This is a genomic window from Dokdonia sp. R86516, assembly GCF_044596715.1.
GTDB lineage: Bacteria > Bacteroidota > Bacteroidia > Flavobacteriales > Flavobacteriaceae > Dokdonia.
In genome coordinates this window covers 3,029,177-3,370,075 of sequence record NZ_CP138998.1, presented here as the reverse complement: position 1 = coordinate 3,370,075, position 340,899 = coordinate 3,029,177, and the positions used below count along the sequence as shown (strand labels likewise).

At 37.1% G+C, this 340,899-nt stretch carries 291 protein-coding genes, 3 tRNA genes, 1 other RNA gene and 1 riboswitch (1 of these 296 running past the window's edge); of the genes, 120 read left to right on the top strand and 175 right to left on the bottom strand.

What is annotated here, in order from left to right:
- Positions 1-296 precede the first annotated feature (296 nt).
- Positions 297-806: a DinB family protein gene (locus SJY23_RS15105; protein ID WP_396596991.1), complete on the top strand. Its 510-nt coding sequence runs from the start codon at positions 297-299 to the stop codon at positions 804-806.
- A gap of 7 nt (positions 807-813) precedes the next feature.
- Here the strand turns inward: SJY23_RS15105 and SJY23_RS15100 are convergent, their stop codons facing one another.
- Positions 814-1,035, bottom strand: coding sequence for a DUF6095 family protein (locus SJY23_RS15100; RefSeq protein WP_343215416.1), 222 nt, complete (start codon positions 1,033-1,035; stop codon positions 814-816).
- Positions 1,022-1,840 carry an N-acetylmuramic acid 6-phosphate etherase gene (murQ, locus tag SJY23_RS15095; protein ID WP_396598131.1) on the bottom strand — a complete coding sequence of 273 codons (819 nt, stop codon included), beginning with the start codon at positions 1,838-1,840 and terminating at the stop codon, positions 1,022-1,024. Before murQ ends, SJY23_RS15100 begins: the two co-directional genes overlap by 14 nt.
- Before the next feature lie 219 nt (positions 1,841-2,059).
- On the opposite strand from murQ, the gene SJY23_RS15090 reads away from it, so the two are divergent.
- The 14 genes from SJY23_RS15090 (at position 2,060) to SJY23_RS15025 (ending at position 14,143) form a co-directional block, all read left to right on the top strand.
- Positions 2,060-2,350, top strand: coding sequence for a hypothetical protein (locus tag SJY23_RS15090; protein ID WP_396596990.1), 291 nt, complete (start codon positions 2,060-2,062; stop codon positions 2,348-2,350).
- 2 nt (positions 2,351-2,352) lie between these two features.
- Entirely contained in the window at positions 2,353-2,643 is a 291-nt protein-coding gene (locus SJY23_RS15085; protein WP_035336338.1) for a cell division protein ZapA, read from the top strand.
- 55 nt (positions 2,644-2,698) lie between these two features.
- A non-coding RNA gene (gene ssrS / locus SJY23_RS15080) (6S RNA) lies at positions 2,699-2,821 on the top strand.
- A 122-nt stretch (positions 2,822-2,943) separates the two neighbouring features.
- Complete coding sequence (gene rny, locus SJY23_RS15075; protein WP_396596989.1) at positions 2,944-4,509, top strand: ribonuclease Y; 1,566 nt, start codon at positions 2,944-2,946, stop codon at positions 4,507-4,509.
- 439 nt (positions 4,510-4,948) lie between these two features.
- On the top strand, positions 4,949-5,566 hold the full coding sequence (locus SJY23_RS15070) for a GNAT family N-acetyltransferase (protein ID WP_396596988.1): 618 nt from the start codon (positions 4,949-4,951) through the stop codon (positions 5,564-5,566).
- The gene (gene argG / locus SJY23_RS15065) at positions 5,566-6,747 is read left to right on the top strand and encodes an argininosuccinate synthase (protein ID WP_396596987.1); all 1,182 of its coding nucleotides are present in this window, start codon (positions 5,566-5,568) and stop codon (positions 6,745-6,747) included. Before SJY23_RS15070 ends, argG begins: the two co-directional genes overlap by 1 nt.
- The gene (argC, locus tag SJY23_RS15060) at positions 6,744-7,718 is read left to right on the top strand and encodes an N-acetyl-gamma-glutamyl-phosphate reductase (RefSeq protein ID WP_396596986.1); all 975 of its coding nucleotides are present in this window, start codon (positions 6,744-6,746) and stop codon (positions 7,716-7,718) included. The genes argG and argC overlap by 4 nt, the downstream gene beginning before the upstream one ends.
- Positions 7,719-7,736: 18 nt before the next feature.
- Positions 7,737-8,525, top strand: a complete 789-nt coding sequence (proC, locus tag SJY23_RS15055; RefSeq protein ID WP_396596985.1) for a pyrroline-5-carboxylate reductase — start codon at positions 7,737-7,739, stop codon at positions 8,523-8,525.
- Between the two features lie 18 nt (positions 8,526-8,543).
- Positions 8,544-9,668, top strand: coding sequence for an aspartate aminotransferase family protein (locus tag SJY23_RS15050; protein WP_396596984.1), 1,125 nt, complete (start codon positions 8,544-8,546; stop codon positions 9,666-9,668).
- Entirely contained in the window at positions 9,665-10,630 is a 966-nt protein-coding gene (locus SJY23_RS15045; protein ID WP_396596983.1) for an N-acetylornithine carbamoyltransferase, read from the top strand. Before SJY23_RS15050 ends, SJY23_RS15045 begins: the two co-directional genes overlap by 4 nt.
- On the top strand, positions 10,620-11,405 hold the full coding sequence (gene argB / locus SJY23_RS15040; RefSeq protein ID WP_396596982.1) for an acetylglutamate kinase: 786 nt from the start codon (positions 10,620-10,622) through the stop codon (positions 11,403-11,405). Before SJY23_RS15045 ends, argB begins: the two co-directional genes overlap by 11 nt.
- On the top strand, positions 11,396-12,466 hold the full coding sequence (locus tag SJY23_RS15035; RefSeq protein ID WP_396596981.1) for a M20 family metallo-hydrolase: 1,071 nt from the start codon (positions 11,396-11,398) through the stop codon (positions 12,464-12,466). Before argB ends, SJY23_RS15035 begins: the two co-directional genes overlap by 10 nt.
- Before the next feature lie 54 nt (positions 12,467-12,520).
- Positions 12,521-13,804: an argininosuccinate lyase gene (gene argH / locus SJY23_RS15030; RefSeq protein WP_396596980.1), complete on the top strand. Its 1,284-nt coding sequence runs from the start codon at positions 12,521-12,523 to the stop codon at positions 13,802-13,804.
- A gap of 57 nt (positions 13,805-13,861) precedes the next feature.
- Positions 13,862-14,143: a DUF2188 domain-containing protein gene (locus SJY23_RS15025; RefSeq protein ID WP_035336350.1), complete on the top strand. Its 282-nt coding sequence runs from the start codon at positions 13,862-13,864 to the stop codon at positions 14,141-14,143.
- Here the strand turns inward: SJY23_RS15025 and leuB are convergent.
- From leuB to SJY23_RS15005, 4 genes are all read right to left on the bottom strand, one after another.
- Positions 14,140-15,255: a 3-isopropylmalate dehydrogenase gene (gene leuB / locus SJY23_RS15020; RefSeq protein WP_035327391.1), complete on the bottom strand. Its 1,116-nt coding sequence runs from the start codon at positions 15,253-15,255 to the stop codon at positions 14,140-14,142. The two genes, SJY23_RS15025 and leuB, sit on opposite strands and share 4 nt — an antisense overlap.
- 77 nt (positions 15,256-15,332) lie before the next feature.
- On the bottom strand, positions 15,333-15,947 hold the full coding sequence (gene leuD / locus SJY23_RS15015; RefSeq protein WP_396596979.1) for a 3-isopropylmalate dehydratase small subunit: 615 nt from the start codon (positions 15,945-15,947) through the stop codon (positions 15,333-15,335).
- Positions 15,947-17,332, bottom strand: coding sequence for a 3-isopropylmalate dehydratase large subunit (gene leuC / locus SJY23_RS15010; protein ID WP_396596978.1), 1,386 nt, complete (start codon positions 17,330-17,332; stop codon positions 15,947-15,949). Before leuC ends, leuD begins: the two co-directional genes overlap by 1 nt.
- Positions 17,333-17,382: 50 nt before the next feature.
- On the bottom strand, positions 17,383-18,555 hold the full coding sequence (locus tag SJY23_RS15005; protein ID WP_081804715.1) for a 2-isopropylmalate synthase: 1,173 nt from the start codon (positions 18,553-18,555) through the stop codon (positions 17,383-17,385).
- Between the two features lie 118 nt (positions 18,556-18,673).
- Between SJY23_RS15005 and SJY23_RS15000 the strand changes: the two genes are divergently transcribed.
- Together SJY23_RS15000 and SJY23_RS14995 are read left to right on the top strand one after the other, a co-directional pair.
- Positions 18,674-20,236, top strand: a complete 1,563-nt coding sequence (locus SJY23_RS15000) for a hypothetical protein (protein WP_396596977.1) — start codon at positions 18,674-18,676, stop codon at positions 20,234-20,236.
- Between the two features lie 42 nt (positions 20,237-20,278).
- The gene (locus tag SJY23_RS14995; RefSeq protein ID WP_396596976.1) at positions 20,279-21,139 is read left to right on the top strand and encodes a DMT family transporter; all 861 of its coding nucleotides are present in this window, start codon (positions 20,279-20,281) and stop codon (positions 21,137-21,139) included.
- A gap of 7 nt (positions 21,140-21,146) precedes the next feature.
- Here SJY23_RS14995 and SJY23_RS14990 read toward each other — a convergent pair whose 3' ends face one another.
- Complete coding sequence (locus SJY23_RS14990) at positions 21,147-21,836, bottom strand: RluA family pseudouridine synthase (RefSeq protein ID WP_396596975.1); 690 nt, start codon at positions 21,834-21,836, stop codon at positions 21,147-21,149.
- 34 nt (positions 21,837-21,870) lie between these two features.
- Positions 21,871-22,689: a 3-methyl-2-oxobutanoate hydroxymethyltransferase gene (panB, locus tag SJY23_RS14985; protein WP_035336358.1), complete on the bottom strand. Its 819-nt coding sequence runs from the start codon at positions 22,687-22,689 to the stop codon at positions 21,871-21,873.
- A 60-nt stretch (positions 22,690-22,749) separates the two neighbouring features.
- On the opposite strand from panB, the gene SJY23_RS14980 reads away from it, so the two are divergent.
- Complete coding sequence (locus SJY23_RS14980; protein WP_396596974.1) at positions 22,750-23,259, top strand: nuclear transport factor 2 family protein; 510 nt, start codon at positions 22,750-22,752, stop codon at positions 23,257-23,259.
- A 13-nt stretch (positions 23,260-23,272) separates the two neighbouring features.
- Here the strand turns inward: SJY23_RS14980 and SJY23_RS14975 are convergent, their stop codons facing one another.
- From SJY23_RS14975 to SJY23_RS14940, 8 genes are all read right to left on the bottom strand, one after another.
- On the bottom strand, positions 23,273-24,022 hold the full coding sequence (locus tag SJY23_RS14975; RefSeq protein ID WP_396596973.1) for a hypothetical protein: 750 nt from the start codon (positions 24,020-24,022) through the stop codon (positions 23,273-23,275).
- Between the two features lie 79 nt (positions 24,023-24,101).
- Positions 24,102-25,538, bottom strand: a complete 1,437-nt coding sequence (locus tag SJY23_RS14970; protein WP_396596972.1) for an L-serine ammonia-lyase — start codon at positions 25,536-25,538, stop codon at positions 24,102-24,104.
- Positions 25,535-26,044: a GNAT family N-acetyltransferase gene (locus tag SJY23_RS14965; RefSeq protein ID WP_396596971.1), complete on the bottom strand. Its 510-nt coding sequence runs from the start codon at positions 26,042-26,044 to the stop codon at positions 25,535-25,537. Before SJY23_RS14965 ends, SJY23_RS14970 begins: the two co-directional genes overlap by 4 nt.
- A 6-nt stretch (positions 26,045-26,050) precedes the next feature.
- Positions 26,051-26,575 (bottom strand): type II CAAX prenyl endopeptidase Rce1 family protein, encoded by a 525-nt coding sequence (locus SJY23_RS14960; protein ID WP_396596970.1) that lies wholly within the window; start codon positions 26,573-26,575, stop codon positions 26,051-26,053.
- A gap of 226 nt (positions 26,576-26,801) precedes the next feature.
- Positions 26,802-28,298 (bottom strand): S10 family peptidase, encoded by a 1,497-nt coding sequence (locus tag SJY23_RS14955; RefSeq protein WP_396596969.1) that lies wholly within the window; start codon positions 28,296-28,298, stop codon positions 26,802-26,804.
- An 82-nt stretch (positions 28,299-28,380) separates the two neighbouring features.
- Complete coding sequence (locus SJY23_RS14950) at positions 28,381-29,097, bottom strand: DUF3307 domain-containing protein (RefSeq protein ID WP_396596968.1); 717 nt, start codon at positions 29,095-29,097, stop codon at positions 28,381-28,383.
- The gene (locus SJY23_RS14945) at positions 29,097-29,789 is read right to left on the bottom strand and encodes a fumarate hydratase (protein ID WP_051583955.1); all 693 of its coding nucleotides are present in this window, start codon (positions 29,787-29,789) and stop codon (positions 29,097-29,099) included. The genes SJY23_RS14950 and SJY23_RS14945 overlap by 1 nt, the downstream gene beginning before the upstream one ends.
- Before the next feature lie 134 nt (positions 29,790-29,923).
- Positions 29,924-31,297 carry an amidohydrolase family protein gene (locus SJY23_RS14940; RefSeq protein WP_396596967.1) on the bottom strand — a complete coding sequence of 458 codons (1,374 nt, stop codon included), beginning with the start codon at positions 31,295-31,297 and terminating at the stop codon, positions 29,924-29,926.
- A gap of 150 nt (positions 31,298-31,447) precedes the next feature.
- Here SJY23_RS14940 and SJY23_RS14935 point away from each other — a divergent pair, with 150 nt between their 5' ends.
- Both SJY23_RS14935 and SJY23_RS14930 read left to right on the top strand, forming a co-directional pair.
- Complete coding sequence (locus tag SJY23_RS14935; RefSeq protein ID WP_396596966.1) at positions 31,448-31,852, top strand: TerB family tellurite resistance protein; 405 nt, start codon at positions 31,448-31,450, stop codon at positions 31,850-31,852.
- A gap of 120 nt (positions 31,853-31,972) precedes the next feature.
- Positions 31,973-32,422, top strand: coding sequence for an Hsp20/alpha crystallin family protein (locus SJY23_RS14930; protein WP_035336374.1), 450 nt, complete (start codon positions 31,973-31,975; stop codon positions 32,420-32,422).
- 54 nt (positions 32,423-32,476) lie between these two features.
- On the opposite strand, the gene uvrB is transcribed toward SJY23_RS14930, so the two are convergent.
- The 3 genes from uvrB to SJY23_RS14915 all read right to left on the bottom strand — a co-directional run bounded on the left by uvrB (position 32,477) and on the right by SJY23_RS14915 (position 36,434).
- Complete coding sequence (gene uvrB / locus SJY23_RS14925; RefSeq protein ID WP_396596965.1) at positions 32,477-34,477, bottom strand: excinuclease ABC subunit UvrB; 2,001 nt, start codon at positions 34,475-34,477, stop codon at positions 32,477-32,479.
- Between the two features lie 95 nt (positions 34,478-34,572).
- Positions 34,573-35,766 (bottom strand): aspartate aminotransferase family protein, encoded by a 1,194-nt coding sequence (locus SJY23_RS14920; RefSeq protein WP_396596964.1) that lies wholly within the window; start codon positions 35,764-35,766, stop codon positions 34,573-34,575.
- A gap of 86 nt (positions 35,767-35,852) precedes the next feature.
- A complete protein-coding gene (locus SJY23_RS14915; protein ID WP_035336378.1) occupies positions 35,853-36,434 on the bottom strand; it encodes a hypothetical protein in 582 nt (193 codons plus the stop codon).
- A 199-nt stretch (positions 36,435-36,633) separates the two neighbouring features.
- On the opposite strand from SJY23_RS14915, the gene rpmH reads away from it, so the two are divergent.
- The 3 genes from rpmH (at position 36,634) to SJY23_RS14900 (ending at position 40,344) form a co-directional block, all read left to right on the top strand.
- Positions 36,634-36,795: a 50S ribosomal protein L34 gene (rpmH, locus tag SJY23_RS14910; RefSeq protein WP_013751688.1), complete on the top strand. Its 162-nt coding sequence runs from the start codon at positions 36,634-36,636 to the stop codon at positions 36,793-36,795.
- A 106-nt stretch (positions 36,796-36,901) separates the two neighbouring features.
- Entirely contained in the window at positions 36,902-39,754 is a 2,853-nt protein-coding gene (carB, locus tag SJY23_RS14905) for a carbamoyl-phosphate synthase large subunit (RefSeq protein ID WP_396596963.1), read from the top strand.
- Between the two features lie 251 nt (positions 39,755-40,005).
- Positions 40,006-40,344 carry a T9SS type A sorting domain-containing protein gene (locus SJY23_RS14900; protein ID WP_396596962.1) on the top strand — a complete coding sequence of 113 codons (339 nt, stop codon included), beginning with the start codon at positions 40,006-40,008 and terminating at the stop codon, positions 40,342-40,344.
- A gap of 44 nt (positions 40,345-40,388) precedes the next feature.
- Here the strand turns inward: SJY23_RS14900 and SJY23_RS14895 are convergent, their stop codons facing one another.
- The 6 genes from SJY23_RS14895 to SJY23_RS14870 all read right to left on the bottom strand — a co-directional run bounded on the left by SJY23_RS14895 (position 40,389) and on the right by SJY23_RS14870 (position 46,590).
- On the bottom strand, positions 40,389-40,757 hold the full coding sequence (locus SJY23_RS14895) for a hypothetical protein (protein ID WP_035336382.1): 369 nt from the start codon (positions 40,755-40,757) through the stop codon (positions 40,389-40,391).
- Positions 40,758-40,764: 7 nt separating this feature from the next.
- On the bottom strand, positions 40,765-42,174 hold the full coding sequence (rmuC, locus tag SJY23_RS14890; protein WP_396596961.1) for a DNA recombination protein RmuC: 1,410 nt from the start codon (positions 42,172-42,174) through the stop codon (positions 40,765-40,767).
- A 45-nt stretch (positions 42,175-42,219) separates the two neighbouring features.
- Positions 42,220-43,455, bottom strand: a complete 1,236-nt coding sequence (locus SJY23_RS14885; RefSeq protein ID WP_035336386.1) for a DUF2130 domain-containing protein — start codon at positions 43,453-43,455, stop codon at positions 42,220-42,222.
- Positions 43,456-43,601: 146 nt separating this feature from the next.
- Positions 43,602-44,396, bottom strand: coding sequence for an ABC transporter ATP-binding protein (locus tag SJY23_RS14880; protein WP_396596960.1), 795 nt, complete (start codon positions 44,394-44,396; stop codon positions 43,602-43,604).
- On the bottom strand, positions 44,397-45,416 hold the full coding sequence (locus SJY23_RS14875) for an iron chelate uptake ABC transporter family permease subunit (RefSeq protein ID WP_396596959.1): 1,020 nt from the start codon (positions 45,414-45,416) through the stop codon (positions 44,397-44,399). It abuts the gene before it with no gap.
- A complete protein-coding gene (locus SJY23_RS14870) occupies positions 45,409-46,590 on the bottom strand; it encodes an ABC transporter substrate-binding protein (RefSeq protein ID WP_396596958.1) in 1,182 nt (393 codons plus the stop codon). Before SJY23_RS14870 ends, SJY23_RS14875 begins: the two co-directional genes overlap by 8 nt.
- A 120-nt stretch (positions 46,591-46,710) precedes the next feature.
- Positions 46,711-46,917, top strand: a riboswitch (cobalamin riboswitch).
- Positions 46,918-46,949: 32 nt separating this feature from the next.
- Here SJY23_RS14870 and SJY23_RS14865 point away from each other — a divergent pair.
- Positions 46,950-48,806 carry a TonB-dependent receptor gene (locus SJY23_RS14865; RefSeq protein ID WP_396596957.1) on the top strand — a complete coding sequence of 619 codons (1,857 nt, stop codon included), beginning with the start codon at positions 46,950-46,952 and terminating at the stop codon, positions 48,804-48,806.
- Positions 48,807-48,814: 8 nt separating this feature from the next.
- Positions 48,815-49,888, top strand: a complete 1,074-nt coding sequence (locus SJY23_RS14860; protein ID WP_396596956.1) for a YncE family protein — start codon at positions 48,815-48,817, stop codon at positions 49,886-49,888.
- 83 nt (positions 49,889-49,971) lie between these two features.
- Here SJY23_RS14860 and SJY23_RS14855 read toward each other — a convergent pair whose 3' ends face one another.
- From SJY23_RS14855 to SJY23_RS14840, 4 genes are all read right to left on the bottom strand, one after another.
- Positions 49,972-51,411, bottom strand: a complete 1,440-nt coding sequence (locus tag SJY23_RS14855) for a S41 family peptidase (RefSeq protein WP_035336394.1) — start codon at positions 51,409-51,411, stop codon at positions 49,972-49,974.
- Positions 51,412-51,553: 142 nt separating this feature from the next.
- A complete protein-coding gene (locus SJY23_RS14850) occupies positions 51,554-54,379 on the bottom strand; it encodes a TonB-dependent receptor domain-containing protein (RefSeq protein WP_396596955.1) in 2,826 nt (941 codons plus the stop codon).
- A gap of 195 nt (positions 54,380-54,574) precedes the next feature.
- Complete coding sequence (locus SJY23_RS14845) at positions 54,575-55,237, bottom strand: hypothetical protein (protein WP_396596954.1); 663 nt, start codon at positions 55,235-55,237, stop codon at positions 54,575-54,577.
- A complete protein-coding gene (locus SJY23_RS14840; RefSeq protein ID WP_396596953.1) occupies positions 55,230-56,492 on the bottom strand; it encodes an exo-beta-N-acetylmuramidase NamZ domain-containing protein in 1,263 nt (420 codons plus the stop codon). The genes SJY23_RS14845 and SJY23_RS14840 overlap by 8 nt, the downstream gene beginning before the upstream one ends.
- Between SJY23_RS14840 and SJY23_RS14835 the strand changes: the two genes are divergently transcribed.
- Positions 56,493-57,725, top strand: a complete 1,233-nt coding sequence (locus SJY23_RS14835) for an ABC transporter permease (RefSeq protein WP_396596952.1) — start codon at positions 56,493-56,495, stop codon at positions 57,723-57,725. It begins immediately after the preceding gene.
- A 13-nt stretch (positions 57,726-57,738) separates the two neighbouring features.
- Here SJY23_RS14835 and SJY23_RS14830 read toward each other — a convergent pair whose 3' ends face one another.
- The 4 genes from SJY23_RS14830 to SJY23_RS14815 are packed head-to-tail and all read right to left on the bottom strand — an operon-like array spanning position 57,739 to position 61,399.
- A complete protein-coding gene (locus SJY23_RS14830; protein ID WP_396596951.1) occupies positions 57,739-58,236 on the bottom strand; it encodes a hypothetical protein in 498 nt (165 codons plus the stop codon).
- Positions 58,237-58,285: 49 nt separating this feature from the next.
- Entirely contained in the window at positions 58,286-59,905 is a 1,620-nt protein-coding gene (locus SJY23_RS14825) for a M1 family metallopeptidase (RefSeq protein WP_396596950.1), read from the bottom strand.
- 47 nt (positions 59,906-59,952) lie between these two features.
- Complete coding sequence (locus SJY23_RS14820; protein ID WP_396596949.1) at positions 59,953-60,492, bottom strand: DsrE family protein; 540 nt, start codon at positions 60,490-60,492, stop codon at positions 59,953-59,955.
- Position 60,493: 1 nt separating this feature from the next.
- The gene (locus SJY23_RS14815; protein WP_396596948.1) at positions 60,494-61,399 is read right to left on the bottom strand and encodes a Brp/Blh family beta-carotene 15,15'-dioxygenase; all 906 of its coding nucleotides are present in this window, start codon (positions 61,397-61,399) and stop codon (positions 60,494-60,496) included.
- Between the two features lie 114 nt (positions 61,400-61,513).
- Between SJY23_RS14815 and SJY23_RS14810 the strand changes: the two genes are divergently transcribed.
- Positions 61,514-62,254 carry a bacteriorhodopsin-like gene (locus SJY23_RS14810; RefSeq protein WP_035336410.1) on the top strand — a complete coding sequence of 247 codons (741 nt, stop codon included), beginning with the start codon at positions 61,514-61,516 and terminating at the stop codon, positions 62,252-62,254.
- A 220-nt stretch (positions 62,255-62,474) separates the two neighbouring features.
- On the opposite strand, the gene SJY23_RS14805 is transcribed toward SJY23_RS14810, so the two are convergent.
- The 3 genes from SJY23_RS14805 to SJY23_RS14795 form a co-directional block, all read right to left on the bottom strand.
- Entirely contained in the window at positions 62,475-62,825 is a 351-nt protein-coding gene (locus tag SJY23_RS14805; RefSeq protein ID WP_035336413.1) for a hypothetical protein, read from the bottom strand.
- A 121-nt stretch (positions 62,826-62,946) separates the two neighbouring features.
- On the bottom strand, positions 62,947-64,521 hold the full coding sequence (locus tag SJY23_RS14800; RefSeq protein WP_396596947.1) for a GMC oxidoreductase: 1,575 nt from the start codon (positions 64,519-64,521) through the stop codon (positions 62,947-62,949).
- A 254-nt stretch (positions 64,522-64,775) separates the two neighbouring features.
- Positions 64,776-65,186 carry a DUF4293 domain-containing protein gene (locus SJY23_RS14795; RefSeq protein ID WP_035336415.1) on the bottom strand — a complete coding sequence of 137 codons (411 nt, stop codon included), beginning with the start codon at positions 65,184-65,186 and terminating at the stop codon, positions 64,776-64,778.
- A gap of 203 nt (positions 65,187-65,389) precedes the next feature.
- Here SJY23_RS14795 and rho point away from each other — a divergent pair, with 203 nt between their 5' ends.
- Positions 65,390-67,135 (top strand): transcription termination factor Rho, encoded by a 1,746-nt coding sequence (gene rho / locus SJY23_RS14790; protein ID WP_396596946.1) that lies wholly within the window; start codon positions 65,390-65,392, stop codon positions 67,133-67,135.
- Positions 67,136-67,993: 858 nt separating this feature from the next.
- Here rho and SJY23_RS14785 read toward each other — a convergent pair.
- The 3 genes from SJY23_RS14785 to SJY23_RS14775 all read right to left on the bottom strand — a co-directional run bounded on the left by SJY23_RS14785 (position 67,994) and on the right by SJY23_RS14775 (position 70,910).
- Positions 67,994-69,865: a SulP family inorganic anion transporter gene (locus tag SJY23_RS14785; protein ID WP_396596945.1), complete on the bottom strand. Its 1,872-nt coding sequence runs from the start codon at positions 69,863-69,865 to the stop codon at positions 67,994-67,996.
- A 148-nt stretch (positions 69,866-70,013) separates the two neighbouring features.
- Positions 70,014-70,220 carry a DUF2892 domain-containing protein gene (locus tag SJY23_RS14780; protein WP_396596944.1) on the bottom strand — a complete coding sequence of 69 codons (207 nt, stop codon included), beginning with the start codon at positions 70,218-70,220 and terminating at the stop codon, positions 70,014-70,016.
- A 75-nt stretch (positions 70,221-70,295) separates the two neighbouring features.
- Complete coding sequence (locus tag SJY23_RS14775; RefSeq protein ID WP_396596943.1) at positions 70,296-70,910, bottom strand: Crp/Fnr family transcriptional regulator; 615 nt, start codon at positions 70,908-70,910, stop codon at positions 70,296-70,298.
- A 146-nt stretch (positions 70,911-71,056) separates the two neighbouring features.
- On the opposite strand from SJY23_RS14775, the gene SJY23_RS14770 reads away from it, so the two are divergent.
- The 3 genes from SJY23_RS14770 (at position 71,057) to SJY23_RS14760 (ending at position 73,777) form a co-directional block, all read left to right on the top strand.
- Entirely contained in the window at positions 71,057-71,728 is a 672-nt protein-coding gene (locus SJY23_RS14770) for a DUF2306 domain-containing protein (RefSeq protein WP_396596942.1), read from the top strand.
- Between the two features lie 78 nt (positions 71,729-71,806).
- Positions 71,807-72,436, top strand: a complete 630-nt coding sequence (locus tag SJY23_RS14765; protein ID WP_396596941.1) for a hypothetical protein — start codon at positions 71,807-71,809, stop codon at positions 72,434-72,436.
- A gap of 6 nt (positions 72,437-72,442) precedes the next feature.
- A complete protein-coding gene (locus SJY23_RS14760; protein ID WP_396596940.1) occupies positions 72,443-73,777 on the top strand; it encodes a histidine kinase in 1,335 nt (444 codons plus the stop codon).
- Positions 73,778-73,881: 104 nt separating this feature from the next.
- Here the strand turns inward: SJY23_RS14760 and SJY23_RS14755 are convergent, their stop codons facing one another.
- From SJY23_RS14755 to SJY23_RS14745, 3 genes are all read right to left on the bottom strand, one after another.
- Positions 73,882-74,727, bottom strand: coding sequence for a TerC family protein (locus SJY23_RS14755; RefSeq protein WP_035328452.1), 846 nt, complete (start codon positions 74,725-74,727; stop codon positions 73,882-73,884).
- Positions 74,727-75,110 carry a hypothetical protein gene (locus SJY23_RS14750; RefSeq protein ID WP_035336426.1) on the bottom strand — a complete coding sequence of 128 codons (384 nt, stop codon included), beginning with the start codon at positions 75,108-75,110 and terminating at the stop codon, positions 74,727-74,729. The genes SJY23_RS14755 and SJY23_RS14750 overlap by 1 nt, the downstream gene beginning before the upstream one ends.
- 139 nt (positions 75,111-75,249) lie before the next feature.
- Positions 75,250-75,699: a helix-turn-helix domain-containing protein gene (locus SJY23_RS14745; protein WP_396596939.1), complete on the bottom strand. Its 450-nt coding sequence runs from the start codon at positions 75,697-75,699 to the stop codon at positions 75,250-75,252.
- Between the two features lie 263 nt (positions 75,700-75,962).
- Here SJY23_RS14745 and SJY23_RS14740 point away from each other — a divergent pair, with 263 nt between their 5' ends.
- From SJY23_RS14740 to SJY23_RS14730, 3 genes are all read left to right on the top strand, one after another.
- Positions 75,963-77,030, top strand: a complete 1,068-nt coding sequence (locus SJY23_RS14740; RefSeq protein WP_396596938.1) for a M14 family zinc carboxypeptidase — start codon at positions 75,963-75,965, stop codon at positions 77,028-77,030.
- Positions 77,031-77,162: 132 nt separating this feature from the next.
- Complete coding sequence (locus SJY23_RS14735) at positions 77,163-77,645, top strand: Lrp/AsnC family transcriptional regulator (RefSeq protein WP_013751723.1); 483 nt, start codon at positions 77,163-77,165, stop codon at positions 77,643-77,645.
- An 82-nt stretch (positions 77,646-77,727) separates the two neighbouring features.
- Complete coding sequence (locus tag SJY23_RS14730; RefSeq protein WP_396596937.1) at positions 77,728-78,249, top strand: DinB family protein; 522 nt, start codon at positions 77,728-77,730, stop codon at positions 78,247-78,249.
- On the opposite strand, the gene aroB is transcribed toward SJY23_RS14730, so the two are convergent.
- Positions 78,246-79,325 carry a 3-dehydroquinate synthase gene (gene aroB, locus SJY23_RS14725; protein WP_396596936.1) on the bottom strand — a complete coding sequence of 360 codons (1,080 nt, stop codon included), beginning with the start codon at positions 79,323-79,325 and terminating at the stop codon, positions 78,246-78,248. The genes SJY23_RS14730 and aroB overlap by 4 nt on opposite strands.
- A gap of 90 nt (positions 79,326-79,415) precedes the next feature.
- Here aroB and SJY23_RS14720 point away from each other — a divergent pair, with 90 nt between their 5' ends.
- Positions 79,416-80,585, top strand: coding sequence for a proline dehydrogenase family protein (locus tag SJY23_RS14720; protein WP_396596935.1), 1,170 nt, complete (start codon positions 79,416-79,418; stop codon positions 80,583-80,585).
- Between the two features lie 98 nt (positions 80,586-80,683).
- Here SJY23_RS14720 and SJY23_RS14715 read toward each other — a convergent pair whose 3' ends face one another.
- From SJY23_RS14715 to SJY23_RS14705, 3 genes are all read right to left on the bottom strand, one after another.
- The gene (locus tag SJY23_RS14715) at positions 80,684-81,172 is read right to left on the bottom strand and encodes a hypothetical protein (RefSeq protein WP_396596934.1); all 489 of its coding nucleotides are present in this window, start codon (positions 81,170-81,172) and stop codon (positions 80,684-80,686) included.
- 102 nt (positions 81,173-81,274) lie between these two features.
- Positions 81,275-81,646 (bottom strand): hypothetical protein, encoded by a 372-nt coding sequence (locus tag SJY23_RS14710; RefSeq protein WP_396596933.1) that lies wholly within the window; start codon positions 81,644-81,646, stop codon positions 81,275-81,277.
- A gap of 243 nt (positions 81,647-81,889) precedes the next feature.
- Entirely contained in the window at positions 81,890-82,441 is a 552-nt protein-coding gene (locus tag SJY23_RS14705; protein ID WP_396596932.1) for an SGNH/GDSL hydrolase family protein, read from the bottom strand.
- Positions 82,442-82,761: 320 nt separating this feature from the next.
- Here SJY23_RS14705 and SJY23_RS14700 point away from each other — a divergent pair, with 320 nt between their 5' ends.
- Positions 82,762-84,012, top strand: coding sequence for a cation:proton antiporter (locus SJY23_RS14700; RefSeq protein WP_396596931.1), 1,251 nt, complete (start codon positions 82,762-82,764; stop codon positions 84,010-84,012).
- Between the two features lie 733 nt (positions 84,013-84,745).
- Here the strand turns inward: SJY23_RS14700 and SJY23_RS14695 are convergent.
- The 30 genes from SJY23_RS14695 to SJY23_RS14550 all read right to left on the bottom strand — a co-directional run bounded on the left by SJY23_RS14695 (position 84,746) and on the right by SJY23_RS14550 (position 118,962).
- Positions 84,746-85,189 (bottom strand): hypothetical protein, encoded by a 444-nt coding sequence (locus SJY23_RS14695; RefSeq protein WP_396596930.1) that lies wholly within the window; start codon positions 85,187-85,189, stop codon positions 84,746-84,748.
- 686 nt (positions 85,190-85,875) lie between these two features.
- Complete coding sequence (locus tag SJY23_RS14690) at positions 85,876-87,039, bottom strand: hypothetical protein (RefSeq protein ID WP_396596929.1); 1,164 nt, start codon at positions 87,037-87,039, stop codon at positions 85,876-85,878.
- Positions 87,040-87,259: 220 nt separating this feature from the next.
- On the bottom strand, positions 87,260-87,778 hold the full coding sequence (locus tag SJY23_RS14685; protein WP_396596928.1) for a hypothetical protein: 519 nt from the start codon (positions 87,776-87,778) through the stop codon (positions 87,260-87,262).
- A 316-nt stretch (positions 87,779-88,094) separates the two neighbouring features.
- Positions 88,095-89,261, bottom strand: a complete 1,167-nt coding sequence (locus SJY23_RS14680; RefSeq protein ID WP_396596927.1) for a serine hydrolase domain-containing protein — start codon at positions 89,259-89,261, stop codon at positions 88,095-88,097.
- 646 nt (positions 89,262-89,907) lie between these two features.
- The gene (locus SJY23_RS14675; protein ID WP_396596926.1) at positions 89,908-90,228 is read right to left on the bottom strand and encodes a hypothetical protein; all 321 of its coding nucleotides are present in this window, start codon (positions 90,226-90,228) and stop codon (positions 89,908-89,910) included.
- A 57-nt stretch (positions 90,229-90,285) separates the two neighbouring features.
- Positions 90,286-90,855: a hypothetical protein gene (locus SJY23_RS14670; protein ID WP_396596925.1), complete on the bottom strand. Its 570-nt coding sequence runs from the start codon at positions 90,853-90,855 to the stop codon at positions 90,286-90,288.
- A gap of 571 nt (positions 90,856-91,426) precedes the next feature.
- Positions 91,427-91,915, bottom strand: a complete 489-nt coding sequence (locus SJY23_RS14665; RefSeq protein WP_396596924.1) for a hypothetical protein — start codon at positions 91,913-91,915, stop codon at positions 91,427-91,429.
- Between the two features lie 762 nt (positions 91,916-92,677).
- A complete protein-coding gene (locus SJY23_RS14660) occupies positions 92,678-93,484 on the bottom strand; it encodes a hypothetical protein (protein ID WP_396596923.1) in 807 nt (268 codons plus the stop codon).
- Positions 93,485-94,037: 553 nt separating this feature from the next.
- Complete coding sequence (locus SJY23_RS14655) at positions 94,038-94,337, bottom strand: type II toxin-antitoxin system RelE/ParE family toxin (RefSeq protein WP_396596922.1); 300 nt, start codon at positions 94,335-94,337, stop codon at positions 94,038-94,040.
- The gene (locus tag SJY23_RS14650; protein WP_208155460.1) at positions 94,324-94,581 is read right to left on the bottom strand and encodes a type II toxin-antitoxin system ParD family antitoxin; all 258 of its coding nucleotides are present in this window, start codon (positions 94,579-94,581) and stop codon (positions 94,324-94,326) included. The genes SJY23_RS14655 and SJY23_RS14650 overlap by 14 nt, the downstream gene beginning before the upstream one ends.
- An 805-nt stretch (positions 94,582-95,386) precedes the next feature.
- Positions 95,387-95,992, bottom strand: coding sequence for a hypothetical protein (locus SJY23_RS14645; RefSeq protein ID WP_396596921.1), 606 nt, complete (start codon positions 95,990-95,992; stop codon positions 95,387-95,389).
- 696 nt (positions 95,993-96,688) lie between these two features.
- On the bottom strand, positions 96,689-97,747 hold the full coding sequence (locus SJY23_RS14640) for a DNA polymerase beta superfamily protein (protein ID WP_396596920.1): 1,059 nt from the start codon (positions 97,745-97,747) through the stop codon (positions 96,689-96,691).
- Entirely contained in the window at positions 97,737-98,507 is a 771-nt protein-coding gene (locus tag SJY23_RS14635) for a DNA polymerase beta superfamily protein (protein WP_396596919.1), read from the bottom strand. Before SJY23_RS14635 ends, SJY23_RS14640 begins: the two co-directional genes overlap by 11 nt.
- Positions 98,508-99,203: 696 nt before the next feature.
- Entirely contained in the window at positions 99,204-99,560 is a 357-nt protein-coding gene (locus tag SJY23_RS14630; RefSeq protein WP_396596918.1) for a hypothetical protein, read from the bottom strand.
- Between the two features lie 598 nt (positions 99,561-100,158).
- On the bottom strand, positions 100,159-100,770 hold the full coding sequence (locus SJY23_RS14625) for a hypothetical protein (RefSeq protein ID WP_396596917.1): 612 nt from the start codon (positions 100,768-100,770) through the stop codon (positions 100,159-100,161).
- A gap of 590 nt (positions 100,771-101,360) precedes the next feature.
- Positions 101,361-101,732, bottom strand: a complete 372-nt coding sequence (locus SJY23_RS14620; RefSeq protein ID WP_396596916.1) for a hypothetical protein — start codon at positions 101,730-101,732, stop codon at positions 101,361-101,363.
- Between the two features lie 178 nt (positions 101,733-101,910).
- Positions 101,911-102,354 (bottom strand): hypothetical protein, encoded by a 444-nt coding sequence (locus SJY23_RS14615; protein ID WP_396596915.1) that lies wholly within the window; start codon positions 102,352-102,354, stop codon positions 101,911-101,913.
- A gap of 584 nt (positions 102,355-102,938) precedes the next feature.
- Positions 102,939-103,922: a DUF4238 domain-containing protein gene (locus tag SJY23_RS14610; protein ID WP_396596914.1), complete on the bottom strand. Its 984-nt coding sequence runs from the start codon at positions 103,920-103,922 to the stop codon at positions 102,939-102,941.
- 187 nt (positions 103,923-104,109) lie between these two features.
- Complete coding sequence (locus SJY23_RS14605; RefSeq protein WP_396596913.1) at positions 104,110-104,859, bottom strand: abortive infection system antitoxin AbiGi family protein; 750 nt, start codon at positions 104,857-104,859, stop codon at positions 104,110-104,112.
- Between the two features lie 637 nt (positions 104,860-105,496).
- Positions 105,497-105,973: a hypothetical protein gene (locus SJY23_RS14600; RefSeq protein WP_396596912.1), complete on the bottom strand. Its 477-nt coding sequence runs from the start codon at positions 105,971-105,973 to the stop codon at positions 105,497-105,499.
- 585 nt (positions 105,974-106,558) lie between these two features.
- Positions 106,559-107,635 (bottom strand): DUF418 domain-containing protein, encoded by a 1,077-nt coding sequence (locus SJY23_RS14595; protein WP_396596911.1) that lies wholly within the window; start codon positions 107,633-107,635, stop codon positions 106,559-106,561.
- Positions 107,636-108,228: 593 nt separating this feature from the next.
- Positions 108,229-109,353, bottom strand: coding sequence for a Fic family protein (locus tag SJY23_RS14590; protein ID WP_396596910.1), 1,125 nt, complete (start codon positions 109,351-109,353; stop codon positions 108,229-108,231).
- Positions 109,354-110,116: 763 nt separating this feature from the next.
- Positions 110,117-110,788, bottom strand: coding sequence for a hypothetical protein (locus SJY23_RS14585; RefSeq protein WP_396596909.1), 672 nt, complete (start codon positions 110,786-110,788; stop codon positions 110,117-110,119).
- A gap of 370 nt (positions 110,789-111,158) precedes the next feature.
- Positions 111,159-111,232, bottom strand: a tRNA-Thr gene (locus SJY23_RS14580).
- A gap of 58 nt (positions 111,233-111,290) precedes the next feature.
- Complete coding sequence (locus tag SJY23_RS14575) at positions 111,291-111,557, bottom strand: hypothetical protein (RefSeq protein ID WP_035336443.1); 267 nt, start codon at positions 111,555-111,557, stop codon at positions 111,291-111,293.
- A 105-nt stretch (positions 111,558-111,662) separates the two neighbouring features.
- Positions 111,663-112,361: a DUF4369 domain-containing protein gene (locus tag SJY23_RS14570; RefSeq protein ID WP_396596908.1), complete on the bottom strand. Its 699-nt coding sequence runs from the start codon at positions 112,359-112,361 to the stop codon at positions 111,663-111,665.
- 50 nt (positions 112,362-112,411) lie between these two features.
- Positions 112,412-113,662 carry a DUF819 domain-containing protein gene (locus tag SJY23_RS14565; RefSeq protein WP_013751749.1) on the bottom strand — a complete coding sequence of 417 codons (1,251 nt, stop codon included), beginning with the start codon at positions 113,660-113,662 and terminating at the stop codon, positions 112,412-112,414.
- A 109-nt stretch (positions 113,663-113,771) separates the two neighbouring features.
- The gene (locus SJY23_RS14560; protein ID WP_396596907.1) at positions 113,772-115,964 is read right to left on the bottom strand and encodes a DUF5916 domain-containing protein; all 2,193 of its coding nucleotides are present in this window, start codon (positions 115,962-115,964) and stop codon (positions 113,772-113,774) included.
- 56 nt (positions 115,965-116,020) lie between these two features.
- On the bottom strand, positions 116,021-117,925 hold the full coding sequence (locus SJY23_RS14555; RefSeq protein WP_396596906.1) for a peptidase M61: 1,905 nt from the start codon (positions 117,923-117,925) through the stop codon (positions 116,021-116,023).
- A gap of 77 nt (positions 117,926-118,002) precedes the next feature.
- A complete protein-coding gene (locus SJY23_RS14550; protein WP_396596905.1) occupies positions 118,003-118,962 on the bottom strand; it encodes an alpha/beta hydrolase in 960 nt (319 codons plus the stop codon).
- 128 nt (positions 118,963-119,090) lie between these two features.
- Between SJY23_RS14550 and SJY23_RS14545 the strand changes: the two genes are divergently transcribed.
- The gene (locus SJY23_RS14545; RefSeq protein WP_035336450.1) at positions 119,091-119,864 is read left to right on the top strand and encodes a S1/P1 nuclease; all 774 of its coding nucleotides are present in this window, start codon (positions 119,091-119,093) and stop codon (positions 119,862-119,864) included.
- Here SJY23_RS14545 and SJY23_RS14540 read toward each other — a convergent pair.
- The 5 genes from SJY23_RS14540 to gcvT all read right to left on the bottom strand — a co-directional run bounded on the left by SJY23_RS14540 (position 119,861) and on the right by gcvT (position 124,291).
- Complete coding sequence (locus SJY23_RS14540; RefSeq protein ID WP_035336451.1) at positions 119,861-120,742, bottom strand: AraC family transcriptional regulator; 882 nt, start codon at positions 120,740-120,742, stop codon at positions 119,861-119,863. The genes SJY23_RS14545 and SJY23_RS14540 overlap by 4 nt on opposite strands.
- Positions 120,743-121,260: 518 nt before the next feature.
- Positions 121,261-121,860, bottom strand: coding sequence for an alpha-ketoglutarate-dependent dioxygenase AlkB family protein (locus SJY23_RS14535; protein ID WP_396596904.1), 600 nt, complete (start codon positions 121,858-121,860; stop codon positions 121,261-121,263).
- A complete protein-coding gene (locus tag SJY23_RS14530) occupies positions 121,861-122,208 on the bottom strand; it encodes a hypothetical protein (protein ID WP_396596903.1) in 348 nt (115 codons plus the stop codon).
- 64 nt (positions 122,209-122,272) lie between these two features.
- Entirely contained in the window at positions 122,273-123,088 is an 816-nt protein-coding gene (locus SJY23_RS14525) for a sugar nucleotide-binding protein (protein ID WP_396598130.1), read from the bottom strand.
- Positions 123,089-123,199: 111 nt separating this feature from the next.
- Complete coding sequence (gene gcvT, locus SJY23_RS14520; protein ID WP_396596902.1) at positions 123,200-124,291, bottom strand: glycine cleavage system aminomethyltransferase GcvT; 1,092 nt, start codon at positions 124,289-124,291, stop codon at positions 123,200-123,202.
- A gap of 188 nt (positions 124,292-124,479) precedes the next feature.
- Here gcvT and SJY23_RS14515 point away from each other — a divergent pair, with 188 nt between their 5' ends.
- On the top strand, positions 124,480-126,000 hold the full coding sequence (locus tag SJY23_RS14515) for a hypothetical protein (RefSeq protein ID WP_396596901.1): 1,521 nt from the start codon (positions 124,480-124,482) through the stop codon (positions 125,998-126,000).
- A gap of 167 nt (positions 126,001-126,167) precedes the next feature.
- Here the strand turns inward: SJY23_RS14515 and thrC are convergent, their stop codons facing one another.
- The 4 genes from thrC to SJY23_RS14495 all read right to left on the bottom strand — a co-directional run bounded on the left by thrC (position 126,168) and on the right by SJY23_RS14495 (position 129,185).
- Positions 126,168-127,469 (bottom strand): threonine synthase, encoded by a 1,302-nt coding sequence (thrC, locus tag SJY23_RS14510; RefSeq protein WP_396596900.1) that lies wholly within the window; start codon positions 127,467-127,469, stop codon positions 126,168-126,170.
- Positions 127,470-127,681: 212 nt separating this feature from the next.
- Complete coding sequence (locus tag SJY23_RS14505; RefSeq protein WP_396596899.1) at positions 127,682-128,470, bottom strand: DUF6503 family protein; 789 nt, start codon at positions 128,468-128,470, stop codon at positions 127,682-127,684.
- Between the two features lie 63 nt (positions 128,471-128,533).
- On the bottom strand, positions 128,534-128,734 hold the full coding sequence (locus tag SJY23_RS14500; RefSeq protein WP_035336463.1) for a helix-turn-helix transcriptional regulator: 201 nt from the start codon (positions 128,732-128,734) through the stop codon (positions 128,534-128,536).
- Positions 128,727-129,185: a hypothetical protein gene (locus SJY23_RS14495; RefSeq protein WP_035336464.1), complete on the bottom strand. Its 459-nt coding sequence runs from the start codon at positions 129,183-129,185 to the stop codon at positions 128,727-128,729. Before SJY23_RS14495 ends, SJY23_RS14500 begins: the two co-directional genes overlap by 8 nt.
- A gap of 145 nt (positions 129,186-129,330) precedes the next feature.
- Here SJY23_RS14495 and SJY23_RS14490 point away from each other — a divergent pair, with 145 nt between their 5' ends.
- Positions 129,331-130,116, top strand: a complete 786-nt coding sequence (locus SJY23_RS14490; protein WP_396596898.1) for a TrmH family RNA methyltransferase — start codon at positions 129,331-129,333, stop codon at positions 130,114-130,116.
- A 26-nt stretch (positions 130,117-130,142) separates the two neighbouring features.
- On the opposite strand, the gene SJY23_RS14485 is transcribed toward SJY23_RS14490, so the two are convergent.
- Positions 130,143-130,868 carry a peptidylprolyl isomerase gene (locus tag SJY23_RS14485; protein WP_396596897.1) on the bottom strand — a complete coding sequence of 242 codons (726 nt, stop codon included), beginning with the start codon at positions 130,866-130,868 and terminating at the stop codon, positions 130,143-130,145.
- Between the two features lie 2 nt (positions 130,869-130,870).
- Between SJY23_RS14485 and SJY23_RS14480 the strand changes: the two genes are divergently transcribed.
- A complete protein-coding gene (locus tag SJY23_RS14480; RefSeq protein ID WP_396596896.1) occupies positions 130,871-131,518 on the top strand; it encodes an NUDIX hydrolase in 648 nt (215 codons plus the stop codon).
- Positions 131,519-131,604: 86 nt separating this feature from the next.
- Positions 131,605-132,408 carry a 1-acyl-sn-glycerol-3-phosphate acyltransferase gene (locus SJY23_RS14475; RefSeq protein ID WP_035336471.1) on the top strand — a complete coding sequence of 268 codons (804 nt, stop codon included), beginning with the start codon at positions 131,605-131,607 and terminating at the stop codon, positions 132,406-132,408.
- A gap of 118 nt (positions 132,409-132,526) precedes the next feature.
- Here SJY23_RS14475 and SJY23_RS14470 read toward each other — a convergent pair whose 3' ends face one another.
- Positions 132,527-133,141 carry a hypothetical protein gene (locus SJY23_RS14470; protein ID WP_035336474.1) on the bottom strand — a complete coding sequence of 205 codons (615 nt, stop codon included), beginning with the start codon at positions 133,139-133,141 and terminating at the stop codon, positions 132,527-132,529.
- Positions 133,142-133,144: 3 nt separating this feature from the next.
- Positions 133,145-133,639: an RNA polymerase sigma factor gene (locus SJY23_RS14465; protein WP_035336476.1), complete on the bottom strand. Its 495-nt coding sequence runs from the start codon at positions 133,637-133,639 to the stop codon at positions 133,145-133,147.
- 588 nt (positions 133,640-134,227) lie between these two features.
- Between SJY23_RS14465 and SJY23_RS14460 the strand changes: the two genes are divergently transcribed.
- From SJY23_RS14460 to SJY23_RS14445, 4 genes are all read left to right on the top strand, one after another.
- The gene (locus tag SJY23_RS14460) at positions 134,228-136,393 is read left to right on the top strand and encodes a carboxypeptidase-like regulatory domain-containing protein (RefSeq protein WP_396596895.1); all 2,166 of its coding nucleotides are present in this window, start codon (positions 134,228-134,230) and stop codon (positions 136,391-136,393) included.
- A 64-nt stretch (positions 136,394-136,457) separates the two neighbouring features.
- Positions 136,458-136,826 (top strand): hypothetical protein, encoded by a 369-nt coding sequence (locus SJY23_RS14455; protein WP_396596894.1) that lies wholly within the window; start codon positions 136,458-136,460, stop codon positions 136,824-136,826.
- A 123-nt stretch (positions 136,827-136,949) separates the two neighbouring features.
- Complete coding sequence (locus SJY23_RS14450; RefSeq protein ID WP_035336479.1) at positions 136,950-137,750, top strand: TIGR00266 family protein; 801 nt, start codon at positions 136,950-136,952, stop codon at positions 137,748-137,750.
- Positions 137,751-137,927: 177 nt separating this feature from the next.
- Entirely contained in the window at positions 137,928-138,125 is a 198-nt protein-coding gene (locus SJY23_RS14445) for a hypothetical protein (protein WP_035336481.1), read from the top strand.
- Between the two features lie 40 nt (positions 138,126-138,165).
- On the opposite strand, the gene SJY23_RS14440 is transcribed toward SJY23_RS14445, so the two are convergent.
- From SJY23_RS14440 to SJY23_RS14385, 12 genes are all read right to left on the bottom strand, one after another.
- Positions 138,166-139,104, bottom strand: coding sequence for a hydrogen peroxide-inducible genes activator (locus tag SJY23_RS14440; protein WP_035336482.1), 939 nt, complete (start codon positions 139,102-139,104; stop codon positions 138,166-138,168).
- A 132-nt stretch (positions 139,105-139,236) separates the two neighbouring features.
- Positions 139,237-139,653, bottom strand: coding sequence for a DUF2141 domain-containing protein (locus SJY23_RS14435; protein ID WP_396596893.1), 417 nt, complete (start codon positions 139,651-139,653; stop codon positions 139,237-139,239).
- Between the two features lie 148 nt (positions 139,654-139,801).
- Positions 139,802-140,779, bottom strand: coding sequence for a Gfo/Idh/MocA family protein (locus SJY23_RS14430; protein WP_396596892.1), 978 nt, complete (start codon positions 140,777-140,779; stop codon positions 139,802-139,804).
- Positions 140,780-140,850: 71 nt separating this feature from the next.
- Positions 140,851-142,560, bottom strand: a complete 1,710-nt coding sequence (locus SJY23_RS14425; RefSeq protein WP_396596891.1) for a sodium:solute symporter — start codon at positions 142,558-142,560, stop codon at positions 140,851-140,853.
- Positions 142,561-142,665: 105 nt separating this feature from the next.
- Positions 142,666-145,200, bottom strand: coding sequence for a PIG-L family deacetylase (locus SJY23_RS14420; protein ID WP_396596890.1), 2,535 nt, complete (start codon positions 145,198-145,200; stop codon positions 142,666-142,668).
- Between the two features lie 78 nt (positions 145,201-145,278).
- On the bottom strand, positions 145,279-145,842 hold the full coding sequence (locus tag SJY23_RS14415; protein ID WP_035336490.1) for a mechanosensitive ion channel domain-containing protein: 564 nt from the start codon (positions 145,840-145,842) through the stop codon (positions 145,279-145,281).
- Positions 145,843-145,845: 3 nt separating this feature from the next.
- Positions 145,846-146,952: a magnesium/cobalt transporter CorA gene (corA, locus tag SJY23_RS14410; protein WP_396596889.1), complete on the bottom strand. Its 1,107-nt coding sequence runs from the start codon at positions 146,950-146,952 to the stop codon at positions 145,846-145,848.
- Positions 146,952-147,908: a septum formation inhibitor Maf gene (locus SJY23_RS14405; RefSeq protein WP_396596888.1), complete on the bottom strand. Its 957-nt coding sequence runs from the start codon at positions 147,906-147,908 to the stop codon at positions 146,952-146,954. Before SJY23_RS14405 ends, corA begins: the two co-directional genes overlap by 1 nt.
- A gap of 33 nt (positions 147,909-147,941) precedes the next feature.
- On the bottom strand, positions 147,942-148,529 hold the full coding sequence (locus SJY23_RS14400; protein WP_396596887.1) for a Maf-like protein: 588 nt from the start codon (positions 148,527-148,529) through the stop codon (positions 147,942-147,944).
- Positions 148,522-149,442, bottom strand: a complete 921-nt coding sequence (locus SJY23_RS14395; protein WP_396596886.1) for a geranylgeranylglycerol-phosphate geranylgeranyltransferase — start codon at positions 149,440-149,442, stop codon at positions 148,522-148,524. The genes SJY23_RS14400 and SJY23_RS14395 overlap by 8 nt, the downstream gene beginning before the upstream one ends.
- Positions 149,443-149,452: 10 nt before the next feature.
- Entirely contained in the window at positions 149,453-149,980 is a 528-nt protein-coding gene (locus SJY23_RS14390) for a KdsC family phosphatase (protein WP_396596885.1), read from the bottom strand.
- Positions 149,964-150,731, bottom strand: coding sequence for a Rossmann-like and DUF2520 domain-containing protein (locus SJY23_RS14385; protein WP_396596884.1), 768 nt, complete (start codon positions 150,729-150,731; stop codon positions 149,964-149,966). The genes SJY23_RS14390 and SJY23_RS14385 overlap by 17 nt, the downstream gene beginning before the upstream one ends.
- Positions 150,732-150,847: 116 nt before the next feature.
- On the opposite strand from SJY23_RS14385, the gene ccsA reads away from it, so the two are divergent.
- A complete protein-coding gene (gene ccsA / locus SJY23_RS14380) occupies positions 150,848-154,150 on the top strand; it encodes a cytochrome c biogenesis protein CcsA (RefSeq protein WP_396596883.1) in 3,303 nt (1,100 codons plus the stop codon).
- A gap of 229 nt (positions 154,151-154,379) precedes the next feature.
- Here ccsA and SJY23_RS14375 read toward each other — a convergent pair whose 3' ends face one another.
- Positions 154,380-155,717: a 7TM-DISM domain-containing protein gene (locus SJY23_RS14375; RefSeq protein ID WP_396596882.1), complete on the bottom strand. Its 1,338-nt coding sequence runs from the start codon at positions 155,715-155,717 to the stop codon at positions 154,380-154,382.
- Positions 155,718-155,815: 98 nt separating this feature from the next.
- The gene (gene fumC / locus SJY23_RS14370) at positions 155,816-157,201 is read right to left on the bottom strand and encodes a class II fumarate hydratase (RefSeq protein WP_035336502.1); all 1,386 of its coding nucleotides are present in this window, start codon (positions 157,199-157,201) and stop codon (positions 155,816-155,818) included.
- A 147-nt stretch (positions 157,202-157,348) separates the two neighbouring features.
- On the opposite strand from fumC, the gene SJY23_RS14365 reads away from it, so the two are divergent.
- Positions 157,349-157,531 carry a hypothetical protein gene (locus SJY23_RS14365; RefSeq protein ID WP_013751789.1) on the top strand — a complete coding sequence of 61 codons (183 nt, stop codon included), beginning with the start codon at positions 157,349-157,351 and terminating at the stop codon, positions 157,529-157,531.
- A 94-nt stretch (positions 157,532-157,625) separates the two neighbouring features.
- Here the strand turns inward: SJY23_RS14365 and SJY23_RS14360 are convergent, their stop codons facing one another.
- Together SJY23_RS14360 and SJY23_RS14355 are read right to left on the bottom strand one after the other, a co-directional pair.
- Entirely contained in the window at positions 157,626-158,123 is a 498-nt protein-coding gene (locus tag SJY23_RS14360) for a hypothetical protein (protein WP_396596881.1), read from the bottom strand.
- Between the two features lie 218 nt (positions 158,124-158,341).
- A complete protein-coding gene (locus tag SJY23_RS14355) occupies positions 158,342-161,209 on the bottom strand; it encodes a M16 family metallopeptidase (RefSeq protein ID WP_396596880.1) in 2,868 nt (955 codons plus the stop codon).
- 263 nt (positions 161,210-161,472) lie between these two features.
- On the opposite strand from SJY23_RS14355, the gene SJY23_RS14350 reads away from it, so the two are divergent.
- Positions 161,473-162,279: an alpha/beta hydrolase gene (locus SJY23_RS14350; RefSeq protein ID WP_396596879.1), complete on the top strand. Its 807-nt coding sequence runs from the start codon at positions 161,473-161,475 to the stop codon at positions 162,277-162,279.
- On the opposite strand, the gene SJY23_RS14345 is transcribed toward SJY23_RS14350, so the two are convergent.
- Positions 162,280-163,647, bottom strand: a complete 1,368-nt coding sequence (locus SJY23_RS14345) for an alpha/beta hydrolase family protein (RefSeq protein ID WP_396596878.1) — start codon at positions 163,645-163,647, stop codon at positions 162,280-162,282.
- A 169-nt stretch (positions 163,648-163,816) separates the two neighbouring features.
- The gene (locus SJY23_RS14340) at positions 163,817-164,329 is read right to left on the bottom strand and encodes a hypothetical protein (RefSeq protein ID WP_396596877.1); all 513 of its coding nucleotides are present in this window, start codon (positions 164,327-164,329) and stop codon (positions 163,817-163,819) included.
- A 265-nt stretch (positions 164,330-164,594) separates the two neighbouring features.
- Here SJY23_RS14340 and ychF point away from each other — a divergent pair, with 265 nt between their 5' ends.
- Positions 164,595-165,689, top strand: coding sequence for a redox-regulated ATPase YchF (gene ychF / locus SJY23_RS14335; RefSeq protein WP_035336508.1), 1,095 nt, complete (start codon positions 164,595-164,597; stop codon positions 165,687-165,689).
- 73 nt (positions 165,690-165,762) lie between these two features.
- Here ychF and SJY23_RS14330 read toward each other — a convergent pair whose 3' ends face one another.
- Entirely contained in the window at positions 165,763-166,176 is a 414-nt protein-coding gene (locus SJY23_RS14330; RefSeq protein ID WP_396596876.1) for a BLUF domain-containing protein, read from the bottom strand.
- 165 nt (positions 166,177-166,341) lie between these two features.
- Complete coding sequence (locus tag SJY23_RS14325; protein ID WP_396596875.1) at positions 166,342-166,710, bottom strand: hypothetical protein; 369 nt, start codon at positions 166,708-166,710, stop codon at positions 166,342-166,344.
- 382 nt (positions 166,711-167,092) lie between these two features.
- Between SJY23_RS14325 and SJY23_RS14320 the strand changes: the two genes are divergently transcribed.
- Positions 167,093-167,177: transfer RNA gene (locus SJY23_RS14320), tRNA-Ser, on the top strand.
- A 708-nt stretch (positions 167,178-167,885) separates the two neighbouring features.
- On the opposite strand, the gene SJY23_RS14315 is transcribed toward SJY23_RS14320, so the two are convergent.
- From SJY23_RS14315 to SJY23_RS14270, 10 genes are all read right to left on the bottom strand, one after another.
- Complete coding sequence (locus tag SJY23_RS14315) at positions 167,886-168,245, bottom strand: hypothetical protein (RefSeq protein WP_396596874.1); 360 nt, start codon at positions 168,243-168,245, stop codon at positions 167,886-167,888.
- Between the two features lie 157 nt (positions 168,246-168,402).
- Complete coding sequence (locus SJY23_RS14310; protein WP_396596873.1) at positions 168,403-169,014, bottom strand: hypothetical protein; 612 nt, start codon at positions 169,012-169,014, stop codon at positions 168,403-168,405.
- A gap of 1 nt (position 169,015) precedes the next feature.
- A complete protein-coding gene (locus SJY23_RS14305) occupies positions 169,016-170,668 on the bottom strand; it encodes a type I restriction-modification system subunit M (RefSeq protein ID WP_396596872.1) in 1,653 nt (550 codons plus the stop codon).
- 5 nt (positions 170,669-170,673) lie between these two features.
- Positions 170,674-171,735, bottom strand: a complete 1,062-nt coding sequence (locus tag SJY23_RS14300) for an AAA family ATPase (protein WP_396596871.1) — start codon at positions 171,733-171,735, stop codon at positions 170,674-170,676.
- 2 nt (positions 171,736-171,737) lie between these two features.
- A complete protein-coding gene (locus SJY23_RS14295; protein ID WP_396596870.1) occupies positions 171,738-172,976 on the bottom strand; it encodes a restriction endonuclease subunit S in 1,239 nt (412 codons plus the stop codon).
- On the bottom strand, positions 172,969-176,007 hold the full coding sequence (locus tag SJY23_RS14290) for a type I restriction endonuclease subunit R (RefSeq protein WP_396596869.1): 3,039 nt from the start codon (positions 176,005-176,007) through the stop codon (positions 172,969-172,971). Before SJY23_RS14290 ends, SJY23_RS14295 begins: the two co-directional genes overlap by 8 nt.
- A 113-nt stretch (positions 176,008-176,120) precedes the next feature.
- The gene (locus SJY23_RS14285; protein ID WP_396596868.1) at positions 176,121-176,684 is read right to left on the bottom strand and encodes a hypothetical protein; all 564 of its coding nucleotides are present in this window, start codon (positions 176,682-176,684) and stop codon (positions 176,121-176,123) included.
- Positions 176,685-177,114: 430 nt separating this feature from the next.
- Entirely contained in the window at positions 177,115-177,921 is an 807-nt protein-coding gene (locus tag SJY23_RS14280; protein ID WP_396596867.1) for an SDR family NAD(P)-dependent oxidoreductase, read from the bottom strand.
- Between the two features lie 96 nt (positions 177,922-178,017).
- Positions 178,018-178,983: a 2OG-Fe(II) oxygenase gene (locus SJY23_RS14275; protein ID WP_396596866.1), complete on the bottom strand. Its 966-nt coding sequence runs from the start codon at positions 178,981-178,983 to the stop codon at positions 178,018-178,020.
- A 197-nt stretch (positions 178,984-179,180) separates the two neighbouring features.
- Positions 179,181-180,164, bottom strand: a complete 984-nt coding sequence (locus SJY23_RS14270; protein WP_396596865.1) for a zinc-dependent alcohol dehydrogenase family protein — start codon at positions 180,162-180,164, stop codon at positions 179,181-179,183.
- Between the two features lie 172 nt (positions 180,165-180,336).
- On the opposite strand from SJY23_RS14270, the gene SJY23_RS14265 reads away from it, so the two are divergent.
- Positions 180,337-181,227 carry an AraC family transcriptional regulator gene (locus SJY23_RS14265; protein WP_396596864.1) on the top strand — a complete coding sequence of 297 codons (891 nt, stop codon included), beginning with the start codon at positions 180,337-180,339 and terminating at the stop codon, positions 181,225-181,227.
- Positions 181,228-181,407: 180 nt separating this feature from the next.
- Here SJY23_RS14265 and SJY23_RS14260 read toward each other — a convergent pair whose 3' ends face one another.
- From SJY23_RS14260 to SJY23_RS14250, 3 genes are read right to left on the bottom strand one after another with little or no spacing between them, the layout of a single operon-like run.
- Positions 181,408-183,330, bottom strand: coding sequence for an OmpA family protein (locus tag SJY23_RS14260; RefSeq protein WP_396596863.1), 1,923 nt, complete (start codon positions 183,328-183,330; stop codon positions 181,408-181,410).
- 12 nt (positions 183,331-183,342) lie between these two features.
- Positions 183,343-184,263 carry a type IX secretion system membrane protein PorP/SprF gene (locus SJY23_RS14255; protein WP_396596862.1) on the bottom strand — a complete coding sequence of 307 codons (921 nt, stop codon included), beginning with the start codon at positions 184,261-184,263 and terminating at the stop codon, positions 183,343-183,345.
- A gap of 24 nt (positions 184,264-184,287) precedes the next feature.
- Positions 184,288-193,068 (bottom strand): Ig-like domain-containing protein, encoded by an 8,781-nt coding sequence (locus SJY23_RS14250; protein ID WP_396596861.1) that lies wholly within the window; start codon positions 193,066-193,068, stop codon positions 184,288-184,290.
- A 575-nt stretch (positions 193,069-193,643) separates the two neighbouring features.
- Between SJY23_RS14250 and SJY23_RS14245 the strand changes: the two genes are divergently transcribed.
- From SJY23_RS14245 to SJY23_RS14230, 4 genes are read left to right on the top strand one after another with little or no spacing between them, the layout of a single operon-like run.
- On the top strand, positions 193,644-194,423 hold the full coding sequence (locus SJY23_RS14245; protein ID WP_396596860.1) for a HipA family kinase: 780 nt from the start codon (positions 193,644-193,646) through the stop codon (positions 194,421-194,423).
- On the top strand, positions 194,413-194,796 hold the full coding sequence (locus SJY23_RS14240) for a DUF3037 domain-containing protein (protein WP_396596859.1): 384 nt from the start codon (positions 194,413-194,415) through the stop codon (positions 194,794-194,796). The genes SJY23_RS14245 and SJY23_RS14240 overlap by 11 nt, the downstream gene beginning before the upstream one ends.
- 50 nt (positions 194,797-194,846) lie before the next feature.
- On the top strand, positions 194,847-195,443 hold the full coding sequence (locus tag SJY23_RS14235; protein ID WP_396596858.1) for an NAD(P)H-dependent oxidoreductase: 597 nt from the start codon (positions 194,847-194,849) through the stop codon (positions 195,441-195,443).
- A 3-nt stretch (positions 195,444-195,446) separates the two neighbouring features.
- Positions 195,447-197,360, top strand: a complete 1,914-nt coding sequence (locus tag SJY23_RS14230) for a monovalent cation:proton antiporter-2 (CPA2) family protein (RefSeq protein ID WP_396596857.1) — start codon at positions 195,447-195,449, stop codon at positions 197,358-197,360.
- 248 nt (positions 197,361-197,608) lie between these two features.
- Here SJY23_RS14230 and SJY23_RS14225 read toward each other — a convergent pair whose 3' ends face one another.
- From SJY23_RS14225 to SJY23_RS14205, 5 genes are all read right to left on the bottom strand, one after another.
- Positions 197,609-199,030 carry an efflux transporter outer membrane subunit gene (locus tag SJY23_RS14225; protein WP_396596856.1) on the bottom strand — a complete coding sequence of 474 codons (1,422 nt, stop codon included), beginning with the start codon at positions 199,028-199,030 and terminating at the stop codon, positions 197,609-197,611.
- On the bottom strand, positions 199,030-202,173 hold the full coding sequence (locus tag SJY23_RS14220) for an efflux RND transporter permease subunit (RefSeq protein ID WP_396596855.1): 3,144 nt from the start codon (positions 202,171-202,173) through the stop codon (positions 199,030-199,032). The genes SJY23_RS14225 and SJY23_RS14220 overlap by 1 nt, the downstream gene beginning before the upstream one ends.
- Positions 202,174-202,196: 23 nt before the next feature.
- A complete protein-coding gene (locus SJY23_RS14215; RefSeq protein ID WP_396596854.1) occupies positions 202,197-203,333 on the bottom strand; it encodes an efflux RND transporter periplasmic adaptor subunit in 1,137 nt (378 codons plus the stop codon).
- A gap of 6 nt (positions 203,334-203,339) precedes the next feature.
- Positions 203,340-203,843 carry a GbsR/MarR family transcriptional regulator gene (locus SJY23_RS14210; protein WP_396596853.1) on the bottom strand — a complete coding sequence of 168 codons (504 nt, stop codon included), beginning with the start codon at positions 203,841-203,843 and terminating at the stop codon, positions 203,340-203,342.
- Positions 203,844-204,136: 293 nt separating this feature from the next.
- Positions 204,137-206,179, bottom strand: a complete 2,043-nt coding sequence (locus SJY23_RS14205; protein WP_396598129.1) for an ATP-dependent helicase — start codon at positions 206,177-206,179, stop codon at positions 204,137-204,139.
- A gap of 72 nt (positions 206,180-206,251) precedes the next feature.
- Between SJY23_RS14205 and SJY23_RS14200 the strand changes: the two genes are divergently transcribed.
- The 6 genes from SJY23_RS14200 to SJY23_RS14175 all read left to right on the top strand — a co-directional run bounded on the left by SJY23_RS14200 (position 206,252) and on the right by SJY23_RS14175 (position 210,198).
- Positions 206,252-207,586 (top strand): GIY-YIG nuclease family protein, encoded by a 1,335-nt coding sequence (locus SJY23_RS14200; protein WP_396596852.1) that lies wholly within the window; start codon positions 206,252-206,254, stop codon positions 207,584-207,586.
- A gap of 267 nt (positions 207,587-207,853) precedes the next feature.
- Complete coding sequence (locus tag SJY23_RS14195) at positions 207,854-207,976, top strand: hypothetical protein (RefSeq protein ID WP_396596851.1); 123 nt, start codon at positions 207,854-207,856, stop codon at positions 207,974-207,976.
- 89 nt (positions 207,977-208,065) lie between these two features.
- Complete coding sequence (locus SJY23_RS14190) at positions 208,066-208,542, top strand: PA2169 family four-helix-bundle protein (protein ID WP_035336537.1); 477 nt, start codon at positions 208,066-208,068, stop codon at positions 208,540-208,542.
- 63 nt (positions 208,543-208,605) lie between these two features.
- A complete protein-coding gene (locus SJY23_RS14185) occupies positions 208,606-208,818 on the top strand; it encodes a BLUF domain-containing protein (RefSeq protein ID WP_396596850.1) in 213 nt (70 codons plus the stop codon).
- A 391-nt stretch (positions 208,819-209,209) separates the two neighbouring features.
- Positions 209,210-209,608 (top strand): VOC family protein, encoded by a 399-nt coding sequence (locus SJY23_RS14180; RefSeq protein ID WP_035336539.1) that lies wholly within the window; start codon positions 209,210-209,212, stop codon positions 209,606-209,608.
- Between the two features lie 65 nt (positions 209,609-209,673).
- Positions 209,674-210,198 carry a DUF421 domain-containing protein gene (locus SJY23_RS14175; protein WP_035336541.1) on the top strand — a complete coding sequence of 175 codons (525 nt, stop codon included), beginning with the start codon at positions 209,674-209,676 and terminating at the stop codon, positions 210,196-210,198.
- A 66-nt stretch (positions 210,199-210,264) separates the two neighbouring features.
- On the opposite strand, the gene SJY23_RS14170 is transcribed toward SJY23_RS14175, so the two are convergent.
- From SJY23_RS14170 to SJY23_RS14160, 3 genes are read right to left on the bottom strand one after another with little or no spacing between them, the layout of a single operon-like run.
- A complete protein-coding gene (locus tag SJY23_RS14170; protein WP_035336543.1) occupies positions 210,265-211,026 on the bottom strand; it encodes a patatin-like phospholipase family protein in 762 nt (253 codons plus the stop codon).
- 58 nt (positions 211,027-211,084) lie between these two features.
- Positions 211,085-211,738 carry a uracil phosphoribosyltransferase gene (upp, locus tag SJY23_RS14165; protein ID WP_396596849.1) on the bottom strand — a complete coding sequence of 218 codons (654 nt, stop codon included), beginning with the start codon at positions 211,736-211,738 and terminating at the stop codon, positions 211,085-211,087.
- 43 nt (positions 211,739-211,781) lie between these two features.
- Complete coding sequence (locus SJY23_RS14160; protein WP_396596848.1) at positions 211,782-212,282, bottom strand: GTP-binding protein; 501 nt, start codon at positions 212,280-212,282, stop codon at positions 211,782-211,784.
- Positions 212,283-212,420: 138 nt separating this feature from the next.
- Between SJY23_RS14160 and SJY23_RS14155 the strand changes: the two genes are divergently transcribed.
- From SJY23_RS14155 to SJY23_RS14145, 3 genes are all read left to right on the top strand, one after another.
- Positions 212,421-212,990, top strand: coding sequence for a hypothetical protein (locus SJY23_RS14155; RefSeq protein ID WP_396596847.1), 570 nt, complete (start codon positions 212,421-212,423; stop codon positions 212,988-212,990).
- A 98-nt stretch (positions 212,991-213,088) separates the two neighbouring features.
- Complete coding sequence (locus SJY23_RS14150; RefSeq protein WP_396596846.1) at positions 213,089-213,388, top strand: HPF/RaiA family ribosome-associated protein; 300 nt, start codon at positions 213,089-213,091, stop codon at positions 213,386-213,388.
- A gap of 10 nt (positions 213,389-213,398) precedes the next feature.
- Positions 213,399-214,235: a universal stress protein gene (locus SJY23_RS14145; protein WP_396596845.1), complete on the top strand. Its 837-nt coding sequence runs from the start codon at positions 213,399-213,401 to the stop codon at positions 214,233-214,235.
- 75 nt (positions 214,236-214,310) lie between these two features.
- On the opposite strand, the gene SJY23_RS14140 is transcribed toward SJY23_RS14145, so the two are convergent.
- Entirely contained in the window at positions 214,311-215,210 is a 900-nt protein-coding gene (locus SJY23_RS14140; RefSeq protein WP_396596844.1) for a DUF3298 domain-containing protein, read from the bottom strand.
- 160 nt (positions 215,211-215,370) lie between these two features.
- Entirely contained in the window at positions 215,371-215,775 is a 405-nt protein-coding gene (locus SJY23_RS14135) for a hypothetical protein (protein ID WP_396596843.1), read from the bottom strand.
- A 272-nt stretch (positions 215,776-216,047) separates the two neighbouring features.
- On the opposite strand from SJY23_RS14135, the gene SJY23_RS14130 reads away from it, so the two are divergent.
- The 12 genes from SJY23_RS14130 to SJY23_RS14075 all read left to right on the top strand — a co-directional run bounded on the left by SJY23_RS14130 (position 216,048) and on the right by SJY23_RS14075 (position 226,608).
- Complete coding sequence (locus tag SJY23_RS14130; protein ID WP_396596842.1) at positions 216,048-217,553, top strand: PAS domain S-box protein; 1,506 nt, start codon at positions 216,048-216,050, stop codon at positions 217,551-217,553.
- 3 nt (positions 217,554-217,556) lie between these two features.
- Positions 217,557-218,603, top strand: a complete 1,047-nt coding sequence (locus tag SJY23_RS14125; protein ID WP_396596840.1) for a response regulator — start codon at positions 217,557-217,559, stop codon at positions 218,601-218,603.
- A 75-nt stretch (positions 218,604-218,678) separates the two neighbouring features.
- Positions 218,679-219,485 carry a universal stress protein gene (locus SJY23_RS14120; RefSeq protein WP_396596839.1) on the top strand — a complete coding sequence of 269 codons (807 nt, stop codon included), beginning with the start codon at positions 218,679-218,681 and terminating at the stop codon, positions 219,483-219,485.
- A 71-nt stretch (positions 219,486-219,556) separates the two neighbouring features.
- Entirely contained in the window at positions 219,557-220,402 is an 846-nt protein-coding gene (locus tag SJY23_RS14115; protein ID WP_396596838.1) for a universal stress protein, read from the top strand.
- Between the two features lie 12 nt (positions 220,403-220,414).
- Positions 220,415-221,272, top strand: coding sequence for a universal stress protein (locus SJY23_RS14110; protein WP_396596837.1), 858 nt, complete (start codon positions 220,415-220,417; stop codon positions 221,270-221,272).
- Positions 221,272-222,117 carry a universal stress protein gene (locus tag SJY23_RS14105; protein ID WP_396596836.1) on the top strand — a complete coding sequence of 282 codons (846 nt, stop codon included), beginning with the start codon at positions 221,272-221,274 and terminating at the stop codon, positions 222,115-222,117. The genes SJY23_RS14110 and SJY23_RS14105 overlap by 1 nt, the downstream gene beginning before the upstream one ends.
- A gap of 58 nt (positions 222,118-222,175) precedes the next feature.
- The gene (locus SJY23_RS14100) at positions 222,176-223,024 is read left to right on the top strand and encodes a universal stress protein (protein ID WP_396596835.1); all 849 of its coding nucleotides are present in this window, start codon (positions 222,176-222,178) and stop codon (positions 223,022-223,024) included.
- Between the two features lie 63 nt (positions 223,025-223,087).
- On the top strand, positions 223,088-223,939 hold the full coding sequence (locus SJY23_RS14095) for a universal stress protein (protein ID WP_396596834.1): 852 nt from the start codon (positions 223,088-223,090) through the stop codon (positions 223,937-223,939).
- 88 nt (positions 223,940-224,027) lie between these two features.
- Complete coding sequence (locus SJY23_RS14090) at positions 224,028-224,867, top strand: restriction endonuclease (RefSeq protein WP_396596833.1); 840 nt, start codon at positions 224,028-224,030, stop codon at positions 224,865-224,867.
- 90 nt (positions 224,868-224,957) lie between these two features.
- Positions 224,958-225,362, top strand: a complete 405-nt coding sequence (locus tag SJY23_RS14085) for a hypothetical protein (RefSeq protein ID WP_396596832.1) — start codon at positions 224,958-224,960, stop codon at positions 225,360-225,362.
- A 135-nt stretch (positions 225,363-225,497) separates the two neighbouring features.
- Positions 225,498-225,947: a hypothetical protein gene (locus SJY23_RS14080; protein WP_396596831.1), complete on the top strand. Its 450-nt coding sequence runs from the start codon at positions 225,498-225,500 to the stop codon at positions 225,945-225,947.
- Between the two features lie 46 nt (positions 225,948-225,993).
- Positions 225,994-226,608, top strand: a complete 615-nt coding sequence (locus tag SJY23_RS14075) for a hypothetical protein (protein WP_396596830.1) — start codon at positions 225,994-225,996, stop codon at positions 226,606-226,608.
- 78 nt (positions 226,609-226,686) lie between these two features.
- Here the strand turns inward: SJY23_RS14075 and SJY23_RS14070 are convergent, their stop codons facing one another.
- A complete protein-coding gene (locus SJY23_RS14070) occupies positions 226,687-226,911 on the bottom strand; it encodes a hypothetical protein (RefSeq protein WP_035336566.1) in 225 nt (74 codons plus the stop codon).
- A 114-nt stretch (positions 226,912-227,025) separates the two neighbouring features.
- The gene (locus tag SJY23_RS14065) at positions 227,026-227,445 is read right to left on the bottom strand and encodes a CBS domain-containing protein (RefSeq protein WP_396596829.1); all 420 of its coding nucleotides are present in this window, start codon (positions 227,443-227,445) and stop codon (positions 227,026-227,028) included.
- Positions 227,446-227,672: 227 nt separating this feature from the next.
- Here SJY23_RS14065 and SJY23_RS14060 point away from each other — a divergent pair, with 227 nt between their 5' ends.
- The 12 genes from SJY23_RS14060 (at position 227,673) to SJY23_RS14005 (ending at position 237,449) form a co-directional block, all read left to right on the top strand.
- Positions 227,673-230,093, top strand: a complete 2,421-nt coding sequence (locus tag SJY23_RS14060; protein WP_396596828.1) for a heavy metal translocating P-type ATPase — start codon at positions 227,673-227,675, stop codon at positions 230,091-230,093.
- A gap of 1 nt (position 230,094) precedes the next feature.
- Positions 230,095-230,484: a hypothetical protein gene (locus tag SJY23_RS14055; RefSeq protein WP_396596827.1), complete on the top strand. Its 390-nt coding sequence runs from the start codon at positions 230,095-230,097 to the stop codon at positions 230,482-230,484.
- A gap of 177 nt (positions 230,485-230,661) precedes the next feature.
- Positions 230,662-230,868 carry a cbb3-type cytochrome oxidase assembly protein CcoS gene (gene ccoS, locus SJY23_RS14050; protein WP_035336572.1) on the top strand — a complete coding sequence of 69 codons (207 nt, stop codon included), beginning with the start codon at positions 230,662-230,664 and terminating at the stop codon, positions 230,866-230,868.
- 11 nt (positions 230,869-230,879) lie between these two features.
- Positions 230,880-233,084, top strand: a complete 2,205-nt coding sequence (ccoN, locus tag SJY23_RS14045) for a cytochrome-c oxidase, cbb3-type subunit I (RefSeq protein ID WP_396596826.1) — start codon at positions 230,880-230,882, stop codon at positions 233,082-233,084.
- A gap of 4 nt (positions 233,085-233,088) precedes the next feature.
- Positions 233,089-233,286, top strand: coding sequence for a CcoQ/FixQ family Cbb3-type cytochrome c oxidase assembly chaperone (locus tag SJY23_RS14040; RefSeq protein ID WP_013751852.1), 198 nt, complete (start codon positions 233,089-233,091; stop codon positions 233,284-233,286).
- Positions 233,283-234,227 carry a cbb3-type cytochrome c oxidase N-terminal domain-containing protein gene (locus tag SJY23_RS14035; protein ID WP_396596825.1) on the top strand — a complete coding sequence of 315 codons (945 nt, stop codon included), beginning with the start codon at positions 233,283-233,285 and terminating at the stop codon, positions 234,225-234,227. The genes SJY23_RS14040 and SJY23_RS14035 overlap by 4 nt, the downstream gene beginning before the upstream one ends.
- 11 nt (positions 234,228-234,238) lie before the next feature.
- Complete coding sequence (locus SJY23_RS14030) at positions 234,239-234,535, top strand: hypothetical protein (protein WP_396596824.1); 297 nt, start codon at positions 234,239-234,241, stop codon at positions 234,533-234,535.
- A gap of 4 nt (positions 234,536-234,539) precedes the next feature.
- Complete coding sequence (gene ccoG, locus SJY23_RS14025) at positions 234,540-235,961, top strand: cytochrome c oxidase accessory protein CcoG (RefSeq protein WP_396596823.1); 1,422 nt, start codon at positions 234,540-234,542, stop codon at positions 235,959-235,961.
- A gap of 34 nt (positions 235,962-235,995) precedes the next feature.
- Positions 235,996-236,130, top strand: coding sequence for a hypothetical protein (locus tag SJY23_RS14020; protein ID WP_261375735.1), 135 nt, complete (start codon positions 235,996-235,998; stop codon positions 236,128-236,130).
- Positions 236,127-236,573, top strand: a complete 447-nt coding sequence (locus SJY23_RS14015; protein ID WP_396596822.1) for a FixH family protein — start codon at positions 236,127-236,129, stop codon at positions 236,571-236,573. Before SJY23_RS14020 ends, SJY23_RS14015 begins: the two co-directional genes overlap by 4 nt.
- Positions 236,573-237,280 carry a sulfite exporter TauE/SafE family protein gene (locus SJY23_RS14010; RefSeq protein WP_396596821.1) on the top strand — a complete coding sequence of 236 codons (708 nt, stop codon included), beginning with the start codon at positions 236,573-236,575 and terminating at the stop codon, positions 237,278-237,280. Before SJY23_RS14015 ends, SJY23_RS14010 begins: the two co-directional genes overlap by 1 nt.
- 22 nt (positions 237,281-237,302) lie before the next feature.
- Complete coding sequence (locus tag SJY23_RS14005) at positions 237,303-237,449, top strand: hypothetical protein (protein ID WP_192816515.1); 147 nt, start codon at positions 237,303-237,305, stop codon at positions 237,447-237,449.
- Between the two features lie 222 nt (positions 237,450-237,671).
- Here SJY23_RS14005 and hemN read toward each other — a convergent pair whose 3' ends face one another.
- Positions 237,672-239,033, bottom strand: a complete 1,362-nt coding sequence (gene hemN, locus SJY23_RS14000) for an oxygen-independent coproporphyrinogen III oxidase (RefSeq protein WP_396596820.1) — start codon at positions 239,031-239,033, stop codon at positions 237,672-237,674.
- A gap of 244 nt (positions 239,034-239,277) precedes the next feature.
- Between hemN and SJY23_RS13995 the strand changes: the two genes are divergently transcribed.
- The 8 genes from SJY23_RS13995 to SJY23_RS13960 all read left to right on the top strand — a co-directional run bounded on the left by SJY23_RS13995 (position 239,278) and on the right by SJY23_RS13960 (position 248,192).
- The gene (locus SJY23_RS13995; RefSeq protein ID WP_035336581.1) at positions 239,278-239,694 is read left to right on the top strand and encodes a response regulator; all 417 of its coding nucleotides are present in this window, start codon (positions 239,278-239,280) and stop codon (positions 239,692-239,694) included.
- A complete protein-coding gene (locus SJY23_RS13990; RefSeq protein ID WP_035336583.1) occupies positions 239,694-240,236 on the top strand; it encodes a heme NO-binding domain-containing protein in 543 nt (180 codons plus the stop codon). Before SJY23_RS13995 ends, SJY23_RS13990 begins: the two co-directional genes overlap by 1 nt.
- A complete protein-coding gene (locus SJY23_RS13985; RefSeq protein WP_396596819.1) occupies positions 240,229-242,205 on the top strand; it encodes a PAS domain S-box protein in 1,977 nt (658 codons plus the stop codon). Before SJY23_RS13990 ends, SJY23_RS13985 begins: the two co-directional genes overlap by 8 nt.
- A 4-nt stretch (positions 242,206-242,209) precedes the next feature.
- Entirely contained in the window at positions 242,210-243,340 is a 1,131-nt protein-coding gene (locus SJY23_RS13980) for an FIST signal transduction protein (RefSeq protein ID WP_035336585.1), read from the top strand.
- Positions 243,341-244,384, top strand: coding sequence for an ATP-binding protein (locus SJY23_RS13975; protein ID WP_396596818.1), 1,044 nt, complete (start codon positions 243,341-243,343; stop codon positions 244,382-244,384).
- Positions 244,385-244,386: 2 nt separating this feature from the next.
- Positions 244,387-244,704 carry an Hpt domain-containing protein gene (locus SJY23_RS13970; protein WP_396596817.1) on the top strand — a complete coding sequence of 106 codons (318 nt, stop codon included), beginning with the start codon at positions 244,387-244,389 and terminating at the stop codon, positions 244,702-244,704.
- 38 nt (positions 244,705-244,742) lie between these two features.
- Positions 244,743-245,462: a LytTR family DNA-binding domain-containing protein gene (locus tag SJY23_RS13965; protein ID WP_035338207.1), complete on the top strand. Its 720-nt coding sequence runs from the start codon at positions 244,743-244,745 to the stop codon at positions 245,460-245,462.
- 129 nt (positions 245,463-245,591) lie between these two features.
- Positions 245,592-248,192, top strand: a complete 2,601-nt coding sequence (locus tag SJY23_RS13960) for a DUF6923 family protein (protein ID WP_396596816.1) — start codon at positions 245,592-245,594, stop codon at positions 248,190-248,192.
- Between the two features lie 418 nt (positions 248,193-248,610).
- Here SJY23_RS13960 and SJY23_RS13955 read toward each other — a convergent pair whose 3' ends face one another.
- The 4 genes from SJY23_RS13955 to SJY23_RS13940 all read right to left on the bottom strand — a co-directional run bounded on the left by SJY23_RS13955 (position 248,611) and on the right by SJY23_RS13940 (position 254,374).
- A complete protein-coding gene (locus SJY23_RS13955) occupies positions 248,611-249,027 on the bottom strand; it encodes a lipocalin family protein (RefSeq protein WP_339849512.1) in 417 nt (138 codons plus the stop codon).
- A gap of 385 nt (positions 249,028-249,412) precedes the next feature.
- The gene (locus SJY23_RS13950; protein WP_396596815.1) at positions 249,413-251,038 is read right to left on the bottom strand and encodes a S41 family peptidase; all 1,626 of its coding nucleotides are present in this window, start codon (positions 251,036-251,038) and stop codon (positions 249,413-249,415) included.
- Between the two features lie 248 nt (positions 251,039-251,286).
- Complete coding sequence (locus SJY23_RS13945) at positions 251,287-253,308, bottom strand: tetratricopeptide repeat protein (RefSeq protein WP_396596814.1); 2,022 nt, start codon at positions 253,306-253,308, stop codon at positions 251,287-251,289.
- A gap of 706 nt (positions 253,309-254,014) precedes the next feature.
- Complete coding sequence (locus SJY23_RS13940; protein WP_396596813.1) at positions 254,015-254,374, bottom strand: endonuclease domain-containing protein; 360 nt, start codon at positions 254,372-254,374, stop codon at positions 254,015-254,017.
- Positions 254,375-254,912: 538 nt separating this feature from the next.
- Between SJY23_RS13940 and SJY23_RS13935 the strand changes: the two genes are divergently transcribed.
- The 4 genes from SJY23_RS13935 to SJY23_RS13920 all read left to right on the top strand — a co-directional run bounded on the left by SJY23_RS13935 (position 254,913) and on the right by SJY23_RS13920 (position 258,180).
- Complete coding sequence (locus tag SJY23_RS13935; RefSeq protein ID WP_262485442.1) at positions 254,913-255,047, top strand: hypothetical protein; 135 nt, start codon at positions 254,913-254,915, stop codon at positions 255,045-255,047.
- Between the two features lie 9 nt (positions 255,048-255,056).
- Positions 255,057-256,295 carry an oligosaccharide flippase family protein gene (locus SJY23_RS13930; RefSeq protein ID WP_298351105.1) on the top strand — a complete coding sequence of 413 codons (1,239 nt, stop codon included), beginning with the start codon at positions 255,057-255,059 and terminating at the stop codon, positions 256,293-256,295.
- A 342-nt stretch (positions 256,296-256,637) separates the two neighbouring features.
- Complete coding sequence (locus SJY23_RS13925; protein ID WP_396596812.1) at positions 256,638-256,937, top strand: hypothetical protein; 300 nt, start codon at positions 256,638-256,640, stop codon at positions 256,935-256,937.
- A gap of 40 nt (positions 256,938-256,977) precedes the next feature.
- The gene (locus SJY23_RS13920; protein WP_396596811.1) at positions 256,978-258,180 is read left to right on the top strand and encodes a glycosyltransferase; all 1,203 of its coding nucleotides are present in this window, start codon (positions 256,978-256,980) and stop codon (positions 258,178-258,180) included.
- Here SJY23_RS13920 and SJY23_RS13915 read toward each other — a convergent pair whose 3' ends face one another.
- From SJY23_RS13915 to SJY23_RS13905, 3 genes are read right to left on the bottom strand one after another with little or no spacing between them, the layout of a single operon-like run.
- Positions 258,181-259,695: a glycoside hydrolase family 2 TIM barrel-domain containing protein gene (locus SJY23_RS13915; RefSeq protein WP_396596810.1), complete on the bottom strand. Its 1,515-nt coding sequence runs from the start codon at positions 259,693-259,695 to the stop codon at positions 258,181-258,183. It abuts the gene before it with no gap.
- Positions 259,692-260,891: a hypothetical protein gene (locus SJY23_RS13910; RefSeq protein ID WP_396596809.1), complete on the bottom strand. Its 1,200-nt coding sequence runs from the start codon at positions 260,889-260,891 to the stop codon at positions 259,692-259,694. Before SJY23_RS13910 ends, SJY23_RS13915 begins: the two co-directional genes overlap by 4 nt.
- 38 nt (positions 260,892-260,929) lie before the next feature.
- The gene (locus SJY23_RS13905) at positions 260,930-264,019 is read right to left on the bottom strand and encodes a hypothetical protein (protein ID WP_396596808.1); all 3,090 of its coding nucleotides are present in this window, start codon (positions 264,017-264,019) and stop codon (positions 260,930-260,932) included.
- Between the two features lie 187 nt (positions 264,020-264,206).
- On the opposite strand from SJY23_RS13905, the gene SJY23_RS13900 reads away from it, so the two are divergent.
- Both SJY23_RS13900 and SJY23_RS13895 read left to right on the top strand, forming a co-directional pair.
- A complete protein-coding gene (locus SJY23_RS13900) occupies positions 264,207-265,016 on the top strand; it encodes a dolichyl-phosphate beta-glucosyltransferase (protein WP_035336596.1) in 810 nt (269 codons plus the stop codon).
- Between the two features lie 57 nt (positions 265,017-265,073).
- Entirely contained in the window at positions 265,074-266,042 is a 969-nt protein-coding gene (locus SJY23_RS13895; RefSeq protein WP_396596807.1) for a type I phosphomannose isomerase catalytic subunit, read from the top strand.
- Between the two features lie 338 nt (positions 266,043-266,380).
- Here the strand turns inward: SJY23_RS13895 and SJY23_RS13890 are convergent, their stop codons facing one another.
- The 6 genes from SJY23_RS13890 to SJY23_RS13865 all read right to left on the bottom strand — a co-directional run bounded on the left by SJY23_RS13890 (position 266,381) and on the right by SJY23_RS13865 (position 270,787).
- Positions 266,381-267,016 carry a hypothetical protein gene (locus SJY23_RS13890; protein WP_396596806.1) on the bottom strand — a complete coding sequence of 212 codons (636 nt, stop codon included), beginning with the start codon at positions 267,014-267,016 and terminating at the stop codon, positions 266,381-266,383.
- Entirely contained in the window at positions 267,006-268,004 is a 999-nt protein-coding gene (locus tag SJY23_RS13885; protein ID WP_396596805.1) for a YHYH protein, read from the bottom strand. Before SJY23_RS13885 ends, SJY23_RS13890 begins: the two co-directional genes overlap by 11 nt.
- Positions 268,005-268,126: 122 nt before the next feature.
- On the bottom strand, positions 268,127-268,414 hold the full coding sequence (locus SJY23_RS13880; RefSeq protein WP_298327654.1) for an EF-hand domain-containing protein: 288 nt from the start codon (positions 268,412-268,414) through the stop codon (positions 268,127-268,129).
- A gap of 317 nt (positions 268,415-268,731) precedes the next feature.
- Positions 268,732-269,424, bottom strand: coding sequence for an SCO family protein (locus tag SJY23_RS13875; protein WP_396596804.1), 693 nt, complete (start codon positions 269,422-269,424; stop codon positions 268,732-268,734).
- Positions 269,402-270,013 carry a toxin-antitoxin system YwqK family antitoxin gene (locus SJY23_RS13870; protein ID WP_396596803.1) on the bottom strand — a complete coding sequence of 204 codons (612 nt, stop codon included), beginning with the start codon at positions 270,011-270,013 and terminating at the stop codon, positions 269,402-269,404. The genes SJY23_RS13875 and SJY23_RS13870 overlap by 23 nt, the downstream gene beginning before the upstream one ends.
- 3 nt (positions 270,014-270,016) lie before the next feature.
- Entirely contained in the window at positions 270,017-270,787 is a 771-nt protein-coding gene (locus tag SJY23_RS13865; RefSeq protein ID WP_396596802.1) for a YHYH protein, read from the bottom strand.
- Between the two features lie 306 nt (positions 270,788-271,093).
- On the opposite strand from SJY23_RS13865, the gene SJY23_RS13860 reads away from it, so the two are divergent.
- Both SJY23_RS13860 and SJY23_RS13855 read left to right on the top strand, forming a co-directional pair.
- Positions 271,094-272,032, top strand: coding sequence for a sensor histidine kinase (locus tag SJY23_RS13860; RefSeq protein ID WP_396596801.1), 939 nt, complete (start codon positions 271,094-271,096; stop codon positions 272,030-272,032).
- Positions 272,029-272,709, top strand: coding sequence for a LytR/AlgR family response regulator transcription factor (locus tag SJY23_RS13855; protein WP_396596800.1), 681 nt, complete (start codon positions 272,029-272,031; stop codon positions 272,707-272,709). Before SJY23_RS13860 ends, SJY23_RS13855 begins: the two co-directional genes overlap by 4 nt.
- 102 nt (positions 272,710-272,811) lie before the next feature.
- Here SJY23_RS13855 and SJY23_RS13850 read toward each other — a convergent pair whose 3' ends face one another.
- From SJY23_RS13850 to SJY23_RS13820, 7 genes are all read right to left on the bottom strand, one after another.
- Positions 272,812-274,044, bottom strand: coding sequence for a PepSY-associated TM helix domain-containing protein (locus tag SJY23_RS13850; RefSeq protein ID WP_396596799.1), 1,233 nt, complete (start codon positions 274,042-274,044; stop codon positions 272,812-272,814).
- 54 nt (positions 274,045-274,098) lie between these two features.
- Positions 274,099-276,429, bottom strand: a complete 2,331-nt coding sequence (locus SJY23_RS13845) for a TonB-dependent receptor (RefSeq protein WP_396596798.1) — start codon at positions 276,427-276,429, stop codon at positions 274,099-274,101.
- A 625-nt stretch (positions 276,430-277,054) separates the two neighbouring features.
- Positions 277,055-278,638: a PfaD family polyunsaturated fatty acid/polyketide biosynthesis protein gene (locus tag SJY23_RS13840; RefSeq protein ID WP_396596797.1), complete on the bottom strand. Its 1,584-nt coding sequence runs from the start codon at positions 278,636-278,638 to the stop codon at positions 277,055-277,057.
- Positions 278,639-279,069: 431 nt separating this feature from the next.
- The gene (locus SJY23_RS13835) at positions 279,070-285,777 is read right to left on the bottom strand and encodes a PfaB family protein (protein ID WP_396596796.1); all 6,708 of its coding nucleotides are present in this window, start codon (positions 285,775-285,777) and stop codon (positions 279,070-279,072) included.
- A 61-nt stretch (positions 285,778-285,838) separates the two neighbouring features.
- Positions 285,839-288,328, bottom strand: coding sequence for an SDR family NAD(P)-dependent oxidoreductase (locus SJY23_RS13830; RefSeq protein WP_396596795.1), 2,490 nt, complete (start codon positions 288,326-288,328; stop codon positions 285,839-285,841).
- Between the two features lie 5 nt (positions 288,329-288,333).
- Positions 288,334-292,881 (bottom strand): beta-ketoacyl synthase N-terminal-like domain-containing protein, encoded by a 4,548-nt coding sequence (locus SJY23_RS13825; RefSeq protein WP_396596794.1) that lies wholly within the window; start codon positions 292,879-292,881, stop codon positions 288,334-288,336.
- A gap of 4 nt (positions 292,882-292,885) precedes the next feature.
- On the bottom strand, positions 292,886-293,503 hold the full coding sequence (locus SJY23_RS13820) for a TetR/AcrR family transcriptional regulator (RefSeq protein WP_396596793.1): 618 nt from the start codon (positions 293,501-293,503) through the stop codon (positions 292,886-292,888).
- A 119-nt stretch (positions 293,504-293,622) separates the two neighbouring features.
- Between SJY23_RS13820 and SJY23_RS13815 the strand changes: the two genes are divergently transcribed.
- The gene (locus SJY23_RS13815) at positions 293,623-294,264 is read left to right on the top strand and encodes a 4'-phosphopantetheinyl transferase family protein (protein WP_396596792.1); all 642 of its coding nucleotides are present in this window, start codon (positions 293,623-293,625) and stop codon (positions 294,262-294,264) included.
- An 892-nt stretch (positions 294,265-295,156) separates the two neighbouring features.
- Here SJY23_RS13815 and SJY23_RS13810 read toward each other — a convergent pair.
- A tRNA-Arg gene (locus SJY23_RS13810) sits at positions 295,157-295,230 on the bottom strand.
- 203 nt (positions 295,231-295,433) lie between these two features.
- Between SJY23_RS13810 and SJY23_RS13805 the strand changes: the two genes are divergently transcribed.
- Complete coding sequence (locus tag SJY23_RS13805; RefSeq protein WP_035336620.1) at positions 295,434-295,946, top strand: adenine phosphoribosyltransferase; 513 nt, start codon at positions 295,434-295,436, stop codon at positions 295,944-295,946.
- Here SJY23_RS13805 and SJY23_RS13800 read toward each other — a convergent pair.
- From SJY23_RS13800 to SJY23_RS13790, 3 genes are read right to left on the bottom strand one after another with little or no spacing between them, the layout of a single operon-like run.
- Positions 295,943-298,237: a TonB-dependent receptor domain-containing protein gene (locus SJY23_RS13800; RefSeq protein ID WP_396596791.1), complete on the bottom strand. Its 2,295-nt coding sequence runs from the start codon at positions 298,235-298,237 to the stop codon at positions 295,943-295,945. The genes SJY23_RS13805 and SJY23_RS13800 overlap by 4 nt on opposite strands.
- Positions 298,230-299,129 carry a FecR family protein gene (locus tag SJY23_RS13795; RefSeq protein ID WP_396596790.1) on the bottom strand — a complete coding sequence of 300 codons (900 nt, stop codon included), beginning with the start codon at positions 299,127-299,129 and terminating at the stop codon, positions 298,230-298,232. Before SJY23_RS13795 ends, SJY23_RS13800 begins: the two co-directional genes overlap by 8 nt.
- 39 nt (positions 299,130-299,168) lie before the next feature.
- The gene (locus SJY23_RS13790; protein ID WP_396596789.1) at positions 299,169-299,687 is read right to left on the bottom strand and encodes an RNA polymerase sigma factor; all 519 of its coding nucleotides are present in this window, start codon (positions 299,685-299,687) and stop codon (positions 299,169-299,171) included.
- A 95-nt stretch (positions 299,688-299,782) separates the two neighbouring features.
- Between SJY23_RS13790 and SJY23_RS13785 the strand changes: the two genes are divergently transcribed.
- A complete protein-coding gene (locus tag SJY23_RS13785) occupies positions 299,783-301,786 on the top strand; it encodes a LamG domain-containing protein (RefSeq protein WP_396596788.1) in 2,004 nt (667 codons plus the stop codon).
- A gap of 184 nt (positions 301,787-301,970) precedes the next feature.
- Here SJY23_RS13785 and SJY23_RS13780 read toward each other — a convergent pair whose 3' ends face one another.
- Positions 301,971-302,483, bottom strand: coding sequence for a DUF3575 domain-containing protein (locus tag SJY23_RS13780; RefSeq protein ID WP_396596787.1), 513 nt, complete (start codon positions 302,481-302,483; stop codon positions 301,971-301,973).
- Positions 302,484-302,969: 486 nt separating this feature from the next.
- Complete coding sequence (gene fahA / locus SJY23_RS13775) at positions 302,970-304,262, bottom strand: fumarylacetoacetase (protein WP_396596786.1); 1,293 nt, start codon at positions 304,260-304,262, stop codon at positions 302,970-302,972.
- A gap of 110 nt (positions 304,263-304,372) precedes the next feature.
- On the opposite strand from fahA, the gene glyA reads away from it, so the two are divergent.
- Both glyA and SJY23_RS13765 read left to right on the top strand, forming a co-directional pair.
- Positions 304,373-305,647 (top strand): serine hydroxymethyltransferase, encoded by a 1,275-nt coding sequence (gene glyA, locus SJY23_RS13770; RefSeq protein ID WP_396596785.1) that lies wholly within the window; start codon positions 304,373-304,375, stop codon positions 305,645-305,647.
- A gap of 355 nt (positions 305,648-306,002) precedes the next feature.
- The gene (locus tag SJY23_RS13765) at positions 306,003-306,389 is read left to right on the top strand and encodes a nucleoside triphosphate pyrophosphohydrolase family protein (protein WP_035336632.1); all 387 of its coding nucleotides are present in this window, start codon (positions 306,003-306,005) and stop codon (positions 306,387-306,389) included.
- A gap of 62 nt (positions 306,390-306,451) precedes the next feature.
- Here the strand turns inward: SJY23_RS13765 and SJY23_RS13760 are convergent, their stop codons facing one another.
- Entirely contained in the window at positions 306,452-306,964 is a 513-nt protein-coding gene (locus SJY23_RS13760; protein WP_035336633.1) for an OmpH family outer membrane protein, read from the bottom strand.
- Between the two features lie 80 nt (positions 306,965-307,044).
- Positions 307,045-307,287: a hypothetical protein gene (locus SJY23_RS13755; protein WP_035336634.1), complete on the bottom strand. Its 243-nt coding sequence runs from the start codon at positions 307,285-307,287 to the stop codon at positions 307,045-307,047.
- 132 nt (positions 307,288-307,419) lie between these two features.
- On the opposite strand from SJY23_RS13755, the gene SJY23_RS13750 reads away from it, so the two are divergent.
- From SJY23_RS13750 to SJY23_RS13730, 5 genes are all read left to right on the top strand, one after another.
- Positions 307,420-309,363, top strand: coding sequence for a peptidylprolyl isomerase (locus tag SJY23_RS13750; protein WP_396596784.1), 1,944 nt, complete (start codon positions 307,420-307,422; stop codon positions 309,361-309,363).
- Positions 309,353-310,222 (top strand): peptidyl-prolyl cis-trans isomerase, encoded by an 870-nt coding sequence (locus SJY23_RS13745; protein WP_396596783.1) that lies wholly within the window; start codon positions 309,353-309,355, stop codon positions 310,220-310,222. The genes SJY23_RS13750 and SJY23_RS13745 overlap by 11 nt, the downstream gene beginning before the upstream one ends.
- Positions 310,206-311,633, top strand: coding sequence for a peptidylprolyl isomerase (locus SJY23_RS13740; protein ID WP_396596782.1), 1,428 nt, complete (start codon positions 310,206-310,208; stop codon positions 311,631-311,633). Before SJY23_RS13745 ends, SJY23_RS13740 begins: the two co-directional genes overlap by 17 nt.
- A 9-nt stretch (positions 311,634-311,642) precedes the next feature.
- A complete protein-coding gene (locus SJY23_RS13735) occupies positions 311,643-312,596 on the top strand; it encodes an AAA family ATPase (protein WP_396596781.1) in 954 nt (317 codons plus the stop codon).
- Between the two features lie 502 nt (positions 312,597-313,098).
- Positions 313,099-315,372 (top strand): aconitate hydratase, encoded by a 2,274-nt coding sequence (locus tag SJY23_RS13730; protein ID WP_396596780.1) that lies wholly within the window; start codon positions 313,099-313,101, stop codon positions 315,370-315,372.
- A 77-nt stretch (positions 315,373-315,449) separates the two neighbouring features.
- Here SJY23_RS13730 and SJY23_RS13725 read toward each other — a convergent pair whose 3' ends face one another.
- On the bottom strand, positions 315,450-315,962 hold the full coding sequence (locus SJY23_RS13725; protein ID WP_396596779.1) for a lactoylglutathione lyase family protein: 513 nt from the start codon (positions 315,960-315,962) through the stop codon (positions 315,450-315,452).
- A gap of 119 nt (positions 315,963-316,081) precedes the next feature.
- On the opposite strand from SJY23_RS13725, the gene SJY23_RS13720 reads away from it, so the two are divergent.
- Positions 316,082-316,396 (top strand): winged helix-turn-helix transcriptional regulator, encoded by a 315-nt coding sequence (locus tag SJY23_RS13720; RefSeq protein ID WP_396596778.1) that lies wholly within the window; start codon positions 316,082-316,084, stop codon positions 316,394-316,396.
- A 260-nt stretch (positions 316,397-316,656) separates the two neighbouring features.
- Here SJY23_RS13720 and SJY23_RS13715 read toward each other — a convergent pair whose 3' ends face one another.
- A complete protein-coding gene (locus SJY23_RS13715) occupies positions 316,657-320,289 on the bottom strand; it encodes a PAS domain-containing protein (RefSeq protein WP_396596777.1) in 3,633 nt (1,210 codons plus the stop codon).
- Between the two features lie 398 nt (positions 320,290-320,687).
- Between SJY23_RS13715 and SJY23_RS13710 the strand changes: the two genes are divergently transcribed.
- The gene (locus tag SJY23_RS13710; RefSeq protein ID WP_396598128.1) at positions 320,688-321,251 is read left to right on the top strand and encodes a DUF6642 family protein; all 564 of its coding nucleotides are present in this window, start codon (positions 320,688-320,690) and stop codon (positions 321,249-321,251) included.
- 150 nt (positions 321,252-321,401) lie between these two features.
- On the opposite strand, the gene SJY23_RS13705 is transcribed toward SJY23_RS13710, so the two are convergent.
- From SJY23_RS13705 to SJY23_RS13680, 6 genes are all read right to left on the bottom strand, one after another.
- A complete protein-coding gene (locus SJY23_RS13705) occupies positions 321,402-321,869 on the bottom strand; it encodes a hypothetical protein (RefSeq protein WP_396596776.1) in 468 nt (155 codons plus the stop codon).
- Between the two features lie 219 nt (positions 321,870-322,088).
- Positions 322,089-322,637 carry a hypothetical protein gene (locus SJY23_RS13700; RefSeq protein ID WP_396596775.1) on the bottom strand — a complete coding sequence of 183 codons (549 nt, stop codon included), beginning with the start codon at positions 322,635-322,637 and terminating at the stop codon, positions 322,089-322,091.
- 16 nt (positions 322,638-322,653) lie between these two features.
- On the bottom strand, positions 322,654-323,187 hold the full coding sequence (locus tag SJY23_RS13695) for a hypothetical protein (RefSeq protein WP_396596774.1): 534 nt from the start codon (positions 323,185-323,187) through the stop codon (positions 322,654-322,656).
- Between the two features lie 341 nt (positions 323,188-323,528).
- A complete protein-coding gene (locus SJY23_RS13690; RefSeq protein WP_396596773.1) occupies positions 323,529-324,593 on the bottom strand; it encodes a tetratricopeptide repeat protein in 1,065 nt (354 codons plus the stop codon).
- Between the two features lie 112 nt (positions 324,594-324,705).
- Entirely contained in the window at positions 324,706-325,422 is a 717-nt protein-coding gene (locus tag SJY23_RS13685; protein WP_396596772.1) for a hypothetical protein, read from the bottom strand.
- 201 nt (positions 325,423-325,623) lie between these two features.
- Positions 325,624-327,225 (bottom strand): FMN-binding glutamate synthase family protein, encoded by a 1,602-nt coding sequence (locus SJY23_RS13680; protein WP_396596771.1) that lies wholly within the window; start codon positions 327,223-327,225, stop codon positions 325,624-325,626.
- Positions 327,226-328,019: 794 nt separating this feature from the next.
- Between SJY23_RS13680 and SJY23_RS13675 the strand changes: the two genes are divergently transcribed.
- From SJY23_RS13675 to SJY23_RS13665, 3 genes are all read left to right on the top strand, one after another.
- Positions 328,020-329,117, top strand: a complete 1,098-nt coding sequence (locus SJY23_RS13675) for a DUF3810 domain-containing protein (RefSeq protein ID WP_396596770.1) — start codon at positions 328,020-328,022, stop codon at positions 329,115-329,117.
- Positions 329,118-329,199: 82 nt separating this feature from the next.
- Positions 329,200-332,160, top strand: coding sequence for an amidohydrolase family protein (locus tag SJY23_RS13670; RefSeq protein WP_396596769.1), 2,961 nt, complete (start codon positions 329,200-329,202; stop codon positions 332,158-332,160).
- A 1-nt stretch (position 332,161) separates the two neighbouring features.
- Positions 332,162-333,451 carry an amidohydrolase family protein gene (locus SJY23_RS13665; RefSeq protein WP_396596768.1) on the top strand — a complete coding sequence of 430 codons (1,290 nt, stop codon included), beginning with the start codon at positions 332,162-332,164 and terminating at the stop codon, positions 333,449-333,451.
- A 73-nt stretch (positions 333,452-333,524) separates the two neighbouring features.
- Here SJY23_RS13665 and SJY23_RS13660 read toward each other — a convergent pair whose 3' ends face one another.
- From SJY23_RS13660 to thrA, 3 genes are all read right to left on the bottom strand, one after another.
- Complete coding sequence (locus SJY23_RS13660) at positions 333,525-334,133, bottom strand: hypothetical protein (RefSeq protein WP_396596767.1); 609 nt, start codon at positions 334,131-334,133, stop codon at positions 333,525-333,527.
- A 125-nt stretch (positions 334,134-334,258) separates the two neighbouring features.
- Positions 334,259-335,233: a homoserine kinase gene (locus tag SJY23_RS13655; RefSeq protein ID WP_396596766.1), complete on the bottom strand. Its 975-nt coding sequence runs from the start codon at positions 335,231-335,233 to the stop codon at positions 334,259-334,261.
- A 7-nt stretch (positions 335,234-335,240) separates the two neighbouring features.
- Positions 335,241-337,676 carry a bifunctional aspartate kinase/homoserine dehydrogenase I gene (gene thrA, locus SJY23_RS13650; protein WP_396596765.1) on the bottom strand — a complete coding sequence of 812 codons (2,436 nt, stop codon included), beginning with the start codon at positions 337,674-337,676 and terminating at the stop codon, positions 335,241-335,243.
- 390 nt (positions 337,677-338,066) lie between these two features.
- On the opposite strand from thrA, the gene SJY23_RS13645 reads away from it, so the two are divergent.
- Positions 338,067-339,617, top strand: a complete 1,551-nt coding sequence (locus tag SJY23_RS13645; RefSeq protein ID WP_396596764.1) for an NAD(P)H-hydrate dehydratase — start codon at positions 338,067-338,069, stop codon at positions 339,615-339,617.
- 78 nt (positions 339,618-339,695) lie between these two features.
- Here SJY23_RS13645 and SJY23_RS13640 read toward each other — a convergent pair whose 3' ends face one another.
- Both SJY23_RS13640 and SJY23_RS13635 read right to left on the bottom strand, forming a co-directional pair.
- Positions 339,696-340,256, bottom strand: a complete 561-nt coding sequence (locus SJY23_RS13640) for a type 1 periplasmic binding fold superfamily protein (RefSeq protein WP_396596763.1) — start codon at positions 340,254-340,256, stop codon at positions 339,696-339,698.
- A gap of 37 nt (positions 340,257-340,293) precedes the next feature.
- On the bottom strand, positions 340,294-340,899 hold the 3' end of the coding sequence (locus SJY23_RS13635) for a TonB-dependent receptor (RefSeq protein ID WP_396596762.1). It continues 1,791 nt past the right edge of the window; the window shows 606 of its 2,397 coding nt (coding positions 1,792-2,397); the start codon falls outside the window, past its right edge; its stop codon occupies positions 340,294-340,296.

The following is a 340,899-nucleotide window of genomic DNA, read 5'->3' as shown; positions in this document are numbered from 1 at the left end:
AATAGATCTGTCTAGCCGACTTTCCTTAATGAGCCAAATTGGTAGATGGCTAAAATTAAAATTACTTAACTGAAAGTTCTTGTGCCTTCTAGCGACTCTTACTTTACAATTTTATACTATAAATAAAGTATAGAGTTTCTTTCTTTCATGTTTATCTGATTGTTAGTTACAGAGTCTTTATATGATATTTTATGACCTCTTGTAATTCTCTTTTCTTATATTCAGATTAATTTTATACATTATAATGTTGTTGTGTAAATAGACTTATACCAGTAAAAAACTATAATTAAGAATGTATGCGAAGAGAAATCGTTAGTGTTATCAATCAAAATCTAGGAAATGCAATTACTTTAATAGATACTATATCAGAAGATATCTACATTGATAATACTGTTGGTCCTTATTATAGTAGTATAGGTTCCCATATAAGGCATGCATTAGACTTTTTTGACTGTATCATCAATGGTATACAATCTAATAATATTGATCTTACAGCACGTAAGAGGGATGAAGTTATTTCAACAAATCCAGATGCTGCAAAGAATAAGATATATGAGATCCAAGAGCAATTAGTATCATTTATAGGAGTCAATACAGACTACTTATTGCATGTTACAGACAACCTAGGGGCCGGTAAAGAAACAATCATGTACACACTTGAAAGTGTACTTGCTCAAGCTAATACGCATGCCACACATCACTATGCAATTATAAGTTATATGTTGCAAACCCTTGGAGTAGAAACTGTGATCGAAGGTTTCGGATATAATCCATCTACGCCAGTTCCCAAAAGAGAGGGTATTTAAAATCTATTTAATCATTAAATAATGCCTTCATAAGCATCTTTATTCCCTTGAATCCAAAATAAATAGCAGCTACAAATAGTATTATCCCTATGCCTAGAATAGGAATAAACATCGGGTGATCCTGATTTTTAAAGGAAGAGTTAAGAATTATAGGTGCTGTAACTAATAATAGAAGGGTTCCTCCCATAAGCTTAACACCTTTGGCAAGCTTTTCTTTATTTGTGTGCATGATATTCATTTATTGCTTTACGTACGCTGCCGTGGGTTAATAATAAAGTATTCGCTTCTTTTTCAGGTATATTTAGTGAGGCCATTATCATATTAGTTCCTCGTTGTACTAACTTCTCATTACTGAGTTGCATATCTACCATTTTATTTCCTTTAATATGTCCTAGCTTAATCATTGTAGCTGTAGATATCATATTGAGTACTAACTTTTGAGCTGTTCCTGCCTTCATGCGTGAGCTTCCCGTAACAAATTCTGGACCCACAACTGGAACTATTGGATATATAGCAGTTAATGCTAGAGGACTTCCTTCGTTACATGTTATACAACCTGTACTTATTCCTCTATTATTACATTCTTTAAGAGCGCTAATAACGTATGGAGTAGTTCCTGAGGCCGCAATGCCAATTACAACATCCTTTGCAGAAATATTATGTGAATTTAGATCTTCCCAGCCCTGATTACTACTATCCTCTGCAAATTCTACAGCATTTCTTATTGCATCATCTCCACCCGCAATTAACCCAATTACCATTTCTGGTGATACACCAAAGGTAGGCGGGCACTCACTTGCATCTACAACACCTAGGCGACCGCTGGTTCCCGCTCCCATATAGAAAAGTCTTCCACCTTTTTCTAATTTTGATACAACAATATCAACTAATTTTTCAATCTCTGGGATCACCCTCTCAACTGCGTTTGGAACAGTTTTATCCTCGTTGTTAATATTTGAGAGCAGCTCTGTGGTAGTCATCTTTTCAAGATTATCGTAGTGCGAGTCTTGTTCTGTTGTTCGTGTAAATGTCACTGTGTGTGGTTTTGTCTTATGTAAAGGTACAGTGTTTCTTTTTATTTGCTCTTCAAGTATAGTTAATTGTGCTACTACGCTATCAGATAGTAGATTGACAGTGGTTAAATCATGTTTTCGCGTAAGCATAATTTATATCCAATAAAATTTAACTCGTATCCATTGTATGAGTATCTTTCAAATGTTAACTTTGTGTAACGTAGTAAATGCAGACATGTTATGAGTAGTCTTTCTAAAGTTGTGGATTCTCTTGAGTATAGAGTCGCTACTTTGTTGAAAAAATACGAAGATGTGAAGCAAAAGCGGATAGATCTAGAAATAGAACTTACCGCAGTGCAACAAGAAAACAAACAACTGAGAGACGCCATTACGGCGAGTGAACAGAAGGTGAAGACTCTTAAAACGGCAAATGCATTGCTAGGCAGTAACGATTATAAAAGGGAAACCAAACTGAAGATAAACGCTCTTGTACGTGAGATTGATACGTGTATTGCGTCACTGGCTGAATAATTATGGCAGACAAACTTAAAATCAAATTGTCTATTGCAGATCGGGTATACCCGCTTACAATTGATCCAGCTCAAGAGGAGGGATTGCGTAAAGCGACTAAAGAGATTGAGGCAATGGTGAAGCAATTTGAAGAGAGTTATGCCGTTAGAGATAAACAAGATGTACTTGCCATGTGTGCATTGCAATTTGCCTCAAAGGTTACCCAAAAAACTATAAATGAGGACTCTCTGAGTGATGAGACTGCGGCTAGATTACAAAAGCTGGCTGTACTTCTTGATGAGAGCTTAACATAGACGTTCTTTACATACAACAGCATATTACTGCCTGCATTGGATATTTTTTTGATAAACTCAACAGTTATTTTTTATAAAGAGTGACTCTAAGTTGTAAAAGCATGCCGTTACTAGACTCGTTCTAGGTAGACGGAACCTTGATCAGCTTTCTAGCTCTAATCCTTACTATTAGGAGTTTATACAAAATGCACTTCTAATGCAGGCTTTTTTATATCTCATCGTGAGATGTTAAGGTTGTAAAACCTTATAAATCAACCATTAGTATTGCTCTTTAGAGCATTAAAAATATTTACTAGAATTATGGAACATAACGCACTCTTGTTTATCGTAGGTGTGATTGCACTAGCTTTAGGTTTTCTAATAGCAAAAATGCTAGAACGCAATAATGCATCGCAGATTATCAAACGCGCAAAGAAAAGTGCTCAGGGCATCTTAAAAGAAGCTAAGTCTGAGGGCGAGTCTATCAAAAAAGACAAAATACTTCAAGCCAAAGAAAAATTTATCGAGCTTAAAGCAGAGCACGAAAAAGTAATCCTAGGAAGAGATAAAAAAATGAACGATGCAGAGAAGCGCACTCGTGACAAAGAATCTCAAGTAAGTGGTGAGCTTTCGCGAAATAAAAAATTAAATCAATCTCTTGAAGATAGAATTAAAGATTACGATAAGCGTTTAGAATACGTTGACAAGAAAAAGGCCGAAGCTGAAAAAATGCACCAGAGTACGGTGCAACAACTTGAGGTAATCTCAGGACTTTCTGCCGAAGAAGCAAAAAGTCAACTTATAACTACTCTGAAAGATCAAGCCAAGGCAGATGCTATGAAGCACGTGCAAACTTCTATCGAAGAGGCAAAAATGACCGCAGAGCAAGAAGCCAAAAAGATTATCATTAACACCATACAACGCATAGGAACAGAGGAAGCAGTAGAAAACTGTGTATCTGTTTTCAACCTTGAAAGTGACGATGTAAAAGGTAGAATTATAGGTAGAGAAGGTCGTAATATACGTGCTATTGAAGCAGCAACGGGTGTTGAGATTATTGTAGATGATACTCCAGAGGCAATTATACTTTCTTGTTTTGACAGTGTGCGTCGTGAGGTGGCTCGTTTATCACTACACAAATTGGTGACAGATGGTCGTATACACCCAGCAAGAATTGAAGAAGTTGTACAGAAAACAACGAGACAAATTGAGCAAGAGATTGTAGAAGTAGGAAAGCGCACAGTAATCGACTTAGGAATACACGGTTTACACCCAGAGCTTATTAAAGCGGTAGGGCGTATGAAGTACCGTTCTTCTTATGGTCAAAACCTACTACAACACAGTAGAGAAGTTGCAAAACTTTGTAGTGTGATGGCAGCAGAGTTAGGCGTAAATGCAAAACTTGCTCGTAGAGCTGGACTTTTACACGATATAGGTAAAGTGCCAGATACAGAGACAGAAACACCACACGCAATCTTAGGAATGCAATGGGCAGAGAAGTATGGAGAGAAGCCAGACGTATGTAATGCCATAGGTGCTCACCACGATGAGATTGAGATGACAAGTTTACTTTCTCCTATTGTACAGGTTTGTGATGCTATAAGTGGAGCGAGACCAGGTGCACGCCGTCAGGTATTAGATTCATACATACAACGTCTCAAAGATCTTGAGGAAATAGCTTTTGGATTCCAAGGTGTGAAGAAAGCTTATGCTATTCAAGCAGGACGTGAACTACGTGTTATTGTAGAGAGTGAGAAGGTTAATGATGATAAAGCTTCATCACTATCTTTTGAAATTTCTCAAAAAATTCAAACAGATATGACTTACCCAGGTCAAGTAAAAGTTACCGTAATACGAGAGACCAGAGCGGTCAATATTGCAAAGTAACAGTTAGATTTAGTTATTATTTTTATAAAGAGGCTAGCGCATTATGCGCTAGCCTCTTTTGTTTTAAACCCCTTATGTTGAGTATTTCATAATCTAAAAGGCATTAAATAAGATTCTTGTAGTAAAGTCTAAAAATCTTATTTAATTATATAAAAAAGATAGTTTTTATATAATTAATACTAAAAGTGCATTGCTAGCTCAAATAAGTTGCTACCTTTGAGCCATTAGTATGAATAGAATAATTGCACATATCTCAAATAGCCTTACAGCACTTCTTGCTGCAAGACCTGCTATGCAATTACTTCCTGTTCCTGTACGACGCTTCCGCCGCCGCCCGTAAGGGTAGCTCATTAATGAGGGATGGTAGGTGAGTCCTATCCCGTTTTCCACAAAAGGAACCGTCACATTTTCAATATACATTTTAACTTAAATCATCGCTATGCAAATTGTTGTAGCCACGATTTCGCACACACCATATGCTCAGATTATCTGTGATACCATCGCAGAGTCATCTAAGGTACGTGGTACAGGAATCGCTCGTAGAACTCCAGAATATGTTATCTCAAAGATGGAAGCAGGTAATGCTGTCATCGCTTTAGAGGGAGACATTTTTGCGGGCTTCTGTTATATAGAAGCCTGGGGACACGAAAAATTTATTGCCAACTCTGGACTTATTGTTTACCCAGACTTCCGGGGGCAAGGACTTGCCAAAAAAATTAAAGGAGAGATATTTACGCTTTCGCGAAAGCGTTATCCAGATGCAAAAATCTTCGGTATCACCACAGGTCTTGCCGTGATGAAGATTAATAGTGATCTAGGGTATAAACCCGTCACGTTTTCTGAACTCACAACAGACGAAAGCTTCTGGAAAGGTTGCCAGACCTGCAAGAATTTTGATGTACTCACACGTACAGAGCAAAAGATGTGCTTATGCACAGGGATGCTCTATGATCCATCAAAAGAATCAAAATCCACAGAAAAAAATACTGTAAAAGCACCTGTTTTTAACAGGCTGAAACAAATAAAGGAAAAGCTATTCCTCAAAAAAAATAAGTAATGAAAAAATTAATCTTAGCATACTCAGGAGGACTCGATACGAGTTATTGTGTAAAATATTTTACTGCAGAAATGGGGTATGAAGTGCACGCTGTAAGTGTAAATACAGGTGGATTTACAGATCAAGAAATTGCAAATAATAAAGAGAAAGCGCTTGCGCTAGGAGCTACATCATATACAAACATAGATGCCATAACTACCTTTTATGATACGGTGGTAAAGTATCTCATTTTTGGTAATGTACTTAAGAACAACAGTTACCCACTTTCTGTAAGTGCAGAGCGTATCGTGCAAGCCATAGAGATTGCAAAATTTGCCAAAGCTCAAAATGCCGATGCTATTGCTCACGGTAGTACGGGTGCAGGTAACGATCAAGTGCGTTTTGATATGACGTTCCAGACTATTGTGCCAGAGTTAGAAATAATAACGCCGATAAGAGATCAAACGCTTTCGCGAAAGCAGGAAATCGATTACTTACAGAGTCACGGTATTTCTTGGTCTTGGGAGAAAGCTCAATACTCAATAAATCAAGGTTTATGGGGTACAAGTGTAGGAGGTGCTCAAACCCTAACCTCACATCAAACACTGCCTGAGGATGCATATCCTAGTCAGCTAGAGGCTAGTGATTCTCAAACCTTAAAAATTGGATTTACACAAGGGGAACCTACTTCGCTTAATGGAAAGCAAGGTTTACCAGTGGAGATTATAGAGCAACTAGAAGACATCGCAAGCAAGTATGCCATAGGTCGCGGGATGCACGTGGGAGACACCATCATTGGAATAAAGGGAAGAGTAGGTTTTGAAGCTGCAGCTCCTATAATTATACTCGAAGCACATCGTACTCTTGAGAAACACACGCTTTCAAAATGGCAATTACAACACAAAGAAAACATAGCGTTGTGGTATGGAACTCACTTACACGAGGGATTATACCTAGAGCCAGTAATGAGAGACTTTGAAGCATTTTTACAAAGCAGCCAGAATACGGTGACTGGAGAAGTAGAAGTAGTATTACATCCATATAGATTTGATGTAGTAGGCATCACATCAGATTATGACCTTATGCAATCTAAGGTAGCGAGTTACGGAGAAGAAAACCAAGGATGGACTGCCGCCGAAGCAAAAGGGTTTATAAAAATATTAGGGAACCAGTCTAGAATCATAGCAAACCAAGACAAATGAAAAAAATAGGAATCATAGGTGGTGCAGGTTATACTGCTGGGGAGCTCATTAGACTGCTTATTCATCACCCAGAAGTAGAGATAGATTTTATATACAGTACTAGTAACGCTGGTAATGCAGTAGGCGTGGTGCATCAAGATCTTGCTTATGTAGATCTTGCTTTTACAAGTGAGGTAAACACAAGTGTAGATGTAGTTTTTTTATGTCTAGGTCATGGTAACTCTGGTAAATTTCTGGAGCAATATAGCTTTTCTTCAAGTACGAAGATCATTGATTTGAGTAATGAGTTTAGACTTAAAAGTGATATCACTTTTAAGGATAGAACATTTGTTTACGGCTTGCCAGAAATCAATAAAGAGAAAATTAAAAACGCGCAAAATATTGCAAATCCTGGATGTTTTGCAACTGCTATTCAGCTTGCATTATTACCGCTGGCGAGTGCTTCTTTACTCAGTCAAGATGTACATATTAATGCCGTAACAGGCGCTACGGGAGCGGGAGTAAAACCTAGTGCTACCACGCATTTTGGGTGGAGAGATAATAACTTCTCACACTACAGGGCTTTTAACCATCAGCATCTTGGAGAGATAGGAGAGTCTGTTGTGCAGCTGCAAGAAGGTTTTAATAGCGAACTTCATTTTATTCCACAGCGTGGTAATTTTTCTAGAGGAATTTTTGCAATTGCCTACACATATTTTGAGGGTACGATTGAAGAGGCATATGCGCTTTATGAGGATTTTTATAAGGATTCCGCTTTCGCGAAAGCGGTAAAAGCACCTTTACATCTCAAACAAGTGGTAAATACAAACTACTGCTTTATACACTTAGAAAAACACGGCAATAAATTGTTGATTACGAGTGTGATTGATAATCTCTTAAAAGGAGCAAGTGGGCAGGCTGTAGAAAATATGAATCTAATGTTTGGGTGGGCTCAAGATACTGGGCTCCAACTCAAGGCAAGTTATTTCTAATAGTTAAGATATAGACATATGAAAATAGCAATCATAGGAACGGGGAATTTAGGTCTTGCCATCGCAAAAGGACTCATCACAAATAATGCGGTGACTAGCTTGTATCTTACGAAAAGAGATATTTCTAGTATCGAAAAATGGGATGCGTACAAGGAAGTAACAACTACGAGTGATAACCGTGAGGCTGTTGCAAAAAGTGACATTCTCATTTTTGCAGTACAACCAGGTCATTTTGCAGGTATACTTGAAGAGATTAAAGAATTACTTACAGAGAAACATATTATTATCTCTACGATAACTGGTTTTAAAGTGCCACAAATCGCTGAAATTGTAGGAGACGATCAATTTCTTATACGAGCGATGCCTAACACCGCTATTGCTGTAGGACAAAGTATGACCTGTTTATGTAGTAATACAGTAGGCGAAAAGCGCATTGCCATAGCCGAAGCCATTTTTAACAAACTAGGCACAACTCTTATTATTCCAGAAGGACAAATGCAAGCTGCTACGGTAATCTGTGCGAGCGGTATTGCTTTTTGGATGAGATTGATAAGGGCAACTACGCAGGGAGCCATACAGTTAGGTTTTGACGCAAAAGAAGCGCAAGAACTTGCTATGCAAACCTGTCTAGGAGCTGCCAAGCTCGTTATTAAATCTGGAAACCATCCAGAAGCAGAAATTGATAAAGTAACTACGCCAAAAGGCTGTACCATAGAAGGTCTCAATGAGATGGAACATTCAGGTTTAAGCTCTTCTCTCATAAAGGGAATCGTGGCTAGTTATCAAAAAATTAATAGCATCTCATAGTGCTTAAAAATAAAGAGTATGAAATTATTTGATGTATATCCACTTTATGATGTTACTCCTGTCAAGGCAGAGGGATGCTATGTGTATGATCAAAGTGGTCAAGAATATCTTGATTTATACGGTGGTCACGCGGTAATCTCCATAGGTCACGGACACCCACATTATATAGAGAAATTAAAAACACAGATGGATGCCATAGGGTTTTACTCTAACGCAGTTCAAAATCCGCTGCAGGTGGAGGTTGCTCAGAAGTTGGGAGCGCTTTCTGGTTGTGAAGATTATGATTTGTTTTTCTGTAACTCAGGAGCAGAGGCAAATGAGAACGGATTAAAACTAGCGTCATTTGACACAGGTAAAAGTCGCGTGGTAGCGTTTAAAAATAGCTTTCACGGGAGAACATCTGCCGCCGTAGCAGCTACTGATAATTCTAGTATTGTTGCACCTATAAATGCACAACACAAAGTATCCATACTTGATCTGGGCAATACAGAGCAACTAGAGGAAACTTTGCAACAAGGAGATTGCTGTGTAGTGATTTTAGAATTTATCCAAGGTGTAGGAGGTTTAGATCAATCTACAGAGGTGTTTTATCAAGATGTTGCCGCGCTTTGTAAAAAGTATGATGTAAAACTCATTGCAGACGAGGTGCAATCTGGTTTTGGTAGATCTGGAGAGTTTTTTGCTTTTCAGAAATATAATATCACACCAGATATCATCACCATCGCAAAAGGAATGGGTAACGGCTTTCCCGTAGGCGGTGTGCTGGTGCATCACTCTATTGAGGCGCGATATGGGATGCTGGGAACGACTTTTGGCGGTAATCATCTTGCTTGCGCTGCTACACTTGCAGTTATCGAAGTAATTGAAAAGGAACATTTGATGGCGCACGCAAAGGAAATGGAAACCTACTTTAGGGAGAAAGCACTTGCCTTTGGTAATCGGGTGACTGTAAAAGGTCGCGGACTAATGCTAGGGCTAGACTTAGGCTACGATGTAGGAGCATTACGCAAAAAACTAATCTACGAGTACCACATTTTTACGGGAGGGGCAAAAAACAAACACGTGCTCAGAATACTTCCACCACTTACAATTCAAAAACCACAGATAGATTTACTATTTGAAGCATTACACAAGGAGTTATGAAGAACTACATATCTATAAATGATATTCCTAATCTAGAAATGGCGATTAAAGAAGCGCTGTATATGAAGGAGTATCCGTACGCTTTCGCGAAAGCGGGAAAACAAAAAACCTTAGGTCTTCTATTTTTTAACTCAAGCTTACGTACAAGATTAAGCACAGAAAAGGCTGCCAAAAACCTTGGAATGGAGACAATGACACTCAATGTAAACAGTGATAGCTGGCAACTAGAGTTTGAAGATGGTACTGTGATGGATGGCACAAAAGCAGAGCATATTAAGGAGGCTGCGCAGGTGTTATCGCAATATTGTGATGTACTTGCCGTGAGAGCTTTTCCAGGGCTGGTAGATAAAAGTCAAGATGAGCTAGAGGTCGTACTTTCTGCATTTATGCAATATGGGAGTGTGCCGGTTGTAAATCTGGAGAGCAGTACGGCGCACCCACTACAAGGGTTTACAGATGCAATCACGATTTACGAACTCACCGAAAGTCTACGTGCAGCAAATAAAAAGCCTAATGTTGTATTAACCTGGGCACCACATCCTAAAGCCTTGCCGCACGCAGTTGCAAACTCATTTGTCCAGACGATGCAAAAGGCAAATGTAAATTTCGCAATTACTAATCCAGAGGGTTATGATCTTAACCCAGAGATACGTGGAGAAGTACCTGTGATTCATAACCAGAAAGAAGCCTTTGCAAATGCCGACATCATTTATGTAAAAAATTGGAGCAGCTATGAAGATTATGGTAAGGTGCAATCGCAAGACAGTAACTGGATGATTAATGCCGAAAAACTTAAGGGAACCAATCAAGCCAAAGTAATGCATTGCCTACCTGTGCGTCGTAACGTTGTCATTGCAGATGATGTGCTAGACACCGAGTCAAGCGCAGTAATCCAGCAAGCTGGTAATAGAACGTGGGCTGCACAATGGGTGCTTAAAAACATACTCGACAATGATGAATAAACAGCAACTTACCGTAGTAAAAATAGGTGGAGACATTGTAGATTATGATGAGCTACTCACTTCATTTTACACACATTTTAAGGCAATTTCTGGTCCAGCTATTATCATACACGGTGGAGGAAATAAAGCTTCCATTTTACAAGAGCAGCTGGGTTATATCCCAGTAAAAGTAGACGGGAGAAGGGTGACAGATGAGGCTACGCTAGAGGTTGTGACAATGGTGTATGCCGGACTTCTCAACAAGAAACTTGTCGCTGGCCTGCAGGCAAAAGGTAAAAACACCATAGGACTTTCTGGAGCAGATGGTGATGTCGTGAGAGCGCATAAACGCGAAGTGATTACGGTAGATTATGGTTTTGTGGGAGATATAGATAGAATAAATGTGAGTTTTATAAATGACCTCCTTTCTGACGGTAAAGTGCCCGTATTTTCTGCAATTACGCACGATGGTAATGGGCAATTACTCAACACCAATGCAGATACACTCGCTGCCAAAATTGGGGTAGCAATGAGCTCTCTCTATAACGTTCAGTTGTTTTATTGTTTTACAAAACCAGGTGTCCTTGAAGATGTAAATAATGATGAATCGATAGTAACGCGCATAGATAAAGGGCTTTATAAAGAGATGAAAACAGCCGGCCAAATATTTGAAGGTATGATTCCAAAACTAGATACTGCTTTTGAGGCGCTAGATCAAGGCGTTATGAGAGTGCATCTGGGCGAGGTTGATATACTGAGTAATAACACTATAAAACACACGACACTATGTCTTTAAAAACTCAAATAGATAGCGCCGTAGGACTACTGCAATCACTCATTGAGACCCAAAGTTTTTCTAGTGAAGAAGATGGCACAGCTCTACTTATAACAAATTGGTTAAAGGAGAAGGGGATTACGCTTTCGCGAAAGCGTAACAACATCTACGCATTTAATAAACATTATGACGCATCAAAACCGTTATTGCTTCTCAACTCGCACCACGATACGGTTAAGCCAAATAAAGGATACACAAGAGATCCTTATAATGCCGAAATCAAGGACGGAAAATTGTACGGTCTAGGAAGTAACGATGCAGGTGCAAGTCTTGTGGGCTTATTAACAGCGTTTGTACATTTTTATGAGCGTGAAAGTATGTCTCATAATATTGTAATTGTAGCTTCTGCTGAAGAAGAGTCAAGTGGTCCTAATGGTCTCAATAGTATGCTTGCGCATCTGCCAGAGATAGATGTTGCCATTGTAGGCGAACCTACACTTATGAATCTCGCCATTGCCGAAAAAGGTCTGGTGGTTTTTGATGCAGTAGTGAAAGGAACGGCAGGTCACGCAGCTCACATAAAGGAGAATATGGCTATTTATAATGTGATAGAAACCTTGCAGTGGTTTGAGAATATAACTTTTGATAAAGTGTCTGATACGCTGGGAGCAACTAAGGTTACCGTAACTCAAATTAATGCGGGTAGTCAGCATAATGTAGTGCCTAGTCAGGTAGAACTCGTCATAGATGTGAGAGTAAATGAACATTACAGCAACCAAGAAATCGCCGATTATATGGTGGCAAATGTTCCGTGTGACACAATACAGCCACGGTCATTACGATTAAATAGTTCGCGTATCCCAAAAGAGCACAAATTAGTACAAGCAGGAATAGTCCTAGGCAGAGAAACCTACGGTTTACCTACCTTATCTGATCAAGCCTGCTTGTCTTGCCCATCTTTGAAGTTAGGTATAGGGGACAGCACTCGCTCTCATATGGCAGATGAGTTTGTCTATGTACACGAGATAGAGCAGGGGATAGCATTATACATCGAGCTCTTAGAAAAATTTTTAACCGCATAAATAATAAAGGTTGTTGCAATAATGTGAATAGCATAACCTACTAATAATATACCTATGAAACTTTGGGAAAAAGGAATACCAACAGATCAAAAAATAGAAGCATTTACGGTGGGTAATGATCGTGAGATTGATATCCATATTGCTAGGTATGACTTGCTAGCCAGCAAGGCACACGCGACGATGCTTGCATCTGTAGGCTTGCTTACACAAGAGGAGAGCGAGCAGCTTAATAAGCAATTAGACCTTATGCTCAAGCAAGAGCAGGAAGGATTATTTGTTATAGAAGCAGATTTTGAAGATGTACATTCTAAGATAGAAAGTGACCTCGTAAAAGCACTGGGAGATACCGGTAAAAAAATACACACAGCGAGATCTCGTAATGATCAAGTTCTTGTGGCGTTAAACCTTTATTTTAAAGCAGAATTATCTCAAATAACTGAAGGCGTAGAGAAGTTGTTTACCACACTTCTAAAACTTGCAGAGGCGCATAAAAACACCTTGCTGCCTGGATATACGCACCTTCAAGTGGCAATGCCGTCATCATTTGGGCTTTGGTTTTCTGCCTATGCGGAGTTACTTATAGATGATCTTTACTTACTCAAAGCAGCGCAGAAGGTAGTAGATCAAAATCCGCTGGGGAGTGCAGCTGGATATGGATCTAGTTTTCCTATCGATAGAGAGATGACTACCGCGCAACTTCAATTTGCCGATTTGAAATATAATGTAATTGCAGCCCAACTCTCAAGAGGGAAGTCTGAGCGTACGGTAACGCAAGCAGTTGCAAATATTGCAAATACCTTGAGTCGTTTTGCAATGGATATATGTTTGTACTGCTCTCAAAATTTTGGATTCATTAAGTTTCCAGATGCACTTACTACGGGCAGTAGTATTATGCCGCACAAAAAAAATCCAGATGTTTTTGAATTGCTTCGTGGTAAGTGCAATCAGTTGCAAGCGATCCCACAAGAAATGATTATGATTACAAATAATCTGCCAAGCGGTTATCATAGAGACTACCAGTTACTTAAAGAAAATGCTATCAAGTCTGTTGAGGATCTTAAAGTAGTGCTAGATATTTTTGAGTTCTCTATTGCTCAGGTGCAAGTGCAGGATGTTAATCTAGATGATGAGAAGTATCAACACCTCTTTACAGTAGATGCTATTAATGATCTTGTAACCGCAGGTGTTCCTTTTAGAGAAGCATATAAGCAAATAGGGGAGCAGGTAGAAAATGGTTGTTTTAAAGCAGGAAATACAAAGGAGCACTCACACTTAGGAAGTATACATAACCTAGGTCTAGATAAGATACAAGCCAAATTTGACAAGGCGGTATCTTAATGAGTATCGAAGACTTTAGACACATAATGAGCTTATGTAAAATAGTATCTTCGCACTATGAGTAGCATTAAAACCTTTTTGCGTTCATTACTAGAAATAGTAGAAAACGTATATGAAAACTCTCGCAAGGCAAGTAGAAAACGTACTTGGCATCAGCACGTGGTCCCCTATGAAGGGGACTGGGCTGTAAGGCGCGAGGGTAACAAGCGTATCACTTCAAAGCATCAAAAGCAGAGTACTGCCATACGTAAAGCAAAGAGTATTGCACGTAAACGCAAGGCAGATGTGATTATACACCGTGCAGGTGGTGGCATACGCGAGCGTATAAACTACGATTAAATAATTGTGCTTTGCCCTGCGTGAATGTTTTTAAAATTACGGTTTGTGTCTTCTGGGTTTAAGATATAGTCGGCAATAAAATCACCCACTTTTGAAGTACTTAACGGGTTTTCTGGTTTGAGATCTTCTGTTGTAAAACCTAATTCTAATGATTTTTCTACAGCGGTTTCTATACTTGCTGCTTCATCTTGAAGCCCGAGATGTCTCAATAACATCGCTGCAGATAAGATAGAAGCCAGCGGATTTGCAATTCCCTTGCCAGTAGCTTGTGGGTAAGAGCCGTGTATAGGCTCAAAAAGCGCATTTTCTGTACCTACAGAGGCAGAAGCTAGAAGTCCTATAGAACCTCCTATCACACTTGCCTCATCAGAAATAATATCACCAAACAAGTTTTCTGTCAAAATCACGTCAAACTGCTTTGGGTTTAAAATCATTTGCATCGCTGCATTGTCTACAAAGAGAAAATCTACCGCTACATCTGGATATCCTTTTGCTATCTCAGTTACTGTTTTTCTCCACAGCCTTGACGTTTCTAGCACGTTTGCTTTATCTACGAGCGTCAATTTTTTTCGTCTGTTTTGAGCCTCTTTAAAGGCTAGATGTGCCATTCTTGTAATTTCTTTTACAGAATATGAGCAACCGTCTGAGGCTACTTGACCATCATCACTAAGGTGTTTCTCACCAAAATAGATACCACCTGTGAGTTCGCGATAGATAGACATATCTGCGCCAGAAATGATCTCTCTTTTAAGAGGTGAATTATCTATAAGTTGCTCGTAAGCCTTTACAGGGCGTACATTACAAAAGAGTCCTAGTGACTTACGAAGTCTTAAAAGGCCTTGTTCTGGGCGAACTTTTGCTGTAGGGTCGTTATCATATTTGGGATCGCCAATGGCCCCAAACAGTATAGCGTCAGATGCCTCACAAATATCTAGTGTTTCCTCAGGAAGTGGGTTGCCCGTCGCGTCTATGGCGCAAGCACCCATCATGGCTTCTGTATATGTAAAGTGATGTCCGTATTCGTCTGCTACTGCCTCTAGGGCTTTTTTTGCTTGAGCAGTAACTTCTGGTCCTATCCCGTCTCCAGGTATGATTGCAATATTAAAGTCCATAGTGTGTGTTTGAATTATGTACTAAATCCCCGCCTTAGTAGGCGAGGATCTGGTAACCATTTATATATTGTGTTTTCTTAAAACACCATTCGTTCTTTTTCAAAGGCTTCTATTTCGGCCTTTTTACTTAGTAGAAAGTCGATATCATCATATCCATTAATCATACAAACCTTCTTGTAAGGATCTATTTCAAATTCCGCTTTCGTACTTCGACCTTGCTCAGCATAAACTTCAGCCATCTCAACTACCTGATTTTCTAGGTCTATTGTAATAGGTAACTCAGGGTTTGCTTCTATACCTGCTAGTAATTCCTTAAGATACTCCGGCGTCACCTGAATAGGAAGCAAGCCGTTGTTAAGTGCATTACCTTTAAAAATATCTGCAAAAAAACTTGAGATCACGACCTTAAACCCATATCCTACAATTGCCCAAGCAGCGTGCTCACGGCTAGACCCACAACCAAAGTTATCTCCAGCTACCAGAATTTTTGCTCCAGCATATTGTGGTTTATTAATAGGGAACTCTGCATCCAGCGTTCCATCTTTTTTAAAGCGCCAGTCTCTAAAAACGTTATCACCAAACCCTTTTTTATCTGTCGCCTTCAGGAAGCGCGCAGGGATAATCTGGTCTGTATCTATATTTTCTATAGGTAGCGGTACCGCTGTGCTTATGAGTTTTGTAAATTTTTCCATTAGGCTACAGCTTCTTTTGTGACGTCTACTATTTTACCAGCTATTGCGGTTGCAGCAGCAACAAGGGGGGATGCAAGAATCGTCCTTGCGCCTTGTCCCTGGCGACCTTCAAAATTTCTATTTGAGGTAGAAACACAGTACTCTCCAGCGGGAATTTTATCATCATTCATCGCTAGACAGGCTGAACAGCCAGGCTGCCGTAAGGCAAACCCAGCCTCTTCAAACACCTCTTTAAGCCCCTCTTCTTCGAGTTGCTTTGCTACTTGTTGTGAGCCAGGTACTAGCCAAGCGTTCACATTTGCAGCTTTTTGTTTTCCGCGCACGTATGATGCGGCTATTCTAAAATCTTCTATTCTTGAGTTTGTACAACTTCCTAAAAACACATAATTAATAGGCGTGTCTAGTAATTGTGCTCCACCCTTGAAGTCCATATACTCCAGCGCTTTCTCAAAGGTCATATCGCCTTTCTCGGGTATGGCGCCGTTTATTTTTATTCCCATTCCTGGGTTTGTGCCGTAGGTGAGCATAGGTGCTATATCTTCGGCATCAAAGTGATATTCTTTGTCAAAAGTGGCATCTTGATCTGTAGGGAGTGTTTTCCAGTAGGATACCGCTTTCGCGAAAGCGTCACCCTGCGGAGCAAATTTGCGTCCTTCTACATAATCAAAAGTGGTTTGATCTGGGGCAATCATACCACCACGAGCACCCATCTCGATACTCATATTACAAACCGTCATACGGCCTTCCATACTCATCTCTTCAAAAACGTTACCCGCATACTCACAGAAGTAACCTGTACCAGCGTTTGTGCCAATTTTTGAGATGATATATAAAATCACATCCTTAGGAGAAACGTGTGGTGCAAGGGTTCCATTTACAGAAACGCGTAAGCTTTTAGGCTTGTTAAGTAACAAGCTCTGACTCGCAAATACTTGTCCCACCTGACTCGTCCCGATACCAAAGGCAATAGTGCCAAAGGCTCCGTGTGTTGAGGTGTGACTATCGCCACAAACCATTGTCATACCCGGTTGTGTGATGCCCAGTTCTGGTGCCATCACGTGTACAATACCATTGTACTTGTGACCTAGACCATAGAGGGTGATGTTGTGTTTCTCACAGTTTTCTGTGAGTTGTTGTAATTGCTTGCGAGACATCTCATCTCTAATAGGTAAATGCTGATCTTGAGTTGGGGTATTATGATCTGCCGTGGCAACTATTTGATCTGGACGCGCTACAGCAATGCCACGTTCCTCAAGCTCATTAAATGCCTGCGGACTCGTCACTTCGTGTATCAAGTGCTTGTCTATATATAAGATTTGGGGTCCGTTATCTACCGTGTCTACCACGTGTGCATCCCAGACTTTATCAAATAGTGTTTTTCCCATTGTTATGTATGCTCTCGTAAATTACGTGTGTAATTATGATTTTTTATAAGTTATGCTACGGCTCCAGCTTTGCACTGTATGTGTTGCATAATCATATGTATGTCGTTGTCTTTTACTTCCTTTTGTCTATCTGCCACATTAAGGAACTGCTCATAAGCAGCATCTAGTTGAAGTTTTGTTAGTTCGTATCCTACTTTTTTTGATCTGTAGGCAAGTGCTGCTCTACCGCTTCTTGCTGTAAGCACGATAGATGTCTCGTTTACTCCTACATCTTTAGGATTCATAATCTCGTAGGTCTCTCTATTTTTAATCATACCATCCTGATGGATTCCTGAGCTGTGTGCAAAGGCATTTGCTCCTACAATGGCCTTGTTAGGTTGTACGACCATTCCCATCTTATCGCTCACCATACGGCTCGTGTCAAAAAGGAGTTGGGTATTTATATCTGTATGAAGATTAAGTGTGGGGTGTTGTTTAAGGATCATTACTACCTCCTCTAGAGAGGTGTTACCCGCACGCTCACCTATACCGTTTATGGTACATTCTATCTGTCTTGCTCCGTTTATCACACCTGCAATACTGTTTGCAGTGGCTAGACCAAGGTCATTGTGACAGTGGCAAGAGAGGGTTACGTTTTCTATACCCTTCACATTTTCACGTAAGTATTTAATTTTTGCTCCATACTCTTCAGGTAAACAATAACCCGTAGTATCTGGAATATTAAGAACGGTTGCTCCGGCTGCGATGACTTGCTCAAGCACCTTTGCAAGAAATGCATTATCTGTACGACCCGCATCTTCTGCATAGAACTCTACATCATCAACAAAATTTTTAGCGTAAGCGGTTGCTTTTACAGCACGTTCTATAATCTGCTCAGGAGTGGCGTTAAATTTATACTTCATATGCGACTCGCTAGTACCTATACCCGTGTGGATTCTAGGTCTAACGGCATATTTTAAAGCTTGTGCGGCAACCTCAATATCCTTCTCTACTGCACGAGTGAGACCACATACGGTTGCGTTTTTTACAAGTTTTGAAATCTCCTCCACAGAACTAAAATCTCCAGGAGAGGAAATAGGAAAACCAGCTTCAATAACATCTACGCCTAAAACATCGAGACGCTCTGCTATAGAGAGCTTTTCTTTTTTGTCTAGTTTACAACCAGGTACCTGCTCTCCATCACGAAGAGTCGTATCAAAAATCTGAACTTTGTCGTTTTGCATAGCTTTCATTTCTACACGAATTTATACCTTGCTTATTCTTTGAGAATCTTTCAAATGGGAGGTCTTACGATATCAAGGTTAATTTTAGTCTAATCAAATAACTGTATTTCAATTAGTTATGAGAAAAATCATTACAACGCTTAATGATCATAATGACTCTTTATTTATTTTAATAAAGTCATTATCTAAGAGTGAAAAGCGACAGTTCAAGCTATACGTAGGCCGACTAGTGGGAAATAGCGAGGCAAAATTTTTACAACTATTTGAATTTTTAGACAAAGAGAAAACATACAATGAGGCTGCTATTTTAAAGTCTGGAATTGTTACCAAAACACAACTATCTAACCTCAAAGCGCATCTTTATAGACAACTTTTGATAAGCCTTCGGCTTACTCCTGCACATCAAAATATACGTGTGCAAATACGAGAGCAGCTAGACTTTGCAACCATACTATATCAAAAGGGGTTGTATAAGCAAAGCCTTAAAATTCTAGATAAAGCTAAAAGTATGGCACTAGAAAATGAGGAGAAAAATGTTGCCTACGAGATTGTAGAGCTAGAAAAAATCATAGAAACCCAGTATATCACTAGAAGTATAGCTACCCGTGCAGATGAGCTTGCTGTGCAGGCCAAAAGCCTGAGTGAACAAAACGTTATGGCGAGCAAGCTATCTAACTTGTCGCTGCAACTTTATAGCATTATGCTCAAAACGGGCTATGTAAAAAGTGATAAGGAAAAGCAAGAGCTCACAGATTACTTTGATGGGCACTTGCCTAATTATGATTACGACTTGCTCAATTTTAGAGAGAAGATGTGGCTATATAAAGCGCATCTCTGGTACAGTTTTCTTATTCAAGATTTTCTTTCTTGTTATAAATATGCAGATCGCTATGTGCGCTTATTTGATGAGAACCCTTTAATGATAAAACAGAACCCTGTTTTTTATCTCAAAGGCATACATTATTTATTAGAGTCATTATTTTACCTCAAACACGAGTCAAAATTTAGAGAAGCGCTAGAGAAGCTCACCACTGTAAAGGAGAATCCTAATTTCCCTAAAGGTGATAACCTGGATACACTCCTGTTTTTATATACGAGTAGTAACCGCTTTAATCATCGCTTTATGATAGGCGAGTTTAAAGATGGTGAAGATCTCGTTAAGGAGGTGCTCACTGGATTAAAATCACCTAAATACCGTATAGATGAGCATCACGTGATGATCTTTTATTACAAGATGGCGAGTCTATATTTTGGGGCGGGTGATAACATAAAATGTATCGAGTACTGCCAGAAAATCATAAATAATCATAGCCTTAAGAGCCGTGAGGACTTGATGTGCTTCTCACGTATTCTTAATCTCATCGCTCATTATGAGGCTGGTAAAGATTACCATCTTGAGTCATTGTTAAGAAGCACCTATAAGTTTCTTATTAAGATGGATGATATGCACGAGGTGCAAAAGGAGATGATTAAATTTGTGCGCAACCTGGGAGATATCTATCCTCACGAACTTAAAACTGAGTTTAAAAAACTTCACAGTACGCTCAAGCAATACGAAGACGATCCGTATGAGCGTAGAGCCTTCTTATATCTAGATGTGTTGTCTTGGCTAGAGAGTAAGATAGAAAACAGACCCGTTGCGGATGTGATTAAAGAAAAAGCACAAAAATTAATAAGGTAATCTTCTACTTTATTTTTTTACAACATACCCTAACACCATTTAATGTCAAATAACACCACCCGCCATATATTAGAAATTAACCTAGCAATGCTTTTTGTAAGCACCTCGGGAGTACTAGGTAGATACATTGATTTGCCACCAGCCGTAACCATCGGTATACGCTCATTTCTTGCAATGTTACTACTGGGACTATTCGTAAAGTGGAAAGGTTTTTCTTTTACGCTTGCGCGAAAAGATATACTCGGAATTGCGCTATCTGGAGTTTTTATGGGGCTACACTGGATTACCTATTTCTACTCATTACAATTGTCTAACGTGGCAATAGGGATGCTGTCATTATTTACATATCCAGTAATGACAAGCTTACTCGAGCCTGTATTTTTAAAAACACAGTTTTCAAAAATGCACTTGCTACTAGGGGTACTTGTCTTGATAGGTATTTACTTTCTTGCGCCTTCTTTTGATACAGAAAACGACTACTTCCTTGCGATATTAATAGGTTTGCTGTCGGCATTATGTTTTGCAATACGTAACCTCTTGGTAAAAACAAAGATAGGCTCCTACAACGGGTCTGTAGTGATGTGGTATCAAACGCTGGTGATAGCAATAATGCTTATACCGGCATATTTCATTTTTGATGCCGAAGGATTTGTAAAAGAGCTTCCTTATATAGGGATGCTTGCCCTTATAACTACTGCTTTGGGACACACGATGTTTCTCTTTAGTATTAAAAGGTTTTCTGTGACGGCTGCTAGTTTAATGGGAAGCGTACAACCTATTTATGGAATCATCCTCGGTATTATTTTTCTTAACGAAATACCTGGGTGGCGTACCGTTTTGGGAGGGTCTCTTATTTTATTTAGTGTAGTGGTAGAGAGTTTAAGAGCGTCTCGAAATAAGTAGGAAATCCCTAATTACAGGCCTTCCACACAGCATCTCCTTCGGGAACTTGAGCTATAAAAGTCATTTCTTCCTTTTTTACAGGGTGGTTGAGGGTAAGCTTTCGCGAAAGCAAACTTATACTACCATCAGGATTACTGCGGTCAAAACCATATTTAAGATCTCCCTTTATAGGGCAACCTATGGCCGTAAGCTGGGCGCGTATCTGGTGATGTCTCCCAGTGTGTAGGTCTATCTCAAGAAGATAAAATGTTTTAAGCTTTTTAATCACTCTGTAATCTAGAACAGCTTTTTTACTGTCTGGCACCTCGTGCTTGTGAGCGTAGCTTTTGTTTTGTTTTGGGTTGCGTTTTAAAAAGTGTGTAAGCGTGCCACTCTCTGCCGGAGGCGGGTTTTTTACAAGTGCCCAGTATGTTTTTTTAGTCTGTCGCTCAGAAAACATCTTGTTAAGACGCGGTAACGCCTTACTGGTACGGGCAAAAATAACAATGCCAGAAGTAGGTCTGTCTAGTCTGTGTACCACACCTAGATATACCGCTCCTGGCTTATTATATTTTACTGCAATATATTTTTTTACAACTTCACTCAGTGGCAAGTCTCCCGTTTTATCTCCCTGCACAATATCACCACTACGTTTATTAACCACGATAATGTGGTTATCTTCATATATAACGTTGAGGTTTTCTGGCGTGGAGTGCATTGTGGGTGGTTACCGCTTTCGCGAAAGCGTACTATTAATACTGCTCATCTTCATTAGGAAAGTCCTGTGATTTTACGTCTGCGCTGTACTTCTCAAAAGCAGAGGTCATCTCAGTATGCATATCTAGATAACGACGTAAAAATCGTGGGTTGAACTCGTGAGTCATACCCAGCATATCGTGTGTTACTAGTACTTGACCATCTACACCACCACCAGCGCCTATACCTATAACAGGGATTGTTAAGCTATCTGCAACCTCCTTTGCGAGTTGTGCCGGTACTTTTTCAAGCACAAGGGCAAAACAACCTGCTTTTTGAAGCATAAGGGCATCTTCTTTAAGTTTTTGAGCTTCTTCTTCTTCCTTAGCTCGTACTGTATATGTACCAAATTTATAGATACTTTGTGGCGTAAGTCCTAGGTGACCCATTACCGGGATACCTGCGTTAAGGATACGCTTTATGCTTTCTTTTACTTCTTTACCACCTTCAAGTTTTATAGAGTGACCTCCAGATTCTTTCATAATACGTATGGCAGATCTTAGTGCTTCTTTAGGGTCACTTTGATAACTACCAAAAGGTAGATCTACAACTACTAGCGCGCGGTTTGCCGCTCTTACAACAGAAGAGGCGTGGTAAATCATCTGGTCTAGAGTGATAGGTAATGTAGTCTCGTGACCAGCCATCACATTTGATGCACTATCACCTACAAGAATCACATCTATGCCTGCACCATCTACAATTTGAGCCATTGTATAATCATAGGCTGTGAGCATTGATATTTTCTCTCCTCGAGATTTCATCTCAGTAAGAGACTTCACGGTTACTCTTTTGTATTCTTTTTTGGCTGTAGACATTTGTTTATTTTTTCTGTTACAAAAGTAGTAAATTAGATACCTATGTGTTAAACATTATAGATGCGACTCAAATATCTTTTTATTCCTATGATTGCGGTGTTCTTATTATTTGCCTTTGTAAAGGCAGATAAAGATTACTACAGGACTGCAAATCAAGATGTTTATAGTGAGAAAGTTGTAAAGGAGGTGGTGCAAACTTTTTTTGAAGGCTTTCATATGCAAGACTCAATTTTAATAAAAAAAGTAGTGCATCCAGATGTAATGATGCAATCTATAGGAAAGGGAGAGCTAGGTGAGGTACAACTGAGCAAGCAAGATTTCAGCGGATTTTTAAAGTCTATTTGTAGTATACCTGCGAGTACCACGTTTGAAGAGCGTATAGATAGCTATGAGATAAAAATGGATGGCAAGATGGCAAATGTCTGGACGCCATATTCATTTTACATAAATGGTAGTCTAAGTCATTGCGGGACTAATAGTTTCCAGCTTTTTAAGCGCAACGGTGTCTGGAAGATATTTTATATAGTAGACACTCGTGATCGTGAGGGTTGTGGTGAGAAGCGAGGGTAGCGATAGTAGCTCTCTAGTCTAGCTTGTAAATTAATCTAAAATCCATATTAAACTCAACACCGGTAGAAAATCCCTCATCACGTCGCGGATTTGTATCATTAAATAAAAAGTTGTCTTCAAAATCAAATCCTCTAAAGCTAGGATTTTCGATATTACTATATCTGTTATCCTTAAAACGAACACCTAGCCCAAAGTTTACACGGAGCATAAGTTTATTTGATAATCTTGTATACTCTCCAAAGTTTACTAAAACCCCATTTTTTACACGTTGATAGTCTGCACGGTCAAAAGCTATGAGCTCTACAGTGCCGTTTGCATCATTTACAGGATTAAACGTGTCAAAAAGTAGTGTTTCTTTACTGTTTATGTAAAACAACTCTAGCCCAATATAATTTGTGTATTTTTCTCCTTTGCCTATAAAGTAAAGTACTTCTGGACGTATTTCATAAAGGCTATAATTGTTTGAGTCTTCATTTGTGTAAGGTAAGCCTTGAAAACCTACTCCCACGCTACCTCCCACAGACCAGTGATTGTTAAGTGATCTCGTGTACCCTACATTTATTCTAGGAAAAGGCGTGATAGGACTTACTAAACTAAGGCTCACATATGATTTTACAGGTACTCTTGAGATACTATCCCTACGCTCAATTTTCTTTATTCGTTTTTCTACGCGTATTGCTTTCTTTTCTTCACGGGTGGTCTGTGCTTGTAGGTTTTGAAAACAACATAAAATGATAACGAGGGCAGTTGTAGTAATTCTCATTTAAGGTAGGATTTAGTGAGGATTCTATATCAAGATACATTCTCTATCAGAAGGTTGCGTGATAAGTGGCTTTATATTTTTAACAATCTGACATTGCAACATTTATCGCAAGGCCACCTTCTGAGGTTTCTTTGTATTTTGTATTCATATCTTGTGCTGTTTGCCACATCGTCTCTATGACTTTATCTAGTGGGACTTTTGCATTTGCAGCATCTGCATCTAGCGCCATCTCACAGGCATTAATCGCTTTTATAGCCCCCATTGCATTACGCTCTATACAAGGTATCTGTACAAGACCGCCTATAGGGTCACAGGTAAGACCTAAGTGATGCTCCATAGCAATCTCTGCTGCCATAAGAACTTGCTCTGGAGTACCGCCCATAAGCTCTGTAAGTCCTGCTGCTGCCATAGCACTAGAGACTCCTATTTCTGCTTGACATCCACCCATTGCGGCAGAGATGGTTGCTCCTTTTTTAAAGAGACTTCCTACCTCTCCAGCTACAAGTAAGAACCTTTTAATATCTTCAAAATTTGCATCGTGATTTTCTATAACGATGTAGTACATAAGCACAGAAGGGATTACGCCTGCGCTTCCGTTAGTAGGAGCGGTCACGACACGTCCTAGAGATGCATTTACCTCATTTACTGCTAGGGCAAAGCAGGATACCCATTTTAATATTTCGCGAAAGCGTACTTCTTGCCCACGTATAGCTTCTATCCACTCGTACTTATCTGTGTATGTTGTGTTTTTTTGTAAGCGTAAGTGCGTGTCAAAAGCGCGTCTTCTCACATTGAGACCACCTGGGAGCGTTCCCTCGGTGTGACAGCCTGTGTACATAGAGTCAAGCATTACATCCCAAATCTGTCTAAAACGCTCATCAATCTCCTCTTGAGTATTGAGGTACAATTCATTTTCTAAAATAATTTCAGAAATGGACTTGCCTTCTTGCTTACAGAATTTAAGTAATTCGGTTGCTTTTTCTATAGGTCTGGGGAAACATTCAAAGGCTATCTTCTTGCGCTGTGCTCTCTTTCTTTCTTTTTGAATTACAAAACCACCGCCTATGGAGTAGTACACCTCTCTTACTTTCTTGCCGTTAGTAAGTGTTGCTGTAAAGCGTATTCCGTTAGGGTGAAAAGGGAGAAATTTTCTATTAAAAATAATATCCTCTTCTGGGTCAAAACTAAAGGTGAGTGACCCATCCAGCTCTAACCTTCTAAAGAGTTTTATGTGTTCTACCGTAGTCGGGATGTCTTCTATACTGCAGGTTGTAGGGTCTGCACCCGTAAGTCCCATAATAACGGCGACATCTGTGGCGTGTCCCTTACCGGTGAGAGATAATGAGCCGTAGAGGTCTACTTTTAAACTCTCTATAAGTTCAAAGTTACCTTTAGTCTTAAGTTTTTCAATAAATCTAATGGCCGCTCTCCACGGTCCTAGCGTATGAGAACTAGAAGGTCCCACACCTATTTTAAGCATATCAAAAACAGAAATAGCCTCTATTTGCTTGTTCATAGATCAAGTCGCATTATATAATCGGTTTGAATCTCTGCAATCATATCATAATCGTGAGTGCCTACTATCTTAAAACCGTGTCTTTTATAAAATTTTATGGCCTCTGGATTTTCTTCCCAAACGCCCAGCCAAATGTAGTTTTTTTCTAACTCCTTTGCTTTAGAAATCGAAAATTCTATAAGCTCGCTTCCGTAGCCCTTTCCTAAGTGTGGGATATCTATGTATATACGTTCTACTTCTAATCCATTTTCTTCTTGAAATTCTGTTTGGGCGTTGCTTGTATTGAGTTTTAAATAGCCTAGAATTTCATCCTTCTCTTTATAAAAATACCAGTATGAATCTGGGTTGGATAGTTGTTTGTTGAGGTTCGCTTTCGCGAAAGCGTCTTCATAATACCTCTCAATCACACCAGGTGCATTTTTTGAAGCAAAAGCTGCCGAGTATGTGCGCATAGCAAGATCACGTAGGGTAGAAAGATCGTTTAATGTGATAGGAGTGAGACGCATACTGATCTAGCTTGTTGTGGTGCGAGAAATAATTAAAATAATGATTACAAAACCGTTATTCATCGCGTGGAGTGCCATAGGCCAAACGATGTTTTCATTTTTGATTTTAAGTAATCCCATCATAAATCCTGAAATTATTCTAGGTATAATAAGCGCAATGAGCGCTGCATTAAGCACAAAGGTGTCTACATAATTATTAATATGTACCATACCAAAAAGTAGCGAACTCACAATAAGAACAACCGTAGAATGTCGTGATAAGAAGTTGCGTATTTTGAGGGTGCTTTGCTCGGGTATAAGCTGTTTGAAAATCGTAAACACGGTAAATAAGAATACCGCTATAAACCCAAGTTTTACAGCCCAATGCACATCTGTAGGGATAAATTTATTTGAGTAAAAAAGTGGCCAGGAGCATAAAAGCAATATCACATCTGCGTGAGAAGGTTTTATAAGCGTGCGGAACATCATCTCCTCGATAATGGGAGCAAATATTACCGCGAGTACAAATAACTTAAGCGGGTTGTCTTGCAAGAGTTTCTTTAAGAAACTTTGCTCATATTGCTCTTCAAATAGATCTGGAAACTGAGTTTTTACAATGCCAAATGCTATAAAAATTAAAATGTATAACGCCCAGAGATAGAGGTAATACCTTACGAGATTTGAGGTCTTATTGATAATTGTGTGTTTTAAACAGCCCTTGAGTGGTGTTTCAAGGGCTGCTGTTTTTTATATTATGAGAGTGACTTATCGGATTTCTTTAATGTTTTGCTCCATTTTCAATACCCACAGAAGATTTTTTGATAAAATCACGTAAATCATCATTTGCATTGATAAGATCTTCATTGCGTAAGTACATCATGTGTCCAGACCTATATCCTTTAAAGCTTAATCTGTCAGCCAACTTGCCACTTGCGTTAAGTTGCCACATCACATATTTTGCATTAAAGTAGGTGGTTGCGCCATCGTAATAACCGCTTTGTATCATTACGTTGAGGTTAGGGTTAACACCCATTGCTTTACGAAGACTTGCTCCAGCATTGTTGTTAGAGCGATCCCATGGACGCACAGGGCCAAACATATTATAACTAAGGTCTGTTTTCAATCCTAACTCTTGACTGTAATAATAGTTAATGGCTGGAGTAAAGGAATGTAGCCATGATGTGAGTTCGCTATTGTAATCTGGTCTATCACCAGCTTCTTTTACGTCTAATCCTTTATAACGAGAATCAAGACGTCCTATGGTAAGTCCGTCGCGGTTTCTCAATAAATCTTTCCAGAAGTAATTAAAAGGTACTTCAAGGTTGTTTTGTCTTATGGTAGTTTCTGAGAGTCCAGAGTAGTAGGCCATTTTTTTGATAGCGGCCTCTTTTTTATCTGCTTCCAGATATCCAGATTTTACCAGTAGAGGTAATAGCTCGTTTACCGCATAGTGTTCACTTTCGGCAAGTACTTCAGTTAGGTCTTTCTGTTGAAGGGCTGGAGGCAGCATATTGTGATACCATGCGGCAGCTGTAAAGTAAGGAAGGCGGTTTGCCACTTCTACCGGTCCATCAAAATCAAAACCTATTTCTGTAGGAGATACGAGCACAACCCCGTTAATAAACATCCATTTACTATCTTGAAGTTCGGCGGCAAGTCCAGATACGCGGGTGGTGCCATAACTTTCGCCAATTAAAAACTTAGGAGAGCGCCAGCGATTATTTCTTGTTACAAAAGTATTTACCCAGTCGGCTAGATATTTAATATCTGCATTTACTCCAAAAAACTGTTTAGAGTCCGGCATTTCTCCTTTTTCATTAGGCAGCATTCGGCTATATCCAGTATTTACAGGGTTTACAAAGACGATATCTGCTACGTCTAAGATTGAATTGGGGTTACTTTTTATGCCGTAAGGTTGTACTGGATAACCTTCGTCGTCTATTTTAAGGATGCGTGGTCCTGTATATGCAATGTGCATCCATACAGATGCAGATCCTGGACCACCGTTAAAAGAAATAACTAAAGGTCTAGTCTCATCATTTTTAATATCAGAACGTTTGTAATAGGTGTATAATAAACTCGCAACAGGCATTCCTTCATCATCCCAGACTGGTTGAAAACCAGCTGTAGCTGTATACGGAATCGTTTTTCCCTTAATAGTGATAGAGTGATTTGTTACGATGGTCGTGTCTATTGGTACAGAGACTTTTTGAGAATACGCTTTCGCGAAAGCGGAAACAATAATAATACCCGTGAGAATGTGTTTGAAATACATGGATTGTGAATTTTGGTTGTATTTATAAAAATAGTGTGTAGTAGCTAAACATAAGGGAATAAAGACCTTTTTAATGAATATGCTATGGCGCGATAAAGAGTGTGTATAATAATGCACAACCTATGGCAATGGCAAAACTCAGCATGGTGCCTATGAGTACATACTCCGTTTTAAGATAGTCTCCATCTTTGAATCTCAAAATTGATTTTGCAGTAATCAAAAACCCTACTGCGCTGAACTGCCCTACGATGATAAGCACGAGTACTAGCCACCTCTCTGTAATACCTATTAGTCTGCCAGCATTAGGCAGGTCTTGTGATTTTTCTGTAAATGAAACAGAGAATAGGTTGAAAATTTCTTTAATAATAATATTTGCTGGCTTTGTACAAAGTAAAAACATTGCAATAAGGCATATTAGAGGAAAGTGGGAGGCATCTAGTACAAGTGGTTGCCACCCCAAGATATTTACATAAAGAATACTTGCTACCACATAGGTGATGATGTGAAGTAACTGGTCAATAAAGAAAGCACCTTTATGTAGCCATTTGTTGTTAAGTAATTGAGGTTTTAAGCCGTCAATGATCCAGTGTATGCCTGCGATTACTATTGCCCAAGGAAGAAACCTATAATCAAGAGATGTAATAAAAGATGCAATAAACACTGTGAGAATATGCCACTTGAGATGCTTGCTTTTGAAGCCTTTTTTTGCCTTTGACTTTGCAGTTTTCTTAGATTGAAAAGTGTAATCTGCAAGCAGATGACCTATGGTTTGTAAGGCGATGAGAGTTGCTATGTCCATTATGAAATCTTGCTTAAGGTGTGATTAAAATACTTGATGGCTTTGTCCATTCCATTCCATCCAGAGGCTGTGGAGTGCTGATTAATAGAAGACTGACTTACTCCTAGTTTTTTTGCAATAACCTTCTCGCTATTACCCATAATTTTTAAAAACAAGACCTCACTCTGTCTGCTAGTTGCTCGTGCTAGTAAGTGATCTAGTAATGAGATAATAGCATCTATGTTGAGGTTTAGCTCTTCGTTTATTGAGCTAAAGAATAGCGTGTTTTTTATAACCATACGCTCCTTGTTGTGGGTGCTCTCACTACTTATAGCACGACCACTTCTGTAAATGGCGTCCCCATCTATAATATTTTCTTCTCTATTGAATCTATCTAGCCTACCTAAGCCCATAGCAAGGCGAATGCTATAGGTCTGAAAAACTCTTGTTCTATTATTCTCTACCTTTTCCTCAATTTCTAAAGACTTTATGAATGTTTTGATAGCTAGTGCCACAGCAAGTCCATTTTCAGGATCAGGAACCACACACTCAAGATAATCTCCTTTGATGAGTCTAGAGAACGTATTATATTTAGCTTCTAGTTGTTTAAATAACTGCAATAGTTGTACTTCGAGCGTTTTCTTTTCGTCCGTGCTTAAACTTGTGTAGGCAATAAAATCGCCAGAAATTACTATATGATTGGTATAATCCACTTTTTGAATACTTTGAAAATCAAATATAAGCAAATATGCTTATAGAATATATTTATAAGCAAATAAGCTTATAGAGTATATTTATAAGTATATATGCTTATAAAGTATATTTATAAGTGAATATGCTTATAAATCTATTTTTCAGTATGTACGATAGTACCATCCTTAATTACCGTATTTATATCTTGCGTAGCACTTATGTCTAGTAGCGGATTACTACTAAGAAGTACTAAGTCTGCTTTGTTACCTGCGGCTAGATGATAGCCTTTCTTGTGTAAAAAATTTGCGCCTTGATACATTGTTGCAATTGCATTTGCTGGAGTAATCCCAGCTTTTACCATTTCTTCTAACTCTCCATGTAGCGATGGTCCTGGGTAAGTATATGAATTGTAAGCGCCACTATCTGATCCCGAAAGGAGATTAACCCCAGCTTTATCTAATGAAACAACCAGCTTTAGAAAAAATTGCTGTAGTTCTTTTCTATCTTGTTTGGCTTTTGGACTTGCATTCAGAGCGCCTTTATTCCTTCCTTCATAAGTGGCTATAAAATCTGCATCTAGCGTTTTTAAATAAGCATCATCACTATGATTTACTTCGTCCATATAGCTCAGCACATCGCCTATGTATAAAGTAGGGGTGACGTATACATTCTTACTTTTTAATTTTTCAAAAGTTTGTTGTGCTGTTTGCTCATCATAACTTGCTATAAGCTGTTCCATACTTCCCCAGAACCCTAGCTTTCCATCTTTTACGTCTTGAGTAATCTCTTTTTCACGAGAAGAGCATCCTTTTAAAATATAATAGAGGTGTTCAATATTATCAATTCCAGCAGCGATGGTTTCATCTAGTGTCACGGTAAAAGGCATGTGCCCGGAGGTAATCATTCCGCGCTCTTCTGCTTGTGTTATAATGGATAGGTAAGTCTCTCTAGAGATTGTACTATCATAAAGTTTTACATAATCGACTTCTAGTTGCTGCAAAGAATCTAGAGCTCTACTTATTTCTTCGTCTGTAGTAACACCTATAGAGCCTGCCCAGCGAGCATTCTTTCCATCTAGTTTAGGTCCAGATGTATAAATAGTAGGACCTATGCGCTTTTTATTTTTTATTTCTTCATTCCATTGCTGTACTTGGGTAGTGAGGTCGCCTCCAGCATCGCGCACTGTTGTAATTCCATATTTTATAAATTGTTCAAGAAATTTCTCATTCTGCGGAATAAGAGCTTCGCCTCCGCGAAAATGAGTATGATTATCCCAAAAACCAAGAAGTAAAAACTTACCAGTGCCGTCTATTTCATGACCCTCCTTAGTGTCTGAAGGTGTTCTGACTTCTTCAATTTTGTAAATCGAATCATTCTTTAGGTACACGTTTTTATTAGTGCTTAGTACTCCATTTTCGTCTATAATGGAGACATTGCTTATCTTGAGATCATATGCTGGCTTTGTGTCCTTAGGCTTACAGCCTGCAAGTAGTAAAAGTATCGCTATGATTGAGTATGTGTGCTTCATATAATTGATATTGTCTGTTTAGGGGAGTTTTACTGCTACGCTTTCGCGAAAGCGTAGTTCCTCAAAGCTCAGTCTTAAAATTACAAAATAGCTAACTATTTATAGGAGGGATGTCGCTCAGTCTAAAATAACAATTACATTGCGTTTCAAATGAAGAAAATGAACACTGAAAATCTCCAAATTATATCTGATATGTTACTCATGGCAAAAGCAGATAATAAATTACATGAACGTGAGTATAATTTTATACTTCAGGTGGCAAAGCGTATGAATGTCTCAAAAAAAGAGGTCGATGCGCTTGTAGAAAACCCTCAAAGTAAGATGGTTTTTAAAACAGAAATGCAGCGTCTCACACAGTTTCATAGGGTGCTCTTAGTAATGAATGTAGATGAAGAAACTCAATTTGTAGAAATTGACACCTTACGTAATTATGGTTTAAAGCTAGGAATACGTGCAGAGGCGGTGCAGCAAATACTAAGCGAAATGGCAGATTATGAGCATAAAATGATACCTTCAGAACGTCTTGTAGAGATTTTCAAACGCTTCTATAATTAATGCAAAGCGTCAAAATGACAGTGTAAATTATATTAAAACTGTCAAAAAGTCATAAAATTTATATTGGAACTGAATTTGCCTAATCCATAGCAGAATCAGTTAAACTTTAAATTTATAATTATGACTTTAGTTAGAAAAAATACAGCTCCATATTTACCATCAGTTTTTGAAGAATTATTAAATACTGACTGGCTAGGAGGAAGAACAAACACATTTGCCACAGCAACCCCTTCTGTAAATATTATAGAGGCAGATGATTCATTTGCTTTACAAGTAGCTGCCCCAGGACTTAAGAAAGAGAATTTCAATATCCAATTAGATAATGATTTACTCACAATCTCTTCTGAGATTAAGAAAGAAGCAGAGAGTCAGGATGCTCAAGCAGCAGAAAATCAGAAATTTACGAGAAGAGAATTTAATTACACTTCATTTAAACGCTCGTTTAATTTACCTGAATCTGTAAATACAGCAAAAATCACTGCCGAATATGTAGATGGTATTCTCACAATAGGATTGCCTAAACGTGAGGAAGCACGTGTGCAGCCATCTCGATTAATCGAGATAGCATAACAATTTAAGTTGGTTAGTTTTAGATTGGGTTTCCGCAAGGAGACCCTTTCTTATTTATGCGAGTTCCTTAAGCTTTTCTTGATAGGCCTTAATTTGATCTCTCAGTTTTGCGGCCTGCATGAAGTCTAGTTCCTTTGCTGCGGCTTCCATGGCTTTACGAGTGCTTCTTATTTTCTTCTCAAGCTGAGGTTTTGTCTCATACTCTTGAGCATCTTCGGCCGCTAGGTTTACGAGTTCTTCGGCTTCTATTTTGTAAGCTTCTTTCTGTGTGATTGCATTATCAAGTGATTTTTTTATTGCCATAGGGCTCAAGCCGTGCTTGGTATTATAATCTATTTGCTTTTGCCTGCGATAATTACTGTCATCTATGGTTTCTTGCATAGAGCGAGTAATTTTATCTGCATACATGATTGCCTTACCGTTTATATTACGGGCAGCACGACCTATCGTTTGTGTGAGTGACCTGTTACTACGTAAAAAACCTTCTTTATCTGCATCTAGAATTGCTACAAGTGACACTTCAGGAAGATCTAGACCTTCTCTTAGTAGGTTTACACCCACGAGGACATCGTATAATCCTTTACGTAAATCCTGCATGATTTCTACGCGCTCAAGCGTATCCACATCAGAGTGTATGTAGCGTGTTCTTATGTCTATTCGCGTTAGGTACTTTGTGAGTTCTTCTGCCATACGCTTGGTAAGTGTAGTGACTAGAATGCGTTCATCACGTGCAGTAACTTTTGTGATTTCCTCTATAAGATCATCTATCTGGTTAAGTGATGGGCGTACTTCTACTATAGGATCAAGTAAACCTGTAGGTCTTATAATTTGCTCCACATAGGCGCCTTCGGTTTTTTGTAATTCATAATCTGCCGGAGTTGCAGATACGTAGATGACTTGGTTCTGCATCGCTTCCCATTCCTCAAATTTAAGAGGTCTGTTATCCATTGCAGCAGGAAGTCTAAAACCGTATTCTACTAGGTTTTCTTTTCTGCTTCTATCGCCACCATACATTGCACTTACTTGAGAGACTGTTACGTGACTTTCATCTACTACCATTAAATAGTCGTCTGGAAAGAAGTCTAATAAACAGAACGGTCTTGTGCCTGGCTCACGACCATCAAGATATCTTGAGTAATTCTCAATACCTGAGCAATACCCAAGTTCGCGTATCATCTCAAGGTCAAAATTTGTTCGCTCATCAAGACGTTTTGCTTCTAGGTGTTTACCTACGCCTTCAAAAAAGCCAACTTGCTTTGTAAGGTCTTCACCTATTTGATTAATCGCTCCTTGAAGTACATCTTGCGAGGTTACAAACATATTTGCAGGGTAGATGCGCAATTGTGAGTACTTCTCAATCACCTCTGCAGATGTAGGGTCAAAGGCTTCAATCTCTTCAATCTCATCACCAAAGAAGTGAATCCTAAACGCCATATCTGCATACCCAGGAAAAACTTCTACGGTATCTCCTTTAATTCTAAAATTCCCATGATTAAACTCACTTTCTGTTCTGGAGTATAAGCTTTGTACTAGCTTTTTGAGAAGCATCGTACGTGCGATGACTTGATCTTGCTTAATCTCAATGATGTTTTTTTGAAACTCGGCAGGGTTTCCTATACCGTATAAACAAGAAACCGAAGCTATTACAATCACATCTCGCCTACCTGAAAGTAGGGAAGTGGTTGTGCTTAATCGCATTTTTTCTATCTCCTCATTTATAGAAAGATCTTTTTCAATATAAACTCCAGAGGAAGGAATAAACGCTTCTGGCTGGTAGTAGTCATAGTAAGAAACAAAATACTCTACGGCATTGTTTGGAAAAAACGATTTAAACTCACTGTATAATTGGGCGGCAAGTGTTTTGTTATGTGCTAGTACTAATGTGGGTTTTTGCGTTTCTTGAATCACGTTTGCCACGGTAAATGTCTTTCCACTTCCGGTCACACCGAGAAGTGTTTGATATGCTTCGTTAGCATTAACGCCGTCTACTAGTGATTTAATAGCAGTGGGCTGATCGCCAGTAGGTTTAAAGGGTGATTCAAGTTTAAATTTCAAAAGCAGAATTTTTTATAAAATTACGGGTTTTTACGCTTTCGCGAAAGCGTGACACTCCCAATGAAATGTTAGAAAAAAAATGAAACTGATGTTATTTATAGAGAAAGGGCCTGATGAGCTTCATTCAAAGCGCCTAAAAGAATCTCACAACCTTCCTTGATTTCATCTATAGAAATGGTGAGTGGAGGTGTGATTCTTATGGCAGTGCTTTCAAAAAGTAGCCAGAATAAAATCAACCCGCGATCTTGGCATTTGAGGATAACTTCAGAAGCAATTTCTGCCGAAGGTGTCATGGCAGCTAGCATGAGTCCGCGGCCACGTATTTCTGTGATAAGCGGGTGAACTAGTAGTGATCTGATTAATTGTTCTTTTTCTAATGCTTCTTGCATTAGGCTACTCTCGGTAATTTCTTGAAGTGTAGCCAGTGCTGCAGCTGCAATTACTGGGTAACCTCCAAAGGTGGTAATATGACCAAGTTTTGGGTTATCTGAAAGCAAAGACATGATTTCTCGTGAGGCAGTAAACGCACCTATAGGCATGCCTCCTCCTAGTCCTTTGCCAGTGACAAGAATGTCTGGAGCTACATCGTAATGTTCAAAACCAAAGAGCTTACCAGTGCGACCCATTCCTGGTTGAATTTCGTCCAAAATCAATAGGGCGCCAACTTCCTGACATCGTGCTTTCACTTTTGCTAGAAAATTATGTGTAGGTTCTATAAAGCCAGCTCCGCCTTGAATTGTCTCAAGGACAACTCCTGCTGTTTTTTCTGTAATACGCTCAAGATAGCGCTCGCAATTAAACTTAATAAAAGCCACATCACCTATCATAGGGCGGAAGGGTGCTGTACGCTCTTCATTACTCATCAAGCTTAGCGCTCCATAACTATTACCGTGATATGCATCTACGGCAGCTATAATTTCAGTTCTTCCTGTTGCTCGTCTTGCTAGTTTTATCGCACCGTCTATGGCTTCTGTGCCACTGTTTACAAGATATGTGCTTTCTAGTTTTTCAGGAAGGTGTTGTGCAAGAAGTTTTGTGAGTTGTACGGCAGGAGACTGTGCATATTCACCGTACACCATAACGTGTAGGTATTTATCAAGCTGGTCTGTAATTGCTTTTTTTACTCTAGGATGTTGATGTCCTAAGCTGCAGGCAGAAACTCCAGCGACAAAATCTAAATACTTTTTATCTGCAGTGTCATATATATAACTTCCTTTTGCACGAGCTACTTCCATCGCTAGTGGATGCGGCGTAGTTTGTGCCTGATAGGTGAGGAAATCTGTTTTCATATAATAATAGATGACACTGGAAAATCTCAAATTTTCGCGAAAGCGAAATCAAATACACTTTTTTCTAAAGAATAATAAGGATGATGTTATCTTCCTTGTCTTCTTCCAGCGCGTGCAGATGTGCGCTGTCCGTACTGGTGCTTAGGCTGGTTTCCAGCACGCTTCATGTTTTCCTTCATCATTTTGAGTTGTTCACCTAGCATATTGTGCTTGTCGTGAGACTCTGCTTCTTTCATGAGAACTTGTGCTTCTCGCTTGCGGTTTTTACTCATAGCTATACCTGCAAGGCTCAGTTTTGCCATAGCAAGATCTGCATCCATAGATAAACCTAATTCAATAGCCTTTTTAAAATACTTTTCAGAAAGACTCATATTGGTTTGTGATACCATCAGGCCTTGTAAGTAATTATAGTAGCCTTCTTGTTTTTGGACGAGTGCTGTGCTCGGGTTTTTAATCTTTTTGAGCCATTTTTGTGCTCCTGGGAAGTCTTGTTTACGTAAACGTAAGAAGGCTAGGAGTATAATTTCGTTCTTAAAGTACAAGAATATAAATATTCCCATTAAAAGTAAGAGCATGATGCCGTTACCTATTTCATTCTCTATAAACTGCCATACAGCAGCGGCTAGTGTAGCTAGGGCAAGAACAAGTTTGATGTTTTTATTGAACATATATTGTATTTAGGTCGAATGATTTGTTATTTTTGCCTCACTCTGCAAGGCGATTGCAAAGGTATACAAAAGGAGATAAAATATTTTCATTTTTCCATTTGCAGAAGTAAAAACTTCTCGTATATTTGCGCCCAGCTTAGAGAGCTGTAATAAAAAGAAATTAAAGGCGGTCTTAGAAAGACCTTAAAGAAGATACAAAATGAGCAAGAGAACGTTTCAGCCATCAAAAAGAAAAAGAAGAAACAAACACGGTTTTAGAGAGCGTATGGCTTCTGTAAACGGTCGTAAAGTTTTAGCACGTCGTCGTGCTAAAGGAAGAAAGAAAATCAGTGTATCTTCTGAAACTCGTCACAAAAAATAATGCATCTTTAAGATGTATATATAAGGTGTTGCTTTTTTTAAGTAACACCTTTTTTTATACCCTGTAAGTTCCTAATTTTAGAAAACATTAGAAAAATATTAAGTAAATGCCTAAAAATCAAAACTTAAAATCGATTCTGCTTATAGGCTCAGGGCCTATAGTCATTGGTCAAGCGTGTGAATTTGATTATGCTGGATCTCAATCTTTACGTTCTTTAAGAGAGGATGGAATTGAGACTATTCTTATTAATTCTAACCCTGCAACCATTATGACTGATCCGACAATGGCGGATCATGTGTATTTATTACCATTAAATACAAAGTCAATTGTTCAAATACTAAAAGAACATCCTCAGATTGACGCAGTACTCCCTACAATGGGTGGACAGACTGCGCTTAACCTTTGTATTGAGGCAGATGAAAAAGGAATTTGGAAAGATTTTGGTGTAGAACTCATAGGGGTTGATATTGATGCGATTAACATAACAGAAGATCGCGATCAGTTTAAAAACTTAATGCGCGACATAGGTGTACCAATGGCACCACAAGCAAGTGCAAACTCTTTCTTAAAAGGAAAAGAGATTGCTCAAGAGTTTGGTTTTCCGTTAGTAATACGATCTTCATTTACACTAGGTGGGGCAGGAGCTTCATTTGTATTTGAAGAAAAAGATTTTGATAAACTACTTTCTCATGGTCTTGAAGTATCGCCTGTACATGAGGTGATGATTGATAAGGCTCTTTTAGGCTGGAAAGAATATGAGCTAGAATTATTACGTGATGCAAATGATAACGTAGTAATAATCTGTGCGATAGAGAATATGGATCCTATGGGAATCCACACTGGAGATTCAATAACAGTAGCTCCAGCAATGACACTTTCTGATGTCACTTATCAAAAAATGCGTGATATGGCTATCCATATGATGCGTAGTATAGGTGATTTTGCAGGAGGATGTAACGTACAGTTTGCTGTCAATCCAGATAATGAAGAGGAGATTATTGCAATTGAAATTAACCCACGTGTGTCAAGATCATCTGCACTAGCATCTAAAGCGACTGGATATCCTATTGCAAAGATTGCAACTAAGCTAGCAATAGGTTACCACCTTGATGAACTTGATAATCAAATCACTAAGTCAACATCGGCACTTTTTGAGCCTACACTAGATTATGTGATTGTAAAAATCCCACGTTGGAACTTTGATAAGTTTGAAGGAAGTGATCGTACCCTTGGCTTACAGATGAAATCTGTAGGAGAAGTAATGGGAATAGGTCGTTCTTTTCAAGAGGCATTACATAAAGCGACGCAATCTCTTGAGATTAAGCGTAACGGATTAGGAGCAGATGGTAAAGGCTATAAAAGCTATGATCAGATTATAGAGAAGCTTACAAACGCGAGTTGGGATCGTGTATTTGTGATCTATGATGCCATCCAGATGGGTATTCCATTAACTCGTATCCATGAGATTACAAAAATAGATATGTGGTTCCTTAAACAATATGAGGAGCTATATGCGATGGACAAAGAAATATCTACGTATAAATTAGATACGCTTCCGCGAAATTTATTGATGGAAGCAAAGCAACGTGGTTTTGCAGATCGTCAGATTGCCCACATGTTAGGATGTTTAGAGAGTGAAGTTACGCACAGACGTGACGAGCTTAGAATAAATCGAGTTTATAAGTTAGTAGATACTTGTGCAGCAGAATTTGTTGCAAAAACTCCTTATTTCTACTCTACTTTTGAGAATGATATGCAGCTTGCAGATGGAACATTAACTACTCATAATGAGAGCGTTGTTTCAGATAAGAAAAAGATTATAGTATTAGGTTCAGGTCCCAACCGTATAGGTCAAGGAATAGAATTTGACTACTGCTGTGTGCATGGGGTAATGGCAGCTGCAGAGTGTGGTTATGAAACAATCATGATTAACTGTAATCCAGAAACGGTATCTACAGATTTTGACACGGCAGATAAGCTTTACTTTGAGCCTGTATTCTGGGAACACATTTACGACATTATCCGTCATGAAAAACCAGAAGGAGTCATTGTTCAACTAGGAGGGCAAACGGCGCTTAAGTTGGCTGAAAAGCTAGATCGTTATGGTATCAAAATTTTAGGAACTAGTTATCAAGCACTAGATCTTGCAGAAGATAGAGGAAGTTTTTCTTCGCTATTAAAAGATCTTAATATCCCTTATCCAGAATTTGATGTTGCCGAAACAGCAGATGAAGCACTAGTAGTAGCAGCAAAACTTGATTACCCTATTCTTGTAAGACCATCATATGTATTAGGAGGTCAAGGAATGAAGATTGTAATCAATGATAATGAACTTGAAGAGCACGTAGTAGACTTACTGCGTAAAATTCCTAATAATAAACTGTTACTAGATCACTACTTAGATGGAGCAATAGAGGCAGAGGCAGATGCTATTTGTGACGGAGAAGACGTTTATATAATAGGTATTATGGAGCATATAGAACCTTGCGGAATTCACTCTGGGGACTCTAATGCAACCTTACCTCCTTTTAATCTAGGAGACCTTGTCATGGAGCAAATAAAAGACCATACTAGAAAGATAGCATTAGCTCTTGATACTGTAGGTCTCATTAATATCCAGTTTGCAGTAAAGGATGACAAGGTATATATCATTGAGGCAAACCCTCGTGCATCTCGTACGGTTCCATTTATTGCAAAGGCCTATAAAGAGCCTTATGTGAATTATGCTACAAAAGTGATGCTAGGTGCTAAGAAGGTAAAAGATTTTAATTTTAATCCGCAGCTTGAAGGGTATGCAATTAAGCAACCAGTATTCTCTTTCAATAAATTTCCTAATGTAAATAAGAACTTAGGACCAGAAATGAAGAGTACAGGAGAAAGTATACTGTTTATTGATAACTTAAGAGATGATGCATTTTACGATCTATATGCTCGTAGAAAAATGTATTTGAGTAATTAAGTACAATCTCAGTAATAATTCTTAAAAGCCTACTCCTAAAGTAGGCTTTTTTTAATACTAAAACCCTGTTCAATTTAAAACTAACAATCTGTAAATTAGCGTTTAATGTTTATCTAATTTCTTTAGATTTGTTAAAAAATATGCGCTTTAACGTGCTATTGTAATATAATTGTAGGTTTATTCTTTCAAACATGAATTTTTTAAAAAATCAATCTTATATTGTAAACACATTCAATTAATTTCCCCCATTGATGATTAAAAAATTACTCTTATTGAGCTTCTTTTTCCTTTCTGTAGGATCGATTATGGCTCAAAATAATGACTATAAAGGTGATAGTAAAGATCAGACTTCACTAGCAGAAGAGGTTTCTATTTACCCTAATCCCGCGATAGATAAAGTTCAAATCTCTAATGATGGGAAAAATAAATTAAAGGTTGTTGTCTATAATATTTTGGGAGATCCGATGTTGGACAAAAACATCACTGGAAATGATGATTATTTGGATATTACGACACTACAGGCGGGTATCTATATTGTTTCTTTTACAGATGGTAAACGGACCACTACTAAGAGACTAGTTAAAAATTAGCACTAAATCATACTCATAAAAAAAGCCGCAAATTGCGGCTTTTTTTATTGTCTATTGAAATGTGGCGATTGTTCCGGTACTACTTTTGTGACAAAGTATTTTGAATCTCCCCAAAAGGAAAACGTTCCAAACCGCTCTATATATTCAAGCTTTACATATTGACCTTGATATTCTTGAAGTGCTTCAATAGCTTCTTTTTCTTGGTCTAATACCGAGAAACTAAATATTTGTGCACCACTTATACCTTGGCTTATTTCCCCTTCCCAAGTTTTAAACACTACTCCTTTATTTGAAAACTTTATGAGTTCGCCAGCGCGAGTTCCTTTACTATAAGGCACGTAGTATATAAATGCAAACCATCCGGCAGCCATAAGAAATATGGTGGTTAACACTACAAATAATATTTTTTTCATAATTGATTTATTCGATTAAAGTTATATCGTCATCACTCGCAATAGCGCGGTTAACGATGTTTTCTGGAAGTTGCTTCTTTGCTTTTGCTCCCATTTTTCTTAGTTTTTCAACGCGTGTAATTAGGTTTCCGTTTCCTTCTACAAGTTTATTCATTGCTGCTGAATATCCTGCCTTAGCATCGTCCATTTTTTTACCTACAGCAGTTAGATCGGTCACTAAGCCATGAAATTTATCATATAATCCTCCTGCTTGCCTCGCAATCTCTAGCGCATTTTGTTGTTGTTTCTCATTATTCCACATAGAGTCTATAGTGCGTAATGTGGCTAAGAGCGTAGATGGAGTGACTATCACAATATTCTTTTCAAATGCCTGATTGTATAATTGATTATCATAATTAATTGCAACTGCAAATGCTGGCTCAATCGGGATGAAAAGTAATACAAAATCTGGACTTTCAATCTGGTAAAGATCGTGGTAATTTTTATCACTGAGCTGTTGTATGTGACGTTTTAGAGCAACTACATGATCTTTTAAATGCGTGTCACGTAGATGTAATTCTTCCTCATTTACAAATCGCTCATAAGCACGCAGCGAGACTTTACTATCTACAATCATTTTTTTGTTATCAGGAAGGTGTATTACCACATCTGGTAATACTCGGTTACCTTCTTCTGTTGTAAAGCTCTGCTGTATAAAGTATTCTCTATCTTTTTCTAGACCAGATTTTTCAAGGACTCTTTCTAGCACAAGTTTACCCCAGTTGCCTTGCATTTTACTGTCTCCTTTGAGTGCCTTGGTTAGATTATTTGCCTCCTTTGTCATTTGCTCATTTAGAGCGGTAAGACCTTTTATTTGCTCGTGTAAAGCAGAGCTCCTGTGTATTGCTTCCTTGTTAGTAGACTCTACTTTGAGTTCAAATTTTTCTATCTTTTCTTGAAGTGGCTTTAATATACTGTCTATATTCTTCTGGTTCTGTAAGGTGAATTTATTTGACTTTTCGTCAAGTATTTTATTAGCTATAATTTCAAAATCCTTGGTAAATTTTTCTTGGAGTTGCTCAAGCTCTTTCGTTTTCTCGTCCATACGGAGTTTGAGATTCTCATAGGCAACGTTGCGTGCTGTGAGCTCATTTTGAAATTGATCCTTTTCCTCTCTTATGTAAGCTATTTGCTTGTCACTTTCAAGTCGTAACTTTTGAAGTTGATTGCTATTTTCTTGTCTAAGCTGGGTGTTTTCTTGTTGCGCTTTCGCGAAAGCGGTCTTACCCTCAACTACCTTTTCTTGCTCGTTATCCAGCCGTTCCTGTAAACTAATGAACTGTCCTTTCTTCTTAAGATTTTCAATGTAAAAACCCAAAAATCCACCCACGAGGAGGCCTATGCAACTAGTGATAATAAGAAGGAGTGTATTGTCCATATTACTAAAAGGTAAAACGTATTTTAAAGGATAACTTTATACTATTTAATCAATTTGTGTGTCTGGTAAATCCAGTACGGCAGAGGTCTCAAGTGCATTACCAGCAATTCCCTTGATAGAGCCAAATAACGCCGAAATATTTTCTTGCACCACCCAGATTTGTTTCTCTCGGGAAGCCCAAATCCTGTGCATTGCCTTTTTCTCAGAGTTGAGCTGATTGATCATACCATCGTAATTCTCAACAATACGCTTTATATTTTGCACAAACTCATTACTGGTGAGGTAGCCATAAAGAAGTTCCATTTTATCTCCTTTATTCTCATCAGATGATTTTACAGATTGCGTTTTAATGAGCATTTCCCTAAGAACAAATGAGACGCTTTTTACCTCATGAAATCCACAAATCCATACACCATCTTTCTCCCCAAAACGGTCCATATCACTAGGAAATGTTTCTGTAACAATAACAGCAATATCTGCCTTACATTGTACTTGGTCTTGCTTAAGTTTTTCTATCCAGTCGTTTGAGAAATTCTTGGTACGTTTACTTTCATAAACGATAGAGCCACATGACTGCTGGAGTCTATTCATTACATTTTGAATACAGTCTGCACCTCGTATTCCTTTACCTACTTCCGTAATATTATCAAAAGGGTAGGAGTGCGCGAGTAGCTCTTCGAGTGCAAGTTCTTGCACTTCTCCTTGCATTTGCATGCTTCCTTGCTCTGCCTTGCGCTTCATCTCATCAATAAGCTTTTTTTGATCGTTCAGCTTTTTTTCAAATTCCTTTTCTTTAAGAAACATAGCTTCACGTTCTTTGGCGCGAGCTTTGTCTTCTATGGCTTTTTGACTTTCTAGAAGCTGCTTTTGCATAGTGAGTTGTAACTCTTCTGCTTGCTCTTTTAGCTGGTTTTCACGTTTTAGTAAATCTATCTCAGCCGATTTTAATGCGCGGTTTTCTTCCTTACGCTTTTCATTTTCAGACTGTAGTGATTTTAATTGCTGCTCAAAAGCTTCTTGAGTTGACTTTTCAATTTTTTCCTGCTCTTTGACTAGGCGCTGCTCTAATTTTGCCTTAAAAAGCTCATTTTCACGCTCCTTCTTTTCTTCAAAGAGTGCTACTTCCTTTTCAAGCTTTGCACGTTCTGCATTGAATTTTTCAGCTTGTTCGGCTACTTTGCGCTCATATTGCGCTTTAAATTGCGCCTGTAATTTTCCTGATAACGCCTCTTCTACGTCAAAGTTGTGAGCACAATTAGGGCACTGTATTTTATCAGTCATTGATTTTATTTTTGATAGTAATTCCTAATATTTGGAAATATGCTATAAAGATAGGAGAAGTAGCAAACATACACTCGGTTTACTACTTTGCTTTTTCAACAAAAGCTTGTGATATTATCTTGACAGAAAGATTGTGATTTATCTAATTACGGTTTTAAAAAAAAGATACCCTTTTCTTTATCAAATCCCACATGCTCAGAAGGAAACAATGTGTCAAAAACTCCATCACTTACCAATCTAGAAGGCGTGTTAAAGTGCGTTGTACCACTTTTCATGACTATCATTTTGTCACAAGCATTTAGCGCATATGGGATATCATGTGTGGAAAATAATATTGTTTTACCATGCTCATGAGCAATAGAAGTAAGCAGTTTTAATAACGAAGCTTTGTGATGTAAGTCAAGATGAGTCATGGGTTCATCAAGTAAAATCACATCTGTATCTTGTGCTAGTGCTCGTGCAATTAAAACACGCTGTAGTTGACCATCACTAAGCTCGTAGCATTTTTTATCCTTTAGGTCGAAGGTCTCCGTGTTTTTAAGTGCTTTGATAATTACTTCTCTATCAGTATCAGAAATGGTTCCTAGCCAGTTTGTGTAGGGTTGTCTTCCTAAGGCTACAAGTTCGGCAACAGATAGATTTTTTGAGATAGGTTGGTTAGTAAGCACTACACTCAATTGTTGTGCGAGTAGGGATGGAGAAATGGTTTTTATTTGCTTTCGCGAAAGCGTAACCTCACCACTCACAATAGGTTGTAATCCAGATAATGTGCGAAGTAATGTGGACTTTCCTGCGCCGTTAATACCCACAATACCTACGAGTTCTCCTTTGTTTATATCTAGGTTTATTTCGCTAGCAATGACAGTATTTACTGGTGATGCCAGATAGCCTATAGAAAGATCTGTAGTTTGTAAAATGCTATGTGAGCTCGGATTATTCATCTAGAAAAGTAATTTCTTTTTACGCACTAATAACCAAATTACAACAGGAGCTCCTACCATTGCAGAAATTGCGTTGATGGGAAGTGTAAATTCGCTAAAAGGTACTTGCGCAATCGTGTCACAAATAAGCATTAAAATGGCGCCTCCCATGATTACCGCTGGTAATAATATAACGTGTCTTGTGGTTTTTATCACCTGACGAATAAGATGCGGAACTGCAAGCCCAATAAAAGCAATAGGACCTGCAAAGGCAGTGATACTACCAGCTAGTAGGCTAGTTGCGATGATAATAAGTAATCTTGAACGTGAGAATCTAGTGCCTAAAGTTCTTGCATAAGCATCGCCAAGTAAAAAGCTGTCGAGTGATTTTATACTTGTGATGGATAAAACTAATCCTGCGGCAAAGCAAAGTGCCAAAATCCCAACGCCATTCCATGATAAATCACCAAGACTTCCAAACGACCAAAAGACAAAACGTTGTAACTCCTCGGCTTTACTGAAGTAAGCCAGAACGCTCACTACGGCACTAGTGAGGCTACCCACCATGAGACCTATAATGAGTAATGCCATCGTATCTTTTACACGAGTGGCCACTCCTATAACCATGAGTAATACCAGAAAACTACCTGCGCTTGCGGCGATAATAAGACCCCATTTACCAGAAAGAATTGCTGTAGAAAGCCCGAGAGCGGTACCTCCCAGAATGTATAATGCAACCCCTAAACTTGCTCCACTACTAATACCTAATACAAAAGGACCTGCCAGCGGATTACGGAAAAGTGTTTGCATAAGCAATCCAGATACCGCAAGTCCAGATCCGGCAATAATTGCAGTGATAGCTTTAGGTAATCTGTAGTCTACAATGATATATTCCCAAGAAGATTTTGAAACCTCAGAACCTACAAGGCTCGCAATAACATCCTGTATAGGTATAGCAACAGATCCTAGACTTAGATTTGCTAGTACACATACCAGCAACACTAGCGTAAGAATGAGAAATGTAAGGCTCGTGTTATTCATCTAGTGTGTCAAAAAAAGTAAATGCCTCTGTGATCATTTCTGGATGTAAGATTTTGGCAAGATCTCGCAATACTAAATCAGGTCTGTTAGGTGCTAGCTCATAATATAACAATCCGCCAGTTTCTCCTTTATATTTTGCAAATGTGTAAACTTTCTTGTTTTTAAATGCGTCAAACTGAGCATAAGCAGGATTATCACTCGCAAGCTTAGCATAACTCGTGTACTGTCCTGGTGCTATCCAGAAGTCGGCTTGCTGTCCTTTTTCTAGCACAGATTCTATACTTAGTGCGATACTTCCAGCTCCCTCGGTCTCAGACCACAAGTAATTACCGCCAGCATCTTCAAGTACTTTTGCCTGCCAGCTGTCACCCTTAGGTAGATACCAGATATCTTTAAACATACCTCCACTTAAAACTGTTGGCTTATTTTCTATAGCCGCTATTTGCTCTTTTAATAGGTTGTAGTTGGTTTCTATGTAATTAAAAATGCTATCTGCCTCGCGCTCTTTGCCATAAAGTGCGCCAAAAAACTTAATCCATTCTGCTTTTCCTAGTGGGTCTTTCTCTACCCAATCTCCATTATATAGTACAGGAATTCCAGCTCGTTCTACACTGTTAAGCGACTTGTTTTCTCCCTCTACACCAAAGCTTATAATTGCTTCTGGACGCAGCTCGATAGTGAGTTCTGTATTGAGTGATTCATTTTGACCAAGGTCAATAATTTCTTTGTTTGCAATACGCTTTCGCGAAAGCGGACTAGAGATATAATCAAGGTTAGGAAAACCTTTTAGCGTCTCTGCTACACCCAGCATTTCTAACGAAGGGATATGTGTGGTGGAAGTAACGACAACAGTGTTTAACGGTGTTTTTAGAATGGCATCTACACCCTGTGATTTAAGCGTTTGTTCTAATACGTTAAACTGCTCTTCATCTGTGTTATTTCCAGAAGAATCTCTCGGTATTAGTGCATATTTAAACTCCTTTTGCGCTCCAGGAAATGCTTCTGTAACTGTTATAATTGTATGATTTGAGTATTGTTTTATAGAGAATCCATTTGCATAATCTATAGACAATGAAGTGCCTTGGCCATCGCTGTTTTTAACCTCTTTTAACTTCTCTTTACATGAAATGAAAAGTGATAATAAAGTAACTAGAAATAGGGTAGTATTCTTCATCTGTCAAAAGTAGCATTAAAATAATCAATGCGACAAGCGCTCATTTAAGATTACAAATGACCGACTTGAGCTTGTGATTAGTTTTTAAATATTTATAGATAGACTGAAACATAGTTGTGTATATTTGTGCCGAATTTTGGTTCTAATGTGCTACACGAGCACGGAGGATTAATAGGGAATTCCGTTAAAAACGGAAGCTGTTCCCGCAACTGTAAGCTAAGCCCTTTATGGGTTTGTTACTACTACAAAGCCACTGTCACAAGGTGTTGTGATGGGAAGGTGTAACAAAAGCAAGCCAGGAGACCTGCCACAATTTTTAATTAAAATCAAGCGACTCTCGGGTAAAGAGGCGGTAGGTAATGAGACATATTTTCCTTTTTATTGCAGTGATGCTGTATGCACACGCGTCTGTTGGACAGGTAGATACACTTCAAGTTTTACCTGAGGTGATATTGAGTGACGTAAAGTTACGAGAGCACAGCGTGGGGATTGCAATTCAAAAAGTATCTGATAGTATATTGCGGCAATCTAGAACATCTCTTACAGATGTTTTGAAGAATAATACAAGTATATATTTTAGAGAAAATGGTCCTGGAGGTGTTTCTTCGGCGTCTTTTAGAGGGACAAATGCTTCTCAAACAGCCGTAGTGTGGAATGGTATCAATATAAACAGTCAGCTCACAGGTCAAACCGATTTTAATACCATCTCCACTAATAATTACGATAATCTTGACGTGCGTGCAGGCGGTGGAAGCATCATTTATGGTTCAGGAGCAATAGGAGGGAGCGTCCACCTTAATAATGAAATCCAGTTCTACAAACGTGCTGAGACTATTATCTCTGCGGGTTATGGAAGTTTTGATACACAGGTAGCACATGCAAAAACAAGATTTTCTACAGACAAATTTTATGTGGACGTAGGAGCCGATTTCCAGCAGTCTGAAAATGATTTTGACTATCTGGATACAGATAATTTGTTCAATGCTAACGGTCAATATGAGAATCTAGATCTCAATCTCAATGCTGGCTACCTATTATCAAGTGATGGAGATAATACTCAAATTTTAAAATTACATCATAACACATACGTAGGCGATCGTAATTTTTCTGGTACCCTAACCGCACCCTCTAATGATGCTTATGAGGATCGCAACACGAGAACCTTAGTAGCTTGGGAAAATCTAAGCAAGCGATATGATGGAACTTTAAGACTAGCTCATATTTATGAGCAATTCAGATATTTTGCAAACAATGAGTCAGTCCTTAATGATTTAGGCAAAGCCGCTCGTTACCTAGCAAACTATGAGGGAACTTTAAAAATAGATTCGTCCAAGAGACTTACGTTTTTGGGAGAAATAAACACCATATCGGCAGCGGGAGCTTCTATTGAGAAGGCATCTAGAACAAGCGCGGCTGCTGTAGGTTTATGGAAACATCAAGTGCTATCGGCATTAAGTTATGAAATACAGGTAAGGCAGGAAGTTGTTGAAGATTATCGTAGTCCATTCTTACTAGGGGTTGGTTTGGATTACGCTTTCGCGAAAGCGTATAAAGTTTCATTCAACGCTTCCCGCAATTACCGTGTACCTACATTTAATGATACCTACTGGGCGGGACCTAGAGCTACTGGGAATCCAGATATTAAACCAGAAACAAGTAAACAAGCCGAGCTAGGGATTGCTAGAAGTAAGAACAACGTCTCTTTAGGTTTAAGAGGTTTTTATATAGATACAGACGATTTGATTAAATGGCAACCTAACAGTGCAGGAATATGGAGTCCCGTAAACATTGCAGACACGGAGCATTATGGAGCCGAATTGTCTTTTAAACTTGATAAGAAATTGGGACAACATCAATTTACAGCTACTGCAGCATACGCTTATACCATTGCAGAGAACACAGAAACTAATAAACAACTTATTTATGTGCCTAAAAATAAGGGTACTGTTGGTGTGAGTCATAATTATAGTTGGCTTAGTTCATATGTGCAGGGTATTTATAATGGAAGTGTTTTTACTACAACAGATAATACATCAACAGTAGAAGGTTCTTTTGTTGCAAATGCAGGCTTAACTGCGGAACTTTTTAAGAGTGGAAATCATAAAATGATATTATCCACACAAATAAATAATGTCTTGAATACAAATTACCAAACGGTCGCTTTTAGGCCTAATCCTGGGCGCAACTTTTTAATACAAACAACGTATACCTTTTAAACACAATTATGAAAAAAACAATTTATTTATTATCCGTAGTATCGCTATTTGCCTTTTCTTGTGAAAGTGATGATGACTTTACAGAGCCAATTATAGAAGTAGAAGTAGAAGATGAGGCTTATGAGAATGGATTTTTAGTGACTAATCAGGGACCTTTTAATAATGGTTTTGGTACAGTGTCGTTTATCGATGAAGGATTTAGTGCTATCGAAAATGATATTTATCAGACTGTAAATGACGATAACCTAGGTAACATTGTGCAATCTATAGGGTTTACAGAGAATAATGCCTATGTAGTTGCAAATGTTGGGAATAGACTTACGGTAGTAAATAGGTTTACCTTTGAAGAAATTGATCGTATTGAAACAGGCTTATCTAATCCAAGATTTTTTGCAAGTGCAAATGGGAAAGGGTATATAACAAACTGGGGAGATGGAACAGATGCAACAGATGATTACATTGCTGTTATAGATCTAGCCACTAATACAATCTCTACCACTATCGCAGTAGAAGAAGGACCTGAAGAAATACTTTATAATGGAACTTATCTTTACGTTACAAATCAAGGTGGTTTTGGTGTAAATGATATTGTTACAGTGATTGATCCTGCTACAGATACTGTGGTTACAACAATAGAAGTAGGTGATGCACCAAATGGATTAGAGTTAGATAGCTCAGGGAATTTATGGGTACTTGCTGGAGGTTCTCCATCATTTACAGGCACAGAGACTGCAGGAAGTCTATCTGTAATTAATACAACTACAAATACAGTATCTGCTTCATTTGATTTTGGAGTTACAGATCATCCTAACTCTATTAATATAGAAGGCCAAAATCTTTATTACTATTTAAATGGAGAGGTTTTTGTTTCTTCTACCACGGACTTTGAAATACCTACGACTCCAGAATTAACTGGATTATCATTATTTAATATGATTGTAAGAGGGAATGAATTAATAGGTACAAATGCAGGAGATTTTGCAAGTAATGGTTCTGTTGAAGTTTATGACCTTACAACTGGAACTTTGGTTAATACACTTACAGCAGGTGTTATACCAGAAAATATCTATTTTAATGAATAGTATTCATTGCTCTAATGAACTATATTAAAAAAGGGGTAACTATACTATATGTTACCCCTTTTTTATTACTCTTTAATTACTATTTATAAATCGATACGATCTACCATCATACGTTGATATAATGGATCTTCTTGTTCTGAATCGTAAATAGAGCGCTGAATATTAGTATTGTAGTTCGTACTACTTCTACCATTAAGAATAACGTCTATAGCAGCATCTAATAATGGTTCTCCTTGTTCTCCTAGTTGTCCAAAGTTTTCAAAATCTTCGGCAATTAGTACATCTGGTGTAAAACCATCAAAGTAGTCTGTTAATCCATCTGCATTTACAGATTTTAATACTAATGGCAACATTACATAACGATGATTAGGGTTTGCTTCTGAACGACGGAAATTAGGTGCAGGGGCATCATATAATAAAAATGAACCTTCAAATTTACCTACGGTATTAGTTCCTATTTGAATTACCTCAATGTAAGGATCAAGACCGCTTAATATCAGTTCGCTCGCACTTGCACTTCTACCTGTTGTAAGAACAAAAACTCTGGTTAAGCCTAAGCTATTTATGGCTGGTCCATCATCTCCAGAGCCAAGATTGTTATTAAATCTTCTTACGAATTCATTTGCTTGATTTCTATCTGCATTATACTCTTGGGTTATGAATTCTTCACCATTAAACTGTCCAGTTATCATAGTAGAAAGATCGTTTGCACTTTCAATAGATCCGCCTCCATTATATCTTAAGTCAAGAACAAGATCTGTAACACCCGCACTTTGAAATTGCGCAAAGGCAGCGTTTAGTTCGCTATCAAATTCATTTGTAAAACCTGTGTAGTGTAGATATCCTATTTCGTTACCTCCCACGCTCAGTACGTTTACCGTATGAACAGGGTTTATAGTGAGTTCTGTTTTATTAATTACAATCTCTTCTCCTGTTACAGTAAAGTCTGTTCCATCATATGTCGCGAGACCTATAGTGTAACTTTCTGGAGCAAAAAAGCTATTAAAGTTTGTACTTCCATCTATTGCTTGTCCATCAGCACTTGCGAGAGGTTGCCCATCAACTAGTGTAAATATCATTCCTCGCTCTGCTCCTGCAAGATCTGCAGGGCTGTCATTTACTACATAGCGCACAATACCAAAAGCGGTAGTAGGATCATTAGGCATAATAAGTAAAGAAATATTTAATCCAGAAGAAGTACGTATACCTGCAAGAGAGTTTTCAAGAGCAACATAGTCATCTCTTAATATACTAAAACGATCTCTTGTAGATGTGAGCGCATCAAAGGCTGCTTCTGGCGATGAGAACTGACTTAAGTAGTCAAATCTAGCGGCGTCATTCTCAAAAAAGTCATTTGCTAGTTCTGGAACGTCTTCTTTGTACAGTGACCAATAATTTAACCCTCGATATACAAAGTCTGAGATTTCAATATTTTCTGCTGGTATTAAATTATCATCAAGGTCATCATCACAAGAACTTAAAAAGGCAAGAAGTAAAAGTGATAGGAGTGCTACGTTTTTCATTAATTATGAGGGTTTAATGTGACTTACTGTAAATATAGTTAAACGTAATTGTACGGCAAAGATTACAAAGGATTGTATAATTTCATAAAAAAAGCCTCTCTATACATAAATATAGAGAGGCTTTTATGAAGTAATCAGCTCCTTAGAACTGGTAGTTAAGAGATAAGTTAAACATCGTACCTAACTGGCTAAAGTGATAACCGTCATACGTCATTTGAGAATAGCGCTGGTTGAAAGTTATTAAATTAGATTGGTTTTGCGTTGCTGCTGCATCTGCTAAAATAGCTGATCCTGCTGCATTTTCTGCTTTAAATTCCCACTCTGGTAATACATTCAATAGGTTGTTTACGTTAAGGGCAAGTGTGATCTTTTCAGTTACGTTATAGTTGATACCAAGATCTGTAACAATCTTAGGGATAAACTCTGTGCGTAGGTTGTCATCAAGTCCTTGTTGTTTAAATGTAGTTTTACCAAAATATGTGTTGTTTAAAGAGAAAGCAAACTTCCCGATATCATAATTACCACCTAAAATCCACTTAGTTCTAGGTCTAGAGGTAAAGAATAAAGCTTCTTGTGTAGCATTTACTACAGATTGTCCAGAATCCTCTACAAGCTGTGGATTTTTTACAGCACCATCACGCTCATTTGTAATTGTATAATTACCAGATAGATTAAGTCCAAGCTTACCGTTACCTAGCTCAATATTTCTTTTACTAATAACAACGTCAAGTCCAGAAGTTCTTGTATCAATAGCATTAGAAAAGAAACTTACATCACTCAAGTTATTGTCTCTTAGAATATCATCTAGTGGAGTAGTACCTATATTATTACCGTCATCATCAAATTCAGTTCCTGTAATTTCAGATCCTAAAACGATACGATCTTTTACAGCAATGTTGTAATAATCTACTGTAAACGTAAAATTGTTTGCTAGTTTACCACCAAAACCAATGGTGAAGTTATTTGATGTCTCTGCATCTAGTTCATCAATTCCTAATAATTGGGCTTGTGTAGACACGTTATTTACTAAACCTCCCACTTGAATACCTTGACCTGGGATAAAGCTATATTGTGCTTTTTGTGTATAAATCTGGTGTAATGTAGGTGCTCTAAATCCAGTAGATAATGAACCTCTTACTGTGAGATTGTCTGTAAGCTTATAGCGTGAGCTAAATTTATAAACAAATGTATTACCAAAATCAGAGTAATTTTCTGTTCTAACTGTTCCGCTTAATAAGAAAGCATCAGTAACGTCATAATCTAAAGAGAAATACCCTCCAAAGTTGTAACGGTTGAATTTTCCAGAGTTTTCAGGGCTGTTACCTGCAAAAGAATCTGCTCCACCACCATCATAAGAATCAAGCTTTCCTTCAATTACCTCAAATACCTCATTTCTAAACTCAGCACCAAATCCAATACTTACTTTGTCTGAAAGTACTCTAGAGATATCAATGTTACCTACATTATGAGTAAATTTTGTTCCACCTGGATCAAATTGGCGTGCGCTATTTTCTCTGTATAATTGAGATCCTTCAGTAATTTCACCATCATCTACAGTTCCATTCCCGTTTGCATCAACAAAAACAGATGGGGAGAATACAACGTTTCTATTGTGAGAGTCACTTACACGGTATGTTTGTGTGTTTCCTCCGGTAGTGTAACTAGCGTCCACATTCCATTCATTAATGCTAGTTCTAATTCCAATCGTACCATTATAATCGTTAAGAAGACCTTCAAACGTAGGTACATAACCATCATAACCACCTGGATTATTAGGGTTATCACCAGGAAAGAAATCGGCTAAATAAGGGAAGTCTGTAATAGTTCTCCAATATGGAGTTCTATAATTTGCAAAACTGTTAACCTTTTTATAGACATAAGCGGTATTGAAATACAACTCAGTATTATCACTTAGGTCAAAACCTCCATTTACTAGAAATTTAGAAGATGCCGTCTCTGGTGATCCGTTAATGTTATTTGCATCTGGATTACGAGATAAAAACTCCTCTACCTCACCTAAAGTGATTGGAACAGCGGCTTCATCATCAAAAAAGTCTCCAAATTCACCAGCAGCATCCACTTTACCTGGTCTATTTGCAAGATTTACTTTAGAGAAGTCTACAGTATAATTGATAAACCCTTTGTCATCGCCAATTGTGTTTCCATTGTTCACACTGATTCCTACCATCTCACCATCACCCTCAGAAGTAATCCCAGTTCTTAGCGTTGCCGATCCTTGATTGTCATTATCTTTTAAAATAACGTTCATTACACCAGCTATTGCATCAGAACCATATTGTGCAGATGCACCATCACGTAATATTTCAACGCGCTTGATTGCATCTGTAGGGATTGCAGAAATATCTGCACCCGTCTCTCCACGTCCTGGAGAAGTTTGAGTATAAAGAAGTGCACTTAGGTTTTTTCTTTTACCATTAACTAATATTAATGTTCTAGAAGGACCCATATTTCTGATTTCATATGGATCTAGAAGAGAAGTTGCATCATTTACAGGAGTTTGTACGGTATTAAATGATGGTATCTTATACTGTAACGCTTTGTCAAAGGTTACTTGACCAGTAGTTTGTAGCTCTTTGGCAGATACTACATCTACAGGTACAGCCGTGTCTACCTGACTTCTAGGTGCAGTTCTTGATCCTACAAGTACCACTTCACCAAGGCCTACGCCTTCTTCAAGGGTAACATTAATAGATGATTGTCCATTTACAGCTACGCGCTTGGTATCAAAGCCTAAGTAGCTTATTTCTAAAGTACCGTTGCTTTGAACTGTAATATTGTAATTACCATCAAAATCTGTGATAGCACCATTTGAAGTTCCTTTTTCAATGACGTTTGCACCAGAGATGGGAACGTTGTTTTTATCTGTCACAGTACCTGTAACAGTAACTTGAGAAAATGAGGTCACACCAATTAATAGACCTAAAATAGTTAACGTGAGTTTAAACATATTTGATTTGTTAGTTAATAAATTTTAATAGATATCGAATATCTGTTAATTAGTGTTAAAACTAATACAAAATCGCAATGTAAATAACTGTTTAGTGCTTAAATTTTAGATAAATACAATTTTTAAGATATTTATTGTCAACTGAAAGTTTGTGAGTAGGCATTATCACTGGCCTTAGAGGGAAATCTGTAATATTTAACCTATCATATTGATTAACAATGCGATATCGTTATAGATGCGAGTGTATGTCTCTTTGCGGGTTCTATAACCTAGAAAAGAGGAACAATATATTAGGGTTTCTAGTTCAGTTATATTATATAAGTCATCAATCTTCTCAAAATGAGATGCGTCTGGCACTCGTTGTTCTAATGTGTAACCAATCCACTCTTGAGAAAAGAATGTCGCTCCTTTTCTATTAAATAGTAAGATGAGTTCGGGTGAAACATGCTCAATAACCTCTCTGGTGATTTTTAATTGGCTTTTTAAGAAGTTCCGGCCTTTCTCATCTTTAAGGAAATATTCTATTTGTTTTTGCTCTGTATGACGTTGATAAAATAAATCACAGTAGGTAATTCCCAATCGCTCAAGGCCTTTAAGTAATGTGGAGGATTTTTTAAAATAACGATCAGAACTTAAGTGGTCATAGTTGTAGCTATATCCATTACTCCCTACAAAATCATTTCTGAGAGAGGGGTTAATACCCATTACTAGTATTTTGGCTTTAGGGTTTACTTCGGAGAATACAAATCCTTCTTCAACTATAGCTAGTTGCTCTGCCGTTATAGACTGACTTTTAAATTGAGTGAAAATGTGTTCAATTTTCGCTTTAAGCGCACTATTAAAAGAATCGTTATTCATACATAAGGTACTGCTTACGTATGTTTTTAAAGTTTTCTATATCCTTTATCCAGTTACGTTTAATCTCTTTGAAAGTATATCCATCTTGGATTTGCTGCTGTAGTTTTTTATTTCCAGCATGAAGTGTAAAACTAGCAGTTTTAAAGAAGTTCTTCTTATCAGCGCTTGCAGTGTAAGCCTCTATGAGCCACTCTAGATTAACGTGATTCATGTACTCTTGTGTGCGCAAGTCTACACCATAGCACAGCTGCCCATTATGTTTAGGTTTTTTTGAACCAAAATTGGGCTGCGGAGTGTAAGAGTATGCAAAGTTGCTAGGTGAAAAATCTGGAGCGCCGAAGATTTGAAACTGCATTTCTGTTCCTCTTCCCGCATTAATGGTAGTTCCTTCAAAGAAGCCTAGGCTAGGGTAGAGGTTAATACTTTTATCGTTAGGAAGGTTAGGAGATGGGCGGGTAGGTAGTGAGTACGGCGTAGAGTATGTCCAGTTTTTTAACGGTATTACTGTAAGGTCACACTGCATGCTGCCTTTAAGCCAGCCCTCACCATTTACCATCATAGCATATTCTCCTATAGTCATACCGTATACTAAGGGTACTTCATGCATCCCTAAAAAACTTGAGTGCTCCTTTTCCAGCGTAGGACCGTCTATATAATGAGCATTAGGATTTGGTCTATCTAGCACAATCACGGGAATTTCTTTTTCGGCAGCGGCTTCCATCACGTAGGTGAGTGTAGAAATATAGGTGTAAAATCGAACACCCACATCTTGTATGTCAAAGAGGATTATATCGAGACCTTCTAATTGCTCCTGGCTAGGCTTTTTATTTTTACCATAAAGGGAAATAATATCGAGTCCAGTTTTTGGATCTTTTCCATCTTTTACTTGCTCCCCAGCATCTACATCACCGCGAAACCCATGTTCTGGTGAGAAAACACGTGTTATATCAATTCCGCTTGAGACAAGAGAATCTACGAGATGTGTACTTTCCTTTTCGGTGTGCGGAGTACTTTTAAATATGAGTCCGCTTTTGTTTGTGACTACACCTACCTTTTTACCTTTTAATAATGGTAAGTATAAGGATGTTCTGTTTGCGCCTGTAATAATTTTTTTCTGAGGTAAAGTTTCCTTTATGAGTGGTTGAGTATTAGATTCCGCTTTCGCCAAAGCGTTACTATCTCCACCACTATTTGCACAAGAAATTAAGAGTGTGAGCGTTAAAAAAAGGGTATTTTTGAAGAAAATGAGACGCATTTGAATTTAGAGTATTTTATAGCCAAACGCCTAAGTAGCGCGACATCGTATAAAAGTAGTGCTTCCAGTACGATAATTAAAATTGCTATCGTAGCAATTGCGATTGGTATGGTGATGATGCTTATATCTATTGCTACAGGATTAGGACTCCAGCGAGAAATTAGACAAAAAGTATCTGCTTTTTCTGGAGATATTGTGGTGTCAAATTTTGACGGAAATAACAGTGAAGAAACTCCAAATCCAATTTCTATAAATCAAGATTTTTACCCAGATTTTAATGCAGTACCAGAGGTAACACATGTACAGGCAATTACTGTAAAAGCGGGTGTAATAAGGACTGCCGAGACCTTTGAAGGAGTAATTTACAAAGGTCTAGGTGACGATTATGACTGGAATCGTATAGAGGAATACATAGTTGAGGGTAGAAAACCAGCACTTACGGGAGCGCTTAATAATGAGACTATCTTTAGTACTTATCTTGCAAATCGCTTAGGCTTTAAAGTAGGCGATAAAGCAATCATACAATTTGTAAATAAAGATAACACGCGTTTTAGACCAAGGGCTTTAGAGATTGTAGGGCTTTATGAAAGTGCATATCAAGAATTTGATAAAGTGTACATCATGGGTGATCGTCGTCACCTCGCTCGCATAAATAACTGGGAGAAAGACGAGGTAGGGGCTTTTGAGGTTTTTGTAGATGATTTTGATAACCTAGAGGCACTTAATAATAAAGTGTATGAAAATTCTGGTTCTACGTTGAGGTCTATCTCTGTGATACAGAGCAATTACAATATTTTTGAATGGATTAAATTATTCGACTTCAATATCATTTTGATTATTGTTATCATGATATTGATTGCAGGTATTAATATGATTGTGGCGTTGCTTGTACTAGTACTAGAGCGTACAAAAATGATAGGCGTGCTTAAGGCGCTCGGAGCGTCAGACTGGAGTGTACGTAAGATTTTTATCTATAATGCCATGTATCTTATAGGCCTTGGACTCTTCTGGGGTAATCTAATAGGTCTAGGAATACTGTATGCTCAGAAAATATTTGGATTTGTGAAGTTAGACCCATCTACTTATTATGTGAGTGAGGCGCCAGTGCTCATAGACTTCTGGCATATTCTCTCTCTTAATATAGGCGTGTTTGTGGTGTGTGTACTTATACTCCTTATACCATCTTACATCATAACAAAAATAAGCCCGGTAAAGGCAATACGTTTTGAGTAAGTAGTAATAGCGTTTAGTTAGATTGAAATCCTTGTTCCCATTCGCTATTAATTATAGTTGCTCCATAAACGAGCTTGTGGCCAAAGGTCCAGGCAGCCATTGTAAAATCTTCTTTAATGATGGATGGTTCCATACGCCATTCCTCGTTGTTATTAGGTTTACCCATTAGCGATTCGGCAAGGGATCGTACGATGCTCATGTCTTTATATGCAATGGTGATAGCATATAATAACGGCTCTGTATCTTTTGTAAATAAATAGCTATACGATGTAATAGAGCTATCACTTACAGCTTCTATATATTCTATTTTAAACTCCGACTCTTGATCTAAGCGTGTCGCTTTTGGAGCCTTTTTTTTAAACTTTTTTAGAGTCATGCCTAGATATAGCTGCTTCTTTTTAAGTTCTTTTGGGAAGTGTTGTTGCTGTTTTCCTTTTGAAAATGCATCTAAGCTCACTGAAGGCGCATTGATGAACAAGCATAAGAATAGTAAACTCCATTTTAATAGCATGTGATAGGTGGTTGCTCATTATAAAGCAACATTGTGTTGTTGTGACTAATTATCGTTTTCTTGTATGTATGTAGAAATCCGCTGGAATACTTAAATCATTTATTTTCTTAGGCATTTTAAGCTCTTGCCACTGATCTGTAGGCTTTATTGACCTTGTTTTACCATTTATCGTTATAGAAAGTGGCATAGAGAAATCGCTTATCACGTTTGTGTAGCGATAACTCAGTTTCTTTTTATTTACTTTATATTCAAAGGTTGGGATATTTACCGTTCTTAGGTATTGGTCAAATATAGGAGCAAGATTTTTATTCAGTTTTCTAGACATAAAATCTTCTACCATTGCGCTTGTAGTGGTTTTATGGTAAAACTCTTTATTAAGTCCACGTAAAGTCTCTCGCCACAGCTCATCGTTATCTACAATGGTGCGTATGGTGTGTAGCATATTTGCACCTTTATAGTACATATCGCCACTTCCAGAACGATTTACATCGTAAGTACCTATGATAGGTCTATCATTTCTAATGTTTTTACGCAGTCCAATTACGTACTCACTAGCAGCATCTTTTCCAAAATGATAATCTAGATAAAGATTTTCTGAGTAATTAGTAAAGCTCTCGTGAATCCACATATCTGCAACATCTTTATTTGTAATGTTGTTTGCAAACCATTCGTGACCAGATTCATGTATGATTATAAAGTCAAATTTAAGTCCTTGTCCTGTGCCAGATAAATCTCTTCCTAAATAGCCATTTGCAAACTTGTTTCCGTAAGTTACAGAGCTTTGATGTTCCATCCCTAAGTATGGAGCTTGCACGAGTTTAAAACTATCCTCATAAAATGGATAAGGACCAAACCAATGTTCAAAAGCTTCCATCATCATAGGGGCTTGTGTAAACTGAGCTCTCGCTTTTTCCTCATCTTCACGAAGCACCCAGTAGCTCATATCCAGTGGTCCTTTCTCTCCTTTATATACCTCTGAGAAGTTTACATAATCTCCTATATTAAGGTTAACTCCGTAATTATTTATAGGATTTCTTACTGCCCAGTGATATGTTTTTGTAGATGCTGTGCTGTCTATGCCCACGAGTCGTCCATTAGATACATCTACTAGATCTTTAGGAACGGTAACATGCATGTCTAAACTATCTACCTCGTCTGCTGGGTGATCACGATTAGGCCACCAGACACTAGATCCTATTCCTTGATTAGAAGAGGCAATGAAATGTTTTCCATTAGTGTCTTGTTGCCAAGTAATACCGCCGTCCCATGGTGGGTTTACGGCTATTTGCGGCTTTCCTTCAAAACTTAAACTTATACTTTTTATAGTTCCTTCTGGTTGAGGGTCTTCTAGTTGTATAAAATGAGCAGCACCTTCAGAGCGTACATCAAGAGAGTGTCCATCTTGCATTACAGCAGTGAGTTCCATAGGGGCTTGAAGATCTATTTGTAACTCGGTCACGCCTTCTTCTAGCACCCGATAGGTCATTATATTAGTGCCTATTAAAGATTTTGATTCTGGCATTACCGTGACAGAAAGATCATAGTGAACAAGATCCCACCAGGCTCGTTGTGGAGTGATTGATCCTCGAAGGCTATCTTGACGAGTAACTTCTTGAGAAAATACAGATAATGTGATAAAAGAAAATACTAATGTAAATAGTAAGCGCATGTGGGTGTAATTATCTAATGGTTTAGATTTATGAAAGCAAAATATCTTTAAAAGGCGATGAGCGTGTATCCTTCCATTTGCGATTGACTTAAAACCGTCATTGCTGAAAGTCCTACGTCTATCATTTCTAGTCTTCGTTCTTTAGTAATATTGCGCGCTCCAGCAGTTTGACCACAAAGGATGAGTGATACGTTTGCTTCTTTCAATGCTTTTAGTAACTCAATGTTCGGATTATTTACGCCAAATTTTTCTTTGTATAATTCATTAGTGAGCATACCATAAGCTGCTTGTCCATGAATAGCGGCACGTATATTCATATTTGCTACAGGAACACCTGCTTTTTCTTGCATGTTGAGAAAGCGCGCCATCGTCTCAATATATGGATTACGCTGGCTTGGATTTTCAGGTGCCTTTGCTACATCAAACACTACTTTGAAAATAGCGCTAGTATCTGTTTTAAAATCAGGGTTGTCTACCTCATAGGTTTTTCCAAAATCCTTTATCACATTCCCATTTGTTGATACGGGTTGTTGTGCATACGCTTTCGCGAAAGCGAGACTTAAAACAAGTAAGAAAGTATATTTCATGTTAATGATTTTTAGTGTTATTGTTTTTCTTTTTGAACATCAATGATATTATCAATGAATGTGGAAATGTCACTGCGGCGATAAAGGAAAAGAAAATTGCAAAGAAAAGCACACTTTCCTGAAGCCAAAAGTAGCTTAAACCAATACCTATAATTGAAATAATCCAATAAGGCAGTGCATTTTTTATATAAAACCAAATGGTTTGATTTGTAAATCTACCGTATATAAAGTGTATTTGTTCAAAAAGAGATGGAAGACTATGCCACAATACGAAGTATATAGTAAAACCCCAGATGAGAGATGACATTTTGAAGATAACAATAAGCAAGCCTAAAAAGAAGAGTTCTTTTAATACTAGTTTTTTAAAACTATCACTTTTAAAAGTTAGTATGGCTCCTGTTATGATAAATACTGTGAGCACAATGTATAAGGCGTATAAGAGAAATAAATGAGGAAAAGTTACTCCAGTAATTGCCAAGACAATATCCTCCACTTGCTGCTCATTGAAATAGAATAATATCATGAGTATAAGCGCACCATAACTGAGTTGTAGTATAGCAGATAATAACTTGTGTTGTGCATCAACTTTAGACTCCCAATGTTGCTCGCCAAAATGATATGCACTAAAAAGAACAAATAAGATTACAGTAATAGAGGGTATGGTATAAAATGCAATAAATGTAAGTAGCACTGTAAGTACATAAAAGAAGAGCGATTTAATGAAGCTCCGTTTTTTCTCTTTAGTAAATAACTTCTCTATTAATAATAAATCATTTGAGCCGTGTATAATTCCAAAAGTTAGAATGAGTAAAAAACCCAAAACCAATTCAGCTTTAGTAGAAAATAGTGTGGCAACCCATAATCCTGCAAAACTGCCTATAATTGTGATATTATGAATTTTTGTCATTAATGATTTTTGTATTGATAATTTTAAGTAAAAAATTATGAGAAAATAATTATTTATTTGTTTAACATTATTTAAATTTACTTAAACAAATGTTTAATTAAAAATATCAATGCTATGAAATTTTTATTACAATTATTATTACTTGCCGACCCTACAAAACTAGATCCAAGTGATTATGTAGGATTTACATTTTTTGTGGGTGCGATGGCGATGATGGCAGCTTCTGCTTTCTTTTTTCTATCCCTCAACCAATTTAACAAGAAGTGGCGAACCTCAGTGCTGGTATCCGGATTAATTACGTTTATTGCCGCAGTGCACTACTGGTACATGCGAGATTATTGGTTTGCTATTCAAGAGTCTCCTACCTTTTTTAGATACGTAGACTGGGTACTTACCGTTCCATTAATGTGCGTTGAATTCTACTTAATACTAAAAGTAGCTGGTGCAAAACCTGCACTTATGTGGAAACTAATTGTGTTTTCTGTAATTATGCTCGTAACAGGGTACTTTGGAGAAGCTGTATTTCAAGATCAAGCAGCATTATGGGGAGCTATCTCTGGAGCCGCATATTTCTATATCGTGTATGAAATCTGGTTAGGAAGCGCAAAGAAAATAGCTGTAGCCGCAGGTGGAGATATTCTCAAAGCACATAAAATACTATGTTGGTTTGTACTTGTAGGTTGGGCGATTTATCCACTAGGATATATGTTAGGTACAGACGGATGGTACACGAGCATCTTAGGAAAAGGAAGCGTAGATATCGCTTATAATATTGCAGATGCTATCAATAAGATAGGATTTGGACTAGTGATTTATGCACTAGCTGTTAAGAAGAATGAAGTTGAGGTTGTTTAAGTTTGATTAGTAAAAGGTGAAAACACTCAATTGGAAAACGCAACCAGTAATGGTTGCGTTTTTTTATGTTTACTCAATTATTAGATTGTATAGTGGGTTTATAACGCTTTCGCGAAAATAATCTAGTTGACTAAATAGTAAACAAAACTTTTTGTGTCATCATTTATGTATTCATCTCTAATGATGGAGTTCTATATGTTGAGATATTTACAACTAGATTTTACTCTTCCTCTTCTTGAAAAGTCTCTCTTGATAATAATTTGCTAGATACCTTATATGTTCCAGCATACGTAAGACCAGCCTGACTCTTTCTAGAAGTTAAAAATGCTTTTTTATACCACTTGGCATCTGTAGCTTTCTTTCTGAAGTCCTCGTGCTTGAATACTTTATAAGAACTTCCATTGTGCCATGATTCCACGGTAAAGACACCTAAACCAAAGTGCTCTGCACGTTGAAGTACAATCTCAAAATCTGCTTCAGAGAACTGGTAAGAGTCATCTGCCTCAGATTCTTTGTTGAGATTAGTCAAACCATTAAATAAGTGTTGTTCTAAAAATTCTGTTTTTTCCATAGTGGCGGTGAAGGTACTGTTTAAAAGGGAAAAGTATCACTTTTTTGTTAGCACGAAGATGATTTTTAACGCTTACGGCATTTAAAAATTTTTAAGGTAGGCTCTCAACGTACGCTTTGCTTTATTGCTTGTTTGGTATACGATGCATCGCTCTTTCTGCAATAGCCGTAATGGTAAGTGAAGGATTCACACCAGGATTTGCCGAAATCATAGAGCCATCAACCACAAGCATGTTTTTATAGCCAAAAACGTTGTTGTCTTTATCGATTACTCCATGCTCTGCGTTTTCTCCCATAACTGCACCACCTAGTATGTGGGCTGTAGATGGTATTCCAGCCAGTGTTTCTAAAGCAAAAGAGGTGCTTACACCTTTTATAGCCTTACTGTATGATTTAACAAGCGCTATAGATTCGGGTATAAATGGAGTAGGAGCCTTTCCAGAACTTACCGTAGATGTCATCTTACCAAACATATTTCTTTTAAAGCGCAATGTGCTGTCTAGCGTTTGCATGAATAATAAAACAACAGTGTTCTTTGCCCAGCCATTAGTAATGTAGATTTTAAAATAATCTTTAGGGCTTTTAATTAATTTGATAGCTGTTTTAAAAAGGCGTGAGAATATATTAGAGCCCGTAACATATGGTAAGTGAGCGAGCTTCCAAGCGTTAGAGCCTTCTCCATATCTACATATTTCTAGATGGCTATTTTCATCGGTATCGAGTATGCTTCCTATGGCAACTCCTTTTGAGAGGTTTTTGTCTTTTTCAAGTGTAGAGACACTTATAAGTGTTTCATTATTACTTCGTATATCTTTTCCAAGATGATCTGAAAGCTGAGGTAGGGATTTAGTTTTTAAGTGTAATAAAAGCTTTACCGTCCCTAGTACACCACCAGAAAAGATAACGCCTTTGGTCGTTATTTTTTGACGTTTGCCCAGAATGCGAGTACTTCTTTTTATAGATACCTCGTAGCCTAGAGCACTATTATTTTTATCTAATGGTTGTACGTCATAGACTTCATTTTCGGCAAGTATGGTAGCTCCTTGTTTTTGAGCAAGATATAGGTAGTTCTTGTCTAGTGTGTTTTTTGCATTATGGCGACAACCGGTCATACATGCACCACAAAAATTACACCCAGCACGATCTGGACCTTCTCCATTAAAATATGGGTCTTTAACGGTTTTATTAGGCTCTCCAAAAAAGACTGCCACCCGCGTAGGATTGAACTTTTGTGCGATATTTAAATCATTTGCTACGGCTTTGAGCGCTTTATCTCCATCATATAAGGACGGATTTTGAGCAGCGCCTAGCATTCTCAACGCTTCCTTATAGTATGGTTTTAGGTCGTCTTCCCAGTCATTAAGCGACTTCCAGCTTCCAGAGTTAAAGAAAGTGCTTTTAGGAGTGGGCAACGTATTAGCATAAACTAGCGAGCCGCCGCCCACTCCTGTTCCAGAGATTATGGCAATGTGCTTGAATATGGACAGTTTCATAATCCCAAAAAACCGCAGGTAGGGCATCCAGAGCCATTTTCTTAGATTCCAGTTGGTTTTAGGAAAATCGGTTGCTTTGTACCATTTTCCTTTTTCAACCACGAGTACTTTATATCCCTTTTGAGAAAGACGAAGGGCACTTACAGAGCCACCAAAACCGCTACCTACTATGATATAATCGTATGCTAAGTCTTTTTGATTCATAAGGGTTTTGATGTGTGCAAGGTTATTTGTCCTATAATTTACTAAACTTCATGATAACGGATGGTTGTAACTAGTTCAATCAATACCCTCGTCTGCTGCAAAATTTAATACTTTTTGAGTAAAAATATAGAAGTGTAGCTTATTTCTATTTAAAAGATTATTGTTCTCGGGTTCAAATTTTCGCGCAAGCATAAAAAAAAGCCTCTCAAATAAATGAGAGGCTTTACGCACTAATAAAACTTAAGATTATAGGCTTATCGTAATCTATCAACAGATTTTACGAGATCTTCATCGCGCTTGATTGCCTTGTTTGCCAAGACGAGTAAAACGATAGAAACAAGCGGAATGATCATCCCAATACCTTTCTCAAGAACCGCCGTTCCTCCAGATAAGATTTGTGATCGATATACCAAAATACCTAATAATGCAAAGTTTAATAAGATATTGAGACGCCCTAAGACGAATTGGTTCTTTCTATTATTCCATAAAAATATGGAAATAAATGAGAATACAGCACTAAGACTAAAAAGTGTTATGTAAGAAATATCATCTGTTGCCCATACAGCTTCTCCATTCACATCAGAATAAAGGCTAAAGGCATATGGCAATCCTAGTGAAACTAAGGCTGCTAGTAAAAGATAAATAGTTTGTATACGTTGTATCACGTGCTTCTCATTTTAAACTACGGTAAAAATAAGTCTCATTTTGTGATATTGCTAAGAAAACTTTAAAAATAAAATTGTATCATTGTCTTGTAATTATGTAAAAGGCTCTCCGCTTGTTACTTAATTATCTAATTTTTTTTAGTATCAAATTCTTCTTTTGGTACGCAATAATCACCCGATTAATAATTTACCCACATTACTAGATGTTTGATATTTCAGAATTAAAAGCAAAGAAGCTTCCCGAGCTTCAAGAGATTGCAAAAGGGATTAATGTTCCTAAATACAGATCATTAAAAAAGCTAGACCTTGTTTATAGAATACTTGATTTACAAGCGGCCGACCCAACAAAAATTGAAGCAGTAGTACCCAAAGCAAAAGAACCAGTTGCTAAAACTCCAGCTGCTAAAACTGAGCGCAAACCTCGTACTCCTCGTCCAGCAAAAGCTGCAAAAGACACTAAGGATGCGCCATCATCAACAACTAAAGACGCCAAAGACGTTAAAGATGCTCCCGTAAAAGGAAAATCTCCTGCAAAAAAGGAAGCACCTGCAAAAAGAGAACCTCAAGCAAAAAAGGAAGCTGTAAAACGCGAACCTGCAAAAGGGAAAGGTGGGGATGATACAAAGTCACCACAAAAACGAGATAATCAGAAAGATACTCGTAATAACGACAAGCGCTCAAATAACGATCGTCAAAACAATGATAAGCGCAATTCTCGTGATAACAACCGTAATTCTCGTAACAACTCTCAGCGTAATAATCGCAACCAGAAAGACGGCAATTCACACGGAAATAAAGATAATCGCAACCGCTATCGCGAGCCAGATTATGAATTTGAAGGCATTATAGAAAGTGAAGGAGTTCTAGATATTATGCAAGACGGCTATGGCTTCTTACGTAGCTCTGACTATAACTACCTAGCTTCTCCAGATGATATTTATGTATCACAATCACAAATAAGACTTTTTGGTCTTAAAACGGGTGATACTGTTCTAGGTGTAATACGCCCTCCTAAAGAAGGAGAGAAGTATTTCCCACTTATTAAAGTAAGTAAGATTAATGGCTTAAACCCTAACATCGTTAGAGATCGCGTTTCTTTTGAGCACTTAACGCCATTATTTCCTACAGAAAAGTTTAACCTAGCAAATCGTCAAGCAAGTATATCAACTCGTGTAATGGACATGTTTGCACCTATAGGAAAAGGTCAACGTGGTATGATTGTATCACAACCTAAGACGGGTAAAACCATGTTGCTTAAGGATGTTGCAAATGCTATCGCAGCAAACCACCCAGAGGTGTATCAAATAGTACTTCTTATAGATGAACGTCCAGAAGAAGTTACAGACATGCAGCGCAATGTAAATGGAGAGGTTGTAGCCTCTACATTTGATAAAGAAGCGCATGAACACGTGAAAGTGGCAAATATTGTCCTTGAGAAAGCAAAGCGTCTTGTAGAGTGTGGTCACGATGTCGTAATACTTCTTGACTCAATCACTCGTCTTGCACGTGCTTATAACACCGTACAGCCGGCATCTGGAAAGATTCTTTCTGGAGGTGTAGATGCAAATGCATTACACAAGCCTAAGCGTTTCTTTGGAGCAGCACGTAACATAGAAGGAGGTGGATCACTTACCATTCTTGCTACTGCACTTACAGACACAGGTTCAAAAATGGACGAAGTAATCTTTGAGGAATTCAAGGGTACAGGTAACATGGAGCTACAATTGGATCGCAATATTGCAAACCGCCGTATTTTCCCAGCGATTGATCTTACGTCTTCATCTACACGTCGTGATGACTTACTACACAGTAAAGATACTACGCAACGTCTATGGGTATTGCGTAAATACCTTGCAGATATGAACCCTGTAGAAGCAATGGAATTTATGAGTGACCGTATCAAGAGCACAAAAAACAATGAGGAATTCTTGATCTCAATGAATCAATAAGTATCCTCTTTTTAGTAAAACAAAAACCCTCTCAATAGCATTGAGAGGGTTTTTTTATGTCTAATAATTTTTTGTAGAAGCACTCGCGTGTTTTACCCTTACAAAAGTAGTTTCCCGCTTTACATTACAATTCCTCGTTACGCTATTGCTACACTGCGGGATTTTCATTTAAGTTTTTAGTGTGTACTTGGAGCGCTCACGTTTTGTTTCCTTACAAGAGCAGTTTCCCGCTTTGCATTACAATTCCTCGTTACGCTATCGCTGCACTGCGGGATTTTCATTTAAGTTTTTAATGTGTACTTGGAGCGCTCACGTTTTGCTTCCTTACAAGAGTAGTTTCCCGCTTTGCATTACAATTCCTCGTTTCGCTATCGCTACACTACGGGATTTTCATTGTAATCGGGGCTAGCAGCTAATGCCAGTGTTAATCTGCAAAAGCTCAATTTTATGCGCACTTAAAATCTTTACGTATAAAAAAAGCTCACCCTTCAGAGCTGGGGGAACATTAAAAAGAAAAAAGCTCGCCCTTTAGGGTCGGGGAAAAGCTTTTCGGAATCAAAAGCTGCTCCTTCATTACAATTTCTAGCTACACTACGGGATTTTCATTGCAATCGGGGCTAGCGGCTAATGCAAGTGTTACTCTGCAAAAGCTCAACTTTCTGCGCACTTAAAAATCTTTACGTATAAAAAAAAAACTCACCCTTCAGGGCTGGTGAAACCTTTTTCAAACTAAGCTCACCCTTCAAACCCGAGAAAAATATTAAAAAGAAAAAAACTCACCCTTCAGGGCTGGGGAAAGCTTTTTCAAACCGAGCTCACACTTTAGCGCTAGGTAAAAGCTCCCCTCAAGCACATCTTTTAAGCCTCCGTCTCTAGCACTCCAGAAAGTACGTGATAACGAGGGTCATCTACACTTTCTTCAATTACTTTGTCAAATTTAGGAGAGGCTTTGCGCATTAAGTCTTTACACTCTGTACTGAGGTGCTTAAGTGTGATTGTTTTACCTACGGCTTCATACTTCTCAAGGAGTACAAAAATAGCTTCTAGGGCAGAGTGGTCTGCGACTTTTGCCTCTATGAAGTCAATTTCTATGTGGTCTGGATCACCGTTGATGTCAAACTTAGAATTAAAACTCTGAATACTCCCAAAGAATAATGGGCCCCAGATCTCATATACCTTTGTGCCATCTGCTTTAAATTTCTTTCTAGCTCTAATTTTCTTAGCGCTACTCCAAGCAAATGATAAGGCTGCTATAATTACACCTACAAATACAGCAATAGCAAGATCAAAAAATACAGTCACTGCAGATACTATAATAAGAACAAATGCATCTGATACTGGTATTTTCTTTAAAATTCTAAAACTAGACCAAGCAAATGTCTCAATAACCATCATAAACATTACACCCACGAGTGCAGCAATAGGAACCTGCTCTATAAAACGGTCTGCAAATAAGATAAAGGTAAGTAGCGTGACTGCCATCATTACACCAGAGAGTCTACCACGACCTCCAGCGTTAATGTTTATTACTGTTTGCCCTATCATACCACAACCACCAGTTCCTCCAAAAATACCACTCACGATGTTACCAGCTCCTTGTGCGACGCACTCTCTGTTTCCGTTACCTCTAGAGTCTGTCATCTCATCTACAAGGTTCATAGTCATCAAGGTTTCTATAAGTCCTACAGAAGCAGCAAGAAATGCATACGGCGCGATAAATTTAAGTGTGTCAAGGTTAAATGGAAGGTTGCTCCATAGGTCAAATACATTGAGCTTGCTTGAGATTTCTGCCATACCATTTAAACCGGCACCACCACCATCTCTTATAAACTCACCTACGTTTACAGCATCTAAGCCTCCAAAAATCGATATTAAGGATACAATAACAATAGCGGTAAGCGCGGCAGGAATTTTAGGAGTTAGCTTTGGTAATCCCCATACAATGAGCATTGTAAGCAGTACAAGGCCTATCATCGTATAGAGTGACTTGCCTTTCATCCAGGTTTTTACAACTCCTTTGTCTTTTACAGAGTAAAAGCCATCTTCTGAAGCGTTAAAAACTACCTTTTGTGTATTTGTATCATAAACTTGTCCGTCTGAGAGTACAAAAACTTCCTTGTTTGTGGCTTTGTTTATGACTGAGTTTCCTTCTATTGTAAATAGTACGGTATTAGAAACTTTGTCTTTTACTTCATTATCAGATACGGTATAAACGAGCTCTTTTGAAGCTGTTTTACGCATATTGTCACCAGCATAATCTTTCTTATTTTCTTTAAACATCCCTAGTTGTGCAAGAAATATAACGATGGCTAGACCGTTTACAAACCCCATCATTACTGGGTGTGGTATCAAACGCACAAACTTCCCTAGCTTGAATAAGCCAGCAAATACCTGAATAACTCCCATTAATACTACAGCTGCGAGTAAATAGAAGTACCCCATATTTTCAACAGGCTGATCAAATAGTAATCCCTTTGCGTGGCCTTCTTGGATCATCTGTACAAAAATCACAGCAACAGCTCCTGCAGCACCAGAGATTAACCCTGGTCTACCGCCAAAAAGCGCAGAGATAATACCAATAACAAATGCCCCAAATAAAGCAACAATAGGGCTTATTTGTGCTACAAAGGCAAAGGCAACTACCTCAGGTATCATAGCTAGAGAAACGGTGATACCAGATAGAATATCGTTTTTAGGATTTGCAGTAAAGTTGTTAAAAATGCGTTTCATAGGTCGTTTTTAAGAAGCCGCAAAGATAGGGTATTCTTAAAGTATAGACAGTGCTCGTTTTAGGATAATTACGATACCTATTTTCGCGAAAGCGTATAAAAAACAAACCCTCATCATATGACTTGTGAGGGCTTGCGATGTAAGGGGGTTATTTTTTGGCTCTGTAGGTACTCAGTTTAAATGGAGCATAAAGCGGGCAAAATGAGATAAAACTTGTCGCGATAAATACTAATGCTAGAATGCCTAGTATAATGGCAAAGGTGCCATTTATAACGTGGGTTGCATAAAGTATACCTATTATTACCGCTGCTCCAATACGTAAACCGCGGTCTAGATTTCCCATATTCTTTTTCATAATGTGTTGTTTTAGATAATAATACAGCACAAATGTAATGGGAGCTTTTCCATTAAACGGTGACTATGGTCACACTTACTTGATTTTTATGGTGCGTCCCTCTTGGGTGATATGATTTTCGGCCTCTAGTTTTTTTAAAATCCTGCTTACTACTTCTCGAGCAGTACCTAAGTCTGTGGCTATTTCTTTATGAGTGATATGTAATGTTTGAGAAGAGGTTACACGTGTTTTTTCTTTGAGGTAATCTAGTATGCGGGTGTCCATCTTATCAAACAGGAGGTGGTTTACGGCATTCATCATATCAAGATAGCGAGCATCATAATTTTTAAAGAAAAGGGTGTTGAGCGCTGGATAGGTTTTAAGCCATAGTTGTACATTTTCGACAGGCAGAAGGAGCAATGTAGCCGCTGTCTCTGTGATAGCATAACCACGGCTAGGTAATTGTGCGATTCCAGAAGAAAAAGAAATAATACAACTCTCTGCTGGATGAATGTAGTAGAGCAGGAGCTCTCTATCTCCATAACGAGAGTACACTTTTACAAGGCCTTCTATCACAATAGGTATAACCTTTGCATATTGTCCCTCACGTAGTAACTCTGTTTGAGCAGGGAGCTCTTTTATGATGCCGTGCGTGTTGATTTCTTCTATAAGTTCTGGATGAAATCTAGGGAAAAGCTCTTTTACAATCATAAGTAAATGTACTGGTTGATACAAAACTACAACTCGGTAGCTTATTTGTTCAATTGGGTCGTAAGGTTTTTGTAATCCTTAAGTTACGGTTCATATTTGTAGTGTAAATCAATAGCCGATATCCTCAACATCAAAATATATCAATTATGGACTATGCTACTTTCTTTAAGATATTTATCACGCTACACGCAGTAGGTGGGTTTATTTCTCTCATTTCTGGTACTACTTCTGTCATAGCTCGTAAGGGTAATGTGTGGCATAAAAAGTCTGGGATGATTTTTTATTATGGGATGCTTACAGCAGGTATTTCGGGTATTGTGGCTTCGCTACTGCCAGATCATAACAATCCATTTCTGTTTGTGGTAGGACTCTTTAGTGTATATCTCGTGCTTTCTGGGTACAGAGCGCTTAGGTTTAAGAGCGTACGCAAAATGACAGATCTACGCTGGGACAAAGTTATCTCTTGGTCTATGGCTATTATAGGTTTAGGTATGATAGGTTACGGATTGTATCTCGTTTTTAAAAGTTTTACAATGGGCTGGGTGCTTGTGGTTTTTGGCACCATCGGCTTACTTAACGCCATAAATGATTTAAGAGCAATGCGCGATTTACAGCTATTGCGCAAGAAGTACTTACGACTACATATAGCAAAAATTTCTGGGGCATACATTGCTGCTTTTACAGCCTTCTTTGTTACAAATAGCGTATTACCGTCATTGTTGAGTTGGCTATTACCTTCGGTTTTTGGGATTATTTTCATCTCTTACTGGATGCGTAAGACGAGACTTGGCAAGAAAATTACAGCTGAGACTGTATAAATGACAATTGGGTAGATTACGCTTTCGCGAAAGCGTACTTAAAACCATCTTTACATCATCAATCAAAACAACACTATTATGAAACACTTACTTATTATTATCGCATTATGCAGCAGTACCTTCCTTGTAGCTCAAACTAAATATGAGCAGGGTATGCGCAAAGCAATGGAACTCTGGGATCAAGATAAACTTGATGAAGCTTCAAATCTTTTTGAGCGTATCGCAACGGTAGAAAAGGATAACTGGTTGCCCTCGTACCACGTGGCACAAATAGCCATTGTGAAGAACTGGCGAGATTTTGAAAACCAAAATGAAACAACGCTTAAAGTTAATGGAGATAAGGCCCAGGAGTATATCAATGCAATGCGTACGATAGAAAAAGATAACCCGTATGCAGATTATCTACAAGCGCAACTATATACCGTGTGGGTAGCTTATGATGGTATGAAGTATGGAATGAAATTTGCCGGTACCATAGGCGAACTGTACCAGAAAATGGTTAAGAAAGATCCAGATAATCCAATTTTTATAGCAGATAAGGCGCAGTGGGATATGGGGAGTGCAAAGTACTTTGGCAGCTCAATAGAACCGTATTGTGCAGAGTTAAAGCACGCCATTGAGCTTTTTGCTACCTTTAAACCTGAGACGGAGTTCCATCCCAAAGGCAATATAAAAAGAGCTTTAGAAAATGCAGAGGCTTGTAATTAAGAAGAAATGAAGTATTATCTAACAGAGTTTGCAAAGGCAAATATTGTAGGCTTAACCATATTTATCGTTCATAGTATTATACTGTACGTGCTGGGTAACCCTTGGTATGGAGATGGAGTAATAACCTTTTTTATCCAAAACCAAATCTTTTCTGTAGCGCTGTATGCAGTAAATACGATGGTTATAGTAAATTTTAGAAAACGTTTTACCGCTACTCTGTGGAATTTTAAGGTGCTTACTTATGCGCTTATTGCGCATATTGCTGTGACTTTAGTTACGGTGTTTGTACTGCGATTACTACTTATCACAAGGTATTACAACATTCCTTTAGATCAATATTGGGCTAGTGAAGGTCTGGAGGATTATATATTTCCTTTTATAATAACAGCTGTCGCAACTACCTCGTTTTATGCGGTGAGTCGCTGGAAGAGAAAGCAAGAGAGTAAAGTAAAGGAATCTAAAATTATTGCAGGAGCCGCCTCTGCAAAATTTGATGCGCTTAAAAATCAGCTGGATCCTCATTTTTTATTCAACAGTTTAAATGTGCTGGCAAGTCTTATTGAGGAAAACCCTAGACAGGCAACCAAGTTTACCACTTCGCTTTCAAAAGTATACAGATATGTACTGGAGCAAAAAAATAAAGAACTAGTACCGCTAGAGGAGGAGCTTGCCTTTGCTCGTACGTATATGAATCTTATTAAAATGCGTTTTGAAGACAGTATTGTGGTAGACATACCTGAGCAATCTTCTCACTCAGAGTACAAGGTGGTGCCGCTATCGTTACAATTACTATTAGAAAATGCCGTAAAGCATAACCAAGTAACTCCTTCAAATAAGCTTCATATAAGAATCTATGAAGAGGGAAATACGCTATATGTGACTAATAACATCCAGAAAAAACAAGTAGTAAAGAAGAGTAGCGGTGTAGGTTTACAAAACATACGCCAGCGCTATGGCCTGCTCACGAGTAGTGATGTTGTTATAAAAGATGATGGTGCAAACTTTCAAGTGGGTGTGCCGCTACTTACACAAGCTGGACAAGCTAGTTTTGAACCTAAACAAACAGAGTATCTAGAGGATAAACGTTATCAACGTGCAAAAAAGAAAGTAGAAGATCTCAAAGGATTTTACATACACTTCACTATTTATGCGATTATGGTGCCTGTCTTTATTTATTTTAACGTGATGTCTACCAGTTTTCCTTGGGCACTTTTCCCTATTCTAGGATGGGGCTGGGGCGTTGTAGGTCACGCCTCTGAGGTGTATGGATGGAGCCCTATATTTAATAAAACTTGGGAAAAACGTAAGATAGAGAGACTTATGGATGATGATGATTTCTAAGTTGCAAAACTAAGCTCCATTAAATAGTGCGATGATTTATCATATAAAAAAAGTGTCTTTAAGCCGTAGCTTAGAGACACTTTTTACATTCTGTAAGAAAGATGTTAGTCCTTTTTGAGGTGCTCTACATTTTTCTTCATTTGTATTTGTGCTCCAGAGTCCTTTGTTTTCATTGCTCTGTATTTGAAGTTTATAAACTCTACCAGTAATGAGAAGGCAATCGTAAAGTATAAATAACCCTTAGGGATGGCTCCTACGCTTGATCCAAAGATTTCTAGGTGTGATAGGTGCGCGCCTTCTGCAATAAGCATAAAACCTATTAAAATTAAGAATGACAGCCCTAAAATCTGTAAAGATGGGTGCTTTGCAATAAAGTTTCCTACAGGGTTTGCAAAGAGCATCATTATCCCCACAGAGATAACAACTGCTATCACCATAATGATTAATGCATCTGTTGGATTGTCAGAGAGTCCGTTAGTCATTCCGACAGCCGTAAGTATAGAGTCAAAAGAGAATACAAGATTAATAACTGCAATCTGTACAATAGCATTACCTAGCGTAGTAGAGCTCTTTTTTGAAATCTCTTCTTCTTCTAGTCCTGTTTCATCCACCTTCTCGTGTATCTCGTGTACAGACTTCCAGATAAGGAAGATACCTCCTGCAAGAAGTATAACCGCTTGCCAGCTTATCCCTCCTGTTATCCAGCTTGCGTTTATATGCCAGAAAGGAGCACTTAAGGCCACAAGCCACGATATCCCAAAAAGTAATGCGATACGCATACCCATTGCAAGTGCAAGACCAATATTAGTCGCTTTTTTACGATCCTTTTGCGGAAGCTTTTCTGCGGCGATAGATATGAAGATGATGTTATCTATACCTAATATGATTTCAAGAAAGGTAAGCGTAAGCAGTGCAATCCAAGCATCTGCAGTGGTAAGAATGTCAAACATTAGTTAGTCGTTTTTTTTGCGGTTCCGCGTTGTTTGTTGGTTTCTCCTACGAGGGAGTACTCAAAGGTATAAAAATCTCCGTCAGTAGCTATGATTTTCATATGGAGTGCTTTTTCCTCACTCATACTTTTTGGGTTCAACTTCTTAACGATGTACTCACAATCATTAATCCATCGCACAGAAGAGGAGTCTGCTTTACCTTTATAGTAATCAATCTCTAGTGTGTCGTTACGTTCAAAAGTGGTTGCTACGAGCTCTCCATCTAGTAGGGTTTCAAAAGTAAATGTGCCTGTTTTAAAATCTTTACAGCTACGTTCTGGGCTCTCACAGCTTAAAGCGAAAACACTAAATATTACAAAAAAAGCTTTCCATTGATTCTTCATAGATTACAAAAATAACACAGGGGCGTGAGTAATTAATAGTAAGTCTGAAGATATTTTTATGAGGATAAATAGCTGAATATTTCTAGTCAAAAATCATCTCACTTTGAGGCGGTTTTTTGAGATGTTGAAGAGATGGTTTTTACATCTCATAGCTCTCAAAAGTTCCATCTTCTAGAAAAATAATCACTCTCTTAATAGGTGATTTTGAGGAGGAAAAAGCAGTGATATTTTTGAGTGTTTTTTGCTCCATGTTTGATGGTGGAGTAGCACTTGTCTTTGATGCGAATTCTTGACTATATTTTGAAGGCGCATCAGGTGATAAATTAGTGTCAGTTGATGGGGTAGGAGGGGTGGTTTTTGGACTTGCTTTTGTTCCGTAAAGAAGCCATTGTAATTCCACTTCTGGGAAGGTTGAAACTACGGTCATCACAAAGTCTAAACTTGGCTTATTTCTACCAGCCATGAGATGAGATATGGTAGCTCTTCCTACTTGCATTTTTTCGGCAAATGCGGTTGCGCTCAATTCGTTTGCATCCATGATTTCTTGGAGGCGTCGCGCAAATTTTTTGTTATTTATAAGTGTTTCCATTTGTATACAGCAAAGATACGTTACAAATGTAAACTATGAGTATTCTTATCTATAAAAGTCGTTTTAGTTGTATTTGAGTGTTTAATCAACACTTTAGTTTTGAGTGTTTAAATATCTGAATTTAAATATATAAAGAGTAAAATAGTGAGATTTGGTTAAGTTTGGTGAAATTGTACGTCGCTACGTTACTACTGTATATAAAACGCACTGTTTACAATTGTAAACAGTGCGTTTTAGTGAAGAGTTGTAAAAAAAGTATCTTTGTGCTCCAAAGAATACATATGGAGTTACCTGAGTTATTACAATTGTTTTCACATAGCCGAGAAAAATCTATTTCTGGCAGATATATATCACCAGATTTTATCACCGATTTTGTCTCTCAATTATCGTCAGATTTTACGATTGATACACTAGGTCATTCGGTAGAAAATAAACCTATTCATTCGGTAGTTTTCGGTACTGGGAAAGTGAAGATTTTTATGTGGTCACAGATGCACGGAAATGAATCTACAACCACAAAATCTATGCTTGACTTTTGCCGTTTTTTAGAGCAAAAAAAGGACTCGGATTTTTATAAAAAAGTGATTGAAAATTGCACCTTTTTTATGATCCCAATGCTTAATCCAGATGGCTCAAAAAACTGGACAAGGGTAAATGCAAATGATGTAGATCTTAATCGAGATGCACAAAATTTGAGTCAGCCAGAATCAAAAATTTTGCGTGATGTTTTTGATACTTTTAAACCTGATTATTGTTTCAATTTACATGGGCAAAGAACCATTTACGGTTTTGAAGAAACAGGTAAACCATCTATACTTTCTTTCCTCGCACCCTCGGCAGATGTGGAGAGGAGTTTCACATTTTCGCGAAAGCGGTCTGCAAGTGTAATCGCTCATATCTTTAAAAATCTCAAAGAAGATCTTGATGGGAATATAGGGTTGTATAATGATGCGTTTAATAATAACTGTGTGGGTGATGCTTTTCAAGAAGCTGGAGTGCCTACTGTATTATTTGAAGCTGGTCACTATCCAGATGATTATGCTAGAGAGAAAACTAGAGCCTATGTATTTGCAGCGTTATTATATGCGATTGAAGCTTGTAGTAAGGAGCTCGATTATGATATAAGTGCTTATAAAGAAATCCCTGAGCATAGTGCTTGTTATGTTGATGCACATGTAAAAGATGGAGAAGAAAAGCGTGGGGTCTATTATGTAGAACGAGTAGAGGATGGGGAGATAATTTTTGAACCTACAATGCTGGAGGCATCTCTGAGCAATGGTAAGTTTGCTCATGCTATACTGGATAATGCATCTGCGTTTAAACTTCCCTAATAAAAATCGATTTAATGCCCTTTTTTAGGGGTAAAATGGCTGCGATAACGTTATCGTGAATTAGATTAAAATATTACAGAATAATCAGTATTATTCTATTATTTTTGCATTATACTCAAAATATACAGTTGCATGGCAAAATTTAAATTAGACGAGGTAGACCACCAAATTCTCGATATGCTTATCGAAAATACGAGAACTCCTTTTACAGATATAGCAAAAAAACTTCTCATTTCTGCAGGTACTGTTCACGTACGTGTTAAGAAAATGGAAGAGGCTGGAATCATTACAGGTTCCTCATTAACACTTGATTACGGAAAATTAGGATACTCTTTTATTGCTTATGTAGGAGTATACATTAATAAGACATCACAAACTACATTTGTACTTGAGCGCATCGCTCAGATTCCTTTTGTAACTGTGGCTCACGTAACTACGGGGAAGTTCAATATCTTCTGTAAGATACGTGCAAGAGATACGAATCATGCAAAGAATGTAATATTCTTACTTGATGATATTGATGGTGTGTACCGCACAGAAACGATGATATCTCTAGAGGAAAGCATCAATGATAAAAAACGATTAATGCACTCTATCTTTCAAGATCTAGTGTAATTACAATAAGACTTCATTTACTAAAACCCTTTCTCTATTGAGAAAGGGTTTTTTGTTACTTTTAGATTTTAAAACAAACAAGATGATACACACTAGCGAGCTTAAAGCAGGAGAGTATAATGAATATTATAAACAGTACATAGACCAAGTACCTGGCTCGCTAGGAATCGCTCAAGCGCTTGAAAAAGGTATGGAGGAAACTAGAGACTTCTTCACCTCGCTTTCTGAGGATGAGTTGTTATTACGTTATGAAGCAGGGAAGTGGACTCCTAAGGAAGTGTTGCTGCATCTTATAGACACAGAGCGCATTTTTAGCTATCGCGCATTACGTTTTTCTAGAATGGATAGTACGCCTTTACAAGGTTTTGAGCAAGATGATTTTGTGTTGTCTAGTGATGCAAACAGTCGCACTATAGACTCTCTAATTGCTGAGTATGTGGCTGTAAGGCAGTGTAGTTTATTATTATATGCGTCTATGACAGCGGAGACTATAGCAAACATAGGTACCGCAAGCGGAAGCCCTATGAGTCCTCGCGCAGCGGCTTTTATCACAGCTGGGCATGAGCGTCATCACATTAGAATTATTAAGGAGCGCTATCTTTAATTTGTAGTGCTAGCTTGGTAATAATCAAAGGCTGCGTGGATAAGGTCATTTGAGACTTGTTTATCGATTACAGGTTTTCCTATGCTTTCTAGAAGTACGAAGTTTATTTGTCCATTGCTGTTTTTCTTATCGTATTTTAAATACTCGATAATGGAGGTTATATCCGCTTTCGCGAAAGCTACCGCATCATACATATCATTAAAGGTTGCAGTAATTTCTTCTAGTTCATCCTGTGATAAACCTGAAAGCGCCACCGAAATGAAACTTTCTAAAATCATCCCAATTGCAATGGCTTCCCCGTGTAACAAGGTGGTTCTATCTTCAGATGCTAGACAATACGACTCAATGGCGTGACCTAATGTGTGCCCATAGTTAAGCGCTTTGCGAATGTTTTGCTCCCGTGGGTCTTCTATAACAATATTATTCTTGATGATAATACTCTCGTAGATGAGTTGGCTCAAGTCATCTGTAGTCATGGCGCTCAAGTCTTTGAGCTTATCCCAATACGTTCTATCTGCCACGAGACCGTGCTTGTACATTTCTGCGAGTCCAGAACGTAATTCTTCTGGAGGTAAGGTTGCAAGAAAGCCACCGTCTATCAATACCATCTGCGGATTGTTAATTACCCCGATTAAGTTCTTCAATGCACCTAGATCCACACCAGTCTTACCACCTACACTAGCATCTACCATTGATAGTAAAGAGGTAGGAACGTTTATAAAATCCATACCACGTTTAAAAGTGCTTGCTACAAAACCACCAAGGTCTGTGACAACCCCACCACCTACATTTATAATAAGTCCTTTTCTGTCTGCATCTAGATTTGCAAGTGCATCCCATACACCAGTACAGGTTTCTATAGTCTTATTAATCTCGCCATGAGGAATCTCTATAACCTCAATAGGAATCTCTGTGGCGAGATTACCTAAAAACGGTGCAAGACAATGCTCGTGTGTATGCTCATCTACGATAACGAAGATCTTGCTGTAGTTGCTCTGTAGTAGTAATACATTAAGGGCATCATATCCAGATTCATTAAAAACGATGTCGTAAGAAGCGGCTTGTATGGCAGTCATTATTTTTGAAATTTTAACGGTTGCAAATTACTCACTTTTGAGTAAAAAAAGTTTAAAGTGGGTGTATATTTGTGTAACAAATATATTGATATGCAAACCTCTCTTTTTGAAAATACTGAAACTGCATTTGCTCTTAAATCAGATAGCGAACTAGAACGCGCTTACTTTTTATTTAAAATGATTTCTAAAGAACCGCTTGTGCGCATAGGTACAGCGGCTGCTCGTTTTGCACTAGGTGCCAACTTACCAGTAGAAGGTCTTATACGCTCTACGGTCTTTGATCATTTTTGTGGTGGTGTAAATGAGCAAGACTGTATGACCTCTGTAGATAAGCTGTATAGTGCAAATGTATGCTCTGTACTAGACTACTCTGTAGAAGGAAAAGAAGAAGCAGCATCTTTTGATGAGTGCATGAATAAGGTGATAGGTCTGGTGAAGTTTGCAGATGAGAAAGAAGCGATGCCTATTGTTGTTTTTAAACCTACAGGCGTTGGCCGTTTTGCTATCTGGCAAAAGCTTACCGAAGGAGAAGAACTAGATGCCAAAGAGCAAGTAGAGTGGGAGCGCATCAAAGAGCGTGTAAACGCAATATGCAAGATTGCTTACGAGCGTGATGTAGAAGTATTGATAGATGGAGAAGAGTCATGGATGCAAGACGCGGCAGATGATCTTGTGGCAGAAATGATGGCACTATACAATAAGGAAAAGCCTATGGTATACAACACACTACAGTGCTACCGTCATGATCGCTTAGACTACTTAAAGAAATTGCACCTAGAAGCCCGAGCTCGCGGATTTAAGATAGGTATAAAAGTTGTGCGTGGTGCTTACATGGAGAAGGAGAACAAACGAGCAAAAGAAAAAGGATACCCAACCCCTATATGCGATAGCAAACAGGCAACAGATGAAAACTTTAATGCTACTACGCGCTATATCATTGAAAACCTAGATGACATATCACTTTTTCTAGGAACGCATAACGAAGACAGTTCGCTACTCGCTGTAAAACTCATGGGAGAAATGGGAATTGCAAAAGAAGACAATAGAGTATGGTTTGGACAGCTTTATGGAATGAGTGATCACATAAGCTTTAATCTAGCTAAGGAAGGCTATAATGTAGCAAAGTACCTTCCATTTGGCCCAGTAAAAGATGTCATGCCTTACTTGATGAGACGAGCAGAGGAGAATACCTCTGTAGCAGGACAAACTAACCGCGAACTCGAATTACTCAAAGCAGAGAAGAAAAGACGCCGATTGTAAAATAAGCGTTATTTAGTTAATTTACACAGAGAAGCAACCACTTATTACTAATTAAATAAAAATGAAAAAGCCCTATAGATTTTATAGGGCTTTTTTCTTTAACTAGCTATCTGTAGCTTTTTATTAATGAGTGTACTCCAACTATCTGCAAGTTGTAGTTCGCCGTTAAGCTGCATATTATCTACGTCATATAATGTGAAGCTTACTTCTCGTTCGGTGGCATTTGATGGTGTAAAAGCCAGTGCTACGCGTTCTGTGATAGTAAGTTGTTCAGCGCCACTTTTTACATTTCTATGCGCTTTTACTGCCTGGCAGTTCTTAATAGTGGATAAATCTACAGAGGATGATTGTGCTTGTCCATTACTCTCCTTGTAAAAGAAAATGGCATTCAACTCTTTATCTCTTCCTATCACAAAATCTCCACAAAACTCATAATCACTTATGGTGTGATTATGAGCGGTTGCGATATGATTAAGTGCTTGTAGCATTTTATTTTCTTTCTTCTTTTTATTGATGGCCATGATAACAAATGGCACGATACAAATTGCTACAATGATTGTTCCTACGGTAATACTTCCTAAATCCATGATATTGTTTTTTTTATATTGATATACTGGGCATTGCAATTATTGCAATGCCTTATTTGTTTTCCAGAAGCAATTACTAGCGCCTGGAAGCAATACAAAAAATTACCAGAAATAATGGAAAGGAAAGATGTGATCTGCCTTACGATGATGTATTAAAACATTGATCGAGGTCTTTGTGTACTGAGCATACGTACTGCTAGCGAGTGCATTTGTAGTATGGGATAAAGTTCCACAGCTAGAAACGAAGGTCTTGAGATGGGGAACACTAATACTACTCGGCGCCTCTATCACAACTTCAGACTGCGGTAACTCTCCAACAATAATTGCCGAAACTGCTGCAGTTACTTTTTCTGTAGACGAAGAAGTAGTAGTATTATCACTTAGATTAACAAATGATGTATCCATAGCACTCATTGCAATACTGCAAAGAGCGACTAGAATAAATACACTTATATGTCTCAGAGTTGTTTTCACGCCGCAAATGTAATTTAGTTTTTAATACGGAAGTTTAATTAATAAAACTTTGTGAGTGATTTTAAGAGTTGACATTCAATATTAATGGGCGTTTAGGAGAAAGTAGCGCTTTTAATAGAACAGTATGTGATTAGAGAAGCACTATTGGGGTTGTTGTTACGCTTTCGCGAAAGCGTACTTAAAATCAATCATAACTAATAAGAGTTGGCATAAATTTTAAAACAGCAATGTTGTGTTTTAAGACTAAAATAAATGAGAGATAATAGTAGCAGCAGCGGCTTTACTCCCTTTAAGCGAGGGATGAAAACCATCAGGTCCATAGTAATCATTGCTCTTGCTAGAGTTGAGATACTCTTTCCAAGTAATACCTACGGGAAGTATGATGGCGTTGTTGATAGTTGCGGCATCATGATAGTTCTGTATGACAGTGTCTTGGGTGTGGTGATACTGTAATGAGGGCCATACCATAAAATAAGCAAGCCTAGCATGGTGTTTATTACAAAGGGCAGCATACTTTTTACCATAGTCAATAAGCATGTCGCGACCTTCTTGTTGTGAAGACGGTCCTTGCTGGATGATGACATAGTCATACTTGCCAGTGGCGATGAGCTGCTGTATGTTGCCATCATTCCAGTGATCTTCAAGTGCATAATTAGGCAATGCAACCATGTGTGTCTTAATCTTTATACCCTTGGTTTTCGCATGTGATTTTACAAGCTTTGGCAAATCATTAGTGTACGTAAGGCTATTGCCTATAAACAAGATGTTTATTGTGGTGTCTTTAGTTTCAGGCAATGTATTACTTGCCCTAGTAGTTGCACTGAAGCAAATACAAAATAGGAAGATGAGGTGCCGCATAGAGGTACAATAAAAGTCTATTATTAAAAATCATACTGTGATACTCTAAAGATATCCAGATTTTAGACACTGACCTATACTTGTCTCATCCGTTATGAAACAGACGTATAGAAAACTTAACAAGCTTTTATGGCACTAGTAGCGCTATTATTTTTAACATTGTAACGTGCCAGCTGGCTCTACACCTATAAATTAAATACAACATAGCAGTGCTACTATCCATGTGATAGAAGACTTGCGATTTAAGAATAGATACTATGGATTATTACATTATTATAGCAGCTTTGATATTTCTTGCAGCTTTATTTGGGTTCATAAATGCGCGTTTTCTTAAGTTGCCTACTACCATAGGGCTTATGCTCATCACCATTGTTTACACCCTAGCTGTTTTCGCTTTAAGCTATTTTGATGATACCTTACTCAAAGCCGAAATACAACTCATTAAAGAGATAGACTTTGAGAAAGTCCTTATGGATTATATGCTTAGTTTCCTCCTATTTGCAGGAGCGCTACACACTAATTTTGAACAACTCAAAGTGCAGCGCTGGCCTATACTAGCCTTTGCAACCTTAGGTGTGCTTGTATCTACATTTCTAGTAGGGACACTTGTGTTCTACGTGCTGCAGCTACTAGGTATGGAGGTAGACTTTATTTACTGTTTACTTTTTGGGTCTCTTATCTCGCCTACAGATCCTATTGCCGTACTTGGGATTCTTAAAAAAGCCAAAGTGCCTAAAAAACTAGAAACTAAAATCGTGGGAGAATCTCTCTTTAACGATGGGGTAGGAGTAGTGGTGTTTTTGACCATCTTTGGGATTGCAAGTGCAAAAGACAGCCCTGTGACACCGTTAGATATCTTGACGTTATTTGGTCAAGAAGTACTAGGAGGAATACTGCTAGGAATGATTATAGGGTGGATCACGTATAAAATGATGAAATCTATAGATGATTTTAGTACAGAAGTGATTATCACACTTGCGGCTGTGATGGTGGGTACAGTGCTAGCAACACAGCTGCACCTTTCTGCTCCACTAGCGATGGTAGTTGCCGGATTATTAATAGGGAATGATAGAGTGCGCACAGCCGCAATGTCTGAGACGACAGAGCATTATGTAGATAAATTCTGGGAGCTCATAGACATCTTGCTCAACGCTATTTTATTTGTACTCATAGGGATGGAAATGCTCATTCTCACCTATCAAAATAGTTATTTACTTGCCGGAGTAATCGCCATACCTCTCGTACTCATAAGCAGGTATATATCATTGTGGTTACCTATAAGGGTCTTTAAAGACAAGCTCGATTTTGTGCCAAAAACAAACCTCATAATGACCTGGGGCGGACTACGAGGCGGGATTTCTATAGCACTAGCGCTCAGTCTCTCTGAAGATATGTACAGAGATATGTTTCTCGTGATGACTTATATTGTCGTGGTATTTTCCATTTTAGTACAAGGACTTACGGTAGAGAAACTTGTAAAAAGTACCTCAATGTCTCAAGCCGACTAGTATTCTAATCATAAGGTAAAGCTAAACGTCCTATCTCCTTGTTTAGGGTTGAGGTAATAACGCTTTCGCGAAAATATGAATGGGTGATGCTATTTCTGTTTTTTCCAGATAGTGAAATGGAAATCATTGTTTTTGTAACCATTTCCTGATTTCCTTCCTTAATGAAATTTCAGGTTTAGGCAACGGAATTGATTGTTTAGCCTGTTTACTTTTATTGAATTTTGAGAAAGTAATCTTATGTTTTTTCCAAACTTCTGGATACAGCTCTAAGAACTTATTAAAGAAACTTTGTTCATTTACACGCCCTTCTATCTGCGATAGTACCTCTTTAAATTTTCCCTCCTGATCTATAAACATGTTGCTATTGCCCTAAAATGAATTAATGTGGTAAGTTATCTCATTAATGTAGTCTAATGATGTAGCTAACTTGGATATGGTTTATTGTAAGATGAAGAATATATTCTTTGGTTTTGGCCTTATCTTTTTCCGCCTTTGCTGTTATTCAAAAATCATAGACCATAGATAGTCTTTTATCATTAAAAACATAAAAATTCCAATTCCAATGCTTACGAAAAAAATCCACTTCTTTTTTTGAGCACTTTGTTCCATATTATAATTGTTTTGAGGTGGTTACCCCCAATTAATACCAACAGATCCGTATAGCCTGTCCTGAGCTTGCCTAATGGATACGGTGATGTGGTAGGCGTACTCTGTTAGTTGCTAGTAGAGCCGTCTACTCGATTGGCAATAATAATTTTTCAGTTCTGTTATCAGTAAAAATGGATTTCGAGTTTTCAACTAATATTCTAAGAAGCTTATTTATATCAGAACTATCTATATCCTCTATTTGAAATTCAAATTTTCGTTCACTGTTTATTTTGACTATTAACTTATTATCATTGATATTTATCTTGTCAATTTCATTAAATTTAATCGTTCTATCAGTTATCAAATTAAGCTTAATCACAATTCCTAATTTATTATACTCTACATAATTTTTATACCAAAATCTTTTGCTGAGCATAATAATCAAAATCACAAACCCTAAACTTGCAATCAGTCCATTTTTATAGTTTAAAAGTAGTCCGAAACCTACTGATAAACATAACGATGCTAATATTAAAAGAGCAATTCTAGTCCAATTCCAAGATAAATTTTCAAAATTTATTTTTTTCATTTTCCTGTTAATGTTTTAATTAATTTATAAGCATATAAAATTGCGATTAATGACATTATTCCGCAAATTAAATATTCCGATTTTGAATAATAACTTATTCCGCCTATCATTCCGAATGCTGTCCACAATAGATTAGTCAAAATTTCAGTTTTATTCAATTTGTTCATCTTTTCCTGTTTTTCGGTCATATTATTGTAACCAGTCCACCGTATAAAGTGAGAGCGGCTCTCGATAGTTATCGGGATTGCTGTTTTGCTTTAACGTATGGTTTTATTTGTTCGATCTAAATATACAATGAATTTTGAAATAATTTTGCTGTACGTAGCGCTTTCAAAAATGTAAGTGATGAATACGCTTTCGCGAAAGCGTAACAATAAAAAGTTGCAAAGTGTTAGTTACTGGAGTCTCATCACGAAGGTGGTTTATCTTGAGATAAAAAACATGTCTTTTGGTAATCGTTCGTCGCGTTTATAAATAAGAATAGTTGCGGGTTTGTATGCGAGCATTTTTTTCCGCCGACGATACAGCAAAATCTCTTATCATTTTCCTTAGTTAAAAGTGAAAATTACGGTTTTGTAGATTTCAGAAAACATGCAAAAGCTTCGAATAACATCGAAGCCAATATTGCATAACATAAACCAGTAACATTTCTTTAGATCAGTTTCTTATTGTTCGAGATATTTCTCTTATTGAACATAGATTTTAGATATTTTATTGCCATTGTATTCGGCAATATATAATTGGTTGCCATTAAGTGCTAATCCCCTTGGGCCAGATAATCCCGTTACTACATCTGTTACAGTAGTCGTAGTTGATGTAATATCAATTTTAGATATTTTATTGCCATTATATTCGGCAATGTATAGTGTATTACCATCAAGTGCTAATCCTGAAGGGTGAGATAATCCTGTCGCCACATCTATCGATGTAGGTGGCGTGGTTGAGATATCGAGTTTAATAATTTTATTAGCAGTTCTTAATGCTATATATAAATCATTGCCATTTAGTAATATTTCATCAGGTCTTACGCAGCAATCGAGTATCGTTACATTCTCAAGCGTAGGATTTGCAATTGAAATGTCGAGTTTATTAATTTCATTAACATCTGGTGCAGTAACGTATAAGTCATTTACATCAAATGCTAATCCCGAAGCTCCATTCGTTCCTGAAACTACAGGTGTTACAGTAGGTGTAGTTGCAGTGATATCCGTTTTAGAGATAAGGTTAGCCTGAGGCTGTGAGATATATAATTCGTCACCAGAGATAGCTAGTCTGAAGGTAAACAATCCTGTTAAAACATCTGTTGCGTTAGGGTTAGTAGCTTCAACATTTATTTGAGATACTTTATTAGCACCAACTTCGGCAACGTATAAATCATTTCCATCAAATACTAATCCAGCAGGGTTAGATAATCCTGTCACCACATCTGTTGTTTGAGAAAATAAATCAATTGTAGTAAAACTAAAAATGCCACTTTCAGTTGAATTTCCATCGCTATCCTTAGCTATAACTTTCCAATAAAAAACTTGCGGAAATTCTAACGGGTCAATAAGTGTAAATTCTGTTTCTACTAAGTTGGATGCTATTACTGTATTTGGACTAGGACTATTATCCAATACTAAATCGTAAGTGACTGGATCATTATCTGAATCTATTGACGCATTCCATGTTAATGTAGGTGTTAGAGCTACATTTATTGCTTCATTACTTACCGTTAAAAGTGAGAACGAGTTTGGAGCACTATTAACTGGAGTTATTGTCATTTCCTCATTACTAGACTCGTCACTTCCACAACCGAAGATTGTTAAAATTGCAGCAATTACTAATAGAAGGTTTAGATTTTTTTTCATTTATTTAAATGTTTTACAACAGGCACTGCATAATTAGAGTGCGACTTCTGATAAGCATCGAGAATACTGCTATGCTTTATATACTTTTTTATTTTGTCTAAATATACAATGAACTTTGGAGTTGGGACTTTGTAATTAGACAATTAATTTTCGATCAAACAAAAACGCTCTGTGTTTTTTATAAAATTGTAGATAGGTTTTTTTACTTACATTCTTATGATTAGAAATGATTCTTATTATCATCAGCATATTTACGATATAAATCTCGCATAAATCCATCTGGATAATTGGAAAAAGCACTGTCAAATTCCATCATTTTTTCTTCACTCACTTCATTAGAAGTTTTGAAAAACCAAGTATTATCTTTGGGTATTAAATCTATAGCTAGATTAATTATTTTGGCAGACTCGGTTGCGCCAATTTCATTTAAAGATATTACTACCTGCTCTTTGTGTTCAGGAAACCATTCTTGTAGAAAACTTAATATACTATCTGCTTGTCCCGCATTTTCTAAGTGCATACAAAGAAATAAATTCAGTTGTTTCTGATTTAGTGAATTAGGGTCTTTATTATATCTCTTTACTAGAATTTCATGTAATGCGATGGAGAAATCAGAATTATCACGCAATGAAAACAGACCTTTAATATCTTCATTACTCACAATTTCATTTCTTTTTTCCAATTGTTGCTTTATTGCATCTGTCATCCACGAAAGTCCATTAAATGAGTTTTTTTCCATAATTGAGAGTTTTTGTAGGCTTACTTGTAACAGACCACTGCATAGAGCGATTACAACTCCCGATAGCTATCGGGATTGCTGGATAACCTGTATTTATTTGCTTATTAATTAATGTCTAAATATACAGTTATTTGTGGTTCTGTCGCCGCGCGTAGAGCCTTAACTAATACTCATCGTATTTGCAAATAAGCTCTTAAAACAAGTCTGTGCCATCATAAAGTCAGGAAGAACTTTTGATGAAAACTATAGATCAATATAACCTCAAAATTCCGTTTTAATTTAACCAAGGTAGACTGTTTATCTACCTCAATGGGTCTTAATTAACATCTAACGATTGTTCTTTATTAAGAGAAACAAGTATTTTATTAATCATAAAAGATTCATCCCAGCTAGAGGGCTTTTCACCTATGCGCACAAGGACAATATTTTCTTCTGGAACAACAATTACTTCTTGGTTGTGAGTGCCGTCTATTAAAAAATTCTTTGCTAGAAATGGAGATGTTCTATCCTTTTCACGATTTCCTCCAGATTCATAATTTAGCCATATTTGAAAGCCATAATCTTTCTCTAGGGTACTCTGTGTGAGCATCTTTGATATCCATGGTTTTGGAATTACTTGTGCTCCGTTCCACATACCATTTTGTAAAAGTAACTGTCCTATAATCATCCAGTCTTCTGCTTGTGCAAAATAACAACAAAATGTTCTAGGCATCCCATCCTCTTTATCAAGCCACCATCCTGCATTTGCAGCTCCTATAGGTTTCCATAACCTAGAAGAAGCATATTCTTCTAGTGGCAATTTTGTAGCTCTTTCAAGGATAATTCCTAGGAGCTGTGTATTTGCATTATTATATTCAAATGCCGTGGCAGGTTCTTTACTTAAAGGTATTTTAAGAGCTGTATCTTCTACGTCTGTACCCATATACAGACTTATAACGTCTGAAAATATGTTCTGCACATTATTGTCCACTCTCAAACCAGATTGCATCAATAATAAATCCTCAATAGTAATAGTGTTTCTTTTGTCGTTTTGCCATTCTGAAATATATGTAGAAGCTAGCTCTTTCTCAGACGTTATGTGACCCTCATCGATAGCTATTCCTATCAATATAGAAGTAATGGTTTTTGCCATAGACATCGAGTTTGATGTTGACTCTTTAGTCGTTCCATTATAGTATTTTTCTAATTGTAATCTACCATTGTGTAAAACAAGTAAGGCATTACTATGTTGACTTTCTGCATATGAGCTAATTTCATCTAAAACTATTTTATCAATTGTTAAGCTATCAGTTAGTACGTAGTTTGTCGTGTTATCTCCTTCTATAATGGCTTTAGGTGTATACCATGCTGAATTTGAAATCTCCTCGTTAGCAGGATAAGTAACGACCCTTTTTAAAAGGGTGTAATTAACTACTACAAAAATTCCCAACAGCAAGAGCAATATTGCAATAAGGTTAAGTATAAATTTAAAAATTCTTTTCATCTGTTCTGTATTTTATTTCTGTATGGATATTAAATAGCAAAGGTTAGGGGCTATACATTATGAGTGTTAAAATACTACTGTTAAATGTAAAAAACCGTAATGAGTGTTCAATAAATTTTAAGGGATATGGTGCGTAGCATAATGTAAAATATTAATAATGTAAGCACGCTTTCGCGAAAGTATAACAAAAGCAAGAGATTCAAAAATATAGTGATAACAGTGAAAAATAAGCTATCAAAACAAGCCTTTGCCACCATAAAATCAAGACGACCCTACGATGAAAATTATAGATCAAAATTAGCTTAAAAGCCTGTGCTGAGCTCTGTAGAAGTAGGCTTGTTCTTACCTCAGTTCTTTGTTGTCTGCAGTATTTATTTCGACTAAACAGAATATAAAAATAGACTTAAAATTATTAATTCCGTTATATTTAGGGTTATCTTGTTTTTTAATAATTAGCGATAATGAAAAATCAAGAAATATTCGAATAACCCGACACCAATTCCCACTGTCATTGCTATCAATCCATAGCCGAAAGGGTCATTCACAGCTTTGAAGTCAAAAATCATTATTAAAAGACAGAACAAAATTAAGAGAACTGAAAAGATGGTAAGTACTGAAATCTTTTTTAATAATAACTTTTTCATAATCAATAAATAGGCGCGTCAAATTTCACAATCGTTGTGTCCTTTTCCACAATAAAGTCAATCCAATGGTCAAGTGAGCCTCCATTTGTATAATATCCGCCACCTCTTTTTTCCTTTTTTCCGTCCGCACGAGTAAAAGTCAGCGAGTAAGCTCCATCAGCCTTATTCTTCTGCATTGATAAAAATTCAGTCGTACTTTTATTTGGTTCTATTCGGTCAATTTTTATGATGTCAATTCTTTCAGTCGTTGTGAATTCAACATTCGTTATCGGTTCGTTTGTGTTGTTTTTTATTTTTACTTCAATTCCGTCATCTTTAAACATAAAGCACGAATTTAAAGTTAAGCACAAGATTAAATATAAAATCCTTTTCACGCCTTCTTAATCTGTTTTTATAAATTCCAAAACTTCATCCATTGTATCGCTCTTTGCGTGAACTTTTAGTCGATTTCCATTCGTTTCCACAATTTCGCAATAAATTTTCTTTCCAATTACGCTACTCACGTCTTTTGGATGATTTAAAATCTCTTTGTAAGTCATTGTATATTCACAATCCGAAGTCCATTCAATTGCGGTTTTCACTACAATTTTGTCATTTGGATTTGTCTCAATTTGCATATTTTCAGTCCGCACAATTTTCTCAGGCATTCCTTCTTTAGCGTAGCGAAATTTGCCAGTTTTAAATTCGGCACAATTATTTTCTTGTGCACAACTGCTCAATGTTAAGAGCAGAATTATTAATGTGAAAGCGGTTTTTTTCATATTGTTGCCAACAGGCCACTGCATAAAGCGAGTGCGGCTCCCGATAGCTATCGGGACTGCTGGATAGCCTGTATTTGTTTGTTTATTAATTGATTGTCTAAATATACAGTTATTTGTGGTTCTGTCGCCGCGCATAGAGCTTTCAAATCCCGATGTACTTCGGGACGCTTTATGCTGTAGTTCTTGCATCCGACGAGTGAGGTACGAGCGAGAGGAATGCACAAGCGCAACAACGTTTCGCACTTTCTATGTTTTAGATGTACTCTTTGGACATTTTTGAGCCCTGCCTCCGACGAGCATAGCGAGAGGAAGGCCTCAAAGAACCGCTTAGTTATGCCATAACCAATATTCAATAGAAAGACATCAAGAGCTTTAAAATCCTAGCGGATTTACTCGCACTCGATCTATGCCCAACTCTTCGATATTTCAATGACTTTTGAGGTGTTCTGATTTTGAAGCGGAGCCATACGACGGCGGGAATTTGCAAGTATGCTACTGCCTTGGATGTGACTTATCTTGAGATGAAAAACAAGTCCTTTGGCAATCAGCCGTCCACGGTTTGAGCTATGAACAGTACGGGAACAAACTAGCGTTTGCTTTCCGCCACGCACATAACAAAATCTTTTTGTTTTGTTTTTTCTTTTCCTTGTTTAAAGCAAAATCCGAAAGATTTTGCGGACTTCATAAAAATATGCAAACCTTTCGTTAAAGCCCGCAGCCCGCATTGTTTATAGGTTTTGTTGTGCTTAGTGTTTTTCCATCAATGCAGGAACTTATAAAGGTCATAGGTCGTTAGTTTAGCAATTAAATATGGCATAAATCCCAATGTTAGAACTCCGATTACCTTAAATTTATTTTCTGTCAGTTTTTTAGTAAGATTGATAATTCCAATTTTACTTTTTAATTTATAGAATGATATAGTAATTAAAATCAATAGTAATATCTTTTCTCCAGAAAAGTAAATCGTTGAAATTCCATATTGAATTATGTCAATTATCAAATAGATAATTAAAGGAAAAGTTAGGGGTAATATCAGGTAATTATTTTCAGATTTTTCTCCAACAAATTTAATCCCGATTAGCAAACACAATATTCCGCCAACGATTTTTGTATAAGCTATTATAATTGGAATCATATAAACCCACAAAGCTCCAGGTGTCGAATATTCGTATAAATAATAAAAACCTTGATAGGAATATAGAAGACCAAAAACTAACCATACAAATCCGATTATTTTCTCAGTTTTCATTTTTTTCAACATTAAGCACAACAGGCCACTGCATAAAGCGAGTGCGGCTCCCGATAGCTATCGGGACTGCTGGATAGCCTGTATTTTTTTGTTTATTAATTGATTGTCTAAATATACAGTTATTTGTGGTTCTGTCGCCGCGCGTGGAGCTTTCAAACTTGCCTCTCTCATCATCGACGAAGGAGCTTGCGACTGAGAGAATGATGCAGGATGAGATTTACAATAAGGCACAACATTCGCTTTATGCTGTAGTTCATGCATCCGACGAGTGAGGTACGAGCGAGAGGAATGCACAGGTTGCAACAACATTTCGCGCTTTCTATGATTTAGATGTATTCTCTAGACATTTTTGAGCCCTGCCTCCGACGAGCATAGCGAGAGGAAGGCATGAAAGAACCGCTTAGTCATGCCATAACCGATAATCAATAGAAAGACACCAAGAGCTTTAAAATCCCTGCGGATTTGCTCTAACTTGATCTACACCCAACTCTTCGATATTTCAATGACTTTTGAGGTATTCTGATTTTGAAGCGGAGCCATACGATGGCGGGAATTTGCAAGTATGCTACTGCCTTGGATGTGGCTTGTCTTGAGATGAAAAACATGTCCTTTGGCAAACAGCCGTCCACATATTTGTGTATGATTAGTGGCGGATTTTCAAGCACTAACTTTCCGTTTAAACACAGACCTTTTTTATATTTACTTACTTTTCTTTTAGCGATTAAACCGCTATTATTTTTATACAATGTTAGGCAACGTATTTTATTCAGTTCCTCTGTATTTTGCATACCTCACTTTCATTTCTTGTTCAACTCCAGTACTATTACCAAATCCTCGGATTTTCTTTAGTGTTTCTTCGTATTTTGGGTGTAATCCGCCATCACAAACTATCTTGTCAATTTCATTTTCAAAAACTAATACTCCACGTTGGTAAATATGAATTATTAAAACTTCGGAATTATAATGCTCAATACTATTTTTCCGACGAACATAGTAGTAACCCATTAATTTCTCATTAGGAAATCCATATTTATCCGTCATTTGGTCAAAATCTGAAATGATTTCCGAAGCTCCATTAATTAGTTCATCCAAAGTCAATTCAATTTTTCGAGTTCGCCAATCGTGATATGTACTGTTAAATTCTCTGTCACGATTGAGTAATGCTACATAGCTATTTCTTAATTCTTGGTTGTAGTTTTCTTTGTAATAATCCGAATAAGTGTTGAAATTAGCATTAAATGCATCGTACCATTCAGATTTTTTGTGATACCTGAAATATTGTAAAGGAACACCGCCTTTTGCTAATCGCATTGCAATCTGTTCGGCCCATTCATTATTCTTTTGTTTTTGAGCAACCGCTAAAGCGAAATGCAAATCTGCTCCAAAAGGATGTTCAGTTTTGGCAAAGGCAATTTTTAAATTCTTTACCACCTCGTTATAATTTTTGTCAGAATAATTTTTACGAGCCAATTCTACCAAAGGATAATATTCCTTGTATTCACAATCTTGGGCAATTGATTTTGCTGTAAAACTCAGAATTATCAATATTAGCAGAATGTGTTTTTTCATATGTTGCCTAACAGGCCACTGCATAAAGCGAGTGCGGCTCCCGATATCTATCGGGATTGCTGGATAGCCTGTATTTGTTTGTCTATTAATTGATTGTCTAAATATACAGTTATTTGTGGTTCTGTTGCCGCGCGTGGAGCTTTCAAACTTGCCTCCGACGAGCATAGCGAGAGGAAGGCATCAAGGAACCATTTGGTCACAACATCACCGTTTATCTATAAGAAGACACAAAGAGCTTTAAAATCCTTACGGATATACTCTAACTTGATCTATACCCAACTCTTAGATATTTCAATAACTTTTGAGGTGTTCTGATTTTGAAGCGGAGCCATACGACGGCGGGAATTTCCAAGTATGCTACTGTCTTGGATTTGGTTTATCTTCAGATGAAAAACATGTCCTTTGTCAATCAGCCGTCCACGGTCTCGACTATGAGTAGTTGCGTGGGTTTGCATTAAACTTTGCAAGTACATACCAAACTGAAAATCCGCGAGGATTTTTAGAAGTAGGCGAGAACGAGCAATTACTTATAGCCATTGTTGTGTGCAGTTTTTTATTCAGTTATTCTTTTCTTTAAGTCCATTCTTTCGTGCAATATTCTTGTTATCTCAACATAATTTTCATTCAGAGTTCTGTAAAATATTATATGTCGATTTGCCTTAACTCCGAGAAGTTGCTTTGATATTCCTTCGTAGCTTTTTCCAAAATCAGGATTTTCTGCAATTTCTAGACAATTAGAAATTAGTCCATCGTAATATTTGTCAGCTTGTTGTTCAGACCAAACCTCAAACGTATAATCCCAAATTTTTGATAAATCCTCTACAGCTTTGTTTGTCAACTTATATTGAGCCATTCGAATGCTTTTTCGCTTTTAGCGATTCAAGATGTTGTTTTGGGTCGAAGTCGTGAGCTATTCCGCTGTCAATTCCTTCTTGTATTGCAGTTTTCAAAGCTATTACTTTACTTTCTTCTTCCTCTAAAAGTCTTAATCCAGCACGAATGACTTCGCTAACGTTTTTAAACCTTCCTTCACTTATTCTGCTTTGAACGAATTGGTCAAAATAATTTCCGAGTGATATTGATGTGTTTTTGTTCATTTGATTACTAATTTTCTCAAATATACCAAAAATTGGTATAAGAGCTAAATTTTCCCAAATTGCACACAGCAGGCCACCGCATAAAGCGAGTGCGGCTCCCGATAGCTATCAGAATTGCTGGTTTGCTTTAATTTATGGTCTTGTTTGTTTGATCTAAATATACAATGAATTTTGGAGTTGTGTGCCGCGCGTAGAGCTTTCAAACTTGCCTCTCTCATCATCGACGAAGGAGTTAGCGACTGAGAGAATGATGCTGGATAAGATTAATAATAAGGCACAATATTCGCTTTATGCTGTAGTTCTTGCATCCGACGAGAGAGGGACGAACGAGAGGAAAGCACACTTGCAACTACGTGTGAGCTTTCTATGTTTTAGATATATACCCTAGACATTATTGAGCCCTGCCTCCGACGAGCATAGCGAGAGGAAGGCATCAAAGAACCGCTTAGTCAGTCCATCACCGATAATCAATAGAAATACACAAAGAGCTTTAAAATCCTTGCTCATTTACGCTAACTCGATCTATACCTAACTCTTCGATATTTCAACGACTTTTGAGGTGTTCTGATTTTGAAGCGGAGCCATACGATTGCGGGAATTTGCAAGTATGCTACTACCTTGGAGGTGGCTTATCTTGAGATGAAAAATATGTCCTTTGGCAATCAGCCGTCCACGGTCTAGTGTATGATTTCGTTGCGTGTTTAAGCATTAAAGTTAGCAAACAAAACACAGATAGAAAGTCCGCGAGGACTTTCGTAAATTGGCTTTTACCAGCAATTTTTTTTATGCGGTGTTGCCCATAGTTTTATTTTATTTTATTGTCAGAAATTAATTCAGTTCCGTAATAAATTCGGAATTTTTTTAATTCTTTCGGTAAAGAAAAGTACAAGTCGACTTTACAAGATTTCAATTCCTTATGGTCTAAATAAGGTGATGCCATTTTCGGTTTTCTTTTAGTTCCAAAATTAATGTTAGGACAAACATCTTGATAACCTTCAATTTTATAATCATTAAATGTATTCTCGACTTCAGGTTTGTATGAAAGCCATTCTTTTAATTTCTTATCTTTAGGTTGGAAATTGACTAAATGGCCAAATCCAATATATATCCATCCTGCAGCATAATTATGCCTAACATCTAATGGTCTAATTCTCTTTTTGTATTCATCAGAAACTAAATAAAATTTATTTGGGTCAAAATCGTCTTTTTCTCCAGATACAGATTTCATTTTATACCTAACTTGTACTTTCTTTACATCCTTTGTTGTCTTTATAGTATAGACATAATTTCCACCAACAGCTTTTTTAGCTTTAATAAATTTAAATTTAAAATTGTCAGCAGTTATATATTCTTGACTATGTAGTTGGAAATTGATTATAAAAATTACTACAATCAAAAGTATCTTTTTCATATTTGTTCGATTTTTTAAATTATGGGCAACAGGCCACTGCATAAAGCGAGTGCGGCATTTTTGCTGGATATCCTGTATTTATTTGTTTATTAATTGATTGTCTAAATATACAGTTATTTGTGGTTCCTTCGCCGTGCGTGGAGCTTTCAAACCTGCCTCCGACGAGCACAGCGAGAGGAAGGCACAACATTCGCTTTATACTGTAGTTGTGGCTGGTTGCAACAACGTTTGAGCTTTCTATAATTATGATGTGTACTTTAGACATTTTTGAGCAGTGGCCTGTGGACGGCTGATTGGTAGGGTGGGAGCTTTAAAATCCTTGCGGATTTACTCTAACTTGATCGATACCTAACTCTTCGGTATTTCAATGACTTTTGAGGTGTTTTGATTTTGAAGAGGAGCCATACGACGGCGGGAATTTGCAAGTATGCTACTGCCTTGGATATCGCTTATCTTGAGATGAAAAACATGTCCTTTGGCAATCAGCCGTCCACGGTCTTGTGTATGAAACGTAGCGTATAAATAAACGCTAATTTCTCGGATTTAGCACGAGCCGAATTTTTTATTTTTATGTTGAATTTTCTTTTATAAATATAACCAAATAAAAAATTTGGCGGAACTTTGTAAATAGTCACAAACTTTTGGGTTTAGCAGTTACTAGCTATGTTTTATACACGTTGTTGCCATTTCGTTTTTCTACTCATTCTGATAAAATTTATCTCTTAATTCAAATGTGAGTTTATTGATAAATTCAATATTCGGTTTTTCTGGTAAGTCAGAATTCTCAAAGACCAAATCCATTTCATCCTGTAGTTCTTTAGCCATTTCTAAAAGGTCTTCGTATTCATATTTTCCACTTTTAATGTCAAGTAAAAACTCTCTGTTTGGTCGCTTCACATTAATCTCTTTCTTTTTACCAATTTCAATTGCCATTTCTAAAAGTCTGAAAGTATGCATCATATTTTTTGCATCATAATTCTTTCCGTGACTTTGAGTGTTTTCATAACGCACTTCGTTCCGATTTTCTACCCAATCCCAATATTCTTTATATTCTTTGCAATATTTAGAATAACCATCTTTGTTGAAGTAGAGTAGAGCTTCTTGTTTTTCCTCTTTTGGTATTGAACTTAAACGAATATCGTTTGATAAATCGTTTTTAATAATTCCGTTATAATTGATTTGTTCATTATAAAATAGACCAAAAACATCTTTCATATGAGCAATGTTGATTAGTCCACAGTTTTCTTGTTTCCAATTTTTAAGTTCTAGAAATCTTGAAAGAGTTATTGAACCTTGTCCATAATTTACATAGCAAAACGACAAAACATTTTTTCGTTCTTTTCCAACTGGGTTTACAATTTTCTTTTTTAAACCTTTAGCTTTCTTAATTTGAGATAAAGCAAATTTTCCAAATGTGTTTTTACATAGTTTAGATAAAATCATTTTTGAATTGATTGCATCTAAATACGAATGTTTATAAATTATTGCTGATTCTGGCGTGTTAAGAAGTTCTAGGATATTTGGGTTGTTTAGAGAAAGCAACTCCATATAACGCCCTAATTCATAGTAAACAATGTCATTTGTTGAGTTACTAACTTGAGGTGTATATTCAAGGCCATAAAAATCATTTTTTGGTAGTAAAAAAACTCCTTTTATATCTGTATCAGAACTTGGTGTATCAAGTCCATATGCTTTGCTTCCGCTAATACATTCTAGAATTATTAAGTCATTTTCTTTTAAAAATTCAATTGTCATTTTGGGAAAGCATTTTTAGGAAGAATGAATTTAACTGTTTTGCATCTCCATTTGATGAAGGCAATGAATTCCTTTGCTCATCAGCAGAATTTATACAATTCTCGATAAAACTAATTAGCTCATTTTCTCCTTTGTGTAAATAGCTTTCACTTATTGTAGCTTTAAGCTCTATTAATTCGCCAATGCGGTTTAATAAATTACTTTCAATATTTAATCCATCAATCATTTTTTGAAACTCAATTGGTGGCATTTCTTTTCTCTCTAAAATCCATTTACAAGCAGTTGCAGAACGTAAAGCGTAAAAGAACTTTTTTAATTTATAGTCTTCATTTTCTTTCAGTTCTTCTGTGAACTTTTTAGCCATACTCAAGTAATGATGAATTGTGGCAATTCTTGAATATTGAGAATTTGCCAATTCATTTATTTCAGCTAAAAAGGCACTATCGGATTTGTAAAGAATAGGTGATTGAATTCTTTCTAATAAAGGCGGATTAGATTTTTGCAAAAGTCTCAAGGATTTTCGTAAATCCCAACCCGTTATATCAATATCGTTGTTTTCAAACATTAGTTCGATACTATCCTTTTTCTCGGAAAGTGATAAGTACCAATCTTTTTTATGAACGTAGATAATTCTAATGTCAAAATCGCTGTCAGGTGAAGGAAATCCCCAAGCTCTTGAACCTGTTTCACAAGCCAAAAGAATTTTTATCTCTTTTTCCTTTTCGATTTTATCTAAATATTGAATTATTTTTTCTGTCATATTATTCTAATCTATGATTTTGTTCAAAATGAATGGCAACAGGCCACTACATAAAGCGAGTGCGGCATTTTGCTGGGTAGCCTGTATTTTTTGTTTATTAATTGATTGTCTAAATATACACTTATTTGTGAATCTGTCGCCGCGCGTAGAGCTTTCAAAAATGTCTCATTCGCTTTATGCTGTAGTTGTGGCTGGTTGCAACCACGTTTCGAGGTTCTATGCTTTAGATGTATTCTCTAGACATTTTTGAGTAGTGGCCTGTGGACGGCTGATTGGTAGGGTGGGAGCTTTAAAATCCTAGCGGATTTGCTCTATCTTGATTTATACCCAACCCTTCGATATTTCAACGACTTTTAAGGTGTTCTGATTTTGAAGTGGAGCCATACGATGGCGGGAATTTGCAAGTATGCAACTGCCTTGGATGTGGCTTATCTTGAGATGAAAAACATGTCCTTTGGCAATCAGCCGTCCACGTGATTGTGTATGGTTAGTTGCGTGATTTAAGCAACTAAGTTAGCAAATAAATCACAAATAGAATATTCCGCAGGAATGTTCGTAAGTAGCCTTAAAACAAGCAATTAATTATACACGTTGTTAGCTTTTAGTTGTGACACATTTGAGTGAGCAGGTTTTATTGTTATTCCGCTTTTCAATTCCGCATACTTGCTCAAATTCCGTTTGAGTGATAATTCCTTTTTATTCAGTTAATTTATTATAATATGGCATTATCAATTCCTCTAATTTTTTCCGTTGTGATTTTGTCAAAGAATGTCCTTTCGGTGGATACGTTTTGGTTGGTCTAATAGCCAATTCAATTAGTAATTCTTTTATTATTTCGTTTCGGTCAATTCCGCGTGATAATATTTTGAACGTTGTGTTATTCTGAATAACTGGTCTGTCCCAATTCGAATTCTCAAATAGTTGAGAAGAAATTGAAAAAATGTGAGCAATTCCAATCCAATCATCAGGAACAATTTCGATAATCGCTTTCACATCCTTTTTCGAGATGGAATGATTTGGTTCGTTATTTATTTTTTCGGTTACGATTTTCATTGTTCGGAAGAATTAAAGCTAACAGGCCACTGCATAAAGCGAGTGCGGCATTTTGCTGGTTTGCTTTAATTTATGGTCTTGTTTGTTTGATCTAAATATACAATGAATTTTGGAGTTGTGCGCCGCGCGTAGAGCTTTCAAAAATGTCGTATTCGCGTTATGTAATAGTTGTGGCTGGTTGCAACCACGTCTCGAGCTTTCTATAATTTAGATGCAAGCCCTAGGCATTTTTGAGTAGTGGCCTGTGGACGGCTGATTGGTAGGGTGGGAGCTTTAAAATCCTAGCGGATATACTCTAACTTGATCTACACCCAACTCTTCGATATTTCAACGACTTTTGAGGTGTTCTGATTTTGAAGAGGAGCCATACGATGGCGGGAATTTGCAAGTATGCAACTGACATGGATGTGGCTTATCTTGAGATGAAAAACATGTCCTTTGGCAATCAGCCGCCCACGGTCTTGTATAAGAATAGTGCGGTTTTGTGTACGAGGATTTTCCGCTAGGAAAATCAGACGTAACAAAAATGCACTAACTCTCGATTAAGCACTAAACTACGCATTATTTTTATACGTTGTTGGCAACCGTTTTTTAATTTTCAGTTATTCTTCGATAATTGTTTTTTTTCGATTTCAGTCAAATCCTTGGTCGTTTGCAAAGAATCAAGAGTTTTTCTGTTTGAAATGGAAGTTTGTAACTTTTCTAATTCTGATTCCATTTTCTCTATTCGCTCTTCTTGTTGTTTTACATTTTTTGAAGGCGACAAACTATTTGTGAAATTATAAACACTTAATCCAGAACCTATGACTGCAAATCCAAAAATCCACCAAAACGTTTTTAATTGCCATTTTTTTAATCTTAAATCGATAATGGATTTTTCAAAATCAATACGTTCTTTTTCTGCTTTTTTTTCTTTTAATTCGGCAGTTTCTTTTTCAGATTTTGTAAATCCTCCTTGCTCTATAAATCTTTTTGTGATTCCAGTTGCTGTTATTAAACAAGCATATTCACTTATTGCAACATCAGCGACATTGTCAGTTGTGTTTTGGATTTTTTCAAATAAAAATTCAACTTCATCAGAAGATAGTTCAGGTAAAATTTCTTTTTGTATCTCGTGTGCGGAAATAGTTTTATCTCCGTTTTTTAAAGCGTATTCAAGAATTAAATCTTTTGCTTGTCCTTCAGTTATGATTTTGATTTCATCTGTCATTTCTCAAATGGTTGCCAACAGGCCACTGCATAAAGCGAGTGCGGCATTTTGCTGGATAGCCTGTATTTATTTGTTTATTAATTGATTGTCTAAATATACAGTTATTTGTGGTTCTGTCGCCGCGCATAGAGCTTTCAAAAATGTCGTATTCGCGTTATGTAATAGTTGTGGCTGGTTGCAACCACGTCTCGAGCTTTCTATAATTTAGATGCAAGCCCTAGGCATTTTTGAGTAGTGGCCTGTGGACGGCTGATTGGTAGGGTGGGAGCTTTAAAATCCTAGCGGATTTACTCGCACTCGATCTACACCCAACTCTTCGATATTTCAACGACTTTTGAGATGTTCTGATTTTGAAGAGGAGCCATACGACTGCGGTAATTTGCAAGTATGCTACTGCCTTGGATATGGCTTATCTTGAGATGAAAAACATGTCCTTTGGCAATCAGCCGTCCACGTTGTTGTGTATGGTTAGTTGCGTGTTTAAGCAACTAATTTAGTAAACAAAAACGAACGCGAGAAAATTCCGAAGGAATTTTCCAAGTAAGCAACGACCAAAGCAATTAATTATACACGTTGTTGCCCACAGTTATTTATTCATATAGTTGAGTAATTTCGACGTTTTCCTTTTCTTTCAAATATTCCCAAACTAATTCGCTATAACACATTAAATCTTCATCAACAAAACAACCAAGGTCAAAATGTTGAATATCATATTTTTTCAAATTTTTCCCTAAATTTCCCGTTCCTGCAAATCCGCCAGAAAAATGCTTTAATTCATTATTTTCTTTGTCCATTGCAAAACGTTTTTTAATTTCTTCACAATTCATTGAGCTATATTCCGAGAAAATTTTGTTTTCACGCTTTAATGAGAAATGTGTCAATGTCAAATTTATTGTTAACATTAAAAATATCAAGGATATTCCTAAAGCTGAATAAGTAAGAATTTTACTTTTTATTTTCAACTTTCTTGGTAGAAAAAAGTATAGAATTATTAGTCCGACTAAAATTAGCAGAAGGTAAAATTCAGTTTCAAACCAATAATCAAAAAGCTTTAAGTAGCTACAGGTTCCAAATCCGATTCCAAGAATCAGTATTGTTAGAATTAGGTATTTTAACTTTGAGTACAATTTTTTGAATTTGTTATTTTATGCGTTTCCAAATCGTATAGTGTTTTTCAGTTCCGAATTCAATTTGATTTCCCGTAATAGACTTTATTGTTAATTCTTGTGGTTTGAAATAATAATACCCATCTTTCTTTTTCTCAATTAGATTTCGTTTCAAACTCCATTCGATTGCTTTGGGTTTATTATCAGCCTGTTCTTTTTCTAATCTTCTTTCTATTGTCAGCTTATTCTTATTCAATTTATAATTTCCAAAATCAGAATTCGTTTTAGTTAGATAAAACTCAAATTCATTATTAGCTTTGAAGATTCGGTCTGCATAACCAGTTCCGTTTTCTGTTACAGGTGGACACCAAGGAACTTCTATAAATTCCGATTTTTCTTCTTCAGTTCTTAAATCACACTCTCTTTCAAATCTCCACGTTCCAATTATCAATTCGGATTGAGTTTGTTGTGCACTCAAAAGTCCAAATTTAAAAAATAATATGAATGTTAGTATGATTCTCATAATTGTGGGCAACAGGCCACTGCATAAAGCGAGTGCGGCATTTTGCTGGGTAGCCTGTATTTATTTGTTTATTAATTGATCGTCTAAAGATACAGTTATTTGTGGTTCTGTCGCCGCGCGTAGAGCTTTCAAACCTGCCTCCGACGAGCGCAGCGAGAGGAAGGCATCAAAGAACCGATTAGTCATGCCATAACCAATATTCAATATAAAGACACCAAGAGCTTTAAAATCCTAGCGGATTTGCTCTAACTCGATCTATACCCAACTCTTCGATATTTCAACGACTTTTGAGGTGTTCTGATTTTGAAGTGGAGCCATACGACGGCGGGAATTTGCAAGTATGCAGCTGACATGGATATGGCTTATCTTGAGATAAAAAACATGTCCTTTGGCAATCAGCCGTCCACGTGTTTGTGTATGATTTCGTTGCGTGTTTAAGCACTAAAGTTAGCAAATAAATCACAGATAGAAAGTCCGCGAGGACTTTCGTAAGTAGGCTATAACTAGCAATGAATTATACACGGTGTTAGCAGTTGTTTTTATTCACTAAATCTGAAATTCATAGCTGGGTTTTGTCTTTGTTTTTTCATTTCTACATATTTCTCAAAATCATTTGTTTTAGAGATGACTTTGTCAGAACTTTTCAGAAATGCACTATAGTTTAAATTTGTAATCAAATCAGAATTCCAATCTCTAATTATTCCAATTCCTCGATTCAATTCCGTGAGGTTTTTATCAAGTTCTTTATCGAAAATAAAAATAGAAAAGTCACTTGATATAGGTAGATGTATTGTTAAAAACTCAATATAATTTCCAATATCAACTACAGGTTTGTCTTCTCCAGGAAATGTCATTAAAGCTCTATGGTGAGCAAGAAAATCTGGTTTCCACCGAATGTTTATTGGTGTGTTGGTTGTGATAAAGTGTTCTTTTGATTTATTTAATAAAAATAAGTTTCCTGCATTTCTTAATTGAGTTTTAATATTTAAAATTTCGTCAATTAAATGGTCAAAAAACAGGTGGTAAGTTTTGTTTAGTTTGAAGTCTAAACCATAAAGTTGCTCAATAATTCCGAAAATTAGTAGATTATGGATTACATCTAAAAACTCTTTGTCTTCTAAATCGCTAACACCAGTTTTTAAAGCAAATGAAACACCTAAATACCCTAGTCTTTTCCTGTAAAATGGTGTCCTAAAAGTTTGTAACAATATGAAGTCATATAATTTTTCTCTTTCAGGTCTTTCAAATTTAAAGTCTTTTTCAGATTTTATAGTTCTATCTAGGAAGTTCAATAAAATAGCAGAAACTTCTTCGTTTAAGCTTCTAATATTGTCATCAACAATTTCTTCGTAATTTTCTGAATGATCACTAAATTTATTCAGAATATCAGGATTTATATCATAAAGAAGTTTTTCGTAACATTCTTTTTTTGGGGAAGTTTGATATTTATTTTCTCTATTTACATCAAAAACAAAAAACTTTTCATTTTCATCAGCGAAGTTTCTCAAATAGAATTGAGGCACATAATGTTGCTTGATGTTTGTTTTTCTGGATGTCATTTCTCAAATAACTGCTAACGTTGTTGTATAAGATTAGTTGTGTGTTTTAAGCACTAAATTTAGCAAATAAATCACAGATAGAAAGTCCGCGAGGACTTTCGTAAACTGGCTAAAACCAGCAATTAATTTTATACGGTGTTGTGTACAGTTATTAAAAGTCAGTTTTAATTTGTTCAGTAGTAATAATTCTAGTAGTTAGTCTTCTAACTTGCTCCATTGAGAACTTTTTTCCTTTTGCATCTTCTAGAAACCTTACGAATTCCGATATTTCGCTTTCTTTTTTTATAATAATATAAGTAATATCATCTGGTTCAAACTTCAACCTAATTTTTGATACACTAGAATTATACCTCGCTTTATTTTTTCTGTATTCGGCATCATTATCAATTATATAAGGATTTTTTTTAAGCACATTCTTTTCAGGACAGTACCGCCATTCTCTTTCGTCTGAAAATCTGTATTCAGAATTTATTGTTTTACCACTTCTGATAAGTTCACCTTCATAATTCTTCGAATAACGAAAGAAATCTGCTAATGCTAATTCAGCCTCAGTTAATTCCTCAACCTTTTTATTATCAAGTATATTATCATAAAGAACATCAAATGTATGTTCAGCTAAAGCAGAATTTTTCTCTATATATAAAACAGGATTTAATCCATTTTTAATTGCCCATTTTCTCGACAAACCAATACCATAAGAACCGTAACTCTTAATATGATTTTTTACTTGTGATAATGGAATATCACAAAATGAAACCATTGGTACACCAAATACATATTCAAAGGAATCAGAATACATTGTTTCTAGGCAGTACTTTATTTTGAAGTCACCTGTCAAAATCCCTTTAAGGGATGTTTTATTTTTTGTGATATGAATTAAAGAATTTGAACTTAATCCCATAGGCTTGTTTTAATTGTACACAACAGGCCACTGCATAAAGCGAGTGCGGCATTTTGCTGGGTAGCCTGTATTTATTTGTTTATTAATTGATTGTCTAAATATACAGTTATTTGTGGTTCTGTCGCCGCGCGTAGAGCTTTCAAAAATGTCGTATTCGCGTTATGTAATAGTTGTGGCTGGTTGCAACTACGTGTGAGCTTTCTATAATTGAGATGCAAGCCCTAGGCATTTTTGAGTCCTGCCTCCGACGAGCATAGCGAGAGGAAGGCATCAAAGAACCGCTTAGTCATGCCATAACCGATAATCAATAGAAAGACACCAAGAGCTTTAAAATCCTAGCGGATTTACTCGCACTCGATCTATACACAACTCTTCGATATTTCAACGACTTTTGAGGTATTCTGATTTTGAAGTGGAGCCATACGATGGCGGGAATTTGCAGGTATGCTACTGCCTTGGATGTGGCTTGTCTTGAGATGAAAAACATGTCCTTTGGCAATCAGCCGTCCACGCGTTCGTGTATGGTTAGTTGCGTTGGCTAGGAACTAAGTTAGCAAAAGAAAACGAACCAGAGGAAAATCCGTAGGATTTTCCGAGTACACACAGAACGAGCAATTAAATATACACGTTGTTGTACCTAGTTTTTTATCCATTCAAAATCTAAAACATCACGTAATCTATTTAGACTTGAATTTGATAAATATTTAAATGCTATTCCAATGAAAGCATATCTTATTATTAATATTTGTCCAATAACAACTAAAATAAATATTGGTGAAAATTCTTCTGTTCCAGTCAATATAGCAACTGTAATTCCTATTATTGGAAAGCAAAGAAAAATACTCAATAAAATTTTAAAAACTTTATGTATTTCAACTTTCACGTTTCCACTTTCAGAGTTGATTTTTCCAGTCATTACACAGAAAGCTCCTTTTCCAATAACAGAAGAGATTACTTTGAATTCATTTCCGTTTATCATTCCGCGAAAAGATTTATCGGTATGTTGAGAAGTAAGATTTTCAGATTTTTCCGTTCTCCGATTCAATCGATTCAGTGTTTCTGCTTGGTCATCAATTAGCTTAAATTTCTTTTCTTTGGTTGGGAAAATGTTCATTTCTTAAATTAGGTACAACAGGCCACTGCATAAAGCGAGTGCGGCATTTTGCTGATTTGCTTTAATTTATGGTCTTGTTTGTTTGATCTAAATATACAATGAATTTTGGAGTTGTGCGCCGCGCGTAGAGCTTTCAAAAATGTCGTATTCGCGTTATGTAATAGTTGTGGCTGGTTGCAACTACGTGTGAGCTTTCTATAATTGAGATGTATGCCCTAGGCATTTTTGAGTAGTGGCCTGTGGACGGCTGATTGGTAGGGTGGGAGCTTTAAAATCTTAGCGGATTTGCTCTAACTTGATCTATACCCAACTCTTCGATATTTCAACGACTTTTGAAGTGTTCTGATTTTGAAGTGGAGCCATACGATGGCGGGAATTTACAAGTATGCTACTGCCTTGGATGTGGCTTATCTTGAGATGAAAAATATGTCCTTTGGCAATCAGCCGTCCACGGTTAGTATATGAAAAGTAGGCGATTTCGAAACACTAAACTTTCGGTTAAGCACGAACTTAGATACGAGCCGAAACCATTGATTTTATTGCTATTTCGCCTATTTTTTATATACATTGTTGTAGCCAGTTTTTCTATCGGATTATTTTTTTCATTATCCATTCTACGGGTCCATTTTCTCTACTTTTCAGCCAATAAGTTGCAAACAATACACATAAAACACTAAAAATTAAAGCATACGCAACTGAAAATTCTATTGGATAATTCCCCATTTTTTCTGGGTTAATAGCTTCAATAAGTCCCATACCAATAATTACGTGTGCAACATAAAAAGTTAGAGCTAATTGTCCCGTTTTATTTAGAGCCATAAGTATTTTGTTTGTTGAAAATCTTTTTCCGATAATGATACAGGCTGATATTATTAATACGGAAATTGCAATTCCATTAAACATATAAATTGGTAATGGTGGCATTGGGTTTGTTCCAATAATTTCTGATAATTCACTTGCTGTTTGTTCGTTTCCTTCTGATAAAAATGAAATTGACACGTATGATAAAATTTGAATTACAACAAAAGTAATTGAACTAACCAAAAATGCTTTTTTGATAAATCGGTCACTTTTCAATTCTTGTTTGCCAAACCAAAAACCAAAAAGCATAAAAGCAGTCCAAGGTATTACTGGGTGAAAACCATTGAAGAATAGATTTCTAAAAAATCCATTAACTGTCCAAAAATCGAGATAATCTAAAGTGTCAAAATTCCAACCTGTTTCGTAATTCCAAAAGCCAATTAGTAATGGATAAAACAGTATTAATGCAATTGCCGAAATTAAAATAGTTTTTTCATTGCTTTTTAGTAGAAGCAAAATAACAAGCATATAAATTCCATAAAAATGCAAAATGTCCGCTGGCCAAATTACAATATATGAAAGACCAACAATGAAAAGAAATAAGGCTCTTTTTACAATTCTTATTCTAGCGGTTTTTAATTTTTGGCTGTCTTTATTTTTCAATGCAGAATTTGTCATTAAAGCAAGTCCAACGCCTGCTAAAACTACAAAAGTTGCTGCTGCCTTTCCGTCAAAAGCACTCGTAAATGATTTTACCCAACTCAATCCATTTTCGCCAAGTACGACTTTAAAATTAACGATTATCATTCCGATAACTGCTAGTGCTCTTGCTATATCAATTCCGATTATTCTTTCTTTCACGGGTTTTTCTTAAATTGGCTACAACAGGCCACTGCATAAAGCGAGTGCGGCATTTTGCTGATTTGCTTTAATTTGCGGTCTTGTTTGTTTGATCTAAATATACAATGAATTTTGGAGTTGTGCGCCGCGCATAGAGCTTTCAAAAATGTCGTATTCGCGTTATGTAATAGTTGTGGCTGGTTGCAACCACGTCTCGAGCTTTCTATAATTTAGATGCAAGCCCTAGGCATTTTTGAGTAGTGGCCTGTGGACGGCTGATTGGTAGGGTGGGAGCTTTAAAATCCTTGCGGATTTACTCTTACTCGATCTATACCCAACTCTTCGATATTTCAACGACTTTTGAGGTGTTCTTATTTTGAAGCGGAGCCATACGATGGCGGGAATTTGCAAGTATGTTACTGCCTTGGATGTGGCTTATCTTGAGATGAAAAACATGTCCTTTGGCAATCAGCCGTCCACGTGTTTGTGTAAGAAAAGTTGCGTGTTTTAAGTACTAAAGTTAGTAGATAAAACACGAACCAAGAAAATCTGCGAGGATTTTCATAATTAAGCTTTTACCAGCAATTTTTTTTACACGGTGTTGGGCAACGTTTTTATTTAAATAGTTTTGTATATTCTCTGAATAAATAAATTTTCCCTCTTTTTCCTCCAGTAATTTCGGTTAATATTTCCAACTTTTCAAGTTCTTCTATTAATTTGTAGACAGAAGGTGATGATAAACTTGTCAAATCTTTAACTTTTTGAGCATCTATAATTGGTCGTTGGTAAAGGTGGTTTAAAATCAATTGTGCGTTATGTGAGCGACTTCCTAATGTTTGTAGTTTAATTTCAACTTCTTTTTGTAACTTCAAGATACTATCAAATGTGTTTATTCCGTTTTTTGCAGTTTCAATTACACCAACTAAAAAAAATTTCAGCCATTGACTTAAATCATTTTTCTCTCTAACTCTTGTCAGATTATCATAATATAACATTCTGTTTCTTTCAAAAAAATCTGAAAGATAGAGGATAGGCTTTTTTAATATTCCTTTCTCAACTAAATATAATGTAATCATTAGTCTACCAACTCTTCCATTACCGTCTAAAAAAGGATGAATTGTCTCAAATTGATAATGAATTAAAGCTATTTTAAGTAAATCAGGGAAAAATGATTCAACATTATGAGCAAAATTTTCTAAATCACTCATATATTCATTAACGCTTGTATGAATTGGAGGAACAAATGTAGCATCATTAATACTTGCTCCTCCTATCCAATTTTGACTACTCCTAAACTCTCCTGGAAGTTTATGTTTTCCTCTTACACCTTGGAGTAGTATTTTATGTGTCTCCCTTATTAATCTTGAAGAAAAAGGTAGTTTTTCTAAACTTTTGATGGCTGAATTTAATGCTTCAATATAGTTTTGAACTTCTTCCCAGTCATCTCGTTTTTCATCATTTACATCCTCTTTATCTAATAAAGCATCTTCTATGTTTGTTTTTGTTCCTTCAATTTTGCTTGATTGGGTTGCTTCTTTTAAAACGTGCATACTGATAAATAAATCTATATTTGGAATATATTCAGAATACATATCAAGTCTTCCAAGTTGCCTATCTGCTTGACTTAAAAGAGTTAATACTTCCATATCGTCAATTGTCCATTGTTGATTTATTTTCGTAGGTTGAAAGCTTTTATGAGTTCCTTGGTTTATGTAATTACCAGATTTGAATGTTTTCATATTTATTTAAGTATAAACTTAAACAAAGATACTTCTTAATTAAGAATATTATAAAAATATTAAATAAGAAAGACTTTAAGTTAAGTAAATGCTTAAATTCTTAATTATGCAAGACCGCTATTTAATGTTGCCCAACAGGCCACTGCATAAAGCGAGTGCGGCATTTTGCTGGATAGCCTGTATTTATTTGTTTATTAATTGATTGTCTAAATATACAATTATTTGTGGTTCTGTCGCCGCGCATAGAGCTTTCAAATCCCGATGTACTTCGGGACGCTTTATGCGCTAGTTATTGCATCCGACGAGTGAGTGACGAATGAGAGGAATGCATAATTGCAACAACGTTTTAGCTTTCTATAATTATGATGTGTACTTTAGACATTTTTGAGCCCTGCCTCCGACGAGCATAGCGAGAGGAAGGCATTAAAGAACCGCTTAGTCATGCCATAACCAATATTCAATAGAAAGACACAAAGAGCTTTAAAATCCTAGCGGATTTGCTCTAACTAGTTCTATACCCAACTCTTCGATATTTCAACGACTTTAGAGGTGTTCTGATTTTGAAGCGGAGCCATACGACGGCGGGAATTTACAAGTATGCTACTGCCTTGGATATGGCTTATCTTGAGATGAAAAACATGTCCTTTGGCAATCAGCCGTCCACGTTTATGTGTAAGGATATTTGCGTGTTTAAGCAACTACCATACTAAAAATGGAACGAACAAAATTGGTAAGTATCGAGCAATTATATTTACACGGTGTTTTATGCTGGTTTTTTTCTATTTATATCCATTCTGTTAGTTTTTATCAGCACTAATAATGTGAAGAAACCAATAACGATTGGAGTTAAAAATAGAAGCCATTCGAAAAAAGTAGTCATTTCAAATTTTCTGTAAATGTTAACTGTTGAATAAATATTGAAAATAAATGGAGAAATAATTAGTCCATAAGCAATTGGAACCCACAATAAATTCACGATAAAACTTAAAAAACCTGATTTTTCATTTAAATGCTGAATAATAAACGTCTCAATTAGTGAGTTAAATCTTAGTCGATCATTTAACAGGGAATTGAAATCAAGATTAAATAATTTGGATGTGGTATTTGAATATACATGCTTTTGGTCAGCTAATTCAATCCAAACTGCTATATATCGATAATATATAAATGAGAACATTGAAGGCAATAAAAGAATTACAATTGAATTATCTTTAAATTTAAGAGGTCCGATTGAAATTTCAGAAATTGTAGTACTAAAAATCAAATAGTAGGAAAACATTATTAAAATCAATAAAGAAGAATATCTTCTCATAGTTTTTCTATTCTCTTCAATTCTTGAAATCAGCAAACTTAAATACTTTTCCTTGAGTTCGTTTGATTTAAGTTCGTTCTCAATGAGTGTTGTAATTATATTATCTTTTCTCGTTTTTTTCATTTGCTATTCTAATTTCCAAATAAAGCATTCTGCATAAGTCAAATACAGCCCCAGATAACTATCGGGATTGCTGATTTGCTTTAATTTATGGTCTTGTTTGTTTGATCTAAATATACGATGAATTTTACAGCTGTGCATTTGTCGAGAAGGTCTGAGCTACACTAATTTGTAAACGGTAGCATGACCATTTATTTAAGTAGTTATTAAGGCACTTAAAGACAGTCCTGGAGATTATAAGAAGAGGAAGGAGGGAAGTGTCTAGTTCGGCTTTTATGAGGTTATAATATCACATTTTCGCGAAAGCGTATCACACACCACCAAGAACTTATATAAAACAAAAAAGGCCTTCTAATAAAAGAAGACCTTTTTGAGCCGATGGAGGGACTCGAACCCACGACCTGCTGATTACAAATCAGCTGCTCTAGCCAGCTGAGCTACATCGGCATTGCGGGTGCAAATATAATATCATTTATTATATATGCAACCCTTTTTTTTAAAAAAATTATAGCTTGTTTATACGAGCTACAAGTGACTGTGCTTCCTTCTCAAGATCTGCACGCACTGCCACTAGATTTTTACTTCTATTCTCTACTTTGCGGTCGTTTACCTTTGCAATTAAAGTGTCAAAAGTTGCGATAGCGTCATCTATAACTGCTTCACTTTCCTTTCTATCTTCTTTAGGGTTAAGTGCTTCCCAAACGTATACTGCGTCAATGATGTCACCTAGTACAAAATTGATATCCTTTTTTAAATCTCTAATATTTGCCATTGTTCTAATTTTGACTGCAAAAGTAGGTTAATTTATAATCATGAACCTTACATTTTTATGTAAAATCACATCATGCTTATAATAGTAGTACGATCTTAAAGGTGCTTACTGTTTCTTGCGCTCCTCTATAAGCTTCTTGAGCTGCTTCCCATATTTAGAATTTCTAGTTTTTCTAGGGAAAGTCTTATATAAAGTGTCTAGGTAAGGAGTGGTAGCATCTGGTATCTGGGTCATTACAAGGTAAGGAGCAATCTCAAGATCCTTGTTTGTTGTTGCAAAGTTACCCGTGTATAGATACTTTCTTTTAAGTAATTGCTGTAAAGAATCATCATAAGCAAGAATCTCTTCTTGATCATCTCGCTGTCTAGCGTTAAAAGAACCTTTTATAAGATCTAGATTCTTATCATTAAACTGCTTGTTCATATTCTTAAACTGCGTCCAGTGCATCTGGTTCTCAGACCCTGTTACAGCAGCAAATCCTTCAAAGTTTTTAAGAGAGGTAGTGATATTAATAATACCAGCCTCTGCAAAGAAAGGAATACGGTCATCATAACCAGACTCATCTGCCTTATCAAGGTGTAAGTAATACACCTCTGGTTCTTTTACATCAAGTATAAACTCAAATTCTGGCTCCCCATCTATTACTAGTGAGTCTAGGTTTACAAGCATGGTGTCTTGCACGCTCTGTACATATAAAGTTCCTTTTTTAAGACCTTTTACCGTTCCAGTGACTGTAAGATTTCCTGTTTTTGAACATGAAACCATCAAGATGCTTAATAAGAGAATGTATACTATTTTATTCATAATTGGTTTTAATTATAGACGGCAAATATGCTACTATTTTACATATAATACTAGCCCGCAGCTGCCATTTCCATTAAAATTGTACAGAGTATTGCGCCATAAGTTCCCACCACATAGCCAAAAACTGCTAGCAACACACCCACACTAGCTAGCGATGGGTGAAACTCTGCCGCAACAATAGGAGCAGAGGCTGCCCCGCCCACGTTTGCCTGGCTTCCCACAGCAAGAAAGAAAAAGGGTGCTCTTATAAGTTTTGCAACCAGTATGAGGAGTCCCGCATGTATACCCATCCACACAAAACCTATGGCAATAAGCCCTGGATTTTCAAAAATAGTGGTGAGATCCATTTTCATCCCTATACTCGCAACAAGTATGTAAATAAACACACTGCCTATTTTACTTGCACCAGCACCTTCATAATTTTTGGCTTTTGTAAAGGAGAGTAAAATCCCTATCGCAGTTGCAATCGTGACCATCCAGAAAAAAGTAGAGCCAAAGGATGCAAGCGCAGAGTCCTTTGGGATATCAGAAAATAAAGCACTCATACCACCAGCTCCCCAGTGTGCAATCCCTACTGCTCCAAAGGCAAGACCTAGCATAACCATAAGATCAGAAAGCGTCGGGTTTCTCTTCACCCCTTCGGCAAAGGTGGAGACGCGTTCCTTGAGCACCTCTATTGCACTATTATCTGCATTAAGCCATTTATCTATGCGGTTGCTTTTACCTATACCTAGTAAAATTATGGCCATCCACACATTTGCCACCACAATATCTACCAGCACCATACCACCGTATTTTTCTGGATTGTATTTATAAATCTCAAGCATCGCGGCTTGATTTGCACCACCACCTATCCAGCTTCCTGCTAGTGTAGAGAGGCCACGCCATATTGCATCTGGTCCAGCACCACCTACTGTTTCTGGTGATACGGAAGAGATAAGAAGTATCGCCAGCGGGCCACCTATCACAATCCCTATCGTTCCTGTAAAAAACATGATAAGCGCCTTAGGGCCTAGGTTTACAATTGCCTTAAGGTCTATACTAAGCGTCATAAGCACCAGCGATGCGGGTAGCAAGTAGCGACTCGCCACATAATACAGTTGGCTACTCTCTGCATCTATCAGCCCCAGACTATTAAAAATCGCAGGGATGAGATAGCATAGCAGTAGGGCAGGTACAATGCCATAAAATTTCCCCCAGAAGCCTGTCTTCTTACTCGAGGTATAAAATATAAATGCAAGTGCAAGTGCAATGAGACCAAAAACGATGGCGTCATTTGTAAAATAAGGTGTGTTTTCCATAATAATGTGGGTAATTACGCTTTCGCGAAAATGGGATCACTTTCACTGCAAGAAGCATAAAAAATAAACTAAGGCTTACTGCCAAAGGAATCCGAAAATACCAAAATCCCTATAAATATAACCAGTAAGTAAGTTTTAAATTAATACTCCGGAAGCGAGGAGCAAAGGTGGTATCTGTAAAATAGTTGTCATTATACACCAAAAATAAGTCTGAAAGTGGGGCAAATCGCCATTGCAAGCGTGAGTTAATCCCAAAGTTATCTTGCAAGGTGCTGTACTGTACAAGCGTATTCCAGAACAGGTTTTTACTAAAGGTAACATCCACCCGTGGGCTTACAAGCCAGATGCGATTATCTGCATAAGGAGCAGGGAGGTCTATGTTATCATAGCGGGCGTTTATCCCTAGCACAAGTTTAGGTTGCAGGCGCAAGGTAGCTTCTGCTCGCAAGGTGAGTATCTCACCGTTAAAAAACTCGCCGTAGGTAGTATTTGCCGTGTAGTAAAACTTCTTCCGCTGGTCAGATTTGTACTCCACTTCCAGATTGGTATAGCGGTACTCACTTCCTTCTGGTAATTCTAGTCCGTCAGATCGCGATGGGTCAAAGCTGTCAAAGAGTTTTGTGTAGCGCGTTCTAGGTTTTGCACTCAGGCTGCTCGTATTTTTAAACTGGGCTTCCCACTGTGGTGAGAGTGTACGGTCGCCAAGGGTAAAGGCGACTTCTGGACGCCATACAAAAAAGGAGTTTAAAGAAAATATGTGCCTATTAATTGTTCCCCCTTTCGGGAAAAAGAGCCTTTCTACCTTACTGAAGTTCCTGAAGATATCCTTACGAGGTATAAAACCAAGCTCAGAGCTGAAGTCTTCATTTATAAATAGCGTAGCACTCGTCGCGCGCCAGTTGTTTTTATTGTACTCCATGCGCGCTCCGCCAGAGTAGTCCTTGCTATCAATCCCAGGAGTAAAGGATTTATGGAGGTAAAATTTACCATTCCAGCTATTGTCTTTATTGGCTAGGTTATAATCAAGACCTATGAGTCTGTTATATTCTTCATCAGGTTGTACAAAGGCAGCATCACTAGTGTTCTGCTTGTTTACAAAAATGGCACTTATGTTTGACCTGCTAAAAACGCTGTGCTGTAAGGCAACCACTGTGTTGTTTGTTGCCGCAATCTCAATAGGTTCATCATTTTCCGTTTGCATGTTGAGTATACCCACCCTGAGCTTGTTTGTGAGTTTACCACTCAAGCGTGCACCTGCTACAATGTTGTTCTGTACCGTGTTTCCATCAAGATCTTCGGCTATACCTATACGCCTCGAGAAAAAAGGATTTGCCGCCCCAGGATCACCAAAATCTGCAAAGAGGTCACTATTTTCTATAAAAAACTGCCTGCGCTCTGGCAATCCCACCTCAAAACGAGAGAGGTTTGTAATAGCATTATCTACCTCTACTTGGGAGAAGTCTGGATTTATAGTGACATCAAGATTAAGACTGTTGCCTATAGTAAAGCGAGCATCACCGCCCACTTTGATCTCGGTAAAGTTGTCATCTAGTTCTCTGTCTTGTCCAGCAATGGCATTTATATAAGGAATTATGGAGATTGGACTTTTTGAGCTACCTAGCGGTTTCTCAAAAACCATATCGCCCATGTAAGCTAGATTAAAAATATTCTGATTCTGAGGAATTTGTATCCACGTGTTTCGCGAGTTATCTTGGGTGTCAAATTGGTAGCTATTAAAACGCCATCGGGTTTCGCCTTCTCTATATTTAAAGGCGCTCATCGGGATTGCCCACTCACAAACGTAATAGCCGTCATGTACCGTGGTTTCTCCCACCCACTTGGTATCCCAGCTAGTGGTAAAACCTCTCAAATCTTTTCCGCCGCCAGAGACTAGCGCTTCCCTGCGCACGCCAGCAGGATTGGAACCAAAAAGAAACGCGTTATTACCATCATTAAAGGTGTCAAACATTAAGGTGATATTATCACTTCCGCCTGCTCTAAAGTCACGGCGCAACGATGGGACTATATAATCGTTGCCCTGCGCATAGACTTTGATGCCTACATACAAGGTTTTGTCATTATATAAAAAGCGTATCTCAGACTGATAAGGTGCCTGTATGGTATCTGTAGGGAAATATTGCCAGAAGTTTGTTGCTGGGACGGCTTTGTTCCAGGCAGTTTCATCAAGTACACCATCTATCGTAATAGGTGTTTCTATAAAGGATACACCTACTTCTTTGGTTTGAGCGTAGTGCGCTGTACTTACTCCCGCAAGGAGTACACAGAGTAGCAATTTATACATCAGGAATGGTTAGTTCCCCCGAATGTATCAAAAAAATGTCTTGTAAGCGATAAAACTTAAGAACCTTTTAGCCACTTCTCACGTAGAACTTGCTCTAAGCCATCGTCGTACGTCTGTAATTCTACCAGTGTTGCCTGCGGAATTTGTGGTGTAATAATCGTTCCAGTAAGTTCCACCTCTTCTCCATTTCTTAAGACCGTCATAGTAATAGCATCGCCTACTTTCCAGCTATTTGAGACTGTTATTAAATCGTATACGTTAGAAAGATCATAAGCAGTTCCATTTACTGCGGTAATCACATCATTTCCTTGTACGCCCAGCGTAGTGAGAAATGTATTGAGGTTTCCTGAGAGTACATAAATGGTATTGTCTTCTTTGTTTCCATTAATATAAGGACGTTCCTTTCCCAATAAGAAGCCTGTATCTACTAGCGTAGTGCTATAATCAAGTCCTACTAGGTCAAAAAAGTCTTTGTACTGTATAGGTTGTGTGCCTATCACGTGGTTTGTAAAGAATTCGCCCACTTCAGGGTAGGTGAGTTGGGTGATTTGCGGGATCAGGTTACTGTCTTCAAAAGGTCTGTGAGGCCCATATTGATACGTAAGTTCCTTCATGAGATCGAGAACACCACGCTCGCCATTGCTGTTTTTACGCATAAGAATATCAAGGCACATCCCGATAAGAGCTCCTTTTTCATATACGTTACCATAATTTGATGCATATGGCTCCTCAAGAATATTTGCGCTCATCTTAGTAAATGACATGGCATCATCATACCTTTTTGCATTGCTTATTTTTTGAACGAGTGTATTGTAAAACTCTTCTGGAGTAACCAGTCCTTGCTGCACTTGGAAATGCTGTGCAAAGTACTCCGTAACCCCTTCATACATCCACAAATGCATGCTCATCTCTGGATCATTGTACTTAAATTTATGAATCTGCGTAGCATGTAAATTAAGCGGAGTCACGATATGAAAAAACTCATGTGATACCACATCTACCATAGCTGCATCGAGATTTTCTTGAGGCATAGACTCTGGAAGTACCACCACCGTAGAGTTGTGATGTTCTAGCGCTCCTAGATCTTGTGCATCATCTGCTTCGCCTGTGGTAAGGTATAGTAAGATTGTATAACGGTCTGTAGCATTAAAATCACCTAAATAGTTCTTTTGTGCTTTTATCATACGCTCTATATTAGGCTTAAGGCTTGACGCCTTTACCGTTCCAGAAGGACTGTACACACTAAGCTCGATTGTAATATCATCAACAGTAAATACCTCTTTGTTAGGTACATTATACATGATAGGATTATCGACAATTTCAAAATATCGATCGCCTTTGTAGGTGTCAGTAATCCCTGTATTTCCAAAATCTTGCGCCACATACAGTGAGTCTGCAAAGCGTGGAAGGCTAGTAGTAGCTTCCATAACTTCTGGTCTATTGATATCTACATAATATGGCATTTCCTCTTGGTCTTTAAAGTACCCAAGAATTCCATGTAAATTGAGCATAAACTGCTCGTTTTCTTTAAAATTAGTCCCCGCAGGAGAAAAAATAGTATGTTCGGCCTCTACATCATAAGTGTCATTAACGTAGTAATCGATGTAGTCAAGAGTGCGGGCATTTTTAATATCCCACGTGTTATCTGAAGTTTTTGTAACCTTAAGCTTCTTCCCAAAAGTTCCATAGGCAGCAACACTGTCTATAAACTTTCCATAATCATCATCAGAGTAAGTGCCTGGCACCGTCTCAGGAATGTAAAAAGTTGCTACGTCCTTATATATAGGTGCAGGTTGCACACGCACTTTAATACGATCATTGCTCAAGCTTACAAGATCTATTGCGCTACGGGTGAGTTTGTTTTTTTGATTTACTAGATTAGAGCTAGCAAGTGGTTTATTGAGAACATCACAGCTTACTATAAGTAATGAGCAAGCAATAATATAATAGATTTTTTTCATCTTAAAGATTGTAAACATGGTTGACTGTGAGTAGTCAAATGTAGTAATTCTATCTTATCTAGACAGCCTAAGGTATACTAGTGTGTTTTAATAAACCCAGCAACGGTATTTATAAGCTCTTCAGCTATAGGAAGCTTCGTATTATTATAAGACTTTGTGTTTTCTAGATCATCACCATCTATAATTCTAAGCACATGGTTCATACCTTCTATGATGGCAAGAGTTGCCTCACTATTTCCTTCTTGTAATAAAACGGCTTCCTGCTTTGAAGTCTGTATGTCGTTTGTACCATTAATAATAAGAGTTGGCACCGTAAGTTTACCTATTTCAACCTTAGGATCGTACTGCATCCAGCTTGCCATAAATGGTTGTACAGACGGTCGTAAAATAGAGCTAAGTGCAGGAGAGTAATCTGTGACACGTCCTTCTTTTTTTAGCGTAGTAAATGCGCTAATAGCTTTGTCCTTGAGATCTGGCATTTGTAAACCTATCTGATGGATGATAGATTGATCTATCGATTGCCCAGATCCAGAGAGCGAGATAACACCTTGTACGTCTGTACGTTGGGCGGCTACCATTCCTATGAGCGAACCTTGTTCATGACCTATTACATATAGTTCTTTAAAACGTCCTTGTTGTTTTACATAATTTATGGCAGCTACCGCGTCTTCTATAAACATATTAAAATCTAGGCGTTCTTCTTGCAATGCGTTTTTCTTCAGAAGCGTAAGCACGCGTTTGTCATATCGCATGCTTGCAATACCTTCTTTTGCCAGTGACTCAGCAAGCAGTTTAAGGCTATTGTTACGCATCATTTGCTGGTTACCATTACGATCTGTAGGTCCTGACCCAGGAATGATAATCGCAATTTTTGAGGTAGGAACTTCAGGAGTAAGTAAGGTGCCATACACCATATCACTTATACGCAGATCACTGCTGCCGCCATATTCTTGCGCGATGAGCCCTTGTTGTATGAGGCCCAGGAGCAGGAGGGTAAAGAGTATTTTGGTTCTAGTGAGAAAAGTATATATAATCATAAGGGTGTTTATTATTGCCATGATAAAGATAGTGTAGTTTCACGCTTTCGCGAAAGCGTATCTATTCTTAATACTTTTATAACACGCAACACAGAAGTTTCATTGTACATTTGGCAAAAAAATATTCAATGCGTACACTTATTTCATTATTACTAGTTCTTGTTTTTACATCAAATGTCTCTGCTTACGACTGGGGAAAGACAGGCCACAGAGCTACAGGAGCTATTGCAGAAAAATATCTGTCTAAAAAAGCAAGAAAAGCAATTGCCGAAATACTTGATGGCGAGTCGCTTGCTCTAGTATCTACCTATGCAGATGAGATCAAAAGTGACTCTAAATATAGAAAGTATGGTACACAACATTATGTAAATGTACCTTTTGATAGTACATACGATGTACACCCTAAGAATGAAAGAGGAGATATTATTACAGGGATTGAATCATGTATTAATATTATAAAATCAGAAACCGCTACAAAGGAGGAGAAGGCTTTTAACTTACGAATGCTAGTACATTTTATAGGAGACTTACACCAACCGCTTCACACTGGCATAGGAGAAGATAAAGGTGGAAATGATTTTCAAGTACAGTGGTACAATGACGGGACCAATTTACACCGTGTATGGGATACACAAATGATTGAAAGCTACGGTATGAGCTATACCGAACTTGCAGATAATATGCCAGAAATTACAAAAAGACAACGAGAAGCAATGGCAGCTGGTACCTATAGAGACTGGATGGAGGATAGTAGAACTCTTGTTAAAGATATTTACTCTAAAACTAAAAAAGGTGATAAACTAGGCTACCGCTATATGTATGATTACTTTAATACATTGAGAGGTCAATTACAAAAAGGAGGAGTGCGCCTAGCTCAACTTCTTAATGAGTTACTGGGCTAGAGTGTATTTTCATCATTAATTACTTCGTCCTCTTTAGTTTTATATTGTTTTGGAGTCATCTCATTGTATTTTTTAAAAATTCTAGTGAGGTGACTTTCATCTGTAAAGCCTAGCTGGTACGCAATTTCTGAAACCGTGAAGTCTGTATTTTTTAATCTGTATTTTACAAGGTGTAATTTATACATGATGATATAATGATGTAGTGAATCTCCAGTCTTTTTCTTGAAGTATGCGCTTAATCCACTACTAGTCATCGATAATTTTTCTGCTATGGCGGCTACTTTCATTTTATCCTTATCATATACATGCTGCCTTATATAGTTTAAAATTACGTCTATGGTAGTATGTTGGTCTTTTCTAGAAGTAAAAGATCCTGGTTTGAGGTCACGTGTAATATTTCTCGCAATAATACTCAAGGTGGTACTTACCATATTTGAGATGTTGTGTTTGTAAAACTCTTTGGCCATTTCATATTCAAGTACAATGGCATCATGAATTTGCCAGATGAGTTGCTTATCAGAGTCTGCAGTTATAACATCACCTGGTACAAGATTGGGATGCTGTATGATACGCTCTATGCGGTGCAACCAGTAAGATCGATCAGGCAAGTTCATCTTACTTGAGAATAAAGACTCTGTAAATTGGAAATAGCAAAATGTGGTGACCTCATTTATTTCAAACCAATGAGTATCATCTGGGGCGATTAAAAAAATATCTCCTGTATTATAAGAGACAATAAATTCATTGATAAAATGCTTTCCTTTTCCCTCTTCTATAAAAATAATTTCAAAATAAGTACGCTTATCTTCGTCTTGATGTCTGTCTAATTTCTTAAACTTTTTTATCAGAAAAGTATCTTGTAAACTGAATCTTTGCATATGATTTGGGGATTAAAGATTTGATACTGATTAAGATACAATTTAATTTTCAATAAACATTTAGTCAAATCTTAATGTTTTTCTAAATATTGTACAATTAAAAGTAAATTTTATACAAGTTAAAATATGCTATGCACGCATAGCTTTGCACCGCAATAATACGAGAGAGCAGAGGTGCTGTGGTTTTTTTTGTTTTAAGGTTAGTTTGTTGGTTTTTTTTAGACATGTGTTAGAGTGAAGCACAACGTCTAGATGTTTCATAAACAGCACCTCTTTCTTTCTTGTAATAAATGTTCTGTGCAAAAATCCATAGCGGAAAAATACCGAGCATTTATCATAAAATATTTGGCCTTAGAAGATTTTGTTATAACGATGTCGAGTAACCCCTAGATTACTAACAGATAAATAACTTCTAAGGCTTTTTGAAAATACACGGCTTTCACCCCTAAGTTAAGAATGTTCCTTCTTGTAATGAGAAGTTTTTAAGAGCAAGCGTTTCCCCTAAACGTTTGCTTTTTCTATGCAATAATTCTAAAAGTAAGATTAATACGAGGAGCCACCTTTCTCGCAGTTTTAGGTAGCTGGTGATGCCAGTAATGTTGTGTGCTTCCTTGCATTAACAGTAAGCTGCCAGGCTCTAAAATAATCTTAGCTTGCTTAGTTTTGTCAGCTTTGTTTCTAAATTTAAATAGGCGAGGAGCTCCTAAACTTACAGAAGCTATAATTGGATTTTTACCTAACTCCTTCTCATCATCTGCATGCCAGCCGTTACTATCATTTCCATCACGGTATAAATTGAGAAGACAAGTAGTAAAGGTAACTCCAGCGATCTCTTCTACTCTTTTTTTAATAGTTTGTAATGCATCTGTAAAAGGCTCAGGTACCATGGTAATATTTGAGTACGAGTATGATTTTGCATTAGAACTATAGAGTGCCGTAAGTCTCGGTTGCGGGTATACTTTTCCAAAAACCTTAATATCGTCATGACGCCACGAGATTTCTTCTAACAGCGTTTCATAATACGATGCTGCCTCTTCCTCTGTGAGCATGTTCTTGTAATAGGTAACGTCTGCATCTGGGAGGTTAAGTGAATATGGTTCTTCTGGAAATAATGACATCTATAAATATTGATAAGCCCAGTAAATTAATCCGAATTGTAATGGTAAGCGCATCCATAATGCCCACATGGGAAATTTACCTTTCAGCTTTTCATTACTTAGCATATCGATATGCACCGTAAAAAAAACAATGAGCATCGCAATAATTCCCCAGATTGCAATAGCTCTAGTTTCTTCAAAGAGTAATCCTACGCCTCCAGCAACTTCTGCCACACCACTCCAAAAAACCATGCCTTTTTTATTAGGAATATAGGAAGGCATAATCGCTCCATATACTCGAGGTTTTATAAAATGCATGATACCCGCGAGGATGTACATGATAGACATAACGTAAAAATGCCAAGGCATAAGCTATAAATTAGGGTGTTTTATAAAGGTACAACTGTGATTTGTAAATTAAGAAAGATGTTTCTTAAAACTCGGCGTTATATTTTTTGCTTCCTGCTACTACACCTTCATTAGTTACTTGTAAGTGTTTTGGCAGTTTATTATCTCTAGGTAAGACCGCAAGGTAGCGATCTGAGTTACTAGTAAATACATTTTTATACATAGGTTTCCTGTTGAGGTCTAGCATAATTACTAACTCATGGATAAACTCTTTATGATGTATAAGATCTGTGCTCCCTAAGTGAAAAATACCAGAGAGTTTCCTATTAATAATATAATGCACCTGCTGGCAGAGTTTAGTGTGCGTAGTAGTATTCATCACCAGATGCGGAAAAACTTCAATGGCATCGCCTAGTAATAATTGGTTTTTGAGCTCCTCAACTCTAGGTGAACCCACGCCAAAAACCATAGGCAGTCTCACAATTGCATATTGCGACTCTGGTAGGTGCCGCATTAAGAGCGTCTCAATTCTAATTTTTAATTTACCATAGATACTTTCTGAGAGTGTTTTGTCATTCTCATAACTAGGATAATTTGTAAAAGCATCAAAAACGTTTGCACTAGAGATAAATACAATACGACAGCCAGATTCTTGAGCATAAGCAATCATTGATTCATGTGCCTCTAGCTGGTCTCCAAAAGGACCTCTAAGTGCCGCTATAATTACAGATGGTTTTATCTTGAGTAGCACTTCATACACATCATCTTCTACAGGGTCAAACCGTAAATAGTGTTGGTTATCACTGTATATCTTTCCAGAGTGATAGGTACCATAGGTGTTGTAGTACCTATACAATTCCTTGTATAAAGCACCTCCTAGAAAGCCACTAGCGCCTAGTATTAAAACTTTATCTTTTGATTTTTTAAATGCGATAATTAGATTTTTTTAAATAAAAAACTCCCGAATTCTAAAAGATAGTCCTTTAGAATTCGGGAGTAGCTTTTTGGTTTGTTATCCTTTATAAAAAGGTGTCTTTACAACGGTTGCAGGTACTAGATTCTTACGTATTTGTATGAAAATTTTTGAGTCCGCTTTCGCGAAAGCGGTATCTACATACCCCATACCTATTCCTTTATTTACAGAAGGACCCATAGTTCCAGATGTTACGTGACCAATCTTGTTACTATCTGCATCTACAATATCATATCCTTGACGAGGAATTCCTCTTTCTGTAAGTTCAAAACCTATGAGTTTTTGCTTAAGTCCTTGTTCTTTTTGAGCTTTTAAATGTTCACTGTTTACAAAATCCTTAGTAAATTTTGTTACCCAGCCTAAACCTGCTTCAAGCGGAGAAGTGCTGTCATCTATATCATTACCATAAAGACAATATCCCATTTCTAAACGTAGTGTATCACGAGCAGCGAGACCAATAGGTTTGATTCCCCAATTTGCACCAGCTTTGAAGACATTTTCCCACAGTTGTGCAGCATCTTCATTTTTACAGTAAATCTCAAAACCACCACTACCAGTATATCCTGTAGCACTAATAATTACATTTTCAATACCTGCAAAAGGGGCCACCTCAAACGTATAAAACTTAATGCTTGCAAGATCAACATCTGTAAGTGACTGCATGGCTTCAATTGCCTTAGGTCCTTGAATTGCAAGAAGGGAGTGACCCTCAGAGATATTACGTAGCTCTGCATTAAAACTCTTTAAGGTATTTTGAGATTCTAGCCATGCCCAGTCTTTATCTATATTACTAGCATTTACCACAAGCATATATTGATCTTCCTTTATACGGTATACAATAAGATCATCTACAATTCCTCCTGTATCATTAGGAAAACAGTTATACTGCGCGCCACCAACTTTTATTTTTGAAACATCGTTAGAACATACCCATTGTAATAATGATAGTGCATTTTCTCCAGATACAAGAAATTCACCCATATGTGAAACATCAAATACACCAACACCATTTCTCACAGTGTCGTGCTCTACATTAACACCTTCATAAGAAACTGGCATATTATAACCAGCAAATGGGACCATTTTTGCACCTAGTGATTCATGTACTTGAGTTAAGGCTGTATTTTTCATCTTTATTATAGTTCTTTTGGTTACACAAATGTATGAAAAGGTCGCAGTTTGCGCGGTAAATAAAAAGTAAATTATCGATGTAATACCGCAATAAACGATGTCTGTGGTAATATGGGCAATAACCTTTTATAGCATCATCTGTTATTTATTTAATAATTAAATTTGACGGTTATGCTACAGTAATGATTATGAGAAATGTAACCGTTCTTTTTTTGTTTGTTTTATTGCCTGCTCTTGTGTGGTCACAAGAAGGGGTTATATGGGAGAAAAGGCTAGATACTTATCCAGTAGATAGAACCACGGAGGCTCAATTAACCACAGATGGAGGATATATTATAGGTGGGCATACTAATAAAAAAACTACACTAGACCAGTATGCAACTGCAGAGACAGATGTATGGGTTGTCAAGCTAGATGGAGAAGGCGTTGTAGATTGGGAAAGACTGGTAGCTTCAAGAAATAAAGCAGTACTCAAAAGAATATTTCAGTCACCAGAGGAGGCGAGACTCATTAAATCTACAGTAATAAATGCAGATAGTACTGCATCTACAAATACAGACGAATTTACTATTTCTCAAAATCCAGAACCACCACAAAAGATTAAATCTAGAATGGTGCGTTCAAGTAGATCAAGTTATACTACACTAGAAGATAGCTACAGTGATCCTACATTTTTAGAACAAGAAGTTACAGAGGTTGAAATCACAGCATCTCAAGATGACCTGTGGAGACTACATCTAGATCCATCTTTACAGATGAACTGGAATAAAAATAAGCTTGCTGGTACGGAGCGCAAACTACGTAGTGTTACCATCTCTGAAGCTGGAAGTACGCTTGCCGCAGGCTATGCGACCAAGGCAACTGCAGAAAATACAACTACCCTAGGCGATAAAGATTTTTATGTAGCAAGTTATGGTAAGACAGGAAATTTAGAGTGGTCTACTACAATAGGTGGTTCAAAAGATGATCAGATTGTAAAGACCATTGCTACTCAAGACGGAGGTTTTATACTGGGCGGTATCTCTGAGTCTGGAATAGGAGGAACAAAAACAACCAAAAATCTAGGAGGAACAGACTGGTGGGTTGTTAAGATAGATAGTCATGGTAATATAGTATGGCAACGTAGTTTTGGGAATTTTACAGATGATAAGCTTACTTCGCTACAAGAGCTTGATAATGGAGATATTTTGCTAGGAGGTACCAAGGCAATTATAGCAAAAGATCAATACCGTACCGCTCAGAATGGAGGTGTCACAGAAGACTTTTCTATTATTAAAATCAATAAAGTAGGTATTGTAAAATGGCAATTAGAATTAGGAGGCTCTGGTAGAGAGTATCTTACTAGCGCATTGCAAAAAGAAAATAATGAGGTAATCATATCTGGCATGAGCTATACCGAATCAGACAACCCTAGCGGTCAGGAAGATGAGGTAAGTGATATCTGGGTGATTAATTATGGAATTAAGAACCTCGAATCATTTGATGAAATTTTAAAGAAACGATTTGGAAAAAAGCGTACAGTGTTTAGATCTAATGCTACAAAACGTTTCAACCGACTTGAATACTACGACGAGCAAGGTAATCTTCTAGATACAAGATATACCTATAAAATTAAGCGCCTTGCCCTGAAACATGCAGAGATCGTAAAAGGCACAAAATACATACGAGTACTCTCTGGCAATACAGCAGCCATTGTAGACTGGAACTAATCATCTAGTCCGTTCATCATCTTGTGTGGTGTTTATATACCTACCCAAGGGTGACAGGACTATTGATTCCTCATGTTAATTAGGCTTAAAGATAAAGCTTTAGTTTAGTTGAAATTAGGTTTTTACGCTCCGAGATGTGAATTTGAGAACATTTTCGCGAAAGCGAACTATGCTAACAAATACGTCTTTAACTCTTCATAATTCTTCACAGGAATGGTATCCATCGTTTTATGCATTAACTCCTTGATCTGTTCGGGGAGATCAATGTTACCTACTACGGGTGTAACTGCTGGTAAAAACTTAACAGGATGTGCGGTTTCTAAAAAGACTCCGTAAGCTTCTGGATGATCTTTTAAATAGGCCTTGAGTCCTAAGTATCCCACAGCACCGTGAGGATCTGCTATATAATTATGATTTTCATGCAAATCGAGCATCGCACCGCGTGTTGCATTATCACAATAGGAGTATGATGAAAATTTTTGAGATAGTAATTGCCTGTCGTTTTCAAATAGCTGTAGTACTCTTATGAAGTTACTAGGGTCACTCACATCCATTGCATTACTTATCGTCGCAACCGTTGTCGTAGGGGTGTAGACTCCGCTTTGCATAAACCTAGGGATGGTTGTATTACTATTTACCGCAGCTACAAATTGGTGCACCGGCATTCCCATCATATGAGCTACCATACCAGCACATATATTACCAAAGTTTCCACTAGGTACAGAAAACACAAGAGAATCTGCTTTTCCTTGCTTCTTTAATTCTTTATAAGCAAATAAATAATACAAGGACTGTGGTAGCCATCGTGCGACATTAATACTATTTGCAGAGGTGAGTTGTTTTGTACTTGTAATTTCTTTGTCTAAAAAAGCCTTCTTGACCATCGCTTGGCAATCATCAAAAGTACCGTCAACTTCAAGTGCGGTGATATTTTCTCCTAATGTGGTGAGCTGTCGCTCCTGCACATCAGATACTTTGCCAGAAGGGTAGAGGATTACCACTTTTATCCCTGGTACTTTGTAAAAACCCCTAGCAACAGCTCCACCAGTGTCACCGCTGGTAGCTACTAGTACAGTAACTTCTTCTTCTTGATTACGTTCTTTTAAGAAATGACCTAGACAGCGCGCCATAAAGCGAGCTCCTACATCTTTAAAAGCCATGGTAGGCCCATGAAAAAGCTCTAGTGTTGCCACATTTTCTTCTATAGGAATTAACGGGAAATCAAAAGAAAGAACATCTGTTACTATTTCTTTAAGTGTAGCTTCGTCCATACTATCGCCCACAAAAGGTTTCATCACTTCGACAGCGATTTCTTCTTTGGATAATTGCTCAAGCTGCTCCCAAAAGGTAGCAGGAAGCACTGGGATATTTTCAGGAAAGTAAAGTCCTTTATCTGGAGCAATTCCTCGTATTACTGCTTCATCAAAAGTGACTGTTTGCGCTTGCGTATTAAGGCTGTAGTATTTCATATATAGATAACTAGCTAACTAACATTATGCATTTTGTTTGTAAAGTAAATCTAATAGATTTTAATCAGAAATATGACTAAATAGCACTAAGATGCAGTATGCTGATAGTAATAGATTAGGGTTTTTGGTTTTGATAATCAGTAAGTTGTGGTAAAAATAAAACGCCATTCATTGAGAATGGCGTTTGTTTATATTTTATGTAAGATGATTATCTACTCTACAAGTACTCCACCTTCAGGCTTTGAAAAAGTAGCAATATCTAGTTTGGTCGCAGTTGCTGTAGGATTTATAAAATTCATAGCATTTCTCATTTCTGTAGGCTTGCCATCTACTACCTTGTACCATTGTAGTTCGCTAGGTAACTTAAGACCATTTACATTTTGCCATTTTGCATACTTAATAAAGCTGTAGCGCTCACTTGGTCCATCACCTCCTGCAGTTACTGTATATGCTAGCCATGCCATTTCGTTTGTAGTTGGGTCATTATATAAGATATAATTGTCATCTGGACTGTCACCTACATCTTTGCCGTAGCTAATTTTTGTCCCAGGGTAGCTTACACCATCCATTTCTAATGCAGGAACCTCTGAGTATGTGATGCCTTCATCACTTAGTACAAATGGCATTGCATAAAAATAAAACATCAAGTTATGATAAAAACGAGCTCTCTCTGGTTGAAAAGCGATGGTATCTTGTTTTAACCATAAGTCTTTACCGTCAAATCCTAGTACAAAATCTTTAGTTTCAATACGTGTCTTACGCGATTTAAGATCAACAGTGTGTATTTCATTTATGTCTCCTTTAGGTAAGGTAAAACATAAATTGTTCATGTTATTCCAAGTGTCAATTCCTCCGTGAGCTTCAAATACTTTAGAAATTTGATCTGGGTACACTCTTGATGGAGTCTCCACCACAGCAATTTCTTCTGTTTTTACGGTTGATTCATTTTTACAACTTGCAAAGGCAATAAGTCCAGCAAGCAATAGGATAGATTTGTTCATAGTATATTAATTGGTTAGAATTTGTAAGGTAGTCGTATGGAATTTATAGTCTTACAAAACTCGTCAATCATTTTCAGATAATGAGAAAAATTCATTTACTGGCTTTTTAAATAACTCAGAAAGTTTTAGTGCTAGTACCGTAGAGGGTACGTAGCGATTTTTTTCTATCGAATTTATGGTTTGCCTCGAGACACCTATTTTCTTTGCAAGATCATCTTGTGTAAGATTGAGGATAGCACGCTCTACTTTAAGTGTATTAGTCATCTGCACCACTTTTAAATAGATGAAAAAATAAAATCTGACAGAATAGCAACACCCATAACACAAAGAAATCATTTACTGGCTTTAAAGATGAGCCCCCGTTTATTAAAGCATCTGCTCCTAGATTTATAAAAGGCATCACAAGCGTTTGTAGCACGCCTACAATAAAGGCAATCATATAAGATCTCATGCGCATGCTCTTTATAAACTCATCTTCTATCGGTTCTTTAGATAGAGATACTGTAAGAAGACCAACGAGCATTGTATATTTTACAATAATTATAATGGTAGACTTTAGGGTATAATCTGTTACGATAATACTTGTTGCGATTAGAGAGAGAAAAGAAGCAATAAACAAAATCCAGCCTATTCTTTTGAATTTATGTGGTAATTGAAATTTGCTAAGCTTCTCAAGGCTCTTGCGCTCGCAGGCAATTATTTTTTTAAAATTCATAATAATAACGTTTAAGTGAAAACAATCTAGCTTTACTTTATGTAAAGCTAATTTATTATAATGTCAAATATACTTTACATTTTTGATACTTGAACTATTTTCTTCTAGTTTTTCTCTAATCTTAAGAATATTCTACATTTGTGCTATGTCAAAATATATTTCTAGTATCCAGAATCCAACTGTAAAAAGACTATTACAACTTCAAGATAAGTCACGCGCACGTAAGAAGGAGGGTGGTTTTATTATAGAAGGTGTGAGGGAGATAGCGCTTGCTATCGCCGGAGGATACGAGATTACAGAGGTTTATTTTAATGAAGCTGTAATTTCGGAAGATGAGGTTGCTGGGATGGTAAATGACACAGCGATGATGACAAGCTTATCTGCCGAGGTATACCAGAAAGTTGCTTATAGAGCAGGGACGGAGGGAGTTATCGCTTTCGCGAAAGCGGAAACTAAAACCTTACATGAGTTGGCGCTTCCTGATAATCCGCTACTACTAATTGCCGAAGCACCAGAGAAACCTGGAAATATAGGCGCACTATTAAGAACAGCGGACGCTGCTGGGGTAGATGGAGTAATTATCGCAAATCCCAAAACAGATTTATACAATCCTAATATCATACGATCAAGTGTAGGGTGTGTGTTTACCACACAAATAGCAACAGGGTCAACTGCTGAGGTGATTTCATTTTTACAAGAAAAAGGAATAGCGGTTTACAGTGCTATTTTACAAGAAGCGGTAGACTATGCAGCACAAGATTATACAACGCCTACCGCAATAGTGGTAGGTACAGAAGCCACAGGATTATCTCAAGAATGGCGCAGCGTGGGTACAAATATTAAAATACCTATGCGAGGTAAAATAGACTCTATGAATGTCTCAGTTGCTGCCGGAATCTTAGTTTTTGAAGCACGCAGGCAACGTGGGTAGTAGGTATTTTAAGAAGGAAAAGACGCTTAATCAATAAGGGCAATCTTCATATATACATTCGCTAGTGGCCACTCGCTACCATCAACTTTTAGCTTATTGATTTCATCTACAACGTGCATTCCTTTAGTCACTCGGCCAAAAACGGTGTGATCTCCATCAAGGTGATGCGCTCCACGTGCAGGTTGTACAATAAAAAACTCAAAGGGAGCAGTCGCATTACTCACATTTTGCTCGGTATACTTAGCCGATGAAAATGCTCCACGGGTGTGTGTATGTGTAGGATTTGCTTCATTTGGTATCAAGTAACTCCCAAAGCTCGCTCTGTTGCGCGCAGTGCCTTGCGTATCATTGTTACCTCCTTGTACCACAAAATCAGGCGACACTCGGTGGAACTGCGTCGTATTAAAATAACCGTTTTTAACGAGCATGATGAAGTTTGCTCTGTGTAGGGGTGTATCTGTAAAAAGCTCCACTTCTATTTCTCCAAAACGTGTGGTAATCTTAACCTTTGTCTCAGGATTATCTTCCCCATAAGCTGTGAGAAAGTCAATAACCATTTCCTGCCCACTAATGGTAGGATTTTTTAAAGTACCCATTACTAGTGATGGATCTACTGTTTTTATGACTTTTTGTTGGAGTGCTATCGTGTCTTTTTTTGGCACTTCTTCCTCTACAGAAATAGGTGCAGATTTCTTATCTTGACAACTTGAGCTCGCTAGTAGCGCTATAATAATCCAGAGATACGTACGCATAAATGAAATTTGAATCATTTTTAGAATTAGCTTCAAAAATAGGAAATCTCCCGCTTCCAGGGCGCGATGTGCAACTAGAGATGGCGCCCAATGAACGCTTGAGAGAACTAGAAGAACTAGAGATTTCTACCCGCAAGCCTAGACAGGCAGGTGTGATGTGTTTATTTTATCCTACGCCAGATGGAGATACGGAGTTTATTCTCATTTTACGTAAGACTTATAAAGGTGTTCATTCTAATCAAGTTGGGTTTCCTGGTGGAAAAGTAGAGCTTACAGATAGGGATCTTGCGCATACAGCACTGCGAGAGACCGAAGAGGAGGTAGGTGTCCCGCAATCTCATGTTACAATTACTCGTAAACTCACAAATATTTACATTCCACCTAGTAATTTCTGGGTGCAGTCATTTATAGGACATCTAGATCATACTCCTGCATTTATTGCTCAAGAAAGCGAGGTTGAGTCTTTGATCCCCGTGCCACTATCTGAGTTCCTCTCTGATGATTGTATAACAACGCAAAAACTCTCTACCTCCTATATGGATGATATGGAGGTACCAGCATATAAATTGCAAGGTCATATCGTTTGGGGAGCTACGGCAATGATGCTCAGTGAGGTACGATCGCTTCTTAACACTTCTTTAAAATTGTAACGCCTTTTGTATCTTTACAGGCTGTTTGTAACCAAGTACGCTTTCGCGAAAGCGCACTCAAACACAACCAATTTTTAAACGATACAATGGGGCTATTTAAAAAAAATCCATTTGGACATATACTATTCTTAAAACGCTGGCTCATAAGAATTGCTGGTGCAATGACGCATAGACGTTATCGCGGTTTTAATGAATTACAGATAGAAGGTTCTGAAATACTGACTAATCTTCCAGATAAGAACGTATTATTTGTTTCAAATCACCAGACTTATTTTGCAGATGTGGTTTCTATGTTTCACGTATTTAACGCAAGTTTAAGTGGCCGTACAGATTCTATAAAAAACATAGGATATCTGTGGGATCCAAAACTTAATCTATACTACGTGGCTGCTGGAGAAACGATGAAAACAGGCTTACTGCCTCGTATTTTTGCATATGCAGGGGCGATTACAGTAAGTCGTACCTGGAGAGAAAAAGGTAAAGAAATAGATCGCCAGGTAAACCTTAAGGATACTGAGAATATAGGTATTGCCCTAGATGATGGCTGGGTAATTACATTCCCTCAAGGAACTACAAAACCATGGAAACCTATTAGAAAAGGAACCGCTCACATCATTAAGAACTATAAGCCTATTGTCGTGCCTATTGTGATAGATGGTTTTAGAAGGAGTTTTGATAAGAAAGGACTGCGCATTAAAAAACGCGGTATTCTTCAATCTTTTGAAGTAAAAGAACCTCTAGTAATAGACTACGAAAACGACTCTGTAGAGAAAATTGTAGAGCAATTAGAATACGCAATCGAGCAACATCCGTCTTTCTTAAAGGTGATCCCTATGGAAGAGATAGAAGCAGAAGAAGAGCTTAATAAAAAGAGAAAGTGGGACTATTAATGTTTCAACTTACAAAGAAAAAAAGCGAGAGCGACCTTTACGGTCGCTCTCGCTTTTTATATGCTAAAAAGGCAACAGCTTGACCTATTGCCTTAATCAGAACTCAAACCCCCTAGATTTAAAGTTCCAATTTTTTAAGTTGATTGTAATTTTCTTTGAGCCTTTTAGTCAAACGTCCATATATAAGTCTATATATTAAAAGCAGGACTCCAATAAATAAACCTAACATTAATAATACTACAATTAAAAGAACCACTGGGCTGGCAATTTTAAAAGTGTCAGGACTATTATAATATGCTACGCCAGATATTAATAATGAACCAATGAAAATGAAGCTTACATTAAACCATATATAAAGCTTGACAGTACCTCTAGCTTTTAAGATGTTTTTCATCAAGTTTTTTGCATTATCTGTTGCTTTAATCGATTTATAATTCAAGTAAAAACAAACAACGAAGTAGGCTAAGGCGACATAATTTATAACTAATAAAACATTGTCTATTGTAGTTATTCCAGCTTTTTCTACAAATGCTATATTAGCATCTCTTTGTTCTAATACAAAGTTGAGTATAATCCAAAAGGCAAATTCAATGATACTTATAAAAAGTATCCACTTTACTACAGAAGAAGACTTCTTAAGTAGCATAGGGTATAATTCTTCTTTTGTATATTTTGGAAGTGATCCTTCCTGTTTTTGCCAATCTTTCTTTAGCATTTCTAGTTCATCTACCATAGCTTATGGATTTAATATTTTTTTGAGCTTTTTCTTCACTCTGTTCATCTTCACTCTTGCATTCACCTCTGTAATACCTAGGGTTTCAGAGATTTCACTGTAGTTTTTATCTTCTAGATATAAAAAGACGAGTGCCTTATCTATGTCATTAAGCTCTTTTACTGCGCTATACATCAACTTTAATTGTTGCTCGACGGTATCATCATATTCTTCTGATGATATACGAAACATGACAGAATCAAAATCTTGAGTCTGGACCGTTCTTTTAGATTTACGATATAGAGTGATGGCGGTATTTAATCCCACGCGGTACATCCACGTACTGAACTTTGAATCTCCTCTAAACTTAGGGAAGGCTCGCCATAATTGTATCGTAATTTCTTGAAAAAGATCATTGTGTTGATCCCGATTGTTGGTATACAAACGGCATATTTTATGCACAATATTCTGGTTCTCTTCCAGAAGGGTTACAAAATTTTCTTCGACTGTTTTATCCAATGGTTGGTGGCTTAGTTAATGGTAAGTAGAGATTTCTTACAAAGTGTTACAGAATATTGATAAAAGTTTTAGTCAAATCCCGGTAACGTCCAACTATCCCTATATAACTGATCCTTGAGATGATCAATCGGTACATTATTAAAAAGAAAAAAACCTCTGCTCCCTAATTGCAGAGGTTTTTTCTTACATGTTAAATCCTTGAACTTTTAACGGGATAAATATAGATATAATAGTTGTGTAAGTACATCCCCATATGTTACGTTTAAGTAAAATCAATTGCAAATTATTGTTGATTATAGCTTTAGTAAACACGTTTATAGTTCATTAAAAAAGGAATTTTAATTTAATTTTTTTTTTCAATTTTTTCGTTTTTCAGACAAAAGCAAATATTGTCGTAGTTACGCAAACGTTATAAATGATTTTTGATTTCAAAACCTTCTCAAGTTGCTGTAATCAATAATGACAAAATACGCTCTCCATCAAGATAACTACAACTGAGAACTCAAAAATGACGGTTGGGAGTATTACGCTTTCGCGAAAGCGTAGTTCGCTTCATATTTGCTCAACAATCAATCAACCGAACTATTTATGAAATCGCTTTTACACATTCTCGTTTACCTAATTTGCTATCAACTAGCTGCTCAGACCGTTGTCTCAGGAAAAGTTACAGACTCAAAAGGAATACCCATAGAAGGAGCAAATATTTTTCTAGACGCGACTTATGATGGAACTAGTACTGCAGCAGATGGATCGTTCTCATTTACCACTACTGAAGAGGGAACCCAACTGCTTAAAGTTACCTTCTTATCATATGAGCCATTTGAGTTATTCATGGACGTCACAACCTTTAATAATCTTAACATTGTTTTGAGGGAAGATGTAAACTCACTAGATACGGTTGTACTTTCGGCAGGGACATTTGAGGCTAGTGATAATAGTAAAGTATCTGTGCTTAAGCCGCTTGATGTTGTGACTACGGCAAGTGCGCTAGGAGATTTTGTAGGTGCATTACAAACACTCCCAGGTACAACCACAGTTGCAGAGGATGGTAGGCTCTTTGTACGGGGAGGAGATGCTGGAGAAACACAGATATTTATAGATGGCATACGTGTGTTTACTCCATATACACCTACAGCAAATAATACACCTACTCGTGGCAGGTATAGTCCTTTTCTTTTTGACGGGATTACATTTTCTACTGGGGGATACTCGGCCGAGTATGGTGAGGCTTTGTCAAGCGTTTTATTACTGAATACTATAGATGAGCCAGATCAAAATAAGACAGATATCTCTCTCATGTCTGTAGGCGGCGGACTAGGAATTACCAGAAAATGGGAGAAGAGTTCGCTTAGCGTAAGTACATCATATATAAACCTTGCTCCCTATGTGGCATTATTTTCTAATCGTAATAATTTTAATAAGCCTTTTCAAACCTTTTCAGGAGAAGCGGTATATCGTTACAGAACTGAAAATGGCTTGTTTAAATTATATGCAGCGGGAGACACGACAAGTTTTGACATAACGCAAGAGGATATTAATAATCCAGAAGGGTTCACGTTAGGCTTAAAAAATACCAATGTTTATGTAAACTCAAATTATACAGGTATGTTAAGTGAGACCTGGAGTATTCAAACAGGAGGGAGTTATACAAGTGCTCAAAATAATAGGTCACTACAATCGACTACTAATATTGATAACAAAGAAAATAGTGCACATCTTAAAGTCAAACTTAAAAAGCGTTTTTCAAACAGACTTAAACTCGCCTTTGGTGCAGAACATTTTATAACAGATTTTAAAGAAAATTTTAGTGGTTCTTTTGAAGATCAGAATATTGTAGCTGCATATGATTTTAAGAGTAATATTTCGGCAGCCTTTGTAGAAAGTGACATCATCTTCTCTCGCAATTTTGCATTGAAGCTGGGCGCTAGGGCGAGTAATACAGATTATATGGAAAGAGTCACTTTTTCGCCTAGAGCGAGCGTAGCCTATAAAACAGGTAAGAACAGTCAGTTTTCTTTAGCGTATGGTGACTTTTATCAAAATCCCCTTAATGACTTTTTAAAATTCAGTCTTGATCTTGATGCTCAAAAAACAACACATTATATAGCAAATTACCAGTATAGCAATAATGGACGAATCTTTAGAGCAGAGGCGTACCGTAAGAGTTATAGTGATTTGATTACTTCTAATACTATGTTTAATAGTCCAGAGAGCGTGCTTGCAAATGATGGAAATGGCTATGCGCAGGGAGTTGATGTATTTTGGAGAGATAACACGAGTATAAAAAATATGGATTACTGGGTGAGCTATTCCTACCTAGATTCAGAAAGGAAATACCTCAATTTTGAGGAACAAGCAAGACCGTCTTTTGCTAGTCCTCATAACCTATCTGTGGTAGGTAAGTATTTTATTAAAGATTGGAAGTCACAGGTGGGCGTAAGCTTCCAGCATAGTTCTGGACGTACCTACACAGATAAGAATAGTGTGGGCTTTTTACAAGCAAACACGAAGTCTTTTAATAGTTTAAGTGTGAACTGGGCTTATTTATTATCACAGCAAAAGGTTCTATATTTTTCTGTAAACAATGTACTTGGATTAAGAAACATAAATGGATATCAATATGCAGATACTCCTAGTCCGGCTGGTAACTTTGACCGCAGAGCGTTACGACCAGCAACAGATCAATTCTTTTTTGTAGGCTTTTTCTGGACCATAAGTGATGATAAAACTAGTAACCAGCTAGATAATTTATAGATGTCATTTACGTTTTGAAGTAGTATTGTAAAAGAAGTATCTTAGTAAAAAATAATTAGTGTCTATGAAATATTTACTTGTTGTATGCTGTTTGCTGATGTTTGTTTCTTGTGGAGATGATGATCAACCAGACCCAATCGTAGAGATTTGTACTACCGAAGTGGTGCCATCCTTTAGAATTACCGTAAGAAATACTGAAGATAATTCTTTACTAGAAGGAGTAAGTGTAGTGGCTAAAGATCAGCAGTTTGAGGCTACGCTTACAGAAGAAAGTCCTGGAGTATACGTAGGACCAGATGAGCGTACGGGGAGTTATTTTTTAATTATTCAAAAAGAGAACTTCCAGACCATCATCACAGAGACCTTTATGGTAGAGGAAGATGAGTGCCATGTAATTACTGTTGCAAGATCATTTACATTACAACCACTGTAATAAATAATTTTTTTATTCATAATGAAGCCCAAAGAAATCTTTGGGCTTTTTTTATGCTTGTATGGTTGTAACAAGTAAGAGCTTATAGCTACCTATAGATACACAATCAAAAAAACAACAAGTATGAACGCACATGAAATAGACTACGAGATTTTTGGAGAAGAGATGCAATATGTAGAGGTAGAGTTAGATCCGCAAGAAGGTGTAATTGCCGAGGCAGGTAGCTTTATGATGATGGAAGAAGGAATACGCATGGAAACCATTTTTGGTGACGGCTCTGCAAAGGATACTGGTGTGATGGGTAAGATTTTTGGAGCAGGAAAGCGTTTACTTACAGGAGAAAGCTTATTCATGACAGCCTTTTACAATGATGTAGTTGGTAAGAAGAAAGTAAGTTTTGCATCACCTTATCCGGGTAAAATAATACCAATAGACCTTGATAAAATAGGAGGGAAGTTTATTTGCCAGAAAGATGCATTTCTTTGTGCGGCAAAGGGTGTTTCTGTCGGTATAGAGTTTTCACGTAAGTTAGGAAGAGGTCTTTTTGGTGGAGAGGGTTTTATCATGCAGCGTCTAGAAGGTGATGGTATTGCATTTGTACATGCTGGAGGAACTACGCTTAAAAAGGAGCTTGCTCCAGGAGAACGTTTAAAAGTAGATACTGGGTGTATTATCGGTTTTGATAGTACAGTAAACTATGATATAGAATTTGTAGGAGGTATTAAGAATACCATTTTTGGTGGTGAGGGGCTCTTTTTTGCCACATTAAGTGGTCCTGGAACTGTGTATATACAGTCACTTCCTTTTAGTCGACTTGCAAATCGTGTGCTGGCTATGGCTCCAAAGACGGGAGGTAAACAAAGAGGTGAAGGCTCTATACTAGGTGGTTTAGGAGATTTGCTCGATGGTGATAGTCGATTCTAGCGGGGCTTGCAACTTCCTATTTAAGAAGTATTTAACTTAATTTTAAGAGAGCGAAATATACTCAAACACGTGTATTATCCCTTTTTATATCTTATATTTAGTGAGTTCAATATTATAAAATAACGCTTATAGCATCAAACTACTTTTTATAATCTAACCCTATAAAACCCTTCGAATATGGCGAGAGCAATGTTTGAATACACAAAAACTATTTTAGATAAGGTAAGTTTTGATAGCTCACTATTTTGTAAAGAATTAGAGAAAGCAATTAAACGACTATTACCTTATGAAATAGATGAACTTAGAATCTGGATCAATGCATTGATTAAAACCAATCCTGATCTCGGTCATTGTCTAATTTATTTAAAACCATAAAAAAAGCCCCATTATTGGGGCTTTTTCAATATAATACGTCTTATTTTGAAATAGGACTTATAATTTGAACGTTTTGAAAGGTAATAGCACCTTTTACTACGCCAGCAATGGTAGACCTTAAGGCTTCTATAATTTGTATTTTAAGTTCGCTCTTATGATAGATAATACTTATCTCCCTAGCTGGAGAAGGTTCCTTAAATGATTTAAAAAGCTCTTGCTCTTTTACAGGTATGTCAAGTGTGTGCAAGTAAGGTAAAAGCGTCATACCTAATCCTTCATTTGCTAGTTTTACGAGCGTTTCAAAACTTCCACTTTCTAATGAGAATTTCTCATTATTCATATTTCTAGGCGTTGCACATAGATTTATTACACCATCTCTAAAACAGTGTCCGTCCTCAAGTACAAGCATGTCTTGCATATCTAGATCTGTGGTCTCTAAGATTTCCTTATTGTTGAGTCTATGATTTTGTGGTACATAGGCAACAAAGGGTTCGTAATAAAGAGGTCTCTCTTTAATCATAGGGTTTTCAAGAGGAGTAGCAGCAATGGCTGCGTCTAGATGACCTTCCTCAAGCTTTTCCATGATTTGATCTGTGTTAAGCTCTTCAATCTTGAGCTTAACCTTAGGATATTTTTTTATAAAATTAGTGAGAAACATAGGGAGTAGCGTAGGCATTACTGTAGGGATCACTCCCAGTTTAAACTCTCCTCCTATATAGCCCTTTTGTTGATCTACAATATCAGTAATACGATTTGCCTCGTTAACAATATTACGTGCTTGGTGGACAATTTTTGATCCTATTTCTGTAAGTTCTATGGGCTTCTTACTACGGTCAAAAATAAGGATGTCTAGTTCATCCTCAAGCTTTTGTATTTGCATACTTAGCGTGGGCTGAGTAACAAATGTCTTTTGCGCTGCTCTAGTAAAATTTTGGTGCTCTGCTACCGCAAGCACGTATTTGAGTTGAGTGATAGTCATGTTGTAATTTATAACACAAAAGTAAGAAAATCATTGAGTGTACCTATGTACAACATCAATTTATAAGTTTTTTCTTATAGCAAAAAAAAGCCAACAGATTACTGCTGGCTTTGTCATATGAAGAAACTAATATTACATTTTAATTTCTAGTTCTACATCTTCTGTACCTACCGTAAATTTTGCATTGTTCCAGCTAGGAGGTCCAAAGCCTGTACCACTACCAGAAGTTGCATAATCTTCTTTAGGCATCCCGTTTGCTTCAAAATCCATACGGTTATTTCCATTTTGATCATGTAGCGTGATAATTCCGTAATCTCCAGGTTGTACATTTTCAAAAACTAAGGTAACCTTATTGTTTTCTGGTGTTGCTGCTTGAGAAGCCAAAGGCGCTGCCTTCATAAAAGTTGCCTCGTTATATAGTGCTGCAGAGGCAGAACCGTCATTATTAGTTAAGTTAGGAATGGTTACCGTGATGGTAACTCCTTCTGTTTCTTGTCCAAAAGAAATTGATGAAACAGCTGCGAGTAATAAAAAGATAATTGTTCTCATAATTGGTAGTATTAGATAGTTATTGTTTTTTGTTGATGATGTAAATGTATCATCACGCTTTCGCGAAAACAATCTTCCATTACCCAACTGTAAAAATCAATGACCGAACTGTAAAAATTTGTAATCTAAATCCGTTTGCAGCTATATATCAGTATACTAGTCCAATATTTTTTCTAACGTTATCTAGCATTTTAATAAGATCTGTACTCTTGCGGAAAGTCATAATATCACTCTCTGTTTTATTACTTTCAAGCATTTTCTGGCAGTGCAGTATCTCATAATGATACCCATTTACACCTTTTGGAATTGGGAAATCATATGTTTTTGAAGTACCATTGGTAATGATCGTCACATTAGTTGGTTCATGAAAACGGCTGTTTATCTGTATTTCGCCATGCTCTAAAGTGATGTGACAAGTAGTGTCTGTTTTCTCATCAATAGCCGAAAATAGATCTGCTTGTACTTGACTAGGATATTCTAATTGCATAGAGCAATGATGATCTACACCTGAGGGACCTATTAAAGCCTGGGCACTTATATTTTCAGTATATCCTAAAAGTGTTAGTGCGGCAAACACTGGGTAAATGCCTACATCTAGTAAACTACCGCCACCAAGTGATTTATTATACAGTCGGGCATTTACATCATAAATTGCATCAAAACCAAAATCGGCAGTAAGGTTTGTGATCTTTCCTAAATCTCCATTTTTAACCGTATCAAGTACAAATTGAAAATGAGGTAAGAAGTTTGTCCATAGGGCTTCCATTAAAAAGATTTGTTGCGCTTTCGCGAAAGCAATCATTTCCTCAACTTCTTCAAGATTCATGGCAAAAGCTTTCTCGCAAAGCACTGCTTTCTTATGCTTGAGACATAAAAGCGTTTGCTCTTTGTGAAACATGTGAGGTGTAGCAATGTAAACGATATCTACTTTAGGGTCTAGAAGCATTTCCTCATAGCTACCATATGCGATAGTCGCGTTATGAGTATCCTTAAAAGCTGTTGCATTGTCAAGATTTCTACTTGCTACAGCATAAAGATGTGCACCTTGAGTAAGTTGTACATCGTTCGCAAATTTGTCAGCTATTTTTCCACAGCCTAGTATTGCCCAGTTAGTTTCTTTAGTCATGCAGGTCGTATTTAATTACAGCGATACAATTTTTTTACTTCACATTTTCGCGAAAGCATAATTACACATTGCTACTCATCTTGAGAACCTCCAAAGCTTACTTGTAGTAGCATCGCTAGTCCCATTACGAGGGCGCATCCTACAACGTTGAGCCATAAATACGGGAATTCTATAATCTCAAAATGTATGAGTCCGTAAACGATAATAATAATTACTTGCGTGATGAGTGCTGCTATGAAAACGGCATTACTTTTTACAAATTTGATAAAGAATGCGAGTAAGAATATCCCGAGAATATTACCGTAAAAGATAGAACCTATAATATTTACTAGCTGGATTAAGTTTTCAAATAGACTTGCCGTACAAGCCACGATAATTGCGAGCACGCCCCACATGAGTGTAAAGCCTTTTGTGCTGCGCACGTAATGTCGGTCTGTCATAGTCCCTCTGTAATTACGCTTGTAAAGATCTACAGCGGTGGTGGCTCCTAGTGCATTAAGTTCTGACGCGGTAGATGACATTGCAGCGCTGAGTATTACAGCAAGTAGTAAGCCTATTAGTCCGTTAGGAAGGTTATTGAGTATAAAGTGTATAAAGACGTAATCCTTGTCGTTATTTTCTACCTCTGGAGCGGCTTTTGCTATGAGCACTTTACCTACAGATCTTATTTCTTTATCAATACCTTCGTATTTATCTATTAAGGATTTTTGAGTGCCGTCTTCTTCATAAATATCTAGAGTAGGATCCTGAGCATAATTAAAGGCAGCTTCTTTTTGATTGTTTTGGTTTTGTGCAAGTTGTTGTTCTAGGGATTCAAATTCGCTCGCATAGATTGATGTTTTTACGGCTTCGGTCGCGGCAGGGTTAAAATGTAGCGGCGCACTATTAAACTGATAAAAAACAAAAACCATAACTCCTACTAAGAGAATAAAGAACTGCATCGGGATTTTTAAGGCTCCGTTAAAGAGAAGACCCATTTGCATTTCCTTTACATTCTTTCCAGAAAGGTAGCGTTGCACTTGACTTTGATCTGTACCAAAGTATGAAAGCATTAAAAAGGTACCTCCTAATAAACCAGTCCACACCGTGTATCTATTACTTAAATCAAAAGAGAAATCTAATAGATTCATTTTTTCTCCGGCACCAGCAATACTTAATGCATCTGTAAAACTGATGTTCTCTGGAAGTTTATCAAGAATAAGGTAAAAGGCAATTGCCATACCAGCAAAAATCACCGCCATTTGCTGTTTCTGAGTAATACTTACGGCTTTTGTGCCACCAGAAACGGTATAGATAATCACAACAATACCTATGATAATATTGAGCGTAGTAAGATCCCAACCCAATACTGCCGAGAGGATAATAGCTGGTGCATAAATGGTAATCCCTGCAGCGAGACTACGCTGTATTAAAAATAAGATAGCTGCGAGTGATCTCGTTTTTAAATCAAAACGACTTTCTAGATATTCATAGGCTGTAAAAACCTTTAGCTTGTGATAGATAGGTATAAAAACCAAACAAATAACAATCATCGCAATAGGAAGCCCAAAATAAAACTGGACAAACCCCATGCCGTCATAAAATCCTTGACCTGTGGTAGATAAAAATGTAATGGCACTTGCTTGCGTAGCCATTACAGAAAGGCCTACGGTCCACCATTTTGAGGTATTACCACCTCTTATATATTCTTCTGCGTTCTTACTGCCTTGTGTTTTATAGGTTCCATAAACAACTATAAAAATGAGCGTGAATGCTAGTACTGCCCAATCTATTATTTCCATATTAAGAGAATGAGGTCATTAATAGATAAAACACGATAATGTAAGCTAGATTGACCAGCAGTACTATGGTGTACTTCTTTTTCCATGGGTATTTGGATACATTTTTCATTGCTTTATCTCGCTCTTTTCTTGCTTTCCTATACTCAGCATATTTGCAAATAATTTATAAGCTCCAGACACTCCTGCCGGTAGTTCTCTAAAAAAGCTCAAGCCTGTATAAATGTAGTGACCGTCACCGTATGGAGCGACTAGTAAACTACCATCCTTTGCCGTTTCTCCTTTATCATTCATAGACAGAATAGGAGTATAGGCTTCATCCCACTTGTTTGGAAAATAAAGGCCACGTTCTTGAGTCCACCCTTCAAAATCTTTTTGAGTGAGCTTGTTTGGGAAATTCATGATAGGATGATTTTCAGCAAGGATTCTCACTTCGCTATTCTCATCCGTCACACGGTCTCTACTGAGCTGCATCTCATAAGGAGCACCTATTTTTGTGTTGCCCCAGCGACCAGACGTATTGTATTGTGCGATAAGCGTTCCACCAGACTTGACATAGTCGAGTAAAAGTGGCTGCTTTGCTTGCATCTCGTCTACTACATTATAAGCTCGTATGCCTACCACCACTGCATCAAATTGCGCAAGTAGTTCTGGTGTGATAGTGCTAGGTTCTACAATAGCTACTTGGTAGCCTATTTGTGTGAGATTATCTGGCACTGCATCTCCAGCACCTTGAATGTACCCTATATAATCCCCTTTACGCTCGATATCAAGTCGTACAATCTTTGCTTTGTTAGGTAAAAATAGCGACTGCAACGGGATGTGTGCATAATCTATTGTTACAAGCTCCTTGGTGTACGATTTATTTCCGGCGGTGACTACGGGAGTGAGATCTCCTTCACTATCAGTGCTAGGAGGTGTCACAGAGAACATAACTTGCTGTTCTGTACCTTTCAATGCGATGGCTACGTTTGCACTTTTTGGTGTGATGGTCCATCCACTAGGAGCAGTGAGAGATACGGTTCCGCTAAAATTATCTTGATGCGCTGTAACCGTTACGGGAATATTTTTTGATTCCGCTTTCGCGAAAATAATAACCTTCGAGTCTAGCTTTGATGAAACTGCTGGCACGATTTCAAAAGGCTCATACACTTCGCCCTTCACGCGATCATTGTATTTATAGATAATTGGTTTTTCTATTGTGATAGGTACGCCAGCAATCGTGAGGTCAAACTTCACTGTGTTTTGTTGTGGAGTTTCTGGTTTACCTATCATAGTGCGATCATCTACTCGGTACATTCCTAATGTTCCTTCTTCACGTAACCAGTATGCAGAAGTATCTTTAAAAGAATCATCTATGGTAACCGTTGCTTCTGTAGAAAGTGGTGTATTGTTAGCTAGCGGTCTGTTGCTAGCTAGTTGTTGATTATTTGATGTAACAACTACGCTGTTAAGAACTACAGATTGCATACTCCTGTTTATCGCTTCAAGTTTTAATGTTACTTCGCTTCCTAGAGTTGCATAACCAGTATTTGCAGCTGCTTCTAGATAAATACCTGCGCAGGCAGTGATAATATCTTGCAGTTCTTTAGATTTAATAGCTTTCCAGTGAGCATTATCTAATTGCTGTATAAGTGCATATGCTTTAGCTAGCTCAGGAATACTCTTTTCTGGAGCAGTAAAGTCATAGTCTTTAACGACTTGGTCCAATATTGTTTTAATGGCTTCACCTCCTTTTACACGTGTCCAAGTTGTATTGATTCCTTGAAAAACGTCGTTATTAGTTGGCATCTCACCACGTAATAATTCAAAATAGGTGTCTTCTGTACCACGGCTTCCCGTATTTCCAAAACCTTGAGACTTGTGCTGACTTCTACTAAGTGAAGAGATTTCTGTATTAGAAAGTCCTAGGCTAGGGTAGTAGGTACCTACATCTACTTTTACCAGATTAGATTTATCTGCTGCTTCAAATTTTTCTCTACTTCCATAGAACCACCAAGAGGTATTAAAAAACTGTCTGCTAGGTTTCCAAGTGTCTGTATATTGTAACTGATCTTTATATTTTGAATTGTCACCGGCAAGGTCAAAAGCTTCAACAGATAGCATTGCGCTTGATGTATGATGCCCGTGTGTACTCCCTGGTGTTCTATGATTAAAGCGGTTGATAATCACATCAGGTTTGAAAGTTCGTATTGCCCAGACTACGTCACCTAGAACTTCTTCCTTGTTCCATATAGCCAGCGTCTCATCGGGATGTTTTGAGTATCCAAAGTCATTTGCTCGTGTAAATCGCTGCTCTCCACCATCTGTAGCTCGTGCAGCAAGTAGTTCGTTAGTACGTATCACGCCAAGCAGTTCGCGTAATTCTGGACCTATAATATTTTGACCACCATCACCTCTAGTCAATGATAAATAGGCAGTTCTAGCTTTGACTGTGTTTGCAAAATAAGAGATAGCGGTAGTATTCTCATCATCAGGATGAGCAGCGACGTAGAGTACGGAGCCTAGAAAGTTGAGTTTTTGAAGGTCTTGGTATATCTCGCTAGCCGTTGGTTTAACAGGTTGAACGGTAATGCCTTGAGCAGATATTTTCGCGAAAGCAAAGACAAATAAAAGGGCTAAAATCACATAGGATTTACGCATAATAATGAGGAGTTTGATACTTCTCAAATATACCGAATATGAAAGGTAGCCTAAGTTCTTTAAGGTTTCTTTAACAATCTATACTGGCTTATTAAAGGGATCATCCTCGTCCATTTGTTGATTCTGCTCTAAGATATTTGTAGAGATTCCCTCCTCTACAAGTGTGATTCCTTTTTGAAGAATTAAACTGTTTGGGTAGGTGTGTAGTCCGCCATCAGAGGTACGTAAATTAGTGTGAAACGCCTTGATGTCTTCTATAATCGCGATGATAGGAAAATCTTTGTCGTGAATTTTTATACGGTCACCTATTTTGTAAGGAAGTGTAAAAAAGATAATCACCCCAGATGTAAGATTACTTAGCACTGACCACTGCGCAAAAAAGGCAACACCTATAATAGCAAAAACAGAGCTCGCAATGACTCCAATGTCCTTAATTTTAATTCCCCAAATTAGTATACTTATGATGAACGCAATGATTAAAAGCACTGCGTCTACATATTTCATAATAAGATTTGCACGCTTCTTTACTTTGTTTTTACGCTCAGAAAAGCGGCGCACAAAATAAGAGATAATGATGCGCAGTATTATAAACACACCTAGTGTAAATGCACTCTGTACAATCTCGGGTCTAAACAATTCCATAAATTAGAGCCATTTTTTACGCTTAAAGTAAATGAGTGATGCAACAAAAATAACAATCATAGCTGCCCAGAAATAATAGTAACCACCTTTGATAGCTAGCTCTGGGATATGTTCAAAATTCATCCCGTAAATACCTGCAAGAAAGGTCATAGGTATAAAAATGGTAGCGATGATGGTAAGCACCTTCATCACTTCATTCATTCGGTTTGCAATGTTAGTAGAGTTCATATCCATTAGTCCAGTAATGGTATCACGGTACACTTCTACGGTCTCGATTACTTGAATGGTGTGATCATATAAGTCTCTTACAAATATCTGCGTTTTCTTAAGAATAAGATGATTATCTACTTTTTCAAGCTTATTTACCACTTCACGTAAAGGAAATATAGAACGTCTTACTTGTATGACTTCTTTTTTAAGACTCTGAATTTCTTGAGAGTAGTTTTTTGAGGTGTCTGTGTAAATTTTATCTTCTAGTTCTTCTATTTTATTACTCAATTGCTCGATGATAATAAAGTAATGGTCAATAACGGCATCCATAATCGCATAGGTGAGATAATCTGCTCCATTAGAGCGCACTCTACCCTTGGCGTGTCTTATGCGTTCTCGCACTCCGTCAAAAACGTCACCATCATATTCTTGTAAACATATCAGATACGTCTTGCCTAAAATTAAACTTATGTGCTCAACATTGAGCTGATTTTGATCATCATAGTACAGCATTTTAAAGACGATAAAAAGGTGGTCGCCATACTCATCTAGTTTAGGTCGCTGGCTAGTGTTTGCAACGTCTTCCATCACTAGAGGGTGCAAGTTATAACGCTCTGCAATTTGTGTAAGTGCAACGGTATCACTTAGACCATTAATATTAATCCAAGTTACAGTCTTTTCATCGGTATCCTTGTGATATTCTTCTAGGCGTGCAAGTGTTTCCTCATCCAGATAATCATCGTTATAGTCAAAGACGTCAATACTTACAGCCTTTTGCGCTTTATTGCCTGTGTAGATTACATGACCAGGAGCGTGAGAGAGTTTCTCTTTCACGGTCTCCCTAGTAATATTATTTCTCACTAAAGCGTTTACTTTACTTTTAATTTTTTTTCTAATCATTATAAGCCAAGTTCTTTACGTAACGCCTCATCCTCTTTAGTTTTTTTACCCCAGTAGGCACTTCTGATTGTTTTCATCTTAGTAGCTGTTGTGGTCATTTTATCTCCACCACGACCGTCTGGATAGGTCTCTTCCCAACCTTCAATCTGGTGTGGGAAATCACTAGAAAAGTTTATTGTAAGTGTTCTGTCTAATGATGGATAATTAAGTGTGTATGAAGTTGCTGTTAAGCTTCCAGTAACATTATAAGCTTTTATAGGAGTGTGCGTCATCGCGGCATAAGAAACGTCTGGAATACTTGTAAAACTCCCAGTAGGTAATAAGGTAGGGTCGATGCGCAATAATGCCCACAATTCATTTTCTAATACTGCTTTGTCTAAAGTATATTCCTCATCTGCTCTGCTTTCAAAATAAGAGTGAATCTGCACCTCAAATTGATCTCTGTTATTGAGTTGAGTGTACGTATTACCACACCATTCTTGCATACTTTGTGAGACCTTAATAGCGTGCAACTCCTCATTTACTGGTAAAAATGTACTACTCATAATGGAATACGGATAAATGCCTGTCACAAAATTTTTAGTAGCATTTAACTTGATAATAGGGATATTATTGTTGTCTTGGTTATCTGCTTTTACTTGTTTTTCTGGCAAAAAATCTTCAGTTACAAAAATAAGTGCTGCTGTTCCTTCCCGTAACTCGCCATAACGAGCTTGCTGTAACTCGTAGCTAGTGATTTCGGCAGTTCCAGCATACCAGTAGTCTTTCCACTCTTGTGAGATGGAGCGCTGTGATATTGGTAGCGTATTAATGCTTGTTGCGGTGTCCGCTTTCGCGAAAGCGGTATCATTTTTATCATTGTTCTTACAACCAAAAATCATAGCAACAACGACTAAAGCGCTACCTATTAAGAATGTACTTCGATATGCTTGATGTTGTTTTGTGGATATAGACATGATATAAATTTTAATATTAAAATTACAGAAATACTATGAGTCTGCGAGCAGCATTAACGTTTCATAAACTTTATGAAGCGGCATTCCCATGACATTGAAGTAAGATCCCTCTATGCTGGTCACTGCAATGTAGCCAAACCATTCTTGAATACCGTAACCACCTGCCTTATCATACGGCTGGAAATTGTCTATATAATAGTCTATTTCTTCTTCAGTGAGGTCTTTAAATGTCACTTTTGTTGTGTCATTAGTGACCGTTTGTGCAGTAGCAGTAGTAAATGCGACAGATGTTATTACCTCGTGTGTGCTGCCTGAAAGTGCAGATATCATGGCATAGGCTTCATCGCGGTCTTCAGGTTTATTTAAAGCAACTCCGTTAAACCAAACAATGGTATCACTAGTAACAAGAATATCTTGTGCTTTAAGATTTGAAAATGCAGAAGCTTTGAGTCTAGCAAGGTGATCTGTAATTTCTGGTCCTTCAAGCTCTTCTGGAAATATCTCATCTACAGGTTTAATATCTATAGTAAAATCGAGTCCTAATTCTTTAAAAAAATCTTGACGCCTAGGAGATCCTGAGGCAAGTATGAGGTTGTGATTTTTAAGTTTTTCTTTAAGCATAGCGTTCTATAATTAGTATAAGTGGAAAAAGGAGAATGCCTAAAAGCATTAAACCTTTAAGTAGTCTAGCGATTAATTTATAATCTAATGTTTTTTCTGCGTTCCAGCATTGGGAGGCAATATATCCTAGTGGGATTATTGTAAAGATAAATAGTACGATAGTGATAGGTAGCGACCCATCTGAAAATATAAAGGTGAATAATGCACTATTAAACAACAACCCTAGTGCAATGAGAGCGCACAAAAGCATAGTACGTTTACTACCAATTATTATAGGTAATGTGCGATACTCCATAGCATAATCTCCATTTATGTCTTGTACATCTTTTACAAGTTCTCGCAGTAGGTTAATCATAAAAGCAAGTACCACAACAAAAGTAAATAGGGTGTGACCTTCTTTTGTGAGCATGTGTTCTACTCCAGAAAGCTCAATAGCTTTGGCTTCAAACAACCATATAATGACAAGCGAAAAAGCAACCAGCCCACTAGTTACAACGTTTCCCAGAATAGGAATTCTTTGTAAGTATGAGTTATATCCATAGAGCGCTACACTCACTCCTATAAACAGTAATGAATACTCCCAATGTCCTAAAATAAACGAACTATAAATGCCTAATAGTACTCCTAAGCTCCACAGTGAGATACAGTAGGTGTAGGCATTTCGTGTCGAGATGTTGTCAATTACATAAATCTCATTAGGCTTGTTGATACGATCTGCTTTAATGTCAATTATGTCATTATGAATATATCCTGCAGCCGCTATACAAAGCGTAGCGAGAGATAGTATCGCAAACTCTAAAAAAGATAGCTGAGTGCCTACATCTCTCAAATAACTCAAAGACAACTTTAAAATAAGCTGAGTTATAAAAATCATAAACAGATTAAAAGGTCTTATGATTTTTAAGTATGCCACAAATTTATTGTTAGTGTGCCGAAGCATCCATTTGTTTCATCCAGTTGTTTTGCACTTTAAGCACTTGCTCAATCACATCGCGCACACAGCCGTGACCACCTTTTTTGTGAGAAATATAGCTAGATATTTCTTTGATTTCTTTTACGGCATCTTGAGGACAACAAGGTAATCCTACTTTTTTCATCACCGGGAAATCAGGAATATCATCGCCCATGTAGAGGATGTTTTCTAGGCGTATATTTTTTTTATCTATATACGCTTGTAGGTGTTCCATTTTAAGGTGTGCGCCTAGTGCAATATCTTCTATGCCTAGTTTTTGAAGTCTCGAGCGTACGCCTTCGTCAGTACCACCACTTATGATACATAGGTTGTATCCCGCTTCTAGCGCAGCCTTCATAGCATAACCGTCTTTTACATTCATGGTGCGATGCATCTGCCCATTTGATGTAATGTGTAATGATCCATCTGTAAGTACTCCATCTACATCAAATATAAACGTAGTAATCTGGTGTAGGTATTCTTTATAACTCTTTTCCATAGAAATGTGTAATCGCTTTAGTTATGTTCTTATAAACCGCTGTATGATCAGGATCAGTAAGTAAATTAATCTGTTGGTCTATGACCTGTTTGTCATCACGTTTTGCAGGACCTGTCTGACTGTTTTTAGGTCCTTGGTGTAATGCTTTTTCGGTAGTTTTCTGTATGAGTGGATACAAGGTGTCAAAAGGAACACCGTGCACGTCACAAAGTTCTTGTGCAATGGTGTAACAGTGATTTGTAAAATTATTTGCAAATACGGCAGCAAGGTGCAATTGCCTGCGTTGCTCACTATTTATTACTTGTACATTATTTGATATAATCGCTGCTAAGGTCTTTAAGGTTTTTTCATCTTTTTGATCATCGGCTTCTATGAGAATAGGGATCTCGGTAAAGTCTATCGATGTGTCTTCTTTAGAAAAACTTTGCAGCGGATAAAAAACTCCTTTGTTATGCTTTCGCGAAAGCGTACTCATCGCAGTAAATCCAGAAGTATGTACCACCAGTGAGTTATCAAAGGGAATCTGCTCAGAGATGCTTTTAATGGCATCATCACTCACGGCAATAATCGTAACATCTGCAGGTTTGAGTTGGTCAATAGTGACGGTTTCTCGAGCAATATTGTTAAAGTTTTTGAGCTTTTCATGAGAGCGACCTGCAACCTGCATAAGTATAGCTTGATTTTGAGAGCCCAATGCCTTTGCAAGATGCCAAGCCACATTACCAGTACCGACGATATTTACTTCAATCATAGGTGCAAAAATAGGCTTTTTTAAATGTGCTCAGCTTTCATTTTTTATGAAGCCTCTCTCTAAGGTTTTTCGAGCCTCGTAGGTTATCTTTGCACACGGTAAAATTGGCCTGTATTATGCAAAAGAAAATCGCCTCTATTTTATTCTCCACAAGACTGATGGGGATATTGTTTATAGCTTACTTTGTCGCAATGGCAGTAGGCACCTTTTTAGATCAAGGGCAAGAAACTTCTCCTACTCCTTACTCAAGATATTGGATTTATGATGCTTGGTGGTTCACGCTAATTCACATCATGTTTGTGATCAACTTTGTAGGTAATATTTTTCGCTATAAATTATTGCGTAAAGAGAAGATAACCACCCTTATTTTTCATGCCTCTTTTATCATTATTTTAATAGGAGCTGGTATCACAAAATATATAAGTTACGAGGGAGTAATGGTTATAGAGGAAGGTGAATCTGAAAATACATTTTTAAGTGAGAAAACATATCTAGATGTGTTTCTAGATGGTGAGCGTGATGGACAGCCTATGCGTCGCCCATTAAAAAAGGAGTTGTCTTTGTCTCCACGTCTTGATAACGATTTTTCATGGACAGAGCGTTTTAATCATAGCGCTACAGACCGAAATGATTACACAGATATTTCTTTCAATTTTAATAAGTTTATTGATGGCGCAGAAGATGGTTTTGTAGAGGATGAAAACGGACTTTGGCATCTTAAGATTGTAGAAACTGGTACAGATAATCAGCGTCATGAGCACTTTCTAGTAGAGGGGGAGCTAGTAAATATTCACAATGTGTTGTATGCTTTTAATAAGCCTACAGATGGGGCAATAAATATAGGCTTTGATGGAGAAAACTATACGTTTTCATCACCATTTGCCGGTGATGTAACGGTGATGGCTACACAAGCTAAAAGCGAAGTTCCAGAAGCTGTAGAACAACCACTTAAATTAAGAGCATTATATAATTTAGGAGGAAAACTCTTGGTGATTCCAGAACCTGCAATACGTGGGCGTACAGGTATTGTTGCAAAGGAAGTAGCAGAGAAGAACCAAGAAGATGCATTGTTTGTAGATGTGACTGTAAATGGCGAGACTAAAACTGTAGGCTTGTTAGGAGGAAAAGGTTACAGTAATGACAAGAAGAAGGTTGAAGTGGGTGGCCTTACGGCTTACCTTTCTTATGGAAGTGAGGCAATGCCTTTACCATTTGCTATAAAACTCAATGATTTTATTGCAGAGCGTTACCCTGGAACAGAAAATAGCTATTCATCGTTCGAAAGTAAAGTAACTGTAGAGGATGGAGATGAGAACTTTGATTATGATATTTACATGAATCACGTACTAGACCACAAAGGCTTTCGCTTTTTTCAAGCGAGCTTTTTACCAGATGAGAGTGGAACTATTCTTTCTGTAAGTCACGATTTTTTGGGTACTTGGGTTACGTATATTGGATACTTTTTACTCTATATCGGAATGATGTTGATTTTATTTGACAAGGGATCTCGTTTTGGCGAACTCAAAAAGCGATTAGGTAAAATCAAGATCAAAAAAGCAAAACTAGCTGCAGTGTTGTTGTTTTTCGCTTTCGCGAAAGCGGGATACGCACAAGAAGATTTATCTAACAAAGCACCAGAAGTCTCAAACGGAAATGTTGAGGTGCGCGATACGGTTGCTACCAGTAGTGAGAATATTGAAGATATATTAGGCTTAGACGGTCACAGCGAGGTAACGCACCAGCAAACGATGCCTACGCAGGAGGAAATTAAGAAACTCATTGTTGAGAATGCAGTGCCACTAGAGCATGCCCAAAAATTTGGGAAACTAGTGATACAAGAAGATGGAGGGCGTATGATGCCGGTAAATACCTTTTCTAGTATGCTCTTACGTAAGCTGAGTAGAAGTGATACTTATGAAGGTCTTACTGCAGACCAAGTAATGCTTTCCATGATTGAGAATCCTCAAATATGGACATTTACAGAGCTTATCTATCTCAAAAAAGGTAACGACAGCCTACGTAATATTGTAGGAGTACCATCAGACAGAAAGTACTTCAAACAGATGGACTTCTTTACTCCAGATTTTAAATACAAGTTAGGGCCATTCCTTGCAGATGCATATTCTGAAATTAACCAAACTAAAATAGCTAAGGAGCTTACAGAAATGGATCAACGTCTAGGGTTACTAGATAGAACCTTAGTAAAGGAGATTTTAAAGATTTTCCCAAAACCAAATGATCCTAATAATAAATGGATATCACCTATAGAAGTTAAAGATGCGGCATACAGAGCCACAGATTCTGTGATTGCAAATCAAATATTTCCTGCTTATTTAATGAGCTTGCAAAAAGGAAGACAGTCTGGAGACTACTCTGATGCAGATAAAGTGCTTGCTGGTATAGAGAAATTCCAGCGTACGCATAGTAATGATATCATGCCTTCAAAAGAAAAAATTGAAGCAGAGGTATATTACAACGAGCACGATGTATTTACTAAGCTATACTGGATGTATATGCTTGCAGCTGTGTTTATGATGATTTTTGTAATTGCTGCAATTTTTAACCCAAGTAAGTTTATAACGTTTATGGGTAAACTAGGAGCAGCTATTATCATTGTGCTATTTATAGTTCATACCGGAGGTCTTATATGGCGTTGGTATATTTCAGGTCACGCACCATGGAGTGATGCTTATGAGTCTGTATTGTATGTGGGATGGGCAACAGTATTCTTTGGTCTAGCCTTTGGAAAAGATAGTATGCTTACCATTGCCAGTACTGCTTTTGTAGGAGCATTTATTTTGTGGGCAGCTTCGTTAAACTGGATGAACCCAGAGATTGCCAATCTACAAGCGGTATTAAATAGTTACTGGCTTATGATTCACACGGCGGTAATTGTGGCGAGTTATGGTCCGTTTATACTTGGTGCTATTTTAGGTATTGTCTCTCTATTTTTAATGATTTTTACCACAGAGAAGAATAAAGAGAGAATGGATCTCAGCATCAAAGAGATTACCATTATTAATGAGCTTGCACTTACAGTGGGTATGGTGTTACTTGCTATAGGTACTTTCTTAGGAGGACAGTGGGCAAATGAAAGTTGGGGACGTTACTGGGGTTGGGACCCTAAGGAAACTTGGGCGCTTATCTCACTTATTGTTTATGCCTTCGTCATACACATGAGGCTCATACCAGGACTAAGAGGAAGATGGCTGTTTAATTTCTCATCTATTATTGCACTAGGGAGTATTCTCTTTACTTGGTGGGGAGTAAACTATTACCTATCTGGGCTTCATGCTTACCAGAGTGGAGGGGACATCGCTACTCAAAAGATATTTGTTACTCTAGGCGTATTGTCTGTGTTAGGTTTCTTCTCATATAGAAAATATAGAAAGTTTTACGTGAATAAAAGTAAAGCGTAGAAGACTACAGTACTTGAATATGCATTTTACAGCCATTAATTCTATCTTGAATTAATGGCTGTGCACTTTAATACGAGTGCTATACTCGTACATATCTTGTATAATAATAATATAATGCGCAATTAAAGCTGGGAATGACTATAAGAAAATCTTGAGCTCTTACTTACAAAGTATAGATAGGTAGGTTAGAAATAAAATGTGTCTACTTAACACATCTTTTAAAACCCAGTTAGAACGATAAGTCCTTTAGATCAGTACCGTTATCAAGTCCAAGTTTTGAATAAAGACTGCTCGTTAATTGTTGTAGTTTGTCATCAGATAGACTGTGTTTTAGGGCAATCATCTCATTGCTGAGTCCTTTAGAAATATCGTTTAGTATACGCACTTCCATGTTTTCAAGACCATATTGGTAAATCAAAGATTCCATATAATTATCATCTGCATCTTGAACGTTCTTGTAAGCACTCAGTTCTTTAATCTCCTTTACATGTAGCATTAATTTATGCTTCATCAAGACACTTTTTTTCTGGATGTCCTTAAAAGAAACAAGTAACAATATCGCGATAAGTGTAAAATTAAAAGATGCTGCTACAGCAACCTGTGCAGGTGTATAATTTATAAAGGATAAATTAAAAATGTGAAGAATAAAATAGTCTGCTAGAAATAATATATTGATACTATAAACGCCTATAAGAATTAGTTTACGAGCTCCTTTTGCAATCATAAGCATCAATACCCACATTAAAATAACGGTTGCGATACACGTAATATCTACGCCTATAAAACCAATGATGTTATCACTAATTAGATAAGTAATTAGGAATATAGTAGACAGCGTGCTCAGTGTGAGCATAGCATATTTGATCCACATTTGATGCGGTCTTACTTGTAAGTAAAACATCATAAAGCCAGTAGCGGAAAGACCTACTAAATAATGTCCAAATATTTCAAGAGATGTAGATATGCCACTACTAATCCCAAATAAATACAAAACATTATCCTTTGTAAGGATACTTAAGAGAACGGCAAGCACTAAGAAAGCAAAAAATAGGAATTGCGTGTTTCTAACTATAAAGTAAAACACTAAAATTGCTACGATGAGCGCTATTGCTGTACCGTAAAAGAAACCAATACTTAGTAAGCTTCTTTTTTCTCTACTCGCAAAAGAAGATTCGTCAGAGTGGTGAATAGGGAAATATGCTTCTACTGGAAAATTTGCTTTGAGGTAAAGTGGGAATTCAAGATTTCTTTTGATTAAAAAATATGAAGGAAAACGTGTATCCTTCATAATGTTAAGTTCTTTACCATTAGAATCGTATAATGCTAGATTATTAACATGAGAAGATTTTAGTTCGAGAATCTCTCTATCTGCAGTTATACCATCTATCTTAAACCAGTAAATACCATTTTCTGTTCCTAGGTTATCTGAGGTAGTTGTATTAAAGCTAGTGTTCTTAACTTCATCTATGGTAAGTGTACCACTTGTATCTCTGAGGTAATTAATAGATTCAAATGGAGTGCCCGCACTGATGCATAGCAAAGCCAAAAGAACCATTAATATCTTCATTAGATTTAAAATTTGATAAACAATAATACGTTAAAACGCACTAAGTTACAACTTTGTCGGGTTCTTAGTGCATTTTAACGATATTTGTTGTACAAAAATTAGACCATATCTTCAGGACGTACCCATTCGTCAAATTCTTCTGCAGTTACATATCCTAGGTTGATAGCTTCTACTTTAAGTGTAGTTCCGTTTTTATGAGCGGTGTTTGCAATCTCTGCCGCTTTGTAATATCCTATCTTAGTATTTAAAGCAGTCACTAGCATTAGTGAGTTATCTAGAAGCTCTTTAATACGCTCATTGTTAGGTGTTATACCTGAAGCACAATGATCTGCAAATGATACACACGCATCACCTATAAGCTGTGCAGACTGTAGTAAGTTTGCAGCCATCATAGGTTTAAAAACATTAAGTTCATAATGTCCTTGCATACCTCCTACACCTATAGCAACATCGTTACCCATTACTTGCGCACACACCATTGTTATGGCTTCACATTGCGTAGGATTTACCTTACCAGGCATTATAGATGATCCAGGCTCGTTTGCAGGAATTGAAATTTCTCCAATACTACTACGTGGTCCAGAAGCTAGCATTCTAATATCATTTGCAATTTTATTGAGAGATACTGCAAGTTGTTTGAGAGCTCCGTGCGTTTCAACGATAGCATCGTGTGCAGCAAGTGCTTCAAATTTATTTTCGGCAGTGCGGAAAGGGTGTCCAGAAAAATCTGCCATATAAGACGCTACAAGCTCAGCATATCCTTTTGGAGTATTAAGACCAGTTCCTACTGCTGTACCACCTAATGCAAGCTCAGAAAGGTGGTCAAGCGTATTGTCTAGCGCTTTTAGACCATGATCAAGTTGCGATACATAACCAGAAAATTCTTGACCTAGTGTAAGTGGAGTAGCATCCATTAAGTGCGTACGCCCTATCTTAACCACGTCTTTAAAGGCTTCTGCTTTCGCTTTAAGGGTATCCCTTAATTTACGTACTCCAGGGATTGTAGTCTCAACTACTTTTTTATATCCTGCGATATGCATTCCAGTAGGGAATGTATCGTTAGAAGATTGTGATTTATTTACGTCATCGTTAGGAGCGAGTGTTTTTTCGCCTTCGCCTATTACTTTTCCTGCTAGTTGGTGAGCACGATTTGCAATCACCTCGTTTACATTCATGTTACTTTGAGTTCCAGAGCCCGTTTGCCAGATTACTAGTGGGAACTGATCGTCATGCATTCCTGTAAGAATTTCATCACAGGCTTGTGCAATAAGATCTCTTTTTTCGGTAGAAAGGACACCTAGCTCACAGTTAGTGTAAGCAGCTGCTTTTTTAAGAATCGCAAAACCATGTACAACCTCGATAGGCATAGACGCAGGAGCACCTATTTTAAAATTGTTTCTTGAGCGCTCTGTTTGAGCTCCCCATAATTTATCTGCGGGTACTTTTACCTCGCCCATCGTATCTTTCTCGATTCTATATTCCATAATTGAATGTGTTAAAATTGGTACACAAATTTAAACATTTGGCTTCATTTCACATCGTTGATAAGCTGTCAATAAATGTGTTTTTTCTCTTGTGAAAAATAAATAATATCAACTATCTTTGCTGCAAACAAGAAAAGACACGATCCTATGTTCGATTTTGACCAATATTTAGGTTTTCTCGCATTTTTAACTATCCTTACTATAGGATTTTGGTTAATGATATTCCTTCTCACATTTGTAATCCCTTACTGGGTAGGAGGTTCATTTATTGAATTTATGAAAGAGAAAAGAGAAGAGCGCAAGCTTAAAAGAGAGCAAGAAAATAGCTAAGATATTTTTTACGCTTACGCGAAAATATATAAACCTTCAACACAAGCTGTTGAAGGTTTTTTTATGCACTCATTATTCTCAACTAGAAACTTCCTTAATTGTTAAAAGCCAGCTGATCTCTTAAGGTTGTTGATCTAATACAGTCTGCCTCAGAGGTGTCACCAAATTCATCTACAAACTTTATACATTGCATTCCATTTGGTAAGCAAGCTTCGCCAAAGGTGGTTTGTGAGGTGCACATCGTTGCTCCTGTGCTGTAGGTTCCTTTTTCATCTAGCTCTAAGGCAAAGGTTGATACGTAGTTGTCGTTGCTAAATACTCGTAAATACTTATTACCTTCTACATCTATCACCTTTAATGATGATGGAACAAGCTGTAGGCCCAGTGTTCGTGCTTTTGCCTGAAACGCATTTAAAAAGGAAACTTCAGAAACTGTAAATACAAAAGACTCTTTTTCTAGCATTCCTACAGCTGTAAGGCTTACTTCATCCACACTAGGTAAATGGTCTGTACTAGCGTTAAATCTAACATTTCCTTCACAAGACGTAAGAAGAACAGCCGCGATTAAAGAGGAGAGCAAATACTTTTTCATAATACATTATATGTTAGTTTATAATTTACAAGCATTCGGTAAATGGGCTAAATTTATTCTAATTGTGAATTGGTGATTTTCTTTTCTAGTTAAATTTTTCAGGTGTTTTAGTTAATTTTTTGTGGTTCATATTTTCGCGAAAGCGTATTCTTTACGCATAAAAAAAGAGCCTCCGTGTGGAGACTCTTTTAATGAAATTCACTGTACTTTTATTCACATTATTGCTTGACGTTCTTAAGATCTACTTCATTTCCATCTTTGTCTAGCATTTTTACTTCGTCAAAGCCCATTTTTTTGAACTGTGCAAATTGAGTAGCGGCGTCACCCACTACAAGGTAGGCCATCTTGTTTTCATCAAGATATTTATTTGCAAGCGCTTTGTGCTGCTCTAAAGTCATGTTACGTATTACGTCTTCCTCTTTCTCAATGTAATCTGTAGGAAGATCATAAGCGCTACGCTCTTGTAGCATTCCTAATAAGGCAAATTGTGTCTCAAAACGACGTGCATTAGATTTAATGAGTGCATTTTTTGTAAAAGCAAGATCCTCCTCAGAAATTCCTTCTTTGTACTTTTTAATCTCATCTCTAAAAATCTCAACAGATTCTCCAGTTGTATTTGTACGCACACTAGAAGAAGCTGTAAACGTACCTGGAAGTTTAGATCCATTAAAGTAGGTGCGCGCTCCATAAGTGTATCCTTTTTCTTCACGTAAAATAAGGTTTACAGCACCAGAGAAAGATCCTCCTAGTTTGTAATTCATTACTTCGGCAGGGTAAAAGTCTTTATCTGTACGAGCCATCCCTATGTATCCTATATTAATCACAGATTGCTTTGCATTAGGAATGTCTACAAATAGGAGTGAGGACTTATCTCTATTATTTGCTACAGGATATTCTGGGATTGTAACATCTTTTGCTTCCCACTTAGACTCAAGATCTTCAAGTGCTGCTAATGCATCTTCTTTGTCAATTTTTCCTACAATGTGGAAACGACTTACTGAAGGAGAGAAGTTAGTATTGTAAAAATCCTTTAAATCTTGCATCGTGATGCTATTTACAGACTCCTCTGTACCGCTTGTAGGGTAAGAAAAGATGTGGTCTTCACCGTATAGTACTTTGTTATATACGTTATTTGCTACTGCATTAGGATTTGCAGCGCTACGCTTAATACCGTTAATAGTAGCGGTCTTAATACGCCCTAGCTCTTCCTCATCCCATCTAGGCTCAAATAAAATCTCTTCTATAAGGTCCATGGTAGCGGCAAAATTTCGCGTAAGCGTATTTCCCTGAATAGTGATCGCCTCACGAGAAGTGTACATATTGATACTTGCTCCTAGTAATTCTATTGCTTCTTCTAACTGTTCTGGAGTTTTATTTGCAGTACCCTCCATCATAATATCAGTCATAAGGTTTGCAACCCCATTTTTTTCCATACTATCTAGTAGGTGACCACCTTCTATCACGAGGTTAAAGTTTACCGTAGGAATCTCATTTTGAGAAATACCATACACTTCAATACCGTTAGAAAGTTCTGCTTCCCATGACGATGGGATTTTAAGAGCAGGAGCTTCTCCTACAGATGGAGGCGTAGCACGATCAATTTTAGATGGTGTTTTTACTACCTCTGTAATTTCGTCTTTTACTACTTTAGTTACATTCTCTTTAATCTCTTCTTCAACAACATCTGCTTTTACAGAGTTTTCTACAATAAGATTAAGTTGGCCCTTAGGTACAAAACTCGTTTGCACATATGGCTTCCCTTTTACGTAAGTGTTATACACACGCATTACATCTTCCTTTGTAACCGCTTTGATGTTCTCAATATCTTTTTCAATAAAATCTGGCTCACCAGCAAATACATTATAACTTGCTAGTTGGAACGCTTTACCATTTACACTGCTTATGCCGTTATAGAAACCAGTTTCAAGACCAGCTTTAATACGCTCTATATCTTTATCTGTAACGCCTTCTGCTTCAAATTTTGCAAGACCTTCGTCTATTGCTGCTTCAATTTGATCAAGATCTACACCGCTATTTGCAGTGATAATCACGTGAAATTCTCCTGCAATTTCTTGGCTATTGTTGTAAGCTGTTGTTCTTGAAGTAAGATCTTTTTCTTTTACAAGAATCTTATATAAAGGAGCTTTCTTTCCGCTTGCAAGGATTTCAGCTAAGAAATCTAATGCGTAGGCATCATCTGTATACTGCTGTACTGTTGGGTACACACGGTGTAATTGTGGTGCTTGAGCAAAGTTATCTTCGTGGTATAGTTTCTTTGTTTCGGCAATGGTTACTGGCTGTGGCTCAAGTGGAGCTACTTCTTGACGTTTTTTAATCTCACCAAAGTACTTCTCAATCAGCGCCTTTGCATCATCAGTTTTAAAATCTCCTGCAAGTACGAGTGTCGCATTGTTAGGACCATAAAACTTGTCGTAAAATTCTTTTACGTCTGCTACCGTAGCATTCTGTAGATCTTCTAGCTCACCAATCACTTGCCAGTTGTATGGGTGACCTTCTGGATAGATGTTTTTATCAAGTACCCATCCCGTGTGACCGTAAGGATTATTATCTACACGTTGTCTTTTTTCATTCTGAACCACCTCCTGCTGATTTTCAAAAGCAGATTCTGTTACTGTATTAATCAAGAATCCCATACGGTCAGATTCTAGCCATAATACCGTTTCTAGTGCATTGTTAGGTACCGTTTCGTAATAGATAGTTCCATCTTTCCAGGTACCTCCATTTAATGTTCCTCCAGCATCTTGCACCGTTTTAAAGAACTGATCTTGTGGTACATTTTCAGATTCTTGAAAGAGCATATGCTCAAAAAGGTGTGCAAAACCAGTGCGTCCAGTCTTTTCACGGTTAGAACCTACGGCATATTGTATCGCAAGTGATACAATAGGATCACTACTATCTTGATGCAAGATAACGTCTAGTCCGTTTTCAAGTTCGTATTTTTCATAGTCTATAGAGAGGTTTGCATTGTCTGCTTGTGCCTTGTCACCACTGGCATTGTCTTTACACGAGGTAAGAACAAAAGCTCCCGTCATAAGAACAAGAGCAGCTGTTTTTAAGTTTTTCATGATCTGTGTTTTTTGATTTTTTAAGATTCTGTAAGATAATCTGCAACTTGATAACCTTTTCTTAAATTTATGTTAATGGCACAAAATGAGGTTATTAATGTCATTTTACATGTAATATGGGCTCCATATTGTTGGTTGTAGGTCCTTTATCTCAGGAGGCCATTTTTTGTAGCATTTGAGTGAATTATACTTCATTCTTTTGTGATTAATGTAAACGAACAGAAGAATAGTATTTTTGCAGCGCATCCATCAAAGCAGCACACATGATAAAGCTCAAAAGACCATTGATTTTACTATTTGTACTAGGGAATTTATATGCGATTCTCTGTGGAGGTTTATACTTCTTTCAAGACAATCTTATTTTTCATCCGCAGCAGTTGCCGCAGGATTATACATTTGATTTTAACCAGCCGTCTGAGGAGGTTTGGCTCGATGCTCAAGATGGAGCGCGCTTACACGGACTTAACTTTCAAGTAGACGATGCAAAAGGAACCATTTTATACTTTCACGGTAACGCGTCAAGTCTCGACCGATGGGGAGAGATTGTACAGTTTTTTGTTGAGAAACAATATAATGTAGTGGTGATGGATTATCGCCAATATGGAAAGAGTGGAGGAGCGCTTACTGAGCAAAATTTATATGATGATAGTTTGCTGTGGTACGCTTTCGCGAAAGCGCAATATCCCACAACCCCAATAATAAGCTACGGTAGAAGTCTTGGGACAACCTTTGCGACCTATGTTGCAGCTAAAGAAAATGTGAGCCAACTCGTACTAGAAACCCCATTTTACAGTATTGAAAACGAGGCAAGCTCAAGATTTTCTATCCTTCCAGTCAAGAAATTACTTAAATATGAATTCCCAACGTATCGCTATATAAATGAAGTGCAATCACCTATTGCGGTGTTTCATGGTACAGAAGATGAAGTGGTGGCATACGCCCACGGAAAACGATTATTTGACAGCATAGATCAACAAGAAAAGGTATTAATTACCATTCCAGAAGGTGGACATAATAACCTCATTGAGTTTCCTGACTATGAGGAAGCTATAGATAAGGTTCTTAATTAATTATCGTATCGTTTCTTCCTTAATCCACTTTGCAATGAGCGTTAGTGCTCTTGGAGCCATGGTTTGCTCTATTTCTGAGTATTCCGTTAACGCGCCAGTGGTGCTTTCTTGAAAGAGATGATTAAGCCCTTCAAAGGCTACCGTTCTTATACGCTCATTATTACTAGCAGCAAAAGCTTCTTTTATAGCTTCTAGATTCTCTTCATAAGGAACTTGGAGATCCTTTTTGCCATTCATTGCGAGAATAGGAGTTTTGACTTTACTTAAAAATGTACTTGGCTTCGTTCTTAGTAGACTTATGATCTCGGGAGTAGTGATTTGATTTGTGATGGATTCCACTTGCTGTGCGGGTACATTAGGACCAAGTTTGTTAAGTAAGGCTGCATTTACTTCGTTTTTTAGGTCTCTATGATTTTCTGGAGCATTTACAATGATCTCATAAGCAAGTCCTATCATTTCTAGTCCTTGTTGTATTTGAGCTTCTGGTACATTAAATAACCGTTCTAGCGCTGCTTTTTGTGAGAGCATGAGTTGGTCACCATCTATTCCAGGTCCTGCGAGCATGACTGTAAAATCTACATCATCATTAGTTGCCGCAATTTGCGGAGCGATAATCCCTCCTATGCTATGACCTATGAAACCAAATTTAGACTCCTTGAGATAAGAACGCTTTTTAAGATACTCAAGTGCAGCCGTGGCATCTCTCGTAAACTCGGTGATGCCTGCGGTTTTAAAAGTTCCTGTAGACTCGCCTACGCCGCGCTCGTCATATCTAAAAACGGCAATCCCTTGCCTTGTGAGATAATCTGCTAGTACATAGTAAAGCTGGTGGCCAAACATATCTCCATCTCTATTCTGCGGGCCGCTACCGCTTATGATTATGGCTACGGGAGGATTTTTTATATAATTAGGAAGTGTGAGTGTACCGCTAAGTTCGATATCGTCCTCCTTATTCTTAAAAACGAGTTCTTTTGTGGTGTAGTTAAAGGGAGCCTTCGGTTGTTGTGGTCTGTTTAATGTGATCACACCACGCTCGAGGTTGAGTGCTACGGGAAAGTTATTTTGGATAATATTACCCGTAAAGCCATCATTTTCAAAAGCACCTTTGTAGATGATATTAAAATCTGGAAAAGTCGCGACGAGTGTGTCATTTGTAAACGTAGTAGTTGCTGCCTTTCCCGCCATAAGTCCTTGGCTTGGGATATCCATTGTGGTGGCAAGAGCGCTATTTTCTTCTTGAATGTGAAAAGCAAAGTCCAGCTTTTTTCCTTGAAAGTCTACGGTACCTGTCCAGTCTCCTGTAATTTCTTGTGAGTAGGAGGTAAGCGCGATTAAAAAACCTAGGATGAGTGTAAATAAAGCTTTCATAATGTACTAATAAAGAATATCTAGGATACTAAGATACTTGTAAATGTATGGATTGAGGGTAAAGTGTTCAAATTTTGGCGAAAGCCTAACAAAAAGAAACCCGAGGCTCGCGCTCTCGGGAATCTAACCAACCAAAGTTGTCTATGGCTGTAATATCATGCGTTACTTCTTAAAACTGAGTAGAAGTTGGCGTTTTTTTGATTTTATAAGTCACAGTCGTTACAGAGTCATCATCATTGTTATACTCCTCAGACACCATATTTCCATCCTCATCAAAGTAGCTTACAGAAATTCCGTTTGCAGTTTTGAGCAAGTATACGTCACCTTTTGCAAGTTGGCGCATGGTCCCATACTCAGAGGTGTCATTATCACGAGTTCTCATAATCGTATATCCATCTTCAGATTCCTTAAGATTAAACTCAGAATCATTATAAGTATATGTCACCTCACGTTTTACAACAGTATTTCCTCGTTGTAGCGTTTGGTTTAATTGTCCTTCTTCTGTAGGATCCAGTTGTGTAGGCGTTACGGTAGATACCTTTTCTGTTTTGTACACAGTCTCATTACCTAGTGAAGACTTTACCGTCGTTCTTGTCGTTGTCGTTTCTTCTATCGTTTCTTGTGCTTGTGCTGCAGTGATTGTAAAAAGTGCTGCACATACCGTATATATTAACTTCTTCATGTTGTTTGTTTTGGTTCTGTACAAAGGTACCCATGCAATCATCGTATGAGGCTTAAGGGTTTGGTAATGCTTTGCTAAGTCTTTGCCAAAGTTTGTGTAGCAACCTCCTCTTTCTCTTAAAATATCACAACTTTCGGTTGTTTATATAAGCTTGGTCTGGCAGTCGGTAGATCTATAAATAAGAATTATCTTTGCATCCTGAAAAAAGAGTGGAAAGGTATTTTTTCCGCTTTCGCGAAAGCGTACTATTAATACACATTATTTTATGAAAGCTGGAATCGTAGGATTACCTAACGTAGGGAAGTCAACCCTTTTTAACTGTCTGTCTAATGCCAAAGCGCAAAGTGCAAACTACCCGTTTTGTACTATAGAGCCTAACGTAGGTGTGGTAAATGTACCAGATGAACGTCTATCGAAACTTGAAGAGCTTGTAAAGCCTGAGCGTGTAATCCCTGCTACGGTAGAGATTGTAGATATCGCAGGTCTTGTAAAAGGAGCAAGTAAAGGAGAAGGACTAGGAAATCAATTTCTAGGAAATATACGTGAGACAGATGCTATCATACACGTACTACGTTGTTTTGACAACGATAATATTGTACACGTAGATGGAAGTGTAGATCCTATACGCGATAAAGAAACTATCGATATTGAGCTACAACTTAAAGATCTTGAGACTACAGATAAGAAGCTTGAAAAAGTAAAAAGAGCATCGCGCACAGGTAACAAGGAAGCGCAAGCAGAAGAGGCAGTGCTTTTAAAAATAAAAGCAGGACTAGAAGCAGGTGTGTCTGTACGAGCTATTGAGATAGATGATGATGCCAGAGATGAGTATGTAAAACCATTACAATTTATCACAGACAAGCCAGTAATGTACGTGTGTAATGTAGATGAAGGCGCTGCTGTAAATGGTAATGAGTATGTAACTAAGGTACGCGAGGCTGTAAAAGAAGAAAACGCAGAGGTAGTAGTACTTGCTGTAGGCACAGAGGCAGATATTACAGAGCTAGATGATTATGAAGAGCGCCAGATGTTTCTTGCAGATATAGGTCTTGAAGAACCAGGAAGCGCTGTGTTAATACGTGGAGCCTACAAGTTATTAAACCAGCAAACATACTTTACAGCAGGTGTAAAGGAAGTACGTGCATGGACAATTAATATAGGAGCAACTGGACCACAAGCTGCGGGAGTAATCCACACAGACTTTGAGAAAGGCTTTATACGCGCAGAGGTAATACAATATGAAGATTTTATTACTTATGGTAGTGAGTCAAAAGTACGTGAGGCTGGAAAGCTAGCTGTACAAGGAAAAGAATATATTGTTAAGGATGGAGATGTAATGCATTTCTTATTTAACGTATAAGTACAAGCATCACTAAGTAAAAAGCCTCACTGTTTTAACAGTGAGGCTTTTTTTTATGACGGTTATTTGATGGTTAATCAAGTATAATAAAAGATCGTAAAAGACGTGATAGCTTATCTGAGGTAGTAGATTGTATCGAGTGTACTTTGAGATATGCTTTAATCTCATCTAGCTGCTCTCTATTTTCAATAGTTTGAAAACGTGAGTTATATTCTTCAAAAAGTGACTTAGGACTTTCTTTATTAATTACCTCAAACACGCTGTGGTGACGCGTATCATTTTTGATTTTAGTAGTGTATAAGTTGGTGAGATACGCTTCGTCACCTTCTAGTACTTGGAAGAAGTTACCAAAAGAGTGTAGTAGTATACCACGCACACCACGCTCATTATTGCGCTCATTAGTATGATCAAAGATTTCTTGAATTTCTTCTTCAGATAGATCCTCAGAGGCTTTACTAAAGTAACAGATGGTGTACACAGATTTCATAACTAGGGATCTTCCGGCAAATATAAAAAGATTATGATAAATGTTTAACGCTTTTTAAAACTAGAGGGACGTTATTGGAATTTTGATGAACAGAATTTTGGGGGGCTTTTCTTCCCTTGGCAGGGAAGGTTTTCTTGTTGTTGCTTACTGTTGTGAAACATCTCTCTAAATCTCTCTTCGAAGAGAGACTTCATTTTTCTTTCCCTTGCGGGAAAGGGTTTCTTGTTGTTGTTGCTTACTGTTGTGGGACATCTCTCTAAATCCCTCTTCGAAGAGAGACTTCTTTTTTTTCCCTTGCGGGAAAGTGGTGGGTGGTTTTCTTCCCCTTGCGGGGAAGGTTTCTTGTTGTTGCTCACTGTTGTGGGACATCTCTCTAAATCTCTCTTTGAAGAGAGACTTCTTTTTTTTCCCTTGCGGGGAAGTGGTGGTTGGTTTTCTTCCCTTGGCAGGGAAGGTTTTCTTGTTGTTTCTCACTGTTGTTTGCTTACTGTTGTGGGACATCTCTCTAAATCTCTCTTCAAAGAGAGACTTCATTTTTTCTTCCCCTTGCGGGGAAGTTGAGGGGTGGTTTTCTTCTCTTGGCAGGGAAGGGTTTCTTGTTGTTGCTTACTGTTGTTTTCTCACTGTTGTTTTCTCACTGTTGTTTTCTCACTGTTGTGTGCTTACTGTTGTGGGACATCTCTCTAAATCTCTCTTCGAAGAGAGACTTCATTTTTTCTTCCCTTGGCAGGGAAGTTTGGGTTAGGATGTTAGGTGTTGAGGGAAGGTGTGATTATATTTTTTCAGTGCTAAAAGTGCTCGGGTAGTGGGAGTTATGTGGTTGATTGAAAAAAACTACAAAAAAGTGTTGTTGTAAAGGAAAAAGCACTGTATATTTGCACCCGCAATCAAGCAGATAGCTTGATGAGGCACTCTAGGAGAATTGGCAGAGTGGTCGAATGCGGCAGTCTTGAAAACTGTTGAGGGTCACACCTCCGGGGGTTCGAATCCCTCATTCTCCGCAAAAGAAACCCGCAACAACGTTGCGGGTTTTTTGTTTTATTCCTCGCCCCAAGCTCGCTTGGTAGGCGAAGGATAAAACAAAAAACCTAACGAGCACCGCTCGTTAAGGATTTCATGCTTGCCCAGGATTCCCTTTTGCGATCACCTTTAGGTAATCCCTTTTTCTATTTTTCACCAATTATTTATTTCTAATTTCCGCTTGTAAGTAGGGGTAGAAAACAAAAAACCTAACGAGCACCGCTCGTTAAGGTTTTCATGCTTGCCTAGGATTCCCCTCTGGGATCACCGCAGGTAATCCCTTTCTAATTTTCACCAATTAAATATTTCTAATTTCTGCTTGAAAGTAGGGGTAGAAAACAAAAAACCTAACGAGCACCGCTCGTTAAGGTTTTCATGCTTGCCCAGGATTCCCCTCTGGGATCACCGCAGGTAATCCCCTTCTAATTTTCGCCAATTTTTTATTTCTAATTTCCGCTTGTAAGTAGGGGTAGAAAACAAAAAACCTAACGAGCACCGCTCGTTGAAGGTTTCATGCTTGCCCAGGATTCCCTTCTGGGATCACCGCAGGTAATCCCTTTCTTATTCCATATTCGAATATAGAATACGTTACTTAAGCTATGCTACAACCGCCTATCGCCTACAAGCTATCGCCTACAAGCTACCGCCTACAAGCTACCGACTACCGCCTACCAACTACCGCCTAACGACTAATTAAGCACCTCCTTATTTACTCCTTTTCTATAGCAGCGTTCTTCACCTAGGTATAGCGGATTACCGTGTTTTTCTGACCAAAAGCCTTCTAGTAGGTCTTTGGTGATGCATTGATAGACGACGACACCTTTGTAGATGGTCTCGTCATCGCCCTTATAATTAAAATTAATCACCAGAATATTATTCTTAAAGAAACCAGTTCCTTGTTGGCGCTGATCACCACTTATGAGCCAAGTAGCAAGAATTCTCTTGTGCTCATCTAGCGCTAGTGTGAGTTCGCCCTCATAGCCAGCTGCATCTGCACTTTGGTTGCTTCCTGCGATGGTGTATGTGCCTGCTAGGTCTTCTATGGTCATTGGGGTGGTATTCCACGCTTTCGCGAAAAATTTAATTTAATGTGTTTCAATAGGCTATATACACTATTTAAAGACGATATGAAGCAGTAAAAGGAATAGCGAGCACTTGTCATTGATTTAAACTATAAATACCCTTATAAATGCTTTGAGAGTTTATTTAATGAGTACCAGATAATGGTTGCATCTTCTTTGCTAATAATTTTTCAACTACATTGAGGCAGTATGGCTCTATACCTTTGAATTCAATAACTTTTAGTGTTATTGCGAAGTCTTTATTTCGCGCGTATTCATATAGTTGAAGCCCTTGCGTTGTCTTTTTATCATAATAGCCCAAGTGCTGTAATATCCTCCCAGCAATATTTGTGAGATTATCTCTTTTACGATGGCCACCTTGTCGTACTCCTAAATATAAAATCTTACTATCACTATTGTTATTTTTTACGGGTACTTTTTTGTAGTTAATATTTTCTACATTGTTACGATAAGTACATAACAACGTATTGAGCTCATTTGCTTTTTCGTGGTTTTCAAGTTCAAACCAATACAAACAGTGATTTTCTCTAATATTATATAATTTATCAAAGATGATTTCTCTGAATTTATCGTCAATATTAGGAAAATAGCTATACCCTAAATGATCAGGAAGGTTTTGTGTGTTGAACACCCCTTTATGATAGAAATTATCATTGTCTCTATTGCAGAGGACTTCTTCAACAATACGGTCTACCTGTTGTTTTATTAAAAATTGAGCATCACTTACATCGAACATCTTATATAGTATCTAAACCAAGTTCCTTTAAAAATTTGTTATGCTCTGCAAGTGCTTTTGCTGCCTTCTTTTCTACCTCAACTATTTTATCATTTACCTCTTTTAATTTTATTATAATTTCTGGTTTTGCTGTACTTACGTAACGTGATATATTGAGGTTGTAATCATTTTTCTCAATTTCTACCATTGATACTCTACGTGCATATCGCTCTTCTTTTTCTGGACGATTTTGATACGTGTCAATAATCTTTTTAATATCATTGGGCTCTTTTGGGTCTAGCACGCCATTTACCTTACCATCACGTAATACATTTTGACGTTTTACTTTTTTATAATGCTCACTCGCATTTATAAATAATACATCATCTTCTTTTTTACATTTCTTAATAATCAATATGCACACGGGAATACCTGTTGAAAAGAATAGGTTTGAAGGTAAACCAATTACAGTATCTATATTTCCGTCTTTTAATAGCTTTTCTCTGATACGTTGCTCTGCGCCACCTCTAAATAAGACTCCGTGAGGCAAGATTATAGCCATTGTACCTTCATCACTTAAAAAGTGTAAACCGTGTAATAAAAAAGCAAAGTCTGCGGCTGATTTTGGAGCTAAACCATAATTTTTAAAACGGAAATTTTCACCCATCGCTTCAGATGCATCCCAACGGAGGCTAAAAGGCGGGTTAGCTACTATTGCATCGAAGGTCGTTTTTTTAGCTGGGTTCATTTCATTTAATAAACCCCACTCATTTTTTAAAGTATCACCGTGAAATATTTCAAATTCTGAGTCCTTAACACCGTGCAACAACATATTCATACGTGCTAAGTTGTAAGTTGTTATATTCTTTTCCTGACCGTAAATTCTACTAATCGCACCGCCTTCTTTTTCAATTTTATCTTTTACATTAAGAAGTAAAGAACCAGAACCACAAGCAAAATCTAATACTTTGTTTAGCTTTTTCTTTTTACCTGCTTTTGGGTTTTGACTATCTAAGGTTACAATTTCTGATAGTATTGTAGATAATTGTTGTGGTGTGTAAAACTCTCCTGCTTTTTTACCCGAACCCGCTGCAAATTCTCCAATTAAATACTCATATGCATCACCAAGCTTATCGCTTTCCTTTGAAAAAGCAGCAATACCTTCTGATATCTTGGTTATAATTTTACACAGCTTCTTATTTCTTTCTGCGTATGTTTTACCAAGTTTTTCTGAATCTAGATTGATTTCTGAGAATAATCCTTTGAAAGAGCTTTCAAATGAGTCATTTTCAATATGTTTAAATCCATCTTGCAAGTCTTTCAATAAAGCTTCGTCTTGTGTGCGTGCTAATTCTGAAATACTACCCCATAAATATTTAGGCTCGATAACATAATGCACTTTACGGCGCATTTGTTTTTCAAAAGGGGCTATATCATCTGGATTGTTTTCATACCAAACTGAAAGCGGTGTGCGCTTATCATCTTCATCTAACTTAGGATAGTCTGAACCTAATTCTTTTTTTACAGACCCTTCATAATTATCTGATAGGTAGCGTAAAAAGAGAAATGAAAGCATATAATCACGAAAATCATCTGCATTCATTGCACCTCTAAGCTCATTTGCGATATCCCAAAGTGCCTTACCTAACTTTTCTTGATCTTGTTCTGTGGTCATTTTTGCTAGTACTTAAACTTATATTTAATTTGTATTTTTTGAAATATATCTTTTAATATATTTTCTTCATCTTCAGCCATCTTGTTGAACTGAAGTTTATATGCGTTTTTATGCGATAAGTGATTTATTATACTCATAGTTTCCTCTATTTTTTCATTATCGACTCCTATTTGTTCAAGAGTAAAACTTATTCTACCCATTCCGATAAAGGAAGATATATTCTCTAATAATTGTCTTAATAAGACAAAGTGATAGGCAAATAATTCTGAGTTAATCGCGTCATCTATGATTTGCATTAAGTGAAGATGAAAAAGGAAAACATCGTTTCTCACACTTTTTAACTCTACGTTTTCTCCATTGTTTTTGAGAATAACCGCTTTTGTAAGTTGTTTAAATCGTCCACTTTTTTCACCTCTAGTTAATCTATCTGCAAGAATTGAAAATAAGCCAATGTGATGTGTAGTTATGACTATATTTTTGTCAAGATAGTTCTCCTCTATTAAATTAAATATAGATTCAGAAGTCACATATATATTATGATCATCTAAACTTGATACGGGGTCATCAATAAAGAAGTGTGCATTTTGGATGTCAGCAAAACCATCAACTTCAAATAATGCTAAAAAAAAGCACCATACAAAAATACGTTCTTCACCTCTTGAAATTTTTATTGGATTTTCTGTTTCTTCATCCACATAGAATGTAACCGAATCAAAACCTTTTTCTAAATCTGCATAATTAAACTTAAATTTATATTTTGGTTTATACAAGGCTAGTTTTTCCTCAATATTAGGAACATCTAAAAAAGAATGGAATTTGTTTAAGCTACTACTATTTATTGTAAGTTTTATATCTTCATTATCATTTGGTTCATCATTATCCCAAACAAACAAATCCTCACTAAAGGCATTGTAATAAACACCTGAATGATTGCCATCGTTTTTTTCTTTGGAGATATCTTTATACGCTACAGATAATCTCGTTTTCCCTGTACCATTGAATGCATATATTAAAATGATATTTTCATTTAAACCGTATATTTCTTCTGCAATTACTTTATGATTCATTCTTATAGGATGTTTGGAAATAATTTTTGCATCAACCCTTTTTTGTGTTTTTGTAAGGCTTTTGTTTTTTGAGTTTGAAGGGTAATTAAATCATCTAATGAAGATAGACATTTAGCTATTCTTTGTTGTTCCAAAACATCAGGTACATAAATATTAAAGCTAGTTAGTACCTCTTTAGTTATTGTCTTTATTATACCTCCTGGGGCTTTTTCTTTTTCGATTTCAAATAATAATTGAATCACGTAAGCAAAAAATAATTTATCTATAGGTTTATAGAATTCTTCAAAAAGTAACAATGTTCTATCAATAAACGCATCATATTGTGTAATAGCTACTCTACCTATTGAGCCTTGTATGGTAATTATTACTGTTCCCTTAGCTATGAAAACACTTTTTTCGGCAGCTAAGGCACTTATTTTTCTTTTTGTTTTTGGTTTTATTTTTAAGTTAGTATCAACATCATAAACTTGTATAAACGGCATACCATTTTCATCGTCATACCACTCTGGTCTGCCATATGGTTGAGGGAAACTACCCCTTCTAAATTTGGCAATTTTACCTAAAGTAGTATTCTCCCAATTTCCATCATTCTCAAACTCTGGAAAACGATATTGTGGTTTAGTTTCCCCATTTGCAGGAAATAACTGTTGTAACAACCCTTTTTTGTGGTCTTTTAAATGGTCAAGTTTGTCAGTTTCTGCGGTAATTAGAGTATCTAATGAAGATAGGCAATTGGCTATTTTTAGTTGTTCATTTGGGTTTTTAGGCTTAAAAAATGGAAATGATAAAACCGTATCTTTTCTAAGATTAGTTTGTTTAACACCATCATCAAAAGCTAAAAAATATTTATTTCTATTCTGAATGTAAAACAGAAATTTATTATTAATGTCTGTAGGCGTAATTTTACAGATACGTTGATTTACGGTATAAGTATCATTTATATCTACATAAAAACATTTTGCAATTGCTCTACCGTTTGGAATATCACTCAACACCATCAATATATCACCTACACTAGCTCTTAAATTTGCTGAATTAGTATATTTAACTACCTCTCCTTCTGTAGATATAAACTTAGAATTAACTACTTTATATTTCCCTGTTTCAGAAATTTCTTTTTCGTGAGCCTTTCCATTTTCATAATCTGCAACATCATCTAAAATTGTTTCAGCCCAATTTCCATCATTCTCGAACTCAGGGAAACGCAATTCAGGAACTATTTTTTCTTTCTTTTTATTCATATGCATTTAATCCTGCTATTTCACGCCCTTGGGCAAGTTTCTTTAGTAATGGTACTAAGTCTACCATCAACGCTTCTTCTCTGGGGCGCCGTTCTTTCCACCCTAAGTCTAATGGCGCTAGTAAATCGGTCAGTTTTTCGCCATCAAAAATCATACGGTTCATAATTTCATCAATAAAAGAGTTAAGGCTTTCGGTTGTAATACTATGCTTTTCTGCAATAGTTTGTATGTCTGCTGCTGTTTTATTGTCTTTAAATTGCTGGTATCCTTTTTGAATTTCATTTTCGCTTAAAGCGAAACCAACTTTTAAGGTATTTATATAAGCAATAATATCATCACGTTCCTCCAGTAAATTAGCACTAGAGCCTAAAAGGTTTATGAGTTCTTCACGTGTCATTTTATGCTTAGATGGTTTGTCTTGCGTGTATTGTGCAATCAAACCAATGATGTAGTCGTAATCTATCACTGCAGAAGAAAACAATACAAATTCAAAATCTAATTGCTGTACATCTTCTGGCGCTTTTTCACCCTCTTTTTTCTGTGCAGCCTGTAGTCGTTTGGCTGTGTCTAAATACACAGATTTAAATGAGCGTAACTCATCTTCAGGTAACAGTGATTCAATGGCTTTAGTCTGTTCTTCTTCTAGGTCTGTATATTGATCTAGCTGTGTTTTATAACGCTGTACTTCTTTAAATACATTGATAAAGCCAGCACGTGCTTCATTTCCTTTTAAATTATCTACCTCAGAGGCTGTTGGGTTTAATCCCTTTGCTTCCATATACTGGTGAAGTTGTTCAACCGCATTTTTATATTTGGCAATTACTTTGGGAGCGGCATCTACTAACCAGATTTCTTTTGCCTTCTCTATTTTTGCTCCAGAGAAGCGTATCATTGCTTTATCTACATCTTCCTCCTGGTCTCTAAATACTAGAATATTACCATAAGGTTTTGTATCGTTTATTACTCTGTTGGTACGAGAATATGCTTGTATAAGACCGTGGTACTTTAAATTTTTGTCTACGTATAATGTATTCAGATACTTAGAGTCAAAACCGGTAAGTAACATATCTACTACGATCATCACATCAATTTTATTTTTATGAGGATAATCAGCATTCGTGTATTTCTGGTCTTTTATACGTTGCTGTACATCTTGATAGTATAAATCAAAATCTCCTATTCTGTGGTTTGTGTCGTATTGATGGTTATAATCTTTAATAATTGAGGTGAGCGCTATCTTTTTCTCGTTTGGCTCCACTTCATTATCTGCTTTTTCCTGCGGTAAATCTTCTTGTAATTGTTTTACGTCTTTATTTCCTTCTGCAGGAGGAGAGAATACACAAGCAATATTAAGAGGCTTATAATCTTGATTTGCTTCTATTTCTGCTGCTTGTAAATCCTTAAAAAGCTCATAGTATTGGATAGCGTCATTTATAGATGCAGTTGCAAAAACACTATTAAATCTTCTAAAGTGTGTAGCCTTATCGTGTTTGTCAATGATTGCTTTTGCCGCAGCTAGCTTATGTAAATCACCTCCAGGACTAACTTTTCCGTCTGGCTTAAAGTAGTCAATATGAAAACGAAGAACATTTCTATCCTCTATAGCATTTGTAATCGTATACGCGTGTAACTCTTGTTGAAAAACATCTTTTGTTGTTTTGTAAGATGCTTGTTTTCCTTCAATAGTTTTGTAGGTTGCATTTTCTTCAAAAATGGGTGTTCCTGTAAAACCAAATAACTGTGCCTTTGGGAAAAACTCAACAATAGCTTCGTGATTATCTCCAAACTGCGAACGGTGACACTCGTCAAAAATAAATACAAAACGTTTGTCCTTAAGAGAGCTTAGCCTGTCGTAGTAACTTTCTTTATTATCTTCTTTTTGCTTTCTGTTTCGTTTACTGTTTTCATTAAGAGCAAGACCTAACTTTTGAATAGTAGTAACGATTACCTTATCTGCATAATCTGTAGAAAGCATTCTTTTAACCAATGTGTTGGTATTAGTATTTTCTTCTACACTGCCTTCCTGAAACTTGTTAAATTCCTCTCTAGTCTGTCTGTCCAAGTCTTTTCTGTCAACCACAAATAGACATTTGTCTACATCATCATTGTCTTTTAGAAGGGTAGAAGCTTTAAATGAAGTTAAGGTTTTACCACTTCCTGTAGTATGCCATATATACCCGTTTCCTCTATCTTGTTCTATACAATCTACAATAGCCTTTACCGCATAAATCTGATACGGTCGCATTACCAGTATTTTTTGCTCCGTTTCAACCAAAACCATATAGCGGCTTATCATTTCACCCAATGTACACTTGGCTAAAAACTTTTCTGTAAAATCGTCTAAGTGGTTGATTTTAGTATTGTCTTTTTTGGCTAAGGTATAGACAGGTAAAAACTGCTCATCTGCATTAAAAGCAAAGTGCTTGTTATTATTATTAGAAAAGTAAAAAGTTCTTGATCTATTGCTTACTATAAACAATTGCATAAAGCACATTAATGAGTTGGTATAACCATTACCAACGTCGTTTTTGTATTCTACAATTTGTTGCATTGCACGATTAGGACTAATCTGCAATGTTTTTAATTCTATTTGTACAAGCGGTAATCCATTTATCAATAAAATAACATCATATCTATGATTGCTATTTTCCGTATTCATACGCAGTTGATTGATAACCTCAAAGTCATTCTTACACCAGTCTTTAATGTTTACTAAAGTATAGTGCAGGGGAGTATCATCCTCTCTAATGAATGTATTTCGCTTTCTTAGTAAGCTTGAGGCCTTAAAAACATCTGGGTTTACTATTTCAGTAAGAAGCTTACTGAATTCCGTATCGGTTAATTTTACACGATTCAGTGTTTCAAACTTCTCTCTAAAATTTGATTCTAAAGCTTTTCTATCTCTTATATCCTTACGGTATGTATACTTTAAGTCTTGTAGCTGTCCTACAAAACCATATTCTATTTCAGCTTCATTTACAATGCCCATTTTTTGATTTTTTACCGTTTTGGTGCTTTTGAGATTCTTCAAATTTAAAGTATTCATTGTGATTATAACCTCTAGAACTTGACTAGTTTCGATCCTGAATTAAATTTAATTTAAGGGTAGTTTTAATAAATAGAATACTAAAAGAAAGATATAATTTAAAGTTTCTCGCGCCCCACATACAACTCCATCGCTTTCTTATACTTTATCGCACCTTTCATACTCAGGTCATTAATAAAATTATCTAGCTCAGGGTGATTGCGGGCGGTCCAGGCTACTAGGGAGTCGCGTTCTTGTTGCCACACATCCCAGTTTACATCGATGCAGGTGATTTCTTCTAGCTTAGTGATTTTACCATCTTGAAGGTATATTTTATGGCTGCAGGTGAGTGGGTTATTCTTTAAAAATTCAAAACGCAGCGAGCTCACCGCTACCGTAGCGATTACTTGCGCGCTGTCACTTTCTATGGAAACCACCTCGTAGGAGGGCTTAAATATGGAATCCCACTTAAAGTGCTCGTAGTAACTTTCTTTGTCAAAAGGCATCACATAATCTCCCGCCGTGATGGTGATGCTATCGCCTATCAAGCTGCTTATTTCTTGGAAGTTTCCTTCGGCAACGGCCTTGTAGTAGGCTGCGACGGTTTCTTGTGAAGTCGCTTCTTTCTGTGTGCATCCCGTGAGTATGCAGAGTAGGGTGAGGAGGAATAGGGTAAATTTCATAGCGCGTGATTAGATGAATACTGCCCTAAATATACCATCTTTTATAGTGCCGTAGCTTGCAAATGAGGTGCTGTTTATGAGGTATTTATGGTACGCTTTCGCGAAAGCGTGAAAACTCCACACACCATTAGTCTGCAGCTATTAAAGGCTTGCATAAAAATAAGCCTTCACTATAGCTGGGGAACTAGGAAGGCTTACAGTTATTGGGTAAATACAAGGTGTTGCTACCCGCTAACCACAATAAAATCTGAACGTCTATTTTCTAAATACTGCACTTCTGTACAGCTATCGTCTGCCTCATCACAAATGTGTATTGGCCTTGATTCACCAGACCCTTTGGCGCTCTCAATACGCGAACTCGTGATACCATTTTTAATCAAATAGTCACGGGTAGAGATGGCTCTGTTTTCTAGTAAGCAAAGCTTTTTGTTTATGAGATGTTTTTCAAAATCTGTTGTGTTGTGGTGATTAAGTGTGTGCGTTTTTCCTCACTGTAGGCATCTGCATGCGCCCTGCCAAAGCTACCTTTGTCATTATCAAAATAGTCACCGCTATGGCTCGCATAGCTAGGGTTTGTAGCCAGGTCTTGTAAAATAGTCGCCCCTTTATCTGCTGGTGACCAGTGGTGACCGTAGGCTTCTTTTACCATATTTGTATTAAGTAAAGAACCTGGGTTTACAGGGATAACCGTAAGTGCTGGCTCTTGTATTGCTAGGTCAAAGCTCCACATTAATAAAGCAAGCTTACTTTGTGCGTAGGTCTCTTGCTGGATCTCTTCTTTAGTACCTGCTAGCACGCTATCTATAACAGATGACTGCGCTGCAGAGCTCAAGTTGATAATGCGCGTGTGCTCGCCTTTTTTAAGAAGATCGAGTAGGGAAGTGGTGAGCAGGTAAGGCGCTATATAATTTACCGCCATACGCATATCAAGCCCATCTGCTGTAAACAGCTCACGGCTTTTAAAAACCCCTGCGTTATTTATGAGTACATCTAGCGTTGTGAGTTTTTCTTTTACCTCACTAGCCATAGCGCGCACTGCTGCCATACTAGAAAAATCTGCTACAAAACCGTCTATGTGTTCATTGTTAGATTCGGCTTTTATGGTGGCAATGGTCTCTGCTACTTTTGTAGCATTACGACCGTGTATGTACAGGGTATGTCCCTGTTTGGCTAGCTGTATGGCGGCTAGTTTACCTATGCCGTCAGTACTTCCAGTAATTAATATGGTCTTGCTCATTCCTATATGTTTATGTTGATGAAAAACTGGCACTCGTTGTATTGCCAGTTCTATTAATTTTATTCTTGTTCTAAGATAATCATTAACCTACGTTTCTTAAAAAGGTGCAACGGTATCTTTAGGACCATCAGCTAAACTCCATCGCTGGCGAGCGGTGATGCTTTCTAAAGCAACATCTTTAATGGTGTCGCTGTTGCTAGTATTTCCGTAGCTGCTTGTACTACCACGTGGTATTTGCATACGATCTCCATATAACCACACTACTAAATTACTACGTTGTCCGCTTGTAATGGGGTGCGTTGCGTGTGGCACATTACCGCTATGGATGATTGCTTTACCCGGCTCAAATATAGCTTGTACCGTTTTTCCTGAAGCTTTATCATAAAAATCAACCTCAGATCCTGTAAACTTCTCATCTGGTAAGTTGATATTGATATTCAAGGTAGCTGCAGAGGCATCAATATGCGCGTGTAAATCCTTGTCTTTATCTGGATTGTACTGTATTGAAAAACCAAAAGTCTGATTGTCATAGCCGTAAGTTCCTAATAACAAACGTGCTATAGGACGCATAAAACGGTCCATCATATCGTTATAAAATGCCTGAAAATTGGGTGCTGCCAGATGACCTTCAGAACGAGGGTCTAACATCATTCCATATCGGTTTAATTGAATACCATAAGGTGCACGTTTTGGCACTCCTAAGTTTGCTACAGCTTCTAGATAGTTACGAAAATCTGCTAAACGATCTGGATCAAAAAACTGTGCTACATAAACACCAGGTATAATTTCTTCCCACAAATCGGCAACAGCAGATTCTTTTTCTGGGTTTTCCCAAGCGTCTTTAATGGCTTTACGTAATCGTGGGTCTAGCAAGGTTTCGTCAGGAACTAATAAATCATCTTTGTTTTCTATTTCCCATTCTGCCCAAGCAGCTTCTAGTAGTTTGCGATTTTCGTTCCAAAATTGAGAAACAGATGGATCGCGTCTTAATGATAATTCTCGTGAAGGTACTACTAAAGCACGAGCTTCTGTAAGTGCATTTGTATGTTCTATGGTACTCATAATATTATGTTTTACATATAGCTACTGCTATTATATTTTAAATTTATAACAGAACTACGCAAAAATGGCTGTTGGCTTTGGTAGTTAAAATGTTGGTTATTATGAAGAGCAAAGTTCTGTATTTTTAAACCTTAAACACTTATTTTATAGGTGTTTAAGGTTTAATTGCTTTCCGTAGTAAGCCTATGGATGAGGTCTTAGTTAGTTACAACTACTTTACCTATTGCTTTACCACTCTCTAGTCTTGCATAAGCATCACCTACATTCTCTAGCGCAAATGTGCTGTCTACTAGAGGTACTAGTGCTTTGGCTTGTGCGATGTTGCTTAGCTCTTTTAAAATCGCTCCGTGCTCTTCACGCTTGTAGTTGTGTAACATAGGGATGAGCATAAACACAACGTGTAGTGATAATCCTTTAAAGTGTGCTGGAGTAAGATCTAGGTTGCACATAGATACTGTAGTAGCAATTTGTGCATTAAGTGCTGCTGCCTCAAAAGACTTTGTAAGGTTATCTGCACCTACGGTATCATAAATTAGGTCAAAACCTGCACCATCTGTATATTTTGCTACATATGATTCAACTGTTTCTTCTTTATAGTTAATTGCCGTTGCTCCATATCCTTCTATAATCTTTTGTTGCTCTGGTCCTCCACAAGTAGCATATACATCTGCCCCAAAGTGAATAGCTAGTTGTACCGCAACGTGGCCTACACCTCCAGAACCTCCGTGTACGAGTACTTTTTGACCTTTTTTAATCCCTGCGCGTATTAATCCTTCATAAGCAGTAATTGCCACAAGTGGTAGTGATGCTGCCTCAGTCATAGATAAGTTGGCAGCTTTGTGAGCAATAAGCTTACTGTCTGCCACGATATATTCGGCTAGCGTACCTTGTAAGTCGGCAAGGCCACCTACACAACCGTATACCTCGTCACCTACTTTAAAGTCATTTACACCTTCACCTACTGCTTCTATCACTCCTGCAAAGTCCATTCCTAATATAGCTGGTGCTACTGGTGATAGCGGTAAGTCTGATCCCATCTTGCGTATCATGGTATCTACCGTGTTCACACTAGAGGCTGCAATCTTGATACTCACGTGACCTGGAGTTACTGCTGGTTTTGCTACTTCGCTTGCTGTGAATGCGGCATTCTCACCGTATTCGTTGATAATCATTGCTTTCATATATGCTTTCTTTTATAGTTTGTGGTTTTCTTTGATGATACAAAGGTAGTGGGATAGGTCGCTAGTCTATTTGTATATAAAATGGTTAATTAGGTATAAATAGAGGTTGTTAGGTGGGTTATGATAATTTTAATGCTATAAAATCCTAAATTTGTCCCTAAATCATACTACTATGCAAGTATTAGAAGCTTATAAACCTTTTGAAATACAAGAAATGGAATTATCTGAGTGGAAACAACGCCCAGTTAAAAACAATTTTTTTGAACTTGTACTTATTGAAAGTGGAGAGGGTACGCAGTGTATTAATTACAACTTTTACGATTATAAAAAGGATAGTATCTTTTTACTACCTCCCTTAAAGTGTCATTCGTTCAATATAGAGAAGCGTACAAAATTTGTCTTTTTAAAGTTTACCAATTCGTTTTTCAAAAGCTCTAATAAAATGACGCTGGATAAGTCTGAGTGGTTTAAAGAAGCCGCCTATATCTTGTCTAACTATAACCAGCTGCCTGGCGATATCATTAAAAGTGATGCAGATAGGGAGCATCTCAAACAGCTTACAGCAATTATTTTAAGAGAGACTAGAAACTATGGAGAGGTCTCTGTATCGCTTATCTCAAGTCTTATGGTAAGTATATTAGAAGTGGTTATTAGAAATATAAAAAAAGGGAGTCACTATGAGATTGTAAATACAACAACTGATGACAGAGCAACAAATATGCTCACCTACATCAACGAGAATATTGCAAAAAGTGAATTACTCAAAGTAGATAGACTTGCAGAAACATTTATGATGTCTGCAACCTACGTAAGTGAGTTTTTTAGAAAACAGGTAGGGATGTCCTTACGTGAGTATATTATGAAAGCCAAACTTAGGCTAGTAGAGATACGTCTTCTCAACTCAGATTTTACCCTCACTGAAATCGCAGATGAGCTAGGCTTTACAGATGTAAGTCACCTCTCAAAAACATTTAAACGCTATACAGGTACTTCTGTAAGAGAGTTTAAAAACGCAGGGGAGTATATGTTACTTAAAAGAGCCTCTTGCGGTGTGAGTGCTTAAGACTTGCTCGTTTGTTATAACCAATCAAATATTCATGTATGAGTGGTACGCTTTCGCGAAAGCGTGAAAACTCCACACACCATTAGTTTACATTTATAAACAGCTTGCATAAAAATAAGCCTTCACTATAGCTGGGGAACTAGGAAGGCTTACAGTTATTGGGTAAAGAACAAGGTGTTGCTACCTGCTAACCACAATAAAATCTGAACGTCTATTTTCTAAATACTGCACCTCTGTACAGCTATCGTCTGCCTCATCACAAATGTGTATGGGCCTTGACTCACCAAACCCTTTGGCGCTCTCAATGCGCGAACTCGAAATACCATTTTTAATCAAATAGTCTCGGGTAGAGATGGCTCTATTTTCTGATAAGGTCTGGTTATATGACGCTCCACCACGTTGATCTGTGTGAGATTCTATCTTGATGATAAGCGCAGGATATTCGTTCATAATGTCAATAATGCGCTGGAGCTGTTGTGCGGCAAATATGTTAATCGCATAACGGTTAGACTCAAAATTAATAGGGTTGATTTTAATCTTTTCTATCTCACCATCTGTAACAAAAATGTCTGAAAGGTTAGCCAGTTTAAAATCTACAAAGTTAATAAGCCCATTAGGCTCTGTGCCTGTATTTAAATCCAACTCATCTTTTGAATAGCCTATTTTTGATGCTTTAATATTGTATTTGATATTGCAACCCATCTGTAGGGTGTAGGTTCCTGCCGCGTCAGTAAGTGTTTCGGCCACTTGCTTATTACTTGTATCATAAGCGATGATAGTCACTGCTGGTAATGGTGCGCCTGTTTGTGAGTCTGTAACGGTTCCTTCTAAGGTCTGGAAGCACTCGCCGCGATCATATACAAAGGAGTAAATATCATCATCGCCTTTACCGCCTTCTCTGTTTGAGCTAAAATATCCTTCATTTTTAGTGTTACTCGCCACATACGCAAAGTCGTCTGCATTGCTGTTAATCCCAAGTCCGAGGTTGCGGGCATTACTATAAATGCCGTCTCTAAGCTGCGCTTTGTAAATATCAAGGCCGCCAAAACCTACGTGACCCTTAGAGGCAAAATAGAGTTCTTTGTTTTTTACAAAAGGGAAAAAGTCATCACATGGTGTGTTTACCGCATCACCTAGATTGCGAGGTGTGGAGAGTGAGCCATCTGCTCGTATGTCACACACATAAATATCTGCACGGCCATAACCACCCGGCATGTCTGACACAAAATACAGCTGACTACCATTTGTAGTTACAAAAGGCTGCCCTATGGAATAGCCATTACCATTAATGGGAAGTTCCTCTTTATCAAATTTGTCTTTATTAATCTGCACGCGGTAGAGCTTAAAGAAGTTTCTCTTATTCTTTGTATAAATCTTGCGAGATCCAGATTGTGCACTTGAAGCATAGACCAGTGTTTGATCATTATTATAAAAAGTAGCTGTAGCGTCGTGATACTGAGTTTCTAGCTCTTCATTAAATAGTTTAATATTTGAGTAGGTGCCAGTACTATCTATCGTGGCTTCATAAAGCGATAGGTAAGGGGTGTTATCTCTTTTGTAAATTTTATTTTCTTCATTATTGCGAGCCGTTGAGAACACCAGTTTATTCTTATACAGGGATCCGCCAAAATCTGCATAGCTAGAGTTAATATCAAGATTTATAATCTGATAGAGCGTGTCATTTGCTAGAATGTCATTAAACCTAGACTTTTCTTCATAGTATCTGTTGAGCTCTTTATCTTTTTTGGATAGTTTTAAATAGCCTACATAAAAATCATCTGCCGTATCATACTTTTTTAAGAAGCGTAGTACATCAAAATACTGCCAGATATGTGCAGGCTCCATCGTGTATCCTAGTGCTTCAAAGGTTTTCTTGTAAGCAATCTCTGCACGTTCATAATTCTTAAGGTTATAATGCGTGTCTGCAATATGCTGACAGGTTGTAGGCGCTATCTTCTCTGAGTCATTGAGGTGCTCATCATAAAGTACTGCAGCATCTGCATACATATGTCTGTCATAAAGCTCATCTGCTTTTTTTAAATCATTTTGTGCATAACTAGAACATACACACATCATGAATAAAATATATAGTGATTTCTTCATAGTGGTTTGATATTAAAAGAATCTAGGTGAGAATGACATTCCCTTTTTCTTAAACAAAGAGAATTTTAAAATAACTTCATGGGTACCATCATTATAATTTGTGAACTCTGTAGTAGCATAATCAAAGGAATAACCTAAAAACAGATTGTCAGAAATTTGAAAACCAGCCAGCGCACTTACCGCAGCATCCACTTGATAACTAGCACCTACAGTGAGCTTATCATGAAAAAGAAAATTGGCCGAAAGATTATATCGCAACGGACTACCATTCACATAATTTACAAGTGCAGCTGGTTTAAAGCGTATGTTATCGCTTATGCCAAACACATAACCCGCGGTGAGGTATGATTGGCGCTCATCTGCCACGACAGCTTCCTCCACATTATCATAATACTCATCACTAAAAAAGTCAGGCACCGAGACTCCTACATACCAATTATATTTATACAAAAAGGCACCAGCACCTAGCGTTGCCAGCAGTCTGTTATCTACATTATTTGTGAGTAGGGGATCGCCTTGATTTACAAATTCCCCTTTAGAAAAATCTACATTGAGTAACTGAGCACCTGCTTTTATTCCAAATGCGAGGTTGAGATCTCTATCTAACTGAATGTTGTAAGAGAAATTCCCATCAAAGTTGAATCTTTCGGCAGGACCATTTACGTCTTTAGTGACATTGACTCCTAGTCCTACGCGCTCCGTGAGCGGTGTTTCAACACTAAGATTATAAGTCTCAGGCGCGCCATCAAAACCAGCCCACTGAGAACGATATATCCCCACCACGTTCAAACCTTCTGAAGATCCTGCATATGCTGGATTTATAGCCATGGTATTATACATGTACTGTGTATAGTTAGGCGCTTGTTGTGCATCCATGTGTATGCTTACACAACACATAATAAGTACTAAGTAAATCTTATATATTTTAAACATAGTCGTTGTTTTTAAGTTAGATTGTTAAAGTGCAATGTATACCCATCCCGTAAGCGGCTCACTGCCATCATTTAAGTCTAAGATGTAATAGTAGGTAGATGATGGAAGACCATCGTTTTCATTTACAGTACCATTAGAAGTAGAAGTTCCCCTCCACACATTTGCATAGCCATCCATTTCATACACCATGTTTCCAGCTCGATTGTAAATTTTCAAGTTGTTTTCTGGATATGATTCAATACAGCGTATGGTAAAGGTGTCATTAAAGCCATCACCATTGGGTGAAAATTCATTAAACACTTTAATACAACTTGGCGTGATATCAACTTCCGATACATTGTTAGTAAGATCACTATCCATAGGACTAGACTGCGTGATGGTCGCGATATTTAAATAATCTCCATCCTCTAGCACTACAGCGCTTATCGCTAACTCCACATTTGCATTAGCCCCCACTGAAGGAATAAGCCAAACACCAGTTGCACTATCATAAGTTCCACTATCTGTCACCGCCGATACAAATTGCAATCCAGAAGGTAATAAGTCTTCCACCTCAACATCTGTAAAGTCTGTGTCGCCTGCATTAGTCACCGTAATAGTATACACAACCTCTGTGTTGAGCTGTGGCAAGGCATTATTGACCATTTTAAGAATCGTAAGATCAGAACAAGAAGCTACCTCAACGTCTAGCGTAGCATCTGCGAGAGGCATACAACTATTGGAAGACTCATAATTTACAGCAACAGATTGTTCGCCAAGTTCGTCCCATATCACAGTCACAAAATCATCTGTGAGATCGCCACCAGTGATGATTGTTCCTCCAGAAGAAATGGTCCATAAATAACCACTCATATCTGACTCAGTCTGGTAAGTGATTTCATTACCCACACAAGTCATGTCAGTACTGCTCGTAATGCTTGCACTAGCGATCTCATCTATCGTAATACTCACCTCTAGACGAGTGCTACTCTCACAGCCATTATTTACAAGAGCTCCGTAGTAATTACCAGAAACTAAAAGTGTATCTGCTGCCAATGGACTGCCGCCAGTAGCTTGAGCATACCATATTAAGTCCGGTTCATTCACTTCAATATCACTTACGGTAGCCATAACATCTACACAAAATGACTGCGTGGTAGCTGTAGTCGTAGGCGTAGGCGTACTGATAATAGTCACTGTAATCGCCAGTCTGTTTGCACTCTCAATACCGTTTGTAACAAGTGCCGCATAGTAAATTGTGTTGTCCATCAATGCAGTATCGGTGGTTAGAACTGTTCCGCCAGAAGCACTGAAGTACCAATTTACAGTAGTCTCATTTACCTGAATATCTGCAATTGTAGGGTTTTCGCTTTCGCAAAAAAGTTGCTGGTCATTATCTGTCGTTACGATACCAGATTGTATAGTAAGCTCATCTACGGTCATATCTGATGCCAAATTACCTACCAAATCCTCTGCAGTGGCTTGCACATCATAAGTGCCATCTCCAAGTTCATTTTCATCAGGAATCTGTAAGCTCCAAGTATCATCACCATTATCGGTAAGGTTTCCATCACTTTCCATATATGTGTTTCCATCTACAATGATGGAAAGCATATCATCAGAATCTGCAGTTCCTGTAATCATTGGAGTAGCGTCACTAGTTTCTTGAGGAGTTACTGTAGGCGTAATAGGAGCAGTGGTGTCAACCGTTAACTCATTAGTAGTTACATCTGATGCCAAGTTTCCAGTCATATCTTGAGTTGTGGCCTGTACATCATATACGCCATCTGCAATGTCATTAGCTCCTGGAATTTGCAAGCTCCATGTATTATCACCATGATCTGTAAGATGTCCATCGTTTTCTACATACGTTGCATTGTCTACAATCACTGTCAGCTCATCTTCCGAATCTGCAGTACCCTCAATAAGTGGGGTCGTATCTGTCGTTATTTGAGAGATTACCGTTGGAATAGTAGGAGCATCCGTATCGATTATCAATTCGTCGGTAGTAGTATCTGAGGCAGTATTTCCAACCGTATCTTCCACAGAGGCATCTACATCATAAGTTCCGTCTGGTAGTTCGCTTCCGTTAGGTATTTGTAAAGACCAAGTATCATCTCCGTTGTCTGTAAGATTTCCATCACCTTCGGTGTAGGTTACTCCATTTACAATTACTGTTAGCTCATCGTCAGAATCTGCCGTACCTGTAATTAGTGGCGTAGAGTCATTTGTAGTTTGCGCAGTAACCGTTGGAGTGGTAGGCGCAGTTGCGTCAATGACTAATTCATCTGTTGTAGTATCCAAAGCAGTGTTTCCAACAGTATCTTCCACAGAAGCATCTACATCATAGGTTCCATCTGGTAGTTCGCTTCCATCAGGTATTTGTAGTGACCAAGTATCATCACCGTTATCTGTAAGATCCGCTCCAGTTTCCAGATAAGTAACTCCATTTACAATTACAGTTAGCTCATTATCAGAATCTGCAGTTCCTGTAATCAGTGGTGTACTGTCGTTTGTAGTTTGTGAATCTACTGTTGGATTCGTTGGCGCAGTTGCGTCAATTACTAGTTCATCTGTAGTGTTATCAGAAGCAGTATTCCCAACCGTATCTTCCACCGAAGCATCAACATCATAAGTTCCATCTGGTAACTCACTTCCATCAGGTATTTGTAAGCTCCAAGTATCGTCACCATTATCAGTAAGGTTTCCATCACCTTCGGTGTAGGTTATTCCATTTACAATTACAGTCAGCTCATCATCAGAATCTGCAGTTCCTGTAATAAGCGGAGTGGTGTCGTTGGTGGTTTGCGCAGTAACTGTTGGAGTAGTTGGGGAAATAGAGTCAATGGTTAATTCATCAATTGTATTATCAAAAGCAGTATTTCCAACTGTATCTTCCACAGAAGCATCTACATCATAAGTGCCATCTGGTAGTTCGCTACCATCCGGTATTTGTAGAGACCAAGTGTTATCTCCGTTATCAGTGAGGTTTGTATCACCTTCGGTGTAGGTTATTCCGTTTACAATTACCGTCAGCTCATCATCAGAATCTGCTGTTCCTGTAATCAGCGGGGTAGTGTCATTTGTAGTTTGCGCAGTAACTGTTGGAGTCGTTGGGGAAACAGAGTCAATGGTTAATTCATCAGTAGTATTATCAGAAGCCGTATTACCAACCGTATCTTCCACCGAAGCATCTACATCATAGGTTCCATCTGGTAGTTCGCTATCATCAGGGATTTGTAAAGACCACGTATCGTCACCATTATCGATGAGGTTTCCATCGCCTTCGGTGTAGGTTACTCCGTTTACAATTATCGTCAACTCATCATCGGAATCTGCCGTTCCTGTAATCAGCGGCGTAGTGTCATTTGTAGTTTGTGCTATAACCGTTGGGTTAGTTGGCGCAGTTGCGTCAATGGTTAATTCATCAGTTGTTGAATCCGAAGCAGTATTTCCAACCGTATCTTCCACAGAGGCATCTACATCATAAGTTCCGTCTGGTAGTTCGCTTCCGTCAGGTATTTGTAAAGACCAAGTATCATCTCCGTTGTCTGTAAGATTTCCATCACCTTCGGTGTAGGTTACTCCATTTACAATTACTGTTAGCTCATCGTCAGAATCTGCCGTACCTGTAATTAGTGGCGTAGAGTCATTTGTAGTTTGCGCAGTAACCGTTGGAGTGGTAGGCGCAGTTGTGTCAATGACTAATTCATCTGTTGTAGTATCCAAAGCAGTGTTTCCAACAGTATCTTCCACAGAAGCATCTACATCATAGGTTCCATCTGGAATTTCACTTCCACTAGGTATTTGTAAGCTCCAAGTATCATCTCCATTATCGATTAGGTTTGTATCACCTTCGGTGTAGGTAGCTCCATTTACAATTACCGTCAACTCATCATCAGAGTCTGCTGTACCAGTAATCAGCGGAGTGGTGTCGTTTGTAGTTTGCGCAGTAACCGTTGGAGTTGTAGGCGCAGTTGCGTCAATGGTTAATTCATCTGTAGTAATATCCGAAGCAGTGTTTCCAACAGTATCTTCCACAGAAGCATCTACATCATAGGTTCCATCTGGAATTTCACTTCCACTAGGTATTTGTAAGCTCCACGTATCATCTCCATTATCGATGAGGTTTGTATCACCTTCGGTGTAGGTAACTCCATTTACAATTACCATCAGCTCATCATCCGAATCTGCTGTACCTGCAATCAGCGGAGTGGTATCGTTGGTGGTTTGTGCATCTACCGTTGGAGTTGTTGGCGCAGTTGCGTCAATGACTAATTCATCTGTAGTAGTATCAGAAGCCATATTTCCAACAGCATCTTCGACGGAAGCATCTACATCATAAGTTCCATCTATTAATTCGCTTCCGTCAGGTATTTGTAAGCTCCAAGTATCATCACTATTATCGATGAGGTTTCCATCATCTTCGGTGTAGGTTACTCCATTTACAATTACCGTCAGCTCATCATCAGAATCTGCTGTACCAGTAATCAGTGGCGTGGCATCATTGGTGGTTTGAGCGGTAACCGTTGGAGTAGTCGGCGCAGTAGCATCAATTACTAATTCATCTGTAGTTGTATCAGAAGCAGTATTCCCAACCGTATCTTCCACAGAAGCATCCACGTCATAGGTTCCATCTATTAATTCGCTTCCGTCAGGTATTTGTAAGCTCCAAGTATCATCTCCGTTGTCTGTAAGATTCGCTCCAGTTTCGAGATAAGTAACTCCATTTACAATAACTGTTAGCTCATCATCAGAATCTGCTGTACCTGTAATCAGCGGAGTGGTGTCGTTGGTGGTTTGTGCATCTACCGTTGGAGTCGTTGGCGCAGTCGCATCAATTACTAGTTCATCTGTAGTGTTATCAGAAGCAGTATTCCCAACCGTATCTTCCACGGAAGCATCAACATCATAGGTGCCGTCTGGTAGTTCGCTACCATTAGGAATTTGTAGAGACCAAGTATCATCACCATTATCGATGAGGTTTCCATCACCTTCGGTGTAGGTGATTTCATTTACAATTACCGTCAGCTGATCATCAGAATCTGCTGTTCCTGTAATCAGCGGAGTGGTGTCGTTGGTGGTTTGTGCATCTACCGTTGGAATCGTTGGGGAAACAGAGTCAATGGTTAATTCATCAATTGTATTGTCAGAAGCAGTGTTTCCTACCGTATCTTCCACAGAAGCATTTACATCATAGGTTCCGTCTGGTAGTTCGCTACCATCAGGAATTTGTAAGCTCCAAGTATCATCACCGTTATCAGTAAGGTTTCCATCACCTTCGGTGTAGGTCACACCATTTACAATTACAGTCAGCTCATCGTCAGAATCTGCCGTACCTGTAATAAGTGGAGTGGTGTCGTTTGTAGTTTGAGCTGTTACTGTTGGAGTTGTAGGTGCAGTAGCATCAATTACTAATTCATCTGTAGTTGTATCTGAGGCAGTATTCCCAACCGTATCTTCCACAGTAACATCAACATCATAAGTTCCATCTGGCAGTTCACTTCCATCAGGTATTTGTAAGCTCCATGTATCATCTCCGTTATCTGTAAGATCCGCTCCAGTTTCAAGATAAGTAACACCATTTACAATTACCGTCAGCTCATCATCAGAATCTGCTGTTCCTGTAATCAGCGGTGTGGTGTCATTTGTAGTTTGAGGAGTAACTGTTGGAGTTGTAGGTGCAGTTGCGTCAATTATTAATTCATCAATTGTATTGTCAGAAGCTGTATTCCCAACAGTATCTTCTACAGAGGCATCTACATCATAGGTTCCATCTGGTAGTTCGCTACCATCAGGTATTTGTAAGCTCCACGTATCATCTCCGTTATCGATGAGGTTACCGTCACCTTCTGTGTAGGTTATTCCGTTTACAATTATCGTCAGCTCATCATCAGAATCTGCTGTACCAGTAATGAGCGGTGTGGTGTCATTTGTAGTTTGAGGAGTAACTGTTGGACTATTTGGAGCAGTAGCGTCAATTATCAACTCGTCTGTAGTGTTATCAGAAGCTGTATTTCCAACCGTATCTTCTACCGAAGCATCCACATCATAGGTTCCATCTGGTAGTTCGCTACCATCAGGAATCTGTAAGCTCCAAGTATCATCACCATTATCTATAAGATCCGCTCCAGTTTCCAAATAAATTACTCCATTTACAATTACTGTTAGCTCATCATCAGAATCTGCCGTACCAGTGATTAGCGGAGTGCTGTCGTTTGTAGTTTGAGCAGTAACCGTAGGAGTAGTAGGTGCGGTCGCATCAATTATCAGTTCATCTGTAGTAGTATCAGAAGCAGTATTCCCAACAGTATCTTCCACAAAAGCATCTACATCATAAGTTCCATCTGGAATTTCACTTCCATCAGGTATTTGTAGAGACCAAGTATCATCTCCGTTATCGATGAGGTTTGTATCACCTTCGGTGTAGGTTATTCCGTTTACAATTACCGTCAATTCATCGTCAGAATCTGCAGTACCAGTAATGAGCGGTGTAGAGTCATTTGTAGTTTGCGCAGTAACTGTTGGAGTAGTAGGCGCAGTCGCGTCAATGACTAATTCATTGGTTGTAGTATCAGATGCAGTATTTCCAACCGCATCTTCAACGGAAGTATCTACGTCATACATTCCATCTAGTAGTTCGCTTCCATCAGGAATTTGTAAGCTCCACGTATCATCACCGTTGTCTGTAAGATCCGCTCCAGTTTCAGGGTAAGTAACTCCATTTACAATTACTGTTAGCTCATCTTCAGAATCTCCTGTACCCGTAATTATCGGAGTGGTGTCGTTGGTGGTTTGTGCATCTACAGTAGGAATGGTGGGACTGTCAACATCTACCGTGTAAGCCTCACTATCAATAGCTGTGGCAGTACATAACGTACCGACAACCGTTACTGAAGCGTCAATGGTTGAATCTGCGTCAAGTACTAATTCTGCGCCTGGAATGTCTCTAGTAAAGTTTAAACCTGCATCCAATAATGTAGTGTACTCTGTATTATTTACAGTAATTATTACTTCATCATTTTCTTGAGCATCTCCCGAAACTGTACCAGTAATGGTAATGTCATTATTTTGCTCAATACTATTTATAGTATCATCGGCTGTAATATTCTCTGTAAGATTTATAGAGATATTAGGAGTGTTTGCAAGAATAATAGAGACTTGTCTTAAATCGCCAGGACTATTCTCACAACCAGTAGCTGGTTCTGTTGTAGAAATAAATATGTTATCAGGATTGTTTGCATCATTTAATCCAGTTATTTCAAGCTTGCTATCATTGATTACGTAAACGATTCCATCTGCAGTAAGCCCATTAGTAATTTCTACATTTTTATTAGGATCAAAGTAATATTTGAAGTCATTTGAGATTGTACTTGACGGTACAATCTCTAGTACTTCAGGTAAACATATGGCAGTATCAAAACCTGCTACTAAGATATCTGAAGATTTTGGAGTAGGGTTAATTGTGACTAAAACTGGAGTTCGTACAGACGCTACAGTACATCCATTTGCCGTAGCAGCGGCATAAAAAGTGGTGTTTTCTGTTAATGACGAAGTGGTAAATGCCTCACCGCTATCTACTGTAGCAAGTAAATTTCCACCTTGCTCTTCATCATACCACTCTATTTGTGAGTCTGGAGAATCAGTAGTAGCAATAAGTTCTGCGGTGCTATTTTCACATAAAGTGATATTTTGAGAAGCTGCAGCAATCTCAGGAATAGCAGCAGTGACGGCAACATCATATAAATCAAGTCGCTGACTTAATGAAGTGTTCAAGAGTGAGGAATAACTAACTACAATTCTATCTACGGGCGCAGACACATCAAAGCCAATGTCTACAGGAGTATTACTTTGTAGTAGATTTATCAATTCCAGATTTAATAAGGACCCTAAGTCTCTCGATGCAATTAGATTTGAACCGTTATAGGCTTCAAATTGGATATTATTTGCCACTCCAAGCGCTAATAAGCTAGGATCTACAGCAAGTCTAATTTTGAAATCTTCTGTAGCTTGTGTTGCATTCTGAAAATAAATTACCTGCTCTACAGTCGCTGCTACAGATAATACACCTAAGCTTAACTCTGAGAATGTAGCGAGATCTCCATCAATTGCATTTTCAATATTTGTAACCCCAGCGCCTCCTAGATTTATTAAATCTAAATTAAACCCAGTCCCGTCAAATGAGGTAAATGAAGGAACATTACAAGTAGGTGCAGTTGCACCGTAGAAAGCTCCATAAACTTTTAAAGAACGTTCTTGGTTTAGTCCTATTAAAGAACCTATACTATTTGTGATTTCTATACTGCTATATGGTTGGTCTGGTGTGAGTGCTATATAATAATCTCCCTGTGCATCGGTCACAATTTGTGTTCTTGCACCGCTAAATGTATTAGGGTCTGATGATACTGCACTTAGCACGGTAGTATTCCCATTTAAAGCCTTTACGGTAAATTCTTGATTACCTATTAGTACAATGCCCAGTACATCTGCAAGTAAATTACCGAGACTACCGCCTAATAAGGAGGGTAACAAATCATCTTCTGTTTCTATTTTAATGTATGATGTTGTATTTGCAGGCAGTAGTTCTCCATATGATAACTCAAGAACACCATCATATGCACCAAAAAAAAGCGTTCCAGAATTTGCTCTAACTTCAGCAAAATCTGTTAAGTCTTGATTGGTAGCTAGATTGGCATCATCAACATTTTCTTGATTGGTTATAGTTGTCGCAAAAGTTTGTTCTTGCGCACTGACAGAAAAGCAAGCAAATAATAAAATAAATAGAAAGCTGCTCAGGGATGATGGAAAGGTAGTTTTTCTCTTCATGGTAGTAGTCTTAAATTATTTTAATAAAACATCTAACTAATGAATGTCGAGTACACATCATTAAAAACAATAAAATTGCAATTTGATTAATCGTATAAGAGTCCGCTTAATCAAAGTAATACCAGACTTCAGTTTTGTTTAAGACTGTTGTTAGGTATTTTAGTAATTAAGAACTTTTACTTGTATAAAATTGGTTGTAGATCGTTGATTTATACAAGTTTAATATGTAGGAAAATTATGGAAAGGATTTATTATTAGCAAGACTAAATACAACTAATGTGAATTAATTAACACTTAAACGTTATAAATTAGCATTTGACAGAAATTTACAAGTATAAAGCAATAGCATCAGTCACTTAAATTTAACCTAGAGGTAATAAACTTTGCTTTCGCGAAAGCGCAATTAAACAAAAATGTTAAAATACAATAGTTTGTTTATCAAATTGTACTTGTATAAAAGTTGATATACACCATGTGTAAGTTAAAAACCCTCTGTAATAAGAGTAGATAAGACCAATAAGTAATCACTTAAATTTGCAGTAAGAGGAAAACCTCAGAAAAGAGAATACTGTACTATGGATATGCTACAATTAAGAACTGTAAATGTTGTACAATACTTGCAACCTTTACGAGAAGGAGGATCACTTCCAGCTTTAGTCAAAGCAGACGATGATTATTTATATGTGCTCAAGTTTAGAGGAGCGGGACAAGGAAAGAAAGCACTTATAGCCGAGCTACTAGGGGGAGAAATAGCAAGAGCGATAGGTCTGCATGTTCCGGAGCTTGTGTTTATGCATCTGGATGACTCTTTTAGTAAAACAGAGCCAGATGAGGAGATTCAGGATTTATTGAAGTTTAGCGTAGGGTTAAACTTTGGGCTTCATTTCTTATCAGAGGCGATTACTTATGATCCCCTGGTGAGTACTGTGGATGCGCTTACAGCATCAAAAATAGTATTACTAGACTGTATTATCAGTAATATAGATAGAACCGCAAAAAATACAAATCTCCTGCAGTGGCATAATGAGATATGGGTGATAGATAATGGTGCGAGTTTTTATTTTCACCATGACTGGAAAAACTGGAAAAATCATCTAGAGCGTACTTTTCCGCTTGTAAAAGATCACGTATTGTTAGAGAAAGCAACACGATTACCAGAAGCGGCAACTGCAATCAAAGAGCTATTAACGCAAGAAAAGCTAGAAGATATTATAGCACATATTCCAGAAGACTGGTTAATATCTGAGTTTGATACGATGATTCCAAATGATATGAGAGCTGCCTATCTTGAGTTTATAAATTCTAGATTATCAAAAATTGATATCTTAGTAAAAGAAGGAGAAGATGCAAGATAAATATACCTTTGAGTACGCCACCATTAGAATTGTGCCTAAAGTAGAACGAGAAGAGTTCTTTAATGTAGGTGTTATTGTCTTTTCAAAAAAGAAAAAATATCTAGGAATAAAGTTTCATATATGTCCAGATAAGTGGAAAGCCTTCTGTACAGATGTAGAGATTGACAAGTATCAAGCATATCTAAAAGCTTGGGAACAGGTGTGTAAAGGAGCACCTTCCGGAGGTCGCATAGGCGCTATGGAACTATCAGACAGATTTAGATGGCTTACTGCTTGTAGAAGCACTATTATACAAAGCTCCAAAACGCATCCGGGTTTATGTGTAGATCCAGCGAGTATGCTAGAAGAGATCTTTGCTAAAAACGTGTTGTAACCTTACAAATCTTTTTAGTTGGCTTTCGCCAAAATTAACGATACCCACCCATGAAGAAAATACTTGTATTATTCTCGCATCCTAAATTTGAAAAATCTAGGGCAAATACGTCACTAGTATCACACATTCAAGATATGGAGAGTGTTACTTTTCATGATCTTTATGAGCAATATCCAGATTTTCATATTGACGTAGATGCCGAAAAGGAGTTGCTTGCTGCACATGATATCATCGTATGGCACCATCCATTATATTGGTATAGCTGTCCGCCTTTAATGAAGCAGTGGATTGATATGGTGCTAGAATTTGGGTGGGCATATGGACCAAATGGCAATGCCCTTAAGGGAAAAACTTGCTTAAATGTGATTACCACAGGTGGCTCAAAAGAGGTGTATTGTGCTCAAGGAAGCAATAGCTTTACCATCAATGAATTTTTAAGACCCTTTGAACAAACAGCAATCTTATGCGGAATGCAGTATTATCCGCCATTTGCAGTCATGGGTACGCACCAGTTGAACGACGATCAGTTAGACACTCACTCGAGAACTTATAAATCATTATTAGAGTTACTGCAGAAGGAAGCTGCTGTACTAGGCGTAGATAACTGCATATTTTTAAATGATTTACCAGAATTAAAAACTCACTAAATTATGACAGGAAGTATTCTTTTTGAAGCGATAGTCTTTCTTGCGGGAGCAATAATTTGTGTGTCCATCGCAAAGCGACTAGGGCTGAGTTCTGTAATAGGTTATTTACTAGCGGGTGTGCTCATAGGCCCTTACGTCTTAGGTTTTATAGGTCAAGAAGGAGAAGATATATTACACTTTGCAGAGTTTGGCGTAGTTGTAATGCTATTCCTGATAGGCTTAGAAATTGAGCCTAAGAATTTCTGGAACATGCGCAAGACCATCTTGGGCATGGGTGGACTGCAAGTAGGAGGGACCATGCTCTTAACGTATTTCTTATTTACTTTCATAGGTTACGACTGGAAGGTGTCTCTTGTAATTGCGATGGCAGTAGCACTATCATCTACCGCGATAGCCTTACAAACTATCAAGGAGAAAGGAATGATGGATACGACCTACGGAGCCTCTTCTTTTTCTATTTTACTTTTTCAAGATATTATAGTGATTTTCATGCTAGGTGCTTTGCCACTGCTTTCTACCGCTACCACTGTTGCAAGTGGTGAAGGTCATGGAGCATCTGAGAATTTACTGGATGGTTTGCCTATCGCCTTTCAAACCCTAGCAATTATACTATCTGTTGTAATTATTATCGTTGCTGGTAAGTATTTAATTGTACCCATGCTGCGTAAAGTGGCAAAAACTGGAGTGCGCGAGCTTCTCATCGCAGCTGCACTATTGATTGTATTCTCTATATCCTTTTTAATGGAATACGTAGGTCTCAGTCCGGCGCTAGGTGCATTTTTAGGCGGAGTGGTGTTATCAAATAGCGAATTCAAACATGAGCTGGAGAGTACGCTAGAGCCTTTCAAGAATCTACTGCTAGGCTTATTTTTTATGGCAGTGGGAGCCTCCATCAATTTTATTGTGATTGCTAAAAATCCGCTAACTATTGGTGGGATATTAATTGCTATTGTAATCGTAAAGGCGATCGTATTGTTTGTTACTGGTTATACTTTTAAGCTAAAATTAGATCAGAAATTGCTACTAACTTTTAGCCTATCACAGATAGGAGAGTTTGCCTTTGTCTTGCTTTCTTTCGCGTTCAGTTTGCAATTATTAGAGCAAGATCAAATGGATATGATGCTCGTGATTACGGCACTTACCATGTCACTTACACCTATCACAGGGATGATCAATGAGCGATTTATATTACCAAGAATAGGAACCAAAGAATCTATAAAACGACCTATGGATCACATCGCAAAGTCGCAAAATGTGATACTTGTTGGTTTTGGACATTTTGGGAGTACGATAGGACGCTTTTTAAGATCTCATGGAGTAGAGGCGACTATATTAGATCAAGACTCAAATCGTGTAGATTTTCTTCGTAAGATGGGTTTTGAGGTGTATTATGGAGATGCCACGCGCATAGACTTACTAGAATCTGCAGGAATCGCTCAGGCAAAAATTCTAATTTGCGCCATAGATAACCCTACAGTAACCACACAAGTGACAAAGCTTGTCAAAGAAAAATACCCACACGTAGAACTTATGATACGTGCAAAAAATAGGAATGACGCCTATGACTTACTCAATCTAGGCATAGAAAATATTTACAGGGAGTCCCTAGATACCTCGCTCAGTATGGCCAGCGATGTATTGCATAAACTCGGCTTTAGGAAATATACCCTTAATAGGCAAGTGCAAAACTTCATAAAATATGATGAAGCTATTTTAAGACGTCTTGCCAAAGAACCTAAGAGAGGCACAGACAGTTATATTTTTGTCGCGCGTCAAGAGTTAGAAAAGCAAGAACGCTATCTCAATGAAGATTTTAATCGAGGCATTGTTGCATATGATAATCACTGGGACAGTGAGCACATAAGAAAAACACTTGAGGAGCAACAGCATGACGAAGATGAGGATCCTGAGATTTAAGGCCTAGCCTTATTAAAATAAAAACTGCTCAAAGCTCCCTTTCGGGAAAATTTGAGCAGTTACTATTAATGCTATTAAAATGATTTAGTTCTTTTGGTTGTATTAATTGTCACAACTGGGATACGCATCAATCACATTGGTCAATATGAGTGCCGAAAAGTAGACGGCTATTTACAATCCTAGGATGTAACTTTCTATATTATTAGAAACCTGAACAATAAACAACAAAAGCAATCAACGGTTGCTGATTATCTCCATCCCCCGCCCAAGGCTTCATATAAATCAACAATAGATACAAGTTGCTTTAGTTTACTCTCGATAACGTTAAGTTCGGCATTAAGAGCACTTTGTCTAGCCGTAAGTAAATCTAGATAAGTTGCATAACCGTTTTTTAAGAGCTCATCAGAATTTGCCTCTGCTGCGCGGAGGGCAGTCACCTCTTTATTGATAAATTCGAATTTTTTAGTTTCTGCTTCATATTCAAATAATGCATTTGATACTTCAGTTCCCGCTACAAGCAATGTTTTTTTAAATGCTAGTAAGCTCTGTTCTTGTTGAGCAATAGCAACTTCGCGCTGCGTTCTCAACTTTCGCTGATTCAAAAGAGGTTGTGTTAATCCGCCTATGACTGTTGCAAATAATGAGTTTGCACTCAAAAGCTCATCAATTTCAAGACTCTGGAAACCTCCTGCTGCAGTTAATCGCAATGAAGGATATAAGTTGCTTTTTGCGACATTAGTGAGCTCAAAAGATTGAATCAAATCAAACTCGGCTGCCATCACATCTGGTCTATTAGTTAATAGTGTTGCTGGTACTCCTAGTTTTAATTCTTCATCAAGTGTTTGACTATCTAATGTGCTTCTCTCAAAGCGTTGTCCAGGTTTACCTAGTAAAATACTAAGGATGTTTTCAGTTTTAAATAGTGCTGTTTCAAGATCTACTTGTAACGCTTTTGCATTGTTATACTGTGCTATATTCTGGTCTACAGCAACCTGTGTAACCTGTCCAGCATCTTTTAATGCTTTTATAGTTTCTACACTACGTTCTCTAGTTGCAACCGTTTCTTCTGTAATTGCAATCTGGGCATCGAGAGCTAGCAGGTTATAATAGGTGTTTGTAATACTTGCAACAAGCTGTGTTTTTACTGCTTGGTGTCCTGCTACACTTTTCAAATATGCTGCTTGCGTAGCTCTTTGGTTACTTCTTATTTTTCCCCAGATGTCTGCTTCCCAAGATAGATTTGCTGTGATATCAAATTGATCTGTAGCTCTATTGGTAAGAAACTGACCAAATTGCGTGTTCTCAGAGAGTACTTGATGTGTAAAATTTGCTCCTACATTAACGGTAGGTAAATAACCAGCCTTTCCTTGTTTCGCGTAAGCTTGTGCAGCAACCATCTGTTGTATAGCGATGCGCACATCCATGTTATTTTCAAGTCCTTCTTGAATGTAAGACTGCAACTGCTCATCTTTAAATAAGGTTCTCCAAGATACATTTGCAATAGAAATACTATCTGTAGGCAGATTGTCTGTTCGATACAGTGCCTCTGTTTCTGCAGTAATATCTGGCTGTACATAGTCTTGTGCTACAAAGCAACTTTGTAATACGACAGCGACTACTAGCAAGAGTATGGGCTTGCTTATATTTTTATAGGTGATAGGTGATTTCATTATTCTTGTGTTTCAATAGTTTGTACTGCTGGTTTACTAGAAATGCGTTCTTGTAACCACTGAAAAAATATAAATAAGATTGGGATGACAAATACTCCTAAGATGGTTCCTATGAGCATCCCACCTACGGCTCCTGTACCTATAGAGTTGTTTCCTTCAGACCCAACACCTTTGGCTAACACCAATGGCATCAATCCTAAAATAAAAGCAAAGGAGGTCATTAAAATAGGTCTTAGTCGAGATTTCGCACCGTTTATGGCAGCACTTACGATGTCCTCGCCGCTTTTTCGCCTAGCGAGGGCAAATTCTACAATAAGAATTGCATTCTTGGCGAGCAGGCCTATCAGCATGATTAAAGCAATCTGGAAATAGATGTTGTTCTCTAAACCAAACAACTTAGTACTTATGTAGGCTCCAAAGACTCCAAATGGTAAAGAAAGTATTACCGCAAATGGTAATAAGTAACTTTCATATTGCGCACTTAATAAGAAGTACACAAAGAGAATACTCAACCCAAATATAAAAGCGGTTTGATTTCCTGCATTTACCTCTTCTCTTGTAAGACCAGAATATGCGACAGTATAGTTGTTAGGTAACTTTGCAACCTCTTCATCTATGATTCTAATAGCGTCTCCAGTACTAAAACCTTCATTTGTAGCACCAGTGATAGAAGTAGAATTAAATAAGTTAAAACGAGTAACAGATTGTGGTCCATACACACGTTCTAAGTTTACAAACTGTGTGATAGGAGTCATCTCTCCAGAGTCTGTTCTTACATACATACTATTTAAATCTTCAACGCCAGCGCGATCATCAGGTAGCGCCTGAATATAGACTCTAAACTGCTTCCCAAACTTAGAGAAATCTGATGCATAAATACCTCCGATATATCCTTGTAATGTGGAGAAGATACTATTAATAGGTACTCCTTTTTCTTTAGCAAGAGGTACATTGATTTCCATCTCATACTGTGGATATTCTGTACTAAAAGAAGACTGCGCATATTTAATTTCTGGATGTGACATTAATGCTGCTGCAAATTCTTTATTGGCAACATCTAAGTCTTTAAACTCACCTCCAAACTTGTCTAATAAGTTTACTTCAAAACCAGATGAGTTACCAAATCCTCGAATACTAGGAGGAGAGAAGAAAATAATCTTAGCCTCAGGAATATTTGCAACTATACCAAAGAGTTTACCTGTAATAGCAGTCGCAGATAGTGAAGGATCTTCACGCTCATCCCAATTTGCTAGTTTTATAATTCCAAAGCCGTAGTTACTTCCTGCACCATTTATTAAACTTCTACCTTTAATAAAGTTGACACCCACAATGCCTTCTAAGCTATCAATTCTATCATATAAGTCTAGCGTTACAGCATTTGTTCTGTCTAGTGATGATCCCGCTGGAAGTTCAATATTTGCAAAAATTATCCCTCTATCTTCATTAGGTACAAAACCAGTAGGAGTTGTTTTTGATGCCCAAACAATACCTACGATAGCAAGTGCTAATAATAAGACAGGCATCCATTTTTGTCTGTATAAGAATGATAGCGAGTGGCCGTATCTAGTAACTGTAGCGTTAAAACCTCTATTAAATAAGGTATAAAATCGCTGTAAAGGTCCTTTTCTTTTGAGTTCCTCATCATCTTTGTGTGACTTTAAAAGTAACGCACACAACGCTGGACTCAGCGTCAAAGCATTTACCGCCGAAATAAGTATAGATATAATAAGTGTAACCCCAAATTGCTCATAAAATACTCCCGTAGGTCCTGTAACAAAGGTAACTGGGATAAATACTGCTGCCATTACTAAGGTGATTGATATAATCGCCCCAGAGATTTCATTCATGGCAGTAAGTGTCGCTTTTTTAGGATCTTTTTCCCCTTCATCCATTTTAGCATGCACAGCTTCTACTACTACAATAGCATCATCTACTACAATCCCAATGGCGAGTACGAGAGCAAACAGGGTAAGTAAGTTGATAGAGTATCCAAAAACACTTAAAAAGAAAAACGTACCAATAATAGAAACAGGTACCGCAATGGCTGGAATAAGTGTAGATCTAAAGTCTTGTAAGAATAGAAATACTACTAAGAAAACTAATATAAAGGCTTCTAATAAGGTTGTAAGTACTTTATCTATAGATGCATTTAAAAATAAACTAGTATCGTAAGGAACAAAAACTCCTAGCCCTTCTGGTAGGTCTTTTTCTACAGATGCTATGGTTACTTTAATATTCTCAATAATCTCTCTTGCGTTGGATCCCTTTGTTTGGAAAATTCCCATAAAAACTGCAGGATGTCCTAAACTCACTGCATTTGATGCGTAAGATTGTGCATCTAGCTCAATCGTTGCCACGTCATCTAGACGTAAAAACTGTCCGTTTCCTAATGCTTTGATGATGATGTCACCATATTGCTGTTGATCTTTAAAGCGGCCACTATACGTTAGTGTATATGAAAAAGCTTCTCCATTATTTTCTCCTAAAGATCCTGCTGCAGCTTCCAAGTTCTGTTCTTGTAATACCGCCTGTATATCTGATGGAATTAGTCCGTATGATGCAAGCTTCTCTGGCTTTAACCAAATACGCATTGCATAATCCTGTTGAGAAAATAAACTTACATCACCTACACCGCTTATACGCTGCATCGCTGGAATTACGTTTATTTTTAAATAGTTCTGGATGAATGTTGCGTCGTAATCTTCACTTTCAGAATACATGGAGATAAACATCAAAGCACTTGTTTCTTGCTTTTGTGTAGTAACTCCTGTTTGTACTACTTCTTGTGGCAGTAGTGGTGTAGCTCTAGAAACACGGTTCTGTACGTTTACCGCTGCAATATCCGCATCAATCTCTTGATTAAAATAAACCGTAATCTCGGCAGTACCATTGTTTGATGCAGTAGAGGTGATGTAGGTCATCCCTTCTACACCGTTAATTTGCTCTTCAATAGGGATAATTACACTTTCTAATACTGTTTCTGCATTTGCTCCTGGATAAGAAGCAAGTACTTTTATGGTAGGTGGTGCAATATCTGGGTATTCTTCTATAGGTAAGCTAGTTATGCTTATAGCACCTAGTACCACTATGATAATAGAAATTACCGTTGAAAGCACGGGTCTTTCAATGAATGTTTTTAACATGTCTTGTGTTTTTTAAGTGTAAGCTAGTTCTTAAATAGCGTTTGTATAGGTTTAGTAGCTTCCTCAAATGGAACTTCTTGAGGTGTGATAGTCATACCGCTTCTTAATTTTCCTACACCAGAAACGATGATAGTATCTGTTAGCTCGATACCTGATTCCACAACATATAGGTTATCTACTATTGCTTTTACTTTGAGTATTGAAGTAGCTATTTTATTCTCATTGTCAACTTTAAAAAACATGATATTTCCTTGTTGTTCGTAGGTAGCTTCTTGAGGAATAACAATGGCATCCTCGTATATCGTTGGGATTTGTATTTTACCACTATTACCGTTTGTTAGTAATTGGTTAGGATTGTCAAAAACTGCTCTTAAACTTACGGTACCCGTACGTTGATCAATTTGACCGCTACTAGTTTGTATAGTTCCTTTTTCAGAATAGGTTGTACCATTTGCAAGTATTAAACTCACATCAGAAAAGTTTGCAAGCTTTTCGGCGAGATCTTTTCCTTCTGCTTGTTGTAAGAAGTCTAAGTATTGTTTTTCATTAAGACTAAAGAAAGCATATACCTTACTAATATCACTCACAGTAGTGAGCGGTTGAGGATCTGCAGGACTAACCAGCGAACCTTCTCTATACGTAATGGCACCTACAAATCCATCTACAGGGCTTGTGATAGTCGCGTATCCTATATTTGCAGAGATACTGCTATAATTTGCTTTTGCTTGTGCTAGATTTGCTTTTGCAGTTTCTAATTGTACGGCACTTATGATATTCTTTTCTACCAGTGGCGTCAATTTATCAATTTCAACCTGAGCAACATTTACTCTTGCTTTTGCTGCACCAGCATCTTGATTAAGCGATTGTGTCTCGAGTCTAAATAATACTTGGCCCTTACGTACTTTTTGACCTTCGTCTACAAGTACTTGCTGTATATATCCAGATACTTTTGCTCGTACAGCACTATTTACAATTCCTTCTAGACTTGTAGGGTATTCTTGGTAAGCGATTACGGTTTTAGGCTCTAACTTCATTACTGGAAATGGAGCTGGAGGAGCTTGCTGTGCTGTAGCAGCGGTATCTTCTTGATTACCTCCACAACTTATTGTAATAAATAACACAACAAGTGCAAGCAGGGTGAATGATGTATATTTTTTCATAGTACTTTATATTTCAAATTTGGCGTCTGTTAATTTTGCTCTTAGTATTTCTATAGAAGCCGTAGCTTCATCTAAAAATTTGATGTAATCATTATGAAAATTCAAATCAAACTTTTCTGCATCGTCACCATCATTTTGGAGATTTATTGTTTCCTTATAAGTCTTTATCTCTTCATGTAACTCTCGTACCTCTTTCCACTCATTCATGAGATTATCTACATGGTGTACTACCATATCCTTATTGATAATAAAGTACTTCTTACGATCACCGGTTTTTGTGAAATACTCTATTTTATTAAGGTCTTGTAGGTGATTGAGGTGTGTTGAAATCGTACTCTTACTAGCGCATAGTATATTAACCATGTCCTCAAAAGTGCTTCCTTTTTTTCCTGTAAGTATTGTATATGATAGTATGCGAGCTGCTACTGGAGCTAGTTGCTCTCGCTTTTCGATATGTACACCTAGTTTTTCAACAAGTGACATTTTTTCTTTACAAATTTTGTCTGTCATTATTCCTTCATTTATTCTCATCGCTCTATTGAACAAACAGATGAGATTCAAATACACGGCAAAATTAACCGTTAGTTCGGAACATACCGAACTAATCGAAGTTAAAAAAAACATAATTAATATAGCTTTCGCGAAAGCGTAACAAAAACAAGGGTATGTACCTTTTAAAAGAACAGCACAGCTCTGCATCACTACATGTAGTTGGTACTGATTTTTGAAATGTACCCAAATAAATAAGCCATCCTCTTGAGAAAAGGATGGAGAGGTAACAGTAGGGTATGGGAAAGATGAAATTAGCTAAAATCCATTCCCAAATCTAAATCAATATCATTCTTTACGGCAGCATCTTTATGAGCTGTAAATGTAGATTTTGGAGAAGTTTGAGTAGCAAGATGATCTGGGAGCTCCTCTAGAAAGTAGGCGCTATTTTCTCCTAGTTCTTCTTGCGTATCTGTTTTATGATGAAAGGCGTTAATGGATTCCGTAGCTCTTGTGATAATGAGTTCATTTTTTGCTCTGGTGAGCGCTACATATAGCACACGTCTATCTTCTTCTACTTCATCTAGATTCCCTAGGCTGTAGGAAGAAGGGTAGGACTTAGGAGATACGTTGAGCACAAAACAAACATCTGCTTCAAGTCCCTTAGCCGAGTGTACGGTAGAGATGGTGACATGATCTTGATGATCTGTGGTAGTTAATTTACTGCCTTCTAGTGTGTTTTGACCTGAAACATGTGCAGCATTATCTAGAATCCCTTCCGAGATAAAAGCGCCAAGTGTCGCATAGTTTTCAGAAAGCATTTCTAGTACAGGAAAATCTCCTTTGCGCTTTTCTGTCCAGTCTTTGCTGTACTTCATAGCAAGATCAAACTCCATAGCGCTGTACAGTTCCTTGATTGCTTGCTTTACATTTCCTTTATTGTCAAAAACCGTTTTGTAAAATTTAGATACTTTTTCTCCTTCGGTACCAGAGATGATAGAGGTGAAGGTATCTGGCCTTATATCTTCTGGTGCAATTTGCATCACCTCCGTCATGTAAGACGTTGCTTTTACAGCACCAATACCGTGGATGAAAGTAAAAAAGCGAATCCACGCAATCTCATCTAGCGGATTATTAATCACTCTCAATACCGCTACTAAATCTTTTATGTGAGCCGCTTCAAGAAACTTCCGTCCGCCGAAGGTTTGATAAGGAATCTTCTTTTGGAGAAATACTGCTTGTAATGGTCTTGTGTAGTATTGCGATCTGCTTAAGATTAGAAAATCAGAAAAGGAGCTCCCGCCACTAGAAAAGGCTTCTAGAATTTTATTGGCTATATAATTTGCTTCTTCAAATTGGTTATTCACATTCAAAATCACAGGCACTTTCCCAGGTCCTCTGCTTGAGATTAATTTTTTATTGTACTGTACAGGTGATTTTTCTAGTAACCAATTTGAGATATCAAGAATCTCCTGTGTAGAACGATAATTTTTGTCCAGCACTTTTACCGTCGCATCTGCTACGCGTTCCTTAAACAAGTGAACATTCTTAAAATCTGCGCCACGGAAACTGTAAATAGATTGTGCATCATCTCCCACACAAAACAGATGACAGATATGCTCAAAAGGCTTTAATAAATACCATTGCAGCGGATTAGTATCCTGCATCTCATCAATCAAAATATGCTCGTATGAGGAAGCCAGAATCTCTCTTGCTTTTTCATCTTTATTCAATCTATTTGCTATAACAAGCAGTAAATCGTCATAGTCAAGGTACTGCTGTCTCTTCTTTTGTAGCTGGTACTCTTTTATGAGATGCTCTAGCTGTGGTCGCAGTGTGGCGATATCTTCGGTTACTTGAGGATCATCTTTACCTTTATAGAGCAACTTGCGTATGGTATCTGTGAGGTTACTTCTTGTGTTACGTGCAAAGGAGAAGATATCGAGAATTTGCTGCGGCTTGATTCTTACTTTCCCGTATTCCTCACTGGCATTACCGCATGCCATTTTCATCAAACTTAACTGATCATCGGGATCAATTACCGTAAAACTTGCCGCACCAAAAAGATTAGGAAACTTCACAATAAGCTGGTTACACCAGCTATGAAAGGTGCTGCCATTAATCGCGCCGCTTGTACCAGCAGGTAATCCTGCTTTTACACGCTCTACAATCTCGCTCGCAGCTCTCTTTGTAAATGTGAGGATCTGTATCTTTTCTGGACGCACGCCAGATTGAATGAGATACTCCGCTCTACCTACAATAGTTTTAGTTTTACCAGTACCTGCTCCTGCAAGTAGCAGTAAGTGTTTACCATCAAAAGTAATGGCCTCACGTTGCTTAGTGTTATATGAATCTATAATGGCAGTTTTTTTATTTTCAAAGATAGGAAATTATTCATAATTTTGGATTTTATCCTACACTTCAATATATTGAGAAGAGCCTTCTTAGATCTACAAACTAACAGCAATAATTTAAAAATAGCGAGCGCTATTGCATTTTCTGTGGTCGTTTTTGATGATGATGAGGAGCTGTATTATCATGAAAGCCTTATCAAACCGCTTCAAGTGCTATCTCCAGATCAGGAATTCACTTACGGAATCACAAATAAAGCACTTAGAAAAGCGCCGTCTTTTATAGATATCGCGAGTTTACTCATCGAGAATTTAGAGGATTGTGAGATTGCATATTTTGATAATTTCTCACAGCAGTTGTTACGCAAGTGTTTTAGGGAGATTGGCTATCCACTAGGGAAGTCATCCCTTATTTTTAATGGGACTTCCTCCAGAAAGAGTAGCAGCGCAGCACAACTATCTTTTGAGGAAACTGCAGCTATTCATTCGGTGGAGTATGATTCTTTTAAGCCCGGTATGAATGCTAGAGGACTGGCTCAATTGTTTCAAATTAAGGCTAGTGTGGATGATAATGAGAGTTACGCTTTCGCGAAAGCGGGAAATAACACCATCGCTACCACAAGCCTATATGACCATTTACCTAAAACAAGTGGCGTTTATTACTTTAGGAACGCTGCCGACGAAGTGATTTACGTAGGAAAAGCAGTCAACTTAAAAAAGCGAGTGATTTCTCATTTTAAGAGCAGGTTAGTTTTTGAAAAGAGCCTGTGTAAGGAAACCGTCGCTGTAGAATATGTAGAAACCGGAAACGAGTTAATTGCTTTACTCAAAGAGTCGGCAGAGATTAAACAGTTGACACCGATTTATAATTCGCAACAGATAGAGACCAACAACCCTTGGATTGTGGAATCTAAAATAGATGCCAAAGGAATCTTGAGAATTGTACCCACAGAAAAGAACTACACAGACTCCTGTCATACCGTTTCTTTTAATAGGGATTCTGTAATCCAGCAACTCAAACTATTACAAATAATGCACGCGCTATGTCCAAGATTTATGGGTGTAGAACGTACTGCTGGTTCTTGCTCTAGCAAAGCTTGTAAGGGCGTTTGTAGGGGAGAAGAACCCAAGGAAATATACAATGCAAGAGTATACAAAGCGCTGGACACTCTCACAAGTAAAGAAGAAACCTATTACCTTGATCTCATAGGAAGAACCAGCAACGAGCGATCATTTGTTCTTGTGGTAGACGGGATTTATATGGGATATGGATATATTACAAATCAAGAGACGGTAAATACCATAGAAGACCTTGAGGCATATCTTATTCCTCAAGAACACACCTATTATACGAGCAGAAGTATCCTTACTCACCTTAAAAAACGCGGGGTTATTAAAAATATCTTAAGATAGCGCGGTTCAATTCCCATCCTTTACTGACTTTTTAATGCGTTTATGTTCATTAAAAGGCACTTTTTTTATTTCGCTTATCTATTTGTTAGCAGTAGCTACTAGTAGTTCACGCAAGATTTATTGCCTGTTGAACCCCTCTTTTTCTTTCCTCTTAATTAATCATATTTAATCTTTTTAAGCTTTAAGAACGCTCTAACACATGGAGTTAAATAAGATTAAATGTCATTTTTAAAGAGAGTATCCCTTGTAATTTTATAAAAAAAAGAGATGGAAAAGGATACAATAACGAAGACAGACATAAACGATACAGATGAACGTCCCAACGGATTAGGGTATGGCGGAAGAGATAAACCATCATCCAAAGATCTTAATCAGAACGAGGAAGAGTAGCAAGAGTAATGGCTACAATGTACCGATAACGTACACATTTTAACTAATCATGTGTTTCTCTTAAAGAGACACTTTTAAAACTAAGAATTATGAAACAGACAACAGCAGAAGCAGCAAGAGAACAATCTCACATAGATATCGTAAATAATTTACAAAGTATTCTAGAGAAGAATTACGATGCAGAAGAAGGATATAAAGAAGCAATGCTCAAGGCAGATAATAGCTACTTAAAAGACTACCTCAAAAATAAAGCAGCAACAAGAGCAACATTTGCCACAGAGATCAGTGATATTATTTTAAAGCTCAATGAAACTCCAAAAGCTTCTGGAAGTACTACAGGAAGTATACACAGAACATGGATGAATATTAAGGATGCCTTTAGCTCAAACTCAGACGAGGGAATCTTAGAAGAGTGTATCCGTGGAGATAAAGCGAGTATAGATGAGTATAATGAGGTGATGGAAAACCAAGCATTTCCAGTTGAAATTACAAGCGTACTTACAAATCAATTGCTACAGGTAAAAAAATCTGTAAATGATATTAAGAAGATAGAAGACCTATTTTAAACCCTATCAAGTAAGAAAAAAGCCACCCTAGGGTGGCTTTTTTTTGCTACCTTGGGTAGCAATATGATTTTTGGCAAACTTTTTAAAACGATTAGTCGTTCCCAAAAGAGGTTCAAAACTGTGTGCTATATAAGCGAGCATACATCTGATTTGACTCATATGGAAATAAGTGCGCTTCTTAAGAAATCTCAAAAATACAATGTTGCTCACGGCATTAACGGTGTTCTTATAAGTGCGTCAAATAGATTTTTTCAAATCTTAGAAGGGGAAGAATAGGAAATTAATGCGCTGTTTCAGAGAATTCAAGCAGATGCTCGTCATACAAATATTATAAAGCTATTCAATGCCAAGGTTAATCGGCCATTTTTCTCATCGTACAATAGTTCTTTTAGAGTAGGTCTAGGGAGTGATGAGATTACTGAGATAAATAAATACCTTTCGATTACTTCAAACCATCCCTTTGAAGCAAATGTTGTAGGTATTCTCAATTCTATGGCGCTATCTGCAAGAATAGGATAGAGGGATGAAGGTGGTGATTTAAACAGACTGTTAATAATCATGGCTACCTTAACACTTTTCTTATTTCCCGTTAAAATATTCTTTAGGTTGTTATAATGTGTATTGAGACAAGGCTTTGTGTTTTTAAATTTATATAAAACCAATTATTATGAAAGCACAAGCATATTTATCATTTGACGGAAATTGCCAAGAGGCATTAAATTTTTATAAAGGAATTCTAGGTGGAGAGGTAGTAAACCGCGAGACTTGGGAAGGAAAGGAAACAGATATTCCAGAACATTACCGCAACAAGTTGCAACACGCAGAACTTAAAGGAAAAGGATTTCACTTTATGGCGTATGATGCAGCACCAGATACACCGCTTACTTCAGGTAATAAGGTGTGTATGAGTCTTGATTTTAACGATACATCTGAGGCTCAATCTACATTTGAGGCGTTAAGCGCGCAAGGAAAAATTAATTCACCATTCCAAGAAACTAGTTGGAACGCTCATTATGGACGTTGCACAGACCAGTTTGGAGTAGAGTGGATGGTAAATGCCAAATAAATCCACAGAAAAAGCAAAGTAAAGCCCTCACTAGAGGGCTTTTTTAATCTTAAAAATAAAAATACATGGAAAACTGGATAACCGCATCAATGCCCATTTTAGGTAAAGTATTAATATCAATAATAGCCATATTTACAGTGATGATTATCATCACGCGCATTTCTGGCTTACGCACATTTGCAAAGATGTCAAGTTTTGACTTTGCATCAACTATTGCCGTAGGTTCTGTACTTGCATCCATTATTCTCAACCCAGACCAATCACTTCTTAAAGGAGGAATCGCATTAGCGGGTATTATTGCTTTTCAAACTTTATTTGCCTTGCTAGTAAGAAAAAGTTCATTCTTTAAAAATCTTGCTACTAATGATCCATTGCTGTTGATGAAAGATGGTAAGATTCTTTATAAAAATTTAGAAAAATCAAACGTAGGTGAAGGAGACCTCATCGCGAAACTAAGGGAAGCAAACGTGCTTGACTACAGTGAGGTAAGAGCCGTTGTACTAGAAAGTACAGGTGATATGTCTGTACTTCACGACGATGGAGATAACAAGTTAAATGATAGTCTTTTAGAAGGGGTGAGGATTTGCTAGAAGTATCCGGTGTAGTTATTACGCTTTCGCGAAAGCGTAACTATATCCTTACAACGTCTGTAATATCTACTTGAACAGTGTTGAATTTTCTAGCTGTTTGCTCGCCTCTTCATAACCTATCTCAAATATTGCAGGAATACTGCGCATACTGAAAGTACCAAACTTGGCTAACTTTTCTGGGCATATCAACAAATCACAATCCTTAAATTTATTGAGGCCTCTATGATGGAGATTAATCTCATACGCCCTGTTAAGAACTTGGTATGAATATTTTAAATTCTTCATAGTTATTGCCTCGAGCGGATTTACATAGCTACCTATGATAACATCACATTGAGGAACTAGAGGTTCTATGGGGAAGTCATCTATCACACCGCCATCAAAGTAATGAACGTCGTCTATCTCTATGGGAGTAAAAATCCCCGGAAAAGACGCCGAAGCAATAACAGGATTTATTAAGGGACCTGAGTCAAAGGTGCGCAGTTGTCCAGTGAGTACCGTAGTAGCTGTAATGGATAATGGAAGCTGTAAAGACTCAAAACTATCTTCTATAAAATATGCCGATAAGTCTTTGTGAAATAGTGCAGAATCTAAAAAGCCTGGTTTCCTTCTAGCAAACCGCTTTATTGAGAAAACAGGCGTTGTTTTAAAAAACTCATATATTTTTTCCCAATCGTGACCAGCGGCATATAACGCACCTACAATAGCTCCAGCACTAGTACCAGAAATATGAGTGGGTTTAATGTTATGTTCAGACAGTGCTTTGAGCACTCCCAGGTGAGCAACACCTTTAATACCACCTCCAGAAAAGGAAAGTCCTATATTCATTTTTGAACTATTATAATGCTAAGATAGTAAACCTTTTAGTGGGTTATTTCAATAGGATTTACAACTTTGCGCCATAACTCAAATCACCAGCGTCACCTAGGCCTGGAATAATATATCCTTTTGAATTAAGCTTATCATCAATAGCCGAAATCCACAAGTGGGTGTTGTCTGGAAATTCATTTTGTACATACTCAACTCCTTCTTGAGACCCTATTACAGCGATTATATGAATTTGTGCTGGTGTACCATGAGGTTTTAATGCCTCTAGTACATTTTTGAGGGTCTTGCCTGTTGCTAGCATGGGATCTATAAGAATCAATGTCTTTCCTTCAAGTGAAGGAGCAGCTAGGTAGCTCACGATTACCTCAAACTCATCATCATTATTAGGATGCTCTCTATAGGCAGAGATAAAAGCATTTTCTGCACCGTCAAAATAATTGAGCAGTCCTTCATGTAATGGTAATCCCGCACGTAATATAGAACACAACACAATGTCTTGTTGTGGTAAATTCATTTCCTTTTTACCTAATGGAGTTTGTACTTTCTTAGTTTCAAACTTTAATGATTTACTCATTTCATAGGCTAGAATTTCTCCTACACGTTCAATATTTTTTCTAAAGCGCATCGTATCTTTCTGAATATCATGGTCTCTCAACTCATAAATAAACTGATTGAGGATAGAATGGTCTTTAGAGTAATCGTGTATGTGCATGTCAATAATATTTTATGAGAGATAAAGATATAGAAAGGCTGGCTTATAAGAGCTTATTTAACACCGAGTACATAAAGGATTGCAGTTTGTACATTTCTGTTTTACCAGTCTTTTTTCCTATACTTCCTGCATTATAAAGACCTATCCAAACAAGAAGAAGAAGTATCATTCCTACTAATGGAAAAGTATAAGATAATGTCAATGTGATACTTGTGTACAACCATACAGCACTTGCCATAAATAGAATGAAAACTATAAAATGAAAAAACATAAATAGCGTCCAGACTGTGGGGCTAGGTCCATAAAGTCCTCTTATAACTGTAGGTTGTGTTTCTATTTTATAAATCTCTAGATGTAATTGTGGAGACCAGAAATGCTGCTCCTTCTTGGGTAAACTTATAAAAATATGATCATCTGAGCGATGTACTAAAAAGTCTGTTGAGATCGCCCCTGCATTTTCGTAAGCACGTAAAATTGTCTCTGGAAGTATAGCACACTCAAGCTTGAAGCGCGGTCTTAATACAATATCGTTAGAAAGTTCCATAAGCTAGTTTTATTAGAAGAGCGATGTATTTTATAAATATAGAGCTATTGCTAAGTACTGTACTATGATTAATGTCATGATATATCCTCTTAATACCCAATAACTTTGAGAGGTAATCTTTCTTCACAATCAGGGTATATGAAATGTTTTTTTCAACTACTATTATTAGGCTTTACAATATCTAGCTATGCTCAAGTCTGGAGTGTAGAATTACGACCCACATTACATATCCCTACTCGTGAGGTAGCAAATCAAAAGTTGCGCATAGGAAATGGACTAGAAGTAACAGGGGTTTTATCTATAGGTAAACATACAGATGTATATGGCGGGCTTATCTGGAATCGCTTTGATACGGATGAAAGTTTTAAAGAGTCTGATATAGAATTTATACAAAAAGGTTTCCTCTTTGGAGGGATGGTGTCGTTCTCTTTACTTGAAACGCAGAAAAATCCATTTTATGTAAGAGCAGGCTTAACACTAATGACGGTAGACGCAGAGCGCACAGAGGGAAATTTGATTATTAAAACAAATCCCGCAATTGGTACACATCTAGGCCTAGGGATGAAAATCATAAGTTTAGGAAACTGGCATGTGCTTCCAGAAGTGCGTTACGGAAACTCTTCACACAGATATCAAGAAGCAGGTGAATATCGCCATATCTCCTTTGGTAATATTTCTATTACAGCAGCTTTAAGAAGGAGCTTTTAATAGGATTAATGATGATAAATAGTAAGTATACAGCAGCTGATAATTATCATAGTATAGACTGCTCTTTCTCTCTAGATTTACGGTAAACACAACATATTATGACAATTACATTTCAATACGTAAAAATTCAAGAGAGTGAAACGTTAAGTGCTGCTACGGTTGAGCACCTCAATAAACTCAATAAAAAGTACCCAGAACTTATAAGAGCTCAGGTTTACTTTAAGGTAGAAAATACTGCTGCAGCTGCCCACCAAATATGTGAGATAGAAATAAGTGCTCCTGGGCCTAGAATATTTGCCACTACGACTGCTGTACACTTTGAAACAGCAATGAAGGAAACCATCGCAGACCTAGATAAACAGCTCAGTAAGCGCAAAGGAATATTAAACACACACTAAACCCATTGTTATGAAAAAGATATTAGTACCTGTAGACTTTTCGGCGCATTCAGAATATGCACTTGAGACGGCTTCCGCTTTCGCGAAAGCGCACAACGCAGAGATTATATTGCTTCACATGTTAGGCTTATCAGATAGTATTCTTCCTAAGGATGAAAGAGAAGGAGTAGACCAAGCGGTGTTCCATATGAAACTTGCCGAAAAACAGTTTAAAGAGTTTAGAAACAAACCTTATATGAAAGGAATTACAGTCACAGAGAATGTCCAAAACCATACCGTTTTTCAGGATATTAATGAGCTGGCAACGGAACAAGAGGTAGATTTAATTGTAATGGGTTCGCATGGAGTCAAAGGACTTAGAGAAGAGTTTATAGGGTCAAATACTGAGAGAGTAGTGCGTAGCTCATCGATTCCTGTGCTAGTTGTCAAAGAAAAAATGACCTCATTTATACCTAAAAATGTTGTTTTTGCCTGTGATTTTAAATTAGAAAATGTTAATGCATATCGAGAAGCTATTCCACTATTTGAAGAGATGGAAGCTCGTATACATCTTGTATATGTAAACCTCCCTACAGATCGCTTTAAAAGCACCAAGGAGATAGAAGAAACCATGGCAAATTTCATGCATGCAGCCGAGTTTGGGACAGGGTTACATCAAGAAGATCTCGTGATTGTAAATGGTTACACCATTGAAAGTGGTTTATATGAATATGCAGAAAAGGTGGGAGCAGATGCACTTGCAATGCCTACGCATGGGCGTAAGGGGCTTGCACATTTCTTTGCAGGGAGTGTAGCAGAAAATGTAGCAAACCATGCAAAACTTCCCGTATTTACATTTAAAATGTAAGTGACAGGTGAAAGTAAGAAAAAGGGTGAGTTTCTCAAGAAACTCACCTTTTTTTATGCTCGGCTTTAAGATGGATTATCTTGAAGCTAGTAGTAATGGTTGTTGATAGCGTTCTATAAGATGCATAATTTCTATGAGCGGAATCACAACGCTATATTGGCCAGTGTATGAAGGGCAAATGATACAGTCATCAAAGTAAAACTCAATAGCGTTATCGTTAATTACAAAGTTATTTTTATAGGTTTTAAAGTCGGTATCAGATATTTCCCAGCAGTCATAAAACATTTCGCCAGAGTGAATTTGGTCGTAAATGGTTTGATTAATTAAATCAAATACTTTCTTCTCTGCTCCAGCGATAAAAAAGTCGTCAAAATAGATGAACTCCTCCTTATCTACATTGTAATTGAGACAGTCAAACATGTAAGTAGAGTGTAACATACCAGAGTAATAATTTTCTTTGTAGAGCAGTATACTTACAAGGTTTAAATCATTTGCATGCAGTTTAAAATCTATAATTCGCTTATCTCTATAACGTTTAATACTCAAGGTATCGCATAGCAGTTCTTTATCCTCGAGAATCTCATTTACGGTACGCTCCACATTTAAGTAACTCTCTGTCATAAATGCGTTAAATGTCTTGTATTTAGGGTTTACAGTCTCATTAAGATAAGGATAGGTGTAATCTAGAAGATAATCATCTGTCTCTTTATGTAGTTTTTTTGACTCCACGACGGCTTTTAAAATTGTACGATCATCTGGTATTTTCATCAACGCTTCTTTTTTTGAAAGCTGATTTTTAGCCTGTATTTCCATGATGTCTTTATCTGTGAGGTACAGAGAATCTGCAGAGTCTGGGTCTAGTAATCCAGCCTCTTTTTGAGGTTTGGTTTTAGAGGGTTGTATTCTTAATTTTTCTGTAGGTTCTTTACAACCAGCAATAATTAAGAGCGCTAAGACAAAGATGTATGCTTTCATGATATGGTTTTAGTGAAGTAAATGTAGTTTGGATAGCGCATCTCTACTATGATATTCATCAGCTTTCTCAAATGAAATGATCTTAGGAGTATGTAATGTTTTGTTACGCTTTCGCGAAAGCGTAGTACATTACACTATGTTTATTATCCTAGTAGAATGGCTAGTGTGAAAGTGCAATTTCTAATTTACCCAGCATGACAAGTTCTGCCTTGTTAACGCCAGAAAATGAACGAGCAACAGACCATGCCGTTTGAATTATTATATTTTTAACCTCAAGCGTAAAAAAATGAGGATGCTCATTTTTATAGTTAATAAAAGCATCATACATATCTTGTGGATCTTCATTAAATGCCTCTACACCCTCAAACACGATAGAAATTAAATGCGCAGCATCATGACCCAAGGAATCTTTAAGATTATCAACTTCTAGCCAGTAATCTAGTATACATTTTTTAAGCTTAGAAAACTCTTCATCTCTTACAACCTTATCGCTAGCAGCGATGGCATAAAAAAGCTTGCCTAATTGTACATAAAAGAGCGTGTTCTTCTTATTGGTGTTGGTCATAATTATAGTGTTTAATCAAATTTAGAAGATTGATAATCTGTAATCTATGATTAATATCATTATATAGGGTCGAACGTTTTTTAATTGAGATAAGTATTTATGAAAGATGTTATGTTTTTCAATGTGTTATTTAGTTTTTATAGCGATTGTAGCCACTACATTTAATTAATAAGGATGGTTAATTTGTTAAGGACTAGTCTATCATTTTTTAGAAAGGTTATTTTCTGTATTTGCTGCTTTCTACTCTCTATTATTCTTGTACTTTTATGGGTATGGAATTTTTTGAAGAAAGTATTGAAGAAGCATTTATGATTCTCTTTGAGGGGGCGTCAGAAGGGATTGTAGTAGTAAATGAAGCCCAAACGATTGTGGCGACAAATCAATCTGCTCGTGATATTTTTGGCTATGAAAAAAAGGAGCTAGAAGGCAAGCCACTAGACACGCTTATCCCTATGCGCTTCCATAAGAGGCACGGTGGTCATTTTGACAAGTTTATGAATCACAGTGATAAGCGCGAGATGGGTATGGGGCGTGATTTATATGGCCAGTGTAAAGATGGACGGCAAGTTCCTGTAGAAGCGGGTCTCAATCCTTTTGTATTGCATAATAAGAATTATGTAATGGCACTAGTAACAGATATTACTGTGCGCAAAAACGCAGAAAAGGAACTTAGACAATGGGCAAACATTTTTAATGAGTCGCTCAATGAGATTTTTATTTTTGATGCGACAAGTCTAAAGTTTATCAATGCAAATCTAGGAGCGCAAGAAAATATAGGGTACACCCTTGATGAGCTCACATCAATGACTCCTGTTGATATAAAGCCAGAGTTTACAGAAACTAAGTTTCGTGATTATATCGCTCCATTACTCAATGGAGTAGAGAAGAAGTTAATTTTTAAAACTACGCACGAGCGCAAGGATGGTAGTCATTACCCAGTAGAGATACATTTACAACCTTCAAACGCTGACGATACTAATACGCTTGTTGCAATTATACTTGATATTACAGAACGAGTAAATTATACCGATAAATTAGAAAAAACGGTAGTAGAGCGTACACACCAACTAGAAGAGGCACTGCGCACGGAGATTGAGCTTAATGAGCTTAAAACTAAGTTTTTGTCATTAGTTTCTCACGAGTTTAAAACACCGCTAAGCGGTATTTTAACATCGGCTACACTAGCAGGAAAGTATACAAAAGAGGAGCAGCAAGAGAAAAGAGTAAAGCACTTAACAACCATACAGAATAAAGTAAAATACTTGAATACTATTATAGATGATTTTCTCTCTATAGAAAGACTCGAGACTGGAAAGACTAATTATGCTTACACAACGTTCCCCCTTAGTAAAGTACTTAACGAAGTGATTTATGATGCAAATATGCATCTTAAAGATGGACAGAGTATAAAATACCCTACAGATGCAGATGAGTATATTGTAGAGTTTGATGAAAAAATAATGGAGCTAGTACTTAGTAATTTACTTTACAATGCTATAAAATATTCATCTGAAGGAACTATTGTAGATATACAACTCAAAAAAATGTCTAGCGAACTTGAAATCAAGATTATTGATCAAGGGATAGGTATTCCAGAACATGAACAAAAATTCATTTTTAATCGATATTTTAGAGCAGAAAATGCGTTATTAAATGCAGGAACTGGTATAGGGCTCAACATTGTAAAAACGCACCTTGAAAACCTAGGAGCCTCCATAAGTTTTACTAGTGAGTTAGATAAAGGCTCTATATTTACAGTGATAATCCCAACTTCTTAATTTATGAAAAAGGTACTATTAATAGAAGATGATATGGCTTTGCGTGAGAATACTGCAGAGCTGCTAGAGCTATCTAATTATGATGTGGAAACGGCACCTAATGGTCGTATAGGGATAGAAATGGCAAAAGCAAACCCTCCGCAAATTGTAGTATGTGATATCATGATGCCAGAAGTAGATGGATATGGAGTACTTGAGGCACTGTCTAGCGATCCTGCTACTAGTCATATTCCTTTTATTTTCCTTTCGGCAAAGACAGAGCATAAGGAGATTAGAAAGGGAATGGATATGGGAGCAGATGACTATCTCACAAAACCTTTTGAAGAAGAAGAACTCATAAGTGCCATAGAAAGTAGAATAGCAAAGGCCATGATACTTAACAGCACTATTAAGGATGACGCGCCAGTTCTAGAAGAAGATTCATTACGAAGCCTTAATGAACTTAAAAACTTTTTTGATGATGAGGGTATAGAATACTCATTTAAAAAAGGAGCCTTAATTTACAAAGAGGGAGCTCACTCTAATATGATATATCTTATCTCAAGAGGTGTGGTAAAAACCCATAAAATGGATGAGAATGGAAAAGAATTAATTACCGCTCTTTTTAAGGCAGATGATTTTTTGGGCTTTACCTCATTTGTAGATAACATTGCTTATCAAGAGTCTGCTACAGCTATAGAGGAAACTACAGTTGTAGGTGTGAGTAAGAATGAACTCAAAGACGTGCTTGAAAATAGTAAGAATGTTTCTTTGCAATTGATGGAGTTACTTACTGATAATCTCGCAGAGATAAAGGGGCAATTATTACAAATGGCATATAGCTCTGTGCGTAAAAAGACAGCACAAACTATCTTGCAATTTGCTGCCATTCTCAATAAAAAACCAGAAGAAGGAATCAGGATAGCTCGCAATGATCTTGCTAGTGTTGCTGGTATCGCTACAGAGAGTTTAATAAGAACGTTATCTGGCTTTAAAAAAGAAGGACTTATAGAGATAGAAGGACGTAACATTAGACTACTAAATGTCGAAGGTCTTGCGATGATTGATTAAAATATCAATAACTGACTTTTATCATATTTTACACGCTGCTCGTAAAATACATTTGTACTATTATATATAGTACTCATGAAGCATATTCTTATACCTGTAGATTTTTCAAGCCAGTCATGGAACACAGCCTTATGTGCAATAAACTTATATAAAAGTCCTAGAGTGCACTTTTATCTCTTCTTTTCTGAAGAGCTTGATTATAGTGCAGATCATGAGACAACAATCTGTGAACCTCCTACGCAGCAGCTCACTTCTTGGGTAAAAAAGTTGGATAAAGTAATAGCGGGAGGACAAACAATTATACCACTTACCTGGAAGAGTGACTTTATAGGTGGTATGCGTAAGGCAGTAGCAGATAATCACATAGACCTTATTGTGATGAGCACAAGCTACCCGAATATTTTTAGTGAATTTTTACAAGGAAGTCATGTACGTGAAGTTATCACTCGTTTAAAGTGCCCAGTACTCATTGTGCCTAGAGAGTTTTATTGTAAAAGTCCAGAGCAAGTGGTATTAATCACAGATTATAATTTTAATCATAGAGCAGAGCCCACTTCTATCATTAATAATTTTGTTCAAAAGGCAGATGCACACCTCAATGTATTACAATTATCAAAAACGGGTAATGCACTGAGTGAAACCCAGCAAACCAATAAAACCTTTTTACAGTCGGCATTTGATAGTATTCCTCATAGTTTTCACTTTGTGATGGAAAAAACTATGGATGAGGCGTTACAATTTTTTATAGATATACAGAAAGTTGATATTGTAGTCTTATTCGCAAAAAACATCAATCTGTCTGAGAATATCTTGTTTTCTCCCGCTCTTACAGAAGAGAAGGATTATCATAAAAACATTCCATTTTTAATAGTACATGAATAACCTGCAAGCTGATAAAAGTCATAGTTTGCTTACTGTTAAGTTTCTAGTTTTGAGTATAAACACTTACGACTATGAGAGTTATTATCGTACCTACAGATTTTTCAGAAAATGCTTTTAATGCGCTTAGCTGTGCACAGCAGTATTTTAAATATGAAAAAAGTAAATTCATACTAGTTCATACTTATGCAGATGAGGTTTATGAAAATAAGGATGTGCTCTCAAGAGATATTCTAGAAGAATATAAAGCAGTTAAACATAAAGAAACAGAAGAATCTCTAGCCTTGGTCTTAGAGCAAGCGATGGCCCAAGAGCCTAACCCGCGGCATGAATTAGAATCTCATGCGATATTTGGAACCTTAGTTGATGAGGTTAATAGTCTTGTAAACAGTGAGAATGCAGATCTTGTGATAATGGGGTCTCAAGGAAAGACAGCAGATCGTAATATCACGTATGGCAGCAATACTCTACAAGTAGTAAAATATGTAAAATGCCCTGTTCTAGGTATTCCGTTAGGGTACAAATATGAGCGACCAGAGCGTATTTTATTCCCTTCAGAATTATTGATTCCTTTCAAAAATAGAGAGCTAAAGCTCATAAGCTGTATGGCAAATAGCTTTCGTTCTGAGTTGCACTTACTTTACATATCAAACTTTGATAGATTATCTCTTAGACAAGAAGATGTCAAGAGTGGTTGGGAATACCGCTTTCGCGAAAGCGAACAAATTTACACACGTCATGACGAAGGAGATATTGCTCAAATTATAAATGAGCATATAAGTAGCCATAAGATCGACATGGTGGTGCTGGTAAACTCAAAGCACACTTACATGGAAACATTGTTACATACTTCTACCATTGATAAAGTAGGTCTCAATACCAAAATTCCATTTTTAATTTTACAGAATCTCTCACGCTAAACTATCTTTTTTATGAAACGTATCCTTATACCAACTGATTTTTCTGAGGCATCCTATAATGCACTAGAGTATGCCGTACAGTTATTTATAAACGAAGCTTGTACTTTTTATGTTGTAAATACATATACACCAGTTGCGTTGTATACAACTACGATTTATGATAGTCATACATCACTTAATGTAGACTTAGGCGAGATGTATAAAAAGGCATCTCTTGAGAATCTCGACAAGATTATAACCAGAGCAACAGATGCCTACCCTAACAATAAGCATACATTTAGCCCAATTTCTAGTTATAATGTGCTTACAGTAGAAGTAAACGAGATAGTCGCAACCTTAGAGATAGATGCCATTATTATGGGTACTAGTGGAGCTTCTGGTCTCAAGGAGGTATTTATAGGATCACAAACTATGCAGGTTGTAAAAGATGCAAAAGTACCGGTGATAGGAGTTCCAGAAAACTATAAGTTTAAGGCTCTCAAAGATATTCTATTTACTACAGATTATCGCTCTGGCACTAATCAAGTAGGACTCTCTTTGCTAGAAAGATTATGTAGAAAACACATAGCTAGGCTTATTTTTTTAAATGCTTATTATGGTATTGAGTTAGATAGGGAACAGCTAGAAAACAAAGAGTTGCTTGATGAGTACTTTGAGAGAGATGCACACCTTAACGAAGTTGCAGATGGAATGGATGTACTAGAAGCTGTAGCAGACTTCCAGTCTAAACATAAGATAGACTTACTTGTGCTAGTGCATAACAAGCATAGCTTTTTTGAGAACCTCTTGTTTACACCAGTAGTGCGCAATATAGTGCATCACGCTTCTGTACCTTTTATGATTTTACCTCCATCTAAAACTACCTTATAATGTTGCATATATTAATACCTACAGATTTTTCAAATAATGCACTCAATGCGCTTACATACGCACAGTATTTATTTAAGGGTAAAGAAACAACATTTACAATCTTTCATGCTTATGAGCCATCTGCATTACAGTTATTAGGTAATAAAAGTCCGCTGGCGCTTTCTAAGATTTACAGGGATTTACAAGACGAGTCAGAAGTACGCTTATCTGTATTTCTATCAGAAATTCTAAGTAGAGATAAGAGTACGACTTTTTATTATAAAACGTTGAGTTACTCGGGACATCTCAAGGAGGGTATTAGCTCGCTAGAGAGTCAGGCTTATGATTATATAATTATGGGAACAAAAGGCGCCTCAGGTCTTAAAGAAATATTTATGGGCAGTACTGCCTATGATATTGTCTCCTTGAAACAGAGAATACCATTACTTATAATTCCAGAACAAGCCGCTTTTGTAAATCCAGAAAACATAGGCTTTGCCACAGATTTTAAGAGAGGATATAGTAAAGAAGAGCTGGAGCCACTCATTACATTAACTAAGCTATGGAAGTCCACCATACGCATGGTTGAGGTGTACAAGAAAACAACGCTCTCTCCTGATAAGAAAGCACATTTACAAGAGTTAGAAGATTTGCTAGCTGCGGTAGACTATAGATTTCATGTGGTTCCAGAATTTTCATCACTAGAAAATTGTATCAATATTTTTGATAAAGAACTAGACATTGATTTACTTGTGATGATTGATTATCCTAAAACATTTTTTGAAAGTCTCATGCGTGAGCCAGTTGTCAATAAAATGTCTTTTCATACCACTTTACCGTTTTTAATATTGCCAGCTCAAAACTGATTATTGTCATAGAATAGGAGGTGTTTAGATATTAGTTTAGACCTATAAAACTATTACTATGGCACATATACTCGTACCTACAGATTTTTCTAAAAACGCTTACAACGCATTATGCTATGCAACTAGATTGTATCCAGATGAGAAGTGCACCATAACACTAGCACACTCATTTGAACATCTATTCTCTACAAATACAAGTCGTATAGACATAGGTAGAAATGAGCAATTATATAATGAACTAGAAGCCGATAGTTTAAAAAAGCTAGCCGCTATAAAAGATAAAATCATTGTTGATAGCGATAGCATTGAGCTAGAAGTAAACTTAGTAACTGGAGCACAGTCATTATATAAAATGGTAAACAAAAGTATCATTAATGACGCTATAGATATAGTTGTGATGGGTACAAAAGGATCTTCTGGAGTACAAGAGATTTTCATAGGGACGCAAACGGTAAAGCTCATAAATAATGTAAAACCCATTCCTGTTGTGGTAGTGCCACAACAAGCAACTCCTAGTAGGCCTACAGAAATAGCTTATGCTACAGATCTTAAAATTGATTATGCTCAGTATCCACTGGAAATCATTAAGGAACTAGTAAGAATTCATAACTCAAAACTGTACATCACCCATGTGTACAGTCATATGAGTCCTGGTGAGACTGTAGAGACTAATTATAGAAAACTCAAGAATAAACTAGAAGATATCTCTTATACTACACACTGGTTGTCTAGTACTACTAAGATGGAAGATGCACTAGGCGTTTTTATTAAGGAACACAATATTGATTTATTAGTGTTGATGTACCATAAAAGTGGCTTTTTAAAGAAACTTTTTAAAAAATCGTTTGTAGATAAGTTAAGCTTCCACTCAGAAATACCCTTATTGATATTACCAGAATCGTTCTGATATATATCATAGTTTTTGTAATAGTACTCCTGTATTTTTATTTCATAATCAAACACTTACACGATGAAAAAGAAAATTCTAATACCTACAGATTTCTCAAAAAATGCTTGGAACGCGCTCACCTACGCAGCCGATCTTTTTAAGCATGAAGAATGTTCTTTCATTGTTCTCAACACCTATAGAACTAAAGGTTATAACTTAGGCGATTTGATGGTTCCAGAACCTGGAACACCGTCTTATGAGAGTGCAAAAACATCATCAGAGAAGCACATGGCTAAGCTGGTGAGTATGATAGAATTTAGAGATACAAACCCTAAACATGAATATGAGATTATCACAAAATTTGGTGGTCTTATGGAGGTAATGGAAGCTATAATTGAGCAACGAGATGTATCGCTGGTGGTTATGGGTACCAAAGGAGCTAGTAATAGTAGGGGAGCTCTTTTTGGAACAAGTACTATTCTAGCCATGGAAAAATTGCGCAATTGCCCTGTAATTGGAGTGCCTCTAGATGTACGAGTAGCCAGTCTCAAAGAGATTGTAATGCCTACAGGATATAAAACGCATTACAAGCGTAAGGAACTTAGTAATCTCACTGCAATTGCAAATCTTCAAGAGGCAAATATTTGTGTACTCTATGTAAATCCAGATGAGAAACTGAGTAAACAACAAGAAGCAAATAAAGAATTACTAGCAGAATGTCTAGAAGATGCATCATTTAGTTTCCACCATCTGAGTGGAGTAGATGCTACTATTGGTGTGAGAAATTTTGTAGAGAGCCGTGACAGTGATATGGTCGCAATCATTAATAGAAAACATGCCTTTTTTGGGAGTGTTTTTACTACACCTATGATTAAGGAGCTTGGTATGTTCAGTAAAGTGCCATTATTAGTGATGCATGATTTACGTAATTAAAATTGTGATTAATCCGCTTTCGCGAAAGCGTAACCTTTAAAATAACATAAAAATACATTTATAATTAGCTCTAAAATTAGTTGACCTAGTGGGAAGAAAATCTATCAAAATAAAGAAATATTCTGGTGAAGAGGTAGACTTTTCTATAGATAAACTTAGGGCTTCATTATTATGCAGTGGTGCGAGCGAGGAAGATGTTTCTCATATTATACAGATAGTTTACGATGAGTTATACGAAGGGATTTCTACTAAAGAAATATTTAATCGTGCTTTTACTTTGCTTAAAAAAAAGAAGTCTGTATTTGCATCTAAGTATAAATTAAAAAAAGCAATTTACGAGCTCGGTCCAACTGGATTTCCCTTTGAAAGATTTATAGGGCAGATATTCAAGTATAGTGGCTTTGATATTGAGGTAGGTGTCGTGGTAAATGGAAAATGCGTACAACATGAAGTGGATGTGATTGCAAGTAGCGAAACGCAAACACTGTACATAGAGTGCAAGTTTCATAAGGAGAAAGGAAATATTTGTAATGTGAAAGTCCCACTTTATATTCATGCGAGATACAATGATATCGTTGCCGCTACAAAAACCAAAACATCTAAAAGTACTGAAGGATGGGTGATTACTAATACTCGTTTTACAAAGGACGCTATAGATTATGGTACCTGCGCAGGACTTGCTTTATTGAGCTGGGATTATCCTAAAGGTAAGGGGTTAAAAGAGCAAATTGAAGCACTAGGTTTATATCCCATAACCGTTTCTACGCTTCTTACAAAGAGAGAGAAAAACTTCTTACTAAGTAGAGATATAGTGCTATGTAAACAATTGCTGGGAGATAGCTTTTACCTAGATCATTTAGGAATTTCTGAGACTAGAAAATCAAAAATTTTAAAGGATATACAGTTTTTGTGTAACGTAGGTGAGTGATATTTACTGCTCGATAGCTGATAATTATCATAGTTTGAGTAGATATAGTGGGCTATTTTTGAGTTAGTTAACACATAAAATTCTTTTAGTATGGAAACGACACTGCCACTTACAATAGACCAGTTTCATCAAGATGTAAAAGTCTGGAAATCTAATATAGCACTCGCAAGTGATGAAATTCACTTTATAGAAAATCTAATCCATTCTTACATCTTTGAGCATAGCTCACCTAATCTTTTTGAGAGGTTAGAGCAATATAAAACAGAGGTTTCTAAAATTAAAGTGCATCTTAAAAGCATCCAGACGCTTCTTGTTAAACATGATGCAGAGTTAAGTGGGATGCTAGAGTGCGATACGGTTTCCTGTGATGTGTTTTTTCAAGAAAAACACCTAGCTATTAAAGATCAATACAGACAATTTATTGATAGTTACAATAAAACTAAGAGTGAGATTTTCAATTACTGCGGTAATATTCTTAAGACAAAAAAGAAATAAAGTATAGATATGTAATTCTTCATTTCAAATGGAGATTACATGGAGAGCCATCTCCTGGTTAAAGGGGAATCAGGAGTGGTTTTTCTACGCTTTCGCGAAAGTGTTTTTTCTATATTATCAAAACCCTAGGCTATTATGAAACATTCATTCTTTAACCAATATAAGTTTAAATACCTTGAGTGGAATGATGCTCAGTTGATACACGAGGTCACATTACAGTGGAAATCACAAGTAGAATTTACACGTGTAGAACAAGGATTTCTTGCAAAATTACTAGCAGAGCATACACTCATGCTTCTTGTCGATAATGCTTATGAACACGCAAAACATCTCGTTGTAACACTTAACAGCCTAGAGCAAGAAATAGCTAAAATACAAGATAGAATTTCTACACATCTCAACGACATCAAGGTCCTTACTGATGGTAAAGACGATTTTCAAACAGAGCGTACATTTCAAGATGCACACCTATTGCTTGAAATGAAAATTGAGAGCTATTTAGAAAAATACAACCTTCTTAAAAAAGAAGTTTTTACTACAATGAAATCAGTATTTGCAAAAAGTAAACACAAACAAATTAAGTAAAATGAAAATGATGAGATCCCTAATACTATGCGCAAGTATTTGTCTAATGAGTTTGTTACAAAGTTGCAATAGCTCTGAGCTTATAGAAAACTGGAAAAATCCAGAAATCGATGTTTTTAAAGCAGAGAAAGTACTAGTACTAGCAATGACAAATGATGTAAAAAACCGAGAGCTTTTTGAAAAACGACTAGTAAATCAGCTTAAAGACAAAGGGGTAAATGCAGTGAAAAGTGATGTATTCTTTAACTCAGACTTCACGTCCCGTCCACGTACAGAAGAGGAGCTAGGAGCGCTAGAGAGAGCTATGCTTTCAGAAGGGTTTGACGCCATTCTAGTCTCAAAAGTGTTAGGAGCAGAGGACAAGGTGACGCTAGTACAATCTTACCGCAGTTGGGATAAAAGTTTTAATGGTTTTGAAGATGATTATTACTCAAGTCAAGGGCTTTATGTAGAGGACGAAGAGATGCAAAAATATACCGTATATCATGCTGAGAGCGCATTATATTGTATTTGCCCTACAAAAGAACGTGAGATTATTTGGAAAGGTGCCATAGATGTTACAGAGCCAGATAATGATCGCAAGGCAATCAAAGATTATATAAGTATGCTAGTCTGGGCGCTTGAGGATCAAGAACTATTAATTATAGGAGCTCCTGATTAGTAAGGAATCATAATAATTGCGCTATCGTGTTGTAGATTATGACTACATGATAGCGCACTTTTATAAGAAAAATAAACACTAAGACCGTCCTCGTTGTGGGAAGTCTTCATACCTATCCTCAAAGGTTTTATTTGTAACATAATTGTCTTTGAGTACTTTGTAAACCATTACAACCACAGACGCTTGACCTAGCATTGTGATATAAAATACCCAGTTAAAAGCTAGATTCATTGTGGCAAAAATGGTGACTGTGATCAAAAGTAGGGTAGTAATCGCTACCCAATGCATCGCTGTAATTTTCATAGTTATCTTTTTCTACTAAATATAACGAGTTTTGTAACTATTTAAAAATGAGCAAAGAAAAAGAGGATAAGTGCATGTAGCAATATCCTCTTTATAATGTTATAATGCTATGTTCTAAAATTGCTTTAGTAAAAACTGAATTAAATCTGTGGTAGTAACAATCCCTACAAGCGTACCGTCTTGCAATACTGGAAGCGCGTGAAATTCCTTATTAGCTAGAATTTCTGCCACTTCTTTAATGGTTGTTTCTGGAGTAACACTTACAAGTTTTTTTGCCATTACTTGCTCAATGGTAAACATATTATAAACAACAGTATCAACCTCTTGTTCATCTTCATCTACTGCATCTGCAAAGCTTATTCTTAATAAATCTGTATAGCTCAGCATCCCAATGATATGCGTTTCTGCGACAACGGGAATGTGTCTTATTTGATGCTCTTTAAAAAGTTGCTCGGCATGCTCTAAGGAATCTGTTGTTTTTAGAGTAACCAGATTCGTGGTCATAATGCTAGAAATAGGAGTGCGCTTTTTCATTGTTGTGGGTTTATTTATATCCCAAAAGTAACCGAATCATAAAGTGTAAAAGATGATATTAATCAGCTTTATAAATGATTAAGGAAGTTGTTTATTCCATCTAAAATGAGGTGTACATAGCCTTAAAATAATCTAAAGCTGATATTTATCATAATTTAAAAACCAACATAATCTCAAATTTGCCATAGGTATAATGGACTTCTTGTAAGTCTGAGCAAATTAGAATTATGGATAATTGTTTCCATTGTGGTGATCCCTGTACAACAGTGATACACCACCAAGAAAAATCCTTTTGTTGTCACGGCTGTAAGACGGTATATGACATCTTGAGCGATAATGATATGTCGTATTACTACGACCTTGAGAATACACCAGGTACGTCTCCGCTACTTCAAGAAGGTAAGTTTGACTTTTTAGAAAATGAACAAGTAGTTGCCCAACTTTTAGAGTTTGATGAGCAAGGAACACAAGTGGTGTCTTTATTAATCCCAACTATACATTGCAGTTCTTGTATCTGGGTACTAGAAAATCTAAACAAATTGAATCCTGCGGTCAAAACCGCGCAGGTAGACTTCCCTAAGAAAACTATAAGAATCACCTACTCATCTAGTGAGCTGTCACTACAAGATCTAGTAATCCTTCTAGCGAGAATAGGCTATGAACCTTACATCTCACTTGAAGATACCACAAAGAAGAAAAAAACAGTAGACAGAAGCTTGACGTATAAGCTGGGTGTTGCAGGTTTTGCTTTTGGAAATATAATGTTCCTTTCCTTTCCAGAGTATTTTGAGGTAAGCGAGTTTTGGCTTGATAAATTCAAGTACATTTTTAGATGGTTGATGTTTGCCTTTGCAGTCCCTGTAGCATTTTATTCTGGCCGTGACTACTTTGTATCTGCATACAAAGGGCTTCGATCAAAGATTTTAAATATTGATGTGCCCATAGCTATAGGTATTTCGGTACTATTCATACGTTCTACAGTAGAAATCGTCATGGACTGGGGAACAGGATTTTTTGATAGTATGGCGGGACTTGTATTTTTCTTGTTGCTAGGTAAATTCTTTCAGCAAAAGACCTATGCCTATCTCTCTTTTGAGCGAGACTATAAGTCGTACTTTCCTATTGCTGTAACACGATTGTATAAGGATGATGACGCTTTCGCGAAAGCGCAACCTTCAAGAAAAGAGGAGCAAACACAAGTATACGACCTTAAAAAAGGCGACCGAATTCTAATACGCAACAGTGAGTTATTACCTGTAGATGGCGTCTTGATTAACGGCAATGCACTCATAGATTACAGCTTTGTTACAGGAGAAGCAGAACCAGTAGCCAAAAAATCTGGTGATCAGTTATTTGCTGGTGGAAGGCAACAAGCGGGATCCATAGAAGTAGAAGTGCTCAAGCCAGTGGCACAAAGTTACCTCACGCAATTATGGTCTAACGAAATATTTTCAAAAGGAAGACAGACCGTTTTTGAAACGCTCACAGATAGTATAAGTAGGCGTTTTACGGTGAGTTTGCTCATTATTGCAATTGTAGCAACTAGTTGCTGGTTATTTATAGATACATCAAAAGCACTTCAGGTATTTACGGCAGTTCTCATTGTAGCTTGCCCTTGTGCTATCGCACTGGCGGCACCATTTACATTAGGAAATGTGCTTCGTATTTTTGGTAGACATAAGCTATATTTAAAAAACAGCGGTGTTATTGAGCAGCTTGCTCACATAGACACGATAGTTTTTGATAAAACGGGAACACTTACTACGAGTGCAAAAAGTGTAATCACTTATGAAGGAGTGGCGCTTACACCAGAAGAGGAAGCACTGTTAACAAGCACGCTGAGAGCTTCAAACCATCCCTTGAGTAGATCTCTGTATGATTTGCTAGAATCTCATGAAATAAAAACGCTAGACTCATTTACAGAAGAGGTAGGGCAAGGAATTACAGGAACGCATAACAATCACACCATTAAGGTAGGATCTTATGGTTTTGTGGCGACTAATCATGCTACTTCACCAGCAGCTGGCGCCCAACGTACTGCTGTGCATATAAGTACGGATAACGAGTACAAAGGATGCTATATTTTTTACAATGAATATAGAGAAGGTGTACAATCGCTTTTTAGTGAGTTAAAAAGTAATTATGACTTAATAATACTTTCTGGAGATAATGATGGAGAGCGCACTTTTTTATCACAGCTATTACCAGATAATGCAACACTACTTTTCAATCAGAAGCCTGGAGATAAATTAGACTTTATAAAAAACTTACAAGAGCAAGGTAAGAATGTGCTCATGGTGGGTGATGGGCTTAATGATGCTGGAGCACTTGCGCAGAGCCACGTAGGTATTTCTATCTCAGAAAACGTCAACGTTTTTTCGCCAGCCTGTGATGGGATTCTAGACGCTTCAAAGTTTACAGATATTGTTACTTTTTTAAATCTTTCTCACAAGGGAGTGCGCATCATTAAGTATGCTTTCATATTCTCATTATTCTATAATCTTATAGGCTTAGGCTTTGCAATTACGGGCAATCTTGCTCCCGTAGTTGCCGCTATTTTAATGCCCCTTAGTTCCATTAGTATCGTCTTATTTACAACGATTGCTACTCATTTTATGGGTAGAAATCTCACATCAAAAAAACTATAATATGAATAGTATTACTCATATACAGGCTACACATCAACTAGCTCAAATTGCATTTAAAAAACAATCTTACACAGAGCGTGATCTTATGGGATTGTTCCATAAGTCGGCACATAAACGAGCAGATCAATCGGTTTTTGATACCTGGGCACGAGATACTGAAAAACAAATTTATAGTTTGCAAAATGGCTTAAATGGGGTGTCTTGTGTATGTAGTACAGTAGGCTTAAGTATTACAACTATGTTACATATGTATGTAAGAGTAATTACTCGTTTTGAACAACAGTTCATGATGAGTTGTCCATGCGCCACTACTAGTGCAAGCCCTATACTCAATAGGCTTAAAAAAATATCGAAGAATGCGCAAGAAACACTCATATCTGTGGGAGTTTAATTATCGCTTGCATTATGACTAGTCACGTTTGCCAAGATTTTTCTACATCTAAAAGGAGATGCTTTATGGGAACGCAATTTTTCGCGTAAGCATATCTAATCTATTTATCCAAAACTGACAATTGTCATAATTAGAAAAAAACTTCAATCTTAATTTTACACCATAAATCAGGTAGGTATGAGTATTATTTATATGCTTCTCGCAATTAGTGTTGTTGTTGCTCTCGTCTTCTTTTGTGCATTTGTAATATCTGTGCAAAAAGGACAATATGACGACACCTACACGCCATCTGTGCGTATGCTTTTTGATGATGAATTAGTCAAAGATAAAAGTACCGATACCACACCTGAGCCAACTGAAAAATCCATCCAAATAAAAGAGTAACTAATCAAACTATGGAAGTACAACAATTCTATTACGATAATAAAATCGTACGAAAATTTATAGTGGCTACAATGTTCTGGGGCATCGTAGGGATGAGCATAGGGCTACTTCTAGCCTTTATGTTTTTATTCCCTAATGTAACAGACGGCATCTCGTGGTTAAGTTTTGGACGTTTACGTCCTTTACACACTAATGCAGTCATCTTTGCCTTTGTAGGTAACGCTATTTTTGCGGGTGTCTATTATTCTTCACAACGTTTGCTTAAAGCTCGTATGTGGAAAGACTGGCTCAGTAATTTAAACTTCTGGGGATGGCAAGCCATTATCGTGGGAGCAGCAATTACACTTCCGCTAGGGTTTACTACATCAAAGGAATATGCAGAGCTAGAATGGCCATTTGATATTGCAATTGCTCTTATATGGGTAGCATTTGGAGCCAACTTGATAGGTACTATCCTTAAAAGAAGACAGCGACACTTATACGTTGCTATCTGGTTTTACCTAGCAACTTTTGTTACTGTTGCGGTACTACATATTGTAAATAGTATGGAGCTGCCAGTAAGTGCTCTTAAAAGTTACTCAATGTATGCCGGTGTACAAGATGCGCTAGTACAGTGGTGGTACGGTCACAATGCGGTAGCATTTTTCTTAACCACTCCTTTCTTAGGATTGATGTACTACTTTGTACCTAAGGCAGCAAATAGACCTGTGTATTCTTATAGACTTTCTATTGTACACTTCTGGTCACTTATATTTATCTATATCTGGGCTGGACCTCACCACTTGTTGTATTCTGCACTTCCAGATTGGGCACAGAATCTTGGTGTTGCATTCTCTATCATGCTTCTAGCACCTTCATGGGGAGGAATGATAAACGGACTACTTACACTACGTGGAGCGTGGGATAAAGTACGTACAGATCCTGTTCTTAAATTTATGGTTGTTGCGATTACTGGTTATGGTATGGCAACCTTTGAAGGGCCTATGCTCTCGCTTAAAAATGTAAATGCGATCGCTCACTTTAGTGATTGGATTATTGCTCACGTACACGTAGGTGCACTTGCTTGGAATGGTTTCTTCACATTTGGTATGGTGTACTGGATGGTTCCAAAATTATTCAAGACAAAATTATGGTCAAATAAACTAGCTAACTTCCACTTCTGGATAGGAACATTAGGTATCATATTGTATGCCCTACCTATGTATGTTGCAGGTTTTGTACAAGCATTTATGTGGAAGCAATTTAATCCCGATGGAACGCTTACCTATGGTAACTTTTTAGAAACAGTAAGTGAGATTATCCCTATGTACTGGATGCGTGCAATAGGTGGTAGTATGTTTATTGTAGGAGCACTTATAGGAGTGTATAACCTGATCATGACTGCTCGTGCAGGAAATAATGTTACAGATGAGCTTGCAGAAGCTGCACCTTTATCTACAGTAACTAAAAAACGTACCTCAAAGGAAGGATACCATACATGGTTAGAAAGACGCCCGGTAAAGCTTACCATTTTTGCAACTATCGCAATTCTTATTGGAGGTATGGTGCAAATTATTCCATCGCTTATTGTTGATGATTATATTCCAGTGATATCAAGTGTGAAGCCATATTCACCACTAGAGCTACAGGGTAGAGACATTTACATACGTGAAGGCTGTGTAGGGTGTCACTCTCAAATGGTTCGACCATTTAGAAGTGAGGTAGAGCGCTATGGAGAATACTCAAAAGCGGGAGAGTATGTGTATGATCACCCATTCTTATGGGGAAGCAAACGTACAGGGCCAGACCTTATGCGTGTGGGAGGAAAGTACAGTGATAACTGGCACTTGAATCACTTCTATGACCCGCAGAGTACTTCGTCTGGTTCTATTATGCCATCCTACAAATGGTTACTACGTAGAGAGCTTGATAAAGATCTTACAGAAGAAAAAATGGAAGCCATGGTTACGTTAGGGGTTCCGTATACTCCAGAAGATATTGCAAATGCGCAAGAGTCTATGACCGCACAGGGAATAGCGATAGAGAAGAACCTCTACTCAGATCCAGACTTTGCCAAAACTTATGAGGCAGATAAAAAGTATGCCGAAGAAAACGGTGAAGACTTTGTAGAGATGCGCAACCGTGAGGTGGTAGCTCTTATAGCATACATACAGCGACTAGGAACAGATATTAAAGTTAAAAACGCAGATGGTACTACATCCATCTTAAACGACTAGCACCATGTTTAAATTTATAAAAGGAAACTTAGAAAATATAGATGGAGTGGAGATCTATCCTATAGTGTCATTACTCATATTTTTCATCTTTTTTGCTGCACTATTCTTTTGGGTATTTACAGCAAAGAAAGCACACATCACAGAGGTAAGTAACATCCCGCTTAATGATGATACACTCAACGTAAATACTATAGAAGAATGAGAACGACTGCATCATTTTTAAGAATATTAGGTTTTTCACTATTAGGTTATTTTCTAATTGATTATGTGGGGACTACAGGTGAGACCTCTATATTTCTCGAGCAACCGTGGGTCTGGGCTATACTAGGTGTAATCATGCTTTTTTATACAGCAGGAGAAGTAAGCATGGCTGCGTTGCGCAATGTCCTTTACAGAACGCTTAAGCCAGAAGCACAAGCCAAATTTGATGAAGAAGAGGCACTTGCAGAAGCAAATCAGTTTAAATGGATTAAAGAAAAGTATAAAGCATCTCTAGGAAGTAAAGAGATAGCTCAAGAGCATGAGATTATACTGGATCATAACTATGACGGTATACAAGAGCTTGATAACAACTTGCCACCATGGTGGGTATATATGTTTTATGCTTCGATAGTCTTTGCAGTTATATATCTGGTACGTTTTGAAGTACTAGACGACTATAACCAAGCCGAAGAATATGAAGTTGCTGTGGCCGAAGCAAAAGCAGAAATAGAAGAATGGAAAAAAACGGCAAAAGATCTTGTAGATGTAAATACGGTAACACTGCTTACAGATGCGAGTGATATCAGTGCTGGTAAAGCCATTTTTACAAATAACTGTATTGCTTGTCACAAAGCAGATGGAGGTGGAGGTATAGGACCTAACCTCACAGACCAACACTGGATACTGGGTGGAGGAATCAAAAATGTATTCAAAACTATATCAGAAGGTGGTCGTGATGGTAAAGGTATGATCTCCTGGAAGTCTGAACTTAAAGCTGCAGAGATGGCGCAAGTAGCTAGCTTCGTGTTAAGCTTACAAGGCACTACGCCTGCAGAGCCTAAGGAAGCAGAAGGGGAGTTATGGATAGATCCAGATGCACCAGCAATGCCGGTGAAGGATGTTGTTACAGATAGCACAGCAGTGCAGTTAACTAGTAACTAAAGTTCACGCAGATGATACAAGATATAGCGATTGCATTAAGCACAAGCACTACTCCAATAATACAGCCTTATTATGAAAATAATAAGACTAAAATTATAGCAATAGGACTTAAAAAGGATGTGGTGTTAGAAAAGCATACAGCACCTAGTAAAGCGCAAATCTTGATCATACAGGGAACGGTCACTTTTAGAACAGCGACTTTCTCAAAATCAATAAATACCTATGAGACGTATGAAATACCACTAGAGGTAGAGCACGAGGTCATAGGTGATGCAGATAGTATTTTTCTGTTAATCTTATCTAGGTAATAATATGGCAGAGCAAGGAAAAGATAACTTTAGAGATACCATGGGGACCCTTGATAAAGAAGGGAAGCGCGCATGGGTATTTCCTAAGAAGCCAAGTGGAAAATGGTACGAGTACCGTAAGTATGTGAGTTATTTATTACTTGCTATTTTACTTAGTTTACCGTTTATAAAAGTAGGAGGGAACCAGCTGTTCATGTTTAATGTGCTGGAGCGTAGATTCAATATTTTTGGGTACCCATTCTGGCCTCAAGATTTTCACCTCTTTGTAATCATGATGATCATTGGGGTAGTATTTGTAATTCTATTTACGGTAGCATTTGGTAGAATATTTTGTGGCTGGATTTGTCCTCAAACTATTTTTATGGAGATGGTTTTTCGTCGCATTGAGTATTGGATAGACGGCGATCGAGGTAAGCAAATACGCTTAGATAAAATGCCATGGAATAAGGAGAAAATCAAAAAGAGAGTTTTAAAATGGACTATATTTTTTATCATCTCATTTCTTATTGCAAATGTATTTCTTGCTTACCTCATAGGTAGCGACCAGCTTATTAGGTATATCACAGATGGACCATCAAAGCATGTTAGTACGCTAGTATCACTTCTCATATTTACTGGAGTTTTCTATTTCATATTTGCATGGTTTAGAGAGCAGGTTTGTATTATAGCTTGCCCCTACGGAAGATTGCAAGGAGTCTTGCTAGATAACAAATCTATTATCGTTGCTTATGATCATAAACGTGGAGAGAAGGAAGAAGGAAGAGCTAAGTTTAAGAAAAATGAAGACAGACCATCTACTGGAAAAGGAGATTGTATAGATTGCTTTGCCTGTGTGCATGTTTGCCCTACTGGGATTGATATACGCAACGGTACACAGTTAGAATGTGTAAACTGTACCGCTTGTATAGATGCTTGTGACCATATGATGGAAGCGGTAAATCTCCCTAAAGGTCTTATACGTTATGCAAGTGAAGATAATATTGAAAAGAAAGAACCTTTCAAATTCACACCTCGTCTTAAAGGGTATGTTGCCGTACTAGGTATTCTTACTGCGGTACTCATAGGGATGTTGTTTTTACGTAATGATGTAGAAGCTCGCATTCTCAGATTACCAGGACAGCTTTATGAGCACAAAGACAATAACATGATTAGTAATGTCTACACCTTTAAGTTGGTTAATAAAACGGTAGAGGAGATAGAGGACGTACACTTTGAGCTACGCTCTCACAAGGGAACCATAGAAGTTGTTTCTGGTAATGAATTTAGTGTAGACCCACAAGGACTAGCAGAGGGAACGCTATTTATAGAAATCAATGCAAGCGGTATTAAAAGCGATAAAGAACGTTTGGAAATAGAAGTGTACAGCGGTGACCAGCTTATTGAGACTACAACAACGGCATTTTTGGGCCCTAGAAGTTATAAGTAAGAGTACGCTTTCGCGAAAGCAAAACAAAAAAACTATGAGTACAGAGCATAAAAAATGTTGTGACGGTTGTAAAAAAGGACAGCCAGGAACTAACGAAGCATGCAGCGCAAAGTTGATGATGGAAGCGCTCAAGAATAATCAAGAAATCACAAAAACACAAGAGTTATGAAATGGAACTGGGGAAAGGGTATTGTAGTGGCGATGGCTTGTTTTATGGGCTTTATTCTGTATATGGTTATCACGATGAGCACAGATGATAATTATAGTCATGATCTTGTGACAGAAGAGTATTATGCCAAGGAAATGGCATATCAAACCGAAATAGATGCAGAGACTAATGCGCGCAATCTCGTAGGTGAGATTAGCGGAAAACGTACGCCAGAGGGATGGTTACTTACCTTCCCAACGTCTATCTCAAAGAGTACAAATAAAGGAAAAGTGTTTCTATACAGACCGTCTAATCAGCAACTTGATTTTGAAGTGCCTTTGGTTATTTCAGAATCTAATTTGCTCATACCTGACAAACAGCTGATAGACGGTCGATGGAACATTATCATAGAGTGGACAGACGGGGTAGAGGAATACATGTATAAAAAGTCAATCGTTTACTAATGTTGTGGTCTGCACTCATATTTGGTCTTTTGGGCAGTTTCCACTGTGTGGGAATGTGTGGTCCCATTGCATTTATGTTACCCGTAGATCGTAAAAGCCCTGTAAAAAGAGCTTTCCAATTAATGAGTTACCACGCTGGGCGTATACTTACTTACAGTGTTCTGGGCTTAGTATTTGGGATTGTAGGTAAAAGTTTCAATCTCTTTGGTATCCAGCAGCAACTATCTATAATCATAGGTGTACTCATGATTGTAGTTATTCTCATACCCACTAAAATTTTCAATAAATACAACTTCTCAAGACCGTTATATAAGGCAGTTGGGAAAGTAAAGAGCTCCATGGGAACCGCTCTTAAGAAAAAAGATCCAGGTACGTTTTTTACTATAGGATATCTCAACGGCTTACTACCCTGCGGACTTGTATATATGGCAATCTTTGGCGCACTTGCTTCTGGTGGTGCTTGGGAAGGAGGATTATACATGGCAGTTTTTGGGCTAGGTACTATTCCATTAATGACTACTGCTATCTATTTAGGTAATTTTTTAAAAGGAAAAGCAAAGCAGGGCATCGTTAAGGTGATTCCTGTTTTTGTAGTCATTGTAGGAGTCTTATTTATAGTACGCGGCCTTGGTCTTGGTATACCATACGTATCACCATCAAAGATGGTAAGTGTAGAAAAAGTAGCTGCACAACATTCTTGTCATTAATAACAACCAAACAATTATAATTATGGAACAATTTTTAATACTTCTCGTAAACTGGGGAATGGGAGCACTACTCATAGGAGTATTTGCCTTAGTTTGTATTACACTGATACTTATTGTAGTAAATATGATTAAAGCAGACTCAAAAAAATCTAAAACCGATGAAAAATAAAGGTTTACAATTCATAAAAGAATACACAAGTACTTTATTAAACATTATAATTTTTAAAGGTCTCGACCTATTTATATCATTGCAATGTTTTTTAACTTACAAGAGAGATCGTATTAGTTCACATAGATAATCAAGGACTTACTGATGTCTTACAATCTTCAAAAGCGTAAAAAAAAGGGAAGCAGTAGTGCTTCCCTTTTTTAGTATATGTTGAGGTGACTTTTAAACCGTCATAGAAAATAACTGAGTCTCCGGCTTATTGCGCTGTAATCTCATATCAAATGGAAGACATATATTTCTCACAAATGGACGTCCCTTTTCTGTAACAATTAATTTTCTTGCATGTATTTCTAGCAGTCCGTCGCTTTCTAATTCCTTTAATTTTATAAGTACATCTGGAAGCTCTGCAAAATTTTCTTGATCATCACCCCATGAAGTCTCAAATGAGCACATCAAATTAAGAATATGTTGTCTTATGATAAGATCTTCTTCAGTAAGGATATGACCTCTAAAGATAGGTAGAATTCCATCCTCAATAAGTTGTTGATACTCTTCTATATTTTTTACATTCTGAGCAAAACTATACCAGCTGTCACTTATAGCAGAGACTCCTAAGCCTATCATTACTTGGGTTTTGCTGGCGTTATATCCCATAAAGTTACGATGTATAGTTCCGGCTTGCTGGGCTTCAAATAATGCATCTGTTTTAAGTGCAAAGTGGTCCATACCTATCTCAACATAGCCTGCTTTAACTAGCATCTTTTTACCTATCTCATACTGCATTCTCTTTTGGTCTGCACTAGGTAAATCTCCATCCTTAAAGCCTCGCTGCCCATTACCTTTTATCCATGGTACATGAGCATAGCTATAAAAAGCGATACGGTCTGGACTAAGGGATATGGTTTTATTTATAGTATTTATAACATCATCTTGCGTTTGGAAGGGTAGTCCATAAATGATATCGTGCCCTACAGAGTTATAACCCGTGGCACGAGCATTTTCTGTAGCGCTTTGAACGTGTGCGTATGGTTGTACACGATTTATAGCCTTCTGCACGGTTGTATTGTAATCTTGAACACCATAACAAACTCTAGAAAACCCTTTGTTGTATAATGCCTCAAGGTGCTCTTTTGTTGTATTGTTAGGATGCCCTTCAAAGCTCAGTTCAAAAGTGCTAGCTTTTTTTGTAAGTGCAAAAATCCCATCCATAAGACGTTCAAGATGCGCTGGTGAGAAAAAGGTAGGCGTTCCTCCGCCTAGGTGTAACTGTTTAATCACCGGTTTATCTCCTAGTAACGTCACGTACATCTGGAGCTCCTTAAGAACAGATTGTATATAAGGAATCTCAAGATCATGATTCTTTGTAATACGCTTATTGCAACCACAAAAAGTACACATACTCTCACAATAAGGTAAATGCACATAGATACTTATTCCTTGTGAAGTATTGCTTTTGCGAAAGCTTTTTTGTAAAGTGTTCTTCCACTGGGTTAGTGTAAAGTTATCTTGATCCCAGTAAGGAACAGTAGGGTAACTTGTATATCGTGGTCCTGCCACATTGTACTTAGATATAAGGGTACACATTGATTTTGAATTTTTTCAAAATTAACGTTTGATAAAAACAGAGAATATGATGAATATCAGCTTTTGAGAAACCATTATTTAATGACGGATATAGAAGTCCATTTAAAAATGATAAATTATACATGTAAATTACCACTCGTCGACACTTAAACGTCATCCGTCTACAGTAAAGGACTCGTTAAGCTAATTTTTGGAGGTATTTTGACATTTAATCACCAACTTTGAAAACATAAAGATCAATACTTTGGGGACAAGAAAATTAAGAATACTGCTCGTTGAGGACGATGCCATTGAGGTAATGAAACTCAAGCGAGCCATAGCAAAGCTAGACATGAACCATGAGCTCATAGAGGCAAAAAATGGTGAGGAAGCACTTGAAATACTTAAAGACCACTCGGTTTTACCAGATGTGCTGTTTCTCGATCTTAATATGCCAAAAATCAACGGCATAGAGTTCTTGAAGATTTTGAAAAAAGATGAAGTTTTACGATTTTTACCTACAGTCATGCTTACTACCTCAAGTAATCGCAAGGATATACTTGCTTGTTACGATACGGGAGTCGCAGGTTATATTATTAAACCTTTAAAGTACGATCACTACGTTGAGAAAATAAAATCGGCGTTAGAGTATTGGAGTATGAATGAATTAATCAAAGCATAATGAAAGGAATTGTATTTACAGAGTTTTTAGAACTTGTCGAAACAAAATTTGGCTTAGAAATGGTTGATACCATTCTTAATGAATCTGAGTTACCTTCTAATGGTGTTTATACAGCAGTAGGAACCTATAGCTTTACAGAAATGGTGAGCTTACTTACTAATTTAAGTAAGGAAACGGGACTTGTAATTGATGATTTATTGTTGGTATATGGAGAGCATTTTTTTACGGTAGTAGAGAAGAGCTACCCATCATTTTTGAAGCAATATACAGACCCTATAGAGATGCTTTCATCTATAGAAAATCACATACATGTAGAGGTTAGAAAAATTTATCCAGATGCAGAGTTACCTACTTTTTCAATAGAGGAGAAGACTCCAGAGAGTCTTGTAATGATCTATAAGTCAAGCAGAGCCATGCATGCCTTTGGTCGCGGATTAATGAATAAAACTTTTGAGTTTTTTAATACAAAAGCAACTATCTTAGTTGAAAAATTAAAAGAAAACGGAACCGAAGTAAAATTCAGCATAGCAACATATGAGTGACCCCAAAATCAAGATGTATGAAAGAGCACTAGCACGTGAAAAAGCAGCTAGAAAAGAAGCCGAGCGTATTCTTGAGGAAAAGTCATTAGAATTATATCACAAATCTGAGGAGTTAAGAGTTTCAAATTCAAAACTTGAAGATGTTGTAAAAGAACGCACTTCTGAACTTGAGGGAGTATTTGAAAACATAGTAGATGCCTATGTAGTTATGGAGTTATCTGGCAATGTTATCAAAATGAATGATGCTGCCATGACACTCCTTGGGTATAGTCTAGAAGATAACTTCAATCTTTGGGATATTGTCCACCCAGATGAAAATGACAAAGTTGTTGAGGGCTTTGATATCCTAACCTCTAAAGGTGCAATAACAGATTTTCAAATAAAAATTATCATCGCTTCAGGAGCTATTAAGTTAGTTCATATTAATGCAAGCATTGTCTTTAATGCAGATGGTAAGCCTATAGCAGCCCAAGGTATTGTAAGAGATATTACACAAGACAAGGCAGCCGAGCAGCGCCTTATAGATTCAGAAAATCGATTATCTGCACTTATTTTAAACCTAGAAAGTGGTATTCTACTTGAAGATGAGCATCGCAATATTGTAATCACAAATAATCGCTTCTGCGATTTTTTTAATATTCCATCAAGTCCAGAGCAACTTATAGGTGTAAACTGCGAGCATGCAGCTGAAGATAGCAAAGATCTTTTTAAAGATCCAGAAGAATTTGTATCAAGAATAAATACGCTTACGCGAAAAAAAGAACAAGCGCTATCTGATGAGCTTAAATTAGTTGATGGTCGTATCTTGGAGAGAGATTTTATTCCTATTTATGAAGAAGGTATTTATAAAGGTCACCTTTGGACGTATAGAGATGTCACCTTGAGAAGAAAGTTTCGCGAAAGCATAGAAGCAGAACGTCAAAAATATAGTGACATTATTGCAAACATGAACTTGGGACTTATTGAGGTCAATCTTGATGATGAAGTCTTGATGATCAATAACAGTTTTGAATTGTTATCTGGTTATACCGAAGAGGAACTCCTAGGTAAAAAAGCGAAGGAGATATTACTTACTCCAGAGTCTCAAAAACAACTCACTCAAGAGAATAATGATAGGTTGAGCGGAGCGTCAAATTCATACGAAGTGCAGGCTATAACTAAGAGTGGTGAATTGAAACACTGGTTAATAAGCGCGGCACCTAATTATAATATTAATGGCAAAGTAATAGGTTCTATAGGAGTTCACCTTGATATTACAGAACTCAAGAGTCTAGAGTTGGAGAAAGAAAACCTCTTAAAGAAACTTGAAAAACGTAATGATGAGCTACAGGAGTACGCACACGTAGTTTCTCATGATCTTAAAAGTCCGCTTAGGAGCATTAATGCGCTAGTAAACTGGATTAGAGATGATAATGAAGACGTTTTTACAGAAGTGACAAAGAGTCATCTAGAGATGATAGACACTACGCTAGAAAAGATGGAACAGCTCATTTCTGACGTGCTCGAATATTCAAGCGCAGGATCTGAAAATACAGCTTCTCAAAGAGTAAACTTGCAAGAAGTACTAGCAGATATAGAAACTTTGCTTCACTGTCCAGAACATATTACATTGAGTATTCATCCAGATTTACCTACGGTAAATGGAGATAAAGTCAAGTTACAACAGTTGTTTCAAAACTTGATGAGTAATGCGATACGTTATTGTGATAAAGACAAAGGTCTCATAGAGGTAGGATTTACAGAAAGTAAAACACATTACACCTTTACGGTCAAGGATAATGGAATCGGGATTCCTAAAGAGTACCACGATAAAATATTTAAGATTTTTCAATCACTTAATAACCATAAAGACTCTACGGGTATAGGACTTTCTATTGTGAAGAAAATAGTAGACCTATATCAAGGAAATATTTGGCTAGAAAGCACCGTAGGGGAGGGCACAACGTTCTTCTTTACATTACAAAAATAACACAATGAAAACTGTACAATTACAACGGGACTCGTCTGGCTCATGGCACTATTTAAGTGAATCAATAGCACTTGATAATCCGCTGGTGCTTATTCTAGGGAACCGATTTTTACTAGAGAAAGAAGGCGTTTATGAGGAAGTAAGAGACTTATTTCCTTCGGGGCATCTTGTATTTGGATCTTCTAGTGGTGAGATTGTGGCTGGCGCTGTAAATGATAACCACATTACAATAACCGCAATAGAGTTTGAAAAGTCCTCCTTTGAGATTCAGACTTTTAATATTCATGAGGTAGGAGATGATAGTGAGAAAGCAGGATCTACAATTGTAAATAAGTTAACAGAAGAAGGTCTTAAGCACATATTTGTATTATCTGAAGGAAGTTTTGTAAATGGATCTGCTCTAACTAAAGGGATGCAAGAGGCGTTGCCTAAAGTTCTAATCACTGGCGGACTGTGTGGAGATGATGCACGTTTTGAAAAAACACTTGCTTCTTATAATGAGGCACCAAAGGAAGGCGAGATTGTAGTCATAGGTTTTTATGGAGAAACTTTTGAAGCCTCATTCTCAATTTATGGTGGGTGGACCCCTTTTGGGCCAGAAAGGCTTATCACAAAATCTGATGGAAATATCTTGTACGAGATAGATGGTAAACCAGCATTAGATTTATACAAGACATATCTAGGCGACAAAGCAGAAGAATTACCAGGCTCTGCGCTTATCTATCCTTTAAACGTGAAGAGTGCAGAAAATGACCAGTCATTTGTGCGTACTATTTTAAATATAGATGAAGAGAAAAATGCGATGATTTTAGCTGGAGATGTACCGGAGCAATCTAAAGTACAACTCATGATGACTAATATGGATAGTATCGCATCGGCATCAGAAACGGCTGCATTACGAGCGATGGAAGGAAGAAATAATCCTCCACAATTAGCCTTGCTCATAAGCTGTATAGGACGTAAGCTAGTACTAGATCAACGTATAGAAGAAGAGGTAGAGGAGGTAATGAGTGTGATAGGTGATGATGTCGTGATAGGAGGGATGTATTCTTACGGAGAGATTGCCCCTTTTTACGGAGAACGTAGTTGTAAATTGCATAATCAAACGATGACTATCACTTTAATAAGCGAATAGATGAACCCACTCTTAAAAAGACAAATACGTAAATATCTTCCTGATGATTTAAAAGATCGTGAGGATATGCAAGTCTTTTTTGATGCCGTGGGAAGATCATATGATAATTTTGACAATCAATTTAAGATGACCCAAAGGGCTATGAAAGTAAGTTCAGACGAGCTTTTTGAAGCCAATAGACAACTAAGAGAAGAGTCTCAAAGACAACAAGGGTTATTGATACGCTTACAGTCTGTAATTAATGCAGTGCAACCCTTTGGAGAAGATCAAGATGAGGGTATAGATATAGGCGATGCAAATCTAGCCGAATATATTAGCCAGCAGGCAGAGCAGCTCATCCTAGTAAACAGAGATCAAGAATTACTGGTAAAGGAACTAGCATTGCAAAACCAAGAGCTCAATGATTATGCACACATTGTATCTCATGACCTCAAATCACCATTGCGCAGTATTGAAGCCTTAGTAAGCTGGCTTAAAGAAGATTATGGAGACGCGATAGGCGAGGAGGGAAAAACGCAAATAGGGCTCATTGTAAATCATTTAGAAAAAATGGACGCCCTTATTACAGGTATTTTAAACTACTCATCTATTGACAAGGAAGTTCGCACAGAACGACAAATAGATTTAAATGTACTTGTAAAAGAGACGGTAGATCTCATGCATTTACCAGAGCATATTACTATAAAAGTACATAAAATGCCTACTATTCTTGCAGACCGTTTTAAAATACAGCAGTTATTTCAAAACTTGATAGGCAACGCTGTAAGCAGTATCGATAAGCCCCAAGGACTTATAGAAGTTATTGCACGAAATCTTGATGACGTTTTCCAGTTTGAAATAAAGGATAATGGTAAAGGAATTAATCCAGCCTATTTTCATAAGATTTTCCAAGTATTTCAAAAGCTAGAAAATGATTCTGAAAGTACGGGAATCGGGTTATCAATCGTAAAGAAAATTGTACACTTTTATGACGGTAAGATTTGGTTAGATAGTACAGAAGGCGTCGGGACCACATTTTACTTTACACTACCTCAAACTACATAATTATGGAAAAGCCCAATCTCAATTATATCAAAGAACTTTCAGGGGGAGACGCAGGTTTTGAAAAAAAACTGATAGGCGTGGTACAAGCAGAATTACCTCAAGAAATTGCCGAATACGAAGGTAATATGAAGGATTCCGCTTTCGCGAAAGCGGCCGAAAACGTACATAAGATAAAACATAAACTAGGAATCGTAGGACTAGAAAAAGGATATGAACTCGCCATTGCCTATGAAGATGAGCTTAAGGAAGGAAAAACAACATTAAAGGTAGAATTTGAAAGCATTCTAACCGCTGTAATCCATTTTATAAAAGATTTATAATCTGTAAATTGCATAATAAATCATAAAATTTCTAAATGTTGAACTGTATTATTGTAGATGATGAAACTGCGGCACGTACGATCGTATCGCATTTATGTAGCCAGGTAGATGAACTCAATGTAATTGATGAGTTTCCTAACGCGATGCAGGCAATCAAGTTTTTAAATAAGAACGAGATTGACCTCATTTTCTTAGATATACACATGCCAGATTTTACTGGTTTTGACTTTATAGATTCGCTTAAAAATCCGCCAAAGATTGTTCTCACCACGTCAGATCGTGACTTTGCGATTGAGGCTTTTGAGTATGATTGTATTGTAGATTACTTAGTAAAGCCTATAACCCTGCCTAGATTTCTTAAGGCAATGCAAAAGGTTGAAAGTTTTAAAGCTCCTAAGTTGCAAAAAGCAACTCCAGATGCACAAGAAGCAAAGCAAGAAGAGTCAGAAAAAGAGATGTATGTAAATATAGACAGGCGTCTCATTAAGATTGAGTTTGATAAAATCTTTCTTGTAGAAGCAAAAGGTGACTACGTACTAATAAAAACGGAAGGAAAAAATTACACCGTACACTCTACACTTAAAAAGATAGAAGAAAAACTACCAGATAGTCTTTTCTTAAAAATCCATCGCTCCTATATTATCAACATTAAAAAAATAGTTGATATTGAGGATAATAGTGTCCTGATAGCTAGAGATGTAATACCAATAAGTCGTTCTAACAGACCTGAACTTATGAAGCGTCTTAACTTGCTATAAAACAACAAATTCCATTCGTCTACAGTAAATTACCACTCAACGATACAAGTATCAGTGCGGTCGAATAAATTGAAAATCAGGATATAAACAGCCTAATTTTGTTTCTATAATCACATCAATAGAAGCAATATGAAAGCAAATTTCTACTCTCTTACAAGACAATTAATCGCACTAAGCTGCTTGTTGTATTCATTTACAGCCAGCGCACAAGATGTACCTTTTAATTGTGATTATAGCGCTTATTTGTTTCAATACAATGATGTGTATGCAATTGATCTAGCTTCTGGAAACTCTTTTCTAGCAGCAAAGGATATCACACCAGGAAACATTAATGCAGCAGCATATAATCCTGCAGATGGTTACATCTGGGGATACTTATCAAGCCCTGCAAAATCTATTGTTAAAATAGGTAAGAACTTTGAGACTACTACCATCACTATTGATGCATTACCTACTGGCAATAAATATGTAGGTGATATAAGCGCTACAGGACAATATTACTTTAAAGCTGGTGGGAGCACATACTACACTGTAGATCTTGATCCAGCATCAGAAACATATACAGAACTTACTGCAACTGCATCATTATCACAAAATTTAAGTGTACATGACTGGGCATTTAATGCAGTAGATAATCAGTTGTATGCTGTAGAAAAAGGAACAAATATTTTATATAGAATTAATCCAGAAAATGGCCAGGTGCAACCTTTAGGTATCGTACCTATTTTATCAGGACTAAACTATACCTATGGAGCTGTATATTTTGATGCATCGGGACGTTTTTATGTATCTGCAAACCAAACAGGAACTATCTATGTAATACAAAGTGTTCAAGACCTTGACGGAATAGGAGTTATAGATTCAAATCTTTTTGCCTTTGGACCATCAAGTAATAGTAATGATGGCGCACGTTGCCCTACAGCACCAGTTTTACAAGAAATTTGTGATAACGGAATTGATGATGATGGTGACGGTCTTATAGATTGTGAAGATCCATCATGCTCGGGATACGGGATGTGTGCCACTATTGATCCAGAAACATCTACAGGAAATAAAGGAGGATTAGAAAGTAATAATAGACTGTCTAACGCTATTGCCAAACGTAATTTTAATCGTGCAAAGGAAAGCTATGAATTTAATAAAGACCTTGCACCACTTGTAGGTAAGAAGGATAGCTATGCCGTAAGAACTGCTCAAGCCTTTACGCTTGCAGATCTTGTGCCTCTAGAAGAGATTAGCGAAGATTATGTGGTTGAATCTACACCTGCAGATCTGGTAGGTATTACAAATGCAACCGAAGTATATGCTGTAGACTATATAAAAGGAGAACTCTCAACCGCATCTATACTTGCTCTTAAAACAGAAAATGGCGTATATGAGCATACAAAGTATATCTGTGATCGTTTACTAGGAGCAGAGCTTACCTCTGTGTCTACCATAGAGATTAATGGACAGCAGTTTATTAAATCTCTAATAAGAAATATAGACGGCAGTGTAGAATTTGTTTTAAGCCTTTCGGCGAAAATGGTAAACAATGAGACTGAATTTATTGTAGAAAGCCACTGGAATCTTGATCGTTATGAGGATGATGTCACTTTTTACAACTTCCAAATATGGGCAAACTCAATAGATGATTTACATAAATTAGGACAGCAGGTGTTAAACCTTCTAGAAGTACAGAAGCCAGTAACATCATACAATACCTCAACACCACCTACGGTATTTGTAAAAAAAGGAAACTATAATAACGGAGCGTTACAACTAGAAATCATCAATACAAATGCAACCGAGAGTGTAACATTTGATGCAGGAATAAGAGCAACAGAAACAAGCGAGATAGTAACAACCACATCGAGCATCTCACTTGGCGAAAATTACATCACAGAGGTTACTATTGACACAGGATATTTATTTGACATAGGATTTAGAATAGGAGATGGTATAAACACACCAGATGATTTATTTCTATCTGACGGGCCATGGGGAGTAGATGCATCTCAAGTAGGGACAGATGTAGTAACCTATGAGATTTCAGAAAATGAAGAAACATACGGAGATGACACCTATGCTATAGAACGCAACTTGTCACTCACAGCAACAACAAACAGCTATGTTGCGGCATATAGAGCACTTACACCACGTTTTCAAGCAGTAGATGTAAGCACGTTTAATGCATTACAAATGACAGCAAAGGGAACAGGAAACTTAGAAATCACTTTTGTAAAGGAAAGCATAGAAATCTGGGAAGAGCAGTATAAAGCAACGATAGCACTGACAGACAACTATCAAGATTTTGATATTTTATTTGACAACTTTACAAATCCTTCGGGAACACCATTGTTACTTAATGATCTCGTAACTGTGGTATTTACGATGGTATCTCAAGATGGAACGATGGTTACTAAGGAAATGGATATTAATGAGATACAATTTGCAAACTCAGAAGTACTCTCAACCGAAGAGAATATCATGGCAGCAGATGCATTAATAAATTACCCTAACCCATTTATATCGCAGACTACAATAAGATTGCCACAAGCAAGTGCAACGGTACAAATTACAGTAGTAGATATGTTAGGACGCATAGTAGACACGCAAGATATAACAACAAACAATGGAGGGTTAACAGCTGTATACACAGCTCCAAACCTACAGACAGGCATCTACACCTATAAAATAATAGATAGTGCCTCACAACAACACAGTGGCAAGTTTGTCATAAAGAGATAATAAGTAGTTTTTTTGATTTGATTTGATGTTTGGCCATCACCGGGGACGGTGGTGGCTTTTTTTGTGGGGTGGGATAAAATGTATTTCTGAGCAATAATACTACATTACTTAGTACGCTTTCGCGAAAGCATAACTCAAGTAAGAGAAATAAAAAGAACTTACCAAACTTATAAACAAGCTGTCAAAAAAAGTCTTTATCCTCATAAAATCGTGAAGTCTTTATAAGGAAAATTATAGGTTAAGATTAGCTTAGAAGTGCTTACTGATGAGAGTTGAGCTAGGCTCGTGTTTTAAGTTAGTTGTTTGTTGGCTTTAACGCTTTAATCCGATTTATAATCTCTAAGTTAACATTATCGCCAAATTCAAATTTTAGAGACTTGTCTTTTTAAGTTGAGATTTGGCGATTTTAAAATGTCTTTTAGTTTTTTGAAAAATAATAGAAATAAGGATCGTCGTAAGAAACAACAAAGACATTGTCAGTTATAGTAATATTTTCTTCGTATTGATCACCATCCTCATCAGCATTGTATTTTAATTTGTATGTGTTGTTACCTAAATTCTCCCAAGTTCCAGGGTCACTAAAATCCAATTCACATATTCCAGCTGAATTAGTGAAATAAGAAGATTCGGTAAAAGTTCCATCTAAATTAATTGTAAATGAACTTTGTCTATCACAATCATCTAAAGGTTGATCATTTCCTTCAAACACTGATTTCGATTGAGTCCAAATACCGATAAAAGAATCTTCTGCTTGCACAGTTGTATTATCGTCATCACTACTACAAGAGTTAAGAGTTAAAGTAATTACGGATAATAGTAGAATAAATTTTTTCATTTTTTGATTTTCGTTTTTTGATGTTACCTAATAAATTGTTTTCTTGTCAGATTGTATGGTTCATTTATTATTAAATTCAACATGACAAGTGGAAGCAAATATAGGGTAGTTTCACTCAATTTTTAAGTGTTAAATCCGTTGTGTTTTTTCAATTAAGAGTCCAGCTTTCCAATGTTACTAGCGATTAGTGTGCTTTAGACAAATAATAACGAGAATACGAGAAGTAAAAAGCCCTTATTTCAATCGCAAATAAGCTCCTAAAACAAGCTTTTGCCATCATAAATGTAGGAAGACCTTATGATGAAAATAAAGATTACTTTAGAAGTATTTATTGAGGGAAGCGGAGGTCAACTTTTAACTCAGTTATTTTGTTGGCAACAGTTTTTCATTCAGAGGCTAATTCGATTGCTTTTTCAAAAACTTCATCACGACCATTTATTAATCCATTAATTGTCGATTTAACTTCAACATCTATTCTAATTCCATTTCGTTGTGTTTCCGAACCGTCAGGATAAAGAATTCCATTTCCTGATATTGCTGTTCTGTAACCTCCTAAATATTCAAACACAACAACATCTCCATCAGCTCCTGCAGTTTGGTTTCCAACTGTAATTATATTGTCAGCTGTTTGAAAAGCCATAGCCGTAAATTCAGACCTACTCAAAGACTCTTCATTTACTAACAATATAATTCTTCCCTTAAATGCCTTTTTACTACTGTTTGTTCGTAAATTATCTGTGTAGCTAAATCTTGAAGGGTAATTAATGTTCGGACTATAAATTTTACTAAAATCCTTTTTTTCTGTATTTAAATATCTAGAAAATCTATTATAAATAAAGGCGGGATAATTTCTTAAATCTATTATGATTGATTTTTTAGTGTCAAATGATTTAAAAATATCTTCAATATCTCTGCCTTTAACGCTTGCCATATTTATAAAGCCAACTTCGTCAGTGACCGATTTTGATTTAATTGCTTTAGAATTATCCCAATAGTTAAAATCATTAAAATCGTATCTGTTTACTTTGATTTTTTCAACTTGCCCTTGTCTGTCTATGGTTAGGTTTATTTCTTTTTCTGAACCGCTAAAAATTTTAGTGTAAGTGTTTTTAGTTTTAATGTTTTTATTGGAACCAGCGACATACTTTAGGTTTTTGTCTTTTTCTGTTCTAACATCTAAATCATTAATCTTCAAAACAATGTCTCCTAATTGCAAGTTGTTGAGATTAGCAATGGAATCGTTATAAAAACCTGAAACAACCGCTTTATTTTCAATATGGGAAATCTTTGCAGGAATATACATAGGTCTTTCGTCAGAGAAACTTATCCAAGCGTGTGTATCATCTAATTTTGCGACAAGTTCTTTAATCTTATTTTGGTAGTCACTTTGATTTTTAGCGTTTTTAATTTTCGGTATCATTTGTCTTAAAACAGAATCCCAATTTTGGTCGGTCATGTATTTATATGGATAAAAATATTCTATTATATTCCAATATTTAAACAAACCCAATAATCTATATTCTTCGTTAGGAAATTCAAAATTTTTGTATTGTGGTTCGTTAGTAATTTTTATGTTGCCGACAGGTTGTATTTCTACATAAAAGTTTTCCTTCTGAATTCTGTTATTTTCAATGAATTTTAATTTTGACGAAAGCTTATCATTAAAAAGATTTTCGTTTTGTAACCACGATAAGTCAAAGTTTTTATCGAAGTAATTTTCTTCAGAGCTACATTTTTTACAAACGTCTATGTTACCCAAGTTGTTAATCCAGTCTATGTAAATTGCTGATAGGTCGTTCTTATCAGTTGCTTTTAAAACTTTTGGAAGATATTTGATAAATTCATCGTCCCAGTTATAAATTCCTTTTCCAACCTCGGGATGATAATATTTTAGAAACCCGTAAATTTTTCCAAGTGAAGCTAACTTTTCAATTTCCGAAATTGTCTGTTGAGCAGTCAATAAGTTTAAACTGAAAATGGTCAAAATTAGAATTACGGATGTTTTTTTCATATTGTTGCCAGAAGACCACCACATAAAGCGAGTATAGCTCCCGATAACTATCGGAATTGCTTCGTTGCTTTAATTTGCTGTCTTGTTTGTTTGATCTAAATATACAACCAATATCGTAGTTCTATAATTCTAAAAACGAACATTATACTCACAATATGAATGAGCATTGTCTGTGTATTATAATAACAAAAAACGCCCCAATGGGCGTTTCTAAATACTTTAGACTAGTAGTAAGGTAGCCTTAAAGATTACATCTTTATAATTCCTTTTTCAAGTACTTGCCATCTCAATTTTAAACCTACTTCCATAAATTCAAATCCTGCTGCGGTTGCAGAGGCAATGTTACTGTACTTACCATAAGCACCCATCTGGAAGCGGTTTGATATCGCATATTGTACTTTGGCTTCTACGCGAAAAAGTGTAGTAGCCTCATCCTCTTCTACTACTTGTAAACCTCCTGCGGCGTTTGCTGCATAGCTCCACTTTCCTGCCTGCCCGGTAAGATCTAAAAACAACTCAACTGCTTGGTATTTTGACGGGCTAAAGTACAACGTAGGTACTTGATCCTTAAAACCTACGTACTGGTAATTGATACCACCTTTGAGCGTTGGGTTTTTTGTAAAGTTGTAATATAAAGAAGTGAATAGTAAGTTACGAGAGTTTCCATCTGTTTGCTGCGTGTGCATTAAACCAGTATACCACCCTAGATTTATGTTTGTTCCCATATTGTAATTAAGGGAATAATTATTCATAAAGATTTTTTCATCTAGCAGTGCGGCGTTAAAATCTTGTAACGTCCTGCTATAACCTACCTCTAAAAACTGAAGCGGAAAAGGTCTTGATTTTACAAAAATAGATCCATTTACATCTGTATAGTTATTTGCATTTGCGTCTGCTTTTACAAATCCTAACGTCCCTTCTAACCATGTATTATTAATCACTCTATAATGAGCACCTATAGATGCATCTGTATTATATGCCATCGTATTTGTAGTCATATTTTCAGTAGTTCTATAGTTATATGAGAACACTGTTTTAAATCTACTTGTAAATGGTAGGGTTGCCGTCATTCCAGCAGAGTAAGCTTGGTTATCGCCATTGTCAGAAGTGTAGGCAGCTCGTGTTTCAATCACTGGAGCAAGGCTACTTTCTATTGTTTTCATTAACCCAGTAGCATCTTTCTGGTTAGGGTAGAAGGTTAAGGTATTTTTCGCGAAAGCGTAAGCCTCATCCAGATTACCCTGTGCACGGTATGCATTTGCAATCCCAAGATTCCCGTCAAAAGAGGCACTGTCCTTCTCAAGGATACCGTTATACACCTCGATACTCTTTTTAAAAGTCCCCGTGTACATCCCTAAATTTGCCTTAAGTGCAGCCACACGCGCATTAGTCGGGAAGGTGCTTTTAAGATCTGCAATGGCAGTTCTTGCTGTGGAATATTTTCCGTTCCAGATGAGTGCTTGTATGTAGCGCTCGTTTGCGGTAATGATTTTTGTAGTGTCCGCTTTCGTGAAAGCGATACTCTCCTGCGCCAGTGATAATGCGAGCTTGTCGTCCTTCTGTAAGTGAGCAACTAATGATTTTCCTACCTGAGAAGTTAAGGTATCTGAAAGTTGGTTATACATCGTGTTTGCATTCTCATAATCCTTCTTTGCGATATACGTATTTGCAAGCGCGCTTATGATTTGCTCATCGTTAGGCATATCCTCAAGAGCACTTTTAAGCAATTGTATAGCAGCATCATATTGAAAAGCAGTTGTGAGTTGGTTTGCCTTACCTAAACGCATAAACTTTTTTGATACTGCAGCATTTGCATTGCCAGGTTGTACGGTAAGTGCCTTGTTTACATAAGCGATTGCCGCGTCATAGTCTTTAAGGTTAGAAAGCGTGTTTGCATAGCCGAGTAGGGCAGAGAAGCTTGTACTGTCTTTGGCAACGAGGGTTTCATAAAAGTCTTTTGCAGCGCCAAAATCACTATCCCATAAAAGAGACTCAGCATAGTTTAAGCCCACTTCAAAATCTGTAGGGTAGTCTGCTTTTAGGTTTGTAAAAAGTGTTCTTGCTTTGCCACTCTCACCACTCAACCCTAGAGCACGACCGTAACAGAGTCTTGCCGTTTTATTATCTGGGTAGTCTTCAAGCACATCTCCAAAAAATGTTTTTGCTTCCTCATATTTCCCAGTTTCTAATAAAGTGAAACCAGCATACATATCTTGGCTGTATGCTGTGGCACCTAGTAGGAAAAGAATAATATATGTTAGTTGTCTCATTGCGTATGTTTTACAAGTGCAAGTTATGGCAATATACAAAGGATTCAATCTTAATGTATCTGCAATTCGTCGATACTTATCGTCGACTGGTGGAGGTTGCGTAGAGTGTGAGTGGAGTTTTGAGGGAAGTGTGCTGTGAATATCTCCCTAAGGTTCTATTTATTGTTCCTAAAGTCACTTGCCTCCAACATCTCCCCAACCCCTCTTCAAAGAGGGGCTTTCATCTTTGTGTACTCCTCCTCTTCGAAGAGGAGGCTGGGAGGAGATGTTTTGAGTTTGAGTAGGAAGATGGCTGCGAACATCTCCCCAAATGTGCCTTCCTCTCGTTCATACTTCACTCGTCGGAGGCAAGTTCAAAAAGAGGCTTCAAGTTGTCACTCCTCCTCTTTGAAGAGGAGGCTGGGAGGAGATGTTTTGAGTTTGAGTGAGAAGTTAGTTGCCAACATCTCCCGAAATGTGCCTTCCTCTCAGTCATACTTCACTCGTCGGAGGCAGGTTCAAAGAGGGCTTCAAATTGTGTACTCCTCCTCTTTGAAGAGGAGGCTGGGTGGAGATGTTTTTGCGTTTGAGTAAGAAGATTGCTGGCAACATCTCCCCAACCCCTCTTCGAAGAGGGGCTTTCATCTTTGTGTACTCCTCCTCTTCGAAGAGGAGGCCGGGAGGAGATGTTTTTGGGTTTGAGTGAGAAAAGCAACAACTAAGCAAACTACAATGACTCTAGAATTTTGTCTTCTATTGCTGTAAGCACGGCATCTATTTCTTCAAAAACCTCTTCATTTTTAAATCTCAAAAAATGCACACCTTTTTCTTCTAGACGACCTTGACGGATTCCGTCTTGCATAACTTGATTGTCGTGTATGTTACCATCAATTTCGATAGCCAGCCCAATCTCGTGACAATAAAAGTCTACTATATAGTCAATAAGAGGAACTTGCCTATGAAATTCTACACCCAAAGATTTACGACGAATTTTATCCCAAAGAGCTAACTCTGCAAGTGTCATATTTTTTCTAAGCTCTTGAGCACGCACTTTCAAATCTCTTCGATATGGAATTAATCTCTGCAATATTTTTTATATAAATATAAGTAAATCAATGTAGTATAATTTTAATTGCGACAGACATCTCCCCAAGTATGCCTTCCTCTCGCTCATACTTCACTCGTCGGAGGCAAGTTCAAAGAGGGGGCTTTATTTTTTTACTCCTCCTCTTCGAAGAGGAGGCTGGGAGGAGATGTTTTGAGTTTGAGTGAGAAGTTAGTAGCCAACATCTCCCCAACCCCTCTTCGAATAGGGGCTTTTATCTTTGTGTACTCCTCCTCTTTGAAGAGGAGGTCGGGAGGAGATGTTTGAGAGTACGAGTAAGAAGTTTATAAAGTTTGGGAGAAAATGCTTCACATCTTAGTAAGAACTACACCCCAGAACCCCAAAACCCACTCCTTATATAGTATCACATTAAACTTTCGCAAAAGCGATACATCCACAAAATATGCTTTAAAGATAAAACACGACCACTCGTCTACAGTAAAATTCTACTCATCGAAATTTCAACCGAAAGCCTCTTAATTGCTCGCATCTTTGTACCAGAAACAAACAACAAACTATTATGGGACTTACAGTAATAAATAACTCAAACACATTAAGAGTAGTACACAACGCTAGAAATACACAAGCTAGTAACACATTAAGTGTAGTACACAGAAAGGTAGATAAGCCGGTTATCCAGTTAATGACTTATTAATCATTAGTTATGATCGCTATACAACACAAAATCAAAAAGATACTCTCTCCCGAGCAAATATTTATGCTCAGCGCCTTTGTGGTAAACGGAGGAAACTACCTCTATAATTTAGGACTGGGTAGAGTATTAGGCCCTGGCGCCTTTGCAGATGCTGCTATACTTATCACCTTGCTACTTGTACTATCATTTGTTGCAATGACTTTTCAGCTAGCAGTTGCAAAGTTTACAACGGAGTTTGACAAGTCAAAACAAGAAGCATTTGTACAAAGAGCTTATAAACAAGCTACCACCTTTGGAATCATATTAGGTGCGGCAATTGTAGTTTTTGCAGGATCGCTGCAAACACTTTTTCAAACAGAATCTTCTGTAATGTTTACCATTTTTGGAATAGCAGTCCCACTTTATTTCATAATGAGCGTAAACAGAGGAAACCTTCAAGGACGTAAATCTTTTATAGCATTATCTATCACGTACCAATTAGAAATGGTATGCAGACTCGCGCTTACATTTGCATTATTACTTTTCTTCAATATAGAATCATCTGTCGCGGTAGCTACAGCAATCGCAATCTCTTTTATAGCAGGTGTATTTCCATTTAAAAAGTTAACGTCTAAAAAGGCAGTGCAATCTGCCCTTACCTCAAAAGAGAGCAAGGCAGTTATGAACTTCTTTGTACTTACTGCGTGCTATGAGCTTACCCAGATCATTTGTAACAACAGTGATATACTCTTAGTAAAACACTATTTTCCATCTTATGATGCAGGATTATATGCATCTCTAGCCCTTATAGGTCGCGTAGTCTACTTTGTAACTTGGATGTTTGTGATGTTACTATTACCTACGGTAGTATCTATGCGCAAGGAAGGTAAGAACTCTGTACCTGTACTTATGAAGTATGTAGGGTACATCACAGCCCTTGCTAGTGGTATCGTGTTATTTACATTTCTGTTTCCATCATTTGCAGTACAAATATTATTTGGAGAACAGTATATGTCTATTGCTCCATTATTAGGTTGGTATGCACTTGCAACATCTTTTTTTGCCCTATCAAACATTTTTGCCTACTACTATCTATCCTTAGATCATTACAAACCTATTGTAATTGCTGCCATTTTTGGAGTGTTACAAATAGTGTTAATCATATTATTCCACGATTCATTGTTTGAAGTTGTTTTAGCCCAAGTAGTTGCAATGGGAAGTTTACTCATTGCTCAATTACTTTATTTCTGGAAGATGCAAGTAAAGTAACAGTTTCCCCAAATTGTAGTTGCCCTCTTACATAAGCATTTGCTTTTGTGAGAGGGTTTTTGTTTTGACTAACCCAAGCCTATTATGGAAGGTTATAAGATTCTGTTATATACTCCTTATCTATATCAAATCTCTATCTGGTGATATCTAATCTTAGTAGCTGCATTATAGTGACTTAGCCTATGTGAGCTGTAATTGTAAGAAAGTGCAAAATCGTTTATCGAAGGTCAAATACCATTCGTCTATACTTACGGTCGAGTAAACGTTTTTCGTCCGCTTTCGCGAAAACAAAGCCCCATATTTGTACTATCAAAAAAACATAACTACTTAAAAACAAATATTATGGCACTAGAAATAAACAACATTTACGGAGTAACTTGTATCAAAGGAAAAGTATCAAACACACACGTACAAGAAGTAAAAGGATACTTTAAAGCACTATTATCTGTAGAAGATAACGTCATCATAAATTTATGTGAGGTTAAAAAAGGAGCAAAGAAACTAGTAAGAGTTTTAGAAAGCTTACAAGCCGAAATCTCAGAAGAAAAATCACTTAAGTTTTTCAGCTATCCAGAGCCAGCAGTTGCCGAATTATATGCGCAAATTAATAATCAGGCCAACTATTACCAGGCAGCAGCATAAGACTACACAAATTACTATAACAACATCAAATCTATATATTATGAAACTAGCAATCGTAACGGCCTATCCACCGAGCAAAGTAACTTTAAACGAATATGCATACCACTTAGTAAAGCACTTTCGTCAAAACCAAGAGGTAACAGAACTGGTACTTCTTACAGATGTAACTCCAGACCAAGCAGATATCACTTTTGAAGAAGATGGATGTGCAATCACCGTAAAGCAATGTTGGAAATTCAACAGCTTAAAAAATGTATTCTCTATCGCAAAAGCCGTAAGAGCAACACAACCAGATGCAGTACTTTATAACCTACAGTTTATGAAGTTTGGAGATAAGAAGGTAGCTGCAGCGCTAGGATTGTTTTCTCCTTGGGTATCAAAAATGATGGGAGTAAAAACAACGGTATTACTTCACAATATAATGGAAACTGTAGATCTTGATAGTGCAGGTTTTACAAGTAATAAATTAAAAATAAAGGCATATAACTTCATAGGCGAGATGCTTACTCGTGTGGTACTTAAAGCAGATACTGTGGCGCTTACCATTAGTAAATATGTAGACATACTAGAAGAGAAGTATAACGCAAAAAATTGTGTACTGATCCCTCACGGTACCTTTGAGATTCCAGAAGAGCCATCTTATGATGTAGCACCAGGTCCTTTAAAAATAATGACCTTCGGAAAATTTGGAACCTACAAGAAAGTAGAGATACTTATAGAAGCTGTTCAAATCGTAAGAGAGCAAACTGGTCGTGATCTTGAGATCGTAATTGCTGGTACAGATAGTCCTAACACGCCAGGATACCTAGCAGAAGTTCAAGAAGTATATAAAAACGTTCCTAATCTTACATTTACAGGTTATGTAGAGGAAGAAGATGTACCTGTAATCTTTTCTGAAAGTGCGATGGTAGTTTTTCCATACACATCTACTACGGGAAGCTCAGGAGTATTACACCAAGCTGGAAGTTATGGTAAGGCAGTAGTAATGCCAGACTTAGGAGATCTAGGTATTCTTGTAAAAGAAGAAGGATACAGAGGTGAGTTTTTTAACCCAGAGAGTTTGCATAGTCTAGCTACAGGAATCCAAAACCTGGTAACAAACGAAGCTTACAGAACAGAAATAGCAAAAGCAAATTATCAAGCAGCAACAGCATTACCTATGAGCCGTATTGCTCAAATGTATATAGATGTTTTTAATGGCACATCAAGAAGAACAAAAAACACCACATTAATGGCAGCATAATTACCGGTTCTTAATGATCAAATAGGCATCGTCTTTCACCCCAAGTGTATTAACAATTCCAAAAAAAGCCTGTTTGTTCTTTCGCCACGGTAATCTACCAGCCACTTCACTCGGTATATCCCTAAAATCATAAAGTGTCCAAGAGAGATAGTGTATACTATCTCTTTTCTGGGTTCTATAAAACTCAGTATAATAAGCCGCTTGATCTTCTTCGGTAGCTCCAAAAGGGTTCCATAAGCCCTTGTATGCTGCTAGACCAAATTCTTGTAAAACCACAGGCTTACTAGTTACATCTGTAATTGATTTGTGAGCAGCAGCTAGATCTTTGAGGTATTTGTAATAATGATAAGAGACAAGGTCTACTTTATTTTCTAGATGTAATGCGGCCTCTGGCGAAGACCAGCCTATGGTTACTGGATGCTCGTTGTCTAAGGTTTTTAGGTAATCTATAGTTTGACTTAGCCAAGATAAAACTTCACGTTGCCCGCGACTTTCAAAATCTAGATTAGGCTCATTTTTTATATCCCATCCTAATAAAGCAGGATGGTCTTTTATATGTGTCACGATACTATATAGATGAGCATTTGTAATAGTCCAGTCTTGTATGCGATAATCTCCATAAAAGTCAAAAAGGGTAACGACAACCTTAAGATTTGCTGCTTGGGCTTCATCTAGAAGTGATGTGAGTTTCTCAAGCTTTTCTCGTGGAACACGCGCTTTGTCAAAATCTTCAAACCCCACAAAGACTCTTATAGAATTAAGCTTAAGATCATTAATAATTTTAAAATCTGCATTAAGAGTATCTTTACTAAACGTAGCACCAAAGGTATCCCAAGGGCTCCCTTGTGGGTAATAGTTAATTCCTTCTAACAATGCAAGATCAAGCGGGATTGTCTCTTTTTCACCATCATCTACAGGATGTGAGGCTACTTTTTCAAAATGTCGCACTCTCCAGAAGCCATCTTCCAGTAATAGTATGATTTTATAATCATCATTAAAAGAGCGCTCTACTAGAAATTGCTCATTTTTAAAAACACGTTCTATACCTGTGACATTGCGATCTGTAAGTACAACCAGTGTACCGTCTGCACTATAAAATTCTAGCGAGAGGTGATGGGTGAGGGTCGTACTTTCTATATATACGTTTGCCTCATTGTTTAAGGTGATTAAGTCCTCAACCTTTCCGCGGGCTTGCTCGGTAAAATGATCAAAAACTCCAGCATTTTCACCTGTGTAAAAAGCTCTATTTTTTACATACCAAGCGTCTAGATAATCTTCTTCTATGCTCGTAAGATTTGCTTCTTCCATAGGTCTACCAGGATTCTCAATAGACTCCCACGTCACCTGGGGTACATAGTGACGCTCTTTTGTTTCATCTAGGTGAAGCATCTTACTTCTGTCTGCACCCGTGTTTAAAAAAGCAATCACTTGACTGATACCATAGAGGATACCTGCATTTATGAGAATAAATCCAGCCAAAATTAAGATACGATATAGAGTTTTATTGGTTTTCAATCTGTAATTGTGATTTTGTATGTAGCCTCTAGTCCTAGGGTCTCAATGTTTACATTATATGTTCCTGCAGGATAGTCTTCTTCTTTAAGATAAAAGACGGCAGACCCATTTTTGGTTAAGCCCTTGTAGGTGTTATTATTTATAGTAATTTTAACGTCTATTCCATTTTGCACTAGCTGGCCTAGGTAGCTTGTAAGTGGGCCTACGGTTAGATTTCTTTCGGTGATTTGTGGTGCTGGGATGCTGTCTATGATAGCTGTAAACTCTTGAGTAATGGTTTTACTCTGCGCAATGCCTGTCGCTGCTGCTCGTACATTCCAAGTGGTAGGGAAGTGCGGGTGTAACGCTTTCGCGAAAGCGTACCCATTTATAGTACTCGCTGTAATCTGCCAGTGGGCACCTGTAGCATTTGTCATAAAAAAGGTAACGAGTGTCCCGTCTGTCATTACATTACCGTGTGCATCGCGTATTTGCGAACTATTAAATGTGATGATTTCATTACCATCTGCATAGTTGTGATTACTACTTGCGGTGATAGTAAAATCTTGGGCAACATCTGGAAATACATCTGCAACCAACTCCTTAGACGAAATATTTTCAATCGTACTTCCCGTACTTACTCGGCCGGTCTTAAGTGGAGCATAAATACGTTTCCACACAAAGCCAGATGTAACCTCGTGAGATGTAGTTGTAATTTTAGATTTAAACTGCGACTTGAGAGCCACCTCTGTATTATCTGGCAGCGTGTTATCTAGTGTATCTGTAGGGATACTCACTAGCATCGTGTAGTCACGGACATTTGCGACAATACTACGTGGCCCAAGATAAGTTTCTACAGTGCCTAGTTGAGTAGCATTGGGCAGTAGTCTAAAACTTCCTTCTTGCGTAACCTTATCATTAAGATATAGGCTATAATTTACCACACCACTACGTTTTGTAAAACTAGGAGGAATATAAAACTGTGGTGTATTATTAATAGCTTCGGGCTCTATAACAATCGTAGCATAGGTACTAGAGAGAATGAGATAAGCCTGTCCCGTGGCAATAGTAGTGTCACCCTTCGTGGTAATGTAGATTCCCTTTTCTGTAACTATAGTATCCTCTATGTTGTTTATAGATAGTGTTATAGGCGTAGATGTTACTTCAACGGGTTCTTCTTTACAACTAGACATACCGAAGCATATGAGTATACTCATATATAAAAGTAAATGCGATATGTGGGTGTGGCGCTTCATTATTTTGGATTACCTACATAGTTATTTGTGATGATGGTGATATATGTATACGGCATACCTGCTACAAGTATAAACGTACGGTTAGTTCCAGCATCATTGCGTTGAGGCACCACCTTATCAGAGATACTCTGGTTAGGTAGTCCATTTACAGAGGCCGTAGCTAGTCCAGATGCAACCTCTGTAGGTAATGCATCTGTATAAAGTACTTCAGAAAAAGGGCGTTTGCGTTGCTGGCGCACACTCTCATCTATATACCTGCTTTCTACCCATAACAACTCCTTGTCTTCATTATAGTAACCTATGAGTAGTTGTGGTATGGTCGCTTCTTCTATACTCGTATTAAAGAGAAAACCATTTAAGGTTGTGTCTTTTTGTGTGACATTAAAAAGGTCTGCAGCTTGGTAAAGATCTGTTGTTGCTACGTTTGCGCTTACTTGTACCTCAAAGTTTACTGGGATATCGGTAAGATCTACCTCTGTAAATGTATCTGGCTCGTAGGTAGTAGGCTTTTCTTCTAGCGCAGATGCCCAAGCAATACCCTCAAAGTTTATACGATATAGCGTTGTTTCCTTAGGCAGTAGTTTATGCTTTACTACATCTTTTGCATTAAATCTTGCCAGCTCCTCATTTTCTTCATTATACAAAGCTCCTGTCACAGAGATATCTGCAGGGATATTATCTACATTCTGTATTTCGCCTACAATAGCATAGGTTGTGTCTAGTTGTACTAGTCTCGCAGAGAGTACCTCTACAACGGGCTGTTTAAGTACATCTTCGTGAAAGGTTTGCTCTGAGGTGACGGCACGCTTACCGTGATTATAATACCTAGTACCACTTTGTATGAGTAATTGCTCTGGTGGGATGTCTGGATCTACCTTTTGAGGTATAATGTACCATTTGCTCTTCTTTTTAATGAGTTCTAACTCGTCTTGAGTTTGTATCTCCTTGAGGGGTGTAATCCAGGTGGCATCTACGACACCTTGAGCAGTGGTGTCTGTCTTAGGTGTTATATCTATGTGCAAGCTATCTAGCTTTGCATATGAACTTAACAGGCCATCTGAGACCGATATCTCAAGCATAAACTGTGAGAGTTTTTTATCACTCTCTGGATCAAGATAAGAGTGCGCACGCTCAAATTCTTTAAAATCTACAGCATCATAATAGGCCGTGACCACATTTCTTGCAGAGAGTTGTGTGGTGTTTTTTACATAAAATAGATATCCTGCATAGGTTATTATAATGAGTAAAACAATCGTCCATAAAATAGAAGCCCAATATAATAGGGAGGGTGCTCGCTTGTATTTTGCCGCAAATGCAAAATATAAGGGAAGCTCATTTTTTCTATTAAAAGATCGCGTCCACAAGGCACCTAGATGCAATAGTATTGCGAGTATTACTGTTGAGAATGGAATGATGCCCCACATAAGTTTTAAAACTAGCGGTGCATCTTCTCTAGGCAGCACACTAGGTAAGGGAGCAATACCTGCTTTTTCCCAAACCATAATACCGTTTTCTAGTAAGCTCAATCTGTGCCAGCCAGCAAAGTAGAGTAGTGGGTCATAAAATTTATCATTAGAAAACACATATTTTAAATGATACTTTTCTGGTACCGTAAGAAACTGCTGTAGCGAGCCTATTCCTTCTATACCTCTATATTTTGAGTTTTCGAGACGCTCTACCGCTCGTGTGGTAAGCTCTGGCAGCCTTCTAGCAGAGTGGTAATCTCCATCTACCGTGGTTGCCTTAGTTTGTGCAGAGAGCCACGCCATCTGGTCTCCAAAACCTAGTGGTAAGTATCGCCACTTATAATGCTCATCTTCATTTAAGAAGTTTACAATAGGCGTCATCTTAATTACATCTGGCTGGCTCGGTCTAAATTTTCCTAGGGTAATTGTAAAAATGGCAATAAAAATAAATAGTAGCGATAAAAATGCTCCAGATGCTCTATGCACCAGCGTTCCCCATTTTTCTTGCAAGTAATCCTTATAATCTCCCTCTACAAAGCGGTAACAAAATTCGCCAAAAACTGGCAGCGCCATTATAGATGCCCATAATGTAAAACGGTCTAGTGTAAGGATATTAAAGGCATTTTCTCCTAGCATTGCGAGCGGTATAGGTGTCGTACCACCAGTACCCAAAATAAAAAGTAATGTAAATGAGATGCCAAAAAATAGAAGGCGCTTGCTATAATATCTATAAAAGAAATAAGGAAGCAAGAACATTAAAAGTCCCCAAGGGATCACAAAAAACACAAGTCCAGAGGAGAGTACTTCAAGAAAGCTGTCACGAGACCCGTGCGGTATAGGCACCTGCGTGATGGGATTGTTTTTAGTATTTACCCAGTACGGCAAGATGCACGTGATGATAAGAAACAAGGAACATCCTCCAAATATGATGATGCGTCTTAGGTGGGTCCATACCGCTTTCGCGAAAGCGATAACAGTCACCTCTTTTGTACTATTAACCTTTTCTCTCGCAGCATCCATTACCACCATTCCTAACAGCGGGAATATGAAGAAAACCATACCAAAGATAGGAGTCACGTGATGTGAAGTAACCGTTACCGATAGCAATGCGAGTGCTTTAAAGAGGTGTCGTTTGCGCGCAGTTTTTACCCAGAGATATATCTCCGGTAGGCAATGCATTAATACAGAGATACCTATAATACTAGGAAGTTGCCCAAATATATGGAGCGTTTCTACAAAGGAAGAGCTAAATACGGCTAGCACCGCAGCATAACCAGCGACCTTTTTATTAGGTATAAGTACCATCGTAAAGCGATACACTCCAGTAATAAATAGTACGACTCCCGTGAGGGCGACGGTAAACATCCCAAATTTAAGACCACCTATATAAGAGAGTGCTCCTATAGTTTGATGCACTAGTGGTGGGTATCCCATTACTGTAAAGCCAGTATACCAGCTATAACTCCACGGCTCAAACCAGTTAGTCGCATAGTGATTTGCAAAAAACAGGTGTATAAGAGCGTCATAAGTGCGCTCTACAGTAAAAAACATAGCCGTCCCGTGGAAAATCATTCCGAGGAGTACGGCACTTACTAAGTATTTGTTAGTTCTAGACTGTTTCATTTGGGAGTGAAAAGATACCCTTTTTAATATTCTGATTCAAAGATAGTTCTTTCGATGAATGGTTCATCCTTCGACGAATGGTAACCGTCGATACAAAGAATCCAGCCATCGAAAATTCAAAAAAATAGCTGCAATCTGGAGGTATGTTTGTCTTGTAAAACAATAACAACACACATAAACACACATTATGAAAACTGGAATAATCATCCCTTGCTACAACGAAGAAAAGAGACTTAACACAGAAGCATTTGTAAAATTCATTAAAGAAAACCGCGATTACCACCTATGTTTTGTAAACGATGGAAGTAAAGATAAAACGCTAGAGGTTCTTTATAGTATGAAAGAACAAGCGCCTAATGCAATAAGCATTGTAGATGTAAAAAAGAACTCTGGTAAAGCAACCGCTGTAAGAGCAGGAGCTAGATTCTTATACAGTAAGTCTACTATCTCTACGATAGGATTTATGGATGCAGACCTTTCTACAGACTTCAGAGATTTTAAGGACCTCGTTAAAACTCTGAAGACTGAGGGAAAGCTCGTAGTTTTTGGTTCTAGAAACGCTTTAGGAAGCGGTGAGATAGAGCGTAACTTTATGAGAAATATGTTTTCAAAATTTGTGAAGCAGTTTATCTTATTAATCTTAGGATTACCTATAAGAGATACACAGTGTGGAGCAAAAGTATTTACAAGAAGCATCGTGCCTGTAGTATATGACAATGCTTTTACTAGCAGATGGTTGTTTGATGTTGAGATCTTCTTACGTCTTAAGAGCTACCTAGGAAAAGAAAATACAATGACGAATATCTTTGAGCAGCCACTTATGAGATGGGTACACGTAGATGATTCTAAGTTAGGAATGAAAGACGCTTTACAAATCCCAATGAATCTTACACAAATCTGGATGAACTATGCTTTTCAAAGCAATACAGCAGCCAGCGCAATCCCTACAGAATTTGCACTAGACACTATGTCTCAAGAATTTTCTATAGCAGCATAATAATTACTGTTTCCTAGTCCCCATAAAACATCATTTATCCACATCAAATCTACTATTATGAACATCTATCCTATAAAATTTGAGCCTATCCTTCAAGAAAAAATCTGGGGAGGATCTAAACTACAATCGGTACTTAATAAGAAATGTACTAGTGATACGACTGGTGAGAGCTGGGAAATATCTGGAGTAGAAGGAAATATATCACAGGTAGCAAACGGATTATACGAGGGAGAATCACTGGTTTCTCTTTTAGAAAACCACACCAGTGAGTTTGTAGGAGCTGCAAATTATGAACGATTTGGAAATGAGTTTCCGCTGCTTATAAAATTTCTAGATGCAAAGACAAATCTTTCTGTACAAGTACACCCAGATGATGAGATGGCAAAAAGAGATCATAACTCATACGGTAAAACCGAAATGTGGTATATCATGGACCATGAAGAAGAAGCAGAAATTATATTAGGTCTTAAAGATAAAAACGCAAATACAGAAATCTTACGTGATGTGACAGGAGATAATGTATATGACGTATTTAATAAAGAAAAAGTAACAAGAGGTGATGCATATTTTATTCCTGCAGGAAAGATACACGCCATAGGAGCAGGTGTACTGGCAGCAGAGATACAGCAAACCTCAGATATCACCTATAGAGTATATGACTGGGATCGCACAGATAAGGAAGGTCAAAAAAGAGATTTACACCTTGACCAGTCTGTTGCAGCTACTAAGGAGTTTACTGAAGAGTGTAAGAAAGAATGTAAAGTAAATAGTAATACCTCGTCAAATGTTGTTGCCTGTGATTACTTTACCACAAATGTGCTACGAGTAAATAAAACTTTTGAAAAATCTTATGCAAACCTTGACTCTTTTGTAATTCTTATGTGTGTTGAGGGTTGTGCCTCAGTAACCGTAAATAATAAGACAGAGATTGTATTTAAAGGTGAAACCATCTTACTTCCAGCAAATTCTAAAGAAGCTTTTTTCTTTGCAAAGGATGCTCAATTTCTAGAAGTATATATTGATTAATAAATTAAATCTGTACGCAAATTCCTTAGTAAATCTAGGATGTACGTTGTTGTTATTGTTACTTCTATTAGATTAAGCAATACTAAGGTTACGTATAGATTATATAATAAATCCTCATTGTCACTTGACGATGAGGGTTTTTTGCGTTATCATAATTTATTAGAAAGATCCTGAGTGATTATATGAATTAATAATACAGTTAATAGTTACGCTTTCGCGAAAGCGTACCATGATTATACAATAGTCTTATATACAGAAAGACAAAAGCCCCATACAACGTACGGGGCTCTAACCAAATAAACAAACCAATCAATCAATCATTCAATAATCATTTCTTTTTAAGGGTTAATAGTACTCTTTCTGCGCACTAGTGCAATAAATACTAGTCCAGCAATGAGTATGAAAACAAATGCCATGATAGGCGGAAATAAGCTAGCGCGATGTGCTGTTACTTCAGTAAAGTTTTTACCATCTACTCGCAGTGATAAGGTGTGATTATTATCATCATTAAGTACAAAGTGTTTCTTATTAAACCCTTCTTTGAGTAGGATTAATGCACTCTGGCTTTTGTGAATATCTACAAAAGCTGTGTTTTCTATAACTGCACTTTGTATAGTGGTAGGCACTCCAATCACTTTAAAAACTACCTTAGTTTCATGTCCTAATTGTACAATGCCGTTTAATAACAATACTTCTTTATTCTCGTCAAAACGTATATGCAAGTTGTTCTTAATATGAGTAAGAACCATTTCTTTAAACTCCTCTGGAGTGGTATAAGGCGTGTCTGAAAAATGCGTGTTTATCTCTTGCTGAAAAGCAGTGAGAGATGCACTCACTTGTAGCACCCATGTTTGATCTTCTTGCTGCACTAACATTGTAGTGGAAGCATCTGATTGATGTGCAAGTGCTTTAAAAGAAAAACACAATATGCATAGAACAATCAATAACGATTTCAGTTTTTTGCTAGTTTGCATAAGCTCCGTTTAAACAGTTGATAAAGTTATTTGCTCCAGCTGCATCTACATGGTAATGATATCCTCTCACATCATCCTCATGACCTCTACAAGCATCTAGGTCGCTAGGCTCGTTACCATCACTATTAAGTTGTGCATATAGCCCATGCCCATCAATTGCATAGCCTATCATTGCAGCATGTCCATCTTCTTGGGCTAGCTGGGTAGTAACTCCTGTAGCTGCATGATAGTGATAACCTGCGTTAAGATTGATGTGACCTCCAGCATCATCAAATGGTGCTAGTGTATATGCTCCTAGTATTGCATCTGTAGGTGCTGGTGCGTCAAAAACTACTCCATTAAAAGCTACACCTCGCTGTGATGGGCCGTTTCCTCCCATAGGACCTCCGCCACCAAAATTAATGGAGCTAGAAACTCGTTGAGGTGTTACAGGGATGAGGTACGTTCTAGTGAGGTCTGCCATATAAGAGGGTAAACATTCTACACAAAAATTCTCATATTCTTCTCCCACGTTTGGGTTTGCAGCGTTTGCACAGTCTTCTAGTGAGTCTGTGGTATAAATATCTCCGTTGTCATCATACATAAGCCATGTAGTGTCATTGTAAAAGGAAGCCATATTTTCAATAAATGCTCCATCTACATCATATACTTGACCATTTTCTAGCCAGATTCCTCCTGCCTCAGCATCATCTGCAATATTATCTGGACACCATGGACCCATGGTGTGATCTGCTGGTGTACTTGTAACAACAAGTTCGTAGCAATCTGTAGTTGTTCCGTTAGATAAAGTACAAGGAACCGTAGTAATAGTAACAGAATTGTCACTAGTATAAAAAAGTGATGCATCTACATCTATTACGACACCATCTGTATCTGTAGTTTCTCCTGTTTGAGTTGCATTATCGTCGTTTGAGCAAGAGTTGCATCCTATTAATATCATTGAGGATATAAATAATCCTATGAGTGGTAATTTTGAGAAGTATGACATATTTTTTTGATTTTATTGGTTGAGGTTTTTTTGAAGTTAGATGGGAGTGATGTTTGTTTTTAAAAGCTCTGTGATTACTCACAGAGCTTTTGGCTAATTAAAAACAATTCACTTTTTACATATTACTTTTTTTCTCTGCGTTGTGGTTTTGGTGCTTTTTTAAATTCTTTTTCAGAGATGAAACCATCTTCGTTTGTATCTACTTTATCAAAGTCATTTTTTAATGGACCTTTTATTTCAGATTTTGCAAGTTTGCCATCTTCATTCTTATCCATTTGCTCCAATAGTTCAGCATACGTAGGCGGCTTTTTTCTATCGTTTCCTCGTTGTGCCTGTGCCATTGAAACACTTGCAAATGCTACACAAAATATAGCCGTTATTACCGCCGTTTTAAATTTCATAGTTTTCATATTTCTAGTTTTATGTTACACTTATTTGACATCAAATGTAATAGGTAGTTTGATGTTTATGAGTCACTTTAAGTGAATGGGCGCTAGTTTTCTGTGAATGGCATTATCTAGCCTTTTTTTATAATTTGATACTGTGTAAATGCGCTTATTCTAGCCTATAATAGCTATTCATAAAGGTTTCTTTAATTTGTTGGATGCGTTGTTTTCTTAGATAAATAAGTTGAATTAACGCTAAAAAAAAGCTGGGTAATGTTTTGTCATTACCCAGCTTTCTATAAATGTTTTGTTGCTCTTTACAAAGAGCATGTTTTAGTAAGTTACTCGAGTTTTAACGTCTTTATATCAGTAATAAGTTGAGCAATAGATGATCTATTTAAACCATTATATATTCCTCTTATGTGCTTATTACTATCAATGAGGAGAAAATTTTCTGTGTGAAGGAAGTCGTCTATCGTTTTTTCTTCTCCTAAGTCATTTTCTACAAAATAGAAGTCTCTTCCTAGTGAGTATATATCCTTCTTATCTCCAGTAACGAGATGCCACTTATTATCTATAACACCATTGTCTTCGGCATACTTTTTTAATACATCGACAGTGTCTGAGGTAGGCATCACGGAGTGAGATAGCAATACTACGTTTGGGTCGTCTTTAAATGCTTCTTGCACCTTGAACATATTATCTGCCATTTGCGGGCAAATACCTGGACACACAGTAAAAAAGAAGTCTGTTACATAAATCTTATTATCAAATGTTTTTTGAGTAATAGTTTCCCCTAGCTGATTAGTCAGCGTAAAATCAGGAATTGTATGAAAGTCTTTTTCCTCTTGTGATCCTGGTACAATCCAGTTAGGTGTAAATGACTTCTCATTATAATAGGGTAGATACTCTGTTCTACTAGTTTCTACTACTTTGACGTTTTCCTTCTTTACTTCTTGATTACAACTAGTGATAGTGATAAGTACCAGAAGTACCAAGAGGCTCATTAGTTTATTTTGTGATAATAACTTCATCTTCTAATTTATAACAGGAGTTAGCTTTTCTCATTCCAAAAATTCGCCCATTACGAGCTTCATAATTCACGTATAATGTTCCGTTCTCAAGCCATGCTTTTTGCAAACCGCTTTCTTGTCCATTGTCTAAGTTCCTTTGCTTTGCAAGTACGCCAGTAGCATACCATTCTCTTTCAACACCTTCCTTCACTCCTTTAGTGTAATTAGATTGTGAAGCCAAAACTCCATTTTCCCACCAACTTTTATAAATACTATCTAGCCGATTGTTTTTATAGTAAGATTCAATACGTAGTGTACCATTTTTAGACCATTTTTGAGCTATTCCTTCTCGTTTACCTTGGATATATCCTATTTTCTCGGCAAGTGTATCGTTAGGATAAAACCTTAGTGAGTATCCAGAAAATAATTTGTTATTATAATACCAAGCACCTTCTAGCGGATTTAGAACCAGCTCTTTTTTTAACACCTCTATGTCGCTGATAGTTTTAGGTTTATCATAATGTATAGTAATATCCATTTCCTGTAACGAATTGTCATTACAAGAAATTAATAGGATGCTTAGTATGATAATAAATAATTTAATAAACATGATTTAGTATCCTTGGTAAGGTCCAACAAAAGCGATATATGAGCCCGTGTTAGAATATAATTCATTAATAATGTGATAATGATATTCCTCATCTCCTTGTGTAAATTGTGTGGTAGTCGTGTGTCCTCCAGATGCATCTAAATCTGTAGGATACGTTCCTGTAGCATCACATTTTCTACCATAAAGGAAAACACCGTCTAGCAATACACCTACAAGGTTATCATCGTCATTTGTAAATGCTTTTGGTTCTAGGTGATAGTGATATACACCAGGCCCTATGTGAGCTCCTGTCCAATCTAAACTTGCTGCAGCTTGATCTAGCGCACCGTTTCCTTCTTGATCATTAAATATTGATGCACCACTCACTGCAATACCAATAGTATTTAATTGAGTCATAACTGTGCTACCGGTTAGGTTAGGTGTACCATCTACAGTAATAGTTGTTGCATTATTATTACTAGTCATAATAGAAGGCGTCACGGCAACGTCTGGCTCTTCTCTATACAAGGAATTGCCTTCTCCCCAGTATACGGTCTCGTGGTTAGGTAAACCAGTAGTCTCAATCACTACGTTAGATCCATCAATGTAAATGGTAGTTGCTTCTGTGTCAAAGGCAGTATAAGCCTGGTGCAGCTCTGTAAGTGCAACTTCATCATCATTATTTGATGCTGTTGTTACATCTCCTTCATCACTACTACATGCAAGAATTGTGAGAGCAGTGGTTGCTACGATTACCGATAGCGGGACAATTTTGTTCATTAATTTCTTTTTCATCACAAATGGAGTTTTAGCTGTTATCATTAAATCTGAATCTTCGAAAAAATCATTACGTAAAATTCTTAAATTCAGTCTTTTGTTGAGTTAAATGTACGTCTTAAAGAGATTTCGATTTGCTATCATTCAGCGAACCAGCGTAAGTTTTAAGTGAATGACCGTAATTGATAGTTGAGTGCCGATTCTAAGCACTCAAATATGGCTTATATTGAGAAATGTTACTTGAGAATAGCTTTAATTTGCGGTATGAAAAGAGCGTCTTACATTCTAATACAGATTATATTTTGGGCCGTCGTTTGGTACCTTATGAGTCTTAATCAAAGAAATACTAGTCAGTTTATTCTTGATACAATACCTACATTTCTATTTCAAATAGGTGCGATAATCTTTGCTACTTATTATCTAATACCACGTTTTCTTTTTACTAAGAAATACCTCTATTTTTTGGCAATCTCCGTTCCTTTATTATTAATTTTCGCCTATTTATCTTCTCTTTTTATTAATCCTATAAACCCTGAAGATATAAGGCCTATGGGTCCAAGAAGGCCTTCGCCAGTACTGTTACATTTTCTAGCAATCGCCCTGGCATTTATATTTAATATTCTCATTGAAACCTTTATTTACGTACAAGAAAAGGAGAAGATGATCGCTTTCGCGAAAGCGGAATTATTAGAAAATGAGCTTAAAATGCTTAAGATGCAGATCAACCCACATTTTCTATTTAATGCGCTTAATAATATTTATGCACTCTCTGTAACAAACTCAGATAAAACCCAAGAAAGTATAAGTACGCTTTCTGAAATGCTGCGATATGTCATTTATGATTGTGAGCGACCGAAGGTAACTTTACAGAAAGAGGTGGAGTATATTGAAAATTACATTGCTCTTTTTAAGTTGAAAAGCAGCAAACCTTTTAATATTTCGTTTGAAAATAATGTGACTAATGCGGGAATGTTTGTAGCTCCTATGTTATTTATACCTTACATCGAGAATGCTTTTAAACACAGTGGTATAGAAAAAGGACAGGAGCGCTTCATTAATATTGCTCTTACTACAAGTGATAACCAGATTGAATTCATAGTAGAAAATAGTATTCCAGAAACGCCACAGCATATAGATGGAGTAGGAGGAATAGGATTGCAAAATGTAGAAAAAAGATTAAACATCTATTACCCAGGGAAGCACTCACTACATATTGAGACAACTCCAAATTATAATGTACACCTTAAAGTAACCGTACAATGAAGAAATTGAGATGTATCATCGTAGACGATGAGGAACTAGCAAGAACACTACTCACGACTTACGTCGCTAAAGTTGCCCATATGGAGTTGCTGGATTCTTTTGAAAATCCATTACATGCATTATCATATCTCAAGGAAAATGAGGTAGACCTAGTGTTTATGGATATACAGATGCCAGAACTTAAAGGAACCGATTTTGCCGAACTTATCATAAACGACAATATAAAAGTAATATTTACTACTGCATACTCAGAATATGCTCTCAAAGGATTTGAACTTAATGCACTAGATTATCTAGCTAAACCCATCACTTTTAAACGTTTTCTAGCAGCAATCAACAAGTTTCCTGTTGTAAGCAAGGAAGCAGAGACTTCGCTAGTAATAAAATCTGGTTATGACTTGCATAGAGTCCTTTTTCAAGATATGCTATACATAGAAAGCGATAGTGAGTATGTAAATTATCACTTTGAAGATGGTAAGAAGATTATGGCAAACCAATCATTGAGCAAATTGCTAAATGAATTGCCTTCTCAATTTATAAGAGTTCACAGATCTTATATTGTAAATAAAAATAAAGTTACTAGTCTTAAAGGTAGGTCTTTAATGCTTTCTACTGCAGAGATTCCTGTAAGTGATAGTTATTTTGAAACAGTAAAGAATACTGTTTTTAATAATTAAATTTACTAGGTGTATGGTACTAAATTATGGTATAAAAAAGGCTCTTTAAACAGTAATTTCAAAGAGCCTTTTTATTATCAGTATATCTTGTGAAGATATATTTTATATTCTAGTTGCTCTTATTTTCTCTATAATCATTATTACAAGAACAGAAAGTCCAAATAGGGGGAATAGTATTCCTAACAGAATAATAAGTCCTATCACAATTATAGAAGGGTTAAAGGTCTTAGGGGTTTTAGGTACAATCCATTTCCCCTTAGGTTTTTTAGAGAAATAGGAGAGTATAGCTGCGGTACTTGAGATAATTAGTAAAAGCGCCACACAGAGCATCAAATACCAATTCCATTGTCCAAATTGGCCTTGATGAAAAGCCATAACCCACATACGACCTCGCATTAATATTCCCACATCACTCCATTGTTGTGATAAATGCTGTTCACCTGTATATTGATTAAAATGAAATTTCTGTTGCATTTGTAGGTCTTGATAATAAGTATTACCCACACTGTAAACACCCGCAGGTCCTTTTGGGAAATCAAGTGTTATAATTCCTTCTATGGGAAGTGTAGCAGCTTTTTCAACCATAATGTCAAGTGCTATTGTTTTGTCACTTGAAGGCTTACCAATACCTATACCATGCCACGAGGTAGGAAATCCTGTATCTGTAATTTCTTGAAGAGTTTTGAAGTTTTTCCCCACAATATTTGTCCAAGGAAAAGCACCTGCCAGTACGAGCAGTAAAAGTCCTGAGATCCAAAAGGCTATAATAGCATGTAAATCTCTCAATAATACTTGTTTTCCTTGTTTCCATCTCGGGATAAAAAAACCATGTAATTTAAATCCACGAGCAGGCCACCAAATAAAAATACCTGTGATGAGAAGAACTACCATCCAGCTTGCAATAAGTTCAACGGCAAGTGTGCCTGGAGTTCCTATAAGTAACTCTCCGTGTAACTTACGAACCTTATACATTATACCATCACTCACGGCAATCATTCCGGTTTGTGTATTGGTATAAGGGTTTATAAAAATACTTCTTTTATGACCAAATCTTCCAGAAACAAATTCTGTTGCCAAAGAATCACTAGTAGGTATAATCATAGCATTATGAGGTTTACCTAAAATAGCATCTGCTGTTTTACGTTGCTCTTCATAACTATATCTATAATTACTAGGGGAAACAACAGTAATACGTTCTTTATGTGACTTTTCATACTTCTCTTTAAATAAGTAAATTCCTCCAGTAATGGCAAGGAGTATTATAAATGGAGTAGCAATTAGTCCGGCAATAACATGCCATTTCCATAACCACTGATTAATTTTTTTATTTTTCATATGTATTGATGTATCTGCTACTTGTATGAAGTGACAGATACAGTTTATAGATTATTAAAAATGTAATCGACCACCTATGTGAAAGGCTCGAGGGTTTCCAATAGTATAACTGTTCTCACCGCTAAATTGGTTGAAAGAGACTCTAGCGGCATATAAATCATCAAAAATGTTGAGTGCTTGTGTCCAGACTTCAAAATTTTTGTACCTGTAGGATATCAAAGCATTAAAAATATTATGTCCATCATAAGTAGCTGTACTTAGCTCGTCATTATCACCTATTACTTGATTTTCAAAACTTGTATTATAACTACCCACAAGCTCGTGCTCTAATGCTATACTAAAGTCTGCAAAGGGTGTATAGGTAACTCTTGTTGATCCAAGTAAATTAGGAGCTGTTTCTCTATCGGTATCTGAGTAATCGATGGCATTGTCAAAGAAACGTACATATCTGTGTTTTGCATAACTCCCATTATGTGTAAAAGATATCTTTTCAGATGGCGTATATGTAATTCCATACTCAATACCATATGATCTTGTTTTACCCGCATTCGTATTAAAAAACACATCCTGATCATCTCTTAAAGTAATAAGCGTATTTTTACCTTCTAGTAGATAGATTGCACCATCAAATTTCCACTCATTATTGATCTTGACATATCCTCCTATCTCATAATTGTCATAGGTACTAGGTTTAATATCTCTTAACTCATTGCGATTGCGATATAATGTTGAAACCTGTGGAGGAGTAAAACCTCTAGAATAGTTGATGTATAATCCTTTATTATTCTCAAAATTATAGTTTAGACCTATTTTAGGAGCCCAGTTATCATATGTGTCTTTTGAGGTTGATATTGCGGCATCTGCTATGTTATTACTATAATTATATTGAAATCTATCATATCGAAGTGCGGCTGTTGCTTTGAGTCTCTCAAGAAGGTTGGTTTCAAACTGAAAGAAACCAGCATAGTTTAAAATATTTGCATTGTAGTTTAAGATAAAGTCATTTTCATTAATTGTAAAATCAATGTTTTGACCCGTATCTTGATTTACACTTACAGACGTGCTCAAAGCTTTATAATCTTGTGGTGAGTAGTCTAAAGTCCCACCTACAATTAATGATGAGTTGTTAAACTCAAAATTAACTTTATGTTGTGCCAGAGCCATGTAACTATTGAAAGCATTCGTATTAACCTCACCAGAGCCAGCACCATTTAGCTGCCCCATATTTCTAAACTGTCTTATTCTATAAGAAGGGTTTTGATCCATTGTGTTATCTCTAAACACTATATTGAAAGTGGTGTTATTATTTTCATTCCATTGTGCAGCAAGTGTACTTCTATATCTAAAAGCAAGCGCATCTCTTTCAGTAAATGTTTGATCACTTTCAAAGTTACCTCCCGTATAATCAGCCTCAGATAGTGACCCTGTCATATCTGATCTATAATCTACTAAGCTCAGTACATTTGTCCATTTAAACCTATATGAAAAATCATAGACAGTCTTTAAGGTAACAGCAAATTTTTCATAATCACTATGCTCAATAGGGCCGTTGTTACGTGTCACGTAGTGTGCTCCTAGATAAAATCCAAACTTATCATTAGTATAATTAGACAACTCCAGCTCATAACGACTCAAGCCTACATCATTTACTTGATAACCTAAGGTTCCAGAAAGCTCGGGAGTAGGAGATTTTGTTATGAAGTTAAAACTTGCACCTATAGCCTCGCTACCATATATACTAGAGGCAGGTCCTTTCAAAACTTCAACTCTATCATAAGTGAGATCATTTAATTCAAGTAAGGCATTATGATTAAAAACCGATGTAGGACGCAGTTGTAATCCGTCTTCAAGATATAAAAACAGTGCCCTAGTAGATATAGGACTTCTTACAGCCATAAAGTGTTGTTCATTACTTGCTGCTCTTGATGTAGACATGTAAACACCAGGAATTTGATTTACTAATTGATCTATTCCTACTGCCTTAGTTTCATCTATAGAGGCTCTATTTAGGATACCGATTGCTGCTGGAACTTCAGATCTAAGTTGGCGTTCACGACTAGCCGATACTATGACCTCGTCTAGTTTAGATTGATCCTCTATAAGTTTAATAGACAAGTCTAGTATGTCATTTTGATTGTTTATCGGTATCGTTTTTGAGACGTATCCTAAGTAAGTAATATATAATTTGTGAGTACCAGCTTTAAGATTTAAGGAAAAACCACCACTTTTATTTGTAGTGGTACCAATATTTGTATCTAGAGCTATAATATTAACGTCTTCAAGAGCTTTACCACTTTCGTTTGTAATGGTACCTGTTATTTTTTGCGCAAGGCATAGCTGCGCACTGAGGCAAAGCCCAAGGGCTGCCAAAAATACTTTATTCATTAGATTGTAATTAATTGTTGGCCTATACAAATAGGCATAAAAAGTCTAGGGTCTCATAAAATAAGACCATGTCAATTTTTATATAATCAATTACACACGTGGAGGGTGAAAAACATCCCAAGACTTTAGCATACCATAAAAGTTTGTATACGAAGAGAAGTTGTCTTGTTTTTGAGATATTAAAATATTGTGTGTTACGCTTTCGCGAAAGCTAAAAACCACAAATTCGTATTTACTGAGAACCAGCTGAGGAAGCTCCTTTTCTTGTTTAGATTTTTGATCCTCTAATTGAAGCATCAAATAACACTTACCATTACAGCTAAGCTTAGGCTTTTCTTTATTTATACATAAAAACTCCTTTATATACTCTTGGTTAAGTAAATAATCTCCCCATATAGAAATGTTAACCAATGGTTGCACGTGGAGGCAAATGAGTAATATGATGGTGCTTAAGCGCTGCAAGTAGCAATTTTTCGGCAAATATATATATTACTTACCGTGTAAGTAGATTAAAACTAACAAAGTATCGAGCTCATGTTAAGTTATTTTTTTTTAAGAAAACTAAAATTCCCATCACGATAATATACGTTTTGAGAATTTTAGTTGTGTTTTGAGCTACTAATATCTAGTTATGATTAACAGGTAATTGCAATAACTCAAGTGGTAAATCTACCCCTTGATCTTTAATCGTGTTGATTCTATGTAGATAAGCTGCACCTTCTAATAAATGAGTAGCAACATCTGCTACTTTTCTATTTTTGGCCTCGCTTAGATATGAGTCTTTTGTCCACTCATTAAAAGCACCCATCGCTGGGCCACACCATATTTGATAATCCATCACTCTATCTGGAGTTCCTGCATTTGCCCAGTTTGAAGACAAGCCTAGGTACCAACGGAAAATCAAGGCCATTTTACGCTTTGGATTTCCTTGTGCTTTTTCTATTTGTTCTGGATCTCTTTCTTGAAAGAAGCTCACACAGCCATTCCACACCTTTTCTAATGACATTTTAAAAGTTTTAGTCTCCAGTTTAAGTCGTTCTTCTGCTGGGATATCATCAATCCCGTCATAACGTGTGTAGACCTCATAGAGTTTTTTTGCTCTAGCACCGAACAGTGTACCACGCTTTAACACTTGTAATTCTACACCAAGTTCAAACATATCTGATGCTGGAGCCATCGTGACATCTGTTGAGGCTACTTTAGAAAGTAATTCCTTTACAACATCAGAAGTTCCAGACTCTACACAGGCCTGATTAATCGATCCAGTCACTACATAAGCAGCTCCCATAGAAAAAGCGGCTAGGGCAGAGGCTGGAGTTCCTATTCCTCCTGCGGCGCCCACTCTAATTTGTTTTTTGTAGTTATATGTTGCCTGTATTTCATCTCTCAGTTGTAAAATGATAGGAAACAACACCACTAGAGGACGATTATCTGTATGCCCACCAGAATCTGCCTCTACCGTAATATCATCTGCCATGGGTACTTTTTGAGCGAGTTCGTATTGTTGCTGGGTGATTTTTCCAGCAGCCAATAATTTATCTAAAAACTGAAGCGGAGCAGGGGACATAAAACGTTGTGCGACTTCTTTTCTAGAAACTTTACCAATTACTTTGTTGCCAATCACAATTTCGCCTTGAGCGTCAAGACTCAAACCTACCGCTCTATATTTTACAATTTGCTCAGATAAGTTCATATAAGCCGAAGCTTCTACCACTTTTACTCCATGTTCTATATATAAATTTACAGCGCCTTCTTCTAGCGCCTTTTCTATAGGACTGTGGATAAGGTTACACGCATAAGCTTGCGTAGGTAAAGCAGTCTGAATGGTTGCAATGGCTTCTTTTACACGAGCAGGAATCATCCCAGCAGCACCAAAAGAACCTATCATCTCGTTCTTTCCTAAAGCGATTACCATATCAGTTGACGCAATTCCATTTGCCATAGCGCCTCCTTTATAAGCGTATTTTAACTGGTAATCTTCTTTAAACGAAGTGTCCCCAAAATCGGCAGCAGTAAATGCGGGTACGATAGCTTTTAAAAACAACCCCTTTCCTTCAGACTGGATAGTGCCAGTATTTGTAACGCCAGTGCGACCTGATAAGTCCTCAACAATGTAACAAGGAGTGGCAGTGTTTTTCAATTTTTCAGACATTCCTTGGATGTCAAATGAAATCTCTCTCGGAGATCCTATCCATTTTAAGTCAATCATTTCTTATTTTTTATTTCAGCACATATTTGAAAATCTTACAGTTCTTGAAGTGCTGTGTTATTTTATAAATTAATTAGCGAATAAGCATTCCCCAGCCCTAAAGGGTGACTTATTTTTCATCTTTGATTTTTGCTCCCTTCAGGGCTGGGGCAACAAAATTCGGTTCTATATTCTGATTTTTTACGCTTTCGCGAAAGCGTATTCAAATTACCAGATTCCGAATAAGCCATCCCCAACCCTAAAGGGTGACTTATTCATTTTCTTTGATTTTTGCTCCCTTTAGGGCGGGGAAACAAAAATTTAATCAGTGAATAACCCTTCCCCAAGCCTAAAGGGTGACTTATTCTTCACTTTTGATTTTTGCTCCCTCTAGGGCAATATATGTAGCTCCTCCTCTTTGAAGAGGAGGTTCGGAGGAGATGTTCGCTTACCTACCCCTCTTGAATCCCCAAGGCCAAATCAGTCAATTGGTAAATTCTCGTTCCTTCATTCCAGAGATATGCATTTGCAATTAATACCAGTGTATCTCCTTGTTTTTCGATGTTTTTAAAATGCACTTCTAGATGCATATTTTCTACATTCACTTTTATTTGTCCACGGTATTTCCATTCGGTTTTATTGTTCTCTACTTGTACAAAACGCGGATTTTTAAAATCCTTACCTAAATCTTGTTGTAACGCAAATAATTGCATCGCTTGTGAGATTGCTTCTACACCTAAAGACCCTGGCATTACTGGGTCAGAATAAAAATGACAGGTAAAGAACCAATCGTAGGTATGTATTGCTTTAGAACAATGGATGTATCCTTTACCAAACTCTCCTCCGTTTTTAACTACCAAACCACTGTCTAATAGATCTAATTGATTTTCGGCTAAGCGGAAGGTGTTTGCTTTATCATTTTCTTTATACAACTTCATTTTTGCATAAAGAGAATCAAGCTTGATTTGGAAGTAATCTTTGCTGGTCAAGTTGTTTTGCACATACCAAGCTGCAACATCCTCTCCTTTATCGAGACCGACTTGCTGCGCTAAGGCTTCCTTAGGGAAGAATCCAAAGGAAGAAAATCCTTTATAAAACACGTGCCCATCTACAGATACTTCAAACAAGTATTTCTGAATCACAAAACCTCCTAATGAGGTAGAAGACGTTAAAGTCGATTTATTTGCGATTACTTTTCCTCTAAAATCTGTGCCAACTGGCAAGTCAAACATTTCTCCATCACCATCCAGATTTCTAAAGTATAAATCTTTGTCTGGAAACTGTAGCGTGCTTCCTAGATATGCACCTAGTAATCCACAAGGTTGTAAGGCAATTTCCATCAATACCGCATACGGCATTGTCATCGAGGTATTTTGCTTGTAATACCAAGCATCTTGAGGCACATCATATTCTGTACAGATATTTGTTGGCTTTGAAAAATCAAAACGCTCTCCGTCTATTTTTATCACACGACTTACCACTTGTAAGTCGGTATTAGGTTGGCGAGATAATGATCTGTTATCATACACCGCATATTCTGGACCAAAGCAATCTGCAAGTCTACCTAACGCAAATGTTTCAATATCATTTTCGTTTAAAAGTACATTCTCGGTTATTTTTTTAGGCTGTTCTAAGTATTTTGGATTGTCCTTTTCTCTTAGTTGTAGTCCTAGATTTTCAAAATGAACGGTAATCACACCATCTACAATTATCTCTAAATCTCCTATTACATAAGGATCTGGCAATAACCCGATATCCTTAATGACTAAGCGGTACACTAGTTTTTTATCATTAGGTGTTACCTCTTTTCTACATCGTACTTTTTGCTGTACTCCATAAATAGGTTGGAAACGCGCATCTTTTTTGAGACGTTGTAATCCTAGCATCATCATGAAGAAGCGCAATAAGTTACCGCCGCCCTCTGCTTGCAAAGAACCTGCTAGCACTTGGTCATCTCTAAAGTGACAAGGAAAATACCAATCGTCTGGACTTAGGTCTTTTTCGGCTATAATTTCTCCTAGTCCATAAGCTCCTCCGTGCACATCTGCTTTTGTAATGCGGTCTAGCATCAACATTTTTTCTGGAGCTAGACGTATAGATTCATTTCTACCATTTGGGAAATATGAAATATCATCAAAACATTTATGCGCATCTCCATTGATGAGATGTCTTAAATCTACTATGTCAAAAGCAGTTTTTTTGGTGGTCAAAAAAGGAATGAATTTTTTCTTTTCTACACCTGCCAGTGCTTTCTTTTCGCTGTCTGTGTATACCACTCCGTTTCCTTTACTCAATTCTTCATCAGTAAAAAAACCAGCCACACCATTGGTCATTTTTAAGACCATACGATCTTCTACAAAACACTCGTAGCTAAAGAAAAACAGCAAGTTTCCACCATTTCTTACAAATGAATTGATAGATATATCATAGCGTAATGTTTGCCCTTCAAAAGGCAAATCGTCTAGAAAAGTAAGCGTACAATCTAGAAGGCGGTATACATACTCTCCTTTATTTTCAAGATCAATTCCCAGATAAGAGATGAGCATTAAATCACATTGCCCAGACTCTACAGAGACTGCCCAAGGAATTTGGGTGTCGGTTGCATAGCCAGAATTGTATGGGATATCATATTCGGTTTGCATTGTAGAAGGCTTGTATTCTCCTAGTTTTGCATCAAGACCTGTTACTCTACTCACCAATAAATATGGGTCCATAGGTAACATTACTCGCCTTTTATACTGATCAATCACATTGTATTCTGCTCCAAAAACATTACCTATTTTTCCTTCAGAAAATTCAATAAGATCTTCTTTGGTGAAAATGATGTTCTTATCTTTTAGATGATTTGGATCATTATAATCTTGTAATTTCAAACCATTTTCTCCGATTTTAGTCGCAGTTTTTGGCTGTTCTGTATCTATCATACTAGCTATTTTTTCTACTCTATGTGTTGTGGTGGTTGGTTTTACGCTTTCGCGAAAGCGTATACTTGCATCTCCAGTTGTTTCTAGAGAGGCTACTTTTTCTTTTCGTTTGATCGTGGTAAACTGTTGCCTCATCTCCTCAGACAAGAGCACGTCATATACTGGCGTGCCACCTGTTTTTACTTTTTTAGTGAAGCGTTTTTTAGTGGGTTCTTGGTTGTTATTAGGATATAGCAAACTCAAATCAATGTCGATTCCGTTTGAGATTAATTGCGCTAGACACTCGTATAAAGACTGTATAGAACTCGTGCCTTTTTTATCAATAGCACAAGCTGCGTGATTGTTTTGATCTAGTGTATCTTTTATCCAGCCAGTACACGTACTATTAGGACCAAGTTCTACAAACGTGCTAAATCCGTTGCTAGACATTTTTTTCGCGAAAGCGGGAAAATCAACAGTCTTATAGCACACTTTTGTCGAATTCTCTGCGATTTTCAGCGAATCCATAGGGATTTTCTCTCCTGTTAAGCTAGAATAAAAATCAATTTCCGGCTTTTTTTCTAATGGGAAATTATGCATTTCAATTAACCCATCGTACTCTTTTTTACAGAACTCATTATGGATAATATTTTGAAAAGGCACTAATACCGATGGACAATTAAGCGCAGCAATCAATGCTTCGCACTGGCTTTTATCACCAGAAACGATTAATTCTTTTTCAGAGTTTACAAAAGTGATGGACACTTTATCAAAAGCTGAGATTTGTGCTGCTACTTTTTCTTTAGTTTCTAATAAAATCCAACTTTGCCATCTGGCTTTTGCTTCTTCTGAGCTGATATCCCATTCTTCGGCTAAGAGTTCTAGATTGCCAGAAAACTTGTTTTTAAAAATAGGGGAGTTGCGGAATACTTTTGTTCCCTCACCTGGATTCCAAATACCAAAGGAGTACCACATAGAGCTACATTCTCCCATAGAATAGCCCATCGCAGCTTTGGGTTGTACACCAAAATAAGTCGTCAATATGTGCGTGTATAAGGTCGAGTACAATACTCCTGCAGACATCATGGAGATGGCATCTTCTTGTATGTTGGGCGAAGGCGTAGCACTATCTTGCTTTTTTGGGAATAAATAGTCTAAGCCAAAGAAGTCTTTCAAGTTGGCAATACGATTCTCAAAATCACTTAGCAGATTAGGGAAAAACTGAAATAAATCTTGCCCCAAGCCTTCATAAGTAGTTGCCGAACCTGGATATACAAACGCCAAATCACCTTTTGTATCACTGGGGTTTGGGCTAAAGAAAGAACCGCTAGGTAATTTTATATCTGTATTTTCTGCAAAGGATTGCTCGAGTTTTTTATTAATAAAAACGATGTCTTGCGCTATCGATTTTGGGGTTGACGCAATGAGAACAATGCTGTAGGTTGCCTTTGTGGTTGCTGCTTTATCAAAGCAAGCTTGTGCAACAAAAGCTAAGTCATGAGTAAGTATTTCCTCATTAAGTTTTTGTAACTGTTCCTTAAGTGCTGCTGCTGTATTTCCTTTTAAAACAAATAAATGCTTGTTCAAGAAATTGTCAATGTTGTGAGGTTTAGGTTGTGTACATTCTGATAATTTTACACGAGAATGTTGACTCAAATTTACTAGTGCTTGTCTAGGCTGTTCTGTTTCATTAACCCAAGGTCGTGATAGGCTAGGGAAGTAGTAATTACTGTTTTTGAAAGCATCATCCTTTGCCGATTGCCAATTCGGAATTCCTGGAATAAATTGATGATATACACATAAGGCTGTTTTTACAATAGAAGCGAGTCCAGCCGCTGCAAACGTATGGCCAATGTTTGTTTTTACAGATCCTAAGGCAATTTTACTGGCAGGATTGTGAGCTAATAGTTGTTCTTGTTCCAACTGATCTTCTTGGTCAAATCCAGAAGCAACTAATTCTTGTAAGGCGATATTCTCTGTTGTCGCGATATCTCCTACGGCTTCAATTTTTGCAAAGACCGTATCGTTCTCATCAATGTGTTCACTTGCTTTCAATACAATCGCAGATGCTCCTTCACCAATTAACCATCCATAATCATCTATATTAAAAGATAAGCTAGGTTTTTTATTTTGATTTATGCTAGTAGCTAGATTGCGCAACAGTACGGCTTCCATACCAGCCGAAAAATCAACAGCTCCCACAACCACAGCATCTACTTCGCCTAGAGAAAGCATATTTTGTGCAACTTCCAGAGCTCTTGTGGTACCGTTATCACCGTTTGTAATGGTGAAAGATGGCCCATTAAAATCCCATAAAGCAGAGATACGACTCGACATAATATTCCCCACAAAACTGGTGTGCTGACTAGGCGTTTGTACGTTGCCTATCTGGTATAATATATTGCGACACTCGGCAAGTAATGTTTCTTTTTGTGTTTCTTCTAGTGCAATACCCGCACTGTCCAGCGCCTTGTCTAATTGCCACTCGCTATCCCAACGAGCGAGATAATGGTGTATCGCAAGTTCAGGATTCATAGCAATTAGTACGGCTACGTTTTCTCCTCTTTGTAGATTAGATTTCTGAATGGCTTGATCTGCAACTTTGAGAATGAGCGCCTGCTGTGGTTCCATCGTGCTAATCTCATTAGGCTGGATTTTATAACGCATTAAATCCATATCAAAATCCTCTATAAAATTTCCTTTGATAGGGTTTTGTGTATCTAATCCAAAAGTATTCAGCAGCTCTTCATTTTTCTCAAATCCCTTCCATCGAGTAGATGGCATTGCAGAGAAGTGCTGCTTTCCATTAAAAATGGATTGATAAAACGTTTCCAAATTATCACAGTCTCCAAAATGAACTTCCATGCTTGTAATGGCCATTTCCTTTAGAGAGACATCCGTGTGTGTGTAAGTTTCCTTCGCTTGATGACTTTCAACAACAAGGTGTGCATTAGTCCCCCCAAAACCAAAAGAATTTACTGCCGCTTGTTTATCATTTGTCTTCCATGCTAGCGGCTCTTCTATAATCTGATCTTGTGAAAACCAACCATTTTCAGACTGTATCGCCGTTTCCATATTGATTCCCGGAGGAATGCTATTATGCTCCATAGAGAGCAAGACTTTCATTAAGCTGGGCATTCCCGCAGCCGTAAGCATATGTCCCATATTTGACTTTACAGAACCTAGACGTACCTTTTCTGGATTGTCACCAAAGAAGGTTTCGAGCGAATTGATTTCTGTAACATCACCCAGCGGAGTACCCGTTGCGTGACATTCTATGTAAGAAGTATCCTCCTTTTTAATGGTTCCGTTATAGGCTCTTTCATAAGCTAGTGTTTGTCCTTTGGGATTAGGACTCAATAAGAATTTACCTGCGCCATCGTTTGATAATCCAATTCCAGAAATAACACCTATGATTTTATCTCCATCTCGCTCTGCATCAGATAAACGTTTTAAAAGAATCATTCCAGCACCTTCAGAAGATACGAGTCCAGCAGAATCTTTATCTAGTGGCGAGTATTTTTTATCGTGTGCCGCATAGGCGTGAAAAATTGAAAATCCCATATGGATAAACAACTGATCAGAGGAGCAAACAGCTCCTGCGAGCATCATATCTGCCTTTCCTGTCAATAGCTCATCACACGCCATTTTTATGGCATATAAAGAAGAAGCACACGCAGCATCGAGATCAAAATTGGTTCCTTTTAAACCAATGGTATTCTTCACTAATTCTGAAACATCACCCTCTATCGGATTGTTTTTTGGAATTTCATATTCGGTAGAAGGAATTTTGAAACTATCATCTTTTAATAGTGTTTTGATTCCTTTTTCAAGTGTTTGTGTATAGACGGGAGCAAGAATTTTGTGAGAAGACTTTGTGGGAAATGATAAGTTCCCGAAAATCACACCACAATTTTCTAATGCTTGTGTTTTTTCCCAATAGCCACCATGTATCAAAGCATCTTTAGTCACCTGTAAACCCCATTGATACATCTGGTCTAAGTCACTCAAATCTTTGGAGCCAAAATCATCGCTATTAAAGGTATAATCACGTATGTAGCCTCCTCGCAAGGAGTAACAGCTGTCTATAACACCCTTATTTTTATTATAAAAGAGTTCCGGGTCTGCGCCAAAATCATCTTTTGTTGCCATACCGGTTAAGTCCTTTTTATCCATAAGGTTATTCCAAAACTCTTGAAGTGTTTTAGACCCTGGAAAAAGGGATGACATACCAATAATTGCTATTTTTTCTTTCATTATTTCTTGTTAGATGTGGCTTTTGTGGAGGCGCAATGCAATGCGCCTCTACAGTTTGCCTTTACCAAACTAATTCTCTTGAAACAGTTAATCCAGCACCTTCTGTAAACAAAATAACATCTTCGTTATCGTCATAAACGGTACAGTCTGCAATCATTTTAGTCTCCGTATTTTCTTGAATTTTTATGTGTACGTAGTAACTTTTATCAGCTTGAATTTCTCCGTACACCATCCCTTTTAAAGTCTGTAATGGCAAGCTATTTGCGCCATTATGATATTTTTGTACCCATACCACCATTCCTTGATATTGAATATCTAAGAAGAAGGCATTCAAACTTGTACTAGGGAACTGACCTTGATCTTCATAAGAAACCGCTGGAGCTTTACATTTTAATAATACCTGCGATTCATCCATCGCAATAACCTCCTCTATGCCTTGGTAAAAAGCACCGTGGAATAACGAACCATCTTTATAAAAAGTAGCTCCGTCTATTTTATTCTCAACTAGTTTTGGTGTTTTGAATGTTGGTTTTTCAGTACGCTTTCGCGAAAGCGTAACTGTAGCTCTATAATGATTGAGTGGTAGTTTTGCTCCTTTACTGTAAACGCTTACCTCACAGACGATGGTGTCTGCTGTTTTTAATTGTTCTTTCACTTTCGTGAAATACACCTCTTTTTCAGTCCCGTCAAAAACAATCCCTTTGAAGAGTTTTACATCTTCTATGCTTGCCAGTTTATAATCTGGAAATAGCTTAACACAAGAATCTGCCATCCAAGCCGTGGCATTCACCATAGGTAATACAGGGTTTCCTTGAATTACGTGGTGTTGTAAAAACGTATTTTCTTTTAGGCTCAAATTTCTTTGAATCGTATGCGTTTTTAGATCTCCAGAAATATCTGAAATACCAGCAGGCAATGTACCGCCGATGATCACTTGAGGTTGGTGATGATATGCTCCGTTTAATTCTTGAACAAAACGAGCAGCGCCTCCAGGGTGATTTACTAAAGAAACACCAGCCTCCTCAAACATTTTTTGTAGCTCTGGACTTACCATACCGCCTTCCCAAGCTCCCCAGTTTATTGCGGTAACTTTAGTATTAGGGTGGTTTGTACTAAATAAATGTGCGGCAGTGCTCAATATTTCATTTGCCATTGCATAATCAGATTGTCCTACGTTTCCGTAAAAACCAGCAACAGAGGAGAACATAATGAGGTGTTTCAACTCATTGATATTAACCATTTTTAGAAGGTTTAATAATCCGTCCAATTTCACGGAAGTGACATTATCAAATATTTCTTCTGTTTTATCTTGAATGAGTTTATCTGCTAATCGGCCAGCACCGTGAATGATGCCTGTGATTTTACCCCATTGCTTTTCAATTTTTAGCAATTCTGGTTTGATGGTTAAGTTTGTTACATCACCAGCTACATATATGGCATCTCCACCAGCCGCTTTGATGGTAGCAATGGTTTCTTCTATTTCTTTTTTGGCAATATATTTATTGAATAGACTGTTTAACCTTTTAATAGAAACTTTCTCTCCGCTAGCTTTCAGATCCTGCATAATCGCGTTCTTAAGCTTGGCGGAATTATTTTCTTTTAACGCATATGCTGGTAATTCAAAATCTAAAGAAGATCTTCCCAATAAGATGAATTTAGACTTAAAAGCTGCGTTCATTTCTTTGATACACGTAGCCGTAACGCCTCTACCACCGCCAGCAACTAAGAAAACATCTTTATCTGTAACTGTTTGTTTATAATCATCTGTAGCAGCAACTTCATTGGGGGTAACCTCGTAAGTCATTCTGCCTTTTTCATTAATAGCTACATCAACATAACGAACATCTGCATCGTGTAATTCTAAAAATAAATTATCGGCAATTTCTTCTGGGGACAACTCGGGCTGTGCATCAATGGCTCTACAAAAAACAGGAGACCATTCTAAGTTCATACACTTAGTTAATCCTGATAATCCGCCTGCGATGATAGAAATATCTGAACGCTGGTCCATACCAAATTTCCCATCTAAACGAGAAACCGTCATAAAGGCTGTGCGCTGTGTTTTGCTCGTTGCATTTAATGGAGCTTGTAAATGCTTTGCCAATAAAAATGTGGCTTTTAACAAGGTACGTTCTACCGTAAAATGCTGTGTGAAATTATGACCAGAAAAGGTGAAATGTGGGTGTAAATACATAAAAGCGCCAATTTCATTATTGGCTAAGATGGTATCTACAGCATTTTTAATATTTTGATCGTTTATTTCGGCAATCGAAATTCCATCTTTAATAGATGTATTCTTTTTAATTGTGTCAAATTGAAGTACAATCACTTGATGTCCTTCACTTTCTAATTTGGTTTTTACAGCAAGTGTCAGAGGACCTCCTTCATCTGTGATGACAACAGCTTGTAAAGCAGAAATATCTTGTACTAATACATCTACTCTAGGAATAAATTTTAAACCAATTGATTTTCTTGGTACACCATGAAAGTTAGTAGGTAAGGAGAATTCCTGTTGTGGTGTATTCTCCTTACTTACTATGTTATTTTGCACTTGAGTTACGCTAGGCTCAGGCTTTTTTTTTTACTTGAAATACCTGCTTTTGCAGAGATGTAGTCCACAATTTCTTGTAATGTTCTGAGCTCTGTTAAGTCGTTAGGATTGATGTCTGATAGCTTGTCAGATTGCTCTGTGATCGCTCCAAATATCTCTACACGTTTAATAGAATCGATCCCTAGATCTGCTTCCATGTCCATACTTAATTCTAACATTTCTGCAGGATATCCTGTTTTATCTGCGACTACGCTTAACATCAAGTCTAGCATTTCTGAATTACCTTGAGTAGGAGCTGCTGTCTCAACAATAGGAGTAGAGAATAAATCGGTACCAACTATTTCTGGAGAAGCTGTGACTGGTGTTTCAACTGGTGCAGCCGTTGTACTTATCCCTGCTTTCGCAGAGATGTAGTCAACAATTTCTTGTAATGTTCTAAGCTCTGTAAGATCGTTGGGGTTGATGTCTGATAGTTTATCTGACTGTTCTGTGATTGCTCCAAATATTTCCACACGTTTTATAGAATCGATCCCTAGATCTGCTTCCATATCCATGCTTAGTTCTAGCATTTCTGCAGGATATCCTGTTTTATCTGCTACAACGCTTAACATAAGGTCTAGCATTTCTGAGTTGCTAGAAGTTGTTGTTGTCGTTTGTGCAACAGGAGCAGCAACAGGAGCTGTAACTACTTCTTTTACCGTTTGTGTAACGGGAGTTGCCGTCGTACTTATTCCTGCTTTTGCAGAGATATAATCTACAATTTCTTGTAATGTTCTAAGCTCTGTTAAGTCGTTAGGGTTGATGTTTGAAAGTTTATCAGATTGTTCCGTAATAGCTCCAAAAATCTCCACACGTTTGATGGAATCAATTCCTAAATCTGCTTCCATATCCATGCTTAGTTCTAACATCTCTGCAGGATACCCTGTTTTATCTGCTACAACGCTAAGCATAAGATCAAGCATTTCTGAATTTCCAGCGATTGGTGTCGTTTGTGGTAATGGGGTAGCAACAGGAGCTGCGACTACTTCCTTTACTGTAGGAGAAACTGGAGCTGCTGTTGCACTTATTCCTGCTTTTGCAGAGATATAATCTACAATTTCTTGTAGTGTTCTAAGCTCTGTTAGGTCGTTAGGGTTGATGTTTGAAAGTTTATCAGATTGTTCCGTAATAGCTCCAAAAATCTCCACACGTTTGATGGAATCAATTCCTAGATCTGCTTCCATATCCATGCTTAGTTCTAGCATTTCTGCAGGATACCCTGTTTTATCTGCTACAACGCTAAGCATGAGATCAAGCATTTCTGAATTCTCCAGTGCAGGAGCCGTAGATTGAACAGGAGTTTGTGTTACTTGAATTTCTGTTTCTTCAGGTTGAGATACTGAAGCCGCAGTTGCCACAGGATCCGATTGTGTTTTCATGTCACTTTTTCCCGAAAGGGTATTTTCTGATAGCAAGGCAATTAACTGTGCCGTTTGTTTGTTTTGCTCCGTTAAAATATCTTGGAACATATCTAATGCTTTTGATTGATTTTCTTTAATACCTTCAACAGCACTTTTAATTACATCTATCATCATATTTTCTTCTGTGTCTTGTTCTGAATGAACTTGGTTTAAAGTGGTAGGAACTTCCTTTACCACCTCCTTTATAACTTCTACGGTTTTAATAATTTCTGTAGATCCACTTACTTTAAACCCATTATTTAAAACGTCTTTATATTGTTTTTGAGTTGCTGGACTCACGTAATTATTACCCGATATTTTTACAGCTATTTTAGGCTGTTTTGCTGGCTCCATAGCTGCTCGTGCGTTCTTGTCTATATCACCTAATGTACAACCCAGTACTTGTAATTGTATGGCAGCTTCTCTAATCTGTAAATCACTGTTTTGACTAGACTTAGGATTAGTAGCTATCGCATAATGTTCCTTGTCTGAAAGGATGTCTTTTACGAGATTAGTAAGAATAGATTTAGGTCCAAATTCAACAAAAACTCTAGCCCCAGCAGCATACATATTTTCAATCTCGCTCTTGAAGTCAACTGAATTTAAAATATGCTGGCTTAATATTTTTTTAATCTCACTTGGATCAGTTGGATAAGAATTTCCAGTAGAATTTGAGTATACCGGAATGGCAGGGCTATTAAATTTTATATTCTCTATGCTTTCTTCAAAAGGCTTTTGTGCATGACCCACACAGTCTGTATGGAATGCAGCAGAAACAGGTAATACAATCGAGCGGTATTTTTTACTATCTAATAATGTCTTAGCTTTAGTAATACCTTCTGTGGTGCCTCCTAATACGATTTGACTCGACGAGTTGATATTGGCAATAGAGACATCTGGTATAGCGGTAATCAATGGTTGTATTTCTGAAGCCGAAGCTTTTACAGCTAGCATTGTACCCGCGTCACCACTTGTATTATTCCTTGCCATAGCTTTACCACGTGCGATAGCAAGTGCTATATAATCATCTTGACTTATAACTCCAGAAGCACAAAGAGCTGTGAGTTTACCAAAACTATGACCAGCGACCATATCACTTACAAAACCGGCATCTTTGAACACGTTATAGTACCCTAAACTAATAGCTCCGATTGCGGGTTGTGCAAACTCGGTATTTGTAATATTCTTTTCTAAAATAGCTTTGTCCTCCTCTGTAAATACAGGTTTTGGATATATTTTATTAGCTAGATCATATCCTTTTTTGGCATCAAAAGCTGCTATTGTTTGTTGTATGCTATCAAAGCTACTTGTCGCTTCATTTGCCATATTTACATACTGAGCCCCTTGACCAGAAAATAACGATGCGATTTTTGTAGTGCTGTTAATTCCATTAGGTCTAAAGAAAATACCTTTAGGATGATACCAAGTCTCTTTGTTGTTTTCTAGCTGTGTTACTGCTATTTCCAATTTAGAAATGCAGTCTTTCAGGCTTTCTGCTACAAAGCCTACACGAGCTTCGTTTTGATTTGCAATACCTGCTTTAGAAGCTTGTTTTAAGTTATGAAAAGCAGCACTTGATTCACTTGAAGACAATGCAGTAATTTCACCCTTAATAATCGTTAGTAGGTCGCTTGTGTTATTTGCCTTTATAAAAATACTGTGGAAGGACTGGTGCATTCTATCATTAAATGAGGCTTTCTTTTCATATTCTTCCATGGCAAAATGAACGTTTACACCACCAAACCCAAAAGCAGACAATCCCGCTCTACGGGGAACACCATTTTTAAACCAAGGTCGTGTTTCAGAGTTGACATAGAAAGGCGAATTTTCAATCCCAAATTTGTTATGTGGCTTGGTTACATTAATCGTTCCCGGAAGTACTTTATGATACAGAGCCAAGGCTGCTTTTATCATTCCTGCTGCACCAGCTGCAGCTTTTGTATGACCTATTTGCGATTTTACAGAACCGATAGCAATATGATTTTTTGAATCATCATTTTTTCCAAAAACCATGGACATAGATTCAAATTCGGCAGCATCACCAGCACCGGTTGCAGTCCCGTGCCCTTCAATTAATTTAACGGTAGATGCGTCATAACCTGCCTCATCATAAGCTCTTTGCATCGCTAGCGCTTGTCCTTGAGGGCGAGGCGCATAAACCGATTTATAACGACCGTCACTAGAAGAACCTACACCAGTAAGTAAACCATAAATTCTATCTCCATCACGCTCTGCATCCTCTAATCTTTTTAAGACTAACATTCCAACACCTTCTCCAATCAACATGCCATCAGAATCGGTGTCAAAAGGGCGAATACTTCCCTTACGAGAGAATGCTGGCGTTTTAGAAAAAGACATGTACATAAAAGGAGAATTGTCTGTGTCGACTCCTCCGGTTAACATCATGTCACATCTTCCTTCTATTAATTCAGAAACAGCCATTTTTACAGCTGAAAGTGATGCAGCACAAGCAGCATCTACCACGGAGTTGATGCCTCCTAAATCAAAACGATTTGTGATGCGACCAGAAATGACATTACCTAGCATTCCTGGGAAAGAATTTTCATTCCAGCCTATGTATGCTTTCTTCATTTTATCCACAATATGCGGTATATCTGTATCTGAGATACCACTGCTTCTTAAAGCAGCTTCCCAGATAGGAGCTTGCAATCTAGAGGTAAGTGGAGTGATTAGTTTTTGTCCACCACCTACACCGAGAATAACCCCTGTTTTTTCCTTTAGTAATGCTGTAAATTTTTCTGACTCTCTGCCATATCCAGCATCCTCAAAAGCATCTCTAGCGGCTATTAAAGCAAGAAGCTGTGAGGCATCTGTAACTTCCAAAATGTTAGGAGGTAACCCAAATTCCATTGGATTAAAGTCTACATCTGGAATAAAACCACCTTTTTTACAATAAGTCTTATCTGCAGCCATGGGATCTGCATCATAGTAATCATCAATATTCCAGCGAGATTCTGGAACGTCAACAATGCTATCTTTTTGACTAATAATATTGTTCCAAAACTGTTCTACATTGATGGCATCTGCAAACATGGCTGATAGACCAATGATTGCTACAGGTGTTTTCTTAAGCGAACTATTAATAGTATCCATATCTTTAGTCTATATTTAAATAAAGGTGCTTGTGCTTTTCAACTTCAACAAGACCTTTGTCAGTACATAACCCTCTTAAGTAAGCAACCATAATACCTTCGGTGAGTCTAGCTTTAGAATAATGTTCTGATGGGAAAATCTTTGTGTTATTGCATAATTTTAAAAGAGTTTGAACAGTGGCCATTGTTACCTCTGGATCCAGGTCTTTTCTGAAAAACCCATCTTTTACACCCCATTTAGATAAATAGAGTAACTCTCTAAAAGCGAACTCTGCATTTTTCTTATAAGAGTCTTTTAAGATGCTAGGGTAATATTTTAATACTTCTTTATAAAAGTGAGCATTACTATAATTTGCTCTTATTAAAATTTGTTGCTGAATCATTCCCATAGCTTCAATAGCAGAGCTAGAGCTATTAATGATATCATCGTTCTTGGTTCTTATACTAGCCAGATATTGTTCTACACAGGCTTGCATTAAATCAGTTTTATCGATAAAATGATTGTAAATGGTACGTTTAGAGGTACTCAATTCCTTGCTGATATCTGCTATGGTAACAGCCTTAACTCCATTTTTTAAGTACAATTGAGTGGTTATCTCTATAATGTGTTCCTTGGTAATCATATTGTTTTCCTAAATTTGGCCAACTGGTACCGAGTAGGTTCTTGTTGGTACCACAAAAAACGGAATTATAAATGAGACTCATAGGCATTTAATCATAAATGTTTTTCAATTGCACTAAAATGAAAGAAATTTGGATTGTTTGTTTGTCGAAAGATCTTAAAAAATATACCGATGATCAATTATTGAAATATTTGCCTGATTCTATTGTAAATAGGGCTCTTAGGTATTTAGATAGAGGTGATTTTTTAAGCTTTATCACTGGAAGGTTACTATTGAAAAAAGCCATTTTAGTAAGTGAATATTCAAAATTTTCGATAGAAGATATTATCTATTCTGATAATGGAAAACCCAGTATTGATGGCTTTAATTTTTCAATTTCGCATAGTAATGGGTACGTAGTTTTAGTTTTTGGTACCAATATTCAAATCGGTATTGATATCGAAAAAAGAAAAGATGTCGATTTGAAGTTCTTTAAGTATCTCTTCACAGATTTAGAGTGGAATAACATTATTCAAAATAAAATCCCATTAGACAAATTCTATTGGTACTGGGTTAGGAAGGAAGCTCTGCTTAAAGCAGTAGGCAGCTCGTTAAAAGAGTTAAAGGAACTAGAGGTATACGATAATTACGGTATCTATAAGGGGCGAAAATACTACTTAAATCCCTTTATATTTGATACTGAATTTAATGGTATGATAGCTGTAGATAAGGAAGTTGATTTTACTTGTAAGTATATTACACTGGAAGCGCTTTTGCGATAATCAAAAAAGTATTTCCTAATGTAGATGTACTGATTTTATCAGGCTCGATAGTATAAGATTGATTGTACTGGAGGACTTAAGTTTTTCTCAAGAACTATGATAAGAGGTGTTCTATATTATCTTACTATTGAAATGTTGTGCAGAAAGTGTACACCAAAGATAGGTCACCCATTCAGTAATTTACGTAACTGTATGGGTGAAAATCTTTAAAAAATGGAAGTGAAAACTGCTTATGTTCAATTTCCAGAGCCCAATGTATTTTACTTGATTATATAAAGTGTCTATTTGAAATAACCATCTTTATATAGAAGTATACCTAACTGAAACGAGGTTTTAGCTTTGTAATTTTTTTTCAGCTTCATAATTAATTTCTCAATGTGAGAAGTACTAGCTGGTGATTGGTTGTTTGCAGTTAGCTTCTTAGAGATCTCCAAGTGTGTCATGCCTTTAGACATCATTTTTAAGATGTTCTTATCGGCCTTGCTCAGTACGATGTTCGTATTGCTCATTTTGATAATGTGTTAAGGGTTTGCAATAGCAAATGTATTCAAATCTAATTATAGAGTTGACTTTAAGAAATTATATTCGAGTTATCGATATTTTATTTTAGAAAACAATAAGGTCTAGTTACAGATAGTAGTTGTTATTTAAGCGGTTGTTTTTTGAATTTCAAATTTACATTTAATTATTTAAAATTCTGTAAATCAGTATTTAAGAGAAGTGAGGGTGAGCTAATTCTTTTGGGTAGAATTTCAATTTTGAGGTAAGTGTACTCATAAGTTAATGAGATAGTAGAATATCATTAAATGATATTAAACGAAACCATATAAAATAAAAAACTGCGCTAATCCTAGGATTAGCGCAGTTATGGTGCTTTTTGAAAAGCTTATTGTGACCTCGACAGGATTCAAACCTGTAACCTCTTGAGCCGTAATCAAGTGCGCTATTCAGTTGCGCCACGAGGCCTAATTGAAAGAACAATTACTAGTTCGTTTCGGGGTGCAAATATACAATTGTTTCTCTCATTTAAACAAATAAAATCAACAAAAAATTACAATTATTTTGCAATATTTTTCTATTAATCTTTAAGTCAAATAATTACATAAATCGTTAGTGATAAAAATTTTTTAGGAATTAAAGTTTTTAATCCAAAATGGTAACTTTACGACATGCAAATTTCAGATTACATAAGAGATATTCAAGATTTTCCTAAAGAAGGAATTACTTTTAAAGATATTACTCCATTGTTGGGTGATGCAAACGCTTTCGCGAAAGCGGAAGAGATTTTATACACACTCGTTCCAGAAACAGATATTGATGTTGTAGTAGGAATAGAGGCTAGGGGTTTCTTTTTTGGTACGTTGCTTGCCAAAAGACTAAACGCTGGATTTGTGCCTGTAAGAAAGCCTAATAAATTACCTTATGATAGGATATCTCAGGAGTACGCGCTTGAATATGGTACAGATATCCTTGAGATGCATAGCGATGCTATCAAGCCAGGAGATAAAGTCCTATTGCATGACGATATATTAGCCACAGGAGGAACAGCTGCAGCTGTAATTGCTCTTGTTGAGCAACTAGGAGGAGAGGTAGTGCAATGTAACTTTCTTATCGAGCTAGACTTCTTAAAGGGCAGAGATAAATTAGTTGGAAAGCACGTAGCCGCCGCAATTACTTACTAAAAGTTATACTGAAAACTAAGGTTTGGGGTAAAGCCCAGTGATTTTACAGTCATTTGCTGTACTTCATTATCACTATCAACTAGATAATAGGTGTTAAGGATATTGTCGTTATTAATTAGATTCCAGATAGATGCGCCTATTTGAGCATGGTTTTTAAGCATTTTGAAATTATATATGGTAGAGATGTCAAACCTCAGAAAGCTATCTGATAATGAAGAGTTAGGTCTCTCATAAACAATCTGATTATTCTGTTGAACACTTTGATTTTGCGGGCGTGTAAATGGTGTTCCGGAACGCCAGTTAAATCCTAGTGAAAGTTTAAAACGCTCAAGATTATATGAAGTTCCAGCGCTTATAGAATGTCTTATATCATTGTTATTTGGAAATCTTTGACCGTTGTTTAAAGCATTAAAAGTGTAGTTGTTTTTTGAATAAGAATAACTTAGCCAGTTGGTAAAGGATTTAAATCTTTTTCTGGCAAGAAAATCCATGCCTATAACATTATAGGATCCTGTAGCATTTACAAATTGAAATTGATTTTGAAATCCTTGACTTCTCGAGCTAATGCCCGCGACATCTTTTACATAACCTTCTATACTAAATAACCATTTATTTTTAGTGTAATCTAGACTTAGTGAGGCTTGTTTACTTCTTAAAATGGGTAGATTTTCATTATTTGCTGCAACCCATCTTCTTCGTTCAAGTCCTAAAAAATCATTGGGTTGATCTATAATTTGGAAAACAGATTGGTTTTTAAACTCACCTAGAGCACTTACCTTAAAGTAATTTAAAAACCGCTGACTAAAACGTAGTCTAGGCTCTATAATAAACTTCTTAAAACGTTCTAGGTAGCTGGCTCTCGTGCCTGCAGTAAATTGGGTGGTTTTGTTATTTGAGAGAAAAGAAAGCTCTGTAAATAGCGCTTGTGTGCGAGTGATGTTTTTTTCATTACTAAAAAATAACGGATTATTGGTTTGTGAGAGATTTCTAGTTCCTATCTCTGTAAATTGATATCCATTTTCCCAACTTAAATTATTACTTAGCCTTAACTGTGTGTTCAAATTGAGACCTACGTCTAGAACTTCGTTTTCTTGGTCAAGTTGTTGGTTATTTTCTATATTAAAATTACTTGCCCTTAGATTATAGTTTGAGGCATACATATTAATATCAGTCTTAAGTTTTGCATTCCACTTTCTTGCATAATTTATTTTTAAAGCACGATTTCCTTGATCAATGCCACTGCGTGCAAAAACTCCTGTCGCAGTAGTGTTTTCATCATATTCTAACTTATTAAACAGCGTGGTAGCACTTATGCTTAAGTAATCACGATTGCTTATGTTGTATATGTATTTTGCACTTATATCGTAAAAAAAGAAGTTAATATTTGATGTAGAAATGGGAAGGTTATTTCTCATTTCTAAATCTGTGTCTTGAAAAATGCGATCTGAATAACTGCGATATGTAGGCGTATCAGTTATATCTGTGTGAGATCTTCTAGCAGATAGGAGTAGAGTTGCTTTTTTTGTGAGTGGTAGTCTCGCAAATCCCTTTACATGCAATAAGTTGCCACTTATGCTACCGCTTTTTTCGTTAGAAATACTGTCTTCTAAACCTATTTTGAGTACACCTGATACACCGTCACCATAGCGAGCGCTTGTGCCATTTTTTATAATTTCAACTTGTTTAGTTAAATAAGGATTAAAAGCAGATATAAGACCAAAGAAATGTCCAGATTGGTACATTTTAATACCGTCCCAAAGTATTAAATTTTGATCGTTTGTACCGCCACGTATATTTACGTCAGAAACGGTCTCGTTTGTGCTTATAATTCCTGGCAGTGCTTGGACTGTTTGTAAGACATCTGGTTCTATAATACCAGGAAGAATGCCAAATTGCTTTGGTGTTATTATTGTGATACCAGAACTAGATTTTGAGATTCCAGAAGTAAGTAAGGAAGCAATGTAAATATTATCTAGCTCTTGAATTTCGCTAGAAAGATTGAGATCCCTTAAAACAATAAAACGATTATTAATTTTGTCAAAATCAAAGCCCGTATAGTTTGAGATAAGAAGTAGCGCATCATCAAGATTTTTATCTGTTGAAATACGTGGTATCTTAATAGAGGAAACGAGTTCATCTACATAAGAAAATCTCACGTCATACCTTGTCTCGATGCTTTTTAAAACAGCAACCAGAGATATTCTTTCACTGTTATTTTCTTGAGATCGTAGATCTGAAAAAAATAAAAAGAATAATAGGAGAAAAAGTATTGAGAAAACTTTTTTAATCACGAGCTAAAGTTACCTTATTTTCCTCTTTGGTATAGGTTAAATTAAAAGGTAGACTTATAGATTTTAGAGCAATATCTAGATTGTCATGGGTAAATGTACCTGTAAATAGCCCTTGAGCAAATACTTCGTTTACATCAACTTGAACTTGATATTGTCTTTCTAGTTCTGCAATCACTTCTTTTAAAGGAGTTTTTTCAAACGAACTTTCATTATACGTCCATGACGGTGTTTTGGGAGTATTTGTGATTTTAGTTCCTGCTATGAGTACGCTTTCGCGAAAGCGGTCTCCAGCTTTTAATATTACTTCTTGTGACGCGGTTGTAACTTTTACTGAACCTTCATAACACACTACGTCAAAGTATTCATCTCTATTTTTGATATTAAACTGTGTTCCTAATACCGTTACAGTCCCATTGGTAGTCGTAACGTTAAATGTAGTTCCCTTAGACACTTTGAAATATGCCTCTCCTTCTAGAGATACATTGCGTTGTGCTTCCCAAGTATTTTCATCATAAGAAATAGAAGACATTGCGTTGAGCATCACTGTAGAATCATCGGGCAATGTGATGGTTTCTTTTTGGGCAATATGAGTGTAGTGCTCAATACTAGTAGATCTTTGTGATACAGCAAAGTAAATCCCTGCAAATAGGATAAGTACTGCTGCGATACGTAGAAAAGGTTTTAGCCAAATCACTTTAGATTGCTTAGCCTCTATACGTGCGTGCAACACCTCAAGTTGAGTGTCTATATTGTAAGTAGGGATTTCTAGGTTCTTGACAGTGTCAGAAATACGGGTATACTGATCATATTCTTCAAGATTTTTAAATGCTTGAAGCTCACTCTCGGTAAGCTCATTATCGAGCCATTTACGTATTAATTGTTCTTTTTCCATAGCGTTACTGTATATGTAACAGGGTTGTTGTTGTTTCTCCTACCTGAGCTCTGTAATTTCTAGCTTTAATTTTTTTAAAGCTCCGTAAATTCTTTTTTCTACTGCCTTTGTAGATATACCTAGGAGCGCTGCTATTTCCTTGTGTTTTTTTCCTTCTACACGGTTTAGTAAAAAAGCGGTTCGTTGTGCCTCTGTGAGATTTGCAATCGCTTTTTCAAGTTTTTGTTGGTATTCTTGTTCCTCAAGAACAAATTCTGGAGTCTCATTTGTATATCCTTTGGGGATATTCTTTTTAAATTTTAAGACCACCTTCTTGTGTGCATAGGCATTAAGCGTGAGGTTATTTGCTATGGTAAATAGATAGCTTTTTGCTTTCTCTTCAGAAACTTTTGAGCAGTTTTCCCAGAGCTTGATAAATGCCTCTTGTACTTTATCTTCGGGATTATAGTCGTTCCCAAATTTGTAGTAAAGAAAATTATAAAGATTTTTAGAATGCGCTTTAAAGACACTATTATAGATAGTTTCGTGGCAAACACCTTTGTTTTCTCCTTTCTTCATTGGGTGCAATAATAGAGAAATGTATATAATAACTTAAAAGAGGTAGGAGTTTTTTATTTAAAGTTGTTTTATTATTGCAGTACTTTAATAAAACTATGCAAATCATAGCATCCTCATTCTTAAGACATTTACAGCGACCATTGTTATTGATGCTATTATGCATGACAATAGGGTGTCAAGATGATCTTAATGAACAAAGCTCAATCGAGGGAGGTGTAGAAGACAATGTGAACGCACAGTTAATGCAATTAATGCATAATGTCGCTCTTAATGATGGGTCTCATGATGATATTATTGATAGGGCATCTTGCTTAGAGCTTGTCTTGCCAGTTACTGTCACTATAAATAATGCAGATATTATAGTAAACCACACAGACGATTTTGAAACCATAGCAGCACTTTTTGAGCAACAAGGAAATGCAGATGATTATACTATTGATTTTCCTGTCACAGTTATAACGTCTACGCATGATCAAGTTGTGGTTGCATCACAGGTAGCTTTCAATGAACTCGTAGAAACTTGCGAACAGACTACACAAAATGACGCAGATATTGAATGTGTCGATTTTGTATATCCTTTTGGCTTTAGCACTTTTGATCCAGAATTTACTATTACAAATGTAGTCAGTGTACAGAGCGATAGAGAATTGCTATCCTTTGTAAATACTGTACAAGGAAGTAATCTTGTAACAGCTATTAATTTTCCTATTGTTATGAGAGCTCATGATGATACAACGCAGGAGATGTCAAGCCATAGTACGTTATCATCTGCGCTGGTAGAAGCTTCTTCGAGTTGTGAGGAAGATGATACCTATTATTTTGAGGAAGATGTATGTTTGGAAAGTGAGGTAAACGATTTTCTCATGAGTTGTTACTGGCAGATAACTTCTTACAATAATGAAGATACGCTTAGTAATTATGTATTTTCTTTTGGTGCAAATAATTACCTTTTATATTTTGATGTAAATGTAATCGCAGAGGCTGGATGGAGTACTGCTACAACTGCCTCTGGCGTTAGACTTAGCTTTTTTAATATGCCCATCTTAAATTCACAAGTAGGAGGTAATTGGACGGTAACACAATGTGATGAGGAGATCCTTTTATTAGAGAAAGGCGATGATATAATGACGCTTGAGCGAAACTGTTTTCAAGAGCCATTAGATTGTTTTGTTAGTGCTGTACTAAATGTTTGTGATAATGGTCAAGAAGGTGAGGCTACCTTTGACCTAACAGAAACACTTCTAGACTGCGACACCTCAGAAGTAAATATTGCATATTACTACACACGAGAGGATGCTAGCAACCAAACAAATGCAATATCAAACCCTACCAATTATACTACAAATACTAGTCCAGAGCAGCTATGGGTGCGAGCAACACTTTTAAGTGATACAAGTGAGTTTAAAATATTTTTCATTAATCTTACTGTAGTAGATTGTTGCAGTAATCCACAAGATTATCTTAATGATCTCGTGATTTATATGCCTTTATCTGAATATCCCGTAGAGCTTATAAGTGGTTATGTAAACAGCGCTGCTATAAATGAATGTGTCGTAGATAGAGATGGCTCAGATCACTGCGCAATTAGTTTTAATCAGGATTCATTTACAATACCTGTTACTGGAGAAAATAATATTGTACAAGGGGATCAGTATACTATAAGTGTCTGGTTTAAAATGCAAAATACAAACTCCGGAGATGAAGAAATTATATTTCAAAAGGGTACAGATGCAAGTCAAGAAGGATTTGCTCTAGGTGTGACTAACTTTAATACGCCAACTTTCTTTACAAGTGATTTTCAAATTGTAGATGAAGATTGGAGTAATGAAGCAGATGTAGAGTGGATGAATACAGACTGGCATCATCTGGCAATAACTGTAGATGGTGCAAATACTGTGAAACTTTACAGAGATGGTATTCTTCGTAACGAGGTTATTAATGCCGCACTTGACATAGGTAGTACTGCATTAAATGAATATACACTTGGCCAAAATTTCTTAGGTCACGTGGATGATCTTAGAGTGTATAAAAACACACTAAACGCTACCGAAATTCAGCAACTCTTTGCTCTAGGAGGTGATTGCTATACCTGCTTGTAGATCCCTTAATACCAGACTATATCAATAAAAAAAAGCTAGCCGTGTAGCTAACCTTTTCTTTGTTTTATACGCTTTCGCGAAAGCGTGATACTATAAAGTTGATACCTGCGGAATGCTATTATAGAGTGAATAGTATACATCTAACATAGAGGTACTTTTTTACAAGCATTATTTTCTAGTTATATTACTTGAAACGATAGCCTATGCTGATTCCCGCTCTACCACTCACTTTATTTCGATTAGTGTCAAAAACGTTTCTTCCCATTCCAAAATTTGCTTGTAAAATGATTCCTTCTTTTGAAATCCACTTGTAACCTACACCTAAACCTATAAGCAGATTATTATCTGTATCTGGTGTAGTATAAGGCTCAAGGATTTTGGTGCTGTGAAACATTGTAAAACCTTCAACAAAAAGTCCGCTAGCATATTTTTTGCTCAAATAGCGTCTATAAAAACCAGTAATTCCACTGTCATATTCATATTGAAATGCTGCGCCGGAGTCATTAAAAGTGGTAAATAATGATGTCCCAAAAGAAGAGTTCTCATTAATTGTTCTTTCAAATTCTACGTCAATTGTACCTAAGGCGGTAGATAGCCCGTTTAATTTTAATTCTGAAAAATTTGATTTTTCAAACTGTTCTTGTGCAAACATAGTAGCACAAAATAATAGTAATGATAAAGTGATTAATTGTCTCATGATGAATGAATTATAAATTTAGTTATAAAGTCAAATCTATACGGTTTTCCTTCTTGAGATAGTTAAGAATTTGGTAAATAACATAATGCATAAACTATTTAACTTTTAATTATGGCACTAAGAATTTTGTCGTTGTACAAGAAATCTTTGCTTTAGAAGGTGATTGCCACACCTGCTTGTAGATCCTTCAATACCAGGCTTTATCAATAAAAAAAAGGCTAGCTGTGTAGCTAACCTTTTTTTTGTTTTTTACGCTTTCGCGAAAGCGTGATACAATCAATTAAAGCAATCGTGCTCTTCTTTTTTTTCTAAAGTCTCTCACAAAGTACCATGTGGCACAACTTAATATGATAACGATACTTATAATGTTACCAAAAATAAGTGTAAGAAGTAAATAGCCTAAGTAAAAGGCGCTAGCATAGAAGGCCACCGCTAGTAACATGACTAAGTATAAAGCAATCGTTTTAATCATTTATAGACGCTTCACTATTTAGTTTTAGGCTCAAATACAGGAAGTAATTTTGTCGAAACCTCGCCAAAACCTATGCGTGGATAATCCTTTGTTTTAGAGTAACCACGTATAATTACTGTGTCATTATCTTCAATAAACTTACGATCACCACCTTCTTCAAGTTTGACAGGCTTTTCTCCTCTCCATGATAACTCGAGCATAGATCCGTAAGAATCTGGTGTTTTTCCAGATAGTGTACCGCTTCCCATCATATCTCCAGCATTTACAGGGCATCCATTTACAGTATGGTGCGCTAGTTGCTGGCTCATGTTCCAGTACATATACTTAAAGTTAGATTTACAAACCGTAGTTTCTTTCTTTCCTTCTGGTTGTAATGCTACTTCAAGATTGATATCAAAACTTTTCTTTCCTTCATATTGTAAGTAAGGAAGTAATTCTTTTTTAGGCTTAGGGCTTTCAACGCGGAAAGGCTCAAGTGCATCAAGAGTTACAATCCAAGGAGAGATTGAAGAGGCAAAGTTTTTTGCAAGGAATGGTCCCAGTGGCACATACTCCCATTTTTGAATATCACGAGCACTCCAGTCATTAAAGAGTACAAGTCCAAAAATATTTTCTTCGGCATCTGCCGTAGTGATAGATTCACCTAGATTATTTGCATCTGTAGTAATAAAAGCCATCTCTAGTTCAAAATCTACTAATCTTGATGGGCCAAAAATAGGCTCTGTAGCTCCGTTAGGTAATTTCTGACCGTTAGGACGGTGTACCGGAATTCCTGATGGTATTACAGAAGAACTTCTCCCGTGATATGCAACAGGTAAATGGAGCCAGTTAGGCATCAAAGCATTTTCCTCACCGCGGAACATGGTTCCTACATTTGTAGCATGCTCTATACTAGAGTAGAAATCTGTATAATCACCTATTTGTACAGGTAATTGCATCTCAACTTCTTCCATTTTGAAAATTACAACATCACAATCTTTCTTATTATTACGTAAAGATTCGTTTGTTTCCTCAAAAATTTCGGCAATGCGGTTACGCACTAGTCTCCATGTTTTACGGCCATCTGCAATAAAATCATTGAGTGTGTCTTGTAAAAAAATATCATCTGTAAGTGGGATACCTTCAAAGTAACCTAACTGGTGTAAAGCACCAAGATCTATTGCGTAATCACCTATACGCGTCCCTATTGTAATAACGTCATCACGCGTTAAGAATACACCAAAAGGAATGTTCTGTATTGGGAAATCTGTATTTTTTGGCGTTTCGAGCCAAGTTTTTCTAGAGGGATCGTTAGCAGATAGTGGCATTGTCTATATTTTGATAAGTTGTTTGTAATTCTCTCTTCAAATATAGGATTTATAGCACTCTTAAAAAGTCTTTGTAGTATTTTTGTATCACTTTAACAAACAATTTTACTATGCAACGTGATACTGCCATTTTTGACCTAATACAAGAAGAAAAAGAACGCCAATTAAACGGACTAGAACTTATTGCTTCAGAAAACTTTGTAAGTGACCAAGTAATGGAAGCTGCTGGTTCTGTGTTAACAAACAAATATGCCGAAGGTTACCCAGGAAAAAGATATTACGGTGGTTGTGAAGTAGTAGACGAGGTAGAGACACTTGCTATAGAACGCGCAAAGGAACTCTTTGGAGCGGAATATGCCAACGTACAGCCACACTCTGGATCACAAGCAAACACAGCAGTGTTTCATGCATGTTTAAAGCCAGGAGATAAATTTTTAGGTTTTGATCTTGCACACGGTGGTCACCTTACGCATGGATCTCCAGTAAACTTTTCAGGACGTTTGTATAACCCAGTTTTTTACGGAGTAGATAAAGAAACGGGACTACTTAACTATGATAAAATACAAGAGATAGCAACAAAGGAGCAGCCTAAGATGATAATTGCTGGAGCTTCTGCATACTCTCGTGAGATAGATTATAAACGCTTTCGCGAAATTGCTGACTCGGTAGGAGCAATCCTTCTTGCAGATGTTGCACACCCAGCAGGTCTTATCGCAAAAGGAATCATTGCAGATCCTATTCCACACTGTCACGTAGTAACAACTACTACACACAAAACCCTAAGAGGACCACGCGGTGGAATGATCATGATGGGGAAGGATTTTGAAAATCCTTTTGGAATCAAATTAAAGAGTGGAAAGCTAAGAATGATGTCTTCATTGTTAGATAGTGGTATTTTTCCTGGGAACCAAGGAGGACCATTAATGCATGTGATAGGAGCAAAGGCAATCGCCTTTGGAGAAGCACTTACAGATGAGTTCTTACATTATATGGTGCAGGTTAAGAAAAATGCCACTACACTAGCAGATGCACTTGTCCTTAAAGGGTACGACATTATATCTGGAGGTACAGATAATCACATGATGCTTATAGACCTGCGCAATAAAAATGTAACAGGTAAAGCAGCCGAAGAAGCACTAGGAAAAGCAGATATTACGGTAAATAAAAATATGGTACCATTTGATGATAAGTCACCATTTGTAACTTCAGGTATACGTATAGGTACTGCAGCAATTACTACACGTGGTCTTGTAGAAGGTGATATGCACGAGATTGCAAACTTTATAGACAAGGCAATACAGCACCACGATAATGACGAGGTGCTAGAAAACGTTGCAAAAAGTGTGAACGAGATGATGGGGCACAGACCATTGTTTAAAGCATAATACTTGCCATTTCACATAAAATAAAAGCCCGCATATAGCGGGCTTTTGTTTTTTATAATAGTTTCATACAGCATATATACCGCAGTGACATTATTAAGGTTTCAGTGCGAGTTTGATGATTACAAGTAAAGCGATAAAACCCATAAAGCCTACCAGCACCCATTTACTTCCTTTGTATTGCTTTTTGTGTAGAGATAAATCCTTTCTGTAACTCCATACCATAAGAAGGATAAAAGCCACAATAAAAAAAACAACAAATATAATCTGACCAGTACTAAACATTTAAAGTATTTTAGGAGTTGTAAAAATACGACTGAGTACGCTTTCGCGAAAGCGTAACAAAACAAAATCCTTTATGAAAAATAAAATAGCCGCCGTAACATTATTTCATGACACTTATGGTCTTGATCGAAAAGATAAACCTACCGCAAATCTCCCGCAATCTAAAAATGAACTACGCTTTAACCTCATGAAAGAGGAAAATGAAGAGTATCTAGAAGCTGCAAACGCTGGTGATCTAGTAGAAGTGGCAGATGCGCTAGGGGATATGCTGTATATTTTATGCGGAACGATTATCGAGCATGGTATGCAAGATAAAATTGAGGAAGTCTTTAATGAAATCCAGCGCTCAAATATGAGTAAACTAGGAGCCGATGGAAAACCTATCTATCGTGAAGATGGAAAAGTGCTTAAGGGGCCTAATTATTTTAAGCCAGATATTAAAAGTATACTCGATAAGTAATGACATAAAAAAAGCCGCTTCTATCTAGTAGAAGCGGCTTCTTAATAAAGTGCGGTATAAGATTACTCTTCTACTGTGATTCCTAGTTTTGTAAGAACAGCCATTGTAATGTCTGATGCAGGGTCTGCATATGCAAAGTTGTTGTTGTTACCTATAGTAAGGATATGTGAGTATCCTTGCTCCTTAGCAACTACAGTTACCATTTCTCCTATTTTCTTGTAAAGTGGTTGTACAACTTCAGATTGCTTTAATTGTAAAAGCTGAGCACCATTCTGACGAAATTTTGAGATATCTTCTTCAAGAGCGATGATTTCTCCTTGTTTTGTTTTCTTGTCTGCATCTGTAAAAGTCGCTTGACCGCTTTGGTATAGTTTTACCTTTGCTTCATAGTCTTCAATCTTTGCTTTCATTTGCGTTTCAAGATCAAGATTGTAAGCTTTTACTTTTTCATTTGCTCCTGTAAGTTCAGGCATTTTTGAGAGAATGAAGTCGGCATCTACAGTTCCTATTTTGCTTTGAGCAAAAGCGGTTGCAGTAAATAGGACTACAAACATTCCAAGTACGATTTTTTTCATTGTATAGTATTTATTAAGATTATCATTTGCGCGTGCAAATATATGTGATAGAAGACAATATCTATGCCAAGTGATACTTTTTAAGTAAATAGCTGCCCTCGGTGAGGTTTGAGCGCATCTCTCACTGGTTTCATCGCTTCTTTATCAACTACCAAAAATGCAATGCTGTGTTCTTCTGTAACTTGTTGAGTGCCTGTAATGGGAGTATTTAATACCTGTGCAGCTGCATACTCTTTTAAGTGAATCTCATGGTGTAAAGCAATTTTATGTGCATCTGGACCTCTAAAATCCCAAATTAGTTTAAGTCGTTCTTCTGTAGGCATAATATGATTTTATTTCTAACAAAAATATAGCATATATTTTCTATCTAGCTCAATAGGTACTAAATATTCTATAAGCTCGTTGCTATGGTACAACAGTTCATAATACTTATTTTTGCACATACTTAGAACGCTATGAAGCACTTGTTTTTATTGATTACTTTTCTTTTTGGATTTGCATCTGCTCAAGCTCAAAAAGATATTCTTCTTACAATAAATGATGAAGTTGTTTATAGTGAGGAGTTTATAAGGGTCTTTGAGAAAAATAGTGACCTTATAAAAGAGGATGCGTTGAGTTCCCCAAAAGATTATTTAGAGCTCCTTATAGATTACAAGCTCAAAGTTCAAGAAGCATATAAGCTAGGTCTTGATAAGAAAAAGTCTTATCGAGATGAAATATCTGCATATCGCGCACAACTGGCAAAAAGCTATCTCAATGACGTCAAGGTTACAGAAGAGCTTGTTAAAGAAGCTTATGATAGAACTGTAAATGAGCTCAATGCGAGACATATACTCATTAGGCTTAATCCAGATGCCTCACCTAGTGATACACTTGTAGCTTATCAAAAGATTACTCGAGTAAGAGAACGTATAATTAAAGGTGAAAACTTTGAAAAAGTAGCTAGAGAAGTAAGTGAAGATCCATCTGCTAAAAAGAATGGTGGGAATTTAGGCTGGTTTAAAGCGTTTAAAATGGTCTATCCATTTGAGAATGCCGCTTACAATACGGCAATTAATGAGGTGTCTAAGCCTTTTAGAACGAGTTTTGGATATCATATAGTTGAGCCTATCGCGACTCGTAAATCAAAGGGGAAAGTAAAGGTGGCTCATGTAATGGTTGCTTTAAATCAAAATGACAGTACTATTATTCCAGAGCAAAGAATTAATGAGGTGACTAAGCTATTGAAAGAGGGTGCTTCTTTTGAGACACTAGCACTTAATTATAGTGATGATAGAGTTTCATATAGAAAAGGAGGGAAACTAGAAGAGTTTGAGCAAGGGCAACTCAGGAGTGCAATTTTTGAAGAAACAGCATTTTCACTTGAAAATATAGGGGATACCTCACAACCTTTTAAAACTGAATTTGGTTGGCATATCTTAAAGTTATTATCTAAAACACCAATTCCTAGTTATCAGGATGTGCAATCTACTTTAATTAGTAAAGTAAAAAGAGACGCTAGGGCACAAGTAATATCAGACAAGTTAGATAACAACTTAAGAAATAGATATAATGTAATTCTTGATGAAGGATTGGAACCCTATTTAGAAAGTATCTTTCCAGATAAATATTCTGAAACTAAGATTGTTCTTAATAACGATCCGGCATTAAGCAATGTAGCCTTTACCTTAGGAAGAAATAAAGTTGCATATACTTACAAAATGGTAGCCGACTATTTACTAGCGTCTTATCCAAGAAAAACATATAGAAATAGAAGTCAGTTTGTTAAAGAAGGAATTCATTCTTTTGTAAGCATCGTGCTTAAAAACTATCATCTGGAGCACCTAGAAGAGGAGGATCAAGATTTTAGTGATATATTAAAAGAATACAAGGAAGGTCTATTGTTATTTGATTTACTAGAAACTAATATCTGGAAAAAAGCTCAGCAAGATAGTATAGGTCTACAAGAATTCTTCTTAGGGAATAAGGAAGATTATAGAAGTGTAAAGACTTATGAGGCTACAGTATGTAATACTAAAAATAAAAGCTTAGCGAAAAAATATAGAAACCTTCTTTCTAAAGGCAAATTGCCAGAAGAAGCCGTACTATCTTTGAAAAGTAAACATGATACTCCTGTATTACTATCTAGTAGGGTTCTAACTCAAGAAGATTTGCCAGAGGGACAACATCTATCTATAGGAGTAAGTGATTTGATAGAAGATGGAGATAACTTTACAGTTTACTACGTTACGGCCATCACAGAGGCAAAAGATCAATTACTAAAAGACGTGAAGGGTATTGTTATAAGTGACTATCAGAAAGAGTTGGAAGCTAATTTTGTAAAAAACTTAAGAGATAAAAGTGTAATCACTGTAAATAAAGAAGTTTTGAATACGTTAATAATGAAATATGAGAATTAAAAACAACAGCGTCGTTGTATTTCTTTTGTTTGCAGTAGTGTCACTGTCTATGGTGAGTTGTCGCTATTTTAAAAGTGATGATACTGAGACTATTGTTGCTCGGGTGAATAATCATACATTATCAAAGCGCACTATTGAAGAAGTTATGGCAAAGAATGTAGTGACAGATAGCGCGTCCTTTGTACAAAATTACATCAATACTTGGGCTACAAGTCAGCTACTGCTAGATGGAGCCTTGAGAAATCTACCAAAAGAAGATCAAGAAGAATTTGAAGCGCTCGTATCATCCTATAGAAGTGATTTGTATACTCGTTTTTATAAGGATGCACTTATAAATAAACAATTAGACAGTGTTGTTTCTGATAGTGAAGCGTTGAAATTTTATGAAGAAAACAAAGAGAACTTTATACTTAATGAACCGCTGGTTCAGTTTAAATTCATTCAAGTAGACGAAGATTATCAAAACCTAAAAACACTGAAATCTTATTTTACAAGCAAGGATGAGAAGGATAAGTACGCTCTAGATTCATTAAAATTTCAGTACAAGAATTATTTTTTAAATGATTCTATTTGGATAAAAAGAGGCGTGGTAATTGATCAAATAAATGCGATAAACAAGGAGAATGCAAACAACTTGTTAAAAAAAACAAATTTCTTACAACTGCGAGACTCATTAGGATTATATTTGGTAGCTGTAAGAAGTACGCTTGAGCGCAATGAAAATGCCCCGTTGGAATATGTACGACCAACGATCAATCAGATTATTAAGAATAAAAGAAAATTAGCGCTTATACAAAAGCTTGAAAAGGAGATTAAGGATGATGCTATTAAAAACAAACAATTTGAAATTTACAATTAATATGGTAGTGCTGCTTGCAGCGGCACAGCTTAGTATTGCACAAGAAACAACAGTAACTCCAGAAGTTACAACGATTAAAGAAACAGCAGTAGCGGTTCAAAATGATACTGTAAAAGCTCCTTTTAAGAAATTTAAAGTAGATGGTGTAGCTGGGGTAGTAGGTGACTACTTGATTTTAGAAAGTGATATTGATCAAAGTCTTATTGAGATAAAGCAAAGAGGTCAAGCTTCTGCAGATATAACATCTTGCCAAGTGCTAGGAAGCTTGCTCGAGAATAAACTTCTTACACACCAGGCTGTTCAAGATAGTATCGTAGTACAAGATAGCCGTGTTAATTCTGAAGTAGACCAGATGGTGCAACGTTTTGCATCACAACTTGGTTCTGAGCAGAAGGTAGTTGAGTTTTACAGAAAAGAGAATATGGCAGACTTACGTGCCGAGTTATTTAGCATTAGAAAGAATGTTATACTTTCTGACCGCATGAATCAGAAGATAATTGAATCTGTAGATGTTACTCCAGACGAGATTAAAACATTTTTTAACAACATACCAGCAGATGAGATTCCTACTTTTGGAGTAGAGCTTGAGATTGCACGTATTGTAATTGAGCCTAAAGCTACCGAGGAAGAACGCCAGAAGGTTATAGATCGTCTCAACGGTTTCCGTAGAGATATTCTTGAGAATGGAAGTAGCTTTGCTACAAAAGCTGTTTTATATACTGATGATGCAGCTTCAAGACCGGATGGTGGTTTAATGGTTATAGATCGTAAAACACCTTTAGTAAAAGAATTTAGAGATGTGGCCTTCAGTTTACAAGATGGTGAAATAAGTGAACCTTTTGAAACAGAATTTGGTTTTCACATTGTAACTGTTGAAAAAACAAAAGGAGAGCGCAAGGACATTAGACACATACTGCTTGTTCCAGAAATTAAAGAGGCTCAGGAAGAGGAGGCAAAAGACCTAGTAAAGAAAGTAAGGAAACGTATCATAGATGGCGAACTTACATTTGAAGAAGCTGCCAAAGAATTTTCTGATGAAAAGGAAACAAAATTTGAAGGAGGAACACTTACTAATCCTCAAACACTAGATAAACGCTTTGAATTAGGTAGACTAGATCCAGATATTTACCCTAAAGTAAATGACCTTGCAGATAAAGAAGTATCACTTGTTTATACAGATCAAACTAGAACAGGTAAAAAACAATTTATGATCTATACCGTAGATAATCGTCTTGAAGAGCACAAAGCAGACTACGTAAAGGATTATATTAAAATTAAAGATCTTGCATTGCGTGAAAAGCAGATTGCTGCTATAGAGAAGTGGCAAAAAGAAAAAATAGTAGAAACTTACATTAAGATAAACGGTGAGAATCGTGACTGTGAGTTTGTAAGTAATTGGTTAAAAAAATAATAGTTATTTATGTCTGACGTTACCGCTATCAAGAATCTTGTCGAAAAGCATAAGATTCTAAAAGCAGAAATTTCAAAGATTATTGTAGGTCAAGATAAAGTAATTGATGAGATTCTTTTATCTATTTTTTCTGGAGGTCACGCATTACTTATAGGTGTTCCTGGGCTTGCAAAAACCTTGATGGTAAATACTATTGCGACAACGCTAGGACTAGACTTTAAGAGGATACAATTTACGCCAGATTTAATGCCAAGTGATATTCTAGGATCTGAGATTCTGGATGACTCACGTAAATTTAAATTTATAAAAGGACCTATATTTTCAAATATTGTCCTTGCAGATGAGATCAACCGTACACCACCTAAAACTCAAGCCGCACTTCTAGAAGCGATGCAAGAGCGTGTTGTTACGGTAGCAGGACAGCGATACCCATTATCACTTCCTTACTTTGTTCTGGCCACGCAAAACCCTATAGAGCAGGAGGGAACTTACCCTTTACCAGAAGCACAGTTAGACCGTTTTATGTTTTCTATTAACCTAGATTACCCTTCTTTTCAAGAAGAGGTAGATGTAGTTAAAGCTACGACATCTGCTGAAAAGCATACGGTAAATGCATTGTTAAACGCACAAGAGATTATTGATATTCAACAGCTAGTGAGACGTATTCCAGTTGCAGATAATGTAATCGAATATGCTGTGAATCTCGTGAGTAAAACGCGTCCCAAAACAGATAAAGCAGCTCAGATTGTAAAAGATTACATTGATTGGGGAGCTGGGCCAAGAGCATCACAAAATCTAATATTGGGAGCAAAAACGCATGCAGCGGTGCATGGAAAGTTTTCTCCAGATATTGAAGACGTTCAGGTTGTTGCCACGGGAATTCTTCGCCACAGAATGATTAAAAACTACAAGGCAGAGGCAGAAGGTTTAAGTATAGAAGATATTATTAAGAGCTTATTTTAATATGCTTTCGCGAAAAAGTGCTGCTATAATCTTGATAGTGAGATTTTAAAAAAAAAGCAGTCTTTTAATTAAAAAATTTACAACTAGTTAAGTTGTGAAAATTTCTAAGCCATTAAATCCATATTGTGATTTGATGGCTTTTTTATGTCACATAAACTATTGATTATTGTGTTCAGTGTATAATTGAGGATTTTAATGTTTTTCAATAGTTCTTAGGAGGCATAGTTCTATATAATCGCTCTTCTATTCAATAAAATCACATTTTCGCGAAAGCGGAATATTATAATGAGGAAATTTTATAAGAGTTAAATTATCAATTTGATAATTTGAGCTGCCTCTTTTTTTGAATTTCATAATTAGCGCGTTGTATTTGAGATGGTTTGTCAATACGCGCTATTAGCTCAGTATGGAGCTTTCTGCTATTGTTATTCTTTAAGGTATTTTGTATTTTCGTGAACCGCAAAATTGAGCGGTACTATTTAACAACCCTAATACATTATATATGGCATTTGATATTGATATGATCAAGAAGGTTTATGCAAATATGTCTGAGCGTGTAGATGCTGCTCGTGACCTTGTAGGTAAGCCCTTGACACTTTCTGAAAAGATTTTATATTCTCACCTATGGGAGGGAAAAGCTTCTAAAGCGTTTACTCGTGGAAAGGATTATGTAGATTTTGCACCAGATCGTATCGCTTGTCAAGATGCAACTGCACAGATGGCTTTATTGCAATTTATGCAAGCAGGAAAAGATAAGGTTGCAGTACCTACTACAGTGCACTGTGATCACTTGATTCAAGCAAAAGAAGGTGCTGAAAAGGATCTTAAGAACGCAAACGATGTATCTAGTGAAGTTTTTAACTTCTTAGAGTCGGTTTCAAATAAATATGGTATTGGTTTCTGGAAGCCAGGAGCAGGTATTATACACCAAGTGGTTCTTGAAAACTATGCATTTCCAGGAGGAATGATGATAGGTACAGACTCTCACACAGTAAACGCTGGAGGACTAGGAATGGTTGCAATAGGTGTAGGTGGAGCAGATGCTGTAGATGTGATGGCTGGTATGGCTTGGGAGCTTAAGTTTCCTAAGTTAATAGGAGTTAGACTTACAGGAAAACTTTCTGGATGGACTGCACCAAAAGATGTAATTCTTAAAGTAGCTGAAATTCTTACTGCAAAAGGAGGGACTGGAGCTATTGTAGAATACTTTGGCCCTGGAGCTACGGCAATGTCATGTACTGGTAAAGGTACTATTTGTAACATGGGAGCAGAGATAGGAGCAACAACTTCTACCTTTGGTTATGACGAGTCTATGGAGCGCTATTTACGTGCTACAGATCGTGCTGATGTTGCAGATGCGGCAAATGATGTAAAAGAATACCTTACAGCAGATAAAGAAGTATATGCAAATCCTGAGCAGTATTTTGATCAGGTAATTGACATAAATCTTTCTGAGTTAGGACCATTACTTAATGGACCTTTTACTCCAGACCTTTCTACAACTGTAGGAAAGGATATGACTGAGAAAGCTACTAAAAACGAATGGCCTCTTAACGTAGAGTGGGGACTTATAGGTTCTTGTACAAACTCTTCTTATGAAGATCTTTCAAGAGCTTCATCTATTGCTCAACAAGCATTAGATAAAGGAATAAAAATGAAGTCAGAACTTGGGATTAATCCTGGATCTGAATTAGTACGATATACAACAGAGCGCGACGGAATCTTAGGAATCTTTGAAAAACTAGATGCTAAGATTTTTACAAATGCTTGTGGACCATGTATCGGGCAGTGGGCACGTTACAGTGATCCAAAAAATGCTCCTAAAAACAGTATTGTACACTCATTTAATAGAAACTTTGCAAAGCGTGCAGATGGTAACCCTAATACACACGCCTTTGTAGCTTCACCAGAAGTAACAGCAGCAATTGCAATATCTGGACGTCTAGACTTTAACCCTATGACAGATACGCTTCTTAATGAAGATGGTCAAGAGGTTATGTTTGATGAGCCAACAGGATGGGAACTTCCTCCTAAAGGTTTTGACGTAAAGGATAATGGTTATCTAGCTCCAGTAGAAGATGGTAGTGGTGTCATAGTAAAAGTAGCGGCAGACTCTGAGCGCCTTGAACTATTAACGCCTTTTGAGCCTATTCTTGATAGTGAGATGCAGGGGATGAAATTGCTTATTAAAGCTTTTGGAAAATGTACTACAGACCACATTTCTATGGCTGGACCATGGTTACGTTACAGAGGTCACTTAGATAACATTTCTAATAACTGTTTAATAGGTGCTGTAAACGCATTTGGTAAGAAAACAAACTTTGTTAAAAATCAACTTACAGGTGAGTATGGTGGAGTGCCAGACACACAACGTGAGTATAAAAAAGCAGGAATTAAAACTGTTGTTGTAGGAGATCACAACTATGGTGAAGGTTCTTCTCGTGAGCACGCAGCAATGGAGCCTCGCCACTTAGGTGTAGCTGCTGTGATTGTAAAATCTTTTGCACGTATACACGAGACAAACTTGAAAAAGCAAGGTATGTTAGGTCTTACTTTCCAGAACGAGGCAGATTATGATCTTATTCAAGAGGATGATACTTTTAACTTTGTAGATATTGCTAGTTTTGCACCAGATACTCCATTAACAGTCGAGATCGTTCATGCAGATGGTAGCAAGGATACTATTAAGGTAAACCACACGTACAACGATGCTCAAATTGCTTGGTACCGTGAGGGAAGTGCTCTTAACTTAATAAAAAAGGAGAATGCTGCATAAGTAGTAATTCTTTTAAATTATAAAAAAGCTCCGCTGGTTACAGCGGAGCTTTTTGTTTTTAAACTATGTACGAGTTTTTATTCTGCGTAGGCACCAGAGGAATATGTTAACTCATAACTATGAGTGTATATTTCAAATACAATTCCAAAAGGATCTTCTACGTAGCACATTTTATAAGGCTTATCTTTAGGATAATACGCTCTTATAGGCATTCTTTGCTTTCCTCCATAGGAAACAATTTTCTGAATGAGTTCTTCTATATTAGGATCTTGAACGCAAAAGTGAAATAATCCCGTGTTAAAGGGATTAAATTCTGGAGTTTTTATCTCTTTATTGGGAAATGAAAATAACTCTACTCCTATACCATCTGAAGTAGATAGGTGCGCTATCTCAAAGGTTTTCCAATTTTCGCCAAAAACATCAATACACATCTGTCCTATGGCAGTTTCTTTTTCTTTTTTGACTGTAGATGGAGGCATAATAACATACCACCCCATTACCTCTGAGTAAAACTCGACTGCCTTTTTTATATCTGGCACAGATAGTCCAATGTGAGAGAATGATTTTGGATAATTCTTTATAGTGCTCATAATTTTTATTTTTTTTCAAAATTAAACTATATTGTTCCTGATGTCAATAACTTACCCAAAAGTGACATAGGGTGCTAAAAGAGTAAAATAATGATTTTAAGGTGTTTAAGGTTTGATATATGAGTGATAATATTGCATGTCCGCTTAATTATACAATGAATTTAATAGGTACCAAATGGAAACCTCTTGTGTTATTTCATTTATTAGAGGGCGGCTTACGTTCTGGTGTATTACAAAAGAAGGTATCAGGAATTTCTAATAAAATGTTTACACAGACTGTGCGTGAACTAGAAAAAGACGGGCTTCTTACGAGAAAAGTTTTTCCAGTTGTACCTCCCAGAGTAGAATATAGCCTGACAAAGAGAGGAGCTTCCTTAGAAGCTATTTTAAGGAGTCTTGATACATGGGGAGAGGAAGATTCTCAAAATATATAGTAAGAGGAATTCTGTTGATCAATTAAAATAAAGATATATTGGATAGTATTTAAACTTTTTGATAATCATATTTCAGATTTGAGAAGTTTAATATAGTAAAAGGATACTGTGGTGGATAAAAGAACTGCCGTGTTGTGGAAATGTATACTCTTAGTTTTTATGCTTGTATCTAATACAAAGAGAGCTATGGTAGATTTACATGTATTAATTGATTTTCAAATCATTATATGCTGTACTATAAATACAAATTAGCCACTTGATCAACTTATTACTTTTAAGTGTTTATTTACCGTGTTAATGAGTTGCGTAGTAGAAATGGGTTTTGATACATAATCATCAAAACCTGCATTAAGCATTTTTTCTTTATCTCCAGACATTGCCAAGCCTGTCTGAGCGATAATAGTTATGTCTTTATTTGTTTTTCTTATTTCTTGCAACGCCTCATGACCGTCCATTTCTGGCATATTTATATCCATTAACACTAAGTCAATAGTAGAGTTTTGATTAACAATCTCAACTGCTTCTTTTCCATTTACGGCTCTTATAATTGTGCAATTATAATCAGAAAGACAGGCTTGTATGTACAGAAAGCTCAAATTGTCATCTTCGGCTATTAGAATAGTAAAGTCTCCATTGTCTAGTGTGTTCTCGTTATCCTCATTTATAATAACCTTTCTAACACGCACCTTATTATATGGGATTGTAAAGAAAAAAGTTGATCCTCTTCCTGTTTCAGAATCAATCCATACCTCACCATGTAAGAGTTTAACAAGACCTTGTACTATAGACAATCCAAGTCCTACACCTAGATTATGTGTTTGCTCACGTTTACCCTGCGTGAACCTATTGAAAATGTCTTTTTGTTCTTCTTTATCTATACCAATACCAGAATCTTTTACATAAAACTGAAGATTTTTTCCTTTGAGAGTATAGCCAAATTCAATAGCACCTTCTTTGGTAAATTTTATTGCGTTTTCTAAGAGATTAGATATAATTTGAACAAGCTTATTCTCATCTGTTTCAATAAAACTATCTACTTCTTCTAGACCTTTTTCTACTTGAAGTTTAATACTTGTATTTTCTAGTTTTATATTATATTTTGAATAGAGATCATTAATAACAGTATTTACATTGATATGAGAATAATCAATGTTTATCGTATTTGATTCAATTTTTGAAATATCTACAATGTTAGAAATGAAACTCAAAAGTCGGTGGCCTTCTTTTTCTATGAGTTCCAAATAGCTATCTCTTTTTTCTTCAGATATATTCTTCTTTCTCAATAGTTCAGAAAAGCCTAAGATACCATTCATAGGAGTACGCATCTCGTGACTTAAATTAGCAAGAAAAGCCGATTTTAATCTATCACTTTCTTCGGCTTTCTCTTTTGCCTCTATGAGCTCTGTGGCTAATTCTTTTTGTTGAGTTATATCTTGATTAGTTCCAGCAAGGCTTAGGACTTTGCCGTCTTTATCTATTACAGGCTGGCATATAGCTCTCACCGTTTTTTGTGGTTGATTAGGAACACAAATCCTATACTCAATATTATATGGAATCCCTTCATTAATAGCACTATCGACGGCATTTTTTAGAATTGTCATATCATCAGGATGAACTCTATCAACGACCTTTTGATAATCAGGATATTCCTTGTCATAGTCAAACCCCCAGATATTATACATCTCTTTAGACCACTCCATCTTCATACCAGAAGATGGTTTTACTAGCCAACTGCCAATTTTGGCTAAGGATTGAGCATCACTTAATTCTTTCTCTGTTTTGTCTAATAATAATTTAGATCTTAATTTATCTTTTTCATTTTGTCGTTGCTCAGTAATATCAAAGAAAACGGTAACAATTTCTTTAACTTTTCCAGTACTGTTCAGCACTGGAAAACCATTGAGAGTAACCCATATAATATCTTTTTCATCCCTTCTTACAAGTCCTAAAACTTGATTTTTAATAGGATCTTTAGTATTTGAGATTTTATTTACTGGATATTCAGAAATAGGTAGGGGTGAAGCATCAAGTTTTACAAACTTCCAGCCCATATCTTTTTCGGCTTTTCCTTTAATAAATTTTTCATCTATACCTAGAATTTGAGAGGCTCTAGTATTACATTGCATTATGCTAGTATCTGGCGCATGAACTACAACACCAGCTTCTAGATTATGCATTAATATGCGAAAGCGTTCTTCATTTTCCTCGGCACGTTCTTTAGCTTCTTTTATTAAATTTCCAGTTTTATAGCGTTCTGTGATATCATGTACTACACCTACTATAAAAATGGTATTATCGTTATCTACAAATCTTGTTTTTCTTATAGAGATTCTTCTAGTATCGCCATTTTCTTTTATAAGGGTTTTTTCTGTGATATTTTCTCTACCATCTTTTACAAGTTGCTTGTCAATATTAAGGAAATCCTTTCTCTCCACATATGAAAATCTTTCCTCAAGAGTTTTACCAATGATATCTTCTCTTTCAAAACCATAGAGTGTGCAAAACGCATTATTTACTATGAGCAACCTACTTTGGTCATCCTTCACAAAAACTGGATCTCCTATATTATCAATAATATTATTTAGATGATTTTTACTTTCTTCAGCTTTTACTTTAGCCGCAATAAGTTCTGCATCAATAAGTTTTTGCTCAGTAATATCTTGGCCGGTTCCTTTTAAACTAATGACATTTCCTTGGGGACACACTTCAGGTTCACATATACACCTTATGACTTTTTGTGTTCCATCAGAAAGACATATTCTATGCTCTATATCATATGGAATTCCGCTTTTGCTAGCTTTTTTTATAGAAGAATCCCATAATTCTAAATCATCCGGGTGGATGTGATCAAGTAATACTTTATATGGGGGTGTACCATGGCTTGGCTCAAATCCCCAAATATGGAACATCACTTTAGACCATTCCATTTTTCTTTCTTCTGTATCAAATATCCAGCTACCTACTTTGGCAAGTGTTTGTGCCTCATCAAGATCACTTTCTATTATTTTTCTGTCTGTTATATCTTGAGTTACACCAAAAACCTTATCATTTATAAATTCTATGCCTAGAATACTTAAGTGTCTTATTTCACTATTAGATTTAACAATTCTGAATTCGAATGGTTCCATAGCTTTATCGCTGAAAAGCTTTTTAATCACCCTCTTAACTTTAGGTCTATCTTCTTCAAGAATCAATTCTCGTACATTATCACTGGTAGGAATAAACATTCCTCTCTTGACACCATAAATATTGTACATCTCATCAGACCAGTAAGCTGTATCTGTACTCCATTCCCATTCCCAACTACCCATTTTTCCAAGTTTTTGAGCCTGTTGTAATTTTAATATGGATTCTTTTTTAGCAGATTCTACCGCTTTTAGTTCAGTAATATCTTGGATAGTGATAGGTACAGCTTTTTGTTCTAATAAAGTTTGAGGTATACGTATAGAAAACAAAGCTTTAAACTCATCACCCTCTAAGGTTTTGTAATTTACCTCAGAAGTAAATGTTTTTTTATTTTTCCATATTGCCGCTATAAGTCGTATAAATACTTTATTTGCTCCACGACCGAAGGTATTTTGTAGGTTGTTAAAAAATGCTTGATTATTTTCTGCTTTAAATAGTTTTAAAGTAGCCGTATTAACGCTATTAATTTTTAACTTATTAATAAATGATAATAAAGCATCTGGATTTTTCTTTAAATATTTCTTGATATTAGAAACGCCACTATCTCTAAGCCTCTCAATTTCTTCATATACTAACGTAAAATCTTCATTCCAAATAGAAATAGTTGAGTTATTAAATAGCGTCTTGTAAACGTTGTTACTTTCAGACTTTAATCTCTCTATTTGTTTTTCTAATTCTTGATAAGTAGGCTTTTTCTCTAATTCCATACGGTAATAACTTTAGCCTTTTTATCTATTATTAGGTAGCTAATAGTCTTATTCTTAAGTTTATAAATAAAACTATTAAAAATAAATTATATAGCACTTACAATATTTAAAAAGATTATGTCACGCTTTCGCGAAAGCGTAAAAATTCATATTAAATTCTTTAAAATTGTAACTTTAGTTGCAATATAATGGATTACACCACTTTAATCAACCATTAAAAAATCAATCTTTAATTGTATTGGATAACTACACAGTTTTGAGACCATTTTTAACAGTGGAGAGGGGTATTTTGATTTAATTTTGCAGGTAATATTGCTATTCAAAAATCATCATAAACTGATTTGTAAATAGTAAATAAACAGTTAGGAATGAATAGTCAAGAGCAGATAATACCCTCAATAGCAGCCGAAAAATTTATCTATTGTCTAGAGGCCGTTCCAGATGTTGATCAGGAGGTAGCCACAGAAGTGATGACAACACTTGAAGATATTGCTCTAAAACAAGGAATCGCAAGTATTTATAAGACCTGCGACACCATTGAGGGGCTAGAGGAAAGTTTAAATACGCTGGTGTATGATGACCATAATTTTAAAGATTATGAACTCATCTACCTCATAATGCCAGGCCAAGCTAACAATATTATGCTCAATGATTATTACTATAGCATTGAAGAAATTGCCGAAATATTTGAAGGAAGAATGACAGGTAAAATCATCCATTTTTCCAATAAAAAAGCACTTGACTTAACTGACGAAGAATCGCAATATTTTCTTGACGTAACTGGTGCTCGTGCAATCTCTGGCTATGGATCTAGCAATATCACATTATCGAGCACAGAAACGATAGATAGAGTGTTTTTTAATATGTTTCAAGAGAATGAAGATTTTAAAGAAGTGGTAGAAGAGATGTTTCAAAAACATTACAAACTCTGCAAACTACTTGATTTTAGATTGTATTATTAATCGTTAATTGAGGAAGAGTTTTGTGGAATACGCTTTCGCGAAAATGTAACAATTCAACATCATTTTTTCATTAATTCAACACATTAACAAGAATAGAAGATAGTCTAGTCATTATTAGAATTCACGAGTTTTAACGAATGGATGAGAGCACTAAAGCAATAGCATAACGAGATTCCCTGCAGTTAATACCTGAAATACAAATAGCAAGGTGCTTAAATCTTTTTTAAAGCCATAACTGATGCCTATAGCAAGAAGGACCAGCAGTGGCAGCACGAGCCCAGAAACTACTCTGAAAGAGTAAAGTTGACTCTTAGCTGACGTAGAAAGCTTATATCCATTAATTTCTTTAAAAAGCAAAGACAGCGCATAATCAATTTTGTTACCTTCCAAAGTGGTTGCAACATCTTTTGAAACCGAAAACTGACGAGTAGGAGTCACTACTTGATAAGTGTTATGGGAGTTTCCACCAGCATTATAATATTTTTCTTTGTTTGTAGATATGGATACCACATCTTCCGTATACAGAGTTCCAGGTAAAGCAAAATCTATAAGTACCACCAGTGATATGAGTATGGTAATACCATATAATATGCGGTTGGTGAGTGATAGTGGATACATGATTTTAATTTATAATGTTCTGGAGATTTACATAGTTATTAGTTAGTACGTAAATCAGCAGTTTTGTTACGGTATTGAGAGTTTAACCTAAAGAAAATGAACTATTAAACCCCATTATTAATTGATAGTTCCAATGCTAGAATATTCTAACCAATATAATGGTAAGAGCTAAGTTTAACTTGGATTATTGTTGACTAGTTATTTTTAAGTCAATCGCATTCAATCCACATACCCATTATATTCAATTAGTTGTAATCTTTTAGATTGAAATATTAAATTGAAAACAGACGTTTGTTCTAAATTTCTAATTTTTACCGTGTCATTTAGAATTTCTTGTCCAAGTGATTTTTCAAGAATATTTTTATTGGTTCCAATTTTTATAAAGTCATTCAGTTCAAATTCGGAATTCACAATTTTAGCGTAATAAACCCATTCTTCATTTGTTGCTCTATAAGACGTGATTTTTGTCTTATCAAACGTTCGAGTTATAATAGTATCCACTAAATTGTCAACGTGTCTATTTTGTATTGGCTTTTTCTGTATCGCAAATATTTTATTACGTACAATTTTTTCTAATTTAGATTTTAAAGAAAATACCAAACTATCATTTTCAATATAGGATACCTTAACAGGTTTATAATCTGAAGTTTGTGCTTTTGTTTTTACAACTTCTTTTAATCTGCCATCATCAATTTTTCTAGATTCTTTTTGCTCACAAGAATTTAAGGAGAATAGAATCCCAAATATTATTAATAATTGTTTAACCATATATTTAGAAATGTTCTTATGATGAGGGTTTATAAGCAACATAGGTATCAAACGTATCCTTAAAGTGCAAGTAGTTATGATCTTTATCTAAAATAGAGAGCTCAGCGCTACCTGCAGCAACTGTGATATAATTGTTATTATAATAAAAGCGTATAAATGTAAAAAGGTCTTTTTGTCCTTTTACTATATTACCATTTATTATAAACTCATCTTTATCTATTCCATATTCGCACTTTGCTATAGATTGATGTATTAGCTTTCCAATGGTTTCAGTTTGTCTTGCTTCATATACTTGCCATAAGTCGGGAAAGTCTTTGAAATCATTTTCCTTAAGTCTAGAGTTAAGCTCCGACAAGGCATTCAAATCTAGTTTTATGTGATCACCATCAAAACCGCCTTCAATTTCAAGATACTTATCAAAACGCTCAAATGTTATAAGTAAAAGCCATGGTAGGTGAGTGTCTTTATTTTCATTGAAATCTACTTGATACACGCTCTCAACAGTCTGCCCGATAATTTGATTTAAGAAGTGATCTGGTGGTGATTTCATTAGTGTAAGGTTATTCAATGTTTTATAGTCAACTTTACGATTTTAATTATTCCATAAATCACGAAATGTATAGCTGGAAATAAATATCCATAAAATAAAATTGCTAATGATCCACCGTATTTAAAGTAATCTTCATTGTTAAATATACTCGCCATTAGAGCTGTATATAACAAATAAACAAATAGATGTATTGCGAACTCTTTGGTATTCTTAAACCACAAACCTAAAATACTTAGAATGAGGACGATTACATAAATTATATACAAAACTACAAATGCACTATTTGTTGGAATCATTTTGTTTTCTTTGAGTCTCTAAAATCGAATCAGTTTCAAAATATTTTATTTTACGAATCTATTTTGAGTATTTATATCTATTGTGTTCTCGTTATTGGTGTACCACTCTACGAATGCGTCATATTCTTTTTGATGAGTATCTAACCATTGATTGTATTCTTTTTCGTTACCTATTTGGAACAGGTAATGGTTATAAGCTTCAAATAGATTTTTATCAAGAAGCTCTTTTTGATAAGTAAAAAGTACATTTTGATGTATGCTCAAATCTTCTTGGTAGTAATTCTCAATAAATCGTTCTCTTATTCTTGATAGTGAATTTAAAGTGATTTCCTTTTCTTCAACAATAGCTAGGATAATATTCTTACCAAAAACGCCACAAAATGGAAGATTTACAGGCTCGTCAATATTTACTTTTGTAGCATCAATGACAATCTCACAGAAATCAATAGAGATTTCTGTATCTCCAAACGTAATGGAGGATTTATAGGTCTCATAGAGAAGCTCACTCATCTCTATGGTGCGGTCGGTGGTTCTTTCTAAGTTCATGAATATCTCTCCATAAATTAGACCTGAAAGCTTATCAGGAGAATCTAAATAGAGCTTAGCAAGTCTAAAGTAGTTTGAAGCAAATGTAGGGTCAACTTCAATTCCACGTCGATAATTGACTATTGCCTGATCATATTGTTCTTGATGGTGATATACGTTTCCTTTTTCAAGATGTAAATTACCGGCATTAGGAAAGCGTTCCATTCCCTCTTCATATTCTCTAATAGCTTTTTCTGGCTTGCCTAAATAACTATAGCAGTTACCAGACATTTGATAGACTTGGCTATTTAATGTATCATATTTCTTTACCTTTTTTAGAATTTTTAAAGCTTGCTTGTAGTCTTTAGTTAATACATGGGCGTAAGCAATCTCATAGGGGTAGGCATAGTTTATAGGATCGAGCTTCTGGCTTTCTTCCAAAAGCTTAATGCTTTCATCAATTCTACCCTCATCCATTATAGTGATGGCCTCCTTTGCTTTTTCTAGAGCTAGCTCTTTATTTGTTTGAGCGATAGCAGTACTTACGATGAGTTGAAGAAAGAGAGATAGAACTATTTTATTCATAAGATGGTATTGTTAAAAAATTTCAGAAGAATGTCACATGAGTTTTTGACAATGTACACAGATAACTAAAAAAACCTGTGTTATAGCATGGTTGGGATAGATACATTTTAGCTCAGTTCTTTATTTGCATTACTTCACTTCCAGTAGTTTCCATTATAATATCCGAGTATTCCTTTTCAGCTGATTTTAATTTTGGAATCTCAAATGCAAATTCACTTATTTCCTCATCAGAATAATCTATTAATGTCATTGTAATTTCAATTATATTGTTCAATGACTTAATTATTTTAATGGGATACGAATTCGTTAAACTTAATATTTCGTTTAAGTATTCATAATTGTGTGATTGAAACAAATTAGAATTAATTTTTAGAAAATCCTCATTATAATAATACACCTCTTTACCCGAACCATTCCAATCAAGGGTGATTGATTTACACTCTTTATTAATTATCATCTCAAGAGAATCGTTTTGAACTATATTGGGTCTTTCCAACTCAAGTGTTGTGGAGCTATATCTATTAGCATTTGCAATTAAGACATATTCAAAACCTTTGTCAAATGTATATATCTTATTTATATCAGATTTATACACAATCCTTTTAGAGTTAACAGAATTGATTACTTTTTCGTAGTCACCATTTTTTATATTAATAGTGAGGGTGTCAAAATATTCACCTGATTTTTTCATGTGATTAATCATATCCTTTTCTGAAATCTCTTTCATCTTGAATTTATATTCAATTTCATAAGTCAATTTACCTTCAAATGATTGACTATGTGTAATGTATGACAAAAGAAATATTATTAAAAAGAGTATTCTGTTCATTTTGAATGTAATTAATTATACAATAAATTTTAAAGTAATAAGCCGTGCATAGCTCTTGCAAATTAACCCTTACCGGATGTAGTAATAACAGTCAAAATAACACATAAGCCACTTTTTATTATTTACATACGGTTATCCGTATTATGGTGATATTTAATGCAATTATGTGATTTGAGTTCACATTTTCGCGAAAGCGTATTTTTAATAACGCACGTCTTTCATATCAATTTCGTCGGCAACTTCTGCTTTGTTATAATTACCTCCAAGATCTGGGCATGCCATGAGGGTAGCGGTTCCTTTGAAGGGTACTGCTACTTTATTGTATCCATACACATCTGCTAGGGTCTGGGTAAGGTTTTTATCTCCTAGGTTAATATCTACATCGTCCATGGTGAGCTGGCAAGGGTGCTCATAGCCGCAGGCGCGAGTGATTTCTAGTAGTTCTTTCTTGAAATTTTTAAAGTAATAGTGTGTGCGCTCTGCCTTATCTGGGATATCTATACCGCGTTGTAGCCACTTGTTTTGAGTTGCAACACCAGAAGGGCAGGTGTTGTTATGGCACACCTTTGCTTGTATACAACCTACGGCAAGCATAGCTTCACGGGCAACATTGATACAGTCTACGCCCATCGCAAAAGCCATGGCGGCCTTAGCCGGGAAGCCCAACTTTCCTGAGCCTATAAATACCACGCGCTCAGTGAGCTGGTACTCCTTAAAAATCTTATAAATATCTGAGAATCCATATACCCACGGTAGCGCCACATGATCTGCAAAACTTGGTGGGGCAGCACCTGTACCACCTTCACCACCATCTATGGTAATAAAATCTGGTCCTTTACCGGTAGTTGCCATTATTTTTGCTAGTTCGCGCCACGCATCCAGTTTTCCTATGGCAGCTTTAATTCCTACTGGGAGTCCTGTTTCATGCGCAATACTTTCTACAAAGTCAACCAATTCTGGTACATTAGAAAATGCCTTATGGTTAGGAGGTGAGAGTACATCTTTACCCACTTCTACACCGCGTATTTCGGCAATTTCCTTGGTAATTTTTGATCCTGGGAGCACGCCTCCTTTTCCAGGTTTGGCTCCTTGTGAGAGTTTTACTTCTATGGCGCGTACTTGAGGATTTTCGTCCACAAGTTTTTTCATTTTTGGCATTGAGAATCCGCCATCTTCAGTGCGCACTCCAAAATAACCTGTTCCAAAGTGAAATACCACATCACCGCCTTTTTTATGGTAGGGTGAGAGTCCGCCCTCACCAGTATTGTGATATGCGTATGCTTTTGCACAACCTCGATTTAAAGACTCTACAGCTTTCGCCGAAAGGCTGCCAAAACTCATAGCGCTCACGTTTATTATGGAACTAGGTCTGTAAGGACGCGCCCTTCTACCAGCACCCATAACTTTTGCACATGCAAGGAAGTAAGGGTCTTTCGCATTGGGATGATTTTCTTCCACCTTGTAAGGCATCATAGCGTTATTCACAAAAATATAGTGCGACTGATTGATATCACGATCAGTACCGAAACCTTCATAATTATTTTCATTTTTGGCAGAGGCATATATCCACCCGCGCTCTATACGATTAAAAGGTAGTTCCTCACGGTTATTTGCCACAATATATTGGCGTAATTCTGGCCCAATACTCTCAAGCATATACCTAAAATGCCCCACAACAGGGAAGTTGCGCGTGATGATATGTTTTTTGTTAAAAAATATATCTCGTATAGCGACAATAACAACTACTAAAATCAACCACATCCACCATGAGATATTACCTAAAAACTCGAGTACTCCTTCCATTTATTCAATTTTTGCACTAAAATACAATTTACTATCTCGTAGTCTGAAATTTTAATTCAAGTTTATTATTTACTTCTCTGGGGAGGTTTTGGTTGATGGATTATGAGTTACATCTCCCTGACTCCCTCTTCAAAGAGGGACACTGTTGTGGTTTTAAGTTTTTTTGCTGCGCAAAAAAGACTTCTTTAGTTCCCCTCTTGGAAGAGGGGTTAGGGGAGATGTTTTTGAGTTTGAGTAAGCACACCTTATTAGTTACATCTCCCTGACTCCCTCTTCAAAGAGGGACACTGTTGTGGTTTAAGTTTTTTTGCTGCGCGAAAAGAACTTCTTTAGTTCCCCTCTTCCTTGCATCCGACGAGGGAGGAACGACCGAGAGGAATGCATAAGGTTAGGGGAGATGTTTTTGAGTTCGATTGAGCCGTTTCAATGCACTATGCGCAACATCTCCCTGACTCCCTCTTCAAAGAGGGACACTGTTGTGTTTTTAAGTTTTTTTGCTGCGCAAAAAGAACTTCTATAGTACCCCTCTTAGAAGAGGGGCTAGGGGAGATGTTTTTGGGTTTGAGTGAGCACATCTTATTAGTTACATCTCCCTGACTCCCTCTTCAAAGAGGGACACTGTTGTGGGGTTTAAGTTTTTTTGCTTTGCAAAAAGAACTTCTTTATTTCCCCTCTTAGAAGAGGGGCTAGGGGAGATGTTTTTGAGTTCGAGTAAGTACATCAAACCACCCACGCTCTCACAAATCAAATAACTTATCATAAATTTACGGAAGACTATAAAGAGCACATATACATTGAAAAAACATAAAACCTTATTAATCGTCGGCTTACTTCTCATCCCGCAGATGGTGTTGGTTCGCTGGCTCGCGAGTTATCCGGAGCTGGTGGAAACCTATTATAGCAACGGATTGTATCCTATCATTTCAAAGGCGTCTCGTTATGCTTTTGGCTGGTTGCCGTTTTCATTTGGTGATATTATGTATGCAGTTCTTATTGTGCTCGCTTTGCGCGAAATTGTACTACTCATTAAACACAAGTTTAGAGGATTTAAAACCTTTCTTCTCAAGATGCTAGCCATTACTTCGATAGTATATGGTGCTTTTAATTTGCTTTGGGGGATGAATTATAATAGGCTTCCCTTGCACGAATCTTTAGGTATCGATAATGAGTACACCACCGAAGAGCTAGTACAACTTACAGAGAAGCTCATTTCAAATAGTAATAACCTTCATAATCAACTTGCCGAGAATGAAAACAGTCGTGTAGTCTATTGTGATAACACACAAGGTGAAAGTGTCTGTTTGCAAGAAATTTTTAACGGAACGCTTAATGGTTACGAGACGCTTAAAACTCAGTTCCCAAAGCTTAGTTACCCACCTAAGAGTATTAAGAATTCGCTATTGCGATACCCTCTGTCTATAATGGGGTATAGTGGTTATCTCAATCCTATTACTAATGAGGCGCAAGTTAATGGGATGGTGCCGGCTCATCGATGGCCAGTGATTTCTTCACATGAGCAAGCACATCAGCTCGGTTTTGCAAAGGAAAATGAAGCCAACTTTATTGCGGTTATGGCAACGCTTAATAATGAAAATTTATATTTTCAATATTCAGGGAGTATTTTTGCGTTGCGTTATGCGCTCAATGATGTGTACAGCCGTGATAAGGAATTGGGAGAAGACTTGAAAGCACGTCTTAATGCAGGTATTTTGGTAAATTATCAAGATTCTCGTGACTTTTGGGACGGCATGGATAATCCGCTAGAACCACTGTTTGATATGTTTTACAGCAATTACTTAAAGGCAAATAATCAGCCTGGTGGATTAAAAAGCTATAGTTATATGGTAGCACTCTTGGTTAACTATGATCAGCGTTTTCCAGATACATTCTGATGTTAAAAGTCTCTTAAAAGTTTCCTAAACCTTAATAGAACGTTAACGCGGTGGCTATCTTTAGAATCTAAACTTTCAACCTATGTTCTTTAAAAAATTACTCGTCTTTGGGCTAGTAAGCTGCTCATTTACGATGTATGGGCAAGATTACTTTCCAGCAAACGCTGGAGTCAAGTCCAAAAACCAAAATTACACGGTGTTCACAAACGCCACCATCCACAAAACTCCCACAGAAACCATTAAAAATGGAACACTTGTAGTGCAAGATGGAAAAGTGGTCTCTGTGGGCAAATCTTCATCATACGCTCAAAATGCTATTGTTGTAGATCTTAATGGTAAACATGTCTATCCATCTTTTGTAGACATCTATACTAATTTTGGTATCGATAAGCCTAAGCGTGCAGGAGGATCTGGACGTGCTTCACAATATGATAACTCTCGCGAGGGAGCTTACTGGAATGACCATATCTTATCTGAGCAAGATGGCTATCAAGATTTTAAGTACGATTCAAAAAAAGCAACCGAATATCTTGAGGCTGGTTTTGGCGTAGTTGCAACACATCAACACGATGGTATTGCACGTGGTACAGGAGCGCTTATCGCACTTAATAATGATGGAAATACTGCAAACCGCGTGATAGAAGATCGCCTTGGTCAGTATTTCTCATTTGATAAGAGTGTAACCTCACGCCAGTCATACCCATCGTCTAAGATGGGTGCAACAGCATTATTACGCCAATTGCAACATGATTTAGACTGGTATGAGAAAGGAAATATAGACACTAAGGATCTTTCTTTAGAGGCGCTTTCGCGAAACAAAGGGCTTCCGCAGTTTTTTGAAGGTGATGGCTTATATGATGACCTTCGTATAGATAAACTAGGTGACCAGTTTGGTATCGACTACGTAATTATTGCCGGTGGTGATGAGTATAAACGTATCGGAGAAGTTAAGGCGATGAATCGTAAGATGATTCTCCCACTTAAATTTCCAGATGCCTACGATATGGAGAATCCATACGCTGCCGAATATGTAGCGCTTTCTGATATGAAACATTGGAATCAAGCACCTACAAACCCTAAAGCATTACAAGATGCAGGAGTAACATTTGCGCTTACTACATTCTCACATAAATCTCCAAAAGATTTTAAAGACCACTTGATGAAGGCAATTAAGTATGGTCTGTCTAAGGAAAGAGCGTTAGAAGCACTTACTACTATTCCAGCAACAATGATTGGAAAGAGCGGTCAGCTAGGAGTTCTTAAAACAGGAGCTTGGGCAAACTTTATGATTACTTCTGGAGAAGTATTTGAAAAAGACACAGAGCTTTATGAACACTGGATTCAAGGTAACAAAACAGTTATCAAGGATATGAACGCAGTTGATATTGACGGTGTTTATACCATGAATATTGATGGAGCAGCATATGAGCTTGAGATTAAAAATTCAACAGAAAAAGCAAAAGCTAGTCTCAAAAAAGGAACAGAAGATGTAAAAAGCGAATTTTCATATAGCGATGAATGGGTAACAGTAACCTTCCCACAAAACGAAGGAAAATTTGTACGTCTTGTAGCAAGAGCATCTGCAGATGGTCTAAGCGGTAAAGCAATTCTTGCAGATGGTTCTGAGAAAAACTTTACTTCTACTAAGAAAGCACTAGACGCAAGTAAAGATAATGACGATAAGAAAGAAGAGGACAAGCCACTTACGGTAATGCCACTTACCTTTCCTAATATGGCTTTTGGTTTTGAGACAAGACCGACACAGCAAGATATTTTAATCACAAACGCCACTGTGTGGACAAATGAAGCAGAAGGTATTCTTGAAAACACTGATGTCTTAATAAAAGATGGAAAGATTAGTGCAATAGGTAAAAACCTTTCTGCTCGTGGTGCTATGGTAGTAGATGGTACTGGTAAACATGTTACTTCTGGTATTATAGATGAGCACTCTCACATTGCTGCATTTGCAATCAACGAGTCTGGTCATAACTCTACGGCAGAGGTTCGCATGAGTGATGTAGTTAACCCAGACGATTCTGATATTTACCGAAACCTTGCTGGTGGAGTTACAGCTATTCAATTATTACATGGATCTGCAAATCCTATTGGAGGACAGAGTGCAGTAATGAAATTAAAGTGGGGAGCGCCTATCGATGAGATGGTAATTGCAGATAAGAAATTTATCAAATTTGCTTTGGGTGAAAACGTAAAGCAAGCAAACTGGAATAGCTTCTCAAGATTCCCACAAACGAGAATGGGAGTAGAGCAAGTATTTGTGGACTACTTTACAAGAGCAAAAGAATACGAAGCAAAGAAAAAGAGCGGTCAGCCGTATCGCATGGATGAGGAGTTGGAAACTATTGTAGACATCCTTAATATGGATCGCTTAATTTCTTGTCACTCTTATGTACAAAGTGAAATAAATATGACCATGAAGGTGGCAGAGCAGTTTGGCTTCCATATCAATACGTTCACACACATACTTGAAGGTTATAAAGTTGCAGATAAAATGGCCGAACACGGTGTAGGAGGGTCAACATTCTCAGACTGGTGGGCTTATAAATATGAGGTAAATGACGCTATTCCTTATAATGCAGCCATCATGCACAGAGCAGGAGTAACTGTTGCCATCAACTCGGATGATGGTGAGATGTCAAGACGTCTTAACCAAGAAGCTGCAAAAATTCATAAGTACGGTGGTATTTCTGAAGAGGATGCATGGAAAATGGTAACTCTTAATCCAGCAAAACTATTACACATGGATGATCGCGCAGGTAGTTTAAAGCCTGGTAAAGATGGAGATGTTGTAATATGGACAGATCATCCACTTAGTATTAAAGCGAGAGCAGAGAAAACGATTATTGAAGGAAAAGTATTTTTTGATATGAAAAAAGACGAAGAACTTCGTAAAACCGTACAGCGCGAGAAAGCACAACTTACTGCGATGATGCTTGCAGAAAAGAATAAAGGCTTACAAACGCAACCTGCCAAAAAGAAAGAAAAACAACGTATGCATTGTGATACAGAACAAACACTTTACTAAGATGAAAACACTACAACAAATACTAGTAGCCGTTGTTTTCCTTTTAGGAGCAACTGCAAGCGCACAGCAAACACCTGCAGCAGCACAAACTGCCGCATATACGATTACGGGAGCAACTGCTCACGTAGGTAACGGAACCGTAGTAGAAAACGCCACTATCGTTTTTGAAAACGGTAAAATAAGCACGATTCAAAGCGGAGGAACAGCCACCAAGGGCGAAGTCATTAATGCTACTGGAAAGCATGTGTATCCTGGTTTTATAGCTACAAACACCACATTAGGTCTTGTAGAAGCAGCAGCCGTGAGACAATCTAATGACGATGATGAGATAGGAGAATTAATTCCTCATGTACGTGGTATTATCGCTTACAATGCAGAATCTAAAGTAGTAGAGAGCATGAGACCGAATGGCGTACTTATGGCGCAAATTCGCCCTGTAGGAGGTACTATTTCCGGTTCTTCATCTCTTGTTCAACTTGATGCTTGGAACTGGGAAGATGCTGCTTACAAAACAGACGAAGGTATCTTTATGGAATGGCCTCGCACGATGCGCCGTGGACGCTGGTGGTTAGGTGAAGAGCCAGGTTATAAACCAAACAAGGATTACAGTAAAGATGTAAACGAAATCAAAACCTTTTTCAAAAACTCACAAGCTTATGGAAAAGGGAACACCTCAAAAAACCTTCCTTTTGAAGCAATGCGTGGTGTTTTTGATGGAACTCAAAATGTATATGTATCTGCAAATGATCAGAAGCAAATACTTGATGTGATTGCTTTTGCAAAGGAGATGAATCTCAAAAATGTAGTTCTTGTGGGAGGATACCAGTCTTACAAAGTAACAGCAGAACTTGTAGCTGCAAATATGCCAGTAATTTTACAACGTGTACAAGAACTACCTTCTATGGAGGATCATGATTATGACTTACCATATAAGTTACCTAAGCTTCTTACAGACGCTGGTGTTACAGTTGCGTTAGGATATGACTCAGAGTACTGGCAAGTACGTAATCTTCCCTTTTATGCGGGACAGGTTACTCAATTTGGTATGAGTGATGAAGATGCACTTAAAATGATTACGATGAATCCTGCAAAAATTATGGGAGTTTCAAATAATGTTGGGACACTTGAAGTAGGAAAAGATGCAACCCTTTTCATAAGCGAAGGAAATGCACTAGACATGAGAGGAAATATCCTTTCGAGAGCATTTATCCAAGGACGTGATATAAGTTTAGAGTCTCACCAGACCAAGCTTGCAAAGCGTTATGCAGAGAAGTACGGACAGAAGGAGTAATCCTTAATCTTAGTTATATTAATTAGTAAAGCCCGAGCAATTGCTCGGGCTTTTGTTTTTATGAGAAGCTCAATTAATCAATTTTAATATCTAAGGATTCTGGAGTGTCACTATACATGCCAATCATGCCATATTTTGTTTCTCCCTTTTTTATAGTTACACCACTTAAATCAAGTTCCATAAGCTGATTTTTGAATCTTTTATTAGCGCTACTAGTAGTTAAAATGCCACTTGTAGTAAGACCAGCACCTGCAGCAATTCCAATTGGAATCGTTGTAGTGCTTTGTCCATTAGATGTGTATAAATTTACTGGAGAAAGAAGAAGCCATAAGAGCTGTTTTGCTCCCTTTTGTTTCATTTCTGAATAAATCTCAGAAGATTCAAGTAGATAAACTTCTTTACCATTACTGTAAGTGACCTTTAAATCTTTTCCAAATTGTAAGTCTCTATCGGAATTGTTACTAATCTTAACTGTGGCTAGGGATATTCCTTTCTTTTGAGCTTTTTTTGCGTATTGCTTTTCCAGGCCATGGTATTTGTATTCAAAAGAAACATCTTCCATTTCCTTTTGAGATAGGTAATTTAGTTTGGAAGGTTCAATGACTTTGTATTTTGATACACAACTAGTAAAGAAACTTAGTAGGATACAAAAAAATGATACTTTGATTAATTGAAATTTCATTGATTGATGTTATTAATTAGTTTAAATAAAAAATGAAAATACTAATTAATCAACTTATAATATATTGTTGTTACCAAATAATTTATTCTTCTAATATTGAATTTTATAATTAGCAATTTTTATATCTAGTTGTCAATTGTGTAGCACCCTTCACCAGAAATTCGGCTGGAGTAGCTGTCTACTTGAAGTCCATCACGTTCATAAAGTGCGGTGCTTTCAGATAGGTATTGATCTATGTCCGCTTTCGCGAAAGCGAGACAAAACATACTAGGTCCGCTGCCAGAAATACCAAAGGCAATGCATCCATTCTGCTGAGAAATCGCTTTAATCTCATCAAAATGCGGAATCAATTGCTTGCGATGCGGCTCTACGAGTACATCTTTAATACTTTCGGTAAATAATTCCTTATCCCATTCATAGAGCGAGGCAACAAAGCTTGCCAGATGCTGTGATTGTGCAATGGCATCTTTGAGAGGCACGTGTGTGGGTAAAATCTCCCTCGCTTCTTTAGTTTTTATGGTAATATGCGGGTGTAAAATTCCAACGTAAACCGTATCCATGGGAGGTAAGGCAATTACCTTAAATGGGTTATAGCCAGTAACGAGCGTGGTACCTCCATAAATGCAAGGTGCCACATTATCTGCATGCTCATTGCCACTTGCAAGTGCTTCGCCCTTCATAGCGTAGCGCGTGAGTTCAAGATTAGATAATGGCTTTTCTAAAAACTGATTAATACCATACACAGCTCCTGCTGCGCTAGCACTGCTGCTACCTATTCCAGAACCGGAGCGTATTTTTTTATGAATCTCTATTTCAACTCCAAAATCTGCATTAATACCTTCTAGCATGGCATTACCCGCCACACCAGCAACATTATTATGAGCTTCCATTGGGAGTGTATCACCTGTGATTTCTGTAATCGTTACTCCGCGACCTTCGGTTTTTCTAAAAACCATTTCATCACCTATACCTTCGAGTGCAAAGCCTAGCGAATCAAAACCGCAGTTTACATTTGCCACTGTAGCGGGACAAAATACGCGTATCGCAATAGGATTATCAAGGCTTTGAACCGTGGCTTTTTTATGTATTTCTTGAGACATATAATAATTATCTAAGTCTTATGATATCGCTGAAGAGTCCGCTGGCAGTAACATCTCCTCCTGCACCTGCACCTTTTACAATGAGCGGCTGCTCTGGGTAGCGTGCCGTGTAAAATAAAACAATATTGTCAGACCCTTCAAGGTTGTAAAACGGACTGTCTGCACCTACAGACTGTAAGCCTACACTTGCTTTACCATTATCCAACTGTGCTACATATTTAAGGCGTTTTCCTGCTGCTGTAGCATCGGCAACTAGTTTTTCAAAGTGTGCTGTATCTTCTTTAAGTGTTTCAAAGAAGTGAGGAACGTCTGTGCTTTCTAGATTGTTTTTGGTTAAAAAAGGTAAGTTTACAATATCTTCTAGCTCTAATTCAAGTCCGCTTTCTCTTGCGAGTATAAGAATTTTACGTGCCACATCTACACCACTTAAATCAATACGAGGATCTGGCTCTGTGTAGCCTTCTTCTTTGGCTTGTTGTACTACATCATAAAAGCTATCACCGCTTTTAAAGTTATTAAAAACAAAGTTGAGACTACCAGAAAGTACCGCTTGTACTTTAGTAATACTATCACCAGACGCGATAAGGTTCTGTAAAGTGTCTATTATAGGTAAACCAGCACCTACGTTGGTTTCAAACTTAAATGGAGCATTATATTTTCTGCTTAATCGTTTAAGATTTGCATAGTATTCTTGTTTTCCAGCGGCAGCAATTTTATTACATGCAACTACTGCGATGCTATTTCTCAAGTATTCTTCATATGCCATCGCTACGGGTTCATTTGCAGTAATATCTACAAAAACTGAGTTGCGCTGGTTGAGAGCGATTACGTTTTCGCGAAAGCGAACAATATCTGCCTTCTCACCTTGTGCAAGCGCTTCTTCCCAATTATCTAAATCAATAGCTTGATCTGAGACGAGCATTTTGCGACTGTTTGAAAGTCCTAGAACTCTTATATTAAGGTTGAGATGGTCTTTCAGATATTTTTTCTGACTGTTAATTTGATCTAGGAGTTTTGCTCCCACATTTCCTACACCTGTAATGAAGAGGTTAATTTGCTTTCTGTTTCCTTCAAAGAAAACTTCATGCAGGCTGTTAAGTGCTTTCTTCACATCTTTCTCGGCAATTACTGCAGAGATATTTTTCTCACTCGCTCCTTGTGCAATGGCCCGTATATTCACGTTGTTTTTACCAAGTGTGGAGAACATTTTACCAGAAATCCCTTGATGACTTTTCATAGATTCTCCTACGAGTGCAATAATGGCAAGAGACGTCTCGACAATCACCGGATCAATCTTACGTAGTGATAACTCGTAAGCAAACTCTGTTTCTATTGCTGTTTTTGCACGCAAGGCATCAGCCTCCATCACACCGATACAGATGCTATGTTCGCTAGAAGCCTGTGTAATAAGGATCACATTTATTTGCTGTAAAGAGAGTACTTCAAAAAGGCGTTTTGAAATTCCAGAAATTCCCACCATTCCTGCGCCTTCTAGCGTGAGTAGTGCAACATCACTTATATGAGAGATTCCCTTAATAGGGTTTCCATTACTTCCTTCTTGCTCACCTATACGAGTTCCAGCCTCATCTGGAGCCATCGTATTTTTGATATAAATAGGAATGCTTTTACTAAGCGCAGGCACAATAGTAGGAGGGTAGAGCACCTTTGCTCCAAAATGCGATAACTCCATCGCCTCGTGATATGATATGTCACGTATAGGTTTTGCCTGTTTTACAAGCTTCGGGTTTGCAGAGAACATCCCACTGACATCTGTCCATATTTCAAGTTGATCGACTTCTAGCGCAGCTGCAATTATAGCCGCAGTAAAATCTGAGCCACCACGACCTAGTGTACTTGTTTCCCCCGTAGCAGTACTCGCAATAAATCCTCCTAGAATGGTGATGTTTTGTGACGCTTTCGCGAAAAATTCCTTGATATTTTCATTAGTGCGATCATACAATACACTGGCTTTGGTATGATTACCATCGGTAATGATAAGTTGTCTACTATCTTTTAATGTGGCTTCAATCCCTTGATGGTTGAAGGCTGCTGTTATGATACGGCTGCTGGTAAGCTCTCCAAATGCAGCGAGCTTGTCTAGTGTTTTAGGAGAAAGCTCGTTGATTAAGAAAATACCCTTGAGTAAGTCGTCTAAGTGCGACATAAGTGCACTTATATCTGCCATTACTATAGCATCACCTTCGGTAAGTGCTTTTGCAAACGCCGTATGCTTTTGGTGTATTTCTAAAAATACATCCTTATAAGTTTCGTTTTTTTGAGCGGCAAGCGTTCCGGCTTTTAGCAATAAATCTGTAATTCCACCCACTGCCGAAACAACAACAGCTACTGGATGTGAAGCTGCTTGATGGTTTACAATAGCGATTACTTTTTCTATGTTTTTAACACTCCCCACAGAAGTGCCTCCAAATTTTAATATGCGCATAGTATGCAATTTTACATTTTCGCAAAAGCGAAAATGGTATGAATAAACTAATTAATTTGTGTGTGGAAGAGATCCTTGCTCGCGCAAGTAATAGATAGGTGATATGTACGACTATAACCCCAACGGGGTAATCGTACCAATAGTAATAGTGGTAGTCAAGAAAATCGAAGTGTATTGTGTTGTTCTCATCTTGTTTCTGATATGTTAAATGTAGTACATTTACCTAAGGAGGCAAGAAGAAGCTCTTAGTTTTAAGGATATGACAATTCTTGACGTACTTCTAGCACGATACTGATAATGTGATAATTTGAAGTTTACTTTCGTGAATATTTAATGAATTTTAAAACATTTTTCTTCATAAAGATGGAGAAACTACCTAATTATAGCTAAATGAAAATATACAGCGCCAAACAAATTTACGAAGCAGATAAAGCAACCATTGAAAAGGAAGGGATTCCATCTTATAATCTCATGGAACGCGCCGGTGGTTACGTTTATGAGTGGATGAACCAGCGTTTACAAGGGCAGCCTGTGCCTATAAAAGTATTTTGTGGTATCGGTAATAACGGCGGTGATGCCTTAGTGATAGCAAGGTTACTTCTTAAAAATGGCTATAATGTAGACACGTATATTGTACACTGTAATGACAAGCGTTCTCCAGACTTTTTAAAAGCCTATGATGCTCTAAAGAGCGAAGTAAAAAAATGGCCAGAAATTATTAAGGGAGTAGAAAACTTCCCAGAGATAAGTCCGCAAGATATTGTGGTAGATGGAATCTTTGGGATAGGGCTTAACAGATGTCCAGATGATTGGGTAAAAGCACTTTTTGTAAAAATAAATGAGTCTAGGGCTTACACACTTTCTATCGATATCCCGTCTGGGATGTACACAGATAGAGGCGCAGATAAAGATGATGTAATTGTACATGCTACGTTTGTGCTCAGTTTTATGTCACCAAAACTTGCTTTCTTTTTACCAGAAACAGGCAAGTATATAAATATGTGGGATACTATTGATATAGGTCTAGATCCAGAATTTCTCGCAAAAACTCCTACTGATGTTACGCTAATTTCAAAACCGGAAATTCAGCAGATGTACAAAGGGAGGTCGCAGTATTCTCACAAGGGAATGTACGGCCATAGCTTAATTATAGGAGGAAGTTTTGGAAAAATGGGTGCTGTGCAACTTGCTAGTAAAGCTGCTCTTAGAGCGGGTAGTGGTCTTGTGACGGCTTATGTACCGCAAATAGGCGTTCCTATATTACAAACGGCGCTTCCAGAAGTAATGGTAGAGACCGATAATTATAATGGAAAAGTGTTTGAAGAAATTGATTTTCAAACCGAAGCAAATGCGATTGCAATAGGTCCAGGAATGGGAACCGATGAGAAAACGGTAAGAGCAATGGAGTCGTTCTTAAAGAAGCAAAAACAACCACTAGTGATAGATGCAGATGCGATTAATATCATTTCAAAACGACCATCACTTATGGAGCAAGTACCTCCATTATCTATTTTTACGCCACATCCAGGTGAGCTTGAGCGTTTAATAGGCAAGTGGGATGACGACTTTGATAAGCTAGAGAAAACGGCAAAATTTGCCAAAAATCATAATGTTATTATCGTAATTAAAGGTGCTCATACGATTACCGTTTATGATATGAATTTATATATAAACACTACTGGTAACCCTGGATTGTCTACAGCAGGAACAGGAGATGTGCTTACAGGAGTTATCACTGGGCATATAGCACAAGGATATCATCCTATGGAAGCCGCTATGATGGGAGTATACTTTCACGGTCTTGCAGCAGATGTTGCTGTAAATCAATATGGAATAGAAGGACTTATAGCAGGTGATGTAACAGAGTTTTTAGGAAGAGCAGTAATGAGTCTTTTTGAAAAACCAGAGCAAGAAGGAGCGCAGGCAGCACAGCAACAGTAGGAAATAGATCATAAAATAATAAAAGGGATAGCGCTAGTGCGCTATCCCTTTTATTATTAAAAGTATACTTACTTTACATTACTCAACAGTAACAGGAAAAGTAACTTGAATATCAGTTTCACCACCAGCATCACTTAACGTTCCATCGTTAGGCTTAGTAGGCTCGTGACGTAGGGTAACTGTAAGTGTACCTGTACCAGCAGTTGCTCCGGTAGTAATTGTCACTACAGTACCAAGTGGGTTATTATCACTATCAAAGTTACCGTATGCAATCGCTGCATCTACTCCTGCACTTGGAGTATAAAATACTTGGTGCTCATCTGCCTCTTCTTCTACCTCTTCGGTAATATCTTCTGCTGGGCTTTCTGTTTCGTTAAGAAACTCTACAGTACCGTTATAAACAGTGCTTACATCTAAGTTGCCAGAGACTGTAATTGTAGGTGCGTTAGGACCATCTCCATCAAGATCTTGTGATGTAAGAACGATCGTTTCTGCGCCAGACTGTAGTGTAAGATTTAAGGTTGTTATTACCTCTTCTTCATTGATTATTTCTGGAATGTCTGCATCGTCATCACTAGAACAAGCTGCAAGGCTAATGGCAGTAAGGGCGATAAGTGTGTAATTTCTAAAGTTTTTCATTGTTTGTGTGTTGTTACGCTTTCGCGAAAGCGTGATTTTAATAATTAATTTTAAGTTGTAATAAAAAATTTCTACCTAGATCGTCTGCAAAATAGCGCTGGCGATTTAAGTACTCCCTGTAAGAGGTGTCAAATAGATTGTTTACCATAAGACCTACGTTAAGATTGCTCTTATCATTTATTGCAAAATCAATAGAGCTTCTAAAGTTGAGAAGATGATACGCATCGGGAGGTGTGCTTATATCTACTAACTCTGTTGTGTTAGTCTCAGGTAGAAAAACGTCAAAGTTTGTGTCTGGAAACTCATTTTGACGAAATACATAGTTACTCTCAAGTGACAGCTTCAAGTTATTTACAGACGGCATCGTATACGTAACACTGTTACGCGTACTCGCCGAAGGCACATTAATTAAAGCTCTGTCAAAGGTTACATCCTTTCCTTTTACTAGTGAAAACTGATTAGAAAATTCAAAACGATCTGTTACTTGAACGTTGTTATCTATGTCAAAACCTAACAGTCTAGCTTGTGTCTGTCTATACTCCCATACAGGAAAACTACCTCTTAACGTTTGCTGTACACCTGTAGGCTCTATAAGGATAAAATCCTCTATAAAGTTTGCAAACGGAGCAATAGTAAAACTCCA

Coding starts and splice junctions, on each gene's coding strand:
- SJY23_RS14095 (WP_396596834.1), top strand. CDS start 223,088: ATGAAAAAGAAAATTCTAATACCTACAGATTTCTCAAAAAATGCTTGG.
- SJY23_RS13845 (WP_396596798.1), bottom strand. CDS start 276,429: ATGAATAAAGTATTTTTGGCAGCCCTTGGGCTTTGCCTCAGTGCGCAG.
- SJY23_RS14505 (WP_396596899.1), bottom strand. CDS start 128,470: ATGAACAAATCTATCCTATTGCTTGCTGGACTTATTGCCTTTGCAAGT.
- ccoN (WP_396596826.1), top strand. CDS start 230,880: ATGGAAGTACAACAATTCTATTACGATAATAAAATCGTACGAAAATTT.
- SJY23_RS14385 (WP_396596884.1), bottom strand. CDS start 150,731: ATGATTGAAGTAAATATCGTCGGTACTGGTAATGTGGCTTGGCATCTT.
- SJY23_RS14345 (WP_396596878.1), bottom strand. CDS start 163,647: ATGAAAGCTTTATTTACACTCATCCTAGGTTTTTTAATCGCGCTTACC.
- SJY23_RS13890 (WP_396596806.1), bottom strand. CDS start 267,016: ATGCAAACTAGCAAAAAACTGAAATCGTTATTGATTGTTCTATGCATA.
- SJY23_RS14350 (WP_396596879.1), top strand. CDS start 161,473: ATGATAAAGCTCAAAAGACCATTGATTTTACTATTTGTACTAGGGAAT.
- SJY23_RS14155 (WP_396596847.1), top strand. CDS start 212,421: ATGAAATGTTTTTTTCAACTACTATTATTAGGCTTTACAATATCTAGC.
- SJY23_RS14590 (WP_396596910.1), bottom strand. CDS start 109,353: ATGAAAACATTCAAATCTGGTAATTACATAAACCAAGGAACTCATAAA.
- SJY23_RS13985 (WP_396596819.1), top strand. CDS start 240,229: ATGAGTGACCCCAAAATCAAGATGTATGAAAGAGCACTAGCACGTGAA.
- SJY23_RS14475 (WP_035336471.1), top strand. CDS start 131,605: ATGGGGCTATTTAAAAAAAATCCATTTGGACATATACTATTCTTAAAA.
- SJY23_RS13990 (WP_035336583.1), top strand. CDS start 239,694: ATGAAAGGAATTGTATTTACAGAGTTTTTAGAACTTGTCGAAACAAAA.
- SJY23_RS14060 (WP_396596828.1), top strand. CDS start 227,673: ATGGATAATTGTTTCCATTGTGGTGATCCCTGTACAACAGTGATACAC.
- SJY23_RS13805 (WP_035336620.1), top strand. CDS start 295,434: ATGCAAATTTCAGATTACATAAGAGATATTCAAGATTTTCCTAAAGAA.
- SJY23_RS14070 (WP_035336566.1), bottom strand. CDS start 226,911: ATGAAAATTACAGCGATGCATTGGGTAGCGATTACTACCCTACTTTTG.
- thrC (WP_396596900.1), bottom strand. CDS start 127,469: ATGAAATACTACAGCCTTAATACGCAAGCGCAAACAGTCACTTTTGAT.
- SJY23_RS14655 (WP_396596922.1), bottom strand. CDS start 94,337: ATGGCTCAATATAAGTTGACAAACAAAGCTGTAGAGGATTTATCAAAA.
- SJY23_RS14340 (WP_396596877.1), bottom strand. CDS start 164,329: ATGAAGAAGTTAATATATACGGTATGTGCAGCACTTTTTACAATCACT.
- SJY23_RS15090 (WP_396596990.1), top strand. CDS start 2,060: ATGAGTAGTCTTTCTAAAGTTGTGGATTCTCTTGAGTATAGAGTCGCT.
- SJY23_RS15105 (WP_396596991.1), top strand. CDS start 297: ATGCGAAGAGAAATCGTTAGTGTTATCAATCAAAATCTAGGAAATGCA.
- SJY23_RS14175 (WP_035336541.1), top strand. CDS start 209,674: ATGGAAAACTGGATAACCGCATCAATGCCCATTTTAGGTAAAGTATTA.
- SJY23_RS13780 (WP_396596787.1), bottom strand. CDS start 302,483: ATGAGACAATTAATCACTTTATCATTACTATTATTTTGTGCTACTATG.
- SJY23_RS14830 (WP_396596951.1), bottom strand. CDS start 58,236: ATGCTATTAAAATGGAGTTTACTATTCTTATGCTTGTTCATCAATGCG.
- SJY23_RS14355 (WP_396596880.1), bottom strand. CDS start 161,209: ATGAAAAACTTAAAAACAGCTGCTCTTGTTCTTATGACGGGAGCTTTT.
- SJY23_RS14310 (WP_396596873.1), bottom strand. CDS start 169,014: ATGTTCGATGTAAGTGATGCTCAATTTTTAATAAAACAACAGGTAGAC.
- SJY23_RS14140 (WP_396596844.1), bottom strand. CDS start 215,210: ATGAAAGCATACATCTTTGTCTTAGCGCTCTTAATTATTGCTGGTTGT.
- SJY23_RS13695 (WP_396596774.1), bottom strand. CDS start 323,187: ATGAAATCACCACCAGATCACTTCTTAAATCAAATTATCGGGCAGACT.
- SJY23_RS14560 (WP_396596907.1), bottom strand. CDS start 115,964: ATGTATAAATTGCTACTCTGTGTACTCCTTGCGGGAGTAAGTACAGCG.
- SJY23_RS14115 (WP_396596838.1), top strand. CDS start 219,557: ATGAGAGTTATTATCGTACCTACAGATTTTTCAGAAAATGCTTTTAAT.
- SJY23_RS13735 (WP_396596781.1), top strand. CDS start 311,643: ATGTCTGACGTTACCGCTATCAAGAATCTTGTCGAAAAGCATAAGATT.
- SJY23_RS13880 (WP_298327654.1), bottom strand. CDS start 268,414: ATGAAAACTATGAAATTTAAAACGGCGGTAATAACGGCTATATTTTGT.
- SJY23_RS14630 (WP_396596918.1), bottom strand. CDS start 99,560: ATGAAAATCGTAACCGAAAAAATAAATAACGAACCAAATCATTCCATC.
- SJY23_RS14030 (WP_396596824.1), top strand. CDS start 234,239: ATGATACAAGATATAGCGATTGCATTAAGCACAAGCACTACTCCAATA.
- ychF (WP_035336508.1), top strand. CDS start 164,595: ATGAAAGCTGGAATCGTAGGATTACCTAACGTAGGGAAGTCAACCCTT.
- SJY23_RS14660 (WP_396596923.1), bottom strand. CDS start 93,484: ATGAAAAAACACATTCTGCTAATATTGATAATTCTGAGTTTTACAGCA.
- aroB (WP_396596936.1), bottom strand. CDS start 79,325: ATGACTGCCATACAAGCCGCTTCTTACGACATCGTTTTTAATGAATCT.
- SJY23_RS14400 (WP_396596887.1), bottom strand. CDS start 148,529: ATGCTTAAAGAAAAACTTAAAAATCACAACCTCATACTTGCCTCAGGA.
- hemN (WP_396596820.1), bottom strand. CDS start 239,033: ATGTGTACCCTTATATCTAAGTACAATGTGGCAGGACCACGATATACA.
- SJY23_RS14535 (WP_396596904.1), bottom strand. CDS start 121,860: ATGTCATTATTTCCAGAAGAACCATATTCACTTAACCTCCCAGATGCA.
- SJY23_RS14640 (WP_396596920.1), bottom strand. CDS start 97,747: ATGACAATTGAATTTTTAAAAGAAAATGACTTAATAATTCTAGAATGT.
- SJY23_RS14700 (WP_396596931.1), top strand. CDS start 82,762: ATGGATTATTACATTATTATAGCAGCTTTGATATTTCTTGCAGCTTTA.
- rmuC (WP_396596961.1), bottom strand. CDS start 42,174: ATGGACAATACACTCCTTCTTATTATCACTAGTTGCATAGGCCTCCTC.
- SJY23_RS14765 (WP_396596941.1), top strand. CDS start 71,807: ATGAAACACTTACTTATTATTATCGCATTATGCAGCAGTACCTTCCTT.
- SJY23_RS14940 (WP_396596967.1), bottom strand. CDS start 31,297: ATGAAGCACACATACTCAATCATAGCGATACTTTTACTACTTGCAGGC.
- SJY23_RS14150 (WP_396596846.1), top strand. CDS start 213,089: ATGACAATTACATTTCAATACGTAAAAATTCAAGAGAGTGAAACGTTA.
- SJY23_RS14260 (WP_396596863.1), bottom strand. CDS start 183,330: ATGAAGAAATCACTATATATTTTATTCATGATGTGTGTATGTTCTAGT.
- corA (WP_396596889.1), bottom strand. CDS start 146,952: ATGATTAGAAAAAAAATTAAAAGTAAAGTAAACGCTTTAGTGAGAAAT.
- SJY23_RS14305 (WP_396596872.1), bottom strand. CDS start 170,668: ATGACCACAGAACAAGATCAAGAAAAGTTAGGTAAGGCACTTTGGGAT.
- SJY23_RS14965 (WP_396596971.1), bottom strand. CDS start 26,044: ATGCGTCTCACTCCTATCACATTAAACGATCTTTCTACCCTACGTGAT.
- SJY23_RS14145 (WP_396596845.1), top strand. CDS start 213,399: ATGAAAAAGATATTAGTACCTGTAGACTTTTCGGCGCATTCAGAATAT.
- fumC (WP_035336502.1), bottom strand. CDS start 157,201: ATGGAATATAGAATCGAGAAAGATACGATGGGCGAGGTAAAAGTACCC.
- SJY23_RS13875 (WP_396596804.1), bottom strand. CDS start 269,424: ATGAAGTTATTATCACAAAATAAACTAATGAGCCTCTTGGTACTTCTG.
- SJY23_RS14010 (WP_396596821.1), top strand. CDS start 236,573: ATGTTGTGGTCTGCACTCATATTTGGTCTTTTGGGCAGTTTCCACTGT.
- panB (WP_035336358.1), bottom strand. CDS start 22,689: ATGTCTACAGCCAAAAAAGAATACAAAAGAGTAACCGTGAAGTCTCTT.
- SJY23_RS14950 (WP_396596968.1), bottom strand. CDS start 29,097: ATGGACATAGCAACTCTCATCGCCTTACAAACCATAGGTCATCTGCTT.
- SJY23_RS13795 (WP_396596790.1), bottom strand. CDS start 299,129: ATGGAAAAAGAACAATTAATACGTAAATGGCTCGATAATGAGCTTACC.
- SJY23_RS14730 (WP_396596937.1), top strand. CDS start 77,728: ATGATACACACTAGCGAGCTTAAAGCAGGAGAGTATAATGAATATTAT.
- SJY23_RS13790 (WP_396596789.1), bottom strand. CDS start 299,687: ATGAAGAAAGGAGAAAACAAAGGTGTTTGCCACGAAACTATCTATAAT.
- SJY23_RS14820 (WP_396596949.1), bottom strand. CDS start 60,492: ATGAAATATACTTTCTTACTTGTTTTAAGTCTCGCTTTCGCGAAAGCG.
- proC (WP_396596985.1), top strand. CDS start 7,737: ATGAAAATAGCAATCATAGGAACGGGGAATTTAGGTCTTGCCATCGCA.
- SJY23_RS13665 (WP_396596768.1), top strand. CDS start 332,162: ATGAAAACACTACAACAAATACTAGTAGCCGTTGTTTTCCTTTTAGGA.
- SJY23_RS13720 (WP_396596778.1), top strand. CDS start 316,082: ATGAGTGATAATATTGCATGTCCGCTTAATTATACAATGAATTTAATA.
- SJY23_RS14215 (WP_396596854.1), bottom strand. CDS start 203,333: ATGAAAAAATATACATCATTCACCCTGCTTGCACTTGTTGTGTTATTT.
- SJY23_RS15000 (WP_396596977.1), top strand. CDS start 18,674: ATGAGAAAAATCATTACAACGCTTAATGATCATAATGACTCTTTATTT.
- SJY23_RS13760 (WP_035336633.1), bottom strand. CDS start 306,964: ATGAAAAAAATCGTACTTGGAATGTTTGTAGTCCTATTTACTGCAACC.
- SJY23_RS13975 (WP_396596818.1), top strand. CDS start 243,341: ATGAACCCACTCTTAAAAAGACAAATACGTAAATATCTTCCTGATGAT.
- SJY23_RS14490 (WP_396596898.1), top strand. CDS start 129,331: ATGTCAAAATATATTTCTAGTATCCAGAATCCAACTGTAAAAAGACTA.
- SJY23_RS13905 (WP_396596808.1), bottom strand. CDS start 264,019: ATGAAACAGTCTAGAACTAACAAATACTTAGTAAGTGCCGTACTCCTC.
- SJY23_RS14480 (WP_396596896.1), top strand. CDS start 130,871: ATGAAATTTGAATCATTTTTAGAATTAGCTTCAAAAATAGGAAATCTC.
- SJY23_RS13970 (WP_396596817.1), top strand. CDS start 244,387: ATGGAAAAGCCCAATCTCAATTATATCAAAGAACTTTCAGGGGGAGAC.
- SJY23_RS13725 (WP_396596779.1), bottom strand. CDS start 315,962: ATGAGCACTATAAAGAATTATCCAAAATCATTCTCTCACATTGGACTA.
- rny (WP_396596989.1), top strand. CDS start 2,944: ATGGAACATAACGCACTCTTGTTTATCGTAGGTGTGATTGCACTAGCT.
- SJY23_RS14800 (WP_396596947.1), bottom strand. CDS start 64,521: ATGAATCAAAAAGACTTAGCATACGATTATATCATAGTAGGTAGCGGT.
- SJY23_RS13895 (WP_396596807.1), top strand. CDS start 265,074: ATGAACATCTATCCTATAAAATTTGAGCCTATCCTTCAAGAAAAAATC.
- SJY23_RS14065 (WP_396596829.1), bottom strand. CDS start 227,445: ATGAAAAAGCGCACTCCTATTTCTAGCATTATGACCACGAATCTGGTT.
- SJY23_RS13655 (WP_396596766.1), bottom strand. CDS start 335,233: ATGTCTCAAGAAATACATAAAAAAGCCACGGTTCAAAGCCTTGATAAT.
- SJY23_RS13955 (WP_339849512.1), bottom strand. CDS start 249,027: ATGAAAAAATTTATTCTACTATTATCCGTAATTACTTTAACTCTTAAC.
- SJY23_RS14440 (WP_035336482.1), bottom strand. CDS start 139,104: ATGACTATCACTCAACTCAAATACGTGCTTGCGGTAGCAGAGCACCAA.
- SJY23_RS13820 (WP_396596793.1), bottom strand. CDS start 293,503: ATGATTACCAAGGAACACATTATAGAGATAACCACTCAATTGTACTTA.
- SJY23_RS14975 (WP_396596973.1), bottom strand. CDS start 24,022: ATGAGAATTACTACAACTGCCCTCGTTATCATTTTATGTTGTTTTCAA.
- SJY23_RS14685 (WP_396596928.1), bottom strand. CDS start 87,778: ATGGAAAAAAACTCATTTAATGGACTTTCGTGGATGACAGATGCAATA.
- SJY23_RS14500 (WP_035336463.1), bottom strand. CDS start 128,734: ATGACTAATACACTTAAAGTAGAGCGTGCTATCCTCAATCTTACACAA.
- SJY23_RS13705 (WP_396596776.1), bottom strand. CDS start 321,869: ATGTATCCACTATCACTCACCAACCGCATATTATATGGTATTACCATA.
- SJY23_RS15005 (WP_081804715.1), bottom strand. CDS start 18,555: ATGCAAAACGACAAAGTTCAGATTTTTGATACGACTCTTCGTGATGGA.
- leuD (WP_396596979.1), bottom strand. CDS start 15,947: ATGGAAAAATTTACAAAACTCATAAGCACAGCGGTACCGCTACCTATA.
- SJY23_RS14540 (WP_035336451.1), bottom strand. CDS start 120,742: ATGCAAAGATTCAGTTTACAAGATACTTTTCTGATAAAAAAGTTTAAG.
- SJY23_RS14325 (WP_396596875.1), bottom strand. CDS start 166,710: ATGAAGTCTCTCTTTGAAGAGAGATTTAGAGAGATGTCCCACAACAGT.
- SJY23_RS13840 (WP_396596797.1), bottom strand. CDS start 278,638: ATGATTGACTTAAAATGGATAGGATCTCCGAGAGAGATTTCATTTGAC.
- SJY23_RS13745 (WP_396596783.1), top strand. CDS start 309,353: ATGAGAATTAAAAACAACAGCGTCGTTGTATTTCTTTTGTTTGCAGTA.
- gcvT (WP_396596902.1), bottom strand. CDS start 124,291: ATGAAAAATACAGCCTTAACTCAAGTACATGAATCACTAGGTGCAAAA.
- SJY23_RS14005 (WP_192816515.1), top strand. CDS start 237,303: ATGGAACAATTTTTAATACTTCTCGTAAACTGGGGAATGGGAGCACTA.
- SJY23_RS14125 (WP_396596840.1), top strand. CDS start 217,557: ATGAAAAAGGTACTATTAATAGAAGATGATATGGCTTTGCGTGAGAAT.
- SJY23_RS14515 (WP_396596901.1), top strand. CDS start 124,480: ATGAGAAATGTAACCGTTCTTTTTTTGTTTGTTTTATTGCCTGCTCTT.
- SJY23_RS14455 (WP_396596894.1), top strand. CDS start 136,458: ATGAAATATTTACTTGTTGTATGCTGTTTGCTGATGTTTGTTTCTTGT.
- SJY23_RS14980 (WP_396596974.1), top strand. CDS start 22,750: ATGCGACTCAAATATCTTTTTATTCCTATGATTGCGGTGTTCTTATTA.
- SJY23_RS13900 (WP_035336596.1), top strand. CDS start 264,207: ATGAAAACTGGAATAATCATCCCTTGCTACAACGAAGAAAAGAGACTT.
- SJY23_RS14435 (WP_396596893.1), bottom strand. CDS start 139,653: ATGAGAACAATTATCTTTTTATTACTCGCAGCTGTTTCATCAATTTCT.
- SJY23_RS13730 (WP_396596780.1), top strand. CDS start 313,099: ATGGCATTTGATATTGATATGATCAAGAAGGTTTATGCAAATATGTCT.
- SJY23_RS13920 (WP_396596811.1), top strand. CDS start 256,978: ATGAAACTAGCAATCGTAACGGCCTATCCACCGAGCAAAGTAACTTTA.
- SJY23_RS14675 (WP_396596926.1), bottom strand. CDS start 90,228: ATGTTTAAAGATGACGGAATTGAAGTAAAAATAAAAAACAACACAAAC.
- SJY23_RS14570 (WP_396596908.1), bottom strand. CDS start 112,361: ATGAATAAAATAGTATACATTCTCTTATTAAGCATCTTGATGGTTTCA.
- SJY23_RS14225 (WP_396596856.1), bottom strand. CDS start 199,030: ATGAAATCACCTATCACCTATAAAAATATAAGCAAGCCCATACTCTTG.
- SJY23_RS14430 (WP_396596892.1), bottom strand. CDS start 140,779: ATGACTAAAGAAACTAACTGGGCAATACTAGGCTGTGGAAAAATAGCT.
- SJY23_RS14075 (WP_396596830.1), top strand. CDS start 225,994: ATGAGTTTGTTACAAAGTTGCAATAGCTCTGAGCTTATAGAAAACTGG.
- SJY23_RS14080 (WP_396596831.1), top strand. CDS start 225,498: ATGAAACATTCATTCTTTAACCAATATAAGTTTAAATACCTTGAGTGG.
- SJY23_RS14015 (WP_396596822.1), top strand. CDS start 236,127: ATGAAATGGAACTGGGGAAAGGGTATTGTAGTGGCGATGGCTTGTTTT.
- SJY23_RS14415 (WP_035336490.1), bottom strand. CDS start 145,842: ATGGAATTGTTTAGACCCGAGATTGTACAGAGTGCATTTACACTAGGT.
- SJY23_RS14300 (WP_396596871.1), bottom strand. CDS start 171,735: ATGAATCATAAAGTAATTGCAGAAGAAATATACGGTTTAAATGAAAAT.
- SJY23_RS14870 (WP_396596958.1), bottom strand. CDS start 46,590: ATGAAGAATACTACCCTATTTCTAGTTACTTTATTATCACTTTTCATT.
- SJY23_RS14990 (WP_396596975.1), bottom strand. CDS start 21,836: ATGCACTCCACGCCAGAAAACCTCAACGTTATATATGAAGATAACCAC.
- SJY23_RS13835 (WP_396596796.1), bottom strand. CDS start 285,777: ATGAAAGAAAAAATAGCAATTATTGGTATGTCATCCCTTTTTCCAGGG.
- SJY23_RS14035 (WP_396596825.1), top strand. CDS start 233,283: ATGAGAACGACTGCATCATTTTTAAGAATATTAGGTTTTTCACTATTA.
- SJY23_RS14420 (WP_396596890.1), bottom strand. CDS start 145,200: ATGCGTAAATCCTATGTGATTTTAGCCCTTTTATTTGTCTTTGCTTTC.
- SJY23_RS14160 (WP_396596848.1), bottom strand. CDS start 212,282: ATGGAACTTTCTAACGATATTGTATTAAGACCGCGCTTCAAGCTTGAG.
- SJY23_RS14600 (WP_396596912.1), bottom strand. CDS start 105,973: ATGAACATTTTCCCAACCAAAGAAAAGAAATTTAAGCTAATTGATGAC.
- SJY23_RS14170 (WP_035336543.1), bottom strand. CDS start 211,026: ATGAATATAGGACTTTCCTTTTCTGGAGGTGGTATTAAAGGTGTTGCT.
- SJY23_RS14575 (WP_035336443.1), bottom strand. CDS start 111,557: ATGGCAAATATTAGAGATTTAAAAAAGGATATCAATTTTGTACTAGGT.
- SJY23_RS14850 (WP_396596955.1), bottom strand. CDS start 54,379: ATGTTTAAACTCACGTTAACTATTTTAGGTCTATTAATTGGTGTGACC.
- glyA (WP_396596785.1), top strand. CDS start 304,373: ATGCAACGTGATACTGCCATTTTTGACCTAATACAAGAAGAAAAAGAA.
- SJY23_RS14585 (WP_396596909.1), bottom strand. CDS start 110,788: ATGAAAAAAACGAGAAAAGATAATATAATTACAACACTCATTGAGAAC.
- SJY23_RS14720 (WP_396596935.1), top strand. CDS start 79,416: ATGCAAACCTCTCTTTTTGAAAATACTGAAACTGCATTTGCTCTTAAA.
- SJY23_RS14770 (WP_396596942.1), top strand. CDS start 71,057: ATGGACTATGCTACTTTCTTTAAGATATTTATCACGCTACACGCAGTA.
- SJY23_RS13860 (WP_396596801.1), top strand. CDS start 271,094: ATGAGTCTTAATCAAAGAAATACTAGTCAGTTTATTCTTGATACAATA.
- SJY23_RS14690 (WP_396596929.1), bottom strand. CDS start 87,039: ATGAAAAAAAATCTAAACCTTCTATTAGTAATTGCTGCAATTTTAACA.
- SJY23_RS14750 (WP_035336426.1), bottom strand. CDS start 75,110: ATGAAGAATCAATGGAAAGCTTTTTTTGTAATATTTAGTGTTTTCGCT.
- SJY23_RS15085 (WP_035336338.1), top strand. CDS start 2,353: ATGGCAGACAAACTTAAAATCAAATTGTCTATTGCAGATCGGGTATAC.
- SJY23_RS14020 (WP_261375735.1), top strand. CDS start 235,996: ATGAGTACAGAGCATAAAAAATGTTGTGACGGTTGTAAAAAAGGACAG.
- SJY23_RS14895 (WP_035336382.1), bottom strand. CDS start 40,757: ATGAAAAAAATATTATTTGTAGTGTTAACCACCATATTTCTTATGGCT.
- argG (WP_396596987.1), top strand. CDS start 5,566: ATGAAAAAATTAATCTTAGCATACTCAGGAGGACTCGATACGAGTTAT.
- SJY23_RS14235 (WP_396596858.1), top strand. CDS start 194,847: ATGAAGAAAATACTTGTATTATTCTCGCATCCTAAATTTGAAAAATCT.
- SJY23_RS13870 (WP_396596803.1), bottom strand. CDS start 270,013: ATGTTTATTAAATTATTTATTATCATACTAAGCATCCTATTAATTTCT.
- SJY23_RS14670 (WP_396596925.1), bottom strand. CDS start 90,855: ATGCAAGAACTACAGCATAAAGCGTCCCGAAGTACATCGGGATTTGAA.
- SJY23_RS14105 (WP_396596836.1), top strand. CDS start 221,272: ATGTTGCATATATTAATACCTACAGATTTTTCAAATAATGCACTCAAT.
- SJY23_RS14860 (WP_396596956.1), top strand. CDS start 48,815: ATGAAAAAAACAATTTATTTATTATCCGTAGTATCGCTATTTGCCTTT.
- SJY23_RS14745 (WP_396596939.1), bottom strand. CDS start 75,699: ATGGAAACACTTATAAATAACAAAAAATTTGCGCGACGCCTCCAAGAA.
- SJY23_RS14390 (WP_396596885.1), bottom strand. CDS start 149,980: ATGGAAAAGAGTTATAAAGAATACCTACACCAGATTACTACGTTTATA.
- SJY23_RS14955 (WP_396596969.1), bottom strand. CDS start 28,298: ATGTATTTCAAACACATTCTCACGGGTATTATTATTGTTTCCGCTTTC.
- SJY23_RS13670 (WP_396596769.1), top strand. CDS start 329,200: ATGTTCTTTAAAAAATTACTCGTCTTTGGGCTAGTAAGCTGCTCATTT.
- SJY23_RS14935 (WP_396596966.1), top strand. CDS start 31,448: ATGAAGAAAATGAACACTGAAAATCTCCAAATTATATCTGATATGTTA.
- ccoS (WP_035336572.1), top strand. CDS start 230,662: ATGAGTATTATTTATATGCTTCTCGCAATTAGTGTTGTTGTTGCTCTC.
- SJY23_RS14855 (WP_035336394.1), bottom strand. CDS start 51,411: ATGAAAAACGTAGCACTCCTATCACTTTTACTTCTTGCCTTTTTAAGT.
- SJY23_RS14900 (WP_396596962.1), top strand. CDS start 40,006: ATGATTAAAAAATTACTCTTATTGAGCTTCTTTTTCCTTTCTGTAGGA.
- SJY23_RS13755 (WP_035336634.1), bottom strand. CDS start 307,287: ATGCCTACAGAAGAACGACTTAAACTAATTTGGGATTTTAGAGGTCCA.
- SJY23_RS14040 (WP_013751852.1), top strand. CDS start 233,089: ATGTTTAAATTTATAAAAGGAAACTTAGAAAATATAGATGGAGTGGAG.
- SJY23_RS14130 (WP_396596842.1), top strand. CDS start 216,048: ATGGAATTTTTTGAAGAAAGTATTGAAGAAGCATTTATGATTCTCTTT.
- SJY23_RS14250 (WP_396596861.1), bottom strand. CDS start 193,068: ATGAAGAGAAAAACTACCTTTCCATCATCCCTGAGCAGCTTTCTATTT.
- SJY23_RS13850 (WP_396596799.1), bottom strand. CDS start 274,044: ATGAAAAATAAAAAAATTAATCAGTGGTTATGGAAATGGCATGTTATT.
- SJY23_RS14650 (WP_208155460.1), bottom strand. CDS start 94,581: ATGAACAAAAACACATCAATATCACTCGGAAATTATTTTGACCAATTC.
- SJY23_RS14275 (WP_396596866.1), bottom strand. CDS start 178,983: ATGAGTACCATAGAACATACAAATGCACTTACAGAAGCTCGTGCTTTA.
- SJY23_RS14280 (WP_396596867.1), bottom strand. CDS start 177,921: ATGAGCAAGACCATATTAATTACTGGAAGTACTGACGGCATAGGTAAA.
- SJY23_RS13750 (WP_396596784.1), top strand. CDS start 307,420: ATGAAGCACTTGTTTTTATTGATTACTTTTCTTTTTGGATTTGCATCT.
- SJY23_RS13700 (WP_396596775.1), bottom strand. CDS start 322,637: ATGGTTAAACAATTATTAATAATATTTGGGATTCTATTCTCCTTAAAT.
- SJY23_RS14185 (WP_396596850.1), top strand. CDS start 208,606: ATGATTTTTGGCAAACTTTTTAAAACGATTAGTCGTTCCCAAAAGAGG.
- SJY23_RS14815 (WP_396596948.1), bottom strand. CDS start 61,399: ATGACAAAAATTCATAATATCACAATTATAGGCAGTTTTGCAGGATTA.
- SJY23_RS14545 (WP_035336450.1), top strand. CDS start 119,091: ATGCGTACACTTATTTCATTATTACTAGTTCTTGTTTTTACATCAAAT.
- SJY23_RS14625 (WP_396596917.1), bottom strand. CDS start 100,770: ATGACAGATGAAATCAAAATCATAACTGAAGGACAAGCAAAAGATTTA.
- SJY23_RS14970 (WP_396596972.1), bottom strand. CDS start 25,538: ATGAACAAGCAAATAGAGGCTATTTCTGTTTTTGATATGCTTAAAATA.
- SJY23_RS14230 (WP_396596857.1), top strand. CDS start 195,447: ATGACAGGAAGTATTCTTTTTGAAGCGATAGTCTTTCTTGCGGGAGCA.
- SJY23_RS14210 (WP_396596853.1), bottom strand. CDS start 203,843: ATGACAGACAAAATTTGTAAAGAAAAAATGTCACTTGTTGAAAAACTA.
- SJY23_RS14680 (WP_396596927.1), bottom strand. CDS start 89,261: ATGAAAAGAATTTTTAAATTTATACTTAACCTTATTGCAATATTGCTC.
- ccsA (WP_396596883.1), top strand. CDS start 150,848: ATGCAAAAGAAAATCGCCTCTATTTTATTCTCCACAAGACTGATGGGG.
- SJY23_RS14055 (WP_396596827.1), top strand. CDS start 230,095: ATGAATAGTATTACTCATATACAGGCTACACATCAACTAGCTCAAATT.
- SJY23_RS14285 (WP_396596868.1), bottom strand. CDS start 176,684: ATGAAATTTACCCTATTCCTCCTCACCCTACTCTGCATACTCACGGGA.
- thrA (WP_396596765.1), bottom strand. CDS start 337,676: ATGCGCATATTAAAATTTGGAGGCACTTCTGTGGGGAGTGTTAAAAAC.
- SJY23_RS14295 (WP_396596870.1), bottom strand. CDS start 172,976: ATGAATAAAAAGAAAGAAAAAATAGTTCCTGAATTGCGTTTCCCTGAG.
- SJY23_RS13765 (WP_035336632.1), top strand. CDS start 306,003: ATGAAAAATAAAATAGCCGCCGTAACATTATTTCATGACACTTATGGT.
- SJY23_RS15100 (WP_343215416.1), bottom strand. CDS start 1,035: ATGCACACAAATAAAGAAAAGCTTGCCAAAGGTGTTAAGCTTATGGGA.
- SJY23_RS14550 (WP_396596905.1), bottom strand. CDS start 118,962: ATGATTATATATACTTTTCTCACTAGAACCAAAATACTCTTTACCCTC.
- SJY23_RS14635 (WP_396596919.1), bottom strand. CDS start 98,507: ATGACAGAAAAAATAATTCAATATTTAGATAAAATCGAAAAGGAAAAA.
- SJY23_RS14375 (WP_396596882.1), bottom strand. CDS start 155,717: ATGAAGATATTAATGGTTCTTTTGGCTTTGCTATGCATCAGTGCGGGC.
- argB (WP_396596982.1), top strand. CDS start 10,620: ATGATGAATAAACAGCAACTTACCGTAGTAAAAATAGGTGGAGACATT.
- SJY23_RS14240 (WP_396596859.1), top strand. CDS start 194,413: ATGCAAGATAAATATACCTTTGAGTACGCCACCATTAGAATTGTGCCT.
- fahA (WP_396596786.1), bottom strand. CDS start 304,262: ATGCCACTATCTGCTAACGATCCCTCTAGAAAAACTTGGCTCGAAACG.
- SJY23_RS13930 (WP_298351105.1), top strand. CDS start 255,057: ATGATCGCTATACAACACAAAATCAAAAAGATACTCTCTCCCGAGCAA.
- SJY23_RS14315 (WP_396596874.1), bottom strand. CDS start 168,245: ATGACCATAGAAGACCTAGCAGGCACATACACCATCGCAGGAAGCAAC.
- SJY23_RS14365 (WP_013751789.1), top strand. CDS start 157,349: ATGTTCGATTTTGACCAATATTTAGGTTTTCTCGCATTTTTAACTATC.
- SJY23_RS13885 (WP_396596805.1), bottom strand. CDS start 268,004: ATGTCATACTTCTCAAAATTACCACTCATAGGATTATTTATATCCTCA.
- SJY23_RS13865 (WP_396596802.1), bottom strand. CDS start 270,787: ATGAAAAAGAAATTAATGAACAAAATTGTCCCGCTATCGGTAATCGTA.
- SJY23_RS13785 (WP_396596788.1), top strand. CDS start 299,783: ATGCAAATCATAGCATCCTCATTCTTAAGACATTTACAGCGACCATTG.
- SJY23_RS14245 (WP_396596860.1), top strand. CDS start 193,644: ATGGATATGCTACAATTAAGAACTGTAAATGTTGTACAATACTTGCAA.
- SJY23_RS14760 (WP_396596940.1), top strand. CDS start 72,443: ATGAAGTATTATCTAACAGAGTTTGCAAAGGCAAATATTGTAGGCTTA.
- SJY23_RS14425 (WP_396596891.1), bottom strand. CDS start 142,560: ATGGAAATAATAGATTGGGCAGTACTAGCATTCACGCTCATTTTTATA.
- SJY23_RS14785 (WP_396596945.1), bottom strand. CDS start 69,865: ATGAAACGCATTTTTAACAACTTTACTGCAAATCCTAAAAACGATATT.
- carB (WP_396596963.1), top strand. CDS start 36,902: ATGCCTAAAAATCAAAACTTAAAATCGATTCTGCTTATAGGCTCAGGG.
- SJY23_RS14715 (WP_396596934.1), bottom strand. CDS start 81,172: ATGGATTTAGGAAGTATTACCGTAGGAACAATCATTGTAGCAATTTGT.
- SJY23_RS14330 (WP_396596876.1), bottom strand. CDS start 166,176: ATGAAATCTGTGTACACCATCTGTTACTTTAGTAAAGCCTCTGAGGAT.
- argH (WP_396596980.1), top strand. CDS start 12,521: ATGAAACTTTGGGAAAAAGGAATACCAACAGATCAAAAAATAGAAGCA.
- SJY23_RS14270 (WP_396596865.1), bottom strand. CDS start 180,164: ATGAAAGCAATGATTATCAACGAATACGGTGAGAATGCCGCATTCACA.
- SJY23_RS14195 (WP_396596851.1), top strand. CDS start 207,854: ATGGAAAAGGATACAATAACGAAGACAGACATAAACGATACAGATGAA.
- SJY23_RS14360 (WP_396596881.1), bottom strand. CDS start 158,123: ATGAAAAAGTATTTGCTCTCCTCTTTAATCGCGGCTGTTCTTCTTACG.
- SJY23_RS13815 (WP_396596792.1), top strand. CDS start 293,623: ATGAAAGAAATTTGGATTGTTTGTTTGTCGAAAGATCTTAAAAAATAT.
- SJY23_RS14865 (WP_396596957.1), top strand. CDS start 46,950: ATGAGACATATTTTCCTTTTTATTGCAGTGATGCTGTATGCACACGCG.
- SJY23_RS14605 (WP_396596913.1), bottom strand. CDS start 104,859: ATGGGATTAAGTTCAAATTCTTTAATTCATATCACAAAAAATAAAACA.
- SJY23_RS13660 (WP_396596767.1), bottom strand. CDS start 334,133: ATGAAATTTCAATTAATCAAAGTATCATTTTTTTGTATCCTACTAAGT.
- SJY23_RS15050 (WP_396596984.1), top strand. CDS start 8,544: ATGAAATTATTTGATGTATATCCACTTTATGATGTTACTCCTGTCAAG.
- SJY23_RS14695 (WP_396596930.1), bottom strand. CDS start 85,189: ATGAAAAAAATAAATTTTGAAAATTTATCTTGGAATTGGACTAGAATT.
- SJY23_RS14135 (WP_396596843.1), bottom strand. CDS start 215,775: ATGACCAACACCAATAAGAAGAACACGCTCTTTTATGTACAATTAGGC.
- argC (WP_396596986.1), top strand. CDS start 6,744: ATGAAAAAAATAGGAATCATAGGTGGTGCAGGTTATACTGCTGGGGAG.
- SJY23_RS14885 (WP_035336386.1), bottom strand. CDS start 43,455: ATGACTGATAAAATACAGTGCCCTAATTGTGCTCACAACTTTGACGTA.
- SJY23_RS14755 (WP_035328452.1), bottom strand. CDS start 74,727: ATGTTTGACATTCTTACCACTGCAGATGCTTGGATTGCACTGCTTACG.
- SJY23_RS14780 (WP_396596944.1), bottom strand. CDS start 70,220: ATGAAAAAGAATATGGGAAATCTAGACCGCGGTTTACGTATTGGAGCA.
- SJY23_RS14495 (WP_035336464.1), bottom strand. CDS start 129,185: ATGAATTTTAAAAAAATAATTGCCTGCGAGCGCAAGAGCCTTGAGAAG.
- SJY23_RS14255 (WP_396596862.1), bottom strand. CDS start 184,263: ATGTTTAAAATATATAAGATTTACTTAGTACTTATTATGTGTTGTGTA.
- SJY23_RS14875 (WP_396596959.1), bottom strand. CDS start 45,416: ATGAATAACACGAGCCTTACATTTCTCATTCTTACGCTAGTGTTGCTG.
- leuC (WP_396596978.1), bottom strand. CDS start 17,332: ATGGGAAAAACACTATTTGATAAAGTCTGGGATGCACACGTGGTAGAC.
- SJY23_RS14735 (WP_013751723.1), top strand. CDS start 77,163: ATGGCAAAATTTAAATTAGACGAGGTAGACCACCAAATTCTCGATATG.
- SJY23_RS14915 (WP_035336378.1), bottom strand. CDS start 36,434: ATGTTCAATAAAAACATCAAACTTGTTCTTGCCCTAGCTACACTAGCC.
- SJY23_RS15045 (WP_396596983.1), top strand. CDS start 9,665: ATGAAGAACTACATATCTATAAATGATATTCCTAATCTAGAAATGGCG.
- SJY23_RS14995 (WP_396596976.1), top strand. CDS start 20,279: ATGTCAAATAACACCACCCGCCATATATTAGAAATTAACCTAGCAATG.
- SJY23_RS14405 (WP_396596888.1), bottom strand. CDS start 147,908: ATGTCTATATCCACAAAACAACATCAAGCATATCGAAGTACATTCTTA.
- SJY23_RS14810 (WP_035336410.1), top strand. CDS start 61,514: ATGAAATTTTTATTACAATTATTATTACTTGCCGACCCTACAAAACTA.
- SJY23_RS13855 (WP_396596800.1), top strand. CDS start 272,029: ATGAAGAAATTGAGATGTATCATCGTAGACGATGAGGAACTAGCAAGA.
- upp (WP_396596849.1), bottom strand. CDS start 211,738: ATGCACATACACGATTACTCTAAAGACCATTCTATCCTCAATCAGTTT.
- SJY23_RS14805 (WP_035336413.1), bottom strand. CDS start 62,825: ATGGAAAAAACAGAATTTTTAGAACAACACTTATTTAATGGTTTGACT.
- SJY23_RS14220 (WP_396596855.1), bottom strand. CDS start 202,173: ATGTTAAAAACATTCATTGAAAGACCCGTGCTTTCAACGGTAATTTCT.
- SJY23_RS13645 (WP_396596764.1), top strand. CDS start 338,067: ATGAAAATATACAGCGCCAAACAAATTTACGAAGCAGATAAAGCAACC.
- SJY23_RS14120 (WP_396596839.1), top strand. CDS start 218,679: ATGAAGCATATTCTTATACCTGTAGATTTTTCAAGCCAGTCATGGAAC.
- SJY23_RS13825 (WP_396596794.1), bottom strand. CDS start 292,881: ATGGATACTATTAATAGTTCGCTTAAGAAAACACCTGTAGCAATCATT.
- rho (WP_396596946.1), top strand. CDS start 65,390: ATGTTTGATATTTCAGAATTAAAAGCAAAGAAGCTTCCCGAGCTTCAA.
- SJY23_RS13960 (WP_396596816.1), top strand. CDS start 245,592: ATGAAAGCAAATTTCTACTCTCTTACAAGACAATTAATCGCACTAAGC.
- SJY23_RS14485 (WP_396596897.1), bottom strand. CDS start 130,868: ATGCGTACGTATCTCTGGATTATTATAGCGCTACTAGCGAGCTCAAGT.
- SJY23_RS14085 (WP_396596832.1), top strand. CDS start 224,958: ATGGAAACGACACTGCCACTTACAATAGACCAGTTTCATCAAGATGTA.
- SJY23_RS14110 (WP_396596837.1), top strand. CDS start 220,415: ATGAAACGTATCCTTATACCAACTGATTTTTCTGAGGCATCCTATAAT.
- SJY23_RS14845 (WP_396596954.1), bottom strand. CDS start 55,237: ATGAATAACGATTCTTTTAATAGTGCGCTTAAAGCGAAAATTGAACAC.
- rpmH (WP_013751688.1), top strand. CDS start 36,634: ATGAGCAAGAGAACGTTTCAGCCATCAAAAAGAAAAAGAAGAAACAAA.
- SJY23_RS13640 (WP_396596763.1), bottom strand. CDS start 340,256: ATGAAAAACTTTAGAAATTACACACTTATCGCCCTTACTGCCATTAGC.
- SJY23_RS13690 (WP_396596773.1), bottom strand. CDS start 324,593: ATGAATAAAATAGTTCTATCTCTCTTTCTTCAACTCATCGTAAGTACT.
- leuB (WP_035327391.1), bottom strand. CDS start 15,255: ATGGACTTTAATATTGCAATCATACCTGGAGACGGGATAGGACCAGAA.
- SJY23_RS14775 (WP_396596943.1), bottom strand. CDS start 70,910: ATGATTGTAAAAGAGCTTTTCCCTAGATTTCATCCAGAACTTATAGAA.
- SJY23_RS14825 (WP_396596950.1), bottom strand. CDS start 59,905: ATGCGCTTACTATTTACATTAGTATTTTCTTTTATCACATTATCTGTA.
- SJY23_RS14100 (WP_396596835.1), top strand. CDS start 222,176: ATGGCACATATACTCGTACCTACAGATTTTTCTAAAAACGCTTACAAC.
- SJY23_RS14665 (WP_396596924.1), bottom strand. CDS start 91,915: ATGAAAACTGAGAAAATAATCGGATTTGTATGGTTAGTTTTTGGTCTT.
- SJY23_RS14530 (WP_396596903.1), bottom strand. CDS start 122,208: ATGCCTTGGCATTTTTACGTTATGTCTATCATGTACATCCTCGCGGGT.
- SJY23_RS14565 (WP_013751749.1), bottom strand. CDS start 113,662: ATGGAAAACACACCTTATTTTACAAATGACGCCATCGTTTTTGGTCTC.
- SJY23_RS13980 (WP_035336585.1), top strand. CDS start 242,210: ATGAAAACTGTACAATTACAACGGGACTCGTCTGGCTCATGGCACTAT.
- SJY23_RS15025 (WP_035336350.1), top strand. CDS start 13,862: ATGAGTAGCATTAAAACCTTTTTGCGTTCATTACTAGAAATAGTAGAA.
- SJY23_RS15035 (WP_396596981.1), top strand. CDS start 11,396: ATGTCTTTAAAAACTCAAATAGATAGCGCCGTAGGACTACTGCAATCA.
- SJY23_RS13715 (WP_396596777.1), bottom strand. CDS start 320,289: ATGGAATTAGAGAAAAAGCCTACTTATCAAGAATTAGAAAAACAAATA.
- SJY23_RS14470 (WP_035336474.1), bottom strand. CDS start 133,141: ATGGTAGATGAACTAGAAATGCTAAAGAAAGATTGGCAAAAACAGGAA.
- SJY23_RS14840 (WP_396596953.1), bottom strand. CDS start 56,492: ATGCGTCTCATTTTCTTCAAAAATACCCTTTTTTTAACGCTCACACTC.
- SJY23_RS13945 (WP_396596814.1), bottom strand. CDS start 253,308: ATGAGACAACTAACATATATTATTCTTTTCCTACTAGGTGCCACAGCA.
- SJY23_RS15070 (WP_396596988.1), top strand. CDS start 4,949: ATGCAAATTGTTGTAGCCACGATTTCGCACACACCATATGCTCAGATT.
- SJY23_RS14880 (WP_396596960.1), bottom strand. CDS start 44,396: ATGAATAATCCGAGCTCACATAGCATTTTACAAACTACAGATCTTTCT.
- SJY23_RS14190 (WP_035336537.1), top strand. CDS start 208,066: ATGAAACAGACAACAGCAGAAGCAGCAAGAGAACAATCTCACATAGAT.
- SJY23_RS14265 (WP_396596864.1), top strand. CDS start 180,337: ATGCAAGTATTAGAAGCTTATAAACCTTTTGAAATACAAGAAATGGAA.
- SJY23_RS13680 (WP_396596771.1), bottom strand. CDS start 327,225: ATGGAAGGAGTACTCGAGTTTTTAGGTAATATCTCATGGTGGATGTGG.
- SJY23_RS13685 (WP_396596772.1), bottom strand. CDS start 325,422: ATGAACAGAATACTCTTTTTAATAATATTTCTTTTGTCATACATTACA.
- SJY23_RS14930 (WP_035336374.1), top strand. CDS start 31,973: ATGACTTTAGTTAGAAAAAATACAGCTCCATATTTACCATCAGTTTTT.
- SJY23_RS14445 (WP_035336481.1), top strand. CDS start 137,928: ATGGCGAGAGCAATGTTTGAATACACAAAAACTATTTTAGATAAGGTA.
- SJY23_RS14180 (WP_035336539.1), top strand. CDS start 209,210: ATGAAAGCACAAGCATATTTATCATTTGACGGAAATTGCCAAGAGGCA.
- SJY23_RS13925 (WP_396596812.1), top strand. CDS start 256,638: ATGGCACTAGAAATAAACAACATTTACGGAGTAACTTGTATCAAAGGA.
- SJY23_RS14460 (WP_396596895.1), top strand. CDS start 134,228: ATGAAATCGCTTTTACACATTCTCGTTTACCTAATTTGCTATCAACTA.
- SJY23_RS13950 (WP_396596815.1), bottom strand. CDS start 251,038: ATGAAAAAAACATCCGTAATTCTAATTTTGACCATTTTCAGTTTAAAC.
- SJY23_RS13910 (WP_396596809.1), bottom strand. CDS start 260,891: ATGAGTATACTCATATGCTTCGGTATGTCTAGTTGTAAAGAAGAACCC.
- SJY23_RS14450 (WP_035336479.1), top strand. CDS start 136,950: ATGAACGCACATGAAATAGACTACGAGATTTTTGGAGAAGAGATGCAA.
- ccoG (WP_396596823.1), top strand. CDS start 234,540: ATGGCAGAGCAAGGAAAAGATAACTTTAGAGATACCATGGGGACCCTT.
- SJY23_RS13935 (WP_262485442.1), top strand. CDS start 254,913: ATGGGACTTACAGTAATAAATAACTCAAACACATTAAGAGTAGTACAC.
- SJY23_RS14555 (WP_396596906.1), bottom strand. CDS start 117,925: ATGAAAAAAATCTATTATATTATTGCTTGCTCATTACTTATAGTAAGC.
- SJY23_RS14920 (WP_396596964.1), bottom strand. CDS start 35,766: ATGAAAACAGATTTCCTCACCTATCAGGCACAAACTACGCCGCATCCA.
- SJY23_RS14645 (WP_396596921.1), bottom strand. CDS start 95,992: ATGAAAAAGATACTTTTGATTGTAGTAATTTTTATAATCAATTTCCAA.